Source organism: Streptomyces sp. NPDC020422, from assembly GCF_044386705.1.
Lineage (GTDB): Bacteria > Actinomycetota > Actinomycetes > Streptomycetales > Streptomycetaceae > Streptomyces.
The window spans coordinates 275,940-731,548 of sequence record NZ_JBIRVJ010000002.1; the positions used below are offsets into that span (position 1 = coordinate 275,940).

Genomic DNA, 455,609 nt, shown 5'->3' on the forward strand with positions numbered 1-455,609 from the left:
TCATGTCCGAAGCGGGTCAGATTGGCGGTGCCGCCGATCATGAGCCGCTCCTCCTGCTCCTCCACGAGGGTCTCGAGGAGGGTCGCGAGCACGGTCGAGACCGTGCCCCGGTCCTCGGCCTCCTCGAAGGACTCCGGGAGGTCCTGCACCAGCTGCGGCACGTCCGCGAACCGGCGGCCGACGACCCGGCTGTTGAGCCGGGCCCGCAGGTCGGCCAGGGAGATCTCGCCGAACGGGGCGGGGCAGTCGATCACACGCTGCTCGACCCGGCCGGTGTCGGTGATGAGCACCAGCATCAGCCGGGCGGGCGCCAGCGACAGCAGTTCCACGTGCCGGACCGTCGAACGGGTCAGCGAGGGGTACTGCACGACGGCGACCTGCCGGGTCAGCTGCGCGAGCAGCCGCACCGTGCGGCCGACGACGTCGTCGAGGTCGACGGCTCCGTCGAGGAAGTTGTGGATCGCCCGCCGCTCGGGGGTCGACAGCGGCTTGACGCCGGCCAGCCGGTCCACGAAGAGGCGGTAGCCCTTGTCGGTGGGGATGCGTCCGGCGCTGGTGTGAGGCTGGGCGATGTAGCCCTCCTCCTCCAGCACCGCCATGTCGTTGCGCACGGTGGCGGGCGACACGCCGAGCTTGTGCCGCTCGGTCAGCGCCTTGGAGCCGACCGGCTCCTCCGTCCCCACGTAGTCCTGGACGATGGCACGCAGCACCTCGAGTCTGCGTTCGCTGAGCACCGCGCACACCTCCAGCTGTCGATCCGGGCTTCGGTCCGGTTCCGGTTCTTCCGCATTTGGCACTCGCCCTGCCCGAGTGCCAGGAATCCCCCGGCCAGTGTACGGCGGCGGGCATCGCTCCTGGCAAGGAGGCGGGGTCGGCGGGGTCGCGGCGGATAGCGTCTCGGTATGGACGCGAATTGGGAAGCCCACGGCTGGGAGCGACTGGCGGAGGGGGTGGGACGGCGGCGCCTGCCGGGCTGGGACGCCACGGTGGGCCTGGTGATCGGGGCGGAATCGGTCCTCCTGTACGACACGGGGGCGACCCTCGCCCAGGGCGCCGAGCTGCGCGCCCAGGTGTCGGAGCTGACGGACCGCCGGAGGGTGACGCATATCGCACTGAGCCATCCCCACTTCGACCATGTCCTCGGGACGGCGGCGTTCTCCGGGGCGGAGGTCTTCGGCGCGGTGGGCATGGACACGCTGCTGCCGCGCGAGCGGGAGGCGCTGTACGAGGACGCGGTACGGCAGGGACTGGACGAGCGGGCGGCGGCGGAGGCGGCGGAGGTGCTGGTGGCGCCGCGCCACACGGTCTCCGGCGAATGGACCCTGGACCTGGGCGCCCGCCGCGTCCTGCTGGCGAACATCGGCCCCGGCCACAGCGGCCACGACCTGGCCCTCTTCGTCCCCGGCACCCCGGAGGTGGTCTTCTGCGGCGACCTGGTGGAGGAGTCGGGCGAGCCGCAGGCGGGCCCGGACGCGATCCCGGCCCGCTGGCCGGCGGCGCTGGACCGCCTCCTGGCGCTGGGCGGCGAGGACGCGGTGTACGTCCCGGGCCACGGCGCGGTGGTCGACGCGGACTTCGTCCGACGCCAGCGCGATGAACTGGCACGCCGCTTCGAGGTGTCGTAGCGTCGCCGAAATGCGCAGCTACAACCCGGATCTGACACCCCCTTGGAAGAAGTCGACGCCGGTCCCGACGGTCCCGGCCGACCTCGACCTGGTCGTCGAGGAGGTCACGACGGGGTTCTGCGGGGCGGTGGTCCGCTGCGAGGCGGACACGGTGACCCTGGAGGACCGCTTCGGGAAGCACCGTGTCTTCCCCCTGGCCCCCCGGGCCTTCCTCCTGGACGGCCGCCCGGTCACCCTGACCCGCCCCGCCCGCCCCGCCCCCGCCGTCCCGACCCGTACGGCCTCGGGCTCGATCGCGGTCCCGGGCGCACGGGCGCGGGTGGCCCGGGCGGGCCGCATCTACGTCGAGGGCCGCCACGACGCGGAGCTGGTGGAACGGGTCTGGGGCGACGACCTGCGCATCGAGGGCGTCGTCGTCGAGTACCTGGAGGGCATCGACGACCTCCCGGCCATCGTCGCCGACTTCGCCCCGGCCCCGGACGCCCGCCTCGGCATCCTGGTCGACCACCTGGTCCCCGGCTCCAAGGAGTCCCGCATCGCGGCCCAGGTCTCCTCTCCCGACGTCCTGATCGTGGGCCACCCGTACATCGACGTCTGGGAGGCCGTGAAGCCGTCCTCGGTCGGCATCCCGGCCTGGCCCTCGGTCCCCCACGGCCAGGACTGGAAGACGGGCGTCTGCCGAGCGCTGGGCTGGCCGGAGAACACGGGCGCGGTGTGGCAGCACATCCTGTCGAAGGTGACGTCCTACAAGGACCTGGAGCCCGAACTCCTCGGCCGAGTAGAAGAACTCATCGACTTCGTCACGACCCCGTAGCCCCACCCGTTGTGGCCATTCGTGCCGCCGCGGCGGCACCCACCCTCCCGGCCGCGCCCGCACCCCGCCGTGGGCATTCGTTCCGCTGGGCCGGCGCCCACCCTCCCGGCCGCGCCCGCACCCCGTCGTGGGCCTGCGGCCCCCCGTTGTGGGCATTCGTTCCGCTGGGCCGGCGCCCACCCTCCCGGCCGCGCCTGCGCCCGTTGTGGGCCTGCGGCCCGCCGTTGTGGGCATTCGTTCCGCTGGGGCGGAACGGGTGGGCACAACGGACGGCGCCCCTTGCCGGGCCTAGGCCTCCGCGCCTGAACCCGCACCACAGGTGCGGCGCGCTGGGGGCCGGGGCTCAGGCACGGGGAGCGGAGGCGCCGCTAAGCGCGCCGTCCCGTGTGCCCACCCGTCCCGCCCTGCGGGACGATTGCCCACACGGGGGTGGACAAGGCGTGGCGTCCCACACGGGGGCGGGCAGAGGCGGCCCACACGGGCAGGGGGGCGCGGCGGCCCGCGCGGGCGGGGGCGCGGCCCGCACGGGGCGCGGGCGCGGTGGCTCGCACGGCAGGTGCGGGCGGCCCGCCGGGGCGCGGCCCACGACCGGGGGCCGGGCGGCGTCAGTCCACCAGGTCGCGGACCACCGCGTCGGCCAGCAACCGCCCCCGCAACGTCAGCACCGCCCGCCCCGCACCGTAAGGCCCCTCCGCGAGAAGCCCCTCCTCCAGCGCCCTGCGCGCCGCCGCCAAGCCCGCCGGCTTGAGCAGCCCCAGCTCGACCCCCTCCGACAGCCGCAGCTCCAGCAGGACCCGCTCCACCCGCCGGTCCTCGTCCGACAGGACCTCCCGCCCGGCACCCGGCGACCTCCCCGCGCCCAGCGCCGCCGCGTACGCGCCGGGATGCTTGACGTTCCACCACCGCACGCCGCCCACGTGGCTGTGCGCACCCGGCCCCGCGCCCCACCAGTCCGCGCCGCGCCAGTACAGCTCGTTGTGCAGGCAGCGCCCGGCCTCCGAGGTGGCCCAGTTGGACACCTCGTACCACTGGAAGCCCGCCCCGGACAGCGCCTCCTCCGCCATCAGGTACCGGTCCGCGTGCACGTCGTCGTCGGTCATCGGTATCTCGCCGCGCCGGATGCGCCGGGCCAGCTGCGTGCCCTCCTCCACGATCAGCGCGTAGGCGCTGACGTGGTCGGGCCCGGCGCCGATCACCGCGTCGAGCGAGGCCTGCCAGTCCTCGTCGGACTCGCCGGGGGTGCCGTAGATGAGGTCGAGGTTGACGTGCTCGAAGCCGGCCGCCCGCGCCTCGGCGACACACGCCTCGGGCCGCCCGGGGGTGTGGGTGCGGTCGAGGATCTTCAGGACGTGCTGGCGGGCGCTCTGCATGCCGAAGGAGATCCGGTTGAAGCCGCCCTCGCGCAGCGCGGCCAGATACGCGGGGTCGACGGACTCCGGGTTCGCCTCGGTCGTCACCTCGGCGTCGTCGGCGAGCCCGAACTCGTCCCGGATCGCCCCGAGCATCGCCACCAGGTCGCCCGCGTCGAGCAGCGTGGGCGTGCCGCCGCCGACGAAGACCGTCCGGACCGGGCGCGGGTCGTCGCCGAGGACCTTGCGGGCGAGCCGTATCTCCTCGGTGACCTGCGCCGCGTAGTTCTCCCGGGAGGCGAGCACGCCGCCGGCACCGCGCAGCTCGCTCGCGGTGTAGGTGTTGAAGTCGCAGTAGCCGCAGCGGGTCGCGCAATACGGCACGTGCAGATAGAACCCGAGGGGTCGCTCGCCGGCCCCCTCCAGGGCGTGGGCGGGCAGCGCCCCGTCCTCGGGCATGGGCTCACCATCGGGCAGTACGGAAGGCATGAAGCCATTGTCCCGTACCGCCCGACGTGACGGTCGACCCTGTGGATAACCAGGAAAGCCTCAGCTCAGAGGCGTCCCCGCCCCCGCTCAGGCCTCCCGGGCCCCCTCGTACATCTCATCGATCAGGTGCTGGTACGTCCGCTCCACGACCGGCCGCTTCATCTTCAGGCTGGGCGTGAGCTCCCCGTGCTCGACGTCGAGGTCCCGCGGCAGCAGACGGAACTTCTTGATCGTCTGCCAGCGCTGGAGCCCCTCGTTGAGGCGGGCCACGTAGCCCTCGATGAGCTTCTCGGTGGCCGGCGCGGCGACGACCTCCGCGTACGACTTGCCGCCGAGGTCGTGCTCGGCCGCCCAGCCGAGGATGGCGGGCTCGTCGAGGGCGATCAGCGCGGTGCAGTAGTTCCGGTCGGCGCCGAGCACCACGATGTTGGAGACGAACGGGCAGACGGCCTTGAACTGCCCCTCGACCTCGGTCGGGGCGATGTACTTGCCGCCGGAGGTCTTGAACAGGTCCTTCTTGCGGTCGGTGATCCGCAGGTAGCCGTCCGGGGACAGCTCGCCGATGTCGCCGGTGTGGAACCAGCCGTCGGCCTCCAGGACCTCCGCCGTCTTCTCCGGCAGCCCGTGGTAGCCCTCCATGATGCCGGGGCCGCGCAGCAGGATCTCGCCGTCGTCGGCGATGCGGACCTCGGTGCCGGGCAGCGGCTTGCCGACGGTGCCGGTGCGGTAGGCCTCGCCCGGGTTCACGAAGGAGGCGGCGGAGGACTCCGTCAGGCCGTAGCCCTCCAGGATGTGGATGCCGGCGCCGGAGAAGAAGTAGCCGATCTCGGGGGCCAGCGCGACGGAGCCGGAGACGGCGGCGCGCAGCCGGCCGCCGAAGGCCTCGCGGAGCTTCTTGTAGACGAGCGCGTCGGCGACCTTGTGCTTGGCGGAGAGGCCGAAGGGCGCGGAGGCGGTGCCGGTGCGGCGGAAGTTGTCCTGGGTGACCTTGGCGTACTCGCGGGCCACCTCGGCCGCCCACTGGAAGATCTTGTACTTGGCCGCACCGCCCTCGCGGGCCTTGGCGGCGACGCCGTTGTAGACCTTCTCGAAGATGCGCGGGACGGCCGCCATGTAGGTGGGCTGCACGACCGGCAGATTCACGATGATCTTGTCGATCCGGCCGTCGACGGCGGTGACGTGGCCGACCTCGATCTGGCCGGAGGTGAGCACCTTGCCGAAGACGTGGGCGAGCGGCAGCCACAGGTACTGCACGTCGTCCTGGGTGACCAGGCCGGTGGCGGCGATCGCCTTCGCCATGTACGACCAGTTGTCGTGCGGGAGGCGGACGCCCTTGGGGCGGCCGGTGGTGCCCGAGGTGTAGATGAGGGTGGCGAGCTGCTCGGCGGTGATCGCCGCGACCCGCTCCTTGACGGCCTCCGGGTGCTTCTCCAGGTACGCCTTGCCGCGGGCCTCCAGGTCGGCGAGGGTGAGCACCCACTCGTCGTCGGTGTCGGCGCCCTCGGGGTCGATGACGACGACGTGGTGGAGGTGGGGCAGGTCGGCGCGCCGTTCGACCGCCTTGGCGAGCTGCTCGGCGTTCTCCGCGATGAGGACGCGCGAGTCGGAGTCGGCGAGGATGAAGGCCGACTCCTCGGCGTTGGTCTGCGGATAGACCGTGGTCACCGCGGCGCCCGCGCACATCACGCCGAGGTCGGCGAGGATCCACTCGACCCGGGTCGAGGAGGCGAGGGCGATCCGCTCCTCCGGCTGGACGCCGAGGTCGACGAGGCCGGCGGCGATTCCGTAGACCCGCTCGGCGGCCTGCGCCCAGCTGAGCGACTTCCACTCGTCCGGGCCCTGGCCGGAGGCGGCGGGGACCGGGTAGCGGTAGGCCTCCGCGTCCGGGGTCCGCTCGACGCGCTCAAGGAAGAGGGTCGCCACGGACGGCGGCCGGTTCTCGATCAGGGTCTGTGTGTCGCTCACGACGTCCTCCGGGCGGCGGCGGTGCGGTCAGGCGGTGGGTCGATCTTCTGCGTAACGTGTAACTAACTGGCGAGTAACCTGCGGCTGGATCAGAGTAGAGCGCCGAGGACTGGCGCGTAAGGGCTTGCATATAACGAAACAGGCCCCCGTACCGTCGGTACGGGGGCCTGTTCGGGTGCCTACTTCTTGCTCTTGGCGGAGGACTCGTCGCTCGACAGGACGGCGATGAAGGCCTCCTGCGGGACCTCCACGGAGCCGACCATCTTCATGCGCTTCTTGCCTTCCTTCTGCTTCTCCAGCAGCTTCCGCTTACGGGAGATGTCACCGCCGTAGCACTTGGCGAGGACGTCCTTGCGGATGGCGCGGATGGTCTCGCGGGCGATGACCCGGGAACCGATCGCGGCCTGGATCGGGACCTCGAAGGCCTGCCGCGGGATCAGCTCGCGCAGCTTGGCGACGAGCCGGACGCCGTAGGCGTACGCGGCGTCCTTGTGGGTGATCGCGGAGAAGGCGTCCACCTTGTCGCCGTGCAGCAGGATGTCGACCTTGACCAGGCTGGAGGCCTGCTCGCCGGTGGGCTCGTAGTCGAGCGAGGCGTAGCCGCGGGTCTTGGACTTCAGCTGGTCGAAGAAGTCGAAGACGATCTCGGCCAGCGGCAGGGTGTAGCGGATCTCGACGCGGTCCTCGGAGAGGTAGTCCATGCCGAGGAGGGTGCCGCGCCGGTTCTGGCACAGCTCCATGATCGAGCCGATGAACTCGGTGGGGGCCAGGATCGTGGCGCGCACGACCGGCTCGTACACCTCGCTGATCTTGCCCTCGGGGAACTCGCTCGGGTTGGTGACCGTGTGCTCGCTGCCGTCCTCCATGACCACGCGGTAGACCACGTTGGGCGCGGTGGCGATCAGGTCGAGCCCGAACTCGCGCTCCAGGCGCTCGCGGATCACGTCCAGGTGGAGCAGGCCGAGGAAGCCGACGCGGAAGCCGAAGCCGAGGGCCGCGGAGGTCTCCGGCTCGTAGACCAGGGCGGCGTCGTTGAGCTGGAGCTTGTCGAGCGCGTCGCGCAGCTCCGGGTAGTCCGAGCCGTCCAGCGGATACAGACCCGAGAAGACCATCGGCTTCGGGTCCTTGTAACCGCCCAGCGCCTCCTCGGCGCCCTTGCTCTGGGAGGTGATCGTGTCACCGACCTTGGACTGGCGGACGTCCTTCACGCCGGTGATGAGGTAACCCACCTCGCCGACGCCGAGACCGTCGGCCGGCAGCATCTCGGGCGAGTTGGTGCCGATCTCCAGGAGCTCGTGGGTGGCGCCCGTCGACATCATCCGGATGCGCTCGCGCTTGTTGAGCTGCCCGTCGACGACACGGACGTACGTCACGACGCCGCGGTACGAGTCGTAGACCGAGTCGAAGATCATCGCGCGGGCGGGGGCGTCGGCGACGCCCACCGGGGCCGGGATGTCGCGGACGACGCGGTCCAGCAGCGCCTCGACGCCCATGCCGGTCTTGGCGGAGACCTTGAGGACGTCCTCCGGCTGGCAGCCGATGAGGTTGGCCAGCTCCTCGGCGAACTTCTCCGGCTGGGCGGCCGGGAGGTCGATCTTGTTGAGCACCGGGACGATGGTGAGCTCGTTCTCCATGGCCAGGTAGAGGTTGGCCAGGGTCTGCGCCTCGATGCCCTGCGCGGCGTCCACCAGCAGGATCGTGCCCTCGCAGGCCGCGAGCGAGCGCGAGACCTCATAGGTGAAGTCGACGTGCCCGGGGGTGTCGATCATGTTCAGGATGTGCGTCCGGCCCTGGTCGGCTCCCTCGGTGGGAGCCCAGGGCAGACGGACCGCCTGGGACTTGATCGTGATGCCGCGCTCTCGCTCGATGTCCATCCGGTCGAGGTACTGGGCGCGCATCTGCCGCTGGTCGACCACACCGGTCAGCTGGAGCATCCGGTCGGCGAGCGTGGACTTGCCGTGGTCGATGTGCGCGATGATGCAGAAGTTGCGGATCAGAGCCGGGTCGGTTCGGCTCGGCTCGGGCACGTTGGTAGGAGTCGCGGGCACGCAGGGTTCTCGTCTCGGGCGATGTTCAGAACGGATACGTAGGCTCCATCGTCCCATGACTGCGGTGCGACGCTCGGTTTGGGCGGTGTGGAGTGCGGCTGATACCGTGGACAGCTGTGTCTCGTGTGCCCTCTCAGCTGCGCGGCACATCCTGAAGAAACATCGAACCTGTAAAGGCTCTTTTCGTGGCGAACATCAAGTCCCAGATCAAGCGGAACAAGACCAACGAGAAGGCGCGCCTGCGCAACAAGGCCGTCAAGTCGTCGCTCAAGACCGCGATCCGCAAGGCCCGCGAGGCTGTCGCCGCCGGCGACCTCGAGAAGGCCACCGTTGCCGCTCGTGCCGCCTCGCGTCAGCTCGACAAGGCTGTCTCGAAGGGTGTCATCCACAAGAACGCCGCCGCCAACAAGAAGTCGGCGCTGGCGATCAAGGTTTCCTCCCTCCAGGGCTGAGCTCTGATGTGACCGGCCGCACGGGATCCAGCGGGCCCTCTAACCGCTCCCGCCCGGCCACCCCGGCCACGTACGCGAGACGCGTTCGCCACGCGTGTACGGGCCACAGCTTGTAGGTCGAAGGCCCCGTCGCCCTCCTTCCCCAGGAGACGACGGGGCCTTCGTCATGCCCCGCGGCGCGCGTAGGCTCGCCGCATGACCGACATCCTGCCGCTGCTCGTGATCGCCGCGGTGATCGCCGGCATCCTGGGCCTGCTGGCCCGCCTGGCGGTCGTGGTGCGCCGCCGGGGCACCGCGGGCGCGGCGCTCACGGCGGCGCTGGCCGCACACGACGAGGCGTTCAGGATCACCGCGCACGAGGCCCATGCGGAGATCCAGGCACAGGCCGACCGCAAGGCCCCGCTGCTGTCGCCGGACGGCCCCTGGCCGAAGCGCACCCCGCTCCCGCCCCGACGCCGCCCGAGCCTCCTCACCCGCGCGGCCCGCCGCACCCGCCGCCGGGGCGGCGGAGGCGGCCGGAAGCCGTAGGGGATGGGGGATGGGCGGGCGCCGTGGTCGTGGCGGTGGCCACGGGCCGGGCGCCGTGGCCACGGGCCGGGCGCCGTGGCCACGGGCCGGGCGCCGCGGGCCGGGCGCCGCGGTCATGGCCGTGTCCGTGGGCCGAGTACCGCGGTCATGGCCGTCGCCACGGGCCGGGCGCCGTGGCCATGGCCGTGGCCACGGGCCGGGCGCCGCGGTCATGGCCGTGGGCGAGTACCGCGGTCATGGCCGTCGCCACGGGCCGGGCACCGTGAGCCATGGCCGTGCGCCATGCGCGGCGGGGCCGTGCGAGGGACGCGGTCGGCCGTGCGACGTGGACCGGGGGCTGTCAGGCCGCGCCTGCGGGCTGTGGGCCCGCGGGCTCTGGGCCGCGGGCCCTGTGCCGGGCGCCGTATGGCCCTGCGACGTGGGCGCGCACCGTGAGCCGTACGACGTGGACCGCGGGCTGTCAGGCCGCGGACTGCGGGTCGAAGGGGCGCAGGCCGCGGGCTCTGGGCTGTGGGCCGTGGACTGGCGGCCGCGGGCTCTGGGCCGGGGCCGTCAGGTCGGCTGACCGGCGGGCGCCCCGGGTTCCGTCAGCCGCGGCGCATGCGGGCCGCGCGGGCGATGGCGACCACGGCCTTCTCCAGCGCGTACTCCGGGTCGTCACCGCCGCCCTTGACGCCCGCGTCCGCCTCCGCGACCGCGCGGAGCGCCACGGACACCCCGTCCGGCGTCCATCCCCGCATCTGCTGCCGCACCCGGTCGATCTTCCACGGCGGCATCCCCAGCTCCCGCGCGAGATCGGCGGGCCGCCCCCCACGGGCGGAGGAGAGCTTCCCGATGGCGCGCACGCCCTGGGCCAGCGCGCTGGTGATCAGAACCGGCGCGACACCGGTCGAGAGCGACCACCGCAAGGCCTCCAGGGCCTCCGCAGCCCGCCCCTCGACGGCGCGGTCGGCGACCGTGAAGGACGAGGCCTCGGCGCGGCCCGTGTAGTAGCGCCCGACGACCGCCTCGTCGATCGTGCCGTCGACGTCCGCGGTCAGCTGGGCCACCGCCGAGGCCAGCTCCCGCAGATCGCTGCCGATCGCGTCGACCAGCACCTGGCACGCCTCGGGCGTGGCCGAACGTCCCAGTGTGCGGAACTCCTGCCGTACGAAGCTCAGGCGCTCCGCGGGCTTGGTGGTCTTCGGGCAGGCCACCTCGCGCGCCCCCGCCTTGCGGGCCGCGTCGAGCAGCCCCTTGCCCTTGGCGCCTCCCGCGTGGAGCACGACGAGGGTGATCTCCTCGGCCGGCGCGTCGAGATACGCCTTGATCTCCTTGATCGTGTCCGCCGGGAGGTCCTGGGCGTTCCGCATGACCAGGACCTTGCGCTCGGCGAAGAGCGAGGGACTGGTCAGCTCCGCGAGGGCCCCGGGCTGGAGCTGCTCGGGCATGAGGTCGCGGACGTCGGTGTCGGCGTCGGCGGCGCGGGCCGCCGCCACCACCTCGCGGACCGCGCGGTCGAGCAGCAGGTCCTCCTGGCCCACGGCGAGCGTGACGGGGGCGAGGAGGTCGTCGGTGGAAGTCTTTCTGGTGGCCATCGCGCTCCAGCATCCCACGGGCCACCGACAGCCGGGCCATCGTCGAGAATGTGCACGTGAGCGATGTGAGACACGTACTGGTACTCCCCGACCGCGACGCCGCCGAGGAGGTCGCCGAGGCCCTGCCCGAGCGTTTCGGGCTCGCCGAGGAGCCGCAGCTGGTCCGGGACGCCCTGGCCGGCGAGGACGATGCCGAGGACGCCCAGTGGCTGGTGGTCGTCGAGGACCCGCGGGGCGCGCTCGACCCGGCGGCCCTGGACGCGCTGGCCGCCGAGCACGAGGGCTGGCTGGAGGCCCCCTAGCGGGTCAGCCCTTCTTGGGGACGATCTGGACGTCCAGGTCGATGGTGATGCTGGAGCCGACCGCCGCGATGCCCCGCGCGAGCAGTGTCTGCCAGGTCAGCGTGAAGTCCTCGCGGTGCAGCTCCGTGCTGGCCCGGCAGGCGCACCGGGTCTCGCCCTCCAGGCCGCTGCCGATGCCCAGGTACTGGGTGTCGAGGGTCACCGTGCGGCTGACGCCGTGCAGGGTCAGCGCCCCGGTGACGGCCCAGCGGCTGCCGCCCCGGTGCACGAAGCGCTCGCTGTAGAACTCCATCGTCGGGTACGCGCCGACGTCGAGGAAGTCGCTCGACCGCAGGTGGTCGTCGCGCATCTGCACGCCGGTGTCGATGGAGGCCGCGTCGATCACGACGTGCATGGCCGACTGCTCCATGCGCTCGGCGATCCGGATGACCCCGGCGAAGCCGTTGAACCGGCCGTGGATCCGGGCGAGCCCGATGTGCCGCGCGGTGAAGCCGATCTGGGAGTGCGACGGGTCGATCTCCCAGTCGCCCGGCTCGGGGAGCTGCGGCTGCGGGGCGATCTGGAGCATCAGGTCGCCGAGGCCGGCGTGCCCGTGCTCGGTGACGACGGTGGTGCCGTGGTACGGGGTGTACCCCTCGGCGGTGACCGCGAGCCGGTACTCCCCCGCCGGCACCGTCGCGAGCACGCTGCCGTACGGGTCGGTCTCCCCCGCGAGCACCTTGCGGCCGGCGGTGTCGCTGACCACGAACTCGGCCTGCCGGACCGGCTCGTGGACGGGGTCGAGGACCCGGCAGCTCAGGACGCCCGCCGACGCCGGGACCGTGAGCCCCGCGAGCGGACCGCCTCGGGCCGCCGAGGCGCCGCGCTTGCCGAACAGACCACCGAACATTTTCACGTACCCCCGGGCAAACCGCTGACCTTCGCTCTTCAACGAAGGTTCATTCGATCACTCTTGCGACGTTCGAGGCAAACGGCGCAAGTGTTACCGGGAGTCCGAAGTAAAGGTTCCACTTACACGTGTGAATCGTGCGGCTCCGCTTCTCGGCCCAGCTGCTCCTCCCGCGCCGGGAGTTCACGCAGCCGCGGCAGCGGCGAGGGCAAGAGCCACAGCACGGCGAGGGCCGCACCGCCGGTCGCCACCCAGAGCGTGGGGTGCGGCCCCAGGGTCGTCCCGAGCAGGCCGCCGGCGAGGGCGCCGAGCGGACGGAAGCCGTGGTTGAGCGTCCGGAAGGCGCCCATCACCCGGGCCCGGATCGCGTCGGGAATCACGGCCATCTGATACGAGCCGGCGGCGATGTCCACGACCATCACCCCGGCGCAGGAGACGAACTCGGCGAGGAACAGCAGCCCGAGGACCAGCGGCAGCGGTCCGCCGGCCAGCGGGATGAGCAGCAGCGGCACGGTGAAGCCGATGAAGCCGACCACGATCGACGGGCCGATGCCGATCGCCCGGGTCACCGCACCGCCGCAGGCCGCTCCGGCCAGACCGCCCACGGCCCCCGCCGCGAGCACGGCGCCGAGCACGCCGGGGCTCAGGCCGAGTTCGGTCGTGGCGTAGAGCACGAAGAGGGTGTGGAACATGAAGTTGAAGAACTGGACCGTCCCGGAGGCGGCGAACAGCCCGCGCATCGAGGGGTTGCGCACCACCCAGCGCAGTCCCTCGGTGAAGTGCCCCCGCTCGACCTTGGCGGGCGGCGGCTCGACCGGGTCGATCCGGGTTAGGTACCCGGCCGAGACGAGGAAGGTGAGCGCGTCCGCGACCAGCGCGAAGGGCGCGGTGAACAGCTGCACCAGCACACCGCCGATCCCCGGGCCCGCCAACCACGCCATCGAACGGCTGCCGTTGATCAGCGAGTTGGCCTGCACATAGCCCTCGGTGGGCACCAGCGCCACGAACAGTGTCGTGTTGCACACCTCGAAGAGCACCGTGAGCGCGCCCACCCCGAAGGCCACCGCATAGAGCTGGCCCAGCGTCAGCACGTCGAGCAGATAGGCGACGGGGAGGGACAGGAGCAGGGCCGCCCGGCCGAAGTCGGCCGCGATCATGGCGCGCCGCCGCCGGGTCTGCCGGTCGGCCCATGCGCCCAGGGGCAGGTTGAGCAGCAGCGCGGCAGTTCGGCCGTCTTGAGCCAGCCCATCTCGGCGGCGTCGGCCCCGAGCACGACCACGGCGGCGAGCGGGAGCGCCATCAGCGAGATCTGGTCGCCCACGGACGAGACCGTCTGCCCGGCCCAGTACCGCCGGAAGGACCGTTCACGCAGCAGCGCGGGTATGCGCGCGGCGATCGCCATCACTCCCCCGCCCCGTCACCCTGGCCGCCCATCTCGCGGTCCACGAAGGCGATCCTCAGGACGGCCACGGGAAGGGAGCCCTCCGGGCGCCGGGCGGGATCGGCCTCGCGCTCCTCGTAAGGGCGCAGCAGCTCCTGCACGCGCCGCCCGAGCTCGGTCAGCTCCCCGGGGGTGAGGTGCAGCAGCGTGTCGTCGAACTGCTCGGCCTCCCGCCACTCCGCCGGCAGCGCCTGGCGGCGCCCCATCGCCTTCAGGACCCGCTGGAAGTGCAGCTCCGTCGCCGCCGCGGTGAGGGCGTCCGCCGCCTGGGCGACCGCCGCGTCCTCACTGTGGTCCGGCCACGCGGTGAACCGCGCGGTCGCCCGCCACGGCTTCTCCCGCCCCTTGCCGCCCGGGGCCTGCTCGACGAGGCCGTACTTGGCGAGCATCCGCAGGTGGTACGAGCAGCTGGCCACGGACTCGCCGGTCAGTTCGGCCGCCCTGGTGGCGGTGAACGGGCCGTTCGCGCGCAGCAGGCCCACGAGGGTCATCCGGGTGGGGTGGGCGTAGGCCCGAAGGGCGCGGGGATCGGTGAGCTCGATGCTGTGGGACTGCTCCTGCGGCTGCTCCGTCATGATGTAAACGTATCTTTAGAAAGACTCCTTTACAAGGATTTCTTTAGAAGGCTGCATGGGCCATGAGCCCCCGCCCCGCCCCCGTCACCGCGATGGCCCCGTCCCGGTCCGTGCTCAGCACCGTCGCCCCACCGGCCCGCAACGCCTCCACCGTCAGCGGCGAGGGGTGCCCGTAGGGGTTGTCCCGGCCGGCCGACACCAAGGCCAGCCGGGGCCGCACCGCCCCTATCAGCCCCGGGTCCTGGTAGGCGGAGCCATGGTGGGCGACCTTGAGCACGTCGACGGGCGGCAGCGCCGGATACGCCCGCAGCAGGCCCCGCTGGGCCGGAGGTTCGAGATCCCCGAGCAGCAGCAGGGTGACCCCGCCCGCCGCCCGGACGAACAGCGTGACGCTGGCGTCGTTGGGCCCGGCCTCCCCAGCCTCCCCTCTCTCGCCGGACTCGCCGTGCGCGCCGGACTCGTAGGACCCTCTGGGGTCCCCGAGCGCCCCGGGGTCCCCGGGCGCCCTGGAACCCACCCACCGGCCCGCCCCGCCCGCCGCACGAGGGCCGGCCCGCGGCCACAGCACCCGCCACTCCAGCGGGCCGAGGGCACGCCGCTCCCCCGCCACGGCCGGCACCACGGGAACGCCCGCCGCCGCGGCCGTCCTCCGAACGAACTCCGCCTGCTCCGGCGGCTCGGCGAGCCCGGTCGTCTGGATCGCCCCCACCGCCCGGCCCCGCAACACCCCGGGCAGCCCCGCGACATGGTCCGCGTGGAAGTGGGTGAGCACGAGCAGCGGGATCCTGCGCACCCCGAGGTCCCGCAGACACCGGTCGACCGCCGCCGGCTCGGGCCCCGCGTCCACCACGACGGCCGTGTCCCCGCCGGCCGCGAGCACGGTCGCGTCGCCCTGGCCCACCTGGCACATCGCGAACACCCAGCCCGGCGGAGGCCACCCGGTCACCAGCCGGGCCAGCGGCGGCGGCCGCACCACCGCCAGGAACAGCAGCACCACGCAGCCCGCCCCGATCCACCGCCGGTACGGCAGCCGCCGCGCGGCGAGCACCACGAGCCCGGTGAGGAGCGCGAGCAGCAGGCCTCCCCACCAGCCGTCCGGCCAGGCCGACTCCGCACCGGGCAGCCCCGCGCCGGCGCGTGCCACCCCGGCGATCCACCCGGCCGGCCACCCCGCGACCCCCGCCACCGCTCCGGCCGCCCCCGGCCACACCGGCGCGAGCCCCAGCGCGGCGAACCCCAGGACCGTGGCCGGCGCCACCGCGGGCTCCGCCAGAACGTTGGCGGGCACCGCCACCAGGCTCACCCGGGCCGCGAAGACCGCCACGACCGGCGCGCACACCGCCTGCGCCGCCAGCGTGGCCCCCAGCGCCTCAGCGATCCGGCCCGGCACCCTGCGCCTGCGCAGCGCGTCGCTCCACCGCGGGGCGATCGTCAGCAGCGCGCCGGTGGCCAGGACCGACAGCAGGAAGCCGTAACTCCGGGCCAGCCACGGGTCGTAGAGCACCAGGACGAGCACCGCCGCGGCGAGCGCGGGGACCAGCGACCTGCGGCGGCCGGTCGCGACGGCCAGCAGCGTGACGAGCCCGCAGGCCGCCGCCCGCAGCACGCTCGGATCGGGTCGGCACACGACGACGAACGCGAGCGTGAGACCGCCCCCGCCCAGCGCCGTGGCCCGCAGGGAGATGCCGAGGCGCGGGGCGAGACCGCCGCGCTCGCTCAGCTGCGCCGTGCCGGGCCTGCCGATCAGGAGCAGCAACACGAGTGTCAGGTTCGACCCGGAGACAGCCAACAGATGAGTGAGATCGGTGGCCTCGAAGGCCTCCTCGAGATCCGGTCCGATCCGGGAGGTGTCGCCGACCACCAGGCCCGGCAGCAGCGCCCGGGCGTCCGGTGCGAGGCCCTCCGTGGCCCGCCGCAGCCCGGCGCGCAGCCCCCCGGCGGTGCGCTGGAGCGCGCTCGGCGGGCCCGTGACACGGGGCGGTCCCGTGCTGTCCGCGCGCAGCACCGCGGCGAACGGATCGCCGGCCCGGAGCGGCAGCGCGAGCCTGCCCGTCACCCGCAGCCGGGTCGACGGCAGCAGCCCGAGCCACTCCCGGCGCCCCTCGCCGGGCGGGACCACGACCAGGACCGGCGCCCGGGTACGGTGCAGCGCGCCGTTCCGGCTCTCGACCCGCACCACCTCGCCCTCCAGGACCACCGAGACGGGCGCCGCCCGGCTTCCGCTGAGCTTGGGTCGGGTGAGCCGCGGATCGGAGCCCACGACCACCTCCGCTCCCACCCGCGCCCCGTCACGGGCGAGCCCAGGGACCGGTCCGCGCCGCAGGTCGGCCGCGTGCAGCCCGCCGGACGCGGCCCCGGCGGCGACGCAGAGCAGCGCCCCCGCGCAGGCGGTCGCCCGCAGTCCGCGCCGCCCGGCCGGCCCGACCAGCAGCACGGCCCCGGCCAGGCAGAGCAGCACCCCCGCCACCGTCCACCAGCCGACGGCGCCCACGGCGAGGGCCGCCCCGGCCCATGCCGCCAGGGCCGGAGGCACGAGCCGCAGGTCGGCAGGACCCTCGTCCCAGCCCACGAACACCTTGGCGCCGTCACGGACACCCGGCCTCATGGCCGCACCAGCGGTTCAAGGTCGGCGAACCGGCGGTCGCCGATCCCGTCGACCTCGCGCAGCTCGTCCACCGAGCGGAACCCGCCGTGTTCCACGCGGTGTTCCAGGATGTGCCGGGCGAGCACCGGGCCCACGCCCGGCAGCGAGTCGAGCTGCTCCACGGTCGCCGCGTTGAGGCTCAGCGGCTGCGCCGGCCCCGACGGCCCCGCGACCCCGACCCCGGTCCCGCTCGCCGCAGCCGCCGGGACCCCGACCACGACCTGCTCGCCGTCCATGAGGACCCTGGCCCGGTTGAGGCCCGTCAGATCCGCCCCTCCGCGCACCCCGCCCGCCGCGCGCAGGGCGTCGGCGACCCGGGAGCCCGCGGGCAGCGTCAGCACCCCCGGCCGGTGCACCTTGCCGCCGACGTCCACCACCACCACGGGCGCCGACGGGGCCGCGGCCGGCGAGGCCTCCGGCCCGGAGAGGGAGGGCCCCGCCCCGAGCACCGGGGGGGCGGCGCCCACCACCTCGGGCGCCCTGACCTGCTGGGGCCGTCCCGTCCAGAAGAACGCGCCCGCGACGCCCGCGGCCACCACGAGGATCACGGCGAGCGCGGCAAGCGACCGCGGTTCGAGTCCGCACCGGGACTGCACCCACAGCGGCAGCCGCTCGCGTAATGCCATCCAGAGCCGCTCCCTCCTCGGCGGAGGCTGCGGAGGTCGCGGAGCCGGTTCCGGAGGCGGAGCCGGTGGTGGCGGCAGGAGCGGCGGGGTGGGCGCGCCCGATGGCGCCGCCGCCGGGAACAGCGCGTCGCCCCGGTGACGTACCGCTGTCGGAACCCGTCCGGCCGCGTGCCGCGCCCGGGTCCGCCGCCTGTCCCTCCCGTCCGAGCCCGGAGACCGGCCGGGGCCGCTGGTGAGTCCGGCGCGGGTGCGGCGGCGGGCCGTTGCGATGTCTGTGCGAAGAGTCATGAACGAGACGGTAGGCGGATTCCACACATCGCGCCGAAAGGCCTCAATTCCGGTGGATGACCGCCAGGTTGTGGAAAACTCCACCACCCTGACGGGGGATACCGCGACCCGTCAGCGCGGCGAGACGACCACCGCGAGCAGCCCCGGCCCCGTGTGCGCGCCGATCACCGCCCCAACCTCGGTGACCTGAAGCTCCTCGATGCCCGGCAGTCGGCCGCGCAGCCGCTCGGCCAGCGCCGCGGCCCGGTCCGGTGCGGAGAGATGGTGGACGGCGATGTCGACGGGCCCGGCGCCGGCCCGCTCGACCGCGATCTCCTCCAGTCGCGCGATCGCCTTCGAGGCCGTGCGCACCTTCTCCCGCAGCTCGATCCTGCCGCCGTCCAGCTCGAGCAGCGGCTTCACGGCCAGCGCGGACCCGAGCAGCGCCTGAGCCGCCCCGATGCGCCCGCCCCGGCGCAGATAGTCGAGGGTGTCGACGTAGAAGAAGGCCGAGGTCGCCTCGGCACGCTTCTCGGCGGCCGCGGCGGCCTCGTCGAGCGAGCCGCCCGCGTCGGCCACCTCGGCGGCGGCCAGGGCGCAGAAGCCGAGCGCCATCCCCACCATCCGGGTGTCGACGACCCGTACCGGCACGGGGGCGTCCTTGGCGGCCACCACGGCGGCGTCGTAGGTACCGGAGAACTCGGCGGACAGATGCAGCGAGACGATGCCGCGGGCCCCCGCCTCGGCCGCCGCGCGATAGGCCGCGGCGAAGACCTCGGGGCCGGGCCGCGAGGTGGTCACCGCGCGCCTCTTCTGCAGCGCCTCCGCGAGCGAGCGGGCCGAGATCTCGGTGCCCTCCTCCAGCGCACGGTCGCCGATGACGACGGTGAGCGGGACGGAGGTGATGGCGTGCCGCTCCATCGTCCGGGGTGACAGATAGGCCGTGGAATCGGTGACGATCGCGACATGCCGGGACATGAGCGGGAGGTTACCCGCAGGGGCCGGGGCTCGGCAGCCCGGCCCCCGTGGCGCTCAGGTGGTGGTCTCCGGCCGCGCGGCCTTCTCCCACGGATAGGGCGTCCGCACGGGGTCGGCACCGGTGATCGAATGCGGCTGCTCCGCCGCCGCGGATCCCGCGCCCGCCCGGGTCTGCCCCCGGTCGGCGCCCGCCGCCGGAGCACCCGCCTCGGGCCGTGCCGAGCCGGCCGCGCCGGGCTCCTGCCCCGCGACGCCCGTGCCCTGGGGGTCGGCACCGGTCCAGTGGCGCAGGGCGCCCGCCTCCATGTCGATCTGCGCGCTCAGCGAGGACAGGTCGTCCTGCGCGAACCGGTGGGCCCGGTCCCGGGCCGCCCAGCGCAACGAGTCGGCGGAGTGGGTGATCTGCTCGGTGCGCCGGCGGAGCTCCGCCAGCTGCGAACGGACGCGCATCTTGTCCGGCTCGCGTTCGAGCCGCCTGAGGTCCTCGTCCAGCTCCCGCCCGTGCGCGCCCAGGCGGTGGAACAGGTCGAGGGACTCCTTGAGGGAGGCGTCCTCGGCGACGCCGGCGTGCAGCGCTTCCTGGGTGGCCCGCATCGAGGTCCGCAGCGAGAGCCGCAGCTGCGCCAGCTCGCCGGCCACGCCGGTCTGCCCGAAGCTCTTGGCCCGCAGGGTGGTGTCCTCGACCGTGCGCCTGGCCTGGTCGATCGTGCGGTCGACCCCGCGCTTGGCCGCCTTCGCCACCTTCACCGTGGCGTAGACCCCGAGCGCCACGAAGGCGACGAAGAGCAGCGCCATGATCGTGATCGCGGCTTCCATGTGCCTCGCCCCTCCGGCCTCGGTTGTGGTTCTTCCACGGTAAACGGAAGGGGCAGGCCGACGGTTCCAACGGAACCCCCAACCTGCCCCCACCGTCCCCCTAGGGGACGTCGAGCATCAGGCGACGATGTTGACCAGCTTCGGCGCGCGGACGATCACCTTGCGGATCTCGGCACCGCCCAGCGCGGCGACCACGTTCGCGTCGCCCAGCGCCAGCGCCTCCAGCTCCGCGTCGGTGATCGACGGGGAGACCTCCAGGCGGGCCTTGACCTTGCCCTTGATCTGCACGACGCAGGTCACGGTCTCGTCGACCACGTAGGCCGGGTCGGCGACCGGGAAGTCCTGGTGGACGACCGAGTCGGTGTGGCCCAGGCGGTGCCACAGCTCCTCGGCGATGTGCGGGGCCAGCGGGGCGACCAGCAGCACCAGCTGCTCGGCGACCGGGCGGGACAGCGCGCCACCCGACTTGGTCAGGTGGTTGTTCAGCTCGGTGATCTTCGCGATGGCGGTGTTGAAGCGCATCGCGGCCATGTCCTGGGAAACCCCGTCGATGGCCTTGTGCAGGGCGCGCAGGGTGTCCTCGTCGGCGGGCGTGTCGACGACGGTGGCCTCACCGGTCGACTCGTCGACGATGTTGCGCCACAGGCGCTGCAGCAGCCGGTACTGGCCGACGACGGCGCGGGTGTCCCAGGGGCGGGAGACGTCCAGGGGGCCCATGGCCATCTCGTACAGGCGCAGGGTGTCGGCACCGTACTCGACGCAGATCTCGTCGGGGGTCACCGCGTTCTTCAGGGACTTGCCCATCTTGCCCAGGACGCGGCTGACCTTCTCGCCCTCGTACCAGAACGCGCCGTCACGCTCCTCGACCTCGGCGGCCGGGACGGCGATGCCGCGGGAGTCCCGGTAGACGAAGGCCTGGATCATGCCCTGGTTGTACAGCTTGTGGAACGGCTCGGCCGAGGAGACGTGGCCCAGGTCGAACAGGATCTTGGACCAGAAGCGGGCGTACAGCAGGTGCAGCACGGCGTGCTCGGCGCCGCCGACGTACAGGTCGACGCCACCGGTCGGCATGCCCTCGCGCGGGCCCATCCAGTACTGCTCGACGGCCGGGTCGACCAGCTTCTCGTCGTTGTGCGGGTCCAGGTAGCGCAGCTCGTACCAGCAGGAACCGGCCCAGTTGGGCATGGTGTTGGTCTCGCGGCGGTACTTCTTCGGACCGGCGCCGTCGCCCAGGTCCAGGGTGACGTGGACCCAGTCCTCGTTGCGCGACAGCGGGGTCTCCGGCTGGGTGTCCGCGTCGTCCGGGTCGAAGGTGCGCGGCGAGTAGTCCTCGACCTCCGGCAGCTCCAGCGGCAGCATGGACTCGGGCAGCGGGTGGGCGACGCCGTCCTCGTCGTAGACGATCGGGAAGGGCTCGCCCCAGTAGCGCTGGCGGCTGAACAGCCAGTCGCGCAGCCGGAAGTTGACGGTGCCCTCGCCGATGCCGCGGTCGGCCAGCCAGGCGGTGATCTTCTCCTTGGCCTCGACGACGCCCAGGCCGTTCAGGTCCACGTCCTCGTTGGCGGAGTTGACCAGCTTCGCCTCGTACGAGGAGAAGGCGTCCTCCCACGTGGACGGGTCGGTGCCGCGGTCGTCCGAGGGCTGCACGACGCAGCGCATCGGCAGCTCGAAGGCGCGCGCGAAGGCGAAGTCGCGGGCGTCGTGCGCCGGGACGGCCATGATGGCGCCGGTGCCGTAGCCCATCAGGACGTAGTCGGCGATGAAGACGGGGATCCGCTCGCCGCTGACCGGGTTGGTCGCGTACGCGCCGGTGAAGACGCCGGTCTTCTCCTTGGCCTCGGCCTGGCGCTCGACGTCGGACTTGGCGGCGGCCTGCTTGCGGTAGGCGTCGACGGCCTCGGCCGGGGTGGCGTGGCCGCCGGTCCACACCTCGTGGGTGCCCTCGGGCCAGGCGGCCGGGACGATCTTCTCGACCAGCTCGTGCTCGGGGGCCAGCACCATGTAGGTGGCGCCGAACAGGGTGTCCTGGCGGGTGGTGAAGACGGTGATGGCTCCGGTGTCACCGACCTGGAAGTCGACGCGGGCGCCCTCGGAGCGTCCGATCCAGTTGCGCTGCTGCAGCTTGATGGCCTCGGGCCAGTCCAGGGCGTCCAGGTCGTCCAGCAGGCGGTCCGCGTAGGCGGTGATGCGCATGTTCCACTGGCGCAGCTTGGCCTTGAAGACGGGGAAGTTGCCGCGCTCGGAACGCCCGTCGGCGGTGACCTCCTCGTTGGCCAGGACGGTGCCCAGGCCGGGGCACCAGTTGACCGGCGCGTCGGAGGCGTAGGCCAGGCGGTACTCGCCCAGGACGTCGGCCCGCTCGACGGCGCTCAGGGCGTTCCAGTCGCGGCCGCCGGGGACCTCGCGGGTGCCGTTCTCGAACTGCTCGACCAGCTCGGCGATCGGACGGGCCTTCTCGGCCTCGGCGTCGTACCAGGAGTTGAAGATCTGCAGGAAGATCCACTGGGTCCAGCGGTAGTACTCCGGGTCGATCGTGGCGAACGACCGGCGCTTGTCGTGGCCCAGGCCCAGCCGGCGCAGCTGGACCTTCATGTTCTCCATGTTGGCCTCGGTCGACACGCGCGGGTGCGTGCCGGTCTGCACGGCGTACTGCTCGGCCGGCAGGCCGAATGCGTCGAAGCCCAGGGTGTGCAGGACGTTGTGCCCGGTCATGCGCGCGTGGCGGGCGAAGACGTCGGTCGCGATGTAACCCAGGGGGTGGCCGACGTGCAGGCCCGCGCCCGAGGGGTACGGGAACATGTCCATGATGAACTTCTTGGGGCGGGCCACCACGGCCGCGTCCCCGGCCAGGTCGCCGGTGGGGTTCGGGGCCTCGTAGGTGCCCTCGGCGTCCCAGGCGTCCTGCCAGCGTGCCTCGATGTCGGCGGCCATGGCCGCCGTGTAGCGATGCTGGGCCGCCGTCTCGGCAGCCGTGTTGATCTCGGTCATGATCCTTGAAGCTCCATCGATCGTCTCTGCCCACTGCCAGCAACTGCCACGAAACGAAAAAACCCCTCGCACAGGAGGGGGCGCCGCGCCGATGCCGACCGGATCTTCATCCGTCGGGACTGATCAGCGCGGCTCGCTAAGCAGAAGGCGTACGGCACGCATGGCGCCAGGGTACCGCAGGGCCCGCGCGGGCCGCATCGACGTTCCAAGGAGCGGCGCCACGGGAAACACGGGCGAGGCGCGTGCGGGGGGGGGGACGCGAAAGACAGCAGCAAAAGAAGAAGCGGGCCATCCGATCCGGATGACCCGCTTCTCTTCTGTGGAGCTAAGGAGATTTGAACTCCTGACCCCTTGCATGCCATGCAAGTGCTCTACCAACTGAGCTATAGCCCCTTGTCGTTCATCCCCGCTTCGGTTTCCGTTTCCGTTTCCCTCGCGGCGACAGACAGAACATTAACCGGCTCCTCGCCGGATCACCAAATCGGTTCCCGGGAGGCCCGAGCGCTGCGGGTAGGGTCGCCCCCTGTGACCGACCCCGTGCTTGCCCGATCCCCCGCCCGCCGATGGCCTCTCGCCACCGCCGCGGCCGTCTGTCTGCTCTCGTTCGCGGCCTTCTGGGTGGCCCAGCGCCTCGCCCACGTGAACATGCTCGACGTGATGGTCTACCGGGCCGAGGGCGAGACGCTGCGGGCCGGTGGCGACCTGTACGCGATGCGGGCCACGTCGGCGAACCTCGCCATGACCTATCCCCCGTTCGCGGCGCTGCTCTTCCTGCCGCTGACCCTGGTGGGCGTGCCGCTGATGCGGACGCTCACGACCGCGGGGAACCTCCTCCTGGTGGTGGCGCTGGTCCAGCTGTCGCTCCAGCTGGTGCGTCCGGCGCTGTCGCGCGCGGGGTCCCGCGCCGATCTGTGGCGTACGACACTGTGGGTCGCCGCGATCGTGGTCTGGTGCGAGCCGGTGTGGACGACGCTGCGGTACGGCCAGATCAACCTGCTCGTCGCGGTGGCGGTGCTGTGGGATCTGACACGCCGCGCGGGCCACCGATGGGCCGGCCTGGGCATCGGGCTCGCCACTGCGGTGAAGCTCACTCCAGGGCTCTTCGTTGTCCTGCTGCTCGTCGCGGGGCTGCTGCTGTGGCGCCGCGACCGGGGCATGAACCAGTGGCTGCGTACGGCGCTGACGGCGACCGGGGTCTTCCTCGCGACGACGCTCGCGATGGCGGTGGCGCTGCCCGCCGACTCCAGGACGTTCTGGACCCGGACCCTGTTCGAGACCGGCCGGGTCGGCCATGCCGAGGAGACCGCCAACCAGTCCATCAGCGGCGTCCTGGCCCGGCTGATGCACACGGACGCGCCGGGTCTGTGGTGGGTGGCCGCGGCCGCTCTCCTGGGCGGGGCGGCGATGCTGGTCGCGGTCCGGGCAGCCGTACGGGGCGACAAGGCGGTGGCCGTGGTCGTCACCGCGTTCACGGCGCTGATGATCAGCCCGATCTCCTGGTCCCACCACTGGGTGTGGTGCGTGCCCCTGCTGATCCTGCTGTACGACCGGACCGGGCGCCTCTGGCCGGCGACGGGAGTCGTGGCGCTGGCCTTCGCCTCGTTCGCGCTGTGGTGGGTGCCGCACGACCCGGGGCGCCCCGAACTGGAGCAGAACGCGGGCCAGATGCTGCTCTCGGCGGTCTATCCGCTGACGGCGACGGCGGTGTTCGCCGGATACCTGCTCGCGCGTCGGCGCCGTGCGGCCATCGAGGCGGGTCCGGCCGCGGCGGGCGTCTCGGTGCCTCCGGCCCGCCGGGCTGCGCAGGCGGCGGGGCGGGCTTCGGGGCAGGCCGCGGTGCAGGGCCCGGACCGGTCCTCGGCTCAGGCCGTCGCGAAGGAGTAGAACCGCTTGAGGGTGCAGTGCTCGTCGAGGAGCCGGCCGTAGATCGGCTCCCCCTCGAGCTCGCGGTAGGTCTCGATCGGGTCGCCTTTTATGATCAGCGCCCGCGCGCACTCCTCGCACCAGTACTGGTACTCGGGGTTGATCGGGTCCATGTCCCGGACGATCGGCGTACCGCTGCCGCACCAGTCGCACTTCCGCCTGTGTGCACCCATCGCTCAGCTCCGGCTGTGACGGTGGGGCGTACACACCTGGGACACACCCGGCTCCGCGACGGCATCGGCTCCGGTCCCCTCGGCACCGTCCACGGCCATGCGCGCTCCCTCCCGTCCGGACCCACGTCCCCCTCCGGCGGTCCGATTCTGCCATGGCCCCGCAAGGGGGTCAGCGCCCTCGCCGGACGAGCCCCGTGGCGGCGCCCACGAGCGCCGTCGCGGCGAGCGCGAGGGCGCATACCCAGAGCGCGTCGGCCGACGCGCGCGCCCCCGGCGCGCTGATCCCGCCCAGGTAGAGGGTGCCGAAGGCGGCGACGCCGATCAGCTGGCCGAGTTGCGTGACGGTGGCGAGCAGCCCGCTGGCGTCGGCCGCGTCCTGCGGGCGCACGGTCGCCAGGGCGCCGGTGAGGGCGGGGCTGAAGGCGAGGGCGAGGCCGACGCCCATGACGCACAGCACCGGATAGAGCGCCCAGCCGCCGTCGCCGCCGTCCCGCAGGACGCCGGCCACCGCGAGCGAGGCCGCGGCCGTCAGCAGGAAGCCCACCGGGACCAGGAAGCGCTGCCAGGAGACCGGCCAGCGCCGCCAGGTGAGGCCGACGAGCCCGAAGACGGCGGCGGTGGGCCCGAAGGTGAGACCGGCCCGCAGGGCGCTGTGCCCGAGTGCCCCCTGGAGGTGCAGGGTGAGGGTGAACAGGAAGCCCGCGTTGACGCCCATGACCGCGGCGATCCGCAGGACGGCCCGTCCGATGCCGGGAACGCGCAGCACGCGCGGGGCGATGAGCGGGTCCCCGCCGCGCCGGGCGAGCCGGGCCTCGTACGTGCCGAAGGCGGCGAAGAACAGCGCGGAGCAGCCCAGCGAGAGCCAGGTCCACAGCGGCCAGTCCGCCTCCTGTCCGAGGACCAGCGGGACGGTGAGCAGGGACACGGCCGCGGCGAGCAGCAGCAGACCGGGCAGGTCGAGGGGGCGGGCCCGCTCGGGCTCGGTGCGGGCGTCGCGGGGCAGCACCTTGGCGCCGAGGACGAGCAGGACGAGGCCGATGGGCACGTTGACCAGGAAGACCGGCCGCCAGCCGGTGCCGAACAGATCGGCGCTGACCAGGATGCCGCCGGCGACCTGTCCGGCCGCGGCTCCGGTGGCGAGGACGGCCGAGTAGGCGCCGAGCGCGCGCACCCGGCCCTCCCCGGTGAAGTTGCGCTGGATGAGGCTGAGCACCTGAGGGATCATCAGCGCCGATCCGGCGCCCTGCACGATCCGGAACGCGATCAACTGCCCGGTGCCGGCGGCCAGTCCGCAGGCGAGCGAGGCGGCGGTGAACAGGGCGAGGCCGGCCAGGTACATGCGCCGGTGGCCGACCAGGTCGCCGAGCCGGGCACCGGTGATGAGCAACACGGCGTAGGCGATCGCGTATCCGGCGACGACCAGCTGGAGTCCGGCGCCGGAGGCGGAGAGTTCGAGGCGGATGGTGGGAGCGGCGACGTTGACGATGAAGACGTCGAGCAGCGCCATGAACTGGGCGGCGAGCACGACGGCGAGCAGCGGGCGGCGGCGATTGTCGGTGCCACCGTCTTTACTGAGTACGGGACGTGTTGTGGTCGTCGTCATACGAGGAGCGTGACGGCGGTCCGATACGGGTAACGAGAGCCCGCCGATGCTGGTACTGACAGCACCTGGCAACGGCGGCACGGGGACTCGACCATGGGGGTGTGACGACCGTGACAGCACCGACGGCATCCACGGGCCAGCAGCGCCGCAGACCGGAGCTCGCCGCCTTCCTGCGGGCCCGCCGGGCCCGGGTGACACCGGCGGACGTCGGGATGCCCCCGGGACTGCGGCGGCGCACTCCGGGGCTGCGCCGCGAGGAGGTCGCCCAGCTGTCCGGCGTGGGGGTGACCTGGTACACCTGGCTGGAGCAGGGCCGGCCGATCAACGCCTCGGCCCAGGTGCTCGACGCGGTGGCCCGCACCCTGCGCCTGGACCGCCCGGAGCGCGAGCATCTGTACCACCTCGCGGAGGTGCCGTACGAGCCCGAGACGGACGGCGAGGAGGCGGCGGGGGTCAGCCCGGAGATCCAGGGCATCCTGGACGCCCTGGTGCCCCACCCGGCCGTGGTCTACAACGCGCGGTACGACGTGCTGGCGACCAACGCGACGTACGACCTGCTGTTCGCCTCCGAGCCGGGCGCTCCGGAGACCGGCCCGCTCGGGATACGCAACGTGCTGTGGACCCTCTTCACGGTGCCCGAGCCGAAGTGCCCGGTGGTCGACAAGCGGCTGGAGCTGCCCCTGATGGTGGCCCAGCTGCGCGGCTCGTACGGGCGCCATGTCGGCGAGCCCGCCTGGGAGGAGCTCGTCCGGCGTCTGTCGCAGGCCAGCCCGTACTTCGCGGAGCTGTGGCGCAGCGGCGATGTCATGCCGCCGGGGACCCGGGTGAAGACCTTCCGCCATGACGCGGTGGGCGAGATACGGATGACCTCGGTGTCGCTCTCGATCAACGGGATGCCGGAGTGCCGGATCGTCACGTACACGCCCAACGACGAGGCGAGCCGCGAGGCCATCACGGCGCTCGGCGCGGGGAGGTGACACGGCGGAAGCCGGGGGGGCGGAAAACGACGAATCCCGCCCCCTGATGGGGACGGGATTCGGTGACTGTGGAGCTAAGGAGATTTGAACTCCTGACCCCTTGCATGCCATGCAAGTGCTCTACCAACTGAGCTATAGCCCCTCGTGTTCTTCGCGCTCCGCGCTGCGAACAAGAAGAACTCTAGCCTGTGACCGGCCGGAAAGTGAAATCCGGGGTCTGCGGGGCCCGGGCCGGGCTCAGTCGTCGTCGCCGAGCACCGGCTCCGGCAGGGTGCCGGCGTTGTGCTCGAGCAGGCGCCAGCCGCGCGCGCCCTCGCCGAGGACGGACCAGCAGCAGTTCGAGAGCCCGCCAAGGCTCTCCCAGTGCCGGGCCTCCAGGCCGAGGAGCCGGCCGATGGTGGTGCGGATGGTGCCGCCGTGGCTGACGACGACGAGCGTGCCGTCGACGGGCAGCTTGTCGGCGTGCTCCAGGACCACCGGGGCGGCCCGGTCGGCCACCTCGGTCTCCAGCTCGCCGCCACCGCGGCGCACCGGCTCGCCGCGCTTCCAGGCGGCGTACTGCTCGCCGTAACGCGCGGTGATCTCGTCGTGGGTCAGCCCCTGCCACTCCCCCGCGTACGTCTCGCGCAGGCCGGAGTCATGGGCGACGGCGTGACCGGTGATCGCGGAGAGCTCGGCGGCCGTGGCCGCCGCCCGCTTCAGGTCGGAGGCGACGATGGCGTCGGGCTCCAGGGCAGCGAGCAGCCGGGCGGCCCGGCGCGCCTGGGCGACGCCGGTCTCGGTCAGCTCGATGTCCGTGGACCCCTGGAATCGGCGCTCCAGGTTCCAGGAGGTCTGGCCGTGGCGCCACAGGACGATACGGCGGCCGGTGCCACCCTTGCCGATGCTCAGCTCAGCTCACCGTCCGCCCCGTCGGTGCCCATGAGGCGGGCGTGCTCCTCGGCCTTGCCGCGGGTCTTGACGGCGTCCTCGGGGAGCGGCAGCTCGGGGCAGTCCTTCCAGAGCCGCTCGAGCGCGTAGAAGACGCGCTCCTCGCTGTGCTGGACGTGGACGACGATGTCGACGTAGTCGAGCAGGATCCAGCGGGCGTCGCGGTCGCCCTCCCGGCGCACCGGCTTGGCGCCGAGCTCCTTGTTCAGCCGCTCCTCGATCTCGTCGACGATCGACTTGACCTGGCGGTCGTTGGGGGCGGAGGCGAGCAGGAAGGCGTCGGTGATCGACAGCACATCGCTGACGTCGTACGCGATGATGTCGTGCGCGAGTCGGTCGGCCGCCGCCTGGGCGGCGAGGTTGACGAGCTCGATGGAGCGGTCCGTGGCGGTCACAAGCAGGCTTTCGTCGGCGGTCTGAGACACCTCAAGGGTCTCATGTACCGCCGACGGGCCCGAAAAGGATTAACGGAAGGTCACCGCTTGGCTCCGGGGATCTTGTAGTCCTCGCCCAGCACGACGGTGACCTCGGCGTTTCCGGAGGGCTTGCCCTTGGTGACGGATCCGGCGGGCAGCCCCAGGGTCTTCGCGACCTCGGCCGCGGCCGGCTTCTGGGCGTCGTCGCCGTAGACGACCTGCGACTTCTCCTGGCTGCCGGCCTTGGTGCCGCCGACCACGGCGTAGCCGCCGTTGATCAGGACCACGCGGGCCGCCTCGGTGGCGTCCTCGCCGGTGGCGTCACGGATCGCGACCCGGGTCGCCGCGCCCTGCTCGGGAGCGCTCACCTTGCCGCCGAGGATGTCCTTGACCACGCTGTCGCCGGCGGCCTCGCTGAGCGAGCCGTCGGGCTCGACCGGCAGGACGGCCGTCTTGTAGTCGCCGACCTTGGCGTGCTCGGCCAGCTTGGCCAGGGAGGCGCCGAGGTCCTTCTCCGGCAGGGACGGGTCGAGGATCTGGGCGAGGGTCTCGACGGTGACCGTGGCGGCCTTGGGGTCGTCGGAGATCTTCCGCAGCACCCCGTACATCACCTGGCCGAAGCGCTGGAGCTGCTTGATCTCCGACTCGCCGGGCGCCCGGTAGGTGGCGTAGGCGACGGCGGCGCGGCCGTTGAGGGTCTGGTTCTCGCCCTTCTTGACCAGCGGTTCGGCGCCGGGCTTGGCGCCGGGCACCTCGGTGTCGGTGGTGATGTCGATGTTGCTGACGAGCTCGACGAGGTTCTCGAGGTACGGGGTGTCGATCCGCCAGGTGCCGGTGATCTTCGTGCCGAGGAGGTTGCCGATGGCCTCGCGGGTGCCGCTGGAGCCGTCGTCCTCGACGGACTTGGCGAGCGTGGTGGTGGAGCCCTCGTCGTCGGCGACGGCGAGCGAGTTGGGCAGCAGGACGGTGGTGCCCTGCTTGGTGGTGGTGTTGTCGACCAGAAGGGCGGTGGACGTGCCGCCGCCCGTGGTGTTGTGCAGGTGGACGACGATCGTGTCGCGCTGCTGCGGACCGGTGGCGGTGTTCTGCTTCTGCTCCTCGCCGGACAGGCCGGGGAGCTTTCCGGCCGACCACAGGTAGCCGACGCCGCCGACCGCGGCGAGCACGAGGACCACGACGAGGGCCACGACCCGGTTGCGGCCGCGGCGCCGGGCCTCCTCGCGCCGCTCGGAGCGGCTCTCGGTGAACGCGAGCCAGTCGATGACGTCCTCGGAGTCCTCGTCGGGCTCCTCGATGAACGAGAACTGCTCGGTGCGGTAGGCGCGCCCGTCGTCCTCCGGCGCCGGACGCTGCCCGGGCACGGCGGCCGACGGGGCGGCGGGCGGGGTCTGCGGGGCGGCGGCGGGCGGCGGCACGACGGGGGCGGCCTCGGTCCGGACGGCCCACTGCTGCCCGGTCCGGTCCGGCTGCACGGCCTGGTCCGGCGGGACGACGTGGCCCTGCTGGCCCGTGTCGTACTGCTGGCCCGTGTCGTACTGCTGGTAGTCGTACGGGCTCTGCGGGGCCTGCTGGGCGTAGGGGTCGTAGGGGTCGTACGGCGTCTGCTGGGCCGGCTGCTGCTGTGGCTGCGCGGGCTGCTGCCGGAGCGGCTGCCCGTAGGCGTCGTAGCCCTCGTAGCCGTAGTGCTGCTGCCCGCCCTGCGGCTGCTGCTGGGCGTACGGGTCGTAGTGCTGCTGCGGGACCTGCTGCTGGTACACCGGCTGCCCGTACTCGTCGTAGCCGATGATCTGCGGCTGCGGGTAGTACGGGTCGTACGGGTTCTGCTGGTCGTTCACCGGTGCCCCTCCCCGAGGCTCACTCGCCGCGGTACAACTGGCGCTTGTCGATGTAGCGCACCACGCCGTCCGGGACCAAATACCAGACCGGGTCGCCCTGTGCGACCCTCGCCCGGCAGTCGGTGGAGGAGATGGCGAGCGCGGGGACCTCGACCAGCGAGACCCCGCCCTTGGGCAGGCCGTCGTCGGTGAGGTCGTGGCCCGGGCGGGTGACGCCGATGAAGTGGGCGAGCGCGAACAGCTCCTCGGCGTCGCGCCAGGTGAGGATCTGCGACAGCGCGTCGGCGCCGGTGATGAAGAAGAGGTCCGAGTCGCTGTTGAGGGAGCGCAGGTCCCGCAGCGTGTCGATGGTGTACGTCGCCCCGCCGCGGTCGATGTCGATGCGGCTGACGGAGAACTGCGGGTTGGAGGCGGTCGCGATGACCGTCATCAGATAGCGGTCCTCGGCCGCCGAGACGGCCTTGTGGCTCTTCTGCCACGGCTGCCCGGTCGGCACGAACACCACCTCGTCGAGGTGGAACAGGGCGGCCACCTCGCTGGCGGCCACCAGGTGTCCGTGATGGATCGGATCGAACGTTCCGCCCATCACGCCGAGTCGGCGCTTGCCGCGGCCGCCAGTAGGCACTTCCTGCTCTCCCATGCGTGCAGAGCCTACTGGCACGGCGGCGGGCGCCGGTTCAGCGGCCTCTCGCTCAGCGGTCGCGGTTGAAGCGGGTGGTGATCCAGAGCAGAAGCAGCAGCGCGAGGAGCGCGCCGCCACCCGTGACGTACGGGCTGAGGCTTTCGTGGTTGCCGCCGTGCTCGGCACCCTCGTTCGCGAGCGTGACCAGGTTGGCGGCGGTGGCGTGGAGGCTCATCTTCGGCAGGACCTTCGATCGGGGATGGGAGCGGAGACTTCGCGCACATCGTATGCGGCGCGTCGCGGAGCGCTCACGCCGACTCAGGCGTTGGCGTCACCGGCACCCTTTTCGGCGGGGGTGCCCTGGGCGGGGGTGTCCTCGGCGATCCCCTCCTGTCCGCCCTTGTCGCCGTATCCCCGCAGCAGGAACCAGGCCAGCAGGGCGCCGCCGACGATCGAGACGAGCAGCACGATGCGGAGGGTGTCGCCCGGTCCCTGCTGCTGCGTCGCGGCGAGCAGGGTGGTGACGGCGGTGGTCGCGTGGTCCGTCATGGCGGTCGTGCTCCTCGATTGTCCACAGTGCCCGAGTTATCCACAGGCTCCGGCACACGGTAGCCCCCTCGCCTAGTCTGGGTTGCGTCAGGGGGACGAGCACCGACTCGTACGAACAGGGGGCATCCATGACCGAGAACCAGCAGGGGAACCTTCCGGGGCGGCAGCGCAAGCGCTTCGCCGGCATCTCCTCGCGGGCCTACGAGCACCCGGCGGACCGCTCGGCGCTGGTCGCGCTGCGCAAGCTGAGCGGCTTCGACACCGTCTTCAAGGCACTGAGCGGGCTGCTGCCCGAGCGCAGCCTGCGGCTGCTGTTCCTCTCCGACTCCGTGCGGGTGAGCGACGCCCAGTTCTCCCACCTCAACGACATGCTGAGGGACGCGTGTTACATCCTGGACCTGGACAAGGTCCCGCCGATGTACGTCACGCAGGACCCCAAGCCGAACGCGATGTGCATCGGCCTGGACGAGCCGATCATCGTCGTCACCACCGGCCTGGTGGAGCTGCTCGACGAGGAGGAGATGCGGGCCGTCGTCGGGCATGAGGTGGGCCACGCGCTGTCGGGCCACGCCGTGTACCGGACGATCCTGCTCTTCCTCACCAGCCTGGCCATCAAGATCGCCTGGATCCCGCTGGGCAACATGGCGATCATGGCGATCGTGACGGCGCTGCGCGAGTGGTTCCGCAAGTCGGAGCTCTCCGCCGACCGGGCGGGGCTGCTCGTGGGACAGGACCTGCAGGCCTCGATGCGGGGCCTGATGAAGATAGCGGGCGGCAACCACCTCCACGAGATGAACGTGGACGCCTTCCTCGCCCAGGCCGACGAGTACGAGAAGGGCGGCGACCTGCGCGACTCCGTGCTCAAGATCCTGAACGTGCTGCCGCGCTCGCACCCCTTCACGACCGTGCGGGCGGCCGAGCTGAAGAAGTGGTCCGAGACCCGCGACTACCAGCGGATCATGGACGGGCACTACCCGAAGCGGAGCGAGGACAAGGACACCTCGGTGACCGACTCCTTCCGTGAGTCGGGCCGCCACTACGCCGACACGGTGCGCGGCAGCAAGGATCCGCTGATGAAGCTGGTCACCGACATAGCCGGCGGCGCCGGGGACCTCGCGGGGGACCTGGGCGGGAAGCTCTTCGGCCGGTTCGGCGGGGCGGGCGGCGGCGCCGGGAGCGGCGGAGGCACCGCGGCCGGCGGCAACGGCGACGGTGGCGGCGGCCGGGGCACGGACGGCGGCCGGCGGGGCGACGGGCCGGACCGGGGCGACCGGGGCGGTCAGAGCGAGGGCTGAGCGCTCGGGGCGAGCGTCCCGCAGAGCGAGGAGGCGGTGGGCCGGCCGGTGGCGTAGGGGTCGACGACGGCCTGCCGGGCACGGTCGGCGCGCTCGCCCGCGAGCAGCGGGCGCAGCGAGCCGGTGCCGTCGGCGGCGCAGGACTGCGGGCCGGCCTGGACGGTGCTGCTGAGCAGCTCCGCCCGGTGCATCCGCAGGTCCTCCCGGTCGAAGCGGAAGTGCATCTCGCGGTGGACCGTGAAGAGGGAGGCCAGGGCCGTCGGGCCGGCGCCCGCGGAGGCGGGGCGGACGGCGTAGGTGAAGGTGTGGTCGGCCGTGACCTCCAGGAGGTCGCTGCCGATCTCCTGGACGCGCAGGGTGCCCTGGACGCGGGCGGCGGGGGCGGCGAGGGCGACCTGGCGGGGGTCGAAGCGCACCAGCCAGGCGGCGACGGCGTGCCGGCCGTCGTCCCGGGGCGACTCGACGCTCTGGTCGAACTGCTCCAGCTGGTCCGGGTCGATCAGGATGCGGGCCGGGCGTACGGTCGCGCCGGTCAGGACGTCGGGTTCGAGGGAGGAGGCGACCAGGTACTCCTTGGCGATGCTGAGGGCAGCCACGACCTGGCTCTCGGAGAAGTGGGGGGTGCGGCCGGTCAGCGGCAGGTTGATCCCGGCGGCGCCGCTGCGGTACTCGGCGACGGGGCTGTGGGCGAAGAGCCGGTCGGGTTCGCCGCCGGTGACGGCGGACTGCGGGGCGAGCGGGACGACCGTGGTCCGCAGGGCTTCGGCCCGCTGGTCGACGGGCGGCTGGTAGGGGTTGCGGACGCCGAGGTAGACGGCGGTGCCGAAGGCCAGCACGATCAGCAGCACGAGCAGGAGGGCCTGCCGGGAGCCGCCTCTGCCCTCCCAGGAGGGGCGGGATCTGACCGCCTGGGCGTGCTCCCCCATCCGTTCCCGGGCGGAGAACTCCTGGAGCCGGGCAGCACGGACGAACGCCTCGTCGAAGACGACGGATCGGTACTCGTCCTCACCGCCGGGGAGCCCCTCGGGGGTCCCCTCAGGCGGGTCGCCACGCCCTGCCATACCTTCAGGGTAGGTCTGCGGACGCTTCGGTAAACGCCGAGGTGCACGGCAACTTCCGAAGAAGGCCGGCGAGTGGGCCGGCGGGCAGGTCAGGGGGTGCCGGGTACGGCGGGTACGGCTGCCGGTGCGCTGGGCACGGTGGCGGCGGAGGGCGCGGTGCGGGGCTTGTCCACGCCGCTGGTGGCCGGCGGCGGGATGCGGTCCTGGCGGTTGGCGGAGGCTCCGCGGTAGACCGCGCTGAAGGCGAGGGCGACCATGCCGACGCCCATCACCAGGGCCAGCACCCAGGCGACCGGCCGGTGCCAGCGGGCGCTGCCGCGGTAGGGGCGCAGGGCGCCGCCGTGGGGGCCGTAGGGGCCGAAGTCGTCGTCGGCGGTGTCCGGGTCGTAGCCGTCGGGGAGGCGGACGGGGTCGTAGCCGTCGTCGTAGAGCTCGTCGTCGGCGAGGCCGGCGACGGCATGGGCCCGGGCGGCCTCCGCCTCGGCGCGGGCCTGGGCGGCGGCGAGCAGCCGCTCGACCGCGGTGGGCTCGTGGATCTCGGCCGCCCGTACGAAGTCCTCGTCGAAGACCACGGTGGCGAAATCCTCGTCGGCGCCTCCGCGGTCGACAGAGTCCTCGGGGTCCCCGCCGTCCTGGAACGGCGTGCCCCCCACGTCGTCCGGCACGGGTTCAGAGTAGACCTGGGAGGGGGTTTTGGGCAGGGAGAGCGCGAACTGTCCCTGCCCGGGTCATGCGTCCGAAAGAGGTGCGTCGGTCACCGGACGTGACCGTCGCCGGTCACGATGTACTTGGTGGAGGTGAGCTCCGGAAGGCCCATGGGGCCCCGGGCGTGCAGCTTCTGGGTGGAGATGCCGATCTCGGCGCCGAAGCCGAACTGTCCGCCGTCCGTGAAGCGGGTGGAGGCGTTGACGGCGACGGTGGTCGAGTCGACCAGCTGGGTGAAGCGGCGGGCCGCGGCCTGGGAGGTGGTGACGATGGCCTCGGTGTGGCCGGAGGACCAGAGCCGGATGTGCTCGACGGCCTTGTCGAGGGAGTCGACCACGGCGGCGGCGATGTCGTAGGAGAGGTACTCGGTCTCCCAGTCCTCGGGGGTGGCCGGGACGACGGAGGCCTTGGTGCCCTCGGCGTGGGCGAGGACCCGCTCGTCGGCGTGGACGGTGACGCCGGCCTCGGCCAGGGCGTCCAGGGCGCGCGGCAGGAAGGCGTCGGCGATGTCCCGGTGGACCAGGAGGGTCTCGGCGGCGTTGCAGACGCTGACCCGGTGGGCCTTGGAGTTGATCAGGATCTCGACGGCCATGTCGAGGTCGGCCTGGGCGTCCACGTAGACGTGGCAGTTTCCGGTGCCGGTCTCGATGACCGGGACGGTGGACTCCTCGACGACCGTGCGGATCAGGGAGGCGCCGCCGCGCGGGATCAGGACGTCGACGAGACCGCGGGCGCGCATCAGCTCGCGTACCGACTCGCGGGACTCGCCGGGCACGAGCTGGATGGCGTCGGCGGGCAGTCCCGCACCCCCGACGGCGTCGCGCAGGACCCGTACCAGGGCGGTGTTGGAGGAGTACGCCGAGGACGAGCCGCGCAGCAGGACGGCGTTGCCGGACTTCAGGCAGAGGGCAGCGGCGTCGACGGTGACGTTGGGCCGGGCCTCGTAGATGATGCCGACGACGCCGAGCGGGACGCGGACCTGGCGCAGGTCGATGCCGTTGGGCAGGGTGGAGCCGCGGACGACCTCGCCGACCGGGTCGGGCAGGGCGGCGACGTGCCGGACGTCCTCGGCGATGGCCCGCACCCGCTCGGGGGTGAGGGTGAGCCGGTCGATGATGGCCTCGCTGGTGCCGGCCTCGCGGGCGCGGGCGATGTCCTCGGCGTTGGCCTCGACGATCTCGGCGGTGCGGACCTCGAGGGCGTCCGCGATGGCGAGCAGGGCGTCGTCCTTCGCCGCGCGCGGGAGTGGCGCGATTTCGGCGGCCGCGGCGCGGGCCCGGTAGGCGGCCTGGGCGACCGGGGACATGTTGTCGAAGGGCGTGAGCGAGGTCATGCCCGCAGGGTACTGGCACCTCTGCGGACATCCCTCACGTATCCCCGCCCTGTCCCGTACTGCGAGACGTCCCCCGACCGGACGTCCGTGCGTGCGGGTGTCAGTACGGGTGGACGCCCACCGGGGCGGCCGGCGGGGGGCCGTAGCCCTCGGCGATCCGCTGGTGGTAGGTCTCCCGGTCGATGACCTCCAGGCCCACGATCTCCCACGGCGGCAGCTTGGCGCTCTGCCGGTGCTCGCCCCACAGCCGCAGGGCGACGGCCGCGGCGTCGTGGAGGTCGCGGGCCTCCTCCCAGTAGCGGATCTCGGCGTGATCGTTGGCATAGCGGCTGGTCAGCAGGAAGGGGTGGTCGTGGGCCAGCTGTTCGAGCGCGCGGCGCACCTCCTTCAGCGGGGCCTCCTTGCCGGAGACGCTGAGGGTGATGTGCCAGAGCTTGGACAGCTCCCGGTCCGGGGTCTGGGCTTGTGTGGTGTCGTCTGTCGCGTCGGGCTCGTCGAAGTCGGCTCCGGCCTCGACGCTCGTCAGGGCGCGTTCGGCCGTCCCGCGGGGCGTGGCCCCTGGGCGCGCTCGTCTCACCGGCGGCCTCCTGTGTGATGCCTGTGCTGCGTGCTGCTGCATGCTGCTGCGTGTGCGCGTTCTGGTCTTCCCCGCCCTCTCCCTTGCCCCCGAGACAAAGTTGACCAGTCCGGGGCGGTGCATGGGGCGGTTTTGGTGAAGGTCCCTACCGGATGACCAGACTTTCAGCCGTTTCGGTTCACAAGACTCGGTTTATAGGGCATGGGTTCACCGGGCCCGGGTTCACCCGGCGGGTTCACATCACGACCAGGTCGTCGCGGTGGACGATCTCGCGTTCGTACTCGGGGCCGAGCTCCCGGGCCAGTTCGTGGGTGGAGCGGCCGAGGAGCCGGGGGATCTCCTTGGCGTCGAAGTTGACGAGCCCTCGGGCGACCGCGCGGCCCGCGGTGTCGCGCAGCTCCACCGGGTCGCCCGCGGTGAACTCGCCCTCGACGGCGGCGATCCCGGCCGCGAGCAGCGACTTCTTGCCCTCGACCACGGCCCGGACGGCACCGTCGTCGAGGGTCAGCGAACCCTGCGGGGTGGAGGCGTGCGCCAGCCACAGGAGCCGGTCGGCGGAGCGGCGGCCGGTGCGGTGGAAGTAGGTGCCGGTGTCGCGGCCGGCGAGGGCGTCGGCGGCACGGCTGGCGGAGGTGAGGACGACGGGGATGCCGGCGGCGGCCGCGATCCGGGCCGCCTCGACCTTGGTGACCATCCCCCCGGTGCCGACGCCGGCCTTGCCGGCCGAGCCGATCTCGACATGGGCGATGTCGGCGGGTCCGGTGACCTCCGCGATGCGCGAGGTGCCGGGCTTGGCCGGGTCGCCGTCGTAGAGGCCGTCCACGTCGGAGAGCAGGACCAGCAGGTCGGCCCGGACGAGGTGGGCGACGAGGGCGGCGAGCCGGTCGTTGTCGCCGAAGCGGATCTCGTCCGTGGCGACGGTGTCGTTCTCGTTGACGACCGGCAGGGCGCCCATGGCGAGCAGCTGGTCGAGGGTGCGGTAGGCGTTGCGGTAGTGCGCGCGGCGGCTGGTGTCGTCGGTGGTGAGCAGGACCTGGCCGACGCGGACGCCGTAGCGCGCGAAGGAGGCGGTGTAGCGGGCGACGAGCAGCCCCTGGCCGACGCTGGCGGCGGCCTGCTGCCGGGCGAGGTCCTTGGGCCGGCGGGTGAGTCCGAGCGGGGCGAGGCCCGCCGCGATGGCGCCGGAGGAGACCAGGACGATCTCCTTCTCGCCGCCGCTGCGGACCTTGGCGAGGACGTCCACGAGGGCGTCGACCCGGTCGGCGTCGAGGCCGCCGGAGGCGGTGGTCAGCGAGGAGGAGCCGACCTTCACGACGATCCTGCGGGCTTCCGTCACGTACTGCCTGGCCACTGTCACCTGCGTCGTCCTCGCCGTCATGCTCGTGCTCTCGCTCGGCAGGCAATCTACGCGAGCCGCCTCGGGCGCCGCCTGCCTATTCCACCGGCTGGACCGCGGTCCCGGTGTGCGCGGCCCAGGCCGAGGCGATCATGGAACGCACGTCGTGGCGGGCCTTCCAGCCCAGTTCGGCGGAGATCCGCTCGGCGGAGGCGACCACCTTCGCCGGGTCGCCGGGGCGGCGGGCGGTGACCTCGGGCTCGACGGGGCGGCCGGTGACCTCGCGGATGAGGTCGATCATCTCCCGTACGGAGACGCCCTCGCCGCGCCCGATGTTGAGGGTGAGGTCGCGGTGGTCCCCGGCCGCGGCGAGTTCGGCGAGCCGGCGGGCCGCGGCCAGATGGGCGTCGGCGAGGTCGGCGACGTGGATGTAGTCGCGGACGCAGGTGCCGTCGGGGGTGGCGTAGTCGTCGCCGAAGATCAACGGTGGCTGCCCGGCGTCGAGCCGCTGGAAGACCATCGGCACCAGGTTGAAGAAGCCGGTGTCGGCGAGCTCGGGGGCGGCGGTGCCCGCGACGTTGAAGTAGCGCAGACAGGCGGTGGCCATGGCGTGGGCGCGGCCCACGGAGCGGACCATCCACTCCCCGGCGACCTTGGTCTCGCCGTACGGGCTGAGCGGCGCGCAGGGCGTGTCCTCGGTGACCAGTTCGGTGTCGGGCATGCCGTACACGGAGGCCGAGGAGGAGAAGAGGAAGGAGCCGACACCGGCCGCGGCGGCCGCTTCGAGCAGGACCTGCAGGCCCGTCACGTTCTCGCGGTAGTAGAGGAGCGGGCGTTCGACGGACTCGCCGACGGCCTTCTTCGCGGCGAGGTGGACGATCCCGCGGATCCCGTGCTCGGCGAGGACCCGGTCGAGGAGGGCCCGGTCGAGGACGGTGCCGCGCTCCAGGGGCACGCCCGCGGGGACTCTCGCCGGATCGCCGGTGGAGAGGTCGTCCAGGACGACGACGCGTTCCCCCGCCTCGGTCATGGACTTGACGACATGGGAACCGATGTAGCCGGCGCCGCCGGTGATGAGCCACGTCATTCGGGCAGCCTAACGCGAAGGGGTACGGAACGACGGCGGCCCGGCGGGCCCCCCGCAGGGGACCGCCGGGCCGCCGTGGCAGACAGGGGGGTTCAGCCGCGCTCGGCCAGCGAGGCCCGGAAGGCCACGCACTCCTCGTAGACCGGCAGGATGCCGGCCTCACGCGCCTGCGCGAGGGTCGGGCCCTGGGCGTCCTTGGCGGACAGCTCGGGTTCGCCGTCGACCGGCCACTCGATGCCGATCTCCGGGTCGAGCGGGTAGACCGTGCGCTCGCGCTCGGGGGCGTAGCCCTCGGAGCAGAGGTAGGTGACGGTCGCGTCGTCGGTCAGCGCGCAGAAGCCGTGGCCGAGGCCCTCGGAGAGGTAGACGGCCTTGCGGTCCTTGTCGTCGAGGCGCACGGCCTCCCACTTGCCGAAGGTCGGCGAGCCGACGCGGACGTCGACGATGATGTCGAGCACCGCGCCGCGGACGCAGGTCACGTACTTGGCCTGGCCGGGCGGCACGTCGGCGAAGTGGATGCCGCGCACGACGCCGGCGGAGGAGACGGAGAGGTTGCCCTGCTTCAGGTCGAGCGGGTGGCCGACGGCCTCGGCCATGCGCTCGGCCTTGTACCACTCGAGGAAGAGGCCACGGGCGTCACCGAACTGCTGCGGGACGAACTCCCAGGCGCCCTCGATACCAAGGGGGTTGACCTTCATGGAACTGACGTGTCCTCTCAGGCCTTGTTCTCGGCCTCGTACGCAAGGAGGTTGAGCAGGTAGTCGCCGTAGCCGCTCTTGGTCAGCGGCTGGGCGAGGGCGCGCAGCCGCTCGTCGTCGATGAACCCGGCGCGCCAGGCGGCCTCTTCCAGGCAGCCGATCTTCATGCCCTGGCGCTCCTCGACCACGCGGACGTACTCGGAGGCCTGGACGAGGGACTGGAAGGTGCCGGTGTCGAGCCAGACGGTGCCGCGGTCGAGGACCGAGACCTGGAGCTCGCCGCGCTCGAGGTAGTGCTTGTTGACGTCGGTGATCTCCAGCTCGCCGCGGTCGCTGGGCTTGAGGCCCTTGGCGATCTCGACGACGCGGCTGTCGTAGAAGTAGAGACCCGGCACCGCGTAGCGGGACTTGGGGTTCTTCGGCTTCTCCTCGATGGAACGGGCGACGCCGTTCTCGTCGAAGTCGACGACACCGTAGGCGGTGGGGTCGGACACGGCGTGGGCGAAGACCACACCGCCCTCGGGGTCGCTGTAGTCCGCGAGCTGCCGGCCGAGGCCGACACCGTGGAAGATGTTGTCGCCGAGGATCAGCGCGACGGGCTCGTCGCCGATGAATTCCTCACCGATGACGAAAGCCTCGGCAATTCCGTTGGGGTGCTCCTGAGTGGCGAACTGGATGTCGAGTCCGAAATCGGACCCATCTCCCAGAAGCCGCTCGAACTGGGGGCGCTCCTCCGGACCGGTGATGATCAGAATGTCCTTGATCCCCGCCATCACGAGGGTGGACAGGGGGTAATAGATCATCGGCTTGTCGAAGACCGGCATCAGCTGCTTCGACACGGCTCGGGTGATCGGCCACAGTCGGGAGCCGGTACCACCGGCAAGCAAAATTCCACGCATGGGCACGCAGCCTACGGCAGCCCCGCCGGGGCGTTCACCACCCCGACCGTGAGAACGGCCACTGGAACGGTGCGCGAAGCCCACCCCATAGAATGGTGGCCCTTATGAAGATTCTCGTCACCGGCGGCGCCGGGTTCATCGGTTCACAGTTCGTGCGGGCGCTTCTCTCCGAGGAGCTGCCCTCGGGCAAGGGTGCCCAGGTCACCGTCCTGGACAACCTGACCTACTCCGGCAACGAGGCGAACCTCGCCCCGGTGGCGGACAAGCCCGGCTACACCTTCGTCCACGGCGACATCCGTGACTACGCGGTCGTCGACGACGCCATGCGCGGCCAGGACGCGGTCGTGCACTTCGCGGCCGAGTCCCACGTGGACCGCTCGATCCTGGACTCCTCGCCGTTCGTCACCACGAACGTGCTCGGCACCCAGGTGCTGCTCGACGCGGCCAAGCGCCACGGTGTCGGCCGCTTCGTCCACGTCTCCACGGACGAGGTCTACGGCTCGATCTCCGAGGGCTCCTGGACCGAGGACTGGCCGCTCGCGCCGAACTCCCCGTACTCGGCCTCCAAGGCGGGCTCCGACCTGCTGGCCCTGTCGTACCACCGCACGCACGGCATGGACGTCGTCGTGACCCGCTGCTCCAACAACTACGGGCAGTACCACTTCCCCGAGAAGATGATCCCGCTGTTCACCACGAACCTGCTGGACGGGAAGAAGGTGCCGCTCTACGGCGAGGGCCTGAACATCCGCGACTGGCTGCACGTCTCCGACCACTGCCGTGGCATCGAGATGGTGCTGCGCGGCGGCCGCGCGGGTGAGGTCTACCACATCGGCGGCGGCACCGAGGTCACCAACAAGGAGCTCACCGGTCTCCTCCTGGACGCCTGCGGCGCCGGCTGGGACATGGTCGAGCACGTCGAGGACCGCAAGGGCCACGACCTGCGCTACTCGCTGTCGATCGCCAAGATCCAGGAGGAGCTCGGCTACACGCCGCAGGTCACCTTCGCGCAGGGTCTCGCCGACACCGTGCAGTGGTACCGCGACAACCGCGCCTGGTGGGAGCCGCTGAAGGCGAAGGCGGCGCTGTCCGCATGAGCCGCTGGCTGATCACCGGTGCGGCCGGAATGCTCGGCCGCGACCTCGCCGAGGTGCTCGCGGAGAGCGGCGCCGAGTACACCGCGCTGACCCGCAAGGAGCTGGACATCACCGACGCCGCCGCGGTCCGCGCGGCGGTGGCCGGCCATGACGTGGTGGTCAACGCCGCGGCCTGGACCGACGTCGACGGTGCCGAGACCGAGGAGGCCGCGGCCACCCGGATCAACGGCGAGGGCCCGCGGGCGCTCGCCGCGGCCTGCGCCGAGACCGGCGCCGTGCTGATCCAGGTCTCCACGGACTACGTCTTCCAGGGCGACGCCTCCGAGCCGTACCGGCACGACGCGCCGACCGCCCCGGTGAACGCCTACGGGCGCAGCAAGCTGGCCGGCGAGCTGGCCGTCACCGAGCTGCTGCCCGAGCGCGGCTACGTGGTGCGCACCGCGTGGCTGTACGGCGCCCACGGCCGCAACTTCGTGTCGACCATGCTGGGCCTGGCCGAGCAGCGCGAGACCGTCGACGTGGTCGACGACCAGCGCGGCCAGCCGACCTGGACCCGTGCGCTCGCCCGCCAGCTGCGGGACCTGGGCGAGGCGGCCGTGGCGGGCAGGGCCCCCGCGGGCGTCTACCACGGCACGGCCGCCGAGACGGCGACCTGGTTCGACCTGGCGCGGGCGGCCTTCGAGCTGACCGGACTGGACCCGGAGCGGGTGCGGCCGACCACCTCGGAGAAGTTCGTGCGCCCGGCGCGCCGTCCGTCCTACAGCGTGCTCGCGCACGAGCGGTGGGCCGAGGCGGGCGTGGCGGCGCAGCCGCACTGGCGTGAGCAGCTGACCGAGGCCCTGCGGGTCATGGCACCGGGCGGACGGTCCGGCGCGTGAGTCTGCTGGAGCGGATCAGCACGGCGCTGCCGCGGGGCACGGCCTTCGTCGGCATCGGCACCGCCGTGCTCGGCGGGGCCAACTACGTGCATCTCGCGGCGGCGGGCCACTCGCTCTCCGTCGACGACATGGCGAGCTTCTCGGTCCTGTGGACCGCGGTGGCCTCGATAGGTCTGGGGCTCTTCTTCCCGGTCGAGCAGGAGATCACCCGCGTGGTGGCCGCCCGTGTGGTGGCCGGCGACGGGGCGCTGCCCGTGCTGCGGCGCGGCGCGGCGCTCTCGTTCGGGCTGCTCGCGGCGGTGCTGGTGCCGCTGGCGCTGTTCGCCGGGCCGCTCGCGGACGTCTTCTTCCACGGGGACGAGAGCCTGGTGCTCGCGGTCGGCGGCGCCTTCGCGGCGCTGGCCTGCGCCCATGTGACCCGCGGGATGCTCGCGGGGCTCGGCCGTTTCGAGGCGTACGGGCTGCAGCTCGGCCTCGACGGCCTGTTGCGCATCGTGCTGTCCGTGGGCATGGCGCTGGCCGGGGTGACCTCGGCCTTCGCGTTCGCCGCGGTGATGGCGGTGGCGCCGCTGATCGCGGTGGCCGTGACGCTGCCGCCGGTGTTCCGCGGGGCCAAGGCGGGTTCGACGGCGCGGTGGCGGGAGCTGATCGAGCACCTCGGGCTGCTCGTCGGCTCGACGCTGCTCGCGCAGGTACTCGTCAACATCGCGGTGATCAGCACCAAGTTGATCGCGACGGACGACAGCGCCCTGGTCGCGGCGCTGCTCTCGGCGCTGGTGCTGGCGCGGGTGCCGCTGTTCGCGTTCGGCGCGTTCCAGGCCTCGCTGCTCGCGGGGCTGTCCACGGCGCAGGCCGAGGGCGACGTCCTCGGCTACCGCCGGCTGCTGCTGCGGGCCTGCGGGCTCACGGCCGGCCTCGGCGCGGCCTTCGGGATCGGCGCGGTCGCGCTGGGCCCGGTCCTGCTGCCGGTGCTGTTCGGTTCGCCGGACGTCCTCGGGCCGGTGGACTTCGCGTGGCTCTCGCTCGGCACGATGCTCTACATGCTGGCGATGGTGCTCGGCCAGGCGCTGCTCACGAGCGGCGCCGCGCGTCAGCAGTTGCTCGCGTGGGTGGTGGGCACGGCGGTCCTGGTGGCGGTCACTCTCAGTCCCCTGGAGCTGCGCAGCAGGGTCGAGATCGCCTATGCCGTGGGGTCGCTGACGGTCGTCATCTGCATGACTCTCGTCCTTCGCTCTCGTGTAGGCTACCGTTCGGTGCACTCATAGGAATGATCACCATTCCCTCACTCTCCGTGACCTTCGCGGCGGACAGTGGACTGCAATCCCCGGCGGCTCCTTCTCCAGCCGCCCACCCTTGGAAGAGTAGACAGGCCCTTTCCATGAGTCGTCCCATACACCGGAGCCACGCATGAAGTTGTGGATGCTGACTTCGGTCACCGGAGTCTTTCTCGTCGCGTGCATCGTGGAGCTGCTGCGCCGCCGCAAGCTCAAGGAGAAGTACGCGTTCCTGTGGGTGCTCACCGGACTGGTGATCATCCCGCTCGGCTTCTTCCCCAGCGGTCTGGACTCGGTGGCCCGCGCGGTGGGCGTCGCCTCCGGTGTGAGCCTCCTGCTCTTCCTCAGCGTCGCGTTCCTCTTCATCGTCTGCCTCCAGCTCAGCTGGGAGGTGGGCCACCTCGAGGAGGAGGGCCGCACCCTTTCGGAGGAAGTGGCCCTGCTGCGCATCGACGTGACCGAGCTGCGCAAGGAGCTGGCGGAGAAGGCCGACACTGCCGAGCAGGGGAGCTCCAAGTGATCGACGGCAAGCGCGTACTGATCATCATGCCCGCGTGGAACGAGGCCGAGGGCGTCGCCGACGTCATCAAGGAGGTCTACGCGACCCTCCCCGGCGTCGACGTCCTCGTCGTGGACGACGGCTCGGCCGACGACACCAGCGCCGTGGCGCGGGGCGCCGGCGCGACCGTGATGACGCTTCCGTACAACCTCGGCGTCGGCGGCGCGATGCGCGCCGGCTACCGCTACGCCCACGACCGCGGCTACGACGTGGCCATCCAGGTCGACGCGGACGGTCAGCACGACCCGCGCAACGTGCCCGAGCTGCTGGCCCGCCTCGACGCCGGCGCCGACCTCGTCATGGGCGCGCGCTTCGCCGGCACCGGCGACTACGAGACCCGCGGCCCGCGCAAGTGGGCGATGCTCGTCCTCGCCTTCTGGCTCTCGCGCATGGCGAAGACCAGGCTGACCGACGTCACCTCCGGCTTCCGGGCCTCCAACCGCGATCTGATCGACGTGTTCGCGCACTGGTACCCCGTGGAGTACCTGGGCGACACCGTGGAGTCCACCATCGCCGTGGTCCGGGCCGGTTACCGGATCGAGCAGGTGCCCGTCGCGATGCGTCCGCGGGCGACCGGCACCCCGAGCCAGTCGCCGTGGAAGGCCACCCTGTACCTGGGCCGCATCGGCATGATCCTGCTCCTCGCGCTCAGCCGCAGCTCCGCCCTCGGCCCCAAGGGGAAGGGCAAGTGACCGCGGTGGGGACCCTCGACATCATGCTGCCGCACTACGGCGACACGGGCCTGATGCAGGCCGCGGTGCGCAGCGTCCTCGACCAGACCGACAAGGACTGGCGGCTGACCGTCGTCGACGACGGCAAGGAGGAGGGCGTCCCGGAGTGGTTCGCCTCCCTCGGCGACAGCCGGGTCCGCTACATGCGCAACGAGCAGAACCTCGGCATCACCAAGAACTTCCGCAAGTGCGTCGACCTCGTCGAGTCCACGCACTTCGCGATGCTCGGCAGTGACGACCTGCTGCTGCCGAACTACGTCGCGACGATGCGCGCCGCGATCGAGGCCCAGCCCGACGCCGTGATCTACCAGCCGGGCGTCGAGGTCATCGACGAGAACGGCGAGCCGTCGACCACCCTGGGCGACGAGGTCAAGAAGCGGCTGTACGCGCCGAAGGACACCGGCCGCCGGCTGGTGCTCTCGGGCGAGCCGCTCGCCGCGAACCTGCTCGGCGGCAACTGGCTGTACTTCCCCTCGATCGTGTGGCGGGCCGAGGCCGTCAAGGAGGTCAGCTTCCGGGAGGACCTGTCGGTCATCCAGGACCTGGCCCTGATCATCGAGCTGATCCGGCGCGGCGGGAAGCTCGTCGTCGAGCCGGTCACCGCCTTCCGCTACCGGCGCCACTCGGGCAGCCTGTCCTCCTCCGAGGCCGTGTCCGGCGCCCGCTTCGGCGAGGCCGTGCGCTTCTTCAACGAGGTGGCCGACGATCTCGACCGGCACGGCTGGCCGAAGGCCGCGAAGGCGGCCCGGCGGCACCTGTCGATGCGGCTGCACGCGCTGACCATGGTGCCGGGGGCCGTACGCCACCGGCAGTCGGCGGCGGCGCGCAAGCTGCTGGGGTACGCCCTGACGAACTCGCAGTGACCGTCCGGCGGGGCGGCGGGAGTGATCCCGCCGCCCCGCCGGACGTGGTCCACCCCTCTCGTGTCCAAAGCCCCGTCCGTCCGGAAGCCCGAAGCCCACATGACTCCCACGCAAGCAGCGCAGCGGTCCAACGTCCCCCGGTTCAGCATCATCGTTCCGGCGTACGGGGTCGAGGCGTACCTGCGCGACTGCCTCGACTCCGTGCTGAGCCAGTCGTTCCAGGACTTCGAGCTGATCGCGGTCAACGACGCCTCGCCGGACGCCTGCGGCGCGATCATGGACGAGTACGCGGAGCTCGACCCGCGCGTGGAGGCCGTCCAGCTGGAGCGGAACGTGGGCCTGGGCCGCGCCCGCAACGCCGGCATGGCCCGGGCGAAGGGCACCTATCTGCTCTTCCTGGACAGCGACGACACCATGCTGCCCGGGGCGCTCGCGGCGATCGCCCAGCGGCTCGACGAGACCGGCGACCCCGAGCTGCTGGTCTTCGACTACTCGCGGACGCACTGGGACGGCCGGATCACCCCGAACGCCAAGGCGAAGGTGCTCGCCGACAGCCCGCGCGGGGCCGTTCCCCTGTCCGCCAACCCGGGTCTGCTCGGCCTGCTCCAGGTCGCCTGGAACAAGGCGTACCGCCGGGACTTCGTGGAGCGCTGGGGCTTCGAGTACCCCGTCGGCTACTACGAGGACACCCCCTGGACCTACCCGGTGCTGGTCGCCGCCGAGTCCATCGCGGTGCTCCCCCGGGTCTGCGTGCACTACCGGCAGCGGCGCCAGGGCAGCATCCTGCACAGCACCAGCCGCAAGCACTTCGACGTCTTCGACCAGTACGCCCTGGTGTTCGGCTTCCTCGACGCCAACCCGCAGTTCGACGACTGGCGCGGCCCGCTGTTCGACCGCATGGCCAACCACTTCCGGGTGATCGAGAGTTCGCCGGGCCGGCTCCCCGACGACGCCCGCGCCGAGTTCCGGGCGACCGTCCAGCAGTTCGAGAAGAAGTACCGCCCGGCCGGGCACACCAGCCCGCAGGGCGCCGGCTCCGCCCGCCGCAAGGCCGCCGGCAAGCTGCCCGCCCCGCTGCGCGGCGCCGCCCGGCGCGCCTACCGCACCGCGCGCAAGGTCAAGGCCGCCCCGCGCCGGCTGCGCAAGCCGCTGCGCACCGCGGTGCTCGCCGGCTACTACCGGGCGCAGCGCATGCTGCCCGTGCAGAACGACACGGCCGTCTTCGCCGCGTACTGGAACACGGACTACGCCTGCAACCCGGCCGCCGTCCACCAGAAGCTCCTGGAACTCGCGCCGAAGGTGAAGACGACCTGGGTGCTCAAGCCCGGCTCGCGCAACACGCCGCCGCCCGGCACGAACGTCGTGCACCCCGGCTCCTTCGGCTTCTGGCGTGCGATGGCCCGCGGCAAGTACTTCGTCAACAACGTCAACTTCCCCACCCGGGTGGTCAAGCGCCCCGGCCAGATCCACGTCCAGACCCACCACGGCACCCCGCTGAAGCGGATGGGCGTCGACCTGGCCGAGTACCCCGTCGCCCAGGGCGACCTCGACCTGCCGTCGCTGATGGAGCGGGTCGACCGCTGGGACTACAGCGTCTCCTCCAACAGCTTCACCACGGCGATCTGGGACCGCGCCTACCCGGCCGAGTACACCAAGCTGGACTACGGCTACCCGCGCAACGACGTGCTGGTCCGGGCCGGCGAGGAGGACCGGCTCCGGGCCCGGGCGGCGCTCGGTCTGCCCGAGGACACCACGGTCGTGCTGTACGCGCCGACCCACCGCGACTACCAGAGCGTCCCGCAGCCGCTGCTCGACCTGGAGCACCTGGCGGCCCGGCTCGGCGAGGGCTTCACGGTCCTGTCCCGGGCGCACTACTTCCTGCTCGACACCCCGGGCGGGACCGGCCCCAAGGACGGCTCGCACGTCGTGGACGTCAGCCGGCACCCCTCGGTCGAGGAGCTGTTCCTCGCAGCCGACTGCCTGCTGACCGACTACTCGTCGCTGATGTTCGACTACGCGCTGCTCGACCGGCCCGTCGTGATCTACGCCAACGACTGGGAGGTGTACCGCGCCACCCGCGGCACCTACTTCGACATCCACGTCGAGAAGCCGGGGCACGTGGTGGAAACCGAGCCGGAGCTCCTCGACGTCTTCCTCTCGGGGCGCTGGTCCGACGCCGAGTCCGCGAAGCTGCGGACGGAGTTCCGGAGGCGGTTCTGTGAGTTCGACGACGGCGCCGCCGCCGAGCGGGTGGTACGCAGGGTCTTCCTGAACCAGGAGAATGTACCGCCGGTGGCCCTCCCCACGGAGCGCCCGAGCACGCGCACCCGCGGCTAGAGCTACCGTGTGCGGCGAGCCGTACATTCGCCGTCACGCAGAAACACTCCAGGAAAGGCGCAGTACCCAATGCCTCCCCGCCTGTCAGTCATCGTTCCCGTGTACAACGTGGAGCTCTTCCTCGACGAGTGCCTGCAGTCCCTCGTCGACCAGACCTTCACGGACTGGGAGGCGATCGTCGTCGACGACGGCTCCAAGGACGGGAGCCTCGCGATCGCCGAGCGCTGGGCGGCGAAGGACGCGCGCATCCGGGTGGTCGCGCAGGAGAACAAGGGTCTGGGTCCCGCCCGCAACACGGGTGTCGCGCACCTCACGGAGGGCACCGAGTACCTCGCCTTCGTCGACAGCGACGACATCGTGCTGCCGGACGCCTACGAGCGCTTCATCGCCAAGCTCGACGAGACCGGCTCGGACTTCGCCAGCGGCAACGTGAACCTGCTCAAGGCCGGCGAGATCCTGATCTCCCCGCTGCACGAGAAGCGGCTCAACACGGACCGGGACCGCACCCACATCTCCCACGACAAGGCGCTGGTCTACGACCGCACCGCGTGGAACAAGGTCTTCCGGCGCTCCTTCTGGGAGCGTCACGCCTTCGAGTTCCCGGGCATCCTGTACGAGGACGCCCCGGTGACCCTGCCGGCGCACTTCCGGGCCAAGACCGTGGACGTCCTCGGCGACCCGGTCTACCTGTGGCGCCAGCGCACCGGCGGCGCCCCGTCGATCACCCAGCGCCGCACGGAGCCGGTCAACGTCCGCGACCGCATCCGGTCCTGCGACTCCGTGAGCCGCTTCCTCGCCGCGCAGCCGGGCGAGGAGTTCGCGGAGCACAAGCGCTGGTACGACGAGATCTTCATCAGCGACGAGCTGCCCCTGTTCATGGGCGTGCTCGACGAGGCCGGTGACGAGTTCCGCGAGCTGTTCATGAAGGGCGCGGCCGACTTCCTCAGCCGGGTCGACGCCCAGGTGCTGCCGCGGCTCGACGTGGCGCTGCGGCTCAAGTGCCACCTGATCACCGAGGGCCGGCTCGAGGAGCTCCTCGACCTGCTCGCCTACGAGCGCGAGACCGGCCGGGCGATCCCGGTCGCCCGCCAGGGCCTGCGGCACTTCGCCGACTACCCGGTGCTCGACAAGGGCAAGGGCTCCGTCCCGCGCGAGGTCCTCAAGGTCAACGCCGAGTTCTCCGCGCGCGCCCGCGCCGAGCAGGTGGTGTGGCAGAACGGCCGGCTGCACATCGACGGCCACGCCTACATCCGCAACCTGGCGGCCCCCACGCCCAAGTCGGCGCTGCGCGTCCTGATGCTGCGCGAGAGCGGCAGCCGCCGCACCGTCCTGGTCCGGCCGAGCCGGACCAAGGCGCCGAGGGCCACCCAGACCTCCGGCCAGTCCCTGCACAACTACGACTGGTCCGGCTTCTCCCTCGACATCAACCCGGCCAAGCTCAAGGGCCGCGGCGGCTGGCGCGACGGCGTGTGGCGGCTCACGGTCGCCACCGTGCAGGAGGGCGTGGCCCGCCGCACCCGGGTGAAGGCCGGCGAGAGCGGCAACGCCGAGAGCCCCGCCCAGCACTGGGTGGAGAAGGACGTGCGGGTCGTCCCGTTCGTCGCCGACAGCCACCTGTACCTGCGCGTCGACCTGGTCCGCGCCCGGCTGACCGGCCACACCGTCGCCGACGGCACGGTCGAGCTGACCGGTGTCCTCGGCCACGAGGCCGCGGCAGCCGGCGCCGAGCCGAAGCTGCGGCTCACCCACGGCACCTCCGGCGCCACGCTGGAGTTCCCGGTCACCCGGACCGGCGCCGAGGGCTTCTCGGCGCGCGTCCCGCTCGCCGACCTGGACGTCGAGGGCCGCGACTCCGCGGACCTGGAGGTCACCGACAAGTGGGTGGCCGAACTGACGCTCGGCAAGCGTGCGTTCGCCGTCGCCGTCAACGACCGCCAGGGCGACCTCGGCCGCCAGCACCCCGTCGACGGCTCGGCCGCCACCACCTGGGGGGCCAGGGCGATCGCCGTCGCCAACGACGGCGTGGGCCGCCTGGTGCTGCGCACCCAGCCCGTCCAGCCGATGGTCGCCAAGGCGACGGTCAGCCCCGAGGGGCGGATCGTCCTGGAGGGCGCGCTGCCCGCCACGGTCGACGAGCCGCTGGAGCTGGTGCTGCGCCACAGCCGGCACGCCGAGGAGCACGCGCACCCGGTCGCCGTCGAGGACGGCGTCTTCCGCGCCGACTTCCTGCCGGTGCCCGGCGGCATCACCAAGGTGCCGCTGCGCCAGGGCCGCTGGTACCTCTTCGTCCGCACCGTCGACAGCCGGGTCGAGGTCCCCGTCCGGGCCGTCCCCACGGCCCTCGGCGTCCTCCCGGTCTCGTTCTCGGTGCGGGGCCGCGACTACGCGCTGACCCACCGCTTCTACGACCGGCTGCTGGTCGACGCCTCCCCCGACCTGACCGCGGAGGAGGTCGGCTGGTACCGCCAGCGCGAGATGCGCACCACGGTGTACCAGGAGGCCCGTACGGCTCCCCTGAAGGACACCGTCCTCTACGCCTCCTTCTCGGGCCGCCAGTTCTCCGACTCGCCGCGCGCGGTCTACGAGGAGCTGCTGCGCCAGGGCTCCGAGCTGGAGCACATCTGGGTCGTCGAGGACCGCCGGGCCGAGATCCCGGAGGGCGTGCGGGTGATCCGCCGCTGGAGCCGCGAGTGGTACGAGGCGCTGGGCACCAGCCGCTACATCGTGACCAACACCCACCTGCCGTTCTGGATCCGGCGCCGCGAGGGCCAGGTGATCGTCCAGACCTGGCACGGCACCCCGCTCAAGCGGATCGGCCACGACATCGACAGCGTGCAGTTCGCGGACCGCAAGTACCTGCAGAAGGTGGCGGAGGAGACCCCGAGCTGGAGCTTCCTCGTCTCCCCCAACCGCTTCTCGACCCCGATCATGAAGCGCGCGTTCCAGTACGACGGGGAGATCCTGGAGTCCGGCTACCCGCGCAACGACGTGCTGCTCTCGGAGAAGACCGAGGACCTGGCGCGGAGCGTCCGGGAGCGGATCGGCCTGCCGGAGGGCAAGAAGGTCGTGCTGTACGCGCCGACCTGGCGGGACGACCAGTTCTACCAGGCGGGCAACTACAAGTTCGATCTCCGCGTCGACATCGAGAAGGCCGCCGAGCGGCTGGGCGACGACCACGTCCTGCTGGTGCGCAAGCACTCGAACATCGTGGACGCGGTGCCCGGCGCGGGTGACGGCTTCGTCTTCGACGTGTCCAGCTACCCGGACATCGCCGAGCTGTTCCTCATCACCGACGTGCTGGTCACGGACTACTCGTCCCTGATGTTCGACTTCGCGAACACCGGCCGGCCGATGCTCTTCTTCACGTACGACCTGGAGTACTACCGCGACCAGCTGCGCGGCTTCTACTTCGACTTCGAGAAGCGGGCCCCCGGCCCGCTGCTGCAGACCTCCGACGAGCTCATCGACGCGCTCGGCGACATCGACCGGATCAGCGCCGGCTACACCGACGCCTACCGGGAGTTCCGGGACGTGTTCTGCGACCTCGACGACGGCCACGCCGCCGAGCGCGTGATCGCGCGGATGCTGGAGCTCGCCCACCCCGACAGCCCGTCCACCGAGCCCGTGGAGCAGCGTTGAAGACGCCATCCATCCCGTTTGTGAACCGGATACTGGAGCGGATCCCGGCTCAGCGGCGGCTGCCGCTGGCCGTGTACGCCGCGACCCAGCTGATCTTCCTCGTCTGGTGGGCCGCGTTCTACCCGGGCGGGATGAGCTACGACTCGATCTCGTACGTATGGCACGTCACGACCGGCCACTGGATGTCCAACCACTCGGTGGCGTACGACGGACTGGTCTGGCTGTCGCTGCAGCTGACCGGTGACCTGGCGCTGCTGACCTTCGCCCAGTCCGTGGCCATGGCCGCGGCCCTGGCCTATGTGGTCGTGACGCTGCGCATGTTCGGCGTCAAGGGCAAGTGGAGCTTCACGGCGGCGGTCGCGTGCGCGGTGCTGCCGTCGATCGGCACGTTCGTGATCTACGTGTGGAAGGACGTGCCGTTCGCGATCGGCGCGGTGCTCGCCTTCGGCGCGACGGGCCGGCTGGCGGCGCGGCGGCTGCGGGGCGAGTCCCAGCTGCGGGACAAGGCCTTCCGCAACGAGATCGCGATGCTGTTCCTCGGCTTCCTCGCGATGGGGCTCTTCCGCAACAACGGTCTGCTCGTGGCGGTCATCGCCGTGCCGGTGCTGCTGCTGACGCTGCCGAGGATGCGCAAGTGGCTGCTGTTCGCCACGGTGATCCCGGTCATGATCGCGGCGCTGCTCCAGACGGTGGTCTACCCGGCCATCGGCGTCATCACGCCGACCAAGGACCAGGTGTACGCGTTCAACTACGCGGACATCGCGGTGGTCTACGGCAAGGTCCCGCAGACCTTCACCAAGGCCGACAAGGAGCTCATGCAGAAGGTCGCGCCGCTGGAGCACTGGGGCGGGCGCGCGGCGAACTGCTACAACGCCGACTGGGCGATGAAGAAGCCCATGAACCGCAAGGCGGCGGCGAAGTACAACGACGAGCTGCTCGACCTGTGGTTCCGCGTCCTGGAGCGGACGCCGGACCAGATGATCTCGGCCCGGGTGTGCCGTGCGCACATCGCGTGGTCGCCGTTCCCCGGCCCGGTCGACAAGATGGGCCACACGCTGATCAGCCCGCCGTCCGTGCCGAAGAACCTGTTCGGCTGGGCGGACTGGAACCCGGAGATGGCGGACAGCCCGTACCGCCCGATCCTGAAGATCCGGCCCCTGAACGACCAGCTCCACGACGTGGCGTTCTTCACCTGGAAGGCCAGCAAGACGCCGCAGCTGCAGTGGCTGCTGTTCCGCGGCGCGATCTGGTGCTACGCGGCGTACGCCGTGGTGCTCGCCTTCTCCCGCAGGCACCGCACCTGGGCCCCGGTGGCGCTGCTCGCCATCCCGCTGGCCCTCCAGCTGACGGTGCTCGCAGCGAACCCGGCGCCGCTGGCGCGCTACATGTTCGCCCCGATGTTCCTGGGCATCCTCTGCCTCCCCCTCATCGGCGCGAAGCCCCGCTTCACCAAGCGCTCCCCGGAGCCCACGAAGCAGGACGACAAGCAGACCACCGCCCCGGACCCCGAACCGGAACCGGAACCTGAGCCGGTGGCCTGACGCCACGGAGAAGGGGCCCGCCTCCTCGATCGAGGAGGCGGGCCCCTTCTCCGTATCCCCCCAACAAACGCCCGGCCCCTGCCGGAAGCAAGCTCCGGCAGGGGCCGATCGTGCGCTCGGGCGACGCCTAGAACGGGTTGAACTCGTCGAACTCCCGCTGCGCCTCGTCCCGCTCCGCCTCGCGGACCGAACCCCCACCGCCGCCCTCGCACCGCTCGGCCCCAGGGGGCCTCACCGGCTTCGGACGGCTGCGCCGGACTCCGTCCGGCCACGGCAACGGCCCCCGCCGGAAGCTCCGGCAGGGGCCGACCGTGCGCTCGGGCGACGCCTAGAACGGGTTGAACTCGTCGAACTCCCGCTGCGCCTCGTCCCGCTCCGCCTCGCGGTCGCGGCGGCGCTGGGCGGCGGGGCGGGGGGCCTCCAGGCGGTGGTCCTCGCCTCGGCGGCCGAGCATTTCGGCGCCGGCCATCATCGTGGGCTCCCAGTCGAAGACGACCGCGTTGTCCTCGGAGCCGATCGCGACGCCGTCGCCGGCTCGGGCGCCGGCCTTCATCAGCTCGTCCTCGACGCCGAGGCGGTTGAGGCGGTCGGCCAGGTAGCCGACGGCCTCGTCGTTGTTGAAGTCGGTCTGGCGGACCCAGCGCTCGGGCTTCTCGCCGCGCACGCGGTAGACGTCCTCGGCCTCGTCGTAGGTGACGGTGAAGCCGGCGTCGTCGACCGCCTTCGGGCGGATGACGATCCGGGTCGCCTCCTCCTTCGGCTTCGCGGCGCGGGCCTTGCCGACGATCTCGGCGAGGGCGTAGGAGAGCTCCTTCAGACCGGTGCGGGCGACCGCGGAGACCTCGAAGACCTTGTAGCCGCGCTCCTCCAGGTCCGGGCGGATCATGTCCGCGAGGTCCTGGCCGTCCGGGATGTCGATCTTGTTGAGGACCACGATGCGCGGGCGGTCCTCGAGGCCGCCGTACTGCCGCAGCTCCTCCTCGATGACGTCGAGGTCGGTGACCGGGTCGCGGTCGGACTCCAGCGTGGCCGTGTCCAGGACGTGCACCAGGACCGAGCAGCGCTCGACGTGGCGGAGGAACTCCAGGCCCAGGCCGCGGCCCTGGCTGGCGCCGGGGATCAGGCCGGGGACGTCGGCGATGGTGTAGACGGTCGAGCCGGCCGTGACCACGCCGAGGTTCGGGACCAGGGTGGTGAACGGGTAGTCCGCGATCTTCGGCTTCGCGGCCGAGAGGACGGAGATCAGCGAGGACTTGCCCGCGCTCGGGTAGCCGACGAGCGCCACGTCGGCGACCGTCTTGAGCTCCAGGACGATGTCCCGCGACTCGCCGGGCTCGCCGAGGAGCGCGAAGCCGGGCGCCTTGCGCCGGGCGGAGGAGAGCGCCGCGTTGCCGAGGCCGCCGCGGCCGCCCTGGCCGGCGACGAAGGTGGTGCCCTGGCCGACCAGGTCGGCGAGGACGTTGCCCTGCTTGTCGAGGACGACGGTGCCGTCGGGCACGGGCAGGACGAGGTCCTGGCCGTCCTTGCCGGAGCGGTTGTCGCCGGCGCCGGGCTGCCCGTTGGTCGCCTTGCGGTGCGGCGAGTGGTGGTACTCCAGGAGCGTGGTGACGGCCTGGTCGACGACCAGGGTCACGTCACCGCCACGGCCGCCGTTGCCGCCGTCCGGACCGCCGAGCGGCTTGAACTTCTCCCGGTGAACGGAGGCGCAGCCGTGGCCTCCGTTACCCGCGGCGACGTGCAGCTCGACGCGGTCCACGAAGGTGGTCATGGTTCTGTGCCTCCAGATACGTAAAACGAGTGGAATGTCTACCTAGTAACACGCGAAAGGCGGACCCGCTTCCCTACCGGGAAGTGAGGTCCGCCTCCGCAAAGCTTCCGATCAGGCGACCGGAACGATGTTCACGACCTTGCGGCCACGGAAGGTGCCGAACTGCACCGAACCGGCCTGCAGGGCGAACAGCGTGTCGTCGCCACCGCGACCGACACCCGAGCCCGGGTGGAAGTGGGTGCCACGCTGGCGGACCAGGATCTCACCCGCGTTGACGACCTGACCGCCGAAGCGCTTCACGCCGAGCCGCTGGGCGTTGGAATCGCGACCGTTCCGGGTGGACGATGCGCCCTTCTTGTGTGCCATTGCTCAGTCCCTCTTTACTTCGCGGCCGTCGGGATGGACGTGACCTTGATCGCCGTGTACTGCTGACGGTGACCCTGGCGACGGCGGTAGCCCGTCTTGTTCTTGTAGCGCAGGATGTCGATCTTGGCGCCCTTGTGGTGGTCCACGACCTCGGCCTGGACCTTGATGCCGGCCAGAACCCACGGGTCGCTGGTCACGGCGTCGCCGTCGACAACGAGCAGGGTCGAGAGCTCGACCGTGTCGCCAACATTGGCGGTGGAAATCTTGTCAACCTCAACGATGTCGCCGACAGCAACCTTGTGCTGGCGACCACCGCTGCGCACGATGGCGTACACGCGGATCTCTCTCTCACTCGGAAATCGGGACCTCTGATGCCAGCCGCCCACGCGCGGGCCTGGGGCCCACAGCGATCCGGAACCGGTCGAGCGGCCTCTCCCGGAGGACCGGGAGGGAGGTGCTCAGAGGTGTGGCGCAATCAGACACGCCGACGGTCTAGGTTACGGGCGGCTCCCGCAGGGGGTCAAATCCCGGCCGTGTCGCCCGCGGCGTCGGCCGCGGAGGTCTCCGCGACGAAGCCCTTGAGCCAGGCGCGGAAGTCCGGACCGAGGTCCTCGCGCTCGCAGGCGAGCCGCACGATGGCCCGCAGGTAGTCCCCGCGGTCGCCCGTGTCGTAGCGGCGGCCCTTGAAGACGACGCCGTGCACGGGGCCGCCCAGCTCCTCGTCGGCCGCCATCTTCTGGAGGGCGTCCGTGAGCTGGATCTCGCCGCCGCGGCCCGGCTCGGTCCCGCTGAGCACATCGAAGACCGCCGGGTCGAGGACGTAGCGGCCGATGATCGCGTAGTTGCTCGGCGCCTCGGCCGGGTCCGGCTTCTCGACCAGGCCGGTGATCCGTACGACATCGGCGTCGCCGGTCGGCTCGACCGCCGCGCAGCCGTACAGGTGGATCTGCGCCGGGTCGACCTCCATGAGCGCCACGACGCTGCCGCCGGCGGCCGCCAGGACCTCCAGCATCCGGGCGAGCAGCGGGTCCCGCGGGTCGATCAGGTCGTCGCCGAGGAGCACCGCGAAGGGCTCGTCGCCGACGTGCGGCTGCGCGCAGAGCACGGCGTGGCCGAGGCCCCGCGGGTCGCCCTGGCGCACGTAGTGCATGGTGGCGAGCTCGCTGGACTCCTGGACCCGCGCGAGACGCTCCTCGTCACCCTTGCGGGTGAGCGCCTCCTCCAGCTCGTAGTTCCGGTCGAAGTGGTCCTCGAGCGGGCGCTTGTTGCGGCCCGTGATCATCAGGACGTCCGACAGACCCGCCGAGACCGCCTCCTCCACCACGTACTGGATCGCCGGCTTGTCGACGACCGGCAGCATCTCCTTCGGCGTCGCCTTCGTGGCGGGAAGGAAGCGCGTGCCGAGACCGGCGGCGGGGATCACGGCCTTGCGCACCTGAGGGGTGGGGGTGTTGTTCATCGGGCTGGTTCCTGGTTTCCGATCCGGGGTCAAAACCGTATGGACCGTCCTCGGGAGGAGGACGGTCCACACGGACTGCGTCGGGGACTGGGTCAGTCCTGCGCGGGGGCGGCGGTCTTCTTCGCTGCCTTCTTGGCGGTCGTGGTCTTCTTCGCCGCCGTCTTCTTGGCCGCCGCCGTCTTCTTGGTGGCTGCCTTCTTGGCCGTGGCCTTCTTGGCCGTCTTGCGGGCCGTCTTCTTGGCCGGAGCCGCCTCGGCCTCCGGGGCGGCCTCCTCGGCCGGGGCCTCGGCGGGCGCCTCGGCCGCGGGGGCCGAAGCCACCACGACCACGGCGGCCTCCTCGGCACCCGCCGGCGCGCCCGCGGGGGCGGTGGCCTTGCGGACCACCCGGCGGCGGGCCTTCGGCGGGGCGGCCACGGGGGCCTCCTCGACCACGGGCTCGGCGACCGGCTCGGCGACCGGGGCCGGGGCCGGGGCCGGGGCCGGGGTCTCCTCGACGGCGGCCGTCTCGACCACCGTCTCGGCGACCGGCTCCGGGGTGGACACCACCGGGGCGGAGACCTTGCGGGTGGCCCGGCGGCGGGTCCGCGGAGCGGGGGCCTCGGGGGCCTGCTCCTCGGCCACCGGGGCGGCCTCGGCGGCCGGGGCCTCGGCCACGGGGGCCTCGACGGCCGGCTCGTGCTTCGGCTCCGGCTTCGGCTCCGGGACGACGACCTCGAAGGTCTCCGTCTCGGTCACGGCCGGCGTGGCGACCGGCGCCGACACCCGGCGGGTCGCCCGGCGGCGGCCACGGCCGCGCGTGGCGGCGGCCTCGGCCTCCGCGGCGCTGCCGTACAGCTCCTCGTCCGCGGCGATCGGCTCCGGCAGGGCCACCGGGGCGGCCAGCTCGGCGGCCAGCTCGGCCTCCGTCTCGGCCGGGGTCTCGTGGACCTCGGTCTCGTGGGCGTGCTCGTGCTCGTGGGCGTGGCCCTCGCCACCGCGGCCGCGCTTCTTCGAGCGCTTGCCGCCGCCACCGCCGCCGTGGGTGGGCGGCTGCTCCATGTGGACGATGACACCGCGGCCGTTGCAGTGGACGCAGGTCTCCGAGAAGGACTCCAGGAGACCCTGGCCGACCCGCTTGCGGGTCATCTGGACCAGGCCGAGCGAGGTGACCTCGGCCACCTGGTGCTTGGTCCGGTCCCGGCCCAGGCACTCCAGGAGGCGGCGCAGGACCAGGTCCCGGTTGGACTCCAGGACCATGTCGATGAAGTCGATGACGACGATGCCGCCCAGGTCGCGCAGGCGCAGCTGGCGCACGATCTCCTCGGCCGCCTCCAGGTTGTTCCTGGTGACGGTCTCCTCGAGGTTGCCGCCCTGGCCGGTGAACTTGCCGGTGTTGACGTCGACGACGACCATCGCCTCGGTCTTGTCGATCACCAGCGAACCGCCGGAGGGCAGCCAGACCTTGCGGTCCAGCGCCTTCATCAGCTGCTCGTCGATCCGGTACGTCGCGAAGACGTCGACCTCGCTGGTCCACTTGGACAGGCGGTCGGCCAGGTCCGGGGCGACGTGGTTCACGTAGCCGTGGATGGTCTCCCACGCGTCGTCGCCGCTGACGATGACCTTGGAGAAGTCCTCGTTGAAGATGTCGCGGACGACACGGACGGTCATGTCCGGCTCGCCGTAGAGCAGGCTCGGCGCGGAGGTCGAGATCTGCGAGGCCTTCTTCTGGATGTCGGCCCACTGCGCCTGCAGGCGCTCGACGTCGCGGCGCAGCTCGTCCTCGCTCGCGCCCTCGGCGGCGGTGCGCACGATGACGCCCGCGTCCTCGGGGACGATCTTCTTGAGGATGGTCTTCAGACGGGCGCGCTCGGTGTCCGGGAGCTTGCGGCTGATGCCGGTCATCGAGCCCTCGGGCACGTACACGAGGTAGCGGCCCGGCAGGGAGACCTGGCTGGTCAGGCGGGCGCCCTTGTGGCCGATCGGGTCCTTGGTGACCTGGACCAGGACCGACTGGCCGGACTTGAGGGCGGCCTCGATGCGGCGCGGGCCGTTGCCCATGCCGAGCGCCTCGAAGTTGACCTCGCCGGCGTACAGGACGGCGTTGCGGCCCTTGCCGATGTCGACGAAGGCGGCCTCCATGGACGGCAGCACGTTCTGGACCTTGCCCAGGTAGACGTTGCCGACGTAGGAGGTGGCCTGCTCCTTGTTGACGTAGTGCTCGACGAGCACGTTGTCCTCGAGGACGCCGATCTGGGTGCGCTCGCCGTTCTGGCGGACGACCATCACGCGCTCGACGGCCTCGCGGCGGGCGAGGAACTCGGCCTCGGTGATGATCGGGACGCGACGGCGGCCCTGCTCGCGGCCCTCGCGGCGGCGCTGCTTCTTGGCCTCGAGGCGGGTCGAGCCCTTGATGGACTGGACCTCGTCGGACGGCTCGCCCTTCTCGCGCGCCGGGCGGGGCTCGCGGACCTTGACGACCGTGCGGACGCCGTCCTCCTCGGTGCCCTCGGTCTCGGCGGACGCGTCACCGCTGCGGCGGCGACGGCGGCGACGGCGGCGGGAGCTGCTGCTGCCCGCGGCGGCACCCTCGTCCTCGTCGGCCTCGGCGTCGGCGTCCTCCTCGGCGCGGAGCTCGTCGGCCTCCTCGGCCTCCTCGGTCTCCTCCGACTCCTCGACCTCGGCGAGCTCGCCGCGGCGACGGCGGCGGCCGCCCCGGCGACGGCGGCGGGACGGGCGGTCCTCGTACTCGTCGGCGTCGTCGGTCTCGGCCTCGACGCCCTCGGCCTCGGCCTCGGGGGTCGACTCGACCTCGGGCTCGTCGGCGACGGTGGCCGGGACGGGCTCGACGGCGACGGGCTCGCCACGGCGGCGGCGACGGCGGCGCGAGCCGGTCTCGGCGCGCTCGGGCTCGACCGTCTCGACGCTCTCGACGGCCTCGGTGGTCTCCCCGGCCTCCTCGGCCTCCTCCGGCTCCTCGACGGCCTCGGCGGCGGCGATGTACGCGGCCGTCTCGGGGGTCTGGAACATCGGCTCGGTGAAGACCGGCGGCTGGAAGACGGCGACCGCGGGGCGCGCGGCGCGGCGGGCGCGCGGCGCCTCGGCCTCGGTGGCCGGCTCGGCGGTGAACTGGGGCGAGGTGGCGCGGCGGCGGGTGCGGCCGCGGGTGGCGGCCTGCTCGGCGGCGGCGACCTCGGCGGTGTGCGAGGCGATCTCCTCGACGGTGTCCTCGGGCAGCGCCTCGCCGGAGGTCTCGGCGGCGAGCTCGGCGGCGACGTCCGGGGTCACCGCGGGTGCGGTGGCCTTGCGGGTGGCGCGGCGGCGGGTCCGCGGGGCCGGGGCGGCCTCCTCGGCGACCGGGGCGGCCTCGACGGCCGGAGCGGTCTCGACGACCGGGGCGGCCGGGGCGGTGGTCTCCGGCGCGGTGGCCTTGCGGGTGGCGCGGCGGCGGGTACGGGGGGCCGGGGCGGCCTCCTCGGCGGCCGGAGCGGCCTCGACGGCGGGGGCCTCGGCGACCGGAGCGGTCTCGGCGGCCGGGGCCTCGGGGGACGTCACGGCGCGGGTGGCGCGGCGGCGGGTACGGGGGGCCGGGGCGGCCTCCTCGACGGCCGGGGCGGCCTCGGCGACCGGAGCGGTCTCGGCGGCCGGGGCGGCCTCGACGGTGGTCTGGGGCGCGGTGGCCTTACGGGTGGCGCGGCGGCGCGGACGCGCGGGCGCCGGCTCCTCCGCGGCCGGGGCGGCCGGGGTCTCGGCGGCCTGGGCGGCGGGGGCCTCGGGGGTCTCGGCGGCCTGGGCCGTCACCGGCGGACCGGCCGGGCGGGAGGCTGCGCGGCGCCGACGGCGCGGCGGCAGCTTGTCACCGGGTGCGTTGCTGTCGCCTGTGTTCGCGACATTGTCATCGTGCTGTTCGAGCATGCGGGCGGTTCTCCCGTCACGCCCCCGGGCGCCGCGCCTGGTTCCGGTCCGGCGGCACTGACGCGCGAGAGGCGCGGTGCCGCCGTCCGGGGCGCGGGCGCCGCACGGGAGCTGTATGTCTGGCTCGCCGGTTCCGTACGCCCTGTGCGTACGGCCTGGCGAAAGTCTCCTGGTCAGTGCGCTGCCCGACCCAGGTGGCTCCCGAGTACGAGGGCTGCGCTACAACGACCGCTCCCTACGCGGTACCCGCACCCGGCGCCGTCGCTGAGGCGGTCTCGGCGGCCGTGGATGGAGCGGCCGTGACTGCCTCGCGGTCGGGCGCGAGCGGGTCGGTCACCGTGCCGGACTCCTCGTCGAAGAGCCCCTGCGCCAGCCTGGTCACCGCAGCGGGGACCGGCGGCGCCAGGTCGGCCACAGCTCGGAGACCGGACAGGACGTCGTCGGGTCGCACGGCAGGTGTCACGTGCCGAACAACCAGGCGCAGTATCGCACAGGCGCTGTCCAGCGGCCTATCACCCTGGGGATCGCCCGGGGCGGCGGCCGCGGTCAGCTCGACCACGGCGGCGCGGGTGTCGAAGGTGCGGATGCCGTTCTTGGTCTTGCGCTGTACTTCCACCGTCTCGGCCGCGAGAAACGTCTCGACGGCCTTCCGCGCGTCCTCGACGTCGACGCCGTCGAGCCGCAGCTCCCACACGGAGGCGGTGAGGCGGTCGGCGAGGCCGGAGGTCCGGGCCTCGACGGCGTCGGTGATGTCGAGGCCGTCCGGCAGCGACTCGTCGAGCAGGCGCCGGAGCGTCTGCGGGTCGCGCGGCTCGGCGAGGGCGATCTCCAGGTACTCCGCCTCGGAGCCCGTACCCGTCGGGGCGGCGTTGGCGTACGACACCTTCGGGTGCGGCGTGAACCCCGCCGAGTACGCCATGGGCACCTCGGCGCGGCGCAGCGCCCGCTCGAAGGCGCGCTGGAAGTCACGGTGGCTGGTGAACCGGAGGCGGCCGCGCTTGGTGTAGCGCAGTCGGATGCGCTGCACCGTGGGTGCGGGCGGCGGGCCTTCGGGCTGTCGCTTGCCCAGTGGTTCTTCTCCTCGGTGCGGGGCGGGCGCGGTGTGGCGCCGCCCACGAAATGCGGTGGTGCCCTGGGGGGCCCGCCCGGCTCACCCCCGCTGGTGCGGGGAGATCTCGGGTGCGGGCGCCGCGCCGGGGACGTTCGTTGTACTACCCAGAGTACGCGCCCGGGCCACCTGTGGTTCCCCGGGCCGGTCAGCGCGAGCCGCCGAAGAGGGCGACGCGCACCTCCCGGGCGGCGGCGCGGACGGCCCTCGCGACCTCGGCGACGGGCCCCCACACGTATCGGCGCAGCCAGTGGCCGACGGGGGTCAGGACCGTGCGGTAGGCCCAGGCGAGGGGGCGGCCGACCGCGTTCCACAGGACCCAGCCGAGCGCGCGGCCGACGGCGCGCGAGAGGATGCCGGCGATCCCCCAGGCCCAGGCCAGGGCGGCGCCGGCCACCCGGAGGACGGGGGCGAGGACATGGCGCCAGAGCCAGCCGAGCGGGGCGAGGAGCAGCAGGTCGACGACCCGCCAGAGGGCGCGGCCGACGGGGGCGAGGACCCACTGCCACAGCCACCGCAGCGGGATCACGAGCAGGTGCTCGACGAGCCACCCCAGGGCCCGGCCGACGGGGGCGAGGACCCACCGCCACAGCCACCGCAGCGGGATCACGAGCAGGTGCTCGATGAGCCATCCGAGTGCGCGGCCGAGCGGGGCGAGGATCCAGCGCCACAGGTGCCGCAGGCAGAAGGCGAGGGCGTCCCAGAGCAGCCGGAAGGGGAGGACGACCACGAGGGCGATGCCCCTCGCCACCGCGGTGAGGCAGCCTGTGTTTTCCGTGTTCATGCCGGAAATGACGTGACGGCCCGGCGGAGGGTTTCCCCTCGCGCCGGGCCGTCACCCAAGCGTTACTGCTCGACGACCGCCGGCGGCAGCGGCGGACCGTCCCCGCCTTGGGCTGGGGGCCCGGCGGTCACGCAGGGCTGTGTCACTTCACCGTCAGCGGCAGCAGCTTCTTGCCCGTCGGGCCGATCTGGATGTGGGTGTCCATCTGCGGGCAGACGCCGCAGTCGAAGCACGGGGTCCAGCGGCAGTCCTCGACCTCGGTCTCGTCGAGCGCGTCCTGCCAGTCCTCCCAGAGCCAGTCCTTGTCGAGACCGGAGTCCAGGTGGTCCCAGGGCAGGACCTCCTCGTAGGTGCGCTCGCGGGTGGTGTACCAGGCGACGTCCACGCCGAACTCGGGCAGCGTCTTGGCCGCGCACTCCATCCAGCGGTCGTACGAGAAGTGCTCGCGCCAGCCGTCGAAGCGGCCGCCGTCCTCGTACACCGCGCGGATGACCGCGCCGACGCGGCGGTCACCGCGGGAGAGCAGGCCCTCGACGATGCCGGGCTTGCCGTCGTGGTAGCGGAAGCCGATCGAGCGGCCGTACTTCTTGTCGCCGCGGATCTTGTCGCGGAGCTTGAGCAGCCGCGCGTCCGTCTCCTCCGCCGAGAGCTGCGGGGCCCACTGGAACGGGGTGTGCGGCTTGGGCACGAAGCCGCCGATGGAGACGGTGCAGCGGATGTCGTTCTGGCCGGAGACCTTGCGGCCCTCGGCGATCACGTTCATCGCCATGTCGGCGATCTGCAGGACGTCCTCGTCGGTCTCCGTCGGCAGGCCGCACATGAAGTACAGCTTCACCTGGCGCCAGCCGTTGCCGTAGGCGGTGGAGACGGTCCGGATCAGGTCCTCTTCCGAGACCATCTTGTTGATGACCTTGCGCATGCGCTCGGAGCCGCCCTCGGGGGCGAAGGTGAGGCCGGAGCGGCGCCCGTTGCGGGTCAGCTCGTTGGCGAGGTCGACGTTGAACGCGTCCACGCGGGTCGACGGCAGCGAGAGGCCGATCTTGTCCTCGGTGTAGCGGTCGGCGAGGCCCTTGGCGATGTCGCCGATCTCCGAGTGGTCCGCGGAGGACAGCGAGAGCAGGCCGACCTCCTCGAAGCCGGTCGCCTTCAGGCCGCGGTCCACCATCTCGCCGATGCCGGTGATGCTTCGCTCCCGCACGGGGCGCGTGATCATGCCGGCCTGGCAGAAGCGGCAGCCGCGGGTGCAGCCGCGGAAGATCTCGACGGACATGCGCTCGTGGACGGTCTCCGCGAGCGGGACGAGCGGCTGCTTGGGGTAGGGCCACTCGTCGAGGTCCATGACGGTGTGCTTGGAGACGCGCCACGGCACACCGGACTTGTTGGGCACGACACGGCCGATGCGGCCGTCCGGCAGGTACTCGACGTCGTAGAACGCCGGGATGTACACCGAGCCGGTCTTGGCGAGGCGGAAGAGGACCTCCTCGCGCCCGCCCGGGCGGCCCTCGGCCTTCCACTGGCGGATGATCTCGGTCATGTCGAGCACGGCCTGCTCGCCGTCGCCGATGATCGCCGCGTCGATGAAGTCCGCGATCGGCTCGGGGTTGAAGGCCGCGTGGCCGCCGGCGAGCACGATGGGGTGGTCGACGGTGCGGTCCTTCGACTCCAGCGGGATGCCCGCCAGGTCGAGGGCGGTGAGCATGTTGGTGTAGCCGAGCTCCGTGGAGAAGCTCAGGCCGAACACGTCGAAGGCGCCGACGGGGCGGTGGCTGTCCACGGTGAACTGCGGCACCTTGTGCTCGCGCATCAGCTCCTCGAGGTCCGGCCACACGCTGTAGGTGCGCTCGGCGAGGACGCCCTCGCGCTCGTTGAGTACCTCGTAGAGGATCATGACGCCCTGGTTGGGCAGGCCGACCTCGTACGCGTCCGGGTACATCAGCGCCCAGCGGACGTCGCACTCGTCCCAGGCCTTGACCGTGGAGTTCAGCTCTCCACCGACGTACTGGATCGGCTTCTGTACGTGCGGGAGCAGAGCTTCGAGCTGCGGGAAGACAGACTCGGCAGCAGACATCTCGAACCTTCGTGAGCTGGCAGGGGGCGACTCTCAAGCGTACCCCGGTGCTCAGCGGCTCAGAGCCGCCCGGATCCCCGGGGCCGCTGCCCGCTCCCACACTCCCGGCAGCTCACGCTCCCGGACGGCGGCCGCGGCCTCCTCGCGGCCGAACAGAAGTCCCCAGGTGAACGCGGACTCGCCGGCCGCGTCGGCCTGCGCCGCGAGCTCGCGCAGGGCGGCGCGGGTGACGACGCCGTCCTGGTGCTCGCCGAGGAGGGACTGGACGGACTTCATGCGCTTGGCGAAGCGTTTCGCGGGCTTGCCGAGGGTCGGCTCGGCGGCCTCTCCGGCGTAGCGGGCGCGCTTGGCGGCCTTGCGGGCCTCGTGGAGGGCGAGGTCCCGCTCGTGGCCCGGGTCCAGGGCGAGGGCGCGCCCCATCCGCTCGGCGAGCCGGTCGAAGTCCTTGCGGGCGGCGCGGGCGAGGACCCGGTCGGCGGCGCGGGCGGCGGCCTTGCGCAGCGGCGGGTCGGCGAGGAGCGCGTCGAGGGCGTCCAGGAGCGCGAGGTGGCGCGGCGAGTCCAGCGCGGCGAGCGCCGTGCGGCGCGCCTCCTCGGCGCGCCGTGCGCCGCGCACCCGGAGCCGGGCGCGGACGGGGCCGAGCAGCAGGTCCTCCGGGAGCTCGTCGACGCGGGCGGCGAGGCGGGCGGCGAGCACCTCCTCGTCCCGGGCGGCGCCGAGCTCTCCGGCGAGCCACTTCAGCTCCTTGCCGAGCGGGTCGGTGACGGTCCGGTCGAGCACCTTGCGGTAGGTCTTGAGGGCGCTGCGCAGGCGGCGTGAGGCGACCCGCATCCGGTGCACGGCGTCGGGCAGGTCGCGCCGGACGGCGGGGTCGAGGGCGACGATCGTGTCGCGCTGTTCCCGTACGTACGCGAGGACGGCGGCGGCCGCGCTGCCGGGGGCGGGCTCCGCCGCCCCGCTCCGCTCCGCGGCCGTGGCGGGGTCGGGGGCTCCGGTCTCCGTCAGGGCCCGGGCCAGTTTCGACGGGGCGTCCGAGGGCCTGATGCCCGCCTTGCGCAGGCGCTTCTCGACGGCGTCGAGGACGGCCGGGTCGGCGTCGTCGGCGAGTTCGACCTCGATCTCGGTCCAGGCGGCCTCGCCGGGGCCGGTGAGGCGTTCGGCGTGGACGGTGTCGACGGAGAGCTCGGCGAGGACGGTGCCGTCCTTCGCGGTGAGCAGGTGCACGTCACGGCGGGAGCGGAGCCGGACGAGGGGGCGGACCGGCTCGGTGCGGACCCGGGAGCGGACGAGCCCCGCCAGGGAGGCCGGCAGGGTCTCGGAGAGCGGGGCCCTGATCTCGTCGCGGATCCCGGCGGCGACCGGGAGCTTCAGGTGCCAGCCGGCGTCCCGGCCGCCGGTGCGGCGGCGCAGGGTGAGGGAGTCGGCGGCGAGCCGCAGGTCGGCGGTGTCGTAGTAGACGGCGTCGAGTTCGGTGACGCCCTCGTCCGAGACGGCCGCGACCCCGGCCGCCCGGGTGAGGTCCGGGAGCACCGTGTCCCGGCCGGCCTCGTACTTACGCTCGATCTCGCGCTTCGTCTCCGCCATGCATCGAATCTAGTGCGCCTCAGGCCGTTATGGGGCGCTGCACGCGAATCGACTGCAACAGGCCGATCGCCACCCACACGGCGAACATCGAGGAGCCGCCGTACGAGACGAACGGCAGCGGCAGGCCGGCCACCGGCATGATGCCGAGGGTCATGCCGATGTTCTCGAAGGACTGGAAGGCGAACCAGGCGATGATGCCGGCGGCGACGATCGTGCCGTACAGCTCGCTGGTCTCGCGGGCGATCCGGCAGGCCCGCCAGAGGATCACGCCGAGCAGGACCAGGATCAGTCCCGCGCCGACGAAGCCGAGCTCCTCGCCCGCGACCGTGAAGACGAAGTCGGTCTGCTGTTCGGGCACGAACTGGCCGGTGGTCTGGGAGCCCTTGAAGAGTCCCGCGCCGAGCAGTCCGCCGGAACCGATGGCGATCCGGGCCTGGTTGGTGTTGTAACCGACGCCGGCCGGGTCGAGGTCGGGGTTGGCGAAGGCGGCGAACCGGTTGATCTGGTACTCGTCGAGCATGCCGAGCATGGTGACGAGCACCGCGCCGAGGACGCCCGCGCCGATGAGGCCGAGGACCCAGCGGTTGGAGGCGCCGGAGGCGAGCAGCACGCCGAGCACGATGACGGCCATGACCATGACGGAGCCGAGGTCGGGCATCAGCATGACGATGCCCATGGGCAGCGCGGCGAGGCCGAGCGCCTTGGCGACGGTGCCGTGGTCGGGGTGGAGCTGGTCGCCCGCGTCGACCTTCGCGGCGAGCAGCATCGCCATCACCAGGATGATCGTGATCTTCACGAACTCGCTGGGCTGGAGCGAGAAGCCGCCGCCGACGACGATCCACGCGTGGGCGCCGTTGATGGTCGCGCCGAGCGGGGTGAGCACGGCGAGGATGAGCAGGATCGACAGGCCGTAGAGGATCGGCACGGCCCCGCGCAGGGTGCGGTGGCCGAGCCAGATCGTGCCGACCATCAGGGCGAGGCCGATGCCGGTGTTCAGGACGTGCCGGAACAGGAAGTAGTACGGGTCGCCGTTGTTGAGCTCGGTGCGGCCGCGGGTGGCGGACCAGACGAGCAGGGAGCCCATGAGGGAGAGCGCGAGCGCGGAGAGCAGGATCGGCCAGTCGAGCCGGCGCAGCACCGAGTCGCGGGCGGTGAGCCGGGCCAGCGCGCCGCGCTCGGGGGCGTAGCGGGAGACGGAGAAGCCGTGGGGTGCGGTCACCGGTTCAGAGCCTCCCTCGGTGGGTGGCGGGCGGGCCCGCGAGTTCCCGTGGGTCGTCGTCCGGCTTCTTCGCCGGCTGGGTGGCGTCCGGCGCGGGCTTGGTCGCGTCGGCGGTGAGCTTGTCGGGGTCGATCTTGCCGGCCTCGGGGTCGTACGGCTTGATCTTCGGGGCGTCGATGGAGCCGTCGGCCTCGATCTTCGGCAGGGTCTTCTGCGGCTGCGGCAGCAGGGCCCGCTTCAGGTCCTGGTTGCCGGCGTCGTCGAGTCCGTAGAGCGCGTCGTAGATGTTGCGCACGGCGGGGCCCGAGGCGCCGGAGCCCGTACCACCCTGGGAGATCGTCATGACGATCGCGTAGTCCTTGGTGTACGTGGCGAACCAGGAGGTCGTCTGCTTGCCGTAGACCTCCGCGGTACCCGTCTTGGCGTGCATCGGGATCTTGTCCTGCGGCCAGCCGCCGAATCGCCAGGCGGCGGTACCGCGGGTGGCGACTCCCGCGAGGGCTTCGTCTATCAAGTCGCGGGTCTTGGCGTCGAAGGGGAGCCGGCCGTGCGACCTGGGGGCGATCTCGGTGGTCTTCCTGCCGTCGGCGCTGACGACGGCCTTGCCGACGGTGGGGTTCCACAGGGTGCCGCCGTTGGAGATGGCGGCGTAGATGGTGGCCATCTGGATGGGGGTGACGAGCGTGTCGCCCTGTCCGATGGAGTAGTTGACGGAGTCACCGGCGCGCATCAGGTTGCCTTCGAGGCAGTTCTCGTAGGAGAGCTGCTGGACGTAGGTGCCGCCCTTCTTGCCGTTCTTGCACCACCAGTCCTTGTTGGCCTCCCAGAAGTTCTGCTTCCACTTGCGGTCCGGGACGCGGCCGGTGACCTCGTTGGGGAGGTCGATGCCGGTCTCGGCGCCGAGGCCGAACTGGTGGGCGGTCTTGTAGAACCAGTCCCCCGGGTTCTTCTTCGGCTTCATCCCGCCGTCCTTGATCCACTGCTGGTGGGAGAGGGCGTAGAAGACGGTGTCGCAGGAGACTTCGAGGGCGCGGCCGAGGCTGATGGGGCCGTGGTTCTGCGACTCGAAGTTCTTGAAGACCTGGTTGCCGATGGAGTACGAGCTGGTGCACGGGTAGCGGCCGTCGAAGTCGTAGCCCGCGTTGACGGCGGCGGTGGTCGAGACGACCTTGAAGATGGAGCCGGGGGCCGCCTGGCCCTGGATGGCCCGGTTGAGCAGCGGGAGGTTGGACTCCTTGCCGGTCAGGGCCGCGTAGTCCTTGGCGGAGATGCCGCCGACCCAGGCGTTGGGGTCGTAGTCGGGCTGCGAGGCCATGGCGACGATCCGGCCGGTCTTGGCCTCCATGACGACGACGGCACCGGCGTCGGCCTTGTAGTTCTCGCTGGTGTTCTTGTCGTACGTCTTGCGGGCCTCGACCATCGCGTTGTGCAGCTCCCACTCGGCGACCGCCTGGACGCGGGCGTCGATGGAGGTGACGACGTTGGCGCCGGGCTCGGGCGGGTCGCTCTTGGCCTGGCCGATGACCCGGCCGAGGTTGTCGACCTCGTAGCGGGTGACGCCGGCCTTGCCGCGCAGCTGCTTGTCGTAGGTGCGCTCCAGGCCCGAGCGGCCGACCTGGTCGGAGCGCAGGTACGGGGAGTCGCTGTCCTTGGCCTTCTCGATCTCCTCGTCGGTGACGGGCGAGAGGTAGCCGAGGACCTGGGAGGTGCGGGCCTTGCCGGGCGCCGGGTAGCGGCGGACGGCGGCGGGTTCGGCGGTGATGCCGGGGAAGTCCTCGGCGCGCTCGCGGATCTGGAGGGCCTGCTGGGTGGTGGCCTCGTCGGTGACGGGGATCGGCTGGTAGGGCGAGCCGTTCCAACAGGGCTTGGGGGTCTTGGAGTCGCAGAGCCGGATCTTGTTGACGACGTCCTCGGGCTTCATGCCGAGGACGCCGGCGAGCCGGGTGAGCACGGCCTTGCCGTCGTCCTTCATCTTCATCAGCTCGGTGCGCGAGGCGGAGACCACGAGCCGGGTCTCGTTGTCGGCGAGCGGGACGCCGCGGGCGTCGAGGATGGAGCCGCGGACGGCGGGCTGGACGACCTGCTGGACGTGGTTGTTCTTCGCCTCGTCGGTGTACTCCTTGCCGTTGCGGATCTGGAGGTACCAGAGGCGTCCGCCGAGGGTGAAGAGCAGGGAGAAGACGAGGACCTGGATGACGACGAGCCGGATCTGGACGCGGGGGGTCCGCCCGGTCTCGGGGATGTTGCTCATGCTGCCGCTGCCCCCTGGATCACAGTCGCTTGACTCCCTTGATGCGTCCGGCGCGTGAGGCGCGGCTCCGGGCGGCCTTGACGCGCAGGCCGCTGCGCTGGGTGCCGATCCGCAGGCCGGTGCCGGACGAGAGCCAGCCGGAGGCGACGTCGGCTCCGCCGGAGCCGCCGGTCTCGGCGAGCGGGTCGTTCTCGGCGCGCCGGGCCAGGGCCATGATCAGCGGCACCGTGAAGGGCGCGAGGAGCAGGTCGTAGAGGGCCGCGGTGAACAGCAGGAAGCCGAGGCCGACATGCCGGGCGGCGGTGTCTCCGACGAGGGCGCCGACGCCGGCGTACAGCAGGGTGGAGCCGATGGCGGCGACGACGACCACGGCCATGGGGCCGGTCGCGGACTTCAGGCGCCCGTTCTCGGGGCGGGCGAGGCCGCAGAGGTAGCCGACGACGCAGAGCACGAGGGCGTAGCGCCCGGCGGCGTGGTCGGCGGGCGGGGCGAGGTCGGCGAGGAGTCCGGCGGTGAAGCCGACGAGGGCGCCGGTGACGTGCCCGTACACGAGGGCGAGGGCGACGACGGTGAGCAGGACGAGGTCGGGGACGGCGCCGGGGAGCTGGAGCCGGGCGAGGACGGAGACCTGGACGACGAGGGCGACGACGACCAGTGCGGCCGAGAGCAGGATGCGGTTGACCTTCACGGTGTTGCCTCCCCCTGGTCCTGCGGCTGCTGGTTCTGCTGGTCGGGCTGCTGGGCCTGGTCCTGTGCCTGGCCCTGTGCCTGGTCCTGGGCCCGCCCCTGGGCCTGGTCCTGGGGCTTGACGCCCTGCTGGTCCGGCTTCTGCCCGGCCTGCTGTCCGTCCGGCGGCGGGGTGACGGTCACGGTGACGGTCGGGGCCGGCTTGGGCTTCTGCGGCAGGACCATGTCGCGCGGGTCGCTGCGCGGGGCCTGGACGACGACGCCGACGATGTCGAGCTTGGTGAAGCCGACGTACGGGCGCACGTAGATGTTGCGGGTGAGGCCGCCGCCCGCGGGGTCGACGCGGACGACCTCGCCGACGGGCACGCCGGGCACGAAGGGCTTGTCGGCCTGGGAGCCGAAGGTGACGAGCCGGTCGCCGGGCTTGACCTTGGCCTTGCCGTTGAGGAGCTGGACGAGCAGCGGGCGGTCGCCCTGGCCGGTGGCGAAGCCGAGTTCGTCCGTCTTCTCCATGCGGGTGCCGACGGTGAAGTCGGGGTCGTTGGCGAGCAGGACCGTGGAGGTGGAGGGGCCGACGGTGGTGACCCGGCCGACGAGTCCGGAGCCGTTGAGGACGGTCATGTCGCGGCGGATGCCGTCGCGTGCGCCGACGTCGATGGTGACGGTCCAGGAGAAGCCCTGGGCGGCTCCTATGGCGATGACCTCGGCGCCCTTGATGCCGTACTGGCCGGCGCCGGCGGTCTTCAGCATGGCGTCGAGCTCGCGCAGCCGGTTGCGGTTGCGGTCGTCGCTGCCGAGCTTGGCCTTGAGGGCGGCGTTCTCCTGTTCGAGGGCGGCGATGCGGTTGTGCCGTTCCCCCGAGTCGCGGACCGCTCCTATGGCGTTGCCGATCGGGTCGACCGCTGAGGCGACTCCGTTCTCGACGGGACCGAAGACCGCGGCCGCGGCCTGTCGGGCACCGTCGACCGGCGACTCCTGGCCTCCTCTGATGTCCACCGTGATCAGTGCGAACGCGATGGCGATCAGCAGTACCAGGAGCAGCCGGCTCTCTCGTGTGTCCCTCACGTGCGGCGGCCGTGCCCTTCCTCGATGGTTACGGGGGGTGTGACGGGCCCCCGGGCCCGTCGGGCCCGGGGAGCGGATGCAGTTGTGGTGGGCGGGTCTAGCGGCGCGGCTGGGCGTCGAGGACCTGCTGGAGGGCCTCGAACTCCTCGACGCACTTGCCGGATCCGAGCGCCACCGAGTCCAGCGGGTCCTCGGCGATGTGGATCGGCATGCCCGTCTCGCGGCGCAGGCGCTCGTCGAGGCCGCGCAGCAGGGCGCCGCCACCGGTGAGAACGATGCCGCGGTCCATCACGTCACCGGAGAGCTCCGGCGGGCACTTGTCGAGGGTGGTCTTGACGGCGTCGACGATCGCGTTGACCGGCTCCTCGATGGCCTTGCGGACCTCGGCGGCGGAGATGACGACGGTCTTGGGCAGCCCGGAGACGAGGTCGCGGCCCCGGATCTCGGTGTGCTCGTCCTGGTCGAGGTCGTAGGCGGAGCCGATGGTGATCTTGATCTGCTCGGCGGTGCGCTCACCGAGGAGGAGCGAGTACTCCTTCTTGATGTGCTGGATGATCGCGTTGTCGAGCTCGTCGCCGGCCACCCGGATGGACTGTGCCGTGACGATTCCGCCGAGGCTGATGACGGCGACCTCGGTGGTGCCGCCGCCGATGTCGACGACCATATTGCCGGTCGCCTCGTGGACCGGGAGGCCCGAGCCGATGGCCGCGGCCATGGGCTCCTCGATGATGTGCACCTGGCGGGCGCCGGCCTGGGTGGAGGCCTCGATGACGGCGCGGCGCTCGACTCCGGTGATGCCGGAGGGGACGCAGACGACGACCCGGGGCCGGGCCAGGTAGCGGCGCTTGTGGATCTTGAGGATGAAGTAGCGGAGCATCCGCTCCGTGATCTCGAAGTCGGCGATCACGCCGTCCTTCAGCGGACGCACGGCGACGATGTTGCCGGGCGTCCGGCCGATCATCTTCTTCGCCTCGGCACCCACCGCGAGGATGCCGCCGGTGTTGGTGTTGATCGCGACGACGGACGGCTCGTTCAGAACGATGCCTCGACCCCTGACGTACACCAGCGTGTTGGCGGTCCCGAGGTCGACAGCCATGTCACGGCCGATGAACGACATTGAGTTCCCCTTGTTTCCCATGAGGATGCGTCGGGCCTTCCCTAGCGGAGCGTTGACGGCTTCTCAGGTCGGCGAGGTGGTGGCTGAGGATGGTACGGCGTGGAGTTTTCCATCGTAGTGCCGCCCGCCCGGATACCGCGCGGCGGACCGCCTCTGCCCACCTCTGTATAGGTGACGGTAGGACGCGGCGATCCGTTCCCGGGATTGGCGTTCATATGCCTGGGGGCGACCGAAATTCCTTCGGTCGCCCCAGGTCGTGGCGCTGTTCGGCTGACGAGGGGTCAGCCGGAGCCGCCGGGAAGCTCAGACCAGGCCCGGGAAGAAGATCTTCAGCTCGCGGGCGGCGGACTCCTCGGAGTCCGAGGCGTGGATGAGGTTCTCGCGGACGATCGTGCCGAAGTCGCCGCGGATGGAGCCGGGGGCCGCCGCGATCGGGTCGGTCGGGCCGGCCAGCGTGCGCAGGCCCTCGATGACCCGCTCGCCCTCGACGACCAGCGCGACGACCGGGCCGGACTGCATGAAGCCCATGAGCGGCTCGTAGAACGGCTTGCCCTTGTGCTCGCCGTAGTGCTGCTCCAGCGTGTCCTGGTCCAGCGTGCGCAGCTCCAGGGCCGTGATGGTCCAGCCGGCCTTGCGCTCGATGCGGCCGATGATCTCGCCGATGAGGCCACGGCGGACGGCGTCGGGCTTGAGCAGGACGAGCGATCGCTGGCTCACGGGGGAACTCCTTCGGAAAAACGGTGTGCGGGCCTTTGAGGCTACAGGGCCCGCACCGGCCACGATCACGCAGCGTCAGGCCCTACGGAGCCTTCCGCGGCGGCCCAGCGGGCCTTGATCTCGTCGATCTTCCGCCCGTAGTGCACCGAGGCCCACCACAGCACCGCGAACAGCGCGCCCAGGAAGAACATGACGGGCACCACGAAGCCGCTGACGACCAGACCGAGCTGCAGCGCCCAGCCGAGCTGCACACCGCCCGGACGGGTGATCATCCCGCACAGCAGCACCGAGAGGACCATGGCGATCCCGCAGACCGTCCAGACCGTGGACATCGCCAGGCCGTCGTCCTTCATGGCGACCAGACCGGCGAAGCCGATCACGAAGAACTCGCCGATGAGCGTCGAGGAGCAGAGCACCCGCATGGCCGTCAGCCCCTCTTCAGCAGCAGCCGGGCGTCGCCGACCGTGAAGATCGAACCGGTCACGAGGACACCCGCGCCCGCGTACTCCTCCTGCTCCTCGGCGAGCGTGATCGCCGCCTCCAGGGCGTCGTCGAGGCGCGGCTCGACCACCACCCGGTCCTCGCCGAAGACCTCGACCGCGAGGGCGGCGAGCTCGTCGACGTCGGTGGCCCGGGGGTTGGAGTTCGCCGTCACCACGACCTCGGCGAAGATCGGCTCGAAGGCCTCCAGGAGCCCACGGGCGTCCTTGTCGCCGCTGGTGGAGACGACGCCGATGAGCCGGGAGAAACCGAAGGACTCCGTGATGCCGTCGGCGGTGGCCCGGGCGCCGTGCGGGTTGTGCGCCGCGTCCAGGATGACCGTCGGGGACTTGCGCACGACCTCGAGGCGGCCCGGCGAGGCCACCTGGGCGAAGGCCCGGCGGACCGTGTCGACGTCCAGGGTGCGGGCGTGCTGCGCGCCGATGCCGAAGAAGGCCTCGACCGCGGCGAGCGCGACGGCCGCGTTGTGCGCCTGGTGCGCGCCGTACAGCGGCAGGAACACGTTGTCGTACTCGCCGCCCAGGCCGCGCAGGGTCAGCAGCTGGCCGCCGACCGCGACCTCGCGGGAGACGATGCCGAACTCCATGCCCTCGCGGGCCACGGTGGCGTCGACCTCGACGGCCTTCTTGAGGAGCACCTGGGCCGCGTCGACCGGCTGCTGGGCCAGGATGACCGTCGCGTCCTGCTTGATGATCCCGGACTTCTCGCCGGCGATCTCGCCGGTGGTCCCGCCGAGCCGGTCGGTGTGGTCCAGGTCGATCGGGGTGACCACGGCGACGGAGCCGTCGATGACGTTGGTGGCGTCCCAGGTGCCGCCCATGCCGACCTCGACGACGGCGACGTCGACCGGGGCGTCGGCGAAGGCCGCGTACGCCATCGCGGTGAGGACCTCGAAGAAGGAGAGCCGGTACTCCTCGCGGGCGTCGACCAGCTCCACGTACGGCTTGATGTCCCGGTACGTCTCGACGAAGCGCTCGGCCTCGATCGGGGCGCCGTCCAGGCTGATCCGCTCGGTGATGGTCTGCACGTGCGGCGAGGTGTACCGCCCGGTGCGCAGGTCGAAGGCGCCGAGCAGGGCCTCGATCATGCGGGCGGTCGACGTCTTGCCGTTGGTGCCGGTGATGTGGATGGAGGGGTAGGCGCGCTGCGGCTCGCCGAGCACGTCCATCAGGGCCGCGATCCGCTTGACCGAGGGCTCCAGCTTGGTCTCGCCCCAGCGGGTGGACAGCTCGGTCTCGACCTCGCGCAGGGCCTTGTCGACCTCGGGGTCGAGCGGGCGGGAGGGCACCGGGTCGCCCTGCGGCGGGCCGGCCATCGCACGCAGGGTACGGCTGCCGGCCTCGATCACCGCCAGATCGGGATCCCGGTCGGTCTCGGCGTCGACGATGTCGTCGAACTGGTCGCTGCGGTCGCTCGGCTCACTCACGCCCCCAGTCTACGGAGGGGGACCGACAGGACATCGGACCCACCCCATTCGGGACTTTCGTCCCGCCGTCCGGCCGGGCCGCCGGGCAAACTTGGCGATCATGGACATAGGCATCGACCTCGGCACCGCCAACACCCTCCTCTACGCCCGCGGCCAGGGCATCGTCCTCAACGAACCGTCCGTGGTGGCGGTCCAGGCGGGCTCGCGGACGGCGCTCGCGGTCGGAGCGGAGGCGAAGGAGACCATCGGCCGCACGCCCGGCACCATCACCGCGATCCGCCCGCTGCGGGACGGCGTGATCAGCGACTACGAGGCGGCCGAGGAGATGATCCGGCACTTCGTGCGCAAGGCGGTGCCCGGGCGCCGGCCGCGCACCCGGATGGTGGTGTGCGTGCCGAGCGGGGTGACCCCCGTCGAGCGGCGGGCCATCGTGCACGCCTCGATCTCGGCGGGCGCGAAGGCGGTGCACCTCATCGAGGAGCCGATGGCGGCGGCGATCGGGGCGGGGCTTCCGGTCTCGGACCCGCGCGGGTCGATGGTCGTCGACATCGGCGGCGGGACGACCGAGGTGGCCGTCATCTCGCTCGGCGGGATCGTCACCGCCCAGTCCCTGCGGGTCGGCGGCGACCGGCTGGACACGGCCATCGCGGACTTCGTGCGCAAGGAGCACTCGCTGCTCGTCGGCGAGCGGACCGCCGAGGACGTCAAGGTCGCGATCGGCTCGGCCTGGCCGGTGCCGGGCGGCGAGGAGTTCGAGCGCTCCACCTTCACGGTGCGGGGCCGCGAGAAGGTCAGCGGGCTGCCGCGCACGGTGGAACTGACGGTGCCGGAGGTGCGGGCCGCGCTCGACGAGCCGGTGGAGGCGATCATCGCGGCGGTGCGGGCCACCCTGGAGGAGTGCCCGCCGGAGCTGTCGGGCGACGTGATGGAACACGGCATCGTGCTGACCGGCGGCGGCGCGCTGCTGCCGGGCCTTGATCTGCGCATGGCCTCGGCGACCGGCATCCCGGTCTTCGTCGCCGAAGCCCCACTGGACTGCGTGGCCCTGGGCTCGGGCCGCTGCGTGGAGGACTTCGACGGGCTGCAGCGGGTGCTGGGGAAGGCGGAGCGGGCGCGCTAGGGCGTGTCCGGAAGGCAGCGCCGACTGCCCGCCGGGCAGGCCCCGCGGCGCCCGGGGCGTGCGAGCGCAGGGGGCCGGGATCGTGCGCGCCAGGCCTCGCGGGCCGGGCGGGACTCCCCGGACACGCCCTGGGCACCTGCCGCCCGGGTGGCCGCCCGACCGGGCCGGGCCGGCGCGTCAGCGGGTGAGGCCCGCGGGGAGCAGGGCCGTCACGACGTACGCGCCGTGCTCGCGGCGGGCGTGCAGGGAACCGCCCATGCTGGTGACGCGCTCGCGCATGGAGAACAGGCCGGTGCCGGTCGAGACGGGGGCGCGGTCCGGCGGGGTCTTGGCGAGCGGGTTGCGGACCTCGACGCGCAGGTCGCGGCCCTCGACGGTGATCGACACGGTCACCGGCAGGCCGGGGGCGTGCTTGGCGGCGTTCGTCAGGCACTCCTGCACCACCCGGTGCACGGCCGTCTGGCGCAGCGGCGAGAGCGCCTTGGCCTCCTCGGCGACCGCCAGGTCGACCGGGCTGCCCATCCGCTCGCTCTCCTCGGCGAGCGCGCCGAGCCCTTCGAGGCCGGGCGTGGACGCGGCCCCGTCGGCGCGCCGGACGATCGTCTCGTTGAGCATGTGGTGGGCCCGCCGCGCGGTGTCGGCGAGCTCCTCGAAGTCCTTCTGGTGGGCCTCTCCCCTGGCCCGTACGGCCAGCACCTCGGCCCGCACGGCGAGGACGGTCAGCTCCCGGCCCACCAGGTCGTGGACGTCCCGGCCGACCGAGATCCGCTCCTCCTGGACGGCCTGCCGGGCCGCGGACTCGCTGCGCTGGACCTGGAGGGCCAGCACGAGGTCCTGGCGGTACGCGGCGATGCCGACGCCCGCGGCCAGGGCGCCGATCGGGATGACCAGACCGAGGAACTCGCTCAGCGTCTCGCCGTGCTTGGCCGGCCAGCCCGGCAGGTTGAACAGGGCGTAGGAGGCGGCGACGTACAGCAGGGTGGCGAGCACGGCGGTCCGGCGGCCCCGGAAGCGTCCCAGCGAGTACAGCGCGAACTGGATCATCGTCAGCTCGTGCAGCCAGCCCATCAGGAAGAGCGCCACCGCGAACGGCACCCACGGCGCCTTCCGCCGCAGGACCAGCGTGGCGGCGCCGGCCGCCAGGACGAGGGTCGCGGTGACGCCGGTGAGCGAGTTGTCGGCGCGGGCGAGGCCCGGAACGTCCAGGACCATCAGGCCGAAGGCGCTGATCGCGGCGACGACGTCCATGGCGCGGGGCGACACGGCCCACCGGTCCGCACAGCGGCGCAGCGCGGCGAAGGCGGGGAGGCGAGGCATGCCCTCCATCATCCCGGGTCGAAGGTCCCGCCACCCCGGACCTGAAGTCCCGTCTGGTGTGAGATGGGGCACTTCGCCCAGATTGCTGTTTGACTCTGAAATGTGTACGAAGCACCCCAGGACCCGCTCGCTCTCACGGCGGCCGTCCTCGACGCCCTCCCCCAGGCGGCCATGCTCGTCGACCGCGATCTGCGCATCGTCCGGGTGAACCGCCGCCTCTCCCGGCTGCTCCGGCTGCCCGACGGACTCGACCTCTCCCCCGGCACCCCGCGCGACCGGCTGCTCGCCCACGTCGCCGCGATGCTCGACCGGCCGGAGGAGCGGCGCCGCTTCCTGGAGGAGGCGCGGACCCGCGCGCCGGTCACCCGGATCGCCGAGTACCACCTGCGCGACGGGCGGACCCTGCGCCGCCGCCGGAGCCCGGTCGGCCAGGGCGACGCCTTCTTCGGGCACCTCTGGCTCATCGAGGACGTCACCCGCGAGCACGAGGCCGAGGAGGACCTGTACGCGCAGGTGCGCAAGCTCGGGGCGCTCGCCGACGAGCGGGCCGCCTTCGCCGGCCAGGTGCTGCACGCGCTGCGCACCCCGCTCGCCACCGTACTCAGCCTCGCCGAGCTGCTCCTGGAACCGGCGGCCGGCCGCCTCGACCCGGAGCAGACCTCCTTCGTCGAGGCGATCCGCCGCAACGCGCTGCGGATGCAGTCCGTCGCCGAGAACCTGCCGGGCCCCGCCTCCGGCGCACCGCCCGCGAAACCGCACCCCGGCCCGCTCCTGGTCCACGAGCTGATCGAGCGGGTGATCCTGGAGGCCCTCCAGCGCAACGCCGGCGCCGGCCCGTACATCGCGGCCGACTGCCCGCCCGGCGGGCCCGCGCTGAGCGCCGACGCGCACCTGCTGACCGGGGCGCTGGAGGAGCTCGTCGGCAACGCGCTGCGGTTCACCCCCGAGGACGGGCGGGTCGACGTCGTCGCCCGGCCCGACGGGGACCACTGGACCATCCAGGTGCGGGACACCGGCATCGGCGTCCCGCTGGAGTACCAGGAGGAGATCTTCACCCCCTTCGTACGCGCCCCCAACGCCCGCCGCGGCGGCTTCCCCGGCACCGGCCTCGGTCTGGCCGGCGCCCTGGACGCCGTACGCCTGCACGGCGGCAGCATCACCGTCCGCGACCGCGAGAACCGGCCGGGCGCGGTGTTCACGGTGCGGCTGCCGTACGCGGCCGGGGAGGGCGGCGGTCGCGCGGAGAGCGGGCCCGCCGAATGACCCGGCTGCTCGTCGTCGAGGACGACCCCGACCTCTCCCTGGCCCTGCGCGTGCTGCTCACCCGCCGCGGCTACGAGGTCTCCCTCGCCGCCGACGGCCGCGAGGGGCTGCGGCTGCTGTTCGCCGAGCGGCCCGCGCTCATGGTGCTCGACCTGCTGCTGCCCGAGCTCGACGGCTGGCAGGTGCTCGACCGCACCCGGGACATGTGCGACGTGCCGGTCCTCGTGCTGTCCGGGCTCGGCGCCGTCGACGACCGGGTGCGCGGGCTGCGCTCCGGCGCCGACGACTACCTCGTCAAGCCCTTCGCCCACGCCGAGCTGCTGGCCCGCGTCGAGAGCCTGCTGCGCCGGGCGGGCCCCGGCCACTGGGCCGGCGAGCAGGTCGAGGAGGACCTGCGCCTGGTGCCCGAGCGCCGCTCCGCGCTCTGGCACGGCGGCGAGATCCGGCTCAGCGACATCGAGTACCGGCTGCTCCAGCTCCTGGTCCGCAACCGGGGCCGGGTGGTCACCACCGGCCAGCTCCTCGACCAGGTCTGGGACGACACCTCCGCGATCGGCCGCGACCGCGTGAAGTTCGCCGTCCTGCGCCTGCGCCGCAAGCTCCGCGCCACCGGCGGCCCGGGGGCCCACGACCCCATCGAGGCGGTCCGGGGCCTGGGCTACCGCTACGAGAGCGCGGGGTGAGCGGGGGTGACACGGAACACCGCGAGCTCGGGACGAAGGTCCCGACCGTACGTCCCGAGCCGCCCGCCACCGGGGAACGGCAACCGTCCGGCAACCGTGCGCCACCGCAGCGCGCGACCGACGGCCCGCAGCTTGGAGGCATGAAGACCCTCCCTGCCCGCAGTGTCGCCCTCGTCCTCGGTACCCGCCCGGAGCTGGTCAAGCTCGCCGAGCTCATCCGGGTGCTCGGCCCCGCCGCGCGGGTCGTGCACACCGGCCAGCACTACGACGAGGAGCTCTCCGGCAGCTTCCTCGCCGAGCTCGGCCTGCCCGATCCCGAGTACCTGACCGGCGTCGGCGGGCAGCCCAGGGCCGTCCAGATCGCCGCCGCCCTGCACGGCCTCGACGGGCTGTTCGAGGCCGAGCCGCCGCTCGCCGTCGTCGTCCAGGGCGACACGAACGCCGCCCTCGCCGGCGCGCTCGCCGCCAACGCGCGCGACCTGCCCCTGGTCCACGTCGAGGCGGGGCTGCGCAGCCACGACCGGGCCATGCCCGAGGAGCACAACCGGGTCCTCATCGACCGGCTCGCCGACGTGCTGTGCGCGGCGACCCCCGACAACCGCGCGCTGCTGCTCGCCGAGGGCGTCCCGGACGAGCGGATCGCCGTCACCGGCAACCCCGTCGTCGAGGCCGTCCAGGACCACCTGCCGGCGGCGCCGGAGCGCACCCGGCTCCTCTCCTCCCTCGGGCTGCGCCCCGACGGCTACGTCCTGGCGACCGTGCACCGCCCGGAGAACACCGACGACGAGCCCGCCCTCGCCGCCGTCCTCCACGAGCTCGCCCAGCTCGCCCGCGAGCTGCCGGTCGTGCTGCCGCTGCACCCGCGCACCCGGGCCCGCGTGGAGGCAGCGGGGCTGCTGCCGCTGCTCGACGGCGTGACCGTGCTGCCCCCGGCCGGCTACGGCACCTTCCTGGCCCTCGCCCGGCACGCGGCGCTGATCGTCTCCGACTCCGGCGGCGTCCAGGAGGAGACCACCGTCCTCGGGCGCCCGCTGGTGGTCGTGCGCAACTCGACCGAGCGCCCCGAGTCGCTCGCCGACTTCGCCGAACTCGTCGACCCGGGCCCGGGGATCGGCGCCGCCGCCCGCCGCCGCCTCGCCGAGGGGCCCCAGGGCCTGCGCCGCCTCGCGGCCCTCCCCAGCCCGTACGGCGACGGCACCGCCTCCCGCCGGATCGCCGCCCTCATCGCCGAACTGGCGGCCGCCCGCACGATCCGCCAGGACCACGCGATGGCCGCCTGACCCGCACCCGCCCGGACCTCACCGACCCGCACGGCGGCCCCCCCCCTGACCACGGTCCGCCCGGCCTCACGCGACGCCCGCCCGCCCCCACCGGAGCCCCCGCCCCCATGAGCCTCCCCCTCCTGCTGTCCGTCTTCCCCTTCCTCCTCCTCGCCGGCTTCCTCGTCTACTGGGCCGGCGCCCGGCACGCCTACGCGCGGCGGCGGCCCGTCGAGAGCGGCGACCCGGCCGCCTACGACTGGCACTTCTTCGTGCCCTGCCGCGACGAGGAGGCGGTCATCGCGGACACCGTCGCCCGGCTGCGGGCCGACTTCGCCGGCTCCCACGCGTGGGTGATCGACGACGCGAGCGACGACCTCACCGCGCCGATCGTCAGCGCGCTCGCCGAGCGGGACCCGAAGGTCCATCTCGTCTCCCGGCGCCGGCCCGACGCCCGCATCGGCAAGGGCGCCGCGCTCAACTCCGCCTACGAGGCGCTGAACGCGCACCTCGGCGCGGACGCCGACCGGGCGCGGGTGATCGTGTGCGTCGTGGACGCCGACGGCCAGGTGGCGCCGGACGCCCTCGCCCACGTCAGCGGCCCTGACGCGTTCGGCGACCCCGACATGGGCGGCGTGCAGATCGGCGTGCGGATGCGGAACGTCGAGGAGGAGCGCCCGCTGCCCGACCGCGGCCGCGCCGCCAACGCGTACGCCCGGCTCCTGATCCGTATGCAGGACGCCGAGTTCGCCGTCTCCAACACCGGCATGCAGCTGCTGCGGCGCCGCACCGGATCGGTCGGGCTCGGCGGCAACGGCCAGTTCACCCGGCTCACCGCGCTCGACCGGATCGCGTCCGCCGAGCGCCGCCCCTGGCAGCAGGACGCCCTCCTGGAGGACTACGAACTGGGCCTGCACATGCGGCTCGCCGGCTACCGGGTCACCCATGTCGCCGACACCTGGGTCAGCCAGGAGGCGCTGCCGTACACCCGTCGCTTCCTCACCCAGCGCACCCGCTGGGCCCAGGGCAACATCCAGTGCGTGCGCTACTCCGGACGCATCATCGGCTCCCGCCACTACAGGGCCGCCGGGGTCCTGGAGTCGCTCTACACCTTCTTCCAGCCGATCGCCCATCTCGCGACCCTCGTCCTGACGGGCGTCATGGTGGCCGCCCTCGTGACCGGCGGCGGCGCGGCCGTGGTGCTGCTCGCCGCCTGGCCGCTCGCCCTGGCCCTCGCCGTCGTGTCGATCGTGCCGTTCCTGCTGTGGGGCCCGGTCTACCGGCGCGCGTTCGCCCCGGACCGCTCCCGGCTCACGGGCCTGCTGTGGGGGTTCGCGCTGTGGCTGTACGCGTACCACCTGTTCGTGGTCTCGGCGCGCGGCTTCGTCCGGCTGCTGCGCGGGCGCACGGGCTGGGCGAAGACCCGCCGCAACGCCGAGACGGCGGGGGTCGGGCCGGTCGCCACGGAGTCCTGAGCGGGGTACGGGAAAGGGCCCGGAACCATTCCTGGTTCCGGGCCCCTCCGTGTCCGTCGGCCGTTACGCCTGCGGCAGCTTCTCCAGCTGCGCCTGGATGCGGGCGATGTCCTCGTCCGCCTTGGCGAGCCGGCCCTTGATCTTGTCCACGACGTTGTCGGGGGCCTTCGCCAGGAAGGCCTCGTTGCCCAGCTTGGCCTCGGCCTGCGCCTTCTCCTTCTCGGCGGCGGCCAGGTCCTTGGCGAGGCGCTTGCGCTCGGCGGCGACGTCGATCGTGCCCGACAGGTCGAGCGCGACCTCGGCGCCGACGACCGGGAGGGTGGCGGTGGCCGCGAAGCCCTCGCCCTCCGGCTGGAGGCGCAGGATCTGGCGGATGGCGCCCTCGTGCGCGACGAGCGGGGTGCCGTCGAGCGTCAGGCGGGCCGGGACCTTCTGGGCGTCCTGGAGGCCCTGCTCCTTGCGGAACCGGCGGACCTCGGTGATGGCCCGCTGGACCAGCGCGATCTCCTGCTCGGCGGCCGCGTCGCGGAAGCCGCTGTCCTTCGGCCAGTCGGCGATCACGAGGGACTCGCCGCCGGTCAGCGTGGTCCACAGCGTCTCGGTGACGAACGGGACGATCGGGTGCAGCAGGCGCAGCATGACGTCCAGGACCTCGCCGAGGACACGGCCGGAGACCCGCGCGCCCTCGCCGCCGGCGAAGAACGTCGTCTTGGACAGCTCGACGTACCAGTCGAAGACCTCGTCCCACGCGAAGTGGTAGAGGGCCTCGCTGAGCTTGGCGAACTGGAAGTCGTCGTAGTACGCGTCGACCTGCGCGACCGTCTCGTTGAGGCGGGACAGGATCCAGCGGTCGGTCGCCGACATCTCGGCGGCGTCCGGCAGCGGGCCCTCGATCGTCGCGCCGTTCATCAGCGCGAAGCGCGTGGCGTTCCAGATCTTGTTGGCGAACTTGCTGGAGGCCTGGACCCAGTCCTCGCCGATCGGCACGTCCGCGCCGGGGTTGGCGCCCTTCGCCAGGGTGAAGCGGACGGCGTCGGAGCCGTACGCGTTCATCCAGTCCAGCGGGTCGACCGCGTTCGGGTTGGACTTCGACATCTTCTTGCCGAACTCGTCGCGGACCAGACCGGTGAGGGCGACCTGCTTGAACGGCGCCTCGCCGTCCATCGCGTACAGACCGAACATCATCATCCGGGCGACCCAGAAGAAGATGATGTCGTGGCCGGTCAGCAGGACGTCGGTCGCGTAGAACTTCGCCAGGTCCGGGGTCTTCTCCGGCCAGCCGAGCGTGGAGAACGGCCACAGGCCCGAGGAGAACCAGGTGTCGAGGACATCGGAGTCCTGGGTCCAGCCCTCGCCCGTCGGGACCTCGTCGTCGGGTCCGACGCAGACGACCTCGCCGTCCGGGCCGTACCAGATCGGAATGCGGTGGCCCCACCACAGCTGGCGCGAGATGCACCAGTCGTGCATGTTGTCGACCCAGTCGAAGTAGCGCTTGGAGAGCTCCTTCGGGTGGATCTCGACCGAGCCGTCGCGGACGGCGTCGCCGGCGGCCTGCGCCAGCGGGCCGACCTTGACCCACCACTGCATCGACAGGCGCGGCTCGACGGTCGTCTTGCAGCGCGAGCAGTGGCCCACGGAGTGCATGTACGGGCGCTTCTCGGCGACGATCCGGCCCTGCTCCCGAAGCGCGCCGACGATCGCCGAGCGGGCCTCGAAGCGGTCCAGGCCGAGGAAGGGGCCGTGGACGGTGATGACGCCGTGCTCGTCCATGACGGTGAGCGAGGGCAGGTCGTGGCGCTGGCCGATGGCGAAGTCGTTCGGGTCGTGCGCCGGGGTCACCTTGACGGCGCCGGTGCCGAACTCGGGGTCGACGTGCTCGTCGGCGACGACCGGGATGGTCCGGTCGGTCAGCGGCAGCTTGATCTGCTTGCCGACCAGGTGCTTGTAGCGCTCGTCCTCCGGGTGGACGGCGACGGCGGTGTCACCGAGCATCGTCTCGGCCCGGGTGGTGGCGACGACCAGGGACTCCTCGCCCTCGCCGTACCGGATGGAGACCAGCTCGCCGGCGTCCTCCTGGTACTCGACCTCGATGTCGGAGATGGCGGTCAGACAGCGCGGGCACCAGTTGATGATGCGCTCGGCGCGGTAGATCAGACCGTCCTCGTACAGGTCCTTGAAGATCCGCTGGACGGCCTTGGACAGGCCCTCGTCCATCGTGAAGCGCTCGCGCGACCAGTCGAGGCCGGCGCCGAGGCGGCGCAGCTGGCCGAGGATCCGGCCGCCGTACTCGTCCTTCCACTGCCAGACGCGCTCGACGAACGCCTCGCGGCCCAGGTCGTGGCGGGACTTGCCCTCCTCGGCGAGCTGCTGCTCGACCTTGTTCTGGGTGGCGATGCCGGCGTGGTCCATGCCGGGCAGCCACAGGGTCTCGAAGCCCTGCATGCGCTTGCGGCGGGTCAGCGCGTCCATCAGCGTGACCTGGAAGGCGTGGCCCAGGTGGAGGGCGCCCGTGACGTTCGGCGGCGGGATGACGATGGTGTACGGAGGCTTCTCGCTCTTCGCGTCGGCCGTGAAGTACCCCCGGTCTACCCAGCGCTCGTACAGCGCCCCCTCTACCTCGGCCGGCGCGTACGCGGTCGGAAGGGCGGCGGTGGCTGCTGTCTGCTGCTGAGTGTTCTCGGTCACGGGCCCAGTTTAGGGGTGTCACCGGGTGGTCCTGAAACGCGATTGTTCGGTAACGGTGTGACCCCCACCGCCCCGGCCGGGCGGGGCTTCCGACAGGATGTTCGCCAGACATAAACATCTTGTGAGGGGAACCTGTCCATGAGCTACAACCAGCCGGGCCCGTACGGCGGCCAGCCCCAGCAGCCCGGGCCGTACGGCCAGCAGCCTGGCCCGTACGGCCAGCCGCCGCAGCAGCCCCCGTACGGCGGCCAGCCGCAGCCCGGCTACGGCTACCCGCAGCAGGCGCCGCAGGGCGTCCCGCCGCAGCAGCCGTACGGTTACCCGCAGCAGGGCCAGCAGCCCGGCCCGTACGGACAGCACCCGCAGTACGGCGCCCCCCAGGGCCCGGGCGGCTACCCGCCCCCGCCGCCGGCCCCGAAGAAGAGCAAGGCCGGCTGGATCATCGGCGGCGTCGCGGTGGTCGCGGCGCTGGCCGTGGGGGCGTACTTCGTGATCGGCGGGGGTGGCGCCGGGAACAGCGCCGTCTCCGATTCCACCAAGGGCTTCAAGATCGCCCCGGCGGCGACGGTCGGCGAGTACAAGAAGGAAGGCGCCGACAAGACCGGCGACCTGACCGACAAGCAGAAGACCAGCGCCGACGCGATGGGGATCAAGAACCCCCACGCGGTCGCCGCCTCTTACAAGGCGGGTGACTCCACCGACCCGCTCAAGGGCAAGAGCATGAGCCTGAACGGGATGTGGGGCGACATCGCCGACCCGGCGAAGGCGCTGGATGTCGCGTTCGCGAACTACGAGAAGGACGAGACCGGCAAGGCCGACGACGTCAAGGTGACCCCGGTCGGCAGCCCGGAGAGCAAGACTCCGGCCGGCTTCGAGGGCGCGCTGATGAAGTGCCAGTACCTCAAGCTCGAGAACACCGGAACGGAGAGCACGCCCGGGCCGAAGTCGTTCCAGGTGCCCACGTGCGCTTGGGCCGACTACAGCACGCTGGGCGTCGTGAACGTCATCGACCTCTCGACGATGATGACCGGCGGCCAGGGCCTCACCCTGGACCAGGTGGCCGAGGTGACGGCCCAGCAGTACAAGGCCTCGCGCACCAAGGCGTGACGCGGGAGAAGCCGGGGCCCCGCAGAACCGTCACGGATCTGCGGGGCCCCGGTCGTGCGGGCATCAAGCCCTGAGACAGGCGGTCTGCGCAACGCCCGCGGCGACTCCGATCGCCCCCAGGCCGCCAAGGCAGGCGGCGTTGGGCACGGTCCCCGCCCAGGTCCGCCAGGCCCTGTGATCACACGCGGCCCGCACCTTCGGGCCGACCGTGTACCCCTTGCTCTGCACGTAGTTCACGCATCCCACCTGATCGGCCTGCGCCGTCGTCGCCGTGGCGACCGGAACGACGCCGGCGGCGGTGATGCACAGCGCCGTCATCATGCGCCTGATCTTCATGGCCTTGCCTCCCCTTCGGTTGCGCAGGGCGGTCAACCCCTACGAGGGGTACAAGATCACGAACAACGCCAAGGTGCCCGAAATGCAGGCGACTTGTCTCATTTATGCGCGCATTCGACCGGAAAGACGAAGGCGCCCGATCTGTCGATCGGGCGCCTTCATCGTCGGACCGACGCGCTACGCGGACTTCTCGTGCCTGCCGTCGTTCTTCACGATCCGCGGGACCAGCGTCGGGTTGACGTTGTCGCGGACCACGTCGGCGGTGATGACCACGCGGGCCACGTCCTTGCGGGACGGGACCTCGTACATCACCGACTGGAGGACCTCCTCCATGATGGCGCGCAGACCGCGCGCGCCGGTGCCGCGGAGGATGGCCTGGTCGGCGATGGCCTCCAGGGCCGGGCGGTCGAAGTCCAGCTCCACGCCGTCGAGTTCGAAGAGGCGCTGGTACTGCTTGACCAGCGCGTTCCGCGGCTCGACGAGGATCTTCAGGAGGGCTTCGCGGTCCAGGTTGTGGACCGAGGTGATGACGGGGAGACGGCCGATGAACTCCGGGATCATCCCGAACTTCACCAGGTCCTCCGGCATGACCTCCTGGAACTGGTCGCTCGCCTCGATCTCGCGCTTGGAGCGGATGGTCGCCCCGAAGCCGATGCCCTTGGCGCCCGCCCTCGACTCGATGATCTTCTCCAGGCCGGCGAAGGCGCCGCCCACGATGAAGAGCACGTTCGTCGTGTCGATCTGGATGAACTCCTGGTGCGGGTGCTTCCGTCCGCCCTGCGGCGGGACGGAGGCCGTGGTGCCCTCCAGGATCTTCAGCAGGGCCTGCTGCACGCCCTCGCCGGAGACGTCGCGCGTGATCGACGGATTTTCGCTCTTACGGGCGACCTTGTCGATCTCGTCGATGTAGATGATCCCGGTCTCGGCCTTCTTGACGTCGTAGTCGGCCGCCTGGATCAGCTTGAGCAGGATGTTCTCGACGTCCTCGCCCACGTACCCGGCCTCCGTCAGCGCCGTCGCGTCGGCGATGGCGAACGGGACGTTGAGCATCCGGGCCAGTGTCTGGGCCAGGAGCGTCTTGCCGGAGCCGGTCGGGCCGAGCAGCAGGATGTTGGACTTCGCCAGCTCGATGGCGTCGTCCCGGCCCTGCGCGCCGCCGTTCTCGCCGGCCTGGACGCGCTTGTAGTGGTTGTACACCGCGACGGAGAGGGCCTTCTTCGCCGGCTCCTGGCCGACGACGTACCCCTCCAGGAACTCGTAGATCTCGCGGGGCTTGGGAAGCTCCTCCCAACGCACCTCGCTCGTCTCCGCGAGTTCCTCTTCGATGATCTCGTTGCAGAGGTCGATGCACTCGTCGCAGATGTACACACCGGGTCCCGCGATGAGCTTCTTCACCTGCTTCTGGCTCTTTCCGCAGAACGAGCACTTGAGCAGGTCGCCGCCATCACCGATGCGTGCCACGAGGTGCTTCCCCTTCGCCTGGGAGTGCTTGGTTCAGCGACTCCTGGTGCCTCATATTCGACGGTACCTTGCCGGGCCCCTTGTTCGGGCCCCCCTTGGCGCGGTTGGCATGGACGACATTCGGCCATGCCGACCGCGGCGAGGGAAGGTCGAGCGTCAGGCTGCCGCGGCGGCCGTGCTCTTGCGGGTGGAGACGATCTGGTCGATCAGGCCGTACGCGAGGGCGTCCTCGGCGGTCAGGATCTTGTCGCGCTCGATGTCGTCGCGGATCTTCTCGATCGGCGTCGAGGAGTGCTTGGCCAGCATCTCCTCCAGCTGGCTGCGCATGCGCAGGATCTCGTTGGCCGCGATCTCCAGGTCGGAGAGCTGCTCACGGCCGGTGCCGCCGGAGGGCTGGTGGATCAGCACGCGGGCGTTCGGCAGGGCCATCCGCTTGCCGGGGGTGCCGGCGGCGAGCAGCACGGCCGCGGCGGAGGCCGCCTGGCCCATGCAGACCGTCTGGATGTCGGGCTTCACGAACTGCATCGTGTCGTAGATGGCCGTGAGGGCGGTGAAGGAGCCGCCCGGGCTGTTGATGTAGATCGAGATGTCGCGGTCCGGGTCCATCGACTCCAGGCACAGCAGCTGGGCCATGACGTCGTTGGCGGAGGCGTCGTCGATCTGCACGCCGAGGAAGATCACGCGCTCCTCGAACAGCTTCGCGTACGGGTCGTACTCGCGCACGCCCTGCGAGGTGCGCTCGACGAAGCGCGGCACGACGTAGCGGTTGTCCATCGGCGCGCCGGTGTAGAGGCCGCTCGGGGAGAGGTTGTTCTGCATCTGGGTGTTCACCGTCCTGGTGGCGTTCGGCGGAGGTCTTGGGCTCGTGGGCGGGCCGGCGCTCAGGCGCCCGTGCCGCCGCCGCCCGGAACACCCGCGGCGTGCGTGATGATGTCGTCGATGAGGCCGTACTCCTTGGCCTCCTCCGCGGTGAACCAGCGGTCGCGGTCGCCGTCGCGGATGATCGCCTCGACGGTCTGGCCGGAGTGGTGCGCGGTGATCTCGGCCATGCGCTTCTTCGTACGGAGAAGGTACTCGGCCTGGATCTTGATGTCGGAGGCCGTGCCACCGATGCCGGCGGAGCCCTGGTGCATCAGGATGTCGGTGTTCGGCAGCGCGAAGCGCTTGCCGGGGGTGCCGCCGGTGAGCAGGAACTGGCCCATCGAGGCCGCCATGCCCATACCGATGGTCACGACGTCGTTGGGGATGTACTGCATGGTGTCGTAGACGGCCATGCCGGCCGTCACGGAGCCACCGGGGCTGTTGATGTACAGGTAGATGTCCTTCTCCGGGTCGGCGGCCAGGAGGAGCATCTGGGCGGTGATCTTGTTGGCGATGTCGTCGTCGACCTGCTGGCCGAGGAAGATGATGCGCTCGCCGAGCAGCCGGTTGTAGACATGGTCGCCGAGGCCACCACCGATGGACGGCTCACCCGCGGCGTAAGGCTTCAGATTCGTCACGTATCCACCTGCTCGTCTCCGACGGCACCGGGCCGTCTCAGCGTCTCGTTCTGAGGGCATTGCCCTCGTATTCATGGACCCTAACGCGCAGGTGGGACAACGCCATCCCGGTTCCCGAACTGTTCGCTGGGAGCGCAAGGTAGTTGGGGGCGCATAAACGGGTCACGGTACGTCCACGGGCCCGGCGCACAGCAGTGCGTCCGGGCCCGTGGCGCGGGGTTCAGCGCGAGGCGCGGGCCTCTCGCGTCACCGGGGAGACCTACTTCTCCTCGGAGACCTCGGCCTCGCCGGTGGCGGCCTCGACCGTCTCGGTGGCCTGCTCCTCGTCCTCGTCGGACAGGTCGACCTCGACGCCGTTGGTGTCGACGACCTTGGCGGCCTCGACGACCAGCGCGAGCGCCTTGCCGCGGGCGACCTCGCCGACCAGCATCGGCACCTGGCCGCCCTGGACGACGGCCTGGGCGAACTGGTCGGGGGACATGCCGGAGGAGGCGGCGCGGCGCATGAGGTGCTCGGTGAGCTCCTCCTGGTCCACGTTCAGCTTCTCCTTGTTGACCAGCTCGTCGAGGATGAACTGGGTCTTGATGCCCTTGACGGCCTGGTCCTTGGTCTCGGCCTCGAACTCCTCGACCGTCTTGCCCTGGAACTCCAGGTACTTCTCCAGCGTCAGGCCCATCTGGCCGAGCTGGTGGTGCTCCAGGTTGTGCTTGCGGGTGTTGACCTCGTCCTCGAGCAGCTTCTCGGGAACGGGGATCTCCGCGAGCTCCAGGAGCTTCTCGAGCACGCGCTCCTGGGCCTGGGTGGCCTGGTCGAACTGCTTCATGTTCTCGAGGCGCTTGCGGCTGTCGGCCTTGAGCTCGTCGAGGGTGTCGAACTCGGAGGCGAGCTGCGCGAACTCGTCGTCCAGCTCGGGGAGCTCACGGGCGGCGACGGCGGTGACCTTGACGGTGACCTCGGCGTCCTTGCCCTCGGCGGAGCCGCCCTTCAGCTGCGAGGTGAAGGTGGCCTCGCCGCCGGCCTCGAGGCCGGTGACGGCCTCGTCGATGCCGTCGAGCAGCTCGCCGGAGCCGATGGTGTACGAGACACCGCTGGCGACACCGTCGGGCAGGACCTCGCCGTCGACCTTGGCCTCGAGGTCGATGGTGACGACGTCACCCTCGGCCGCGGCGCGCTCGACCGGGTTGGTGGACGCGAAGCGCTCGCGGAGCTGCTCCACGGACTTCTCGATGTCCTCGTCGGTGACCTCGATGGCGTCGACCTCGACCTCGATGCCGGAGAAGTCCGGGATCTCGATGGTCGGGCGGACGTCGACCTCGGCGGTGAAGGCCAGCAGCTCGCCGTCCTTCAGCTCGGTGATGTCGACCTCGGGCTGACCCAGCGGGTTGACCTCGGCCTCGTTGACGGCCTCGGTGTAGAACTTCGGGAGCGCGTCGTTGACCGCCTCCTCCAGCACCGCACCACGGCCGAACCGCTGGTCGATCACGCGAGCCGGGATCTTGCCCTTGCGGAAGCCCTTGACCGTGACCTGCTGGTTGATCTTCTTGTACGCCGCGTCGAGGCTGTCCTTGAGCTCCTCGAAGGGCACCTCGACAGTGAGCCGAACCCGGGTCGGGTTCAGGGTCTCCACGGCGCTCTTCACGGTTCGGTCTCCTTGGTGGCTGATTCCTGGTTTCACCGGTGCCGCCTGAAGGCGGTTCCGGCCGATCGGCCCGGTCAGAGAGACACACGGGCACGCAGCTTGCATAGTAACCGCAAGCGACTGGCGCCCCACAATGTGATCTTGGCTGGTCGGGGTGGCGGGATTTGAACCCACGGCCTTCCGCTCCCAAAGCGGACGCGCTACCAAGCTGCGCCACACCCCGTCGGTGCGACACGTAGGGTACATGGACGGGGACGGTACGACGCCCCCTGTTTTCCAGGGGTGTGCAGCGCACTCCGCGGACCCGCTACGATGGCGTCCGTGCCGGAGGCCGATGGCCTACGGCGCACCCTGTGCGGGCGTAGCTCAATGGTAGAGCCCTAGTCTTCCAAACTAGCTACGCGGGTTCGATTCCCGTCGCCCGCTCCACATGGCTCAGGCCCCTCCGGACAGCGTCCGGAGGGGCCTGAGCCGTTCCCGCGGGCGTCTGCGGATGCCGGGTCGGGTGCGCGGCAGAAGAATGGGTCCATGAGTGATCTGAAGTTCGAGCAGAAGCGCTCGCTGTCCCGTGCCGAGGCCGCCGAACAGCTGGAGGCGCTCGCCGCCGCGCTCAGGAAGGGCGGGGAGGCCGAGCTGGAGCTGGGGGCGGGGACGCTGAGCCTGCGGATCCCGGACGAGCTCCGGAGCGAGGTGGAGTTCGAGGTCGGCGACGGGGAGATCGAGCTGGAGATCGAGCTCAAGTGGGCGACGGGCAGGGCCCGCAAGCCGGCGCCCGAGCCCGAGCGCCGGCAGGAGGCGGAGCCCGAGCCGGAATCCGACTCGAAGCCCGCCGCCAGGCCCGGCTCGAAAGCCGAGCCGAAGCCCGCCACCAGGCCCGCGCGCGGGCGCAAGACCGCGGCGGCAAGGACGGCGAAGCGCGCCGCCGCGAAGTAGGGCGCGCGGGCGATCGGAACGTGTCAGAACTTGATGGAGCTGACCGTCGTCGTTATCGAGTCCAGGAAGCGCTGGATGTCGTCGGCCATGCCCGTGGAGGCGAGGAAGAAGCCGAAGAGGACCGCGACGACGGCCGGGCCGGCCTTCAGGTTTCCGCCACGGATCAGCACCACCAGGATGATCGCCAACAGCAGCACCACAGACAGTGAAATGGCCACAACTGATCACACCCTCGGTCGGTCCCACCTTGCCGCCCGGGAGCGCACGTCACAGAACACCCCCGCCGCATCTATCGTGCCACCAACTACCTGCCCACTGAGGGCGGGTGACGAATCGTCGCCGTCGAATTCCGGCCAACGTGACGTAATTCGTCCTGATCATTTCCGTCAGGTCAGACCGAGCAGGGCCCGTACCCGGGCGTACTTGGCGGTCAGCCGGTCCCGGGTCGCCGGGTCGAGGACGGCGAGGCGGTCCGGATCCGCGTTGTGGGCGAGGTCGGCCTCCTTGACCAGCAGGGCGCCCGGCGTGGCCAGAATCCGCCCCGTGTAGGACTCCGGCTCCTCGCCCGGGCGCCTGGTGAGCGCCAGCACCATGTCCTTGACCTCCTGCGGCAGGGCCGCCCCCGCCAGCCACTCGGCGGAAAGGGCAGCGTCCTCGACGGCGTCGTGCAGCCAGGCCGCCGCGATCTGCCGCTCGTCGCCGCCCCGCGCCCGCACCCCCTCGGCGACCGCCCGCAGGTGCTCCGCGTAGGGGCGGCCCGCCTTGTCGGTCCGGCCCGCGTGGGCGGCGACGGCGAGGGTCTCGATCTCGGGCAGGGTGAGGTACGGGGTGCCGGTCATGGGGTCAGCGTAGGGCCGCGGCCGCCCCGCCCCCGGCGGCCGGGTCAGCCGGTGCGGCTGATGAGCAGCAGCGCGCGGTCGTCGTTGACGTCCTTCGCGCAGGCCTCGATCAGGTGCCAGGCCGCGCCCTCGAAACCGGCGGTGACATAGCGGTCGGCCTCGCCGGTGAGGCGGTCCATGCCCTCGGCGATGTCCCGGTCGGCGGACTCGACGAGGCCGTCGGTGAACAGCATGAGGACGTCACCGGGGCGCAGGGAGCCCTTGACCGGGTGGAACTCGGCGCCGTCGTAGACGCCGAGGAGGGGGCCTTCGGCGGCCTTCTCCTCCCAGCGGCCGCTGCCCGCGTGCAGCTGGAGGGCGGGCAGATGGCCGGCGGAGAGCAGCTCGTAGTCGCCGGACTCCAGGTCGAGGACGAGGTGGATGGAGGTGGCGAAGCCCTCGTCCCAGTCCTGGCGCAGCAGATAGGCGTTGGCGGCGGGCAGGAAGCCGTGCGGGGGCAGCGAGCCGAGGAGGCCGCCGAAGGCGCCGGAGAGCAGCAGGGCGCGGGAGCCCGCGTCCATGCCCTTGCCGGAGACGTCGGTGAGCAGGACCTCCAGGGTGCGGCCGCCGTTGGTGCGGGCGGCGACCACGAAGTCGCCGGAGAAGGACTGGCCGCCGGCGGGGCGCAGCGCCATCTCGCGGTGCCAGCCCTGGGGGAGCCGGGGCAGGGCGCTCTGCACCCGGATGCGTTCGCGCAGGTCGAAGAGCATGGTGCCGCCGCGCCGCCAGGGCACGCCGACCCGGGCCCGGAACTGGGCGATGAGCAGTCCGAAGAGGCCGCAGGCGGCGACCACCAGGACGGTGCCGGGGGTGACCCTGGCGGGCCCCTGGGTGTACGGGCCGAGGACCAGCGACTCGACGATGAGCGCGCCGGCTGCGGCCGCGTACAGGCCGAGCAGGCTGGCGGGGCGCAGCAGCAGCCCGCCGGCGACGATCGGCAGGGCGAGGGCGACGGGCGAGCACCAGACGGGGTCGAGGAGGGTGCCGCAGGTGATGGCGGGGATGGTGAGCAGGAGCCCGGCGAGGGCGATCCAGTCGGAGCCGTCGCCGCGGAAGTAGTCGACCCCGGATCGGCGCAGCGCGATGCGGGCCCGGTGGGCGCGCTTGCGCATCCGGGCCGCGTACGAGTCCACTCCGCCGCGACGTCCCATTGGCCTGGACCCTATCCACCCGACCGGAGCTCGTGCAGGGGGACCCAGGTGACATTGCATTCGAAATCGGGTCGCCTCGGGCGGCGGGACGCTGATATCGATGGCATATGACGACTGAACTGCGGGTTCTCGACGCGACCGAATGGGACGACTGGTACGGGGTGCTGGAGCTCGCGTTCGGCGGGGTGCCGGAGTCGGACGAGGAGCGCAAGCTCTGGAAGGACCTGACCGAGCCCGAGCGGTCCATCGGGGCCTGGGAGGGGGACCGCTGCGTCGGTACGGCGGGGGCGTTCACGTTCCGGCTGACCGTGCCGGGCGGGGCCGCGGTCCCGGCGGCGGGCGTGACGATGGTGGGCGTGGCCGGGACGCACCGGCGGCGCGGGATCCTCACCTCGATGATGCGGCGGCAGCTGGACGACGTGCGGGCGTGGGGCGAGCCGGTGGCCGTGCTCACGGCCTCGGAGCCGGAGATCTACGGGCGGTTCGGCTACGCGGTGGCGGCGTACTCGGCGCGGGCGACGATCGACACGACCCGGGTCCGGCTGACGGTGCCGGAGGGCACGGACGAGGTGGCGCTGCGGTACGCGTCCCCGGCCGAGGCGCTGGACGCGTGCGAGGCGGTGTACGCGCGCCTCGTGCCGGGGCGGCCCGGGATGCTGGAGCGGCGGCCGGGCTGGGAGCGGCTCGCGCTGCTCGACCCGCCGGGCGACCGGGAGGGCGCCTCGCCGCGGCAGTGCGTCCTCGCGGAGCGGGGCGGGGAGGTCGTGGGGTACGCGCGGTACGCGATCAAGCCCGAGTGGTCGTTCAACGGCTCCGACGGCTCGGTGGTCCTGCACCAGCTGGCGGGGCTCGACCCGGCGGCGGAGGCGGCGCTGTGGCGGTTTCTGTGTGCGGTGGACCTGACGTCCCGGGTACGGATCCACGACCGCCCGGCGGACGACGCGTGGCAGCACCTGGTGAGCGATCTGCGCCGCTGCGAGCTGACCCTGCGGGACGGGCTGTACGTGCGGCTCGTGGACGTGGGCGCGGCGCTGGAGGCGAGGACGTACCAGGCGCCGGTGGACGTGGTGTTCGAGGTCGAGGACGCGTTCTGCCCGTGGAACACGGGGCGGTGGCGGCTGAGCGGCGACGCGAAGGGGGCGAGCTGCGTCCGTACCGAAGACGCGCCTGACCTGGCGCTGTCCGTAAGGGAGTTGGGCGCCGTCTATCTCGGCGGGAACTCGCTGGTGTCGCTCGCCGCGGCGGGACGGGTGCGGGAGCTGCGGGCCGGGGCGTTGGCCGAGGCGTCCGTCGCGTTCGGGTCTCCGGTCGCGCCGTGGTTGCCGCACGGGTTCTAGGACCGGGGGGACGGTCGACGGGCAGCCGGCTCGGCTCGCGTCAGCGGGCCTGGCAGGTCGGGCACCAGAAGAGGTTGCGGTTCGCCAGCTCCGCCGTGCGGATCTCCGTGTCGCAGACGTGGCACGGCAGGTTCGCGCGGCGGTAGACGTAGACCTCGCCGCCGTGGTCGTCGACGCGGGGCGGGCGGCCCATCGCCTCGGGGGTGTGTTCGGGGCGGACGGTGTCGATGCGGTTCAGGCGGACGCCCTCGCGCATCAGGAGCACCAGGTCCCGCCAGATCGCGGTCCACTCCCCCGGGGTCAGGTCCCGGCCGGCCCGGTACGGGTCGATGCCGTGCCGGAAGAGGACCTCGGCACGGTAGACGTTGCCGACGCCCGCGATGATCTTCTGGTCCATGAGGAGCGCGGCGATCGCGGTGCGGGACTTCGAGATCCGGCGCCAGGCCTTCTCGGGGGTGTCGTCCGCGCGCAGCGGGTCGGGGCCGAGGCGCTCGTGTATCGCCTGCTTCTCGGCGTCCGTGACGAGCGCGCAGGTGGTCGGGCCGCGCAGGTCGACGTACGACTCGGGGTTGGCCAGGCGCAGCCGGACGGTGTCGGTCGCGGGCGGGGCGGGCGCGTCCGCGCCGATGTCCCCGAAGTTCACCTTGCCGAAGAGGCCCAGGTGGATGTGGACCCACTCCTCGCCGGGGAAGCCCAGGAAGAGGTGCTTGCCGTGGGCCTCGGTGGTGGTGAGGACCGTGCCGTCGAGCAGCGCCGCGGAGTCGGCGAACTTGCCCTGCGGGCTGGAGGCGCGCACGGGCCGGCCGCCGAACCGTTCCCGGTAGTCGGCGGCCAGCCGGTGGATCGTGTGCCCTTCAGGCATGGGCGCTGATCAGGCCTCGTTCTGGGGGTGGTGGGCCGGGATCTCGGGGAGCTCGCCGGTCGTCTCGTACCGGGAGAGCATCTCGATGCGGCGGGTGTGGCGCTCCTCGCCCGAGTACGGGGTGCTCAGGAAGATCTCGACGAACTTGGTCGCCTCTTCCTGGGTGTGCATGCGGCCGCCGATGGAGATCACGTTGGCGTTGTTGTGCTCGCGGCCGAGGGCGGCGGTCTGCTCGCTCCAGGCGAGGGCGGCGCGCACCCCCTTGACCTTGTTCGCGGCGATCTGCTCGCCGTTGCCGGAGCCGCCGATCACGATGCCGAGGCTGTCCGCGTCCGCGGCCGTCTTCTCCGCGGCGCGCAGGCAGAACGGCGGGTAGTCGTCCTGGGCGTCGTAGATGTGGGGGCCGCAGTCGACGGGCTCGTGGCCATGGGCCTTCAGCCACTCGACGAGGTGGTTCTTGAGTTCGTAGCCGGCATGGTCGGAGCCGAGGTAGACGCGCATGGTTCCGAGTGTGGCACGGCGGGGACGGGGTAGCCGTCAGCGGGGTCGGGACCTTGGTCCCGTCTGGTCCGGACCTTATGTCCTGAATCACGATACGGAATCAGCTCTTCCGTACTCATGGGTCTCCGGGTTACATGTCTCCAGCTCGCGACCCGAGCAGTCCCCCACACCGAAGGAAGCGTTCATGAACACGCAGCCGACCCTGGCGAAGGAAGGCGGGAACACCGGAACCACCGGTGATTCGCAGCAGTCCGACGGTTCGAACGGCCTCAAGGCAGGTCTCAAGAACCGCCACCTCTCCATGATCGCCATCGGCGGTGTGATCGGTGCCGGTCTCTTCGTCGGCTCCGGTTCCGGCATCGCCGCGGCCGGCCCGGCCATCCTGCTGTCCTACGCCCTGGTGGGCGCGATGGTCGTCTTCGTGATGCGGATGCTCGGCGAGATGGCCGCGGCCCGCCCCTCCTCCGGCTCCTTCTCCGCCTACGCGGACCGGGCGCTGGGCCGCTGGGCCGGTTTCACCATCGGCTGGCTGTACTGGTTCTTCTGGGTCGTCGTGCTCGCGGTCGAGGCGACCGCCGGCGCCAAGATCCTCGAAGGCTGGATCCCGGCCGTCCCGCAGTGGGGCTGGGCGCTCATCGTGATGGTGGTGCTCACCGCGACCAACCTCGGCTCCGTCGCCTCCTACGGCGAGTTCGAGTTCTGGTTCGCCGGCATCAAGGTCGTCGCCATCTCGATCTTCGTCGTCATCGGCCTGCTCGCGGTCTTCGGCGTGCTGCCGGGCTCCGACAACCCGGGCGCGGGCTTCGCGCACCTCACCGACACCGGCGGCTTCTTCCCGATGGGCGCGGGCGCGGTCCTCACGGGTGTGCTGATGGTCGTCTTCTCCTTCATGGGCAGCGAGATCGTCACCCTGGCCGCCGGCGAGTCCGAGGACCCGCAGAAGGCCGTCACCAAGGCCACCAACAGCGTGATCTGGCGGATCGGCGTCTTCTACCTGGGCTCGATCTTCATCGTCCTGACCCTGCTGCCGTGGAACGACAAGTCGATCGTCGAGAAGGGCTCGTACGTCGCCGCCCTCGACTCCATCGGCATCGCGCACGCCGGCCAGATCATGAACGTGATCGTCCTGACCGCCGTGCTGTCCTGTCTGAACTCGGGCCTCTACACCGCCTCCCGGATGGCCTTCTCGCTCGGCCAGCGCGGTGACGCGCCCAAGGCCTTCGCGAGGACCAACAAGCGGGGCGTGCCGCAGGCGGCGATCCTGTCCTCCGTGGTCTTCGGCTTCGTCGCGGTCTTCTTCAACTACAAGTGGCCCGACACCGTCTTCGCCTTCCTGCTGAACTCCTCCGGCGCCGTCGCCCTCTTCGTCTGGCTGGTCATCTGCGTGACCCAGCTGCGGATGCGCGGGATCATCCTGCGCGAGACGCCCGAGAAGCTGATCGTGAGGATGTGGCTCTTCCCGTACCTGACCTGGGCGACCATCGCCATGATCGTCGCCGTCCTCGGCTACATGGTCTACGACGGCGGCAGCAACCGTGAGCAGGTCGTGCTCTCGCTGCTGGTGGCCGCGCTGGTGCTGGCGATCGCGCTGGTCAAGGAGCGGGTCGGCAAGCGCGCCGAGCCGGAGCTCGAGAACGTCTGAGCCTGAACGCACGAGAGGAGGCCCCGCCGGACCGGCGGGGCCTCCTCTCGTGCGTACGGGGGTGTCAGCCCTTGCGGCCGACGAGCTTCCAGGCGGCCGGCAGCGCGCCCATCGCGAGGGCGGCCTTGAGCGCGTCGCCGATCAGGAACGGGACGAGGCCGGCGGCGACGGCCTGGCCGAAGGTCATGCCGGTGGCCAGGGCCAGGTACGGCACGCCCACCGCGTAGATGATCGCGGAGCCCAGCGCCATCGCGCCCGCCGTCTTCAGGACCGAGCGGTCGGCGCCGCGCCGGGCGAGGGCGCCGACGACGGTCGCGGCGAGCAGCATGCCGAGGATGTAGCCGAAGGACGGCATGGACCAGCCGGAGCTCGCCTCGGCGAACCAGGGCATGCCCGCCATGCCGGCGACGGCGTACAGGCCGAGGGAGAGGAAGCCGCGGCGGGCGCCGAGGGCGGTGCCCACGAGCAGGGCGGCGAAGGTCTGGCCGGAGACCGGGACCGGGGAGCCCGGGACCGGGACGGAGAGCTGGGCGGCGAGGCCCGTCAGCGCGGCGCCGCCGACGACGAGCGCGACGTCGCGGGCGCGGGTGGACGGGATGAGGTCGGCGAGGACCGTCCCGGAGCGCAGGGAACGGACGGGGGCGGCGGCGGTGCTCATCGGTACTCCGCGGGGTGAGGACGGCAGGGGACGGCTCGACCGTAATCCAGGAGTGAACGACCGATCACCGTCAGCCGCCCACAAAGGGGAGGTCGAGCCCTTCGTGGAGATCAGACAAACCCACCGGATCATGCCGCGCGCCACGTGACGCTTGTCACTGACCACTCGTGCCATGAGGTCCCTTTTGCGCCAAGGGACTCCGAACGGAGAGACTGTGGGGTCTCCATAAACCCTCTGAGAGCGCGAGCCCCCTCATGCACGACTCCCCCGCCTCGGGACCGGGGGCCGCCGCCCCCGGCGCCGAGCCCCTCGCTCCCGAACCGGAGCCCCTCTCCCACGGACTGAAGCAGCGTCACCTCACGATGCTGGGGCTCGGCGGGGTGATCGGCGCGGGGCTCTTCGTGGGCTCCGGCGCGGGCATCGCGGTCGCGGGTCCCGGCATCGTCGTGTCGTATCTGATCGCGGGCACGCTCGCGATGCTGGTCATGCGGATGCTGGGCGAGATGTCGGCGGCGATGCCGGCCTCGGGCGCCTTCTCGGTGCACGCGGAGCGGGCGCTGGGGCGCTGGGCGGGCTTCTCGGTGGGCTGGCTGTACTGGTTCCTGCTGGTGGTCGTGCTCGCCGTGGAGGCGACGGGCGCGGCCCGGATCGCGCACGGCTGGGTGCCGGGGGTGCCGCAGTGGGGCTGGGTGCTGGTCTTCATGGTGGTCTTCACGGCCACCAACCTGGCGGCGGTGAAGAACTTCGGCGAGTTCGAGTTCTGGTTCGCCGCGCTGAAGGTCGGCGCGATCGTGCTGTTCCTGGTGCTCGGGACGCTCGCGGTGTTCGGCTGGCTGCCCGACACGGACCCGGTGGGTCTGACGAACCTGACGGGGCAGGGCGGTTTCCTGCCGAACGGCTGGTCGGGGGTGGTCTCGGGCGTCCTCGCGGTCGTCTTCGCCTTCGGCGGCCTGGAGGTCGTGACCATCGCGGCCGCCGAGTCGGACGACCCGGCGCGCAACGTGGCGCGGGCGGTGCGCAGCGCGGTGTGGCGCATCCTCTTCTTCTACGTGGGGTCGATGCTGGTGATCGTGACCCTGCTGCCGTGGACCGCGATCGAGCCGGGCGAGTCGCCGTACGTGGCGGTCCTGGACTCGATCGGGGTGCCGGGGGCCGGGCAGATCATGAACGTGGTGGTGTTCGTGGCGCTGCTCTCGGCGCTCAACGCCAATCTGTACGGCTCCTCCCGGATGGTGTTCTCGCTGGCCGAGCGCGGGGAGGCGCCGAAGGGGCTGCTGCGGGTCTCGGGCGGAGGGGTGCCGCGGCGGGCGGTGCTGGCCTCGGTGGCCTTCGGCTTCGTCTCCGTACTGCTCAATCTGAAGTGGCCGGATTCCGTCTTCCTCTACATGCTCAACTCGGTCGGCGCGGTGCTGCTCTTCGTCTGGGCGCTGATCGCGGTCTCGCAGCTGCGGCTGCGCCGCCGGATCGAGCGGGAGGCGCCCGAGACGCTGTCGCTGCGGATGTGGGGCTTCCCGTGGCTGACCTGGACGGCACTCGCGGCGATGGCCGCGGTGCTGGTGCTGATGCTGACCGACGAGGGGGCGCGGCCGCAGGTGCTGTGGTCGAGCGGGGCGACGGCGCTGGTCCTGCTGGTGGCGTGGGGACGCGAGATGCGCACGAAGCGGAAGTAATTCTTCACCTTGTGTGAAGGTCGTGCCCGTATAGCGGACATCCGTTCCCTGTGAGCGGTGCGGACCCACAGACTGTGGGCCACCCTCCCCGTCTCAGCTAGTGAACAGGGCTCGCTCATGTCTCGGACTCCAGCGCCCGCGCCGGCCGACCGCAAGGACGGCGCCGCCGGCGATGCGACCGCGCCCGTCGGCGGCCTCTCGCACGGCCTCAAGCAGCGCCACCTGTCGATGATCGCCCTCGGCGGCGTCATCGGCGCCGGACTCTTCGTCGGCTCCGGCGCCGGCATCGCCGCCGCCGGTCCGTCGATCGTCCTCGCGTACACGCTCTCCGGTCTGCTCGTCATGCTGGTGATGCGCATGCTGGGCGAGATGTCGGCCGCGTACCCGTCCTCCGGCTCCTTCTCCTCGCACGCCGAGCGGGCCTTCGGCTCCTGGGCCGGCTTCGCCTCCGGCTGGGCGTTCTGGGTGCTGCTCAGCGTCGCCGTCGGCCTGGAGGGCATCGGCGCGGCGAAGATCGTCACCGGCTGGCTGCCCGGCACGCCCGAGTGGGCCTGGGTCGCGCTCTTCATGCTGGTCTTCTGCGGCACCAACCTGGCGGCCGTGAAGAACTTCGGCGAGTTCGAGTTCTGGTTCGCCGCCCTGAAGGTCGGCGCGATCACCCTCTTCCTCGGCCTCGGCGTGCTCGCCATCCTGGGCGTCCTGCCCCACACCGACGCCCCCGGCACCGCCAACCTGTTCGGCGCGGGCGGCTTCCTGCCGAACGGCAGCGAGGGCCTGGTCATCGGCCTGCTCGCCTCGGTGTTCTCGTACGGCGGCATGGAGACCGTCACCATCGCGGCCGCCGAGTCCGACAACCCCGTCAAGGGCGTCGCCACGGCCGTGCGCACCGCGATGTGGCGCGTCTCGCTCTTCTACATCGGCTCGATGGCCGTCGTCGTCACCCTCATCCCGTGGGACGACAAGGCCATCACCGAGAAGGGCCCGTACGTCGCCGCCCTCGACCACCTGGGCATCCCCGGCGCCGGCCAGATCATGAACGTGGTCGTCCTGATCGCCCTGCTCTCCGCGATGAACGCCAACATCTACGGCTCCTCGCGCATCGCCTTCTCGCTGGTCCACCGCGGCCTCGGCCCGAAGGCGCTCGGCAGGGTCTCCGGCGGGGTGCCGCGCCCGGCCGTGCTCGCCTCCTGCTTCTTCGGCTTCGTCTGCGTCGGCCTCAACTACTGGTCGCCCGAGACGATCTTCCCGTGGCTGCTCAACATGATCGGCGGCGTGATCCTGGTCGTCTGGATCTTCATCGCGGCCTCGCAGCTGGTGCTGCGCCGCCGCCTGGAGCGCGAGGCGCCCGAGAAGCTGGTGGTGCGGATGTGGCTCTACCCGGGCCTCACCTATGTCGCCCTCGCCGGCATGGCGGTGATCTTCTTCCTGATGGCCCGCGAGGAGGACACGCGCGTGCAGCTGTACGCGACGGGCGCCATGACCCTGGTCCTCGCCGTGATCGGCCTGGTCCGGCAGAAGACGCGCGCGGGCGCGGCGTCTCCCGCGACCGAGGACGCCTGACCCTTCCCCACCCCTGCCCCGCCCCTGCCCCACCCGCGGCCCCACGGCGCCCCGCCGAGCACCCTCGCTCGGCGGGGCGCCGCGTTTTCCCCGCGACGGCGGGGGCGGGGTAGCGCAGTCGCAAAGTTCTTACTGCTAGCCTGCACTTGCATAGGATGTGCAATAAGCAGTGGGAGGGTTCCTCATGGCGATCTACACGCTTCCTGAACTTCCGTACGACTACGCGGCGCTGGAGCCGGTGATCGACCCGCAGATCATCGAGCTGCACCACGACAAGCACCACGCCGCCTACGTCAAGGGCGCGAACGACACCCTGGAGCAGCTGGCGGAGGCACGGGACAAGAACGCCTGGGGAGCGGTCAACGGGCTGGAGAAGAACCTGGCCTTCCATCTCTCCGGCCACATCCTGCACTCCATCTACTGGAACAACATGGCGAGCCCGAAGGGCGGCGAGGCCGGCGGAGAGCCGCTGGCCGCCGACGGGGTCGGCGAGCTCGCCGACGCGATCACCGAGTCCTTCGGCTCCTTCGCCGGGTTCAAGGCCCAGCTCACCAAGGCCGCCGCGACCACCCAGGGCTCCGGCTGGGGCGTCCTCGCCTACGAGCCGGTCAGCGGGCGGCTGATCGTCGAGCAGGTCTACGACCACCAGGGCAACGTCGGCCAGGGCTCGATCCCGGTCCTCGTCTTCGACGCCTGGGAGCACGCCTTCTACCTGCAGTACAAGAACCAGAAGGTCGACTTCATCGAGGCCATGTGGCAGGTCGTCAACTGGCAGGACGTGAACAAGCGCTACCAGGCCGCCCGGGCGAGCGTCCCGCTGATCTCCTTCTGACACCCCCGGCTTTCCGGCCCCCCGGTTCGTCCTGCTCGTGATCGTCTTCTCACCCTTCACGTGCGGGCGGAATGAGGAAGAACCCCCGTGACGACGTGAGTCACGGGGGTTCTTCTGCGAGGTCGCCGAGGGGCCCTGCGGCTACTCGAAGCTCGGCGCCGCCGTGCGCGTGCGCTTGATCTCGTAGAAGCCGGGCGTCGAGGCGACCAGCAGCGTGCCGTCCCACAGCCGGGCGGCGGCCTCGCCGCGCGGGGTCGGGGTGACGACCGGGCCGAAGAAGGCGACCTCGTCGCCGTCCGGGCCGGGAACCGCGATCACCGGGGTGCCGACGTCCTGGCCGACCTTCTCGATGCCCTCCTTGTGGGAGGCGCGCAGCTCGGTGTCGTAGGTGTCCTGGTCGGCGAAGTCCGCCAGCGACTCCGGCAGACCGACATCGGTCAGGGCGCCGACGATCGCCTCCCGGGTCGGGCCCTCGCCCTCGTTGTGGAAGCGGGTGCCGAGCGCCGTGTAGAGCTTGCCGACGACCTCGTCGCCGTGCAGCTGCTGGGCGGCGATCACCACGCGCACCGGGCCCCAGGCCTTGGTCTCCAGCATCTCGCGGTACTCCGCCGGCACCTCGTCGAGACGGTTCTCGTTGAGGACCGCCAGGCTCATGACCTTCCACTGCACGTCGACCGGGCGCACCTTCTCCACCTCCAGCATCCAGCGGGAGGTCATCCAGGCCCACGGGCACAGCGGGTCGAAGAAGAACTCTGCGGTGGTCCTGTTCTCGGACATGTCTCTCCTCGGAAGCTCGAACGGGTGCGCCTGGGGGCAACAGCGTCGGCCGTCGGGTCATTCCCCGGCCCTTGCCCTGGTTTCGGGCGTCAGTGGCACATGGGAGGATCGGTGCTGTTTCGAACGAGCCACGAAGGAGTGACCGTGCCCGGTGAGAACCTGTCCCGCGACGAGGCCCACGAGCGGGCGGAGCTGCTGTCCGTCGACGGGTACGAGGTCCACCTCGACCTGCGGTCGGCGGTCGGCGAGGCCGAGGAGGGCGCCCGCACCTTCCGCTCCGTGACGACGATCCGCTTCCGCCGCACGGGCACGGGCGACTCCACCTTCGTCGACCTGATCGCCCCCGCGGTCGACGCGGTCACCCTCAACGGCCGCGCGCTCGACCCGGCGGTCGTCTTCGACGGGGCGCGGATCACGCTCGACGGCCTCGCCGACGAGAACGAGCTCGTGGTCGACGCCCGGTGCGCCTACAGCCGCAGCGGCGAGGGCATGCACCGCTTCGTCGACCCCGAGGACGGCGAGGTCTACCTCTACACGCAGTACGAGCCGGCCGACGCCCGCCGGGTCTTCGCCACGTTCGAGCAGCCCGACCTCAAGTCCCGGTTCCGCTTCTCGGTGCTCGCGCCCGAGGGCTGGACGGTGTGGTCCAACGGGGCGGGCGAGCAGGACGCCGACGGGGTGTGGCGGTTCGCCGAGACCGCGCTGATCTCCACGTACATCACCTGTGTCGTGGCCGGCCCGTACCACTACGTCACCGACAGCTACAAGCGCGTGTTCGAGGACGGCACCGAGCTGGAGATCCCGCTGGGCGCGATGTGCCGCAAGGGGCTGGCGAAGCACTTCGACGTGGACGACGTCTTCCTCGTCACCAAGCAGGGCCTCGACTTCTTCCACGACAACTTCGACTTCCCGTACCCCTTCGGGAAGTACGACCAGGCCTTCGTCCCCGAGTACAACCTCGGCGCGATGGAGAACCCGGGCATGGTGACCTTCCGCGAGGAGTACATCTACCGCGGCAAGGTGACGCAGGCGGCGTACGAGCGCCGGGCCAACGTGATCCTCCACGAGATGGCCCACATGTGGTTCGGCGACCTGGTCACCATGGTGTGGTGGGACGACCTGTGGCTGAAGGAGTCCTTCGCGGACTTCATGGGCGCGTTCTCGCTGACCGAGGCGACCCGCTTCACCAACAGCTGGGTGACCTTCGCCAACAACCGCAAGGCCTGGGCGTACCGCGCCGACCAGCTGCCGTCCACGCACCCGATCACGGCCGACATCCGTGACCTGGAGGCCGCCAAGCTCAACTTCGACGGCATCACCTACGCCAAGGGCGCCTCGGTCCTCAAGCAGCTCGTCGCGTACGCGGGCCGGGAGGCCTTCCTGGAGGGCGCCCGCCGCTACTTCAAGCGCCACGCCTACGGCAACACGCGCCTCGCGGACCTGCTGGCCGCCCTGGAGGAGACCTCCGGGCGCGACCTGAAGGCCTGGGCCAAGTCCTGGCTGCAGACCTCCGGCGTCAACACCCTCACCCCTGCCGTCACCTACGACGCCGAGGGCCGGATCACCGAGCTCGCCGTCCTCCAGGAGGGCGACGAACTGCGCCCGCACCGCGCCGCCGTCGGCCTCTACCGCCTCGTGGGCGGGGAGCTCGTGCGGTACGCGCGCGCCGAGGCCGACATCACGGGCGCCTCCACCGTCGTGGCGGAGCTCGCCGGTGCCGAGAAGCCGGACCTGGTCCTCGTCAACGACGACGACCTCACCTACTGCAAGGTCCGCTTCGACGAGCGCTCGCTGGAGACCCTGCGCGCCCACCTCGGCGACATCACCGACCCGCTGGCCCGCGCCCTGTGCTGGTCGGCGCTGTGGAACCTGACCCGCGACGGCCTGATGCCGGCCCGTGACTTCGTCCGGATCGCGCTCGACTTCGCCGGCCGCGAGTCCGACATCGGCGTGCTCCAGATGGTGCACGCCCAGGCCCAGACGGCCGTCACCCACTACGCGGCGCAGGACTGGCGCCCCGAGGGCGGGCGGCTGCTCGCCGAGGGCGGGCTGCGCGAGCTGCGGCTGGCCGAGCCGGCCAGCGAGCACCAGCTGACCTGGGCGCGCTTCTTCGCCTCGGTGGCCTCCTCCGACGCCGACTTCCAGCTCCTGGAGGGCCTGCTCGACGGCAGCGCCTCCATCGACGGCCTGGAGATCGACCAGGAGCTGCGCTGGAGCCTGCTCGCCCCGCTCACCGCGCACGGCCGCGCGGACGAGGCCCGGATCGACGAGGAGCTGGCCCGGGACGACACGGCGACCGGCAAGCGGCACCAGGTGCGCTGCCTGGCCTCGCGGCCCTCGGCCGCGGTCAAGGCGCAGGGCTGGGCGCAGGTCGTCGAGTCGGACACGCTGTCCAACGCGCTGGTGGAGGCGACGATCTCGGGCTTCGCGCAGTCCTCGCAGCGTGAGCTGATCGCCCCGTACGCGGAGAAGTACTTCGCGGTGATCGAGCGGATCTGGGCGGAGCGCTCCATCCAGATCGGCATGGACGTGGTGCGGGGTCTCTTCCCGGCGCTCCAGGACCGCGCGGAGACCCTCGCGGCGACGGACGAGTGGCTCGCCGCGCACGCCTCGGCCGCGCCGGCGCTGCGCCGGCTGGTCCTGGAGTCGCGCGACGACCTGGCGCGGGCGCTGCGCGCGCAGGAGTGCGACGGGCGCGCGTAGGCACTCTGCGTACGGCGGCCCCCGGCGGTGCGTCCGCCGGGGGCCGCCGTGCGCTGTGCGAGGGCCCGGTGCCGGGGGCCCGCGCCGAGGGCCCGGTGCGGGGGCCGCTGTTCATCGGCACTCGAACGCGCGTACTTTAGTGCGGAGTTGTCCCGGATTGGCCACCGGTTCGTAACAGCGGTTAGGAGCGGCCCGTCCGGCGGAAGACCGTCGGCATGAACCACAACACCCCCAAGGCCCCCCTCCCGTCCCTCCCCCGCACCGGCGACGACCGGTTCCGGGAGGCGCTGCGCTTCGCCCGCTCCGAGGCGATGCTCACCGGCCTCGCCGCGCTCACCCTGCACGGCTTCGCCTCCGCCCCGCCGGCCGGGATGATCGACCGGGTCGACGTCCTGGTCCCGCGCACCCGGCGGCTGCGCTCCACCGGTCACGTCCGGGTGGTGCGCTCCGCCGAGCCGCCGCGGCCGGTCGAGATCGACTCCTTCCCCGTCGCCCCGGTCCCCCGCGCGCTCGCCGACGCCGTCTCCGCGCTGACCGACCCGAGCGTGGTGCGCCGGCTGCTCACCGAGGCCGTGAGCGGCGGGCACTGCGAACCCGCCGCGGTGGTAAGGGAGTTGAACCGGGCCCGGCTGCTCAACCGCCCCCATGTGGTGGACGCGGTGGACGCGCTGCTCGCCGAGGGGCGCTCGCTCGCCGAGGACCGGCTCTACGCGATGGTGCGCGAGTTCGCGCTGCCGGACCCGCTGTGGAACGTGGACCTGCGACTGCCGGGCGGCCCGCACCTCGGCGGCCTGGACGCCTACTGGCCGGACCAGGCGGTCGCCGTGGAGCTGGACACCCGGGCGCCGCGGCAGGACGACGACGCGCTGTGGTCCGAGTACACGCGCAAGCGCGAGCACCTGGAGCGGCTCGGCATCACCGTCGTCCACATCACCCCGCGCAAGCTCCGCGAGGCGATGGACCAGCAGGCGTCCGTGGTCCGTACGGCCCTGATGGCCGCGTCGGACCGCCAGCCGGCCGCCTACGTGGTCGTGCTCCCCCGCTGAACCCCCTTACTTCGCGGGCCGCCCCTTCGGGACGGTGCCGCAGAACTCGGCCTCGATCAGCGACTGGCTGTCGCCCGTCCAGTCGGCGTTGAGGTTGCCGGCGAGGGAGTGCTCGCCGTCCCGGGTGACGATGGCCTGGGAACTGGAACCGTGGATGCCGCCGCCGTGGCCCCACACCTCCTTGCCGCAGCTGAGCTTCTGGGCGAAGATCCCGAGGCCGTAGCGCAGCTCGGGCATGTCGGGGGCGACCTGGACGGTGTCCGTCAGCTCCTTCATCTCGGCCGCCGGGAGCAGCCGGCCCTTGAGCAGGGCGCGGTAGAAGGTCTGCAGATCGTTGGCGTCGGAGATCATCTCCCCCGCCGCCCCCGCGATGCTCGGGTTCAGCTCGGTCACGTCGTAGGTCGGCCCGGTCGTGTCGCGGGAGAGCTTCGAGTACGCGCCGGAGTGCGGCCTCGGCATCCGGGAGTCGGTGCCGGGGACGGAGGTGGCGCGCAGCCCGAGCGGCTTGATGATCCGCTTCTCGACCACCTTGTCGTACGGGCGGCCGGTGACCTTCTCGATCACCATCCCGGCGAGCACGAAGTTGGTGTTGGAGTAGTTCCAGTCGGTGCCGGGCTCGAACTCCGGCTCGTGGGCCATCGCGACGGCGACGAGCTGCTCGGGGGTCCAGGTGTCGTAGCGGTGCTGAAGGAACCCGGGGCCGAACACCCGCTCCTGGAAGGCCGGGTCGTTGGTGTAGCTGTAGATGCCGCTGGTGTGGTTGAGCAGCTGCCGGACGCTGATCCTGCGCCCGTCGTGACCGTGTCCGGTGACGAGCCCCGGCAGCCACTTCTCCACCGGGTCGTCGAGGTCGATCCGCCCCTCGGCCTGGAGCTGGAGCAGGACGGTCGCGGTGAAGGTCTTGGTGATGGAGCCGACCCTGAACCGGTCGTTCCCCCGGCGCTCGCCGGCGGTGCCGGTCCACCGGTCCCGTCCGTCCCTGGCCTGGGCGACGGCCCCGGGCACCCCGGCGGCCACCGCCGCGTCGAGCGCCTGCTGGGTGGCGGCGTGCGGGGACTTCGGCGGCGCGGCGGCGACGGCGGGTGCGGCGAGTGCGCCGGCGGCGAGGCCGGCCACGAGGGCGGCGGCCAGGACGGTACGGGCGGTGCGTGCGGCTGACATGTGCGGGCTCCCCTGACGTGCGTACTGCTTCGGTCACGGGAGTGGACCGCGCCGCACGGACGGGGGGTTGAGCCACTCCGGCACGGTTGAGCCGTTTTCAGCCGTTCGCCGGATCGGAGAGCGGCGAATGCCCCAGCGGCGGCCGGTCGCGCCAGAGCTGGAGCCCGATGTCGACGAGCTCGACCCGGGCGAGCGAGGCCACGGCCTCCAGCGGATGCCAGGCGGCCAGGTCGGTGCTGCCCCCCTGCTCGTTCCGCAGCTCGCCCCCGACGACCCGCGCCTCGTAGATGATCCGCAGCCCCTGCCAGTCACCGGCCCTGCCGAGGCGGGGCGCCCAGTCGCGCCGGATGGAGTCGATCCCGAGCAGCACGGTGGGCTCGGCGGCGTACCCGGTCTCCTCCTCGACCTCCCGCACGACGGTCTGCACGGGCAGCTCGCCGTGGTCCATCCCGCCCCCGGGCAGCGTCCACCGCTTCACCCCGGCCCGGTCCACCCACCGGGCCAGGAGTATCTCCCCGTCCCGCACGCACACGGCGTAGGCCGCCACCCGCAACTCGGTCTTCATGAAGGGAGGTTAGTGCCCTCAGATCCAGTACGCCGGGTACCGCCGCCCCGTCAGCCGGGCACCCGCGAGGCCGGTCGCGACGAGGACGGCGGCGGCGAGGGCGAGGAGGGCGAGGAAGGTCCAGAACGGCGGGTTCTGGAGGGTGACGATCACGGCGGTCGCCGCGGCGGGCGAGTGCGGGGTGCGGGCCGCGGCCATGACGCCGAGGGCGAGGCCGCCGGCGAGGGCGGCGCCCCACGGGCCGGGGCCGGTCAGGGCCAGGACCGCGAAACCGGTGAGCGCCGAGAGGAGCTGGCCGCCGACGACCGAGCGGGGCTGGGCGAGCGGCAGGTCGGGGGCGCCGGCGACGAGCGCCATGCTCGCGGCGAGCGGCGGGATGAGCAGCGGCTCGTGGAGCAGGGTGCCGAGGGCGACGAGCAGGAGCAGGGCGGTGACGCTGACGGCGGTGGAGGCGAGCAGCACGCGCGGCCTGGGGCGGGCCGGGGCGGCGGCGGGCGGGGCCGTGGTCATGGGCGGTCCTTCGTCGGGAGGGGTGGGCCGGGCAGGGCCGGACCCACGCGGTGTGACTAACCGGCTAGATTGACTTTAGGGGTTAGCCGAGGCGCCGTGCAACCGGTCACGTACCCTTGAGGGGTTAGTCCGGAATTCGTCGCCGAGGAGGCCCCCGCCATGACCGTTGCCGATCCGCGGCCGCTCGTCGGCGAGCCGGTCTCGCTCGATCTGCTCAACACCCGCTGGATGGCCGACGGGGTGCGGCAGGACCTGCTGACCGATGCCGAGGGCCTCGGCGTCTGGCTCCGGGCGAACGGGCTCGACCGGCGGTTCCGGGCCGACGCGGCCACCCTGCGGCACACCCTCGCCGCCCGGGACGCGCTCGGCGCCCTGGTCGACCGGGCGGGCGACCCCGAGGCCACCGCCAGGGTCGACGCGGTGCTCGGGCACGGGCGGATCCGGGCCACGCTCTCCGTCGAGGGGCCGGGCGAGGAGGCGGAGTTCGAGGACCTCGCCTGGGGACCGGGATGGACCGCCGCCCGCGACTATCTCGATCTCCTGCGCACGAATCCGGAACGCATCCGCCGGTGCGCCCACGAGGCGTGCATCCTGCACTTCTTCGACACCTCGCGAAACGGCACCCGGCGCTGGTGCTCCATGGCCCTGTGCGGGAACCGCGCCAAGGCCTCGCGCCACTATGCCCGTACAAAGGACAACTAGTCGCCCACGGAGGGGTGTCGCCTCGCCCACGTTGGAGGGCTTTCGTCCCCTGTGGCGCATCTTCCGCAGTGGCGGATGTGTGCCACACGCGCATTCCGCCACCCGATAACTCTCCCCAAACACCGGTCATTTACGAAAGGCTGAGCGGTCATCCGGTACCGAAATCCGGACCCTCTTCTTTCACCATCAGGGATGTAAATGACCACCCCCGAAACCCAGAGCTCCATACCCGGGCGCTCGACCCCCGGGACCAGACGCGCGGCGCGCATCGCCGCCGCCGCCGGCCTCGTGACCGCCCTGGTCGCGGCCGGTGCCGCCCCGGTTCTGGCCGTCGACGACCCGGCCGCCACCACCACCTCGCCGGTGAAGACGGCCGACCCCGGCGACAAGCTCGGCGTCACCGACGCCCAGCGCCTCTCCGAGGCCGAGGCCTCCGGCCAGGCCACCGTGACCGTCCTCGTCGCCACCGCCCCCGGCGCCACCGAGCAGGTCGCGGGCCAGCTCGACGCCGTTCCCGGCGCCTCCGTCGGCAAGCAGGACGACAAGCTCGGCTACGTCCGCGCCACCCTGCCCACCGGCAAGGCCGACGCCGCCATCAAGGCCGCCACCAAGCTCTCCTCGGTGCAGTCGGTCGACCTCCAGGCGGAGATCAAGCAGGACGACCCCACCCCGGACGCGGGCACCGTCACCGGCGCCGTCGAGGGGACCACGGTCACCAAGACCTACCCGGCCCCGGGCAAGAGCACCCCGGCGAAGAACCCGTACAACCCGTCCCACGAGACCGGTGCGGTGAGCTTCGTCGAGGACCACCCCAAGGCCGACGGCCGCGGCGTGACCATCGGCATCCTCGACTCCGGTGTCGACCTCGGCCACCCGGCCCTCCAGAAGACCACCACCGGCGAGCGCAAGATCGTCGACTGGGTCACCGCCACCGACCCGCTCACCGAGAGCGACGGCACCTGGCGCGCCCAGATCACCCCGGTCACGGGCTCCGCCTTCACCGCCGGCGGCCAGAGCTGGAAGGCCCCCGAGGGCTCGTTCCAGTGGAGCCGCTTCAGCGAGTCGGTCACCGCGGGCGGCGACCCCAAGGGCGACATCAACCGGGACGGCGACACCACCGACCGCTTCGGCCTGCTGTACGACCCGGCCGCCGGCACCGTGCGCGTGGACACCGACCAGGACGGTGACTTCACCAACAACGAGCCGATGAAGCCGTACAAGGACGGCTTCCAGATCGGCTACTTCGGCACCGACGACCCCGCAACCGAGGTCGTCGAGAAGACCCCGTTCGTCGTGCAGATCCGCAAGGACGTGCCGATGGACCCGCTGGGCGGCACCTGGGTCGGCAAGAAGGCCGACTTCGTCAACGTCGGCCTCGTCGAGTCCGAGCACGGCACCCACGTCGCCGGCATCACCGCCGCCAACGGCCTCTTCGGCGGCCGGATGAACGGCGCCGCCCCCGGCGCGAAGATCGTCTCCGCCCGTGCCTGCACCTGGACCGGCGGCTGCACCAACACCGCGCTCACCGAGGGCATGATCGACCTCGTCGCCAACCGCGGCGTCGACATCGTCAACATGTCGATCGGCGGTCTGCCGCTGCAGAACGACGGCGACAACGTGCGCGCCCGCCTCTACACCCGCCTCATCGACACCTACGGTGTGCAGCTGGTCATCTCGGCCGGCAACGAGGGCCCCGGCATCAACACGATCGGCGACCCCGGCCTGGCCGACAAGGTCCTGTCGGTCGGCGCGGCCATCTCCCAGTCGACCTGGGCGGCCAACTACGGTTCCGCCGTCGAGAAGAAGTACGCCATGTTCCCCTTCTCCTCGCGCGGCCCGCGTGAGGACGGCGGCTTCACCCCGACCATCAGCGCCCCCGGCTCGGCCGTGAACACCATCCCGACCTGGCTGCCCGGCGCGGGCGTCGCCGAGGCCGGCTACACGCTGCCCGCCGGCTACGGCATGCTCAACGGCACCTCGATGTCCTCGCCGCAGGCGGCGGGCGCGAGCGCGCTGCTGATCTCCGCCGCCAAGCAGCGGGGCATCAAGCTCTCCCCGCTCACCCTGCGCACCGCGCTCACCTCGACCGCCAAGCGGATCCCCGGTGTCGCGGCCCACGAGCAGGGCGCCGGCCTCATCGACATCGAGGAGGCCTGGGACTCGATCCTGTTCGGTGCCACCGCCCACGACTACAAGGTCGAGGCCCCGGTCGACACCGCGATCTTCCCGGCCCCGCACACCGGCACCGGCGTGTACGACCGCCAGGGCGGCCTCAAGGTCGGCCAGAAGAAGGTCTACGACGTCACCATCACGCGTACGAACGGCCCGGACCGTCCGGTCTGGCACGAGCTCGGCCTGAAGTACAACGACGGCACCTTCCGCATCCTCGGCGAGGACTTCGTCGCGCTGCCGCTGAACAAGCCGGTCACCGTCAGGCTCCAGGCCCGTCCGACCACCCCGGGCGTGCACAGCGTCATCCTGGAGGCCGACGACCTGTTCACCGAGGGCGTCGACAAGCAGATCCTCGCCACGTCGGTCGTCTCCAACGACCTGGTCGGCCCGGGCTACGGCTTCTCCGCCACCGCCTCCGTGCAGCGCAACAGCCACAAGTCGTACTTCGTCACCGTGCCGAAGGGCGCCAAGACCCTCGAGGTCGGGATCAGCGGGCTGAAGGAGAAGAGCCAGACCCGGTTCATCACCCAGCACCCGTACGGCGTGGCCCTGGAGGACAACGCGTCCAACCAGTGCTACCCGCACTACAACCCGGCGAACACCTGCCGTCCGGACCTGCGCTCCTACGCCAACCCGATCCCGGGCGTCTGGGAGATCATCGTCGAGTCCCGCCGCACCTCGCCGGACCTGGACAACCCGTTCCGGCTCGACGTCTCGGTGCTCGGCGCGTCCTTCGACCCGGCCGTCCAGACGGTCCCCGAGGCGAAGGTCGGCACCCCGGCGGCCGTGCAGTGGAAGGTCTCGAACGAGTTCGCGGCCCTCGACGGGCGTCTGAAGGGCGGCCCGCTCGGCTCGCAGAAGACCGAGAAGGCGACCATCCAGCACCACGAGCAGCAGATCAAGACCGTCACCATCGGTGAGGGCGTCGAGCGCCTCGACATCGCCATCGGCAACACCTCCGACCTGTCGGCCGACCTCGACCTCACGGTCAAGCTCGGCGACACCCAGGTCGGGCAGTCCGCCGACGGCGACTCCGAGGAGTCCGTCAGCCTGGTCAAGCCCGCCGCGGGCACCTACACCGTCATCATCGACGGCTACTCGGTGCAGGCCGCCGGCGGCACCAGCTACGACTACAAGGACGTGTACTACTCGTCCGCGCTCGGCTCCGTGAAGGTCGACGAGTCGAAGCCGGTCCAGCTGGCCAACGGCGCGACCGCCCCGGTCGCCGCCGAGGTCGTGGTCAACGCCGCGGCCCCCGAGGGACGCCAGTTCTTCGGTGAGGTCCAGCTGCTGAACGCGCGCGGCACCGCCGCGGGCACCGGCAGCGTGGTGATCGGGAACGTCATCCCGTAACGCCTGGTGACCAAGGAGGGGCGGGCGCCGGAAACCGGAGCCCGCCCCTTCGGCGTCCTCCCACCTGCCCGGTGATCCATCCCGACCCTTGGACAATGGATTGGACAAGGCGCCCGTGGACACACGCATCATGGATCCGGCAGCCCTGCACAAACGTACGGAGGAGTCCCCGTGAAGGTCGGAATCGTCGGAGCCACCGGTCAGGTCGGCACAGTCATGCGGAAGATCCTGGCCGAGCGCGAGTTCCCCGTCGACGAGCTGCGCCTCTTCGCCTCCGCCCGCTCCGCGGGCACCGTCGTGGACGGCGTGACCGTCGAGGACGCGTCCACCGCCGACTACACCGGCCTGGACATCGTGCTCTTCTCCGCGGGCGGCGCCACCTCCAAGGCCCTCGCCGAGAAGGTCGCCTCCCAGGGCGCCGTCGTGATCGACAACTCCTCCGCCTGGCGCAAGGACCCCGAGGTCCCCCTGGTCGTGTCCGAGGTCAACCCGCACGCGATCAAGGACCGCCCCAAGGGCATCATCGCCAACCCGAACTGCACCACGATGGCCGCCATGCCGGTCCTCAAGCCGCTCCACCAGGAGGCCGGCCTCGTCGCCCTGGTCGCCACCACCTACCAGGCCGTGTCCGGCTCCGGTCTGGCCGGTGTCGCCGAGCTCAAGACCCAGGCCTGCGCCGTCTCCGAAGCGGCCGACCAGCTCACCTTCGACGGCGAGGCCGTCGCCTTCCCCGAGCCGAACGTCTACCGCCGCCCCATCGCGTTCAACGTGGTCCCGCTGGCCGGCAACCTCGTCGACGACGGCACCCACGAGACCGACGAGGAGCAGAAGCTCCGCAACGAGTCCCGCAAGATCCTGGAGATCCCGGAGCTCAGGGTCTCCGGCACCTGTGTGCGCGTCCCGGTCTTCTCCGGCCACTCGCTCCAGGTCAACGCCCGCTTCGAGCGCCCGATCAGCGTCGAGCGCGCCTACGAGCTGCTGAAGGACGCCGAGGGCGTCGAGCTCTCCGAGATCCCGACCCCGCTCCAGGCGGCCGGCAAGGACGCCTCGTACGTGGGCCGCATCCGCGTCGACGAGACCGTCGACAACGGCCTGGCGCTCTTCCTCTCCAACGACAACCTGCGCAAGGGCGCGGCCCTCAACGCGGTGCAGATCGCGGAGCTGGTCGCGGCCGAGCTGGCGGGCTGACGGCAGGCGCCGAAACCGGCACGAAAAGCACCTAAGGGCGGCCATCCGTGGGATGGCCGCCCTCCGCTTGTTCGCCCTGGGAAATGTGCGGTGCGTCGCCCGCACACCCCGTGGAAGGATGGCCCAAACGTCACGAAACCGAGGAGTTGACCGGGTGCCTGGCACAAACCTGACCCGTGAAGAGGCGGCGCAGCGGGCGAAGCTGCTGTCCGTGGACGCGTACGAGGTCGACCTCGACCTCACCGGTGCGCAGGAGGGCGGCACCTACCGGTCCGTCACCACCGTCCGCTTCGATTCCGCCGAGGCCGGTGCCGAGACCTTCATCGATCTCGTCGCCCCGGCCGTCCACGAGGTCGTGCTCAACGGGCACGCCCTCGACGTCGCCGCCGTCTTCCGGGACTCCCGGATCGCGCTGCCGTCCCTGCTCCAGGGGCGGAACGAGCTGAAGGTCGTCGCCGACTGCGCGTACACCAACACCGGTGAGGGCCTGCACCGGTTCGTCGACCCGGTCGACGGCCAGGCCTACCTCTACACGCAGTTCGAGGTGCCGGACGCCCGCCGCGTCTTCGCCTCCTTCGAGCAGCCCGACCTCAAGGCGACCTTCCAGTTCACCGTGAAGGCCCCGTCCGGCTGGTCGGTCATCTCCAACTCCCCCACGCCGGAGCCCAAGGACGACGTGTGGGTCTTCGAGCCGACCCCGCGGATCTCCACGTACATCACCGCGCTGATCGTCGGCCCGTACCACTCGGTGCACTCCTCCTACGAGGGCCCCGACGGCCAGGTCGTGCCGCTCGGCATCTACTGCCGTCCGTCGCTGGCGGAGTTCCTCGACGCGGACCACATCTTCGACGTGACCCGCCAGGGCTTCGGCTGGTTCCAGGAGAAGTTCGCGTACGACTACCCGTTCGCCAAGTACGACCAGCTGTTCGTGCCCGAGTTCAACGCGGGCGCGATGGAGAACGCGGGCGCGGTCACCATCCGCGACCAGTACGTCTTCCGCTCGAAGGTCACGGACGCCGCCTACGAGCGCCGGGCCGAGACCATCCTGCACGAGCTCGCCCACATGTGGTTCGGCGACCTCGTCACCATGGAGTGGTGGAACGACCTGTGGCTGAACGAGTCGTTCGCCACCTTCACCTCGGTCGCCTGCCAGGCCTCCGTCGAGGGCACCCGCTGGCCCAACGCCTGGACCACCTTCGCCAACGCGGAGAAGACCTGGGCCTACCGCCAGGACCAGCTGCCGTCGACGCACCCGATCATGGCGGACATCAACGACCTGGAGGACGTGCTCGTCAACTTCGACGGGATCACGTACGCCAAGGGCGCCTCCGTCCTGAAGCAGCTCGTGGCCTACGTCGGCGAGGACGAGTTCTTCAAGGGCGTGCAGGCCTACTTCAAGGCCCACGCCTTCGGCAACACGCGCCTGACCGACCTGCTCGGCGCCCTGGAGGAGACCTCCGGGCGTGATCTGAAGGCCTGGTCGAAGGCGTGGCTGGAGACCGCCGGCATCAACGTGCTGCGGCCCGAGATCGAGACCGACGAGAACGGCTCCATCACCTCCTTCGGCGTCCGCCAGACCGCCCCGGCGCTGCCGGCCGGCGCCAAGGGCGAGGCGGTCCTGCGTCCGCACCGGATCGCGATCGGCTTCTACGACCTGGACGCGGCCGGCAAGCTGGTCCGCACCGACCGGGTCGAGCTGGACATCGAGGCGGCCGAGCTGACCGCCGTGCCGCAGCTCGCGGGCAAGCAGCGCCCGGCGGTCGTGCTGCTCAACGACGACGACCTGTCGTACGCGAAGGTCCGCCTCGACGAGGTGTCCCTGAAGAACGTCACCGCGCACCTGGGCGACTTCACCGAGTCGCTGCCGCGGGCGCTGTGCTGGGCCTCGGCCTGGGACATGACCCGGGACGGCGAGCTGGCCACCCGCGACTACCTGGACCTGGTGCTCTCCGGCATCGCCAAGGAGACCGACATCGGCGTGGTCCAGTCGCTCCAGGGCCAGGTCAAGGCGGCCCTGGAGCTGTACGCGGCGCCGGAGTGGCGGGCCGAGGGCCTGGCGCGCTGGGGCGCCTTCGCCGAGGAGCAGCTGCGCGCGGCGGCGCCCGGCAGCGACCACCAGCTGGCGTGGGCGCGGGCCTTCGCGGCGACCGCCCGCACGGACGAGAACCTCGACCTGCTCGCCGCGCTGCTCGACGGCGGCGCCGTGATCGACGGCCTGGCCGTGGACACGGAGCTGCGCTGGGCGTTCGTGCAGCGCCTCGCGGCGACCGGCCGGTTCGACGAGCCGGAGATCGCGGCGGAGCTGGAGCGCGACCGCACCGCGGCGGGCGAGCGGCACGCGGCGACGGCCCGTGCGGCCCGTCCGACCGAGGCGGCGAAGGCCGAGGCGTGGGCGTCGGTCGTCGAGTCCGACACGCTGGCGAACGCGGTGCAGGAGGCGGTGATCGCCGGCTTCGTGCAGGCGGACCAGCGTGAGCTGATCGCCCCGTACACGGAGAAGTACTTCGCGTCGATCAAGGGCATCTCGGAGACCCGCAGCCACGAGATCGTCCAGCAGATCGTGGTCGGCCTCTACCCGACGCTCCAGGTCTCGCCGGCCACGCTGGACGCCACGGACGCCTGGATCGCCGCGAACGACCCGGCTCCGGCGCTGCGCCGCATGGTGACGGAGTCGCGCGCGGGCATCGAGCGCGCCCTGAAGGCGCAGGCCGCGGACGCCGCCGCCTGACCCTGACGGACGAAGGGCCCCGGACCGCGAGCGGTCCGGGGCCCTTCGTCGTCACGGACCGACCCGCGCTGCCGGTCGGCCCGGCCGGGTCAGCCCAGCCAGGTGAGCCACTGCCAGCCGCCGGTCCCGATCGTCGTCGGGGTGCCGAGGCCGGTGGCGGTGCCGGGGAGGAACTCCAGGTTCTCCGCGGTGCCGGCGGTACGGGTGGTCCACAGGTCCGGCCGGCCGTCGCCGGTCACGTCGCCGGCCGAGACGAGGAGCCGCCGGTCGGCGGTGGTCCAGGGACCGCCGGTGAGGACGACGGGGGCGGCGAGGGCGCTCGCGCCCTGGCTCGCGTACTGCCTGATCTCGCCGGTGGCCCGGTCGCGGCCCCAGACGTCGGCCCTGCCGTCGCCGGTGACGTCGCCGGGCAGGATCACGTCGTAGCCGGCCCACTCGGGGCCGCCGATGTTCAGCGCGGCCCTGGCGGCGAAGGTGGGCTTGCCGTCGACGGGCGCGCCGCCGCGGTGCAGCCAGAGGCCGGTGGTGCTGCGGGCGAGGACGTCGGGCAGGCCGTCGCCGTCCACGTCGCCGGCGGCCAGCGGGGTGGCGCCGCCGTTCGACCAGCCGGTGGGGCGGCCGCCCATGGCGATCCGGGTGCCGAGCTCGCCGGTGCCGGTGTTCGGGTAGACCCACAGCTCGTCGCCGATGCGGGCGACGACGTCCTCGCGGCCGTCGCCGGTCCAGTCGCCGCGGTGGCTGACGACGGCGCCGGCCCAGCCGCCGGTGCCGATCTGGCGCACGGCACCGAGGCCGCCGCCGCCGGTGCCGGGGTACAGGCGCAGGTTGCCGTCGTCCTTGACGGCGAGGAAGTCGGGGCGGCCGTCGCCGGTGAGGTCGCCGCCGGTGCCGGTGCCGGGCCGGGGCTCGGGGTAGGCGGCGGCGCGCAGCAGCAGGTGGTCGGAGAGCGGGGCGGTGCCGGCCGGTTCGGGTTCGAGGGCGTCGGCGCGGACGGTGTGGAAGTCGCGGGCGCTCAGGAAGACGTGGTCGAACTTCTTGCCGTCGTACGTGGTGGGCTCGCCCGAGCGGCACTCGGTGACGCCGGCGTCCAGGCAGGCCTGGGTGAAGTAGTCGTGGTCGTTCTCGTCGGCCTCGGCGAACGGGCCGGTGCCGGGCAGTCCGGCGCGTATCGGGTCGAGCGCGGTGTACGTCGGCCCGGCGTTGAAGTCGCCGCCGAGGATCACGGGAAGCCCGGCGGCCCAGGTGTCGGCCTTGGCGAGGGCCTGGGAGGAGCCGTTGTCCGGGGTGATGTACTGAGCGAGGTGGGTGTTGCAGACGAGCGTGCTGCGCCCGTCGACCGGGCCGCGGGCGCAGAGCACCGCGCGGGCCTCCTGCCCGGCGGGCACGGTGAGGTTGGCGGCGTAACGGTCGACCGCCGGGGCCTTGACGAAGATGCCGAGGCCGAAGCGGGTGTCGGTGGACCACTTGCCGCAGCCGGTCGCGGTGTCGGTGGAGGTCCACACGGCGGTGTAGCCGGAGTCGGCCAGCGCGGTGCGGAGCGAGGCCCACTGGCCGAAGCAGAGCTCTTGGAGCATCAGGGCGTCGGTGTCCCAGGCCAGGGTCTGGTCCTTGACCTTGGCGGTCCACGTGGGCAGGTCGAGCTTGCTCTGGCAGGTGTACGCGCCGCAGACGTTGTACGAGATGGTCCGCGCCGACGGTGCGGTGGCGGGGTCGACGGTGTCGGCGCCGGCCGGCGCCGCGGCCGGGAGGACCGCGGCGGCCAGCAGCGCGAGCACGGCGGCCGTTCTTCGAAGGAGTCTCATACCCCGAGAGGTTAGTGATCTTCTTCGTGCACCTGTCAGGCGGTCAGCCGCGCGTAGCGGGCGCGCAGTTCGGCCGCGCCCTGGTCCGTGAGGCTGCCGTGCAGCCGCATCCGGGCGACGCCGCCGTCGGGGAAGGCGTCGAGGCGGACATGGGTGACGACGGCGTGCGCCGGGAGGCGGAAGCGGTGCGGGGTGTCGGGCTGGAGGCGGGTGCGGGGGATGATCTCGAACCACTCCGCCCCGGCCGCGGGGTCGCCGTTGCAGCCCTGGAGGGCGATCCAGCCGGCCGAGTTGCCCTTGAGGTAGGCGGTGTCGATCTCGACGGCCCGTACGGCGCCCTGGGCGGCGAGCCGGAAGCGCACCCAGTCGTTGGTGCCACGCACCCGGCGGCGGCGGTTCTCCCAGCCGTCGTCCATCTTGCGGGAGGTGCCGGGCAGGATGATCTGGGTCGGCGAGGAGTAGAAGCGGTCGGAGGCGTCCTCGTACACGCCGCCGTTGAGCACGGAGAGCAGGTCGAGGGTGCCGAGGACGTCCAGCCACTCGGGGTCGGGGACGACCTCGCCGTGGACGCGCAGCCGGGCGATGCCGCCGTCGGGGTGCTGGCAGAGCCGCAGATGGGTGTAGCGCCGCTCGGCGTCGACGGTGAAGCCGTTGGCGGCGTGGCCGCGGACGGGGCTGGGCGGGACCAGCTCCTCCCACTTCGCGTCGAGCAGCTCCTCGGGACTGGGTGAGCCCTCGACGGCGGTGGCCTGAATGCTCACGCGCTGGGGGTAGTTGCCGCGGAAGTGGGCGGTGTCGACGACGATGCCGCGGATGACGCCGGGGGCGCCGAGGCGGACGATCGCCCAGTCGTGGTCCTCCGGGGCCGGGAAGGGGTGGTCGGCGTCGGCGCCGCGCCGGCGGCGGGTCTCCCAGCCGTCCATGATCTTGCCCTTGTGGCCGAAGTGCTCGGGGTCGAAGACGGCGCGTTCGCGGACGAGGAGGTTCTCGCGCTCGGCGAAGAACTCGTCGTTGGCGGCGACGACTCCGGCGCCGAGGCGGCGGTCGGCGAGGTCGACGAGTTCCGTGTACGGGAAGTCACCGGTGCGGTAGTCGGCGTACGGGTCGCCACCGGCGTAGGGGGCGGCGTCGTTGGCGTGGGGGTCCTGGGCGGTGTCGTGGTCGAGGCTCATGGACTCGACTGTGCCCGGGGCCGTCTCGCGGGTCCATCGAATGTTTTCGACAGGTCTTTTCAGCCCTGCTGAACGTTCTCGCGCTGCACCGCCGCCTGCCGCAGCGCCGCGAGGACCCGCGCCACGGCCGGCCCCTCCTCCGCCCCGCGCCGTACCGCCGCGATGACGTGACGGCGCGGCTGGTCGGCGGAGAGCACCCGCATCACCACCCCGGACCCGGCCCGCGTACGGCGCTCGGCGGCGGCCATCCGGGGCACCAGGGCCACCCCCATGCCGGCCTCGACCATGGCGAGGATCGCGGTCCAGCCGGCGGCGCTGTGGGCCTGCTCGGGGACGAACCCGGCGGCCTCGCAGGCGGCCGTGGTGATCTCCGACCAGGGCCCGGAGCCGCCGAAGATCCAGGGCTCCGCGGAGAGGTCGGCGAGCCGCAGCCCGGGCGCCTCGGCGAGCGGGTGCGCGGCGGGCAGGGCCACGTCGAGCGGGTCGGCGAGCAGCGGCACCCGGCTGAACTTGGGGTCGCGGACGGTGGGCGCGTGCGCGGCCAGCGAGAGCGCCAGGTCGACCTCGCCCGCGGTGAGCAGCTCGTACGCCTCCGCCGCCTCGGCCTCCCGGATCCGCACGTCGAGCCCCGGGTGGGCGGGGCGCAGCGCCTGGACGGCGGGGACGACGAGCGCGGGCACGGCGGTGGAGAAGGCCGCGACCCGCACCCGCCCCGCCTCGCCGCGCAGATGCGCGTCGAGTTCGGCCTCGGCCCGCTCCAACTGGGCGAACACGGCCTCGGCGTGCCGCAGCACCAGATGCGCGGCATCGGTCAGCCGCACCCGCCGCCCGTGCGCCTCCAGGAGCTGCACCCCGAGCTGCTTCGACAGGTTGGTGAGCTGCTGCGAGACGGCCGAGGGGGTCATGAGCAGCGCCTCCGCGCTCGCGGTGACGGTGCCGCGGTCGCGGAGGGTGCGGAGGATCTGCAGCTTCTTGATGTCCCACTCGGTCATGGGGCGCAACCTACCGGGCGGTGCCGGACGGGGCGGGAGGGAGCCGGAGGGAGGGTCCCCGGCGCTCACCTGCGCGTCGCCAGCACCACACCGCCCAGGATGAGCGCCATGCACAGCATGCCCAGGACACCCAGCCGCTCTCCGAGCAGCGCGTACGAGAGCAGGGCCACGCACACCGGCTGCAGGTAGTAGACGACTCCCGCGCGGGCCGCGCCGATGAGGGAGACCGCCCTGTTCCAGGCGAAGAAGGCGACGGCGGAGGACAGGACGCCGACGTAGAGCAGGGGGCCGGCCGTCGTGGGGGTCAGGGGGAAGCCGCCCTGGACGGTGAGGGAGATCGCGTACGCCGGGGCCAGCATCAGGGCGCCGAGCAGGAACGTGGTGAAGAGGAAGGCCAGTTGGTCGATCTCGGCGGGCTTGCGCCTGAGCAGGGCGCTGTACGAGGCGAAGGAGAGGGCCGCGGCGAACATCCACAGGTCGCCGGCGGTGAGGTCGACGGAGAGGGAGCCCTTGCCGACGAGGAGGAGGACGCCGAGCGCGGCGGTCAGCATGCCGAGGATCCGGCGGGCGCCCAGGCGTTCGCCGCCGAGGCGGGCGTAGAGCGCCATGAGGACCGGGGAGGCGGCCATGATCATGCCCATGTTGGAGGCGGAGGTCGTCAGGCCGGCCTGGTGGACCAGGGTGTTGTAGAGGGCGATGCCGAAGAGCGAGGCGAGGGCGACGAAGCCCAGGTGGCGGCGGATCACGGCGCGTTGGCGCCAGAACGGGCGGGCGGCGAACGGGGCGACGGCGGCCAGGGCGATGAGCCAGCGCCAGAAGACGGCCTGGACGGGCGGAATGGTGTCGGCCATGCCGCGGGTGGCGACGAAGCTGCCGGACCAGACGACGGTGGCGAGCAGGGCGAGCAGCACGCCGAAGCCGGCGCCCTTCGCGAGCTTCCTCGCGGGCGCCGGCCTCTCGGTGACGTCGTCGGTGCGGATGGTGGTCGGGGTGCGGGTGAGGGGCGTGGTCTGCGGCATGCGCCTACCGTCGCACCGCGGAAACCTCCAGGTCCATCGAAACTTCCTGACCGTTCTTTTCAGCTGAGCTGAACGATTCCACCTTCGGGGCCCGCGGGGTCCGCGGGGCAGTCTGCGCGACCAGGGTGGCGCCGAAGGCGATCACCATGCCGAGCAGCTGCACCGGGCCGAGGGCCTGGCCGAGGGCGGCCCAGCCGATGACGGCGGCGGTGATCGGCGAGAGCGGGCCGAGCAGGGTGACCGAGGAGGCGCTCAGCCGGCCGATGCCGCGGAACCAGAGGAAGTAGGAGATCGCGGTGTTGCCGAAGGCGAGGTAGGCGTAGCCGGCCAGGTTGGTGCCGGTCAGGGCCGGCGGGGCACCCTCGACCAGGAGGGCGACGGGCAGCAGGACCAGACCGCCCGCGGCGAGCTGCCAGCCGGTGAGGGCGAGGGCGCCGACGCCCTCGGGGCGGCCCCAGCGCTTGGTGAAGACGGTGCCCGCGGACATCGACAGGGCGGAGAGCAGTCCGGCGACCACCCCGACCGCGTCGAGCGCGGCTCCGGCCTTGAGGACGACGAGGCTGACGCCGAAGGCGGCGGCGATCGCGGTGAGCAGGGACTTCGCGGTGGGCTTGTCGCCCAGGAACAGCGCGGCGAGGCCGACGACGAAGAGCGGACCGACCGAGCCGACGACGGCGGCGACGCCTCCGGGCAGCCGGTACGCGGCGAGGAAGAGCAGCGGGAAGAAGGCGCCGATGTTGAGCGCGCCGAGCACCAGCGACTTCCACCACCAGGCCCCCCGCGGCAGCTTGCGGGTGAGGGCGAGGAGCAGCAGTCCCGCGGGCAGGGCCCGCATCAGGCCGGTGAAGAGCGGGCGGTCGGGCGGCAGGAACTCCGTGGTGACGAAGTAGGTGCTGCCCCAGGAGATCGGGGCGATGGCGGTCAGTGCGACGGTCGCGGCCTTGCGGGACATGGCAGGTTCCCCCCTGTGCGGTGGCGACGGGCCGGTTGGCTTGTCGGTGATTAACTTAGCACTAAGCTACTTACTTGCAAGTGGCTTTCTTGCCATCGAGTCACCAGAGAGGGGAAACTGGGGTCATGGAGAAGCAGACGCCCGCTCCCGGGCCCGCCCACGACGCCGTCGACGCCATCGCCGATCAGTGGGCCGCCGTGCGCCCCGACCTGGACACGGTGCCGATGGCCGTCTTCGGGCGGATCTACCGGCTGGCCGGCGCCATGCGGGCCAAGGTGGACAAGGCGTACGCGGCGTACGGGGGGATGTCGCTGGGCGAGTTCGACGTGCTCGCCACGCTGCGGCGCTCCGGGGAGCCGTACACGCTCTCACCGCGCCAGCTGACCGCCACACTGATGATCACGACCGGCGGGATGACGGGCCGGCTCGACAAGCTGGAGCGGGCCGGACTGCTCACCCGCAGCCCCGACCCGAACGACCGCCGCGGCCTGCGCGTCACCCTCACCGAGGAGGGCCGCACCCTGGTGGACCAGGCCGTCGGCGCCGGGCTCGCCGAGCAGCGCGCGGCCCTGGAGGCGGCGCTCACCCCCGAGGAGGCGGAGCAGCTGACGGTGCTGCTGCGCAAGCTGCTGGCCACCACGGCCTAGACCGCGCGGGCAGGTCCCGGCGGATCGCCCCGCCCGGAACGCACACGAGGGCGCCGCACGGTACGTCGTACCGTGCGGCGCCCTCGTGAAGGAACCGGGTGGGGCTTACGCCTTCTTCCTGGACTTGTCGAGCACCGCCACCAGGCCGATGATCACCAGGAACAGCACCAGCGGTGCGGCGACGTACAGGCCGAGGGTCTCGGCGACACTCAGCTTCGGGGCCGGGTCGTCACCGTCGTCGCGGGTGAGCGCGAGCGCGGGGGACGACATGAGCAGCATCATCAGCGTCGTACCGGCCGCGACGGCGCCGGCGCGCAGGGCGTTCTTCTTGTCCACGGTGCAAAAGTAGCGAACACCTAAACGGACCGCGCGCCCGGGGGTGCCGTACGGGCCCCGACCCCCTCGGCGAGCACCCGGAGCAGGTCGTGCGCGCGGGGCGAGGCGGCCAGTTCCTCCAGGGTCAGCGGCTGCCCGTCGGGACCCGCGACCGGCAGCCGCCAGTTGGGGTACTGGTCCCAGGTGCCGGGCAGGTTCTGCGGCCGCCGGTCCCCCACCGCGTCCGGCAGCCACATCCCGACCAGGCGCGCCGGAGTGGCAGCCAGGAAGCGGTGGAAGGCCCTGACCTCGGCCGCCTCCTCGCCCGGGCCCTCCGGGAGCATCCCGAGCCGCTGGAGCAGTCCGAGCCACTCGGCGGTCTCGGCCGCGTCCCGGGTCCGCTCGCGCTCCAGGTCGCCGGTGAGCAGCCCGAGGCGGTGGCGCAGCGTCACATGGGAGCCGGAGAGCCGGGCGGCGGTGGACGGCAGGTCGTGGGTGGTGGCGGTGGCCACGCAGCCGGCCCGCCACTCCTCGGGGGGCAGCGGGCGGCCGGTGCCGGCCCAGTCCCGTTCGAACCAGAGCACGGAGGTGCCGAGCACCCCGCGCCGGGCGAGGGACTCCCGTACTCCCGGCTCGACCGTGCCGAGGTCCTCGCCGATGACCGCCGCCCCGGCGCGGTGCGCCTCCAGGGCGAGGACGGCCAGCATGGCCTCGGAGTCGTAGCGGACGTAGGTGCCCTCGGTCGGCTCGCCGCCCTCGGGCACCCACCAGAGCCGGAACAGGCCCATGACGTGGTCGATCCGCAGCGCCCCCGCGTGCCGCAGCAGCTCCCTGAGCAGCCCGCGGTACGGGGCGTAGCCCTCGGCGGCGAGGGCGTCCGGGCGCCAGGGCGGCAGGCCCCAGTCCTGGCCCCGGGCGTTGAAGGCGTCGGGCGGGGCGCCCACGGACATGCCGGCGGCGAAGACGTGCTGCTGCGCCCAGGCGTCGGAGCCGTCCGGGTGCACACCGACGGCCAGGTCGTGGACGATCCCGACCGCCATCCCGGCCTGCCGGGCCGTGTGCGAGACGGCGGCGAGCTGGCCGTCCGTCAGCCAGGCGAGCCGGCAGTGGAAGTCGACCCGGGCGGCGAGCTCCGCGTCGGCCCGGACCGCCGCCTCCGCCGTCCGCGGGTCGCGCAGCTCCTCGGGCCAGCGGCGCCAGTGGTGCCCGTGCCGCTCGGCGAGTGCCTGATAGGTGGCGTGGTCCTCCAGGGCGCGCCCGCGCTCGGCGAGGAAGTCGCGGTAGGCGGCGCGCCGGCCGGGGCCGAGCTCCACGGTGTGCACCAGCTCCAGGGCCCGCCGCTTGGCCTCCCACACGGCGTCCCGGTCGATCAGCGCGCCCTTGCCGAGGACCCGTTCGCGCAGCTCGGCCGCGTCGGCGAGGACCCGGTCGAGCTCCTCGCGGCGGGCCTGGTCGACGTGGGCGAACTCGGGCACGTCCTCGATCCGCAGGTGCACCGGGTCGGGGAAGCGGCGCGAGGAGGGGCGGTACGGGGAGGGGTCGGTGGGCGCGCCGGGCACGGCCGCGTGCAGCGGGTTGACCTGGACGAATCCGGTGCCGTGGGTGCGGCCGGCCCAGTCGGCCAGCTCGCGCAGGTCGCCGAGGTCGCCCATGCCCCAGGAGCGGCCGGAGAACAGCGAGTAGAGCTGGACGAGCAGCCCGTGGGACCGTCCTTCGGGGCCGGGGGCGTGCGCGGGCGCCACGATCAGGGTGGCGGTGGAGCGGCGCCCGTCGGGGGCGTGCGCGGAGAGCCGGTGCACGCCGAGCGGCAGCCCGCCCCAGTCGAGGCCCTTGCCGTTGCCGGCGGACCTGGCGGACCCCGCAGACCCGGCGGACCCAGCAGCCCCGGCAGCCCCGGCGGACCCAGCAGCCCCGGCAGACCCGGCAGACCCGGCAGACCCGGCGACGGTGCGTCCGTCCTCGGTGGTCACGGTGAGCCGGGTGCCCGGCGGCAGGTCGAGGGGCGGGCGCGGTGCCCCGTCCTGCCAGTGCACGACGGTGGGCGGCAGGAGCCGCTCGCGGCCGGCCCGTTCGGCCGCCTCCACGGCGGCGGCGACCGCCTCGGGCGTGGACGCGTCGACGTCCAGGGCGCGCAGGACGGCCACCACCGTGGCGTCGGGGACGGCGACCGTGACGCCCTCGGAGGGGGCGTACTCGGTGGCGACGCCGTGCAGGGCGGCGAGACGGGCCAGGGTCACTTCACACTCCGGGTGACTCCGTGCCGCCCGCGGTGCCCGGGGCGGTGGGTTCGCTGGTGAGGGGGGCCGCTTCGATCAGCGGCGGCTCGCTGGTGAGGGGGGCGGCGTCGGCGAGGGGCGGTTCGCTGGTGAGCGGGCCCTGCCTCGGGATGCGGATCGGCGTCGCGAGGGTCTGCTCGCGTATCCGCGGGGCGGAGTGGTCGGTCGCGTTCACGGGATCTCCCGGTTCGTCTCGACAGTCTCGACAGGTAAGACACGTAAGAAACCACCGGAAGCCTTACCCACCGCTCCCCGTTTTACCGGCGGAACTTGACGAATGGCCGCCACCTCGCCGAAAGCCCGGCGGGCAAAGCAGACAGTTCGACCACCCGCATTGACACTCCGTCGGCATGGATGGTGGGCTCGTCACCGAATCGTGACCCACGGGACCGAAGGGAGCCCTCGTGCACCTCGGACACAGGAGGCGGACGGCGACCGCGGTGGCCGTCGCGGTCATCGGCGGACTCCTCGGCGGCGGCGCGCCGGGCCTCGCCCACGCGGCGGCGCCGGGCACGACCGGCTTCCCCGTGACGCCGGTGTCCCCCGTGACGCCGGTGTCCCCCGTGACGCCGGTGTCCCCCGTGACGCCGGTGTCCCCCGTGACGTCTGCCCCTCCCGTCACGAACGCCCCGAGCGCCCCGAACGCCCCCGCTTCCGGCGTCCCGTCGGTCTGGCCGCGCCCCCAGTCGCTGACGCCCGCCGGTGGCCCCGTGCGGCTCGGCTCCGAGGCGACCCTGCTCGCCGCCCCCGGCACCGACCCGTACGCCCTCGCCGCGCTGCGCGCACTGCTGCGGACGGCCGGGGTGCGCACCGTGCACGAGGAGCTGCCCGGGCGCGGCCCGGTGCTGCGCGTGACCGACAGCCTCGGCGAGCACTCGACGGGGGCTCAGGAGGCGCTGGGCGCCCTGGGGATGGCCGGACGCGGCGATCTGCCGGCCGGCGGCTACCGGCTGGCGACGGGCCGCTTCCAGGGCCGGGACACCGTCGTGCTCGACGGCGTCGGCGAAGACGGCCTGTTCCACGCGGTGCAGACGCTGCGTCAACTGGTCCGCGCGGACGCGAGCCTGCCGGGCGTCCGGATCCGCGACTGGCCGGGTACCGCCGCGCGCGGGATCACCGAGGGCTTCTACGGGCGCCCCTGGAGCCGCGAGGAGCGCCTCGCCCAGGTCGACTTCCTCGGCCGCACCAAGCAGAACCGCTATCTGTACGCGCCCGGCGACGACCCGTACCGGCAGGCGCTGTGGCGCGAGGCCTATCCCGCCGCCGAGCGGGCCGCGCTGCGCGAGCTCGCCGCCCGGGCCCGCGCCAACCACGTGACGCTCGTCTGGGCCGTCTCCCCCGCCCAGGCCATGTGCCTGTCCTCCGAGCGGGACCTGGCGGCCCTCACCGGCAAGATCGACGCCATGTGGGAGCTCGGGGTGCGCGCCTTCCAGCTCCAGTTCCAGGACGTCAGCTACAGCGAGTGGCACTGTTCGGCGGACGCCGACGCCTTCGGGAGCGGTCCCGAGGCCGCCGCCCGGGCGCACGCGCGCGTGGCGGGGGCCGTCGCCCGGCACCTGGCCGAGCGGCACCCGGGAGCGGAGCCGCTGTCGCTGATGCCGACGGAGTACTACCAGGACGGCACGACGGAGTACCGCACGGCGCTGGCCGGGGCCCTCGACCCGGGCGTGCAGGTGGCGTGGACGGGCGTCGGGGCGGTGCCGAAGACCATCACCGGGCGCGAACTGGCCGGGGCCCGCGAGGCGCTGCGCCACCCGCTGGTCACCATGGACAACTACCCGGTCAACGACTACGCCCGGGACCGGCTCTTCCTCGGGCCCGCCACGGGCCGTGAGCCGGCCGTCGCCGCCGGCAGCGCCGCCTTCCTGGCCAACGCCATGGAGCAGCCGACGGCCTCCCGGGTGCCGCTGTTCACGGCCGCGGACTTCGCCTGGAACCCCAAGGGCTACCGGCCGCAGGAGTCCTGGCGGGCCGCCGTGGACGACCTGGCGGGGCCGGACCCGGCGGCCCGCGAGGCGCTGGCCGCGCTCGCCGGGAACGGCGCCTCCTCGCTGCTCGCCCCGGACGCCGAGTCGGCCTATCTGAAGCCGCTGACGACCGCCTTCTGGGCGAGCCGCACCAGCCCCGACAAGGCCGCGCGGGAGAAGGCGGGGCGGGAGCTGCGGGCCGCGTTCACCGTGATGCGCGAGGCGCCCGAGCGCCTGGCCGGCGCGGCGGGCGGCGCCCTGGGCGCGGAGGCCGGCCCCTGGCTCCAGCAGCTGGCGCGGTACGGGCAGGCGGGCGAGACGGCCGTCGACATGCTGCTCGCCCAGGCACGCGGCGACGGCGCCGGGGCCTGGCGGGCCCAGCTGGACCTGGAGCGGCGGCGGGAGGCGCTGGGGACGAGCCCGGTGACGGTCGGCAAGGGCGTCCTCGACCCGTTCCTCGCCCGCGCGGTCGAGGAGTCGGCGGCCTGGACGGGCGCCGACCGGGAGCGGGGCGCCGGGCTGAAGTCGGACGCGGCGGAAGACTCGTACACGGTCCGGATGGACCGCGCCCGGCCGATGGAGACCCTCACCGTGATGACCGAGCCCGGCACGGGCTCCGCGGGCGTCCTTCAGGCCTACGTGCCCGGCGAGGGCTGGCGGGCGCTCGGCCCGCTGGCGGCCTCGGGCTGGACGCAGACGGACCTGAAGGGGCTGCGCGCGGGCGCGGTGCGGATCGTGTGGGGCGGCCGGCCGGGGCAGGTGCGGTCGCTGGTGCCCTGGTTCGCGGACGAGCCGCGCGCGGGGCTCGAACTGGCGCGTACGGAGACCGACGCGGAGATCGGCGGCCCGGCCGTGCGCGTGGACGTGGCCCTGGAGGGGCGGCGGGCGGCCGAGGTGCGCGGGGCGCTGGCCGCGCGGGCGCCGAAGGGCGTCACGGTGCGGCTGCCGAAGGACGCGAAGGACGCGGTGGTCCCCCGGGGGACCCGTACGACGGTGCCGCTGGAGGTGTCCGTCGCGGCGGACGCGCCGGCCGGTTCGTACGCGGTGCCGGTGTCGTTCGCGGGCGAGGAGCGGGTCCTGACGGTCCGGGCGTTCCCGCGGACCGCGGGCCCGGACCTGGCGCCGACCGGCACGGCCTCCTCCTCGGGCGACGAGACGCCCGACTTCCCGGCGGCGCTCGCCGTGGACGGCGATCCGGCGACCCGCTGGTCCTCGCCCGCCGAGGACGGCGCGTGGTGGCAGCTGGAGCTGGCGGAGCCCGCCCGGATAGGCCAGGTGGTGCTGCACTGGCAGGACGCCTACGCGAGCCGCTACCGGGTGCAGGTCTCCGCCGACGGGCGCACCTGGCGTACGGCGGCCACGGTGCGCGACGGGCGGGGCGGGCGCGAGTCGGTGCGGATGGACGCGGCGGACACCCGCTTCCTGCGGGTGCAGGGCGATGCGCGGGCGACGGAGTACGGCTACTCGCTGTGGACGGTGGAGACGTACGCGGTGGCCGAGCCGCCGGCGGAGCGGCCACCGAAGGCGGACGCGCCGGAAGGGGAGCAGGGCGCGGAGCCCGGCTCCCCGTGAGCCCGTGGCACCTCCGGGCGCCTCCGGGCGCCTCCGGGCGCCTCCCGACGCCTCCCGACGCCTCCGGAACGCGAAAGGCCCGGCTCAACTCGTCGTCGTCACGACCCCCTGCGGGGTGGAGACGGCCGAGTCGATCCGGGCCAGCGCGTCGTCCGCGCCGTACGGCTGGAGGTAGGGCAGCCACCGCGGGTCGCGGTGGCCGGTCCCGATGATCCGCCAGGCGAGTCCGGTCGGCGGGGCGGGTTGATGGCGTAGCCGCCAGCCCAGCTCGCGCAGGTGCCGGTCGGCTTTGACGTGGTTGCAGCGGCGGCAGGCCGCCACGACGTTCTCCCAGGCGTGCGTCCCCCCGCGGCTGCGCGGAATGACGTGGTCGACGCTGGTTGCGACGCCACCGCAGTACATGCAGCGCCCGCCGTCGCGGGCGAAGAGCGCTCTGCGGGTCAAGGGGACGGGCCCCCGGTAGGGGACCCGGACGAACCGTTTGAGGCGCACCACGCTGGGTGCGGCGATGACACGGCTCTCGCTGTGCAGGAAGGCGCCGGACTCCTCGAGGCAGAGTGCCTTGTTCTCCAGGACGAGGACGAGCGCGCGGCGGAGCGGTACGACGCCGAGCGGCTCGTACGACGCGTTGAGGACCAGAACGTGCGGCACGGATGCCTCCTATGACGCCGGCGGCGCGTGGCTCGCGCCGGGACGAAACTGCTCTCAGTCTCTCCTCCTGCCTGGTCGGAGCGCCACCACGTGGCGGTAACGGGCCTGGGGTGTTCTCGACCACATCGGCGGGTGGGCGGGAGTCTTCCCCGGCCGTGGCCCGTCTTTCCCTGTGCACACGCCGACCGGGGCACACCGTGTCCCCCGTTAGTGTGGATGGATTGCCCGCACCTGCCTGGAGGCCCCTCGTGCTCTGGTCCGCCCTGCCGACCGCCGACGACCCGCAGACCGTTCCGGTGACGCTGGACGAGGCAGCCGAGACGGCGACGAACGCCGCCGGCTGGGTGGAGCAGAACTGGTCCACCTGGCTGAACACGGGTCTGCGGATCGTGCTGATCCTGGTCGTGGCGCTGACCCTGCGGATGCTGATCCGGCGGGCCCTGACGAAGCTGATAGAGCGGATGAACCGCTCGGCGCAGGCGGTGGAGGGCACCGCGCTCGGCGGGCTGCTGGTCAACGCGGAGCGGCGGCGCCAGCGCTCGGAGGCCATCGGCTCGGTGCTGCGCTCGGTCGCCTCCTTCCTCATCCTGGGCACGGCCGGCCTGATGATCCTGGGCGCCTTCCAGATCGATCTGGCCCCGCTGCTCGCCTCGGCGGGTGTGGCCGGTGTGGCGATCGGTTTCGGCGCGCGGAACCTGGTGACGGACTTCCTCTCCGGCGTCTTCATGATCCTGGAGGACCAGTACGGCGTCGGTGACTCGGTCGACGCGGGGGTCGCCTCCGGCGAGGTGATCGAGGTGGGCCTGCGGGTGACGAAGCTGCGCGGGGTCGACGGCGAGATCTGGTACGTCCGCAACGGCGAGATCAAGCGCATCGGCAACCTCAGCCAGGGCTGGGCCACGGCCGGCGTGGACGTGACGGTCCGCTCGACGGAGGACCTGGACCGGGTGTCGGCGGTGATCGCCGAGGCCGCGGAGGCCATGTCGAAGGAAGAGCCCTGGAACGAGCGCCTGTGGGGCCCGGTGGAGGTCCTGGGCCTGAGCGAGGTGCTGCTCGACTCGATGACGATCCGCGTCTCGGCGAAGACGATGCCGGGCAAGAAGCTGGGCGTGGAGCGGGAGCTGCGCTGGCGCATCAAGCGCGCCATGGACGCGGCGGGCATCCGTATCGTCGGCGGCGCCCTCCCGGCCCAGGCGGAGGACACCCCGGCCGACCCGTCGGCCTCGATGGCGCCCCCGTCCGCCTTCGCCTCCCCGACCTCCCCGCAGTCGGCGGCGGCGACCCCGCTGCCGAGGCCGGATCTGACCAAGTAGCCGGCCCCACGTCCACGAGGGGCGCCCCGCCCGGCCGGCGGGGCGCCCTTTGCCGTGTCCCCGGCATGTCACGTTTCCGGCCGCCGCGCCGTCGCACCTCCGGGAGACCGTCCCGAACGGAAAGCAACGGAAAGCAACGGAGAGCAGAGGAGAGGGCCATGTCGGCAGGCGAGGCAGTGGAACGGGCAACGGACCGTGCGGCGGACCGGGTATCGGACGAGGCCGCCGGGAACAGGGCGTTGCTGGAGCGGTTCCACCGTGCCGTGGACAGCGGCGATCCGGCGGTCGTCGCCGGGGCCATCGACCGGTTCGTGGCGCCGGATCTGGTCTTCCACGCGCCCGTACCGATGGGCGGCACGGGCGTGGAAGCCCTCAAGCGGGTGTGGGAGGCGCTGCTGCGCGCGTTTCCCGACATCCGGGTCGTGGTCGAGGAGACGGTCGCGGAAGGGGACACGGTCGTGTCCCGGAACACGGTGACCGGGACCCACCTGGGCGAGTACCGCGGGGTCCCGGCCACCGGGAGGAGCGTGCGCTACGACGAGATCTTCGTCTTCCGCTTCGCGGGCGGGCGGATCGTCGAGCTCCGGGGGGTCGTCGACGTGCTCGGCCAGCTGCGTCAGCTCGGCCTCCTCCCGGCCTGACCCGCCCGACCTCTTGACGCCCGCGTGACCTGGGTCTTACCTTCCTCCCAACCCAATAGGAAACTTTCCTAACAGTGCACCCAGGCAGGTGGAGAGCGTCGTGGCCGGAACGCCCCCCGGAACCCCCGGTACCCCGCGCGTGCTGCGCGCCATGAACGACCGGGCCGCGCTCGATCTGCTCCTGGAGCACGGGCCCCTCTCGCGGACCCGGATCGGCAAGCTCACCGGCCTGTCCAAGCCGACCGCCTCGCAGCTGCTCGCGCGGCTCGAGGCGGCCGGGCTCGTCGTCGCGACCGGGACGACCGAGGGGCGGCCCGGGCCCAACGCGCAGCTGTACGCGGTGAACCCGCGGGCCGCGCACGCCGCCGGGCTCGACGTCACCCCGGAGCGGATCCGCGCGGCCGTCGCCGACGTCACCGGCGAGGTGGTCGGCACGTTCGAACTGGCCACCCCCGGGCGGGCCGCCCACGACGTGGTCCGGCAGGTCGTCGACGCCCTCGACGGCGCCGTCCGGGCCGCCGGGCTCGCCCTCGGGGACGTACACCGTCTCGTCATCGGCACCCCGGGCGCCTTCGACCCGGCCACCGGGAGGCTGCGGTACGCCTCCCACCTGCCCGGCTGGCACTCCCCCACCCTGCTGGAGGAGCTGGCCGTCGCCCTGCCCATGCCCTTCGAGTACGAGAACGACGTCAACCTCGTCGCCATCGCCGAGCAGCGGCTCGGCGCCGCCCGCGGCCACGAGGACTTCGTGCTGCTGTGGAACGAGACCGGCGTCGGCGCCGCCCTCGTCCTCGGCGGGCGGCTGCACCGCGGCTTCACCGGCGGCGCCGGCGAGGTCGGCTTCCTGCCCGTGCCCGGCACCCCGCTCGTACGACAGGTCGCCAAGGCCAACTCCGGCGGCTTCCAGGAGCTCGCCGGCGTCCAGTCGATCCCCCGGCTCGCCAAGGCCCTCGGCATCGACACCCGCGAGCAGCCGTACGTGGAGACCGCCGCCAAGCTGCTCGCGCACGCCGCCGCCCACCACACCGAGGACGAGCGCTACGCCGGGCTCCTCGACGGCTACGCCGAGCGCCTCGCCACCGGCCTCGCCTCCGTCGTCGCCGTGCTCGACCCCGAGCTCCTGGTGCTGTCCGGCGAGGCGATCACCGCCGGCGGCGAGCCGCTGCGCGCCCGCGTCCAGGCGCAGCTCGCCGACCTCGCCGCCGCCCGGCCCCGGCTCGTCCTCGCCACCGTCACACCGGCCGCCGTCCTGCGCGGGGCGCTCGAATCCGCCCTCGCCACCACCCGGGACGAGGTCTTCGACACCACGCGCTAGCCCCCTCCGTCCGCCGAAGCCCCAAGCCCCCAAGCCCCCTCAACCGCCCGCCCGCTCCAGGGAGAACTCGCCATGCCCGCACGCCCGCGCCGGCTCGTCGCCACGTTCGCCGCCACCGCCTCCATAGCCCTCTTCGCCTCCGCCTGTACCGGCTCGGCGGCCAACGGCGCCGACGACGACCCCAACGCCCAGACGACGATCACCTTCTGGCACGGCTGGTCGGCGCCCTCCGAGGTGAAGGCGATCAACGACAACATCGCCCGCTTCGAGAAGGCCCACCCCAACATCAAGGTCGAGGTCGTCGGCAACATCAACGACGACAAGCTCAACCAGGCGCTGCGCACGGGCGGTTCGAAGGGCCCCGACGTCGTCTCCTCGTTCACGACGTCCAACGTCGGCAAGTTCTGCTCCTCCGGCGCCTTCGCCGATCTGAAGCCCTTCATCGAGAAGTCCAAGCTGGACCTCGGCAAGCTCATCCCGAAGACCCTGCTCGACTACACCCAGTTCGACGGCAAGCGCTGCGCCATGCCGCTGCTCACCGACGCCTACGGCCTCTACTACAACAAGACCGCGTTCAAGGCCGCCGGCCTCGACCCCGAGAAGCCCCCGAAGACCTACTCCGAGCTGCTCTCCTACGCGAAGGCCCTCACCAAGACCAAGGGCGACTCCTACGAGCAGCTCGGCTTCATGCCGAACTACCACGGCTACGAGACCACCACCGAGCACTACCTGGGCAGCTGGGGCCCCTCCTACTTCGACGCCAGCGGCAAGTCGACCGTCGGCACCGACCCCGCCGTCGCCGAGATGATGACCGTCCAGAAGAAGATGGTCGACGAGCTCGGCGGCTACGCGAAGCTGGAGAAGTACCGCACCACCTTCGGCGACGAGTGGGGCGCCAAGCACCCCTTCCACACCGGCCAGGTCGCCATGCAGCTGGACGGCGAGTGGCGGCTCGGCATGGCGAGCGACGCCAAGGTGCCCTTCGACATCGGCGTCGCCCCGATGCCCGTCCCCGACGCGCAGGCCGCCGACTACGGCAAGGGCTTCCTCTCCGGCACCATCATGGGCATCGCCCCGCAGAGCAGGAAGCAGAACGCCGCCTGGGAACTGGTCAAGTTCATGACCACGGACACCGAGGCCGTCGTCTCCTTCGCCAACGGCATCCGCAACGTCCCCTCCACCTTCGAGGCCCTGAAGTCCCCGAAGCTGACGTTCGACCCGCGCTTCAAGACCTTCCTCGACATCGCCGCGCACCCGAAGTCCAACACCCCGGCCGGCGCGGTCAACGGCGCCACCTACCTCAACACCCTGCAGGACTTCGCCCTCCAGTACGAGAAGGGCTCGGTCACCGACCTCAAGGGGGGCCTCGCGAAGACCGCGCAGCAGATCGACACCGACATCGCCAAGGCGAAGTAGCCCGATGAGCAGCAACTCACTCCGTGCCAAGCGCCGCAGGTCGGCGCTTCGGACGGCGGCCTTCATGTCGCCGTGGCTGATCGGGTTCGGCGTCTTCTTCGCCTACCCGATGGTCTCCACCGTCTACTTCTCCTTCATGGACTACGACGGCTTCGCCGCCCCGTCCTTCAACGGCCTGGACAACTGGACGTACGTCTTCGCCGACTACCCCATGTTCTGGCCCGCCCTGCGCAACACCCTCTGGCTGGTCGTCGTGATGGTCGCCTGCCGGGTCGTCTTCGGGCTCGGCGTCGGACTGCTCATCACCAAGATCAAGACGGGCGCCGGGGTCTTCCGCACCCTGTTCTACCTGCCGTACCTGGCCCCGCCGGTCGCGGCGACGCTCGCCTTCGTCTTCCTGCTCAACCCCGGCACCGGCCCGGTGAACTCGCTGCTCGACGGCGTCGGGATCACCGGCCCCGGCTGGTTCACCGACGCCGCCTGGTCCAAGCCCGCGCTCACCATGCTCGCGGTCTGGGGCGTCGGCGACCTCATGGTCATCTTCATGGCCGCGCTGCTCGACGTGCCCAAGGAGCAGTACGAGGCCGCCGAGCTCGACGGGGCCTCGGCCCTGCAGCGGTTCCGCTTCGTGACCCTGCCGAACATCTCGCCGATCGTGATGTTCGCCGTGGTCACCGGCGTCATCCAGGCCATGCAGTACTACACCCAGCCGCTGGTGGCCGGGAAGGTCGCCTCCGGCGTCATCGGCGGCTCCGGCCAGCAGTTCGAGCCCGGCTACCCGGACAAGTCCACGCTGACCCTGCCGCAACTCGTCTACAACCTCGGCTTCCAGCGCTTCGACTACGGAGCGGCCTGCGCCATCGCCCTCATCCTCTTCACGCTGGCCATGGTCTTCACCGGGCTGCTCATGCGCCGCCGCGGCGGCCTGATCCAGGCAGGTGACTGAACCATGAGCCAGGTCCTCGACCCGCCCACGGCGCTCGACACCCGCGAGGCCGGGCCCACCCCGGCCCGCCGGACCGCCCGCCGCAAGGCGCTGCTGCACTGGATCGCGGTGCACGCGCTCGGCGTCGCCGCCGCGCTCTTCTTCGTGCTGCCGTTCGTCTTCGTGCTGCTCACCTCGCTGATGAGCGACCAGCAGGCGCTCACCCGCGACCTCACCCCGGACACCTGGGAGTGGGACAACTACGTCCGCGTCTTCGAGACGCCGGGCTTCCTCACGTGGTGGCGCAACACCCTGCTGTACGCGGGCCTCGGCACCGTGCTGACCGTGGTGTCCTCGGTCCCGGTGGCCTACGCGCTCGCCAAGTTCCGCTTCCGCGGGCGCAATCTCTCGCTGATCCTGGTGATCTCGATGATGATGCTGCCGCCGCAGGTCGTCATCATCCCGATGTACCTGTTCTGGGCCAAGCAGCTGGACCTGTCCGGCACGCTGTGGCCGCTGATCATCCCGATGGCCTTCGGCGACGCGTTCTCCATCTTCCTGCTGCGCCAGTTCCTGCTGACCATCCCGAACGAGTACCTCGACGCGGCCCGTGTGGACGGCTGCGGCGAACTGCGCACCCTCGTCAGGGTCGTGCTGCCGATGGCGAAGCCGGGGATCGCGGCCGTCGCGCTCTTCCAGTTCTTCGCCGCGTGGAACGACTACTTCGGACCGCAGATCTACGCCTCCGAGAACCCGGCGGCCTGGACCCTGAGCTACGGCCTGGAGTCCTTCAAGGGCGCGCACCACACCGACTGGAATCTGACCATGGCCGCGACCGTCCTGGTCATGGCCCCCGTGATCCTCGTCTTCTTCTTCGCCCAGAAGGCGTTCGTCGAGGGCGTCACACTGACCGGAGTGAAGGGCTAGCCGACTGTTATGAAGCTCGCTGTCGTGGGGGGCGGCTCCACCTACACCCCCGAACTGATCGACGGGTTCGCGCGCTTGCGCGACACCCTTCCCATCACCGAACTCGTCCTCGTCGACCCCGCCGCCGAACGGCTCGACCTCGTCGGCGGCCTCGCCCGGCGGATCTTCGCCAAGCAGGGCCACGAAGGGCGGATCGTCACCACCTCGGACCTCGACGCCGGCGTCGAGGGCGCCGACGCCGTGCTGCTCCAGCTGCGCGTCGGCGGACAGGCGGCGCGCGAGCAGGACGAGACCTGGCCGCTGGAGTGCGGCTGCGTCGGCCAGGAGACCACCGGCGCCGGCGGGCTCGCCAAGGCGCTGCGCACGGTCCCCGTGGTCCTGGACATCGCCGAGCGGGTGCGCCGCGCCAACCCCGACGCCTGGATCATCGACTTCACCAACCCGGTCGGCATCGTCACCCGGGCCCTGCTCCAGGCGGGGCACAAGGCGGTCGGCCTGTGCAACGTGGCGATCGGCTTCCAGCGGCGGTTCGCCGCGCTGCTGGACGTCTCCCCCGCCGAGGTCCACCTGGACCATGTCGGCCTCAACCACCTGACCTGGGAGACCGGGGTGCGGCTCGGGGGCCCCGAGGGCGAGGACGTGCTGCCGCGGCTGCTCGCCGAGCACGGCGAGGCCATCGCCGCGGACCTGCGCGTGGAGCGGTCCCTCGTCGACCGGCTCGGCGTCGTCCCCTCGTACTACCTGCGCTACTTCTACGCGCACGACGCCGTCGTCCGGGAGCTCGGCAGCAAGCCCTCGCGGGCGGCCGAGGTCGCCGCGATGGAGAAGCAGCTCCTGGAGATGTACGGGGACCCCGCGCTCGACGAGAAGCCGGCGCTGCTCGGCAAGCGCGGCGGCGCCTTCTACTCGGAGGCGGCCGTGGACCTCGCGGCCTCGCTGCTGGGCGGCGGAGGGTCGCCGTACCAGGTGGTCAACACGTACAACAACGGCACGCTGCCGTTCCTGCCGGACGACGCCGTGATCGAGGTGCAGGCCGCGGTGGGCGCCGGAGGTGCCAGGCCGCTGGCGGTGCCGCGGCTCGACCCGCTGTACGCCGGCCTGATCGCGCACGTCACCGCCTACGAGGACCTGGCGCTCGACGCGGCGCTCAGGGGCGGGCGCGACCGGGTGTTCAAGGCGCTGCTCGCGCACCCGCTGGTCGGGCAGTTCGAGTACGCCGAGGCGCTCACCGACCGGCTGATCGCGCACAACCGGGAGCACCTGGCGTGGGCCTGAACGGGACACTGCTGGCGGTCGACGCCGGCAACAGCAAGACCGACGTCGCGGTCCTCGCCCGGGACGGCAGCGTCCTCGGCGCGGCGCGCGGCGGCGGGTTCCAGCCGCCGGTGGTGGGCGTGGGGACGGCGCTGGACGCGCTCGCGGAGATCGTGGGGCGGGCCTGCGCCGAGGCCGGCACGGCGCCGGAGTTCGCACATGTCGACGCCTGTCTCGCCAACGCCGACCTGCCGGTGGAGGAGGCGGAGTTGAAGGCGGCCCTGGAGGCGCGCGGCTGGAGCCGCTCGGTCCGGGTGCACAACGACACCTTCGCGATACTGCGGGCCGGCATCGACGAGCCGCGGGGCGTGGCCGTGGTGTGCGGGGCGGGGATCAACTGCGTCGGCATGCTGCCGGACGGGCGCACCGCCCGGTTCCCGGCGATCGGGAAGATCTCCGGCGACTGGGGCGGGGGCGGCGGGCTCGCCGACGAGGCCCTGTGGTTCGCCGCGCGCGCCGAGGACGGGCGGGGCGAGCCGACCGCGCTCGCCCGCACCCTGCCCGGGCACTTCGGTCTGCCGACGATGTACGCGCTGATCGAGGCGCTGCACCTGGGGCGCATCCCGCTGGAGCGGAAGCACGAGCTCACGCCGGTGCTCTTCCGTACGAGCGCGGAGGGCGATCCGGTCGCCGGGGCCCTGGTGGACCGGCTGGCCGACGAGGTGGTGGCGCTCGCCTCGGTCGCGCTCGACCGGCTCGGGCTGCTCGACGAGGCGGCGCCGGTGATGCTGGGCGGCAGTGTGCTGGCGGCGCGCCATCCGCGGCTCGACGCCCGGATCGCCGGACTGCTGGCCGTGAAGGCCCCGAAGGCGGTGATCGGCGTGGTGACCGCCCCGCCGGTGCTCGGCGCGGGGCTGCTCGCCCTGGACGCCGTGGGCGCGGGGCCCGGGGCGGCGGCGCGGCTGCGGGAGCACTACGGGGCCTGACGGGCGTATGCGGGTGCGGGGCGTTCCTTCACGGGGCGCCCCGCACGCGTGTTCACCCGCACGAGCGACGTTCGAGAAGGAACCGTTTCCGGCCGGGCGACGTATTCAAAGTGAGGGAGATGTGAAGGGGGGTTCGCCCGCGGAAGCTCCGCGGGCATGGGGCACGATAGGAACAAGATCGAGTCAATCCCGGTGTGCGGGCGAGTCGCTGCGGCCATACTGCTGGCCGGGTAGTCCGCCGCCCGACCGGCAGGACAGGTCGACGTCTCAGACCGAGGGGGAGGTCACGTGACACACCCGCCGAACGCGCCCGCCGCCTCGGCGGCGCGGGGCACCACGAGCGCGCCCGCGCGGCCGGGTTCCGGCCTGCCCGCGCAGGCGGGGCCCGGCCTCCCGGCCGAGGTCCCGCCGCCCGCCGCGCCCGGCGCCTGGGCGCAGGGCCGCGAGCTGCTGCGCCGTGCCGCCACGACGGAGCCCGGCCGGCTGCGTGTCCTCGGCGCCGTCCTCGCGCTGCTCGTCGTCGCCTTCGGGGCCGTCACGGCCTTCGAGGTCGCCGACCGGGCCTCCTACGCGGACGACGTGGTGGGCCGCAGCCAGCCGCTGAGCGCGGACGCCGCCGACATCTACCGCTCGCTCGCCGACGCGGACGCCACCGCCGCGAGCGGGTTCCTCGCCGGGCCGCAGGAGTCCGAGCAGATCCGCAAGCGGTACGCGGACGACGTCACCACCGCCTCCCGGCTCCTGGTGAAGGCCGCCGCCAGCACGGACGCCGCCGGCGACTCGGCCCGCGAACTCGCCACGCTCAGCGAGCACCTGCCCCGCTACACGGGCCTGGTCGAGCGCGCCCGCGCGGCCAACCGGCAGGGCCTGCCGCTCGGCGGCGCCTATCTGCGCTACGCGAACCAGACGATGGCCCAGGAGCTGCTGCCCGCCGCCGAGCGCCTGTACGCGGCGGAGACCCGGCGACTGCACGAGGACGACGACGCGGCCCGCGTCTGGCCGTTCCTGTCGCTCGCACTCGGCGTGCTCGCGCTCGGCGTGCTGGTCTGGGCCCAGCGCCACACCTACGCGAGGACCAACCGGGTGTTCAACCGCGGGCTGCTCGGCGCGACCGCCGCCTGCGTGGTCGCCCTGATGTGGCTGCTCGCCGGTCAGGGCCTCGCCCGCGCGGGGCTCGACGACGCCCGGGCGCACGGACAGGACTCGCTCCAGGTGCTCAACGAGGCCCGGATCAGCTCCCTGAAGGCCCGCGCCAGCGAGAACCTGACGGTGGTGGCGCGCGGCGCCGTCCTCACCGAGGACGGCAAGCGCGACAAGTACGAGGCGGACTACACGCAGAGCGTGGCCGCCCTGACCGCCGCCCTCGACGCGGCGACCCGGCTCGCCGACGACGAGGAGGGCCGCGGCCCGCTCACCGAGGCGGCCGCCCGCACCGGCGAGTGGCGCGAACGGCACGCCCGGGCCCGGGAGAAGGACGACGCGGGCGACTTCGACGGCGCCATGAAGGGGATCATCGACCCCACCGGGTCGACCGGCCAGTCCTTCGACCAGGTCGACGCGGCCCTCGGCCGGGCCCTCGGGCACGAGCAGGACGAGTTCACCCGGGCCGCCGAGGGCGGCCGGGACGCACTGACCGGGCTGCCGCTGGGCGCGGCCGTGCTCGGCGTGCTCGGCGCGGCGTGCGCCGTGACGGGGGTCAACCGCAGACTGTCGGAGTACCGGTGAGAGGGGGCGGAATGCCGGACGGCGTCGAGCACACGAGCCCGGCGGGCCGCACCGCCGGACGCCTGCGCGGCTGGGGCGGGGTCGCGGCCATGGCCGTGGCCTGCGCGCTGACCGCCTCCGCGGCCCTGCTGTCGCTGCCGCACGCCAACCCCGAGGCCGCCCCGTCGGCCACGGTCACCGGGCCGGGCGTGGGGCGCGGGGTGCAGGTCAGGGCGGAGAGCACCGAGACCACGGCGAGCTGCGAGAGCCCGGAGGCCTCGCTGACACCGTCCGGGGTCGACGGCCCCGCCGTGAGCGCCATCAAGAAGCGCGGCAAGCTGATCGTGGGCGTCGACCAGAACAGCTACCGCTGGGGCTACCGCACGCCCGCCACCACGGAGATGGTGGACGGCCGCAAGACCACGACCCCCGGCCGGCTCGTCGGCTTCGACATCGACCTGGCCCGGGCCATCGCCAAGGACATCCTCGGCAGCGAGGACGCCATCGTCTTCCGCACCATCCCGACCAACCAGCGGATCGCCGCCCTGGAGAGCCGCAAGGTCGACCTCGTGGTCCGCACGATGACCATCAACTGCAAGCGCATCCAGCAGGTCGCCTTCTCCACCGCCTACTTCCAGGTCGGGCAGCAGATCCTCGCCCCCAAGGACTCGGAGATCACCGGCTACGACGCCTCGCTCAGCGGCAAGCGGGTGTGCACCGCCGAGGGCTCCACGGCCTACGAGGCCCTGGAGGAGAAGTCGTTCGGCGCGGTCTTCAAGGACGTCGGCGACGGCACCAAGGACGACCCGGACCAGCTGACCGTCCCCAACCAGCTGGACTGCCTGGCCCGGCTGCAGATGGGCGAGGTCGACGCGGTCCTCACGGACAACGCGCTGGCCGCGGGCCAGGCCGCCCAGGACCCGGCCGTCGAGCTCAAGGGGAAGCCCTTCACCACCGAGTACTACGGAGTGGCCGCGCGGCTCGGCGACGACGACCTGGTGCGCCGGGTCAACCAGGTCCTCGTGCGCTACCGCCAGGGCCCCTGGCAGGCGGCGTACGACACATGGCTCAAGGACGACCTGCCCGGCATAGCCGGGCCGCCCGCACCCAAGTACAAGTAGAGCGAGAGGTGATCGATGGGCGTCACGGGACCCCCTGGTCCGGTAATGGACCGGGACGAGGTGGACCGTGCGCTGGCGCGGCTCGGCGCGGAGCACAAGGCGGTCGAGGACTCGCTCCTCGCCCTCCAGGACCACGCCGGACGCAGACTCCTCGAAGGCGCCGAGCTGACCGGGACGACCCGGGACCGCTGGCAGTCCACCGAGCGCACGATCACCCTGCTCTGGACGTACTTCGACGCGTACACCGCCGCCCTGCACGACGCCCGTGAGGTGCGCGCGCGACGCCGCTGGCCCGGCCGGGAGGAGCTCGCCGAGCTGACCGACCGGCTGCGCGGCGAGAGCGTGCACGTCTCCGGCGGGGCGCGGGAACAGGCCGTGCTGTCCGAGCGGTTCACCCTCGAACAGCTGGTGCAGCGGATGAACGAGCTGTACGCGGCCTCGCTCGACGTGGTGGTCACCGCCGACGCCGTCTGGTCGGCGCTGCCCGCGCGGATAGACCTGCTCGCCGCCGAGCTGGGCCGCACCCGGTCCCTCGCCCACTCCGTCGGGGTGCGGCCCGGGGAGCACCCGGCCGGCGACGAGCTGGAGTCGATCACGGCCGAGCTGACCGAGCTGCGCTCCCAGGTCGTCTCCGACCCGCTGGCCTTCTGGCAGCCCGCGGCGGGCAGTTCGGCCCCCGGCGGGGGCCGACCGGACACCGGGCGGTACGACCGGGCGGCCCGGGCCCTGGAGGACATCCGGCGGGAGATCGAGGCGGTGCTCCAGGTCCGGCAGGACTCGGAGGACCGGCTGCTGCGGCTGCGGGACGTGCTGTCCCGGGCCGACCGCACGCTCGCGGAGGCCCGCGCCGCCCGCGGCGAGGTCCTCGCGAAGATCGCCGCCTCGGAGGTGCCGGCCGTCAGCGGGCCGCCGACGGCCCTGCAGGAACGCCTGGTCGCGGCGGCCGAGTACCGCAGGCACGCGCAGTGGCACCGGCTCTCCCCGCTCCTGGACGCCCTGGAGCAGGAGGCGGAGGACGAACTGCTGCGCGCCCGCGAGTCGTTGACCGCGGTGACCGCGCCGCTGGCCGTCCGCGCCGAGCTGCGCGGCCGGCTCGACGCGTACAAGGCGAAGGTGGCCCGGCTCGGCGCGGCGGAGGACCCGCTGCTGGTCGAGCGGTACGACGCGGCCCGCCGGATGCTGTGGAGCGCCCCGTGCGACCTGCGGGCCGCCGAGCAGGCCGTGCTGCGCTACCAGCACGCGGCGGCCGACGTGCTGTCGGGGCCGAGGGACGACAGGGGGAGTCAGTGGTGAGCGGGGAGACCCAGGTGAGCAGCTGTCAGCGCCCCTCGTGCGAGGGCTCGTACGAGGACATGGGCGGCGGCGAGCTGTACTGCGACACCTGCGGCCTCGCCCCCGTCGTCGCGCCGGGAGGGCTCCTGGCGTCCACGCCGACGGGGATGGCGGTGGCCGCGAAGGGCTCCGAGTCGGCCCGGTCGGGCTCGCGCGCCTCCTCCCGTGCCTCCTCGCGCTCCTCGCGCTCCTCGACGTCCCGCCGCTCCGTCTCCGGGCGCCTCTCGCGTTCGCTGTCCGGGCGGAGCACCGGGCGTTCGGTGTCGGTGCGCAGCTCCGGCTCGTCCGGCGGGCAGTCCGGCCGCGGCCGGCTCGGCGCGGGCCTGGTGACGGTGCCGGAGGTGCCCCGCCCCGACCCGCGGGCCGCGGTGATGGCGAACCCCGAGGTGCCCGAGCGGAAGCGATTCTGCTCGCGCTCCGACTGCGGTGCGCCGGTGGGCCGATCGCGCGGCGACCGGCCGGGCCGCACCGAGGGCTTCTGCACCAAGTGCGGCCACCCGTACTCCTTCGTGCCGAAGCTGCGCGGCGGGGACGTGGTGCACGGGCAGTACGAGGTCGTGGGCTGCCTCGCGCACGGCGGCCTCGGCTGGATCTACCTCGCGGTCGACAGGGCGGTCTCCGACCGCTGGGTGGTCCTCAAGGGCCTCCTCGACACCGGCGACCAGGACGCCATGGCGGCGGCGATCTCCGAGCGCCGCTTCCTCGCCGAGATCGAACACTCCAACATCGTCCGCATCTACAACTTCGTCGAGCACCTCGACCCGCGCACCGGCTCCCTGGACGGCTACATCGTCATGGAGTACGTGGGCGGCAAGTCCCTCAAGGAGATCGCCAACGACCGCCGCACCCCCGACGGGCGGCGCGACCCGCTGCCCGTCGAGCAGGCCTGCGCGTACGGCATCGAGGCCCTGGAGGCGCTCGGGCACCTGCACAGCCGCAACCTGCTGTACTGCGACTTCAAGGTCGACAACGCGATCCAGACCGAGGACCAGCTGAAGCTCATCGACATGGGCGCCGTCCGGCGGATGGACGACGACGAGTCGGCGATCTACGGCACCGTCGGCTACCAGGCGCCCGAGGTCGCCGAGGTCGGCCCTTCGGTGGCCAGCGACCTGTACACGGTGGCGCGCACCCTGGCCGTGCTCACCTTCGACTTCCAGGGCTACACGAACGTGTTCGTGGACTCGCTGCCCGAGCCGGACGGCATCGAGGTGCTGCGCACCTACGAGTCGTTCTACCGCCTGCTCGTGCGGGCCACCGATCCGGACCCGGGTCGCCGGTTCGCCTCCGCGCAGGAGATGGCCGAGCAGCTGACGGGCGTGCTGCGGGAGGTCGTCGCCCTCCAGTCGGGCCGGCCGCGCCCGGCCCTGTCGACGCTGTTCGGGGCGGAGACCCGGGTCACGGACACCGAGCTGTTCGAGGAGCAGACGGACGACGTGTCGGTGCTCGGTGCCCGGGAGACCGGGCGCCGGCGCAAGGCGCTGCCCACGTCCGTCGCCGGACGCGGCGGAAGCTTCCTGCGCCCGCTCGACGTGCCGGCGACGGCGCTGGCGCTGCCGGTGCCGCGGGTGGACCCGGGCGACCCCAACGCCGGCTTCCTCGCCGGTCTGCTGGCCGCCGCGCCCGCCGAGCTGATCACCGCGCTGCACGCGGCGCCCGTGCCCTCGCTCGAACTGCGGCTGCGCGAGCTGCGGGCCCGCCTGGAGATGGGCGACGTGGCCTCGGCCGGGCGGGCGCTCGCCACCCTGGAGGAGCAGCACCCGGACGACTGGCGGGTGGTCTGGTACCGGGGCGTCACCTCGCTGGTCACCGGCGACCAGGAGGGCGCGGCGCTCTCCTTCGACGCGATCTACGACGCCTTCCCCGGCGAGCCCGCGCCCAAGCTGGCGCTGGGCATCTGCGCCGAGTTCCTGGGCCAGTTGGACAACGCGGCGGAGTACTACCGCCTGGTGTGGGCGACCGACCCGAGTTACGTCAGCGCCGCGTTCGGCCTGGCCCGGGTGCAGCTGGCGGCCGGCGACCGGGCCGCCGCCGTGCGCACCCTGGAGTCCGTGCCGGAGTCGTCCATCCACTACACGGCCGCCCGGGTCGCCGCCGTGCGGGCCCGGCTGCGCCGCCGGCCCGCGAACGAGCCGCTGGGCGCCGACCTGACGGCCGCGGCCGCACAGGTCTCCGCGCTGCAGGGCTTCGGCCTGGACGCGGTGCGCCGCGAGCGCCTCTCCACGGAGGTGCTCGGCACGGCCCTGGACTGGGTGCTCTCCGGGAGCCCCGGCGCGGGTCCGGACGGCACGCTGCTGCTCGGCAGCGCACTGGACGAGCGCGGACTGCGCTTCGGCCTCGAACGCTCGTACCGGGTGCTCGCCCGGCTCGCCCAGCAGGGCGAGGAGAGGATCGAACTGGTGGAGCGGGCCAACCGTTTCCGCCCCAGGACGTGGGTGTGAGTATGTCCCTGAAGCCCAAGCCCCCGCATCCCCTGGGAACCTGCCCCGAGTGCGCGGAGCCGCTCGAGTCGGGCGACCGGTTCTGCGGGGCCTGCGGATACGACCTGTCGGCGGCGCCCGAGCCCGCCGCGGACCGCCCGACGGTGCCCATCAGCCTGCCGGTGGACTGGCCCGAGCCGCCGCCCCGCGACCCGAACTCGCTGACCACGGCGACCCAGCACCCCGGCGATCTGCCGGGCACCGACTCGGGCGGCCGGGACCTGCCGACGGTCCCGGTGCGCACCGACGGCCTGCCGGAGCCAGCCGCCGCCGCCGCGGCCCCCGCCGAACCGGACGCCGCGGACGGCGACTTCACGCTCGCCGCGCCCGACCCGCGCGCCGCGCTCCGGGCGGAGGGCGACGACCGCAAGGTGTGCGTGGCCTGCCGGACCGGGCGGGTCGACCGCGACGGGTACTGCGAGCACTGCGGGCACGCCCAGCCCCGCGAGCGCGACCACATGGAGCAGGAGCTGCCGACGGTGGCGGCCGTGAGCGACCGCGGGCTGCGCCACCACCGCAACGAGGACGCCTTCGCCGTCTCCTCCACCGCGCTGCCCGACGGCTCCCCCGCCGCGCTCGCCATCGTCTGCGACGGCGTCTCCTCGGCGACCCGCCCCGACGAGGCGTCCAGCGCCGCCGCCTCCGCCGCCGGGGCCTCGCTGCTCGCCGCGCTGCCGCGCGGCACCCACCCGCAACAGGCCATGCACGAGGCGATCGTGGCCGCGGCCGAGGCGGTCAACTCCCTCGCGGAGGAGACCGCCAAGGACCGCGAGCACCAGAACGCCCCGGCCTGCACCATCGTCGGCTCCATCGTGGCGGGCGGGCTGCTCGTCGTCGGCTGGGTCGGCGACAGCCGGGCCTACTGGGTGCCGGACGACCGCACCTCACCGCCGGCCCGGCTCACCGAGGACGACTCCTGGGCGGCGCAGATGGTCGCGGCGGGCCTGATGAACGAGGCCGAGGCGTACGCGGACGAGCGGGCGCACGCCATCACCGGCTGGCTCGGCGCCGACGCGTACGAACTGGAGCCGCACACCGCCTCGTTCAAACCGGACCGCCCCGGCGTGGTCGTGGTCTGCACCGACGGCCTGTGGAACTACGCGGAGGGCGCCGAGGACATGGCCCGGGTCGTGCCGCCGGACGCCGCCGGGCGCCCGCTGCACGGCGCGCAGGTCCTGGTCGGCCACGCCCTCGACGGCGGCGGCCACGACAACGTCACGGTGGCGCTGCTGCCGTTCGCGGTCCCGTCCCCGGGGGCAGGATCGGCCTGACCAGGATCGGTCCGACCAGGATCGGTCCGACCAGGATCGGCCTGAGACCGAGGCCGCACCCCTTCCGTTCCCGACTCCGACCTTCCCTCCACCCCACCTCCGTGAGCCGAGGAGCCGCATCACCATGGCCAACTTCGCCAAGCCCACCGGGCCGACCTCGTCCGCCGGCCCGACCGGCCCGACCGGGTCCGCCGGGCCGCAGTTCTCGGTGGACGTCTACCAGAACGAGTTCCTGCCCGAGGGCGGCCGGGACGTCAACGCCATCGTCACCGTCACCTCCACCGGCGGCGGCACCACCGGCGGGGCCCGGCCGGCCGCCGGAAGCTCCGCCGCCGTCGTGCTGATGCTCGACTGCTCCGGCTCGATGGACTACCCGGCGACCAAGATGCGCGGGGCGCGCGAGGCGGCGGCCGCCGCGATCGACACCCTGCGCGACGGCACCTCCTTCGCCCTCGTCGCCGGCACCCACCTGGCCCGGGAGGTCTACCCGGGCAACGGGCGGCTCGCCGTCGCCGACGCCCGCACCCGGGCCGAGGCCAAGGAGGCCCTGCGCGGACTGAGCGCCGGCGGCGGCACCGCCATCGGCACCTGGCTGCGCCTCGCCGCCGGGCTGCTCGCCTCGGCCGACGTGCCGATCCGGCACGGCATCCTGCTCACCGACGGGCGCAACGAGCACGAGTCCCCGGAGGACCTGCGGGCCGCCCTCGACTCCTGCGCCGGCCGCTTCACCTGCGACGCGCGCGGGGTGGGCACCGACTGGGAGGTCAAGGAGGTCACCGGCATCGCCTCGGCGCTGCTCGGCACGGCCGACATCGTCGCCGATCCGGCCGGTCTCGCCGGGGACTTCACCGCGATGATGGAGCACGCCATGGGCAAGGAGGTCGCGGACGTCGCGCTGCGCCTGTGGACCCCGGTCGGCGTGGAGATCGGCTTCGTGAAGCAGGTCGCGCCGACGGTCGACGACCTGACCGGCCGGCGCACCGAGGCGGGCCCGCGCGCCGGGGACTACCCGACCGGGTCCTGGGGCGACGAGTCCCGCGACTACCACGTCTCCGTCCGGGTCCCGCAGGCCGCGGTCGGGCAGGAGATGCTGGCCGCCCGGGTCTCGCTGATCGTCCCCGACCCGGCGGGCGGCACGCCGACGACCCTGTCCCAAGGGCTGGTACGGGCGGTGTGGACGGACGACATGGCGATGTCCACGTCGATCAACCCTCAGGTCGCCCACTACACCGGGCAGGCCGAGCTCGCCGACGCGATCCAGGAGGGCCTGGACGCGCGCAAATCGGGCGATTACGACGGAGCGACGGCCAAGCTGGGACGCGCGGTGCAGCTCGCCGCGGCCTCCGGCAACGCCGATACGGCGAAACTGCTTTCGAAGGTGGTGGACGTGGTCGACGCGGCGACGGGTACTGTGCGGTTGAAGGCGAAGGTCGCGGAAGCGGACGAGATGACTCTCGAGACGCGCTCCACCAAGACCGTTCGCGTGAAGAAGTAGCGCTCGACACGGCACGACACAGCACGACACACGCTCCACAAGGGACGACGAGAGGGGGAAGCGCCGACATGCCGACCTGCCCGAACGGACACCAGTCGGTCTCCGACGACTGGTGCGAGGTCTGCGGCCATCGCATGGCCGCTGCGGGTGCGCCGACAGGTGCCGTACCGCCGCCTCCCCCGCCGCCGCCGCCCGCGTACGGATATCCCGGCCCGGGTGGCCCCGGCGGCCCGGGTGGCCCCGGAGGCCACGGCGGTCCCGGTGGTCACGGCGGTCCCGGGGGTTACGACCCGAACGCGACCGCCCAGGCCGAGCTGTGCCCGCAGTGCCGCACCCCGCGCGAGCACATGGCGCCGTTCTGCGAGGAGTGCCGCTGGAACTTCCTCACCAACACGGCCACCTCCTACACACCGATCGCGCCGCAGCCCCAGCAGGGCCAGCCGCAGGGACCCCCGCAGGGTCCGCCGCCCGGCCTGAACCTGCCGCCGGGCTTCCAGTCGCCGCCGATGCCCCCGCCGCCGCACCCGGACCCCTACGAGTACCAGGGCTCGCGCCCCTCGCAGGTGAACCGTCCGGCCGAGCCGCTGGGCGCCGACCCGACGCACCTCCAGACGCCGCCGCGTCCGCCGCAGCAGCCGCAGCCGCAGCACCAGCAGCAGGCCTTCCCGCCGGCGCCGCCGCAGCCGCGGGCCGACGACGACTGGATGATCTCCCCGCCGTCGCAGCCGGGGCCCCCGCCACCGCCGCCCGCGCCCGGTCCGCCGCCTCCGCCCGCGCCCGTACCCCCGACCGGTCCGGCGCCGCAGGCCCGGGCCCCGCAGGCTCCGGCCCCGCAGGGCCCGCCGCCGCAGTTCCAGCAGCCGCGGCCGCCCATGGGCTGGACCGCGGTGATCGGCCCCGACCGCGACTACTTCATGGCGATGATGCAGCGCAGCGGGCCGGAGGCCACGGGGCTCAACCTGCCCGCGTACTCCCCCGAGCAGCACATCCAGCTCCAGGGCAACCAGATCAGCATCGGCCGGCGCCGGCACTCCACCGGCGAGTCGCCCGACATCGACCTGTCGGTGCCGCCGGAGGACCCGGGCGTCTCGCACCAGCACGCGGTGCTCGTGCAGCAGCCGGACGGCTCCTGGGCGGTGGTGGACCAGAACTCCACCAACGGCACCACGATCAACGGCTCCGCCGACCCGATCCAGCCCTATGTGCCGGTGCAGCTCCAGGACGGCGACCGGGTGCACGTCGGCGCCTGGACGACGATCAGCATCCGGCGCGGCTGACCCCCGCCGAGGACGGGTCCTAGAGCTCCGGCAGCGGCCAGGCGTACGCCCCCTCGGGGTCGTCCAGCCAGGCCCACTGCCGGCCGCCGCTCACCGTCACCCCGAAGCGCTCCCGCTCCGGCCGCCGTTCGCGCTGCCAGAGCGAGAGCGCTTCGCGGCCTTCCAGGCCCGCCGCCGCCAGCGTCGACAGGAAGCGGAAGCCCTCGTCCTCGTACACCCGCCGCGGCACCCCGGTCGTCCGCGGGTGCGGCGCCGGGGCGCTGCCGCCGCGCAGGGCGACGAAGTACGCCGAGGTGGGCAGGAAGCGCCCCTCGGCATGGGCGCGGTCGGCGACCCGCAGCAGGATGAGGCCGGTGGACAGCGGGGCGAGGACGAGGGCGTCCGGCCGGCACTGGGCGAGCCAGGAGTACGGGACGGAGGGCACCGCGCAGGTGGCCACGATCCGGTCGTAGGGGGCGCGCTCGGGGCAGCCGCGGGCGCCGTCGCCGGTGAGCACGGCGGGCCGGTACCCGGCGGCGGCGAGATGGGTGCGGGCCGACTCGGCGATCTCCTCGTCGAGGTCGACGGTGGTGACGTGCCGCTCGCCGAGCCGGTGGCAGAGCAGGGCCGCGTTGTAGCCGGTGCCCGAGCCGATCTCCAGGACGTCGTGGCCGTCGCGGACGTCGAGGGCTTCGAGCATCCGCGCCATGAGGGAGGGCTGGCTCGCGGAGGAGACGAGCTCCCCGTCCCTGACCCGGGTGGCCAGGGCGCCGTCCCGGTAGGCGCCGCGCAGCCAGCGGGTGCGCCGGACGGGGTCGGGGTCGCCGGACCACAGGCGCTCGTAGCCCCCGGGCCCGGAGGCGGGGACGTAGTAGAAGGGCACGAAGAGGTGGCGCGGCACCCACGCGAAGGCGTCCCGCCAGGCGGGGTCGCGCAGGGCGCCGTACGCCTCGATCTCGCGCACGAGCGCCCGGCGCGCCCGCGCCGCCTCCTCGGCGAACATGTCGGGCATGGCTCCACTGTGCTTCCGGGGGTGCGGTTCCGGCCACCGTTGGCCGGCCGGTCCTAAGCCTCCGGTCCTCCGCCGGGGCATCTGAGACGATGGAACGGTGAACGAGATTCCGCGCGGCACGCTTCAGGAGCAGACCTTCTACGAGCAGGTGGGTGGCGAGGAGACCTTCCGGCGCCTGGTCCGCCGCTTCTACCAGGGCGTCGCGGAGGACCCGCTGCTCCGGCCGATGTACCCGGAGGAGGACCTCGGCCCCGCGGAGGAGCGGCTCGCGCTCTTCCTCATGCAGTACTGGGGCGGCCCCCGCACGTACAGCGACCACCGCGGCCACCCCCGGCTGCGGATGCGGCACGCCCCGTTCACGGTCGACCGGGCGGCGCACGACGCGTGGCTGCGGCACATGCGGGACGCGGTGGACGAGCTGGGGCTCGAGCCGGAGCACGAGGCGCAGTTGTGGCGGTATCTGACCTACGCGGCCGCCTCGATGGTCAACACCGCGGAGTAGCCCGCCTCGGACCGACACATTCCGGTGACGGAACCCCGAATAACGGTCACGATCGCATCAAGGTGCCCACGAAAGCGGTTTCCAGGAGCAGTCCGCTCTGAAAGCATCCGATGAACGTTCGAAACTGAACGATCACGGGGTTTCAGGGGGATGGGTGACGGGCTTCGTACTTCTGCGCGTCAGGGCACACCGGCTGCTGCTCGCCGCGGCACTGCTCGCGGTCCTGCTCACCACCTCGGTCCTCGCCACCCTCGCCGCCTTCTCCGGCTCCATCGGCGACGCGGCGCTCCAGGGCACCCTCCAGGGCCGCTCCGCCCCCGCCGCCGCCCTGGTCGTCACCGGCCAGGTCCCGGCCGGCAAGCGCGCGAGCGCCGACGCGGCCGTCCACGAGGGGGCCCGCGCGACCTTCGACGGGCTTCCGGTGACCGTACGGAAGCTGGAGCGCTCCGGGCCGTACGCGCTGCCCCGCTCGCTCCAGCCCCCGGCCGCGCGCACAGGCGACCCCGACCTCACCTACTTCGCCCTCCTCGACCGCTCCCGGACCTCCCTGGTCCGCGGCGCCTGGCCGAAGGCCACCGGCCGCGGGGACGCCGTCGAGGCCGCCGTCCCCGAAGAGGCCGCCAGAATCCTGAAGATCGCCCCCGGCACGGTCCTCGACCTCACCGACCGGCTCGGCGGCAAGCCCCTCAAGGCCCGGATCACCGGCGTCTACCGGCCCACCGACACCGCCGACCTGTACTGGCAGCTCGACCAGGCCGTCGGCCGCGGGGTCAAGACCGTCGTCTTCACCACGTACGGCCCGCTGGTCGCCGACCCCTCCGCGCTCGCCTCCGGGCGGGTCACCACCGGCGGCACCTCCTGGCTCGCCGCCGCCGACTACACCGGCATCACCACCGACCGCATGGGCGCCCTGCACGCCGCCGCGACCACGGGCCCCGGGCGGCTGGCCGCCGACACCGGCGCCTTCGGCACCACGGTCAGCGCCTACACCTCGCTGCCCACCGTCCTGGAGCAGACCGACCGCGCCCTGCTCGTCTCCCGCTCCACCCTGAGCATCGTCGCCGTCCAGCTGGTGCTGCTCGCCGCCTACGCGCTGCTCCTGGTCGCCCGGCTGCTCAGCACCGAACGCTCCGGCGAGACGGAGCTGCTGCGCGCCCGCGGCGCCTCCCGGCGCCGGATCGCCTCCCTCGCCGCCGTCGAGGCGCTGCTCCTGGCCGTGCCCGCCGCCATCGCCGCCCCGCTGCTCTCCGGGCCGCTGACCCGGCTCTTCGCCGACCGGTCCGCGCTCGACGCGCTCGGGGTGCGCCTCGACGCCACCGCCCCGCCCGCCGTGTGGCTGGTCGCCGCCCTGGTCGCCCTGTGCTGCGCCGGCGCCGTCGTGGCGCCCGCGCTCGCCGCCGGGGACGGCGCCGCCGTGTCGCTGCGCAAGGGCCGGGGCGCCGCCCTGCCCGCGCCGGTACGGGCCGGGGCCGACGTCGGACTGCTCGTCGTCGCGGGCGTCGCCTACTGGCAGCTGGACCGGCAGACCGGCGACGGCGCCGGCACCGGCGCGCTCACCGGCGACCGGGCCGGCGGCCTCGGCATCGACCCGCTCCTCGTCGCGGCGCCCGCGCTCGCCCTGCTCGCCGGCACCGTCCTGACCCTGCGGCTGCTGCCGCCCGCCGCCAGGCTGGCCGAGCGGCGCGCGGCCGGCGGCCGCGGGCTGCCCGCCGCGCTCGCGGGCTGGCAGTTCAGCCGCCGCCCGCTGCGCGGCGCGGGCCCGGTGCTGCTGCTCGTGCTCGCGGTGGCGATGGGCATGCTCGCCATCGGGCAGAGCGACTCCTGGGACCGTTCGCAGCGCGACCAGGCCGACTTCCGCACCGGCGCCACCGTACGGGTGCTCGGCGCGGGCCCGGGCGACCCGGCACAGACGGCGCGGATCGCGGCCGTGCCCGGGGTGCGCACGACGGCGCCCGTCCACCGCAGCGGCACCGACATCGGCGGGCGCCTCGCCACCGTGCTCGCCGTGGACACCCGGCAGGCCGGCGACGGCATCCTCTTCCGCCCCGACCTCGCCGCCGGCTCCCCCGCCGACCGGCTCGCCGCCGTCCTGCCCAAGGCCGGGCCCCGGCCCGGGATCGCGCTGCCCGCCGACGCCCGCGCCCTCCGCCTCGACCTGCGGGACACGGCGCCGCCCGGCACCCCGGCCGCCCGGGTCACCGCCGTCCTGGAGGACCGCTACGGCGTCCCGTACCGCCGGCTCCTCGGCACGCTCCCCGCCGACGGGCGCAGCCACCGGCTCGAACTGCCCCTGGCCGAGCTCGGCCAGCCCGAGAACTTCGGCCTGGCCGGCCTGGAGATCGGCGGGCAGTCCCTGTGGGGCGAGGGCGGCGGCTCGCACACCCTCACCGTCGAAGGGCTGACCGCCGAGCGCGCGGCCGGCGCCGGGCAGCCGCTCACCACCGGCTCGGTCCTCTCCTCCTGGGCGGGCGAGTACACGGCCGAGCTCGGCAACGGCGACACCAAGTCCGTCCCGCTCAGCGGCCGTCCCACCGCGACCGCCCTGCTCTCCGTCGCCTTCCACGTCGACGGCGAGCACGACGGCGACACCGGCGGCACCAAGTCGTCCACCCTGACCCTCTCCGCCCCCCGCCCCGCGCCGCCGAAGACGGTCCCGGCGATCGTCACCGACTCCTTCCTCGCCGCCACCAAGGCGAAGCGCGGCGACCGGGTCGACGTCACCTTCAGCGGCTCCACCCTGACCGTGACCATCGCCGAGGTCGTACGGGAGCTGCCCACCACCGGGCCCGGCGCCCGCGCGGTCTCCGCGACCGCCCCCGCCGCCACCCCCGAGGACGCCGGCGCGCTCCTCGTCGACCTGTCCTCGGCGAACCGCGCCCTGTCCTCCACCCCCGGCGCGACCCTGCCGCCCACCGAGTGGTGGCTGACCACCGAGCCCGGCCGGACCGCCGACGTCGCAAGGACCCTGCGGGCCCGCCCCGACGCCGACCCCGCGCTGGTCCTCGTACGGGACGAGGCCGCCGCCGACCTGCTCGGCGACCCGCTCGGCGCCGGCCCCAACTCGGCCCTGATGGCCGTGGCGGTGGCCGCGGCGGCGCTCGCCGCGGTCGGCTTCGCGGTGGGCTCGGCCGGCTCCCTGCGGGAACGCCAGGCCGAGTTCGGGCTGCTGCGGGCGCTCGGCGCGCCCCGCCGCCAGCTGGCCCGGCTCGTCGCCGCCGAGCAGGGCCTCCTCGTCGGCATCGGTCTGCTCGTCGGCGTCGCCCTCGGCACGGTCCTCACCCGGGCGGTCGTCCCCCTGATCGTCCTCACCGGGCAGGCGGAACGCCCCGTACCGGACGTGCTCGTCCAGCTCCCGGTCGGCCATGTCGCCCTGCTGCTGGCCGGAGTGGCCGCGCTGCCCCTGGCGGTCGTCGCCGCGATCGCGCTGCGCCGCACCGACCCGGCCGTGACCCTGCGGACCCAGGGGGACCACTGATGCCGTCCTCCACCCCGACCCGCGGAAAGGCGAACGCCATGTCCCGCAAGCCCGCCCGCGCCGTGGCCCCCTGGGTCCGCACCCGGCTGCGGACCGCCCCGGGGACGGCCCTCGCCTACGGACTGCTCGTCCTGGTGACCGCCTTCCTCGCCGCCGCGCTGCCCCGGAGCGTCGACGCCTACGAGACCGAGGGCATGTGGCACGCGGTCGACTCGGCGCCGCCCCGCCGCACCGTGCTGACGCTGACCACCTCCGTGGCGAGCAGCCTGCCCGCGGAGCGGCAGGCCGCCCAGTACGCGCCGCACCGGCTGCTCCAGACCCGCGACCGGCTCGCCCCCATGCTGCCCCGACCGCTGCGCGCCGACCTCGCCGACTCGGTGTACGGGGTGCACACCACCAAGCGGCTCCCCGCCCTCGACCCGTGGCTGCCGATGCCCGACGGACTGCCGCCCGAGTTCGTCCTCGACACCCCCTCCGACCTCGCCGCCCACTCCACCCTCACCGCCGGCCGCGCGCCCAAGGCCGGCCCCGGCGGGGCCATGGAGGCGGCGGTCACCGCGAAGACCGCCGAGGCGCTGCACCTGAAGGTCGGTTCCGTCGTGCACCTGCCCGGCACCGACGGCGGCGCCAAGCCGGTCACCGTCACCGGCATCGTCGAGCCGCGCCGGGTCGACAGCTCCTACTGGGGCGTCGACCCGACCCTGCACACCCCGCTCTACACCGCCAAGGGCACCACCGAAGTCAAGTGGTACTGGGTGGCCGCCCTCATCGTGGCCCCCGAGAGCGCGCCCGGCCTCGCCGGAACCCTCGGCGAACCCGAGCAGTACTGGCGGTTCGCCCCCTCCGTCGGGCACCTCACCGCCAGGGACGCCGACGACCTCGCCACCGCGCTCGACTCGGCGGCCGGCGGTCCCGACCTGGTGGCCCTGCGCACCGCCCTCGGCCCCAACGGCTCCTTCGCCACCGACCTCGACGAGGTCCTCGCCGACTACACCGGCATGCGGGACGCCATCGCGGCCGTCGTCGCCGTCGCGGCCGTCGGCGTCGGCGCGGTCGCCGCCGTCGTCCTCGCCATGACCGGCGGCCTGTTCACCCCCCGGCGCCACGCCGAACTGGCCCTGCTGCGCGCCCGCGGCGCCTCCCTGACCGGCATCGGCGGACGCCTGCTCGGCGAGACCGCCGCGGTCTGCCTGCCGGCCGCCGCACTCGGGCTGCTGCTCGCCGTGGAGCTCGTCGGCACCGGCGACGGCGCCCGGCTCGCACCCGCCGTCACCGCGGCCGCGGCCGTCGCCCTGCTCTCCGCCCTCGTGCTGCCGGCCCGCGCGATGGTCCTGCACCGCCGGCCCCAGTTGCACGGCGCCCGCGAGGACCTGATCTCGGCCCGGCCCTCGCGCCGCCGCACGGTCGCCGAGCTCACCGTGCTCGTCCTCGCGGCCGGCGCCGTCACCGCGCTGCGCCGCCGCGGCACCGCCCAGGGCTCCGGCGACCTCCTGGTGAGCGGCGCGCCGGTGCTCGTCGGCCTGATCGCCGCGTTCCTGCTCATCCGGCTCTACCCGCTGCCGCTGCGCTGGGCGGCCCGGCCCGCGCGCCGGCTGCGCGGCGCGGTCGGCTTCCTCTCCCTCGCCCGCGCCGGACGCGCCTCGGCGAGCGGCGCGCTGCCGCTGCTGGCCCTGCTGATGGCGCTGACCACGGCCGCGTTCGGCGGCTCGGTGCTCGCCGGCGTCGCCGACGCCCGCGACCGGGCGGCGTACCTGGCGGCCGGAGCGGACGCCCGGGTCACCCACGACGTGGGCTGGACCCCGCTGCCCGCGGGCCTCGCCGACACGGTACGGGACTTCCCCGGGGTGCGTGAGGTGGCACCCGTACAGATCGAGTACGGCCTGGAACTGCCCTCCCGACACGGCACCACCGACAACGGCATGGGCGCCCCGCTGGTCGGCGTCGAGCCCGGCTCGTACGCGCGGCTCGCGGCCCGCAGCGGCTTCGGGCCCTTCGACGCCGGGCTGCTGAAGTCCACCGGCACGGGCGGCCCCGGCAGCGTCGGCGACACCTCGCGGGTGATCCCCGCGATCGCCTCGCCCCGGGTCGCCGAGCGCCTCGGCGAGGGGCCCATGGAGGTCACGGCGGCCGCCGGACGCTTCCATGTGAAGGTGGTCGCCGTGCGCTCCGTCACCCCCGCCCTGCCCGACCAGGACTTCCTCATCGTCAACGCCGCCGACCTCGTCAACCGGGCCCCCACCACGCTGTTCGTCACCGGCGGCCCGGGCGCGGCGCTCGACGGCAAGGGGCTGCGGACCGCGGTCGCCGCGAAGGGCGCGAAGCTCCATGTCGTGCTGCGCACCGAGGAGCGGGCCCGGTTCGTCGACTCGCCGATGCAGACCGGCGCCGAGCGGCTCTACCTCGCCGCGGTCGGCGCGGGCGCCGGCTACGCCGTCCTCGCCGTGCTGCTCTCCCTGCTCCAGGTCGCCCCCGAACGCACCACGCTCCTCGCCAGGCTGCGCACCATGGGCCTGACCCGCGGGCAGGCACGGCGGCTGCTCGTGCTCGAAGCGCTCCCGCAGGCGCTCCTCGCCGCGGTCGGCGGCGTCCTCGTGGGATGGGCGACCATCCTGCTGCTCGCCCCCGGAGTCGACCTGGTCCGGCTCGCGCTGGCCGCCGCGCCCGCGGAGACGCTGGCGCTCGGCGCGGGCCTGCGGGCGGACGTCTGGTCGCTCGGGCTGCCCGCCGCCGGAGTGGTGCTGCTGGCGGGCGCGGCGGCGACGGTGCAGGCCTGGTGGGCCTCGCGCCGGGGCTCGATCAAGGAACTCAGGGCAGGAGAGGCACGATGACGACCTCGACGGGTACCACGACCACGCTCGAAGAGCTGGAGCGGCGGGCGACCGCGCACCGCGACCGGCCCTCGTACGGCCATGACGCGCTCATCGCCTGCGACCGCCTGGTCCGCATCTTCACCACCGACGGGGTGGAGGTGCAGGCGCTGCAGGGCCTCGACCTGCTGGTGAAGGAGGGCGAGCTGATGGCCCTCGTCGGGGCCTCCGGCTCCGGCAAGTCGACCCTGATGAACATCCTGGCCGGCCTCGACGTGCCCACCGCGGGCGCGGCGAAGGTGGCCGGCTGCGACCTGCTCTCCATGGACGGCAAGGCCCGGCTGCGCTACCGGCGCGAGGTGGTCGGCTTCGTGTGGCAGCAGACCGCCCGCAACCTGCTGCCCTACCTGACGGCCGCGCAGAACGTGGCGCTGCCCATGCAGTTGAAGGGCCGCTCGAAGGGGAAGGCGCAGCGGGTCACCGAACTCCTGTCGATGCTCGGCATGGCCGAGATGGCCGACCGGCGCCCGCACCAGCTCTCCGGCGGTCAGCAGCAGCGGGTGGCCATCGCGGTCGCCCTCGCCAACAACCCGTCCGTACTGCTCGCCGACGAGCCGACCGGCGAGCTGGACTCGGCCACCGGCGAACAGGTCTTCGCCGCCTTCCGCCGCGCCAACGAGGAGCTCGGCACCACGATCGTGATCGTCACCCACGACCAGGCGGTCGCCTGCGAGGTGCGCCGCACGGTCGCCATCCGCGACGGCCGCACCTCCTCGGAGGTGCTGCGGCGCACGGAGATCGACGCGGAGGGCCAGGAGTCCCTGGTGGCGCGGGAGTACGCGATGCTCGACCGGGCGGGGCGGCTCCAGCTGCCCGCGGAGTACACCGAGGCGCTGGGCATGGAGCACCGGGTGGCGCTGGAGCTCGAACAGGACCACATCGGGGTGTGGCCGGACGACGCGGCGCGCTGACGAAACCGCTCCGGCCGGGCGCGCGTCCCCCTACCGGGGGACTCGTGAACGTCCCCCTGCCAGGGGGTGACTCGTGAGGAAGACCCTGTCGTACCCGGGCGCCGTGCTCGTACCCGTCGGCGCCGGACTCCTGCTGCACCTGTGGGCGGGCTGGAGCATGCACAGCCCCGTCCGCGTCCCGACCGTGGTGGCGCTGCTCGCCGGCCTCGCGCTGACCGCCGTCGCGCTCCTCGCCCACAACGCCCTCTTCCGCGAGGGCGGCAGCATCTTCGCGGCGCTGCTGCTCCTGGCGGGCCTGGGCTCGGTCTGGGTGGAGGCCCGCGACTCCCGGATCCGCGCCGAGGTCGTCGAGTGCCTGATCTCGGGCAGGGTGACGGTCACCCGGCACCCGACCTTCGGCGAGGGCGCCCCGGCCGAGAAGACGCTGTACCACCATCCGCTGAGCTGCCCGGGCGTCTATCCGACGCGCTTCACGGCCGAGCACCGGATCGGTGAGCAGGGGAAGACGGTGCGGATCGCGTACGACCCCGCGCACCGGATGGACCCGGTCCTGGAGAGCGAGAACGTGGCCCACGGCTCGCTCGTCCTGCCGTCGGTCCTGCTACTGCTCAGCGCGGCCCTGTCGGCGGTCGCGCTGGCGGCGGAGGGGCGGGAGGAGGACGAGGCGTAGGCCGGGGGGGGCGGGAGCCCCCGGGGTCCGCCGGCTCGTTCTAGGTGAGGCGTAGGCCGGGGGGGGGAGCCCCCGGGGTCCGCCGGCTCGTTCCAGGTGAGGCGTAGGCCGGGGGGGAGCCCCCGGGGTCCGCCGGCTCGTTCTAGGTGAGCGGCATGAGGCCGGCCGCGGTGGGCCGGAAGCCGCACTCCTCGTAGAAGCGGGCGAGGTGCGGCTCGAAGTCGACGTGCAGCCAGTGCGCTCCGCGCGCCCGCGCGGCATCGGCGGCGGCCCGCACGAGGGCGACCCCGAGTCCCTGGCGGCGTTCGTCGGGATGGACGGTGGTGTCGAGCACGAAGGCGTGCGCGCCGCCGTCGCCGACGACGTTCACGTAGCCGACGAGCCGCCCCGCGCGACGCGCGGTGACATGCAGCAGCCGCCGCGCGAGGACCGGCCCGAAGTCGGTGTCCCGGTGCCCGGGCCAGGAGGCGCGGAAGAGCTCGTTGAGCTCGGCGCCGGAGAGGTCGGCGTCGACGGCGAGGGCCGGCGGCGTCACCGCGGCCCGCGGCCCGGGGTGACGCTCAGGGACATCGGGGCGCTGCGCAGCGCGACCGAACCGTACGGGGTGCGGAGCCGGAGCCAGGGGCCCGCGGCGAGCAGGGCCACCGGGAGCTCGCGGTCGGGGAGGTCGGGCAGGAAGCCCAGCGACTGGGCCGCGTGCACGGCCCGCAGGGGGAGCCCCGCGGGGGCCAGCGTGCGGGACCAGATCTCGCGGCCGATGCGGTCGCGCTCGGCACGGGTGCGCCGCTCCTCGCCGAGGGCCTCGTCACGGGAGCGGAACTCGGCGACGGCCGCGGCGACCGCACCCCGCAGCTCGGCGACGGAGGGCAGCCCGGGGACGGCCTCCCAGCCGGAGCGGGGCGGCAGGACACCGGCCCAGGGCGGGCCGGTGACGGCGTCGGGGACGACCGCCTTGCCCGCCGACTCCTCGACGCCTTCGAGGAGTTCGCCCGCGGAGACCGTCACGTCCAGGTCGACGGCGTCGACCAGGTGCGCCGTGCGGATCGCGAGCACCTCGAACGACGGCGGCCGCCCGAACACGGCGAGCGCGCCGGCGCCGGCCTGGAGGCGGACGGCGGCGGCGCGGTCGTAGTGGAGCAGCCGGCGCAGGAAGGCGGCGAGGCCCGCCGCCTCCCTGGGGTCGGCGAAGTGCAGGGGCGCGATGACGGTCATGCGGCGGACGTCATCCCGTCGTCGACGTACTCCTGGAGGAACGCGCGCTCCTCCTCGGTGATCCGACGCGGCCGCTGCTCCTTCAGGTCGAAGGGCACGACCACGGTCGAGGCCCGTACGTACGTCACCTCCGGGTCCTTCACCTCGTAGGCGATCGTCAGCGACGCGGCGCCTATCTTCGTGACCCAGGACTCGATGGTCACCGGCTCGTGCCGGTGGACCAGCGGGCGTACGTAGTCGATCTCGTGCCGGGCCACGACGGACCCGCCGGAGAAGGACGGGCTCCCGTTCCCCGGCGCGAGCCGGAACATGAAGTCGATCCGCGCCTCTTCCAGGTACCGCAGGAAGACGACGTTGTTGACGTGCCCGAAGGCGTCCATGTCCGACCAGCGCAGGGGGCAGGAGTAGATGTGTCTCGCCATGGGTCGGTCAGCCCCGGGTGAGCTTCTTGTACGTGGCGCGGTGCGGACGGGTGGCGTCCGGGCCGAGCCGCTCGACCTTGTTCTTCTCGTAGGACTCGAAGTTGCCCTCGAACCAGAACCACTTGGACTCGCCCTCGTACGCCAGGATGTGCGTGGCGACTCGGTCGAGGAACCAGCGGTCGTGGGAGACGACCACGGCCGCACCGGGGAACTCCAGGAGGGCGTTCTCCAGCGAGGAGAGGGTCTCGACGTCGAGGTCGTTGGTGGGCTCGTCGAGGAGCAGCAGGTTGCCGCCCTGCTTGAGGGTGAGCGCGAGGTTCAGACGGTTGCGCTCACCGCCGGAGAGCACACCGGCGGGCTTCTGCTGGTCCGGGCCCTTGAAGCCGAACGCGGAGACGTACGCGCGGGACGGCATCTCGACCTGTCCGACGTTGATGTAGTCCAGCTCGTCGGAGACGACGGCCCACAGCGTCTTCTTGGGGTCGATGTTGGCGCGGGACTGGTCCACGTACGAGATCTTGACGGTCTCGCCGACCTTGATCTCGCCGGAGTCCGGCGTCTCCAGGCCCTGGATCATCTTGAAGAGCGTGGTCTTGCCGGCGCCGTTCGGGCCGATGACGCCGACGATGCCGTTACGGGGCAGGGTGAAGGAGAGGTCGTCGATGAGGACCTTGTCGCCGAAGGCCTTGGAGAGGTTGCTGACCTCGACGACGATCGAGCCCAGGCGCGGGCCCGGCGGGATCTGGATCTCCTCGAAGTCCAGCTTCCGCATCTTGTCGGCCTCGGCGGCCATCTCCTCGTAGCGCGCCAGACGCGCCTTGGACTTGGCCTGACGCCCCTTGGCGTTGGACCGCACCCACTCGAGCTCTTCCTTGAGGCGCTTGGCGCGCTTCTCGTCCTTCTTGCCCTCGACCTTGAGCCGCTCGGACTTCTTGGTGAGGTAGGTCGAGTAGTTGCCCTCGTAGGGGATGGCGCGACCGCGGTCGAGCTCGAGGATCCACTCGGCGACGTTGTCGAGGAAGTACCGGTCGTGGGTGATGGCCACGACGGTGCCCTTGTACTGGGCGAGGTGCTGCTCGAGCCAGTTCACCGACTCGGCGTCGAGGTGGTTGGTGGGCTCGTCGAGGAGCAGCAGGTCGGGCGCCTCGAGCAGCAGCTTGCAGAGGGCGACGCGGCGCTTCTCACCACCGGAGAGGTTGGTGACCGGCCAGTCGGCGGGCGGGCAGCCCAGCGCGTCCATGGCCTGCTCCAGCTGGGCGTCGAGGTCCCAGGCGTTGGCGTGGTCCAGGTCCTCCTGGAGCTTGCCCATCTCCTCCAGCAGCGCGTCCGAGTAGTCGGTCGCCATCTGCTCGGCGATCTCGTTGAAGCGGTTGAGCTTGCCCTTGACCTCGGCGACGCCGTCCTCGACGTTCTCCAGGACCGTCTTGGACTCGTCGAGCTTCGGCTCCTGCATGAGGATGCCGACCGAGTAGCCGGGCGCGAGGAACGCGTCACCGTTGGAGGGCTGCTCCAGACCGGCCATGATCTTGAGGACAGTGGACTTACCGGCACCGTTCGGGCCGACCACACCGATCTTCGCACCGGGCAGGAAGCTCAGCGTCACGTCATCGAGGATGACCTTGTCGCCGTGCGCCTTGCGCGTCTTGCGCATGGTGTAGATGTACTCAGCCAAGAGAAACCGTCCGGCAAGGAGTGAGTGGGCAGATACACACCATCTTGCCTGACCGAGCCCCGTCGGCGGAAACCAGTACCGCCGCACCGGGCTGACCTGCGCCTTCCCGGACGCCTCGGTGACCTCCCGCTCACCCTCCGTTCCTCCCGCTCCCCCGGGACAGCGAAACGGCCCCGCCGCGCGGTGCGCGACGGGGCCGTTCGCCTGGCTGCTACTGGCCGGCCGTCTTCTTCTTACGGAGGAAGAAGACCGCGCCGCCGCCGACCACGACGAGCGCGGCGGCGATGCCCGCGATCATCGGGGTGGCGCTGGAGCCACCGGTCTCGGCGAGGTCGCCGCCACCGGTGGTCGAGCCGGTGGTGGTGCCACCGGTGGCCGGGGACGTCGACGGCGAGGGGGTGCCGGAGGGGGTCTCGGACGGCTTCGGGCCGGGGGTGGCCGTCTTGCAGTCGAGGACGCCCTTGAACGTCTTCTTGAAGCCGTTCGGGCCCGTGATGGTGAAGTCGTAGGCCTCGTCCTCGGCGACCGGGATCGTCACCGTCTTGGACTCACCCGGGGCGATCTTGTACTGGACGCCCTTGATGTCGAAGGTCCAGTCCTCGTCACCCTCGTTGGAGGCGGTGATGTCGACGCCGCCCTTGGCGCAGTTCTTCTCGGCCGAGACGGCCGGGATGGCACCCTTCTTGGCCCAGGACGCGGACGCCTTGGCCGCAACGGTGGAGGTGCTGGTGCCGGCCAGGATCAGGGTCTGGCTCTTGACCTTGGTGGAGACGAAGGCACGGCCGATCGGGACCGTGGTGTCGGCCTTGACGCTCAGCTCGGCGGAGCCGTCAGGGGTACCGGCGGGCACGTCGAAGAAGACCTGGCCACCGTTGGTGACGTCGGTGACGACCTTGCCGTCCTTGTCGACGATCTTCACACCGGCCGGAGCGCCCGGGGCGAGGGAGACGACGGCCTTCTCGGCGTTGGTGCTGACCGTGATCGGGCCGAGGCGCTCGCCGACCTTGCCGGCGACGGAGGACGGCGCGAGGCTCAGGGAGGCCTTGGGCTCCTCGAGGTTCTGCGCCTCCTTCTCCAGGTACTCGGTCAGCTTCTTGGCCTCGGCGTCGACGGGCATGGCGTCGAGACCGTCGGAGAAGTGCCAGATCGCGGCCTGGGTGGCGGCTGCGGCCGTCTTCTTGGTGAGGCTCTTGGCACCCACCTTGTCGGCCAGCGCCCCGAGGTCGTTCACCTGCGGGTAGGAGTTCTGCAGGATCCAGCGGATCTTGCCGGCGTCCTTGTTGTTGTGCAGGGAGGAGGCATCCCAGCCGACCTCCTTGTACTCCTCGTCCTTGATCGCGTCCGTGCGGAAGTCGATGCAGTAGGTCTGGATCGACCCACCGGGCTTGACATCCATCTGGAAGAGACCGGCCGCGACGGGCCGGTCCTTGCCCGCGACGGTCACCCGGTCCCAGATGGTGAGGTCTCCGAGGGTCGCCGTGGCACCACCGGTGCCGTGCTCACCCCCGTCGGCCATCGCAGGACCCGCGATCGCTATGGACCCCGCCACGACGAGGCCGGAGACCAGAGTCGCGGCGGCAACGCGGGCGACGCCGCGCTTCCGTACAGAAAACATTGGAATTTCCCCTCCGGGCAGGCTGCTCCGCGTCATCGATCGATACGCGTGGGGGGAGCACCTGCCAGCAGACTCACTGACCCACTGGAAGCAAGCGCCTCATGAGTACTGGGAATCCTAGGTATGCGGAACCCCCGCGTTGCCCTTCGTGCGATCTGATAACCATACCGACTCGAAATCGTTATCAGCGCCGGGAAGTTGAGAATGAAACCGCTGGTCAAGGTATCGACATATCCCCACAACACAAGGTCAGGACGCGGTTACCAGACCAGCTGAGACCCCCTCAACCACGGGCTCCAGGGCGGCATCGAGCGCCGGTTCCAAGGCCGGGTCCACGGCCGGCTCGGGGGTTTGCCAGAGGTCGGCGGGGAGTGGTTGCGGAATGGGAGATTCCGGAAGACGGGGTTCGTCCAAGGAGAGTTCGGGGCTCTGCCGGGCGGTCCGCCGGAAGGCGGACGTGCCGCGGGTCAGGTCGTGGCCGACCGCCACCGCGTCCACGTCCACGAAGGTCCGCCGGCTCCCCTCGCGCTCCTCCTCGCGCACCTTCAACCGCCCGTGCACCACCAACGGCTCGCCCACCGACACCGAGGCCGCCACGTTGACCCCCAGCGAGCGCCACGCGGAGACCGAGTAGAAGCTCGTCGGACCGTCCGTCCACAGCGCCCGCTCCCGGTCCCAGCGGCGCGCCGTGACCGCGAATCGGAACCGGGCGACCCCGCCCGTCAGCGTCTCCCGGTACTCCACGTTGGTGGCCACGTTGCCGACCAGCGTCACCGTCGTCTCGTTCATGTCCCTGCCCCTCCCCTTCCGTTCGGCCGCGTTCCGGCCACGGAATCCATGCTGGCGGCGGACGGGGAAACCCGCTGACGCCTGTGGAGGAGGAAGGGGTTGTGGACAACTTCGTCACTCTTGAGAGTGTTTGCCGGGTCGTTCGCCGGTGGTTCGCCGGTGTGCCGGATGGCTCGCCCGCTGGTTCGTCCGGGCGTTCGCGCTTCTCGCGGGCGCCCCGGCCATCGCGGTGACGGCGGCCATCGGGGCCATCCCGGCGATCGCGCTACCGCACCCGCGTAACCCCCGCCCTCCGCGTCGGCCCCAGCCGCGTCCCGCCGATCCTGCTCGCCACCCGCGTCGCGCCCGAGGCCGTCACGTACTGCTCCCGCACCTCCCGGTAACGCATCAGCTCCGCCGCGATCGGGTCGAGGACCCGGGCCCGGCCGCACGCGGCCGCCGCCTCGCGCAGGCGGCGCTCCGCCTCCTGCCCGTACCGCCGCGCCGGGCCCCGTACCGCCGCCGCGCAGGCCCACTCCACCAGCGGGCCGCCGACGATCCCCGCGATCATGATCAGCACCGGCGGCCACAGCAACGGCTCCACGACGCCGACGATCTGCGCCACCAGCCACAGCGCGCCGAAGATCTGCAGGAAGGTCATCACCATCTGCACCAGGACCGCGGCCGGCCACCAGGCGGGGCGCGGCGGGCGGGCCGCCGGGTCGCCCAGGGAGACGGTCAGTTCGTCCAGCGCCTCCGGCAGGCCGTCCGCGCCCCGCAGCGCCGCCTCGCGCACCGCCTGCGCCCACGGCCCCGGCAGCCCGCGGGCGGCCTCGTCGGAGACGATCCGCACGGCCTGTTCCACGCGCTGGCGCGCCGTCAGCTCGTCCTCGACCGGGTTCTCCAGGCGCGGGTCGGTGCTGCCGTGCGCGCGGACCCGCTCGTACCAGCGGTACAGCCGCAGCCACGGGGTGCCGCAGGCGCGGATGGCCCCGCGCCGCCAGACGCGTTCGGCCGCCTCGCCCGCGGCCTGGGCCCCCACGGCGAGGGCCAGGCGGTCGGCGAACTCCTCCCGGGCCCGCTCGCCCAGACCGGGCCGCCCGTCCGCCACGTACACCGGGCGCAGCCGGGCCGCCGCGGCGTCCACGTCGGCGGACAGGCGCCGCTCGGGCGCGCTGCGTTCCTGCACGAACCGGCCGAGGAGCTCGCGCAGTTCCGGCACGCCCTCCCCGGTGAGCGCGGACAGGGACATGACGGTCGCGCCGGGCTCGCCGTGCTCGCCGAGCGCCATGCCGTCCTCGTCGAGGAGCCGGCGCAGGTCGTCGAGGACGAGGTCGGCGGCCTCGGTGCCGAGCCGGTCGATCTGGTTGAGCACGACGAAGGTGATCTCGGCGTGCCCGGCGAGCGGACGCAGATAACGCTCGTGCAGGGCGGCGTCCGCGTACTTCTCCGGGTCCACCACCCAGATCACCGCGTCCACCAGGCCTAGCAGCCGGTCCACCTGGTCGCGGTGGGCGGTGACGGCCGAGTCGTGGTCGGGCAGGTCGATGAGGACGAGGCCCTGGAGATCGGTGTCGGCCGCCCCGCCCGCGAGGGGCCTGCGCCGCAGCCGACCGGGGATGCCGAGCCGGTCGAGGAGGCCCGCGGCGCCCTCCGACCAGCTGAGCGCGATCGGGGCGGAGGTGGTGGGGCGGCGCAGTCCGGTGTCGGAGACGGGGACGCCGGCGAGGGCGTTGAAGAGGGTGGACTTGCCGCTGCCGGTCGCCCCGGCGATGGCGACGACCGTGTGCCGCGCGGAGAGCCGCTGCCGGGCGGCGGCCTCGTCGAGGACCCGGCCCGCCTCGGCGAGGGCCCCGTTCTCGACGCGGGTGCGGGAGAGGCCGACGAGCTCGTGGAGGGCGTCAAGACGGCTGCGCAGGGCGCCGCTGTAGGCACCGCCGAGCGGCGGCAGCCCGTCCTCGTCGCCCCCCTCGTCCCCGTCCGCCCCGTCGCCCGCGTCGGCCGCGGCACCGGCTCGGCCCTCCTGAGCGGGCGCGGCCCGTTCGGCGGCCCGGCGCGCGATCAGACCGTCGTCCCAGCGTCGCTCGGGGGCGGGAGGAGGGGTGGGGGCCCGGCCCGGGCCGGGGGCGGCGGCGCGCTTTGCGGTGGGGGCGGAGCCGTCGTCCCCTCCCCCGCTCTTCCCCCCACCCGCCGCGCCGCCCACCACGTCGCTCACTGCGTCACTCACTGCGTCACTTCTCCTTCTGCAGTACGGAGAGCGCGGCGATCAGCTCGGCCTGCGGCTCGGGGGTCACGTCGAGGGCGTCGAGGGGCGCGAGACGCCGGTCGCGTTCGGTGTCCAGGGCACGGTCGACGGCCGTACGGAGCAGCTCGCCGCCCTTGTCGCGCAGGAGCAGGGCACCCTGGGCGCCGAGGAGTTCGGCGAGCCGGTCGCCCGCGGCGCGGGTGCGGCGGCCGCCGAGGAGGACGGCGGCGAGCAGGGCGGTGAGGGTCTCGGTGTCGGGCGCGGCGGCGGTGGCCTTGCGCCCCCGGCCGGAGCCGCGGGAGGCGGCGGGGCGTTCCATGCCCCGTACCTCCTCCTCGACCATCTCCTCCAGTACGCGACGCCAGCGCCGTACGGTCATCGCGATCCGTTCGCCCGCGTCCTTGCCGGGACCGGTGCGGTCGCCGGGGGCGAGGGCGCCGGCGGCGGGTTCGCGGTGCCAGGCGTCCCGTACCCGCTCGTCGGCGGCGGCGACGGCGCACTGGACGAGCGCGGCGAGGGATTCGACGAGGGCGTCGAGGAGCTCCTCCGCCGTGCTGTCCCGGGGGTAGCCGCGCCAGCGCGTACGGGCGTCCCCGGCGAGGACCGCGCCGCGGCGGACCTGCTCGCGGACCCGTTGCCCCTGCTCGGCGTACGCGCTCTCGACGGCGCCGCCGAGCCGTACGGCGGCGGCGTACTGGGCGGCGACGGCGCCGGCCAGCTCGGGCATGCGGGTGTCGAGCGAGTCGATGACGCCGGCGGCGGTGCGGCCGACGGCCTGCTGGCGGGCGGCCGGGTCCTGGACGCACTGGGTGAGCCAGCCGCGCAGCGGGGCGACGGCGGTGTCGGGCAGCAGCCCGCTGCCGCCGCCCGCGGACTCGGGCAGCTCCGGGATGGTGAACCGGGGCAGGTCGCCGAGGCCGGCCTTGTCGAGCAGGGCCTCGTACTGGCGGGAGACCTCGCCGATGACCTGATGGGGGACGCGGTCGAGGACGGTGACGAGCGTGGCGTCGTACTCCTTTGCGGTACGGAGCAGGTGCCAGGGGACGGCGTCGGCGTACCGGGAGGCGGTGGTGACCATGACCCAGATGTCGGCGGCGCAGATCAACTCGGCGGCGAGGAGCCGGTTCTCGACGACGAGGGAGTCGATGTCGGGGGCGTCGAGGAGGGCGAGTCCGCGGGGCAGGGTGGCGGCGGTCTCGACGCGCAGGGAGTTCTCCTCCTCGGGCTCCTCGGCGGCGTTCGGCTGCTCGTCCTCGTGCTGGGGCAGCCAGACGCGGGTGAGCTGGGGCAGTACGCGCATGCCGGCGAACCAGTGGTGGTCCTCGGGGTGGCAGACCAGGACGGGGGTGCGGGTGGTCGGCCTGAGCACCCCGGCATCGCTGACCCGGCGCCCGACCAGGGAGTTGACGAGGGTGGACTTCCCGGCGCCGGTCGACCCGCCGACGACCGCGAGGAGGGGGGCGTCGGGATCTCTGAGACGGGGCACCAAGTAGTCGTCGAGCTGGGCGAGCAGCTCGGCTCTGGTCTGGCGGGCCCGGGGGGCGCCCGGGAGCGGGAGGGGGAGACGCACGGCGGCGACACGGTCGCGCAGGGCGGAGAGTGCGTCGATCAGCTGAGGCCGTTCGTCCAAGGTCACCACATGTGAAGAATGCCCAATTTGGGAGGCTTTTTGAAGCGTATAGGGGCCCTGCGCGCCGACCGAACGGATGTAGCCGGGGACCTCAGGCATAACGAGTGCACAACACCCGGCCCCAGTGGCGCGAAAAGCGCTGCGCGAATCGCACCTGCCTGCGATTATCGGACCGCTTCACCGAACCTCCACATCGTGGCACGCAGGTGAAGCAACCGGGCCAGGGGGATCGGAGCCCTATCCTTGTCCCGTCAGGCCCCACCCGCCCCACCCGCGGACCCCGGCCACCACCGGGCCCCCGCCGGCCCCCGTAGCTCAGCGGATAGAGCAGGTGCCTTCTAAGCACTTGGCCGCAGGTTCGAGTCCTGCCGGGGGCGCACGACGAAGACCCTCCCATTGGGAGGGTCTTTTTGCTGGTCAGGGGTGGTTTTCGGAGACCGAGGCGGAGCCGGATACGCCCCCTGGCAGGCAGCGGACGTATCCGGCTGGATCCGGCTCATCCCGCGTTTCTGCGGGTGGCCTCGGTGAATACGCGGTGGAGTTTTCAGATCCCCGCCGCCGGGTCGGGCAGCTCCCCCGCTCCTTCGATCCGCTGCTTCAGGTCCTCCAGCTGTCCGTCGATGCACCGGGCATAAGTGGCCAGCAGGACCGGGACACTGTTGCCCGCCCATTCGGCCACGGTCGCGGGCGGGACACCGGCGTTCAGCCAGTTCGTCAGGCAGGTGTGCCGGAGGTCGTACACGCGCCTGCCGAGCGGGGTGCCGAACTCATACGGCGTGAGCACTTCCTTCCGGGCGCGCCGCCAGGCTCGCCGGATCACGGACCCGGCGAGATCCCCGCCCTTCTCCCCCTGCATCAGGAGGTCACCGGGCTTCAGCCCCTCCTTCTCGATGTGGGCCCGGAGGATGCGCGTCAGGGCAGGACGGCAAGGCACCGTGCGGGTGTCGTCGGCGGCCCTTCCCTTGAGCCCCCGCTGCTCACGCACCTCCCCGGTGTTCGTCCACTGCTTACCGACCTCGGGGTGGGCGGTGTGGAGCAGCAGCTCGCCCCACTGGTCGTCGGCGTCTGCGTCGGGCAGGCGAACGTCGCCGACGTCGATCGCCACGACCTCCTCGGGTCGGGCGCCGGCGTAGTACATCGCGGCGAAGAAGGTGTGCAGCCGCCGGCCGCCCCTCGGCCGTGCGTAGACCCAGCCGAGCAGCTTGGCGGCCTGCTCCGTGTTGAGCAGGGAGCGCTTGTCGACGGCCGAGGAGGTTTTGGACGCGGCGGCGCTGGCGCCCTTCCCCTTCGGGAGCGGGTTCTCCTTGAGCACCTTCTTCTTAATGGCGTGCTCGATGAGGACGTTCAGGACCCGCTTGGTGCGCCGTGCCGTGCTGGCGGCCACGGGGGTCCCGTCCAGCTTCGTCCCGGCGGCCCGCAGCACCGTCTCCACGGCGCCCTCATCCTCCCAGGCCGCCATGGTGAGCGAGTTCCGCTCCACCCACCGCAGGATCACGGCGACTTCCGGCGGGGCCTGGTCACGCCGCAGGGTGTTGAAGGCGTACTCACGGAGGGCTCGGCGCACATCGACGCCCTTGAACATGGTGGGCTGGGATCGGAGCAGAGCGATCGTGATGGGCGTGAGCGCCTTCGCCACGTTCCGCCGGTTGTTCGCGGAGGTCCGTGCCCAGAGCTGGTCCACGAACTGGATCGCGAAGTCGTACCACGTCACGCCGGCCGCCTGGGAGATGTGCGAGACCGGGAGGCCGGTGGCGAGACTGAACGCCTCCCCCTTGCGCGCCGCGGACACCAGCCCAGCGCGGAAGGACTCGGCGAGGGCCGCCGTGACGAACGTCTGGCGGTGCTCCCGGCCGTTCAACTCCCAGCGCACGGTGTAGGTGGTCTTCCGCTTGCCCACGTTGACGCCGGTCTTCCAGAACTTCACGTTGTACGTCGTGTCCATCAAGCAGCGTCCTCGTGCTCGCTCAGCCAGTTCTCCAGGTCGACCCGACGCACGCGGATGGCGCCGTTCGGGAGCTTGATGCAGCGGGGAGCGCGCCGCTTCAGGCGCCAGTCGTAGAAGGTGGAGCTGCTGATGCCGAGCTCCTCGCAGAGCTCGGGGACGGTGAGCATCGCGCGGGTCTTGGGCGTGCTGGCCATCTAGTGCCCTCCTCGGGCGAAAAAGTTGGAGTGACATTGCGATGAGTCGCGACTCAAGCGACTCAAGCCGCTCAGGAAGTCGGGTTGAGTGCGATTCCGGCGTATTTGGCCACCTGGCGGCCATAGGCGTCGCGGGGCCGGGTGCGGTGGAGCTGAGGGACGACGGAGAGCAGGTTCCGGCCGAAGAGCTGCTTGCTCCCGAGGGCCTTTACGCCGTTGTCCTCGGCCCACTCGCGCCAGGCGGTCCACAGGACGTCCACGGAGACTTCGAGTGAAGAGCCGGTGGTGCAGCGCTCGCGGACGAACGCGGAGGTGGGTGAGGCGGTGTCCTGCATCATCGTGACGGCGTCCTGCGAGGAGGCGGGCTCGGTGATCCGGCCGGTGCATTCCAGGCGGGCCAGGCCGTCAAGGGCCCAGTTGATGATGCCCGGCATTTCGGCGGCGAGCTTGCCGGTCAGGCCGGTGTCCTCCTTGCCGAGCCAGGAGACGGTCATGTTGAGGACGATGAACCGGCGAGCAATGACGCCGGAGGAATCTCCGAAGTTCGGCAGCTCGTTGGTGAGGACCATCAGCCGGGTCGGCAACTTCCCGGTCCAGGGCTCGCGGTACTTGCGGTCAATGTCGATGGTGTCCTCGCCGGAGATGGTGAGCAGCCGCTCCACAACCTGACCGCCGTCGCCGGACAGGCGGGCGTCGGAGATGACGGCGAGCGGTTTGCCGACGAGGGTGGAGAGCCCGAAGTTCGTGCCCAGGCCGGCGAGCGTGGGGCCGGCAAGGTTCTCCTTGCCGACCAGTTCCTTCAGGATCCGAGCGATGGTGCCCTTCCCGGACCGGGAGGGGCCCTTCATGAGCAAGATCTTCTGCTGGTCGGTCCGGCCGGAGAGCACGTAGCCGAACCACTCCTGAACGGCGGCGATGGACTCGGGATCGTCCGGCCAGATCCCGTTGAGGAACGCCTCCCAGGCGGGGGCAGTCGCGGCAGGGTCGTAGTCGTACGGGACAGAGACGAGGTTGAAGAAGCTGGGAGTGTGCGGCAGCAGCTTCCGGTCCCGGATCCGCAGAAGCCCGTTGCGGCAGGCGACGATCGGGCTGGCGTCGTGCTTGCCGCTTTCGCCGTCGATCCAGGCCGGAGCGTCGGTGTCGGTGGGGAGGAAGGTGATAGCGCTCAGGGCGTCGAGCAGGTTGCTGATCTTCGTCTTCGTCGGCGCCCACTGCCGCACCTCGGGCTCGCCGTTCTTGTCGAGGCCAGCGCTGAACGTGGCGTGCTCCAGGCGCTTATAGAGCCCGGCGCGCATCTGCTGCTCGTCGTACTCCCGCCAGCAGGTCCCGGTCCACCGCATCCAGGACCCGCGCCAGCGCCTCAGCCGCAGGTGCCCGTCCTCGGTGTGCCAGCCAGGCACGAGCTTCCGTGCGACGGCCATCGGGTTGGAAGGTGAGGGCAGCTCCAGGGTGCCTGTCATGTGGCTTCCTTCCTCTCGGCCAGGAGCGGGCACTGGGAACGGTGCTGGGCGTGGTCGGCGGCGAGGCGCTCGATCTGCCGGTGCCCGAACGCCTTCAGGTCCCGGCCGCAGGAACACCACGAGTGCGCCGTCGGCAGGCCGCCGCGGCTGGCCCCACCGATGTGGAGCATCCCGACGATCCGTGGCTCGGCCGTCAGGTGCGGGTCAGAGCTAGAAGGGACGCCTTCGGCGACAGCCTTCGGAGCGCCCACGGCCTGCCGGGACGCGGCCTGTTCGGCGGCCTCGGGAGCGCGGAGGCCGAACAGGCTCTTAGAGGAGAGGGGGGTGTGGTTGGTCATGCCGCGCTCCGGCCGGCGGAGGGGTTGTGGGCGATCGACCAGTCCAGCCCACGGGCGATGACGTCGTCGTAGTACCGCTGCCGCTCGGTCGCGTTCCCCGCCACCGCGCTACTAAGAGCCTGCTCAACCTCCACCCTGCCCAGGTCGCCAGACGCGATCAGCCGCCCCAGCGCCCTCGCGGCCCTGAGCAGCGTGGTGTTGCGGGTCCCGTCCGCCGCGCGGGCGACGTTCTCAACCTCATTGCGCAGCGCCGCCAGGGCGTAGCGGGACCCCTTCACGGTCCGGGGCATCGGCACATCCCGGGTGGGCTTGGGCGAGGCCGTGAGCGCGTCCAGGAGCCAACCGGGCAGAGCGACGGGAGCGATGCTGTCCAGGACGGCGTAGGCGCCGTCCAGGGTGGTGCTGCCGGGGGCGACGACGTACCCGCCCCAGCCGCGGGTGTCGATGTGCTTGCCGAGCCGCCCGGCGGTGTTGCCGAGCCGGACGCCGTCGGGCTGGGTGAAGTACAGGTGCTGCCCGCCACGGGCGGTCCGCACCCGGTAGGTGGCGGGGACGGCCTGCCCGGCGCGCTCGCAGAGCGCCTCAAAGGCAGTCACGCCGTCAGGCGTTCCTTCTTCGTCTGTGGGCTTGAGGGTGTCGAGGTCGACGACGAGCAGCCCGGACGGGCCCGTCGCCAGGCCGATGTTGTACGGAGCGTGCTTCCAAGCGGCGGCGAGCAGCGCGGGGTCGGTGGTGGCGCGCTGCTCGGGCGTGCGGTGCCCGGTGGCACAGCGTCCGGTCCGGGGGCAGCGGGCCTGAGCGTGGCCGGCGGGCCGCTTGTCGCGGGGGCGGAGCGGGAAGACGTGCCACCCGCGCTCGGCCGCCGCGACGGCGTGCGCGAGGAGGTCTCGCCGGTTGGGGGTGGGTTGGGTCATGCTAGGTGTCTCCAGTTCTGTAGAAGGTGCTGGTAGACGAGGGCAGCCCCGGTTCTTGGCGGAATGGGGGGCCGCCCTCGGCGTAGCTAGCGGCTGGTGTGGCGGGCGCGGGCGCCGAGCAAGGCGTAGTGGAGGGCGGATTCGGCGAGGACGCCGTAGACGTGCGCGGCGTCCGCCATGCCCTGGCCCTCGGCGTACGCCGCGTGCATCTCGTTCGCCTGCTGGTCGCTCAGGTACGGCTCGTCGTCGAGGGCGGAGGCGTACTCGGCGGCGGAGTCGCAGGCCCACCACCGCAGACGGGCCTCTTCGAGCTTGGCGTTGTCGCACCAGCGCTCCAGGCCCGTGATTTGCGGCGGGATGGGGGCGAGCTCGCTGGGAAGGGTCAGGTGTCCCTCGGCAGTGAGGCCGAGTTCGACGCGGGGCGGCTCCTGGTTGTCGAGGACGCGCAGGATGGCCCAGGCGGTGCCGTAGGCGTAGCTGAGCGCGGCGTCGGTGTAGAGGCGCTCCATGCGGTCCTGGCACTCCTGGAGCGTCTTGCCGATGCCCATGACGGCGCGGTCGTGGGGCCGGGGCGGGGTGAACAGGCCGGGGACGATGATCTCGCCGTCGAGGAGCCGGACGCGGTCGAGGTCGTACTGGGCGGCGGCTGCTTTGGCGGCCTGGTGGGCGGTGCGGGTCTCGCGAGCGGCGGCGCCGAGCGCGAAGACGCTGTCGGTGAGGGATTCGAACCAGGGCAGGGTCTTGCGGGTCATGGAGGCTCCTCAGAGGTTGGGGATGGCGTCGAGGACGGCGTTGGCGAGCTGGTTGATGGGTCCGGCGGCGCCGGTGGAGGCGAGGAAGAAGCCGAACGTGGCGGCGATGAACGCGGAGCCGTAGCCGAGGGTGTTGGAGCGAAGGAGGAAGAACAGGACGAGTCCGAACAGGGCGACGAGCGAGACGGTTATGGCCATGTCGAAACTTCCTTGATCAGTGGGGGCGGGGGGGCTGGGTAGGCTGCGTGGGCCCTGGGTGCTTGCAAGCTCGGGGACATGGACCGGCGGCCGTGCTGGCGAGCCCTTGCCTGAAGCGAGGCCGCCGCTAGGCGGGCGGCCGCTGATTCCACGAGCTCTCTCAACCGATGCCGGCGCAGTCGGGGCAGGTGCCGAGCGAGGTCGGGATGCAGTAGCCGCGATCGAGGCGGCAGTCGGGGCACGTGCGGCGGGCGCGCATCATCGCCTCATGGGAGCGCCACCGACCGGGGGTCATCGGCCTTTTAGGCAGGGCGAGTTGGGCGTCGTAGAGGTAGGCGAGTTGCCAGCCGTGGCGCCAGTAGCGGATCTGGGCGACCGGGTCGTGCCCGCCAGGGCGGAGTCCTGCCGCGCGGAGCTGGCGGCGGGTCATGAGACCGGCCGGGGCGAGGTTCTTCCGGTACGTGTTCACCGGCCCTGCTGGCGCGCGGCATTGGCGGCGGTGCGGACGAGCGTGAGGACCTCCTCGCGGGTGCGGTGCGGGGCGTCGTTCCAGCGGTGGTAGGGCTCGGTGATCCGGCTCTGGGCGAGGACGGCCTGGAGGCGGTGGCTGGCAGCGAGGGCAGTGGTCTCGTCGCCGTAGCCGAGGCGGAACAGGACGGCCTGGGCGCCGAGGATGCAGCGGCGGCCCGACGTCGAGCGGAGCGCGCCGTGGTGCCAGCCGTAGCGCTCGATGACGAGCGCGGTGAGCTCCAGGTGCTCGGCGACGCTGATGCGCCGGCCGCCGCCGTGGAGCTGGCGCAGCAACGGGAAGTCGAGGACCCAGTCGGGCAGGAGGCGCAGAGCGCGGGCCGGGGCGGTGAGGACCGGCGCGGCCGGGGCGAGGGTGCTGAGGGCTTCGGCGACGAGTTCGGCGGTGGTCTTGGTGAGGAGCGGGTGGGCGGTGGTGCGGGTCCGGGCGATGAGGTACTGCTCGATCTCGCGGACCAGGAGGGCGGCTTCGTCGGCGAGTTCGGGGGCCGGGTTGGCGGGGGCGGTGAGGGTCTGGGCGTTCACGGTGCCTGACTCCTTATGTACCGGTTTGAGCTAAGACGAAGACCCGGACGGAGCCCGGACGGCTCCGCGTTCTCGCAGGTCAGAGGGTTGGGCGACTCGGACAGATCGAGGCCCGACCCGGACGCGAATGCCCGGGTCGGGATGTCCGGCGGCCGGGTCGGAGCCCGGTCCACCAGGGGGCATTCCGGGTCAATCCGGGCGCCGGTCCGGGTGGCGTCCGGGTCGGAATCAGGCGGTAAGTCCGAATCGGCCAGTGGCGGCGGCCTCGACGCGGGCGAGCGGGTAGCCCGCGACGCGGGAACCCTTCTCGCCCCAGGGGCGCTTGGCCTTCTCCTCGTCGGTGCGGACGATGAGCGCGCCGAGCTTCTCGGCGGTGACCTGGTGGCCGGCGGCCTTGAGCCGGTCGAGGAGGAGCTGGCCGGGCAGCCACTCGGCCGGGCCCTCGTCCGTGCCGTGGGCGGTGAAGACGTCCAGCACCTGGGCGATGATCTGCGCGTCCTCGTCGCCCTGGGCGCGGAGCTGGTCGGCGAGCGACATGGGGGCGTTGGGCAGGGTTCCGGCCTGGCGGCGCCACTCGGTCGCGCGCTCCAGGAGCACGGCGACCTGCTCGTCGGTGTAGTAGTCGGCGCGGACCATGACCGGGTTGGTGCCCTCTGCCCACAGGTAGCCGGCGCCCCGCATCTCGGCCTGGATGGTCTTGGCCGAGTAGCCGGACGCGGCGGCGCCCTTGCCGAGGATCGTGTCGGACGCCTCGGGGGTGGTGCAGCGCAGTGCCCACCGGATGGACAGCAGGTCGCGCAGCGAGGTGTCGACGACGTCGGAGCCGGGCTTCTGGGTGGCGCAGAACGTCACGATCCCGGCCGCCCGGCCTCGCGAGACGAGGTTGCGCAGCGCCTTGGTGATCTTCTTCCCGTATTCCTCGTCGGTCGTGTAGAACATCAGCTCGTCGACCCACAGCAGGAGCTGGCTCAGCTCCGGGTGCTGGTTGGCGAGTTCCTCGGTGACCTTCCGCTTGCCGAGCTTCTTCAGCAGGGCGTAGCGGCGCTTCATGTCCCGGATGAGGTCCTGCAGCATGCCGTAGAACGCCTCGGGGTCGGCGTCGCCCTCGAAGGCCTCGCACAGCGCCTCGAAGGGCTCCAGGTCGCCGCCGCCCTTGCCGTCGGCGAGCCAGAGGATGACGCGCGGGTCGAGCGCCGCATCGAGCAGGATCGTGTTGCCCGAGGCCGACTTGCCCGCGCCGGGCTCGCCGCCGACGAGGCCGGAGCGCTCGACGACCGAGATCGAGACGGGCAGGCCCCGCACGTCCGGGCCGATGGAGATGGGGCCCCAGAAGTTGGCGGGCTTCTCCAGGTCGAGGAGGGGGCCGGGCTTGGGCTTGTCGGTGAACGGAAGGTCGCGGGAGACGTAGAGCTCAATGCGGCCGGCGCGGCCCTTCTTCGTGATGGAGACCTGGGCCTCCTCGACACCGAAGGCGGCGGCGAGTTCGTCGGTCGCGCGGATCGCGCGCTTGGCCGGCACCCCGGGCGGCAGGTCGAGGACGGCGGTCCAGGCGCCGCGGTTGTCGAGCATCGGCATCTGCACGACGCCGAGCGTCTCCTCCGCCCCGATCACCTTCGCCGCGCGGAAGGTCTGGTCGAGCATCGGCGCGGTCATCCGGTCGCCGTCACCGAGGGAACGCCACTCGGTGGTCCAGTTCTCCTCCTCGTCGTACGGCGTGCGGCCGACGAACGCGCCCCCGGCAAAAGTGGCGAACAGGCCAGCGACCAGCCCGAGCGTGCCACCCATGACGTAGGCGCCGCCGATTCCGGCGAGCGGCGGGCCGTAGACGACGCCCGCGCGGAGGTTGCGGGCGCGGTTGCGGTCCTTCTTCGCCTTCTTGTGCAGGAGCACGGCCTCCTCTGCGGCCTTCGTCGCCTTCTCCGCCGCCTTCATCGCCAGCTCCTTCTTCGCCCCGAGGATGCGCGGGGTGAAGCGGGCGTGGCGGGCGGCGAGGCGGGCCTCGCGGGTCAGGACGTGCGCGGTGTGCGCCGCGCTCTGGACGCGGACGCCCTCGAAGCCGACGACCCACTCGTGGCTGCGGCGCACGCCGCGGCCGAACTGGCGGATGTGGCCCTTGTCGGTGCGCTGGCGGCGGACCCAGCGGCGGAAGTCCCGCCGGCGGGCCCGGTAGAACACCCCGGACCATGCGGCCCAGCCCTCGGGCGTCTTCATCCAGGCCGGGATGAGCGGGGCGTCGGCGAAGTCGTCCAGGTCGACCTTCGCGACCACCTTCGACTCCGGCGTGGCCGGGGCGGCAGTCTTGTCGAGGATGACCCGGGCGGTCTCCAGGACCACCGTCCGGTCCTCCGGTCCGATGGCCGGCGGCTGGGTCGGCATGGGCGGGACGACGACCGGCTGCGGCGCGGCCGCCGCGGCGGGCTGCTGGCCCTGGTCGTCGAGGTCCTCGGTTCCGTCGTCCCAGACGTACTCGCTGCTGGCGGCCGGGGTGGTGGGGCGCAGGAAGGTGACGGTCGCGATCGTCGGCTCGGCGGGCGGGGTGGAGGGGGCGTGCGTGTGCTCGGTCATGCTTGCTGTGCCTCCTGGTGAGGTAGCGGGGCCCGGCCGGTGCTGCCAGGCGAGGGCCGGGCCCCGCGTCATCGGGGTGGGTCAGGCGACGTGCAGGCGGCGCTCGGCGACGACCAGGTCGCGGAGCTTGAGCGCGTCCTCGCGGCGAATCTGCAGCCGCTTGGCGAGCGCGGTCGCGGAGATCTGACGCCCCTCGGCGACGAGCTCCGCAGCGACCGTCAGGGCATCGGGCAGGAGCTCCTTGAGCTCGCCCTCGGACCGTCCCTGCGGCGGGGTCTGACGGGGCTTCTCAGACGGCTTCGGCCCAATTCCCGCTTGGGCTTCGGGGTTCGCGAGGAGCTCGGGGAAGGGGTTGAGGCGGGCGGCCTTGAACCCGGTCTCCAACAGCTCCTCGCGGACGTTGTCGCCGAGCTCGAACGCCGCCCCCAGGTTCAGCACCGCGTTGGTCGCGGTGGCGTACAGCTCGGCCGACAGACCCGGCTCAGCGCCGGTGTGGATCCGCCAGGCCGCGGCGAACGCAGCCTCATCGTCGAGCACTCCGAACGGGAGGGCGGCCTGGAGCTTCACCGCCTGCTCGACGATCTGCGGGTGGTGCTTGCGCCGGGCGGAGACGTGCGCCCGGCGGGCCTTCTTCGCCTCCTTCTCGGCCTTAGTCTTGCCGTGGGAGCCGTGGGTCTTCAGATCCCAGATGTAGATGGCGAACAGGGAGGAAGCGCCGAAGACGAACGCGACCCAGGGGTGCTCGCTGTACTGCTCCCAGCCGTGCCAGAAGTTCACCGCGGCCGCCACGGTGGCCACGGCCCAGGTACCGATCCGGTACTTCCTCGGCTCGCGGCCCGCGTCCTCGGCCTGCTTGCCCATGAACGTGATCGCCCAGGCGCCGCCCTCCAGCATCGCCGCCAGCAGGCCGGCCATCGGCGCCGCCACGGTCGCGCCGGTCAGGGCGCCGATCTGGGACAGGATCGCCGGGACGATGGAGGCGACCATCACGAACGCCACGAACAGCGTCGCCGGGTTGGTCTTCAGCCAGCGGACCAGCTTGGCGCGGCGGGCGGCCGCGGCCGCCTTCTTCGCCGCCTGCTCGGCCTGCTTCGCCTTCTTGTCGGCCTGCTCCTGGCGCCGCTTGGCCTCAGCGTCCTTGCGCCGCTCCTCCGCCCGCGCGGCCTCGCGCTGTGCGGCGGCTTCGAGCTCCAGGCGGCGGTCCTCACGGTCCTGGGCCCGCTCGGCAGCCCGATCGGCCCGGCGGTCATCGCGGTAGGTGCTCATCGGGTACCTCCGGCGGGCGTCGTCGTGATCCCGTACAGGACGTCGGCGAGCTCCTTGCGGAGCTTCGGGGAGAGACGGGCCAGCCGGAACCGGCGAGCGAACCGCTCGTCGAGACCGGCGACCGCGCGGGCGACCGTCTCGGTGATCAGGCTGGCCAGGGCCACCGTCCCGGCGAGCAGGCCGAGCGAGAGCTCCAGAACGGTCAGCACGAACAGGAGCACCTGGGCGAGTGTCTTCACTCCTCCTCACCCGCCTCGGCGAACTCCTCGTAGCGGTCGGCGCGGAGCAGGAGCCGGTCGACGCCCAGCACACCGAACGCCGCGATCGCGCCGACGTTCATGAGGTCGTTCATGCCAGTGAGGGCGCCCCAGATCTCGACGCCGATGCACAGCGTCAGCAGGACGTAGTAGGCGATGGTGTTCACGCGGCACCCCGCTCGAACCCGAGGGCGGAGCGGCGGGGGAAGGCCAGGACCCGGGCGCCGAGCAGGCCCCGGTAGTGGGCGAGGTCCTCGCCGTCGACGTCGGTCGCGGCCTCCATCTCCAGGGTGGCGACGATGTCCCGGAGCGCGTCCTGGCCGGCCGCCGAGTCGAACTCCAGCGGCTTGACGGGGTCGGCGTCGAAGCCGAGCGCGGCCTCGATCAGCTCGGCCCGGGTAACGATCCTCTGACCAGCAACGATCACGTTCATGGGTCGTACTTCCTTTCACGGGGTTGGGGCGGCCCGAACCGAGGCCCCGGTGTTCGAGCACCGGGGCCTCTCGCCGTTGGAGCGCAGGGGGTTCTCCGGCTCTCCTCGACCCCGCCCGTACGAGACGGGCGGAGGAGGCGACCGGCCGCAGCCGAGAGCTGCGGAAGTCGTGGGGTATTGCGTCGGACCTCCGATTCGCGTGGTGCCGCTGACCCCGGGGAGGTCCGACTCCCGGAGCGCGTCGCGGCGTCAAGGTCGGCCACGCGGTTCTTTAGAGCCGACTGCGTGTCCCCCTGTGGGGTTGTGGGGCCCGGTTGTGACGCGGGCCCGGTCTCGATCGGCTGGTCTCCACTCGCCACCGGTCGGAGCTGTCACGGCCGTGTTGCTGCGGTGGATCACACTGTTCAGTTGTCCGCCGGAGATCCGGCCAGCACAAAGAAGGGCCGGATCCTCGCTGTCCTGGGACTGCGAGCGGCGTGACACGACAATGACTCACAGTCCCAGGACTGTCAACAGTCCTGGGACTGTGTTTGACTGGACGTCGTAGAGAGGAGCGCGAGTGGCGCCGAAGTGGCGGGAACTGGCAGACAAGCTGGCTGAGCGCATCAGGAGTGGCGAGTTCACCCCTGGCCAGCAGCTTCCGCACATCCGCGATCTGGTCGAGGCTGGCGAAGGTTCAAAGTCCACTGTTCACGCGGCATACAAGGCTCTGGAGGCTGAAGGGCTGGTGACCTCATCCCGTGGGCACGGGACGGTTGTACGGGAACAGGCGCCGCTGAAGCGCCTTGGTATCGCGCGATACGACAAGGTGAAGTGGCGCGACGGCGACGAGGTCGCCTTCATCGCGGACCGGGTGGCATCCGGGCGGGCGTACAAGCGCGGCGAGCAGACACAGAACGTCAGCCGGGTGCCGGCCCCCGCGGTTGTCGCCGCGGCCCATGGCCTCCCGGAGGGCGCGGAGGTGTATGCGCGGGCGCGGCTGGTGAAGGAAGGCGACCAGCCGACACACACCCTGACGAGCTACTACCGACCCGAGCACGTGGAGGGCACGCGCATCGTCGACCCGGAGCCGGGCCCCGCCGGCAAGGGCGGCGGCTTCCGAGTCCTCTATGACGCCGGGTACGAGATTGACCACATGCGGGAGGAACTCCGGGCCCGCGTCGCGACGCCGGACGAGGCCGCGCTCCTCCAGCTCGCTCCCGGCGAGTGGGTGGTCGAATTGCACCGCACGACGTTCACGGCTGATGGCACAGTGGTCGAGTTCGCGGTCGGGATCCACGCGGCGACGCGGTTCTCCTGGTCATACGACTTCAAGGTCCCCGACTCTTCCCAGGAGGCGACCCAGTGATCTCCGAGCAGGTATGGACTGACGCTCAAGTCCTCTGGGACTTCCAGAAAATGAATCACGAGCCGAGGCCCTGCTCGGTTGGGATCGGCCTCGGCAGCCACGACCTGAGCGTGGCCGACGTAACGGCCGACCTCTACCACCGCGGTATGTTCCCCCTCATCGTCTTCACCGGCGCCACTAGCCGGACGACCGTTGACCGCATGCCTCGGGGAGAGGCAGAGCACTACCGGGACCGCGCGCTGGAACTGGGGGTGCCGGCCTCCGCGATGCTCGTCGAGCCGGAAGCACGGAACACTGGAGAAAACATCCGCTTCTCACGCGCCCTACTTGAGGAGCGGGACATCGCGGTCTCCTCGGTACTCCTCGTCAGCAAGCCGTACGAGGAGCGCCGAGCTTACGCAACCGCCTGCCAACTCTGGCCGGGAATCGAGATTTTGAGTGCGTCCGCGCCGATGCGGCTCGCAAAGTACGTCGACCTGATCGGGGATCCCAAGCTCGTCTTGGACATGCTAGTGGGAGCCCAACAACGGCTGCTGCTCTACCCGGATCAAGGCTTCATGCTTCGCCAAGAGATCCCAGCTTCTGTAATGGCTGCCTACAAGCGGCTCTGCGCGGAGGGTTTTACGAGCCGTCTCATCTAACGCTCTTATACCTGCGCCCGTGTGGATACATAAAGGCGGCTGCACCACTCGCTTACCTCCACCTCCCGCAGCCTGGACAGTCCCTGTGCCGCAGACAGTCATAAGCCGTTCCCTCAGCGTCGCAGCTTCAGACCAGCAACCTTGGCCCAACCTCTGACTTGCTTTCCCGTAAGTTCAAGAGTCCCTGGAGCCCACTGAACGTCATATGCCCGCGCAATGACTGCACCAAGAACATCGGGTTTGGTTGCAGGGTCTGCCTTCAATAGAGAGAGCGCCTCCGCCATCCCCGGCTTTCGCTCCAAGCATTCCAGAAGACTTTCCGGGATGAGCTCTCCCGATGAGGTGAGCGGAGTTTTCTCATTTACCTTAAGCAACCCGTCCACACCTGCATCTACGACTCCCAGCGTCAAAAGTTCCTGGCCTGCTCTCGCCTCAACCCCAGAACCACCCAATTTAACTTCTGCGCCGGCATGCACCCGCTTCAAGAGCTCGATGGAAGGACCAGGAGTCTTCTTAGGAAATACACCTCTCCCCCAGCGACGGGGCAGGTTTTCGGAAAGCAGCTTCACCGTAGACTGCTCAGTCTCCTCCATAAGAACTAGCGATTGAGCTTGCAGCCGTGCGATCCCCGCGTATTCGAACCACTGCGCAAAAGACTTAGCGTAGAGTCCCCATGTCTTCTCCCCGGCAGCTACGGCCGGGAAAGCGCGCGGAAGAGCTCGCGCGAAAGAGGCAACAGGAACCTCTTCGCCATGTTGATCCACCAGCCTCGCCAATGTCGAGTTGGCCCTGTGACGCCTCAACGACTTCGCTACCCGACGACGCAAGTACTCCTCACTATCATCAACCGAAAGGAACTCTTCCACCAGTCGAATTCGGGTGGGTTCGTACGCGAGAACGCCAAACATTCGGAGATCGCGGCTCAGGTTATATACGACCGTTTCCGATGTTTTCATAATTGAGGCCAAATCGGCGACTGCCGCATTCCCACCCAAATCGAGAACCTCTTTCACGAGTCTACCTACGGACATTGGGGAGACTCGAAGGATGAAAGACTCTTCGATAGGGACAGTCCCATTCACCAAGAAGTCACGGAAAATATCCCAGTACGTATCCAGCTTTTCGCCGACTTGTACAATTAGGCGCCTATTGAGCAGGCTCTGAACCACCTCTGCGGGAACGATCTCCATCGCCTCAGAGACGGGCACTGGGGCGTACCTGGCGATTTGATAGATCCCCTCGCGCTCATTTGGACTTAGCTCAGAAAGATCCTTCTCAAAGAGACTCTGAACGTTGAGCGCTTCGCTTACCAGTTGAGATTGCGTAACCCCGCCTGCTACCTCGCTTAGGACATGCCCGGCAAGCTTTTTAAAGAGCCAGGGGAGTCCCTGGGAGTACTCACGAAGTCGTTCCTTCAGATCCCTCACGAGCTTTGCGCCCAGTTGCTGTTCTAGTTTCCTCAGTAGCGTATCGACCTCACCCGGCCCAAGAGGTGAAAGTTGGACCACATGCGCATTTGAGCGAATTTCATCGCGCAACCGATACGGGTGAGCTTCCGTCCATCCAACAAGGTCTGTCTTCCATGCGAAGCCGACACTAATTGGGCTTTCCAACTCGTGAACTCCGAGCGCCAAGTTACGGAATTCACGCGTGAGAAGCTCATCATTAAAAATGTTTTCGAACTGGTCGAAAAAAATCAATACGGGGCCAGAGCCGGGGCTCCATTGAGCAGCCTTTAGAGTCTCTAGAGCACTTCCCAAGCTAGCCCAAGAAGATGCCTCAGGAAGCGTCAGGATTTTGTTCTTTTGAGCCTGAGTCGCTGCCCTGCGCAGCGCATGAGCTACATATTCCTGACTAGAGGCCGTGCGGGTATCAAATACAACGCACAGCCCGTCGAGCTTTCGCGCTGACTCTTTCAGTCGGAGCGCCAAAGAGCTCTTTCCCCACCCCGACTGGGCGTTAATAACCACAACAGAGGAACCGCTTGAGAGGATCTCCTCTACTTCGGAAATCAGTTTTCTGCGACCGACGAAGTACTGGGGTGAAGCAGGAAGTTGGTACTCGAAATCTGACCCACTTCCTCTAACTTCGACAATGATAGACTCTTCATATACTGGCAGGCTTGCTGTAGGTGCGGCCCCTTCAGTTCTTACATCCCGAACACTCGCTCCTGCCGCATAATCGGAATGCTTGATGAGATCAACAACAGCGCTTGGAACCCGACCCGTGTGAGCCCATGCAACAACCTCTGCAGTCGTCCTAGTTTCAGGATCGAGAGACTTGAGGCAAGAGTAAACACCGTGTTCGGTGATCACAATTGCTGGATCCGAAGTAATTAGGGAATTAAGCGCCTCGGGGGGCGGAGAAGTGAGGCCAGCTTCTTGGGCGATACGGGATGTTGCATCGGCATTCAGGTAGCGAAAAGCAGAGTCATGCTGCTCAATCACTCGAGCCTTTTCCGCGCCCGGTTGAGTGGTTCTCGGCAACGCAAAAAAGAAACCATCGATTCCGGCACCATCCTGGACGAGTCTTTCGGTATTTAGCTTACCGTAGAAGGCGACAAGCTCCTTTGCAGAAACAGGAGAAGAGTACGCCTTGCACTCGGCAATGGCCTGACGCCGATTGAGGCGATGAATGGCTGTTACGTCAAGCTCGATCCCGTCGGACGTTACGTTTAGATTCTCCAAGCGTGGCTCTTCATAGCCCAGTCGCTCAAGCACCTTGGCAATGAATTTTTCAAATAGATGCCCACGGGCGTTAGCTGCCGCAGATGGGGTGTCTCCTTCTGCAAGGATCACCATCTGTGTTTCCTGGATAGCCACGCTGGAAGCCTGCATGTGTCAATCGTAGCGACGCGGCGCCTGCCTCGAGAGGTTTTGCGTACTTCAGTCGTGCGTACCGAAGTCGGGTTGTCTGAGGGGCGTGCATCACCAAGACCGATCGGGAGTCACCGGTCCTTGGTCGCAACGACCCGTCTCGGCAACAGACGTCTGAGGCTGGCAGCCTGGCTCGCCGCTTCCTCTCCAACTGGAAGCGTGTGGCCATGCGTGACCTTGTGGTGGCCTCGGGCTGATGTGCCAGGCATACGGGCTGCAGCGCGTGGGGAAGCTGGCGGCTGGGGCAACTGGACTAGCTCAGGAGGAGCCTTGCTGGAGGATCGTGCGGCTTTGGAGCACGAGGAACAGATCGTCTGGACCGAGGACGTGAGTGACTTCGACTATGTCCGCCAGACCGTAGCTCGCTTGTCCACCACTCGTCGGAAGCCGGTGGGATGCAACGGGGCAGGCCGGCGAGTGGGCTACTCCGTGCTCAAGTCGGATGCCCCGAGCGGAGACACTGGCAGGTTCGTCCGCCGGGTGTTCTGGGTGAAGGACTACGACCGATCCGAGCAGCCCGACGGTACGTACAAGACGTCCGCGCCCAGTGAGGCCGTCGACCCGCGGACGGTCGCGCCGGGAGTCTTGGGCGAGCTGACCGAGCGTGCTTGGGGCGGTCCGCTGCCCGACTGAGCGGGCACCCGGGGCCGGGCACCATGATGACGGCTGCCGGTGCAATCGAGAAGAGACCACGGCCGCGGGCGGTGGTCTCTTCTGCGTTGCGGGCTGAGTCGCGATCTGAGCCGCGCTGAGTCGCGATGCTCGTCTCGTGGGCACCCCCTCTGACCTGCGCTGAGACGCGATGAGTCGCTTGAGTCGCGATAATTCAGAAGCTAGATGGAACATGCTCTGGCAGTGCCCGGAATCAGGCCCTCCGGTGGATGCGCGGGGAAAGCTCCGAGAGAGCGCATCAGAGAGCATCGAAGTGGCTGGTCAGCGGCCTAGGGACGCTGCTGCGGCCAAGTCTCTTCTAAGCACTTGGCCGCAGGTTCGAGTCCTGCCGGGGGCGCACGACGAAGACCCTCCCATTGGGAGGGTCTTTTTGCTGGTCAGGGGCGGTTTTCGGTCGGGGCGGGCGCGCCGGAGCAAGGGCTCCGGATGGCTTGGTCTGTCCGGCTGAAACCGGCCAGAGGGGGCCTCTGGCGGCCGTTCGGCCCGCAATCGGCCCGAAGTTTTGGGATCGCCCGCTGTCCTGCCTCACTCCGACCGGCGTGCTCTCCTCTGTCGATCAACCCCCGGCTGAACGACGGTGAGCCGCCCCTCGACTCCCGCCGGCAGGGTGGACCGGAGCACGGGTGGGGCGAGGCAAGCGAGGAACCGAAGATCGCGGCCAGGCCATGCGGCACGCCGGCGCTGAAGCTGGCGCACCACAGGTTCGGGTCCCCGACGACAGGCTCGGCCCACACCTGCCATCCGAGCTGTCCGGGCCGCGGATCGGCATCGCGCACGAGCGGTGGCACCTCCTCCAGCGAGACGCAGGCGGACAAGCCAGGGGCGAGGGCGGCGGTGCGGGGGGCGGTCGATGTCGATGCACATCGATGACACCTGCGCCGTCGCCGAGAGAGTCGCGGGTCGGGGCGCTCACCTTTCAGGAGGAAGGTCGCCACCGCAGCCAGGGATCTACGGGCGCAGGTCGATGTCAGGGCATCACGGTCCGAGAGCAGGAGAGGGGCCTGATGGCGCTGAACAAGAAGGGTTCTCGGCGGATCACAGTCGACGGGGCCGCCTACCGCTGGCGGATCCGCCGGAAGCCGTCGTACCCGCAGGGACTGTGCTGGACGCCTTTGGCCTACGCCGTCGAACTCGCCGACGACGACCGCCCGGGCAGGACGTTGGTTGTCACCACTGGCCAACCGCACCCCAGTAACTGGCTGGGCGTTGCAGCGGAGCCCGTCAGGCCGGAACATGTTGCCGCCAGTATCGAAGAGGCACTGGCGCAGGGCTGGGAGCCTGCCGCGTCCGGCTCCCCCTTCCTGCTTGACCAGTCGGCGACTTTCGTCCCGTCGCCTTGCGTCATACGTCCTGGGGCTAGAGCCCTGAAACAGCTTGCCGGTGCGAGAGGGTGATTCGACGCCGGACCGTGTCGATGTCCAGGATCTTGACCAGTAGTGCGTCACCCACCTGGATGCCGAGCTGAGGGTTTTCCAGGTGCTCGTCGGCCAGTTCGGAGTTGTGTACCAGCCCCTCGAAACCGTTCTCCACCTCTTCAATGCGTACGAAGACGCCGAACGGTATGAGTCTGGTGACGCGCCCGACAAGGGTCTGGCCGATCTGCACGGTCAGCAGCGGCATCGGATCTTCGTGCAGGGCCTTGAGGGACAGTGACACGCGTTCACGGATGGGATCGACGTCGAGAATTTCGGCGTCGATCTCCTGGCCGACGGAGACGATGTCGGATGGGTGGTTGAAGGGACGCCATGACAGCTCGGGGACATTGATCATCGCTTCGAAGCCGCCGATGTCCACGAAGGTGACGCCGAAGTCGGCGATGTGGGTCACCGTGCCGGTGACGGTCTCGCCTCGGTGAAGGGTCTTGAGGAAGGCCCAATTCCGGTCGCTCGGCGTCGGCTCGGTCTGCCAGCGGGCCCGTACCACTCCGTCGTCGTCGGGCATGACAGCGGTGAACAGAGGAGCGCGTTCACCGGCGTACACGGACAGGAGCGCTGCAGCTTCGGCATCGGACAGCCGGGCAGCCAACTCCGCGAACTCATCCTCGTCAGCGACAGCGCTGTGGATCCGGCCGTCCTTGTCCTGCCAGACACATTCGACGAGGCCCTCGGCGGGGAAGGCACCGATGACCGCGTCGACGTCGGTGGACAGGTCCGGCCACACGGCCAGCCGGGCGCGGGGAGCGATCCCGGCGCGAACCGTGTCGACGGAGTCGCGCGTGAGGCGGTGCCACCGCGAGGCGCCTTCGATGTACGTCTCTTCCAGGAGCCCGGCGCGGCATGCGGCGACTGCCCAGCGCAGACCGGCCCAGAACTCGTCGTCGCCGGGCCGCCGGACATCTGCGCCATCGGCCTCCATCTCGTACGGAGAGGAGTCCAGGCGTTCCGGGAACAGCCCGAGCGCGCGGCTTGTGGCCAGTGCCTCCCTGCAGGGCCGGCTACTGCCGATATAGAGGTACTGGTCCCATCCCACATGGACCGCGAACGCGCCTTCTGCCTCCAGCCGGCACCAGGCGCCGTTGTCACGCAACATGGCGCGCACCAACTCCAGCGCGACGTCGAGCGGTACCTCTGCCCCGTCGTGAAAGCCGGTCGGACCGGCAGGGAAGAGCCCGGCCAACCCAAAGCCGTCCACCGGAGGCTCCGCACCAAAGTGCGCGAAGGCCGGGACCTGCGGTTCACGTACGGCCAGGTGATCGACGCCGGTGTCCTCGGCGAAGGCCGCGACCGCCTGAAGATAAGACGCCTCGACCTCGCCGTGATCGCTGACCGCGTCCTCACTGCCGGTGTAGTGCCCGTGTTCGTCACGGTCGGCGGGGTCGTACTTGGTCACGCGGTAGACGTAGGGGAGTTGCACCGTCCCATCATCCAGCACGCCACTGCCACCCCCACAAGGAACTGCCCGGTAGGTGAGACAGGGGTGTGGACAACGCCCTGAGACGGATCAGGAACTGTTGGTCAGCGCAATGCTCTGTGGACATGAGCCAGCGAGCTCCTCCAACAGCGAACCCAGCCCCCGTGTCATCGGATTGGATGGCAGAGGACAACTGCATGCTTCCCGAGCTACCGAAGAGGGGAAGCGGCTCACCAGGAGATCAGACGGCCCTCGGGTGTGTGGGTGAGCGTCACGCAGCCGATCCAGTCACCATTTTCCGGGTACTCCCAGTTGTCCGCGTCGGCAAGGGTGTTCAGCAGCTCTTCGCGGGCGAGGGGCGGACCGGGCTGGAAGCCGGCGCCCCCGCTCGGAGGGGTCCAGGGGATGACGCGGCACACGTCGATCCACCCCCTGTCGATCAGGGGTAGGAGGAGGGGAACCAGCTCTCCGGGCGGAGCCGATGCGAGGGGTTCGTCCAGATCGCCGCGGACGCCCGGGAGGACGTCGATCTCACAGGCGTTGAGCATGAACGCGCGCTCGGCGGCGGAGAGGTCTTCTGGAGCGTTCACACCGGGATCGTCGCACGGCTGGTGCCGGTGGCCACAGGCCCCTCCATTGACGGAGGCGATCGGCACCGTCAGGGTCGGTGTGGATTCCACCCTCGCATCGCTCGGTTGCAGAGCGGCCTGGTCGAAGCTGCTGGAGACGTACCCTCCTCGTGCAGGCCGGGTCCCGAACGTGCTTCGCCTCGACGAGATGGCCATCGAGGGGACGTATGCCGTCCACCATGAGTTCGCGCTTGCTCTCTAGCAACGGCATTTCCCGCTCGGGATAACCGGCCACGCGGAGCTGGTAGGCGTTGTCCGGGGCCGCCTGGCCACCGCCGCCGGCCAGGCCGCCGGGTCGGAGAGTGTTCACCCACGCGCGGAAATGCTGCTGCTCTGGCGCGGTGAGGAGGCGGGTCGTCCCAGGAACCGGCGGAATCGGGTCGGCGAAGGAGATACCCGGGTCGACAGGGTTGATCACCGGAGCCAGGGCCGGCACCTGCCCGGTGTACGACGCGAGGACGACCGGGGCGGGTACGGGAACCGGCGCGGGGATGAGGGGCGGCAGGAACGGGAGTCCGGGGATGGCGGGCGCGGTCGGCGGATCGACGGCGGGCAGCTTGATGCGTGCGGCGGACGAGTCCAGTGCGTGCCCCAAGGAGCCGAGGTCCCGGATCCAGGAGCCCCCGAGCACGGCATCGAGCAGCCCGCCGTCGTATCCGTTGCCCCCGAACACCGGCTGGTCCCAGGGCATCTCGACCGCGAAGAGGTCCAGCTTGCGCTCGGCGAACGTCCCCTTGGCAGCCTCCACGTGCTCCGCATAACGGTCACATGCCTGGGCTATCTGCGCGCAGGCAGCGACGGGTCAGGGGCGGTTTTCGGTCGGGGCCGGGGGCCCCGACGGGTGGGTGGGGCGGCTGGGTGGCTTGTTCTGTGCGGCCGGGGGGCGGCCCCCCGGCCGTTCGGGCGCCCCGGCCGGCGTCAGAGCTGGGTGATCGGGCGCATCGCGAGGCCCTCGGTGCCGGCCCAGCCGTTGACGCGGGCCGCGTCGTCCACGGAGATCGTGTCGAGGCCGTCGGGCAGGTCGAAGACGAGGGTGCCGCTCAGTTCGGTGCCCTCGCCGGCGACCAGGGTCGCGGTGAAGCGGTCGGACTGGTCGTACTGCGCCTCGCCGCCCTCGTCGTTGCCGAAGACGTACAGGCCCGCGTAGGCCTTGCCGCCGCCCTCGACGACGACGGGCTCGCTGTCCGGCTCGCCGAGGGGCTCGACGATCGGGGCGCTGTTGCCGGCCGTGAGCCGCACCTGCGGCGCGTCGTTGAGGACGCACGGGGTCTTCGACCTGTTGGTGACGGTCAGGAGGAAGTGGCGCGGGGTCTCCCCGCGGGGGTCCTGGAGTTCGACCGCGGTGCCCAGTCCGGAGGCCTGGCAGTCGGCGTACTTCGTGCCGTTCCCGCCGCCGGTCTCGCCGCCGTCGCCGTTCCCCTTGCCCTTGCCCTTGCCCGTCGGGCTCCCGCTGCCGGTCCCGGAGTCGGTCGTGGGCGCGGTGGTCTTCGGTGCGCCCGCGTCCGTCGACGCGGAGCCCGAGGAGGAGGCGGTGGTGGTCGGCTTCGCGGCGGCCTTGCCGTCGTCGTTCTGGCAGGCGGCGGTCGTCAGCAGGGCCGCGGCCACCGCCGTGCCCAGGGCTGCGCCCCGCAGTCCGCGGCGCAGCGAACCGCCTCTGAACGTCTTCGAGTTCATTCCGTTCTCTCTTCCCCCGTGGCCGGCCCCAGCCGGTCCCTGTGCAAGCGACACCGTCATTGTTCCCGGGCGTTCGAGCCGGTTCACCAGCGCCCGCAGGTCTGTTACACGCCTCGTACGAACCGGCAGTCTCCGCGTGATCCGCCCCAGGCGGCCGTCCACTCCAGGAGCCGGGTGGGGGCCGGGCGAGGGTGAACAGCGGGCCCTAGGAGGCCTCGGCCGGCAGGAGGCCGTGGTCCGCCGTCGGGAGGACGCCGGGAGGACGCCGGGAGGACGCCGGGAGGACGTCGGGGGGCCTCGTTGGAGATCCAGGGCAGCCGCGCTCCCGCATGGTCGCGGTGAAGGGCGGCTCGGGCCGGGCGATCCGTACGGCCTCCCGCAGCCGGGCCAGGCGCCCGTGCGGCTCGGGCCGGACCAGGGACCCCAGTCAGCGCACGTCCTCGGGGTCGGCCACGTCGAGCGGCTTCGGGTCGACGCCGGCCCGCCAGGCGCGAACCTCCGGTACCGCTGCGCCGGGCCCATCTCCGCTCCCCCTCGCCGCCGGGCGGACGGGCAGCACGGGGCACGCGCGCGCTCGCGCCGGGCCCGTCGGTGGCGTCGTCGTCCGCGGGATCCCGTCGAGAAGCCCGTGCGGCGACCACTTTCGGCCGCTGTCGACACGTGCGCCGATCGGCGTCCGTGCGGGGCCGGGACGGGGTAGACACCTCGTGTGAACATGACGTTCGGGACTTCCCGCATCGAGCGGCTGCTCCGGGACGGGGTGCGTTCCCGCGCCTTCCCCGGGGCCGTGTGGGCCGTCGGCGATGCCGACGGGACGGTGGCGAGCGGGGCCGTCGGACTGCTCGACCCGGCGCGGCGCGACGAGCCGGTGCGGCTCGACACGCTCTACGACCTGGCCAGTCTCACGAAGGTGATCGCCGTGTGGCCGGTCGTGGGCACCCTCGTCGAGGCGGGCAAGCTCCAGCTGCACACCCCGCTGGGCACGTTCTGGCCGGAGGTCGCCGGGTATCCACTGGCCGCGGTGACCCCGCACCAGCTGCTCACCCATACGGCGGGGCTGCCGCTGCGGGCCAATCTGCGCCATCTGTACGGGACCGATCCGCAGGACGTACGGGACGGGGTGCTGCGCGAGGAGCTGCGGCGGCGGCCGGGCGAGGCCGTCGAGTACACCGACCGGGCGGCGCTGGTTCTCGGCTATCTCGCCGAGCACCTCACCGCCCGGCCGCTGCGGGAGCTGGCCGTGGACCGGATCTGGGGACCGCTCGGCATGACGGAGACCCGTTACGGGCCGCTCGCGGCGGACGTGGCGGCGCGCTGTGCGCCGACGGAGTACGACGACCTCACCGGCGCCCATCTCAAGGGCACCGTGCACGACTTCTCCACCCGGCTGCTCGGCGGCGCGTGCGGGATAGCGGGCGTCTTCTCCACGGCGGAGGACCTGGGGCGCTACCTCGCGCATCTGCTGGCTCCGGGCGCCGGGCCGGTCGGCGCGGGCTGGGTCGCGGAGTCGCTGCGCATTCGCACCGGCGAACTCGTGCCCCCGCGCGGCCTGTTCTGGCATCTCGCGCCGGGCACGGGGGTACGGGAGGACGTCTGGACGCACACCGGATTCACCGGCACCGGTCTGTGGGTGAGTCCGACGCGCGCCCGCTGGGCGGTGCTGCTCACCAACAAGCTCTACTTCACACGGGAGACCGGTCCCGTGACGGCGGTGCGTGACGCGTTCCGGGCGGCGGTCTTTTCGGCCACGTGACCGGATGGCGGTGGCGTCGTTGGGCGCCGTAAACGATCACGTAGGCGAACGGCAGTGGAGGCGCGGCAGTGGGTGACGAGCGGGCGGTGCTGGTCGGGGGGCAGATCGGCGAGACGGTCGGGGGTCGGGGCGGGGACACGGTCACGGAGTGGGCCGGGGCGGTGGTCCTCGGGGACGCGGAGGGTGTGCGGCGGGCGGCCGAAGAGCTGGCTCAGGGGCGCGCGGTGGCGCACGGCTTCGCGAACGTCTACGCGCTGACCGCCGGCCCCGACCGGGCCGCCGTCGAGCGGGTCAACCGGCTGAAGGGCCGCCCGGCCGGGCAGTCCGGCAGCGTCACGACCGTGCCGTCCGCCCTCCCCGGCGTCTTCGACTGGACCCGGCTGCCCCCGGAACTGCCCCGGCGGCAGGTCAGGTCGCTCGTCGAGGAGCTGTACGAGCTCGGCCCCTTCGGCTTCCGCGGGCCGGCCGCGGACCGGGTGCCGGGGCATCTGACGGAGGTCCAGGACGGGGTGCGGACCGTACGGGTCGTCGCGCCGGGACGGGCCTGCCCGTCGAACGCTTTCCTCGCCGCGGCCCTGGAGCGCACGGGCGGGGACGTCCTGTTCGTCACGTCGGCCAACCGGGCGCGGCAGCTGCCGCACTGGCGCGCCGAGGGGGTGGTCGCGGACTTCGGGCGGGAGCCGGAGGTGCGGGTCCTCGTCCATGCCGACGACGCGGCGGCCCGGCGTGGGCATCCGCACCACGAGCCGGTGGCGGCGAGTGTGGTCTCGTTCCACCGCGCGGCGGGGCGTGGCCGGTCGGGGCTGCCGGCGCTGACCCTGGAACGCCAGGGCTCCCTGTCGGCCGAGCACATCCGCTCGGTCGCCGCCAACCACGGCTTCGCCCTGGCGCTCTCCCCGCGCGCGGCGTCCCGGCCGGGGGCCCGCGCCTATGTCCCTGGGGCGGCACGGGGCCGGTGAGAGGCCGATCCGGGGCCGGGGAGGCGCCGATGGGCTGCCCGTAAGCGGAGCCGATGGGCTGCCGGGCGGGGGCGCCGTTGGGCCGCCCGCGAACGGCGCCGATGGGCCGCCGACGGGGGGCGCCGGCGGGCCACCCGTAAGCGGCGCCGATGGGCCGCCGGGCAGGGCGTCGTTGGGCCGCCCGCGAACGGAGCCGATGGGCCGCCGACGGGGGCGTCGTTGGGCCGCCCGTAAGCGGCGCCGCCCGTAAGCGGCGCCGCCCGTAACCGGCGCCGCCCGTGAGGTCAGGCCGGCTGGGCGCGGTAGGCGCGCAGGAAGGCGGCCACCCCGCCCGTGAGCAGGCGCTCCGTCTCCTCCTTCGGGAGCGGCACGACCCCGTAGTGGGAGCGCTGGAGGATGGTGGCCGAGCTCAGGGCCAGGAAGTGGACGGCGGCGAGCGGGGCGTCGCCGTGCACGTCGAGCAGGCCCGCGTCGGCGAGGCCCGCCATGGCCTCGGCGAGGGCGTCGGCGACGGGGGCGGGGCCTGCCTGCTGCCAGGCGGCCATGACCTCGGCGGGGACGTGCCCGGCCTCGGCGTGGATGTGGCGGACCAGCGCGAAGTGGTCCGGGTACTCGGCGATGAGGTCGGTGAACGCGTGGGCGAGCGCGATCAGGTCGCGCTCCAGCAGCTCGGGGTGGGGCGGCCGGGCGGGGTCCAGGATGGCCTGGAGGCGCGCGAGTTGGGCGTCCCTGACCGCGTTGGAGGTCCAGGTGATGACCGTACGGAAGAGGTCGGCCTTGCCGCCGGGGAAGTGGTTGTAGATCGTGCGCGTGGAGACGCCGGCCTCGGCGGCGAGCGCGTCGACGGAGGCGCGGGCGTAGCCCTCGCGACCGAAGACGCCGCAGGCGGCGCGGACCACCGCGAGCTGCTTCTCCAGTTTCCGCGGCGGGATCTCGCGCCGGGCCCGGTCCATCCACGCCTCGTTGCTGCCGGTCATGCACTCCTCCTCGTCGACACCGCAGCGTAGCCGCCGCGACGAAGTACAACGCTCATTGCATTTTTTACAATGAGCGTTGTACTTTACCGGAGGTGCGGACACAGCGGGTGTCCGCACCGCCACGGGAGGGAAACCGTCATGTCCGTCAACGCCACCGCCGCCGGCACCGCGACCGGCACCGCCACCGCCACCACCGGCCCTGCCACGCCCGCCGTCGACACCGCTCCGCTGCGCGTCGCCGTCCTCGTGGGCAGCGTCCGCGAGGGGCGCCAGGGCAGCGCCGTCACCGACTGGTTCCTCGACGTGGCCGGGCGGCTGGGCGGCCTGGAGTTCGACGTCGTCGACCTCGCCGAGGTCGACCTCCCCCTCGCGATGCCGGGCTGGGGCGGACAGCCGGACGCGCGGGCCGCGGCGGCCCTCGCGGAGGTCTCGCCGCGCCTGGCCGCGGCGGACGCCTTCGTGGTCGTCACGCCGGAGTACAACCACAGCTTCCCCGCCGCCCTGAAGAACCTCATCGACTGGCACCACGAGCAGTGGCACGCCAAGCCCGTCGGCTTCGTCTCCTACGGCGGCCTCGGCGGCGGACTGCGCGCCGTCGAGCAGCTCCGCACGGTCTTCGCCGAGTTGCACGCCACCACCGTCCGCGACTCCGTCAGCCTGCACGGCCCCTGGTCCGGGCTCGGCCCGGACGGCACGCCGCGCGACCAGGCCGTCGCCGAGGGCGCGGCGAAGGGCATGCTCGGCCAGCTCGTCTGGTGGGGCCGGGCCCTGCGCGCCGCCCGTGCCGCCCTCCCCTACCAGGCCTGACGGGAGCCCCCACCATGAGCACCACCCAGCTCCGCGCCGACCGGGCGGCCGACGCCGCCGCTCCCGGGACCCCGCTCGGCCGGGTCCTCGCCGTCGTCGTCATCGGCTCCGTCATGGCCGTGCTCGACATGACGATCGTCAACGTGGCCCTGCGCAGCCTCTCCGAGGCCTTCGAGGCCCCGCTGGCCACCATCCAGTGGACCGCCACCGCCTACACCCTCGCGCTCGCCGCCGTCATCCCGACCGCGGCCTGGGCCATGGGCCGGATCGGCGCCAAGCGCACCTACCTCACCGCCCTCGTCCTGTTCACCCTCGGCTCGCTGCTCGCCGCACTCGCCTGGGACGCGGGCAGCCTGATCGCCTTCCGCGCGGTCCAGGGGCTCGGCGGCGGTCTGCTGATGCCGGTCGGCATGGCGATGACGATGCGCGCCGCCGACCCGGCGCGCATGGGCCGCGCCATGGCCGTGGGCGGACTGCCCATCCTGGTGGGGCCGGTGATCGGACCCACGCTCGGCGGCTGGCTCGTCGACGCCGCCTCCTGGCACTGGATCTTCCTGGTCAACCTGCCTCTGGGCGCGGTGGCCCTCGTCCTCGCCGGGCGGCTGCTCCGCCCGGACGCGCCGCGCCCCGGCGCCCCGGCGCCCCGACTGGACGTCCCGGGCCTCCTGATGCTCTCCCCCGGACTGGCCCTGCTCCTGTACGGGCTCGCGCGCGGCGGCGAGGCCGGCGACTTCACGGGGCCGGGGGCGCTGCTGCCGACGGCCGCCGGGGTGCTGCTCGTCGCCGCGTTCACCCGGCGGGCCCTGACGGCCCGTGAGCCGCTGCTCGACCTGCGCCTGCTCCGCGACCGCACCTTCGCGGCCGGCATCGGCACCCTCGCCCTGTTCACCTGCGGCTACTTCGGCTCGATGCTGCTCGGCCCGATGTACTGGCAGGAGGCGCGCGGACTGACCGCCGGCGCGGCCGGCCTCCTCGCCGCCCCGATCGGCCTGACCGTCGGCACGACCATGCAGGTCGCCGCCCGGCGCATCGACACCGCCTCGCCCCGGCGTCTCATCCCGGCGGGCGTCGCCCTCGCGGCGGCCGGCATGGCCCTGAGCGCCCTGCAGACCGGCACGGAGGGCGTCGCCACCTGGCGGGTCGTCGGCGCGGCGATGGTCATGGGCGTCGGCGCCGGCATGGTCCTGATGCCGACGATGACCACCGCGAGCCGCGACCTGCCGAAGGACCGCCTCGCCGCGGCCAGCACGGCCCTGAGCATCAACTCCCAGATGGGCGCGTCCGTCGGCACCGCCCTCTGCTCGGTCGTCCTCGGCGCGGCGGGCGTCGACCCGGCCGGTTTCCGCACGGCCTACGCGGTCGCCGCGGCCCTGCTCGCCCTGGCCTTGGTACCGGCGCTGTTCCTGCCGGGGCGGCGGGGAGCACGTACGGCGTGAGGGAGCCCTGGACCTCCTCCGGGAGCCGACTCCGGGAGCCGGCTCCCGGTGCCCCCTCCCGGGGCCGCTCCTGATGCTGACTCCCGGGGCCCGCTCCCGATGCCAGCTCCCAGGGCCGACTCCCGAAGCCGGCTCCCGAGGCCGGCTCGCGGTGCCGACTCCCGAGGCCGGCTCCCGGTGCCGACTCCCGAAGCCGGCTCCCGGTGCCGACTCCCTATGCCGGCTCCCGGTGCCGACTCCCAGCGCCGGCTCCCAGGGCCGAGCCGCGCCCCCGCCCTCGCGGCCCGCCACGTGGAGCGGGTCAGCCCTTGGACACGAGGGCCTTCAGAGCGATGTTGAGCTGCAGGACGTTGACCCTCGGCTCGCCGACGAAGCCGAGGATCCGGCCGTCGGTGTGGTCGTCGACCAGCCTCTCCACCGCCGCGACGTCGAGCTTGTTGAGCTCGGCGACCCGGTGCACCTGGAGCCTGGCGTACTCCGGGGAGATGTGCGGGTCGAGGCCCGAGCCGGAGGAGGTGACGGCGTCCGGGGGGACGTCGGACGGCTTCACCCGGTAGTCGGCGGTGGAGTTGTCCTTGACGACGGCCGCCTTGGCGTCGGTCACCCACTTGACGAGGTCGGCGTTGTCGCCGGAGCGGTTGGTCGCACCCGAGAGGATGAGCTTGTAGCGGGTGTTGACCGAGTTGCTGCCGAGGCCGTTCGACGGGCGCGGCTGGAACCACTTCAGATCCGGGCCCGGCGTCTTCTCGCCGTCCTTCGGCGGAAGGTCGTAGGTCTGCCCGATGAGCGCGGAGCCGACGACCCTGCCGCTCGCGTCCTCGATCTCGGAGCCGTTCGCCTTGTCGTGGAACGCCAGTTGGGCGATGCCGGTGACGGCGAGCGGGTAGAGCACGCCGGTGATCACGGTCAGGACGAGGAGGGCGCGCAGGCCCGCCCAGAGCAACCGCCCTGCACTTCCTACGGAGTTGTTCATGACGGTCAGCCGATTCCGGGGATGAGGGAGAGGAGCAGGTCGATGAGCTTGATGCCGACGAACGGGGCGACCAGGCCGCCGAGTCCGTACAGGCCCAGGTTGCGGCGGAGCATCCGGTCGGCGCTGGTCGGCCGGTAGCGCACGCCCTTCAGGGCGAGCGGCACCAGCGCGATGATGATCAGTGCGTTGAAGACGACCGCCGACAGGATCGCGGACTCCGGCGAGGCCAGCCGCATGATGTTCAGCTTGTCCAGGCCCGGGTAGGCGACCGCGAACATCGCGGGGATGATCGCGAAGTACTTCGCGACGTCGTTGGCGATGGAGAAGGTGGTCAGCGCGCCCCGGGTGATGAGGAGCTGCTTGCCGATCTCGACGATCTCGATGAGCTTGGTCGGGTCGGAGTCGAGGTCGACCATGTTGCCGGCCTCCTTCGCGGCCGACGTGCCCGTGTTCATCGCCACGCCGACGTCCGCCTGCGCGAGCGCCGGGGCGTCGTTCGTGCCGTCACCGGTCATCGCCACGAGCTTGCCGCCGGCCTGCTCGCGCTTGATCAGCGCCATCTTGTCCTCGGGGGTGGCCTCGGCGAGGAAGTCGTCGACACCGGCCTCTTCGGCGATGGCCTTGGCGGTCAGCGGGTTGTCACCCGTGATCATGATCGTCTTGATGCCCATGCGGCGAAGCTCGTCGAACCGCTCCCGCATGCCCTCCTTCACGACGTCCTTCAGGTGGATGACACCGAGGACGCGGGCGCCCTCGCCGTCCTCGACGGCGACCAGCAGCGGGGTGCCGCCGGCCTGGGAGATCGTGTCGGTGAGCAGCCGGGCGTCGTCGGCGACGGTGCCGCCGCGCTCCTCGACCCAGGCGATGACGGAGCCGGTCGCGCCCTTGCGGACCCTGCGGCCGTCGACGTCGACGCCGGACATACGGGTCTGGGCGGTGAACTCGATCCAGTCGGCGTGCTCCAGCTCGCCCTGCCGGCGCTCGCGCAGCCCGTACTTCTCCTTGGCGAGGACGACGACCGAGCGGCCCTCGGGCGTCTCGTCGGCGAGGGAGGAGAGCTGGGCGGCGTCGGCGAGGTCGGCCTCCGTCGTACCGCGCACCGGGACGAACTCGGCGGCCTGGCGGTTGCCGAGGGTGATGGTGCCCGTCTTGTCGAGGAGCAGCGTCGACACGTCGCCGGCGGCCTCGACGGCGCGGCCGGACATGGCGAGGACGTTGCGCTGGACCAGCCGGTCCATGCCGGCGATGCCGATCGCGGAGAGCAGGGCGCCGATCGTCGTCGGGATCAGGCAGACGAGGAGCGCGGTGAGGACGATCATCGAGGTCTGCCGGTCGGCGCCCGCGTAGATGGCGAACGGCTTCAGCGTGACGACGGCCAGCAGGAAGACGATGGTGAGGGATGCCAGCAGGATGTTGAGGGCGATCTCGTTGGGCGTCTTCTGCCGGGCGGCGCCCTCGACCAGGTTGATCATCCGGTCGATGAAGGTCTCGCCGGGCTTCGTCGTGATCCTGATGACGATCCGGTCGGACAGCACCCTCGTACCGCCGGTGACGGCCGAGCGGTCGCCGCCGGACTCGCGGATGACCGGCGCGGACTCGCCCGTGATCGCGGACTCGTCCACGCTCGCGACGCCCTCGACGACGTCACCGTCGCCGGGGATGACGTCGCCGGCCTCGCAGACCACCAGGTCGCCGACGCGCAGCGAGGTGCCGGGCACCCGCTCCTCGCCGGTCCCGGTGATCCGGCGCGCCACCGTGTCGGTCTTGGCCTTGCGCAGGGTGTCGGCCTGCGCCTTGCCGCGGCCTTCGGCGACGGCCTCCGCCAGGTTGGCGAAGATCGTGGTGAGCCAGAGCCAGCCGGTGATCGCCCAGCCGAACCAGTCGCCCGGGTGCTTGACCGCGAGCCCGGTGGTGACCACCGAGCCGACCAGGACCACGAACATGACCGGCGACTTGACCATCACCCGCGGGTCGAGCTTCCGGATCGCGTCCGGCAGCGACCTCAGCAACTGCTTCGGGTCGAACAGGCCGCCGCCGACGCGGCCGGCCGCGGACGGGTGCCCGCCGGACGGCCCGTCGTGCCGGGCCGCCCCGGAGGAGGCGGCGGAGTGGGCGGCGGAGGTGGCGGAGGGGGTCGAGGTGGCGGAGGGGGTCGAGGTGGAGATCGCGTCCTCGTGGTTCATCACGTCGTGGTGTTTCACGTCTTGGTTATTCACGTCGGTGGTCATGCCGCGAGCCCTTCGGCGAGCGGGCCCAGCGCGAGGGCCGGGAAGTAGGTGAGACCGGTGATGATCACGATGGTGCCGACGAGAAGACCGGTGAACAGCGGCTTCTCGGTGCGCAGGGTGCCCGCGGTCTCGGGGACGGGCGCCTGCTCGGCGAGCGAACCGGCCAGCGCGAGCACGAACACCATCGGGAGGAACCGGCCGAGCAGCATCGCGATGCCGATCGTCGTGTTGAACCACTGGGTGTCGGCGTTCAGGCCCGCGAAGGCGGAGCCGTTGTTGTTGGCGCCGGAGGTGTAGGCGTAGAGGATCTCGGAGAAGCCGTGCGCGCCGGAGTTGGTCATCGAGTGCGCGGGCGTCGGCAGGGCCATCGCGAGGGCGGTGAAGATGAGCACGAGGGCCGGGGTGACGAGGATGTAGCAGGCCGCGTACTTGATCTCGCGGGTGCCGATCTTCTTGCCCAGGTACTCGGGGGTGCGGCCGACCATCAGGCCGGCGATGAACACCGCGATGATCGCCATGATCAGCATCCCGTAGAGGCCTGAGCCGACGCCGCCGGGGGCGATCTCGCCGAGCTGCATGCCCAGCATGGTGATGCCGCCGCCGAAACCGGTGTAGGAGGAGTGGAAGGAGTTCACCGCGCCGGTCGAGGTCAGCGTGGTGGTGACCGCGAAGATCGACGAGCCGCCGATTCCGAAGCGGGTCTCCTTGCCCTCCATGGCGCCGCCCGCGAGGTCGAAGGCGGGGCCCGGGTGGGCGAACTCGGTCCACATCATCAGGGCGACGAAGCCGACCCAGATGGTGGCCATGGTCGCCAGGATCGCGTAGCCCTGCCGGATCGAGCCGACCATGCGGCCGAAGGTGCGGGTGAGCGCGAAGGGGATGACGAGGATCAGGTAGATCTCGAAGAGGTTGGAGAGCCCGTTGGGATTCTCGAAGGGGTGGGCGGAGTTGGCGTTGAAGTAGCCGCCGCCGTTGGTGCCCAGCTCCTTGATGACCTCCTGCGAGGCCACCGCGCCGCCGTTCCACTGCTGGGTGCCGCCCGTGAACTGGCCGACCTCGTGGATGCCGGCGAAGTTCTGGATGGCGCCGCAGGCGACCAGGACCAGGGCGCCCACGACGGAGATCGGCAGCAGGACGCGGACGGTGCCGCGGACCAGGTCGGCCCAGAAGTTGCCGAGCTCGCCGGTACGGGACCGGGCGAAGCCGCGGACCAGGGCCACCGCCACGGCGATCCCCACCGCCGCCGAGACGAAGTTCTGCACCGCGAGGCCGCCGGTCTGCACGACGTGGCCCATGGCCTGCTCGCCGTAGTACGACTGCCAGTTGGTGTTGGCGACGAAGGACGCGGCCGTGTTGAAGGCCTGGTCCGGGTCGATCGAGACGAAGCCGAGCGAGCCGGGCAGGGAGCCCTGGACGCGCTGCAGCAGGTAGAGGAAGAGGACGCTCACCACGGAGAAGGCGAGCACCCCGCGCAGGTAGGCGGGCCAGCGCATCTCGGTGTCGGGATCGGCTCCGATGGCCTTGTAGATCCACTTCTCGGGCCTGAGGTGCCTGTCCGAGGAGTAGACCTTCGCCATGTGGTCACCGAGCGGCCGGTAGGACAGGCCGAGGGCGACGATCAGGGCGAGGAGCTGGAGGATGCCGGCGAGGACGGGCGACATGGTGGGGCTCAGAACCTCTCCGGCTTGACGAGGGCGAGGACGAGATATCCCAGGAGGGCGACGGCCACGAGGAGACCGACGATGTTCTCGGCGTTCACAGCTTCGCCACCCCCTTGGCGATGAAGGCCACCAGCGCGAAGACCGCGAGCGTGGTGACGACGAAGGCCACGTCGGCCATCGTGAGCTCCTGACAGAGAGAGCGGACTGTTCTGACGAGATGAGCAAAACGCTTTTCGGACACCGCTCCGCCGCCGTTGACGGGCCCCTAACGCCGTCGGACGCCCTCTTGACGCATCCTCTACGCCGCTCCTTACGCCGCTTCCTAACGCCGCTTCCTTACGCCGCTCCGGACCCGGTCGGGCGGCGGCGTCCGGCGGCGGAGTCGGCAGTCTGCGCCTGCGTCCGGCGACGGCGTCCGGCGGCGGCGTCCGGCGGCGGAGTCGGCAGTCTGCGCCTGCGTCCGGCGACGGCGTCCGGCGGCGGAGTCCGGCGGCGGAGTCGGCAGTCTCCGTCTGCGTCCGGCGGCGTCAGATCCGTAGCCGCAGGCGGCACACCGCCGCGTCCGTGTCCCGGCGCACCGCGTGGGCGACGACGGCACCGCGCTGGTTCTGCAGCAGCCGCTGCCACAGCCGCTCCGGCTCGGCCTCCGGTACGAGGACCGTGACGCGGGTGTCCGGCCGGTCCGCGGCGATCCGCCGTACGTACGCGGTGATCGGGCGCCCCAGCGAGCGCCGCTCCGAGGTCAGCCGGACCAGCGGGACGCCCGGGTTCCACAGGGCCCAGTCGCGTTCCAGGGCCTCCGTGCGTTCGCGGTCCTCCGGGTCGGCGTGGCAGACGGTCACCGCGCGGACCTCGTCCCCGAGGGAGACGGCCGCGGTGAGGGCCTCGCTGGTGAGCCGGGTCAGGGAGGAGACCGGCACCAGGACGAGCGAGCGGTCGCGGTGCGGCGGCTCGGGGACCCGGCCGACCCCGAGGCGCTCCCCGATCCGCCCGTACGCGCGGTGCACGACCTCGAAGAGGGCGACGAGCAGCGGCAGGGCGATCAGGATCAGCCAGGCGCCGTCGTGGAACTTGGTGCCGGCCACGACGAGCGCGCAGACGCCGGTGAGCACCGCGCCGAAGCCGTTGAGGAGGGCCTTGCCCCACTGCCCGGCGGCCCGCCAGTGCCGCACCATGCCGGTCTGCGCGAGGGTGAAGCCGACGAAGACGCCGATCGCGAAGAGCGGTACGAGCGTGTTGGTGTCGCCGCCGGAGAAGACGAGCAGCGCGGCCGAGACGACGGCGAGCCAGAGCACCCCGTGCCGGTGGACCTGGCGGTCGGCCTTGAGCCCGAAGACGTGCGGTACGTGGTCGTCACGGGCGAGCAGCTTCAGCAGCACCGGCAGCCCGCCGAACGAGGTGTTCGCCGAGAGTGCCAGCAGTGCCGTGGTGGCGAACTGGACCACGTAGAAGAGCGCGTTGTGCCCGAAGGAGGCGTCGGCGAGCTGGGCGAGCACGGTGACGCCCTCGACCGGCTGGAGGCCGAAGCGGGAGATCAGCACCGACAGACCGATCAGCATCACGCCGAGGAGCGCGCCGAGCGCCACCTCCGCGCGCTGGGCGCGCCGGACGGCGGGGGCGCGGAAGGACGGGACGGCGTTGGCGATGGCCTCGACGCCGGTGAGGGCGGAGCAGCCGGAGGCGAAGGCTTTGAGGAGCAGCAGGGCGCCGACCGTCGTGGCGTCGTCCGCGAGGACCGGGGCGTGGCCCGCGGCGGCCTCGGTGGAGACGGGCGCGTCGCGGAGGAGCCCGACGCCCACCAGGGCGAGGATCGCACCGACGAAGACGACGGTGGGCACGATGAAGGCGCGGGCCGAGTCGGCGATGCCGCGCAGGTTCACCGCCGTGACCAGGGCGAGCACACCCAGGCAGATCCACAACCGGTCCTCGTGGAGCCCGGGGAAGGCGGAGGTGAGGGCGGCGACCCCGGCGGTGACGGCGACGGCCACGTTGAGGACGTAGTCGAGGACGAGCGAGGCGGCCGCGACCAGGCCGGCCCGCCGGCCGAGGTACGCCTTGGCGACGGCGTAGGAGCCGCCGCCGTCCGGGAAGGCCGAGATGACCTGCCGGTAGGAGGCGACCAGCACGGCGAGCAGGCCCGCGATGGCGAGCGTGACCGGCAGGGTGAGGCCGAGGCCGTGGGCGCCGGCCGCGGCGAGGACGAGGACGATGGCCTCGGGCCCGTAGGCCACGGAGGCCATGGCGTCGAGCGAGAGGGCGGCCAGTCCGGTGACGGCGGTGAGCCGGTGCCGGGAGCCGGTATCGGGGGGCTGCTCGGCTCCCCTGGCGGCTGCGCTCTCGGTGGTCTGGACGGCCATCTTCCGGTCCCTTTCGCGACGAACTGACAGGTCTGCCCAGACTGGGCCGCGTTCCGTCCGGCGCCGCCGTCTCCTCCCGCGCTCTTGACGCGCGCGCCCCCGCTGTTGACGGGATCCTGACGGCCGCCCCCCTCGTTAACCTGCACGGGTGACGATCGAGCTGACCCTCCTGTCGACGGTGGCGTTCCGCGGCGAGCCCGTGACCGCCCCCCGCCTGCGGGGTCTCCTCGCGCTGCTCGCCGGGGAGTTGCGCACCGGCTGCGGCACCGGCCGGATCGTCGCGGGCCTTTGGCCGGACGAGCAGCCGGCGAACCCGGTCAAGGCCGCGCAGATCCTGGTCTCGCGGGCCCGCGCCCGGCTCGGTGCCGACGTGCTGGTCACCACCCCGTCCGGCTACCGGCTCGCGCTGCCCGCCGAGCGGGTCGACGCCACCGCCCTGCAGCTGCACGCGACCGCGGCCGCGCGGAAGGCGCGGGCCGGCGACCACGCGGGGGCCCTCGCCGAGGCCGAGGAGGGACTCCGCCTCTGGGCGGCGGGGCCCGACCCCGCGGAGGACTCCCTCGGCGACCCGCTGGCGGCGCTGCGGGCCTCCCTCGCGCCCGTCCGCCGCGCGCTCGTACGGGGCAGGGCCCTCGCCCTGGCCCGCGCCGGCCGCCGCGACGAGGCGGCACCCGAACTTGGCACGCTGGTACGGGAGTTCCCCCGGGACGAGGAGCTGCTGCTCGAACTGCTCCGCTGCGAGGCGGCCGGCTCGGGAACGGCCGCCGCGCTCACCACGTACGACGGCTACCGGCGCCGACTGCGCGAGGAGCTCGGCACCGACCCGGGGCCGGCCCTGCGGGCCCTCCACCAGGAGCTATTGCGGGAGGAGACGCCCGCGTTACGGCGCGGGGTCCCGCACGAGCCCAACGAACTGCTCGGCCGGGACCGGGACCTGGCGACCGTGGCGGCCCTGCTGCGCTCCTCGCGGGTCACGTCGATCGTGGGCCCCGGCGGCCTGGGCAAGACCAGACTGGCGGGCGCGGTGGCCCGGGCGGCCGAGCAGCGGGTGGTGCACATGGTGCCGCTGGCGGGGGTGGCCCTGGACGCGGAGGTCTGCCGGGAGGTCGCCTCGGCACTCGGCGTCGGCGACGCGCCGCGGCACGGCGGCGGCTCCGGTCGCGGCGTTGCCGCGGCCGGCGGTCTCGGGGCGGGCACGGCTCCAGGTCTCGGCGCGGGCGCGGGCCTCGGGGCGGGCGCGGGCCTCGGGGCGGGCGCGGGCCTCGGGGCGGGCGCGGGCCTCGGGGCGGGCGCGGCTGGCGGTCTTGGGGCGGGCGCGGGGGCCGGGGCGGGCGCGGCTGGCGGTCTTGGGGCGGGCGCGGGCCTCGGTCACGGCGCGGGCGCGGGCCTCGGTCTCGGGGCGGGCCCCGGTCACGGCGCGGGCGCGCTACCCGGCCACGGGGCGGGCCCCGGTCTTGGCGCGGACCCCGGTCTTGGCGCGGACCCCGGTCTTGGCGCGGGCACGGCTCCCGGTCTCGGCGCAGGCCCCGGTCTCGGCGCTGACGCGACCCGCGGCCACGAGGCGGCCTCCGGTCCCGGCGCGGGCGCGACACCCGGCCACGAGGCGGCCCCCGACCACGGGGCGAACCCCGGCCTCGGCGCGGGCCCCGGTTTCGGCGCTGACACAGCTCCCGGCCCTGGCCAGGGCCCCGGTCTCGGCGCCGGGCCCGGCCACGGCCCAGATCCCGGCGGCGACCAAGGCCCGGGTCCCGGCGCCGGCCAGGACCCGGCACCCGCCCCCGGTCTCGTCGCCGGCATCGTCGCCGCCCTGGGACCAGGGCCGGCCCTGCTCGTGCTCGACAACTGCGAGCACGTCGTGCGCGGAGTCGCCGCACTCGTGGCGGCGTTGGTCGCGGCCGGCCGGGACCTGCGGGTGCTCACCACCAGCCGGACGCCCCTCGGGCTCTCCTCCGAGTCCGTGCATCTGCTCCCGGAGCTGGACCAGCCGACCGCCGTCGAACTGTTCGCCCGGCGCGCCAGGGCCGCCCGCCCGGGCGTCGCGCTGCCGCCGGACGCGGTCGCCGCGCTCTGCCGCCGCCTCGACGGGCTGCCGCTGGCGATCGAGCTGGCCGCGGCCCGGGTGCGGGTCCTGTCGGTGGCGGAGATCGACCGGCGCCTGGAGGACCGCTTCGCGCTGCTGCGCGGCGGCAGTCGGGACGCGCCGCAACGCCACCGCACCCTGCACGCGGTCGTCGACTGGAGCTGGAACCTCCTGGAGCCGGCCGGACGGGCGGCACTGCGCACCCTGTCGGTCTTCCCCGACGGCTTCACGGCGGAGGCGGCGGAAGCCGTCCTGGGCGCCGATCCGCTGGACGCGGCGCAGCGCAGCCCGGACTCCCCGCGCAGCCCGGACTCCATAGGCAGCCCGGCCGCGCCGGACGCCATCGGCCTCCCGGACACCCGCAACCACCCGGACGGCCTCGGCCACCCGGACACCCCGGACGCCCTCGACATCCTTCAGGACCTGGTCGACCAGTCCCTGCTCAAGGTCGCCGACACCCCGTCCGGCGCCCGCTTCCGCATGCTGGAGACCGTACGGGAGTTCAGCGCGGCGCACCGTACGGCCGCGGGCGAGGGCGCAGCGGCCGAGCGCCGGTTCGTCGCCTGGGCGAGGGCCTTCGGCGCCGCCCACCACGACGCGCCCTTCGGCCCCGACGCGGGCGCCGGCTGGCACCGGATCCGCGCCGAGCAGGACAACCTGCTGCGGGCGCTGCGCCTCGCGCTGGACGCCGGGCACCCGGCCGGCACCCCGGCGGTCGCGGCCGTCGCCGCCGTGCTGGCCGGCCTGTGGACCACCGAGGCCAACTACGCGCGGCTCATCGCCCTCGTCGAGGACACCGGCCGCGTCCTCGCGCACCACCGGCCCGGCCCGGCGGACATCGAGCCGGTGCGCACCTTCGCCACGCTCGTCGCGGTCAACGCCTTCCTCGGCGTCGGGGACGCCGCACCCCGCTTCATGGTGGCGCTGCGCCGGCTGCCGCCGGCCTCCCCCGCGACCCTGATCGGCGCGCTGGGCGCCGTCCTGAACGCCATGCCGGGGATCCTCGGACCCGACAGGTCGGCGCTCGACGCGCTGTGCGCGGGCGAGGAGCCGCTGCTCGCGGGGGTCGCCGAGGGCGTCGCGGGCTATCTGTGGGAGAGCGAGCACGAGCCCGAGCGGGCCATGGAGTCGACGCGGCGGATGCTGGCGCACTTCGAGGGCAGCCGGATCCCCTGGCCGACGCTCATGGGGCTCTCCCGGATGAGCGAGCTGTGCCTCACCACCGAGCGCGGCGCCGAGGCCATCGCGTACATGCAGCGGGCCCTGCGGGTCATGGACGAACTGGGCGACTGGAAGGACATGGTCGGCCTGCGCTGGGGCATGATGCTGGCCTGCCTGCAGACCGGCGACCTGGACGCGGCGGAGCGCTGGCTGGAGCTCGCGGTGCGGCACCGCCCGGAGGAGGCGGTGGACCTGTTCACGCCCGAGCTGGGCGCCCGCGCGGAGATCGCCCTCGCCCGGGGCGCGACGGAGCACGGGCTCGGCCTGTGGCGCCGGGTCGTCGACGCCCTCGCAGGGGCGGACATCCCCCGGCACGGCGGCGAACTCCACCTGGCCACCTGGGCGTTGGAGTTCCAGGCGGTCGCCGTCGCCGCGCACGCCCAGCACGGGCGGCTCGACCTGGTGGCGGAGTTGCTCGCCGCGCTCCCGGACCGGCTGACCGCGCTGCTCGCCCGGTCCGGCGACCCCTCTCGGCTGGTGCTCGTGGGCTTCCCGGTCTGCGGGGCGCTGCTGCTGGCCCTCGGTCACGCGGACCTGGCCCAGGGCCGGACGGAGACGGGCGTGCGGTTCGTTGCGCTCGCGGAGCGGTTCCGGTGCCTGCGCAGCTTCCAGCCGACCATGTCCTCGGCCCGCTCGCGGCAGGCGGCCGAGGCCGCCGACAGGGCGGCGTACGCCGACGCCAGGGCGGAGTACGCCGCCCTGGCACGGGTCGAACTGCCCTCCGCAGCACTGGACCTACTGGCGACCAGACGCCCGGACGGAGGCTGACCGGACGGAGGCTGACCGGGCGGGGGCCCGCCGCGGAGAACCGTCACGGAGAACCCCCACGGAAGAACCCCCACGGAGGATCCTCACGGAGCACCGTCCCGGAATCCCGTCCCGGAATCCCGTCACAGGCGGACCGGCAGGCTCTTCAGGTGGAAGCCGTCGGCCGGCCAGTGCCCGAACTCCAGCTCGTCCCGGCCGACCGCGAGCCGCAGGGCCGCCCGGCGGACGAAGAGCCGGTCGAGGACGACGGAGGTGACGAGTCGCCCGAGCGCGGCGCCGATGCAGTAGTGGGCGCCGTGCCCGAAGGCGAGGTGTCCATCGCCCCGCCCGAACTCCCTCCCGATGTCGAGGCGTTCGGCGTCCTCCCCGTACTCCTCGGGGTCGAGGTCGGCGGCGAGCAGCGCGATGCCGACCGCTTCCCCGGCGCGCAGCGCGGTCCCGGCGAAGACGAAGTCCTCGGCGGCGTAGAGCGTGGCGCCGATCCGGACCAGGGTGACGTACCGCAGGAGCTCCGGCACGGCCCGCTGGAGCAGCTCGGGCTCGGCGTGCAGCCTGGCGGCCTGTTCGGGGTGGTCGAGGAGGGCGAGGGCGCCGTGGGCGAGGAAGAGGGCGGGCGGGGTGATGCCCGTGTTGACGAGCAGGAAGACGATCCCGACCAGCTCGTCGTCGCTCAGGCCGTCCGCCCGGTCCGCGGCCCCCTGGACGAGGGCGGAGATCAGGTCCTCGGTGGGTTCGGCCCGGCGGCGCGCGATGAGCCCCTTGCAGTACTCGACGATGCCGACGAGGGCCTCCCCCGTCCGGCTGCCGTCGCCGTAGGCGAAGTCCCGCATCCAGGCGCACATCTGGTCGCGGTCCCGGGCGTCGACGCCGACCAGTTCGCAGATGACCTGGGTGCTGAGCGGGTAGGCGAAGTCCCCGAGGAGGTCCATGCCGTCGCGCTCGCCGGCGGCGAGCAGCTCGTCCGCGCTGCGCTCGACGAACGCGCGCAGGGCGGCGATCCGGCGGGCGGTGAAGGCGCGGGTGAGCGGGGCGCGGCGGCGGGCGTGCTCCTCGCCGTCGAAGAGGGAGAGATGCCCGGCGAAGTACTTCACGTACTCGGCGGGCAGCCCGGCCGAGGCCGCCTCCATCAGCTCGTCCTGGGGGTCTCCGCCGTCCGCCGTCTCCTCCGGTACGGCCACGGAGCCTCGGTCCCGGACCAGCCGGGGCTCGGTGAGGGCGGCCTTGACGTCCTCGTGGCGGGTGACGAGCCGGACGGGGGTCCGCAGGCCCGGCAGGACAACGCGGGGCAACTCGGGAAGCGCGCGGAGTCCGGCGTAGCCGGGGGCGGTGGCGTGGATCTGCTCGGGGGTGAGGTGCACGGTGTTCGTCGTCATGCACCGCAGCGTGCGGGCGGGCGGTTTCAGACCGGCTTCGGACCGGCTTCAGACCGGATGCGGACCGGGTTCCGACCGGGTTCCGACCGGGTTCGGACCGGCTTCCGACCGGGTTCGGACCGGGTTCCGACCGGCTTCCGACCGGGTTCCGATCGGCTTCGGGCCAGATTCCGACCGTTCCGACCGGCGTCCGACCGGCTTCCTTCCGTTCCGACCGCCATCGCCGGTCTCGACTCCTCCTCCTCATCCTCCTCCCCCGCCCGCTTTCGCTTTCAGCCCCCCACCACCCGTACGCCCAGCCAGACGGCGCACAGGCCTGCGGCGATGCTCCCGAGGACGTTGGCCGCCGCGTAGGACCGGGCGCCCGACTCGTACAGCTTCAGCGTCTCGTACGAGAAGGTCGAGTACGTCGTCAGCGCCCCGCACAGGCCCGTGCCCAGGAGCAGTCCCGCGCGGGCCGAGGCGAGGCCGGTGAGCAGGCCGAGGACGAAGGAGCCGACGAGGTTCACCGTGAAGGTGCCCCATGGGAAGACCGAGTCGTGGCGGGCCTGGACGGCACGGTCGGTGAGATAGCGCAGGGGCGCGCCGACGGCGGCGCCCAGGACGACCAGCAGCCAGTTCACTCCGGCCGCTCCCGGTCGCCGTAGTGGACGACCTCGCACGCGTCGAGGAGCACCAGGCCGTCCGTGACCAGCTCCTCCAGCTGCGGCAGGAAGGCCCGTACCCGCTCCTCGGTGTCCACGACCAGGACCGCGACCGGCAGGTCGTCGCCGAGCGAGAGCAGCCGGGTGGTGTGCACGAGGTGGGAGGCGCCGAAGCCCTCGATCCCGCGGAAGACCGAGGCGCCGGCGAGCCCGGCCGCGTGGGCGCGGTGCACGATCTCGGTGTACAGCGGCCGGTGGTGCCAGGTGTCCTGCTCGCCGACGAGGACCGTCAGGCGCAGTGCGGGACCGGAGAGCCGGGTCATCGCCGCCTCCTTTCCGGTACGGCCCGGACGGCGGCCCGGGTCGCGGCCACGCCCGCCCACACGGCGGCGAGCGCCGTCAGCGCGGTCGTGGCGAGATACAGCAGCCCGCGCGCGGTGTCCCCGCCGGCGAGCAGGCGCTGGGTGTCGAGGGCGTAGGTGGAGAAGGTGGTGAATCCGCCGCAGACGCCGGTGCCGAGGAAGGGGCGCAGCAGCGGGTGGGGCGGCGTGAGGGTCTCGGTGGCCAGCACCATGATCACGCCGAGGGCGGCGCAGCCGACCGCGTTGACGGTGAGGATCGTCCAGGGGAAGGCGCCGGCCGGGGTGGGCCAGGCGAGCGTCGCCGCGTACCGGGCGGAGGCGCCGAGCGCGCCGCCCGCGGCGACCACGCCGACGACCGGAAGCTGCGCGCGGAATCCCATGGGACCAGGTTAGGTGTCCGGATACGGGGACGTCGGGGCGGCCCGTCGGCACAGCTCGGACGGGTGCGCGCAAGCGAGGCGCACAGGCACGGACCCCGGCCTGGGGCATTAACCGGAGTCCGGCCCGTGCAGCCTCGAACTGATGGTCCAGGCCTGGCCGCGCACGGGTCAAAGCTCCTCCGGTGAGTCTGTCAGATCCCCCCGCGGGGTATGGCGGTGGTCCGGCCACCATCAGGCGGCCCAGACGGGTGCCGGGTACACCTCGTCCTGGCGGCGGCGAACCGCGACGGTGGAGGGGCAGCTGGAGGGAGCTGCGCAACCGTCGGTCAGGAGTGTCGTGAGTGTCGTGAGTACATCCGTCGCAAGCAGGTTCAGGACCGTCGCCGCGCCCCGGGTCGCGGCGGACGAGGACGTCTACGGCGAGTTGTGCGCCGCGCTCTTCTCCGCCTTCCCGCGCCGCGACCAGCGGATCAAGGCCGAGCAGTACCTGCGCGGCCTGCTGACCGCCCAGGGCCGCAAGTCCATCCGCAACATCGCCGCCCAGATCGGCGGGCCGGCCGCGGAGCAGAGCCTGCACCATTTCATCTCCAGTTCCACCTGGGACTGGCAGCCGATGCGGGCCGAGCTCGCCCGTTTCCTGCAGCAGAACAGCGGGCCGCAGGCGTGGGTGGTGCGCCCGATGCCGATACCGAAGGCCGGTGAGCACTCCGTCGGCGTCGACCGGCGCTTCGACCCCGAACGGGGCCAGGTCTTCCGCGGGCAGCAGGCGTTCGGGGTGTGGTTCGCCTCGGACGAGCTGAGCGTCCCGGTCAACTGGCGCCTCTTCCTGCCGGACCCCTGGGTCAAGGACCGCACGCGGCGCGATCGTGCGGAGGTACCCGAGGGTGCGGCGGAGGAGACGCTGGAGGAGTGCGCGGTCAACGCGGCGCTCGACACCGCCCGCTGGCCGGGGGTCGCCCGCAAGCCGCTGCTGCTCGACATCCGCGGCGGCGCGGGGCGGGCGGCGCTGCACCGGCTCGCGGTCGCGGGCGTCCCCGTGGTGGCCCGGATCGGCACCGGCTGCCGGCTGACCGTCGCCGACCGCTCGCTGCCGGGCTTCGGCGCGGGCCCGCTGACGGCCCTGCAGATCCTGGAGTCCCTCAAGGGGCTGCGCCGCCCGGTGAGCTGGGTGGACTCGGCGGCCGGGGTGCGCACCTCGCGGACCTCGCTCGCCACGGCGGTACGGGTCACCCTGCCCGTACCGGCCGGGGAGCGGCAGCGTCCGCTGCTGCTGCTCGGCGAGTGGGACGACCCGCGGCGGGCCCCGGCCCGGCTGTGGATCACCGACCTGACCGGCTCGGCGGTCGGCCCGCTGCTGCGGCTGACGAAGCTGTCGCGGCGGGTGGAGCGGGACTTCCGCGCGGTCGGCGAGGGCGCGGGGCTGCGGGACTTCGTGGGGCGCTCGTTCCGCGGCTGGCACCGGCACATCACGCTCGCCTCCGCCGCCCACGCGGCGACCGTCCTCGCCCCCGACCGGAACGCGGGTGCGCCCACGGCGTACGGCCAGGTCCAGGGGCGCTCGGCGGGATGACGCCGGCGGGCCGGGGCGTCCTGCGGAAGCGGGACGCCCCGGCCGGGCTGCCGGCGGCGGGCTGCGACGGCTTCTGCTGCGCGCTTCGACGAGGCTCCGGCCTCTGGGACGAGCGGCCGTGAAGCGCTGCGCACGCGGACGGCCGTGAAGCGCCGATTGCGGCGACGGCCGTGAAGCGCTGCTTACGCGGGTGGTATCGGGCGGTCGCAGGACGGGGCGACCGCGCGGGCGTCGCGCAGGTCCGCGCGCTGGCGGGCGAGGACGTCTCGGGTGCGCTGGAGGCGAAGGGCCAGCTGCACCTCCAGGACGTGTCCGGGCTTCTGCCACTCCGCGCCGAGGAGTTCGCCGATCCGCTCCAGACGCCGCGAGACGGTGTTGGGATGGACGTGCAGCGCCTCGGCCGCGTTGGTGGGGCTGCCGCCGGAGGCGAAGTACGCCTCCAGGGTGCGGGTCAGATCGGTGAACCGTTCGGCGTCGTAGTCGAGCACGGGCCCGATCGCCGACTCGATGAACCCGTCCACGTCGTGGTCGTCCGAGAGCAGCAGCCCGAGGAACCCCAGGTCCTGCACGGACGCCGCCGCGCCCGCGCCGCCCAGCGCGCCCATCGCGTCCAGGCAGCGCATGGCCTCCAGATAGAGCCGGCTCACGCTGTCGGCGCTCCAGGCCGGGCCGGCCGCGCCCACCGAGACGGGATGGCCGAGCAGCGGGGACAGCTCGCCCGAGACCGCCTTCGCGGCGGCCGAGGCGTCCACTCCGGGCAGCAGCAGCACGATCGCGCCACCGTGCACGGTCTTCAGACCGGACATGCGGTAGGCGTACGAGGAGGCCCACACGACCGCGCGGCCCTGCTCGCCGCCCTCCGGGCGGGCCACCACGACGACATGCGGCTTGCGCAGATCGAGGCCGAGGCGGCGGGCCCGCTGGGCGATCTGCTGCGGGGCGTGCTGCGGCTCGGCGAGCAGGTCGTCGAGGAGCTCATCACGGACCGGGCCCTCGGCGACGGCGGTGGAGCGCTGCATCAGGAGCAGGAACGCGACCGACTGGGCGGCCAGTTCGAGCAGCCGCTCGTCCTCGCCGGTGAGCGGGGTGGCGGCGCGGACGACGAGCACGCCCAGGTCCTCGGAGCCGGCGAGGACGGGGGCGACCCAGGTCTGGTCCCCGCCGCCCGGCTCGTCGCCGCGCGGTCCGCCGTCGCCCGCGGTGAGGACGGGGCGGCGCCCGGCGTGCGCGTCGAGCGAGGCCTTCGCGACGGCGTCCTCGTCGAGCCCGGGCATCTCGCCGGCCTGGGCGAGCGTCCGGCCGCCGGGGTCGCGGACGAGGACGGCGCCGTCGAGGGCGTCCCCCGCGGCCGTGGCGACGTTGCGCAGGTCGCCGCCGGCGAGGATCAGGTTCATGATGCGGCTGTGCGCCTCGCCGATGTAGCGCATGCGGGTGAGGCGGGTGCGGGCGCGGGAGCTGTCCCGCTCCAGCTCGGTGACCTCGGCCCTGGTCTGGTCGAGGAGGCCCGCCTTCTCGGTGGCGACGGCGGCGAGTTCGGCGAGCGCGGCGACGAGGGCGATCTCGTCGGCGGTGTACCTCCGGGTGGTGCGGTCGGCCCCGTAGAGCACGCCGAGGGTGGTGTCGGCGGTGCGCAGCGGCACGGCGAGGACGGCCCGCAGGCCCTCGGCCCGGGCGATCTCGTCGATGGCGGCGGTGTGGGCGAAACGCGTGTCGTCGAGGTAGTCCTCGGTCCAGGCGGGCTCGCCGAGCGCGTGCACCAGTCCGCCGAGTCCGTCCCCTTCGAAGAAGGTGGGGCAGTTGGCCGGGTCCAGCGCGGTGAGGGCGCCCTCGGCGCTGTGCAGCAGCCGTCCGCCGTGCGGGCCGCGCAGGGTGATGCAGGCGAGGTCGAGGCCGAGGAGGCGCTTGGCCCGGCGGATGACGACCCGCAGCAGTCCGTCCAGGTCGTACGGGACGGTCAGGTCGCGCGTGGTGTCGAGGAGCGCGGCGAGTCCCGCCTCGCGCTGCTCGCGGCGGGCGAGGGACAGACTGACGCCGGTGGCGAGGTGAACGGCCCTCTCCAGGGTGTCCAGTTCGCCCTCGGGGAGGCCGGCCACCCGGGCCTGGTCGAGCAGCTCGGCGAACCGTGCCGGCGGGGCCTGAGCGGCCAGCAGCTCCAGAACGGCGAGCGCGTCGGCACCCCCGCCCCCGTCCGCGCTGTCGTTGGACATGCCTCAACTCCCTCCGCTGGCCGAAAGTAATTCGGTCGTCGACGACGGTCAACGGTGAGATCGACCACTTCATTCCCCTTTGGTCCGACGGTCCGTCGGATGCCCGACGGGTGTCCGCCGGGCCCCTGGCGGGCCGTTGGCCCGCGCCCCGTCGGGCCCCCCGTCAGACGAGGGTCGCCGCCATCCCCGCGACGGCCATGGCGGCCGCCGGCACGGGCCGCGGCGACCGGGGCCAACCCCCCACCGCCTGGGCCGGTATCCGGGCGAGGCCGGAGTCCCGCACCGTCAGTATCGAGCGGTGCAGGCGGCGCAGGCGGGCCGAGGGCTCACGGCCGCCGTCCCGCTGGAGGCCGACGCAGAGCCTGCGGTAGGCCTCCAGGGCGTCGTCGGCGCGGCCGGAGCGCAGCAGGGCGACCATGAACTGGCCGTGCAGCGACTCGTTGACGGGGTGTCGGGCGGCGAGCAGGGCGAGTTCGGGCACCATCTCGACGTGGCGGCCGAGTCCCAGCTGGGCCTCGATCCACTGGTCGAGCACGCTGAGCCGGGAGGCTTCGAGGCGTTCCGTCTCCGCGCGCAGCCGCGGGCCGGCGTCGACCCCCGCGTACGGCACGCCGCGCCACAGGGCGAGGGCCTCGCCGAGGCGGAGCGCGGCGCGCGGGAGGTCACCGGCCTCCATGGCGCGGTATCCGGCGCCGGCCGCGCGCTCGAACTGCCAGACGTCGTGGGAGCCGCCGCCGGTGTCGAGCCGGTAGCCGCCGGACTGGGCGGCGAGGACGGTCTCGGCGGTACGGGCGTCGCCGTCCGTGTCGGCCCCGCCGGCGGTGAGGCCGCTCTCGGCGAGCGCGGCGGTGATCAGCACCCGTAGTCCGAGGATGTGCGAGTGGAGCTCGACCCGGGCGCCGCGCGGCGCGCCGGACGGCCACACCTCCTCCATGAGGACGGTGACCGGAACGACCTGATCGGCACTTGCGGCGAGCAGGGCGAGCAGTTGCCGTGGCGCGGCCGCGGTCGGGGTGATCGACACCCCGTTCTCGCGTACCGACAGCCCTCCCAGGATCCGTACGTCCACTTTGCCCCCTCAGCGTCTGTGCACGGGATGACCCTCGACGATTAGAAAAGAGACCGCGATGCATGTCAATAAGAAACCGGACGGTACGGAAACGCTGGACCGCACGGACTGCATTTTTGCCCCTTTCGCCCCGCTTCGCTCCCATCAACAAGGCGTCAGCGCCCAGGGAAACGTACCCGCGGATCCAGATACTGGACCCGGGGGTACGCTTTGGGGATCGTTTTCAGGCAGCGGTGCGGGTGCCATCCGGCCAGGGTTTCAAAGAAACCGCCACGGCGGTTTGGTTTGCTGCCCTGCGAACGCGGTCAGGAGGGGTCTTCCGATACTCCCAGTGCACGGGCGCCTCGGCCGGGCCCCAGGTCGAGCATGGTGAGCACGGAGGGGACGACGATGCTCGGCAGGAGGTGTTGGTAGAGCGACGAGGCCCAGCGCTCCATGGAGGAACGGTGCCCTTCCAGGGCGTGGGTCATCAGATTCAGCCCCGCGTAGGCGCCGACGACGAGCGGCGCGACCTCCTCGGGGTCGGCGTGCGGCAGCAGTTCGCCGCACTCCTTCGCCGCGGTGAGCAGCCGCAGGTTGATCTCGGTCCACTCCCGGTAGGGGCCGCTGCGGTTGAGTTCGTGCCCGCCCTGGTCGAGGGTGAGCCGGACGCTTCCGCTGAGCACGCGGTCGCAGGTCAGCCGGTGTGCGAAGACCATGCCGACGTCCACGAACTCCTGCACCTTGGAGACCTGCGGCGGCGCCGAGGGCACGACCGACACCTGGGCGTCGATCACCGCGTGCGCGAGGTCTTCCTTGGAGTCGAAGTGGAAGTAGAGCGCGCCCTTGGTCACTTTGGCGAGCTGGAGGATGTCGGAGAGCTTGGCGGCCTCGTATCCCCGCTCGTCGAAGACGGCAGCGGCCGCCTCCAGGATCGCCTGACGGGTACGGATCGCCCGATCCTGCTTCGCCATGGGAGTCACGTCCCTCTCATCGCCCGAACCGGCATCCCGGTGGCCCGAGAAAACAAACCTGGGGGTACCAATTTTCCGGCAGCAGGAAGATACCCGAAGCCTTGTTCGCAGAGAACCCGCACATCTCACGGGCTGGACGCACACGCCCCTGACCTGTGGAAACAAGATTTAACAGAGTCGACAGAACGTCAGGTCGCGCCCGTCTGCCGCGGATCAGGACCCGCCGGCGGGCCATGACCGTCACTCAGGGCGACGGGAAAACAGACCCCTCAGTCGGTGACGACGGCGGAGACGGTCAGCAGGGCGAACGACAGGAGGACGAGCAGGGTCCGAAGGAGATGGAAGCCGTTCCACCGCCCTTCGAACGCGGCCCGGGCCTCCGCCGCCGGCAGCCCGCTCGTCTCGGCCGCCGCGAGGGCGTTGTTGAGGGGGACGTTGCCGGCGACGGTGACCAGGTGATTGGCCACGGCCGCCACGAGCCCGCCGAGCACGAGCCACTTCTGGGTCTCCGTCCGCCCGTCGACGGGCACGAGGAGCGCGGCGGCGGGGAAGACGACGACCCCGAGGAAGACGCCGAGGAAGACCGCGCGGGGCACGTACTCGTTGATCCGCCGCATGGCGCCCACGAACTCCTCGTCGGAGAGCCGGGCGAGGGCGGGCATGATGCCGGTCCGGAAGATCAGCAGGAACCCGGCGTAGAGCCCGGTGGACAGGACGGCGAGAACGAGCAGGAGGGCGGCCATGGGGCCATGATGGCGGACGGCGCTCGCGAGAGCCCCCGCCTCGGCCGCGCATGCCCGTGGCCGGCCGACGCCCTCGCCGACCACGCGCCTACCGCACGGCCACGGCCCTCGACAGCCGCTCGCGGCCCGCTCAACGGCCGCCCCCGACCCCTCAATAGCCGTACGGGTCCCCGTCCTCCCCCGGGATGCCCAGCGCGTCGGCCTGGCGGACGGCCGCGGCGAGGTCGCGGACCGAGGCGGACCGCGCCCGCGCGGCGAGCGCCTCCGCGCGGTCGGCGAGCACGGCGAGGGAGGGCGCGCCGGGCAGCGTGCCGCCGCGCAGCCGCTCGGCGAAGTAGGCCGCCAGCGCCGTCAGTTGGAGGCTGTCGTGGCCGGGCCCCCAGAGCGGAGCGGTGAGGGCGGCGGAGTCCACCGAGCCGGAGCGCTCGCGCGGGGCGCGGGTGACGGGGTCGAGCCAGCGCACGGTGGCGGTGGCGACCCGTCCGGTCTTCCCGGGCTTGAGCCGGACCGTGTACAGCGCCGTGACGGTGTGCCCGGCGCCGATCTCGCCGCCGTCGACGCGGTCGTCGCGGAAGTCCTCGTCGGCGACCTTCCGGTTGTCGTAGCCGACGAGCCGGAAGCTCTCCACGGTCTTCGGGTCGAAGGCGACCTGCGCCTTGGCGTCGCGGGCGCGCAGCTCGACATGGCCGGGGAGCTGGTCGACGAAGACCTTGCGGGCCTGCTCGGAGGTGGAGACGTACGTGGTGTGCCCGTCGCCCTTGTCGGCGAGCCGCTCCATGAAGTCGTCGCCGTACTCGCTGCCGACCCCGACGCCGAAGAGCGTGATCCCGTACGCGCGCCGTTCCCGGTCGATCCGCTCCAGGATCCCCTGCGCGTCGGTGTCACCGGTGTTGGCGAGGGCGTCGGAGAGCAGGACGACCCGGTTGGTGGCGCCGCGGCGGTGCCCTCGGACGGCTTCGTCGTAGCCGGTGCGGATGCCGGCCTCGACGTTGGTGGAGGCGGAGGTGCCGAGCCCGTCGACGAGCTCGTGGATCCGCTGCCGCTGCCCGCCGACCCGGTTCATGGGCACCTTGACCTCGGCCTCGGCACTGAAGGTCACGAGCGCGATCGAGTCGTCGTCACGGAGCCGGTCGACGAGGATCCCGAGCGACTCCTTCACCAGGTCGAGCCGGCCGGGCTCGTCCATGGAACCGGAGACGTCGACGACGAACGTGAGGGCGGCGGGCGGCCGTTCGCCCTCGCTGGGCCGGGTGGCGAGCCCGACGCGGAGCAGCGACCACCCGTCGGCCTGGGCCCGGGCCCCGTCGAGGGTGACGCTGAACCCGTTGTCCCTGGGCGCCGGATAGCCCGGCCTGAAGCTGTTGACGAACTCCTCGGGCCGCACGGCGTCGGGCTCGGGCAGCCGCCCCTCGGAGAGGGTGCGGCGGGCGTAGCCGTACGAGGCGGTGTCGACGTCGAGGGCGAAGGTGGAGAGGTGCCGCTGGGACGGCGCGGTCCTGCCGCCGTCGGGAACCACACGTTCGGGCGTCCCGTGGTCCTCCCGCGCACTCCGCCCGCCGTCCCTCTGCGATCCTCCCGCGCCGCACCCGGCGAGGAGCAACACCCCGGCGAGCACTCCCGCCGCGATTCTCCGTCTCATGCCATCTCCCCCTTGATCAGCGCCACTTGTGAGGGCGGCGTCCTCTCCATGTGACGTGCGGGCAGGCCGGAGGGAGCAGACGAAGGAGTTGCGGATGGATCTCAATGCGGCAACGGCGCCGGGGGCACGCCGCAGTGGCAGGGACTCGCCAGCTTTGTCAACAGGGGTTGTCACCGTGTGCAGTCGCATGCGTACATGGAGTGGCACACCGAACGGGCGGGGGTGGTCAGCGGTGACAGAGACTGCGGGCTCCGTGATGCTCGCCCGCTCGGCGATGGGCCGGGCAGGTCCGGAACTCCAGCGTCCGCCGGGCCGCCCGGTCCGCGGCACCCGCCGGGTCAGCGCGGCCCTCGCGGGCCTGGCCGCCTCGGCGCGGCACGAGCTGCTGACCTTCGACGACCCGGCCGCCTCCGCTTCGCGCGCGATCCCCGAGCCGTTCCTGGAGCTGGCGGGAGCGTGCATGCGGGCGGCGGCGGAACGGGCCGGCGAGGTCCGCCGCATCGTCCCGCGCCATGCCCTCCCCCAGCTCGCGGGCGCGGTCGGGGTGCCGGGCCGGGCGCGGGTGGCGGACGCGATCCCCTTCAAGATGATCGTCGTCGACCGCACGATCGCCGCCGTCCCCCTGGACCTGGAGCTCCACTACAACGGTCTGCTCCTGATCCGCGACCCGGTCGTCATCCAGACCCTGGTCCGCACCCACCACACCACGTGGGACGCGGGCCAGGAACTGGCGGGCCTGACCCCGCCCGTCCGCGACCTCCCCGCCCAACTCCGCCCCGTCCTCGAAGCCCTCCTCAGCGGCCTCACCGACGAGACCGCCGCCACCCGCCTCGGCATGTCCCCCCGCACGTACAGCCGCCGCGTCGGCGAACTGATGGCGGCCCTGGGCACGACGAGCCGCTTCCGCGCGGGGGCGGAAGCGGCTCGTCGGGGGTGGGTGTGAGGGCCCGTCGAGGGCCGCGGGATCAGGACACGACGTCCTTCCGGGCGAAGCCCCGGAACGCCAGGGCGAAGAGGACGAGGGCGTAGGTCAGCGAGACCGCCGTGCCCTTCGCCATGCCGGACCACTCCAGTTGGGGCTGGAGCGCGTCCGCCCAGGCGAACTGCCAGTGGGCCGGGAGGAAGGTGCGCCAGTCGCCGAGGGCGGTGACCGCGTCGAGGACGTTGCCGATGATGGTGAGGCCCACGGCGCCGCCGACCGCACCGAGAGGAGCGTCGGTGCGGGTGGAGAGCCAGAAGGCCAGGGCCGCCGTGACCAGTTGGGAGACATAGACGAAGGCCGTCGCCAGGGCCAGGCGGAGGAGGGCGTCGGTGGCCGGGAGGGCTCCGCCCGTGGGGAGCTTCAGCGGACCCCAGCCGTACGCCACCGTGCCCGCCGCCAGGGCCACCAGCGGGAGCAGGACCATCGCCGCCGCGCTGAAGCCCAAGGCGACCGCCAGCTTGGACCACAGCAGGCGGGCGCGCGGGACCGGGGCCGCGAGGAGGTAGCGCAGGGACGACCAGCCGGCCTCCGAGGCGACCGTGTCGCCGCAGAACAGGGCGACCGGGATGACCAGCAGGAAGCCCGCCGAGACGAACAGGCAGGTCGCCGCGAAGTTCGCGCCCGAGGCCGTCGCCGTGTCCATCAGGGTGATACGGGTGTTCTCCGCGCCGTCCGGGCCGCCGCCGATCGCGAACGCCGCGATCAGGACGAACGGCAGAGCGGCCAGGATCAGGGCCATCACCAGCGTGCGGCGGCGCTTCAGCTGGCGCAGGGCCTCGACGCGCAGGGGCAGGGTGCGGCCGGGCGCGTAGCCGAGGGCGGCGGCGGTCATGCGGTCTCTCCGATCAGGGTCAGGAAGGCGTCCTCCAGGCGGCGGTGCGGCCCCACCCCGGTCACCGGCACCTCCAGGCGGACCAGTTCCGCGATCAGGTCGGTGGGCGTCGAGTCGGCGAGCCGCACGAGGAGGCCCGCCTCCACGCGCACCGCGCCCAGCTTCTCCACCACCTCGTCCGGGACCGGGCCGGCCAGCGTCACCAACAGCGTCTCGTCCGAGCCCGTGATCTCCTCGACCGGGCCCGCCTGCACCAGGCTCCCGCGGTCCATCACCACCAGATGGGTGCAGGACTGCTCGACCTCGGCGAGCAGATGGCTGGAGACGATGACCGTCCGGCCGCCGGCCGCGTACCGGATCATCACTTCGCGCATCTCCCGGATCTGCGGGGGGTCCAGGCCGTTCGTCGGCTCGTCCAGGATCAGCAGGTCGGGCAGGCCCAGCATGGCCTGGGCGATGGCCAGGCGCTGCCGCATGCCCTGCGAGTAGGTGCGCACGGCCCGTTCGAGGGCGCCGCCGAGGTTGGCGATCCGCAGCGCCTCGTCGATGTGCGCGTCCTCGGCGGGGCGCCCGGTCGCCTTCCAGTACAGGTCCAGGTTCTCCCGGCCCGACAGGTGCGGCAGGAAGCCCGCGCCCTCCACGAACGCGCCGACCCGCGACAGCACCGGCGCACCCGGGCGGATCGCGTGGCCGAAGACCCGGATCTCGCCCTCGTCCGGGGTGATCAGGCCCATGAGCATGCGCAGGGTCGTCGTCTTGCCCGCGCCGTTGGGGCCGAGCAGGCCCAGGACCTGGCCCTGCTCCACGCGGAAGGACAGGTCGCGGACGCTGTACCGGTCGCCGCCCTTGTACCTCTTCGTCAGGCCGGTGATCCGCAGCGGGACGGTGGCCAGTTCGGGGTCCGCGGGCGGAGTCGTCGTGCGGCGGCGGGCGGTGAGCAGCAGGAGGCCGGCGACGAGCGCCCCGGCCGCGGGCAGGCCCCACACCCACCACGGCAGGCCGGCCGCCTGGCTCCTCACGGCCGGTGCCGTCGGCACGGTGAGCGGGCTCGCCACGGAGACGGTGTACGCGGCGGGCGTCGGCGGCGACGCGTAGCCCAGGTCCGTGGCCGCGAGGACCAGGCGCAGACGGTGGCCCGCGGGGACCTCGTGGTCCACGGCGGGCAGGGTCAGGGCCAGCTCCTGGCCGGCGGTCGCGTGCTCCACCCTTACCGGGGCGACGAGTTGGGCGGGCAGCACCTGCTGCCGGCCGTCCGGGCCCACGTCGTACACCTTGGCGAACAGGACCGCCGAGCCGTCGGGGGCGGTCGACGTCACCCGGACCCGGACGGTCGGGGCGCCGGTGATGCGGATCGGCTCGGTCCGCGGGCGGGCGTCGAAGGCCGCGAACTGGCCGGGGAAGTCGACGGACAGGCCCACGCCGAGGGAGGAGAGCCGGGACAGTCCGCCGGCCACGCCCGGCACCGCCGACACCGCCGGCGGATTCGCGCCCGCCGGGTTGGCGAACGTCTGCGGGGGACCGGAGAGCGCGACCGCCACCGGGCCCGCGGCCAGGCCCGGGTAGGCGTCGGCGGTCGCGCCGCGCAGGGTCGCGCGCCCGTCGGTCGAGTCGACGCCCCCGGTGCGGCTCACCCGGAAGGCGGGGCCGGTGTCGGCCGTCGTGTCCCGCTTGAGGTGCCGGTCGAACCACGTGGAGATCCGGGCCTCCACCCGCTCCGTCTCGCGGTCGCCGCCGTCGTGCCCGCCCGCCGTCCAGTCCACGGCCACCGGGGCGCCGTTCGCGGCGATGGTCCTGGCCATGGCGTCGGACTGGGCGAGGGTGAAGAGGGAGTCGGACCGGCCCTGGACGATCAGCGCGGGCACCTTGATGCGGGAGCCCACGGCGGAGGGGCTGCGGGACTCCAGGAGGGTGCGCGCGGCGGCGTCCGGCATTCCGGCGACGGCCACGCGCTGGTACAGGGCGCACACCTCCGGGCTGAAGCGCCCGCAGGAGGCGTCCCCCTGCCCCCGACCAGGACCGGCGCCCGTACCCGTACCGGCGCCCGTACCCGTACCGGTGCCTGTGCCCGTGCCCGTCGAGAAGAAGATGCCGGCCCACAGCTTCTTGAACACGCCGTCCGGGAACAGCGCGTCCGCCAGGTTCCAGTACGTGATCTGCGGCGCGATCGCGTCCACCCGCGGGTCGTACCCCGCCGCGAGCAGCGAGACCGCCCCGCCGTAGGACGCGCCGGTGACACCGACCCGCGGGTCGCCCGCCTTGTCCAGCAGCACCTCGGGACGGTCCGCGAGCCAGTCGACGAGGGCCCGGACGTCCTTCACCTCACGGGCGGGGTCGTTGAGGCCGATCCGCCCGGTGGAGGCGCCGAAGCCGCGGGCGGACCAGGTCAGCACCGCGTACCCGTCCCTCGCCAGCCGCTCCGCCTGCGCCCGCACGTCGTCCTTGGAGCCGCCGAAGCCGTGCCCGACGAGGACGGCGGGGCGCCGGCCGGGGCCGCCCGCGGTGAAGTACGAGGTGTCGATCCGCACCCCGTCGAGGTCGAGCATCCGGTCCGCCCGGGTCACGGGCGCGGGTGCGTCGTCCGCGACGGCGCTCCACGTGACACCCCCGCCCACGAGCACGGCGAGGACGGCGGCGACCGCCGCCCACCGCGGCGGACGGGTGCGGGGAAGGCCCCTCCGGGGAAGTCGCAGCTGCATGGGGTCGAGCCTAGGCGGCCGGGCGGCGGCGGCTCGGCTGCCCAGGGGCGGAAAGCCGCGGCCTCCTCAGGTCGTACGCCGTGCGGTCCCGTACACCGGACGCGGTACGCGCGAGCGGGAGGTTCGGGGGGATATCCGGCGGGGGCGGCGGACGAGGGCGTGTGCGCGATCCGCGGGTGGACGTTCGCCGGGGAGCAGGCGCTCCGCGGTCAGGCCACGATCCGGTCGAGCAGCCCCTCCCCCACCGGGTAGGGCCGTTCCCGCGGCAGCAGGTGTCCGGCCTCCTCGACGCGCCCGGCCCGTACCAGCGCGTGGATCTCGTGGGCGAGCGGTGTGACGTCGTGGACGGCGACCGTCCACTCGTCCGCGTAGCGGCGGGAGGCCTCTCCGGCGAGGCCGAGCTGGAGGGAGCGGTGTCCCAGGGGGCGGAGGTGGAGGTCGCGCTCGGGGTCCCACTGGACCCGCGCCGGGGAGCGCTTCAGCTCGCGCTGCCAGTCGGCCCGGTCGGGGTGGAAGCCGCGCACGTAGTGGGAGAGGCAGGCGTGGCGCAGGGCCCACTCGAAGCCCTCGCGGGTGATCTCGACGGCGAGGACGGTCTCCTGGCCCTCCTTCAGGCCCCAGCCGCAGCGGTACATCATCCACAGGAACGAGGGCTTGATCCAGGTCATCCGGTCCCGCTTCCACTCGGCCGGGAAGCGCCCGTCGCGGGCGGCCGGGAGGCCGCTCGACGGCCGGTAGGCCTGGTAGACGGTCACCGTGGTCTCGGTGTGGAGCGCGCGGATCTGGTGCTTCGGGGGCGGGGCGGGAACGGACATGGCCCCCAGGGTGCGTCGGAACGCGCCCCGGGGGCCACTGGTTTTGCTCCGGACGTCAGTGCGTCAGTGGTTGCGCGGGAAGCCCAGGTCGACGCCCGCCGGGGCCTCGGACGGGTCCGGCCAGCGGGTCGTGACGACCTTGCCGCGGGTGTAGAAGTGGATGCCGTCGTTGCCGTAGATGTGGTGGTCGCCGAAGAGCGAGTCCTTCCAGCCACCGAAGGAGTGGTAGCCGACGGGGACCGGGATCGGCACGTTCACGCCGACCATGCCGGCCTCGATCTCCAGCTGGAAGCGGCGGGCGGCGCCGCCGTCGCGGGTGAAGATCGCGGTGCCGTTGCCGAACGGCGAGGCGTTGATGAGGGCCACGCCCTCCTCGTAGGTCTCGGCGCGCAGCACGCACAGCACCGGGCCGAAGATCTCGTCCTGGTAGGCCTTGGCCGTGGTCGGCACGTGGTCCAGGAGGGACAGGCCGATCCAGTGGCCGTCCTCGAAGCCGTCGACGGTGTAGCCGGTGCCGTCGAGGACGACCTCGCAGCCCTCGTCCGCGGCGCCGTGCACGTAGGAGGCGACCTTGTCGCGGTGGACGGCCGTGATGAGCGGGCCCATCTCGGAGGTCGGGTCGTTGCCGGGGCCGATCTTGATCTTCTCGGCGCGCTCGCGGATCTTCTCCACGAGCTCGTCGCCGATCGCGCCGACCGCGACGACCGCGGAGATCGCCATGCAGCGCTCGCCGGCGGAGCCGTACGCCGCGGAGACCGCCGCGTCGGCGGCCGCGTCCAGGTCGGCGTCGGGCAGCACCAGCATGTGGTTCTTGGCGCCGCCGAGGGCCTGGACGCGCTTGCCGTTGGCGGAGGCGGTGGTGTGGATGTGGCGGGCGATCGGGGTGGAGCCGACGAAGGAGACCGCGGCGACGTCCGGGTGCTCCAGGAGGCGGTCCACGGCGACCTTGTCGCCGTGCAGGACGTTGAAGACGCCGTCCGGCAGGCCGGCCTCGGCGAGCAGCTCGGCGATCTTCAGGGACGGCGAGGGGTCCTTCTCGCTCGGCTTGAGCACGAAGGTGTTGCCGCAGGCGATGGCGATGGGGAACATCCACATCGGCACCATCGCCGGGAAGTTGAACGGGGTGATGCCGGCGACGACGCCGACGGCCTGGCGGATGGAGGCGACGTCCACGCGGTTCGACACCTGGGTGGACAGCTCGCCCTTGAGCTGGGTGGTGATGCCGCAGGCCAGGTCGACGATCTCCAGGCCGCGGGCGACCTCGCCGAGGGCGTCGGAGTGCACCTTGCCGTGCTCGGCGACGATCAGCTCGGCGATCGCGTCGCGGTTGGCGTCCAGCAGGGCGCGGAAGCGGAAGAGGATCGTGGTGCGCTGGGCCAGGGAGGAGGTGCCCCAGGTCTCGAAGGCGGCCTTCGCGGCGGCGACGGCGGCGTCGACCTCCTCGACCGAGGCGAGCGCCACGCGCGTGGTGACGGCGCCGGTGGCGGGGTCGGTGACCGGGCCCCAGTTGCCCGACGTGCCCTCGACGGTCTTGCCACCGATCCAGTGGTTGACGGTCTTCGTCATGACGGAATGCTCCTTCTGGCTGTTACAGGTGGCGGCGTCGGGCGGTGACGTGCCGGTCGTACTCCTCGCGGGCCTTCACCGCCGACGGACGGGTCGAGGTCTCGGCCACGGGCACATCCCACCACGCCTGGGCCGGGGGCGGGCCCGACACACTGTCTGCCGTTTCGGTCTCGACGTAGACACATGTGGGAACGCTCGCCCGCCGGGCGTCCGCGAGGGCTTCTCGCAGGTCACGCACGGTGTCGGCGCGCAGCACCCGCATCCCGAGGGAGGCCGCGTTGGCGGCCAGGTCGACGGGGAGCGGCGGTCCGGTGAACGAGCCGTCCTCGGCCCGGAAGCGGTAGTCGGTGCCGTACCGCTCGCCGCCCACGGCCTCGGAGAGGCCGCCGATGGAGGCGTAGCCGTGGTTCTGCAGGATGACGAGCTTGAGGGGCAGTCCCTGCTGTACGGCGGTGACGATCTCGGTGGGATTCATCAGATACGTCCCGTCGCCGACGAGCGCCCAGACGGGCCGGCCGGGCGCGGCGAGGGCGACGCCGATGGCGGCGGGGATCTCGTAGCCCATGCAGGAGTAGCCGTATTCGACGTGGTACTGGTCGACGGAGCGGGCCCGCCACAGCTTGTGGAGGTCGCCGGGGAGCGAGCCGGCCGCGTTGATCAGGATGTCGTCGGCGGTGACCAGGGTGTCGAGTGCGCCGAGGACCTGGGCCTGGGTGGGGCGGGCCCGCGGGTCGGGTGCGGCGTAGGCGGCGTCCGTCCGCTCCTGCCAGTCCGCCTTGGCGGAGGTCCAGCGGGCCGTGTCCCGCGGTCGGCCTCCAGGGTGCTCGGCGAGCGCCTCCGTCAGTGCCGTGAGGCCCTCGCGGGCGTCGGCGACCAGGGGCAGCGCGGCCTGTTTGTGGGCGTCGAAGCCGGTGATGTTGAGGTTGAGCAGGCGGGTGTCCGGGCGGAAGAGGGTGCCGGAGGCGGTGGTGAAGTCGCTGTAGCGGGTGCCGACGCCGATGATCAGGTCGCTGGTGCGGGCCAGCTCGTTGGCGGTGCCGGTGCCCGTGTGGCCGATGCCGCCGACCTCGCAGCGGTGGTCGTACGGCAGGACTCCCTTGCCGGCCTGGGTGGTGGCGACCGGCAGGTCGAGGCGCTCGGCGAGGGTGCGCAGGGCGTCCTCGGCGGCGCTGTACTTCACTCCCCCGCCCGCGATGACCATCGGCTGCCGGGCCCCGCGGATGGCGTGGACCGCCGCGTCGAGCTCGGCGGTGTCGGGGCGGGGCCTGCGCACGGTCCAGGTGCGCTCGGCGAGGAACTCCTCGGGCCAGTCGTACGCCTCGGCCTGGACGTCCTGGGGCAGGGCGAGGGTGACGGCGCCGGTCTCCGCGGGGTCGGTGAGGACCCGTACGGCGGCGAGGGCGGCGGGGATCAGCGCTTCGGGGCGGGTGATCCGGTCGAAGTACCTCGACACCGGGCGCAGGCAGTCGTTGACGGACACCTCGCCCGCGTGGGGGACTTCGAGCTGCTGGAGGACGGGGTCGGCGGGGCGGGTGGCGAAGGTGTCGCCGGGCAGCAGCAGGACGGGCAGCCGGTTGACGGTGGCGAGGGCGGCGCCGGTGACGAGGTTGGTGGCGCCGGGGCCGATGGAGGTGGTGACGGCGTGCGTCTGGAGGCGCCGGGACTGGCGGGCGTAGCCGACGGCCGCGTGCACCATGGCCTGTTCGTTGCGGCCCTGGTGGTACGGCATGAGCTCGGGGTACTCGACGAGCGCCTGGCCGATCCCGGCGACGTTGCCGTGCCCGAAGATGCCCCAGGTGGCGGTGATCAGGCGACGGCGTACGCCGTCGCGCTCGGTGTGCTGCGCGGCGAGGAAGCGCACCAGGGCCTGGGCGACGGTGAGCCGGACGCTCATGCGTATCCCTCCGTGTGGTCGGGGTGGAAGCGGATCCGCCACGCCCGCTCGGGGCCGGGTCCGGCCATGACGTTCAGGTAGTACAGGTCGTGCCCGGGCTGGGCGATCGACGGGCCGTGCCAGCCGTCGGGGACGAGGACGGCGTCGCCGGCGCGGACCTCGGCGAGGAGTTCGGCGCCGCCGGGCCGGGAGGGGGTGATCCGCTGGTAGCCGTACGCGTGCTCGCCCGCGACCTCGTAGTAGTAGATCTCCTCCAGGACGGACTCCTCGCCCGGGCGGTGCTCGTCGTGCTTGTGGGGCGGGTAGGAGGACCAGTTGCCGCCGGGGGTGACCACCTCGACGGCGATCAGCCGGTCGCAGTCGAAGGCGGTGGCCGCGGCGAAGTTGCGTACCTCGCGGGCGCGGTTTCCGGTGCCGCGGGTCTCCACGGGAACCTCCGGCGCGGGGCCGTAGCGGGCGGGGAGTCGTCGCTCGCACTTCGCTCCTGCCAAAGCGAAGCGGCCTCCCGCACCGGAGGCGATCTGGGCGTGGGTGTCCCTGGGCACGTAGGCGAAGTCCGATACTCCTTCGAACACGCTTGCGCGGCCTACGAGTTCGAGGATTTCCCCGTCGACGCGCACCGTACCGCCACCGGACAGGGGAAGCACCACCCATTCGCAGTCGGCTGTCTCGAACGTGTGGGTCCCGCCGGGCGGGAGTTCGAGGACGCGCAGCGCGCTGTGGGTCCAGCCGGCCCGTTCGGGGTCGATGTCGACGGCGTACGGGCCGCGGGCGGCGGTGCCGGCCGGGAGGTGCAGAGCGGGCGTGGAGTCCATGCGCTTGTCCCTACCCGTTGTCCGGCGGGCTCACCGGGATCCCGCCGTCCGGCGGCGGCGCCGGGGTCCCGTCGTCCGGCGGGCCGGCCGGGATCGAGCCGGTGCCGGTGGCGAGCGCGAGGGCGATCTCCTCCTCGTACGGCATGGCGGGCGAGCAGGCGAGCCGTCCCGCGACGATCGCCCCGGCCGCGTTGGCCTGGCGCAGGACCTGCTCCAGGTCCCGGCCGGCGAGCAGCCCGTGGGCGAGGGCGCCGCCGAACGCGTCGCCCGCCCCGAGGCCGTTGACGACCCGCACCGGCAGCGGCGGGACCTCGGCGGAGGTGCCGTCGGCGGCCAGCGCGAGCACGCCCTTGGGGCCCTGTTTCACGACGGCGAGCCGGACGCCCGCGGCGAGCAGCGCCCGCGCGGCGGCGTGGGGTTCGCGCTCCCCGGTCGCCACCTCGCACTCCTCGACGTTGCCGACGGCGACCGTGGCGTGCCGCAGCGCCTCGCGGTAGAGCGCGGGCGCCTCGGCGGGGTCCTCCCAGAGGGCGGGCCGCCAGTCGAGGTCGAAGACGGTGAGCGCACCGTCGGGACCGGGCCCTTCGGACCGCTCCCGCAGCGCCGCGAGGGTGGCGCTCCTGCTGGGCTCGACGCTCAGCCCGGTCCCGGTCATCCAGAAGGCGCGGGCGGCACGGAGTGCGGGCAGGTCGAGTTCGTGGGGGTGGATCTCCAGGTCGGGGGCCTTGGGCCGGCGGTAGAAGTGGATCGGGAAGTGGTCGGGCGGGAAGATCTCGCAGAAGGTGACCGGGGTGGGGTACGCGGCGACGTCGGTGACCCAGCGGTCGTCCACCCCGAACGCGCGCAGCTCGCGGTGGAGGTACGTGCCGAAGGGGTCGGCTCCGGTCCGGCTGACGAGGGCGGTGCGGCGGCCCAGGCGGGCGGCGGCGACGGCCACGTTCGCCGGGGAGCCGCCGAGGAACTTCCCGAAGCTCTCGACCCGGGCGAGCTCGACGCCGCTCTGGAGCGGATAGAGGTCCACGCCGATCCGGCCCATCGTGATCAGGTCGTACGGCTCCGACGTCATGCCACGTCACCTCTCGCCTCGGGCCCCGGACCCAGGTCTAGTCGCGGGGCCGGAAGGCTGTCAACGGCATGTCCTTACATTCGGACGTGTGTCATCGTGGCGGTCATGACGAAGCCGTCGCAGCCGTCGAATCCGTCCGGTCCGTCTCCCCTGTCCCGCATCCGCATCGGCTCCGCGCCGGACTCCTGGGGCGTCTGGTTCCCCGACGATCCCCGGCAGGTGCCGTGGCAGCGCTTCCTCGACGAGGTGGCCGGCGCCGGCTACGCCTGGATCGAGCTCGGCCCGTACGGCTATCTGCCGACCGACCCGGCCGTCCTCGCCGAGGAGACCGCCCGCCGGGGGCTGCGGGTGTCCGCGGCGACCGTCTTCACCGGGCTGCACCACGGCCCCGAGGTCTGGGAGCGCACCTGGGCGCACGTGGCCGAGAACGCGGCCCTCGCGCAGGCCATGGGCGCCGGGCACCTGGTGGTGATCCCCTCCTTCTGGCGCGACGACAAGACGGGCGAGGTCCTGGAGGACCGGGAGCTCACCCCCGCGCAGTGGCGGCACCTGACCGGGCTCACCGAGCGGCTCGGGCACGAGGTGCGGGAGCGGTACGGGCTGCGGGTGGTGGTCCATCCGCACGCGGACACCCATGTCGACACCGAGGAGAACGTCACCCGCTTCCTCGACGCCACCGACCCGGAGCTGGTCGCGCTCTGTCTGGACACCGGGCACTACGCGTACTGCGGCGGCGACAGCGTCAAACTGATCGAGACCTACGGCGAGCGGATCGGCTATCTCCACCTCAAGCAGGTCGATCCCGCGGTACTCGCCCGGGTGGTCGCCGAGGAGCTGCCCTTCGGCCCGGCGGTGGCGCGGGGCGTGATGTGCGAGCCGCCGTCCGGGGTGCCGGCCCTCGAACCGGTCCTCGCGGCGGCGCAGGCCCTGGACGTGGACCTGTTCGCCATCGTGGAGCAGGACATGTACCCGTGCGATCCGGACCGCCCCTACCCCATCGCGCTGCGCACCCGCCGCTTTCTCCGCTCCTGTGGCGCCTAATGACGTTGCGTCACTTACGTCACAGCCGTCGCACCTTCGTCACGCATATCTCCGTTACGCGGGTTTTCCGTCACAGGCGATCGACAGGCGCTCCCCTCCCGTCAGGAGGGGTCGTTCACCGGGCACAGGCTCAGTGATCGCCAGTGCACACCCGGCAGCTCCCCCGACGGCGCCCCCGCCGCCGCTGCCGGGCACGCAGGGAGGTGCCACGCATGACGGACAGACGGCTCTGGTCGTACAAGGACATCGCCGCGCACATCAAGGTGCAGCCGGACACGGTCCGCTCCTACCGGAAGCACGGACTGCTGCCGGCTCCCGACCACGTCGAGTCGGGCAAGCCCTACTGGTACGCGGACACGATCCGCGCCTGGGTCGCGAACCGTCCCGGCAACCGCAGCCGCCGGGACTGACCCGCCTCCCCTCTTCCCACAGGGCCTCGCACCGACCGAACCCCGGTGCGGGGCCCTCGCTCATCCCACGTGCTCCTTCTCGCGGGCGGAGTCCGCGCCCGGCTCAGGGGTCCCGGGGGTGGGGGTCGCGGGGGCGGGGGGCGCGGGGGCGGGGGTCGCGGGGGTGCCGCCCTCGCTGATGCCGAAGCGGTCGTGGAAGCGGCGCAGCGGTCCCGGCGCCCACCAGGTGAGGCGGCCGGTCAGCTTCATCACGGCCGGCACGAGCAGGCTGCGCACCACCATGGCGTCCATGAGGACGGCCAGGGCGACGCCGAGGCCCAGCATCTTGGTGTTGGTGACCCGGGAGGTGCCGATCGCGACCATCACCACCGCGAGGATGACGGCGGCCGCGGTGATCAGCCCGCCGGTGCGGCGCAGCCCGAACCTGACCGCGTGCTCGTGGTCGCCGGTGGCGTCGTACTCCTCCTTGATGCGGGAGAGCAGGAACACCCCGTAGTCCATGGAGAGTCCGAAGGCCACGCAGAACATCAGCACGGGCAGGGTGGTCTCGATGTCCCCGGTGGAGGTGAAGCCGAGGAGCCCGGAGAGGTGTCCCTCCTGGAAAACCCAGACGACGGCGCCGAACATCGCGGTGAGGCTGAGCGCGTTGAGCACGACCGCCTGGAGCGGGATGAGCAGGCTGCCGGTGAGCAGGAAGACCAGGATCAGGGTGACGACGGCGATGATCGCGGCCGCCCAGGGCAGCCGCTCGCCGATGGCGTCCTTGGAGTCGACCAGGACGGCGGCGGCGCCGGTCACGGAGGTGGTGAACGGGGCCTTATCCGCGCGCACTTCGCCGACCACCCGCTGGGCGTCGGAGCCGACGGTCTCCCCCTCGGGGACGACGGTGAAGTAGGCGTGGGTGTTTCCGCCGGCCGGGGAGGTCACGGGACCGTCGACCCGAGCGACCCCGTCGACGGCCTCGATCCGCTCGCGGTACCGCGCGTACTGCCCCGGGGTGGCCGCGCCCTCGGCGAGCACGGTGATGCCGCCGCCGGGGTTGCCGGGGAAGGCGTCGCGCAGCCGGTCCTGGACCACTCGGGACTCGGCGGTGGCCGGGAGCTGGCGGTCGTCGGCGGTGCCGAACCGCACCCCGAGGAAGGGCAGTCCGAGCAGCACGAGCCCGGTGGCCGTGGCCACGGCGAAGAGCGGCGCCCTTCGCATCACCAGGCCCGCCGTGCGCGCCCACCCGGCCCCGGCCTCCCGCTCGACGGCCCCGGCCCCGGCCCCGGCGCCGGCGCGGCGACGGAAGAGGCGGCGCAGGTCCAGGGCGTTGACCCGGTCGCCGAGCAGGACCAGCGCGGCCGGCAGCAGGATCAGGGCGGCCGCGGCGGCCAGCAGGACGACGGCTATGCCCGCGTAGGCGAAGGAGCGCAGGAAGTACTGCGGGAAGACCAGCATGGCGGCGAGCGAGACGGCGACGGTGAGGGCGGAGAAGAGCACGGTCCGCCCGGCGGTGCGCAGGGTGGTGGCGACGGCGGTCCGGGTGTCGGCGCCGGCGGCCAGCTCCTCGCGGAAGCGGCGGACCACGAACAGGGCGTAGTCGATGGCGAGGCCGAGCCCGAGGGCGGTGGTCAGGTTCTGCGCGAAGACGGAGACGTCGGTGAGCTCGGTGATGCCGCGCAGCACCGCGTTGGTGCCGAGGATGGCGACGATGCCGATGCCGAGCGGGAGGAGGGCGGCGACGGCGCTGCCGAAGACCATGACGAGCAGGACGAGGGTGATCGGCAGGGCGATCATCTCGGCCTTGAGCAGGTCCTCCTGGATGATCGTCTGCATCTCGTTGCGCACGGCGAGCGGGCCGCCGACGGAGACCTCCACCGGCCCGTGGGTGCCGCGGAAGGCGGGGGCGATGCGCTCCAGGACCGCGCCGGCCGCCTTCTCGTCGCCGTCGATGCGGGCGGCGATCACGGCCTGGCGCCCGTCGGCGGAGCGCAGGGCCGGGGAGCCGGTGCTCCAGTAGGAGCCGACCCCGCCGACGCCCGGCTCGGCGTCGAGCCGCTCGGCGAGCTTCCGGGCCTCGGTGGCGACGGCCGGGGAGTCGACGGCGGGGGAGGCACCCCCGGCGGCGCCCGCGCCGCCCGTGCCGCCCGCGCCGCTCACGTCGACGAGCAGCAGAAGGTTGGGCTGGGAGGCGGGGAACTCGCGCTCCAGGACCTCCAGCGCGTACGTGGACTCGGCGTCCGGGTCCTCCCAGCCGCCGCTGCCCATCCGGTCGCCGACGCCGCTGCCCGCGAGGACGGCGAGCGCGGTGATCACGAGGGCGAGGAGCAGCGACAGACGCGGCCGTGCCGTCACCAGGCGGGTCCACCCCCCGCCGGAAGACGGTTTCTTGACTTCGGCCATGACGCGGTGTCCCCTTCACCGTGACCCAGGCGCTCGCTTCCCGGCAGGTCGCATGGGTCGCCCATTGCCATAGACTGGCAAACACGAGTGATCACTCGCGTTTCCCAAGAATGCGAGCGACCTCTCGTGTTTGTCAAACGTGTTGAGAGAGCTGGGGACAGTCGTGTCCGAAGAAGAGCCGAAGCCGCGCCGCCGCCAGGCCCGCGGGGAGCGCCGTATCGCGCAGCTGCTGCAGGCCGCCGCCGACGTCTTCTGCGCCAACGGCTACACGGCGACCAGCACCAACGCGATCGCCCGCGAGGCGAGCGTCTCGCCCGGCACGCTCTACCAGTACTTCCCGAACAAGGAGGCCATCGCCATCGAGCTCGGCGAGCGGCTCCTCGGCGAGATGCGGGCGGCCCACGGGCAGGCCTTCACCCCGGAGAACCTGGCGCTGCCGCTGCCGCAGATGATCGACGCGGTGCTCGACCCGCTGATCGAGTTCAACTGCCAGAACCCGGCCTTCCTCGCCCTGATGCACGGCTCGGAGGTCCCCGGCCGGATCGCCGAGGAGCACGACGCCCTGCACGCCTCGCTGCTCGCCCAGGTCGGCGACCTGCTCGCCCACTACCTGCCCGACAGCGCGGCCGCCGAGCGCGCCCGGATCGCCGACATGACCTTCGCCGTGGTCAAGGCGGGCCTCCAGCTCGTGCTCGCCGCACCCGCGGGCCCCGAGCGGGACGCGGTGGTCGTCGAGATGAAGCGGGCCGTGCAGCGCTATCTCGCCCCGATCGTCGGCGGGGCGCTCACCACGATTCCGAGCCCGTGACCTGATCGGCCGGGAGCGCCTTGCCGCCGGCCCGGGCGCGCAGCCGCAGGGCGAGCAGCGGGAAGACGAGGACCGAGACCATCCCGGCCCCCACCAGGGCCGCCGCCTCACCCGCGGTCAGCACCTCGTCGTCGACGCCGATGGTGGTGATGGCCACGACGAGCGGCAGCGCCGTGGAGCCGTACAGGACCAGCGCGCCCCGGTCGCGCCGGCCGAGGTCGCGCGGCGCGAGGAACCAGACCGGGCCGCCGCGCACCACCAGGAACAGCACCAGGAAGAGCGGCAGGAGCAGCAGGGTCCGCCCGCCGGAGAGCAGCGAGTCGAGGTCGAACTCGATGCCGGTGACGACGAAGAAGACCGGCACCAGGAAGCCGAAGCCGACCGCCTCGACCTTCTCCAGGATCTGCGGACCGGATTCGGGAGCGGCCCCGGTCAGGACCAGACGGGTGATCAGACCGGCCGCGAAGGCGCCCAGCAGCACGTCGAGCCCGAGCGCCGTGGAGGCGCCCAGCATCAGCGCGAGGAGCAGGAAGACGAAGCGGACCGCGAACTGTCCGCTGCTGTGCAGGGTCCTGGCGACGACCCGGGAGAACCACGGCCTGCGCGGCTTCAGCGCCCAGTAGACGGCGCCCGCGGTGAGCGCGGCGAAGGCGGCGAGCAGGGCGGTCGACTCGGCGGCGCTGCGGCCGCTCAGGAGCAGCGCCATGGCGATGATCGGCCCGAACTCCCCCACCGCGCCGAAGGCCATGACCACGTTCCCGAACCGGCCGTGCAGGTCGCCCGCGTCGCGCAGCACCGGGAGCACCGTGCCGAGCGCGGTGCTGGTCAGCGCCACGCCGATGAAGACGCCCTTGTCGTAGCCGTCGCCGAGCAGCACGCCGGCCCCGAGGCCGAGCGCGAGGGCGGCCACCCAGGCCCACACCGAGCGCTTCAGGGTGTCGCCGCGGACCTTGCCGAACTCGATCTCGTACCCCGCGAGGAAGATCAGCATCGTGAGGCCGAGCTGCGAGAGGCCGTCGATCAGCGCGTCGGACGTCGCCCACCCCAGGACGTCGGGACCGATGACGATGCCGAGCAGGATCTCGAAGATGACGAGCGGTACGGGGAGCCAGCGGCCGACCCCGTAGGCGAGCAGCGGCGCCAGGACGGCGATCGCCATGATCAGGATCAGCGTGGTCCCCGAATGCGACATATCGGGTATCTACCATAAGCTCCGGTCAGATGGCCTGTCGGCGGAGGGACTTGGAGGTCTCCCTGTGTACGAGCAGCAACCCCGCACACAGACACCGCCCCCACCCGCGCGCCCACCCGTCGAGCTGCCGCGCCCGGGCCTGTGGAGGCGCTGCCTGTGGGGCGGGCTCGCCCTGTGGGCGCTCACCGCGGTCGTCACGTACGCGACGGAGAACACGACCCTGCTGCCGACCCTGATCCTGCTCGGCAGCTTCCTGGTGCCCGCCGTCTTCGTCCTGTGGGCCTACGAACGGCACGGCCGGGACTTCGGGGTGCCGGTGATCCTCGGCTGCTTCGTCACCGGCGGGGTGCTCGGGGTGCTCGGCGCCTCCGTCATGGAGTACTACCTGCTGCACCCCTCGCTGTGGATGTTCCTCGGTGTCGGGCTCATCGAGGAGGCGGTGAAGCTGGCCGCGCTGATGTTCGTGGTGCGCCGGCGCCCGTGGCTGCGCGGGGTGCGCGCCGGACTCGTGCTCGGCGGCACGGTCGGCTTCGGCTTCGCCGCGTTCGAGAGCGCGGGGTACGCCTTCAACGCCGCCGTGACGATGGACGGCATCGACCTGCGCTCCCTGCTGGAGACCGAGATCCTGCGCGGGGTCCTCGCCCCCTTCGGCCACGGCCTGTGGACCGCGATCGCGGGCGGGGTGCTGCTCGCGTACCGGCGGCCCGACGGGCGGTTCCGCTTCGCGGGGCCGGTGATCGGCGCGTACCTCGGGGTGGCCGTGCTGCACGCGCTGTGGGACTCGATGCACGGGATCGCGCTGTGGCTGGTGCTCCGGCTGACCACCACCAGCCTCGACCGCTCGCTCTTCGCGCAGGGCTACCTCCCCGACCCGAGCGCGCAGCAGGAGCACCTCTTCACCCTGTTCTCGGTGGGCGGTCTGGTGCTCGTGACGGCGGCGGGCCTGACCTGGCTGCGATCGCTCGCGAGAACCGGGCGGGGCACCTCCTGGAACAATACCCCCTAGGGGTATAACATGTGCTAGTACGGCACAGGCGCCCAGAAGCGCACCACCACCGAACGAGGAGAACGTCATGGCCGAACTCACCACCGTCTACCAGGTCAAGGGCATGACCTGCGGGCACTGCGAGGGCGCGGTCTCCAGCGAGATCTCGGAGATCTCCGGGGTCTCCTCGGTCAAGGCCGTCGCCGCCACCGGCGAGGTCACCGTGACCTCCGCGGGACCGCTCGACGTGGAGGCCGTCCGCGCCGCCGTCGACGAGGCGGGCTACGAGCTGGTGGGCCCGGCCGCCTGACCCCCGCACCACCCGGCAGGGCCGTACCGTGGCGGTACGGCCCTGCTCCCGTTCGCACCCCTGGAACCACCCATGACCTCCACGACCACCGAGCTGACGATCGGCGGAATGACCTGTGCCTCCTGCGCGGCCCGCGTCGAGAAGAAGCTCAACCGGATGGACGGGGTGACCGCCACGGTCAACTACGCCACCGAGAAGGCCCGCGTCGAACACTCCGCGGAGGTCACCGTCGGCGAGCTCATCGCCACCGTCGTCAAGACCGGCTACACCGCCCAGGAACCCCCGCCGCCGGAGCCCGAGCCCGCCGCCGGCGCCGAGGCGACCGCGGCCGAGACCGCGGACGACCCCGAGCTCGCCGCGCTGCGGCAGCGGCTGACCGTCTCCGCGGTCCTGTCGCTCCCCGTCGTCCTGCTCGCGATGGTCCCCGCCCTCCAGTTCGACTCCTGGCAGTGGCTCTCGCTCACCCTCGCCGCCCCCGTCGTCGTCTGGGGCGCGCTGCCCTTCCACCGCGCCGCCTGGACCAATCTGCGCCACGGCGCCGCCACCATGGACACCCTCGTCTCGGTCGGCACCCTCGCCGCCTTCGGCTGGTCGCTGTGGGCGCTCTTCCTCGGCGACGCCGGGACACCCGGCATGCGGCACGACTTCGACCTCACCGTCAGCCGCGACCACGCCTCCTCCACCCTCTACCTGGAGGTCGCCGCCGGGGTCGTCACCTTCATCCTCCTCGGGCGCTTCCTGGAGGCCCGCGCCAAGCGGAAGGCCGGCGCCGCCCTGCACGCCCTGATGCGCCTCGGCGCCAAGGACGTGGCCGTGCTGCGCGGAGGTACGGAGGTACGCGTCCCCGTCGCGGCCCTGCGGACCGGCGACCGCTTCGTCGTACGCCCCGGGGAGAGGATCGCCACCGACGGCACCGTCGCCGAGGGCGCCTCCGCCGTCGACGCCTCCCTGCTCACCGGCGAGTCCGTACCCGTCGACGTGACCACGGGCGACCCCGTCACCGGCGGCTGCGTCAACGTCTCGGGCCGACTGCTCGTCGAGGCCACCCGGGTCGGCGCCGACACCCAGCTCGCCCGCATGGCCCAGCTGGTCGAGGACGCCCAGAACGGCAAGGCACAGGTGCAGCGGCTCGCCGACAGGATCTCCGCCGTCTTCGTGCCCGTCGTCCTCCTGATCGCCCTCGGCACCCTCGTGACCTGGCTGCTCGTGACCAGCGACACGACCGCCGCCTTCACCGCCGCCGTCGCCGTCCTGATCATCGCCTGCCCCTGCGCCCTCGGCCTCGCCACCCCGACCGCCCTCATGGTCGGCACCGGCCGCGGCGCCCAGCTCGGCATCCTCATCAAGGGCCCCGAGGTCCTGGAGACCACCCGCAGGATCGACACCATCGTCCTCGACAAGACCGGCACCGTCACCACCGGCCGGATGCGCCTGAGCGGGGTGTACGCGTACGAGGGCACCGACGAGACCGAGCTGCTGCGCCTCGCGGGCGCCCTGGAACACTCCTCCGAGCATCCGGTGGCCCGCGCCGTGGCGGCCGGCGCCGCCGCGAAGCTCGGCGAACTCCCCGTACCGAAGTCCTTCGAGAACGTGCCCGGCCTCGGGGTGCGCGGCTCCGTCGAGGGCCGCCTCGTCCTCGTCGGACGCGCCGCCCTGCTGACGGCCGAGGAGATCGAGATGCCGGCCGGCGCGGCCGGGCCGGGGGTCGTGCACGTCGCCTGGGACGGACGCGCCCGCGGGACGCTCACCGTCGCCGACGCGGTCAAGGAGACCAGCGCGGAGGCGGTCGCCCGGCTGCGCGGCCTCGGACTGCGGCCGGTGCTGCTCACCGGGGACGGCCGGGAGGTCGCCGAGCGGGTGGCGGCCGAGGTCGGCATCGACGAGGTGATCGCCGAGGTGCTGCCGCAGGACAAGGTCGACGTGGTGCGGCGGCTCCAGGCGGAGGGGCGCACCGTGGCCATGGTCGGCGACGGGGTGAACGACGCCGCCGCCCTCGCGACGGCCGACCTGGGCCTGGCGATGGGCACCGGCACGGACGCGGCGATCGAGGCGAGCGACCTGACACTGGTCCGCGGGGACCTGCGGGTCGCGGCGGACGCCATCCGGCTCTCCCGGCGCACCCTGGCGACGATCAAGGGAAATCTGGGCTGGGCCTTCGGCTACAACGTGGCCGCGCTGCCGCTGGCGGCGGCCGGACTGCTCAATCCGATGATCGCCGGACTGGCGATGGCGTTTTCGTCCGTTTTCGTCGTGACGAACAGCCTTCGGCTGCGTCACTTCACGTGAATTCACCTACACGTGACGCACAGGACCTTCACAAGGAGACCTAGATCACAGATATTTGGGGGTAACCATCTGGGCTGTTCGCGAGTCTAAGTGGGCGATGCCGAGAACGTCTTGGGGGACGTTCATGGGATGTCTTGGGGGACGTCCCAGGCAAGCGCGGCCGGGGCACGTGCACGGGGAGCTTTGAGCGGCCCTCCCGTACGTACCCCGGCAGACCGCGCGAGCAGACGCCCGGCCCGGATCCCGTGGGGGGAATCCGCACCGGGGATATGGGAAGCGCCCCGACCGCCGACCCGTGGGGGGATCGGCGGCGGGGCGCTTTCGCTCCGCGGGAGTCGCGTCAGCGGGAGTCCGTCAGCGGGACTCGCCTCAGCGGGACTCGACCGGGACGAAGTCGCGCTCGACGACACCGGTGTAGATCTGGCGCGGGCGACCGATGCGGGAACCCGGCTCCTTGATCATCTCGTGCCACTGGGCGATCCAGCCCGGGAGGCGGCCGAGGGCGAAGAGCACCGTGAACATCTCGGTCGGGAAGCCCATCGCGCGGTAGATCAGACCCGTGTAGAAGTCCACGTTCGGGTACAGGTTGCGCGAGACGAAGTACTCGTCGGAGAGCGCGTGCTCCTCCAGCTTGAGCGCGATGTCCAGCAGCTCGTCGGACTTGCCGAGGGCCGAGAGGACGTCGTGCGCGGCAGCCTTGATGATCTTCGCGCGCGGGTCGAAGGACTTGTACACCCGGTGGCCGAAGCCCATCAGGCGGACGCCGTCCTCCTTGTTCTTCACCTTGCGGATGAAGGAGTCGACGTCGCCGCCGTTGGCCTTGATGCCCTCGAGCATCTCCAGGACCGACTGGTTGGCGCCACCGTGCAGGGGGCCCCACAGGGCCGAGATGCCGGCGGAGATCGAGGCGAACATGTTCGCCTGCGAGGAGCCGACCAGGCGGACGGTGGAGGTCGAACAGTTCTGCTCGTGGTCCGCGTGGAGGATCAGCAGCTTGTCCAGCGCCGAGACCACGACCGGGTCGAGCTCGTACTCCTGCGCGGGGACCGAGAAGGTCATGCGCAGGAAGTTCTCGACGTACCCGAGGTCGTTGCGCGGGTAGACGAAGGGGTGGCCGATCGACTTCTTGTACGCGTACGCCGCGATCGTCGGCAGCTTCGCGAGGAGCCGGATCGTGGAGAGGTGACGCTGCTTCTCGTCGAACGGGTTGTGGCTGTCCTGGTAGAAGGTGGACAGCGCCGAGACCACGGAGGACAGCATCGCCATCGGGTGGGCGTCCCGCGGGAAGCCCTGGAAGAAGCGCTTGACGTCCTCGTGCAGCAGCGTGTGCTGGGTGATCTCGTTCTGGAAGGCCGCGAGCTCGTCGGCCTTGGGAAGCTCGCCGTTGATCAGCAGCGACGCCACCTCGAGGAAGGTGGACTGCTCGGCCAGCTGCTCGATGGGGTAGCCGCGGTACCGCAGAATGCCCTGCTCACCATCGAGGTAGGTGATGGCGGATTTATAGGCGGCGGTGTTGCCGTATCCGCTGTCCAGGGTGACCAGACCGGTCTGGGCTCGGAGCTTCCCGATGTCGAAGCCCTTGTCGCCGACGGTGCTCTCGACCACCGGGTAGGTGTATTCACCGTCCGCGTACCGCAGTACTACAGAGTTGTCGCTCACGTCATCCCTCACCGACGTAGTGCCTCTTCTTCGAGGTGCCCTGACTGTCTCTACCATCCCCCATTTGGCTCAGGAGAGTGCACTCGGGGTCGACCATTGGGCCAATCGGCGGCACTCAGTGCCGCCAACCTGCATATCCTGCCCCCTTCGCCCCGGTTCCGGAAGTCCTCTGTGATCTTTCACCTGTTTTCCTCCCATCAGCACCGATCGCTCCTAGTAGCGTCTCCCGTGTGAAGTTCGTCGCGCAGGTGCAACTGCTGCCGGCGTCCGCGCCTGACGCGGATGCCCTGGCAGCGACCCTGCGTGCCTGCAACCGGGCTGCGAACTGGGTGTCCGCGGTGGCGCACACCAGGGACCTGAAGCGGCGGAACGAGTTGCAGCGAGCGGTGTACCACGACACCAAGTCCGCCTTCGGCCTCGCGGCGCAGCCCGCCGTGCGCGTGATCAAGAAGGTGGTGGACGCGTACGCGACGCTCAGCGCCAACATCAGGGCCGGGAATCTCGGCCCTGAGGGGTCGAGCCGTCGTCGCCGTGCGGAGTCCAAGCCCGTCAGGTTCCGCGAGGACGCGGCGCAGCCGTACGACGACCGCATCCTGACGTGGAACCTCGACGCGCGAACGGTGTCGGTCTGGACCGTGGCCGGTCGGATCAAGGGCATCCCGTTCGTCTGCTCGCCCGGGACTCTCGGGCTCCTCGCGCGGCGCAAGGGTGAGAGCGACCTCGTGATGCGCGACGGCATGTTCTTCCTCATCGCCACGATCGACGTCCCCGAGCCGGCCGCGTACGAGCCGCGGGGGTGGCTCGGTGTGGACCTGGGCATCGTCAACATCGCCACCACGTCCGATGGTCGGATCATGTCCGGTCGCAAGATCAACCGTTACCGTGAGCGCCATCGCGACCTGCGAGCCAAGCTGCAGAAGAAGCGCTCCAAGTCCGCGACGCGGGCCCTCAAGCGGCTGCGCCGCCGGGAGGCCCGACACAGCGCCCAGCACAACCACATCATCGCCAAGAAGATCGTCCACACCGCTGAACGCACCTCGCGGGGAGTCGCCCTGGAAGACCTGGGCGGCATCCGGCAGAGGGTCACGGCCAAGAAGGATCAGCGGTCCAAACTGCACTCGTGGGCATTCGCCCAGCTCGGCGCCTTCGTCGAGTACAAGGCACGCAGGGCAGGTGTGCCGGTCCTGTTCGTGGACCCGCGCAACACCTCGCGCCAGTGCTCCGAGTGCCGGCACACCCACCGGACCAACCGGGTGTCCCAAGCGCGGTTCGCCTGCCGATCCTGCGGGGTCGTGCTGCACGCGGACCACAACGGCTCCCGCAACATCCGCCGACGAGCGGACGCTGTGTGGAAGCGGGGCGCGGTCAATCGCCCCAGAACCGCCGCACGGTAGTTCCGGACGCAGGGGACCACGCGGCCGCCAGTCGCGCTCCACTTGCAATCAACGCCCTCTCCGCCGAGCCCACGAGCCCGGTGTCTCAGGGCCGAGAAGCTGACACCAGAGTGCCCCCTGTGAGGCGATGTGCGAGTGCGGTAAAGCGCCGCCCGGCCGAAACCGTGCGGACCGCCTGGGCGATCGCCCTGCGGGAGCCGACCAGCACCACGAGCTTCCTGGCGCGGGTGACCGCCGTGTACAGCAGGTTCCGCTGGAGCATCGTCCAGGCGCTCATGGTGACCGGGATCACCACGGCCGGGTACTCGCTGCCCTGCGAGCGGTGGATGGTCACAGCGTAGGCATGGGCGAGCTCGTCCAGCTCGTCGAAGGCGTACGGCACCTCCTCGTCCTCGTCGGTGCGGACCACGAGCCGCTGCTCGTCGGGGTCGAGGGCGGTCACGACGCCGACCGTGCCGTTGAAGACGCCGTTGGCGCCCTTCTCGTAGTTGTTGCGGATCTGGGTGACCTTGTCGCCGACCCGGAAGACCCGCCCGCCGAAGCGCTTCTCGGGCAGGTCCGGGCGGGCCGGGGTGATCGCCTGCTGGAGGAGCCCGTTGAGCGAGCCGGCGCCGGCCGGGCCCCGGTGCATGGGGGCGAGGACCTGGACGTCCCGGCGCGGGTCGAGGCCGAACTTGGCGGGAATGCGGCGGGCGGCGACCTCCACGGCCACCCGGGCGGCGTCCTCGGTCTCCTCCTCGGCGAACAGGAAGAAGTCCGGCAGGCCGGTGGTGAGGGGCGGGACGCCCTCGTTGATCCGGTGCGCGTTGGTGACCACGCCGGACTGCTGCGCCTGGCGGAAGATCCGGGTCAGCCGGACCGCCGGGACCGGGCTGCCCGGGGCCAGCAGATCGCCGAGGACCTCGCCCGCGCCGACCGAGGGCAGCTGGTCCACGTCGCCGACCAGCAGCAGATGGGCACCCGGTGCCACCGCCTTGACCAGCTTGTTCGCGAGCAGCAGGTCGAGCATGGACGCCTCGTCGACCACCACCAGGTCGGCGTCGAGCGGCCGGTCCCGGTCGTAGGCCGCGTCCCCGCCCGGCTTCAGCTCCAGGAGGCGGTGGACCGTGGACGCCTCGGCGCCGGTGAGCTCGGCGAGCCGCTTGGCGGCCCGGCCGGTGGGCGCGGCGAGCACGACCTTCGCCCGCTTGGCCCGGGCCAGCTCCACGATCGAGCGGACCGTGAAGGACTTGCCGCAGCCGGGGCCGCCGGTGAGCACGGCGACCTTGCGGGTCAGGGCGAGCCGCACGGCCTGCTCCTGCTCGGGCGCGAGCGAGGCCCCCGTGCGGTCCGCGAGCCAGGCCAGCGCCTTGTCCCAGGCGACGTCGCGGAAGCCGGGCATCCGGTCCTCCGGGGCCCCGAGCAGCCGGCGGACCTGCCCGGCCAGGGACAGCTCCGCGCGGTGGAACGGGATCAGGAACACCGCCGTCACGGGCAGCCCCTCGGGGCCCGGCACCGTCTCCCTCACGACCCCCTCGGGGTCCTCGGCGAGCTCGGCCAGGCACTCGATGACCAGGCCCGTGTCGACCTGGAGCAGCTTCACCGCGTCGGCGATGAGGCGCTCCTCGGGCAGATAGCAGTGGCCCTGGTCGGAGGACTGCGAGAGCGCGTACTGCAGTCCGGCGCGGACCCGGTCGGGGCTGTCGTGGGGGATGCCGACGGCCTGGGCGATCCGGTCGGCGGTGAGGAAGCCGATGCCCCAGACGTCGGCGGCGAGCCGGTAGGGCTGGTTCTTCACGACGGAGATCGAGGCGTCGCCGTACTTCTTGTAGATCCGCACGGCGATGGAGGTCGAGACGCCGACGCCCTGGAGGAAGACCATCACCTCCTTGATGGCCTTCTGCTCCTCCCAGGCCGCGGCGATGCTCTTCGTGCGCTTCGGGCCCAGGCCCGGGACCTCGATCAGGCGCTTGGGGGCCTCCTCCAGGATGGTGAGGGTGTCCAGGCCGAAGTGGGTCGTGATGCGGTCGGCGAAGACGGGCCCGATGCCCTTGATCAGGCCGGAGCCCAGATAGCGCCGGATGCCCTGGATGGTGGCGGGCAGGACGGTCGTGTAGTTCTCCACGGTGAACTGGCGTCCGTACTGCGGGTGGGAGCCCCAGCGGCCCTCCATCCGCAGCGACTCCCCGGGCTGGGCGCCGAGCAGCGACCCGACGACCGTGAGGAGGTCGCCGGCGCCCCTGCCGGTGTCGACGCGGGCGACCGTGTAGCCGCTCTCCTCGTTGGCGTAGGTGATCCGCTCCAGGACCCCTTCGACCACTGCCAGATTGGACATGCCCCGAAGGTAGCGAAGCCCTCGGACACCCCGCGGGGGCCTGTGGACAACCGGACGCACCCGGGATGCCGGAGACCGGTGCGAACCGTACCGTTTCCGGCATGAGCGACGAATCATTCCAGGACGACGTCCTGAACGAACTCGGTGACGACCGGCTCCAGGAGATCGCCGGCCTGCTCGGCACGGACTCCGCCGGGGCGCGGCAGCTCGTGGACAGTTCGGTGGCGGAGCTCTCCGGCGAGTTGCGCTCGGCCGCCGCGGAGCCGGCCAGCGCGGACGAGGTGCGGGCCGCCTTCACCGAGGTCGCCGCGGCCGAGCCGCCGCTCCAGGGCGTCGCCGCGTTCGGCGGGTTGGTGAGCGGCGGTCTGATGGCCGGGGTCCTCGCCAAGCTCGCCAAGCCGGCGGCCAACGCCGTGGCGAAGAGGACCGGCATCCCGGCACCGACCGTCAACCGGGCGGTCGAGGTCCTGGTGCCGGTGGTCCTGGCGGTGATCACCAAGCGGGCGGCCGCGAGGAAGGGCGGCGGGCCGGGCGACATCCTGGGCGGCGGGAAGAAGTAGACCCGCCCGGACGGCCCCGGAGCGGGCAGGCCCCGCGCGGACGGCACCGCAGTGGGCAGCGCCCCCGCCCGGACGCCGCCCCCGCGCAAGCGCCACGCGCCCCCGCTCAGCCCCCCTCACACCCTCAGGAACGCCTCCAGCGTCTCCTCCAGGACCGTCGCCCCGTCCCGCTCCCACAGGGCGTCGTTGAAGAGTTCGACCTCCACCGGGCCGGTGTAGCCGGCCTTCTCCACGAGGGTCGCCCAGGCCGCCAGGTCGATCGACCCGGTGCCCAGCTGGCCCCGGCCGTTGAGGACTCCGGCCGGGAGCGGGGTGGTCCAGTCGGCGAGCTGGAAGGAGTGGATGCGCCCGGCCGCGCCCGCGCGGGCCACCGCCGCCGGGGCGCGGTCGTCCCACCACAGGTGGTAGGTGTCGACGGTGACGCCCACCTGCTCGGCCGGGAAGCGTTCGGCGATCTCCAGGGCCTGGTCCAGGGTGGAGACGGCGCAGCGGTCGGCGGCGTACATCGGGTGCAGCGGCTCGATGGCGAGCCGTACGCCGCGCTCCCCCGCGTAGGGGGCGAGGACGCCGATCGCGTCGGCGATGCGCTCGCGGGCGCCGGCCAGGTCGCGGCTGCCCTCGGGGAGGCCGCCCGAGACGAGGACGAGGGTGTCGGTGCCGAGCGTCGCGGCCTCGTCGATCGCCGCGCGGTTGTCCTCCTCCCACCCGTCGGTGGTGAAGAAGCCGCCGCGGCACAGCGTGGTGACGGCGAGCCCCGCGTCCCGTACGAGCGCGGCGGCGGCCTCGACCCCGTACGCCCGCACGGGTTCGCGCCACAGGCCGAGGCCCGGGATGCCGAGCCGGACGCAGTGGGCGACGAGTTCGGGCAGCGGGAGCTGCTTCACCGTCATCTGGTTGAGGGAGAAGCGGTCGGGGTTCACCGGGGGACTCCGTACACGTCGAGCAGGGAGCGCATCCGGGACGCGGCGAGCTCCGGGTCGGGGAACAGGCCGAGTCCGTCGGCGAGTTCGTAGGCGCGGGCGAGGTGCGGCAGGGAGCGGGCGGACTGCAGGCCGCCGACCATGGCGAAGTGGTCCTGGTGGCCGGCGAGCCAGGCGAGGAGGACGACGCCCGTCTTGTAGTAGCGGGTGGGCGGCTGGAAGAGGTGGCGGGAGAGGGCGACCGTCGGGTCGAGGGTCTTGCGGAAGCCGGCCACGTCGCCGGTGTCGAGGATCCGGACCGCCTCGGCCGCGAGTGGGCCGAGCGGGTCGAAGATGCCGAGCAGGGCGTGGCTGAAGCGTCCGCCCGCCGAGGGCTCGTCGCCCGCGATCAGCTCCGGGTAGTGGAAGTCGTCGCCGGTGTAGCAGCGGACGCCCTCGGGGAGGCGGCGGCGCAGCTCGATCTCGCGCCGGGCGTCGAGGAGGGAGACCTTGATGCCGTCGACCTTGTCGGGGTGGGCGGCGATGACGTCGAGCAGGGTCTCGGTGGCGGTGTCGAGGTCGGCGGAGCCCCAGTAGCCGTCGAGCGCGGGGTCGAACATCGGCCCGAGCCAGTGCAGGATCACCGGCTCGCTCGCCTGCCGCAGCAGATGGGCGTAGAGGTCGAGGTAGGGCTCGGGTCCCGACGCGGCGGCGGCGAGGGCGCGGGAGGCCATGAGGATGGCCTGGGCGCCCGACTCCTCGACGACGGCGAGCTGTTCCTCGTAGGCCGCACGGATCTCCGGGAGGGTGCCGGAGGTGATCTGGTCGGTGCCGACGCCGCAGGCGATCCGGCCGCCGACGCTGTGGGCCTCCGCCGCCGAGCGGCGGATCAGCTCGGCGGCGCCGGTCCAGTCGAGGCCCATGCCGCGCTGGGCGGTGTCCATGGCCTCGGCGACGCCGAGTCCGTGGGACCACAGGTGGCGGCGGAAGGCGAGGGTGGCGTCCCAGTCGACGGCGGCCGGGGAGTCGGGGGTGGTGTCGGCGTACGGGTCGGCGACGACGTGCGCGGCGGAGAAGACCGTGCGGGAGGTGGGGGCGCCGGCCGGGGCGAGCGCGAGCGGTTCGGTGCGGGGCACGTGGGGCCGGGTGGTGCCGTCCGGCTGCGGGAGGCGGATCGCGGCGGGGCTCACAGGGTCACCTCGGGGACGTCGAGGCGGCGGCCCTCGGCGGCCGACTTCAGTCCCAGTTCGGCGAGTTGCACGCCGCGGGCGCCGGCGAGCAGGTCCCAGTGGTAGGGCTCGCCGAGGGCGACGTGGCGCAGGAAGAGCTCCCACTGGGCCTTGAAGCCGTTGTCGAACTCGGCATTGTCCGGAACTTCGTTCCACTGCGAGCGGAAGGAATCGCCGGCGCCGAGCGGGAGGTCGGGGTTCCAGACCGGCTTGGGGGTGGCGGAGCGGTGCTGGACGCGGCAGCCGCGCAGTCCGGCGACGGCGGAGCCGTGGGTGCCGTCGACCTGGAACTCGACGAGTTCGTCGCGGTGGACGCGGACCGCCCAGGAGGAGTTGATCTGGGCGACGGCGCCGCCCTCCAGTTGGAAGATGCCGTACGCGGCGTCGTCGGCGGTGGCCTCGTAGGGCTTGCCCTGCTCGTCCCAGCGGCGCGGCACATGGGTGGCGATCTGGGCGGTGACGGTGGTGACCCGGCCGAAGAGCTCGTGGAGCACGTACTCCCAGTGCGGGAACATGTCGACGACGATGCCGCCGCCGTCCTCGGCGCGGTAGTTCCAGCTGGGGCGCTGGGCCTCCTGCCAGTCGCCCTCGAAGACCCAGTAGCCGAACTCCCCCCGTACGGACAGGATCTCGCCGAAGAAGCCGCCGTCGACGAGGCGCTTGAGCTTGCGCAGTCCGGGGAGGAAGAGCTTGTCCTGGACGACGCCGTGGCGGATGCCGGCGTCGCGGGCGAGGCGGGCGAGTTCGAGGGCGCCGTCGAGACCGGTGGCGGTGGGCTTCTCGGTGTAGACGTGCTTGCCGGCGGCGATGGCCTTCTTGAGGGCGTCGACGCGGGCGGAGGTGACCTGGGCGTCGAAGTAGACGTCGACGGAGTCGTCGGCGAGGACGGCGTCGAGGTCGGTGGACCACTCGGTGAGCCCGTGCCGCTCGGCGAGGGCGCGCAGGGCGGGCTCGCGGCGCCCGACGAGGACCGGCTCGGGCCACAGGGTCTCGCCGTTGCCGAGGTCGAGTCCGCCCTGGTCGCGCAGGGCGAGGATCGAGCGGACGAGGTGCTGGCGGTAGCCCATGCGTCCGGTGACGCCGTTCATGGCGATGCGGACCGTTCTGCGTGTCACGGAGTTTCCTCTCCCCGGCTGCGAACCTGATGGAAAGCGCTTTCTATCGAGGAGGACGCTAGCCTGCCGACATCACCGCCGACAAGGCCCTGGAGGTACGTACGCGATGACCGTCACCCTGGCGGACGTGGCCGCCCGCGCGCGGGTCTCCCCGGCGACCGTCTCGCGCGTCCTGAACGGCAACTACCCGGTCGCCGCCACCACCCGGGAACGGGTGCTGCGGGCGGTCGACGAGCTGGACTACGTGCCCAACGGCCCCGCGAGTTCACTCGCCGCCGCCACTTCCGACCTGGTCGGGATCCTCGTCAACGACATCGCCGACCCCTTCTTCGGGATCATGGCCGGGGCGGCGCAGCACGCGATCGGCGAGGGCGGTCCCGGCCGGACCGGGGGCGGCGAGAAGCTGGCCGTCGTCTGCAACACGGGCGGCTCGCCCGAGCGCGAACTCACCTACCTCACCCTGCTCCAGCGCCAGCGCGCCGCGGCCGTGATCCTCACCGGCGGCTCGCTGGAGGACCCGGAGCACCTGGCGGCGACCGCGGCCAAGCTGGCGCGGCTGACGGACGCGGGCACCCGGGTGGTGCTGTGCGGGCGGCCACCGGTCCCCGGGGAGGCGTCCGCGGCGACCCTGGCCTTCGACAACCGGGCGGGCGCGCGCCGCCTCACCGAGCACCTGCTGTCCCTCGGCCACCGGCGGATCGGTTACGTGGCGGGCCCGGCCGACCGGACCACGACCCGGCACCGCCTGGAGGGCCACCGCGAGGCGCTCGCCGCGGCGGGCGTGCCCGAGGGCCCCACGGTGCACGGCCGCTACGACCGCCCCTCGGGCTATGACGCGACGGCCGAACTCCTGCGCCTCGACCCGGGGCTGACGGCGGTCGTCGCCGCCAACGACACGGTCGCCCTCGGTGTCTGCGCGGCCCTGCGCGACCGGGGCCTGAGCATCCCGGACGACGTCTCCGTGGCGGGCTTCGACGACCTGCCGTTCTCGGTCGACGCGGTCCCCGCGCTCACCACCGTGCGGCTCCCCCTGTACGAGGCGGGCTCCCGCGCCGGCCGCCTGGCCCTGGGCGCGGATCAGGCCCCGCCGGGCGGCCTGGCGCTCATCCCGGCGGAGCTGGTGGTGCGGGGGTCGACGGGGCGGCCGCGGGGGTAGCCGCCCGTTATCCCGGGAGGCGCTCCGCGGAGCCCAGGCCCGTCGCGCGCAGCACGGCGTCCACCGTCTCCTCGACGGTCTGCTCCGCGTTGTCGATCCAGACGCCCTCGCCGGCCAGTTCCTCCCGCATGGCCTCGTCGAGGAAGGCCCAGTTGGTCGTGAGCTTCTTGTGGCGGGCGTTGTTGCGCTCCCAGGCCTTCTCCGGGCCGGGGGCCAGGACGACCACGTGGAGCGGGCCCGCCTTCACGTGGGCGCGGTAGAAGTCGAGGTGGGAGCGGCGCACGACGACGTCGTCGAGGACCGGCAGGAAGCCGGCCGTGACGTAACTGTCGGCGAGCAGGCAGCCGTTGCGGGCGCGCAGCAGGATCTGGCGGTCCGCCTCCGGGTCGCCGTCCGGGGTGGGCCAGTGGCCGCCCCGGACGATCAGCTCCTGGAGGTGGTCGACCTCGATGTGCGCGGCCCGGTCGAACCGGGCCGCGAGTGCCGCCGCGACGGTGCTCTTGCCGCTGCCCGGGATGCCGACGAGGAGGACGGCGCCGGGGGCGGGGGTGGAGGTGTCGACGGTGACGTTCTCGAAGGTCATGCACGCTCTTTCGCTGCGGGGGTCTCGACCGGGGTCGCGGTCGGGCTCTCGGCCCGGCCCGCGACCGGGCTGCCGGTCGCGTTGTCGATCAGGGGCCCCTGCACGCTACGTTCCCCGCTCCCCGTCCCGCCAGCCCTTTTCGCCACCGACGTCAGGGCCACTCCCCCGACCAGGAGCGCCGCCGCGCACCAGCGCAGGGGGCTGACGGACTCGCCCAGGAAGACGGCGGCGGAGGTCATGCCGAAGACCGGGACCAGGAGGGAGAACGGGGCGACCGAGGAGGCCGGGTGGCGGCGCAGGAGCCAGCCCCAGACGCCGAAGCCGAAGACGGTGGTGATCCAGGCGACGTAGACGATCACGCCGACGCCGGCCCAGTCGAGCTGCCGGAGCGCCGCCAGGTCACGGTCGGGGCCTTCGAGGAGCAGGGAGAGGGCGAGCAGCGGCAGCACGGGCACGGTGCTGACCCAGACCATGAAGTTGAGCGCGTCGGGCGGTGCGGCCTTGCGGGTGAGGACGTTGGAGACGCCCCAGCACACGGCGGCGGCGATGACCAGGGCGAAGCCGGTGAGCGGGCCCGAGGCGCCCTCGTCGACGGCGGCGACGCCGATGCCGGCCAGGGCGACGCCCATGCCGGTCAGCTTCACCCGGCCCGGGCGCTCGCCGAGGGCGAGGAAGGCGAACAGGGCGGTGAAGACGGCCTGGACCTGGAGCACCAGGGAGGACAGGCCGGCGGGTGCGCCGAGGCTCATGCCGGTGAAGAGCAGACCGAACTTGGCCACGCCGAGGGCCAGGCCCACGCCCACGATCCACTTCCAGGCCACCTTGGGGCGCCCGACGAAGAAGACCGCCGGCAGGGCGGCGACGAGGAAGCGGAGGGCGGAGAAGAGCAGCGGCGGGAAGTGGTCGAGGCCGATCTCGATGACGACGAAATTGACGCCCCAGAGGGCGGCGACCAGGGCGGCGAGGGCGATGTGGGCGGGGCGCATACGGACGAGGATCCCGTCGTCGGACCATGTAGCACCAGCACGGATTCCTTCATGGTTGGATGAAGCACTGCTACAGAAAGGGCTGGGAACGTGCTCGATCTCGGACGCCTGCGCGCCCTGCACGCCGTCTCCGTCCACGGCACCGTGGGCGCGGCCGCCGCCGCCCTCGGCTACACGCCCTCGGCCGTCTCGCAGCAGATCGGCAAGCTGGAGCGGGAGACCCGGACGACCCTGCTCGAACGCAGCGGCCGGGGTGTCCGGCTCACCGACGAGGCCCGTCAACTCGCCGCTACCGCACAGCAGTTGCTGTCGCTGGTCGAGGAGGCGGAGGTCCGGCTGGAGGAGCGCCGGGGGCTGCCCGCCGGGCGGCTGGGCATCGGCTGCTTCCCGAGCGCGGCGCGCGGTCTCATGCCGAAGGTCCTCGCCGATCTGGCCCGGCGCCACCCGGAGCTCGACGCGCGCCTGTCGGAGGTGGACCCGCACCTCTCCGTCGACCTGGTCGCGCGGGGCGTGCTCGACCTGGCCGTGGCGCACGACTGGGACATCGCCCCGCTTCCGGTGCCGCCGGGCGTGGAGCAGGCGGTGATCGGCGACGACCTCTGCGACATCCTCGTACCGCGGGAGCATCCGCTGGCGGGGCGGGAGTCGGTGCGGCGCGAGGAGCTGACGCGGGAGCGGTGGATCACCCAGCCGCCGGGGACGGTGTGCCACGACTGGCTGATGCGGACGCTGCGAGCGACCGGCTGCGAGCCGCTGATCGCCCATCAGGCCGAGGAGAACCACACCCAGGTGGCCCTGGTCGCCGCCGGGCTCGGGATCGCGCTCGTGCCGCGGCTCGGCCGCGGGGCGCTGCCGCCCGAGGTCGCACCGCTGCTGCTCGACCCGGTCCCGACGCGGCGCCTGCGGGCGTTGTGGCGTACGGGCGCGGCGCGGCGGCCGGCCATCACGGAGACCGTCCGTACACTCCAGGAGCTGTGGCCCGAGGTCGCGGCGAGCGGGTGACGGGCGGCGATTCTTGCGCGGATCCTTGACCTGGCAGTTACTTTCCGGCTATCCGTGGCACCTTGGCAGTTTCCTTCAAGGAAGGAGCACCAGTGCACCACCGCGCCCCATCCCCCTCCCGACGCACCCTCCTCACGGTGACCGCGGCGGCCGCGGCGGCCGCCGTCACCGGGGTGGCCACCCCCTCCTACGCGGCCGGCGACAGCCAGGACGACAGGCTGCGGGCGATCCTCTCCCGCATGTCCCTGGAGGAGAAGGTCGGCCAGCTCTTCGTGATGCGGGTCTACGGCCACTCCGCCACCGCCCCCGACCAGGCCGACATCGACGCCAACCTCAAGGAGATCGGCGTCCGCACCGCCGCCGAACTCGTCGAGCGCTACCACGTCGGCGGCGTCATCTACTTCGCCTGGGCCCACAACACCCGCGACCCGCACCAGATCGCCGACCTCTCCAACGGCATCCAGCGGGCCGCCCTCGCCCAGCCGACCCCGATCCCAGTGCTCATCTCGACCGACCAGGAGCACGGCATCGTCGCCCGGGTCGGCGAGCCCGCGACCCTGCTGCCCGGCGCGATGGCGCTCGGTGCCGGGGGCTCGCACGCGGACGCCCGCAAGGCCGCGCAGATCGCGGGCGCCGAACTCGCGGCCGTCGGCATACGGCAGAACTACGCCCCGGTCGCCGACGTCAACGTCAACCCGGCCAACCCCGTGATCGGCGTGCGCTCCTTCGGCGCCGACCCCGAGGCCGTCGCCGGCCTGGTCGCGGCCCAGGTCAAGGGCTACCAGCGGGCCCGGGTGGCGGCGACCTCCAAGCACTTCCCCGGGCACGGCGACACGGCCGTCGACAGCCATGTCGGCCTGCCGACCATCACCCACACCCGCGAGCAGTGGTCCGCGCTCGACGCCCCGCCGTTCCGCGCGGCGATCGCCGCCGGGATCGACTCGATCATGACGGCGCACATCGTCGTCCCCGCCCTCGACCCGAGCGGGGACCCGGCGACCCTGTCCCGGCCGATCCTCACCGGCATCCTGCGCGAGCAGCTCGGCTACGACGGCGTGGTGGTCACCGACTCGCTCGGCATGGAGGGCGTCCGGACCAAGTACGGGGACGCGCGCGTTCCCGTACTCGCCCTCAAGGCGGGCGTGGACCAGCTGCTCAACCCGCCGAGTCTGGACGTGGCCTGGAACGCGGTCCTGAAGGCGGTCAGGGACGGCGAGCTGACCGAGGCCAGGCTCGACGAATCGATCCTGCGGATCCTGCGGCTGAAGGCGCGCCTCGGTCTGCTCGACGACCCGTACGTCACCCACGCCGGGGTGGACCGCACGGTCGGCACCGCCTCCCACCTGGCCCACGCCGACCGGATCGCCGAGGGGACCACGACGCTGCTGGTCAACGAGGACGGCTTCCTGCCGCTGAGCCGGCGCAGCCACGGCAAGGTGCTCGTCGTCGGCGCCGACCCGGCCTCGCCGTCCGGCACCACCGGGCCGCCGACCACCACCCTCGCCGCCGCCCTGACCGAGCTGGGCTTCACGGCGAAGGCCCTGTCGACCGGGATCACCCCGACCGCCGCGAAGATCGAGGAGGCGGTGGCCGCGGCCGCCGGGCACGACGTGGTCGTCGTCGGCACGTACAACGTCTCGGCGACCAGCCCGCAGCTGACCCTCGTCGCCCGGCTCGTGGCGACCGGGGTGCCCGTCGTGACGATCGCGATCCGCAACCCGTACGACGTCGCCCGGGTCTCCGGGCAGCGGGCCACGCTCGCCGCCTACTCCTGGACCGACGTCGAGCTGCGGGCCGCCGTCCGGGTCCTGACGGGCCGCGCCCGGCCGAAGGGCAGGCTGCCCGTGCCCGTACCGAGCGCGGACGATCCGACGCGGGTGCTCTACCCGGTCGGCTACGGGCTGTCCTACCGCTAGGGCACGCCCGGAAGACGGCAGGGAAACCGGTGAGCCGGCACCCCGCACGCAGCGGGGTGCCGGCTCACGGCGTGTGCGTCAGGACGTCACGGGCGCAGGCCGTGCTCCCGGGTGGCGTCCTCGTCGACGACCCGGTCGATGCGGGCGTCGAAGCGGGCCAGCGGCTTGGCCGCCTGGACCGCGGGGGCGTCGACGCCGGCCCAGGCGAGGATCCGGGCGGTCGCCTTGGCCTTCTCGGCCTCGACCAGACCGGCCACGTTGGCACCGTGGTTGGCACCCGGCGCGACGAACACGTAGCTGTCGCGGGCGCCCTTGCCGAGGCGGAACTGCTCGGAGCCCCACGGGTCGTTGCCGCCGTAGACGAACAGCATGTGGTTCGCGTTCCGCCGGACCCACGTGTCCACGTCGCGCATGACCCAGGGCTTGAACTTCATCGGGATCTCGCGCGGCACGAAGCTGCTGGCCGGCTGGTAGCCGTAGCGGCTCAGACCGTTCAGGTGCGGCTGCTTGATGGTGGGCGAGCCGAGCTCCGTCGCCGCCTGGTAGTAGTACGGCGTGTACCCCTCCAGGCCCTGGTCGGTGTAGGCGGACCAGCCGGAGTAGGCGTCGATCGTCTCGTAGACGGTGTCGTCGCTCGCGGTGGCGGCGTCCGGGATCTGGTCGCAGACGTCCTGGCCGTAGTACTGCCAGAAGCCCCACACGAAGTCGAGGACGACGGCCTCGTAGGCCTTGTCGAGCGAGCCGACCGTGTTGAAGGTGGCGCCCTCGGCCTTCGCCCAGGCCTCGTACTTCTTCTCCAGCGGCTCGCGGCGGACCAGCGCCTCGCGCTGCATGTCGTTCAGCCGGTCGCGGCACTCCTTGGTGCCGACGGTCTCGAAGAACCGGTCGTAGGCCGAGTCCTCGTTGTTGACCACGTCGTTGGGCGCCACGTAGGCGACGACGCCGTCCATGTCACGCGGGTAGAAGCGCTCGTAGTACGTGGCGGTCATGCCGCCCTTGGAGGCGCCGGTGGAGAGCCACTTCTTGCCGTAGACCGACTTCAGCGCCGTGAAGATGCGGTGCTGGTCGCTGGCGGCCTGCCAGATGTCCAGCTTCGACCAGTCGGCGGGCTGCGGCCGGGACGGCGTGAAGAAGCGGTACTCCATGGAGACCTGGTTGCCGTCGATGATCCGCGTCGGTTCGGCCCGGCTCGGGTTGGTGTTGAGCCCGTAGCCGCTGGTGCGGAAGACGGTGGGGCGGTCCGTGTCCTTGTGGAGGACCGAGATCCGCTGCTGGAACGTGCCCGCCCACGGGCGGTGGTGGTCGATCGGCTGCTCGTAGTTCAGGACGAAGAAGCGGTAGCCCGCGTACGGCTTCTCCTCGATCAGGCTCATCCCGGGTATCGCCAGGAGGCGGTCCTTGATGTCCGTGCTCTGCGCGTCGGCGACGGCGGTGCTGCCGGTCTCCGTGTCCGCGGCGGTGGCCACGCCCGTGGATCCGACGGTGCCTATGAGCACCGAAAGCGACACCAGCCATCTGAGCGACTTACGCATTCACCCTCCCCTTGGTTCACAACGGTGTCGTGAACCTAGCCGGGTCAACGTGCGGACCGCCAGACCTGGTTGGGCATTACATACGGTTCAGCACAGGATCCAGCCGGTCGCGGTGCCCCGGCCGGCGATCGTGGCCGAGGCGCGCACACAGCGGTTGAGGGCGTGGACGGTGACCGGCCCCGCCTGCCGGGTGAAGCGCCCCTTGCTCACCGCGGCCCGGCCGCCGCGCGGCTGGAGCGAGACCGCCATCGCGCGCGGGGCGCCCGCCCGGGTGGCGACGGCGAGCGCGCACACGTACTGGCGGGTGCGGTAGAGCCGCAGCTCGCCGCCGGCGAAGCCGACGGTACGGGTGGGGCGGCCGTGGCAGACGGAGGCGGCGTCGGCGGGACTCGCGGCCGGGCCGGCGAGGACCAGGCCGCCGGCGGCCAGCAGCAGGGCGAGCAGGTACGTGACCAGCCGCCGTCTCGTCCCGATCCGGACTCCACCGAACACGTGCACCCCTCCCCTGCTCCGGTCGTACGTGCATACGACGCCGCGGGGGCCGTTTCGGTTGCCTGCGCACCGCCCCGCCCGGCCCCGCACCGGCCCGCGTCGGCCCGCACCGGCCCCACGTCGGCCCGCCCCGGCCCCACGTCGGCCCGCACCGGCCCGCGTCGGCCGCCCGAGGGCCCCGTTGCCTACGCGAACGTGGTGACGATCATCAGCAGGAAGACCAGCTCGGCGACGACCTGCGCGGCGAGCGCGGCCCTGCGGATCCGCTCCCGGGGCGCGACCAGGGCGCCCACGAAGGCGACGGCGGCGACGGCGAGGCTGCCGGCGTACATCCAGCCGGGGTTGGAGCCGCACCCCTCGCCGTAGCCGACGCAGCGGCCGGCGCTGTCGGCGCTGAGCGCGAGGAGGCCGGCCAGGATCGTCGCGGGCACCAGGAGCCCGGCCGAGACCAGCGCCCAGATGCGGACGGCGCGGCCGGAGGCGGAAGCGGGGGCGGCGGGGACGGGGTTGCTCATGGAGCCATCACACCGCGTCCGGGCGCCCCGCGCATGGGCGCCCGTACTCATCTTCGCCCCGGCCCCGCCGGCTGCCGGGCCTACACCGGCTCGGGCTCCTCCTCGCCGACGCCCTGGCCGATGAAGGTGCGCCACAACTCGGCGTAGGCGCCGTCGCGGGCGAGCAGCTCGTCGTGGGTGCCGTCCTCGGCGACCCGGCCGTGGTCCATGACGATCACCCGGTCGGCGCGGGCCGCCGTGGTGAGCCGGTGGGCGACCACCAGGGTGGTGCGGCGGCCCGCGAGGCGGTCGGTGGCCGCGTTGACCTGGGCCTCGGTGGCGAGGTCCAGGGCGGCGGTGGCCTCGTCGAGGAGCAGCACGTCGGGGTCGACCAGCTCGGCGCGGGCCAGGGCGATGAGCTGGCGCTGGCCCGCCGACAGGTTCCGGCCGCGCTCGGCGACCTCGTGGAGGTAGCCGCCGTCGAGGGTGGCGATCATCTCGTGGGCGCCGACCGCGCGGGCCGCGGCCTCCACCTGGGCGTCGGTGGCGTCGGGGCGGCCGTACGCGATGGCGTCGCGGACGGTGCCGGGGAAGAGGTACGCCTCCTGGGGCACGACGCCGAGCCGGTGGCGGTACGCCGTGAGGTCGAGCTCGCGCAGGTCGGTGCCGTCGGCGGTGACCCGGCCGCCGGTCGGGTCGTAGAACCGGGCGACCAGCTTGACCAGCGTCGACTTGCCGGCGCCGGTCTCGCCGACGAAGGCGACGGTCTGGCCGGCGGGGATGCGCAGGTCGATGCCGGTGAGCGCGGCCCCCTCGCCGTCGCCGGCGTCGCCTCCGTACGCGAAGGACACGTTCTCGAAGGCGATCTCGCCGCGCAGTGCGGGCACGGCGCGCGGGGCGTCCGCGGCGGCGGTGGAGGTGGGCTCCTGGAGGAGTTCCTGCATCCGCTTCAGCGAGACGGCGGCCTGCTGGTAGCCGTCGAAGACCTGGGAGAGCTGCTGCACCGGCGCGAAGAACAGGTCGATGTAGAGCAGATAGGCGACCAGGGCGCCGGTGGTGAGGGTGCCTGCCTCGATGCGGTGCGCGCCGACGATGAGGACGGCGGCGGCGGCCACCGAGGACAGCAGGGTGACGAACGGGAAGTAGACCGAGATCAGCCACTGGCCGTGCACGCGGGCCTCGCGGTACTCCTCGCTGCGGGCCGCGAAGCGCGCGGTGCCCGCCTGCTCGCGCCGGAAGGCCTGCACGATGCGCAGCCCCGAGACCGACTCCTGGAGGTCGGAGTTGACCACGCTGATCCGCTCGCGGGCCAGCTCGTACGCCTTCACGCTGGCGCGCCGGAAGTAGTACGTGGCGACGGCGAGCACCGGCAGGGTCGCGAAGACGACCAGGGCGAGCTGGAGGTCGAGGACGAGCAGGGCGCCCATGATGCCGAAGAAGGTGACGACCGAGACGAAGGCGGTGACCAGGCCGGTCTGCAGGAAGGTCGACAGGGCGTCGACGTCCGTGGTCATCCGGGTCATGATCCGGCCGGTGAGTTCGCGCTCGTAGTAGTCGAGGCCGAGCCGCTGGAGCTGGGCGAAGATCTTCAGCCGCAGCGCGTAGAGGATCCGCTCGCCGGTGCGACCGGTCATCCGGGTCTCGGCGGTCTGCGCGGCCCACTGCACCAGGACGGTCACCAGGGCGAGCGCGGAGGCGGCCCAGACGGCGCCGATGGCGAGCTGGTTGACGCCCTCGTCGATGCCGTGCCGGATGAGGATCGGCAGCAGCAGTCCGGCACCGGCGTCGAGGGCGACCAGGCCGAGGCTGACGAGCAGCGGGGCGCCGAAGCCGCGGAGCAGCCGGCGCAGCCCGTAGGAGGTCTCGGGGGCGACGGCCCGGTCCTCGTCGACGTCGGGGGTGTCGTCGGCGGGCGGCAGGGCCTCGACGGCGGCGAGCAGCTCGGGGGTGGCGCCGGGGGCCGCGGAGTCCCCGGCGGCGGTCTCGTCGCGGACCCACAGGGCGGGGGTGATGCCCCGCTCGGCGTCGAACTCGGCGTCGAGCTCGGCGCGCAGGGTGCGGTCCTCGGGCACCTCGGGCGGCGTGAGGTGGCCGGGAGAGACGGCGCCCAGCTCGTCGGGGTCGGTGAGCAGCCGCCGGTAGAGCGCGGAGCGGCCCTCCAGCTCCTCGTGGGTGCCGATGTCGGAGAGCCGCCCGTCCTCGAGGACGGCGATCCGGTCGGCGAGGCCGAGGGTGGAGCGGCGGTGGGCGATGAGCAGGGTGGTGCGGCCCGCCATGACGGACTTCAGGGCCTCGTGGATCTCGTGCTCGACCCGGGCGTCGACGGCCGAGGTGGCGTCGTCGAGGAGGAGCAGCCGCGGGTCGGTGAGGATCGCGCGGGCCAGGGCGAGGCGCTGGCGCTGGCCGCCGGAGAGGGTGAGGCCGTGCTCGCCGACCTTGGTGTCGTAGCCCTCGGGCAGCTCGGCGATGAAACGGTCCGCCTGGGCGGCCCGGGCGGCGGTCTCGATCTGCTCCTGGGTGGCCTCGGGCAGGCCGTACGCGATGTTGGCGCGGACGGTGTCGGAGAAGAGGAAGGAGTCCTCGGGCACCAGCCCGATCGCGGCGCGCAGCGAGTCGAGGGTGAGCTCGCGCACGTCGAGGCCGCCGACGAGGACGGCGCCGTGCGTCACGTCGTAGAAGCGGGGAAGCAGCAGCGAGACGGTGGACTTGCCGGAGCCGGAGGCGCCGACGACGGCGACGGTCTCGCCGGGCCGGATCTCCAGGGAGAACCCGTCGAGGACGGGCCGGCCGTCCTCGTACGCGAAGGACACGTCGTCGAACTCGACGCTCGCGGGCGCGTCGGCCGGGAGCTCCTTGGTGCCGTCGGCGAGCGCCGGCTCGGTGTCGATCAGCTCCAGGACCCGCTCGACGCCCGCGCGGGCCTGCTGGCCGACGGTGAGGACCATGGCGAGCATGCGGACCGGGCCGACCAGGGAGGCGAGGTACGAGGAGAAGGCGACGAAGGTGCCGAGGGTGATCTGGCCCCGGTAGGCCAGCCAGCCGCCGAGGGCGAGCACGGCGACCTGGCCGAGGGCGGGGACGGCCTGGAGGGCCGGGGTGTAGCGGGCGTTGAGCCGGACCGTGCGCAGCCGGCCCGCGAAGAGCTTCCGCCCGGCCTCACGGATCTTGCCGGTCTCCTGCTCCTCCTGCCCGAATCCCTTCACGACCCGGACGCCGGTCACGGCCCCGTCGACGACCCCGGCGACGGCGGCGGCCTGCTGCTGGGCGTACCAGGTGGAGGGGTGCAGCCGGCTGCGGCTGCGGCGGGCGATCCACCACAGGGCGGGGGCGACGGCGAGCGCGACGAGGGTCAGGGGCAGCGAGAGCGCCGCCATCACGCCGAGCGAGATGAAGAACAGCAGGAAGTTCCCGATGGTCATCGGGAGCATGAAGAGCAGGCCCTGGATGAGCTGGAGGTCGCTGGTGGCCCGCCCGACGACCTGCCCGGTGGACAGCTCGTCCTGGCGCCGCCCGTCGAGCCGGGTGATCGTCCCGAACATCTCGGTGCGCAGATCGTGCTGGACGTCGAGGGCGAGGCGGCCGCCGTAGTAGCGGCGGACGTAGGTGAGGCCGTAGACGACGACGGCGGAGGCTATGAGCAGCCCGGTCCACAGGCCGAGCGATCCCGTCTTCGCGCCGATCACGTCGTCGATGATCACCTTGGTGATCAGCGGGACGAGCGCGAGCACGGCCATGCCGGCCAGGGAGGACCCCAGCGCGAGCAGGACGTTCGCCTTGTAGCGCCAGGCGTACGCCCAGAGCCTGCGCGCCCAGCCCCGCTGTCGCTTCTCCGCCTGTTTCTGCCCCACCGCCGCCACGTGGCGCCTCCCGTCCGTCCTGCTCTACCGGAAGGCGCAACGCGGCCGACGTGCGATTTCATCCCGCTGCAACAAACCGGAGCCGCGGAAGGGGGCCCGGGACCGGGCCGCCGGACCGGGCCGCGGTCAGAGGTGCGTGGGCTCGAACATGCGCAGCAGGGCCGGCAGGACCACCACCGAGGGGCCCGGGGTCTTCAGGGCCCGGGCGAGGTCCTGGGTGAGGGTGTCGGGGGTGGTGAGGGTGGCGGGGACGCCGAAGGACTCGGCGAGGGCCACGAAGTCCGGGCGGGTGAGCTCGGTGCCGGTGGTCTCGCCGAAGGCGTCCGTCATGTACTCGCGCAGGATGCCGTAGCCGCCGTCGTCGACGATCAGCCAGGTGACGTCGAAGCCGTACTGCTTCGCCGACGCCAGCTCCGCGATGGAGTACATCGCGCCGCCGTCGCCGGAGACCGCGAGCACCGGCTGGGACGGGTCGGCCGCCGCCGCGCCGAGGGCCGCCGGGAAGGCGTAGCCGAGGCCGCCGGCGCCCTGGGCGGAGTGCATGGTGTTGGGACGGCGGGCGTCGAAGGCGGACCAGGCCCAGTACGACAGGATCGTCATGTCCCAGAAGCTCGGCGCCGCGTCCGGCAGCGCCGCCCGGACCGCGGCCACGACCTGCTGCTCCAGGCCCAGGTCCTGGGCGGCGAGCCGCTCGCTGACCTTGGCCAGGACGGCTTCGACCCGCTCGGGTGCCGTCGGGTCGGGGCGCTCCGGGGCCGTCTCCAGGAGCGCCTGCAGCGCCAGCCGGGCGTCCGCGTGGATGCCGATGGCCGGGTGGTTGGCCTCCAGCTTCCCGGCGTCGGCCTCGATCTGGATCACCCGGCCGCGCGGGGCGAAGGTGTGGTAGTTCGAGGACAGCTCGCCGAGGCCCGAGCCGACCACCAGGAGGACGTCGGCGTCCTCCAGGAAGTCGGTGGTGTGCCGGTCCTCCAGCCAGGACTGGAGCGAGAGCGGGTGCTCCCAGGGGAAGGCGCCCTTGCCGCCGAAGGTGGTGACCACGGGGGCGTTCACGCGCTCCGCGAGTGCGAGCAGCTTGCCGGAGGCGTCGGAGCGGACGACCCCGCCGCCCGCGATGATCGCGGGACGCTCGGCGTTCGCCAGGAGGTGCGCGGCGAGGGCCGTCAGCTCGGGGCGGGGCGCGGCCTCCTCGGGCGTCGCGTCCATCGCGGTGACGACCGGCAGGATCGTCTGCGCCGTGAGCACGTCCTGCGGGATCTCCACCCACACCGGGCCGTGCGGGGCGGTGAGCGCCGACTCCCAGGCGGCGGCGACGGCGGAGGGGATCTGGGACGGGGTGCGGGCCGTGTGGACGGACTTCACGACGTCCCGGAACGAGGCCTGCTGGTCGCGCAGCTCGTGCAGATAGCCGTGCCGGCCGCCGCCGAGCCCGGCCACCGGGATCTGGCTGCCGATCGCGAGGACCGGTGCGGAGGCGGCCGCGGCCTCCTGGAGGGCGGCGAGCGACATCAGGGCGCCGGGGCCGGTGGAGAGCAGCAGCGGGGCCGCCTCGCCGGTGATCCGGCCGTACGCGTCGGCGGCGAAGCCCGCGTTGTTCTCGACGCGGAGGCCGATGTAGCGCAGGTCGCTGCGGCGGAGGGCGTCGAACATGCCGAGGGCGTGCTGGCCGGGGAGGCCGAAGACGGTGGTGGCGCCGAGGCCGGAGAGGGTCTCGATGACGAGGTCGCCGCCGGTGCGTCCCTGGGGCGGGTCGAGGGCGGCGGCGGTCTGCGCGGCGGTGGGGCGCAGGACCAGGTCGTGGTCGTGGGTCATGAGGTCCCTTGGGCGAGCTCGGTCGGTCGGGTGCGGCCCGGTGGTCGGGTCGCGCCCACCCGTTCCGTTCTGCGGAACGACTGCCCACCACCCGGGGCGGCGCGGGGCGGGCGCTGCCCGACCCGCGCCGCAGAGGTTACTTCGCGTCCCTCGACGCCGCGATCTGGCGGGACATGATCGTGGTCAGTTCGTACGCCGTGTGGGAGGCGGCGACGGCCGTGATCTCGGCGTGGTCGTAGGCGGGGGCGACCTCGACGACGTCGGCGGAGACCAGGTTGCAGGAGGACAGGCCGCGCAGGATCTCCAGGAGCTCGCGGGAGGTCATGCCGCCGGCCTCGGGGGTGCCGGTGCCCGGGGCGTGGGCCGGGTCGAGGCAGTCGATGTCGATGGAGATGTAGAGCGGGCGGTCGCCGATGCGCTGGCGCAGCTGGTCGGCGACCTCGTCGGCGCCGCGGCGGTAGATGTCCGCGGAGGTGACGATGCCGAAGCCCATCTTCTCGTCGTCGGTGAGGTCCTGCTTGCCGTAGAGCGGGCCGCGGGTGCCGACGTGGGAGAGGGCGGAGGTGTCGAGGATGCCCTCCTCGACGGCCCGGCGGAACGGGGTGCCGTGGGTGTACTCGGCGCCGAAGTAGGTGTCCCAGGTGTCGAGGTGGGCGTCGAAGTGGAGCAGGGCGACGGGGCCGTGCTTCTTCGCGACCGAACGCAGCAGCGGCAGCGCGACGGTGTGGTCGCCGCCCAGGGTCATCATGCGGGCGCCGGTGGCGAGCAGGTCGTCGGCGGCGGCCTCGATGGTCTCGACGGCCTCGTTGATGTTGAACGGGTTGGCCGCGATGTCACCGGCGTCGGCGACCTGGGCGAGCGCGAACGGGGAGGCGTCCTGCGCCGGGTTGTAGGGGCGCAGCAGGCGGGAGGCCTCGCGGATGGCGTTGCCGCCGAAGCGGGCGCCGGGGCGGTAGGAGACGCCGCTGTCGAAGGGGATGCCGACCACGGCGACGTCGGCGGTGCCGACCTCGTCGAGCCGCGGCAGCCGCGCGAACGTCGCGGGACCGGCGTACCGCGGGATGCGGGACGAGTCGATCGGGCCGCGCGGGGTGTTCTGGTCGCTGCTGCTCATGGTCGGGTCCTCCTGGGGTGTGTCGGTGGGGTGTACCGGCGGGGCCCCGGGTCGCGGGGCCCGGCCGGAGGCCGTGGCACGACAGTAGGCCGCCGGGGGTGCGACGCTGAAGTGTACGTTTCCTCCATTCCCAGCCTGCCTGATGGACGAAGGATCCACCTCATGCCCGCACCGGAGCCCGCGCCCGCCCCGCCCGCGCCACCCGTCCCGCTGGCCGCGCTGCTGGCCCGCACCGAACTCGGTCTGCGGCTGCTCGCGGGCCCGGAGGACGTCTCGCTGCACTGGGTGCACACCTCCGAGATGGCGGACCCCTATCCGTACCTCCTGGGCGGCGAACTGCTCATGACGGCGGGCGTGCAGCTGACGGACCCGGCGCGGTACGTGGAGCGGGTCGTGGAGGCGGGGGCGGCGGCGCTCGGTTTCGGGGTGACGCCGGTGTACGACACGGTGCCGGCGGCGCTCGTCGAGGCGTGCGGGCGGCACGGCCTGCCGCTCCTCGAGGTGCCGCCGCGGACGCCGTTCACGGCGGTGGCGCGGGCCCTGTGGCGGCTGATGGCGGAGGCCCGGCTGCACGAGCTGCGCCGGGTGAGCGAGGCCCAGCGGTCCCTCGCGGCGGCGGCGGCCCGGCCGGACCCGGTCCCCGCGGTGCTGGGCGCCCTCGCCGCGCGGATCGGCGGCCGTGCGGTCCTGTTCGGGCCCGGCGGCGGCGAGTCGGCGGCGGCCGGCCGGGAGATCACGGCCGAGGCGTCGCGGGCCCTGGCGGAGCTGGCCGGTGTGGTGGCGCCCCGACCGGGCGGTCCGGCGACGGCGAGCGGCGACGGGGGCGGGCTGCGGCTGGCCGCCTACGCGCTGGGCGGCGGGGACGGCCTCGCGCTGGGCGTGGCGGCCCAGGCGCGCGAGCCGGGCGACCACACGATCGCGGGCGTCGCGGTCGTCCTGCTCTCCCTCCTGACGGCCCCGCACCGGGCCGCCGACGTCTCGGCCCGGGACACCGCCCTGGTCAGGCTGCTCCTCGGGGCGACCCCGGCGGACGCGGCCGCGGCGCTGGGCCCGGGCCCCTGGACGGTGGTGCACGCCCGCGGCGGAGATGGCACCCCGTTCGCGGCGGCGAGCCTGGCGGCGGCGTTGGGGACGGCTTTGGTGGACCCGGGCGAGGGGTTGGGGACGGGGGCGAGCGCGCGGACGGGGGCGAGCGCGCGGACGGGGGCGGGAACCGGGACAGGATCGGGAACGGGAGCAGGAACAGGCGCGGGCGCGGGCGCGGGAGCAGGAGAAGGAACGGGCGCGGGAGCAGGCACGGCCGCGGGAGCGCACGCGAGAACGGCGCCGGTCCGGGGCGCGGGAACGGCGCCGGTCCAGGGCGCCGACGGCCCGCCCGGGTTGCCGCCCGGCGACGGGCCGGGCGGGCCGGCGGGACCCGGCCGCACCGTCCGGCTCCTCCTGCCCGCCCCGGCCGCCGTCGCCGCGCAGCCCGGCTGGACGCTCGGCGTCGGGGCCCCCGCTCAGGCCGACGCGCTCGCCGCCGCCGACGCGCAGGCGGCCCGGGCGCTGCGCCGGGCGGAGGCCACCCGGGCGCCGCTGGTGCGGCACCGCCCGGCCGGCCTCGCCGGGCTGGTGGACCCGGACGAGGCCGCCGCGTACGCCCACGCGCTCCTGGCCCCGCTCTCCGCGCCGCTGGCCGAGACCCTGCGCACCTGGCTGTCGCTGCACGGCAGCTGGGACCGGACGGCCGCGGCGATGGACGTGCACCGCAACACGGTCCGCCAGCGGATCGGGCGCTGCGCCGCGCTCCTCGACCGGGACCTGGACGATCCGGACGTACGGATGGAGCTGTGGTTCGCGCTCGGCCGACGGTGACGGCGGGGCGGGGCCCTCGGGTCGCCTCGGGCCCCTCGGCCGCCTCCGGTCAGTAGAGCTTGTTCACGGCGGTCTTGGTCGTCGTCTTGAAGGCGGTCAGCGGGGCGTCCTTCAGGTCGCCCATCTGGCCCCATCGGACGTAGGTGACGGTCCGGCCGTCGCGGCCCACCGAGAAGAGGTGGATGTCGGTGTTCCCGACCTGCGGGTCCGCGGTGTCCAGGCTGTAGACCCAGGCGCCCTCCTCCACGGCGAGCTTGCCGTGGAAGGCGCTGACGGCCCGCAGGCCCGGGTTCTCCCGCTCCAGCCGCGGGCCGCAGCCCGCGAGGGAGGCGCGCAGGGTGTCGACCAGCTTCACGGCGTCGGCCTCGGTGCGGGCGACGGTGGTGATCTGGACGCCGTTGGTGTCGAGCTCGGTGCTGAACTCGCGGTAGCGGGTGTTCTGCGCCGGGATCTTGTACGGGGCGCAGAGGGCCCCGCCGTTCTCCGGGACGCCGTTGAAGACCTGGGTGGCGGTCCACGGCGTCGACGACGCCGGCATCTGGGCCGCGGCGAGGAAGGCGGGCTGCGCGGCGGCCTGCGCCGGGGCCGTGGCGAGGGCCGCGAGGCCCAGGACGCCGGCGGCGGTGGCGAGTGCGGTACGGAGCTTGTTCATGGTGGTGGATCCCCCGTCGGGTGGTTCGGTCGGTACTCCACCAGCGTCGGGTTCGGCACCCGTCGCCCGCAACGGTGCCACGCCCACCATCCGTCCCGGAACCATTCCACCCCCGTTGACGTGCAAGGACGTGAAGGGTGGGACGCAGGGGCGAGGGGGATGGAATGCCGAGGAACGCCGCCGTCGAGGAGTTCGCGCGGCTCATGCGCGCGATGAAGGCGAGGGACGGACGGAGCTACGAGGCACTGGGCCGCCGCCTGAGTGTCAGCGCGTCCACCCTGCACCGCTACTGCTCCGGCGCGACGGTCCCGGAGGAGTTCGCGGTGGTCGAGCGCCTGGCCGTGCTCTGCGGGGCGGAGGAGGAGGAACGGCGCGCCCTGGAGGAGGCGTGGACGGCCGCACTGCGCACCCGCCGCCCGACCCCGGTGCCGCAGCCGGAGCCGGTGCCCCAGCCGGAGCCGGATGCGACCGCACCGGACTCTGTCCCGGACCCGGAACCCGAGCCGGAACCCGAGCCGGGACCGCCCGCGCCGACCCCCGCCCAGGAGCCGGCCCCGGCCGGCCCCCGCCCCCACCGCAAACGCCGCCGCTCGCTGCTGGTCGCCGGCCTCGTGGCGGTGGCCGGCGCGCTGGCGCTGGGGGCGGCGATGCTCCCCGCAGGGTCCCCGAGCACCACGGCGGCCGCTCCGCAGGACACGCCCGCGCCTCCGCCGCCGTTGACGGTGGCCATGTCCTCGCACGTCTGGGAGAGCGGTTGCGGCCACACGTACCTGGTGGCACGGGAGCCGGGCCGGGTGCCCGCTCCGCCGGTGGGCGCGGACGCGCGGGGCTGGGCGGCGGCGCAGGGGGCGGTGCACGGCGGACAGATGCTGGTGCGCCTGTCGGTGCAGGGGAAGAGCGGCAAGGCCGTCGTGCTGCAGGCCCTGCACGTGCGGGTGGTGGAGCGGGGCGAGCCGCTGCCGTGGCAGGCGTACCGGATGGACGGGGGGTGCGGCGGGGCGGTTACTCCGCGCCGTTTCGAGGTGGACCTGGACCGGCCGCGGCCGGTGGCGCGGTCGCTGGACGGGTACGACGCCTCCGGGGAGCGGGGCAGGACGCTCCCGGCGGTCTCCTTCCCGTACGCGGTCACCGCGGCCGAGCCGGCGGAGCTGCTGGTCTCGGCGCGCACGGCGGGGTGCGACTGCCGCTGGTACCTGGAGCTGGAGTGGAGCGCGGAGGGCCGCCGGGGCACGGTGCGGATCGGGGCCGAGGACGGGGTCCCCTTCCGGACGAGCGCGACGAAGGGGCGCCCGGCGTACACGTACGACTCCATGACCCGGGCCTGGATCACAGACGCGGAGTCTGGACAGGCCGGGTGACCGCTGGGTAACTTCGAGGGAGACAGACTGAGCAAGCGCTTAGACAGCCGGCAGCCCGCACCCCGGAGGAGACGCACCGTGCGCCGTACCGTATTCAACGAGGACCACGAGGCGTTCCGGGAGACCATCCGCGCCTTCATCGAGGCCGAGGTCGTCCCGGTCTACGACGAGTGGTTCGCCGCCGGCCAGGCGCCGCGCGACTTCTACGGCAAGCTCGGCGAGCTCGGCATCTTCGGCATCAACGTGCCGGAGGAGTTCGGCGGCGCCGGCCTGGACACCCACAAGTTCGAGGCCGTCCTCTACGAGGAGACCGCCCGCGCCGGCGTCCAGTTCGGCGGCTCCGGCGTGCACGTGCTGCTGGCGCTTCCCTACATCAAGATGCTCGCCACCGACGAGCAGAAGAAGCGCTACCTCCCGAAGTTCGTCACCGGTGAGGAGATGTGGGCCCTCGCGATGACCGAGCCGGGCACCGGCTCCGACGTCGCGGGCATGAAGACCACCGCGAAGCTCTCCGAGGACGGCACCCACTACGTCCTCAACGGCGCCAAGACCTTCATCACCGGCGGCGTCCACGCCGACCGCGTGATCGTCTGCGCCCGCACCTCCGCCCCCACGGCCGAGGACCGCCGCCACGGCATCTCCCTCTTCGCCGTCGACACCAAGTCCGAGGGCTACTCCATCGGCCGCAAGCTGGACAAGCTCGGCCTGCGCACCTCCGACACCGCCGAGCTGGCGTTCGTCGACGTGAAGGTGCCGGCCGAGGACCTGCTCGGCGAGGAGAACAAGGGCTTCTACTACCTCGGCCACAACCTCGCCTCCGAGCGCTGGGGCATCGCCTTCGGCGCCTACGCGCAGGCCAAGGCCGCGATCCGGTTCGCCCAGCAGTACGTCACGGACCGCACGGTCTTCGGCAAGCCGGTCGCCCACTTCCAGAACACCAAGTTCGAGCTGGCCGCCTGCCAGGCCGAGGTCGACGCCGCCGAGGCCGTGGCCGACCGCGCCCTGGAGGCCCTGGACGCGGGCGAGCTGACCCCGGCCGAGGCCGCCTCCGCGAAGCTCTTCTGCACCGAGGTCGCGCACCGCGTCATCGACCGCTGCCTCCAGCTGCACGGCGGCTACGGCTACATGAACGAGTACCCGATCGCCCGCCTGTACGCGGACAACCGCGTCAACCGCATCTACGGCGGCACCAGCGAGATCATGAAGTCGATCATCGCCAAGTCGATGGGCCTCTAAGTGCCCGAAGCGCACACGGCACTGGATGACCTGCTCGCTCTGCTCGACCTGGAGCGGATCGAGCAGGACATCTTCCGGGGACGGTCCCGCCCCTCGATCGTCCCCCGCGTCTTCGGTGGCCAGGTGGCCGCCCAGGCGCTGGTGGCGGCGGGGCGGACCGTTCCCGACGACCGGCCCGCCCACTCCCTCCACGCGTACTTCCTGCGCGCCGGGGACCCGGGCGCGCCGATCGTCTACACGGTCGACCGGATCCGCGACGGGCGGTCCTTCACCACCCGCCGGGTCGTGGCCGTCCAGCACGGGCAGCCGATCTTCCATCTCTCGGCGTCCTTCCAGACGTACGAGGACGGGCTCGACCACCAGGCGGACATGCCGGCCGCCCCGGACCCCGAGTCGCTGCCGACGGCCGCCGAGATGCTGCCGCGGGACCTCCCCCGCGAGGTGGCGAACCGGCTGATCGAGGCCCGTGCCGCGGTCGACCTGCGCTATGCCGAGACGCCCCCGTGGGGAACGGTCGGCACCCCGCGCGAGCCGCGCTCCCAGGTCTGGTTCCGCACCAACGGCAAGCTGGCCGACGACCCGCTGCTGCACGTCGTCCTCGCCACGTACGTCTCCGACATGACGCTGCTCGACTCGATCCTCCTGGCGCACGGCCGGGGCGGCTGGGCGGTCGGCGACGTCGTCGGCGCGTCCCTGGACCACGCCATGTGGTTCCACCGCCCCTTCCGGGCGGACGAGTGGCTCCTGTACGACCAGGAGTCGCCCACCGCTTCGGGCGGGCGCGGCCTGGGCCAGGCGCGGATCTACACCCAGGACGGGCGGCTGGCGATCTCGGTCATCCAGGAGGGTGTCGTTCGCGTCCCGCGCTGATGATCGGACATACCGTCCGACCATGGCGGAGAACGGCGAGAGCACCTTCACAGTGATCGTGGCGGCGATGGCCAATCTGGGCATCGCCGCCGCCAAGGCCGTCGCGGGCGTGGTCAGCGGATCCAGCGCGATGCTGTCGGAGGCGGCGCACTCGCTGGCCGACACCGTCACCGAGTTCATGCTGCTGACCGCGCTCAAGCGCAGCGAGAAGCCGGCCGACGAGGACCATCCGCTCGGCTACGCGAACGAGCGCTACGTCTGGGCGATGCTCGCCGCGGTCGCCACCTTCGTGGGCGGCGCGGTCTTCTCGCTGTACGACGGCATCCACACGCTGATCGAGGGCGAGGAGCTGGGCGATCCCCTCGTGTCGTACGTCGTCCTGGGCGTCGCCTTCGTCCTGGAGGGCTTCAGCCTGCGCACGGCCGTCCGGCAGGTGAAGGGCGAGGCGGCCCGGGCGCGGGCCCCCTTCGGCCGCTATCTGCGGCTCACCCCGGACACGACCGTCAAGGCGGTCGTCATGGAGGACTCGGCCGCCCTCGCCGGCCTGATGCTGGCCGCCGGCGGTCTGCTCGGAGTGCAGACCACCGGATCGAGCGTCTGGGACGGGGTCGCCTCGATCCTGATCGGCCTGCTGCTGGTGTACGTGGCCTGGGTCCTGGGCCGCTCCAACGCGGAGCTGCTCGTCGGGCGCCCGCTCCCCCGTCCGATGCGGCAGGCGGTCCGCGAGGAGCTGCTGTCCGTGGACCACGTGGTCGGCGTCCTGGACCTGACGACGCTGATCCAGGGCCCGGACGAGGTGATGGTGGCGGCGAAGGTGGACTTCAGGGACGTGGTCTCGGCGGAGCAGGTGGAGCTCGCCTGCGAGCAGGCCGAGGCCCGGCTGCGGGCCCGCTTCCCGGCGATCCGCCGGGTGTACCTGGATCCGACGCCGGGCCGTCCGTGAACGGGCGGCCCGGGCTCAGCCGAGCAGCCCCGCCGCGTCCAGCAGGTAGGCGGTCAGCGGCTCGTAGAACCGGGGGTCGACGACGTGGTCGTCCAGCGGCACGGTGACCTGCATCGTCCCCTCCGCCTCCGCCAGGAACAGGGCGGGGTCGTTGCAGTCCGCGTAGCCCACCGAGTCCACCCCCCGCTGTGCCGCGCGGCCCGCCCAGCCGTGGTCGGCGACCACCAGGTCGGGCGCGGGCTCGCCGAGCGCCGCCAGGCCGTCGAGGATCGCGTTCATGGGCTCCGGGGAGTGGGTGTGCCACAGGCTGGCGCCCCGTTCGAAGACGGCGACGTCGGCGAACTGCACCACGTACCCCTCGTCGGCGGTCAGCCCGCCGGGGATCCGCACGATGTCGCAGCCCCGGGCCCGCAGCGCGGCGGCGACCCGGCTGTGCGCGTCGATCAGGGCGCCGGGGTGCCCGGTCGCGAAGAGCACCCGCTCCTTGGCCGCGGCGGCCTTGGCGAGCCGCGCGGCCATGCGGTCGAGGGCGGCGACGGTCAGCTCGGGGTCGATGGTGTCCTGCCCCGTGCGGTGCGCCGGGTCGTCGACGACGCCGCACCGCTCGGCCATCACCGCGAGCACGTCCTGCTCGTCGCTCCACCGCTCCCCGAACTCCAGGCCGAACCAGTAGTGCCGGTCGCCGTTGGCGAGCTTGCGGTAGTGGGAGAGGTTGTTGTCGCGGGGCGTGGCGACGTCTCCCGCGATGCGCGTGCGGACGAGGTGCTCGACGAGGGCGGGGCGGCTGAGTATCGGCATGCTGCTCATTGTGCCGTCCGGCGCCCCGGGCCGTGCTGGTGACGGCCCGGAGAGGGCCGCACCGGCCCCTGTCGCGCGGGTCAGGCCGCCAGTGCGCCGAGGGCGCCGTGGGCCAGGTTCCTCAGGAGGCGCTCCATCCCGTCGCGGCCCAGGGGCGCGCCGAGGTGCGGGGTCGAGTTGAGCAGGCCGAAGACGGCGTGCACGGCGGCGCGCGCCTCGGACTCGGCCGCCGCCGGGTACAGCTCGCGCACCACCGCGACCCAGAGCTCCACGTACTGGCGCTGGAGCTGCCGGACCCGCTTGCGGTCCTCGTCCTTGAGGCGGTCGAGCTCGCGGTCGTGCAGGGTGATCAGGGGCCGGTCGTCGAGGGCGAAGTCGATGTGGCCGTCGATGAGGGAGCCGAGCACCGCGCGCGGATCGCCGTCGGACTCGGCGACGCGCAGCCGGCCGCCGGCGAGCAGGCGCTCGCTGATGCCGACGAGGAGTTCGGCGAGCATCGCGTCCTTGCCGGGGAAGTGGCGGTAGAGCCCGGGGCCGCTGATGCCGACCGCGGCTCCTATCTCGTCCACGCCCACCCCGTGGAAGCCGCGCTCGGCGAAGAGGCGGGCGGCTTCCTTGAGGATCTGCTCGCGGCGCGTCGGGGCGTCGGTCCGGCCGGTCGTGGTCATGGATTCGATTCTAGACAACCCCGTTAGCGGTCGTTAACCTGAACGCACATACGTTAACGCTCATTAACCGAGTGGACCGAGCAAGGGAGCTCGACGGATGCAGCAGGCACCTGTGCTGACGAGCGCGGCGGACCCCGCGTCGCCGGCCTGGCAGGCCAACGAGGCGGCCCACCACGAGCTGGCCGCGACCCTGCGCGCCAAGCTCGCCGAGGCGGCGCTCGGCGGCGGCGAGAAGGCCCGCGCCCGGCACACCGCGCGCGGCAAGCTGTTGCCGCGGGACCGCGTGGACACGCTGCTCGACCCGGGCTCGCCCTTCCTGGAGCTGGCCCCGCTCGCGGCGAACGGGATGTACGGCGACCAGGCCCCGGCGGCCGGCGTCATCGCGGGCATCGGCCGGGTGAGCGGCCGCGAGTGCGTGGTCGTCGCCAACGACGCGACCGTCAAGGGCGGCACGTACTACCCGATGACGGTGAAGAAGCACCTCCGCGCCCAGGAGGTGGCCCTGGAGAACCGTCTCCCCTGCCTCTACCTGGTCGACTCCGGCGGCGCCTTCCTGCCCATGCAGGACGAGGTCTTCCCCGACCGCGAGCACTTCGGCCGGATCTTCTACAACCAGGCCCGGATGTCCGGCGCCGGCATCCCGCAGATCGCTGCGGTCATGGGCTCCTGCACGGCCGGCGGCGCGTACGTCCCGGCGATGAGCGACGAGGCCGTGATCGTCAGGAACCAGGGCACGATCTTCCTCGGCGGCCCGCCGCTCGTGAAGGCCGCGACCGGCGAGGTGGTGACCGCGGAGGAGCTCGGCGGCGGCGAGGTCCACTCCCGGATCTCCGGCGTCACCGACCACCTCGCGGAGGACGACGCCCACGCCCTGCGGATCGTCCGGAACATCGTCGCCACCCTCCCCGAGCGCGGCCCGCTGCCCTGGTCGGTCGAGCCGGCCGAGGAGCCGAAGGTCGACCCGTACGGGCTGTACGGCGCGGTCCCGGTCGACTCGCGGACGCCGTACGACGTGCGCGAGGTCATCGCCCGGGTCGTGGACGGCTCCCGCTTCCAGGAGTTCAAGTCCGAGTACGGCCAGACCCTGGTCACCGGCTTCGCCCGGATCCACGGCCACCCGGTCGGCATCGTCGCCAACAACGGCATCCTGTTCGCCGAGTCCGCCCAGAAGGGCGCGCACTTCATCGAGCTGTGCGACCAGCGCGGGATCCCGCTGGTCTTCCTGCAGAACATCACCGGCTTCATGGTCGGCAAGGCCTACGAGCACGGCGGCATCGCCAAGCACGGCGCCAAGATGGTCACGGCCGTGGCCACCACCCGGGTGCCGAAGCTGACCGTGGTGGTCGGCGGCTCGTACGGCGCGGGCAACTACTCGATGTGCGGCCGGGCGTACTCCCCCCGCTTCCTGTGGATGTGGCCCAACGCCAAGATCTCGGTCATGGGCGGCGAGCAGGCCGCGTCCGTCCTCGCCACGGTCAAGCGCGACCAGCTCGGCGACGCGTGGAGCGCCGAGGAGGAGGAGTCCTTCAAGGACCCGATCCGCGCGCAGTACGAGACGCAGGGCAACGCCTACTACGCCACGGCCCGGCTCTGGGACGACGGGGTCATCGACCCCCTGGAGACCCGGCAGGTCCTCGGCCTCGCCCTGACCGCCTGTGCCAACGCGCCCCTGGGTGACCCCCAGTTCGGCGTCTTCCGGATGTGAAGGGTCCCCAGGAGATGCAGAGCATGTTCGACACCGTCCTCGTGGCCAACCGGGGCGAGATCGCCGTCCGCGTCATCCGCACCCTGCGGGAGATGGGCGTCCGCTCGGTGGCCGTGTACAGCGACGCGGACGCCGATGCCCGGCACGTACGGGAGGCGGACACGGCGGTGCGGATCGGTCCGCCGCCGGCCGCCGAGTCCTATCTCTCCGTGCCGGCCCTGCTGGAGGCGGCCCGCCGCACCGGCGCGCAGGCCGTCCACCCCGGCTACGGCTTCCTCGCGGAGAACGCCTCCTTCGCGCAGGCCTGCGCGGACGCGGGCCTGGTCTTCATCGGCCCCTCCGCCTCGGCGATCTCCCTCATGGGCGACAAGATCCGGGCGAAGGAGACCGTGCAGGCGGCGGGCGTCCCCGTCGTCCCGGGCGCCGCCGACCCCGACATCGTCGACGCCGCGCGCGAGCTGGGCGCGCCCGTGCTGCTCAAGCCGAGCGCGGGCGGCGGCGGCAAGGGCATGCGGCTGGTGCGGGACCTGTCGGTCCTGGAGGAGGAGATCGCGGCGGCGCGGCGCGAGGCCCGGTCCTCGTTCGGTGACGACACGCTCCTCGTGGAGCGCTGGATCGACCGCCCGCGGCACATCGAGATCCAGGTCCTCGCGGACGCGCACGGCAACGTCGTGCACCTCGGTGAGCGTGAGTGCTCGCTGCAGCGGCGCCACCAGAAGATCATCGAGGAGGCCCCCTCGGTCCTCCTCACCCCGGAGATCCGGGCGTCGATGGGTGCGGCGGCGGTCGAGGCGGCACGTTCCTGCGGGTATGTGGGCGCGGGCACGGTCGAGTTCATCGTGCCGGGCGGCGACCCGTCCTCGTACTACTTCATGGAGATGAACACCCGCCTCCAGGTCGAGCACCCGGTGACGGAGCTCATCACCGGCCTCGACCTGGTGGAGTGGCAGCTGCGGGTGGCGGCGGGCGAACCGCTGTCCTTCGCGCAGCAGGACGTGCGCCTGGACGGCTGGGCGATCGAGGCCCGGATCTGCGCCGAGGACCCCTCGCGCGGCTTCCTGCCGTCCGGCGGCACGGTCCTGGCGCTGAACGAGCCGCAGGGCTCGGGGGTGCGCACGGACTCGGGCCTCTCGGCGGGCACGGAGGTGTCGTCCCTCTACGACCCCATGCTGTCGAAGGTCATCGTCCACGCGGCCGACCGCCCGACGGCCCTGCGCAAGCTGCGCGCGGCCCTGGCGGACACGGTCACCCTGGGCGTCCCCACCAACGCGGGCTTCCTGCGCCGTCTGCTGGCCCACCCGGACGTGGTCGCGGGCGACCTGGACACGGGGCTCGTGGAGCGGGACGCGGAGTCGCTGGTCCCGCAGGGGGTGCCGGACGAGGTGTACGCGGCGGCGGCCGCGGTGCGGCGCGCGGCGCTCTCCCCGGCGCCCCGGGACGGCTGGACGGACCCCTTCTCGGTGCCGGACGGCTTCCGCCTGGGCGGCACCCCCAAGCCCCTGGCCTTCCCCTTCCGCGTCCCGGGACTCGAACCCGTCACCGTGGAGGCACCGGCCGGGGCTCGGGTCACCGACACCTCCGTGACCGTGACCGTGGACGGGGTCGCCCACTCCTTCCACCGCGTCGGCGACTGGCTCGGCCGTGACGGCGACTCCTGGCACGTCCTGGACCACGACCCCGTCGCCGCCGCGCTCTCCGGCGCCCGGCACGGCGGGGCCGACACCCTCGCCGCGCCCATGCCGGGCACCGTCACCGTGGTGAAGGTGGCGGTCGGGGACGAGGTGGAGGCCGGTCAGAGCCTGCTGGTGGTCGAGGCGATGAAGATGGAGCACGTCATCTCCGCCCCGCACGCCGGCACCGTCACCGAACTGGACGTCGCCCCCGGCACGACCGTCGCCATGGACCAGGTCCTGGCGGTCGTCGCCCCGCGCGAGGAGGAAGAGGCATGAGCAGCCTGCCGATGACCGTGGCCGACCCCGCGCTGCCGGCCCGGGTCCGGATCCACGAGGTGGGCCCCCGGGACGGCCTGCAGAACGAGAAGACGGTCGTCCCGACCGCGGTGAAGGCCGAGTTCGTGCGGCGGCTCGCGGCGGCCGGTCTGTCGACCGTCGAGGCGACCAGCTTCGTGCACCCCGAGTGGGTCCCCCAACTGGCCGACGCCGAGGAGCTGTTCCCGCAGCTCAGGGATCTGCCGGTGCGGCTGCCCGTGCTGGTGCCCAACGAGCGTGGCCTGGACCGGGCGCTCGCGCTCGGCGCCCGCCAGATCGCCGTGTTCGCCTCCGCCACCGAGTCCTTCGCCAAGGCCAACCTCAACCGGACCGTGGACGAGGCCCTCGCGATGTTCGAGCCGGTGGTGACCCGGGCGATAGAGCAGGGCCTGACCATCCGCGGCTATCTGTCGATGTGCTTCGGCGACCCCTGGGAGGGCGCCGTGCCGATCGAGCAGGTGGTCCGGGTCACCAAGGCGCTCGCCGAGATGGGCTGCGACGAGCTGAGCCTGGGCGACACCATCGGCGTCGCCACCCCGGGGCACGTCGCCGCCCTGCTCACGGCGCTGAACGAGGCGGGCGTGCCCACCTCCCGTATCGCCGTGCACTTCCACGACACCTACGGGCAGGCCCTGTCCAACACGCTCGCCGCGCTCCGGCACGGCGTGACCACGGTCGACGCCTCCGCGGGCGGCCTCGGCGGCTGCCCGTACGCGAAGAGCGCGACCGGCAACCTGGCCACCGAGGACCTCGTGTGGATGCTCGACGGCCTCGGCATCGAGACCGGGGTCGATCTGGCCGCCCTCGCCGCCACGAGCGGGTGGATGGCCGAACAACTGGGCCGCCCGAGCCCGTCCCGTACCGTACGCGCGCTCTCCCACAAGGAGTCCTGAGCATGTCCCTCGACCACCGGCTCTCCGACGAGCACGAGGAACTCCGCCGCACCGTGGAGGAGTTCGCCCACGACGTCGTCGCCCCGAAGATCGGCGACTTCTACGAGCGTCACGAGTTCCCCTACGAGATCGTCCGCGAGATGGGCCGCATGGGCCTGTTCGGCCTGCCCTTCCCCGAGGAGTACGGCGGCATGGGCGGCGACTACCTCGCCCTCGGCATCGCCCTGGAGGAGCTGGCCCGGGTCGACTCCTCCGTCGCCATCACCCTGGAGGCGGGCGTCTCGCTGGGCGCCATGCCCGTCTACCGCTTCGGCACCGAGGAGCAGAAGCGCGCCTGGCTGCCGAAGCTGTGCTCGGGCGAGATGCTGGGCGCCTTCGGCCTGACCGAGCCGGGCGCCGGCTCGGACGCGGGCGGCACCCGCACCACGGCCGTCCGGGACGGTGACGAATGGGTCATCAACGGCTCGAAGTGCTTCATCACCAACTCCGGTACGGACATCACGGGCCTGGTCACGGTCACGGCCGTCACCGGCCGCAAGCCCGACGGGCGCCCGCTGATCTCCTCGATCATCGTCCCCTCCGGCACCCCCGGCTTCACCGTCGCCGCGCCCTACTCGAAGGTCGGCTGGAACGCCTCGGACACGCGGGAGCTGTCCCTCCAGGACGTCCGCGTCCCGGCGGCCAACCTGCTCGGCGAGGAGGGCCGCGGCTACGCCCAGTTCCTGCGCATCCTGGACGAGGGCCGGATCGCGATCTCGGCCCTCGCCACGGGCCTCGCGCAGGGCTGCGTCGACGAGTCGGTGAAGTACGCGAAGGAACGCCTCGCCTTCGGGCGCCCGATCGGCGACAACCAGGCCATCCAGTTCAAGATCGCCGACATGGAGATGCGGGCGCACATGGCCCGGGTCGGCTGGCGTGACGCGGCCTCCCGCCTGGTCCTGGGCGAGCCGTTCAAGAAGGAGGCGGCGCTGGCGAAGCTGTACTCCTCGACGGTCGCGGTGGACAACGCCCGCGAGGCGACCCAGATCCACGGCGGCTACGGCTTCATGAACGAGTACCCGGTGGCCAGGATGTGGCGCGACTCGAAGATCCTGGAGATCGGCGAGGGCACCAGCGAGGTCCAGCGCATGCTGATCGCGCGGGAGTTGGGCCTGACCTCCTGACGCCCGACACCACCGGTGAAGCCCGTCGTCCCCTTCGGGGGCGGCGGGCTTCGTCGTGTCCGGCCGCGGTGACGACCCCACCCCTGGTGATCGAAGTGAGGGTAGGCTAACCTGCTCTCGATAAGGTGAGGCTTACCTACCTAGGCCTGTCCGGCCCCGTCCGGACCCGCCTCCCCCTATCGCGATACCGACCCGAACCACCCCGAACCGCCCCGATCCACCCGGCCGCCGACCCCGGCTCGTACCGAAAGCGACTCCGCCATGCCCAGCACCGCCCGAGCCACCTTCCTCACCCGCCGCGGCCTGCTCGCCGCGGGCGGCGCCCTCGGGCTCCTCGCCACGCTCACCGCCTGCGGCGGCGGCGAGGGCACGGGCGGCGACTCCCCCGCCAAGGCCGCCGGGAAGTCCGGCCCGTGGACGTTCACCGACGACCGCGGCATCGCCGTCGAGGCGAAGACCACCCCGAAGAACATCGTCGCCTTCACCGGAACCGCCGCCGCCCTCAAGGACTTCGGCGTCGAGGTCAAGGGCGTCTTCGGCCCGACCACGGTCAAGGACCCGAAGACCGGCGCCGTGACGCCCGACGTCCAGGCCGGCGACCTCGACATCAACAAGGTCAAGGTCATCGGCAACGTCTGGGGCGAGTTCAAGACCGAGGAGTACCTCAAGCTCCAGCCCGAGCTCCTCGTCACGGACATGTGGGAGAAGAACGACCTCTGGTACGTGCCGGCCGAGCAGAAGGACAAGATCGCCAAGATCGCGCCGAGCGTCGCCCTGTGGGCCGCCGACAAGTCCATGCCGGCCGTCCTGCAGCGCCACGCCGACCTCGCCGCCTCGCTCGGCGCCGACGTGAACACCGCGCGCATCAAGGCGGACAAGGCCCGCTTCGAGGCCGCCGCCGAGCGGGTCCGCAAGGCCGCGAAGGGCAAGAAGGACATCAAGGTCCTGATCGGCTCCGGCTCCCCGGACCTCTTCTACGTCTCCACCCCCGACCGGCCGACCGACACGCTCTTCTTCAAGGAGCTCGGCGTCAACATCGTCACGCCCACCAAGCTCGACCAGGCCGGCTGGTTCGAGGGTCTGAGCTGGGAGAACGTCGACAAGTACAAGGCCGACGTCATCATGCTCGACAACCGCACCTCGGCCCTGCAGCCCGAGGCCCTGAAGGCCAAGCCCACCTGGGCCGCGCTGCCCGCCGTCAAGGCCGGCCAGGTCATCCCGCGCGTGACCGAGCCCATCTACTCGTACGCCAAGTGCGCCCCGCTCCTGGAGGACCTGGCCAAGGCCCTCGAGAACGCCAAGAAGGTGTCCTGACCCATGACGAACGCCGAGACCGCCCCGTTCCAGTTCTTCAGCCTCCAGGTCGACCGGACGCGGCGGCTCGGCCCGTCCCTGGTGCGGGTCACCTTCACCGGTGAGGAGCTGAAGGGCTTCGCCGCCGGGGGCCGCGACCAGTCGCTGTCCCTGTTCCTGCCGCACCCCGGCCAGGACGCCCCCGTGCTGCCGCCGCTGGACGACCCGGACATGTACGCGATCCTGGGCGCCTACCGGGCCATGCCGCACGACGAGCGGGCCGTGATGCGCTCGTACACCGTCCGGGAGCAGCGCACCGAGCCGGCGCCCGAGGTCGACATCGACTTCGCGGTCCACGAGGACGGCGGCCCCGCCTGCCGCTGGGCCCAGCACGCCAAGCCCGGCGACCGGGTGGTCGTGCTCGGCCCCGCGGTCGCGGAGAACACCGGGGTGCGCTTCCGGCTCCCCGAGGACGCCGACTCCGTCCTGATCTGGGGCGACGAGACGGCCCTGCCGGCCGTCTCCGCGATCCTGGAGTGGCTGCCGGCCGAGACCCGCGCCCACGTCTACCTCGAAGTCCCCTACTCCGGCGACCGCATGGAGCTCGCGACCGAGGCGGACGCGACGATCACCTGGCTGGTACGGGAGGAGGGCGCGCCGACCGCCGTCGAGGCCGTCGCGGGCGCCGAACTCCCGGGCGAGACACCGTACGTGTGGATCGCGGGAGAGTCCGGCGCCGTGAAGGCGCTGCGCCGCCACTTCGTGCGCGAGCGCGGCCTGGACAGGCGCCGGGTGACCTTCGTCGGCTACTGGCGCAAGGGCCTGTCCGAGGACGCCCTGCGCGAGGTGCCGGACGAGACGCAGGAAGAGGCGTAGCCACCGGCGCGCGTTCAGACCCCCCACAGGGCCGACGGCCCCTCAACCCTCGCGGGTTGGGGGGGCCGTTGTTGTACGTGAAGGTTAGGTTAGGCTAACCTTACTTACGCCTTCACCGACCGCGTCCCCCACACCCGGAAGGGCTTCCACATGCGTTCCCACCTGCTCAACGACACGACGGCGGAGAGCTACCGACGCTCCGTCACCGAAGGAGTGGAGCGGGTGGCGAGGAAACTCGCCACGACGCGCGGCCCGTTCACCGGGATCACCCCCGCCGAACTCGCCCCCGTCCTCGACGCCGTGGACCTCGACCGGCCGCTCGGCGACGCCTCAGCCGCCCTCGACGAGCTGGAGGACGTCTACCTCCGCGACGCGGTCTACTTCCACCACCCCCGCTACCTGGGCCACCTCAACTGCCCGGTGGTGATCCCCGCCGTCCTCGGCGAGGCCGTGCTCTCCGCCGTCAACTCCTCCCTCGACACCTGGGACCAGAGCGCCGGCGGCACCCTGATCGAGCGCAAGCTGATCGACTGGACCACCCGCCGCATCGGCCTCGGCCCGCTCGCCGACGGCGTGTTCACCAGCGGCGGCACCCAGTCCAACCTCCAGGCCCTGCTCCTCGCCCGCGAGGAGGCCGGCACGCCCGACCTGTCGAAGCTGCGGATCTTCTCCTCCGAGTGCAGCCACTTCAGCGTCCAGAAGTCGGCCCAGCTGCTCGGCCTCGGCCGCGACGCCGTCGTCTCCATCCCGGTCGACCGGAACAGGCGCATGCAGTCCGTCGTCCTCGCCGCCGAACTGGAGGCCTGCCGCGCCGAGGGCCTGGTCCCGATGGCGATCGTCGCCACCGCCGGCACCACCGACTTCGGCTCCATCGACCCGCTGCCCGAGATCGCCGCCCTCGCCGCCGAGTACGGCGCCTGGATGCACGTCGACGCCGCCTACGGCTGCGGGCTGCTCGCCTCGCGGACCCGCCGCCACCTCCTCGACGGCATCGAGCAGGCCGACTCGGTCACCGTCGACTACCACAAGTCCTTCTTCCAGCCGGTGAGTTCCTCCGCCGTCCTGGTCCGCGACGGCGCCACCCTGCGCCACGCGACCTACCACGCGGACTACCTCAACCCCCGCCGGACGCTCGCCGACCAGATCCCGAACCAGGTCGACAAGTCCCTCCAGACCACCCGCCGCTTCGACGCCCTCAAGCTGTGGATGACGCTGCGCGTGATGGGCGCCGACGGCGTCGGCGAGCTCTTCGACGAGGTGTGCGACCTGGCCCGCGAGGGCTTCGAGCTGCTCGCCGCCGACCCGCGCTACGACGTCGTGGTCGAGCCGCAGCTCTCCACCCTCGTCTACCGCTACATCCCCGAGGCCGTCACCTCGCCCGCCGAGATCGACCGGGCCAACCTCTACGCCCGCAAGGCCCTCTTCGCCTCCGGCGAGGCCGTGGTCGCGGGCACCAAGGTCGACGGCCGCCAGTACCTCAAGTTCACCTTGCTCAACCCCGAGACCACCGCGGCCGACATCGCCGCCGTCCTCGATCTGATAGCCGGCCACGCCGAGCAGTACCTGGGAGAGAACCTTGTCCACGCCTGAGACGCCGCAGACACACGACTTCATCGGCATCGGGCTCGGTCCGTTCAACCTGGGCCTCGCCTGCCTGACCGAGCCGATCGCCGAACTCAACGGCGTCTTCCTGGAGTCGAAGCCGGACTTCGAGTGGCACTCGGGGATGTTCCTCGAAGGCGCCCACCTCCAGACCCCGTTCATGTCGGACCTGGTCACCCTCGCGGACCCGACCTCGCCGTACTCCTTCCTCAACTACCTCAAGGAGAAGGGCCGGCTCTACTCCTTCTACATCCGCGAGAACTTCTACCCGCTCCGGACGGAGTACAACGACTACTGCCGCTGGGCCGCGGGGAAGCTCACCTCGATCCGCTTCTCCACCACCGTCTCCGCCGTCTCCTACGACGAGGCCGAGGAGCTGTACGTGGTGACCACGGAGTCCGGGGAAACGTTCCGCTCGCAGCGGATCGTCCTCGGCACCGGCACCCCGCCGTACATCCCGGAGACCTGCGAGGACCTCGGCGGCGACCTCATCCACAACTCGCGCTACCTCCCCCACAAGGAGGAGCTCCAGAGGAAGAAGTCGATCACCCTCGTCGGCAGCGGCCAGAGCGCCGCCGAGATCTACTACGACCTCCTGAGCGAGATCGACGTCCACGGCTACCGCCTGAACTGGGTGACCCGCTCCCCGCGCTTCTTCCCGCTGGAGTACACCAAGCTCACCCTGGAGATGACCTCCCCCGAGTACGTGGACTACTTCCACGCGCTGCCCGAGCAGACCCGCTACCGCCTGGAGACCCAGCAGAAGGGCCTCTTCAAGGGCATCGACGGCGAGCTCATCGACGCCATCTTCGACCTGCTCTACCAGAAGAACCTGAACGGCCCGGTCCCCACCCGGCTGCTCACCAACTCGGCCCTGCACTCCGCCGCGTACGACGCCACGACGGGCACGTACACGCTCGGCTTCCGCCAGGAGGAACAGGAGAAGGACTTCACCGTCGAGACCGAGGGCCTGGTCCTCGCCACGGGCTACAAGTACCGCGTCCCCGCCTTCCTGAAGCCGGTGGAGGACCGCCTGCGCCTCGACTCCCACGGCCGCTTCGACGTGGCCCGCAACTACGCGATCGACACCACGGGCCGCGGCGTCTTCCTGCAGAACGCCGGGGTGCACACCCACTCGATCACCTCGCCCGACCTGGGCATGGGCCCGTACCGCAACGCGTACATCATCCGGGAGATGCTGGGCTCCGAGTACTACCCGGTAGAGAAGACGATCGCGTTCCAGGAGTTCGCCGTATGAGCATCCAGATCCGCCCCCTCGACCCGCTGAAGGACGCGGAGCTGATCCACCCCTGGGTCACGCACCCCAAGGCCGCGTTCTGGATGATGCAGGACGCGAAGCTCCAGGACGTCGAGCGGGAGTACATGGCGATCGCCGCGAACCCGCACCACGACGCCTTCATCGGGATCGTCGACGGCGAGCCGGCCTTCCTCATGGAGCGGTACGACCCCGCCCGGGTCGAACTGGTCGGCCTGTACGAGCCGGAGGCCGGCGACGTCGGCATGCACTTCCTCGTCGCCCCGAGCGACACCCCCGTGCACGGCTTCACCCGCCGGGTGATCACCGCGGTGATGGCGGAGCTGTTCGCCGACCCGGCGACCGCCCGGGTCGTCGTCGAGCCCGACGTGCGCAACACGGCCGTGCACGCGCTCAACGCGGCCGTCGGCTTCGTGCCCGACCGCGAGATCCGCAAGCCCGAGAAGCAGGCCCTGCTGAGCTTCTGCACCCGAGCCCAGTTCGAGACCGCCGTGGGAGCCGCCATATGAACCCCGTCGCCCACCTCACGCCCCAGCGCTGGGCCGACGCCAACCGGGCCCTGATCCGCAAGGGCCTCGCCGAGTTCGCCCACGAGCGGCTGCTCGACCCGCAGGAGCTGGGCGAGGGCCGCTACCGGGTGCTGAGCGACGACGGGCTCACCGAGTACCGCTTCACCGCGGACCGCTTCGCCCTCGACCACTGGCAGGTCTACCCCGAGTCGATCAGCTGCCACCAGGGCAGCGAGCAGCTCCCCCTCGACGCCCTGCGGTTCATCACCCAGCTGCGCGGCTCCCTCGGCCTGAGCGACGAGATCCTGCCGGTCTACCTGGAGGAGATCTCCTCCACGCTGGCCGGTACGGCGTTCAAGGCGACCAAGCCGCGCGTGACCGCCGCCGAGCTGGCCCGCGCGGACTTCCAGGCGATCGAGACCGGGATGACCGAGGGCCACCCCTGCTTCGTCGCCAACAACGGGCGGCTGGGCTTCGGCGTCGACGAGTACCGCGCGTACGCCCCCGAGGCGGCCGCCCCGGTGCACCTCGTGTGGCTGGCCGCGCACCGCGACCGCACCACCTTCACGGCCGGCGCGGGCATCGACTACGAGACCTTCATCCGCGCCGAGCTCGGCGACCGGGCCGTCGACGGCTTCGCCGCGACCCTCGCCGCCCGCGGTCTGGACCTCGCCGACTACCTGCTGGTGCCGGCGCACCCCTGGCAGTGGTGGAACAAGCTGTCCGTCACCTTCGCCGCCGAGGTCGCGCAGCAGCGCCTGGTCTATCTGGGCGAGGGCGACGACGCCTATCTGGCCCAGCAGTCCATCCGTACCTTCTTCAACAGCTCCGATCCGGCCAAGCACTACGTGAAGACGGCGCTGTCGGTCCTCAACATGGGCTTCATGCGGGGCCTTTCGGCCGCCTACATGGAGGCCACCCCGGCCATCAACGACTGGCTGGCCGGTCTGATCGAGGCGGATTCCACCCTGAGGGCGGCGCGCTTCTCGATCATCCGCGAGCGCGCGGCGGTCGGCTACCGGCACCTGGAGTACGAGGCGGCCACCGACCGCTACTCGCCCTACCGCAAGATGCTCGCCGCCCTCTGGCGCGAGTCGCCGGTGGCCTCCCTCGCCGAGGGCGAGCGGCTGGCGACGATGGCCTCGCTGCTCCACGTCGACCACGCGGGCGCGTCCTTCGCGGGCGCCCTGATCAAGGAGTCGGGCCTGGCCCCGGCGGCGTGGCTGCGCCGCTATCTGGACGCCTACCTCGTCCCGGTCCTGCACTGCTTCTACGCGTACGACCTGGTCTACATGCCGCACGGCGAGAACGTGATCCTCGTCCTGGACGAGCGGGGCGCGGTCTCCCGGGCGGTCTTCAAGGACATCGCGGAGGAGATCTGCGTCATGGACCCGGCCGCGGTGCTGCCGCCCGCGGTGGAGCGGGTCCGGGCGGAGGTCCCGGAGGACATGAAGCTGCTCTCCGTCTTCACAGACGTCTTCGACTGCTTCTTCCGCTTCCTCGGCTCCACCCTGGCCGCCGAGGGCGTCCTGCCCGAGGACGAGTTCTGGCGCACGGTCGCCGCGTGTGTGAGGGACTACCAGGACGCCCACCCGGCCCTGGCGGACCGCTTCGCGCAGTACGACATGTTCGCGGACACCTTCGCCCTGTCGGCGCTCAACCGCCTCCAGCTCCGCAACAACCGCCAGATGGTCGACCTGGCCGATCCGTCGGCGGCCCTGCAGCTCGTCGGCGACCTGGTGAACCCGATCGCGCGGTTCGCCTGACGGACCGGTGCGGGCCCCGGCGGGAGACGGTCCTCCCGCCGGGGCCCGCGCTGTTTCCCGTCCCCCTACTCGGCCGCCCACGGCACCTGCGGCGACCGGTGGAAGTCGATGCCGAGGTTGTCCAGGCGGGGTCCCTGGGCGGCGAGGCGGTGCCGGTAGGCCTCCCAGTCGTGGGTGGACGCCGGGGACCAGCCGAGTTCGGCGATGCCCGGGAGGCGGGGGAAGGCCATCTGGTCGATGTGGGCGCTCTCGGAGATCGTCTCCGTCCACAGCGGGGCCTCGACGCCGGCGACGGCGGAGGGGGGCAGGCCCGGCAGCAGGGTCGCCGGGTCCCAGTCGTAGGAGCGTTGCACCTCGACGTATCCGGCCCAGGCCAGGCCCAGCTTGGTGTCCTTGGTGTACTTCATGTCCAGGTAGGCGCGGTCGGCGGGCGAGAGGATGACGCCCGTGCCGTTGCGTCCGGCGGCGGCCACCTGTTCCTTCTCGGCGGCGGACGACCGGTCGAGGCCCCAGTACTGGGCGAGGGCGCCGTCGGCGGGCCGGGCGCCGGTCAGCTGGTGCCAGCCGATGACGGTCTTGCCGTACCTGGCGACGAGGGGCTGCACCCGGTCCATGAAGGCGGTGTAGTCGGCGTGGCTGGTGGAGTGCGCCTCGTCGCCGCCGATGTGGAGGTAGCGGCCGGGGGTGAGCGCGGCGAGCTCGCGGATCACGTCGTCGACGAAGGCGTACGTGATCTCCTTCGGCACGCACAGGGAGCTGAAGCCGACGTTCGTGCCGGTGTAGAGGGGCGGGGCCACGCCGTCGCAGTTGAGTTCGGCGTAGGAGGCGAGGGCCGCGTTGGTGTGGCCGGGCAGGTCGATCTCGGGGACGACCTCCTGGTAGCGGGAGGCGGCGTAGCGGACGATCTCCTTGTAGTCGTCCTTGGTGTAGTGGCCGCCGGGGCCGCCGCCGACCTGGGTGGAGCCGCCGTAGGTGGCGAGCCGGGGCCAGGAGTCGACGGCGATGCGCCAGCCCTGGTCGTCGCTGAGGTGCAGATGCAGCTTGTTGACCTTGTAGAGGGCGAGCTGGTCGATGTAGCGCTTGACCTGGTCGACGGTGAAGAAGTGGCGGGAGACGTCGAGCATCGCGCCCCGGTAGGCGTAGCGCGGAAAGTCGGTGACGGTGCCGCCGGCGATCCGCCAGGGGCCGGGCTGCACGGTCCTCTTCTCCACCGCGGCGGGCAGCTGCTGGCGCAGGGTCTGGACGCCGCGGAAGAGCCCGGCGGGGCGGTGGGCGGTGAGGGTGACGCCGCCGCTGCCCGCGCGCAGCTCGTAGCCCTCCTCGCCGAGCGCGGCGGAGCGCTGCGAGAGCCGGAGCAGGATCCCGCCGCGGGCCGCGTCCGCGTCGACGACGGGCAGCGGGTAGCCGGTGGAGGGGCGCAGCAGTGCGGCGAGGTAGCCGCCGATGCCGCGGGTCTCCGGGTCGTCGGTGCCGAGGCGGACGGCGGTGGCGCGGGTGAGGGTGTAGGGCGCGCCGCCGGGGGTGACGGAGGCGGGTGCGGGCACGATCGCGCCGAGCGGGCGCGGGGTGCCCGGCGCCGGTGCGCCGGGGGTGCCGGTCGGGCCGGCGGCGCCGAGGGTGGAGAGGCCGGCGGCGAGCAGGAGGAGTGGGCCGAGGAGTCGCGGAAACGTGCTGCGCTGTCTCACGGGCAGGTCCCTTTCGGCGGGGTGCGTGCGGCGAGCGGTGCGTATCCGAACAGTCACCATGCGTACCGTGCGTCCCGTCGGCGGTCAAGGTGTAGACTAATTAGCCCGTCCGGGGGTGTGATCATGACGCACGCTGCCCGATATCGGGCAGGATTCTTGCCATGACCCCCGGGTACCCCTCAGTATTCACGGGTGCTCGAACGCCGACCGTCGCACGACGACCTCATCGACCATCTGGTCCGCAGCACCGCGCTCCAGCGCGGTGAGGCCGCCCGGGTGGTGCTCGACGTGCTGGCGTACTTCGACGAGTCGACCGAGGAGTTCGTCCGGCGCCGCCACCGCGAGCTGCAGTCCGGCGGCTCGGTCAACGCCGAGATCTTCGAGCGGATCGCGGGTGAGCTCCCGCACCGCGCCGTGGCGCCACCGGAGCTCTCGCTCCGGCAGCTGCGCCGCATCGTCTACGGCTGAACGGACCGGTACGGCCGGGCACACTCACTGACCTTGGAGGGTTGACACCTTTATGTGCGGAATCGTCGGTTACATCGGCAAGCGTGACGTGGCCCCGCTGCTGCTCGAAGGGCTGCAGCGCCTGGAGTACCGGGGTTACGACTCCGCCGGCATCGTCGTCACCAGCCCGAAGGCCGCCGGCCTGAAGATGGTCAAGGCCAAGGGCCGGGTCCGCGACCTGGAGGCCCGGGTCCCCAAGCGCTTCGCGGGCACCACCGGCATCGCGCACACCCGCTGGGCCACTCACGGCGCCCCGAGCGACGTGAACTCGCACCCGCACATGGACCCCGAGAACAAGGTCGCCGTCGTCCACAACGGCATCGTGGACAACGCCGCCGAGCTGCGCGCCAAGCTGGAGTCCGAGGGCGTCGTCTTCGCCTCCGACACCGACACCGAGTGCATCACCCATCTGATCGCCCGCTCCCAGGCCGACACCCTGGAGGAGAAGGTCCGCGAGGCGCTCAAGCACATCGAGGGCACCTACGGCATCGCCGTCATGCACGCCGACTTCAACGACCGCATCGTGGTGGCCCGCAACGGCTCCCCGGTCGTCCTCGGCATCGGCGAGAAGGAGATGTTCGTCGCCTCCGACGTCGCCGCCCTGATCGCCCACACCCGCCAGGTCGTCACCCTCGACGACGGCGAGATGGCCACCCTCAAGGCCGACGACTTCCGCACGTACACGACGACGGGCGCCTCCACGACGGCCACCCCGGAGACCGTGGAGTGGGAGGCCGCCTCGTACGACATGGGCGGCCACGACACCTACATGCACAAGGAGATCTCCGAGCAGCCCGACGCGGTCGACCGCGTGCTGCGCGGCCGGATCGACGACCGCTTCTCCACCGTGCACCTCGGCGGCCTCAACCTCGACGCCCGCGAGGCCCGCGGCATCCGCCGGATCAAGATCCTCGGCTGCGGCACCTCGTACCACGCCGGTCTCATCGGCGCCGGTCTGATCGAGTCCATGGCCCGCATCCCCGCCGACGCCGAGCCTGCCTCGGAGTTCCGCTACCGCAACCCGGTCGTGGACCCCGACACCCTGTACATCGCGGTCTCCCAGTCCGGTGAGACCTACGACGTGCTGGCCGCCGTCCAGGAGCTCAAGCGGAAGGGCGCCCGCGTCCTCGGCGTCGTCAACGTGGTCGGCTCCGCCATCGCCCGCGAGGCCGACGGCGGCATGTACGTGCACGCCGGCCCCGAGGTCTGCGTGGTCTCCACCAAGTGCTTCACCAACACGGTGGTCGCCTTCGCGCTGCTCGCCCTGCACCTCGGCCGCATCCGCGACCTGTCCGTCACCGACGGCAAGCGGATCATCGAGGGCCTGCGCAAGCTGCCCGGCCAGATCGAGGAGATCCTCAAGAGCGAGGACGAGATCAAGAAGCTGGCCAAGGAGTACGCCGGCGCCCAGTCGATGATGTTCATCGGCCGGGTCCGCGGCTACCCGGTCGCCCTGGAGGCCTCCCTCAAGCTGAAGGAGATCTCCTACATCCACGCCGAGGCCTACCCGGCCTCCGAGCTGAAGCACGGCCCGCTCGCCCTCATCGAGCCGGCCCTGCCGACGGTCGCCATCGTCCCCGACGACGACCTGCTGGAGAAGAACCGCGCCGCCCTGGAGGAGATCAAGGCCCGCAGCGGCCGCATCCTCGCGGTCGCGCACCAGCTCCAGGAGAAGGCCGACCACACCATCGTCGTGCCGAAGAACGAGGACGAGCTCGACCCCATCCTGATGGGCATCCCGCTCCAGCTCCTCGCCTACCACACGGCGCTCGCCATGGGCCGCGACATCGACAAGCCGCGCAACCTGGCCAAGTCCGTCACGGTCGAGTAGGGGCGCCTCGGGCCTGTCCCCCGAGGTCCCGCCCGCCGGGCCTGTCCCCCGGCGGTCGACCGGACACGCAAGCGGTCCCTGTGCATCCCAGGTGCACAGGGACCGCTTTGCCTCACCCGCGCCGTGCGCGGGCGCCGTGCCTCAGCTCGCGGCCGCCGCCTTGCGGCCCGTCCGGGCCACGGAGGTCGGCCAGCCCGCCACCGCCGCCGTCGCGCCGTACCAGGCCGCGAGACCGGCGACCGCGGCGACCCAGCCGCCCGCCTTGCCGAGGCCCGAGTTGTCGGCGAGGGCGCCGATGCCGAGGAGCAGCAGGGCGACGAAGAGCAGCCCGTACACACCCTGTCCGAAGAGCCCGCTGCCGCTGGAGGCGAAGGTCAGGGTGAGCGCCAGCAGCGCCCACAGCAGCAGGAAGAGGCCGGCGGCCTCGGACGAGCCGTCGCCGCCGACGCCGGTGCCCCAGGTGAACCAGAAGGCGCCGAGCCCCGCGGAGGCCGTGCCTCCGGCGGTGTCGCCCGCACGCAGGGCGAGCAGCCCCAGGAGGAAGAGGGCCACGCCGCCGACGAAGGTGGCGAGTCCGGCGGCGTCGGCGGGGCCGACGTGGTCGACCACGCCGGTGGAGCCGATGCCGAAGGCGAGCAGGGTCAGTCCGAGGGCGAGGTTTCCGAGGGTGGAGGTGGTGTTTCCCGCGGCGGCTTCATTGGACACGGCGGGCTCCCTTCAGGTGTGCAGTTGTGCTGCTTGGGCCACTTTGTTCCGGTGGCCTTTATGTACCCTTCACAAGCGCACAATTCACCTGAGGAAGGCCGAAATCTTGGCCGAATCAAGGGAGTTGGAGAAGACGCCGGAGCGGGAGCGGAAGGAGGGGCGGGTGTTACGGGATGACGACGACCGGGCGCTGGGCGCGCCGCGCGAGGCGTCCCGCGACCGAGCCGAAGATCCGCCCGACGATGCCGTGCGTCCCGCCGACCACGATCGCGTCGGCCGCGTACTCCCGGCCGACCTGCTCCAGCTCGTGGCAGATGTCCCCGCCGCGCTCGACCAGGATCCAGGGCACCTCGGAGAGGTGCTCGGCGCAGGCGAGCTCCAGGCCGAGGACCTCGGTGCGGTGGTCCGGCACGTCGACGAAGACCGGCGGCTCGCAGCCGGCCCACACGGTGGTGGGCAGCCGGTTGGCGACGTGGACGATGATCAGGCCCGAGGCCGAGCGGCGGGCCATGCCGATGGCGTAGGCGAGGGCGCGCTCACTGGACGTGGAGCCGTCGAAGCCGACGACCACTCCGTGCCGGAAGGCCGGGTCGCAGGAGTGACGTGGCTGTTCGACCGCGAGGGGGTCGACCGTGGAGTCGGCGACGCGCTTGCGGTCCGCGGGTTCGGGGAATTCGTGACCGGCCATCGGTGTCTCGGCGAAGAGAGTCCTCTTGGGAGGGACGGAAAGGGGAGGCGGAACGACGGTTGGCGGCGGAGCTGTGTCCGGGAATCATCTTCCCAAGCCCATACCCCCAAGGGTACGGCGACACTCCTCTCGTGCCCAGGGGTGTCCGCGGTGCATCGGGGACGCCCGTACGGCGTTCCAGGGAGCATGCACGAGCCCCGCGCCGTAGCGCAATGCCGGTTGTGCCCTACAGGTGTCGGGAGGGGGGCCAAACGGACGTCCCGCGACGTGACCGGAACGTTCCACTCCTCGTTTCCACAGGTCACGCCACCGACCCCAGGGAGTCCGCCCGTGCCCGCACCCTCACCCGCCCCCACCGCCACCCCGCGCGCCACCCCCTCCCCCGCCACCCGGCCCCCGGCCCCGCGCGGGCGCCGCCGCCCGGCGCCGGAGCCGGACGGCACCCCCGGTCAGGACGCGGCGAGCGACGTGGTGCGCTGGGCCGTCTTCTGCTGCGCCCTCGTCCCCGTGGTCCTCGTGGTCTACGGGACCTCCCTGGGCGGCGCGGCCGGAGCCGCGGTGGGGCTCGCCGCGGTGACGGCGGCCTGCCGGGTGCTGCTGCGGCGCTCCGAAAAGGGGTTGCGCGCCGAGCGCGGGCGCCCCCGCACAGGCCGCGGCCACCCTCGGAGTTGACAGGGTCGTACAGCCGATCCCGTATGTTTTCGGCCAAGTTCCCGCCCTCGATGAACCCTTGGCCGAGGCCCGTGTGACCCGCGTAGCACCAGGCGTGAGCGCTCTGGGCTGCACCGACCGATCGAATGCTTCCCGCCAAGTTGCCATGTCGACAATCCGCCGGGCGGAGAACTTGTCACGCCGGTGCCGCGGGACGCAGTAGATTCGATCATGGGTACCGAAGACTGGGGTCTCGTGCAAAACCGAGGGGAAACGTGGCACAGCGACACGACCAGGGAGACGCCAACACCGAGGGGGGCTTAGCGTCATGAGCCAGGACCACTCCGTCGCACCGGAGGCGGTACGGAAGCTGTCCGGGCGCCGCCGTCGCGAAGTCGTCGCGGTACTGCTGTTCAGCGGTGGCCCCATCTTCGAGAGCTCCATCCCGCTCTCCGTGTTCGGCATCGACCGCCAGGACGCAGGGGTGCCACGCTACCGGCTCCTCGTCTGCGCCGGTGAGGACGGCCCCCTGCGGACCACAGGCGGACTCGAACTCACCGCGCCGTACGGCCTGGAGGCCATCAGCCGCGCCGGCACCGTCGTCGTGCCGGCCTGGCGCTCGATCACCTCGCCGCCGCCCCCGGAAGCGCTCGAAGCGCTCCGCCGGGCGCACGAGGAGGGCGCGCGCATCGTCGGCCTGTGCACGGGGGCGTTCGTCCTCGCCGCGGCCGGCCTGCTCGACGGCCGCCCGGCGACCACGCACTGGATGTACGCGCCGACGCTCGCCAAGCGCTATCCGTCGGTCCACGTGGACCCGCGGGAGCTCTTCGTCGACGACGGCGACGTGCTGACCTCCGCGGGCACGGCGGCCGGAATCGATCTCTGCCTGCACATCGTGCGGACCGACCACGGCACGGAGGCCGCGGGCGCCCTGGCGCGCCGGCTGGTCGTCCCGCCGCGGCGCAGCGGCGGTCAGGAGCGCTACCTCGACAGGTCTTTACCCGAGGAGATCGGCGCCGACCCGCTGGCCGAGGTCGTCGCCTGGGCGCTGGAGCACCTCCACGAGCAGTTCGACGTGGAGACCCTGGCGGCCCGCGCGTACATGTCACGGCGGACCTTCGACCGCCGGTTCCGCTCGCTGACGGGCTCCGCCCCGCTGCAGTGGCTGATCACCCAGCGGGTGCTCCAGGCACAGCGGCTCCTGGAGACCTCCGACTACTCGGTCGACGAGGTCGCGGGCCGCTGCGGCTTCCGCTCGCCGGTGGCGCTGCGCGGCCACTTCCGGCGCCAGCTCGGCTCCTCGCCGGCCGCCTACCGGGCCGCGTACCGGGCCAGGCGACCGCAGGGCGAGGGCCCGACCGCGGTCCTCGACCCGGTCGTGCCGGCGCAGGTCCCGGCCGGGCCGCGGCGTCCGGTGAGCCCGCTGGAGCCGGGCAAGCTGCCCACGGACGCCTACGCCCACGGCCGCCCGGCCCTGCCGGGCCAGCGCAGCGCGCCGTAGGCACCCCGGACCGCGCCGCCACGAGCCGCGCACCGAGAAGACCGCAGGGCCCCCGGGAGACCTTCCCGGGGGCCCTGCGGGCATCCCCGGGGCGGCCGGTCGGACCCGGGCCCGATCCGCCGGGCAGGCCCTAAGGTAGGACGCATGAACGATCGCATGGTGTGGATCGACTGCGAGATGACCGGGCTCTCGCTGACGGACGACGCACTCATCGAGGTGGCCGCGCTGGTCACCGACTCGGAACTGAACGTGCTCGGCGAAGGCGTGGACATCGTGATCCGCCCGCCGGACGCGGCCCTGGAGACCATGCCCGAGATCGTGCGCCAGATGCACACGGCCTCCGGCCTCCTCGACGCGCTCGCCGAGGGCACCACCCTCGCCGACGCCGAGGCCCAGGTGCTCGCCTACATCCGCGAGCACGTGAAGGAGCCCGGCAAGGCCCCGCTGTGCGGGAACTCGGTCTCCACCGACCGCGGCTTCCTCGCCCGCGACATGCCGGCCCTGGAGAACCACCTCCACTACCGGATCGTCGATGTCTCCTCGGTCAAGGAACTGGCCCGCCGCTGGTACCCGAGGGCGTACTTCAACAGTCCGGAGAAGAACGGCAACCACCGGGCGCTCGCCGACATCCGCGAGTCCATCGCCGAGCTGCGCTACTACCGCGAGGCGGTCTTCGTCCCGCAGCCCGGCCCCGACTCCGAGACCGCGAAGCAGATCGCGGCCAAGCACGTCGTACCCGCGGAATGAGCCACGCTCGCGCCCTTCGAACAACACGGGCGCGAGCACCCTCAAACACCCTGTAGACTTCTTCTCGGCCGGTCGGGGAAACCTTCGGGAAAACCGCCGGTCGTGGTGGGTATAGCTCAGCTGGTAGAGCACCTGGTTGTGGTCCAGGATGTCGCGGGTTCGAGTCCCGTTACTCACCCTGATGGGCGAAGGCCCCGGTTCGGAAGAACCGGGGCCTTCGTCGTTCCCTCCCCTCTCCCCGCCTGTCGTCGCCCGCCGGCGCCCGGGAAATCGCTACGGTCCCCCCATGGGGAGCAGGACCGGCACCGCGCTCGCCCTCGCCCTCCTGCTGGGCGCGGGCCTCACCGCGGGCTGCGCGACCGACCCGCCGGGGCCGCCCCGCGCCCGGGACACCGCGGCCGCCGGGGACCGGCCGGTCACCCTGACCGTCGGGGTCTTCGGCAGCTTCGGCCTGAAGGAGGCGGGGCTCTACGACACGTACATGCGGCTGCACCCGGACGTCGCCGTCCGGCAGACCTCCGTCGAGCGCAACGAGAACTACTACCCGCAGCTGATCACCCACCTCGTCACCGGCTCCGGCCTCGCCGACGTCCAGGCCGTGGAGGTCGGCAACATCGCCGAGGTGGTCGCCACCCAGGGGCACCGCCTGGAGGACCTGGGAAAGGCCCCCGGGGCCGACCGGCGGGCGTTCCTGCCGTGGAAGTGGGCGCAGGGCACGGGCCGGGACGGGCGCACGGTCGCGCTCGGCACCGACATCGGCCCGCAGGCGGTCTGCTACCGCAAGGACCTCTTCGCCCGGGCCGGGCTGCCCACCGACCGGGAGGCCGTCGGGCGGCTGTGGGCCGGGGACTGGCGCCGGTTCCTGGAGGTGGGACGGCGGTTCGCCGCGCGGGCCCCGAAGGGGGTGGCGTTCACCGACTCGGCGTCCGGGGTGATGGCCGCGGTCGTCGTCGGCTCGCCCCTGCGGTTCTACGACGCCCGGGGCACCCTCGTCGTCGGCTCCAACCCGGCCGTACGGGAGGCCTGGGACCTCGCCGCCGCCTTCGCCCGCGGCGGACTGACCGCCCGGCTCCAGCAGTTCACCCCCGGCTGGGACCAGGGCTTCGCCAACGGCAGCTTCGCGACCGTCGCCTGCCCGGCCTGGATGCTCGGCTACATCGAGGACAAGGCCGGCCCGGCCGGTCGCGGCCGCTGGGACGTGGCGGCGGCGCCCCGGCCCGGCAACTGGGGCGGCTCCTTCCTCGTCGTCCCGTCGGCCGGCCCGCACCGCGCGGAGGCGGCCCGGCTCGCGGCCTGGCTGACCGCGCCCGCGCAGCAGGCCCGGGTCTTCGAGCGGCGCGGCAGCTTCCCGAGCGCCTCGGCGGCGCTCGCCCTGCCGGTCGTGGCGGCGGCCCGCCATCCGTACTTCGGCGACGCGCCGGTGGGGGCGATCTTCACGGCGGCGGCCACCGGCGTCCCGCGCGCGCCGGTCGGGCCCAAGGAGGGGATCGTCGCGCAGCACCTGGCCGACGGCGGGATGCTCCAGGTCGACCAGGCGGGGCGCGACCCGGACGAGGCCTGGGCGGCGGTCCTGGCGTCGATCGACAACGCGCTGGACCGGTGAGGCCGTTGACCAGGGCCCTTCTCCCCGGCCGGGCCGGACCGGCGGGCCGCGCCCCTCGCGGGGCCGCGCGCTGGGCCCCGTACGGCCTGGTCGCCCCCTTCTTCCTGCTCTTCGGCGCCTTCGGGGTCTTCCCGCTGCTCTACACCGGCTGGGCCTCGCTGCACCGGGTGGAGCTGACCGCGCTCGACGAGCGGGGGTGGGTGGGGCTGCGGAACTACACCCGGCTGCTCGACGACCCGTTCTTCTGGAACGCGCTCGGCAACACCCTCACCATCGGCGTCCTGTCGACCGTGCCCCAGCTGCTGCTCGCCCTGGGCGTGGCGCACCTGCTCGACGCCCGGTTGCGGGGGCGGGCCTTCTTCCGGGTGGTGGCGCTCGCCCCGTACGCCACCTCGGTGGCCGCGGCGACGCTGGTCTTCGCGCTGCTCTTCGGGCGGGACCACGGGCCCGTCAACTGGGCGCTGGGCGCGGCCGGCCTGGCCCCGGTGGACTGGCAGAACGGGCCCTGGGCGTCGAAGGCGGCGGTGTCGGCGATCGTGGTGTGGCGGTGGACCGGCTACAACGCGCTGATCTACCTGGCGGCGATGCAGACGGTCCCGCGCGAGCTGTACGAGGCGGCCGCGCTCGACGGGGCCTCGCCATGGCGCCGGTTCCTGCACGTGACGCTGCCGGGGCTGCGGCCCGCGCTGCTGTTCACGGTGGTCGTGTCGTCGATCGGGGCGACCCAGCTCTTCGGCGAGCCGCTGCTGTTCGGCGCGGGCGCGGCGGCCACCGGCGGGGCGGACCGCCAGTTCCAGACGCTGGGGCTCTATCTGTACGAGCAGGGCTGGGTGAACCTGCACCTCGGGCGGGCCGCGGCGATCGCCTGGGTGATGCTGCTGGCCCTGCTCGTGGTGTTCGGGGCGGCGCGCCTGGTGGCCGCGCGGAGGGCGGGCTGATGCGCGCGGAGCGGGCGGGGCCGGGCACGTACGCGCTGCTCGTGCTGTTCGCGGCGGTCTCGCTCTTTCCGCTGGTGTGGGCGGCGGTGGCAGCGTCCCGGACGACGACCCGGCTCGCGCTCACGCCGCCGCCGGTGCGCTTCGGCCGGAACCTGCCGGAGAACGTGGCGGTCGCCTGGACCGACGCGCGGCTGGGCGCCGCGCTCGCGAACACGGTGCTGGTGGCGGGGGCGGTCGCGGCCGGCACGGTGCTGGTGTCGACGCTCGCGGGTTTCGCCTTCGCCCGGCTGCGGTTCCGCTTCCGGGGTGCGCTGCTCGCGCTGGTGGTGGGGACGATGCTGATCCCGCCACAGCTGGGGGCGGTGCCGCTGTATCTGGTGATCGCACGGCTGCGCTGGACGGACGAGCTGCAGGCGGTGATCCTGCCGGGTCTGGTGTCGGCGTTCGGGGTGTTCTTCATGCGCCAGCACCTGCTGCGGGCGCTGCCGGTCGAGCTGGTGGAGGCGGCGCGGGTGGACGGGGCGGGGGTGCTGCGGGTGGTGTGGCACGTGGTGTTCCCGGCCGCGCGGCCGGCGATGGCGGTGCTCGGGGCGCTGACGTTCGTGGCGGCGTGGAACGACTTCTTCTGGCCGGTGCTCGTCCTGACGCAGACGGGGAGCCCGACGGTGCAGGTGGCGCTGACGGGTCTGGGGCGCGGTTATGTGCCCGACCAGTCGGTGGTGATGGCGGGCGCGGTGCTCGGGACGGTGCCGTTGCTGCTGGTCTTCGCGGTGCTGGGGCGGCAGATCGTGGGCGGGGTCATGCGGGGTGCGGTGAAGGGCTGATCCGGCCGGGAAAGCCGGACCTGGCGGCGGATCACCCTTTCGGGCGAGGCGAGAGGCTCCGCCGATCATCCGACTGTTAGCTTCCCTTTATGTCCGATATCTTGGCATTCCTCCACCCGTGGGCGAGGTGAGGCATGGGAGTCCTGCGCGACCATCCCGAACTGGCCCTCTTCCTCTGCCTCGCCGCCGGCTATCTCGTCGGCAAACTCCGCGTCGGACCCATCACCCTCGGCGGCATCTGCGGCACCCTGATCGTCTCCCTCCTGCTCGGCGCCTGGGCGGAGATCACCATCTCCGACGACGTGAAGACCATCTTCTTCGCGCTCTTCATCTTCTCGCTCGGCTACATGGCCGGACCGCAGTTCTTCGCCAACCTCAACAAGAAGAGCCTGCGCTTCTTCACCCTCTGCTTCATCGAGGTCGTGACCGTCGTCGGCATCGCCCTCGGCCTCGCCAAGGCCTTCGACCTGGACGTCGGCACCGCCGCCGGCATCCTGGCCGGCGCCGCCACCGAGTCCGCGGTCGTCGGCACCGCCACCGAGTCCATCGGCAAGCTCTCGAACCTGACGCAGGCGCAGATCACCGAGTACCAGGGGCACGTGGCCACCGCGTACACCGTCTGCTACCTCTTCGGCCTCATCACCATCGTGATCTACACCAGCCAGATCATGCCGATGATGATGCGGATCAACCTCCGCGACGCCTCGCGCGAGCTGTGGGAGAAGATGCGCGGTGGCTCGGGCGGTCTGGAGGCCGACGAGCGCGAGGCGCTGCCCGGCATGGTCGGCCGCACCTTCCTCGTCACCCACGCCGACGGCACCCTCGTCTCCCAGCTGGAGCACTCCAACGGCAGCCGGGTCACCGTGGAGGCGGTGAAGCGGGGCAGCACGGTCCTCACCCCTCCCCCGCCCGACTTCCAGCTCACCCTCTCCGACCTGGTGCTCATGGTCGGCCGGCGGGCCAACATCATCGACGCGGGCCGCCACGTGGGCCCCGAGACCCCCGCCATCCCGGGCCTCGACACCCCGCTCGCCACCACCCAGGTCTCGCTCACCGACAAGACGGCGGACGGCAAATCGCTCGACACGCTCACCCGCGAGCACCCGGAGATCGGCGGCGGCGGTGTCTACGTGACCGACGTGCTGCGCAACGAGCAGCACCTGCCGGCCACCCCCGAGACCGTCGTGCACCGGGGCGACGTGCTCACCCTCGTGGGCTCCCGCTCGGGCCTGGGGCGGCTCGCCTCGAAGGTCGGCGCGGTCGTCAGGAACGACGCCACGGACTTCGTCTACCTGGGCCTCGGCATCGTCGTCGGCTCGCTCCTCGGCCAGCTCGTGGTCGAGTTCGGCGACGTCCCCATGTCGCTCGGCACCGGCGGCGGCTGCCTCGTCTCCGGACTGCTCTTCGGCTGGTTCCGCTCCCGCAAGCAGACCTTCGGCGCCTTCCCGCCCCAGGCCGCGACCACCATCAAGGACCTCGGCCTCGCGGTCTTCATCGCCTGCACCGGCCTGGTCTCGGGGCCGCAGGCCGGACCGCTGCTCAAGGAGTACGGGGCGCTGCTGCCGTTCGCCGGGATCGCGATGGTCCTGGTGCCCGCCACCCTCTCGCTGGTCGTCGGACGCAAGCTGCTGAACATCGAGAAGCCGCTGCTCATCGGGGCCATCGCGGGCCAGCAGTGCTCGACCCCGGCGATCACCTCGGTCACCCAGGTGGCCCAGAGCTCGGTGCCGATGCTCGGCTACACGATCACGTACACGCTCTCGAACTTCCTTCTTCCCCTGACCGGCCCGCTGCTCGTCGGGATCCTCGGAGCCTGAGAGGACGCATGGTGAGAGGACACACGTCCCCATGATCGACTTTCTCAACCGGAACATCTTCCAACCCCACCCCGAGCTGCTGATCTTCATCACGGTCGCGCTCGGCTTCCTCTTCGGAAAGCTCCGTTACAAGGCCATCGCACTGGGTGCGGTCACCGGCTGTCTGGTGGCGGGACTGCTGCTGGGCGCCCAGTTCAAGGTGACCATCGACGGCACCGTGAAGAACCTGTTCTTCACGCTGTTCCTCTTCGCGCTCGGCTACAAGGTCGGCCCGCAGTTCTTCCGCGGCCTGAAGAAGGACGGCCTGCCGCAGGTCGTCAACGCGGTCGTCGTCTGCGTCACCGGCCTCCTGGTCTCCTGGGGCTTCGCCGTGATGCTCGGCTACGGCCCCGGACTCTCCGCGGGACTGCTCGGCGGCGCCCTCACCCAGTCCGCGGTGATCGGTGTCGCCCAGGACGCCATCGGCAACCTGCCGGGGCTGTCCGCCGCGCAGATGAAGAACGAGGAGAACCTGGTCGCGATCGGCTACGCGGTCACCTATCCGCTCGGCACGATCCTGTGCGCGATGCTCCTCGCCAACGTCCTGCCCAAGCTGTACAAGCGCGATCTGGCCGCCGAGTCGGCCCGGCTGGCGAAGGAGCTGGACGCCCCCGGGGACAACCCCGACCTGGCCGAGGGCTACTACGAGGTCGTCCTGCGCGCGTACGAGATGGACCACTCCCCGCTGGTCGGGCGGACCATCGACGACTTCGAGAACCAGCAGAAGGAGCTGGGCCACCGGATCTACATCACCCGGGTCCGCCGCGAGGGGCAGATCCTCGCCCACGACCAGCAGACGGTGCTGCGCTCGGGCGACACGGTCGCCGTCAGCGCCCTGCGCGGCTCGCTGATCGAGTTCGACGCCCGCACCCACATCGGCCCCGAGACCGACGACGTGGAGCTGCTCGGCTACCAGACCGAGAGCCTGCACGTGGTCGCCTCGGAGAAGGCGCAGCTCGGCAAGACCATCGCGGAGCTGCGGCGCGAGCCCTTCATGGTCGGCGTCTACATCGACAAGCTGTACCGCTCGGGCGCCGAGTTCCCCTACCGCCTGAACACCCGGCTGGAGCGCGGCGACACGGTGATCCTGACCGGCCCCAAGCGGCTGGTCGACCCGGCCGGCAAGGCGATCGGCAAGCCGGTGCCGACCTCGTTCGCCACCGACATGCTCTGGGTGGGCCTCGGCGTCTTCCTCGGCGGCTGCATCGGCATCCCGGCGCTGACCGTCTCGGGCGTGCCGATCTCGCTGTCCACCTCGGGCGGCGCGCTGATCATGGGCCTGGTCTTCGGCTGGATCCGCGGCAAGTACCCGACGTACGGCAATGTGCCGCCGGGCGCCCAGTGGTTCATGGACACCCTCGGCCTCTGCCTCTTCGTCGCGGTCGTCGGCATCAACGCGGGGCCGAGCTTCACCAGCGGTCTGTCGACGGCCGGCTGGGGGCTGCTGATCTGGGGCGCGGTGGCCACCGTGATCCCGCTGATCGTGGGCTTCCTGGTGGGCCACTACGTCCAGAAGATCCGCTTCCCGATCCTGATGGGCGTGCTGGCCGGCGGCCAGACCACGACGGCGGCGATCGGCGCGATCAACGAGCAGTCGAAGTCGCAGATCCCCACGCTCGGCTACACGATCCCCTACGCGGTCGGCAACGTGCTGCTGACCATCTGGGGCGCCGTGATCGTCATCCTCAACCACTGACGCGAACCACTGAACGCGAAGGACGGACCATGCCCAAGACCACGTTCACCCGCGAGGAGATCAAGTCCTTCGCGCAGCTCTCGCCGTTCGAGCTGAAGGACAAGTTCATCAAGATCGCCCAGCTCGCGCAGGCCGACAAGCCCGGCCAGAAGGACAAGTCCCAGGTCCAGATGCTCAACGCGGGCCGCGGCAACCCGAACTGGACGGCGACCAGCCCGCGCGAGGCGTTCTACGCGCTCGGCTACTTCTCGCTCTCCGAGTCCCGCCGGGTGTGGACGGCGGACGACCTCGGCGGCATGCCCGAACTCACCGGCTCGGGAGCGCGCTTCGACGCCTTCGTGCGGCAGCACCCGGACCTGCCCGGGATCGAGCTGCTGCAGAAGAGCGTGGAGTACGCGGTCGAGCGCTTCGGCTTCGACAAGGACGCCTTCGTGCACGAGCTGACCGACAGCTCGATCGGCGACAACTACCCGGTGCCGGACCGGATCCTCACCCACACCGAGCAGATCGTCCGCGGCTATGTGCACGACGAGATGTTCGCCGGGAACCCGCCCGAGGGGAACCTCTCGCTCTTCGCGACCGAGGGCGGCACGGCGGCCATGTGCTACATCTTCGACTCCCTGATGAAGAACGGGATCCTGAAGAAGGGCGACAGGATCGCCCTCATGGTGCCGGTCTTCACGCCGTACATCGAGATCCCCGAGCTCGACACGTACGAGTTCGACGTCGTCCAGGTCGAGGCCTCGCTCTTCGCCGAGACGGGGGTGCGCGAGTGGCGCTACCCCGCCGAGGAGGTCGCCAAGCTGGAGGACCCGTCGGTCAAGCTGCTCTGCCTGGTCAACCCGTCCAACCCGCCGTCGCTCGCGCTCAGCCAGCGGGTCGCGAACCAGATCAAGGACATCGTCGCCACCAAGAACCCCAACCTGCTGATCGTCACGGACGACGTCTACGGCACCTTCGTGCCGGGCTTCCGCTCGATCGCGGCCGACCTGCCGCAGAACACGCTGCTGGTGTACTCGTACTCGAAGCACTACGGGGCCACCGGCTGGCGGCTCGGGGTCATCGGGCTCAACGACGACAACGTCATCGACAAGATGATCGCCGGACTGCCGGAGGCGGAGAAGCAGCGGCTGAACAAGCGGTACGGGACGCTGTCGCTGGAGCCGGAGAAGATCCGCTTCATCGACCGGCTGGTCGCGGACTCGCGGCAGGTCGCCCTCAACCACACGGCCGGGCTCTCGCTGCCGCAGCAGGTCATGATGGCGCTCTTCTCCCTCTTCGACATGCTGGAGGAGGGCCAGGCGTACAAGGAGCGGCTGCGCGGGATCGTGAACCAGCGGCTCGACCTGCTCCTCGAAGGCGCCCAGATGAAGATCGCCGACGACCGGCAGCGGGCCGGCTACTACATCGAGCTCGACCTGCTCGCGGAGGCCGAGCGGGTGCACGGGAAGGACTTCGCGGACTTCCTGGAGAAGAACTACGAGCCGGTGGACCCGCTGTTCCGGCTGGCCGAGCAGACGAGCGTGGTGCTCCTGAACGGCGGCGGCTTCGACGGGCCCGAGTGGTCGGTGCGGGTGTCGCTGGCCAACCTGGACGACCTGGACTACCTGAAGATCGGGCACCACCTGCGAGGGATCTTCGACGACTACGCGGAGGAGTGGAAGACCTCGCGGGCCTGACGGCGCGAGGGTGCGCGCTCCGGCCGGCGGTGGGGTGGCTCCGGCCGGAGCGCGCGGTGTGGGGGGACCGGGGGGCTGGGGGTGGGGTCCCTGGGCGGGGTCTACTTGTAGGCGGCGAAGGCCTTGGTGAAGGCGAACGGCTGCTGGAGGATCGACGAGCAGGTGGCGTCGGCGTAGTTCACGGCGCCGGAGGCGCACTGCTTGTCGCGGGTCGAGGACCACATCGACAGCCAGCCGAGGCCCTTGGACCGCGCGAAGTCCACGAGCTGGGTGGCGTCGTCGACCCTGAAGACCTCGGAGGAGACGTCGTTGACGCCGATCATCGGGGTGACGGCGACGGCCTTCCACGCGGCCGCGTCCGACAGGCCGAGGACTCCCTTGATCTGGGCCTGGGTCGCGGTGGCCGCCGAGATCGCGTACTGGCCCATGTCCCCGCTGTAGGCCGGCCCGTAGTCCATCGCCATGATGTTGACGGCGTCGACCCGCACCCCGTTGCGCTTGGCGTCGGCCAGCAGGTCGACTCCGGGCTGGGTGAGGCCCTCGGGCATCACGGGCAGCGTGAAGGAGACGTTCAGGCCGGGGTGGGACTTCTGGAGCTGGGCGATGGCCTGGGAGCGGCGGGTGTTGGCGGCGGTGTCCGGCAGGGCCGCGCCCTCGATGTCGAAGTCGACCTTGGTGAGCTTGTACTGGTCGACGACCTTGCCGTACGCGGCGGCGAGGGCGGTGGACGAGGAGCAGTTCAGGGCGAGTTCGTGGCCGGCCGCGCCGCCGAAGGAGACCCGGACGTCGCCGCCCCTGGCCCGCAGGGCGCCGATCTGGGCGGCGACCTTGTCGGAGGCCAGGTCGGTGACCCCGCCCCACAGCGGCGCGCAGGCCCCGCCGGAGGTGATGAAGGCGAGGTTGAACTCCTTGACGCCGGTCTGGTCGACGGTGGCGAGCAGGTCGTACGCGGGGTAGAGCGAGGTGTCGACGTAGGGGGCGTACCGGGCGGTGCCGGTGCCGGGCGCGGAGGTCGCGGTCGCGGTGGGCGCCGGGGTGGCGGTCGCCGTCGCGGTCGGCTTCGGCGTGGCGCTCGGGGTGGGCGGGGCCGTCGTCGTCGGGGTCGCCGTGGGGGCCGGGGAGGCGGTGGCGGTGGGCTGCTCGGTGGGCCGGCCGCTGGGGGTGGGGGTGGCCCCGCCGGCCGAGCAGGCGGCCTTGTTGATGAGGCAGCCGACCGGGTCGCCGGCCGCCCCGGAGGCGGAGGTGACGAAGCCGACGGTGACGGACTGGCCGGGGGCGAGCTGCCGGTTCCAGCTCGCGGGCTTCACGGTGACGTGGCGGCCGGAGACGGTGTGCTCGCCGTTCCAGAGGGAGCCGATGACGGTCCCCGCGGGCAGGTCGAACTCCAGGGTCCAGTCGGACTGCGCGGTCGAGGTCTCGTTGGTGATGACGTACTGGCCGGTGTAGCCGCCGGTCCAGGAGCTGGTCCTGGTGTAGGCGGCGCCGACGGCGGCGGCCTGCGCGGTGCCGGTGAGCGCGAACGCGGCGCCGCCGATCACCGCGGCGGCGACGACCACGCCGACGGCCTTGGTCCTGGCGCTCGTCCTGCGCCGGTGCGAACTCGTGCCCATCGCGTGCCTGCCTCTGCGTGCCGGGGGTGGGGGTGGGGTGCGGCAGCACGCTAGCGGCAGGGAAACGGACAAATGCCCACGAGGGGGCCGGGGTTGGGGATCCTTAGGCTCCGCTTAAGGAAGGCATCGGAGGGATTAAAGGTTCACCTCGCACGACGGCGGCCACGGCGCGCCGACGGGGTGCGGGTGCCGCGGTCGCCGAGCCCGATCCAGATGCGGACCTCGGTGCCGCCGAGCACCGAGTGCCCGATGCGCACGTCACCGCCGGTGGACTCGGCCATGCGGCGCACGATGTCGAGACCGAGCCCGGTGGAGCCGTCCCGGGCGCCGCTGTTGCCGCGGGCGAGCGCGGCGGCCGGGTCGGCGATGCCGGGGCCCGCGTCGGACACCAGGATGATGACGGCGTCGTCGCCGTTGTGGAGGTCGACGGAGAAGGCGGTGCCCAGCGGGGTGTGCCGGAAGACGTTGCCGAGCAGCGCGTCGAGCGCGGCGACCAGCTCGGGCCGGGCCACCGGGATGCGCACGGGCCGCTCGACGCCCGCGACCCGCACCTTGCGGTCCTCGTCCTCGGCGAGCGCCGACCAGAAGTCCATCCGCTCGCGCACCACTTCGGCGGCGTCGCAGCCCGCCAGGGGGGCGGTCGGCTGGGTCTGCGGCTTGGCCTCCCTGGCCGTACGGATGATGGTGTCGACCTCGCGCTCCAGCTGTTCGACGGCGGCCCGGGTCTGCTCGGCCGCGGGCCCGGAGCCCAGCGAGGCCGCGTTGAGCCGCAGCACGGTCAGCGGGGTGCGCAGGCGGTGGGAGAGGTCGGCGGCGAGCTCGCGCTCGTTGGCGAGCAGCTGCACCACCTGGTCGGCCATCGAGTTGAAGGCGGTGGCGGCCGACCTGAGCTCGGGCGGCCCCTCCTCGGGGACGCGGGCGCCCAACTTGCCCTCGCCCAGCTCGTGGGCGGCGCGGGCGAGGCGCTGGGCGGGCCGGACCATGCGCACGCCGAGCCGGTCGGCGACCGCGACGGAGCCGACGATCAGGGCGATGCCGACGGCGGCCAGGACCAGCCAGGCGGTGGCGACCCCGTTGGTGACCTCGCCCTCGGGGACGAAGAGTTCGACGATGGCGACCTGCCCGGAGCTGACCGCGGTGGGCTGGAGCAGCACGGAGCCGCCGGGCACCTCGGCGATGGTGGCGCGGCCCAGGGAGCGGGTGGTGGCCAGGTCCTCGTCGGTGGCGCGCCGGGTGCCGATCTCGACGCCCTCGGTGCCGGGTTCGCCGGGCGAGGGCAGATGCACGGCGAGCCGGCCCTCGGCCCCGTCGTCGGTGGTGGCGACGGCGCGGTCCAGCTGCTCGCGATCGGTGGTGATCGCGAGGACCGGCGCGAGTCCGGCGGCACGGCGCTCGGCGTTGGAGAAGGCCCGGTCCCTGGCCATCTCCTTGACGACGAGGCCGAGCGGGACGGCGAAGGCGACCACGACCATGGCGGTGACGGCGAGCGACACCTTGACCAGTGCCCATCTCACGCCGACGGCTCCCGGGGCGGCTCCAGCTTCACGCCCACCCCGCGCAGGGTGTGCAGATAGCGGGGGTTCGCGGCCGTCTCGCCCAGTTTCCGCCGCAGCCAGGACAGGTGCACGTCGATGGTCTGGTCGTCCCCGTAGGACTGCTGCCACACCTCGGCGAGCAGCTCCCTGCGCGGGACGACCACCCCGGGCCGGCCCGCCAGGAAGGCGAGCAGGTCGAACTCCCGCCGGGTCAGGTCGAGCGCGGTGCCGTCGAGCGCCGCCTGGCGGCGCAGCGGGTCGATGGCGAGCCCGCCGACCCTGATCTCCCGCGGCGGCGGCACCTCGCCCGCCGAGGAGCGGGAGCGGCGCAGCACGGCCGCCATCCGGGCGGACAGGTGCTCCACCGAGAACGGCTTGGTCAGGTAGTCGTCGGCGCCGTCGTTGAGCAGCCGGACGATCTCCGCCTCGTCGTCGCGCGCGGTGGCGATGATCACCGGTACGTCGGTGATGCCGCGCAGCATCTTCAGCGCCTCGGACCCGTCCAGATCGGGCAGTCCGAGGTCCAGGATGACCACGTCGAAACGGAAATGGGCGACCTCGCGCAGCGCCTCCAGGGCCGTGCCGACGCTTCGCACCAGGTGGGACGCCTCGGTCAGATGCCGGATGAGGGCGGAGCGCACGAACTGGTCGTCCTCGACCACGAGCACACTTGCCATGGCCCGCACCGTACGCCATCCGGGGGATGGCAGGATGAGCCGGATGCGAAGAGGACTCGTTCACGCGCTGGCGTGGTCGCTCGCCACGGGCGGCGCGGTCACGCTCTCGTGGTGGGGGGTGCACACCGTGCTGGCCGGCACGGTCTACGACCCGCCGCGCGCCCTGCCCATCCCGACCGGCATGGGCACCGGTACCGCCGTCGGATCCGACCCGCTCGCCTCCTCGACCCACGCGTCCGGCTCCCCCACCGCCACCCCGTCGGCGAACCCGGCCACCACGCCCCCCACGAGCGCCCCGGCCACACCCCCGTCGCGCCGCCCCACCACCCCGGCGGCCACGCCGAGCGCCCCGGGCGGGACGGGCGCGACCCCGGGCACGGCGGGCGCCGGGAACACCGGCAACGTCAAGAGCTACGGCACCGACGGCGGCCGGGCCGTCTTCGACCTCGGCCCGTCCTCGGCCGAACTCGTCAACGCGACGCCCGAGTCGGGCTGGCAGATGCAGGTGTGGAAGCAGCCGACCTGGATCCGGGTGACCTTCACCAAGGACAGCCGGGAGATCTCGGTCTTCTGCGTCTGGCACGACACCGCGCCGCGCGTGGAGATCGAGGAGCGCGCGACCTAGGCGCCGGGCTCAGCGGAAGACGGACGCGGGCGGTACGGGCGAGGGCTTGGCGCTCGCGTCGGTGACCGGGGTCGCGCCACCCGTGAAGTCGGCGAGCGCCCGCCCGTGCTCGACCCGCCCGGCGTGCGGGTCGGTCGCGACCCGCCGGGTCAGCTCGGCCACCGGCAGCTCCCGGTCGGAGGCGAGCAGGACCGCGTTGCCGAAACGGCGCCCGCGCAGCACGGTCGGGTCCGCGGTGAGCGCCAGCTCCGGGAAGACCCCGGCCGCGGTCGCGATCTGGCCGCGCAGATGCGCCAGCGGCGGGCCGTCGGCGAGGTTGGCCGCGTAGAAGCCGCCGGGCCGCAACACCCGCCGCACCTCGGCCAGGAACTCCGTACTGGTCAGATGCGCGGGCGTACGGGCCCCGCTGAACACATCGGCGATGATCAGGTCCGCCCAGCCGTCCTGCACCTTGCCGAGCCCGGCCCGGGCGTCGGTGGAGCGCACCCGGATCCGGGCGGTGGAGTCGAGCGGCAGCTCCCGGCGGACCAGCTGCACCAGCGGCCCGTCGAGCTCCACGATCTGCTGGGTGGAGCGGGGCCGGGTGGCGGCGATGTACCGGGCGAGGGTGAAGGCGCCGCCGCCGAGGTGCACGGCCTGGATCGGCCGGCCGGGCGGGGCGACGAGATCGGCGATGTGGCCGAGGCGCCGCTGGTACTCGAAGGTGAGGTGCGCGGGATCGTCGAGGTCGACGTGCGACTGCGGGGCGCCGTCGATCAGCAGCGTCCACCCGCGGGGCCGCTCCCGGTCGGGTATGAGTTCGGCGAGCCCGCCGTCGACGGTCTCGACGACGGCGACGGCCGCTGCCGCCCGTTCCCGCTGCTTGTTCCTGGCCACGTGCCCCATTATCGGCGCAGCCGAGGGTGCTCCGCCCGACGAGCCCTGGGCGGGCGCGGGGCTCAGCGGCAGCCGTCCGCCGCCTCGATCAGCCGGGCCGCCTGGCCCAGTGCCTCGCGGAGCATCGCCGGGTCGGTGACCTCGCCGCCGTCCTCGGGGGGCAGCAGCCAGTCCGCGGGGCGGGGGGTCACGCCGTCGGGGCCGGGGAGTTCCGGCAGCTCCGGCAGGCGCAGGCCCCGACCCGCGGTCCTGGTACACGCGCTGCCCGGCATGTCCCAGCCCGCCGCCGTGCCGGGCGGCACCAGGAAGCCGAGCGTGTCGCAGGCGCCGTCGTGCAGCACCGGGCCGACGGCGGGGGCACCGCCGCGACGCAGGATGTCCACGGCCTCCAGGCCCTGCCGGGCCGGCACGGTCACCAGGTCGCACGGCTCGGCCGGGGACGCGCTCGCGTCCGGCGTGGGCGCGTGCACCGCGGTGGACTGTGATGCGGTATCCGCCATGGGACCCCTCCTCACTCAAGAGGAGACACGTTCCGTCTCTCCGCATGGTTCAACGCCCGTGAGCGTCAACGGCTACGGCGGCACGCCGCCGCAAAGGATGGCAGTTCATGGCAGATCGCAGGCGAGATATCCGATTTGTTGGCAAACCCTGCGTGCGCGGTCGGTCACAGCAGGTACGTTCTTGCCCCGCCGGAACACCGGCAGCACCAGGAGAGGGCTCGGCCATGGCGTTGTCACGGGCAGTTCCCAACCTCGCCTTCCGCAGACTCCGCGGACAGCACTCGCCGGCGGAGTTCGCCGCGTCGGTCCGCCGGGCCGCGCGGGAGATCGGCGAGCAGGTCGCGTGCGACGCCCGGTACATCGGGCGCGTGGAGGCGGGCGAGATCCGCTGCCCCAACTACGCGTACGAGCGCGTGTTCCTGCACATGTTCCCCGGGCTCAGCCTTGCGGACCTGGGGTTCTCGGCGCGGGAGGCCGTCCGCGGCCGGCGCTCGGCCGTCCCGGCCGAGGCACCGCCACCCCCCGCCCTCTCCACCCGGAACGATGAGGAGAGCGACGTGCTGCGTCGCGCATTCATGACCGGCGGCACCGCCACCGTGGCGGCCGCCTCGCTGGGACTCGGCGGCCCCGTCGCCGCGATCCCCGCCCCCCGTGGCGTCCACCGCATCGGCGACGCCGAGGTACGCGCCGTCGAGGACGCCGTACGCCAGATCCGCCTGCTCGACGACCGGCACGGCGCCGACGGCCTCTACCAGCGGGCCACCCAGCCGCTCCGCACCGCCTACGCCCTGCTCGACGCGGGGGTCAGCGCCCGCCGCTCCACCGCCGACCGGCTGCACAACGGCGCCGGTGAGCTGGCCATCTCCGTCGGCTGGCTCGCCCACGACTCCGGCCGCCTCGACGACGCCCGCTCCCACTACGCCGAGGCCCTCGCCACCGCCCGGGTGGCCGGGGACGCCGCCCTGGAGGCGCACGCCTTCTGCAACACCTCGTTCCTGGCCAGGGACGCGGGCCGCTACCGGGAGGCCGTACGGGCCGCCCAGGCCGGCCTGCGGGCCGCGCAGCCGCTCGGCTCCGCCCGGCTGCTCACCCTGCTGACCCTGCGGGAGGCCGGCGCCTGGGCCGGGCTCGGCGACCGGTCCGCCTGCGTACAGGCCCTCGGCCGCGCCCACGCCCTCTTCGAGCGGGGCCCCGGCGAGGGCGACCCCGAGTGGATGTCCTTCTTCGGCGAACCCGAGCTGGAGGCCCTGGAGGCCCAGTGCTGGGCGATGCTGGGCGACTGGACCCGCGCCGCCCGCCACGCCCACCGGGCCACCGCGCTGCAGAGCCCGCACTTCGCCCGCAACCTCGCCCTCTACCGGGCCCAGCTGGCGGGGCACCTCGCCCACGCGGGCCGGCCCGAGGAGGCCGCGGCCCAGGTGCAGAAGGTGGTGGACTCGCTGGACGGCGTCGACTCCGCCCGCATCCGCACCCTGCTCGCGGAGACCCGCCGGGTGCTCGCCGCGTACTGACCGGCGCCCGCACGGAGCCGGGAGGCTACTGCTCCAGGTGCCCCGTGTCGTTCCAGCGCTCGATCGCGGGCGCTCCGTACGCCCAGCCCAGGACGGACAGGCTGGTCGGGTCGAGGCGGATGCGCGAGGCGAAGGAGACGTCCTCCCCCAGCCAGCGCGCGCCGATCGACCGCAGGATGTGCCCGTGCGCGAAGACCAGCACGTCACGGTCGGCCGAGCGGGCCCACTCCACGACCTGGTCGGCCCGCGCCGACAGCTCCGCCATCGTCTCGCCCTCGGGGACCCCGTCGCGCCAGATGAACCAGCCCGGCCGGACGGCCTGGATCTCGGCCGGGGTCATCCCCTCGTAGGCGCCGTAGTCCCACTCCATGAGCGCGTCCCAGTTCTCCGCGCGCTCCCCGAACCCGGCCAGCTCGCAGGTCTCCCGCGCCCGCACCAGCGGGCTGGTGCGCACCTCGACCCCGTCGAGCCCGGCCCACGGGCCACGGCTGAGCCGCTCACCGAGCAGCTTGGCGCCGCGCCGGCCCTCGTCGAGCAGGGGTATGTCGGTCCTGCCGGTGTGCCGCCCCAACAGCGACCATTCGGTCTGGCCGTGCCGGGCGAGCAGGATGCGCGGTGCCATGCGGTGTCTCCGGGTGTTCCAGGAACGGGGTGCTTCCATCATCGCCCACGTGAATTCCGGATGACCTCCGGGCAACCCCCGACGGCCGCGGGGCGTCCTCCCACGATCGAGGACATGTGGGGGGACCGGGATGCGCAGACCACGCTGGTGGGCGGAGCTCGTACTGATCGGCACGGTCTACGCGGCCTACTCCTGCGGGCGGCTCCTCGCGCGCGGCGACGTGGACGCGGCGGTCGGGCACGGGCTCGCGATCCTGCGGATCGAGCGGACGCTGGGGATCGACGCCGAGCATCCGCTCAACCGCCTGTTCACGGCGGTGCCCGCGCTCGGCGTCCCCGCCGACTTCGCCTATGCCTCGCTGCACTACCTGGTCACGCCGGCCGTGCTGGTCTGGCTCTTCCGGCGCAGGCCGGCCCGGTACCGGACGGCCAGGACCTGGCTGATGGTCTCCACCCTGCTCGGTCTCGTCGGCTTCACCCTGCTGCCGACCTGCCCTCCCCGGCTGCTCGACGCGGGCCACGGGTTCGTCGACACGATGGCGCGGTTCAGTGCCTACGGCTGGTGGGGCGGGGCGGCCAGCGCGCCGCGCGGGATGGGCGCGCTCACCAACCAGTACGCGGCCATGCCCAGCCTGCACGTGGGGTGGGCGCTGTGGTGCGGGGTGATGCTGTGGCGGTACGGGCGGGGGCCGCTGGCCAGGGTCCTCGGCGTCGGCTACCCGCTGCTGACCGCCCTCGTGGTCATGGGCACGGCCAACCACTACTTCCTGGACGCGGTGGCCGGGGCCGCGGTGATGGGGGCGGGACTGCTGCTCACGCCGTACGCGATGCGGCTCGCGGATCGGGTGATCCGTATGTTCCGTGGTGATTCCCCCCGAAACCCCCCGCTTGTCAGTGGCGGATGGGAGACTTCCGCGGGTGAGCGCATCCCTCGACAGCGGACGGCAGCTGCCTCCGCAGACGACACTTCGCCATCGGCTCGCTGAGCTGCGCGGGCCGGCCTCGGTGCCGCGTCCGCTCGACGCGCGGGCGCTGGCGGCGCTGGCCGCCAACCCGGGCTGCAAGCGGCGCGCGCTGCTCGACGGCGCCGGGGTCGACAAGACGGCGCTGGCCGAGAAGCTGGGCTCGCCCTCGGGCTTCGGCCAGTCCCAGTTCGCGATCGCGCGGGGCAACGCGTTCGAGGCGAAGGTCAAGGCGGACGGAGGCCGGGAGCTGCTGCGGCTGCTCGGCGTCGAGGAGCCGTCGGCGGTGGACCTGCCGGACCTCGCGGCGGCCGGCCCCCAGGGCCGGGCGGCCCGGACGGCGCTCGCGCTGCGGGAGGCGACGGAGGCGGGCCGCTGGGCGCTGCTCGACCATCCGATGCTGGCCGTGGAGGTGGCGGGCGCCCCCGTCTATCTGGAGCCGGACGTGGTGGTGGTGCACCCCGACGGGCGGTGGACGGTCGTGGAGATCAAGTCGTTCCCGATGATCGACGGTTCGGCCGACGCGGCGAAGGTGGGCGCGGCCGCCCGCCAGGCCGCGGTGTACGTGCTGGCGCTCGGCCGGGTCGCCGCCGTCACGGAGGGGGCGACGGTCGCGCACTCGGTGCTGCTGGTCTGCCCGAAGGACTTCTCCAACCTGCCGACGGCCTCGGTGGTGGACGTGCGCAAGCAGCTGTCGGTGACCCGGCGGCAGCTGGCGCGGCTGACCCGGCTGGAGGAGATCGCGGACGCGGTGCCGCAGGGCGTGACCTTCGACGTGGCGGAGTGCTCGGCCGAGCAGCTGACGGCCGCGGTGGAGTCCGTGCCGCACGCGTACGCGCCGGAGTGCCTGGCCGCGTGCGAGCTGGCCTTCCACTGCCGGGAGCGCGCGCGGGCCGCGGACGTGGTGGAGGCGCTCGGGCGCTCGGTGCGCGGCGAGCTCGGCGGTCTGACGACGATCGGCGAGGTGCTGGCGGCGGCCCGCGGCGAGGCCGGTGACCCGGAGGACCCGGCGGTGGCGGCGCTGCGCCGGGCGCAGGCGCTGCGGACGGAGGCGCTGGCATGCCGCTGATCGCCACGCTGGCCCGGATGGAGGCCGTCGAGTCGGGCCGGGCCCGCCCGCTGGCCACGGTCCGCCACCGGCACCTGTCCGCACGGCCCCTGGTCCTCGTGCCGCTGACGACGTCGGGCGAGGCGGGCGCGCCGCTCGGGGCGCTGGTCGGCACCGACGCCGAGGAGCCGCGGCTGCTCGTCGTGCCGCAGCCACGCGACCGGGACCTGCGGTTCGCGTTCCTCGCCGAGCTGGCCGACGCCGTCCTGCCGTACATCGACTCCTTCGCCGAGGGCGTGGAGGCGGCCGAGCGGTCCGAGACCGATCCGGAGACCGGCAAGAAGGTCAAGGTCGAGGTCGAACTCTGCGCGGACGCACCGCAGTTGGTGGTGCCGAGCCGGGCCGGCATCGAGTACGTACGCCTGCTCGGACGCTCGACGCGGTTCCGGCGGACGGCGGAGCAGGACCCGGAGACGCCGTTTCCCGCGCCGCCGCGGGTGCCGCTGCTCGGCCGCTGGCTGACGCACTACGGGGAGCGGGCCCGGGTGCCGGGCTCCTCCCTGCTCGTCGCGGCGACGGACCTGCTGAACCGGCACTGGGCGACGGGCCAGTCCTCCCTGGAGGACCAGCACCTGGGGGCGCTGCTCGCCTGGATCGAGGCGGAGCCCGAGCGGGGCGAGTCGGGGGCCGAGGCGGCGCTGCGGGCGGAGCTCGGGCGGGACGCCCAGGGGCAGTTGCTGTGCCCGCCGGCCGGACCCGCCACCGATCCGGCCTTCGACAACCGGCTGCTGGCCCCCGCCATCGAGCGCTACGACCGGGCCCGGCAGGCCCTGGGGGGCGCCGAGGACGGCGAGGCGGCCGAGGCGGGCCTCGCCGAACTCCACGCGGCCGAGCGGGAGATCCGCCGGCTCCTGGTGGCCCAGCTGAAGCCGACCTGGGACGCGGTGTGGCGGGCGCTCGGCCTGCTGCGGGAGCTCCCCGAGGGGGCCAGGGTGGCCGATCGCTGGACCCGCGACCGCTGGTCGTTCACCGGCCAGCGCGACCGGATCGCGGCGGGCGAGCCGCCGCAGCCGCGCCGGGACGACGCGGTGACCGCGGCCCGGAAGCTGGCGGCGCGCGAACAGGCGCAGGGACAGCTGGAGGCGCAGGAGGCGCTCGACGACCCGCTGGTGATGGCGGGGCGGCGGCTCGCCGGCGAGGCGTTCGTCGGCGAGGTGGTCGAGGTGGCGATGACGCGCACGGAGAAGAACCGTCCGCGCCCGCTGCTCACGGTCCACACCGACGACCTGCCCCGGCTGGACGAGGGGGTGAAGGTGTACCGCTCGCTGGACGGCAAGCCGCAGACGGCCGAGTTCGTGCGGCGGGAGCCGGACGGCGCCGTGGTGCTGCGGGTCGTGGACAGGATGGGGCGGGGGAAGGAGCCCGCGGAGGGTTCGGTGCCGGAGAAGGGCGAGCGGATCGCCTGGACGCTGTTCGAGCACGAGCAGCGGGTGGGTGCCGCGCTGCCGGACCCCGAGGAGACGCCCTGGACGCACGGCGGTCCGCCGCACGCGGACGCCGTGGAGCTGCCCGATGCCGTGACACCGGAGGACATGCTGTGAGCCGGGAGCCTTTCGACCCGTCGGCGAAGGCCGCGGAGGCCACCCGCGCGATCCTGGCGGACACCCTGCGCGGGAGCGCGCGCGGGGTCGTCGTGGACTCGCCGCCGGGCGCCGGGAAGTCGACGCTCGTGGTGCGGGCGGCGCTCGAACTGGCCGAGGCCGGGCGCCCGTTGATGATCGTGGCGCAGACCAACGCGCAGGTGGACGACCTGGTGCTGAGGATCGCGGAGAAGCAGCCGGAGCTGGTGGTGGGCCGGCTGCACTCGAACGACTCCGACCCGTACGACAAGGCGCTCGACGAGCTCGAACAGGTGCGGAAGTCGGCGAAGGCCGGTGAGCTGGCCGGGCTGCCGGTGGTGGTGTCGACGGCCGCGAAGTGGGCGCACGTGAAGAACGTCGAGCCGTGGGCGCACGCGATCGTGGACGAGGCGTACCAGATGCGCTCGGACGCGCTGCTCGCCGTGGCCGGGCTGTTCGAGCGGGCGCTGTTCGTGGGCGACCCGGGGCAGCTGGACCCGTTCTCGGTGGTGGGCGCGGAGCAGTGGGCGGGGCTGTCGTACGACCCGTCGGCGAGCGCGGTGTCGACCCTGCTCGCGCACAACCCGGAGCTCCCGCAGCACCGCCTGCCGGTCTCCTGGCGCCTGCCGGCGTCGGCGGCCCCGCTGGTGTCGGACGCGTTCTACCCGTACACCCCGTTCCGCAGCGGCACGGGGCACGGGGACCGGCGGCTCTCCTTCGGGGTGGCCTCGGACGGCTCGGGCCCCGACCGGGTCCTCGACGAGGCGGCGGAGTCCGGCTGGGGCCTGCTCGAACTGCCGGCCCGGCACACCCCGCGCACCGACCCGGAGGCCGTGCACGCGATCGCCCTGGTGGTCCGGCGCCTGCTGGACCGCGGCGGCGCGACGGTCTCGGAGCGCTCGGAGGTCCCCGCGCCGCTCACCCCCGACCGGATCGCCGTCGGCACCGCCCACCGCGACCAGGCGGCGGCGGTACGGGCCGAGCTCGCGCGGCTCGGCGTGACGGGCGTGACGGTGGACACGGCCAACCGCCTCCAGGGCCGGGAGTACGACGTGACGGTCGTCCTGCACCCCCTGTCGGGCCGCCCGGACGCCACCGCCTTCCACCTGGAGACCGGCCGCCTGTGCGTCCTTGCCTCCCGCCACCGGCACGCCTGCATCGTCGTCTGCCGCGAGGGCGTCGCCGACCTGCTGGACGAACACCCGTCGACGGAGCCGGTCCAACTGGGCGTGACGGTGAAGTTCCCGGACGGGTGGGAGGCGAACCACGCGGTGTTGTCGCACCTCGCGGAACACCGGGTGGGCTGGGCGTCGTGAGACGAGTGCGCCGCGGGGCAGCCGGCCCGTGGCGGGCGCGGCCAGTGCGTCGCGCGCTGGGGTGCGCGCCCTGGGGCGGTCTTGCACGGCGCGGGAGAATGGAAGGTGGCCCGGGTGTCCGGGCCGCGTGTGTGCGAAGAGGAGAAGAACGATGGCGGAACCCGCGGAGCGGAGCGGACAGCGGCGGATCAGGCCGTCCGCGCTGATCTTCGAACCTGCCGAGGCGACCGCCGACCCGGAGCACTTCTTCGACCTGGAGTCGATCGAGGATCCGCGGGAGCTGCTCGCCCGGGCGACGGAGCTGACCCTGGCGTTCCGGGCGGCGACGGACCGGGCGATCGAGTTCCAGGCGATCGCGGCGGCCCAGCTGGCCGATCCGCGCCGCTTCGACCGGTTGACGCCGGCGGCGGTCGCGGAGCGCGCGGAGTGGACCGAGGACTACGCCCGGAAGATGATCGAGTTCGGTCAGGGCCTGATCCGGACGGCGGGGCACGACCCGGAGGAGTGAGCGGGGCGCCCCGGCCGGCCTGGCCTCCGGACTGGCCGTCTGGCATATGACCGGGGTGCAAGATACTCCCCCGGACCCCTCCCTGTCCGGGTTTCCCGCAACCCGCCGAAACGGAACGGTCACGGCCGGTAGACCTTTCGTATGACCACTTGGCTGCGCGACGAGACGACCCCGTACGACATCCTCCGGGCCCTGCGGGACCTGGACGAGGGGCGGCACCAGGCCGCACGGGTCACCGAGGAGGGGGTCGAGTGGCTCGCCTCCGCCGTCGCCGAGCCGTGGTCCCTGCGCGCGCTCTGGGAGGAGCGGCCCGCCACCCCCACCGTGCTGCCCTGCGGGACGGCCTTCGACGTGGTGAACGTGGAGCCGATCTTCGGGCGCCGGATGCTCGACCGGCTGTGGGCCGAGGGGCCCGGCTCGGGGCCGGTCGCGGCGCACCGGGGCCGGATGCTGCTCTTCGCCGCGCCCGGCACCGCCCAGCGTTTACCGGCGCTGCTCGACTGGGAGGAGTGGGGGGCCGCCGTGCCCCGGCCGCTCTGTCACGGCACCGGGGACGCCGTGACCATCCCGCCGCTCGCCCCGCGCGACTCCGCGGGACCCCGCTGGCTGGTCGCCCCCGACACCCGCTCCCCCTGGCTGCCGGGGCCCGAGGTGCTGCTCTGGGCCTGTGTGCGGGCGGCCAGGGCGGCCTCCGCCGCCGACGTGCGCGTATCGATTTTTCCTTCCCCGGATCCGGGTGCTAATGTCTACGACGTCAGCAGGCGCCGCTAGCTCAGTTGGTTAGAGCAGCTGACTCTTAATCAGCGGGTCCGGGGTTCGAGTCCCTGGCGGCGCACAGACGGAAGAAGCCCCTCGCGGAAGCGAGGGGCTTCTTCGTGCTCGACCGGCGCTCGGCCGGGGCTCGGCCGGTTTCAGCGAGTGGCCCCCGGGCCCGTCACGCGGACCGTCCAGACGCCCGCCTTCGTCCGGTCGGCGACCTCCACCCGCACGTCCGTCCCCGGCACCGTGAAGGACTCCCCCTCCGTCAGCGGGGCGTCCGCGAGCGGCGGGTAGACCGAGCGGTCCCAGCAGGCCTCGGTGTCCGGGTGGGTGTCCACGACCTCGACCGGCCCGTCGCCGGAGGCCGCCTCGTTGCGGACCCGGTAGACGAGCACGCCCTCGGTGCAGGTGTCCCGGTCGTTGCCGGTGGCGGCGCGCGCCTCGATCGCCAGGACGCTGTCCTCACCCGTACGGACGACCGCGAGCCGGGTCCCGACGCTGCCGCCGTCGACCGGCGCCGCGGCGACCGGCTCCAGGCTCACCGTGCGGGTGCCGGGGCCGCGGACACAGGCCACCTGGGAGCGGTCGAGCCAGCCCAGCTTCCACTTGTGCCAGCCGAAGAGGTCGGGGGCGAGGCCGAACTGGCTGCCCATGACGTCCCAGTCGCCCACATAGGTGTCCCAGTCGCCCTTGCCGTCCACCGGCCGGTGGTAGAGGTCGGGCAGGTCGAAGACGTGCCCGGTCTCGTGCGCGAGGACGTTGCGGTCCGGCGGGTGCCGCTCGAAGACGGTGACGACCCGCTTGATCTCGGTGCCGTCGGCCTCCAGCGGGCGCTCCAGGTTGACCACCTTGGTGGCGTCGGAGTCCACCCCGGGCGCGTCGGGGTCCGCGACCAGGTAGACGACGTCGTAGCGGGAGAAGTCGACGTCCTTGTCGGCCGCCCTGATCGCGTCGCGGAGATAGGCCGCGCGGTGCTCGGCGTCCCAGTCCCGCCGTATGTCGTACGCGGCGGACTCCCGCGGCATCCGGGTCCATGCGGTCCGGGCGTGGGCGCGCAGGGCGAAGCGCCCGTAGGAGGCGCGCTCGAAGAACTCGGCGGTGCCGGGGAAGTGGTCGGCGGCGAGCTCGGCGGGATCGGTGAGCGGCGCGGAGTCCGGGAAGGACAGGAAGATCATGACCGCGTCGAGCGTCCGGGTGGGCCGCGGATAGGCCCGGTTCCAGGTGTCGAGGCCGAGCGAGTGGTGCGCGGCGGTACGGGGCAGGGCGCAGGGTCCCGCAGCGGGCGCGGCGACGGCGGGGCCGGCCACGAGGCCGGTCGCGGCGAGCGCCGCGAGGGAGGTGAACGCCGCCGCGCCGGCACGCAGCCGCGAGCGCGGTGGCGCCCCGGGCGCTCCTGCGGGCACTCCCCCGGGTGGCTGCTGACCCCTCACGTGGACCTCCGGCTCCGGAATGCGGGACACCTCACCCACCTTGTGATGGTTTGCGATGTTTCGCACCTTTCCGCTGCCCCGGTCGGGTGAGCACGACCCGCCGGGTCGACGCGACACGGACGCGCACCGGCTCACGGAAAGTCACATTCGGTCAGGTCCTCGTCGACCCGTGTCAGACCCGCGCAGAAACGATCGGGCGGGGCGACGGGTGGGCAGCCTCACAGCCGGCCCGGGCCTCACGCCGGGCCTCGGAGCTGGAACGGCCCCCCGGCCAGCCTCTATGATCGGCACACTTTCCTTGGCCGACCCTTCCGACCACCTCTGTACGGCCAAGCCCGAACGCACTACGGGAGCGAGCGGTGAGCGGAACCCCCGAACAACCGGTGCACCCGTCGGCGGAGCCCGTGCTTACGGAGCGTCACCCGTCCGAACTCCGGGACTACCGCGCCGCCTTCGGCGCCGCCCGGCTCGCGATGGCCCTGGTCGACCGCGACGGCACCGTCGTCGCCGCCAACGACTCGCTCGGCACCCTCCTCGGCACCGAGCCCGCCGCGCTGCGCGAGCAGGCCGCCGCCGACCTCGTCGACCTCGCCTCCGACGGGCGCACCTGGCACGCCTTCCGCGAGGTGCTGCGCGGCCGGCGCTCCCGCTTCCGCTGCACCCGCAGGCTCAAGCACCCCGACGGGCGCTCCCTGTGGGCCGAGGTGACGGTCGCCCCCGTCCCGGACAGCCCGCGGGTGCTGCTCTCGGTCGCCGACATCAGCGAACGGCGCGAGCTCCAGGCGCGGCTCCGCCACCTCCAGATGCACGACCCGGTCACCCGGCTGCCCAACCGCGCCCTGTTCTTCGAGCGCCTCACCGCAGCGCTGGAGACCGCCGCCCTGGAGGTCCACGAGGAGGCCCCGCACGACCGGTCGTACGAGTCGTACCAGTCGTACGGGCATGGCGGAACAGGGCGGATCGGCATCTGCTACCTCGACCTGGACGGCTTCAAGGCGGTCAACGACACGCTCGGCCACCGGGTCGGCGACCGGCTGCTCGCCGCCGTCGCCGCCCGGCTCACCGAGTGCGCCGACAACCACGGCTTCACGCGGGGCGGCGGGCACCTCGTCGCCCGGCTCGGCGGCGACGAGTTCGCGATCCTGGTGGAGGAGTCCACCGGCACCGAACAGCTGGCCGACCTCGCGCAGTCCGTCCTGGCCTCGCTCCAGCAGCCCTTCGACCTGGCCGGGCAGCGCCTGTCGGTCTCCGCCTCCATCGGCGTGGTCGAGCGCACCGCCCACGACTCGACCGCGACCTGCCTGATGCAGGCCGCCGACACCACGCTCTACTGGGCCAAGGCCGACGGCAAGAGCCGCTGGACGCTCTTCGACCCCGAGCGCAACGCCCACCGGATGACCCGTCAGGCGCTCAGCTCCACGCTGCGCCCCGCCGTGGAGCGCGAGGAGTTCACGCTGGAGTACCAGCCGCTGGTCGACCTCGCCGACGGCGCGGTCCGCGGGGTCGAGGCCCTGGTGCGCTGGAACCACCCGCAGTTCGGCACGCTCGCGCCGAATCGGTTCGTCGGGATCGCCGAGGAGGACGGCTCGATCGTCGAGCTCGGACGCTGGGTGCTGCGCACCGCCTGCCGCCAGGCCCGGCAGTGGCAGAAGGACCACCCGGGCGACCGGCCGATCTTCGTGAGCGTCAACGTGGCAGTGCGCCAGGTCTGGGACTCCGACCTGGTCGCCGACGTGGCCGGCATCCTCGCCGAGACCGGGCTCGCGCCCCACCTGCTCCAGCTGGAGCTCACCGAGTCCGCGGTGATGGGCTCGGCCGGCCGGCCGCTCCAGGCGCTCCAGGCGCTGAGCGACATGGGTGTGCGGATCGCCATCGACGACTTCGGCACCGGCTACTCGAACCTGGCCTATCTGAGCCGGCTGCCCGTCTCGGTCCTGAAGCTGGACGGATCGTTCGTACGCGGCTTCCAGAACGAGGAGCACGCCAACCCGGCGGACGAGCTGATCGTGGAGGCACTGGTCCAGCTGGCCCACCGGCTCGGGCTCACGGTCACCGCCGAGTGCGTGGAGACCTCGGGGCAGGCCACCCGGCTGCGTCGGATCGGCTGCGACACCGGGCAGGGCTGGCTGTACTCGCGACCGGTGGCCCCGGACCGCATCGCCGAGCTGATCGGCGTCGCGCCGCTGCCCGTCTGAGCCGGGCCCGCCCGGCTCGGGCGCACGCGGGCCGGTGCACGCGGGCCGGTGCAGGCGGGCCTGCGCACCGGACCGCGCACGGGCATGGAACTGCCCCCGACCGGAGGGACATTCCGGGCGGGGGCAGCGGCTTTCATGCGGTGCGGGCCGTGCTCACGAGGGGGTCAGCAGGCGCCCTGGTCCTTCCAGACTCCCCACTGGCCGGTCGTGCCCGGCTCCTCGTTCTGCGTCCACCACTGGGCGAGCCACTTGTGGCCCTTGTGGGAGACGACCGTGCCGCCGGTGTAGATCGTGCCGGCCACGTACGCCGGGGCGGTGCAGCCGGTCGGCGGGGTGGTGGTGGGCGGGGTGGTCGGCGGGGTGGTCGGAGGCGTGGTGGGCGGGGTGGTGGTCGGCGGCGTCGTGGTGGGCGGCGTCGTCGGGGTGGTCGGCGAGGAGCCGACGGCCGTCACGATCTGGTTGAAGAGCGTGGCGTTCGCGTCGAGGCCGAGCAGCGAGTACATCATCGCGCCGGCGAGACCGCGCTGGTGGGCGTAGTCGGCACGGGCCTGGATGGTGCGCTGGTCGAGACCGGTGAAGAACTCGCCGTCCTTGTAGAAGTAGGCGGACTTGGCCTGGTCGTCCCAGAAGGTGGTGGCGGCGTTGTCGACGATGCCGCCGAGCTCCTTGTAGTACGCGATGCCGGCCGCCTGGCTGAGCGGGCGGGCGTTGGAGCCGCCGGTCGCGGTCTGGGCGAGGCCGTTGGTGGTGCCGGCGGGGACGCCCTTCCAGCCGCGGTAGTAGAACTCGTAGCCGAGGGTCAGCTTGTTGGCCGGGAAGCCGCCGGTGATGCCGTAGGCGGGCTTGCCGTCGATCCAGGAGTCGATGGCGTTGTCGATCGAGTACTTCTCGGTGCCCGGCTTGATGGCGTCGGTCGGGTCGTTGGTGCCGGAGTAGAGCGGGGACTGGTGGTACGTCGGCCCGTCGCCGTCCCAGGCGCCGTGCATGTCGTACGTCATGATGTTCGCGTAGTCGAGGTACGCGCCGATCTTGTCCGTCTCGATGTTCTTGATCTTGTCCTGGCCGGCCGGCAGGGCGGCGGTCAGCAGGTACTTCTTGCCGCCGTGGGCGGAGCCGTACGCGTCGAGCTGCTTGCGGAACTCGGCGAGCAGGAGGGTGAAGTTCTGCTTGTCCTCCGGGGCGTAGTGGTTGCCGAGGTGGCCGCCGTCCGAACCCGGGTACTCCCAGTCGATGTCGATGCCGTCGAAGATGCCGGCCGCGGTGCCGGGGCCGCCGTAGCCGCCCTCGACCGGGAGGTCGCCCTGGATGTACTGCTTGATGCAGGACGCGACGAACTTCTGCCGACTGGCGTCGGTCTTGGCCACGTCCGAGAAGTACTTGGAGTAGGTCCAGCCGCCCAGCGAGATGTTGATCTTCAGCTTGGGGTACTTCGCCTTCAGTTCCTTGAACTGGTTGAAGACGCCCACGATCGGCTGGTCCCACTTGTCGGCCACGCCGTCGACGCTGTCCGCGGCCGAGAAGGACTTCTGGTAGTCGGCGTACGAGTCGCCCGCGCCGTCACCGGCGTTGGGGTTGTTGTCGTCGCCCGCGGCCTTGTTGGCCTCGAAACAGGTGAGGTCGGTCGGGTGGATGTTCCCGAACGAGTAGTTGATGACGTCGAGTTTGCCCGCGATGCCCCGCTCGTCGAGGTGCTTGGGGTAGAAGGCGTTCCCGTACACGCTCCACTGGTCGTAGTAGGCGATCTTCACCCCGCCGGTCGAGGGGGCGGCGGCGCTGTCGGCGGCCTGCGCGGAGCCGATGCCGACGGTGGCGGCGAGCGCGCCGGCGGCGAGGGCGGAGCTGAGAAGTGCGGCGATCAGTGGTTTGCGGGGGTGCACGTGCGGCCTCCGGGAGGGGTGGCGGTACGGAAGTTGGAGCAGTGATATCCGGCGTATGAACGGCACGTCAATGGTCTGAACCAGATTGAGGACTAGACCAATTGGCGAGGGAAAGCCCTCGTCAGGGCCTTCCGGAGGGCCCGCAGCACATAAAGGAACCGCCCGCCACCACAGGTGACGAGCGGTTTAAGGCTCACTTAGGGATGGGCCGCCGGGGATGATCAGGTCCGAACCAGCCGCCTCGCGGAACGCGGGTTTTTACTCGCCGGGAACCTCGTCGGGCATCCCGTACGCGTCGGCGATCAGCTCGTAACTGCGCACCCGGACGTCCCCGCCGTGGGCGTTGGCGGTGATCATCAGCTCGTCGGCGCCGGTCCGCTTCCGCAGTCCGTCGAGCCCCTCGCGCACCTCGTCCGCCGAGCCGTACACGATGTTCGCCAGCCAGGAGTCGACGAACTCGCGCTCGGCCGCGCTGAACGGGTACGCCTCCGCCTCCTCCGGCGTCGGGATGAGCCCCGGCCGGCCGGTGCGCAGCCGCAGCATCGACAGCGCCCCGGTCAGCACCTGCCGGCGGGCCTCCGCGGGGTCGTCGGCGGCGAGCGCGGCGACGCCGATCAGCGCGTAGGGCGCGTCGAGCACCGCCGAGGGCCGGAAGGACTCCCGGTACAGGTCGAGTGCGGGGATCGTGTTGCGGGCGGAGAAGTGGTGGGCGAAGGCGAAGGGAAGACCGAGCATTCCGGCCAGCCGCGCGCTGAAGCCGGAGGAGCCGAGCAGCCAGACGGGCGGCCGCCCCTTCGGGCCCTGCACCGGCCCCGGCACCGCGTGGATCCGGGCGTACGGGTGCCCGTCCGGGAAGTCGTCGTCCAGGAACCGGGTCAGTTCCGCGAGCTGCTGCGGAAAGTCGTCGGCGCCCTCGTTCAGGGTGTCGCTGCGGCGCAGCGCGGCGGCGGTGGCGCCGTCCGTGCCGGGCGCGCGGCCGAGACCGAGGTCGACCCGGCCCGGGGCGAGGGCCTCCAGGGTGCCGAACTGCTCGGCGATCACCAGGGGCGCGTGGTTGGGCAGCATCACTCCGCCGGAGCCGAGCCGGATGCGGCGGGTGTGGGCGGCGAGGTGGGCCAGGATCACGGCCGGCGAGGAGGAGGCGACCCCGGGCATGGAGTGGTGTTCGGCCACCCAGTGCCGGTGGTAGCCGCGCCGCTCGGCCAGCCTGCTGATCTCCACGCTGGTGGCCAGCGCCTGACTCGCGGTGCGCCCGCTGCCCACGGTCACGAGATCCAGTACGGACAGCGGTACGGGCGCGGTGCCCCGCGCCTCTCCTCGAATCGCGTCGCTCACCGTGGGCGGCCCTTCCTGCGCAGTGTCGTCTGATCGGCGGTGTCGCCCGATCGGGTGTGCTCCCGGGTGCCCCCAGGTGCCCCCGAGGTGCTCCCGCGTCTTCTCGGCACTAACTGGAGGGAGTCTCCGGTTATTCCCCCGAAAAAATCTTCACGTCCGGAAGGCGCCGAACTCGTGTGCGGGAACCGATGCACACGGCCCTGACCTCAGCCTCTGTCACAGGGCTGTGACCGTGGCATATGCCAGGGTGGCGCGCCCCAGCGTAGGGCCCCTGAGCACCGAATCAATCTCGCCAACAGCCGCCCCGTAGCAGGTCCTTGGCGGCTATCGTGGTACGGAAGCTAGCGGTCACAACCTGGTAGGGGGAAACCGTGGCGCTGAAGCCCGAGCCCACCGCGCCGTTCCACTCGGTGCAATACGCGCTGCGCGTGCTTGAGACGGTCTCACGGCACGGCGGCGGCGTGACGGACGTGCAGATCGCACGGGAGACCGGCCTGCCCGTCGCCCACCTGGCATCCCTGCTCCTGATGCTCAGGCGCGAGGGATATGTGGAGCAGGTCTCCGACGGCGCCTATGTGATCGGCGACTCCCTGGTGCTCCTCGGCTCCGGCATGACCCGCCGCGAAGCCCTGGAGCTCAAGCTCCAGGAGACCCTGACCGAGCTGCGGGACTCGGTCGGCGCCGCCGTCTACATCAGCCGGTACATCGACGGCGAGGTGAAGATCACCCAGTTCGCCGACGGCCCGCGCACCCCGAAGGTCAACGAGTGGGTGGACTTCCGCTCCGCCGCGCACGCCAGCGCGGTCGGCAAGTGCCTGCTCACCCAGCTCGACCAGAACGGGCGTCGCGACCACCTCTCCCGTCACAAGATCGCCCGGCTGACCTCCCGGACGATCACCAACGAGAAGGTGCTGTTCTCCAAGCTGGACAGCCAGCCGCCGACCGTCCCGATGCTCGACCTGCAGGAGTACGCGGTGGGCACGGTCTGCGCCGCGGTCCCGCTGACGGCGGGCTCCACCGTGGGCTGCCTCGCCCTCTCGCTGCCGCTCGAGCACGCCCACCGGCTCCGCTCGGCGGCCGACATGCTCAACCGGAGGGCGGCGCCGGTCGTGCTGTCGCTGGCGATCTGACCGGCGCCGAGGGGTCCGGCCGGGGGTGGGTCCCGGGGGTGGTCAGGAGCACCCCTCGGGACCAGGTAGTATTTTCTTCGTCAGCAGGCGCCGCTAGCTCAGTTGGTTAGAGCAGCTGACTCTTAATCAGCGGGTCCGGGGTTCGAGTCCCTGGCGGCGCACAGACAGAGGAAGCCCTCTCGCGAAAGCGAGGGGGCTTTCTTGTCACCCCAGGGGCCCTACGCCCGGAGGTACGCGAGGACGGCGAGGACCCGGCGGTGGGTGTTCTCCGCGGGCGGCAGGTCCAGCTTGGCCAGGATGTTGCCGATGTGCTTGCCGACCGCGGCCTCGGTGACGACGAGCCGGCGGGCGATCGCCCCGTTGGAGTGCCCCTCCGCGACCAGGCCGAGGACCTCGCGCTCCCGCGGGGTCAGCGCCGCCAGGGGGTCGCGGTGGCGGCGCAGCAGCTGCCGTACGACCTCGGGGTCGACGACCGTGCCGCCGTCGGCGACCCGGACGAGCGCCTCCAGGAACTCCTCGACCTGGCCGACCCGGTCCTTCAGCAGATAGCCGACGCCCGTGCCGTCCCCCGCGTCGAGGAGATCGGCGGCGTAGCTGCGCTGCACGTACTGGCTGAGCACCAGCACCGGCAGCCCCGGGCGCTCGGCCCGCAGGGCGACGGCGGCGCGCAGCCCCTCGTCCTGGAAACCGGGCGGCATCCGTACGTCCGTCACCACGACGTCCGGTTCGTGCGCGGCGACGGCGGCGGACAGGGCCTCGGCGTCGCCGACCGCGGCGACGACCTCGTGGCCGAAACGCGCCAGGAGCCCGATCAGGCCCTCGCGGAGGAGGACGCTGTCCTCGGCGAGGACGATGCGGAGCGAACGCTGCACGGGATCTCCACTCGGAGGACGGTCGGCCCGCCGGGCGGGCTGGTGATCGAAAGTGTGCCATCGAGGACGGCCAGCCGGTCGGCGAGTCCGGTCAGCCCGCTCCCCCGCGCCGGATCGGCGCCCCCGCGCCCGTCGTCCTCGACGGTGAGCCGGAGCAGGCCGTAGGAGTGGTGCGCGGTCAGCCGGGCGCGGCCGGCACCGCTGTGCCGGGCGATGTTGGCGAGGGCCTCGCGGGCCGCGAAGTAGGCGGCGCTCTCGACGCCGGCGGGGAGGCGCGGAAGGGCCGCGTCCGGCTCGGTGTCGACCGGGACGGGCGAGCGGTCGGCCGCGTCCGCCAGGGCCGCGGCGAGCCCGTAGTCGGTGAGGACCTGCGGGTGGATGCCGTGGATCAGCTCGCGCAGCTCGGTCAGCACCCGCCCGGCCTCCTCGTGCGCGGTGGCGAGCCGGTCGGCGAGCGGGCCCGGCGGGGCGTCGTATCGGGCGAGGCCGAGGGTCATGGTGAGGGCCACGAGCCGCTGCTGGGCGCCGTCGTGGAGATCGCGCTCGATCCGCCGCCGCTCGGCCTCGAAGGCGGCGGCGAGCCGGGCGCGGGAGGCGGTGACCTCGCCGATCCTGTCCCGCAGCTCGGCCTCGCGCGGGGCGAGCAGCGCCCGGGCGAGGGCGGCGCGGGCCCCGGCGAGGGCGGTGAGCGGATAGAGCAGGAGCGGCAGCAGGGCCAGGCCGAGCAGGGCGGCGGCGAAGGCCTGCGGGTAGGAGGTGACCAGATACGCCTTGACCACCTTCGCCTCCTCGCCGCCGGCCGCGGCGAGCTGGACGGGTGCGCCGACCAGGGCGGCGGGCAGACCGAGCCCGACGGCGAGCACGAGCAGGTCGAGCGGCCAGAGCACGGTGGCGAACAGCAGCGCGTACGCGAGCTCCCGCCAGGTGGCCTGTTCCCGCACCCGGAGCCGTAGCCAGGCGGCGAGGCCCGGGGCGTCGGGGACGCCGTGCGGGTCGGGGGCCGGATCGCGGTCGAGGAGCAGGAGCCGGCGCCGCTCCAGGCCGCCGAGGGCGACGCCGGCGAGGAACAGCAGGGGCAGCCCGAGCAGGAGGACCGAGAAGCCGAGGAGCACCACCAGCACGAGCAGGGCCGGCGCCCCGAGGACCGCGCCGGAGGCGAGATAGGCGACGGCCCGCCAGGGCCAGGCGGTCCGCGGGAAGCGGCCGGGGCGGGACAGCGCGTGCCAGGGGGTACGGGGCTCCATGGGCCCTCACGCTATGCGGGCGGGCGGGGCGGGGCGATGGGCGCAGGGGGTGCGCGGAGGGTAGGGCCGGCCCTACCCCTGCGGGCCCGGCACGAAGGGCGGGCCCGCAGGGGACGGGGGCTCCCGGAACAGGACGGGCGCTAGCCGGGGAAGTCGCGTCCCCGTTCCGCGTACGCCGCGCGCAGGGCCTCGCGGGCGTCGGGCGTCAGGGGCTCGTAGGGGGCGCCCGGGGCCGGGCGCCACCAGAGGGGGTCGGGGGTGGCGAGCGCGGTGCGGCGCAGGGCCACGCGGTGGATCTTGTTGGTGGCGGTCAGGGGAAGCTCGGGGACCACCCGGACGAAGCGGGGCGGCATCTTCGTCCCCAGGTCGGGCTGGGCGGCGAGGAAGGCACCGAAGGCGTCCGGCTCGAACGAGGCACCCGGCCGCAGGGCCATCGCCGCCATCACCTGGTCCCCCGAGACGGGGTCGGGGACCGCGTACACGGCGACCCCGGCCACCCGCTCCCACCGCGCCAGGATGTTCTCGATCATCGCGGCGGCCAGGTTCTCGCTGTCGACCCGCAGCCGGTCGTCCGTGCGCCCCGCGAAGTAGAGGAAGCCCTCCGCGTCCCGGTAGAAGAGGTCGCCGGTCCAGTACCAGCCGTCGCGCAGCCGCGCGGCCTCGGCCTCGGGGTTGCGCCAGTAGCCCTCGAAGGGGTTGCGGCCGCGGTTGACCAGCTCGCCGACGGCCTCGTCGGCGTTGAGGAGGACGCCGGTCGCCGAGAAGCGGGCCGGCGGGCACTCGCGGCGGGTCTCCGGGTCGACCACCGCCAGGTCGTCGGCCGGGGCGGCGCGTCCGATGGCGCCGGGCGGGGTGCCGGGGGTCCGCTGGATGGCCGCGCCGCCCTCGGAGGAGCCGTACCCCTCGACGAGCCGCGCTCCGAAGCGGGCCTCGAAGCGGGCCGCGTCCACCGCCCCGGCCTCGGTGCCGAAGCCGAGCCGGAGGCTGTGCTCGCGGTCGTGCGGGGTCTCGGGGGTGGTGAGGAGGTACTGCACGGCCCGGCCCACGTAGGTGAAGTAGGTGGCGCCGTAGCGGCGTACGTCGGGGAGGAAGCGGGAGGCGGAGAAGCGGGCCCGCAGGGCGATCCCGGCGCCTGCGACGAGGGCGGGCGCCCAGTCGGCGATCACCGCGTTGCCGTGGAACATCGGCATGCAGATGTAGTGGGTGTCGTCGGCGCGTATCCCGAAGTGGGAGACGAGGGAGGCGCCCGCGGCGGCGAGCCGCCCCTGGGAGCAGACGGCGGCCTTCGGCGCCCCGGTGGAGCCGGAGGTGAAGGAGAGCAGGAGGCGGCTGTCGGGGCGTACGGGGCGGATCGCGGCGAGCTCGTCGGGGGCGGTCCCCTCGTAGCGGCCGAGGAGGTCCGCGTACGCCTCGGTGTCGGTCACCAGGACGCGTACGCCGGGCAGCGGCAGCCCGTCGAGGAGGGGCAGGTGGGCGCGCTGGGTGATGAGGACCCGGCACTCGGTGTGCCGGATGTCGCGGGCGAGTTCGGCGCCGCGCCGGGTGGGGTTGATCCCGGCCGCGGCGGCCCCCACGAGGGCCGCCGCGCCGAGCCAGAGCGGGTACTCCGGTGTGTTGTCGAGCAGCAGGCCGAGGTGCGGCTCGCGCCCCGGCCGGTCGGGCATCAGCTCCGTGAGCAGCGCGGCGCGCGCGGCGCTCGCTGCGGCGACCTGGTGGTGGGTGAGGGTGGTGTGCTCGTCCCTCAGGCCGGTCCGGTGGTCGCCCCACTGGCGTCGTACGAGTTCCGCGACGGTCCCCATGGGGCCGGATGCTAACTGACGCTACGTCAGAACTGAACGTCCGAGCACGCGTAGAAGGCGTTCCCGGTGTCGGCGATCGTCCACACGGCCAGGATGACGCCTCGGCCGGTCTTGCCCGCCGGAATGGTCCCGGAGTGCGAGAGCGTGGACGGCGGCTGCTGGTTGTTGTACGGGACGACCAGGAAGGGCTGGGTGTCGAGGTCGGCCCTGGTCAGGGCCTTGGTCCCGGTCCAGCCGTTCTTGGTGACGTAGTAGCGGAAGTCCGTGGTCGCGTGGCGGGCCGTGAACTGCCAGCGGAAGGTGTAGCTCTGGCCCGACGTGACCTTCGTGGTGGGCCAGGCGCCGCCGCGGGGGTCGTCGAGCTGCGCGAAGCGGGAGTTCCCGCCGGCGCAGATCTTCCCGTCGGCGGGGCCGCCGGCCGGGAAGCCCTTGGGCCCCTCGACCGACTGCGGCTCCCACTGGATGTCGCCGCAGTTCTTCACGGTGCCGTTGGCACAGAGCTTCTGGCGGCTGATCGGCGAGTCGGTGTAGCCGTGGCTGCTCGCACTGGTGGTGGCGAGGAGGGAGGCGGCGGCGACGCCGAGCGCCACGGCCGCCACTCCTGTCTTTTTGCGCATGCTGTCGCTCCAGGAGAACGTGGGGAGTTCTTTGGGCTGTGCTGCACGCGTGCGGGGGAACTCGCCGGTGCCGGCAGCGCCGGCAGTACGGACCGTACTGCCGGGCACTGCACGTACCGACGGAGTGATTCCGGTCTAGACCAAGTAACAAGGTATGGCCGGAAGTTGAGCATGTCCATACCAATGAGCGAGGCTCACGCGCCCTCCCCGGGACTCGTCCGGCCCGTGTAGAACGCCACCGTCAGGTCCTTGACCAGCGCCTTGCGCTCGTAGTCGTCCAGCTCCACCAGACCACGGGAGGTCAGCCGGTGGACCACGTCGTCCACCGCATCCACGACCGAGGTCAGCACGCTGTCCCGGTGCTTGGCGTCGATCGCCGCGATCCGGCGGCGCTGCATCGCCGCGGCGACCTCGGGGGCGTACTCGATGCGCGTCGGCTGCGCGGAGAACACGTCGATGCCCACCGGGGCGCACTCCGCCGACAGCACCCGCGTCAGCGCCTCGCCGACCGCCTCCGCGTCGCGCAGCGTCGGCGCGTCCTCGTGGAACGCGTCCGCCGGGAGCTGCGAGAGCACCCGGGCCATCGCCGCCTCCACCTGCTCCCGCAGGTACTCCTCGTGCCGGGCCACGCCCAGGGCGGCGCGGACCGTGTCGCGGATCCGCCACACGACGAGGACCACGACGTCCAGCGCCGTGCCCTTCGCGTCCACCGCGGGCAGCGGCTCGCTGCGCCAGTGCCGCAGGCGTACGTCCACGCGGCGGCGCAGCAGCAGCGGGCTCACCCAGAGCAGGCCGGTCCTGCGGACGGTGCCTCGGTAGTCGCCGAACAGCGTCAGGACCAGGGCGTATCCGACGCGGCCGCGGCCGAGCCCACCGAGGGAGAAGAGCGCGAGGACCACCCCGAGGGCCAGCAGCCCCCACTGCCAGAGACGGATCCCGTCGTACGGCCGCGAGGGCAGGTGCAGCATCCGCGCGGCCTCCGCGGGCACGGCCCCCGTCCACCACACGACCGCCGCGCACCCCACGAGCGCCAGCACCCCGCCGACCACGCCGACCCACCCCGGCAGCACCGGACCCGGCCGTTCGACGAGCTGCGGATCGGCGGTCGGCGCGGGCCGGGTCGCCGCCCGGGCGGGCGCGGGGATCGACGCCTTGCGCGCCTTGGGCTTCGGTACGGGCGGCACGGGCACGGTGGCGGGCCCTCCGTCGTCCCCGTCCGGCTCGTCCCGGAACAGCAGGTGCACCGGGATCGACCCGGTGGTCTCGGCCCCGATGACGTTCCGCCGCCGCGCGGCGGGACCACGGGGCGCGACCTCGGCGTTGGCGACGACCGGGACGGCGACGGACTTGACCCGGACGCCGGCGATCCAGCCGAAGTCGACGGCGTTGTCAGGGGCCGCGGCGACCGCCGCGGGCCGCTCGTCCGGGCCGTCGGGCTTGGCGGCGGTGGCCGCGGTGACCGCCGCAGGCGGCTTGACGGGCCCGGAACCCGAGCCTGCCGGGGCGTCGGACCCGGCGGCCGGGGCCGGGCGCCCGGCGGCAGGACTGTCACCGGCCGCCGAAGCCGCCTGCGGCGCCGCGAGCGCGGCGGCGCCGGGCTCGGACCCCCGGTCCCGACGGCCCGCGCCGCCCGCGGACGGGGCCGCCGGGGACGGCGCGGCCGTGGACGCGGCGGGCACACCGGCCGGGGCAGCGGAGCCGGCGGTCGATGCCGGACGCCGGACGGCCGCCGAGTCGGCCGGGGCGCCGGGCCCACGGTCCGGACGACCGGGCGAAACCGTTGCGTCGGCGGGGCCGGCGGTCGCGGCCGAAGGGCGGAGGGCGGGCGACTGCGCCGGGTCGCCCGTGCCGGCGGACGAGGCCGTCCGGGACGGCGCATCCGTGGACGCGGCGGGCACAGACGTACGGTCCGGACGACCGGCCGCACCGGCCGGGGCAGCCGCGCCGACGGTCGACGCCGAACGCCGGACGGCCGCCGAGCCCGCCGGGGCGCCTGGACCGGCCGAGTCCGCCGGAGTGCCGGCCCCGCCGGACGGAGCCGTACCCGTGGCGGGTGCGGACCCGCGGTCCGGTCGGGCAACCGGGGTGCCGGCGGACGACGCCGAGAGGCCGATGCTGGGCAGGCTGCCGCGGGGCCCCACCGCGGTGGCACCGGACGCCTGCGGCGCGGGGCCGCGCGTCGCGGCGGCGGCGGTCGGCTCGGCCTCGCCGGACGGCTTGGCGGCGGGCGCCGCCGGTCCGCCCGGTCCGGCCGGGTTCGACTCCCCCGCGGACAGGCCCGTGCGCGCGGCGGGCGCGGGCCGGGCCGCCTGACCGGCGGGTGCGCTCGTGCTCCCGGAGGGAGGCGCGGAGTTCGGCGCGACGGACGAGGGCGTCGCCGCAGGCGCGGTCCCGGCTGCGGCCACCGGGCCGCCCGGCCCACGCCCCGCACCGTCCACACCCTCGGCACCCGCAGGCCGGGCCACGCCCGCATCCGCGAGACCCGCAGACCGGGCCGCACCCGCACCCTCGGCACCCACAGCCCGAGCCACGCCCGCACCCTCGGCACCCACAGCCCGAGCCACGCCCGCACCCTCGGCACCCACAGGCGCGGCCACACCCACAGGCCCGGCCACCCCCGCATCCTCGGGACCCTCAGGACCGGCCGCGCTCACGCCGCCAGGCCCCGCGGGCCCCGCCGCATCCGCACCACCAGGTCCGGCCGGGCCCGCCCCACCCGCGCCACCATGCCCTGCCGACCCAACCGGCCCCGCCCCACCAAGCCCAGCGGGCTCAGCCGGCCCCGCCGGTCCCGCCGGCCCCGCCGGGCCGCCCGTCCCCGGGGGTCCCGCGGGGCGTAGGCGGCCGTCGGTGAGGCGGCGGGCCGTTCTGGCCGCGTCTCGGGTGGCGGCCGGGCCGGAGTCCGGGGGGGTCGGGGTCGATGCCGTCATGGTCCACCTCATGTTCTCGGGGTCATCGGAACAAGCGCCGCCAGGTCTCCGGGCCCGGGTAGCCGTCGGCCGCGCCGCCGCGCCAGCCCTGGGCCCGCTGGAAGGCCTCGACATTGCGACGGTCCGCCTCCGTCCAGCGCGGACCGGGGCCCGACGTGTAGTGCTTGCCGAAGCCCCGCTTCACCAGTTGTCTGCCCAGCTTCTCCACATATGCGTTGGATTGGCCCGGACGGAAGTAGCCACGCCCGGGGAACCCGCTCGCAGATGCGCTCGACCCGCCCGAACCACTCGAACCGCCGATGTCCTTGCCCTGCCCGGACACCAGCAGTGCCCAGGTCTGCGGGCCCGGCAGGCCGTCCGCCGCGCTGCCCTTCCAGCCCTGGGCCTGCTGGAAGGCCTGGGTGGCCCGACGGTCGGCCTCGCCCCAGCGGGGGCCGGGGCCCTTGGCGTAGAACTTCGTGCCGCCGCGGGAGACCAGGAGCTTGCCCAGCTGGGTCACGTACGGGTTGTTCGCGCCCGGGCCGAAGCTCGCCGCCCCGGGGTAAGGGGTGGCCGTCGCGCCCGAGCCCGAGCTGCCGCCGCTGATGACGCCCTTGTAGCGGTACGCGAGATAGCGGTCGGAGTTCTCCCAGTACGCGAGCGGGGTCGCCTGCTTCCGGGTGCGGGGCTTCGTCTGCTCGTACGCGATGTAGGAGGTGTGCGTGTAGTCCGTCCACCCGCCGAAGATCGTGACGTGCGAGCCGCGGGTCGGATTGGCGGGGTTGTGGAAGAGGAGGATGTCGCCGGGCTGGAGGTCCGCGCGGTCGATCGGGTCGGCGAAGCGGTCGAGGCTGCCGGTCCACTCGTTGCTGCGCAGGTTCCAGGCCATGGAGATGTAGCCGGAGCAGTCCTGGCGGTAGCCGTCGCTCCAGTACCTCTCCATCGAGTACGGGACCTGCGCCGCGACCCAGGTCTTCGCGCGGTTGATGATCTCGGCCCTGGTCGTCTTCCGCAGCGTGGCGGTGGAGATCTGACTGGTCGTCGGAGTCGCGTCGGGCGACGGCGCCGAACCGGGGCCCGGGGCGCCGTGGAGGGGCCCCGTGCCGCCCTGCGGGGTCTCCGGCCCCGGGCCCTCCGCGCGGTCGGCGGCCGGCTGGGACAGGATCGCCGGGTCGGCCGCCACCGTCCCGGGCCCGGCACCCTCGGACTCGGCCGCCCTCGCGTCCGCCATGCTCGTGCCCGCGCCGCCCAGGACCACCCCCGCCGTCGTCACCAGGACGAGCGCGCGCCGGGCACCGTGCGCGGCGGGGTGGCCGCCCGCCCGTACGGGAAGTCCCAGGGCGAGGTCGCGGCGCTGCTGGGCGCAGCCCGCGCAGCCGCAGTCCGACGCGGGTTCGATTTCTTCGAAGACCGGCACACTCATGCGTTCCCCTCCACACTCGTCAAGATCTTTTGGCGCTCTTGCACGGGCGTCAGTGTCTCAACTGTCTGGACAAATCGCATTTTGACGGATCGAAGGCTCAATACGACCATCCGACAGGCCGGGCGGGGCCGTAAATGGTCAAGAGCATGGTCAGAGGTCCTGTAGAGTTATCTCTGTCAGCAGGCGCCGCTAGCTCAGTTGGTTAGAGCAGCTGACTCTTAATCAGCGGGTCCGGGGTTCGAGTCCCTGGCGGCGCACGCGAAGACTGAGGCCCTTCACCGGACGGTGAAGGGCCTCAGTCGTTGTCATGGGGCTGCGCGGCCGCGGGCCCGGCCTCTACAGTGAGCGGAACCCCGACCTCCCGCGCCGGCGCCGGGCTCCTCCCGCGGCCCGTGAGCCCGCGGTCGAGGACCGGTCCGGCCGGCGGCCGGCGGGATCAGGTCCGCCGGCCGGTGCCCGGTCCCCCCGTCATCCCCGTACCGCGGTCAGGTACGCCGAGACGACGACGTTCGCGGTGTAGGCGCCCGCCTCGCGGTCGAAGGTGCCGCCGCAGGTGATCAGACGCAGCTCGGCCCGGTCCGCCTGGCGCTGCCCGTACGCCTTCTTGGGGTCGAAGCCCTCCCGGGGCAGGACCTGGACGTCCTCGATCGTGAATTCCGCGACGCTTCCGTCCGAACGGGTCACGTCCACCGTCGCGCCGGGACGGGCCGCGCTCAGGCCGTAGAACACGGCGGGGCGGGTCCTGGTGTCGACATGGCCGACGAGGAGGGCGGCACCGGAGGCCCCGGGCCGGGTGCCCGACCCGTACCAGCCGACCGTCTGCGGCATCTCGAACGGCGGCGGGTCGATCGCCCCCGCCCCGTCGAGCCCGCGGGCCACGACGGGGGCGCTGATCCCGACGGAGGGGATCGCGACCCGGCGCGGCTCCGCCGGGTCCAGCGGTGCGTGCGCCGGGGGCAGCGGCAGGCCGAGGGGGCGGCCGACGGCGGCGACGTCGCCGGTGGTGGGCGCCGGGAAGACGGGCCCGTCGGCGGCGTCGCGGCCCCAGAGCCACAGGCCGCACAGGAGCAGCGCCCAGGCCGCCCCGGTCAGCGCCCGCCCGGACGACACGCGGTCAGTCCGTGCCCTGGCCCGCGCCCGTGCCACGGCGCCGGGCGCTGCGGAAGGCGACGGCCACGGCGGCGACGGCGGCCATGCCCAGGCCCAGGAGGGTGTACGGGGTGCCGAGGCCCTCGTCGCCCGCGGTCTGCGCCACGCCGGGCGCCGCGGGAGCGGCGAAGGCGGCCGCGCCACCGCCGCCGGCCCGGACCGGGGCGATCGGGGACGGGTGGTGGGTGGGCTGGTGGGTCGGCTCGTGGTGCTGCCGGACGTGGACCGTGCCGACGTCGGGGTGGTCGTGGCCGTCGCAGGTCACGCTGACCTTGTACGTGCCCTCTTCGAGCCCCGACTTCAGGGTGGTGTCGCCGAACAGCGGGTTCTTCCCGCCGTCACGGCCGGTGAGCTCGGCGTCGGCGACGAACGCCTGGGACCTGGCGGCGCCGGTGGTGCCCTTGCAGCCGGTGACGCGGACGTCGACGTCGGCGCCGGGCGGGGCGGTGGACGGGGTGACGGTGGCCTGGACCCCGTCATGGGCGAGGGCGGTGCCCGCCGTGGGCGCGAGCACCAGTGCCAAGGCCGCCCCTGCGGCACGCAGAGCGATGGGACCTGAACGCATTGTGACCTCCTGGTACTGGCAGGGTCACCCGGTTCGCGCCGTTTCGCATCCGCAGGGGGGCCGGCCAGGCGGGCGGAGGGCGGGCGTGCGGCCGAAGCCGGTGCTCAGACGCGCTCGACGAGGTCCGCGATCGACTTCACGACCTTCGAGGGGCGGAACGGGAAGCGGTCGATCTCCGCCTGGGTGGTCAGACCCGTCAGCACCAGGAAGGTCTGCATGCCCGCCTCCAGACCGGCCAGGATGTCGGTGTCCATCCGGTCGCCGATCATGGCGCTGGTCTCGGAGTGGGCGCCGATGGCGTTCAGGCCGGTGCGCATCATCAGCGGGTTCGGCTTGCCCGCGAAGTACGGCTCCTTGCCGGTCGCCTTGGTGATCAGCGCGGCGACCGAACCGGTGGCGGGCAGCGGGCCCTCCAGGGACGGACCGGTCTCGTCGGGGTTGGTGCAGATGAAGCGGGCGCCGGCGTTGATCAGCCGGACCGCCTTGGTCATCGCCTCGAACGAGTACGTACGGGTCTCGCCGAGGACCACGTAGTCGGGGTCGTGGTCGGTGAGGACGTAGCCGATGTCGTGCAGCGCCGTGGTGAGGCCGGCCTCGCCGATGACGTACGCGGTGCCGCCGGGGCGCTGGTCGTCGAGGAACTTGGCGGTGGCGAGCGCCGAGGTCCAGATGTTCTCGACGGGGACCTCCAGGCCCATGCGGGCGAGCCGGGCGTGCAGGTCGCGGGCCGTGTAGATCGAGTTGTTGGTGAGGACCAGGAAGGGCTTCCCGGTGTCCCGCAGCTTCGTGATGAACGCGTCGGCGCCGGGGATGGGCACGCCCTCGTGGATGAGGACGCCGTCCATGTCGGTGAGCCAGGATTCGATCGGCTTGCGTTCTGCCATGGGTGCGGGACTCCTGCCGTACAAAACAACCGGTGTACTGGGGGCGACGCGACAGCGCTGTGGCGACGCCCCCAGCCTAGGTCAGGATGTGGAGACCGTGACCCCGTCGATCACCCAGTACCAGTTGTTGGACCCGGTGTAGCGGAAACGGAAGCTCACGCTGGAGGCACCGGCCGGGACGTTCACCGTCACCGACTGGGGCTGGGACAGGACGTCGGCGGTGTAGCTCTTCACGACGGTCGGGGTGCCGCCGTTGAAGCTCGCGAGGATCTGCGCGGTCTGGCTGCCCTCCTGGCGGTAGAGGGTGGTGAACCCCAGCGTCACCCGGGCCGCGCCCGTCACGCCGTACGCCGGGGTGACGAGGGTGGAGTCGTAGCCGCCCGAGAAGGCCTTGTCGGCCCACTCGTCGGAGTCGGCGACCGCGAAGACGCCCCGGGAGCGCACGTTCAGCTCGCGGGACTGGTCGCGCTGGGAGCGGGACCAGAACTCGTCGGTGGCGAAGGACCAGCCGCGCCACTCGGTCACCCCGCCGGTGCCCATGGCGCTGTTGACGACGGACCAGCCGCCGGGTGCGGTGTGGGTGAAGCCGAGGACTCCGGCGGGGATGCCGGTCTCGTCGACGCGGCCGGTGAGCGAGGGGTACAGGGCGTCGAACGGGTCGGTGGAACGGTCCTGGATCGGCTTGCCGTCGAGGCCCCAGGCGGGGTCGGGGACGATGCCCAGCTGCCGGAAGACGGTGGCGGCCACGTCGACGAGCCGGGTGTCGACGGGGCGGGCACCGGCCGCGATGCCGGGGCCCTGGGCGAGGACGAAGGTGCGCCGCTCCTCGATGGTGGAGCCGCCGTGGCCGCCGGCGTCGGTGTGCCCGTGGTCGGTGGCGACGATGACGGTCCAGCGCTCGGTGGCGTACGAGGGGCGGGCCCGGATCGCGGCGAGGAGGCGGCCCAGGTAGGCGTCCTGGACGTCGATGGCGTCGAGGTACTTCTGGCTGGCGGCACCGTAGGAGTGCCCGATCTCGTCGGTCTCGCCGAAGTAGGCGAAGACGACGTCGGGGTTCTGGTTGCGCAGCACGTCCTCGGTGACGTCGGTGATCGCGAGGTCGTTGACGGCGTAGTCGTTGTCGTGGACCAGCTTGGCGTCGGCGCCGGCGGTGACCGTGCCGTAGGTGTCGAGCTCGGGCCAGTCGACGGCGGCGAAGAGCGACAGCTCGGGGCGGACCTGGTGCAGCCGGGCGAGGAAGCCGGGGTACTGGCCGTAGTTGCGGCCGGCGAAGGTGTTGTCCTTCACGCCGTGCTTGTCGGGCCAGACGCCGGTGGAGATGGTCGACCAGCCGGGGCCGGAGGAGGTCGCGGCCATCGGGTTGGCGTAGAGCAGGGAGCGGCCGTAGGTGCCGTTCGCCATCAGGGACTTGAGGTTCGGGGCCTTGGCGGCGTCGATGCGGTCGTGGCGCAGGCCGTCCATGCCGACGAACAGCACCTTGTCCTTGCTGGTGCCGTTCGGGAGCACGGGCGAGGCCGCCGCCTGGGCGGCGGGGGCGGTGGCGAGGCCGGTGGCGGCGAGGGCTGCGGTGGCGCCGGCGGCGGCGAGCACGGCGCGGCGGGATATGCCGGTGAGCGGCATCGGGGAGTCCTCCGGGATTGAGGGAGCGGGCATGCGGACGCCCCTGATCCCTCAGGGGCGTTGCGGTGGTGGTGCTCGTTGATCCGTTGATCCGTCGGGCCCTTGGTCCGTACCCGTTATCCTTCCGCTACCTTGCGGGCGGACGGAAGGGCCCGGTGGTGAACTTTCAGCTGCCGGTGGCGGACTTCCACGCGTCCACGTACGCCGTGAGGTTCGTGTCGATGTCGGCCCAGTCCGGTTCGAAGACCTCGACGCCGTCCATCAGCCGGGCGAGCGCGATGGCGTTGGCGTCGGTGGCCTTGACGTCCTTGCGGGCCGGGAAGCCGCCGCCGATGGCGCTGACCTCGCGCTGGGCCTGCTCGCCGAGCATGAAGTCGAGGAGCTTCCTGCCGTTCTCGCCGTGCGGGGCCTTGTCGACCAGGCCCGCGGCGTACGGCAGGGCGAAGGTGGTGGGCTTGCCGCCGTCCTTCGCCGGGAACCAGATGCCCAGGTTCGGCATGGTCCTGGCCTGCGCGAAGTTCATCTGGACATCGCCGTTCGCGACCAGGATCTCGCCCTTGTCGACCTTCGGCGCGAGCTTGGACGTGGAGGAGGACGGGCCGACGTTGTTGGCCTGGAGCCGCTTCAGATAGGCCATCGCCGGCTCCTGGCCGCCGAAGTCGTGCAGGGCCTTGATGAGCACGGCGGTGCCGTCGCCCGCGACGCCGGGGGTGGAGTACTGGACCTTGTCCTTGTACTTCGCGTCGAGCAGCTCCTCCCAGGTCTTCGGGGCGGGGCGGAGCTCCTTCTTGTTGTGGACGAAGCCGAAGTAGTTCTTCACGACGGCGGTCCACTTGCCGTCGCTCGCCTTGTCGGCGCCGCCGACCTGCTCGGAGCCCTTCGGGGCGTATGCCTGGAGCAGCCCCTTGGAGTCGGCCTGCTGGATGAACGGCGGCAGGGTGACGAGGACGTCGGCCTGGGTGTTGCCCTTCTCGCGGGCGGCGCGCTGCACCATCTCGCCGGAGCCGCCCTCGACGTACTTCACCTTGATGCCGGTCTGCCGCTCGAAGTCCTCGAAGACCTTGTCGTACCAGCCGTCCCCCGCCTCGCCCTTGAGGCCGTCGGCGCTGTAGACGGTGACCACCTTCTCGTCGGAGGCGGCCGAGGAACCCCCGCAGGCGGTGAGGGTGACGGCGAGGGCGAGGCTGCCGGCGAGGGCGGCGACCGGCTTGGCGTGCGTAAGCATGACGTTGTTCTCTCCTAGCGGTACGAGGCTTTGGTGCGGATGCGGGAGACGGCGAGCAGCACGAGCAGCGTCGCCGCCATCAGGACCACGGCCAGGGCGGAGCCCGTGAAGAGCGAACCGCGGTCGGTGACGGTGAAGACGAGCACCGGGAGCGGCAGCCAGTCGGGCGGGTAGAGCATCATCGTGGCGCTCAACTCGCCCATGGACAGGGCGAAGCAGAGGCCGGCCGCCGCGGTCAGCGACGGCAGCAGGAGGGGCAGCCGGACCCGGAGCAGGACGTACGAGGGGCGGGCACCGAGGCTGGCCGCCGCCTGCTCGTACATCGGGTCGAGCCGCTGGACGGCGGCCGAGACCGACTGGTAGGCGAACGCCGTGACGAGGACGGTGTGCGCGAGGATCACGATCCAGCGCGTGCCGTTCAGGAGCAGCGGCGGCCGGGAGAAGGCGACCAGGACCGCGAGTCCCACCACCACCGAAGGCACCGCCACCGGCAGCATGAACAGGGCGTCGAGGACCCGGCGGCCCCGCTTGCGCAGCGCGGCGGCGGCCAGCGCGGCCCAGGTCCCGACGGTCAGCGCGAGGACACTCGCGGCGAGGGCCGTGACCAGGCTGGTGGTGAGCGCCGTCGACGACTCGCCGCGCACGGCGGCCGCGTAGTGGGCGGTGGTCGGCCCGGCGGGGAAGGCCCCGGACCAGTGGGTGGAGAAGGAGGCGGCGAGGATCACGAGGAGGGGCAGGGCGAAGAGCGGCACGAAGAGGGCCGCGAACAGCGCCCACCATCCCCATCGGCCCGCACGGCTATGCACCAGCACGACGGCTCACCACCCGGTAGACGGCGTAGAGACCCACGGAGATCGCCACGTTGACGACGGCGACCACACAGGCCGCGGTGTAGTCGGACTCGAGGATGGCCTTGCCGTAGACGAGCATCGGGAGGGTCGTGACGCCCTTGGCTCCGGTGAAGAGCACGATCCCGAACTCGTTGAGGCACATCACCAGCACCAGGCTGCCGCCGGCGGCGAGCGCCGGGAGCGCCTCGGGCAGGATCACCTGCCGCACGATCCGCAGCGGCCGCGCCCCCAGCGAGGAGGCCACCTCCAGCTGAGCGGTGTCCAGTTGGGAGAAGGCGGCGAGCAGGGGGCGCATCACGAAGGGAGTGAAGTACGTGATCTCGGCGAGCAGCACGCCCCACGGGGTGGTCAGGAAGCGGAAGGGCCCGTCGGCGGCGCCGGTGAGATCGGTCCACAGGCCGTTGGCCATGCCGACCGTGCCGTAGAGGAAGAGCAGGGCGAGCGTGATCAGGAAGGACGGGAAGGAGAGGAAGACGTCGATGAACCTCGCCACCGCCTTCCCGCCGGGGAACGGCACGAACGCGATCACGAGCGCCAGCACGAACCCGAGCACGAGACACCCGACGGTGGCGGCGACCGCCAGCCACACGGTGGTGACGAGCGCGTCCCGGAAGGAGGAGGACGCGAAGACCTCGGCGTACGCACCGGGGGCGAGGGACTCGCCGACGACGAGGGCGAGGGGGTAGAGGAAGACGAGGGCGAGAACGAGGACGGGGGGCGCGGCCCAGACCCAGGTGGGGAGGGCGCGCCCGCGGCTCGCTCGGGGCGGGCCGTCGTTCCGCGGGGCGGTGGGGGTCACCCCGGACGAGGCCCCGGGGAGGGCGGGCTCCGTTCCGTGAGCGCGCCGCACCGCCACGGCCGCCGCGCCACGGCTAGCCATCGTTCACCCCCGCGGCCAGCAGCACCGCGTCCTCGGGCGCGAAGTGCAGGGTGACCTCGTCGCCGAGCGCGGGGGTCTCCCGCAGCTCGCGCACGTCCGCCTTGACCCGCTGTCCGCCCACGTCGACGTACAGCCGGTGGGTGGACCCCCGCCACTGCACCTCGGCGATCCGCCCCCGCAGGGCGTTGGGCCCGGGCCCGAGCCCGACCAGGTGCGGGCGGACGCAGAGGGTGGCGGCCGAGCCGGGGACCGCGTCCGTGACGGGAACGTCGAGCGCGACCCCGCCGAGGTCGACCCCGTCCGCCCCGACCCGCACCGGCAACAGGTTCGCGTTGCCCACGAACGACGCCGTGAACTCCGTCCGCGGCCTGCGGTACAGCTCCTGCGGGGTTCCGCAGTCCCGCAGCCGCGCCCGGTCCATGACGGCGATCCGGTCGGCCAGGGTGAGCGCCTCGACCTGGTCGTGGGTGACGTACAGGATGGACACGTCCGGCAACTCGCGGTGCAGCCTCGCCAGTTCGGCGAGCATGCCGGAGCGCAGCTGGGCGTCGAGCGCGGAAAGCGGCTCGTCGAGGAGCAGCACGTGCGGGCGGATGGCGAGGGCGCGGGCGATGGCGACGCGCTGCTGCTGGCCGCCGGAGAGCTCGCGCGGGTACCGCTTGGCGTAGGCCGCCATGCCGGTCATCTCCAGGGCCTCGGCGACCCGGCCGGGGATCTCGCCCTTGGGCGCCTTGCGGGCCTTCAGGCCGAAGGCCACGTTGTCCTCGACGCGCAGGTGCGGGAAGAGGGCGTACTGCTGGACGACCATGCCGATGCCGCGCTGGTGCGGCGGCAGCGCGGTGACGTCCCGCTCGCCGATGAAGACCCGTCCGGAGGCGGGCCGCACGAATCCGGCGACGGCCCGCAGGGCGGTGGTCTTGCCGGAGCCGGAGGGCCCGAGCAGGGCCATGACCTCGCCGGGTTCGACGGTGAGGTCGAGGCGGTCGAGGACGGTGTGGTCGCCGTACGCGACGGAGACGGCGTCGAATCGGATGCCGCTGGCAGGGCTGCCGGTGGGGCTGCCGGTGGAGCCGGTCACGCCTCGTACTCCCTTATCAGGGCCGGCAGTTCGGCGACCGAGGCGAGGACGTGGGTGGCGCCGTGCTCCCTCAGCGCGGCCTCGCCGTGCGCGCCCGTGAGGACGCCCGCGACGATCCCGGCGCCCGAGCGGACGCCGCTGAGCATGTCGTACGAGGTGTCGCCGGCGACCACGGTCCGCCGGACGTCGTCGACGGCGCCGGTGCGCAGGAAGGCGGCGAGGACCATGTCGGGGAAGGGCCGGCCGCGGCCGCCCGCGTCGGCGGGGCAGAGGGTGAGGGTGACGAGCTCGCGCCAGCCGAGGGCGTCGAGGATGGCGTCCTGGGTGACGCGGGCGAATCCGGTGGTCAGGACGACGGTCCTGCCCTGCTCGCGGAGTTCGGCGATGGCTTCGGCCGCGCCGGGCAGGGGGGCGATCCGGCCGGCGCCGACCAGCTCGCCGTACGCCTCCTCGAAGGCGAGGTTGGCCTGCCGGGCGCGGTCCTCGTCGCCGCCGAAGAGATGGCGGAAGACGGAGATCTTGGACTCGCCCATGGTGGCGCGGACGTAGTCGATCATCGTGGCGGGGTTCTCGCCGAGGCGTTCGGCGGCGGCCGTGAAGGCCTGCTCGACGAGGCCGCCGTCGGCGACGGTGGTGCCGGCCATGTCGAGGACGACGAGGTTGTGTTCGCGCATGGTGTTCACCAGTTCAGTTCGTTCGCGGTGGTCTCGGCGATGGCGGGCGAGCAGGTCATGCCGCGGCCGCCGGGCCCGGTCACCAGCCAGACGCCGTCGCTCACCTGCTGGCGGTGGACGACGCGGCTGGTGTCGGTGCACTGCGCGTACACGCCGGCCCAGCGGCGCCGGACGCGCGGGAGCGGTCGGCCGAGGAAGGACTCGACGACGCGGGTGAGGTGCTCGTAGGGGTCTTCGAGGGTGTCGAAGGCGAAGGGGTGCTCGTACTCGTGGGTGTCACCGATGGTCAGCCCGCCGTCGAGGCGCTGCACCATGAGCAGTTGCATCCGGTGGGCGGCGGCCGTCGGGTCCTGTGCCTGCCCGGCGTTGAGCGCGTCCAGCTCCGGCGAGGCGTAGGCCGGGTAGTAGCGGAAGGAGTCGGCGTCGGCGACGGAGGTGGTGAGGGGTTCGCCGAGCGGGTCGGTCTGCATCATCTGCAGCCGGACGCGGCGGACCGGGATCTCGCCGGCGATGTCGCGGACCAGGCCGGAGAGCCAGGCACCGGTGCACAGGACGACGGCGTCGCCGGTGTGGGTGTCGCCGTGGTCGTCGCGGACGGCGCTGTGTCCGCTCCCCCCGGCGCCGACGACCTCCCGCACCTCGCGGTGGGGCAGGAAGGTGTAGCGGCCGGTGGCCAGGAGGGCCTCGCGGAGGGCGCGTTGGGCGGTGCGGGGCTCGACGGCGGCGTCCCGTTCGCACCACAGCGCGGCCTGGAACTCCCCGCGCAGGGCCGGGTTGACCGCCCGCGCCTCGGCCGCGGTGAGCAGTTTGTAGCCGCGGGCGGCGGCGTCGGGGCGGGCCACGGCGGCCTCGGTGACGGCGAGTTCGAGCTCGTTGCGTACGGGAGTGAGGGAGCCGATGGCCCGGAAGCCGAGCCCGGGGACGCGGGCGCCGACGCCCTCCCACAGCTCGCGGGCGCGCAGGGCGGTGTCGAGCTCCTTGCCTCCGGCGCGGCCACTGACCCAGATCTGGCCGAAGTTCCGGAGCGAGGCACCGCGCGCCTCCGCCTCGCGCTCGATGTGGACGACCTCATGGCCGCGTTCGACTGCGTGCCAGGCGTGCATGGTGCCCACCACGCCGGCTCCTACGACGATCACCTTCATGCCGTTCACGGTCCTGGCGGCGGGTGACCCGGACCGATCGGGCGGGCGACGGGATGGTGAACGGGTCGCCAAACTTGGACTAGACCCGTTATCGGTTCGTTACCGATTGGGGGCGAGTGGCTGGGGTGAGGCGGTGGCTCGTTCGCACGGGCGGGCCGGCGGACGCGGTGAGGCGGGGGCCCGGACTCATGGGGGGGGCGGGCGGACGCGGTGAGGCGGGGGCCCGGACTCACGGGCGGGCGGGCGTACGCGGTGAGGCGGGGGCCCGGATTCACGGGCGGGCGGCCGGACGCCGTGAGGCGGGGGCCGGACTCATGGGCGGGCGGGCGTACCGGTGAGGCGGGGGCCCGGACTCACGGGCGGGCGGCCGGACGCCGTGAGGCGGGGGCCGGACTCATGGGCGGGCGGCCGGACGCCGTGAGGCGGGGCCCGGATGGCTGGGCAGCCGGACGGGCTCAGCCCTGGTGGCCGCTCAGATGCGCCGTGAAGCTGAAGCGATCGCCCCGGTAGAGCGTGCGCACCCGCTCCAGGGGCCGTCCCGCCGTGTCCCTTGAGACGCGGTGGATCAGCAGCATCGGCAGGGCCGGCGGGGTCCCGATGAGGAGGGCCTCGCGGGGAGTCGCCAGGACGGTCTCGATCCGCTCGTCGGCGTCGCCGAAGGAGATGCCGAGCCGGTCGTGGAGATAGGCGTAGAAGGAGGAGTCGGGGTCGAAGTCCGCGTCCAGGCGCGGGGCGCGGGCCTCGGAGACGTAGGTGCTCTCCAGGCCGACCCGCTCGTCGTCGGCGAGAAGCACCCGCTCCATGTGCCAGACGGGCTCGCCGCGCTCGACGCCGACCTCGGGGGCGAGGGCCTCGGGGCAGGGGAAGCGGTCCAGGGAGATCAGCGCACGCCCCGGACGGCGGCCCTGGCGGCGGACGCCCTCGGTGTAGCTGGCGAGCGAGAGCGGCTGCTCCAGCTTGGGCCCGGCGACCACCGTGCCCCGCCCCTGGCGGCGCAGCCGCCCCTCCAGGAGGAGCTCGCGCAGGGCCTGCCGGACGGTCTCGCGCGACACCTCGTAGCGGACCGCGAGGTCGCGCTCGGTGGGCAGCAGCCCGCCCTCCCCCAACTCGGCGATGAGCGCGGCGACTTTGGCCTTGACGGCGTAGTACTTCGGGATGCGGCCGTGCTCGGGGATGCCGGAGCGGATGGGGGCGCCGGGGTCATCGGGGCTGTTCTGGTTCTCCACCGGGTGATCGTTGCAGATGCGAGTGAACGGGACGGTGTACGAGGGGTGGCTTACACGTGCCGGTGGGAGCGGGGCCCCCGGTGGCGTCGGGTGAGCAGCACCAGGGCGGCGCCCGCCGCGAGCAGGGCGGCCGACGCGGGGGCGACGAGCCGGAGGGCGTCCTCCCGGCCGGTGTGGGCGAGTTCGAGGCCGCCGGGCGTGCGGTCGGCGCCCGGCGGGGTGGGGCGGGCCGGGTCGGCGGGGGGCGTGGCCGGATCGGTGCGGGGCTCGGCGTCCGGGTCGGCGGGGCCGATGCTCAGCGTGTAGTCGCCCGACTCGCCGACCCAGTCGCCGTCCTCGCCCATGCGCTGGACGACGGCGGCGTTGACGACCACCTCGTCGGGCGCGGTGTCGGCGCGGAAGGCGAGCCGAACGGGGACGGTGAGGGTACGGCGGGGGGGCACGGCGAAGCCGGCGAAGGGGCGGGGCGCGGAGACGGAGGCAGAGGCGGAGGCGGAGGGGTGCGGGTCGGCGGGGGCGACGGGGGCGATGGGGGCGGTGGGGGCGGTGGGGTGCGCCGGGTCGGTCGAGGCCGACGGCCTGGGGTCCGCCGGAGCTGCCCGGTCGGCGGAGTCGGGCCGGTCCGGGGAGTCCGGCCGGTCCGCGGAGTCCGGCTGGTCCGCGGAGTCCGGCCGTTCGGCGGAGTCCGGCCGGCGGCTCGGAGCGTTTCCGCCTCCGCCGAACACGCCCACGTTCTCCGCCCGGTCCGTCCCCTCGAACGTGACGGGCCGCCACAGCCTCGCCCCGGCGTCGTAGAACTCGGCCCGGATCTGTGCGGGCCGCAGGGTCCGGCCGCGGTCGGTGAGGACGAGGACGGGGTGGATGCCGCCGCAGGCCCGGTCGGTGGTGTTGGTGAGGTCGAGGTTCCAGGTGAGGAACTCCCCGCCGGCGGCGTACTCGACGGGCCCGTCCTGGATCCGGGCGGTGAGGGGGAAGTCCGCGGTGCTCTCCGCGCCGCAGGCGGGCGGCGCCGCCATGGCCGGCACCGGCACCGGGGTGAGGGCGTGGGCCACCGGGACGGCGGCGGCGGTGGTGAGGGCGGCGAGGGCGAGGGCGTTGCGCAGTCGCATGGGGGCGGGTGCCTTTGCTGCTCGCGGGCGTACGGGTCGGCCGCGACGCTGCCACGCGGGAGGCGGGGTCCCCGTGACCGACGCGGCCCGGCCCCTCGTACGCCGCCGGATCCCGCCCGATCAGCCTATTTTCCGATCATCGGGGGCTCGCCCCCGAAGCCCGACGGCTCCTTGCCGAAGAGCGGTGCCAGGACCAGTTGGGCCGCACCCTCCGCGACCGCGTGCGGGGCGTCCGCCACCGCCACGTCCGCCGGGAGGCCCAGCCCGCCGAGGACGTCGCGGGCACCGCGCGCGAAGGCCTCCGGGGCCGCGAGCACCTCCCGGCCGCCGAGGAGCACGCGGTCGACGTCGAGCAGCCGGACCACGTTCGCCGCACCGGTGCCGAGGACCCGGGCGGCGCCGTCGAGGTCCCCGCGGGCGAGGGCCGCCAGGCACAGCACCTCCAGACAGCCGCGCCCGCCGCAGTCGCAGGGCGGTCCGTCGAGCTGGACGGTCTGGTGCCCGAGCTCCCCGGCTCCCGTCCTGCCCCCGCGCAGCACGGCGCCGCCGAGGACGAGGCCGGCGCCCAGGCCCGTACCGAGATGGACGTACGCGAAGGAGCCGGGAGCGCCCGGGCGCAGGGCGAGCCCCAGGGCGGCGGCGTTGGTGTCCTTGTCGACCACGACGGGCAGACCCAGTCGCCGCGCCAGTTCGTTCCGGAGGGGGAACCCGTCCCACTCCGGAAAGCCCGTGACGCGTCCGGGCGTTCCGGTGAGGTGGTCGAGGGGGCCGGGCATGGCGACGCCCACGCCGAGGACGTTCGCCCGGAGGGGTTCGCCGCGGCCGGGGCGAGCCGCGTGCAGCGCGGCGACCTCCGCCCGTACCGCCGCCAGGACCGGCTCCGCGCCCGCGCCCAGGTCCAGGGGGGCGCGGCGGACGGCGACGCGGGCGCCCGCGAGGTCGAGGAGGACGGCGGTGAGCTCGTCGCGGTCGAGATGGACGCCGACGGCGTGGGCGGCGCCCGGGACGAGCCGCAGCACGGTGGCCGGCTTGCCACCCGTGGAGGCCCGGCGCCCGGCGTCGGCGACCAGGCCCCCGGCCCGCAGCCGCGCGGTGATCTTGCTGACCGCCTGGGGGGTCAGCCCGGCGCGCTCCGCCAGTTCGAGACGGCTGATGCCCTGCTCCCCCGCCGCGCGCAGCAGACCGAGGAGCAGGGCGGCGTTGTGGCTGCGCAGCGCGGGGAGGTTGGCGCCCGCCGGGGGGCCGGCCGGGGCGGGACCGGGGCCGGGGCCGTGGGCAGGACTGGGGCCGTGCGCGGGATCTGGGCCGTGCGCGGGATCTGGGCCGTGCGCGGGATCTGGGCCGTGGGCAGGACCGAGGCCGTGGGCAGGACCGGCGCCGTGGGCAGGACCGGCGCCGTGGGCAGGACCGAGGCCGTGGGCAGGACCGGCGCCGTGGGCAGGACCGGCGCCGTGGGCAGGACCGAGGCCGTGGGCAGGACCGGGGCCGTGCGCGGGACCGGGGCCGTGCGCGGGACCGGGGCCGTGAGCAGGACCGGCGCCGTGGGCAGGACCGGGGCCGTGAGCGGGATCTGGGCCGTGGGCAGGACCGGCGCCGTGGGCAGGACCGGCGCCGTGAGCGGGATCTGGGCCGTGGGCAGGACCGAGGCCGTGGGCAGGACCGGCGCCGTGGGCAGGACCGGCGCCGTGGGCGGGATCTGGGCCATAGCCCGGACCAGGGCCCGCACCGAGGGGCGTGTCGTTACCCGTGCCCGCGCCAAGGGGCATGTCGATGCCCGTGCCCGTACTCGCGCCGCGGCCGCCGGCCGTGCCGGCGTCGGCAGCCGTCCCGGCATCGGCCCCGGCCCCGGCCCCCGGCCGCCCCGCGCCCATCCCCGTACGCATATCCGTCCCCTTCTTCACCACCCACCCATTGTCGCCCCTGCTTGCACTTTCGCAACAGCGTTGCCAAAGTGGTCGGTATGACTGGCACCGACCCCGCCCCCCTCCGCGTCGGACTCGTCGGCTACGGCCTCGCGGGCTCCGTCTTCCACGCCCCGCTCATCGCCGCCTCCCCCGACCTCGTCCTGGACACCGTCACCACCGGCAACCCGGAGCGCGCCGCCCAGGCCCGCGCCGAGCACCCCGGTGTCACGGTGGTCGCCTCCCCCGAGGAGCTGTGGGAGCGGGCGGACCGGCTCGACCTCGTCGTCGTCGCCTCCCCCAACAAGACCCACGTCCCGGTCGCCACCGCCGCCCTCCGCGCCGGCCTCCCCGTCGTCGTCGACAAGCCGCTCGCCGGCACCGCCGCCGAGGCCCGCGCGCTCGCCGCCCTCGCCGACGAGCGCGGGCTGTTGCTCTCCGTCTTCCAGAACCGCCGCTGGGACAACGACTTCCTCACCCTGCGCGCGCTCCTCGCCGAGGGCGAACTCGGCGAGGTCCAGCGCTTCGAGTCCCGCTTCGAGCGCTGGCGTCCGCTCCCCAAGGGCGGCTGGCGCGAGTCCGGCGCCCCGGAGGAGATCGGCGGACTGCTCTACGACCTCGGCAGCCACGTCGTCGACCAGGCCCTGGTCCTCTTCGGCCCGGCCGTCCGCGTCTACGCGGAGTCCGACGTGCGCCGCCCGGGCGCCGAGGCGGACGACGACACCTTCCTCGCGATCACCCACGCCGGCGGCGTGCGCTCGCACCTCTGGGTGAGCGCCACCACGGCCCAGCTCGGCCCCCGCTTCCGCGTGCTCGGGCAGCGCGCCGGCTACGTCAAGTACGGCCTCGACCCCCAGGAGGCCGCCCTGCGCGAGGGCCTGCGCCCGGAGCCCGGCACCGTCTGGGGCGTCGAGCCGGAGGGGCTGTGGGGGCGGATCGGCTCCGGGGAGTCGCCGCTCACCGGCGGCGGCACCCCCGTCGAGACCCTGCCCGGCGCGTACCCCGCCTACTACGCCGCCGTCACCGCCGCCCTGCGCGGCGCCGGCCCCAACCCGGTGACGGCGTACGAGGCGGCCGACGCGCTCGACGTCCTGGAGGCGGCGAAGCGGTCCGCCCGCGAGGGCGTGGCGGTGTCGCTGTGAGGGCGGGGAGCGTGAGCGGCACGGGCAGCGCGGGCCCCGCGAGCAGCACGGGCAGCGCCGGCGGCGCCGGGCCCACGGGGACCCCCGGGACCGCCTCCGAGGTCGCCGAGCTGGAGGCTCAGGAGGCCGCCCTGGTCCTCCCCCACTTCACGTACGAGGACGCCTGGACCCTCGGCACGATCCTGACCGACCTGGCCCGGGAACGCCGCGCGCCCGTCGCGATCGACGTCCGGCGCGGCGCGCAGCAGCTGTTCCACTGCGCGTTGCCGGGGTCGAGCGCCGACAACGACGCCTGGATCGATCGCAAGCGGCGCGTCGTGGAGCGGTACGGCGTGAGCTCCTTCCTCGTCGGCGCCCGCTTCCGCGCCAAGGGGACGAGCTTCGAGCAGTCCTCGCGCCTCGACCCCGACCGCTTCGCCGCGCACGGCGGCTCGTTCCCGGTCGCGGTCGAGGGGGCCGGCGTCATCGGCTCGGTCACGGTCTCGGGACTGCCGCAGGCCGAGGACCACGCCCTCGTGGTCCTCGGCCTGGAGCGGCTGCTCAGCTCGTACCGGTCGAACGCCGGCGCCGGCGGCTGACCGCCACGAGGACACCGCCGCTGAGGGCGAGCCCGGCGGCCGTGGCGCCCATGACCGCCTTCCCGGCGGTGGAACCGGAGCCGGTGTCGGGGAGTTCGCCGCCGCCGGTGGTGCCACCGTCGTGCCCGCCGGAGGTGTGACCGCCCGAGGTGTCGCCACCGGAGGTGTCACCCCCGGTGGCGTGCCCGCCGGAGTCGGAGCCTCCGTCCGTCACTCCTCCGTCCGTCGTCCCGCCGTCGGTCGTACCGCCGTCCGTCGTCCCCCCGTCGGTCGTCCCGCCGTCGGTCGTCCCGCCGTCGGTCGTCCCGCCGTCGGTCGTACCGCCGTCGGTCGACTCCGTCGGGTCCGGGGTCGGCGTGGGCGTCGGCGTCGGCGTGGGGGTCGGCGTCGGCGTGGGAGTCGGCGTGGGAGTGGGAGTCGGGGTCGGCGTCGGCTTGTTCTCCTCGCAGTCCGGCAGGTCCCCGTTGAACGGGTAGGCGTGCAGCTCCTGCCCGCCGCCCCCGTTCACCAGCGAGGTGTGGTTCAGCGAACCGCTCGTGTAGAAGCGCCCGTTCATGCCGGGCATCGTCACCGTCGCCGTGCTCGCCGGCTGGCCGATGAGCACGGCGCCCTCGAACTGCCCGCTGCCTTCGAAGGTCACCGCGGTCGCGTCGGGGAAGTTCCACAGCAGCCGGTCGTGCAGGGAGTCCTGGACGTCGCCGCTGTAGGTGTCGATGGTCCGGGCGGCGCCCCGCATGTTGACGAGGACGGTCGCACCGTTCGGGATGCCGGTGAAGCGGAAGCCCTGCGAGCCGCCGGTCTTCGACTCCAGGTCGAAGTCCACGTCGAAGACCTGGAGCGGCGCCTTCCCGTCGCCGGTGAAGACGGTCTCGCTGCCGTTGTTGACGGCGGTGCCGGTCGCCTTGCGCGGCTTGCCCTTCACGTACGCGTAGCAGCGACTGGCGTCGGTGAGCTGCTCGCGCAGGTCCTTGTACTTGTCGGCCGCGGCCGTGTCGTGGACGGAGGTCGGGGAGACCGTACCGCTGAGCTTGCCCGCGTACCGTACGACCCCCTTGACCGTCCCCTCCTCGGCCAGGAGGCGCTGACCCGAGGCGATGGTGACGTTCGCGCCGGTGGTGAGGAAGTCGGTGCCGTTGTCGGGCGGGACGCGCGAACCGACGCCCGCGACCCCGACGTTGTAGACCTGGGAGACGCCCGTGCGCTTGTTCATGTCGAAGGAGCCGAGGACGACGATCTTGCCCTCGGCCTCGGCGGCCGCCTGGCGGACGAGGAAGTCGCCGCCGACGAAGACGTTGATGTTGTTGTCGCGGCCGGCGATCGTGCCGTTGTTGACGTCCGGGTACGGGGAGGGGCACTTGCCCGGCAGGCAGGGGCCGAGCCCGCCGGGGAGCGGGTCGGCGAGGCTCGCCGTGGCGAGCGCGCCGACGAGGGCGGCGGCACCCGCCACCACGACGGCTGTCGTGGCCAGACGCCGCCGACTCGGTGCATATGAACGGACATCTCGCATATCGCACATCTCACGAATCTCACGCATATGCGGCAATATGCAGAATCCACCGGCCGTTGGCGACGCCCCACGCGCACGGCACCCGGGGCGTCGCCCGAACGACTCAGAGACCGAGCCGTACCCCCGCCGCCTCAGGCGTCCTTGAGCTCCTGGCGCTGCCGCCCGAGCCCCTCGATCTCCAGCTCGACGACGTCACCCGCGCGCAGGTACGGCTTGGGCTCCGGCTGCCCCATGGCGACGCCCGCGGGCGTGCCGGTGTTGATGACGTCGCCGGGGTAGAGGGTCATGAAGCGGCTGACGTAACGGACCACCTCGGCGACCGGGAAGATCTGGTCGGAGGTGTGGCCGTCCTGCTTCAGCTCGCCGTTGACCCACAGCTTCAGAGCGAGGTCCTGCGGGTCGGGCACCTCGTCGGCGGTGACCAGCCAGGGGCCCAGCGGGTTGAAGGTCTCGCAGTTCTTGCCCTTGTCCCAGGTGCCGCCGCGCTCGATCTGGAACTCGCGCTCGGAGACGTCGTGGGCGAGCGCGTATCCGGCCACGTGCGCGAGGGCCTGCTCGTCGGTCTCCAGGTAGCGCGCGGTGCGGCCGATGACGATGGCCAGCTCGACCTCCCAGTCGGTCTTCACCGAGCCGCGCGGTACGAGCACGGTGTCCTCGGGGCCGACGACCGTGTCGGCGGCCTTGAGGAAGACGACCGGCTCCGCCGGGATCGCGGCCCCGACCTCCGCCGCGTGACCGTGGTAGTTCAGCCCGATGCACACGACCTTGCCGATCCGGCCGACCGGCGGGCCGATCCGCAGCCCCGTCGCGTCGAGCTCGGGCAGCACGCCGGCCCCGGCCGCCGCACGCACCCGGTCGAGCGCCGAGGCGTCGCCGAGGAGGCCGCCGTCGATGTCGTCGACCAGCGCGGACAGGTCGCGCAGCGTCCCGTACTCGTCGAGGAGGGCGGGCCGCTCGGCCCCTGCCGGGCCGACACGCAGCAGCTTCATGGTCTTCTCCCTGTGGTCGAGGCGGCCCGGGGAGCGGGCCGTGGTGAACCCCGGCCGATGGAGTGCGGCCATCGGAGGATTGGTCGATCCTCCAATGGATGGGGTCACTCTGCAAGACCCCGTTCACAACCTGGACCCTTACGCAGGAGTAACGAGGGCGCCGGCGGCCGGCATGTCCCGGTAGAGGAAGGCACGCTCGACGGCGGTCCAGGTGGTGCTGGTGACGATGTAGAGCGCGGCGGCCAGCGGCACGGCGGCGACCGAGAGCAGGGTCGCGAAGGAGAGCAGCGGCAGATAGCGGGCCATGGCCGTCGCGACACCGGCGCCGGGCTGGCCGGGCTCGACCGGGGCGACCGGGGACACCGCCTGCTGCCGCCTGGCCCGCAGGTAGTTGTAGGTGGCGACGGTGCCGACGATCGCGAAGAGCACCAGGTAGACCAGGCCGGCCGGGCCGAAGGGGCCGCCGTGGGAGAGGGCGTCGGCGTAGTGGTCGCCGAGCGGGGCGGCGAAGAGGCTGTGTCCGGCCATCCGCCCGCTGGAGAAGAGGTGGAACATCAGGAAGAAGGCGGGCGCCTGGAGCAGGCTCGGCAGGCAGCCCGCGAGGGGCGAGACCTTCTCCTCCGCGTGCAGCTCCATGATCGCCTTCTGCATGCGCTCGGGGTTCTTGGCGTGCTTCTTGCGCAGCTCGGCGAGGCGCGGGGCGAGCCGGGTGCGGGCCTTCTGGCCGCGGGCGGCGGCGCGGGAGAGGGGGTGGACCGCGAGTCGTACGCCCATGGTGAAGAGGACGATCGCGGCGGCGGTGGCGGTCGCGCCGAAGAGCGGCTGGACCAGGTCGGCGAGGTGCTCGACCAGGGTGGCGAAAACGGACATGGGAGCCCTCCGTGGGGTCTCGTCGTGCCGGAGAAGACAGGGGTTGTCGGCAGACGGAACCGCGTGAAAAGGGCGGACCTACCGGCTCGGAACAGCCGGTGGATCCCGCTACGCGGCCGTCGGGAGGGGACGGCCGGGTGCTCGGGGCCTGCGGCGACCCGAGGCGTCGGGGTCGCGTTGCGGCAGGAAGGCGGTGCGCAGGGCCCGTTCGCGTAGGGCGGTGCGGACCCGGGTGGGCGGCACGGGCAGGGCCGCGCCGGCGCCGATCAGGGCGCAGACGAAGGCGGTCGCGGCCATGGCGACGGCGGCGGAGAGCCCGGCGCCGGTCGAGCCCTCGGAGAGGACCAGGTCGGCGAGGGCGAGCAGGAAGAGGAGCGGAGCGAGGACGCGCAGCAGCAGTCCGTTGCGCACGTCGACTCCTTCCCGTTCGTATGCCCGCATATCCGTCTACCCGTTATACACGACCGGTCTCCAGCGGCACGAGGAGTCGGCGGGGCGCGAGGAGCGCGCGCCCGACCGGATCGGCGGGTTCCGGATCGAGCCCGGCGCCGGGCCTCATCTCGATGTCGGCGGGGTGCACGGGGATCCGGCAGGCGGGGCACTCGCCGTACGGGCCGACCTCGGTGCCGCAGTCGATGTGATGGAAGTGACGCATCGGCAGGGCGCCGGGTTGCGCCTCGCGCCCCCACAGACCGAGGGAGCGCAGCACGGGCCAGAGGGCGATGCCGCGGTCGGTGAGCACGTACTCGTCGCGCGGCGGCGACTCCTGGTAGCGGCGCCGGTCGAGCACCCCGGCCTCGACGAGGGCCTGGAGGCGCGCGGCCAGGACGGCGCGGGGGGCGCCGAGGTGGACGAGGAAGTCGTTGTAGCGGCGCACGCCGTAGAAGGCGTCGCGCACGACGAGGAGGGTCCAGCGCTCGCCGATCACCTCCAGGGCTCGGGCGATGGAGCACTGCTGGGTCGCGTAGTCCTTGCCGAGGGCCATGGGATCGAGTGTAGGGGAAGGGGTTCAGTGAATGAACCTTGACTGTTACGGTGGGGATCACGGGCAAGGTTCAGTGAACGAACCTATGCCGAATGAACCCCGATGCGGAACGAACCGACGCGGAACGAACTGATGCTGCGCGAACCGACGCGGATCGAACCGAGCCGGATCGAACCGACGGAAGCCGAGGTCCTGCCATGCCCGAGCCAGCCCCTCATGCCGCGCCTCATGCCGCGCCCCAGCCGGCCCTGGCAGCTCCGGCGGCCCCGGCAGCCCCGGCGGCCCCGGTGGCGCCAGTGACCGCAGCGGCCCCGGCGGCTCCGGTGACCGCAGCGGCCCCGGCGGCTCCGGCGGCTCCGGTGACCCCGGCGGCCCCGGCGGCCGCGGCGGCCCCGCCCTCCGCCGGGCCCGTCGTCGTCCGCCCCCGCGCGACCCTCGCCGTGACCAGTGCCGCCACCGCGCTGACGCTGATGAACTACACGGCCCCGATGCTCACCCTCCCCAGCACGGCCCGCGCCTTCGGCACGCCCGCCTCCGCGCAGGCCTGGCTGCTCAACGGCACCCCGCTCGGCCTCGCCGTCCTCCTCCTGGTGGCCGGCAGCCTCGCCGACGCCCACGGCCGGCGCCGGGTCTTCCTGCTCGGCACCCTCGCCCTCGGCCTCGCCACCGCGCTGGGCGGCTTCGCGACCTCCACCCTCACGTTCACGCTGGCCCGCGTCGCCCAGGGCGCGGCGAGCGCGGCCGTACTCGCCGCCAGCCTCGGCCTGCTGGCCCACGCGTTCCCGACCGGCGCCGGGCGGATCAGGGCGACGGGCGTGTGGGGCGCCTTCGTCAGCGCGGGCATCGCGCTGGGGCCGCTGCTGGCGGGCACCCTCAGCACGCTGGCCGACTGGCGCTGGACGTACGTGACCCTGGGCGCCGCCACCCTCCTGGCGGCGGCGCTGGGCACCCGTGCCCTCGCCGAGTCCCGCGCCCCGCGCGGGGGCCGGACGGACCTCGCCGGGGCGCTGGCCCTCGGCCTGGCCCTGGCGGCCCTGCTCACCGCGCTGACCCTGGGCCGGGACGGCTGGCTGCGCCCGCCGGTGGGCCTGCTCGCCCTCGCGGCCGTGGTCCTGACGGCGGTGTTCGTACGGGTCGAGGGGCGGGCCTCGACCCCGATGATCGACCTGGCGCTGTTCCGTACCCCCGCGTTCCGGGCGGCGACGGCGGGGGCGCTGTTCACGGGCCTGGCGGTGATCGGCTTCTTCAGCGTGCTGCCTGCGCTGCTGCAGCGGGGCGCCGGGATGTCGCCGCTGACGACGGCGTGGCTCTTCCTCCTCTGGTCGGGCACGGCGTTCGTGGTGGCGCTGCAGTCCCGCCGCCTCGCGGGCCGGCTCTCCGCGACCCACCAACTCGCGCTCGGCTTCGTGCTGTCGACGGCGGGGGTGCTCGCCCTGTTCGGCGCCCTGGAGGGCGCGGCCCTGCCCCGGCTCCTGCCGGGCCTGGTCGTGGCGGGCGCGGGCAGCGGCCTGCTGAACGCGGCGCTGCCGCGGCTGGCCGTGGACTCGGTCCCCGGGGAGCGGGCGGCGATGGGCTCGGGCGCGAACAACACCGCGCGCTACATCGGCTCGTCGGCGGGCGTGGCCCTGTCCCTCGCCCTCGCGACGACGGGCCCGGACACGGCCCTGCTGGTGTCGGCGGCACTGAGCCTCGGCGGGGCGGTCGTGACGCCGCTGGTGGGGCGGGGGCGCGGCTGAAGGGGCCACGACTGGAGACGGAAGCCGCCACCACCGCGGTTGGCGTCACGGCCGCGGTGGCAACCGCCGCTGCGGTTGTCCCGGACCGCCGCGGCCGAAGGGCCTCAGCGTGCGACGGGCGCGGGACCCCGCCGACCGACTACCGCCGCCACGCGGCCGCGGGCGGGCACGTGCACGCACCCGCACCCGCCCACGCCCACGCCCACGCGCTCGTGCAACCGCACCCGCACCGCCCACGTCCGCGCCCACCCCACCCCCACCCCCACACCCACACCCACGGCCGCGCGTCCTCCCGTGCAAGGCGGTTCAGCCGCCCGTCGGCACCCGGGCGTCGGTGAACTCCTCGCGGGCGAGCACGTCCTCGTCGGCACGCTCGTCCACCGCTCCCCGGGGCCCGTACAGGCTGACGAGCACGGCGACCCCGAGGTTGAGCAGCAGGGCGAGCAGCCCCGCATTGACGCCCCACAGCGGATCGTTGCCGCTGAAGACGAGACAGCAGACCACGACGACCCCGGCGACGAGCCCGCAGACCCCGCCGTACACGGTCATCCCGCGCCACACGAGCCCGAGCAGCAGCAGGGGCAGGAGCTGCGCCATCCCCTCGTACGAGATGAGGGAGAGCCGGACGAGGGTGTTGGGCGCGGCGTACGTCATGACGAGGGCGAGCGCCCCCGCGACCACCACGACGACCTGCGAGAGCCCCTTCTCGCGCTCCCGCATCCGCGGCAGGAGGGACAGCACGCTGCGCCCCCACATGGTGCCGATGACCAGCATGAACACGGCCATCGGCACGATCGAGGAGAGCGCGGCGGCGACCCCGACGACGCCGACGGCCCAGGGCGGCAGCGAGTCCGTGACGAGCTCGAAGAGGGCGAGGTTCGAGCCGGCGCCGGTGAGGCCGGGGACGACGAAGAGGGCGGCCATGCCGAGCAGCATGGGGACGAAGAGCAGGACGTTGTAGGCGGGCAGCCAGACGGCGTTGCGGCGCAGGGTGTCGGCGTCGCGGGCGCCGAGGTAGCCGGCGACGGTGGTGGGGAAGACGACGACGGTCAGGGAGTTCAGCAGGGTGGTGGAGGCGAACCACCCCACCCCGTACCCGCTGGCCTCCCCACCGTGTCCGGGCAGCGCGAGCCACTCCCCCTTCTCGTCGAGGACCCGCTGGAGGAAGTGGTCCCAGCCGCCGAAGTAGTGCAGCGGCACGTACACGGCGAGGAAGCCGAGGGTGAGGATGACGAGGCTGTCCTTGAGGACGGAGACCCAGGCACTGCCGCGCAGCCCGCTGACGACGACGAAGCCGGTGGTGACGGCGAAGGCGAGGAAGTAGGCGAGGTCGAGCCCGATCCGCCCGTACGAGACGGTGGCGAGGACGACGCCCATCCCCGTGATCTGCAGCTGGATGTACGGCAGCAGGAACACGGTCGCGAGCACGGCGACGACCGCGCCGAGCCAGGGCCTGCGGTAGCGGTGGGCGGCGATGTCGCTGAGGGAGACCAGCCCGTGCTTGCGCGCGTACCCCCAGAGCATGGGCCCGACGACGTAGCCGAGGGCGTAGCCGCAGGACATGTAGGCGACGACGTAGAGGACCGGGGCCCCGTAGTTGTAGCCCCAGCCGGCGGCGCCGAGATAGCTGAAGCTGGTGTAGCCCTCGCCGGCCATCAGCACCCAGATGAACACGGGCCCGAGCGAGCGACCGCCGACGGACCAGTCGGCGAGCCCGCCGCGCTCGTTCCGGCGCGCGGCGAGCAGCCCGAGGAGGACGGTGAGGACGAGGAACCCGCCGAGAATCCAGAGCGCGGCGCTCACCGCTCCCCCCTCTCTCCGTGCCGCTCTCCGCGCCGCTCTCCGCGCCGGTCTCCTCGCCGGGCGAGCGCGACGGAGAAGGGGGTGAGGACGGTGGCCCCGAGCAGCCAGAAGAGGAGGAAGGGGACGCGGTTGACGAAGGGCAGGGCGGCGACGAAGAGCAGATAGGGCACGAGCAGCCACAACAGCTGGGGACGACGCTTGATCACCGACCCGACCTTAGCCCCGGCTCCGATCCGCCACGAGTTTCGCCCAGACGACGAGCCGGTAGGTGGACGTGAACTCGGGCGTGCAGGTGGTGAGGGTGAGATAGGCGCCGGGCTGGTCGTACCCGTACCGGGGCTTCACGAGGGACCGGGGTACGGGGGCGATGACGCCGGTGTCGCGGGGCGAGGTCTGCGGAAGCACGAGGTCGACGCGGTAGGTGTAGGTCCCGCCCCGTGTCCGCACGGTGACGAGGTCCCCCTTGCGCAGGCGGTTGATGTAGCGGAAGGGCTCGCCGTGGGTGTTGCGATGCCCGGCGAGGGCGAAGTTCCCGACCCGCCCGGGCGAGGCGGTGCCGGGGTAGTGCCCGGCGAAGCCGCGATCGAGGACGCTGCGCTTGCCGACGCCGGGGGCGACGGGGACGGTGAGGCCGAGACGGGGTATGCGGAGGACGGCGTAGGCGGACGAGCCCTCAGCGGCGGCCCCAGGAGCCCGACCCTCACCACCCCCACCGGAGTCCCCCATGCCGGAGCCACCCCCGCCGGGGCCCCCGCCCCCCTCTCCGCCCCCGACCCCCTCGACACCGTCGACACCTTCGCCCCCGTCGCCCCCGTCGAGCGCCTCGCCGGAACCCCCCGCGTCATCGGCGCCGCCCGGGTGAGGTGACCTGTCCCACTCCCCCTCCAGCCGGCGCACCTGCCGGCCGGCCTCCGCGCGGGCCTGTTCGTTGGTCCACCAGAGCTGGTGGACGACGAGGAGGACCAGCAGAACCCCGCAGGTGACGAAGACCTCGGCGCTCGCCCACAGGGCACGGCCGACCCCGCTGCGCCTCCCGCGCGCCTGGACGACCACCGGAATACGACCCCGCACGGCGGGCACGATAAGCGCTGAGGCACCAACTCTCCAGGGCCGTACAGCAGTACGGTGGTCGACATGCGCCCCGACACCCCTGCCGACCACACCACCGAAGCCGAGCGCCTGCTCCGCACCGCGGGGCGGTACCCGGAGGACCGCGAACCGCTGCTGCTGCGCGCGGCAGCCCACCTGGAACTGGCGGGCGAACGCGAGAGAGCGACGTCCCTGTACGACACCCTCCTGTCCGAGGAAGACCCGGCGTCCCCGCACCTGATCAGGTCGCTGAAGGCGGCGAACCTGTGGGAGTACGGCCACGAGGCGGAGGCCCTGGCGATCATCGAGGGCGTCCGCAGGGAGCGCCCGGCGGACCCGGAGCCGTGGGAGATCGCTGCGGAGACCCTGGAGTCCCACGACGAGCTGGAGGAGGCGGAGGCGACGTTCACGGAGGCGGCGACCCTGCTGGTGCCGGCGCCCGAGACCTCCGGCGAGGACATCTCCTACGCGCTCCAGTCCCTCCTCGCCGGCCGCCACCGCGTCCGCCGCCTGCTGGCCCTCCCGCACGACGCGCACGACGCGCTGGCGGACCGCCTCCACCAGGGGGACGTCCCCCTGGACGAGCTGCACGACCCGAAGCGCCTGTGGTCCCTGGGCTCGTCGGACCCGGCCGAGCTCCAGGCCGAGATCACCCGCCTCCGCTCCGAGCTGGGCTCCTACCGCACGGCGCTGTCCCGCCCGTTCCCGGTGGCGGTCCTGCACTGGCCGGAGGCGGAACTGGACGAGCTGCTGGCGTCGTACCCGGAGCTGGAGGCGGAGTACCCGACGTACCGGGCCCACCTGACGGACATCGAGGCCTCCCTCCGCGAACTCGCCCAGGCCGGCACCCCCAACCTGGGCATCGTCCCCGCCACGGTCCCCTCGTACGAAGCCTTCGCCGCCTCCGAATCCACCTCCCCCTCCAACCCGGACCTCCTCCCCCAGTACGCCACCACCCTCGCGGCCCGCGGCCGCGCAATGCCGTGGCCGCCACTGCGGGGCTCGGAGTGCTGGTGCGGGTCGGGGCGGACGTACGGGGAGTGCCACGGGCTGCAGTGACTCGACCCTGCTTGGTCATCTCCTCGCATGGGGTCAGTCGGTTGGAGTAACGTCACGGGTGTCACGTTGCTGTCCGACTGGCCCACCCCTCCTGCCCAGGTCAGTCCTGTGTGCGAGGAAGACGCTTGCCCTACGAGTCCGGTCCTGGCTGGCAGTTCGACGTTCCTACGAGCGGGAGCAAGCGCCTGCCGCCCGCCGCCCGATATGTGGAGTCGCTGACCCACCAGGGGTACGGGTTCGAGGCGGCCATCGCTGACCTCATCGACAACTCGATCGACGCCGGCGCCCGCAACGTCGTCGTGAGCTTTCTCCGCGACGATGACCAGCTGGTGAGCCTGCTCGTGATCGATGACGGCCGGGGCATGGACGACGAGGCACTCGACGTCGCCATGACCGTGGGCGGTCGTCAGACCTACGCCGAGTCGGCCTTGGGCCGGTTCGGCGCCGGCCTCAAAGCGGCCTCGCTCTCCCATGCTGACGCCCTCACCGTCATCAGTAGGACCAAGCGGAGCGCGTCGGCCGGACGCAGGTGGCTCACCGCGCGAGCCCAGAATGACTTCAGCTGCGACATCGTCGAGTCCCGCTACTGCCAGGACCTGATCGACCGCTACGACGGGGTGATCGACTGGCAGGGCACGATCGTGCGCTGGGACACGGTGCGTTCCTTCGCCACCATCACGGCCGGCCAGACCGATCGCTATCTGAACGAGACGATCGAGCGCCTCGAAACCCATCTCGGCTTGTATCTCCACCGCTTTCTGAGCCGGCCCGACTTCCACATCGACATCGTCGTGGAGGACGCCCACACGCGGGAGGAGCTCGACCACCGCGGCGTGGAGGCCATCGACCCGTTTGGTTACCGCATCCCGGGGCGGGCAGGCTTCCCCCGCACGTACACCGCCCCGATCGAGGGCCTCGGCGATTTGAAGCTCACGGCCCACGTGTGGCCGCCCAAGTCTCCGCTCGTCGCTTTCCGCGGCATCGGCCCTCTGGCAGAGCGCCAGGGTTTCTACATCTACCGGAACGACCGTCTCGTGCAGGCCGGCGGCTGGAACGGCACACGCAGCGGGGAGACCCACCACAACCTCGCTCGCGTCTCCATAGATCTCCCTGCCCAGGAGAACGACGTGTTCTCTCTGACCGTCAAGAAGGACGGGGTGCACGTCACCCCGGCCTTCGCCCGCGGTCTGGAGAAGGCGACGGACGAGCACGGCAATGCGTTCACCGCCTATCTCGCAGAAGCGGAGACCACTTACCGCGAGGCCGCCCGCCGCTCCATGGACGTCCAGCGCAAAGAGGTCATACCGCCGGGAAAGGGAATCGACCCCCGCCTGAAGCGAACCCTGCGCGACGAACTTCCGGAGCTGGAAGGCGAGGACCCGATCACCTTCCGCTGGGAGAGCCTCCCGCCAGAGCGCTTCTTCGACATCGATCGCGACGAGCACGTCGTGCGGTTGAACAAGGACTACCGGCAGGCCTTCAACGGAGACCGCCGCGCGGGTTCGAACGACGCCCCCGTACTCAAGGGGCTGCTCTATCTCCTGCTGGAGAAGAACTTCCGCATGGGGCGGTCGAGCGCACAGCGGGATGACGAGATGGCACTCTGGAACAGCGTTCTCCTTTCGGCCGCAGGCTGCGAGATGGACCGTCTCCGCTCCGGCCGCTGAGGAACACCGCCATGACTGACCTGCTCAATCTGCACGGCGACGTGCTCGCTGCGATGCGGCGCGGCCCACGCCCGTTCGCCCCACTGGCTGCCGCACTGGCCGAGACCGACGAGACCGCTGACACCCTCTGGACCGGGTTCCACAAGCAACTCGTCGCCGCTGAGCCTGAGGACGACCTGGTCGCTCTGTGGCGGCGCAGCTTGACCTCGTGGGACTTCGCCACCGAAGCCGACTGGTCGGCGGCGCCTGCGCGCACGACCGAGCGCCGGGCAGATATCTACGCCCGGCTCGGCGCCACCGAGCAGGTCCGCGCCGCGCTCGACGTGCTGGTCCCCGTTGCTCATGAGGCGGGCGCCGTCGTCATCAGTCAGGAATTCGAACCGTGGTACACCCAGGAAATCGCCACGAACCGGGCGTTCTACTGGCCTGCGTACAAGAATCACCTCGCCCGCAAGGGGTGGAGCGATGCGGCGATCGCTTCCCTGGACGAATCGTCGCACGCTGTCGTCGAGCGTCTTTCGAACCCGACGCAAGCCGAGGCGTACGGCGCACGCGGCCTTGTCGTGGGGCACGTCCAGTCCGGTAAGACGGCGAACTTCACCGGTGTCATCGCCAAGGCCATCGACGCCGGCTACCGGCTCGTCATCGTGCTGGGCGGTACTCTCAACCTCCTTCGCGAACAGACACAGCGACGCCTCGACATGGAGTTGATCGGGCAGGAAAACATCCTGCGCGGTGCCGACCCGAAGAACCTGGCAGCGCTCGTCGACGTGGACTACCAGGACGACGAGGACTGGCCCGACCGGTTCATCACGCACGGCGGCCGCCCGTCCCTGCTCGGGGCGTTCGACATCGAACGGCTCACCACGCGGGCCGACGACTACAAATCCCTGCTGAGCGGCATCCGGGCCTTGGAGTTCGAGAAGCAGGTCAAGACCCTCCCTCTTTACGCAGCCGAGAATCTGCACCGCGCCGCCGCACGCATCATGGTCGTCAAGAAGAACAAGTCCGTTCTGACGAAGCTCGTCAAGGACCTGAGGAAGATCGGGTTCCTCGACGAGGTTCCCACGCTGATCATCGATGACGAGTCCGACCAGGCATCGGTCAACACGACCGACCCCAAGAAGTGGGAGTCCGGCAAGGTCAGCCGCACAGCGATCAACGGGCTGATCTCCGAACTCCTCCATCGACTTCCCCGGGCGCAGTACGTCGGCTACACGGCGACCCCGTTTGCCAACGTCTTCATAGACCCGACGGACAACGAGGACATCTTCCCTCGCGATTTCCTCGTGTCCCTGCCCAGGCCGAACGGATACATGGGAGTGCAGGACTTCCATGACCTCGATTCGCCCATCCCCGAGGACGAGCGAACGGCAGCGAACTCGCAGGAGGCTGCGCACGTCCGAAGCATCTATCCCTGGGACGACGATCGACTCCGAGAGGCGATCGACGCCTTCCTCCTCACCGGCGCAATCAAGTTGTACCGCATCGACCACGGCCTGCCCGAGGGCTCGTTCCGCCACCACACCATGCTGGCGCACGAGTCCGTCCGCATGGACGACCATGCGGATCTGGCAGATCGCATCAATGAGATGTGGGACAACTCCGCCTACACGGGTCCCCTCGGGCACGAACGCCTTGAGCGCCTCTTCACCACGGACTTCGCCCACGTCTCAGAAGCCCAGGCGTCCCACCTCCCCACCCCGGCGAACTACGACGAACTGCGGCCGTACATCAGTCGGGCACGCCAGCTCATCGGTGCGGGCGGCCGGCCCACCGTCATCGTCAACGGTGACAGCGACCGGTACTTCGCCCAACTCGACTTGGACTTCGACCGCACCCCGCATGTGTGGAAGATCCTGGTGGGCGGAACCAAGCTTTCTCGCGGCTTCACCGTCGAGGGATTGACCATCACGTACTACCGGCGCACCACCAGACAGGCCGACACCCTGATGCAGATGGGGCGATGGTTCGGCTTCCGCCCCGGCTACCGTGATCTCGTACGCCTCTACATAGGGCGCCAGGAACGGCTCAATCGTTCGGCAGAGGTCGACCTCTACGAAGCCTTTGAGGCCATCTGCCGCGATGAAGAAGTGTTCAGGTCCGAACTGACGCGTTATGCCACGATGGTCGACGGACGGCCCCAGGTCACCCCTGCACAGATCCCTCCGCTCGTCGCCCAGCACCTCCCCTGGGTCAAGCCGTCGGCCCGGAACAAGATGTTCAACGCCGAGCTGGTGGAGATTCGTTCGCCTGGATCACCCATCGAACCCACGGCGCACCCCACGGATCCCTCCGACCTGCGTCACAACACCTTGTTGTGGCGCCCGGTCCTGGACCTCCTCCAACCGAATCCGGAAGAGTTCACGTATCACCACCAGGACAACGGCCGGACGTACCGTATGAGTGCCCTCGTGGGTTCGTTGCAGCACCACCAGTTGCTGGCAGTCCTCGAGAACCTCCGATGGTGGAATGCCGCTCCCTTCGCGCCGCACCTGGAGTTCCTCCGTGGCATGACCGCCCATCCAGAGGTCATCGACGACTGGTTGCTCCTGGTCCCTCAGCACACGTCGAACCGCCGGCTCGAAGCCAGCATCCTCGGGTCCCGGCCGCTCGCCCTCTCCCAGCGGAAGCGTCGCCGTATCGAGCTCTTCGGCAACATCAGCGACCCGAAGCACCGCTTCACGGCACGCCGGATCGCCGGCGGGCTCCCCCCCACCGAGGACGTGGTGACGGAGCGGTACGCACGTCCACGTCGGGGCGCGATCCTGTTGTACCCGGTGATCGAGAAGGGACCTGACGAAGTGATCCACAACGGGTCCGTCGCTCCGGAGCAGTTGGCTATGGTCTTCTCTCTGATCGCGCCGATTTCAGCCACCGCGGCCGATCAGCCCCTCGTCCGCTTCCGCACCAAAGTGGGCAGCGCCGCGGACCCGCAGTGACATCCACCGACAGGCACACAACGGGGAGCGCGCTCATGCTCGATGAGTCCACCAGCTTCACTACGGGGTACCTGGACGCCTTCACATCGCTCCGTGTCGATAGGTCGTCCGGCCAGCCGGCTCTCCATCAGCCGATCGTGCTGCTCTGGGCGATAGCGCGTGCGCGGCAGGGGAAGCAGCGCCTCATCTCGTGGCACGCCTCGAAGGAGGAACTGTCCGCACTCCTTGCCCACCATGGCCGTCCTGGGTCGACGCCCGCCCCTGAGTTCCCCTTCACGGCGCTTCACCGCTCCCCTCTGTGGACACTCGAAGGGGTGCCGGGAGAGGTTCCCCAGGCGCGGGGCTCGAGCCTCCGATCATGGCTGGACGAGCACAACCCGAAGGGCGGGCTGGAAAAGGACCTGCACGAACTGCTGGCCCGCAGTGGGAAGTTCGGGGAGAAGGCCGTGTGCCACCTCCTCCAGACCTACTTCGCGGATGCCCAGTGGCAGGACATCCTCCTGGACGTCGGACTGCAGACCGAGCCCTTCCATGGTTTCGGACCGGCCCCTTACGTCCCCATAGGAACCGTCTTCGCCAACCGGGACGCCCTGGCGGCAGCCAACGTTCACCGGCCGCTCCAAGCAGGCATCTGGGGAAAGCAGAAGGAGGACGCCAAGTCGATCGTCGTCTCCGGCGGCTACGAGGATGACGAAGACCTAGGTACGGAGATCATCTACACCGGCCAGGGCGGCATGACCGAGGGCCGACACACGCACCATCAGGAGCTGACCCGCGGCAATGCCGCGCTGGTGAACAGCGCAGCGTCGGGGACCCCTGTGCGCGTCATCCGCGGGGCGGGCGACCATTCGCCGTACGCCCCGGCGCATGGCCTTCGCTATGACGGCCTCTATCGGGTGGAGGACTACTGGTCCGAGCGTAGGGCGGTGGACGACCTGCGCATTTGGCGCTTCCGTCTGCGCGCCGTGGACGGCGAAACGAGCCTCCTCGGAACCGACGGCGAAACCGTGAACTTCCCCACCCTCGTACCTCTCCCCCTCCCGACCACTCCCGAGGCAGTCGCGGAGCCCGATCCTGGGCAGCGCCCCGATCGGCGAACGGCCATCACTCAGCGCCTCGTTCGAAGCACCAGGCGCGCCCAACGTGTCAAAGAGCTTCACGACTACACCTGCCAGGTCTGCGGCATCCGAATCTCGACGCCCACGGGGGCATACGCCGAAGCGGCACACATCAGACCCTTGGGTCGTCCCCACGACGGGCCCGACCGCATGGACAACATCCTTTGCCTCTGCCCCAACCATCACGTGGCGTTCGACTTCGGCATGCTGACGATCGGCGATGACGGGTCCCTCTACGAACGAGGCACCCTGGGTGGAGCCCTGCCGCGCCTGCGGACCGTCGCCGGTCACAGCATCGACCCTGCATACCTCGCCTACCACCGGAAGCACCACGAAGAGTGAGCGAGGGGGTGGGCTGCACCCGAGGTGAGCCCGAAAAAGCCGAAACGCAAAACTGCAGGTCAGGGGCATGACGGCGTAACGCTCGACGCCTTCTCCATTCACGAACTTCACAGTACATTGCGATTGCAACCTGCAGATCGCGCCATGAACAGGGTTTTATGCCTCTTCCGCAGTGCGTCAGCAAACATTTGACCAATAGCCAGCCGGGAGGGCTGAAGCGCTAACAACGAAGTTAGGGCGCCATCCTTATAGGGCCATTTCGGGCATACCGAGGAACACTCGAACGACGGGCGGACCCTGCCGCGTTGACGAGAGCGCCTGACCCCGATGAGGGTCGGGTGCGCCCATCAATACGGCAGGGTCCGATCTACCCGCCAAAGCGCAGCGACAGAAATTAGATCCGTGCGCCGCAGATGCAGGTCAGGGACTGGTTCCCGCGAGCGCTACGACGAGGGTCGCGATGGCAGCGGCGACCTCCAGCCCGAAGAGAACACCCTTCGCCCACGTGGGCGCATGCCACTTGGGCCGCTTCAGCGACGCCCGCTCGTCACGCTCAGCAATCTCACCGTCCTGCACGTTTTCGCTCTGCGTCTGCTCCACGGTCCCGCCCGCCTCGCGGTCATCGTCACCCCGCTCCGTCGGACGAGCCACCACCTCCTCGATCTCTTCCTCGGTAACAGTGACGGTCCGAGTGCGAAAACGGCGCACGCTCCAACCCTTACCGGAATCCACGATTCCGTCTCACTCCTTCGTTAGATACATCTCTGCCAAAGAAGCAGAGTTGGATCTTCACCATAGAGCGCCCACTTATCGCTTGTCCCGTGTTTCCCCGGGAAGGTCGAAAGAACCGCCAGAGCGGTCTCTTTTCCCCACTCTTAGGTCCAGTAATACCTCCTCTTTTCCGGGCGCTCCGTTTTCGATAGCAATTAGTCCGTTACGTGTCGATTCCAGGCCGGCCCTCAAGGCAGGGGGCGTCGACTAGCGAAGGTGCAGCCTCGCTAGGCTCGCTCCTGTGTTCCGTCCCGCCGACCGAAAGGCGCCCGCCATGCCCCGCATCCCCTCCCCCGCCATAGCCGCCGCCGGGCTCGTCGGGGGCTATGCCGTTGCTCGGTGGACCAAGAAGCGGCCTCTCGGTGGGGTGGTGCTTGCCGCCGCCGGTGGGGTGGCCGCGCGGGAGTGGCGGCAGGTGGGTGGGGCGAAGGTGGCCGGGGGGCTGACGGCCGCGTATGTGGCCGCTTTTGCCGGGTCGCACCCGCTCGCCAAGAAGATCGGGGCGTGGCCCGCCGTGTTCTCCGTGGCCGGGGGCATGGCCGCCGCCTCCTGGGCCGTCACCCGGGGCAAGTAGCCTCAGCCGCCCGCCGCGTGGCTGATCGTGTAGATCAGCAGGCCCGCCAGGGCGCCCACCACCGTGCCGTTGATGCGGATGAACTGGAGGTCGCGGCCGATGTTCGCCTCGATCTTCCGCGAGGTCTGGGTGGCGTCCCAGCCGGCCACCGTGTCCGTGATCAGGGACGTGATCTCGGCGCGGTAGGTGGTGACCACGTAGGCCGCCGCGTCCTCCGCCCAGCCCTCGACCTTCGTCTGGAGGCGCTCGTCCGAGGACAGGCGCTGGCCCAGGGAGATCAGGGAGGTGCGGGCGCGGCGGCGGAGCTGGCTCTGGTCGTCCTCGGCGGCGGCCAGGATCAGGGCGCGGACCGACGACCAGGCGGAGGCGATGACGTCCTGGACCTCGGGGCGGGCCAGCAGGTCCGACTTGAGGCGTTCCACGCGGGCGCGGGTGTCCGTGTCGCCCTGGAGGTCGGCGGCGAAGTCCGTGAGGAAGCGGTCGATCGCGCCGCGCGCCGGGTGGGACGGCATGTCGCGCATCTCCGTCACGAAGCGGAGCAGCTCCTTGTAGACGCGTTCGCCGATGCGCCGGTCCACGAAGCGCGGGGTCCAGCCCGGCGCCCCGCCCTGGACCGCGTCCATCACCGAGTCGCCGTGGGTCACCAGCCAGTCGTGGGCCCTGGTGCAGATCAGGTCCACCGCCTTGCGGTGGGAGCCGTCCGCCACCATGCGCTCCAGGGTCTTGCCCAGGCCCGGGGCCACTTCGACCGACTCGGCCCGGCGGGTGATCGCCTCGCCCACGATCGCCTGCACGTCCGCGTCGCGCAGGACCGTCAGCGCGCCGCGCAGGGCCGCCGCCAGTTCCGACGTCACCCGGTCCGCGTGCGCCGGGTCCGCCAGCCACAGGCCGGAGCGGCGGGCGATGCCGAAGCCGCGCAGTCTGCCCCGTACGACGTCGGCGGAGAGGAAGTTCTCGCCCACGAAGGTGCCCAGGGACGCGCCCAGCTGGTCCTTCTTGGTGGGGATGATCGCCGTGTGGGGGATGGGGAGGCCCAGCGGGCGGCGGAACAGGGCCGTCACCGCGAACCAGTCCGCCAGCGCGCCCACCATGCCCGCCTCGGCCGCGGCGGCCACATAGCCCGCCCACGCACCGGCTCCCGCGTTCTTCGCCCAGGTGGCCAGCGCGAAGATCACCGCCACGCAGGCCAGCAGGCCCGTCGCCAGCAGTTTCATCCGCCGGACGCCCCTGCTCTTCTCCGCGTCCGCCGCCGTGTACGTGAAGCTCACCATCACCTCACCTCCCCTTCTCACCTATCTCAGTGACTCCCGGGACGCATCCGGAGTTCCCCCGTACATCTTCGCGATCACCGCCTCGATGTCCGGTTCCCGCACCGAGAGGTCCACCAGCGGGTACCCCGCCGCCACCGCCGCCACCACCGGGGCCGCCGAGGAGGAGGCCGGGATCGCCAGCCATTGGCGGGGGCCTTCCGCTCGTACGAAGCGGGCGCCCGGCACCTGGATGGGCGGCGATTCCCGTGCCAGGTCCACCACCAGCAGGCGCTCGCCGTCGCCGGCCGCGTGCAGTCCGGCGAGCTCCCCGTCGTACATCAGGCGCCCGTGGTCGATGACCATCACCCGCGAGCAGAGCTGTTCGATGTCCGTGAGGTCGTGGGTGGTCAGCAGGACCGTGGTGCCCCGGGTCGCGTTCAGTTCGCGCAGGAAGCCGCGGACCTTGGCCTTCGACACCACGTCCAGGCCGATCGTCGGCTCGTCGAGGTACAGCACGTCCGGGTCGTGCAGCAGCGCCGCCGCGATGTCCCCGCGCATCCGCTGGCCGAGCGAGAGCTGGCGGACCGGTACGTCGAGCAGGTCGCCGAGGTCGAGGAGCTCGACGCAGCGGGCCAGGTTCTCCGCGTAGCGCGCGTCGGGGATGCGGTACATGCGGTGGACGAGCGTGTACGAGTCGCGCAGCGGCAGGTCCCACCAGAGCGTGGTGCGCTGGCCGAAGACCACGCCGATGCGGCGGGCCAGCCGGGTGCGCTCGCGCGAGGGGTCGATGCCGGCCACCCGCAGCCGGCCGCCGCTCGGGGTGAGGATGCCGGTCAGCATCTTGATGGTGGTGGACTTCCCGGCGCCGTTCGGTCCGATGTAGCCGACCATCTCCCCTCTGCCGACCGTGAAGGAGATGCCGTCGACCGCCCGGACCTCCCGTTTCTCGCGGCGGACGAGGCCCGTTCTGCGGCGGACCGTGAAGACCTTCTCCAGGTTGTCGAGTGCGATGAAGGGCTCCGTGGAAGGGTCCATGTGGATAGCTCAGCTTCCTGTCGATACGTAGCTGCGCAGGCCCGCCCGCCATGCGGCCCCCGCCACCGCGCAGCACACCACCGCGACCAGGGGGGACAGGAACGCCGTCCAGCCCGGCACGCCGGCCGGCATCTGCCTCCCCAGGACGTAGAGGGCGGGCAGCCAGTTGACGAAGGCGAGCGGTACGACGTAGACGACGCCCCGCACCAGGTCCTGGGCGAAGATCGTCGGCGGGTACTGGAGCATCGTGTTGCCGCCGTACGTGAACGAGCTCGTGACCTCCGCCGCGTCCTGCAGCCAGAACAGGGCGGCGGCGCCCAGCACCATCACGGCCGCGAAGATCAGCGCGCCGCTCAGCAGCATCACCGGCACCAGGAGCACCTTCAGCGGCGTCCACTCCACGCCGTCGAGCAGCACCAGGCCCCAGATCAGGACGAGGAGGCCCTGGGCGATCCGCCCGAGGCGCCGCAGCGCGAAGCGGTCGGCCGCGACCTGCGCGAGGACCGGGGCGGGGCGCAGCAGGAAGGTGTCGAGGGAGCCGTCGCGCACCCGCTTGCCCATCCGGGGCAGCGAGCCCATCACCAGGTCGGCGAGGCCGAAGGAGGTCCCGGCCGTCCCGTAGAGGAAGGCGACCTCCGCGAAGGAGAAGCCTCCGAGGCCCCGGACCTGACCGAACATCAGGAGGATGACGACGAAGTCGAAGAAGGTGACGAGGAGGGAGGAGAGGAGGGTGAGGGCGAAGGAGGAGCGGTAGGTGAGGGTGGAGCGGATCCACATCGCCGCGACCAGGCGGTAGGTGCGGATCGAATCACCGATCCCCCGGTCCGATGACCACGGGGCCGGGTCCCCGATCCCCCGGTCCGCGGGCCATACGGCCGATTCGCCCGTCCCCCGGTCCGACGCCTCCAGCGACCCCGGCGGCCCGGACGACCCCGACGGCCCGGACGACCCCGACGGCCCCGACGACCCCGCCTGCCCCGCCCGCCCCGACGACCCCGCCCGCCCCGGCGGTCCCAAGCGGTCAGCCACCCTGCACCACCACCTTCCGCGTCGCCGCCGCCTGTGCCGCCCGGCCCGCCCCGAGCAGTACCGCCGCCCAGCAGCCCTGGAACGCGTACGCCCCCAGGAGCCCCCACCCCTCGTACCGCTCCAGGTACACGTCCGCCGGCACCTGGAGCATCGAGGCCCAGGGGAGGACGCGCGCCAGGTCGCCGAGGGCGCCGGGGAAGACGTTGAGCGGGAGCAGCATCCCCGAGAAGAACAGGCCGCCGAGCCAGGCCACCTGGACCACGCCCTGGCCGTCGAGCAGCCAGAAGGCGCTCATCGCCACCAGGTACCAGATGGCGAAGCTGACGGTCGCGCCGAGCGCCACCGAGCCGAGGAAGGCGAGCCAGGTCCAGGGCCGGTCCGGCAGGGTCACGTCGAAGGCGAGGGCGCCGAAGACCATCGGGGCGATCCCGCGGCCGAGCAGCTGGTAGGCCGCGCGGCCCAGATTGGCGGCGAACCACCAGGTCTGGAGGTCGGCGGGACGGTAGAGGTCGACCGCGATGTCGCCGGTCCTGATCCGCTCGATCAGCTCCTCCTCGAACCCGCCGCCCATCAGCCCGCAGACGGTGATGAGCGCCTGGCCGATCCACACATAGGCGAGGGCGTCGCCCATGTCGTATCCGCCGAGGGCGGGACGGGCGTCCCACAGGGCGATGAAGGTGTACGACAGGATGAAGCCGAAGACGGTGTTGGTGAACACCCCCGCCGCCGTGGCCACCCGATAGGTGGCGTGGCGTCGGAAACCACCCGCGGCGACCGTCGCATAGAGCCGCAGCATGCCTCCTGCTCCTTCCGGTCGGCGGCACCCCGCACAAAGGACCCGACCTTAGGGGGACTTCCCGTGCCGCCGCGAACGGTTTTCCACCCCATGCGGGCAGGATGTGGTGTTATGTCCCCTTCATCCGACAGATCGTCAGCCGGGTGGCGGCCTGACGAACCGTCCGGCAGATCGTCCGACGCAGCCTCCAAGGCGCCCCGGGAGGCGTCTTGGGAGGCGTCTTGGGAAGCGTCCCGGGAGGCGTCTTCAAAGTCGTCCCGGGAGGCGTCTTCAAAGTCGTCCCGGGAGTCGTCCTCAAAGTCGTCCCGGGAGGCGTCCCGGGAGGCGTCCCGGGAGGCGTCCCGGGAGGCGTCCCGGGAGGCGTCCTGGGAGCCCCGGGACCCCACCGTCCCCGTCCCGCCGCCGTCCCGCGCGCGCCGCCCCCGCCGTCTTCTGCGGCGGCTGCTCGGGCTCGTCGTCCTCGGCGGTCTGCTGCTGCTCGGCGGCTTCGTCGCCGGCTATCTCCTCGTGGACATCCCGCCCGCCAACGCCACCGCGGTCGCCCAGTCCAACCTGTTCCTCTACCGCGACGGCAGCCAGCTCGCCCGCGACGGCGAGGTCGACCGGGAGAACGTGAGCCTGGCGCGGATCCCGCTCGGCGTGCAGCACGCGGTGCTCGCCGCCGAGGACCGCGACTTCCACACCTCGCCGGCGGTCGACCCCCGGGCCATGGTCCGGGCCACCTGGAACACCCTTACCGGCAAGGGCCGCCAGTCCGGATCGACCATCACCCAGCAGTACGTCAAGAACTACTACCTGGGCCAGGAGCAGACCCTCACCCGCAAGGCGAAGGAGTTCTTCATCGCGATCAAGCTGGGCCGCGAGAAGAGCAAGGGGGAGATCCTGGAGGGGTATCTGAACACCAGTTACTTCGGGCGCAACGCATACGGGATCCAGGCCGCCGCCCGCGCCTACTACGGCAAGGACGCCAAGGACCTCGACACCGCCGAGGGCGCGTACCTCGCCTCGCTGCTCAACGCGCCCAACGCGTACGACGTCGCCGCCCACCCCGAGAACCGGCCGCGCGCCCTCGCCCGCTGGCGCTACGTCCTGGACGGAATGGTCAAGGAGGGCTGGCTCTCCCCGGCCGCCCACGCGGCCGCCGTCTTCCCCACGCCGCAGCAGGCACGCCCCTCGGCCGGTCTCTCCGGACAGCGCGGCTATCTGGTCCAGGCGGTCGAGCAGTACCTGACGGAGCACGGGATCGTCGACGAGAAGACCCTCGCCGCCGGCGGCTTCCGGATCACCACCACTCTGGAGCGGGCCAAGCAGGACGCCTTCGTCCAGGCCGTCGACGAGCACGTGAACGCGAAGCTCGATCCCGCGCACAACCCCGCCGACCGGTACGTACGGGTCGGGGGCGCGGCCATCGACCCGGCGAGCGGCCGGGTCGTCGCCCTCTACGGCGGCATCGACTACACCCGGCAGTTCGTCAACAACGCCACCCGTCGCGACTACCAGGTCGGCTCCACCTTCAAGCCCTTCGTCCTCGCCGCCGCGCTCCAGCACGGCGCGCTGACCCAGGAGGGCGAGCGGATCACGCCGAACACCTTCTACGACGGCAACAACCGGCGGCCCGTCCAGGGGTGGAGCGGGGCGTCCTACGACCCGGCCAACGAGGACGACAGCAGCTACGGCGAGATCACCGTCCGGTCCGCGACCGACCACTCGGTGAACGCGGTGTACGCGCAGATGGCGGTGGACGTCGGCCCCGGCCGGGTCCGCGAGGCCGCGGTCGCGCTCGGCCTGCCCCGGAACACCCCCGACCTCACCTCCTCCCCCTCCATCGCGCTCGGCCCGGCCACGGCCAGCGTCCTGGACCTGGCGCAGGCGTACGCGACGCTCGCCAACCACGGCACCCGCGGCGCGTACACCCTGGTCGAGCGGATCGCCCGGGACGGCGAGGAGCTGGAGCTGCCCGGCGCCGCGGGCCCCGCCGGGCGCCGGCAGGCGCTAGGCCGCGAGGCCGCCGACACCACGACGTCGGTGCTGCGGAGCGTCGTGCAGGGCGGTACGGGCACGGCGGCCCTCGCGGCCGGGCGGCCGGCCGCGGGCAAGACGGGCACGGCCGAGGACGACAAGGCGGCCTGGTTCGCCGGCTACACCCCGGAGCTCGCGACCGTGGTGGCGATGATGGGCCAGGACCCCGCGTCGGGCCGGCAGGAGCCGCTCTACGGTGCGCTCGGCCTGCCCCGGATCAACGGGGGCGGGGCGCCCGCCGCCATCTGGGGCCAGTTCACCCGCGAGGCGCTCGCGGGCGTCCCGCCGAAGGAGTTCGACCTGCGGCTGATGGAGGGCGCGGAGGAGCTGCCGCTGGAGCCGCCGGTGCCGGACTTCCCGGACGCGGCACAGGGCTACGAGGGGCCGGGGGCGGCCGACCGCAGGCCCCCGCGCGGACCGGGGTCCTCGAAGCCGGGGCAGCGGCCGGAGGCGCGACGGGAGGGGTCAGGGCGCGCGGAGCCGGTCGAGGAGCCCGTACGGGAAGCACGGCGGGATCCCGGCAGGGAGCCGGGCAGGGAGTCGGCCGGCGGGCCGGGCGGGGGGCCCGGCGGCGGGCCCGACAGGGAGGCGTCCGAGGTGTCGAACCCGGCCGCTCCCCAGACGGGCGCCGCCGCTCCCCAGCCGGGCGCCCCGGCAGGCAGCCCGCCGGGCGCGGCACCGGGCGGGGCGCCGGGTGAGGAGCTGACGGCCGTCCCGGCGCCGGCCCCCTTCCCCGTCCCGGGTCAGTGACCCGAGGTCGCCTTGAGGCCCACCACGGCCACGAGCAGCAGACAGACGAAGAAGATCCGGGCGGCGGTCGCCGGCTCGCCGAGGACCACCATGCCGAGCACCGCCGCACCGGCCGCGCCGATGCCGACCCAGACGCCGTACGCCGTGCCGATCGGCAGGGTCTTGGCGGCCTGGGAGAGCAGGAGCATGGAGGCGACGATCCCGGCGCCGGTGAGGACGCTGGGCCAGAGGCGGGTGAACCCGTCGGTGTACTTCATGCCGATCGACCAGCCGACCTCGAGCAGACCGGCGACGATGAGAAGAACCCAGGCCATGACGACGAACACCTCCGCGAGACGGATCAACAGGGGTGCGTCGTCTTGTCGTGAAACCCGGTACGGCGCGTCTCGTCGGGTGCCCCCAGCCTAGCAAAGGGCAGGCAAAAGGCCTGGTGACACCGGTCACCAGGCCTTACGTGCGTACATACATACGTGCGGGCTGGCTGGCTGGCTGGCTGGCTGCGGACCGCTAGAGGTACAGCCCGGTCGTGTCGGACTGTCCCTGGAAGCGGTCGGCGGCGACCGCGTGCAGGTCGCGCTCGCGCATCAGGACGTACGCGACACCCCGCACCTCGACCTCGGCGCGGTCCTCGGGGTCGTACAGGACCCGGTCGCCGGTCTCGACCGTGCGGACGTTCTGCCCGACGGCGACGACCTCGGCCCAGGCGAGGCGGCGGCCGACGGCGGCGGTGGCCGGGATCAGGATGCCGCCGCCCGAGCGCCGCTCCCCCTCCGGGGTGTCGGTCCGGACCAGGACGCGGTCGTGGAGCATCCGGATGGGCAGCTTGTCGTGGGTGTTGTCGTGGGTGTTGTCGCTCACGACTCGAACCTACCTGCCCGGGCGTGTCGCCCGTACCCGGGACGGGCCGCCGGGGGCGGTGCCGTACTCAGTCCCTGCCCTTGCGGGCGGACGCGGCGATCAGGCCGACGACGGCCACGGCCACCAGGGCCACGGGCACCACGCGCTCAAGGCGGGGGGCGCCGTCCTCGTGGGTGAAGCGGGCCTTCACGTCCGAGACGACGCGGTTGACCGCGACGAAGGCGCGGCCTGCCGTGTGGTCGACCGTGGCGGCGACCTTCGCCTTCGCGTCGCCGATGATCGTCTTCGGGTGCACCCGAATGCCGATCTCGTCGAGAGTGACGGCGAGCTGCTCGCGCCGGCGGACGATGTCCGCCTCGATCTGCGCAGGGGTCCTGGCGTCCGACACCGCGCTGCCTCCGTAGTCGTGTACCGGCGAGTACCGGCGTGTTCCGGTCGTCGATGGACAGTCTGTCAGCTTCCGCGCCCCCGGGTCGTCCCCGACCCCCATTAGGCTCTGAACGCGTACGCGAACATCCCCGAGGAGAGCCATGAGCGAGCGACTGCAGCCCGGCGACACCGCCCCCGCCTTCACCCTTCCCGACGCGGACGGCAACGAGGTCTCCCTCGCGGACCACAAGGGCCGCAAGGTCATCGTCTACTTCTACCCGGCCGCCCTGACCCCCGGTTGCACCAAGCAGGCCTGCGACTTCACGGACAACCTGGAGCTGCTGGCCGGTGCGGGCTACGACGTCATCGGCGTGTCCCCGGACAAGCCGGAGAAGCTGGCGAAGTTCCGCGACAAGGAGAACCTGAAGGTCACGCTGGTCGGCGACCCGGAGAAGAAGGTCCTGGAGGCGTACGGCGCCTTCGGCGAGAAGAAGCTGTACGGCAAGGTGGTGACCGGCGTGATCCGCTCCACCGTCGTCGTGGACGAGGAGGGCAAGGTCGAGCGCGCCCTCTACAACGTGAAGGCGACCGGCCATGTCGCCAAGATCATCAAGGATCTGGGGATCTGACCCCGCTCCTGTGACGGAGCATGCCCGGCCAGTAGCATGGCCGGGCAGCGAGCGGCCGTGGTGGAATTGGCAGTCACGCTGGGTTTAGGTCCCAGTGGGGTAAAACCCGTGGGGGTTCGAGTCCCCCCGGCCGCACTCACCCGTAGGTCCCGCCCTTACCCGAGCATTTCCCGCACCACCGGCACGAGCGCCCGGAAGGCCTTGCCGCGGTGGCTGATCGCGTTCTTCTCCTCGGGCGTCAGCTGGGCGCAGGTCACCTCGTACCCCTCGGGCTGGAGGATCGGGTCGTAGCCGAAGCCGTTGGTGCCGACGGGTGCGTGCCGCAGGGTGCCGGGCATGCGGCCCTCGACGACGCGCTCGGTGCCGTCGGGCAGCGCGAGGGCGGCGGCGCAGGCGAAGTGGGCGCCGCGGTGGGCGTCGTCGATGTCGCCGAGCTGGGCCAGCAGCAGGTCCAGGTTGGCGCGGTCGTCGCCGTGCCGGCCGGCCCAGCGGGCCGAGAAGATGCCGGGGGCGCCGTTCAGCACGTCGACGCAGAGCCCGGAGTCGTCGGCGACGGCGGGCAGGCCGGTGGCCTTTGCGAGGGCGTGGGCCTTGAGCAGGGCGTTCTCGGCGAAGGTGACGCCGGTTTCCTTGACGTCGGGGATCTCGGGGTACGCGTCCGCGCCGACGAGCTCGTGCTCGAGGCCGGCGTCGGCGAGGATCGCGTGGAGTTCGGTGATCTTGCCCGCGTTGCGGGTGGCGAGGATCAGACGGGTCATGCCCCGATTATCCCGGCCCCGACGGGGCCGATCGGGTACTAGCCCGGGGTGCAGACCTTGCCGACCTCGGTCGCCGCGTCCGTGATCGGCTTGATGTCGGGGGTGGTGTCGCCGTTCTTGACCGCCGTACGGACGGAGTCGACGCCCTTGGCGAGGTCGTCCACCGCCTTGGACAGGTCCGCGTTGTCCGTCGTGTTCTTGAGGTTGCCCAGCTCGGTGTCGATGCTGTTGAGGGCCTCCTCGATCTGCGTCGGGTCGTTGGAGGCGTTGGAGACGGCCTGCGAGAGCTTGTCGACCGAGGTGGCGATGGCGTCGGCGGTCTTGACGCAGTCCATGGCCTTGTCGAGCGCCCCGCAGCCGACCAGGCCGGTGAGTGCGGCGGCGGTGGCGACGGCGAGCGCTATGGAGCGGCGGCGCTTCAAGAGTTGGGTCCTCCCCCTCGTACCTGTGTGGCTGGACGGGGCGCACGGTTCGACCCGTGCGCCCGTATCCACACAGACGCGGGGGACCCTCAGAGAGTTCCTTCGAGCGCCTTGCGCTGGATCTCGGCGAGTTCGGCGCAGCCGCCGGAGGCGAGGTCGAGGAGGGCGTTGAGCTCCTTGCGGTCGAAGGGCTCGGCCTCGGCGGTGCCCTGGACCTCGACGAAGCGGCCGTCGCCGGTGCAGACGACGTTCATGTCGGTCTCGGCGCGGACGTCCTCCTCGTAGCAGAGGTCGAGGAGGGGGACGCCGTCGACGATGCCGACGGAGACGGCGGAGACGGTGCCGGTGAGGGGCTTGCGGCCGGCCTTGACCAGCTTCTTGCCCTGGGCCCAGGTGACGGCGTCGGCGAGGGCGACGTAGGCGCCGGTGATGGCGGCGGTGCGGGTGCCGCCGTCGGCCTGGAGGACGTCGCAGTCGAGGACGATGGTGTTCTCGCCGAGCGCCTTGTAGTCGATGACGGCGCGCAGCGAGCGCCCGATCAGACGGCTGATCTCGTGGGTGCGGCCGCCGATCTTGCCGCGGACGGACTCGCGGTCGCCGCGGGTGTTGGTGGAGCGGGGCAGCATCGAGTACTCGCCGGTGACCCAGCCCTCGCCGCTGCCCTTGCGCCAGCGCGGGACGCCCTCGGTGACGGAGGCGGTGCAGAAGACCTTGGTGTCGCCGAAGGAGACGAGGACGGAGCCCTCGGCGTGCTTGCTCCATCCGCGTTCGATGGTGACGGGGCGGAGCTGTTCGGGGGTACGGCCGTCGATACGAGACATGGGACGAGCCTAGCCGGACATGACGAAGGGCCCGTTCCCCTGCCGGAACGGGCCCTCGTCGATGCGGTCGTTCGCGTCAGCCGTGGCGTCGGCGACCGCTCACATCATGTCTTCGATGTCCGCGGCGATCGGGTCGGCGTCGGTGCCGATGACGACCTGGATGGCGGTGCCCATCTTGACGACGCCGTGGGCGCCGGCGGCCTTGAGAGCGGCCTCGTCGACCTTGGACGGGTCGACGACCTCGGTGCGGAGGCGGGTGATGCAGCCCTCGACCTCTTCGATGTTCTCGATCCCGCCGAGCCCGGCGACGATCTTCTCAGCCTTGCTGGCCATGTGTTTCTCCCTGTCCGTTCCGTTCAAAGAACGTGAGTCTCGGCGCACCGAAGGTCCGCTTTGTCACGGTAACCCACGGTTGGACCAGTCTCGCGAGCGAAGTCCGCCGTTCTGCCGAATGATGACGATCACCGGCGGCCTGCCCTCGATCGGCCCCGGGGAGCCTATCGCAACTGGTCTACACCAGTGTGAACGAGAGCCGCTCCCGGATCGTTCCGGGACCGCGTCGGGTCAGGGAGGACACCGATGAGCAGTACGAGCGCCGCAGCCGCACCGAAGAAGTCGCATTGGGGCGGCTTCTTCCAAGGGCTGCAGAAGATGGGCCGCAGCCTCCAGCTGCCCATCGCCGTGCTCCCCGCGGCCGGCATCATCGGGCGGCTCGGCCAGCCGGACGTCTTCGGCTCCGAGGGCCTCGGCTGGGACAACGTCGCCAAGGTCATGGCGGGCGCCGGCGGCGCGCTGCTCGACGCGGACCTGGGCCTGCCCCTGCTCTTCTGCATCGGCGTGGCGATCGGCATGGCGAAGAAGGCGGACGGCTCCACCGCCCTGGCCGCCGTGGCCGGATTCCTCGTCTACCGCGGCGTCCTGCACGCCTTCCCGAAGGACTGCCCGAGCGGCACCAAGGACATTAACGGCGGCTGCCTCGGCCCGGACGACACCTTCGCCGGGTACACGTACCAGAACCCGGGCGTCTTCGGCGGCATCATCATGGGCCTGCTCGCGGCCTTCTTCTGGCAGCGGTACCACCGGGTGAAGCTGGTCGACTGGCTCGGCTTCTTCAACGGCCGCCGACTCGTCCCGATCATCATGGCCTTCGTCGCGATCGGCTTCGCCGCGCTCTGCCTGTGGATCTGGCCGCCGATCGGCGACGGCCTGGAGAGCTTCAGCGACTGGCTGGTCGGGCTCGGTTCCTGGGGCTCGGGCATCTTCGGCGTGGCCAACCGCGCGCTGCTCGTCATCGGCCTGCACCAGTTCCTCAACGTGCCGGTCTGGTTCCAGTTCGGCTCGTACACCAAGCCGGACGGCACGGTGGTGCACGGCGACATCAGCATGTTCCTGGCGGGCGACCCCGACGCCGGCCAGTTCACCACCGGCTTCTTCCCGATCATGATGTTCGCCCTGCCGGCCGCCGCGCTCGCCATCACCCACTGCGCCAAGCCGCACCGGCGCAAGGTGGTCGGCGGCATGATGCTCTCGGTCGGCCTGACCTCGTTCGTCACCGGCATCACCGAGCCGATCGAGTACTCCTTCCTCTTCATCGCGCCGGTCCTGTACGCGATCCACGCGCTGCTGACCGGCGTCTCGATGGCGGTGACCTGGGCGCTCGGCGTTCACGACGGCTTCAGCTTCTCGGCCGGCCTGATCGACTACGTGATCAACTGGGGGCTGGCGACGAAACCGTGGCTGATCATCCCGATCGGCCTGGCCTTCGCCGTCGTCTACTACGTGATCTTCCGCTTCGCGATCATCAAGTTCGACCTGCCCACTCCGGGGCGCGAACCGGAGGAGCTGGAGGAGGAGATGGACCGGGACGCCACCAAGGCGTAGGCCCTTTCGGCCCCCCTTCCGCCCCTCCCGCAAGGCCCTCGGACCCCCCGGTCCGGGGGCCTTTTGTCGTCGCATGTCCGGCTATGGCTGAGCCCACAAAATTCGAAGGTTCCTTATCTAAGTCTCACGTGCTACAACTGGTCTACACCATTAATTGGTGTAGACCACGCGGTCCAGACCACCGCGTTCCACGAGACGCCGCCGTCACCCCCTTTCACTGTCCTCTGGCGGCGCCTTGCCTACTGGAGGAAGTTGATGAGTACGGCCACCGCCCAGGCCGCCGCTCCCGCGAAGAAGCGCGGATCCGGCCTGTTCCAGGGCCTGCAGAAGGTCGGTCGCAGCCTGCAGCTGCCGATCGCCGTGCTGCCGGCCGCGGGTATCTTGCTCCGTCTCGGCCAGCCCGACGTGTTCGGCAAGGACGGGCTCGGATGGGACAAGGTCGCCTCCGTGTTCGCCACGGCCGGCGGCGCTGTCTTCGACAACCTGCCGCTGCTGTTCTGCATCGGCGTCGCCATCGGCTTCGCCAAGAAGGCCGACGGCTCGACCGCCCTGGCCGCCCTCGTCGGCTTCCTGGTCTACAGCAACGTCCTCAAGGCCTTCCCGGTCACCGAGGCCGTGATCAACACGACCGCCAACAAGGGCGTCGACGTCGCCGCGACGTACAACAACCCGGGTGTCCTCGGCGGCATCCTGATGGGTCTGATCTCCGCCGTCCTGTGGCAGCGGTTCCACCGCACCAAGCTGGTCGACTGGCTCGGCTTCTTCAACGGCCGCCGCCTGGTCCCGATCATCATGGCCTTCGTCGGCACCGCCGTCGGCGTCGTCTTCGGCCTGGTCTGGGAGCCGATCGGCGAGGGCATCTCCAGCTTCGGCGAGTGGATGACCGGCCTCGGCGCCGGGGGCGCGGGTCTCTTCGGTCTGATCAACCGCGCGCTGATCCCGGTCGGCATGCACCAGTTCGTGAACACCGTCTCGTGGTTCCAGATCGGCGACTTCACCAACGCCGCCGGCGACGTCGTCCACGGCGACCTGAACCGCTTCTTCGCCGGTGACCCGAGCGCCGGAATCTTCATGTCGGGCTTCTTCCCGATCATGATGTTCGGCCTCCCGGCCGCCGCGCTCGCCATCGCGCACTCGGCCCGCCCCGAGCGCCGCAAGGCCGTCCTCGGCATGATGCTGTCGCTCGCGCTGACCTCCTTCGTCACCGGTATCACCGAGCCGATCGAGTTCACCTTCATGTTCATCGCGCCGGTCCTGTACGCGATCCACGCGGTCCTGACCGCCGTCTCGATGGCCGTCACCTGGGCCCTGGGCGTCCACGCCGGCTTCACCTTCTCCGCCGGTCTCATCGACTACGGCCTGAACTGGAACCTGGCGACCAAGCCGTGGCTGATCATCCCGATCGGTCTCGTCTTCGCGGCCGTCTACTACGTGGTCTTCCGCTTCGCGATCACCAAGTTCAACCTCCCCACCCCGGGCCGCGAGCCCGAGGAGGAGCTCGAGGACCTCACCAAGGCGTGAGCCCTCGCCCGTAGACGAGACAAGGCCCCGGAACCCGACGGTTCCGGGGCCTTCCCCGTGGCTGCGTACGGCTCAGATCTCGTACACCGCACCCGCGTACGCCAGCTCCGCCGGCCCCCCGTAGACCTCGCGGGCGTCCGCCAGGTTGCGGGCGCCGTCCGTCCACGGCGGGATGTGGGTCAGGACCAGGCGGCCCACGTCGGCGCGGGTGGCCTGGGCGCCGGCCTCGCGGCCGTTGAGGTGGAGGGCCGGGATGTCCTCCTTGCCGTGCGTGAAGGACGCCTCGCACAGGAACAGGTCCGCCCCGCGCGCCAGCTCGTCCAGCGCGTCGCACACCCCGGTGTCGCCGGAGTACGTCAGCGCGCGGCCCCCGTGCTCGACCCGGATGCCGTAGGCCTCCACCGGGTGGCACACCTTCTCCGTGCGGACGGAGAACGGGCCGATCTCGAAGGCGCCCGACTTCAGCGTCCGGAAGTCGAAGACCTCGCTCATCGCGCTCGGCGACGGCGTGTCCGCGTACGCCGTGGCCAGCCGCTGCTCCGCGCCCTCGGGGGCGTACACGGGGATGGCCTCGCAGCGGCCGCCCTCGTGGCGGTAGTAGCGCGCGACGAAATAGCCGCACATGTCGATGCAGTGGTCGGCGTGCAGATGGCTGAGGAAGATCGCGTCCAGGTCGTACAGACCGATGTGGCGCTGCAGCTCGCCCAGGGCGCCGTTGCCCATGTCGAGGAGCAGCCGGAAGCCGTCGGCCTCTACGAGGTAGCTCGAGCAGGCCGATTCCGCGGACGGGAACGACCCGGAGCAGCCGACGACGGTGAGCTTCATGGAGCGTGAACCTCCGTGGACGGGTGCGGGAAAGCGCGCGGAGAGGGGAGGTCGTGCGGTCTGTCGAGCGTAAGGCGCGGTACGGCCCGTCGCTCCTCCGTGGCGGCCCGTTGTGGGCGAACTCACGGGCTCTGTCACCGGTTCGGATGGATGGCGGGGCGCTCGGGCGGGGCGGACGGCCCGCCGGTACGGTCTTGAGGTATGGACACGTCGTGGTGGCCCGCGCTGGTCGCGGGCGTGGTGATCGCGTTGGTCGTCGCGCTCGCTTGGGGGTCGCCCGGGACGAAGTCGCGGCGGGCGGGGTCGGGGCGGACGGCGCCGGGCCGCCGGCCGTCCGGGCGGACCCGCCCGCCCGCTCGGCCCGCCAGGCCGGCCCCGCGCGGGAAGGCCCCGCGCGGCACGGCCCCCGCGCGGGTGCCGCGGGCGGGTGAGATCTGGTGGGCGGAGGTCCCCTTCGAGGACGGTCCGGGGGCCAAGGACCGGCCGTGCCTGGTCCTGGGGCTGCGCGGCGACAACGCGCGCGTCGTCAAGATCACCAGCAAGTACCACGACGAGCGCCCCGGAGTGATCGCGCTTCCGCCGGGCTCGGTGGGCGACGCGCAGGGCCGGCCGAGCTTCCTGGAGACGGACGAGCTGCGGGAGGTGCCGGTGGGGGACTTCCGCCGCAGAGTGGGAACGGCGGACCCGGTGGTCTGGGACCAGGTCCGCCATCTGGCGCGCTGAACCGCGGGGACGGTGCCGGGCTCAGGCCCAGAGCTGGTCCTGCACCGCCGCGATCGCCTCTTCCGTGGTCGCCGCCGTGTAGAGACCGGTCGACAGGTACTTCCAGCCGCCGTCCGCCACGATGAAGACGATGTCGGCGCTCTCGCCCGCCTTGACCGCCTTGTTGCCGACGCCGATCGCCGCGTGCAGCGCCGCGCCCGTGGAGACGCCCGCGAAGATGCCCTCCTGCTGGAGGAGGTCGCGGGTGCGGGTGACCGCGTCGGCCGAGCCGACGGAGAAGCGGGTGGTGAGGACGGAGGCGTCGTACAGCTCGGGGACGAAGCCCTCGTCGAGGTTGCGCAGCCCGTAGACCAGGTCGTCGTACCGCGGCTCGGCGGCGACGATCCGGACGTCGGGCTTGTGCTCGCGCAGGTAGCGGCCGACGCCCATCAGGGTGCCGGTGGTGCCCAGGCCCGCCACGAAGTGGGTGATCGACGGCAGGTCGGCGAGGATCTCGGGGCCGGTGGTGGCGTAGTGGGCGCCCGCGTTGTCCGGGTTGCCGTACTGGTAGAGCATCACCCAGGACGGGTTCTCGGCGGCGAGCTCCTTGGCCACGCGGACCGCCGTGTTGGAGCCGCCCGCCGCGGGGGACGAGATGATCTCGGCGCCCCACATGGCGAGCAGCTGGCGGCGCTCCTCGCTGGTGTTCTCCGGCATGACGCAGACGATGCGGTAGCCCTTGAGCTTGGCCGCCATGGCGAGCGAGATGCCGGTGTTGCCGCTGGTGGGCTCCAGGATGGTGCAGCCGGGGGTGAGCCGGCCGTCCTTCTCGGCCTGCTCGATCATGTGGAGCGCGGGGCGGTCCTTGACCGAGCCGGTGGGGTTGCGGTCCTCCAGCTTGGCCCAGATGCGGACCTCGTCCGAGGGGGAGAGCCGCGGCAGCCGGACGAGGGGCGTGTTGCCGACCGCCGCCAGCGGGGAGTCGTAGCGCATGTGGATCAGACCATGCCACCCGCGACCGCGGGCAGGATCGTGACGCTGTCGCCGTCGGTGAGCTTGGTGGAGATGCCGTCGAGGAAGCGGACGTCCTCGTCGTTCAGGTAGACGTTGACGAAGCGGCGGAGCTTGTCGCCGTCGACGATGCGGGCCTCGATCCCGGCGTGGCGGGACTCCAGGTCGGCGAAGAGCTCGGCGAGGGTCTCACCGCTGCCCTCGACGGCCTTGGCGCCGTCGGTGTAGGTGCGGAGGATGGTCGGGATGCGGACCTCGATGGCCATGGGGTGGGCTCCTGTCGGAAGGGGCGGGTGGCGTGCTGGGCGCGCGGCTCTGGCCCCCGCGCGGGGGGTCTTGCGGGTGAGTGCGCTCGGGCTCGGGCGTTCAGAGCGCGGCGCGCGGCGTACAGATCGCGCTGGCGAGGCGGCACAGGTCGACGTGCAGGCGCGCTACGAGCAGGGGTGTGCCCGGCGTCTCTTCGCTCACGTCGTGGGAAACCATGCGGTCATCGTATCGATTCCCGGTCCGGGTTCCGGAATGTGATCTCACATGACGGACAGTTTCCGACCAATGGACGGACGAGGGAGGTAGACGACCAGGGGCGTGCCCGTGGCCGGATGCGGGATGACCTCGGCTTCCACCCCGTAGACGGTCGACAGCAGCTCGGGTGTGAGCACCTCGCCGGGCGCTCCCTCGGCCACCACCCGGCCCTCCTTGAGGACGTACAGCCGGTCGCAGTAGGCCCCCGCCAGGGTCAGGTCGTGCAGCGCCAGCAGGTTCGTGGTGCCCAAGTCGCGCACGAGGGAGAGGACTTCCAGCTGGTAGCGGATGTCCAGGTGGTTGGTCGGCTCGTCCAGGACGAGCAGCGCCGGCTCCTGGACGAGGGCGCGGGCGACCAGCGCGCGCTGCCTCTCGCCGCCGGAGAGGCCGGGGTACGGGCGGTCGGCCAGGTCCAGGATGCCGACCCGGTCCAGGGCCTCGTCCGCCCGCGCCCGGTCCCGCTCGGTGTCGCCCTCCCAGAAGCGCTTGTGCGGGGAGCGTCCGAGGGCGACCAGCTCGCGGACGGTCAGCTCGAACTCGACGGCGCTCTCCTGGGGCACGGTCGCCACCCGGCGGGCCCGCGCCCGCGGCCCCAGCGCGTGGAGGTCGTCGCCGTCGAGGAGGGCGCGGCCCGAGGTGGCGGTGAGGGTGCCGTAGACGCAGCGCAGCAGGGTGGTCTTGCCGCTGCCGTTGGGGCCGACGAGGCCGACGGTCTCGCCGGGGCGGGCGACGAGGTCGGCGGCGTGGAGGCGTCCCTCGTACGAGAGGGACTCCACGCGCAGTTCGGTCGGGCGGGGGTTCATACGGGCGCTCCGTCCGCGCGGCGGCGCATCAGCCAGAGGAAGAAGGGGCCGCCGGTCAGCGCGGTGAGGACGCCGACGGGGATGTCCTGCGGCGCGGCGACGGTGCGGGCGGCCAGGTCGGCGAGGACCAGGGCGAGCGCCCCGCCGAGCGCGGCGACCGGCAGCAGGCGCCGGTGCGGGGCGCCGACGGCCATGCGGGCGGCGTGCGGGACCATCAGGCCGACGAAGCCGACGGCTCCGCTGGCCGCGACCATGACGGCGGTGACGAGGGAGGCGAGGACGAAGACGACCGCGCGGAAGCGGGCGGTGTCCAGGCCGAGGACGGTGGCGCCCTCCTCGCCGACGAGCAGCAGGTCGAGCGGGCGGGCGAGGGTGAGCAGGGCGCCGATGCCGAGGGCGAGGACGGCGGCGGGCAGCAGCAGGCCGTCCCAGCGGGCGCTGCCGAGTCCGCCGAGGGACCAGAAGAGGGCTTCCTGGAACTGCTCGGGCCGTCCGGCGAGGACCAGCAGCAGGGTGGTGAGGGCGGACAGGACGTACGAGACGGCCACCCCGGCGAGGACCAGCCGGGCGCCGGTCATGGTGCCGCCGCGCCGGGCCAGGGCGTAGACGAGGACGAGGGAGAGCAGGGCGCCCGCGAAGGCCCCGGCGGGCAGGGCGACGGTGGTGGTGACGCCGCCGACGATGCCGGCGCCGCCGCCCAGGACCAGCACGAGGACGGCCCCCGCCGAGGCCCCGGAGGAGATGCCGAGCAGGAACGGGTCGGCGAGCCGGTTGCGGACCAGGGCCTGGAGGACGGCGCCGACGACGGCGAGCCCGGCGCCGACGACCGCGCCGAGCAGCACCCGGGGCAGCCGGACGTCGAGCACGATCGTCCGGTACGGGGAGGGGCCGGCCCGCCCGGTCAGGGCGTCGAGGACCTGGCCGGGCGGGATGCGGACGGAGCCGAGCGCGAGGGCGGCGAGGACGGCCGCGGCGAGCGCGACGAGCAGTCCGGCGACGACGGAGGCGTGGCGGAGCCGGCTCATCGTGCGGCGGGGTGGAGCTGGGCGGCCAGCTTGCCGACGGCGGCGGGGGCGCGGACGCCGAGGACGGCGTCGGAGAGCGGCAGCACGGCGAAGCGGCGGTTCCTGACGGCCGGGACCTCGCGCAGGGCGGGGTCGTCGAGGAGGCGGCGCTTCTTCTGCTCGACGGTCGTGGAGCCGTAGTCGTAGATGACGATCACGTCGGGCCGCCGGGCGACGACCTGTTCCCAGGTGGCGTCGCCGAAGGTCTTGTCGAGGTCGGCGAAGACGTTGCGGCCGCCGGCGCGGGTGATCAGCTCGTTGCCGATGCCCTTGCCGCCGGCGGTGAACGCGGTCTTGTCGCCGCTGTCGTAGACGAAGACGGAGACGGGCCGGGTGCCCTTCAGGCGCTGCTCGGCGGCGGCGACGTCGGCCCGGGCCCGGCGGGTCCAGGCCTCGGCCCGGTCGGGCACGCCGAAGGTGCGGCCGACCTCGGTGACCTCGCGGTAGAGGTCGTCGAGGCGGGTGGCGCCGGTGGGGCAGTACTCGGTGTTGAGGCGGGAGTCGATGCCGGAGCGCTTGAGGTCGTCGCGGCTCCGGCCGGCCTTGGCGTCGAAGGCGGAGGCGTATCCCCCGTACACGAAGTCCGGGTTCGCGGCGAGCAGGGCCTCCTTGGAGGGGTACTCCCTGGCGAGGACGGGGACGCCGTCGTAGGCCTTCTTGTACGCGGGGAGGACGGCGTCGTCCAGGTAGGCGGTGCCGGCGAGGGACTTCTCCAGGCCGAGGGCGAGCATGATCTCGGTGACGTGCTGGTTCATGGTCACCGCGCGCTTCGGCGGGGCCTGGTAGGTGGTGGTCACCCCGCAGTTGGTGACGGTGTACGGGAAGCCGGGGGCGGCCTTGCCGCCGGCGGGGGTGCTCGCGGGCGCCGAGCAGGCGGCGAGCAGGGGTATCAGGACGGCGGCGGGCAGCAGCGGGCGGCGCCAGGACATGACGGGACGAGCCTCCTGACGGGGATCTCCACGTCCCCGGTCGGTGGTGGCAGGCGGCAGGTCAGTTCCTGGCTTCCGGCCCTGGTCGGGGGCCGGTCACAGTGGCGGGACCGTGCCGGATTCGCACCGGCTTCCTGGGTCCTGCCGCCCGTTGGTCCGGTCAGTCTCGCATGATCACTCGTAGGCCTCGACGATCTTGACCTCCTCCTCCGTCACGACGCCCTCGACGATCGTGAAGGAGCGGAACTGGAAGGGGCCGGCGCCGTCGGTGTCGGCGGTGGAGACCAGGACGTAGTGGGCGCCCGGCTCGTTGGCGTAGGAGATGTCCGTGCGGGACGGGTAGGCCTCGGTCGCCGTGTGCGAGTGGTAGACGATCACGGGCTCCTCGTCCCGGTCGTCCATCTCGCGGTAGAGCTTGAGCAGGTCGGCGGAGTCGAACTCGTAGAAGGTGGGCGAGCGCGCCGCGTTGAGCATCGGGATGAAGCGCTCGGGGCGGCCGCTGCCGACCGGCCCTGCGACCACGCCGCAGGCCTCGTCGGGGTGGTCCGCGCGGGAGTGTTCCACGATCTGGTCGTACAGGGCCCGGGTGATGGTCAGCATGCCGACAGGATAAGCAGACGGGCCGTTCCGTACCGGGGTTTGGTACGGAACGGCCCGCATGGTGAGACTTCGCAGGTCAGCCACGGTTCAGCCGGAGGCCGGCGCGAGGTCGGCGCGAGGTCGACCCGGGGTCAGACCCGCTTGGCGAAGGCCGCGCCCTCGGGGTTGCGGGCCTTGAGGACCAGATAGGAGACGGCGAGGATCAGGCCCCACACCGGTGCGCCGTACAGCGCGACCCGGTTGTCCTTGTCCATCCCCATGGTGACGATGACCATGACGAGGAAGGCGAGCGAGAAGACGCTGAACCAGATGCCGCCCGGTGCCTTGAAGGAGGACTGGGGCAGCTCGCCGCGGTCGGCCTTGGTCCGGTAGCGGATCTGGCAGATCAGGATGACGATCCAGGCCCACATGCCGGAGATGGTGGCGAAGGAGACGACGTAGTTGAACGCCTCGCCGGGCCACTGGTAGTTGATCCCGACGCCGACCAGCATCAGCCCGGCCGAGACCGTGGTGCCGACCAGCGGGGTGCCGGACTTGGTGAGCCGGGTGAAGACCTTCGGGCCCTGGCCGTTGAGCGCGAGGTCGCGCAGCATGCGGCCGGTGGAGTACATGCCCGAGTTGCAGGAGGACAGGGCGGCCGTCAGGACGACGAAGTTGACGATGGCGGCGCCGACGCCGAGGCCCATCTTCTCGAAGGCCGCGACGAACGGGCTGACGCCCGGCTTGAACTCGGTCCACGGGACGACCGACAGGATCATGATCAGCGCGCCGACGTAGAAGACGGCGATGCGCCACGGCACGGTGTTGATCGCCTTCGGCAGGACCGTCTTCGGGTCCTTCGACTCGCCCGCCGTCACACCGACCAGCTCGACCGCGAGGAAGGCGAACATGACCATCTGCAGGGTCATCAGCGTCGAGCCGATGCCGTTCTCGCCGGCGAAGAAGCCGCCGAGGTCCCACAGGTGGGTGACGGAGGCGGTGTCGCCGGCGTCGGAGAAGCCGAGGGTGAGGATGCCGGCGCAGATCAGGATCATGCCGACGATCGCGGTGACCTTGACCATGGAGAACCAGAACTCCAGCTCACCGAAGAGCTTCACGGAGATCAGGTTGGCGCCGTAGAGGATCACGGTGAAGACCAGGGCGGAGAGCCACTGCGGGATGTCCCACCAGTACGTCATGTAGGTGGCCGCGGCGGTGACCTCGGTGATGCCGGTGACGACCCAGAAGAGCCAGTACGTCCAGCCGGTCACGAAGCCCGCGAAGGGGCCGATGAACTCGCGGGCGTACTCCGAGAAGGAGCCCGACACCGGTCGGTACATGAGGAGTTCGCCGAGCGCCCGCATGATGAAGAAGATGACGAGGCCGGCGATGGCGTAGGCGAGGATCAGGCTGGGTCCCGCGATCGAGATGCCCTTGCCCGCGCCGAGGAAGAGGCCGGTGCCGATGGCGCCGCCGATCGCGATCATCTGGATCTGGCGGGCACCGAGTGCCCGGTGATAGCCCTCGCCCGAGGCGGTGTCCGCGGCCTCATTGCCGTCGTGCTGCTTGTCGACCTGCACTGAGGTCATGGTGGTGCGCCTTTCTCCATGCCGATCCGCGCGACTGCGAGTGCGTCTGCCGCGGATCAGGTCCTGATCCCCCCGGATATGGATGGAGTGCTACCGGCGGTCAGCCGGCCCAAGCGCCCTCGGGAACAGGGGTGGCGTGCCCGAGTGGTCGTGAAGATTTATCACGGCGTTCACAGTGATCCGCCCGGGCCCAAGTGACGTGCGCCACACGAAAACAGGAAGGAAAAGGAACCAATAGGACAAGTCGGGCAGTTGAATAACGTATTCGTTATCCGGATTTGAGCGTCCGCTGAGCGAACACCGTCCGAAGGGTGGACAGTGCCGGGCAGGCCCTACGGCATCAGCGTCTCGACGAGCGACTCCTGGAGCGCCCCGAGCCACAGGTACGCCATCACCATCGGCTTGCGCGGGTCGGAGTCGGGCAGCCGGTAGAGCCGCTCGCTCTCGTCGTCGTCCTCGACCTCCAGCCGGGTGCCGATGGTCAGCCGCAGGTCGTTGAGCGCGCCCAGCCAGGCCCTGGAGTCGTCCGGGGCGAGCTTGAGGACGGCGCCGCTCTCGCCCGCCGCGTCCGCGGAGAGGGCGTCGAGGCTGCGGACCACGTGGAGGGCGTCCTCGCGCTTGCGGGCGCGCAGGTCGTTCTCGGTGTAGCGGCGGAAGTCGGCGGCGGCCTGCCGCAGCTCGTCGCTGTCGTCGCCGTACGCGTCCGGGAAGAGCCGGCGCAGCGCAGGGTCGGAGGGCGGCTCGCTCGGCCCCTCGGCGAAGAGGGCGGCCAGCGGGTCCTCGCCCTCCACGGGCTCGTCGCCCGGGCCGATCAGCTCCATGAGCTGCACGGCGAGCGAGCGGAGGATGGAGATCTCGACCTCGTCGAGCGCGACGGCGGCACCGCCGCCCGGGAGCGCCTCGAAGCGGCCGGCCATCAGCCGCGGTCCTGGGAGAGGGTCGCCCACAGCCCGTAGCCGTGCATCGCCTGCACGTCCCGCTCCATCTCCTCGCGGGTGCCGCTGGAGACCACCGCGCGTCCCTTGTTGTGCACGTCGAGCATCAGCTTGTGCGCCTTGTCCTTGGAGTAGCCGAAGTACGCCTGGAAGACGTAGGTGACATAGCTCATCAGGTTGACCGGGTCGTTGTGCACGAGGGTCACCCAGGGCACGTCGGGTTCGACGACGGCGGAGACCTCCTCGGCCGATTCGGTCCGTTCGATCTCGATAGGCGCAACGCTCACTTACCCCATGCTGCCACCCTGACCGGCCAGCCGCACAAACGGGTCACCTACGGCGCGCCCCTATTCGTCAGAGTGACGAATACTGCGGTAGCATCCTCCTATGAACGCTGCGGACCTTGGGCTGCCGGTGGACGTTCCGTCGACGGCGCTCTTCACCGACCAGTACGAGCTGACGATGCTCCAGGCGGCCCTCCGGGCCGGCACCGCGGACCGCAGGTCCGTCTTCGAGGTCTTCACCCGCCGGCTGCCCGAGGGGCGGCGCTACGGCGTGGTGGCGGGCATCGGGCGGGTCCTGGACGCCGTGGAGAACTTCCGCTTCGACGCCGGGGTGCTCGGCTTCCTGCGCGAACGGGGGATCGTCGACGAGCCGACCCTGCAGTGGCTCGCCGGCTACCGCTTCTCGGGCGACATCTGGGGCTACCCGGAGGGCGAGGTCTACTTCCCGGGCTCGCCGGTGCTGCGGGTCGAGGGCTCCTTCGCCGAGTGCGTGCTCCTGGAGACCGTGATCCTGTCGATCCTCAACCACGACTCCGCCATCGCGGCCGCCGCCTCCCGGATGTCGGCCGCCGCGGGCGGCCGGCGGCTCATCGAGATGGGCGCCCGGCGCACCCACGAGCTCGCCGCGGTCGCCTCCTCGCGCGCCGCCTACGTGGGCGGCTTCGACTCCACCTCCGACCTGGCGGCCGGCTTCCGCTACGGCATCCCGACCGTCGGCACCTCCGCGCACGCCTTCACCCTGCTGCACGACACCGAGCGCGACGCCTTCCGGGCCCAGGTCGACTCGCTGGGCAGCGGCACCACCCTCCTGGTCGACACCTACGACGTGGCCGAGGCCGTCCGTACCGCCGTCGAGGTGGCGGGTCCCGGGCTCGGCGCGGTCCGGATCGACTCCGGCGACCTGCTGCTCGTCGCCCACCGGGTGCGGGCGCAGCTCGACGAGCTGGGCGCCCGGGACACCAAGATCGTGGTCACCTCCGATCTCGACGAGTACGCCATCGCGTCGCTCGCGGCGGCGCCGGTCGACGCGTACGGGGTGGGCACCCAGCTGGTCACCGGCAGCGGGCACCCGACCTGCTCGATGGTCTACAAGCTGGTCGCCCGGGCCTCCTCCGCCGACCCGAAGGCCCCGCTGATCCCGGTCGCCAAGAAGTCGGTCGGCGGCAAGGCCTCCATCGGCGGCCGCAAGTGGGCCGCCCGCCGCACGGACGCCGCCGGGATCGCCGAGGCCGAGGTCGTCGGCACCGGCCCCGTCCCGCCCGAGCTCGTCGACCGGCAGCTGCTGGTGGAGCTGGTCAAGGGCGGCGACGTGGTGGCCCGCGAGCCGCTGGAGGCGGCGCGGTCCCGGCACATCACGGCCCGGGCCGGGCTGCCGATGTCCGCGATCCAGCTGTCCCGCGGCGAGCCGGTGCTGCCGACGGAGTACGCGTAACGCCCCAGAGCGCCCCCTCCCGCGCGGAGGGGGAAGTCTCTAGGCTCGAAACGCTCGAAACCCGACCCCGGCCCCTTCGCTAAGGACACCCGCCATGCACCGCGCATTGATCGTCGTGGACGTACAGAACGACTTCTGCGAGGGCGGCAGCCTCGCGGTGGCCGGGGGCGCCGACGTCGCCGCCGCCATCACCGACCTGGTCGGCCAGGCGGCGGGCTCCTCCTACCGGCACGTCGTCGCCACCCGCGACCACCACGTCGACCCGGGCGCGCACTTCTCGGAGCGGCCCGACTACGTCGACTCCTGGCCGCGGCACTGCGTGGCCGGAACCGAGGGCGTCGGCTTCCACCCGAACTTCGCGCCGGTGGTGGCGAGCGGCGCCATCGACGCGGTCTTCGACAAGGGCGCCTACGAGGCGGCGTACAGCGGCTTCGAGGGGCGCGAGGAGAACGGGGTCCCGCTGGACGAGTGGCTGCGCGCCCGGGACGTCACGGAGGTCGACGTGGTCGGCATCGCCACCGACCACTGCGTCCGGGCCACCGCCCTGGACGCGGCCCGCGCGGGCTTCCGCACCCACGTGCTGCTCGACCTGACCGCCGGGGTGGCCAAGGAGACCACCGAGCGCGCGCTGGAGGAGCTGCGGACGGCGGGCGTGGAACTGACCGGCAAGCCGGTGGTCACCGGGGCCTAGGGCGCAAGCGCGCGAGGAGCGGGTCGCCTCCGGCCGCCTGGGGACCACCGTCCGGCGAATCCCCAGGTCAGAGCCCCTTCGGTGGCACCCGAGGGAACCCTCGGGTCGGCACCGCGGCGTCACCCGAACGGACGCGTCCGAATGGCCGTACGCCATCCGGCGACCCTACGGTCGGTGCAGATCTCGGTCCGGATCCCGGTGCCGAGACAGGGGGCCCGCTAGGGAGGTCAACCATGAACCGACTTCGCACGCTGGCCGTCGCGGCCGCACCCGCGGCACTGCTGATCGGCCTGGCGTCTCCGGCTTCCGCCGCACCCGCCCCGCAGGCTCCGGCGGCGCCGGCCGCCGCCTGCTACAAGCCGGGGGCCGACCAGGTCCTCACCGCCCAGCAGGGCATCGAGCTCGCCAGCGCCTGCAAGTCCAAGAAGGAAGCCTCGTGGCACTGGATGGGCAACTACGGCTCGGTGTACGACGTGGTCAACGTCGCGAACAGCAGGGGCGTCGGCCCCGGCGAGCTGGTGACGATTCCGAATCCCAGCGGTGGCGGCCTGATCCCCACGTTCATGTACTACTGATCGGGCGTGCCGGAGGCGACGCGGGGCCGGGTCGAGCCGCCGACGCGGCCGGTCCGGCCTCGGCGCGGCTGCCGGCCTTCCCGGCCTGTCCGGTCCCCCCGGTTTCCCGGCCCTCTCAGCCTCCTCCCCCGCCCTTCTAGGCGGCGGGCTCCTTCGGGAGCGAGCGTATGGAGTGCCAGAGCTCCTGGGCGGTGATCCGCCACAGCAGCCCGTCCGGGTGGTGCAGGACGGCCGTGATCTCGTCCGGGGTCGGGGGCTCGGTGTTGCCCCTCAGATAGACCGCCCGCAGGCCCAGGTTCCGCAGCCGGGTCAGGGCGCGGGCTCGGTTCGCGGCGTGCACCAGGAAGCGGACGGTGGCCCCGTCGCCGGCCGGGCTGGGCAGCCCTATGGCGACGACGACGCTGCCTCCGGGCAATCTGCAGAACCCTCCGTTGGGCATGCGGAACCACTCCCCCGTGGAACGACTGTCAATAAGGTCGGGCGGCGCGAGGCCGTAAGACGCACCTAAACACGATCGGCCGCCGCCCGCTAGAGGGCGACGGCCGATCATGGCCTGACCTGCGACGATGTAAAACTAGTTCGTCACTACTTCACCGAGGGACCCACCTGGACCGTGATCGTCTGGCCGTCGGCCGGCTCCTTGACGACCTGGATCTTGGTGTTGGTGTCAGTTACCTGGACACCGGCGCGCGCGGTCTCCTTGAACCAGTACACGCCCTTGTGGTCGTCGAATACCGGGTTGCCGGCCTGGGACGGGACCCAGGTGGCGACGCCCTTGTTGTGGAGCGCGAAGCCGTCCGTGCGGGAGAGGCTGAACGGCGAGTCGTACGCCTGGACGCGGGCGCGCATCAGCGTGCCGTCCGACCACTTCAGCGGGCTCGGGTGGGCGTCGATCGGGAGGACGCGGCCGACACCCGGGTGCTGGGAGGTGTTGTTGTCCTTCTGGGACAGGTCCCACTTCCAGATGAGCAGGCCGTTCTGGTACGGGTAGTGCTCGACCCAGCTGGCCTTGTCACCGGTGAAGCCGAAGTTGTACGGGCCGACCTTGAGGGTCTTGTCGTACGAGACGTACTGACGGTTCTCCGCGATGTAGTACTGCTCGTACTCCTTGGCGAAGCCGCCCGCGATGCGCGAGAAGCCCTTGGCGACCCAGCCGTTGTCACCGTTCTCGGCGTTGTCCGAGAAGACGGCGGCACCGTCCGCGGTCAGCGTGATGGCGTCGGCGGTGAAGCCCTTGCCGCCCGCGCCGCCGTCCGTCTGGTAGCGGAAGCGCAGGTCGAACTTCTTGCCCGCGTAGGCGTCCAGGCCGTACACCAGCTTCTGGTGCGCGCCGGAGGAGCCGGTCAGGGCCGGGGCGCCGGAGGCGTCCTTCTGCAGGGCCTTGCCGTCGGCGGTGCCGTCGAGGGCGGTCCAGTTGGCACCGCCGTCGGTGGAGACCTCGGCGTACAGGTAGTCGTAGTCCTGCTCGATGTCCCACCAGCCCTGGAGCTCCAGGGAGGCGGCGCTCTTGCCGGTCAGGTCGACGGAGCGGGTCAGGGTGTTCTTGAGGTCGTCACCCATGTTGCTCCACCACTGCGTGGCGCCCTCGGCGGGAGCCACGACGTCGGTGGTGACCGTCTTCTTCGGCAGCTCGACGACGAGCGCCTGCGGGTTCTTGGTGTTGTACTCCGAGACGCCCAGCTTGTGGGTGGTCTTGGTGCCGCGCTGCCAGTCGTTGACCTTGGCGTAGTTCAGCCAGCCGAGCTGCAGCTTGTCCCACGCGGTCATGTCGCCGGGCAGGTCGCCGATGGCGTCCTTGCCGGTGCCGAGCCACGAGCCGGAGGACATGAGGGTCCAGAAGCCCGTGGAGTTCTCGCCGCCGGAGGTGTCGTAGTGGTCCGGCAGACCGAGGTCGTGACCGTACTCGTGGGCGAAGACGCCGAGGCCGCCGTTCTCGGGCTGCATCGTGTAGTCGCCGACCCAGATGCCGGTGTCGCCGATCTGGGTGCCGCCGGCCTTGTTGTTCGCCGGGCCGGTCTTGCCCGCGTTGGTGCCGTAGGCGTACCAGCGGTGGGCCCACAGGGCGTTGGTGCCCTCGGCGCCGCCGCCGGCCGACTCGTCCTCGCCCGCGTGGACGATCTGGAAGTGGTCGATGTAGCCGTCGGGCTCGTTGAAGTTGCCGTCGCCGTCGAAGTCGTAGCGGTCCCACTGGTCGTACTGCGCCAGGTCCGCCTTGATCTGGGCGTCGGTCCGGCCCTTGGCCTTCTGGTCGGCCGCCCAGGCGTTGACGCCGTCGCGGACGGTGTCCCAGACGTTGGCGCAGTTGTGGTCGCCGCAGTAGTTCGAGCCGTAGCGGGCCTCGTTGTACGGGACCTTGACCCAGTCCGAGACCTCGCCGTCGACCGAGTAGCGGCCGGAGGAGGTGCGCTCGTAGAAGGTCTTCAGGGAGTGCTTCGGCTGGCCCTTGGCGTCCTTGCCGGTGCCGAAGTACAGGTCCTGGAAGTGCTGCTGGTTGTAGTCCGCCTGCCAGGCCGTGGAGTTGTCCTTGGCACGGTCGGGCTTGGCTATGCGGTTGTGCAGCGGGCCGGGCTCGCCGCCGTACTTCGGCTTGAGCTCGTCCGTGTCGTCGTCCTTGCGGTCGACCAGGGTCGTGTTGTCGACCTGGTCGCCGAACTCGACGAGGATGGTGAAGATCTTGTCGGTCTTCTCGCGGCCGAGCTCGACGTACTTCTTGTTGTCGAGCTTGACCACCTGCGAGCCGTTGCGGCTCTCGACCTTGGTCTCGCCGTTCAGCACCTGCTCCAGGGCAGCCTCGCGCTGCTGCTCCTGCTGCTTGCTGAACGGGCCCTCGAGGTCGTGGTCGACCGTCGTCTTGTCGACGGTCTGCGCACCGGCCACCGGAGCACTGCCGTGATTGTCGGCCCAGGCGGTGGTGAAGGTCGAGGCGGTCGCGGCGGTGGCCGCGAGCGCCACGACGACTGCGGACGCTCGGATCGCCCGTCGTCTGTTGGTCACTTGGATTTGTCCTCCCCGGCGCTCCTCGCCACGGACCGGTGTGGGGTGTCCGTTCGGCGGTACGCGCGCGTCACAAGTGACGACATTCGACCGGAGTCGGAAGAGAAAAGACAGATCTTGACTTGAACAGACCAACTGCACTATGTAGGAGTGCATTTCCGATAGTCGGACGCGGGCACAAGGGGTCCCCGGGACCGGGCGGGGCGTCGGGCGGGCGACGGACGGCGCATCGTGCGCCCCTGCGCCCCCTGTGCATCCGCACCGTGGGTTAGGTCACGCTTACTTCCGGTTCCGCTCGGGCATCCACCGTCGTAGAGTCGCCCATTGCCACTCGCCCGAGGGACGGTACCCGTCATGCAGCGTCCGAACGCCGCACAGTCCGCCTACGGTTCGGCCACCGTCGTACTCGCGACGGTCGCCCTGCTGCTGCTCTCCGGCACCACCACCACGCTCGGCATCGCGGCGATCTGTGCCGCGGGGCTGATCCTCGGGGTGCTGGTGGCGGTGACGATGCCGGTACGGACGCGGCCCGTCAAGCCCTCCGACGCCGGGCCCTCAGGGGAGACGGTCGGGGAGGCGGGCAGGGAGACGACCGGGGGCACCGGCGGGAACGAAGAGATCCGGGTGCCGGCCGCGCCCGTGGGCGCCGGGGCCGATACCCGGATCCGTTCGTAGCTCCCCCGCTCACTGCGGGACCGAGACCACCACGGTCTTGGCCGCCTTGTCGTGCAGACCCTGCTTGTAGGGCTTGTCGACCAGGATCAGGATCAGCAGGAGCAGCGGCCACAGGCAGGCGCAGCAGATCAGCGCGGGCAGCCACAGCACGACCGCGCGGATGAGCGCGGCGTTCATCGGCGGTGTGGAGCCGTCGTTGAGCATCGCGACCCGCAGCTTCATGAGCTTCTTGCCGAGGGTCTGCCCGCCCTTGGCGGTCATCACCGTGTCGTAGGCGACGTACGCGACGATCGTGATCAGCTGGAAGGCGAGCTGACCGCCGCCGTTGAGGCTGTTGACGGTGGCGTCGAAGTTGTCGTCGTCCGTGACGCGCTGGTAGATGTCGAACGGGATGCCGATGATCGCCAACGGTACGGCGATGATCAGCCAGTCGATGATCCGCGCGGCGATGCGCCGCCCCGAGTCGGCGAGCGGCGGCATCCCCGACAGCGGGTCGGTCCCGCCGTACCCACCGCCGTAGCCGCCGTAGGGCGGGGGCGGGGGCGGCATGCTGTCGTACGGGTTCCCCGGCGGCGGAGGTCCCGGCGGAGGCCCTTCGGGCGGGGGGCCGCCGGGCGGGGGTCCCGGCGGACGCTTGGCGAACGGGTCGTCTTCGGGCGGCTGACCCGGGGGCGGCGGCGGCTGGTCGTTGCTCATGGGGGCAGTGCACCCCGGGGGCCGGAGCCCCGCAAAAGATCGCCGCCCGTTCGGGGGACGGGGTGGGAGAGGCGCGACAGGCGGATGGTTGTCCGTTCAAATCTTGATCGCTGTACAGGACCGCTCCTCGGCCCGGACCTAGCCTGAAGAGGGGGTTTTTGTCGCGGGAAGGGCGGCAATCTCATGAAAGCGCGCGCAAGGAGTGCTGCGGTCGGAGCCGCGGCCTTGGTACTCGGTCTGACGACCGGCAGCTCGTGGGCCTACGCGGACAACCTGGATCCCAAGGAGATCTACGAGCGGTCCGCACCCAGCACCGTCCACGTCATCGGGAAACTCGGATCCGGCAGCGGGTTCGTCTACGACGCCGACAAGGGGCTCATCGCCACGGCCGCGCATGTGGTGCAGGGGGAGGCGTCGCTGAAGGCCGCCGTCGGCGACCGGCCGGCGGCGCCGGTCCGGGTGGTCGGCATCGACCCCTGCGAGGACCTGGCCGTGCTGGCGTTCACCTCGCCGCAGTCGGACCTGAAAGCGATGGAGTTCGGCGACAGCAAGGACGTCCAGGCGGCCGACACGGTCGTCGCCCTCGGCTTCCCCCAGTCCCTCGGCAGCCAGGACGACACCCAGAAGCCCTCCTTCACGAGCGGCTCCGTCCAGAACCCGAGCGTCCAGAACGCGGAGCCGTCCACCTCGTTCCCCATCTACCCCTCCACCATCCAGCACTCGGCCACCGTGAACCCGGGCAACTCCGGCGGGCCCCTGCTCAACGCCGACGACAAGGTGGTCGGGATCAACGTGCTGGGCTCGAGCGGCGACGTCCAGGGGCAGTACTACGCCATCACCACGGACCACGCGCGCCCGATCCTCGACACGCTGGCGGGCGGTCAGGTCAAGAACGACCCCGGCTGGTCGCTCAAGGCCGTGGACGACCCGACGGTGGCCGACGACTTCCTGCCCGAGGACCGGGCCACCGTCAAGGCGACACAGAAGCGGCTGGTCGACAACGACGTCACCGGGGTGCTCGTCATCAGCGTGGCCTCCAATTCGCCCGCGGAGAAGGCGAAGCTGGCCCCCTTGGACGCGATGACCACCATGAAGGACAGCCCCGTGAACTCCGTCGGTGAGGTCTGCGGCGTCCTCCAGTCGGCGGGCCCCGGGGAGACCCTTCCGCTGGCGGGGGTGTACACCTACGACGACGCGCAGCAGAACATCAAGTTCGGCGACGGGTGGTCCACCAACCTCGTGCTCAGCAAGAACAACACCGGGAGCGGCTGAGCGGGCGAGCGGGCGAGCGGGCGAGCGGGCGAGCGGCAGAACCTGCGGCCGGCCGGACGTTCCGGCCAGCCGACCAGCCGACCAGCCAACCAGCCGACTAGCCGACTAGCCGGCGACGAACGTGCGGGCCGCCTTGTCGTGCCAGCACTGCCGCCACGGGCGGTCGAACAGGCACCACAGCACGTTGAGCACGCCGAGCGCGATCAGCCCGAGGACGCCGTAGACCAGCCAGCGGCGCAGGGCGGCGCCGAACGTGGGCGGTTCGTGCGCCTCGATGTCCCGCACCTCGATCCCGCACAGCTTCTTGCCGAGCGTCCGGCCCCACTTGGCCGTGGGCAGCGCCTCGTACAGGGCGCCCAGCACGAGGAACGCGGCCAGGACGATGCCGAACTGCACCGAGGTCGTCGAGTCGATCAGCCACACCTGGACGGTGACGCCCGACTGCTTGGCCGCCTCGATCTTGCCGTCGATGTGCTCGATGGCGCCCGTGACGAACGGATACGACACGGCCCCGACGACCGCCCCGAGCAGCAGCGTGTCGACGAGCCGCGCCACCAGCCGCTTCCCGAGGCCTGCCGGGCGGGCGGCGGCCTGCGCCCGGGCCGCGGACGTGAAGACGTCCTCGACGGGGGGCTTCCAGGGGAGGACGGGCTGGGGGTCCTGGGCGGCCTGCTGGGGCTGGTGAGCCTGCTGCGGCTGCTGGGGCTGAGGGATGTGGGGGGAAGGGTGGGGCTGCTGGGCCTGCTGCGGCTGCGGCTGGGGCTGCGGCTGCAGTTGCGGCTGTGCTTGCGGCTGTACGGCCTGCGGGGGCTGGGCCTGGGCCTGTGGTGCCTGCGGCTGCTGGGACCAGGACGGTGTCACGGGCATCCCGCCGAGCCGCGCGGGCGTGGCCGCGGGGGCCTGGCCGGCGCCGGCGGCGACCGCCGGGGCGGCGGAGGCGGACTGGGCCGGCGCGGACTGGGCCGGGACGGCCGCCTGCGGGTCCGCAGGGCCGCCGGCCGCGGGCCAGACGGGAGCGCTCGTCTCGGGGGCGCCGACGGGCCCCTGAGCCAGCAGGGGCCGCGGCGTACGGGGGGTCCGCGGAGCCTGGGGGGTCTCCGGAGCCCGCGCGGCGGCCTGCTCCGGTGCGGCCCGGTGCGGTTCGGCCCGGTGCGGTTCGGCCCCGCGCGGGTCGGCCGTGCGCGGGTCGGCCGCGGCCGCTCCCGCCTGGGGCCAGGCCGCCGCGGCGGCGGACCTCGGGTCGGCGGGGAGCTCCTGGGCCGGGGGCTCCTGCGGCGAGGACTCCCGCGCCGGGGCCGGCTCGTCGGGCCGCCCCCACGAGACCTTCTGGTCGCGCTCGCCGCCGAAGCCCGTCTGGAGGGAGGTCGTCGCGTGCCAGGCCGTGGCGGGCTCCTGGGCGGGGGCGGACGGCTCGGGCTCCTCGTCGAAGAAGAGCGGGCCCGTCTCCTCGACCGCGGGGACGGACGGGAGCTGCGGGGCCGGGGCCGGGCTCGGGGCCAGCTGGGGCGCGACCGAGACGGGCGGGGCCGGCAGGGCCTCGCCCTCCTTGGGGGCCGGGCGGCTGGTGCCGGGCACCCAGGCGCCGCCGTTCCAGTACCGGATGTACCCGGGGATCGACGGATCCGGGTAGTAGCCCGCCTGCGGTACCTCTCCGCCGCCTCCAGGAGGAGTAGCCACTGCCCCGACTCCGTTCAGTCACAACGCCTTTGATCCGCGCGGCCGCGCCCCGACCGCGCCGCGCCCAAGGAGGACAGTAACGAAGAACGCCGCCGGGGGGACAAGGAGCCCGGCAGAAAGGCCGCCTTCGGGGGACGGATCCCGGATTTCGTCACGCAGAGTGATCCTCGGGCCCCCGCCCACGGGCGCACCGGAGGCCCCCGAAAAAAAATCTTCGGAAACTTCTCCGAAGTCGCGTAATGGATCCGCCCGACCCCCCTCTCTCCCGGTGAAGGCCCACCCACGGGCCCCCACCGAGAGAGGCGGACGCCATGCAGAACACCGAGAAGAACAACGTCGTCGAGCGCGAGCTGGAGCTGAAGCTCGTCCTCTCCCCCGAGCGCTCCATCCCCGTCCCCGCGCGCCTCGCGTACCGCGTCGACGACCCGTACGCCGTGCACATCACCTTCCACGTCGGCTCCGAGTACCCGGTCAACTGGACCTTCGCCCGCGAACTCCTCGTGGAGGGCGTCTTCCGGGCCTGCGGCCACGGCGACGTGCGGATCTGGCCGACGAAGGTCGAGGGCCGCAACGTCATCCTGATGGCGCTCTCCTCCCCCGACGGCGACGCCCTCCTGGAGGCGCCCTCCGCGCAGGTGTCCGCCTGGCTCGAGCGGACCCTGCGCGTGGTCCCGCCGGGCACCGAGACCGAGCAGCTCGGCATCGACGACGGTCTCGCCGAGCTCCTCGCCACCACCGTGGTCGGCGACGAGCTGTGGCTGCGCGACCCGTGGCCGTCGGACGAGTCCACGGACGGCGAGCTGTGACCCCCGTACGGAGGACCCCGGAACGACCGGAGGGCTCCCGGCGGCAGGAGCCGCCGTCAGCACCGCCCGGAGGGCCGGATGCGCCCGGCCGGTCGGACCCGCCCCGACGGTCAGAACAGCTTGCCCGGGTTCAGCAGCCCCAGCGGGTCGAAGGTCTGCTTGATCCCGCGCTGCAGCTCCAGCCCCACCGGTCCCAACTCCCTCGCCAGCCACTCCTTCTTCAACACGCCCACCCCGTGCTCGCCGGTGATCGTGCCGCCCAGCTCGAGCCCGAGCGCCATGATCTCGTCGAAGGACTCCCGCGCCCGCCGCGACTCGTCCTCGTCGGCGTGGTCGAAGCAGACGACGGGATGGGTGTTGCCGTCCCCCGCGTGCGCGCAGACGCCGATGGTCAGCCCGTACTTCTCCGCGATCGCGGCCGTGCCGGCCAGCATCGCGGCCAGCCTGGTGCGCGGCACGCACACGTCGTCGATCATGGTCGCGCTCTTGATCGTCTCCAGGGCCGTGAGCGACAGCCTGCGCGCCTGGAGCAGCAGTTCGGACTCGGCGGCGTCCTCGGCCGGTACGACCTCGGTGGCCCCGGCCGCCCGGCAGAGCTCCGCGACGGCGGCCAGGTCGGCCCCCGGATCCGGGGTGTCGAACGCACACAGGAGCAGGGCGTCCGTGGTGTCCGGCAGCCCCATGTGGGCCAGCTTGTTGACGGCCCGGACGGTGGTGCCGTCCATGAGTTCGAGCAGCGACGGCGTGTGGCCGCGCTCCATGATCGCGCAGACGGCCTCGCAGGCGGCGGCCGCGGAGGGGAACTCGGCGGCCAGGGCGAGCTGCACGGGCGGCTGCGGCCGCAGCGCGAGCACCGCGCCGACGACGATGCCGAGGCTGCCCTCGGAGCCGACGAAGAGGCGGGTCAGGTCATATCCGGCGACGCCCTTGGCGGTGCGCCGACCGGTCCTGAGCAGGCGCCCGTCGGCGAGCACGACGTCCAGACCGAGCACGTACTCGGCGGTGACCCCGTACTTCACGCAGCACAGGCCGCCGGACGCGGTGCCGATGTTGCCGCCGATGGTGCACATCTCCCAGCTGGAGGGGTCCGGCGGGTAGTACAGGCCGTGTTCGGCGACGGCCCGCGAGAGCACGGCGTTGATCACGCCCGGTTCGACGACGGCGATCCGGTCGACCGGGTTGATCTCCAGGATGCGGTCCATCTTGACCAGCGAGAGCACGATGCAGCCGTCGGAGGCGTTGGCGCCGCCGGACAGACCGGTGCGGGCGCCCTGCGGGACGACGGGCACGCGTAGTTCGGTCGCCGTGCGCATGACGTGCTGGACCTGCTCGACGGTGCGCGGGAGCACGACGGCCGCGGGGGTGCCGGCCGTGCAGAAGCTCGCCATGTCGTGCGCGTACGAGGCGGTGACGTCCGGGTCGGTGAGCAGCGCCTCGGCGGGGAGCCCGGTGCGCAGCATGCGGTGCAGCCGCGCCTGAAGATCGTCCTGCTGAAGATCGTCCATGGTTCCAGCGTGGCACCCGGGGCCATCGGTGTGAACCCGCCGGGACGGGTGCTCGTGTGCTCTTCGTACAGCCGCCCGCGGGCGCACAGTGAGCGCCATGAAGAGCGAGAACGTGTCGAGGACGGTGCTGGCCTGCGGGGTGGGCGCGGTGCTCGCCGCGACGGCGCTGCTGTACCTGCCCGAGCTGACCGACCGGCCGCCGCGCCCCGTGCCCGGTCCCGCCGAGCGGGCTGCGAGCGCGGCGCACGCCGGGGCGCAGGCGGCGCTGCCGGATCTGGTCGCGCTGATCGGCGACCGGGAGAAGTGGCTGAAGGCCCACCCCGGTGACGACGCGTCATGGGCGGTGCTCGGCGCGGCTTATACGGAGCGGGGGCTGCGGCGCGCGGACGCGGCGGACTTCCCGCGGGCCGAGGCCGCCCTGAAGCGCTCCCTCGCCGTCCTGCCGGCCGCCCGCGGCAATCTGGACGCGCAGGTGGGCCTGGCGGCCCTGGCGAACGCGCGGGGCGACTTCGGTGCGGCGAAGCGCTGGGGCGAGGGGGTGCGCAAGGCGAACCCGAAGCGCTGGTCGGCGTATCCGGTGCTGATCGACGCGTACGAGGGCCTCGGCGACCACCGGGCGGCGCAGAAGGCGGCGGAGACCCTCGCCGAACTGCACTCCGGGTCGGCCGTCAGCGGCCGTTCGGCCCAGCTGTACCGCAACCGGGGCTGGCGCGAGGACGCGGGCGCGGCGGCCCTGGACGCGGTGGCGCTCGCGGAGACGGGCGCGGACAAGGCGGCGGCGCTGGCCCGGCTCGGCGACCTGGCGTGGGAGCGGGGCGAGCCGGCGGAGGCGCTGGCTCAGTACGGGGCGGCGCTCGGCCTCGTCCCGGACCACGCCCCGTCCCTGGCGGGCCGCGCCCGTGCCCGGGCGGCACTCGGCGGGACCGGCGAGGCGCTGCGCGACTGGCAGGCGGCGCTGGCGCGGCTGCCGCTGCCGGAGTACCTCCTGGAGGCGGGCGAACTGGCCGAGTCGCTGGACCGGGACGCGCAGGCGCAGGGCCTGTACGAGCGCCTGCGGAACGGGCGCCTGCCGCGCGCGGAGGTGGCCCTGGGGCTGCTCGCGGCGGACCACGGCGACCCGGCGGAGGGCGTCCGGCTGCTGCGCGCGGAGTGGGCCGAGGGCCACCGCTCGCTGGCGGTGGCGGACGCGCTGGGCTGGGCGCTGTACCGGTCGGGCGAGCCCAAGGAGGCCCTGGAGTACGCGAAGCGGGCCACCGACGAGGGACTGCGCAGCGCGCTCTTCTCGTACCACCTCGGGGAGATCGAGCGGGCCCTGGAGCAGTCGGGGCCGGCCCGCCGCCATCTCGCGGAGGCCCTGCGGATCAACCCCTGGTTCTCCCCGCTGCTCGCCCCGCGCGCGAAGGAGGCCCTCAAGGCGCTGGGGGACCCGTCGGACGAACTCCCCAAGGACGTGCGCCGGAACGAGGGCGCGGACGAGCTCCCCAAGGACGCCGGGCAGAACGAACGCGCGGAGGAGCGGAAGAAGGCCCCGGGCGGCCCCCCGTAACCGCCCGGGACGTGGGCAAGGGCCCGGCCCCGGGGATGGTCACCCGGGCCGGGCCCCTGTCTGAGGGCGGCGGCCTTAGAGGTTGCCGCGCTTCTCCTGCTCGCGCTCGATCGCCTCGAACAGGGCCTTGAAGTTGCCCTTGCCGAAGCCCATCGAGCCGTGCCGCTCGATCATCTCGAAGAAGACGGTCGGGCGGTCCTGGACCGGCTTGGTGAAGATCTGCAGCAGGTAGCCGTCCTCGTCGCGGTCGGCGAGGATCTTCAGCTCACGCAGCTCGTCGATCGGCACGCGGGTGTCGCCGACCCACTCGCCGAGGGTGTCGTAGTACGCGTCCGGGACGGACAGGAACTCGACGCCGGCGGCCCGCATCGCGCGCACGGTGGCGACGATGTCGTTCGTGGCGAGCGCGATGTGCTGGACACCGGGGCCGCCGTAGAACTCCAGGTACTCGTCGATCTGCGACTTCTTCTTCGCGATCGCCGGCTCGTTGATCGGGAACTTGACCTTCTTGGTGCCGTCGGCGACGACCTTCGACATCAGGGCCGAGTACTCGGTCGCGATGTCGTCGCCCACGAACTCCTTCATGTTCGTGAAGCCCATGACCTTGTTGTAGAACGCGACCCACTCGTTCATCTTGCCGAGCTCGACGTTGCCGACGCAGTGGTCGATCGCCTGGAAGGTGCGCTTGGCCGGCGGCTCGACGATCGGCTGCGCGGCGACGTAGCCGGGCAGGTAGGGGCCGTCGTAGCCGGAGCGGTCGACGAGGGTGTGGCGGGTCTTGCCGTACGTGGCGATGGCGGCCAGGACGACGGTGCCGTTCTCGTCCTTGAGCTCGTACGGCTCGACGAGGCCGGTGGCGCCCTGCTCGACGGCGTGGGCGTAGGCGGCGCGGGCGTCCGGCACCTCGATCGCCAGGTCGATGACACCGTCACCGTGCGCGGCGACGTGCTCGTCGATGAAGCGGCCCCAGTCGCTGGTGGCCTTGATGACGGAGGTGAACACGAAACGGGCGGAGCCGTTGGTGAGGACGTAGTTGGCGGTCTCGCGGCTGCCGTTCTCCGGTCCGGAGTAGGCGACCAGCTTCATGCCGAAGGCCGTGGAGTAGTAGTGCGCGGCCTGCTTGGCGTTGCCGACGGCGAAGACGACCGCGTCCATTCCCTTCACCGGGAAGGGGTCGGCCTCACGCGCGGTGGTCGGGGTGTGATCGATGGTCTCAGTCATGACAGCAGCGTCGCGCCGTCCGGCAAGCTGCGCAATAGTTTCTTGTTCCACTGGTCAATCTGCCCAGCAGTACGCCACCATCGACGTGCGACTTGTACATGATGACCATCGGGAGGCCGCCGTGGCGATCGATCATCTGGACGGACGACTCATCGTGCTCCTCGCGGAGGAGCCGCGGATCGGGGTCCTGGAGGCCTCGCGCCGCCTCGGAGTGGCGCGAGGGACGGTCCAGGCGCGCCTCGACCGCCTCCAGTCGAACGGCGTGGTCCGCGGCTTCGGCCCCCAGGTCGACCCCGCGGCGCTCGGCTACCCGGTCACGGCCTTCGCGACCCTGGAGATCAAGCAGGGCCAGGGCGCGGACGTCCGGGGCCACCTGGCGACCGTCCCGGAGGTCCTGGAGCTGCACACGACCACGGGCCACGGGGACATGCTGTGCCGGCTGGTGGCCCGCTCCAACGCGGACCTCCAGCGGGTGATCGACCGGGTCGTCGGCTTCGACGGCATCGTCCGGGCGTCCACGGCGATCGTGATGGAGAACCCGGTGCCGCTGCGGATCATCCCGCTGGTGGAGCAGGCGGCGGGGGACGGGGCGTAGGGCGCGAAAGGACTCCGAGGGAGTTGCAAAGAAGTCTCTGCAAAAAACCGTTGCAGAGACTTCTTTGCAACTCTATGGTCGAGTCATGCCCGAGAAGCCCGACACCGGCCACCCCCCTCAGCCCGAGCCCGAGACCGGGCGCGAGACCGCGCCCGCGCCTGCGCCCGCCGGCTCGCCTGCATCCGCGGGCCCGCCTGCATCCGCGCCCGCGGGCGAGCTCACGCCGCTCGGCAACAGGCTGCTCGACCCGCGCTCACTGCGCGGACTCGCGCATCCCCTGCGCATCCAGCTGCTGCGCTCCCTGCGCCATCACGGCCCCGCGACCGCCTCGCAGCTCGCCGAGCGGCTGGGCGAGTCCAGCGGCGCCACCAGCTACCACCTGCGCCGGCTGGCCGCCCACGGCTTCGTCGAGGACGCCCCGGAGCTCGGCAAGGGCCGCGAGCGCTGGTGGAAGGCGGTGGCGCAGGGCACGACCTTCGACGAGGCGCTGTACAGGAACCCGGACCCGGAGGTCCAGGGCGCCGTCGAGGTCTACCTCCACGAGATAGCGACCATCCACACCCAGGAGCTCAACACCTACCTCGGCACCCGGCACCAGTGGCCCGACGTCTGGCTCGGTGCCTCCGACATGAGCGACTTCACGCTCCATTTGTCCCCGGAGCGGCTGCGCGAGCTCGACGAGCGGCTGCACGCCCTCATCAACGAGTACCGGACCGACGAGGACCGCGGGGCCGCCGACACCCAGCGCATCCGGATGCACCTCCACGCCTTTCCCCAGCACGGCGAGAACTGACCGCCGCCGACCCGACCAGGACCAGCACACCATCTGCGCAGCCGCCTGAAGCAGCCACAACGGGGGGAACCACCGTGCACCCGCACGCATCCGCACACACGGACTCACACTCGCCCGCACGCCCGCCCTCACGCACGCCCCTGGCCACCGTCCTGGCCGCCAACACCATCTCCATCAGCGGCAATTCGCTCACGCTCATCGGCGTCCCGTGGTTCGCCCTGGAGACCACGGGGAGCCCGGGGAAGGCCGGTCTCGTCGCCTTCTTCGCCGCCGTGCCGGTCATCGTCTCGGCCATCTGCGGCGGCCCCGTCATCGACCGGATCGGCCGCCGCCGCGTCTCCGTCGCCTCCGACCTGGTCTGCGCCCTGGCCCTCGCGTCGATCCCGCTGCTCAACCAGGCCGGTCTGCTCCGGTTCTGGATGCTGTGCGCGCTGATGGGCGTCACGGGCCTCTTCCACGCGCCGGGCGAGACCGCCCGCAGCGTCCTCATTCCCGACCTCGCCCGCCACGCCGGCACCCCGCTGTCCCGCGCGGCCAGCCTCTACGACGCCGTCTCCCGGGGCGCCCGGATGGCCGGCGCCGCGCTCGCCGGCCTCCTCGTCGCCCTCATCGGCGCGGACACGGTGCTGTACGTGGACGCCGCCACCTTCGGCGTCTCGGCCCTGCTCGTCCTCGGGGGCCTGCGCGGGATCCCCTCCGCCGAACCGCTCCGCGACGCCCCGCCGCTCTCCCTCGCCACCTACCGCTCCGACCTGCGCGCGGGCTACTCCTTCCTGCTGCACACCCCGCTGCTGCTCGGGATCAACCTGATGGTGATGGTCACCAACGGTCTGAGCCAGAGCTGGAGCGCGGTGCTGCTCCCCGTGCACGCCCGCGAGGAGCTCGGCGGCGCGGCCTCGATCGGCCTGCTCGTCGCCACCTTCGGCGGCTGCGCCCTGCTCGGGGCGCTGCTCTACGGGGCGGTGGGCCAGCGCTTCCCGCGCCGCCCGGTCCTCACGCTGGGCTTCGTGCTCGCCGGAGCCCCCTCGGCGGTGGTCGCGGCCTTCACGGACACCACCCCACCGCTGCTCGTGGCGATGGCGCTCGGCGGTCTCGGCGCGGGGGTCCTGAACCCGATCCTCACCACGCTCTTCTACGAGACGGTCCCCGAGGAGCTCCGCAGCCGCGTCGGCGGCGCGAGCACGGCGAGCGTCCTGCTGACGACCCCGCTCGGCGGCGTGGCGGCGGGCTACCTGGTCGAGCGGGCCGGCATCACCACGGCCCTGCTGAGCTACGCGGCGCTCTACTTCCTGGCCACGCTCTCCCCGCTGATATTCCCGTCCTGGCGCGGGATGGACGCCCCCGCCGCGGCCCCCGCCGAGGGGCCGGAGGTCAGCAGCTCGGAACCTTCGACTCCTGCCCCTGCTCAAGAGCCCTCAGGGACGACACCGCGTCGCTGAGCGCGGTGACCGGCACCAGCCGCAGCCCCTTCGGCAGCTCGGCCTGCGCCTGGGAGCACTCGTCCTTCGGTACGAGGAAGACGGTGGCCCCGTCCCGCGCGGCGGCCTGCGTCTTCAGGGACACCCCGCCGACCGCGCCGACCTTCCCGTCGGGCGTGATGGTGCCCGTACCGGCGACGGTCCGGCCGCCGGTGAGGTCACCGCCGTCCCCGTCCCCGTCGATCTTGTCGACGATGCCGAGGGAGAACAGCAGCCCGGCGCTGGGCCCGCCGACATCGGCGAGGTGCAGCTCGACCTTGACCTTCTTCGGGTCCAGCTTCAGATAGCCGAGGGCGGCGAGGGAGGCCGCGTCCTGCGACTCCTTCATCTGCCCGAGGTTGCGCTCCTCGATCTCCTTGTCGGACTTGCCCGACGGGTAGACCGACTCGCGCGGCAGCACCGCCCGGTCCGTACGGAACCAGGCGTCGGCCACCTCGCCGAGGTCGATGTCCTCCGAAGGCCCGGTCGCCAGGATCGTCGTCATCCGCAGCTGGCCCTCGGTCGGCCGGACCGGGACGCCGGAGACGGTGATGACCTCACGCCCCTGGTCCTTGCCGAGCACATCGGCGGTCGACCCCGGCTGCGCGATCGAGAACGGCAAGGGCGCCAGCCCGGCGACGGCGAACAGCACGACGACGGGCAGACCACAGACGAGAAGCGCCCGAGGACGCGAAAGACGGGAGAACACGCCCCCAATCTAACCGGCCCGGTTGCGGGCACACGTTCCGCTCGGGCGGAACAGGTGGGCACGCCCCCGCGAGCACGGCGCCGCTGCCAGGCCCGGCACCGCCTGGCCCAGGAGCCCCGGGTCCAGGAGCCCGGGCCCGGGCCCCCGGCCGCCGTGCGCCTTAGCGCAAGGCGTCGGCGACCTCCCGGGCCGCGTCCACCACCCGCGGCCCCACCCGCTCCGGCACGGCGTCCGACAGCATCACGACGCCCACGCTGCCCTCGATCCCGGTCACCCCGACGAGCGGCGCGGCGGCGCCGCTGGCGCCCGCCTCCAGCTCGCCGTGGGTGAGGGTGTAGCCCGGCTCGATGAGCTCGCCCAGCCGCGCGGCGAGGATCGCGCGCCCGGCCGCCCCACGGTCCAGCGGGTGCCGGAAGCCGGCCCGGTAGGCCACGTGGTAGTCGGTCCAGGTCGGTTCGACGACGGCGACGGCGAGCGCCTCGGCCCCGTCGACCAGCGTCAGGTGGGCCGTCGCGCCTATGTCCTCGGCGAGCGAGCGCAGCGCGGGCAGCGCGGCCTCCCGCACCAGCGGATGGACCTGGCGGCCGAGCCGGAGCACGCCGAGTCCGACCCGGGCGCGGCCACCCAGGTCGCGGCGGACGAGGGCGTGCTGTTCGAGCGTGGCGAGCAGACGGTAGACGACGGTCCGGTTGACGCCGAGTCGGTTGGACAACTCGGTGACGGTCAGGCCGTGGTCGGTGTCGGCAAGCAGTTTGAGGACTCTGAGTCCCCGGTCGAGCGTCTGGGAGGTCTCCGCGGTCACGACGCCCTCTCCTTCGGAGTGAGTGACAGCGGACTCGTACGAGAGCTGCGGCACCGGTCCCATCGGCGACGCACGTCAGAGGCCGCCGGCAGGACGGGGCACACCGGCTGCGCTCCGCGGCGGCGCTGCCACGGGGCGTTTGCTTGAGCCGGGACAGTAGCGAGCTGCTCCGCTCAGCGGAAGACCTCGTCCAGAATCCGGGCGCGTGCGACCGGATACGGGCGGTTCGGGACCTAAGTCGGCCGAACAGGGGACTTTGGCGGACAAGGACGCCCAGGGGGTGCCCGTAGCGTGGAGGTGCGCGAGGCCCGACCGTGGGGGCCGGTCCTCGTCGCGGCGTCCTCTCCCCCGGACGGCCGAGAGGCCCGTACGCAGCCTGCGTACGGGCCTCTCCGCATCCCCGTCCCGACCTCCGGGCCGACCTGGGCTGGGCCGGGCCGGTCTGGTCTGGGCTGGGTCGGTCTGGGCTGGGGCGGACCGGGGACGGGCTGGGCTCACCGCATCCGGGTGGCCCACTCCTGCACCTTCTTGATCCGCTCGCGGATCTGCCCGGCGGTGGCCTCCGCGCTCGGCGGGCCGCCGCACACACGCCGCAGCTCGGTGTGGATCACGCCGTGCGGCTTGCCGCTCTGATGAACGTACGCACCGACCATCGTGTTGAGCTGTTTCCGCAGCTCGAGCAGCTCCTTGTGGGAAACGACGGGGCGCCGCTCGGCCGGAAGCTCCAGCAGGTCGGCCTCGGTGTCCGGCTTCTTGCGGCTGTGCGCGATCTGCCGGGCCTGCCGCTTCTGCAGGAGCAGCTGCACCTGGTCCGGCTCCAGGAGACCGGGGATCCCGAGGTAGTCCTGCTCCTCCTCGCTGCCCGGGTGGGCCTGCATGCCGAACTCGGCGGCGTTGTAGAGCACCCGGTCGAAGACGGCGTCGGACTCCAGCGCCTCGAAGGGCAGCATGTCCTGCTCGCCGGTGTCCTCGTCCTGCTGCTTCTCGGCCTCGGCGAGCTCCTTCTCGGACTCGGCGTACGGGTCCTCCTCGCCCTCCTTCTTGGGCCGGTCGAGGACGTGGTCGCGCTCGACCTCCATCTCGCTGGCGAAGCCGAGGAGGCTCGGGATGGTGGGAAGGAACACGGACGCGGTCTCGCCGCGCCTGCGGGATCGCACGAAACGCCCGACGGCCTGCGCGAAGAACAGCGGGGTCGAAATCGTCGTCGCGTACACGCCGACGGCGAGCCGCGGCACGTCGACGCCCTCGGACACCATGCGGACCGCGACCATCCACCGGTCGGTGCTTTCGCTGTACTCGTCGATGCGATTCGAGGCGCCGGCGTCGTCGGAGAGCACGACGGTCGCCTTGGTGCCGGTGATCTCCCGGATCAGCTTGGCGTAGGAGCGGGCCGAATCCTGGTCGCTCGCGATGACGAGCCCGCCGGCGTCGGGAATCGACTTCCGGACCTCGGTGAGCCGCTGGTCCGCGGCGCGCAGCACGTTGGGCATCCAGTCGCCGCGCGGATCGAGGGCGGTGCGCCAGGCCTGGGAGACCGCGTCCTTGGTCATGGGCTCGCCGAGCCGGGCCGCGATCTCGTCACCGGCCTTGGTGCGCCACCGCATGTTGCCGCTGTAGCTGAGGAAGATGACGGGCCGGACGACCCCGTCGCCGAGGGCGTTCCCGTATCCGTACGTGTAGTCGGCGGAAGACCGCCGGATTCCGTCGTTCCCCTCCTCGTACGTCACGAAGGGAATCGGGTTCGTGTCGGAGCGGAAGGGCGTACCGGTCAGGGCGAGCCGCCGGGTGGCGGGCTCGAAGGCCTCCAGGCAGGCCTCGCCCCAGGACTTGGAGTCACCGGCGTGGTGGATCTCGTCGAGGATGACGAGGGTCTTGCGCTGCTCGCAGCGGTTGCGGTGGAGCATGGGGCGCACCCCGACACCGGCATAGGTGATGGCGACCCCGTCGTACTCCTTGCTGAGCGGCCCGGCGCTGTAGTCCGGGTCGAGCTTGATCCCTATCCGCGCGGCGGCGGCGGCCCACTGCTTCTTCAGGTGCTCGGTGGGCGCGACGACGGTGACCTGCTGCACCACGTGGTGGTGCAGCAGCCAGGACGCGAGGGTCAGGGCGAAGGTGGTCTTGCCGGCGCCCGGCGTGGCGACCGCGAGGAAGTCACGGGGCTGCTCCTGGATGTACTTCTCCATCGCGCCCTGCTGCCAGGCTCGCAGCTTGTTGGCGGTGCCCCAGGGGGCGCGGCCGGGGAAGGCGGGAGAGAGGTGATGGGAGGAGGAGGCGGTAGTAGTCACGATCTCCGGTTCGACGCTCGTCCAGATATGACAACCGGGCCACCTTACCGGTGCGACCCCCGCGACCCACCCCGATCGACCCCGTGGCGGCCCCCCGTGAGACGGTCCTCACAGACCCCGCAGCCGCTCCGCTATGTCGGGAATGTCCACCAGCGAACCCGCGGCGACCTCGATGACCAGCTCATACGCCCGGTCAAGATCGACATCACCGAGATCGATCCCGTTGACGCCGAGGAAGACGGCGGCGGACAGCCAGGCGGCCCGCTTGTTCCCGTCCACGAGGGGATGGTTGGCGGCGATCGCGTGCAGCAGCACGGCGGCCTGCTCGTACACCTCGCCGTAGGCGCTCTCGCCGAACATCCGGGCCCGCGGTCGGTGTACGGCGGACTCCAGCAGCCCCGGGGCCCGCAGCTCGGGCTCCCCCTCCCCGGTGAAGGCGATCCGGGCGACCTCGGTCACCTCGGCGACGGTCAGGAACCGGCTCACTCCCCCAGCCTCCTCAACAGCACCGCATGCCGCCGCGCAAGCCGCAGGGCCTCGTCCCGCACGGGCGCGCCCTCGGCCTCGACGTACCGCCGCAGGGCGTCGGAGACGAGCTCCTGGACGTCGACACCACGGGCGTCGGCGAGATCGAGGAGATCGGGGCCGAGGGGAACGGTCAGATGCTTCACGCGGGAAGCGTAGGGAGCGGGAGGGTCCGGGACGAACGGATTTACTTTCCCTCCGCCGCCCGCCGCTCGCCGCCCGGTCGGCCGGCGCCCAACCGGCCGGCGCCCAACCGGCCGGCGCCCAGCCGGGTGGCGACCCAGGCGCCGACCGCGGCGACCGCGGCCATCGGGAGGAAGACGGCGGCGAAGGCGGCGGGATGCGAGCCGGTCGCGGCGCCGCCGGAGGCGGCGTGCCCGACGGCGCCGCCACCGAGCGCGGCGAAGGCGGCACCTCCGGCGGCGAGCAGCAGCACATTGGACAGGCCGTCGGAGATCTGCAGCGCGGCGGAGTTCGCCCCGGCCTCCTCGGGCGCGGAGAGCTTGAGGAGCAGCACGCTGGTGAGGGCGATCACGATGCCCATGCCGAAGCAGCCGACGGCCCAGGCTACGGCGACCACCCAGGCCGGCACGGCCTCGATGAGCACGCTGGGCGCGGCGGCGATGGCGAGGGCGACCAGAACCATGCCGAAGACCACGAGCCGCTCCCGGTACGGCTCGGTCCACGGCCGCGCCTGGACGTAGGAGCCGAGCGCCCAGGTCAGCCCGCCGACGGCGAGGGAGAGCCCGGCGAGGGTGGGGCTGAGCCCGCGCTGGGTGACGAGCATCAGCGGTACAAACGATTCGGCAGCGATGAAGGACCCGGCCGCGATCCCGCGCAGCAGCACCACCGAGGGCAGCCCCCGGGCCGCCCGGTACGTACCGCGGGGCAGCAGCCCGCGGACGGCGGGCACGAGCAGCGCGGCGCCGGCGAGGGCGGGGAGCAGGGAGAGCCAGCGCAGCTCCTGTCCGGCGTACTGGAGCAGCGCGGCGCCGAGCGAGATGCCGAGGGCGAGCCGGATGCGGCGCCGGTCGTACGGCGGGAGGGGCGCGTCGGGGTCGGCCGGCCCGGAGGCGGTGCGCCGGATCGCGGGCAGCGCGAGGGCGAGCGGGAACACCACGAGGCAGGGAATCCCCACGAAGACCCATCGCCATCCGATGTGCTCGGTGATGGTGCCGGCCGCGAGCGGCCCCACGACGGAGGGCACGACCCAGGCGGCGGCGAAGGCGGCCATGATCGCGGGCCGCAGCCGCTCCTCGTAGGCCCGGCTGATCACCACGTACAGCGCGACGATCACCAGCCCGCCGCCGAGCCCCTGGACGGCCCGCCCGAGGATGAACAGCCACATCGACCCGGCCGTGCCGGAGAGCAGCAGCCCGGCGGCGAAGGCGCTCATCCCGGCGGTGAGCGGCGCGAGCGGCCCGCTGCGGTCGCACCACTGCCCGGACAGCACCATGGCGAAGAGGCTGGTGGTGAAGTACGCGGAGAAGGCGAAGGCGTAGAGCGACACCCCGTCGAGCTCGCGCGCGGCGACGGGCATGGCGGTGCCGACGGCGGTGGCTTCGAAGGCGATGAGCAGCACCACGGACACGATGCCGATGCTGAGCGCCCGGTGCGCGCGGTCGAGCACGCTTCCGCCGCCGGCGGGGGGTACGGGGGCGGCGGGAGGCGCGGCCGTGTCGCGGGATTCGTGGACGCTCATCCCACCAGAGTAAGGGCCAATGCCGCAGGTGACCCCTGTCGTAAGTCGGTCTCGCGCTGGTCCTTCGGTCGTAGGCCGGGGCCGCCCACGCCGGCCCGCGTCCGCCCGCCGATACCCGCCGGGCACCCGCCCGCACCGCCCGCCGGTACCCGCCCGCATCCGCCCGCCGGTAGCCGGTACCCGCCCGCATCCGCCCGCCCGCATCCGCCCGCCGGTATCCGCCCGTACGCGCCCGCATCCGCCCGCTGGTAGCCGCCCGCATCCACCCGTACCCCCCTTGCACCCACCCGCTCATGAACGCGCTGTGGCACCCGTATGGCAGTCGTGTTGCACGACCCCCGCACCCATTGAGCCCGTCCGCCCCCGAGGCCTAACGTCTTACTCGTCGCCACCACGACCGTGTGCCCGAGTGGTTGAGGGGCTCGCCTGCAAAGCGAGTTACGTGGGTTCAATTCCCGCCACGGTCTCCAGATACGGAGGAGGGGCGTCCCGAGGAGTCGGGACGCCCCTCCTCCGCGTCCGCGCCCACCTCCCGTTCGAGTCCCTAACAGCGAGTCGCCGCCGCCCGATTGAGTAGGCTCTCCCTGCTCAGGGGGAGATCGAGGGGGATTCGCACATGGAACGGCCGTACCGTCTCATCACGCGCCTGGATCCACCCCCGCCCCAGACCGACCCGGCCAGCCCCTCAGCCTCCTCCCCGGCCTCCTCCCCCGCCCTCTCCCCCGTCCCCTGCCGCCGCTTCGTCGCCCGCGACGCGACGGGCGACCGGACGGTGCACCTGACGGCCCCGCTCCCCGGCACGGACCCGGCCCTCTTCCGGGGCGAGGCGGAGACGGCGCAGCGCCTCGCGCTCCCCTGGACGTTCCCGGTCACGGAGATCGGCGGGGGCACCGTCGGCTCGGAGGCCTGGTTCGCGACCCCGTACGTGCCCGCGCTCCCGCTCCCCGTCGCGCTGGCCGTGCACGGAGGACCGTTGCCACTGGAAACGGTACGGGTGATCGGCGTGGCCCTGGCGGAGACGCTGGCCGTGCTGCACGCGCAGGGCACCGCCCACGCGGGGGTGGCACCGGCGGCGGTGCTGCTGACGGCGGACGGACCACGGCTCACCTGCTTCGGGGCGGCCCGCACGACCGACCGGGTGGACCGTGCGGCGCAGGCTCCGGAGCAGGCGACCGGGGGGCTGCCGCGGCCGCCGGGCGATGTGTACGGACTGGGCGCGGTCCTCGCGTACGCCGCCACCGGCCACACCGCACCCGAGAGCGGCGAACTGCCTCCCGCGCTGGGCCCGTCGATCACCGCCTGCCTGACCCGCGACCCGGCGAACCGCCCGTCCGCCGCCGCACTGCTCGCGGCCCTGACACCCCCGCCCCCACCGACCTCCCACGAACCCCACAGCCCCCGAGGCTCCCAGGGCTCCCACGAACACAGCCCCCACCAGCCCCACGGCACCCACGGCACCCACGGCACCCTGCTCGACGCACCGCCGCAGCCTCCCCTCCTCACCCCTGGCTGGCTCCCACCCCGCGTGGTCGCGGCGCTGGCCCGCCAGTCCGCCGCCTTGCTCGCCGCAGGCCTGCCCGACTCCCCCGGGAACTGACGAACCGACCATGCTCTCCGCCCTCACCCACGACGACCCGGCCGCCATCGCCTCGTACCGGCTGCTCGCCCGCCTCGGCTCCGGCGGCATGGGCACGGTCTATCTGGCGCGATCGCAGGGCGGCCGTACGGTCGCCCTGAAGACGGTGCACGCCCGCCTGGCGGCCGACCCGGCCTTCCGCACCCGCTTCCGCCTGGAGACGGACGCGGCCCGGATCATCGGCGACCGCCACGGCGCGGCCGTCGTCGACGCCGACCCGCTGGCGCGGACCCCGTGGCTGGCGACCGAGTACGTCCTGGGCCCGCCCCTCGACGACGCGGTCGCCCTCGCGGGCCCGCTGCCCGAGCCGACCGTGCGCGCCCTGGGCGCGGCGCTGGCGGGGGCTCTGCGGCAGCTGCACTCCTCCGACGTGGTCCATCGCGACCTGAAGCCGTCGAACATCCTGGTCACCGCGCACGGCCCGAAGCTGATCGACTTCGGCATCGCCCGCGCGGCCGGCGACGACCGCCTCACCTCCACGGGCGCGGCGGCCGGCACCCCCGCGTACATGTCGCCCGAGCAGGCCTCGGGCGAGGAACACACGTCGGCGGGCGACGTGTTCGCGCTGGCGGGCGTGCTGGTCTTCGCGGCGACGACCGGCGCCCCCTTCGGCGCGGGCGCCCCGGCGGACCTCCTCTACCGCGTCCGCTACGCCGACCCCGACCTGTCGGCCGTCCCGGCGTCGCTGCGCCCCCTGCTGGCCGCCTGCCTGGCGAAGGACCCGTCGGCCCGCCCGACGACGACCGCCCTGATCACCGAACTCCACGACGGCCACGGCGACTTCGCGGACCACCTGCCACCCCCGCTCCTCTCGGCCATCGCCCGCCGCGCCACCGACGTCTGGCACCCGCCCCCACCCCGCCTCCCGCCCCCGACGGAGAACCCGTACACGACCACGCCCTCCACCCCCACCCGCCCCCACCTCTCCCGCCGCCGCCTCCTCACCCTGAGCACCGGCTCGGCACTGGCCGCGGCGGGGGCGGGGGCGGGCCTGTGGGCCTGGCGCGGCACGCGGTCGAAGCCGGACCCGAAGGCCGGCGCGCCGGCCGCGCAGCCGCCCCTCGGCGCGGCCCCGGCCTCGCTGTGGAGCACGGAGCTCGCGACCCCGCAGAAGGACGAGCGGGCCTTCCCCATGGTGGCGGGCGACCACATCGCGCTGGTCGCGGGCATGGGCGTGGTGTTCACCGACCTCACCACCGGAAAGGCCGTCGGCGTGTGCACCGCCGACACCACCCCCTGGACGACGGTGGCCGACGAAGCGGGCGTCGTGCACGTGGTCACGCGGAAGCCGGACTCGACGCACCACGATCTGGTGGTGCGCACCGTGGACGCCGAGAAGTACGCGCTACGGCCGTCGGGCATCACGGTCAAGGGCCTCAACGCCAACATGGACGCGACCCAGTTGCTGTGCGCGGCCGGCGGCGTGCTGTTCCTCGCCGGCGCGACCGGCGTTCCCGACGCGCTGCGATCGCACCACCTCGTGGCCGTGGACACGCGTGCGGGCCGGGAGTTGTGGCGCAAGGAGCTGGGCCCGCGGGACAGCACCGACCGCCGGTTCGTGATGGCCTCGGCGGTCCAGGGGGACCGGCTCATCACCTTCGAGAGCTACAACGAGTACGACGACACGACCCGGATCGTCGCCCGTGACACGCGTACCGGAGCCGTGCGCTGGCAGAAGGACGTCGACGTGCCGCGCGAGACGGCCGGCCTCAACAAGCCTTGTGTGGACGGCACACACCTCTACACGGGCGGCACGAACTTCATGGCGCACCGCCTGACGGACGGCGAGGCCTCCTGGCAGGAGCGCGTGTCGGCGAAGGACCGCTTCTCGTCGCCCGTGCTGGGCGACGGCGTGGTCTACGCGCTGGTGGAGGGCGGCGCGTATGCCGTCGACACGGCCACGGGCACGAAGCTGTGGCAGGAGAAGGCCGCAACCGCCAACCCGGCCCTGGCCGACTCGGACCAGTCCCTGGCGGTGGGTGACCGCTGCCTCTACTACCGCTCCGAGCTGGGCCTGGCGGCACTGGACCTGAAGACCCGGCGCCGGGCGTGGGTGTACGGGACGGACGCGGACCATGTGGTGGCGCAGCGGAAGGAGGGGCGGATGTTCGCGGTGGGCGACCGCTTCATGATCGCCCTCCCCCTCCAATAGCCACACCGAAGCCCACCCTCTCCCTCCCTTCCCCTCCCCAAGCGCCGCCCCCTCCCCCCCCTCCAGCTCCGCCCTCCTCCTCCCGCTCCGCCCTCCCCCCTTCCCCTTCCCGCTTTTCCCTCCAGACAGGAAGTGCCCAGTGCCGCCCATGAAGCCCCTCGCCTTCGGGGACCCCCTGCGCCTCGGGCCGTACCGCCTGCTCGGCGTCCTGGGCGAGGGCGGCATGGGCAAGGTCTACGTCGCGGCGGGGGCGGACGGGCGGCCGGCGGCCGTGAAGGTGCTGCGCCCCGAGCTCGCCCACGACCGGCATCTCGCCCAGCGTTTCGTACGCGAGGCGCACACCGCCCAGGCGGTGACGAGCAGCGGAGTGGCGCGGGTCCTCGGGGCGGATCTGGAAGGCGGGCGCCCCTGGATCGCGACGGAGTTCCTGGCCGGCCCCACCCTCGACGAGGCCGTCGCGCAGCACGGCCCCTTCGACGAGCCGACGGTTCGGGCGTTGGCGGCGGCGCTCGCCGGAACGCTGCGGGACATCCACGCGGCCGGCCTGATCCACCGCGACGTCAAGCCGCCGAACATCGTGCTCACCTCGGACGGCCCCCGGATCATCGACTTCGGCATCGCCCGCCCCGAGCACGGCCTGACCCTGACCACGACCGGCCAGATCCCGGTGACCCCCGGGTACGGGGCGCCCGAGCAGGTGCTCGGGCGCCGGGTCACCGGCTCGGCCGACGTCTTCTCGCTGGGCGCGGTGCTGGTGTACGCGGCGACGGGCCGACGCGCCTACGACGGGGCGCACGTGGCGGCGGTCCAGTACGCGGTGGTGCACGAGGAGCCGAACCTGGCCGGCCTGCCGCCGGCCCTGCACCTGCTCATCGCCCCCTGCCTGGCCCGCGACCCGGTCCTGCGCCCCACGCCGGAGCAGGTCGCGCAGGCCTTCGCGCCGGACCGCAAGGGCCGTGACGTCTGGCGGCGGGGCGCCGTGCACCAGGAGGCGAAGCGGCGCGAGGCGGAGATCCGCAGGCAGACCTCGGCGACGGCGACGGCGACGGCGACGGCGGTGGAGCCCACCGGCTCCGGCCCGAGCCGCCGCCGTTTCCTCGCGGCCTGGGGTGCGGGCGGCGCGGTCCTGCTGGCCGGCGCCGGGGGCACGGCCTGGTGGCTCGGCGACCGCGGGGCGAACGCGCTGCCGCCCGAGGGCGACGCCCCCGAGGCCCGGCTCCTCGACAACGCGAACGCCGGCATCCGCCCCACCCCGCTGTGGGGGCCGGTCGACGTAGCCGCGACCGGCCCGCTGCCGCCGCCGGTGGCCCTGCGCGACGTGGTGATCTTCCCGGACCGGAACGCCGGCCTGACGGCCCTGAGGGTGGTCGACGGCTCGATGAAGTGGACCCTGCCGGACATCGCCAAAACCGCCCGCCAACTGCCCTTGAACGAGAAGGAGTTCGTGGCGGCGCAGCCGTCGGGCCGCCTGGTGGTCCACAACGCGTCGACGAGCGCGGAGAACTGGTCGATGGCGGAGGCCCAGGCGGCCTTCCTCCTGGCGGCGGGCCCCGACACGCTGTACGTCCTGACCACCGAGGGAAGACTGCGGGCCGTCGACCTGCCCACCCGCACGATCCGCTGGACGGTCGCCTCCACCGAACGCGCCACGGACACCCGCGGCCCGCTCGCCGCGGCCGGCAGCGGCCACCTCGTCCTGTCCGGCTCCGACGGCACCGTCACCGCCTACGACAAGACGACCGGCCGCGCCGCCTGGAAGCTCCCCGACCAGACCTCGGAGTCCCTCCAGCCGGCCGTCGACAACGACACGGTCTACCTCGGCGGCCGCACCCTCACCGCGGTCTCCCTCGCCACCGGCAAGCCGCTCTGGTCGATCGACCCCAGCCCCCAGCACACCTGGGGCCCTCCGGCCGTGGACGCGGCGGGCGTCACGGCAACGCAGGGCAGGGCGGTCCGCCGCTACGCCAAGGACGGCAGCAGCCCCGACTTCTGGTACGCCGACCTGAACGGCGACTCCCCCGACCCCCAGCCCCCGGTCGTCCAGGGCGACTGCGTCTGGACCGTCGAGAGCCCCAACGGCGAATCCGGCGTCTCGGGCCTCTCCATCCCCGAGGGCCGCCGCGTCTGGACGTACGAACGCGACGACACGGGGCCGTGGGCCATGACGGCCAAGGCCAACCGCGTCTTCCTGATCAGCAAGGGCAAGGTGGCGGCGCTGCCGACGTTCTGAGCGCGGATGCACAGAAGGTCCCGTCGCCTCTCGCCATGCACGGTCACTCGGCCTTGAGGACCGGCGTCTCGGCAAGCCCAGCATTCCCTGCGCATCCGAGCCGCTTGACCAGGGCGAGGGTGACGGAGTGCAGCACGGTCAGGTTCGCTTCCCGGGTGGCTACGGTGTCCGGCAACCCGGACTTGGGGAACCGCAGCGTCCCCCGGATCCGGGCAGGCCGTCGCTCGGACCCTTTGAGGCGGGGACTGACGCACTCGACGAACACATACGCCCTGTCCGAGCCGGACTGCGCCTCACGACCCATGTCGTATGGATGAAGTCCGACCGGGCGCGCATCTCCGAACAGGTCGTCCTCGTCATAGAGACCGAAGGCGATATCGAGCTGCACGGAGGCATCTGCCGGGCTCGGCCGGCACATGGGGGGATGCGTTGACCGGCGTTTGCCTTGCGCGTAGTCCTCTGTCAGCTGGCCCACGACTCTGTCCAGTGCACCGACGGGTGCCGCGTCGAACCTCTCCGTCCCCAGGAGCGCCTCAAGGGCTTTCGCAGCGCCCGGCGAGAGGGTTTGGTCGCACTGCTGCGCAGCGGTGACGCGCGGAGACTGCGCTTCCTCGCCGCCCCCGCACGCGGTGAGGACGACACCAGCCGTCAGCCCCCACAGGACAGCTCTGCTCATGCGCACCGCAGCACTCCTCTTCTCCGTCATGTGGTCAGTCCGTCTCCGGGGCGTTCCCGATGTGTCCGGCGAAGGAGTTGCCGTTGGAATAGCCGAGGTCGGTCGACTCGATGAGGTTCTGGCCGAAGTCGCCACTGATCTGGGAACGATGCTCCATGACAAAGCGCTCCATGGGAGCCTCGGCGCTGTACCTGCCGGCCAAGTAGACCGACTTCCTGTCTTCGTGGATACGGTCCTCGACGCCTTCCTTGTGGTCCTCCTTCGCCTTGTCGGACCAGTCCCCGATGACCTGGCTCGCCAGCTCCTCCATCGCACCTGAGCCCGTGTCGACCGCGAGCGGCACCACGACGGCGGCCACGCCTGCGGCCGTGGCGGTGGCAGGCAGAAAGGCGATGCCCGCGGCGATTGCGGCCGTCGTGCCGAACGACACCCAAGCGGCCTTCTTCTCCTGGGCCTTCTCGTAGTCCTCGTGGAGCTTCATGCCCTCTGCCTCGACCTGCTTCGCACGCGACTCGTCCAGGAGTCCCTGGAGCATGGCGCCGGTGCGTACAGCTTCGCGTGCCTTGTCTTCCTGGATCCGGCCATCCGACCCGACTTGAGCCTCCAGCACACTCGTGGTGTACAGCCGATCCGCTGCCGAAACCGTCGCATACGCATCCGGGTGCTGGCCCAACGTACTCAGGAACGCGGTCGCCGTTTCCCGCCCGAAAGCCGGATGAGCCGCCATCTGCTCAATGCTGCCGGTGGGGTGGTAGACGCTGCCCGATCCGTTCTTCGCAAGAGCCCAATTGAGGTCATCGATATACCCAGCCCCCATATTGCCCAGGCTGTCCGCGAGAGCGGACTGGTACGTCTTGACGAGCCCGGCGTCCGCGCCGTACTTGGCGACGACTTCGGCCATGATCTTCCCGGTGGTCGCATCCCGGCCGAGCTGAGGCGCCGGGTCGTCCCAGGCATGACCCAGGGTCGCGGCTTCCAGGGCGTGCCCCAAGGCATCCGGCATGTAGTCCGCGGACTTCTTCGCCTCGTCGGGATCGTGCCCGTCGATATCCGGAAAGAACTCGTATTTCTCATTGGCGAAGAAGTCGAGGTAGCTCCCGATCTTCCCGCCTTCCTTGTCCTTACCGAGATCGAGGGTGCCGCCGACACCACCGTCCATCGTGTACGAGGTCGGCTCGGCGGAGAAGAACTGCTTCGCCGCTGCGGGGCTGTGTCCCAGCGCCTCCAGCACCGGAATCATCGGGTCGAAGCCGGAGCCGTTGACCCCCGACGGGTTGAACTGGTTCTTCAGCCACCCTCCGCCCACACCGTTCTTGCTGTTGGCGAACAGATACGGGTCCTTGGCGTGCAGCTGTGCCACGTGTTCGGCGATCGGCACGAGGAACTTGGGGTCGTAGTTTCCGTACCGCATGATGCCGCCGAGCAGCTGGTATCCGTACGCGGGATTCTGGTCGTACTTCACCAGCGGAAGGCGCTCGGTACCGAGCCTGCGCATCTCGGTGGACCAGTTCTCGGTCCATGCGTCGCCGCCCCGCGTGGCCGTGGCGAGGTTGAGGCCCAGGTTCTTCTGAAGCTCCTGGACGTCCTTCAGGCGCTGCTCGTCGGGCTTGGCGTAGTCGTACGTGTCGGTGGAGAGCCGGCCGAAGAACTCCAGCGCGCCCTTGGGGCCGAGCCCGTCGTAGAAGGACCTGGAGAACGCCTTCGAATCCTTGTTGTCCTGGAGCAGCTCGTTGAGGCGCTCCAGCTCCTCATGAGAGATCTCCCGGCCCTTCTTGGCCAGATCGACGGCCCGCTGCGCCTCCTCGGCGTCCAGACTGCCGTACTTCGGAGCGCTGAAATTGTGCTTGTCGCCGGTGATATTGGCCCTGAGTGCGTTCGCACAGGCCACGTCGGCGTCATCACAGCTCTCGACGATGGCATCGATCCGACGCTGTAGGGCGTCGATCTCGGCACGCTCCTTGCGCACGAGCTCCTGGAAGTCGGGGTCGTTCCGCAATCCGGGTTCCTTGATCGACAGAACCGGCTCCGTGGCCTCGACCGTTCCGTCCGCGTTCACCACCAAGCCCTTGGCCCGAGCCTCGCCGTCGACGATCTTCGCGAGGTCGTCCTTGGCCTTCTTGAAGGCCTGGTAGCCGTCCTCCAGGATCTTGTGAATCCCGTCCGCCGCCTTCGCCGCGTCCTCGAACTCCTTCGCCGTCCTGTCCACGAACGGCTTCGTGACCTCGGCGTTCACACCCCGCCAGTACTCGTCCTTGGCCTTGGCGGCCATCGTCGTGCGAGCGTCCTCTGCGAGCTTGTCCAGCTTGCCCTTCATCTCGGACCAGCCGTCCGCCGCGGCCTTCATCTTGGCCAGCGGCGCGTGAAGGACGTTGTCGTAAGTCAGCACGGCTGCACCCGTCTACTTCAGGTATTCGTTGATCTTGGACGCGGCGAGGGCCGCCCTGATGTCCTCTTCTTCCTTCGCGTGCGAGGCCGCGCTGTAGTCGAGGTGGTTGGAGATGTTCGCGCAGGCGTCGAGCAGGGTGGCGAGCTGCGACGACCAGGTCGTGTGCACCTCCGCCATGGCGGAGCCGGTGCGGAAGCCGTTCGCCTTCAGCCCGGTCGCCGCCTCCGCGGTGTGCGTACGCGCGTGATTCCCGTCCTTCGCCAGCCGCCCGTGCAGGGCGTACGCGGCGCTGCCGATGGCACCGAGCTTGTCCTGGTCGACGCCGAGGTCGGCTTGGCTCCCGCGCCCGCCCCCGGGTGCGGCGGGCGCCTGGTTGAGCCGCATGCCCACCGGCGCGCCGGCCGTACTCCGGGCCGTGGCCCATTCCTGTTCGAACGACATGGTCTCCCCCGTTACGGCTTCGGGTGGCTTTCAGCGGCGGCTTGCGTCGACGGACACGGCGAACCCGTACTCGGCTCGGGCACCACGTCGGTCGCACCTTCGGCTCCGGGCACGGCGAACCCGCCGGATCCCGTCGACACGAGGCTCAGACAGTAGGGGAATCCGCCCTGGTCGGCGGCCACCTGATACCGGTCTCCGCCACCGGCCGAGCTCACGTCCAGCCGGTAGGAGGGCCCTACGCCCTCGGCAGCGTCGCGGCCAGCGTCCCCGACCAGGGCCGCGGACCCGCTCGCCGACGCACTCCGCTTTCCCTCGATCGTGTCCGCGGCCGCGGCCACCACGGCCCTTACCTCTGCGCGACTCCACTCGGTCGAGTCGGCGAAGCTCATGGCGCGGCAGGCCGAGAAGAACATCAGACCGGCGACGACAAAGGCCAGAATTCGCCCACCCCGGCAGGCGGCATCGGACGGCTCGCCCACCGCCGCACCCCGCCCCCTCCACGCGGCGAACCCCCCGTGGAGGCGCCGCTGATCGGGCAGACCCAGCACGACGAACACGACACCGGCACCGAACAGCGCGACGACGACGCCGGTCACACCAGCACCGTCAACCGCTCGACGCCCTCACACCCCGATCGCACGATTTGCGACTGCTTCGCCTTGACCACGACGCTTCCCCACCAGCGGCTCGCTTGCACCTGCTCTGGCAGGCATCCTTACGCTAGCGGTCGCCGAGTAAACGTACGCGACTGCAATACGCAGTGTGTCAGCTTCCGTACGGCGGCTGGGGGTTCTGCGGCTGCTGGTACGGGCCGTTCTGCGGGGGGCCGTACGGGGCGTACGGCGGCATGCCGGGCGCGGCCGGCGGGACGGGCGGCACGGCGCTGCGCCGCCGCGAACGCACCACGGCGACTGCCACCGCACCACCGACGAGGACCGCCGCGCCGACGCCCAGGGCGATCCACAGGGCGGTGTTGCCGCTGCCTTCAGACGATGCTGCGGCAGACGGCTCAACCGTCGGCTTCTGTCCGCTGTCGGACGGCGCAGGGGCGGCCGATGCACTCGCCGACCCCGAAGGCGACGCGGAAGCCTCGGCGGCGGCAAGGTCCGGCAGGGGGTACACGTCGGCAGGTCCAGGGTCTCCGGGGGTGGTCAGCGCACGCAGGGGACGGATCGTGCCGTAGCCGAGGTAGTCGGTCCGGTCCTTTCCACTCTTCGGCTTGCCGGCGGTGTTGAGCATGACGCGCAGGACCTGGTTGTTCGTCCAGTCGGGGTGCTTCGACCAGATCAGGGCGGCGGAGGCGGAGGTAAGGGCGGTGGCGCCACTGGTTCCGCTGCCAGAGCAGAGTTGCGTGCCTTTGGAGCAGGCGTTCACAAGGCTCTCGGCCGGAGCAGCGAGGTCGACCTGGGGCCCGGTCTGGGACTTGGTCCACCAGGCAGCCTTCTTATCGAGACCGCCTACACCCACCACACCGGGCGTCGCGGCGGGGTACTCGACCTTGTTGCCCGAGTCGGCGCTATTGCCGACAGCCGCAAAGATCAACTTGTTCTTGGAGAGGGCGTACCGAACGGACTGCTCGAGTTCCGGTCCGATGCGATCCGTACTGGAGCCGACGGAGATGTTGATGACTTTGGCTTCGGAGTCCGCGGCGAACCGAATCGCCTTCGCCATGCCCATCGAGAATGTGTCCACTCGGTCCTTCTCGTACAACCGCTCCTGGTTGTAGACGATCCGGATCGGAAGGATCTTGGCCTTCGGGGCGAGACCGAAGGATCCCTCGACCGCCCCCCGGGCCCCGGTGGCAGCGATCAGGCTCGCCATGCCGGTCCCGTGGTTATCGACGTCATTGTTCTCGTCACCCGAGAGGCGAGAGAAGTTCTTCCCCGGCAGAACCTGCCCTTTGAGGTCGGCGATGGTGTCGTCGACGCCGGAGTCGATGACCGCGACGACGACGCCGTCCCCCTCGCTGACCTTCCACATCTTGTCCGCGCCCATGGCGTCCAGGTGCCACTGCTGGCCCCGTACGGACTCGGCGTAGGCGGGCGTCGCACCGATGCCCAGCAGCGTCAGAGCCATGGCGGCCGCCGTCAGGGAGCCGGACCGCATGGCCCGTCCACTGCTGGTTCGCATCTGTCTCTCCGTGCCTTTCTGTGTAGGCGGGTTAGTCGACGACGGGGGGAACGATCGGGCGCTTGCCCCGCTCCCAGGTCTCCTCGTCCTCGACCAGATAGTCGGCACGCTTGCCGTCGCGCTCCTCTGGACGGTCGTCGCCCGCACGAGTACTCGCGCCATGCATCCCTGCGCCGCGTCCGGCGACCGGGCCGGCTCCGGCTCCCGACTGCCCCCCGCGCACGAGCCCCGTGCCGCCGGGAGTGAACGGACGAGCACCGGCCTGGCCGCTCTTCTGCGCCCGGCCGCCGACCACGCCGCCCTGCTCCATGGCCAGCCGGCGCCCTGCCGCATTACCTCCGCCGCCACCGGGACCACCGGCGTGCGGACCCATGGCGCCTCCCGTTCCACCCCGGCCATACGCCTGTTCGTTGCCGATCACAGTGCTGCGCGGGATGCCCGTCGACGACCGGCCGCCGGCCGTCGGCGGCACGGGCCGTCCCCCGACGATGCCGGTCTCGCGCGGCAGACGCGCCGAGGCCGTACCACCGGGACCGAGCGGCCCCGGCCGCCCACCGGTCACGCCCTTCACCGTGCCGCCACCTGTCGGCAGTTGGCCCGGGCCTCCACCAGGTCCCGTGATGAACGGAGGAGGAGTCGTCTGCAAACCACCGGGATATGTCGGGGCCTCGGGCTTCACGGGGCCCGGCCCCGTCGGAGTCGGGGGAACAGTCCGGGTGTCGGGGGGCGTCTTCACCGAGTCGATCCCCAGGTCGGCGGGGACCTCGGGCACCACATGCGTGGGCGTGGGCCGCGCAGTGCCGCCGCTCTCGGTCCTTCCCCCATCGGCGCTGTGGACGACAGCCCGATCGGTCGTAGACTCCGTGTGCCCACCGATGGCCTGACGGGTCTGCTGTGTGCCAGTCGTGGAGGACGTACTGGTGCGGGACGAGCGCCCGGGCACCTGGATGTAGCTCTCCGGCTGCTTCCACTTGTCGCCCAGATACCCCGCCGGCGGCGGAAACTCCGGCACCTTGGCGCTGTTCACCCGCTGGCCCGTGAACGTGTACGTCTGGCCGAGCGAGCGGAGCTTCATCAGCGCTTCGATACGCGCCTTCTCCCGCGCGCTCGCCGCCGCGTTCATGTCGTCGGTCGCCGTCTTGACTTCGGTCTTGCCCGCGCCGGGGTCGTGACGTGCCGCGTTCAATACGCGCTGAGCGGTCGTGTAGTCCGTCTTCGCTGAGGCACTGGTCTTGGCGAGCTCCTCCACTCCGCTCTTCGCCTGGGCCATCGCCTGGGCGGACTCCGCCAGGCACTCGCCGGCCAGCTGGGTGTAGTTGGCAAGGTAGAACGTGGCGCTCGCCGTGGCGGCGGTCCACTCGACGAACGACTCCGCCGCCACACCCTTCCAGCTGAGGCCGCCGGTCGCGCGGGCGCGTAGATACTCGGCAATCTTGGTGATCTCGTCGGCCGCGCTCTTGAGCTTGCCCGCGAGTGCCTCGGCACGCGCGTGCTGAATGGGAGTCAGCATAGCCAGCAGCTGTTCGTTCGACATGCCTTCGAGCGACGTCGACTTCGGCTCCGGCTTTTTGGGCCCGTTACCCATGCGACTCTTCCCCCGTTTCCGTCCAGTGGTTCACTGAAAGTCGCCCTGCGCGTCGGCGCCGCCCGCAGGCCCGTCGGTCCTCGGAGCGTCCGCAGAACTCCCGCCCGTGGCGTGCTGGGCGTTCGACTTGCCCTCGCCGGACTTCTGCAGATCCGTGATCTGCGTATTGAGCGACCGCATCCGCGCGCGGATGTCGTCGTCGATGTTCTCGTACCCGGTCTTGGAGAGGTCGATTGCGATCTTCATGCTCTCCATCTGGAGTCCCAGCACCTTCGAGAACTTGAGGAGTTCTTCCCGGACGACGTTGTAGCTGGAGAAGAGGTAGTCCGCCTCGTGGAAGCCCGGCCCGGCGAGCGCTGCCTGATCCAGCCAGTCCTCACCGATCTTGCCCGGTCCAGCGTTCGATCCCTCGAATCCCGTGAGCAGTGCGTCTACCCGGTCCTTGAGGTGTGCCAGCTCGTTCACCTCGACGGCCATGCTCGCGGCTGCCCCGGCCACCGCACCGACGCCGCCCATCAAGGGCATCAGGGAGAGCGCCGCGCTCACCGCTCCGCCGCTGTCCGTCGCCTCCGCCATAGCCGCCTCCCCGTTCGACAAGTCAGGGCTTCATGGTAGTCAAGACGACGGACACCGTGCACCTCCGGGTTGCACACGCAACGCAGATCGCATGGTTACGACTTGGCCACGAGCACCCGCGCGCGAAGCTGGCCGGAAGTCGCTCTCCCCTCCCCGCCTGGGAGCGAGTTTCGTGCCGCGAATGCCGGTGGCGTACGCGACAGTCGCCGTCAGAACGGTCCCCGGGACCAACTTTTCAGCGGGTTCACCCCGTGACCACCGCCGCCTGCGGCCTGATCGGCAGTCGGTTGACGGGGCGTCCGGTGGCGGCGCGGACCGCTGCGGCGACTGCTGCCGGGGAGGTGACGACCGGGACGGCGCTCGCCGGCTTGGCGCCGAAGGGGGCCACGACGTCGCGTTCCTCGACGAGTTTCACGATGCGAATGTCCGGGGCGTCCAGCGACGTCGGCAGGGCGTAGCCCGTCAGGTCGGGGTGGCGGACCAGGCCGCGGGAGGTGCGGAGGTTCTCCGTGAGGGCCGCACCGACGCCCTGGGTGACGCCCGCCTCGATCCGGGTCGCGAGCTGCGCCGGGTTGAGGATGCGCCCCACGTCCTGCGCGACGGCCATCTCCACCACCCGGACCGTGCCGAGCTCCACGTCGACGTCCACCACCGCGCGGATCGCGCAGAAGGCGAGGCCGACGAAGGCGTCGCCCTGGCCCGCGTCGTCCAGGGGCTCGGTGGGATGGGGACGGCACTGGGCGGTCGCCCAGAGTTCCTTGCCGTCCATGGCCTCCGTCACCGTGGTGGACAGGACCCCGTCGTACGAGGTGATCTTGCCGTCGGTGATCTGCAGCAGCTCCGTCGACATGCCGAACTTGTGCGCCAGCGGCTGCAGGAGCTGCGTGCGCACCATCTTCGCCGCCCGCTCCACCGCACCGCCCGAGACCCAGGTGTGCCGGCCGTGCGTGGCCGGGCCCGCCGGGGGCTGGTCGGTGTCCACCGGGGCCACGTAGACCTCGTCGATGCCCAGCGTCTCCTGCACGATCTGCCGGGCCAGCGTCGTGAAGCCCGAGCCCGTGTCCACGGCCGCGCAGATCACCGTGGCCACCCCGTCCTGCACCCGGACGGTCGCCGTCGAGACCTCGTCCGTGCCCTCCGCGCCCAGCATGTGCACCATGCCCAGCGCGTAGCCCACGCCCCGCCGCACCGCGCCGGGATCCCCCGCCCCGTCCGGGCCGCCGGGCAGCAGCCAGTCCTCCTCCGGGGTGTCCAGGGGGAGGGTGGGCAGCGGGAAGTCCCGTACGGCCGACAGGAGTTCCGCCACCGGCGCCGGGCACGTCACCGTCTGCCCCGTCGGGAGGATGTCGCCCGTCGCCAGTACGTTGCGCATCCGCAGTTCCGCCGGGTCCAGGCCCAGCTTCGCCGCCAGTTTGTCCATCTGCGCCTCGTACGCCGCGCACACCTGCATCGCGCCCTCGCCCCGCACGTGGCCGGAGGGCGGGTTGTTCGTGCGCACCGCCCAGCCCTCGACGAAGGCGTGCGGCACGACGTACGGGCCGCAGGCGAACGACACCGCCGCCGCCAGCGACTCCGACGACGAGTCCGCGTACGCGCCCGCGTCCAGCAGGATCTGCGCCTCCACCTTCACCAGCCGGCCCTCCGCGTCCGCGTGGTGCCGGTAGCGCAGCAGGGTCGGGTGGCGGTGGGCATGGCCCAGGAACGACTCCTCGCGGGTCGCCGTCAGCTTGACCGGGCAGCCCGTACGCAGCGCGAGCAGGCCCAGCGGGATCTGGAAGCCCGGGTCCTCACGGTCGCCCGTCGCCCCCGGAACTCCCGTCACGACCACCTTCACCTGCTCCGGCGGCAGCCCGAAGCACGCCGCCGCGAGGTCCCGGTCCGTGTGCGGGTCGGTCGACGCCGTGTACAGCTCGACGCCGCCGTCCGGACGCGGCACCGCCAGGGCGGCCTCGGCGCCGATCGGCGCCGTGTCCTGCCGGCCGATCCGGTACAGCCCCTCGACCACGACCTCGCCGGTCGCCTCCTGGTCGCCGAAGCTCAGCGGGATGTGCCGGATCAGGTTGCCGTCGGGGTGCAGCGGCGGCGCCGCGAACGCCTTCTCCGGGTCCGTGACCGGCTCCAGGACCTCGTACTCCACCGCGATCGCCGCGGCCGCCAGCCGCGCCGTGTCCGGGTGGTCGGCCGCCACGGCCGCGATGGCCTCGCCGTGGTGCCGTACGAGCTCCGCCGCGAACACCGGGCGGTCCGCGACCCTCCTGCCGTACGTCACCGCCCCGGGCACGTCGGCGTGCGTCACCACCGCCCGCACCCCGGGCATCTCCGCCGCCGCCGTCGTGTCGATCGACACGATCCGCGCGTGCGGGTGCGGCGAACGCAGGATCGCCGCCCACAGCAGGCCCTCGGCCCACAGGTCCGAGGCGTACGGGAACGTGCCCTCGGTCTTCGCCCGCGCGTCGGCCTGCGGGAGCGAGACGCCGATGCCGAGGCCGAGGTCGAGGCCGGCCGGCTCCGTGGTCGTTTCGCTGCTCACGCCGTTCCTCCGTCGTACGGGTGGGGGATCTGGTGCGGGATGCGGGCCTCCTCGCCCGCCTCCGCCTCTGCGGCCGCCGCGCGCGCCTCCACGACCTCCTGCACGGCGTCGAGCACGCCCCGGTAGCCGGAGCAGCGGCACAGGTTGCCGCAGAGCGCCTGCCGGGTCTCCAGCTCGTTCGGAGCGTGGTTGCCTTCCAGCAGGTCGTGCACGGTCATCGCCATGCCCGGGATGCAGAAGCCGCACTGGACACCGCACTTCGCGAGCGCCCGCTGCACGTCCGACGGCTCCCCGTTCTCCGCCAGGCCCTCGACCGTCCGTACCTCGCAGCCCTCCGCCGTCGCCGCCGGCACCAGGCACGAGGCGACGAGACGGCCGTCCACCTGGACGTTGCACGCGCCGCACTCGCCCTGCGAGCAGCCGTCCTTCGCCCCCGCGAGGCCGAGGCGCTCGCGCAGCACGTACAGCAGCGACTCGCCGATCCACGAGTCCGTGACCGGGCGGTCGGCGCCGTTCACGCGGAGCGTGTACGAGGTGTGGGGGTGCTCGTCGCTGTCCGTCGACAGGTCGGTGGGGAGGCCGGCGGACGGGTCGGTCGGGAGGTCGGACGTGAGGTCGGCCGGGACCCCTGTCGCTCCTGTCGCTCCTGTCGTTCCCGCCGTCCCTGCCGTTCCCGCCGTCCCTGCCGTTCCCGTCGCCGGGTCGGAGGGCAGGCCCGCCGGGCTCCCGGCCGGGAGGTCCACCGGCCCGTCCGACAGGACATCGGACCGGGCATCCGACAGGGCATCGGACAAGGCATCGGACAAGGCATCGGACGGAGCGCCCGTGGCCCCGGGCGCGTCGGCGCCCGGAGTTCCGGACGGGTGGTCCGCGGAGAGGTCCACCGGGGTCTCCGGCGAGCGATCCACAGGGGCTTCCCGCGTGGCTTCCACCGGCACCCCTGCCGGCATCCCCGCCGGCGCCCCGGTCGCGTACTCCGCCTCCGCCCCGGCCGCGTACCCCGTCTCCGGCCCGTACCCGGTCCCGTACCCGGCCCCGTACCCGGCCGCCGCCTCCGGCTCCCCCGGCTCCTCCACCGCCCACGGCGCCGGCGCGCCGCCGGGCAGGGTCGGCGGTGCGCTGCTCGCGTACTGCGCGAGGCGCGACGCCGTGTACTCGCCCGAGTCGTCCAGCGCGTCCGAACCGTCCCCGATGGTCGGAATCGTCCACGAAGCGGTCTGCTCCAGAGGGTCCTGACGCGCCTCCCCCGGCTCCGCCGTCTGCGGCGTCTGCGGATCCAGCGGCGCCTGCACGGCCCATGAGCCCGTCGCCGCCGGGTCCGTCGCCGCCAGGGGCGTCAGCGGGGTGATCATCGGGGGGACGTAGCCGTGGCCCGGCGCCTCCAGCGGGACGCCCTCCAGCATGAACTCGGGCGGCAGCTGCACGAAGGCCGTGGCGTCGCCGTCGTACCCCTCGCTCTGCGGGATCGGCTCCCAGCCGCCCATGCCGCGGTTCCCCTGTGCCTCGTCGCTCACGACAGCGCCCTCCCCAGTGCCCGTCGGGCCAGTGCGGCGACCGTGCGCCGCAGGTGCAGTACGGCCGGCGGCAGCTGCTCGTCGCCCTGCGGGTCCGGGATGCACGCGGCGGCCACGTAGTCGCCGAACGCCGCCAGTGCCTCCGGTGCCAGTCCCCGGTCGCCGTCCCAGTCCACCAGCGAGGCGATCCACTGCTCGGCCTCCAGCGGACGCAGCGGCATCGGCGCGACGGCGCCGACCGCGCAGCGCACCCCGCGGCGCGCCGGGTCGAGGACCACGGCGACGGAGGCGGTGGCGCGGGCCGGGCCGGTGCGGCCGGTGGCCTTCAGGAAGACCTGCGGGGCGTGCAGCAGCGGTACGCGCACGAAGGCGACGAGCTCGCCGGGGGCCAGCAGGTCCCGCCCGGCCAGGAGGTGGCTGACGGGCAGCTCGCGGGTGCCCAGCGGGCCGACGACGACCAGCTCCGCCTCCAGGGCCGCGAGCACGGGCAGCGAGTCGCCGGTGGGCGCCGCCGTCACGATGTTGCCGCCGAGGGTGCCGGCGTTGCGGATCTGGGGCGGGCCCGCGACGCGCGAGGCGGCGGCCAGGGCGGGGATGAGGGCCGCGAAGTCGGGGCGGCCCATCCGGGCGTGGGTGAGGCCGGCGCCGAGCAGGGCGTGGCCGTCCTGGTACTGCCAGCCGCGGATCTCGTTGATCCGGCTGAGGCCGACCAGGCCCGCGGGGCGCAGCTGCCCGCGGTTCACGGCGGCCATCAGGTCGGTGCCGCCGGCCACGGGAACGGCGGCCGGCATGGCCGTGAGCGCCGCCACGGCCTCGTCCAGCGAGACGGGCAGCGTCACGGACCGCGCCGCGCGTGATGCCGTCTGTGGTGCGTGCGTGGTCAACCCGCTGCCCCTTCCCGGTGTCCCGGTGATCCCCGACCGTCCCGGCCTGTCACGCCTGTGTGGGCGTACGGTACGTGCTCACGGCCTGGACGTGGCAACTCTGGCACATCTTCCGGGCCGTACGTCGCGAGGGTCCGCGAAGGACCGTTCCGCCCAGGACGTGCGGGGAGCTCCCACGAGTGACAGTAACTTCCGTTTTGCCGCTCTTGGGTGAGGTCGGGGGGATAGCTGTCTCACACGTTCGGGGGTGCCCCGTCGAGGGGACGGCCCAGGACGCCGGGTCGCCGCTGCCAGGGGTGGGGTCCGGCGGGCGGGCGGTAGTCCACGCCGAGGGCGTCGAGGCGCCGGTAGTGGGTGCTCATCCGGCGCTCGAAGCCGGCCAGGTCGCGCGCCTCGGGGGCGGGCAGGCGGGACCAGGCGACCTCGGCGAACGCGGCGAGGCGGGGGTGGGTCTGGTAGTCGACGCGGGCCCGGTTCTCCATCACCTCGGTCCACACGTTGGCCTGGGTTCCCAGGATGTGGGCGGCGGCCTCCGGCGCGAGTCCCGGCGGGACGGGCTCGAAGCGGTAGACGTCGGCCAGGGTCCGTACGTATCCGATGGGCATCGGCTCGTCCTCGCCCGGCGCCTGACGGTGGTCCAGGTACACCTGCTGCTCGGGGCACATCACCACGTCGTGGCCGGCCTCGGCGGCGGTGATCCCGCCCGCGTAGCCGCGCCACGAGGAGACCGCGGCGCCGTCCGCGAGGCCGCCCTCCAGGATCTCGTCCCAGCCGATGAGGCGGCGGCCGCGGGCGGCGAGCCAGCGGTCGAAGTGGCGGACGAACCAGGACTGGAGGCCGTCCTCGTCGCCGACGCCGAGCTCCTCGATCCGGGCCCGGGCGGTCGCCGAGGCCTTCCACTGGTCCTTGGGGCACTCGTCGCCGCCGATGTGGACGAAGGGCGACACCTCGGCGGGGAAGAGCTCCAGGACCTCCTCGAAGACGCCCTCGTAGAAGCGGAGGACGTTGTCAGTGGGGGCGAGTACGTTCGGACTGACTCCCCAGGTGTCCCAGACGGAGAGGGTGGTGGTGTCGATGACGTCGGTGTTGCCCAGTTCCGGGTACGCGGCGATGGCGGCCTGCGAGTGGCCGGGGACGTCGATCTCGGGGACGACCGAGATATGCCGGTCGGCGGCGTAGGCGACGATCTCGCGGATGTCGTCCTGGGTGTAGAAGCCGCCGTGCGGGGTCTCGTTCCACAGCGGTGACGCCCGGTGCCCCCACTTGCTGCGCGCCCGCCAGGAGCCGACCTCGGTGAGGCGCGGATGCCGCCTGATCTCGATGCGCCAGCCCTGGTCGTCGGTGAGGTGGAGGTGGAGGACGTTCAGCTTGTGGGCGGCCATCAGGTCCAGCTGCCGCAGCACGTCGTCCTTGGGCATGAAGTGGCGGGCGACGTCGAGCATGAGGCCGCGCCAGGGGAAGCGGGGGCCGTCGGCGAGGGTGAGGAGGGGCAGGTCCCAGTCGTGCCCCGCGGGCGCCACGCGCGCCCGCCGGTGCGCCTCGGGCCCGAGGAGCTGGCGGAGGGTCTGCGCCGCCCAGAACACGCCCGCGGGGCCGCCGCCTTCGATGGCGACGGCCGCGTCGGCGACCGAGCCGTCCGTCGACAGCCGATAGCCCTCGGGGCCGTGCTCCCGTGCCACGTCGGGGCTGATCCGCAGCCGGATGGCGCCAGGGCCGGTGCCGTCGGCGAGCGGCAGGCCGGTCGCGGCGCCGAGGACCGCCCGCAGCCAGCGGGCGGTGCCGTGCGTGCCGGGCCCGGCGTCGAGGGTGGTGCGCTCGTCCAGGGCGACGTACCCGGGTGCGCCGGCGCGGCACTCGGCGTGCGCCGGTGCGGGGATCAGGTCCAGTTCGGGAAGCATCGTGTCGGTCCTTCAGTCCTTCACCGCCCCGCCCAGTCCCGAGACCAGGCGGCGCTGTACGAGTACGAAGAAGACGAGCACCGGGATCGTCATCACGGTCGAGCCGGCCATGATGCCTCCCCAGTCGTTCTCGTCGGGCTTGAAGAAGACGAGCAGCGCCATCGGGAGGGTCGACTGCGAGATGTCGCTGATGAGGAAGGACTTCGCGAAGAGGAAGTCGTTCCAGGTCGAGATGAAGGAGAAGACGCTGGTCGCCACGAGGCCGGGGAAGACCAGCGGGAAGAGGATCTGCCACAGGAAGCGGGTGCGGCCGGCCCCGTCGATCGCCGCCTGCTCCTCCAGCGCCTCGGGCACGGCCTTGACGAAGCCGCGGAGCATCCAGATCGCGAAGGGCAGCGAGAAGGCGAGGTGCGGCAGGATCAGCGAGCCCAGGGTGTTGAGCTGTCCGAAGTCCCGCATGAGGAAGAACAGCGGGATGGTCAGCGCCTCGACCGGGACCATCTGCGCGACCAGGAACATGATCAGCAGCGTGGTCCGGAAGCGGAAGCGGAAGCGGGTGACGGCGGTCGCCGCGAGGAAGGCGATGACGGCGGAGCCGAGCACGACCGCCCCGGCGACGGTCAGCGAGTTGAGGAAGTAGCGGCCGAAATCCTGCTGTTCGAAGACGCGCCGGAAGGAGTCGAGGGACGGGGAGAGCGTCCACGGCCGGGGTTCGGTCGACTGGATCTCGCCGGCCGGCTTGAAGGCGGAGAGGACCATCCAGTAAAGCGGGAAGGCGACGGCGGCCGCGACGAGCAGGGCCGCGGCCTCGGCCATGAGACGGCCGGGTCGGCGGACGCCGAGACGGACACGGGCGGGGACACGGGTACGGGTACGGGTGCGGGTACGGGTGGGCGATCCGGCTCCGAGGGCGCTCACAGTTCTTCTCCCTGGCGACGCAGCAGCCGGAGGTAGACCAGGGTCACCGCCAGCAGGATCAGCAGCATGACGACGCCGATCGCCGAGCCCAGGCTGTACTGGGAGGAGGCGAAGGCCTTCTGGTACGCGTACACGTTGAGGACCAGGTTCTGTCCGGCGATGCCGCCGCCGCCCGTCATCACGTAGATCTGGGTGAAGACCTTGAAGTCCCAGATGATCGACTGGATCGTGACGACGACGAGGATCGGCCGGAGCATCGGGGCCGTGACGGAGCGCCAGATGCGCCACTGCGAGGCGCCGTCGAGGGCGGCGGCCTCCAGGACCTCGGACGGGATGGCCTTGATGCCCGCGTAGACGGTGACCATCACGAAGGGGAACGAGCACCAGACGACCTCGAAGAGGACGAGGGCGAAGGCGCTGTAGCGGCCGTAGGTCCAGGAGAAGCCGTCCAGGCCGAGGACCCGGTCGACCGGGCCGTAGTCCGGGTCGAAGAGGAAGAGCCAGACCGTGGAGCCGGTGACGGCGGGGGTGGCCCAGGCGCCGAGCGAGGCCAGCATCAGGGCGAGCCGGGGCAGGGCGCGGACGCGGGTGAGCAGCACGGCGAGGGCGCAGCCGACGGCGAGGGTGGTGACCACGCAGGCGGCGGCGAACAGCACGGTGGCGAGCAGGACCTGCCAGAACTGGGGGTCGGAGAAGAGCGCGGTGTAGTTGCCGAGTCCCTGGAAGGTGGTGGGTTCGCCGCCGCTGACCTGGGCCTGGGTGTACTCCAGGAAGGAGATCAGGCCGAGCTGGTAGACGGGGTAGACGAGCAGGCCGCCGATGACGACGAGCGCGGGGAGCAGATAGAGCCAGGGCGTCCAGGGGCTGGTGCGCCGGGGGGTGCGGGCGGGCGGCGCGGCGGTCTTCACCGGCTCGGCGGTCCGGGTGAGCGGGAGGGTCATGCGGCTCAGCCCGCCGCCGCGAACGCCGCGTCCATCTTCTTCGCCGCGTCGCCGGAGGCCGTGGCGACGTCCTTCCGGCCGCTGACGACCTCCTGGAACATCGTGGGCAGGACGAGGGAGGCGTCGATCTGTCCCCAGCCGGGCGACGCCGGGACGAACTTGGTGCCCGCGCCGAGGGTGTCGATGAAGGGCTTCACGAAGGGCTGCCGCCGGGCGGCGGCGGTGCGCACATCGGTGTAGGTGGGCAGGAAGCCCATCGCGTCGAAGAGGCGGCCCTGGGTCTCCTTGCCGGTCAGGGACTTGAGGAGGTCGACGGCGAGGGTGCGGTGGGAGGTGCTCTTGAGGACGCCGATGTTGTTGCCGCCGGCGAAGGCGGGGGCGATGGAGCCGGGGGTGGCGCCGGGCAGCGGGACGACGGCGTACTTGCCCTTGACCGCGCCGGCCTCGACGGCGGCGTGGCTGAAGTCGCCGCCGATGGCCATGGCGGCCTTTCCGGCGGCGAAGGCGGTGACGGTGGCGTTGCCGCCCATCTGGGCGCACTTGGCGGCCGGGCAGTTGTCGTCGCCGAAGAGGGAGGCGTAGGTGGCGATGCCCTTGCGGGCGGCCTCGCTGTCGACGGCCGCCTTGTACGAGTCGCCCTGCCGGGTGGCGAGTTCGCCGCCGGCGGCCCAGACGAAGGGCATGGCGCCGTAGGTGTAGGCGCCGCCGACGGCGATGCCGTAGAGCTCGGGCCTGGCCTTGCGGATCTTCTTGGCGGTGGAGACGAGTTCGGCCTGGCTCTTGGGGGCGGCGAGGCCGAGGTCGCGGAAGACGTCGGTGCGGTAGTAGAGGGCGCGGACGCCGACGAAGAGCGGCGCGCCGTAGACCTTGCCGTCGACGGTGACGGAGGTCCTGGCGGTGGGGTCGGTGTCCTTGGTCTCGGCCCAGGCGTCGAACTCGGCGGTGATGTCGGCGAGTCCGCCGTCCTTCACGTATCCGGCGGTGTCGGTGTTGCCGTACTCGATGAGGTCGGGTGCGGACGCGGGGTCGTTGAAGGCGGCCTTCACGCGCTGGGCGCGGGTCTCCACGGGGATGTACTCGACCTCGACCTCGGCGCCCTTGTGCCGCTGCTCGAAGGCGGCGACGGCCTGGTCGACGACCTGCTGCTTGGGCTTGTTGGCGACCTCCTGGAAGAGCCAGACGCGCAGGGTGCCGCTCTTGTCGTCGGAGCCGGCCGCGCCGCCGGAGGTCGCCGGGGCGCAGGCGGCCAGGGTCAGGAGAGCGATGGGTACGGCGATTCGGGCAGGAAGCTTCATGGCGGTCCCCTCCACACAGCCGTTGCAACATGCGCAACGGACGTTTCGCACTGCACAACAACAGGCGTGAGGTTAGGCGGCCGCTCCGGAGCGGGACAAGAGGTCTCGACCACTCTGTGATGCGCGGAAGCACCCCGTGCAACGGGCCGGGGCCGCCGGAAGCGGAGCGGACCCGGGGAACGAGAACGGCCCCCGGCGCGCGCCCATCGAGTGGTACGCGCACCGGGGGCCGTCCCCGACCACCGGAACGGCAGGGGGCTACTTGCCCTTGCCGCCCTTGTCCTTGTCCTTGTCGCCACCGGCGCCCATGGATTCGTAGATCTCCTTGCACATCGGGCAGACCGGGTACTTCTTGGGGTCGCGCCCCGGTACCCAGACCTTGCCGCACAGTGCCACCACGGGAGTGCCGTCGAGGGCGCTCGCCATGATCTTGTCCTTCTGGACGTAGTGGGCGTAGCGCTCGTGGTCGCCGTCACCGTGGGACACCTGCGGCGTCGGCTCGACGAGGGTTCCCGTACCTGCCCCGCGCTCGGGCTCGAGAGTGCTCATGGGACCCAAGCGTACTGAAAGACGGGCGCCTCAGTTCAGCGACGGGTCGTCCGGATACGTGGCCACCATCGCGAGCTCCCCGCGCTGGCGGCGCAGCACCTGCCGCCAGAGGGTCTCGGGGCGCGGGGAGGAGACGTCCCCGGGCTCGGACTCCACCACGTACCAGGCACCGTCGCCGAGCTCGGCCTCCAGCTGGCCCGGGCCCCAGCCCGCGTAGCCGGCGAAGATCCGCAGGGCGCCGATGGCCGGGCCGAGCAGCTCGGGCGGGGTCTCCAGGTCGACCAGGCCGATCGCCCCGTACACCCGGCGCCAGCCGAGCGGGCCCTCGTCGCCGGGGATCACCGCGATGCCGAGGGCCGCGTCGAGGGAGACCGGCCCGCCCTGGAAGACGACCCCCGGCTCGCCGGCCAGGTCGGCCCAGGGCGCGAGGATGTCGCCGACCGTCACGGGCGTCGGCCGGTTCAGGACCACGCCGAGGGAGCCCTCGTCGTCGTGGTCGAGGAGCAGCACCACCGCGCGGTCGAAGTTCGGGTCCGCCAGCGCGGGGGTGGCGACGAGCAGCCGCCCTGTGAGCGAGGACACCTCGGTCATGCGACACATGATCCCGCATCTTCGGCGTCGAGGGGGGTTGTCCGGCGCGATCCGGGGCAGGCGGGCGGCACCGCAGGTCAGCCGGGGGCGGGAAGGGCCCGGGCGGGGCGCCGTGGAGGCGAAGCGGACGGTGACGCTCCGCAAGATCACGGGGACGGAGGGTGTTGTGCCGAATTCATTACATTCGCGGGGCCCCCTCACCCACACAAGTGGGGTCCCATGGCCCCTTACCCTTTTCTCTGGCCACCCGACCGACGACCCGGAACGCGAGATTCATGACCGGCACAGACAGCCACGATGTCCTGCTTGTCCACGGCGGAACCCCGCTGGAGGGCGAGATCCGCGTCCGCGGCGCGAAGAACCTCGTGCCCAAGGCGATGGTCGCCGCCCTGCTCGGCAGCGAGCCGAGCCGACTGCGCAACGTGCCCGACATCCGTGACGTCCGCGTGGTCCGCGGACTGCTCCAGCTGCACGGTGTGACGGTCCGCCCCGGCGAGGAGCCGGGAGAGCTGATCATGGACCCGACGCACGTCGAGTCCGCGAACGTGGCCGACATCGACGCGCACGCCGGCTCCTCGCGGATCCCGATCCTCTTCTGCGGCCCGCTGCTGCACCGCCTCGGCCACGCCTTCATCCCGGGCCTGGGCGGCTGCGACATCGGCGGCCGGCCCATCGACTTCCACTTCGACGTGCTGCGCAAGTTCGGTGCGACCATCGAGAAGCGGGCCGACGGCCAGTACCTGGAGGCCCCGCAGCGACTGCGCGGCACCAAGATCCGCCTGCCGTACCCCTCGGTCGGCGCGACCGAGCAGGTGCTGCTCACCGCGGTCCTCGCGGAGGGCGTCACCGAGCTGTCCAACGCGGCCGTGGAGCCGGAGATCGAGGACCTCATCTGCGTGCTGCAGAAGATGGGCGCGATCATCGCCATGGACACCGACCGGACCATCCGGATCACCGGTGTCGACAAGCTCGGCGGCTACAACCACCACGCCCTCTCGGACCGCCTGGAGGCGGCCTCCTGGGCGTCGGCGGCGCTGGCGACCGAGGGCGACATCTACGTGCGGGGCGCCCAGCAGCGCTCGATGATGACCTTCCTGAACACGTACCGGAAGGTCGGCGGCGCCTTCGAGATCGACGACGAGGGCATCCGCTTCTGGCACCCGGGCGGCTCGCTCAACGCGATCGCCCTGGAGACCGACGTCCACCCCGGTTTCCAGACCGACTGGCAGCAGCCGCTGGTCGTCGCCCTCACCCAGGCCTCGGGCCTGTCCATCGTCCACGAGACGGTGTACGAGTCGCGGCTCGGCTTCACCTCGGCGCTGAACCAGATGGGTGCTCACATCCAGCTGTACCGCGAGTGCCTGGGCGGCTCGGACTGCCGCTTCGGACAGCGCAACTTCCTGCACTCGGCGGTCGTCAGCGGCCCGACCAAGCTCCAGGGCGCCGACCTGGTCATCCCGGACCTGCGCGGCGGCTTCTCGTACCTGATCGCGGCCCTCGCCGCCCAGGGCACGAGCCGGGTGCACGGCATCGAGCTGATCAACCGCGGCTACGAGAACTTCATGGAGAAGCTCGTCGAGCTGGGCGCCAAGGTCGAGCTCCCGGGCAGCGCGCTCGTCTGATCCCCCGCGGGGATCCGCTCCAGGGCGTTGCGGGCGCCCGTATAAGCGCCTGCAACGCCTTCTGAGGGGCAAACGAGAGGGCGGCCACCCCCTGACAGGGTGGCCGCCCTTTTCGCTGCCTCAGACCGCCTCAGCGGCCTGGCGCAAGCTGCCCGGAGGCGGCTTGCTTACTTGCCCTTGGCGGCTTCCTTGAGCTTCGAGCCCGCGGAGACCTTCACGCTGTAGCCGGCCGGGATGTTGATCGGGTCGCCGGTCTGCGGGTTACGAGCGGTGCGAGCGGCACGGTGGGTGCGCTCGAAGGTCAGGAAGCCGGGGATGGTGACCTTCTCGTCACCCTTGGCGACGACCTCGCCGACGGTCTCGGCGAGCGCGGCCAGAACGGCGTCGGCGTCCTTGCGGGTCACCTCGGCACGGTCGGCCAGGGCGGCCACCAGCTCACTGCGGTTCATGTTGTTACTCCCGTGTCTTTCTTGCCTGTGAGGCGTGAGATCGAAGCCGATGCTGCCAGGGCCCTCGGACAGTCCCCGGACCCGGGTCTATTGACAGACCCTCGCGCCCAAACACGCATCCTGCCCCCACCAGCGGCGGGAACGCCAATCCGGCACCCCTCCGGCACTCTCATGGGTCACGAAAAGCGCCGGAGTTCCTCGGTGGTGACGTAGCGTCGACTCCGCGCGGACCGAGCGGAGCCGAACTACCACCCTAAAGGCGGGTTTGGGGTGCGGCGACCGCGACACGCAGCCGCCCGCACCCGCCGGGGGCTCAGGCGCCCGCGCCCGCCGCCTTCGCCGCGTTGCGCACCGCGCCCGCCACCGCGCCGGCGACCTTGTCGTTGAAGACCGACGGGATGATGTAGTTCGGGTTCAGCTCGTCCTCGGTGACGACGTCGGCGAGGGCGCTGGCGGCGGCCAGCATCATCTCGGTGTTGACCGTCCGGGACTGGGCGTCGAGCAGACCGCGGAACACGCCGGGGAAGACCAGCACGTTGTTGATCTGGTTCGGGAAGTCCGAGCGGCCGGTGGCCACGACGGCGGCCGTCTGACGGGCGATCGCCGGGTCCACCTCGGGGTCCGGGTTCGCGAGCGCGAACACGATCGCTCCCTCCGCCATGGCGGCGACGTCGTCCGCGCCGAGCACGTTGGGGGCCGAGACGCCGATGAAGACGTCCGCGCCGACCACGGCCTCCTTGAGGGTGCCGGTGACGCCCTCGGGGTTGGTGTTGTCGGCGATCCAGCGCAGCGGCGAGTCGGGCTTGGCGTCCACCAGGTCCTCGCGGCCCGCGTGCACGACGCCGTGGATGTCGGCCACGACCGCGTGCTTCACGCCGGCCGCGATGAGCAGCTTCAGGATGGCCGTACCGGCCGCGCCCGCACCGGACATGACGACCCGTACGTCGCCGATGCCCTTGCCGACCACGCGCAGCGCGTTGGTCAGCGAGGCGAGCACGACGATCGCGGTGCCGTGCTGGTCGTCGTGGAAGACCGGGATGTCGAGCGCCTCGCGCAGCCGGGCCTCGATCTCGAAGCAGCGGGGGGCGGAGATGTCCTCCAGGTTGATGCCCGCGAAGCCGGGGGCGATGGCCTTGACGATCTCGACGATGGCGTCGGTGTCCTGGGTGTCCAGGCAGATCGGCCACGCGTCGATGCCGGCGAAGCGCTTGAAGAGGGCCGCCTTGCCCTCCATCACGGGCAGGGCGGCCTTGGGGCCGATGTTGCCGAGGCCGAGGACGGCGGAGCCGTCCGTCACGACTGCGACGGAGTTGCGCTTGATGGTGAGGCGGCGGGCGTCCTCGGGGTTCTCGGCGATCGCCATGCACACGCGGGCGACGCCCGGGGTGTAGATCATCGAGAGGTCGTCACGGTTGCGGATGGGGTGCTTGGACGCCATCTCGATCTTGCCGCCGAGGTGCATCAGGAACGTACGGTCGGAGACCTTGCCGAGGACGACGCCCTCGATCGTCTTCAGCTGCTGGACGATCTCGTCCGCGTGCGCCGTGGAGGTGGCGGCGATGGTGACGTCGATCCGCAGCTTCTCGTGGCCGGAGGCGGTCACGTCGAGGCCGGTGACCGAGCCGCCGTGGGTCTCGACGGCCGTGGTGAGCTGGGAGACCGCGGTGCCGCTCGCGGGCACCTCGAGCCGGACCGTCATCGAGTACGAGACGCTGGGCGCCGTTGCCATGGCCGTGTTCCTCTGCTTTCCCTAGCTTCGTTGCTACGCCCGCCCGGGCTGGTTGCCGGGGAGCGCCCTCCGATCGTCGCACCTACCTGCGGGTAGCAGGTAATACGGTCGTTTCGTTTTCGGAAAGTAGTTTCCACCATACGAGAGACCCTCGGGAAACAGAAGAGGCCCCCGTCACCCGAAGGCGACGAGGACCTCTCCAAGTAAGCGACACCGACCCGCCATGCTCGCCTCGCGGCAAGTGGTCCCTCTAAGGGACGAAGGTTGGGCCCGGGGGCTTGGATCGAGCCGGTGTCACGACAAGGCTAACAAACCACCCCCGGACGTGATTCCCGCGGCGCGAGTTGACCGGAAACGACCCCTCGTTCAGTCCCGCAGCAGATCCGGTACGCCGTCCGCGTCCGGCAGGTCACGGTCGCCCGAGACCACCGTCAGCGCCTGGGTGGAACGGGTGAGGGCCACGTAGAGCACCCGTAGACCGGCCGGCGACTCGTCCGCGATCTCCGCGGGCGAGACCACCACCGTGGCGTCGTACTCCAGACCCTTCGCCTCCAGCGAACCGAGCGCCACCACGCGGTCGCCGAGCCCGGCGAGCCAGCGGGCGGCCTCCGCGCGCCGGTTCATCGCGACGACCACGCCGACCGTGCCGTCCACCTCGCTCAGGAGGCGCTCCGCTTCCAAACGCACGGTTTCGGCCAGAGGCGACTTCTCACCCTTGCCCGTGACCGCTACGAAGCGGGGCTGGAGCCCCGTGGAGCGCACCGCGCGCGGGGACTCCTTGCCGGGCATCGCGAGCGCCAGCACCTTGGCGGCGAGCTCGGCGATCTCCGCCGGGTTGCGGTAGTTCACGGTGAGCTCGAAGCGGCGCCGCGGCCGGGTGCCGAGCGCCTCGTCGCGCGCCGCGGCCGCCTCGTCCGGGTCGGACCAGGAGGACTGGGCGGGGTCGCCGACGACCGTCCAGGTGGCGTGCCGCCCGCGCCGGCCGACCATCCGCCACTGCATGGGCGTGAGGTCCTGGGCCTCGTCCACGATGACGTGGGCGTACTCGGTCCGCTCGGCCGCGAGCCGCTCGGCCCGCTCCCGCTGGGTCTCCTCGCGCACCGGCATCAGCTCCTCGAGGCCGGTGAGCTGGTCCAGCGGGTCGTACTCCCGCTTCTTGCGGGGCCGCGCGGGCGTCCCGAGGAGCGTGGCCAGCTCGTCGAGGAGGGCCACGTCGTGCACCGAGAGCCCCGGGCGGCGCAGCGAGCGGGCGAGCCGGCGCACCTCGCCGGGGTTGAGCACCCGGCGGGCCCAGCGGCCGAGCCGCTTCTCGTCGCCCATGGCGTCGAGGACCCCGCGCGGGGTGAGCTCGGGCCACCAGGCGTCGAGGAAGGCGAGGAAGGAGTCCTCCGTGGACACGTCCTCGTCGAACGAGGAGCGCAGCTCGGCGGCGAGCTCGGGGTCGCTGTGCCGGCCGGCCGCGCCGGACTTCGCGTACAGCGCGTCGAGCAGCAGCCGGCGGGCGCGGGGGCGCAGCAGGTTGACGGGGGCTGTGCCGCCGAGGACGTTGTGGCGGATGCGCTTGAGGTCGTCGGCACCGAGTTCGAGCCGCCGGCCGAAGGCGACGACCCGCAGCAGGGTCGGGGTGCCCTGCTCCCTGGGCTGCTCCTCCTCCCCCAGCTCGGGCTGCGCCTTGGGCGCCGGGGTCTCCAGGGCGCCGCGGGCGGCCTTGCGGAGCACGGCGAGCATCCGGGAGGACCCCTTGATCCGGGCGACCGCGGGCTCGTCGTAGGCGTCGGCCTCGGCCCCGTCGACCAGCGAGCCCAGGGCACGGATGGCGACCTGGCCCTCCTCGCCCAGCGAGGGCAGGACGCCCTCGGTGTACGAGACGAGCAGCGGGGTCGGCGAGACGATGAGGATGCCGCCCGAGTAGCGGCGCCGGTCCTGGTAGAGCAGGTAGGCGGCGCGGTGCAGGGCGACGGCGGTCTTTCCGGTGCCGGGGCCGCCCTCCACGTACGTGACGGAGGCGGCGGGGGCACGGATGACCAGGTCCTGCTCGGCCTGGATGGAGGCGACGATGTCCCGCATGGTGTGGCTGCGGGCCTGGCCGAGCGCGGCCATCAGGGCACCGTCGCCGATGACGGGGAGCTCGCGGCCGTCGAGGGTGGCGGTGAGCTCGGGACGCATGAGGTCGTCCTCGACGCCGAGGACCTTGCGCCCCTTGGAGCGGATGACCCGCCGGCGTACCACCCGACCGGGATCCACCGGGGTGGAGCGGTAGAAGGGGGCGGCGGCGGGGGCGCGCCAGTCGATGACGAGCGGGGCGTAGTCGGAGTCGAGGACGCCGATCCGCCCGATGTGCAGGGTCTCCCCGATGTCGGCGTATTGACGGGTGCCGTCCGTCCGTACGGCGTCCTCGGCCGGCTCGACGGAGGTGTAGGCGCCGTCGGGCCCCTTCTTCCCGTCCTTGCCGTACAGCAGGTCGATCCGGCCGAAGAGGAAGTCCTCGAACTCGTTGTTGAGCCGGTTGAGGTGGATGCCGGCCCGGAAGACCTGGGCGTCGCGCTCGGCGAGGGCGCCGGGCGTGCCGACCTGGCCCCGCTGGGCGGCGTCGTTCATCAGGAACTCGGCCTCGTGGATCTTCTCCTCGAGGCGGCGGTAGACCTGATCCAGATGTTCCTGTTCGACACCGATCTCACGGTCTCTGACCGTGTCGACGGCTTCCTGCGCGGCCACCGGGGCCCCCTTCTGACGTGCACTGGGCAGCCGTCGAGCGTACGCCACCGGGGACGGTATGTCAGGCCTGACGTCTCGGGTGGGCGGCGTGGTGCCGGGCGGCCCTGGCCCGGTTGCCGCAGATCTCGCTGGAGCACCAGCGGCGGCGCCCCCGGGAGGTGTCGAGGTAGAGGCGGCGGCAGCCCGGGCCCTTGCAGCGGCGCAGCAGCGCCCGGGCCGCGGGGTCGGTGAGCAGCTCGACGGCGTCGCGGGCGACGGCGGCCAGCAGGGAGCGGCAGTCGGGTTCTCCGCCGAGGGTGCGCACGAGGTGCCCGGAGCGGGTGCGGACGGCGCGGGGCGCGGGGGGTGCGGAGGCGGCGGCGCGGGCGTTGAGGAGTTCGAGGGCGGCGGGGGCCGCGGGCCGGCCCTCCAGCTGTCCCGCGACGAGTTCGGCGACGCAGTCGCGCAGCTCGCGGAAGGGGGCGAGCCGGCGCCGGTCGAGCCCGCGCAGCCGGGTGGCGGCGGGGACGAGCCCGGTGGCACGCAGAAAACGGGCGAGCCCTTCGGCCCGGTCGAGCGGTTCGGCGGGGAGATCCAGGGAGATCCGCCCCGAATCGAAGCGTCCTGCCATGCGCGCGTCACCCCCTCGGCTCCGGAACAGAGTGCTCCCGGGGCGGGGGCCCGGCCAGGGGGCCGGCCCGGGCGTACGGGGGAGCCGCCCGGGCCGGCCGGAACCGGTGCGGCGCGGGGGAAGCGCCGTCCGGTGGCCTGATGGCGTCCTCGCAGGTCAGCGCGGACGCCCCCACAGCATCAACGTTCAACTGTTTATTATCTACGGACCATTTTTCCTAGTAATTGACGCACGGGCTTAAGGGGGCGCGGTGAACAAGGCGGCACTACGGGCCCTCCTCAGGGAACGCCGGGAGCTGATCTCCCCCGAGGCCCACGGCCTGTCCCGGCCCACCGGACGCGGCCGGCGCGCCCTCGGCCTGTCCCAGCAGCAGGTCGACGAGCTGACCTGCCGGGCCGTCGACACGTACAACCGCCTGGAGACCGGCCGCTACCCCAACCCGTCCGCCGACTACCTCCGCCAGGTCGCCCGGCTCTTCGGCCTCAACGAACAGGAATGGGTCACGCTCTGCCGGTACGCGGGCATCGGCGATCCGCCCGGGCCGCTGCACCCGTCCTCCGGCCTGGAGGTGCCCGGCGTGTGGCAGGAGGCCGTGGACGGCATCGGACACATCGCGTACATCACCGACGCCTCCTGGAACCTGCTCGCGCACAACCGCCACTTCGCCGAGATGTGCCCGGACGGCCGGGTCCCGGCCAACACGATGCGCTGGATGCTCCTCGAGGAGTCGGCGCGCGAGACCACCTTCGTCGACTGGCGGACCGTGTGGGCGCCGCTGATCCTGCCCCAGTTGCGGGCCGCGCTCGCCGCCCGGGGCGAGGACGGGACCCTGCGCGGGATCGAGCGCGCGGTCCGCGCCGACCCGGAGCTCGGCCCGCTGTGGGAGGCGGGCGGCGCGCACATCCACCCCGACGGCGACGAACGGCCCCTGCACCACGCCCTCCTGGGCCCCGGCCATGTCACGATCTGCGCCGCCCAGCCGCTCACGGCCCCGGGCGCGCGCCTGATCATCATGCTCTTCCGCCCCGGCCGCCAGAAGGCCCACGAGAGGGCCCCGATGCTGCGGGCGGCGCCGTAGCACCGGCGCCGCTCCGGGTCGGCCCGCGGGGCCCCGCGCGCTCGGCAGACGTCCGTACGGCCCCCGTCCGCCTCATCAGGCGTCCGTACGCATCCCCCTACGCCTCCCCAGGCGCCCCCGCGGGCCCCCTCACGTCTCGTACTTCGAGTCCGCCGCCGGATCCAGGGCCAGCCGGTACCCCCGCTTCACCACCGTCTGGATCAGCTTCGGCGTGCCCAGCGCCGTCCGCAGGCGGGCCATCGCCGTCTCCACGGCGTGCTCGTCGCGCCCCGCTCCCGGCAGCGCCCGCAGCAGGTCGGGGCGGCCGACCACCCAGCCGGGCCGGCGGGCCAGCAGTCCGAGGAGCGCCATGCCGGCCGGCGGCACCGGCCGCAGCGTCCCGTCGACGAGCACCGCGTGGCCCCGGATCTCGACCCGGTGCCCGGCCACCGGCAGCACCCGGGCCCGGGCCGGCAGCTCCCGGCAGAGCAGCCCCACCAGCGGCCCGAGCCGGAAGCGCTCGGGCTGGTACGTGTCGAGGCCCAGCGCCTGGAGCGGGAGCGCCGTCACCGGGCCCACGCACACCGCGAGGACGTCGTGCCGCAGCGCCGTGACCAGCGCGTCGAGCAGCCCCCGTTCCTCGGCCCGGCGCAGCAGCGAGGCGGCCGCGGGGGCGCTGGTGAAGGTCACCGCGTCCAGGCCGCGGCCGACGACCGTGTCGAGCAGCCGGTCGAGCGGGCCGGTGTCCTCGGGCGGCATCCACCGGTAGACCGGCACGACGACGACCTCCGCCCCGCCCTCCTCCAGCGCCTCCACGAACCCGGGCAGCGGCTCCCCGTGCAGCTGGAGCGCGATCCGCCGCCCGGCGACGCCCTCGGCGAGCAGCCGGTCGAGGACCTCGGCCATCGACTCGGAGGACGGCGACCAGGTCTCGGTGAGCCCGGCCGCGCGGACCGCGCCCTTCACCTTGGGGCCGCGGGCCAGGAGTTCGACCCCGCGCAGCCGGTCGAGCAGCTGCTCGCCGTACCCCCAGCCGTCGGCCGCCTCGACCCAGCCCCGGAAGCCGATCGCCGTGGTGGCGACGACGACGTCCGGGACGTGGTCGATCAGGTCCTTGGTGGCGGCGAGGAGTTCGGTGTCGTCGGCGAGCGGCACGATCCGCAGCGCGGCCCCGTGGACGACGGCCGCGCCGCGCCGGCGCAGCAGCGCGATCAGCTCGTCCGCGCGCCGCGCCGCCGTGACCCCGACGGTGAACCCCGCGAGGGGCCCGTGGTCCTGCGGTCCCCGCCCTTGTGCGTCCAGCTCGTCCATGGCCCACGAGACTGCCGGGGAAGCGTGACGGTCTCGGTTCACGCGTATTTCCTGGTCGTTACGGGGGTGCGGGAGCACTGTGACTCACACCTCGGCGTAACCGAGCCGGGCCTGAGGGGCCTCGGCCGCGTCGACGCCGTCGGGCACGGCGACCGGCCGGCGAAGGTATACCGCCCAGGTCACCGCCATGCACACGGCGTAGAAGGCGAGGAAGGCGACGAAGGCGGCGGTGCCGCTGCCGACGCTCAGGAAGGACTGCCGGAAGGCCAGGTTGATGCCGAGGCCGCCGAGCGCGCCGACCGCGCCGATGAGCCCCATCGAGGCCCCGGAGAGGCGCCGTCCGTACGCCTCGGCCGCCTCGCCCGACAGGCCCCTCCGGCCCCCCTGCGCGAGGAAGATCGCCGGGATCATCTTGTACGTGGAGCCGTTGCCGAGCCCGCTGAGGGCGAAGAGCGCGATGAAGCCGACGAGGAACACGGTCAGCGAGGCGGCCGTGGACGCGTAGACCACGACGCCGGTGGCGGCGGCCATCGCGGCGAAGGTCGCGAGGGTGATGCGGGCGCCGCCGTACCTGTCGGCGAGCGCGCCGCCGAGCGGCCGGACCAGTGAGCCGAGCAGCGGACCGATGAAGGTGAGCGAGGCGGCCTGCAGCGGGGTGCGCCCGAACTGGGTCTGCAGGACCAGGCCGAAGGCGAAGCCGTAGCCGATGAAGGAGCCGAAGGTGCCGATGTAGAGGAAGGCCATGATCCAGGTGTGCCGGGAGGCCACGGCCTCCTTCACGGCTCCGGTGTCGTTCCTGACGGGGGCGAGGTTGTCCATGAAGAGCGCGGCGCACAGCGCGGCGACGACGATCAGCGGCAGGTAGACCCCGAGGACGATCCGCGGGTGCAGGGCGCCGGCGGTGCCGATGACGAGAAGGCCGACGAGCTGGACGACGGGGACGCCGATGTTGCCTCCGCCGGCGTTCAGGCCGAGCGCCCAGCCCTTCTTCCGGAGCGGGAAGAAGGCGTTGATGTTGGTCATGGAGGAGGCGAAGTTGCCGCCGCCGACCCCGGTGAGGGCGGCGACGAGCACAAAGGTGCCGTAGGAGGTGCCCGGCTCCATCACGGCGTAGGCGAGGCCCGTCGGCAGCAGCAGCAACAGGGCGCTGGCGATCGTCCAGTTGCGGCCGCCGAAGCGGGCGACGGCGAAGGTGTACGGGACCCGGACGAACGCGCCGACCAGGGTGGCGGTGGCGATCAGGAAGAACTTGCCGGCCGGGTCGATGCCGTAGCGCGGCCCCATGAAGAGGACCATGACGGACCACAGGCTCCAGACGGAGAAGCCGATGTGCTCGGCGAGCACGGAGAACCACAGGTTCCTGCGGGCGATCCGCTCGCCCCCTTCACGCCAGAAGGTCTCGTCCTCCGGCTCCCAGCGTTCGATCCACCGGCCGCCCATCTCGCCACCTCCACCGTGTCGGGCCCCTCGCGCGGGTGCTCGGGTCCCCTTGCGGCCGAGGCTAGGAAGGCCGCGTTTCAGGCCGGTGGCGGGAAGTGACGCCCGCGGAACCTTGCTCTCACCCGGAGCGCGGGGGTGCTGTGAGCGCCCCCAGCACCTCCCCGTCCGGCAGCCAGGAGCCGGCCGGGCGCTCGTACCAGCCCTCGGCGGCGGCGAGCTCGGCGGCGGCCCGGCGCAGGGCGTCGAGGCCGGGGTGGCGCAGCCCCTTGCGCCAGACGAGGCTGACCGGCGAGAGCGGGACGGGGTCGACGAGGGGCCGCAGGACGGTGCCCGGCATGGGCGGGAAATCGATTACGGCGAGCACCGGGGTGGGCGCCTTGGCCATGACCCGGCGGAACTCCTCCACCCCGACGACGAGCGGCGCGGGCGGGGCGACGCGGATGTCGTGGCCGGCGAAGAGCCGGGTGGCGAGATCGGTCCACTCGGGGGTACGGGCGTTGCCGGCGCCGGCGTAGACGGCACGGCCGGCGAGGGCGCCGAGCGGGACCTCGGGCAGCGCGGCGAGCGGGTCGTTCTCCGGGAGGAGCACGGCCATCGGCTCGTACCGCACGAACTGCGCCTCCACCCGGGCCCGCAGCACGGGCGCGAGCCCGCCGTAGCGCCCGAAGGAGGCGTCGAGGCGCCCGGCGGCGATCTCGTGGACGGCGCCGGTCAGGCCGCTCTCGTAGCGGGCCATCAGCTCCAGTTCCGGGGCGAGTTCGCGCGCGCGGCGCATCACGCGCTCGTGGCCGAGGCCCGCGCTGTTGAGGTCGACGAGGAGCGGGCGGGGCTCGCCGCGGAAGGCGTCGGCGAGTTCGTCGTACGCGGTGAGGACGCGGTGCGCGTACGGCAGGAGCCGCTCGCCCTCGGGGGTGAGGGCGACCTGACGGGTGGTGCGGACGAACAGCTCGCCGCCGAGCTCGCGTTCGAGCCGCCGGATGTCCCGGCTGAGGGCCTGCTGGGCGAGGTACAGGCGGGCGGCGGCGCGGGTGAAGTGGAGTTCCTCCGCGACCGCGACGAAGGCGCGCAGAAGCCGGGGGTCGAGGTCGCCTGGGGTGCTCACCCCCGCATTCAACAACACCGGTGCGTGAATCGGATCCGAACAGGTGTTGGACCGCCGCGGGCAGGTCGCCGGAACCTTGATCCATGCCACGAACGGACCTGACGCGGCCCCCCGCCGACCCCTATCTCCGCCTCTTCACGATCCCCGGCGCCCGCGCCTTCACCCTGGGCAATCTGATCGCCCGGCTGCCCATGGGCATGTTCAGCGTCAGCTCCGTCGTCATGATCGCCGGAGCGTACGGCTCCTACGCCCTCGCCGGCGCCGTCAGCGCGGCCGGTCTGGTGGCCGGGGCGCTGACCGCGCCCTGGATCGCCCGGCTGGTCGACCGCCACGGCCAGGCCCGCGTCGCGGTGCCCGCCACCGCGTGGGCGGTCCTCGGCCAGCTGACGCTGCTGCTCTGCGCCCACGCCCAGGCCCCCGCGTGGACCCTCTTCGCCGCCGTCACGGCCTCGGCGACCGCCCCCAACACCGGCGGCATGTCCCGCGCCCGCTGGGCCCACCTCCTGAAGGACGACCCGGACGCGCGGCACACCGCCAACGCCTTCGAGCAGGCCGCCGACGAGCTGTGCTTCATGCTCGGCCCGGTGCTGGCCGCCTTCCTGTGCTCGGCGCTGTTCCCGGAGGCGGGCACCCTGGTCGCCGCCGTCCTCTTCCTCACCGGCGTCCTGCTCTTCACGGCGCAGCGCGGCACCGAGCCCCCGGTCGCCCCGCGCACCGCGGCCGGCTCCCCGCTGCGGACGCCCGGCGTGCCGGCCCTGCTCGCGGTCTTCCTCGTCACGGGCGCGGTCTTCGGTTCGATGGAGGTGGTCACCCTCGCGTTCGTGGACGCCCCGGCGGCCGGACCGATCCTGGCCCTCCAGGCGGCGGGCTCCTGCGCCGCGGGCCTGGTCTACGGCCGCGCCCGCCGCTCGGCCGGGCTGGCGTCCTGCCTGGCGGTGATGGCGACGCTGATGGCCCTGCCCCTGCTCGCCGCCACGACCGGCCTGCTGCCCCTGCTGGCCTGCGCCCTGCTCGCCGCGGGCATGGCGATCGCCCCGACGATGCTCACCGGCATGGGCCTGATCCAGCGCCTCACCCCGACGGGGCAGCTCAACGAGGGCATGACCCTCGCGGTGACCGCGCTCCTCGGCGGCGTCGCGGCGGGGTCGGCCACCGGCGGCTGGCTCGTCGAGCACGCCCCGGCCACGGTGTACGGCTTCCTGGCGCCGCCCGCGGCGGCGGCCCTGGCGCTGCTGCTGTGCCTGACGGCCCGGGTGGGCCGCCAGGCACGGCGCTGATCAGGAGGCCGCGGCCCGGTCAGCTCTGCCGCAGCGGCCCCATCGGCACCGGGACGCCGAAGGCCGTGGCCCCCGCGCCGGCCCCGCCCTCGCAGCCGTCGGGCTCCTGGGTGCCGAGGCCGCGCGTCGAGGGCTTCTCGGCGGCCCAGAACATGTAGCCGAGCAGCCCGGCGGTCGTCCCGGCCCCGTTCGGCGCCGCGTTCCTGACCCAGTCGCCGGTCGCCTTCTGCAGCGAGTTCGCGAAGTCGGTGCACTCGGGCAGCGGGCTGCGCCCGTACGCGAGGTAGAGCCCGGCGGTGAACTTCGCGGGGGCGAGCGGCGCGACCGGCGGCGCGTACTGGGACTTGCCGTCGAGGTGCTCCTGCCAGTTGGCGATGTGGGTGCCCGCCGAGGCGGGACGGGCGGTGACCATGGCGTTGGCGTAGTCGAGCACCGGGGCGTCCGTGCGCAGCCAGTCGGCGGTGGCCTTGCGGTTGATGTCGATCAGCCACCGGTCGCCGGCGGCGGTGTCGATGGTGAGCCGTGCGGCCGGGTCCGCGCCGGAGGCGTCGTACGGATGGACGGCCCGGTAGGCGTCGATGAAGGACTGCAGCCCGGTCAGGTCGGGGCCGGTGTTCTGCTCGTAGTCGATCTCGATGCCGACACCGAGGTCGGCGGCGACTGCGGCGGCGTTCCGACCGAGCTGTCCGGCGTCCTCGGCGAGGGCGGCGTCCCAGGCGTCGGTGTAGGTGATGCCGCCGATGGAGAGCATCACGCGGATCCCGTGCGAGGTGAAGTACCGGACGATCTCGCGGGTCATGCCGGCGGGCACGCCGTCGACGGTCCCCGCGCCGGTGGTGCGGTGCAGCAGCTTGAGCGGGTCGACGAAGCTGAGCACGACGAGGTTGACGGAGGGCCGCCCGTCGCCGCGGTCGATGATCCAGTGGTTCCTGGAGTCGAACTCGGCGACGGTACGGGGGGTGCTCCAGGTGCAGTAGTCGTCGCCGCAGTGCCAGGCGCCGTAGACCTGGACGGGCGCGGCGGCGGTCGCGGGCACGCCGCCGGTGGGGACGAGGAGGGCGAGGAGCAGGAGCAGGACCGCGAGGGATCTGTGGCGCACAGCGGGACGCATGCGTACCTCCGGGGATGCCGTGGCGTGGGGGGGGCGGCGTGCGCAGGCTGTCAGGTCCAGACCAAGTCGGCAAGAGGGCGCGGGCGCCGGACCCGAAGACGTACGGGCATGACAAAGGCCCGGCGGTCGCGAACGACCACCGGGCCCGTGCCCACATGGGATGAGTGGAGATGGCGGGAATCGAACCCGCGTCCAACGGTGCGGAACCAGGGCTTCTCCGTGTGCAGTCTGGTACGAGTTTCTCAGCCCTCCGGATCACCCAGACAAGTCCGGAACGGGCTCAGTCACTGTTTGATTTCCCTCTTCACCCCGTGACCGGGATCAAGGTTTAGTTCCCTAGATGATGCCAGGATCCGGGTCGGGAACAGCCCCGGGCTGACACTTCGCAAGTCGCTACTTAGGCAGCGAGGGCGAAGGAATCGCGCTTGGTGTTGGCGATTATTGGTTTCGGCGCATGGTTAACGAGATCATTGCCGCTTCCTCGACACGCTTCCCCTGCTTCGACATCCGCTGTCGAAACCGATCATCCCCATGTTGAATTGACAAATGAAGCACGCACCCTCGGTGAGGTGCTGCGCCCATGGTACGCGACCACGGGACGCCGTTGCCAGCGCATTTAACGCTCGCGGTCCCGCTGCCGGCGGCGCGCCGCCGCGATGGCCCGGTTGGTCTCGCGGGTGTCCTGCTGCTCCCGCAGGGTCTGCCGCTTGTCGTACTCCTTCTTGCCCTTGGCGAGCGCGATCTCGCACTTCACCCGGCCGCCCAGGAAGTACAGGGAGAGGGGCACGATCGTGTGACCCGTCTCCGAGGCCTTCTGCTCCAGCTTGTCGATCTGCTCCCGGTGCAGCAGCAGCTTGCGCTTCCGCTTCGCCGAGTGGTTGGTCCAGCTGCCCTGCATGTACTCGGGCACGTGGATGTTGTAGAGCCAGGCCTCGTGGCCCTCGATCTGCACGAAGCCGTCGACGAGCGACGCCCGGCCCATCCGCAGCGACTTCACCTCGGTGCCCATGAGCACCACACCGCACTCGTAGGTGTCGAGGATGTGGTAGTCGTGCCGCGCCTTCTTGTTCTGCGCGATGAGCTTGCGCTCCGGCCCCTTGTCCTGGTTCTTCTTCGCAGGCTTGCCCTGCACGTTGACGAGTCCCTTTGCCATAGTGCGGTCATTTTCGCACTACGAGGCCCCTCCGAGGCCACTCAATACCGTACGGGCCCGCTCCTCGGCCCGGTCGCCGACCGTCAGGTCCGGGGTGATCCCCCGCCCGTCGACCGCGTGCCCGGCGGGCGTGCGGTAGTGCCCGACGGTGAGCTCGGCGACGGAGCCGTCCGGCAGCGCGCTCGGCATCTGCACCGAGCCCTTGCCGAAGGTGCGGGAGCCGACCGTGACGGCCCGGCCGCGGTCCTGCAGGGCGCCGGTCAGCAACTCGGCCGCGCTCATCGTGCCGCCGTCCACCAGCGCGACCAGGGGGCGCGCGGTGTCGCCGCCGCCCTCCGCGTACACCGCGCGCTGCTCGCCGTCCACGTCGTACGTGGCGACGAGACCGCCGTCGAGGAAGGCGGAGGCGGCGACCGCGGCCTCCGCGAGCAGCCCGCCGGCGTTCCCGCGCAGGTCGAGCAGGACCCCGGCACCGCGCGGCGCGGCCCGCACCGCCGCCTTGACCCGCTCCCCCGTGCCCTTGGTGAAGGCGGCCACCCTGATCAGGACGGCGCCGTCGTCGAGGCGGCGGACGGTGACGGGGTCGGTGGCGAGCCGGGCCCGGCGCAG

388 protein-coding genes, 11 tRNA genes, 1 other RNA gene and 2 riboswitches (2 of these 402 cut by a window edge) are annotated in these 455,609 nt (G+C 72.4%); of the genes, 152 read left to right on the plus strand and 248 right to left on the minus strand.

The window, feature by feature from the left end; genetic code table 11:
• Positions 1–734 carry the 5' portion of a heat-inducible transcriptional repressor HrcA gene (hrcA, locus tag ACH414_RS05345; protein ID WP_382543712.1) on the minus strand. The gene continues 286 nt to the left of window position 1, outside the view, so only the first 734 of its 1,020 coding nucleotides appear in the window; the start codon lies at positions 732–734; its stop codon lies beyond the left edge, outside the window.
• A 168-nt stretch (positions 735–902) separates the two neighbouring features.
• Here hrcA and ACH414_RS05350 point away from each other — a divergent pair, with 168 nt between their 5' ends.
• Together ACH414_RS05350 and ACH414_RS05355 are read left to right on the plus strand one after the other, a co-directional pair.
• Complete coding sequence (locus tag ACH414_RS05350) at positions 903–1,625, plus strand: MBL fold metallo-hydrolase (RefSeq protein WP_382543715.1); 723 nt, start codon at positions 903–905, stop codon at positions 1,623–1,625.
• A gap of 10 nt (positions 1,626–1,635) precedes the next feature.
• Positions 1,636–2,439: a DUF3097 domain-containing protein gene (locus ACH414_RS05355; RefSeq protein WP_382543718.1), complete on the plus strand. Its 804-nt coding sequence runs from the start codon at positions 1,636–1,638 to the stop codon at positions 2,437–2,439.
• A 605-nt stretch (positions 2,440–3,044) separates the two neighbouring features.
• Here the strand turns inward: ACH414_RS05355 and hemW are convergent.
• The 3 genes from hemW to lepA form a co-directional block, all read right to left on the minus strand.
• Positions 3,045–4,277 carry a radical SAM family heme chaperone HemW gene (gene hemW, locus ACH414_RS05360; RefSeq protein ID WP_382543721.1) on the minus strand — a complete coding sequence of 411 codons (1,233 nt, stop codon included), beginning with the start codon at positions 4,275–4,277 and terminating at the stop codon, positions 3,045–3,047.
• Between the two features lie 87 nt (positions 4,278–4,364).
• Positions 4,365–6,242, minus strand: coding sequence for an AMP-dependent synthetase/ligase (locus ACH414_RS05365; RefSeq protein ID WP_382543724.1), 1,878 nt, complete (start codon positions 6,240–6,242; stop codon positions 4,365–4,367).
• Positions 6,243–6,421: 179 nt separating this feature from the next.
• On the minus strand, positions 6,422–8,290 hold the full coding sequence (gene lepA, locus ACH414_RS05370; protein WP_382543727.1) for a translation elongation factor 4: 1,869 nt from the start codon (positions 8,288–8,290) through the stop codon (positions 6,422–6,424).
• Between the two features lie 185 nt (positions 8,291–8,475).
• Between lepA and rpsT the strand changes: the two genes are divergently transcribed.
• Both rpsT and ACH414_RS05380 read left to right on the plus strand, forming a co-directional pair.
• Positions 8,476–8,742, plus strand: a complete 267-nt coding sequence (rpsT, locus tag ACH414_RS05375; RefSeq protein ID WP_030760878.1) for a 30S ribosomal protein S20 — start codon at positions 8,476–8,478, stop codon at positions 8,740–8,742.
• A gap of 195 nt (positions 8,743–8,937) precedes the next feature.
• Positions 8,938–9,270, plus strand: coding sequence for a hypothetical protein (locus ACH414_RS05380; protein ID WP_382543730.1), 333 nt, complete (start codon positions 8,938–8,940; stop codon positions 9,268–9,270).
• A 587-nt stretch (positions 9,271–9,857) separates the two neighbouring features.
• Here the strand turns inward: ACH414_RS05380 and holA are convergent.
• The gene (holA, locus tag ACH414_RS05385) at positions 9,858–10,847 is read right to left on the minus strand and encodes a DNA polymerase III subunit delta (protein WP_382543733.1); all 990 of its coding nucleotides are present in this window, start codon (positions 10,845–10,847) and stop codon (positions 9,858–9,860) included.
• A gap of 56 nt (positions 10,848–10,903) precedes the next feature.
• Between holA and ACH414_RS05390 the strand changes: the two genes are divergently transcribed.
• Entirely contained in the window at positions 10,904–11,149 is a 246-nt protein-coding gene (locus ACH414_RS05390) for a hypothetical protein (RefSeq protein ID WP_382543736.1), read from the plus strand.
• Positions 11,150–11,153: 4 nt separating this feature from the next.
• Here ACH414_RS05390 and ACH414_RS05395 read toward each other — a convergent pair whose 3' ends face one another.
• The 10 genes from ACH414_RS05395 to ACH414_RS05440 form a co-directional block, all read right to left on the minus strand.
• Positions 11,154–12,038: a YceI family protein gene (locus tag ACH414_RS05395; RefSeq protein ID WP_382543738.1), complete on the minus strand. Its 885-nt coding sequence runs from the start codon at positions 12,036–12,038 to the stop codon at positions 11,154–11,156.
• A 122-nt stretch (positions 12,039–12,160) separates the two neighbouring features.
• Positions 12,161–13,282 carry an MFS transporter gene (locus ACH414_RS05400; protein WP_398941123.1) on the minus strand — a complete coding sequence of 374 codons (1,122 nt, stop codon included), beginning with the start codon at positions 13,280–13,282 and terminating at the stop codon, positions 12,161–12,163.
• A complete protein-coding gene (locus ACH414_RS05405) occupies positions 13,192–13,440 on the minus strand; it encodes a hypothetical protein (RefSeq protein ID WP_398940834.1) in 249 nt (82 codons plus the stop codon). Before ACH414_RS05405 ends, ACH414_RS05400 begins: the two co-directional genes overlap by 91 nt.
• The gene (locus tag ACH414_RS05410) at positions 13,440–14,054 is read right to left on the minus strand and encodes a winged helix-turn-helix domain-containing protein (protein WP_382543744.1); all 615 of its coding nucleotides are present in this window, start codon (positions 14,052–14,054) and stop codon (positions 13,440–13,442) included. Before ACH414_RS05410 ends, ACH414_RS05405 begins: the two co-directional genes overlap by 1 nt.
• A 43-nt stretch (positions 14,055–14,097) precedes the next feature.
• Positions 14,098–16,659: a ComEC/Rec2 family competence protein gene (locus ACH414_RS05415; RefSeq protein WP_398940835.1), complete on the minus strand. Its 2,562-nt coding sequence runs from the start codon at positions 16,657–16,659 to the stop codon at positions 14,098–14,100.
• Positions 16,656–17,324 (minus strand): helix-hairpin-helix domain-containing protein, encoded by a 669-nt coding sequence (locus tag ACH414_RS05420; protein WP_386564181.1) that lies wholly within the window; start codon positions 17,322–17,324, stop codon positions 16,656–16,658. Before ACH414_RS05420 ends, ACH414_RS05415 begins: the two co-directional genes overlap by 4 nt.
• A gap of 399 nt (positions 17,325–17,723) precedes the next feature.
• Complete coding sequence (locus tag ACH414_RS05425) at positions 17,724–18,569, minus strand: DegV family protein (RefSeq protein ID WP_382543753.1); 846 nt, start codon at positions 18,567–18,569, stop codon at positions 17,724–17,726.
• A 54-nt stretch (positions 18,570–18,623) separates the two neighbouring features.
• Positions 18,624–19,385 (minus strand): hypothetical protein, encoded by a 762-nt coding sequence (locus ACH414_RS05430; RefSeq protein ID WP_398940836.1) that lies wholly within the window; start codon positions 19,383–19,385, stop codon positions 18,624–18,626.
• A 117-nt stretch (positions 19,386–19,502) separates the two neighbouring features.
• A complete protein-coding gene (gene leuS, locus ACH414_RS05435; RefSeq protein ID WP_382543759.1) occupies positions 19,503–22,373 on the minus strand; it encodes a leucine--tRNA ligase in 2,871 nt (956 codons plus the stop codon).
• A gap of 320 nt (positions 22,374–22,693) precedes the next feature.
• Positions 22,694–22,766 (minus strand) — tRNA-Ala (locus ACH414_RS05440).
• 132 nt (positions 22,767–22,898) lie between these two features.
• Between ACH414_RS05440 and ACH414_RS05445 the strand changes: the two genes are divergently transcribed.
• On the plus strand, positions 22,899–24,257 hold the full coding sequence (locus ACH414_RS05445; protein WP_398940837.1) for a glycosyltransferase 87 family protein: 1,359 nt from the start codon (positions 22,899–22,901) through the stop codon (positions 24,255–24,257).
• Here the strand turns inward: ACH414_RS05445 and ACH414_RS05450 are convergent.
• A complete protein-coding gene (locus ACH414_RS05450; RefSeq protein ID WP_040916346.1) occupies positions 24,236–24,469 on the minus strand; it encodes a hypothetical protein in 234 nt (77 codons plus the stop codon). The two genes, ACH414_RS05445 and ACH414_RS05450, sit on opposite strands and share 22 nt — an antisense overlap.
• A gap of 169 nt (positions 24,470–24,638) precedes the next feature.
• A complete protein-coding gene (locus ACH414_RS05455) occupies positions 24,639–26,072 on the minus strand; it encodes an MFS transporter (RefSeq protein WP_398940838.1) in 1,434 nt (477 codons plus the stop codon).
• 101 nt (positions 26,073–26,173) lie between these two features.
• Between ACH414_RS05455 and ACH414_RS05460 the strand changes: the two genes are divergently transcribed.
• A complete protein-coding gene (locus ACH414_RS05460; protein WP_386564198.1) occupies positions 26,174–27,049 on the plus strand; it encodes a helix-turn-helix transcriptional regulator in 876 nt (291 codons plus the stop codon).
• 69 nt (positions 27,050–27,118) lie between these two features.
• On the opposite strand, the gene ACH414_RS05465 is transcribed toward ACH414_RS05460, so the two are convergent.
• From ACH414_RS05465 to ACH414_RS05495, 7 genes are all read right to left on the minus strand, one after another.
• Positions 27,119–27,191, minus strand: a tRNA-Ala gene (locus ACH414_RS05465).
• 95 nt (positions 27,192–27,286) lie between these two features.
• Positions 27,287–27,940, minus strand: a complete 654-nt coding sequence (locus ACH414_RS05470; RefSeq protein WP_382543883.1) for a histidine phosphatase family protein — start codon at positions 27,938–27,940, stop codon at positions 27,287–27,289.
• Complete coding sequence (rsfS, locus tag ACH414_RS05475; protein WP_382543772.1) at positions 27,937–28,374, minus strand: ribosome silencing factor; 438 nt, start codon at positions 28,372–28,374, stop codon at positions 27,937–27,939. The genes ACH414_RS05470 and rsfS overlap by 4 nt, the downstream gene beginning before the upstream one ends.
• An 80-nt stretch (positions 28,375–28,454) precedes the next feature.
• On the minus strand, positions 28,455–30,230 hold the full coding sequence (locus ACH414_RS05480) for an LCP family protein (RefSeq protein ID WP_398940839.1): 1,776 nt from the start codon (positions 30,228–30,230) through the stop codon (positions 28,455–28,457).
• Between the two features lie 19 nt (positions 30,231–30,249).
• Positions 30,250–30,870, minus strand: a complete 621-nt coding sequence (nadD, locus tag ACH414_RS05485; protein ID WP_382543778.1) for a nicotinate-nucleotide adenylyltransferase — start codon at positions 30,868–30,870, stop codon at positions 30,250–30,252.
• 52 nt (positions 30,871–30,922) lie between these two features.
• Positions 30,923–31,087 (minus strand): hypothetical protein, encoded by a 165-nt coding sequence (locus ACH414_RS05490; RefSeq protein WP_046905622.1) that lies wholly within the window; start codon positions 31,085–31,087, stop codon positions 30,923–30,925.
• Positions 31,088–31,170: 83 nt separating this feature from the next.
• Positions 31,171–31,401, minus strand: a complete 231-nt coding sequence (locus tag ACH414_RS05495) for a hypothetical protein (RefSeq protein WP_382543889.1) — start codon at positions 31,399–31,401, stop codon at positions 31,171–31,173.
• Positions 31,402–31,529: 128 nt separating this feature from the next.
• Here ACH414_RS05495 and ACH414_RS05500 point away from each other — a divergent pair, with 128 nt between their 5' ends.
• Entirely contained in the window at positions 31,530–32,696 is a 1,167-nt protein-coding gene (locus tag ACH414_RS05500; RefSeq protein WP_382543781.1) for a M48 family metallopeptidase, read from the plus strand.
• Here ACH414_RS05500 and ACH414_RS05505 read toward each other — a convergent pair.
• From ACH414_RS05505 to rfbA, 8 genes are all read right to left on the minus strand, one after another.
• Positions 32,681–33,757: a hypothetical protein gene (locus ACH414_RS05505; protein ID WP_382543784.1), complete on the minus strand. Its 1,077-nt coding sequence runs from the start codon at positions 33,755–33,757 to the stop codon at positions 32,681–32,683. The two genes, ACH414_RS05500 and ACH414_RS05505, sit on opposite strands and share 16 nt — an antisense overlap.
• An 89-nt stretch (positions 33,758–33,846) precedes the next feature.
• Entirely contained in the window at positions 33,847–34,422 is a 576-nt protein-coding gene (locus tag ACH414_RS05510) for a hypothetical protein (RefSeq protein ID WP_398940840.1), read from the minus strand.
• 89 nt (positions 34,423–34,511) lie between these two features.
• On the minus strand, positions 34,512–35,795 hold the full coding sequence (locus tag ACH414_RS05515) for a glutamate-5-semialdehyde dehydrogenase (RefSeq protein WP_386564209.1): 1,284 nt from the start codon (positions 35,793–35,795) through the stop codon (positions 34,512–34,514).
• Positions 35,796–35,895: 100 nt separating this feature from the next.
• Complete coding sequence (locus ACH414_RS05520) at positions 35,896–36,372, minus strand: hypothetical protein (RefSeq protein WP_398940841.1); 477 nt, start codon at positions 36,370–36,372, stop codon at positions 35,896–35,898.
• Positions 36,373–36,607: 235 nt separating this feature from the next.
• Positions 36,608–37,708 (minus strand): glutamate 5-kinase, encoded by a 1,101-nt coding sequence (gene proB, locus ACH414_RS05525; RefSeq protein WP_386564800.1) that lies wholly within the window; start codon positions 37,706–37,708, stop codon positions 36,608–36,610.
• A gap of 97 nt (positions 37,709–37,805) precedes the next feature.
• Complete coding sequence (galE, locus tag ACH414_RS05530) at positions 37,806–38,795, minus strand: UDP-glucose 4-epimerase GalE (RefSeq protein WP_386564213.1); 990 nt, start codon at positions 38,793–38,795, stop codon at positions 37,806–37,808.
• Positions 38,796–38,887: 92 nt separating this feature from the next.
• Complete coding sequence (gene rfbC / locus ACH414_RS05535) at positions 38,888–39,493, minus strand: dTDP-4-dehydrorhamnose 3,5-epimerase (RefSeq protein ID WP_382543799.1); 606 nt, start codon at positions 39,491–39,493, stop codon at positions 38,888–38,890.
• A 17-nt stretch (positions 39,494–39,510) separates the two neighbouring features.
• Positions 39,511–40,392 (minus strand): glucose-1-phosphate thymidylyltransferase RfbA, encoded by an 882-nt coding sequence (rfbA, locus tag ACH414_RS05540; protein ID WP_382543802.1) that lies wholly within the window; start codon positions 40,390–40,392, stop codon positions 39,511–39,513.
• A gap of 104 nt (positions 40,393–40,496) precedes the next feature.
• Between rfbA and rfbB the strand changes: the two genes are divergently transcribed.
• From rfbB to ACH414_RS05585, 9 genes are all read left to right on the plus strand, one after another.
• Positions 40,497–41,486, plus strand: a complete 990-nt coding sequence (rfbB, locus tag ACH414_RS05545; RefSeq protein ID WP_382543804.1) for a dTDP-glucose 4,6-dehydratase — start codon at positions 40,497–40,499, stop codon at positions 41,484–41,486.
• The gene (rfbD, locus tag ACH414_RS05550) at positions 41,483–42,364 is read left to right on the plus strand and encodes a dTDP-4-dehydrorhamnose reductase (RefSeq protein WP_382543807.1); all 882 of its coding nucleotides are present in this window, start codon (positions 41,483–41,485) and stop codon (positions 42,362–42,364) included. The genes rfbB and rfbD overlap by 4 nt, the downstream gene beginning before the upstream one ends.
• The gene (locus ACH414_RS05555; protein ID WP_398940842.1) at positions 42,361–43,629 is read left to right on the plus strand and encodes a lipopolysaccharide biosynthesis protein; all 1,269 of its coding nucleotides are present in this window, start codon (positions 42,361–42,363) and stop codon (positions 43,627–43,629) included. Before rfbD ends, ACH414_RS05555 begins: the two co-directional genes overlap by 4 nt.
• A 154-nt stretch (positions 43,630–43,783) precedes the next feature.
• Positions 43,784–44,158: a DUF2304 domain-containing protein gene (locus tag ACH414_RS05560; protein ID WP_382543813.1), complete on the plus strand. Its 375-nt coding sequence runs from the start codon at positions 43,784–43,786 to the stop codon at positions 44,156–44,158.
• Positions 44,155–44,889, plus strand: a complete 735-nt coding sequence (locus ACH414_RS05565; protein WP_382543816.1) for a glycosyltransferase family 2 protein — start codon at positions 44,155–44,157, stop codon at positions 44,887–44,889. Before ACH414_RS05560 ends, ACH414_RS05565 begins: the two co-directional genes overlap by 4 nt.
• Positions 44,886–45,791: a glycosyltransferase family 2 protein gene (locus ACH414_RS05570; RefSeq protein ID WP_382543819.1), complete on the plus strand. Its 906-nt coding sequence runs from the start codon at positions 44,886–44,888 to the stop codon at positions 45,789–45,791. Before ACH414_RS05565 ends, ACH414_RS05570 begins: the two co-directional genes overlap by 4 nt.
• A 99-nt stretch (positions 45,792–45,890) precedes the next feature.
• Positions 45,891–48,128, plus strand: coding sequence for a CDP-glycerol glycerophosphotransferase family protein (locus ACH414_RS05575; RefSeq protein ID WP_398940843.1), 2,238 nt, complete (start codon positions 45,891–45,893; stop codon positions 48,126–48,128).
• A 99-nt stretch (positions 48,129–48,227) separates the two neighbouring features.
• Positions 48,228–51,767, plus strand: coding sequence for a CDP-glycerol glycerophosphotransferase family protein (locus ACH414_RS05580; RefSeq protein WP_398940844.1), 3,540 nt, complete (start codon positions 48,228–48,230; stop codon positions 51,765–51,767).
• Between the two features lie 20 nt (positions 51,768–51,787).
• The gene (locus tag ACH414_RS05585) at positions 51,788–53,308 is read left to right on the plus strand and encodes a DUF6020 family protein (RefSeq protein WP_382543828.1); all 1,521 of its coding nucleotides are present in this window, start codon (positions 51,788–51,790) and stop codon (positions 53,306–53,308) included.
• A 328-nt stretch (positions 53,309–53,636) separates the two neighbouring features.
• Here ACH414_RS05585 and obgE read toward each other — a convergent pair whose 3' ends face one another.
• The 17 genes from obgE to ACH414_RS05670 all read right to left on the minus strand — a co-directional run bounded on the left by obgE (position 53,637) and on the right by ACH414_RS05670 (position 75,321).
• Positions 53,637–55,076: a GTPase ObgE gene (obgE, locus tag ACH414_RS05590; protein WP_382535087.1), complete on the minus strand. Its 1,440-nt coding sequence runs from the start codon at positions 55,074–55,076 to the stop codon at positions 53,637–53,639.
• 111 nt (positions 55,077–55,187) lie between these two features.
• The gene (gene rpmA / locus ACH414_RS05595) at positions 55,188–55,442 is read right to left on the minus strand and encodes a 50S ribosomal protein L27 (RefSeq protein WP_030494090.1); all 255 of its coding nucleotides are present in this window, start codon (positions 55,440–55,442) and stop codon (positions 55,188–55,190) included.
• Positions 55,443–55,456: 14 nt separating this feature from the next.
• Complete coding sequence (gene rplU / locus ACH414_RS05600; RefSeq protein ID WP_046905603.1) at positions 55,457–55,777, minus strand: 50S ribosomal protein L21; 321 nt, start codon at positions 55,775–55,777, stop codon at positions 55,457–55,459.
• A gap of 185 nt (positions 55,778–55,962) precedes the next feature.
• On the minus strand, positions 55,963–56,901 hold the full coding sequence (gene galU, locus ACH414_RS05605; protein WP_382535091.1) for a UTP--glucose-1-phosphate uridylyltransferase GalU: 939 nt from the start codon (positions 56,899–56,901) through the stop codon (positions 55,963–55,965).
• A 92-nt stretch (positions 56,902–56,993) separates the two neighbouring features.
• Positions 56,994–60,794 carry a ribonuclease E/G gene (locus tag ACH414_RS05610; protein ID WP_398940845.1) on the minus strand — a complete coding sequence of 1,267 codons (3,801 nt, stop codon included), beginning with the start codon at positions 60,792–60,794 and terminating at the stop codon, positions 56,994–56,996.
• A gap of 235 nt (positions 60,795–61,029) precedes the next feature.
• On the minus strand, positions 61,030–61,821 hold the full coding sequence (locus ACH414_RS05615; protein ID WP_382535096.1) for a TIGR03936 family radical SAM-associated protein: 792 nt from the start codon (positions 61,819–61,821) through the stop codon (positions 61,030–61,032).
• Positions 61,822–62,050: 229 nt separating this feature from the next.
• The gene (locus tag ACH414_RS05620) at positions 62,051–62,686 is read right to left on the minus strand and encodes a hypothetical protein (RefSeq protein ID WP_386564236.1); all 636 of its coding nucleotides are present in this window, start codon (positions 62,684–62,686) and stop codon (positions 62,051–62,053) included.
• 142 nt (positions 62,687–62,828) lie between these two features.
• On the minus strand, positions 62,829–64,754 hold the full coding sequence (locus tag ACH414_RS05625) for a TIGR03960 family B12-binding radical SAM protein (protein ID WP_382535102.1): 1,926 nt from the start codon (positions 64,752–64,754) through the stop codon (positions 62,829–62,831).
• Between the two features lie 51 nt (positions 64,755–64,805).
• On the minus strand, positions 64,806–66,338 hold the full coding sequence (locus ACH414_RS05630) for a CHAD domain-containing protein (protein ID WP_386564239.1): 1,533 nt from the start codon (positions 66,336–66,338) through the stop codon (positions 64,806–64,808).
• 19 nt (positions 66,339–66,357) lie between these two features.
• Positions 66,358–67,557, minus strand: a complete 1,200-nt coding sequence (gene rodA, locus ACH414_RS05635; RefSeq protein ID WP_382535108.1) for a rod shape-determining protein RodA — start codon at positions 67,555–67,557, stop codon at positions 66,358–66,360.
• 4 nt (positions 67,558–67,561) lie between these two features.
• Positions 67,562–69,808, minus strand: coding sequence for a penicillin-binding protein 2 (gene mrdA / locus ACH414_RS05640; RefSeq protein ID WP_398940846.1), 2,247 nt, complete (start codon positions 69,806–69,808; stop codon positions 67,562–67,564).
• A 19-nt stretch (positions 69,809–69,827) separates the two neighbouring features.
• A complete protein-coding gene (gene mreD / locus ACH414_RS05645) occupies positions 69,828–70,496 on the minus strand; it encodes a rod shape-determining protein MreD (RefSeq protein WP_382535114.1) in 669 nt (222 codons plus the stop codon).
• Positions 70,493–71,560, minus strand: coding sequence for a rod shape-determining protein MreC (mreC, locus tag ACH414_RS05650; RefSeq protein ID WP_398940847.1), 1,068 nt, complete (start codon positions 71,558–71,560; stop codon positions 70,493–70,495). Before mreC ends, mreD begins: the two co-directional genes overlap by 4 nt.
• Positions 71,561–71,657: 97 nt before the next feature.
• A complete protein-coding gene (locus ACH414_RS05655) occupies positions 71,658–72,677 on the minus strand; it encodes a rod shape-determining protein (RefSeq protein WP_046905593.1) in 1,020 nt (339 codons plus the stop codon).
• A 303-nt stretch (positions 72,678–72,980) separates the two neighbouring features.
• Positions 72,981–73,394: a nucleoside-diphosphate kinase gene (gene ndk, locus ACH414_RS05660; protein WP_382535120.1), complete on the minus strand. Its 414-nt coding sequence runs from the start codon at positions 73,392–73,394 to the stop codon at positions 72,981–72,983.
• 65 nt (positions 73,395–73,459) lie between these two features.
• Entirely contained in the window at positions 73,460–73,816 is a 357-nt protein-coding gene (locus ACH414_RS05665) for a DUF4233 domain-containing protein (protein WP_398940848.1), read from the minus strand.
• 5 nt (positions 73,817–73,821) lie between these two features.
• Complete coding sequence (locus ACH414_RS05670) at positions 73,822–75,321, minus strand: bifunctional folylpolyglutamate synthase/dihydrofolate synthase (RefSeq protein ID WP_382535126.1); 1,500 nt, start codon at positions 75,319–75,321, stop codon at positions 73,822–73,824.
• Positions 75,322–75,421: 100 nt separating this feature from the next.
• Between ACH414_RS05670 and ACH414_RS05675 the strand changes: the two genes are divergently transcribed.
• The gene (locus ACH414_RS05675; protein ID WP_382535128.1) at positions 75,422–76,441 is read left to right on the plus strand and encodes a rod shape-determining protein; all 1,020 of its coding nucleotides are present in this window, start codon (positions 75,422–75,424) and stop codon (positions 76,439–76,441) included.
• A 177-nt stretch (positions 76,442–76,618) separates the two neighbouring features.
• Here ACH414_RS05675 and ACH414_RS05680 read toward each other — a convergent pair whose 3' ends face one another.
• The gene (locus ACH414_RS05680; protein WP_382535131.1) at positions 76,619–77,758 is read right to left on the minus strand and encodes a sensor histidine kinase; all 1,140 of its coding nucleotides are present in this window, start codon (positions 77,756–77,758) and stop codon (positions 76,619–76,621) included.
• 102 nt (positions 77,759–77,860) lie between these two features.
• On the opposite strand from ACH414_RS05680, the gene ACH414_RS05685 reads away from it, so the two are divergent.
• The 4 genes from ACH414_RS05685 (at position 77,861) to ACH414_RS05700 (ending at position 82,438) form a co-directional block, all read left to right on the plus strand.
• Positions 77,861–79,021, plus strand: coding sequence for a sensor histidine kinase (locus tag ACH414_RS05685; protein WP_398940849.1), 1,161 nt, complete (start codon positions 77,861–77,863; stop codon positions 79,019–79,021).
• A complete protein-coding gene (locus ACH414_RS05690) occupies positions 79,018–79,704 on the plus strand; it encodes a response regulator transcription factor (protein WP_382535137.1) in 687 nt (228 codons plus the stop codon). Before ACH414_RS05685 ends, ACH414_RS05690 begins: the two co-directional genes overlap by 4 nt.
• Before the next feature lie 140 nt (positions 79,705–79,844).
• Positions 79,845–80,984, plus strand: coding sequence for a non-hydrolyzing UDP-N-acetylglucosamine 2-epimerase (gene wecB / locus ACH414_RS05695; protein WP_382535140.1), 1,140 nt, complete (start codon positions 79,845–79,847; stop codon positions 80,982–80,984).
• Positions 80,985–81,091: 107 nt separating this feature from the next.
• The gene (locus ACH414_RS05700; protein WP_398940850.1) at positions 81,092–82,438 is read left to right on the plus strand and encodes a glycosyltransferase family 2 protein; all 1,347 of its coding nucleotides are present in this window, start codon (positions 81,092–81,094) and stop codon (positions 82,436–82,438) included.
• A gap of 63 nt (positions 82,439–82,501) precedes the next feature.
• Here the strand turns inward: ACH414_RS05700 and ACH414_RS05705 are convergent, their stop codons facing one another.
• Positions 82,502–85,123 (minus strand): valine--tRNA ligase, encoded by a 2,622-nt coding sequence (locus ACH414_RS05705; protein ID WP_382535146.1) that lies wholly within the window; start codon positions 85,121–85,123, stop codon positions 82,502–82,504.
• A 138-nt stretch (positions 85,124–85,261) separates the two neighbouring features.
• On the opposite strand from ACH414_RS05705, the gene ACH414_RS05710 reads away from it, so the two are divergent.
• On the plus strand, positions 85,262–86,230 hold the full coding sequence (locus tag ACH414_RS05710) for a hypothetical protein (RefSeq protein ID WP_382535147.1): 969 nt from the start codon (positions 85,262–85,264) through the stop codon (positions 86,228–86,230).
• 63 nt (positions 86,231–86,293) lie between these two features.
• Here the strand turns inward: ACH414_RS05710 and ACH414_RS05715 are convergent, their stop codons facing one another.
• The 6 genes from ACH414_RS05715 to ACH414_RS05740 form a co-directional block, all read right to left on the minus strand.
• On the minus strand, positions 86,294–86,566 hold the full coding sequence (locus tag ACH414_RS05715) for a hypothetical protein (RefSeq protein WP_398940851.1): 273 nt from the start codon (positions 86,564–86,566) through the stop codon (positions 86,294–86,296).
• Positions 86,567–86,743: 177 nt separating this feature from the next.
• Positions 86,744–88,027 (minus strand): ATP-dependent Clp protease ATP-binding subunit ClpX, encoded by a 1,284-nt coding sequence (clpX, locus tag ACH414_RS05720; protein WP_128980430.1) that lies wholly within the window; start codon positions 88,025–88,027, stop codon positions 86,744–86,746.
• A 156-nt stretch (positions 88,028–88,183) separates the two neighbouring features.
• Positions 88,184–88,846, minus strand: coding sequence for an ATP-dependent Clp protease proteolytic subunit (locus ACH414_RS05725; protein ID WP_189801817.1), 663 nt, complete (start codon positions 88,844–88,846; stop codon positions 88,184–88,186).
• A 62-nt stretch (positions 88,847–88,908) separates the two neighbouring features.
• Positions 88,909–89,526, minus strand: a complete 618-nt coding sequence (locus ACH414_RS05730; protein WP_189975218.1) for an ATP-dependent Clp protease proteolytic subunit — start codon at positions 89,524–89,526, stop codon at positions 88,909–88,911.
• Between the two features lie 259 nt (positions 89,527–89,785).
• Entirely contained in the window at positions 89,786–91,165 is a 1,380-nt protein-coding gene (tig, locus tag ACH414_RS05735; RefSeq protein ID WP_382535154.1) for a trigger factor, read from the minus strand.
• Positions 91,166–91,311: 146 nt separating this feature from the next.
• Positions 91,312–91,388 (minus strand) — tRNA-Pro (locus ACH414_RS05740).
• A gap of 132 nt (positions 91,389–91,520) precedes the next feature.
• On the opposite strand from ACH414_RS05740, the gene ACH414_RS05745 reads away from it, so the two are divergent.
• Positions 91,521–91,594 (plus strand) — tRNA-Gly (locus ACH414_RS05745).
• Between the two features lie 99 nt (positions 91,595–91,693).
• Positions 91,694–92,098: an amphi-Trp domain-containing protein gene (locus ACH414_RS05750; protein ID WP_386564263.1), complete on the plus strand. Its 405-nt coding sequence runs from the start codon at positions 91,694–91,696 to the stop codon at positions 92,096–92,098.
• 23 nt (positions 92,099–92,121) lie between these two features.
• Here ACH414_RS05750 and ACH414_RS05755 read toward each other — a convergent pair whose 3' ends face one another.
• The 3 genes from ACH414_RS05755 to ACH414_RS05765 all read right to left on the minus strand — a co-directional run bounded on the left by ACH414_RS05755 (position 92,122) and on the right by ACH414_RS05765 (position 94,127).
• Positions 92,122–92,316: a hypothetical protein gene (locus ACH414_RS05755; RefSeq protein ID WP_382535160.1), complete on the minus strand. Its 195-nt coding sequence runs from the start codon at positions 92,314–92,316 to the stop codon at positions 92,122–92,124.
• Positions 92,317–92,484: 168 nt separating this feature from the next.
• Positions 92,485–92,937 carry an HD domain-containing protein gene (locus tag ACH414_RS05760; protein WP_382535163.1) on the minus strand — a complete coding sequence of 151 codons (453 nt, stop codon included), beginning with the start codon at positions 92,935–92,937 and terminating at the stop codon, positions 92,485–92,487.
• A gap of 44 nt (positions 92,938–92,981) precedes the next feature.
• Positions 92,982–94,127 (minus strand): PP2C family protein-serine/threonine phosphatase, encoded by a 1,146-nt coding sequence (locus ACH414_RS05765; RefSeq protein ID WP_382535166.1) that lies wholly within the window; start codon positions 94,125–94,127, stop codon positions 92,982–92,984.
• A gap of 107 nt (positions 94,128–94,234) precedes the next feature.
• Here ACH414_RS05765 and ACH414_RS05770 point away from each other — a divergent pair, with 107 nt between their 5' ends.
• Positions 94,235–95,464 (plus strand): GNAT family N-acetyltransferase, encoded by a 1,230-nt coding sequence (locus ACH414_RS05770; RefSeq protein WP_398940855.1) that lies wholly within the window; start codon positions 94,235–94,237, stop codon positions 95,462–95,464.
• Between the two features lie 40 nt (positions 95,465–95,504).
• Here the strand turns inward: ACH414_RS05770 and ACH414_RS05775 are convergent, their stop codons facing one another.
• Positions 95,505–96,326: an Fpg/Nei family DNA glycosylase gene (locus ACH414_RS05775; protein ID WP_398940857.1), complete on the minus strand. Its 822-nt coding sequence runs from the start codon at positions 96,324–96,326 to the stop codon at positions 95,505–95,507.
• 9 nt (positions 96,327–96,335) lie between these two features.
• Positions 96,336–96,827, minus strand: coding sequence for a ribose-5-phosphate isomerase (locus tag ACH414_RS05780; protein WP_382535174.1), 492 nt, complete (start codon positions 96,825–96,827; stop codon positions 96,336–96,338).
• A gap of 184 nt (positions 96,828–97,011) precedes the next feature.
• On the opposite strand from ACH414_RS05780, the gene ACH414_RS05785 reads away from it, so the two are divergent.
• Positions 97,012–98,469, plus strand: a complete 1,458-nt coding sequence (locus ACH414_RS05785; RefSeq protein WP_382535176.1) for an amino acid permease — start codon at positions 97,012–97,014, stop codon at positions 98,467–98,469.
• A gap of 64 nt (positions 98,470–98,533) precedes the next feature.
• Here ACH414_RS05785 and ACH414_RS05790 read toward each other — a convergent pair whose 3' ends face one another.
• Entirely contained in the window at positions 98,534–99,127 is a 594-nt protein-coding gene (locus tag ACH414_RS05790; RefSeq protein WP_382535179.1) for a biotin transporter BioY, read from the minus strand.
• Positions 99,128–99,381: 254 nt separating this feature from the next.
• Between ACH414_RS05790 and ACH414_RS05795 the strand changes: the two genes are divergently transcribed.
• The 3 genes from ACH414_RS05795 to ACH414_RS05805 all read left to right on the plus strand — a co-directional run bounded on the left by ACH414_RS05795 (position 99,382) and on the right by ACH414_RS05805 (position 103,189).
• Positions 99,382–100,797, plus strand: coding sequence for an amino acid permease (locus ACH414_RS05795; protein WP_398940860.1), 1,416 nt, complete (start codon positions 99,382–99,384; stop codon positions 100,795–100,797).
• Positions 100,798–100,914: 117 nt separating this feature from the next.
• On the plus strand, positions 100,915–102,357 hold the full coding sequence (locus ACH414_RS05800) for an amino acid permease (protein ID WP_398940861.1): 1,443 nt from the start codon (positions 100,915–100,917) through the stop codon (positions 102,355–102,357).
• 184 nt (positions 102,358–102,541) lie between these two features.
• A complete protein-coding gene (locus ACH414_RS05805; protein WP_382535188.1) occupies positions 102,542–103,189 on the plus strand; it encodes a superoxide dismutase in 648 nt (215 codons plus the stop codon).
• A 141-nt stretch (positions 103,190–103,330) separates the two neighbouring features.
• Here the strand turns inward: ACH414_RS05805 and ACH414_RS05810 are convergent, their stop codons facing one another.
• Entirely contained in the window at positions 103,331–103,966 is a 636-nt protein-coding gene (locus tag ACH414_RS05810) for a DsbA family protein (protein ID WP_386564289.1), read from the minus strand.
• A 144-nt stretch (positions 103,967–104,110) separates the two neighbouring features.
• Here ACH414_RS05810 and pepN (ACH414_RS05815) point away from each other — a divergent pair, with 144 nt between their 5' ends.
• The gene (gene pepN, locus ACH414_RS05815; RefSeq protein WP_382535194.1) at positions 104,111–106,669 is read left to right on the plus strand and encodes an aminopeptidase N; all 2,559 of its coding nucleotides are present in this window, start codon (positions 104,111–104,113) and stop codon (positions 106,667–106,669) included.
• Between the two features lie 215 nt (positions 106,670–106,884).
• Complete coding sequence (locus tag ACH414_RS05820; protein ID WP_398940863.1) at positions 106,885–107,715, plus strand: hypothetical protein; 831 nt, start codon at positions 106,885–106,887, stop codon at positions 107,713–107,715.
• 6 nt (positions 107,716–107,721) lie between these two features.
• On the opposite strand, the gene ACH414_RS05825 is transcribed toward ACH414_RS05820, so the two are convergent.
• The 3 genes from ACH414_RS05825 to ACH414_RS05835 form a co-directional block, all read right to left on the minus strand.
• Positions 107,722–108,876 (minus strand): serine hydrolase domain-containing protein, encoded by a 1,155-nt coding sequence (locus tag ACH414_RS05825; protein WP_382535198.1) that lies wholly within the window; start codon positions 108,874–108,876, stop codon positions 107,722–107,724.
• Positions 108,877–108,973: 97 nt separating this feature from the next.
• Positions 108,974–109,441 (minus strand): NUDIX hydrolase, encoded by a 468-nt coding sequence (locus tag ACH414_RS05830; RefSeq protein ID WP_382535201.1) that lies wholly within the window; start codon positions 109,439–109,441, stop codon positions 108,974–108,976.
• Positions 109,442–109,459: 18 nt separating this feature from the next.
• Positions 109,460–109,951 carry an HPP family protein gene (locus ACH414_RS05835; protein WP_382535204.1) on the minus strand — a complete coding sequence of 164 codons (492 nt, stop codon included), beginning with the start codon at positions 109,949–109,951 and terminating at the stop codon, positions 109,460–109,462.
• Between the two features lie 159 nt (positions 109,952–110,110).
• On the opposite strand from ACH414_RS05835, the gene ACH414_RS05840 reads away from it, so the two are divergent.
• From ACH414_RS05840 to pepN (ACH414_RS05855), 4 genes are all read left to right on the plus strand, one after another.
• Positions 110,111–110,653 (plus strand): CGNR zinc finger domain-containing protein, encoded by a 543-nt coding sequence (locus tag ACH414_RS05840; protein WP_386564297.1) that lies wholly within the window; start codon positions 110,111–110,113, stop codon positions 110,651–110,653.
• A 198-nt stretch (positions 110,654–110,851) separates the two neighbouring features.
• Positions 110,852–114,178: a S8 family serine peptidase gene (locus ACH414_RS05845; protein WP_386564300.1), complete on the plus strand. Its 3,327-nt coding sequence runs from the start codon at positions 110,852–110,854 to the stop codon at positions 114,176–114,178.
• 171 nt (positions 114,179–114,349) lie between these two features.
• Positions 114,350–115,366, plus strand: a complete 1,017-nt coding sequence (locus ACH414_RS05850; RefSeq protein WP_398940865.1) for an aspartate-semialdehyde dehydrogenase — start codon at positions 114,350–114,352, stop codon at positions 115,364–115,366.
• Positions 115,367–115,520: 154 nt separating this feature from the next.
• Positions 115,521–118,094 (plus strand): aminopeptidase N, encoded by a 2,574-nt coding sequence (gene pepN, locus ACH414_RS05855; RefSeq protein ID WP_398940867.1) that lies wholly within the window; start codon positions 115,521–115,523, stop codon positions 118,092–118,094.
• A gap of 89 nt (positions 118,095–118,183) precedes the next feature.
• Here the strand turns inward: pepN (ACH414_RS05855) and ACH414_RS05860 are convergent, their stop codons facing one another.
• The 5 genes from ACH414_RS05860 to ACH414_RS05880 form a co-directional block, all read right to left on the minus strand.
• On the minus strand, positions 118,184–119,896 hold the full coding sequence (locus tag ACH414_RS05860; RefSeq protein WP_382535219.1) for an FG-GAP-like repeat-containing protein: 1,713 nt from the start codon (positions 119,894–119,896) through the stop codon (positions 118,184–118,186).
• Positions 119,897–119,931: 35 nt separating this feature from the next.
• Positions 119,932–121,068, minus strand: coding sequence for an allantoicase (alc, locus tag ACH414_RS05865; RefSeq protein ID WP_386564306.1), 1,137 nt, complete (start codon positions 121,066–121,068; stop codon positions 119,932–119,934).
• 59 nt (positions 121,069–121,127) lie between these two features.
• Complete coding sequence (locus tag ACH414_RS05870; RefSeq protein ID WP_382535225.1) at positions 121,128–122,060, minus strand: LysR family transcriptional regulator; 933 nt, start codon at positions 122,058–122,060, stop codon at positions 121,128–121,130.
• Positions 122,061–122,125: 65 nt separating this feature from the next.
• Entirely contained in the window at positions 122,126–123,079 is a 954-nt protein-coding gene (locus ACH414_RS05875) for a DMT family transporter (RefSeq protein WP_398940869.1), read from the minus strand.
• 4 nt (positions 123,080–123,083) lie between these two features.
• Complete coding sequence (locus ACH414_RS05880; RefSeq protein ID WP_382535230.1) at positions 123,084–124,031, minus strand: EamA family transporter; 948 nt, start codon at positions 124,029–124,031, stop codon at positions 123,084–123,086.
• Between the two features lie 125 nt (positions 124,032–124,156).
• Here ACH414_RS05880 and ACH414_RS05885 point away from each other — a divergent pair, with 125 nt between their 5' ends.
• Positions 124,157–124,678: a MarR family winged helix-turn-helix transcriptional regulator gene (locus ACH414_RS05885; protein WP_382535233.1), complete on the plus strand. Its 522-nt coding sequence runs from the start codon at positions 124,157–124,159 to the stop codon at positions 124,676–124,678.
• Positions 124,679–124,783: 105 nt separating this feature from the next.
• Here the strand turns inward: ACH414_RS05885 and ACH414_RS05890 are convergent, their stop codons facing one another.
• Genes ACH414_RS05890 through ACH414_RS05900 form a run of 3 tightly spaced genes read right to left on the minus strand, consistent with a single transcriptional unit; the run spans position 124,784 to position 127,444 of the window.
• Positions 124,784–125,014, minus strand: coding sequence for a hypothetical protein (locus tag ACH414_RS05890; RefSeq protein WP_132914142.1), 231 nt, complete (start codon positions 125,012–125,014; stop codon positions 124,784–124,786).
• 20 nt (positions 125,015–125,034) lie between these two features.
• Positions 125,035–127,230, minus strand: coding sequence for a 4-alpha-glucanotransferase (gene malQ / locus ACH414_RS05895; protein ID WP_398940871.1), 2,196 nt, complete (start codon positions 127,228–127,230; stop codon positions 125,035–125,037).
• Between the two features lies 1 nt (position 127,231).
• Positions 127,232–127,444, minus strand: a complete 213-nt coding sequence (locus ACH414_RS05900; RefSeq protein ID WP_382535239.1) for a hypothetical protein — start codon at positions 127,442–127,444, stop codon at positions 127,232–127,234.
• A 229-nt stretch (positions 127,445–127,673) separates the two neighbouring features.
• Here ACH414_RS05900 and ACH414_RS05905 point away from each other — a divergent pair, with 229 nt between their 5' ends.
• On the plus strand, positions 127,674–130,808 hold the full coding sequence (locus ACH414_RS05905) for a beta-N-acetylglucosaminidase domain-containing protein (RefSeq protein ID WP_398940873.1): 3,135 nt from the start codon (positions 127,674–127,676) through the stop codon (positions 130,806–130,808).
• A gap of 84 nt (positions 130,809–130,892) precedes the next feature.
• On the opposite strand, the gene ACH414_RS05910 is transcribed toward ACH414_RS05905, so the two are convergent.
• Entirely contained in the window at positions 130,893–131,459 is a 567-nt protein-coding gene (locus ACH414_RS05910; RefSeq protein ID WP_382535244.1) for an HNH endonuclease, read from the minus strand.
• Positions 131,460–131,707: 248 nt separating this feature from the next.
• Between ACH414_RS05910 and ACH414_RS05915 the strand changes: the two genes are divergently transcribed.
• From ACH414_RS05915 to ACH414_RS05985, 15 genes are all read left to right on the plus strand, one after another.
• A complete protein-coding gene (locus ACH414_RS05915) occupies positions 131,708–132,772 on the plus strand; it encodes a mechanosensitive ion channel domain-containing protein (protein WP_382535247.1) in 1,065 nt (354 codons plus the stop codon).
• 158 nt (positions 132,773–132,930) lie between these two features.
• A complete protein-coding gene (locus tag ACH414_RS05920) occupies positions 132,931–133,413 on the plus strand; it encodes an ester cyclase (RefSeq protein ID WP_398940875.1) in 483 nt (160 codons plus the stop codon).
• 100 nt (positions 133,414–133,513) lie between these two features.
• On the plus strand, positions 133,514–134,728 hold the full coding sequence (locus ACH414_RS05925; RefSeq protein ID WP_382535252.1) for an ROK family transcriptional regulator: 1,215 nt from the start codon (positions 133,514–133,516) through the stop codon (positions 134,726–134,728).
• 72 nt (positions 134,729–134,800) lie between these two features.
• The gene (locus ACH414_RS05930; RefSeq protein WP_382535255.1) at positions 134,801–136,144 is read left to right on the plus strand and encodes an ABC transporter substrate-binding protein; all 1,344 of its coding nucleotides are present in this window, start codon (positions 134,801–134,803) and stop codon (positions 136,142–136,144) included.
• Between the two features lie 4 nt (positions 136,145–136,148).
• Entirely contained in the window at positions 136,149–137,090 is a 942-nt protein-coding gene (locus ACH414_RS05935) for a carbohydrate ABC transporter permease (protein ID WP_382535257.1), read from the plus strand.
• Positions 137,091–137,093: 3 nt separating this feature from the next.
• Positions 137,094–137,996 carry a carbohydrate ABC transporter permease gene (locus tag ACH414_RS05940; RefSeq protein ID WP_382535260.1) on the plus strand — a complete coding sequence of 301 codons (903 nt, stop codon included), beginning with the start codon at positions 137,094–137,096 and terminating at the stop codon, positions 137,994–137,996.
• A gap of 9 nt (positions 137,997–138,005) precedes the next feature.
• Positions 138,006–139,271, plus strand: a complete 1,266-nt coding sequence (locus ACH414_RS05945) for a 6-phospho-beta-glucosidase (RefSeq protein ID WP_382535262.1) — start codon at positions 138,006–138,008, stop codon at positions 139,269–139,271.
• Positions 139,262–140,236, plus strand: a complete 975-nt coding sequence (locus ACH414_RS05950) for an N-acetylglucosamine kinase (protein ID WP_382535265.1) — start codon at positions 139,262–139,264, stop codon at positions 140,234–140,236. The genes ACH414_RS05945 and ACH414_RS05950 overlap by 10 nt, the downstream gene beginning before the upstream one ends.
• A 288-nt stretch (positions 140,237–140,524) precedes the next feature.
• The gene (locus ACH414_RS05955; protein WP_398940879.1) at positions 140,525–141,961 is read left to right on the plus strand and encodes a hypothetical protein; all 1,437 of its coding nucleotides are present in this window, start codon (positions 140,525–140,527) and stop codon (positions 141,959–141,961) included.
• Positions 141,962–141,972: 11 nt separating this feature from the next.
• Positions 141,973–143,061 (plus strand): transporter substrate-binding domain-containing protein, encoded by a 1,089-nt coding sequence (locus tag ACH414_RS05960; protein ID WP_382535271.1) that lies wholly within the window; start codon positions 141,973–141,975, stop codon positions 143,059–143,061.
• A gap of 15 nt (positions 143,062–143,076) precedes the next feature.
• Positions 143,077–144,354: a hypothetical protein gene (locus ACH414_RS05965; RefSeq protein ID WP_386564339.1), complete on the plus strand. Its 1,278-nt coding sequence runs from the start codon at positions 143,077–143,079 to the stop codon at positions 144,352–144,354.
• 59 nt (positions 144,355–144,413) lie between these two features.
• Complete coding sequence (locus ACH414_RS05970; protein WP_398941125.1) at positions 144,414–146,834, plus strand: tetratricopeptide repeat protein; 2,421 nt, start codon at positions 144,414–144,416, stop codon at positions 146,832–146,834.
• Between the two features lie 2 nt (positions 146,835–146,836).
• Entirely contained in the window at positions 146,837–148,144 is a 1,308-nt protein-coding gene (locus tag ACH414_RS05975; protein WP_386564802.1) for a PP2C family serine/threonine-protein phosphatase, read from the plus strand.
• 124 nt (positions 148,145–148,268) lie between these two features.
• Complete coding sequence (locus ACH414_RS05980; protein ID WP_391769062.1) at positions 148,269–149,639, plus strand: VWA domain-containing protein; 1,371 nt, start codon at positions 148,269–148,271, stop codon at positions 149,637–149,639.
• 68 nt (positions 149,640–149,707) lie between these two features.
• Complete coding sequence (locus ACH414_RS05985; RefSeq protein WP_398940882.1) at positions 149,708–150,916, plus strand: FHA domain-containing protein; 1,209 nt, start codon at positions 149,708–149,710, stop codon at positions 150,914–150,916.
• A gap of 19 nt (positions 150,917–150,935) precedes the next feature.
• On the opposite strand, the gene ACH414_RS05990 is transcribed toward ACH414_RS05985, so the two are convergent.
• Positions 150,936–151,907, minus strand: a complete 972-nt coding sequence (locus ACH414_RS05990) for a methyltransferase domain-containing protein (protein ID WP_398940884.1) — start codon at positions 151,905–151,907, stop codon at positions 150,936–150,938.
• Between the two features lie 97 nt (positions 151,908–152,004).
• Here ACH414_RS05990 and ACH414_RS05995 point away from each other — a divergent pair, with 97 nt between their 5' ends.
• The 5 genes from ACH414_RS05995 to ACH414_RS06015 all read left to right on the plus strand — a co-directional run bounded on the left by ACH414_RS05995 (position 152,005) and on the right by ACH414_RS06015 (position 160,332).
• Complete coding sequence (locus ACH414_RS05995; protein WP_382535288.1) at positions 152,005–152,409, plus strand: globin; 405 nt, start codon at positions 152,005–152,007, stop codon at positions 152,407–152,409.
• 154 nt (positions 152,410–152,563) lie between these two features.
• A complete protein-coding gene (locus ACH414_RS06000) occupies positions 152,564–155,884 on the plus strand; it encodes an FtsX-like permease family protein (protein WP_398940885.1) in 3,321 nt (1,106 codons plus the stop codon).
• Positions 155,885–155,922: 38 nt separating this feature from the next.
• Positions 155,923–158,712 carry an FtsX-like permease family protein gene (locus ACH414_RS06005; RefSeq protein WP_398940887.1) on the plus strand — a complete coding sequence of 930 codons (2,790 nt, stop codon included), beginning with the start codon at positions 155,923–155,925 and terminating at the stop codon, positions 158,710–158,712.
• Positions 158,709–159,662: an ABC transporter ATP-binding protein gene (locus tag ACH414_RS06010; RefSeq protein ID WP_398940889.1), complete on the plus strand. Its 954-nt coding sequence runs from the start codon at positions 158,709–158,711 to the stop codon at positions 159,660–159,662. The genes ACH414_RS06005 and ACH414_RS06010 overlap by 4 nt, the downstream gene beginning before the upstream one ends.
• Before the next feature lie 73 nt (positions 159,663–159,735).
• Positions 159,736–160,332: a hypothetical protein gene (locus ACH414_RS06015; protein WP_391769059.1), complete on the plus strand. Its 597-nt coding sequence runs from the start codon at positions 159,736–159,738 to the stop codon at positions 160,330–160,332.
• A gap of 142 nt (positions 160,333–160,474) precedes the next feature.
• Here the strand turns inward: ACH414_RS06015 and ACH414_RS06020 are convergent, their stop codons facing one another.
• The 8 genes from ACH414_RS06020 to ACH414_RS06055 form a co-directional block, all read right to left on the minus strand.
• On the minus strand, positions 160,475–160,867 hold the full coding sequence (locus tag ACH414_RS06020) for a GNAT family N-acetyltransferase (protein WP_382535302.1): 393 nt from the start codon (positions 160,865–160,867) through the stop codon (positions 160,475–160,477).
• Positions 160,864–161,544: a hypothetical protein gene (locus ACH414_RS06025; RefSeq protein ID WP_382535305.1), complete on the minus strand. Its 681-nt coding sequence runs from the start codon at positions 161,542–161,544 to the stop codon at positions 160,864–160,866. Before ACH414_RS06025 ends, ACH414_RS06020 begins: the two co-directional genes overlap by 4 nt.
• On the minus strand, positions 161,541–161,966 hold the full coding sequence (locus ACH414_RS06030; protein ID WP_382535307.1) for an acyl-CoA thioesterase: 426 nt from the start codon (positions 161,964–161,966) through the stop codon (positions 161,541–161,543). The genes ACH414_RS06025 and ACH414_RS06030 overlap by 4 nt, the downstream gene beginning before the upstream one ends.
• 7 nt (positions 161,967–161,973) lie before the next feature.
• Complete coding sequence (ettA, locus tag ACH414_RS06035) at positions 161,974–163,638, minus strand: energy-dependent translational throttle protein EttA (protein WP_382535309.1); 1,665 nt, start codon at positions 163,636–163,638, stop codon at positions 161,974–161,976.
• A gap of 211 nt (positions 163,639–163,849) precedes the next feature.
• On the minus strand, positions 163,850–165,253 hold the full coding sequence (locus tag ACH414_RS06040) for a Cys-Gln thioester bond-forming surface protein (RefSeq protein ID WP_398940891.1): 1,404 nt from the start codon (positions 165,251–165,253) through the stop codon (positions 163,850–163,852).
• Between the two features lie 249 nt (positions 165,254–165,502).
• A complete protein-coding gene (locus tag ACH414_RS06045) occupies positions 165,503–166,042 on the minus strand; it encodes a single-stranded DNA-binding protein (RefSeq protein WP_398940893.1) in 540 nt (179 codons plus the stop codon).
• Positions 166,043–166,307: 265 nt separating this feature from the next.
• The gene (locus ACH414_RS06050; RefSeq protein WP_398940895.1) at positions 166,308–168,248 is read right to left on the minus strand and encodes a GTPase; all 1,941 of its coding nucleotides are present in this window, start codon (positions 168,246–168,248) and stop codon (positions 166,308–166,310) included.
• 4 nt (positions 168,249–168,252) lie between these two features.
• Positions 168,253–169,896 carry a dynamin family protein gene (locus tag ACH414_RS06055; protein ID WP_398940897.1) on the minus strand — a complete coding sequence of 548 codons (1,644 nt, stop codon included), beginning with the start codon at positions 169,894–169,896 and terminating at the stop codon, positions 168,253–168,255.
• Between the two features lie 304 nt (positions 169,897–170,200).
• Here ACH414_RS06055 and ACH414_RS06060 point away from each other — a divergent pair.
• Positions 170,201–170,273: transfer RNA gene (locus ACH414_RS06060), tRNA-Arg, on the plus strand.
• Positions 170,274–170,440: 167 nt separating this feature from the next.
• Here ACH414_RS06060 and ACH414_RS06065 read toward each other — a convergent pair.
• The 14 genes from ACH414_RS06065 to ACH414_RS06130 all read right to left on the minus strand — a co-directional run bounded on the left by ACH414_RS06065 (position 170,441) and on the right by ACH414_RS06130 (position 181,271).
• On the minus strand, positions 170,441–171,838 hold the full coding sequence (locus tag ACH414_RS06065; protein ID WP_398940898.1) for a tyrosine-type recombinase/integrase: 1,398 nt from the start codon (positions 171,836–171,838) through the stop codon (positions 170,441–170,443).
• Entirely contained in the window at positions 171,838–172,035 is a 198-nt protein-coding gene (locus ACH414_RS06070) for a helix-turn-helix transcriptional regulator (protein WP_382535325.1), read from the minus strand. Before ACH414_RS06070 ends, ACH414_RS06065 begins: the two co-directional genes overlap by 1 nt.
• Positions 172,036–172,106: 71 nt before the next feature.
• The gene (locus ACH414_RS06075; protein ID WP_398940900.1) at positions 172,107–173,495 is read right to left on the minus strand and encodes a phage/plasmid primase, P4 family; all 1,389 of its coding nucleotides are present in this window, start codon (positions 173,493–173,495) and stop codon (positions 172,107–172,109) included.
• Entirely contained in the window at positions 173,492–173,833 is a 342-nt protein-coding gene (locus ACH414_RS06080; protein ID WP_398940902.1) for a hypothetical protein, read from the minus strand. Before ACH414_RS06080 ends, ACH414_RS06075 begins: the two co-directional genes overlap by 4 nt.
• The gene (locus ACH414_RS06085) at positions 173,830–174,747 is read right to left on the minus strand and encodes a bifunctional DNA primase/polymerase (RefSeq protein WP_398940903.1); all 918 of its coding nucleotides are present in this window, start codon (positions 174,745–174,747) and stop codon (positions 173,830–173,832) included. The genes ACH414_RS06080 and ACH414_RS06085 overlap by 4 nt, the downstream gene beginning before the upstream one ends.
• A gap of 86 nt (positions 174,748–174,833) precedes the next feature.
• Positions 174,834–175,499 (minus strand): hypothetical protein, encoded by a 666-nt coding sequence (locus ACH414_RS06090; RefSeq protein ID WP_398940904.1) that lies wholly within the window; start codon positions 175,497–175,499, stop codon positions 174,834–174,836.
• Between the two features lie 9 nt (positions 175,500–175,508).
• Complete coding sequence (locus ACH414_RS06095; protein WP_398940906.1) at positions 175,509–175,697, minus strand: hypothetical protein; 189 nt, start codon at positions 175,695–175,697, stop codon at positions 175,509–175,511.
• A gap of 160 nt (positions 175,698–175,857) precedes the next feature.
• Entirely contained in the window at positions 175,858–176,166 is a 309-nt protein-coding gene (locus tag ACH414_RS06100; RefSeq protein ID WP_391769048.1) for an RRQRL motif-containing zinc-binding protein, read from the minus strand.
• Positions 176,163–176,750 (minus strand): hypothetical protein, encoded by a 588-nt coding sequence (locus ACH414_RS06105; RefSeq protein WP_398940908.1) that lies wholly within the window; start codon positions 176,748–176,750, stop codon positions 176,163–176,165. Before ACH414_RS06105 ends, ACH414_RS06100 begins: the two co-directional genes overlap by 4 nt.
• Before the next feature lie 228 nt (positions 176,751–176,978).
• Entirely contained in the window at positions 176,979–179,315 is a 2,337-nt protein-coding gene (locus tag ACH414_RS06110; protein ID WP_398940910.1) for an FtsK/SpoIIIE domain-containing protein, read from the minus strand.
• An 81-nt stretch (positions 179,316–179,396) separates the two neighbouring features.
• Positions 179,397–180,581, minus strand: a complete 1,185-nt coding sequence (locus ACH414_RS06115) for a hypothetical protein (RefSeq protein ID WP_398940911.1) — start codon at positions 180,579–180,581, stop codon at positions 179,397–179,399.
• Positions 180,578–180,820: a hypothetical protein gene (locus tag ACH414_RS06120; protein WP_398940913.1), complete on the minus strand. Its 243-nt coding sequence runs from the start codon at positions 180,818–180,820 to the stop codon at positions 180,578–180,580. The genes ACH414_RS06115 and ACH414_RS06120 overlap by 4 nt, the downstream gene beginning before the upstream one ends.
• The gene (locus ACH414_RS06125; protein WP_398940914.1) at positions 180,817–181,005 is read right to left on the minus strand and encodes a hypothetical protein; all 189 of its coding nucleotides are present in this window, start codon (positions 181,003–181,005) and stop codon (positions 180,817–180,819) included. Before ACH414_RS06125 ends, ACH414_RS06120 begins: the two co-directional genes overlap by 4 nt.
• Entirely contained in the window at positions 181,002–181,271 is a 270-nt protein-coding gene (locus ACH414_RS06130; RefSeq protein WP_398940916.1) for a hypothetical protein, read from the minus strand. The genes ACH414_RS06125 and ACH414_RS06130 overlap by 4 nt, the downstream gene beginning before the upstream one ends.
• Before the next feature lie 559 nt (positions 181,272–181,830).
• Between ACH414_RS06130 and ACH414_RS06135 the strand changes: the two genes are divergently transcribed.
• Both ACH414_RS06135 and ACH414_RS06140 read left to right on the plus strand, forming a co-directional pair.
• A complete protein-coding gene (locus tag ACH414_RS06135) occupies positions 181,831–182,619 on the plus strand; it encodes a GntR family transcriptional regulator (RefSeq protein WP_398940918.1) in 789 nt (262 codons plus the stop codon).
• Positions 182,616–183,260, plus strand: a complete 645-nt coding sequence (locus tag ACH414_RS06140) for a YdcF family protein (RefSeq protein ID WP_398940920.1) — start codon at positions 182,616–182,618, stop codon at positions 183,258–183,260. The genes ACH414_RS06135 and ACH414_RS06140 overlap by 4 nt, the downstream gene beginning before the upstream one ends.
• Positions 183,261–183,373: 113 nt before the next feature.
• On the opposite strand, the gene ACH414_RS06145 is transcribed toward ACH414_RS06140, so the two are convergent.
• Positions 183,374–186,097, minus strand: a complete 2,724-nt coding sequence (locus tag ACH414_RS06145) for a restriction endonuclease (protein WP_398940922.1) — start codon at positions 186,095–186,097, stop codon at positions 183,374–183,376.
• Positions 186,098–186,406: 309 nt separating this feature from the next.
• On the opposite strand from ACH414_RS06145, the gene ACH414_RS06150 reads away from it, so the two are divergent.
• On the plus strand, positions 186,407–186,769 hold the full coding sequence (locus ACH414_RS06150) for a DUF6009 family protein (RefSeq protein ID WP_398940924.1): 363 nt from the start codon (positions 186,407–186,409) through the stop codon (positions 186,767–186,769).
• 416 nt (positions 186,770–187,185) lie between these two features.
• Here ACH414_RS06150 and ACH414_RS06155 read toward each other — a convergent pair whose 3' ends face one another.
• The 5 genes from ACH414_RS06155 to ACH414_RS06175 form a co-directional block, all read right to left on the minus strand.
• Positions 187,186–188,043, minus strand: a complete 858-nt coding sequence (locus ACH414_RS06155; protein ID WP_398940926.1) for a DUF317 domain-containing protein — start codon at positions 188,041–188,043, stop codon at positions 187,186–187,188.
• A gap of 121 nt (positions 188,044–188,164) precedes the next feature.
• Entirely contained in the window at positions 188,165–189,637 is a 1,473-nt protein-coding gene (locus ACH414_RS06160) for a S1 RNA-binding domain-containing protein (protein ID WP_398940927.1), read from the minus strand.
• Between the two features lie 251 nt (positions 189,638–189,888).
• Positions 189,889–190,248, minus strand: coding sequence for a hypothetical protein (locus ACH414_RS06165; protein ID WP_398940929.1), 360 nt, complete (start codon positions 190,246–190,248; stop codon positions 189,889–189,891).
• Complete coding sequence (locus ACH414_RS06170) at positions 190,190–191,035, minus strand: restriction endonuclease fold toxin-2 domain-containing protein (protein ID WP_398940930.1); 846 nt, start codon at positions 191,033–191,035, stop codon at positions 190,190–190,192. The genes ACH414_RS06165 and ACH414_RS06170 overlap by 59 nt, the downstream gene beginning before the upstream one ends.
• A 170-nt stretch (positions 191,036–191,205) precedes the next feature.
• The gene (locus ACH414_RS06175) at positions 191,206–191,961 is read right to left on the minus strand and encodes a DUF4232 domain-containing protein (protein WP_398940931.1); all 756 of its coding nucleotides are present in this window, start codon (positions 191,959–191,961) and stop codon (positions 191,206–191,208) included.
• A 715-nt stretch (positions 191,962–192,676) separates the two neighbouring features.
• Between ACH414_RS06175 and ACH414_RS06180 the strand changes: the two genes are divergently transcribed.
• Together ACH414_RS06180 and ACH414_RS06185 are read left to right on the plus strand one after the other, a co-directional pair.
• Complete coding sequence (locus tag ACH414_RS06180) at positions 192,677–193,714, plus strand: serine hydrolase domain-containing protein (protein ID WP_391769205.1); 1,038 nt, start codon at positions 192,677–192,679, stop codon at positions 193,712–193,714.
• Positions 193,715–193,782: 68 nt separating this feature from the next.
• Complete coding sequence (locus ACH414_RS06185) at positions 193,783–194,673, plus strand: L-threonylcarbamoyladenylate synthase (RefSeq protein WP_398940933.1); 891 nt, start codon at positions 193,783–193,785, stop codon at positions 194,671–194,673.
• A 284-nt stretch (positions 194,674–194,957) separates the two neighbouring features.
• On the opposite strand, the gene ACH414_RS06190 is transcribed toward ACH414_RS06185, so the two are convergent.
• A complete protein-coding gene (locus ACH414_RS06190; protein ID WP_382535409.1) occupies positions 194,958–195,650 on the minus strand; it encodes a TetR/AcrR family transcriptional regulator in 693 nt (230 codons plus the stop codon).
• Between the two features lie 138 nt (positions 195,651–195,788).
• Between ACH414_RS06190 and ACH414_RS06195 the strand changes: the two genes are divergently transcribed.
• Both ACH414_RS06195 and ACH414_RS06200 read left to right on the plus strand, forming a co-directional pair.
• A complete protein-coding gene (locus ACH414_RS06195) occupies positions 195,789–196,457 on the plus strand; it encodes an NADPH-dependent FMN reductase (protein ID WP_382535411.1) in 669 nt (222 codons plus the stop codon).
• Between the two features lie 14 nt (positions 196,458–196,471).
• Positions 196,472–197,893 (plus strand): DHA2 family efflux MFS transporter permease subunit, encoded by a 1,422-nt coding sequence (locus ACH414_RS06200; RefSeq protein WP_391769041.1) that lies wholly within the window; start codon positions 196,472–196,474, stop codon positions 197,891–197,893.
• A 301-nt stretch (positions 197,894–198,194) separates the two neighbouring features.
• Here the strand turns inward: ACH414_RS06200 and ACH414_RS06205 are convergent, their stop codons facing one another.
• From ACH414_RS06205 to ACH414_RS06230, 6 genes are all read right to left on the minus strand, one after another.
• Positions 198,195–198,866, minus strand: a complete 672-nt coding sequence (locus tag ACH414_RS06205) for a potassium-transporting ATPase subunit C (protein WP_398940934.1) — start codon at positions 198,864–198,866, stop codon at positions 198,195–198,197.
• 5 nt (positions 198,867–198,871) lie between these two features.
• Entirely contained in the window at positions 198,872–201,049 is a 2,178-nt protein-coding gene (gene kdpB, locus ACH414_RS06210; RefSeq protein ID WP_398941127.1) for a potassium-transporting ATPase subunit KdpB, read from the minus strand.
• A 41-nt stretch (positions 201,050–201,090) separates the two neighbouring features.
• The gene (kdpA, locus tag ACH414_RS06215) at positions 201,091–202,755 is read right to left on the minus strand and encodes a potassium-transporting ATPase subunit KdpA (protein ID WP_382535421.1); all 1,665 of its coding nucleotides are present in this window, start codon (positions 202,753–202,755) and stop codon (positions 201,091–201,093) included.
• An 8-nt stretch (positions 202,756–202,763) separates the two neighbouring features.
• A complete protein-coding gene (gene kdpF / locus ACH414_RS06220) occupies positions 202,764–202,853 on the minus strand; it encodes a K(+)-transporting ATPase subunit F (protein ID WP_125594429.1) in 90 nt (29 codons plus the stop codon).
• Positions 202,850–202,996 carry a hypothetical protein gene (locus ACH414_RS06225; RefSeq protein ID WP_382535425.1) on the minus strand — a complete coding sequence of 49 codons (147 nt, stop codon included), beginning with the start codon at positions 202,994–202,996 and terminating at the stop codon, positions 202,850–202,852. Before ACH414_RS06225 ends, kdpF begins: the two co-directional genes overlap by 4 nt.
• A 286-nt stretch (positions 202,997–203,282) precedes the next feature.
• Positions 203,283–205,112, minus strand: coding sequence for an APC family permease (locus ACH414_RS06230; RefSeq protein WP_382535428.1), 1,830 nt, complete (start codon positions 205,110–205,112; stop codon positions 203,283–203,285).
• A 148-nt stretch (positions 205,113–205,260) separates the two neighbouring features.
• Between ACH414_RS06230 and ACH414_RS06235 the strand changes: the two genes are divergently transcribed.
• Positions 205,261–209,181 (plus strand): AfsR/SARP family transcriptional regulator, encoded by a 3,921-nt coding sequence (locus tag ACH414_RS06235; RefSeq protein WP_398940938.1) that lies wholly within the window; start codon positions 205,261–205,263, stop codon positions 209,179–209,181.
• A 122-nt stretch (positions 209,182–209,303) separates the two neighbouring features.
• Here the strand turns inward: ACH414_RS06235 and ACH414_RS06240 are convergent, their stop codons facing one another.
• The 4 genes from ACH414_RS06240 to crcB (ACH414_RS06255) form a co-directional block, all read right to left on the minus strand.
• Complete coding sequence (locus ACH414_RS06240; RefSeq protein ID WP_398940940.1) at positions 209,304–210,554, minus strand: cytochrome P450; 1,251 nt, start codon at positions 210,552–210,554, stop codon at positions 209,304–209,306.
• A gap of 272 nt (positions 210,555–210,826) precedes the next feature.
• Entirely contained in the window at positions 210,827–211,177 is a 351-nt protein-coding gene (gene crcB / locus ACH414_RS06245; protein ID WP_398940942.1) for a fluoride efflux transporter CrcB, read from the minus strand.
• Positions 211,174–211,521 carry a DUF190 domain-containing protein gene (locus tag ACH414_RS06250; RefSeq protein WP_382535440.1) on the minus strand — a complete coding sequence of 116 codons (348 nt, stop codon included), beginning with the start codon at positions 211,519–211,521 and terminating at the stop codon, positions 211,174–211,176. The genes crcB (ACH414_RS06245) and ACH414_RS06250 overlap by 4 nt, the downstream gene beginning before the upstream one ends.
• Positions 211,518–211,940 (minus strand): fluoride efflux transporter CrcB, encoded by a 423-nt coding sequence (crcB, locus tag ACH414_RS06255; RefSeq protein WP_382535443.1) that lies wholly within the window; start codon positions 211,938–211,940, stop codon positions 211,518–211,520. The genes ACH414_RS06250 and crcB (ACH414_RS06255) overlap by 4 nt, the downstream gene beginning before the upstream one ends.
• A gap of 346 nt (positions 211,941–212,286) precedes the next feature.
• On the opposite strand from crcB (ACH414_RS06255), the gene ACH414_RS06260 reads away from it, so the two are divergent.
• Positions 212,287–213,510 (plus strand): IS701 family transposase, encoded by a 1,224-nt coding sequence (locus ACH414_RS06260; protein WP_382535445.1) that lies wholly within the window; start codon positions 212,287–212,289, stop codon positions 213,508–213,510.
• Between the two features lie 182 nt (positions 213,511–213,692).
• On the opposite strand, the gene ACH414_RS06265 is transcribed toward ACH414_RS06260, so the two are convergent.
• From ACH414_RS06265 to ACH414_RS06285, 5 genes are all read right to left on the minus strand, one after another.
• Positions 213,693–215,717 carry a helix-turn-helix domain-containing protein gene (locus ACH414_RS06265; RefSeq protein WP_382535448.1) on the minus strand — a complete coding sequence of 675 codons (2,025 nt, stop codon included), beginning with the start codon at positions 215,715–215,717 and terminating at the stop codon, positions 213,693–213,695.
• Between the two features lie 163 nt (positions 215,718–215,880).
• Positions 215,881–216,786: a BTAD domain-containing putative transcriptional regulator gene (locus tag ACH414_RS06270; protein WP_382535451.1), complete on the minus strand. Its 906-nt coding sequence runs from the start codon at positions 216,784–216,786 to the stop codon at positions 215,881–215,883.
• Positions 216,787–217,091: 305 nt separating this feature from the next.
• Positions 217,092–217,739, minus strand: coding sequence for a ScbR family autoregulator-binding transcription factor (locus ACH414_RS06275; RefSeq protein WP_382535454.1), 648 nt, complete (start codon positions 217,737–217,739; stop codon positions 217,092–217,094).
• Between the two features lie 269 nt (positions 217,740–218,008).
• Positions 218,009–218,482, minus strand: coding sequence for a DUF1772 domain-containing protein (locus ACH414_RS06280; RefSeq protein WP_382535457.1), 474 nt, complete (start codon positions 218,480–218,482; stop codon positions 218,009–218,011).
• A gap of 151 nt (positions 218,483–218,633) precedes the next feature.
• Entirely contained in the window at positions 218,634–220,121 is a 1,488-nt protein-coding gene (locus ACH414_RS06285; RefSeq protein ID WP_398940946.1) for a von Willebrand factor type A domain-containing protein, read from the minus strand.
• 232 nt (positions 220,122–220,353) lie between these two features.
• Between ACH414_RS06285 and ACH414_RS06290 the strand changes: the two genes are divergently transcribed.
• Complete coding sequence (locus ACH414_RS06290; RefSeq protein WP_382535463.1) at positions 220,354–221,064, plus strand: DNA-binding response regulator; 711 nt, start codon at positions 220,354–220,356, stop codon at positions 221,062–221,064.
• 22 nt (positions 221,065–221,086) lie between these two features.
• Here the strand turns inward: ACH414_RS06290 and ACH414_RS06295 are convergent, their stop codons facing one another.
• The 7 genes from ACH414_RS06295 to iolC all read right to left on the minus strand — a co-directional run bounded on the left by ACH414_RS06295 (position 221,087) and on the right by iolC (position 230,787).
• Positions 221,087–221,935, minus strand: coding sequence for an ABC transporter permease (locus ACH414_RS06295; RefSeq protein ID WP_382535466.1), 849 nt, complete (start codon positions 221,933–221,935; stop codon positions 221,087–221,089).
• Positions 221,932–224,631, minus strand: a complete 2,700-nt coding sequence (locus ACH414_RS06300; RefSeq protein WP_398940948.1) for an alpha/beta fold hydrolase — start codon at positions 224,629–224,631, stop codon at positions 221,932–221,934. Before ACH414_RS06300 ends, ACH414_RS06295 begins: the two co-directional genes overlap by 4 nt.
• Before the next feature lie 209 nt (positions 224,632–224,840).
• Positions 224,841–225,446 carry a DUF4291 domain-containing protein gene (locus tag ACH414_RS06305; RefSeq protein WP_398940950.1) on the minus strand — a complete coding sequence of 202 codons (606 nt, stop codon included), beginning with the start codon at positions 225,444–225,446 and terminating at the stop codon, positions 224,841–224,843.
• 63 nt (positions 225,447–225,509) lie between these two features.
• The gene (mmsA, locus tag ACH414_RS06310; RefSeq protein WP_382535475.1) at positions 225,510–227,012 is read right to left on the minus strand and encodes a CoA-acylating methylmalonate-semialdehyde dehydrogenase; all 1,503 of its coding nucleotides are present in this window, start codon (positions 227,010–227,012) and stop codon (positions 225,510–225,512) included.
• Positions 227,013–227,034: 22 nt separating this feature from the next.
• Entirely contained in the window at positions 227,035–228,906 is a 1,872-nt protein-coding gene (gene iolD, locus ACH414_RS06315; RefSeq protein ID WP_382535478.1) for a 3D-(3,5/4)-trihydroxycyclohexane-1,2-dione acylhydrolase (decyclizing), read from the minus strand.
• Positions 228,903–229,721: a 5-deoxy-glucuronate isomerase gene (iolB, locus tag ACH414_RS06320; RefSeq protein WP_382535482.1), complete on the minus strand. Its 819-nt coding sequence runs from the start codon at positions 229,719–229,721 to the stop codon at positions 228,903–228,905. The genes iolD and iolB overlap by 4 nt, the downstream gene beginning before the upstream one ends.
• A gap of 10 nt (positions 229,722–229,731) precedes the next feature.
• Positions 229,732–230,787, minus strand: a complete 1,056-nt coding sequence (iolC, locus tag ACH414_RS06325; protein ID WP_398940952.1) for a 5-dehydro-2-deoxygluconokinase — start codon at positions 230,785–230,787, stop codon at positions 229,732–229,734.
• A 105-nt stretch (positions 230,788–230,892) separates the two neighbouring features.
• Between iolC and ACH414_RS06330 the strand changes: the two genes are divergently transcribed.
• Together ACH414_RS06330 and ACH414_RS06335 are read left to right on the plus strand one after the other, a co-directional pair.
• The gene (locus ACH414_RS06330) at positions 230,893–231,828 is read left to right on the plus strand and encodes a sugar phosphate isomerase/epimerase family protein (RefSeq protein WP_398940953.1); all 936 of its coding nucleotides are present in this window, start codon (positions 230,893–230,895) and stop codon (positions 231,826–231,828) included.
• 212 nt (positions 231,829–232,040) lie between these two features.
• Positions 232,041–232,238 (plus strand): MarR family transcriptional regulator, encoded by a 198-nt coding sequence (locus ACH414_RS06335; protein WP_351658649.1) that lies wholly within the window; start codon positions 232,041–232,043, stop codon positions 232,236–232,238.
• 60 nt (positions 232,239–232,298) lie between these two features.
• On the opposite strand, the gene ACH414_RS06340 is transcribed toward ACH414_RS06335, so the two are convergent.
• Positions 232,299–234,623, minus strand: coding sequence for an MMPL family transporter (locus tag ACH414_RS06340; RefSeq protein ID WP_398940955.1), 2,325 nt, complete (start codon positions 234,621–234,623; stop codon positions 232,299–232,301).
• Between the two features lie 163 nt (positions 234,624–234,786).
• On the opposite strand from ACH414_RS06340, the gene ACH414_RS06345 reads away from it, so the two are divergent.
• Positions 234,787–235,431, plus strand: a complete 645-nt coding sequence (locus ACH414_RS06345; RefSeq protein WP_382535494.1) for a TetR/AcrR family transcriptional regulator — start codon at positions 234,787–234,789, stop codon at positions 235,429–235,431.
• Here ACH414_RS06345 and ACH414_RS06350 read toward each other — a convergent pair.
• The gene (locus tag ACH414_RS06350; protein WP_386564510.1) at positions 235,409–236,623 is read right to left on the minus strand and encodes a cation:proton antiporter; all 1,215 of its coding nucleotides are present in this window, start codon (positions 236,621–236,623) and stop codon (positions 235,409–235,411) included. The genes ACH414_RS06345 and ACH414_RS06350 overlap by 23 nt on opposite strands.
• 64 nt (positions 236,624–236,687) lie before the next feature.
• Here ACH414_RS06350 and ACH414_RS06355 point away from each other — a divergent pair, with 64 nt between their 5' ends.
• The 3 genes from ACH414_RS06355 (at position 236,688) to ACH414_RS06365 (ending at position 240,204) form a co-directional block, all read left to right on the plus strand.
• Entirely contained in the window at positions 236,688–237,629 is a 942-nt protein-coding gene (locus tag ACH414_RS06355) for a PrsW family intramembrane metalloprotease (RefSeq protein WP_382535501.1), read from the plus strand.
• Positions 237,619–237,918, plus strand: a complete 300-nt coding sequence (locus ACH414_RS06360) for a heavy-metal-associated domain-containing protein (protein ID WP_398941129.1) — start codon at positions 237,619–237,621, stop codon at positions 237,916–237,918. Before ACH414_RS06355 ends, ACH414_RS06360 begins: the two co-directional genes overlap by 11 nt.
• 72 nt (positions 237,919–237,990) lie before the next feature.
• Positions 237,991–240,204: a heavy metal translocating P-type ATPase gene (locus ACH414_RS06365; protein ID WP_398940957.1), complete on the plus strand. Its 2,214-nt coding sequence runs from the start codon at positions 237,991–237,993 to the stop codon at positions 240,202–240,204.
• Between the two features lie 369 nt (positions 240,205–240,573).
• Here the strand turns inward: ACH414_RS06365 and ACH414_RS06370 are convergent, their stop codons facing one another.
• Positions 240,574–241,863, minus strand: a complete 1,290-nt coding sequence (locus ACH414_RS06370; RefSeq protein ID WP_382535507.1) for a citrate synthase — start codon at positions 241,861–241,863, stop codon at positions 240,574–240,576.
• Positions 241,864–242,093: 230 nt separating this feature from the next.
• Here ACH414_RS06370 and ACH414_RS06375 point away from each other — a divergent pair, with 230 nt between their 5' ends.
• A complete protein-coding gene (locus ACH414_RS06375; protein WP_398940959.1) occupies positions 242,094–243,257 on the plus strand; it encodes an RNA-guided endonuclease InsQ/TnpB family protein in 1,164 nt (387 codons plus the stop codon).
• Between the two features lie 85 nt (positions 243,258–243,342).
• Here the strand turns inward: ACH414_RS06375 and ACH414_RS06380 are convergent, their stop codons facing one another.
• The gene (locus tag ACH414_RS06380) at positions 243,343–245,571 is read right to left on the minus strand and encodes an ATP-dependent RecD-like DNA helicase (RefSeq protein ID WP_382535513.1); all 2,229 of its coding nucleotides are present in this window, start codon (positions 245,569–245,571) and stop codon (positions 243,343–243,345) included.
• 101 nt (positions 245,572–245,672) lie between these two features.
• Between ACH414_RS06380 and ACH414_RS06385 the strand changes: the two genes are divergently transcribed.
• Positions 245,673–246,131 (plus strand): DUF937 domain-containing protein, encoded by a 459-nt coding sequence (locus ACH414_RS06385; RefSeq protein WP_382535516.1) that lies wholly within the window; start codon positions 245,673–245,675, stop codon positions 246,129–246,131.
• Positions 246,132–246,247: 116 nt separating this feature from the next.
• Here ACH414_RS06385 and ACH414_RS06390 read toward each other — a convergent pair whose 3' ends face one another.
• Genes ACH414_RS06390 through ACH414_RS06400 form a run of 3 tightly spaced genes read right to left on the minus strand, consistent with a single transcriptional unit; the run spans position 246,248 to position 249,374 of the window.
• Positions 246,248–247,021, minus strand: coding sequence for a sugar phosphate isomerase/epimerase family protein (locus ACH414_RS06390; protein ID WP_382536174.1), 774 nt, complete (start codon positions 247,019–247,021; stop codon positions 246,248–246,250).
• A gap of 26 nt (positions 247,022–247,047) precedes the next feature.
• Positions 247,048–248,220 carry a dihydrodipicolinate synthase family protein gene (locus ACH414_RS06395; RefSeq protein ID WP_382535519.1) on the minus strand — a complete coding sequence of 391 codons (1,173 nt, stop codon included), beginning with the start codon at positions 248,218–248,220 and terminating at the stop codon, positions 247,048–247,050.
• Complete coding sequence (locus tag ACH414_RS06400; RefSeq protein WP_391769024.1) at positions 248,217–249,374, minus strand: Gfo/Idh/MocA family protein; 1,158 nt, start codon at positions 249,372–249,374, stop codon at positions 248,217–248,219. Before ACH414_RS06400 ends, ACH414_RS06395 begins: the two co-directional genes overlap by 4 nt.
• Before the next feature lie 106 nt (positions 249,375–249,480).
• On the opposite strand from ACH414_RS06400, the gene ACH414_RS06405 reads away from it, so the two are divergent.
• Positions 249,481–250,530 carry a LacI family DNA-binding transcriptional regulator gene (locus ACH414_RS06405; RefSeq protein WP_386564524.1) on the plus strand — a complete coding sequence of 350 codons (1,050 nt, stop codon included), beginning with the start codon at positions 249,481–249,483 and terminating at the stop codon, positions 250,528–250,530.
• A 7-nt stretch (positions 250,531–250,537) separates the two neighbouring features.
• On the opposite strand, the gene ACH414_RS06410 is transcribed toward ACH414_RS06405, so the two are convergent.
• Positions 250,538–251,113 carry an AAA family ATPase gene (locus ACH414_RS06410; RefSeq protein WP_382535528.1) on the minus strand — a complete coding sequence of 192 codons (576 nt, stop codon included), beginning with the start codon at positions 251,111–251,113 and terminating at the stop codon, positions 250,538–250,540.
• A complete protein-coding gene (locus ACH414_RS06415) occupies positions 251,110–252,099 on the minus strand; it encodes an EamA family transporter (protein ID WP_398940963.1) in 990 nt (329 codons plus the stop codon). The genes ACH414_RS06410 and ACH414_RS06415 overlap by 4 nt, the downstream gene beginning before the upstream one ends.
• Before the next feature lie 90 nt (positions 252,100–252,189).
• Between ACH414_RS06415 and ACH414_RS06420 the strand changes: the two genes are divergently transcribed.
• Together ACH414_RS06420 and ACH414_RS06425 are read left to right on the plus strand one after the other, a co-directional pair.
• On the plus strand, positions 252,190–253,101 hold the full coding sequence (locus ACH414_RS06420; protein ID WP_382535534.1) for a LysR family transcriptional regulator: 912 nt from the start codon (positions 252,190–252,192) through the stop codon (positions 253,099–253,101).
• 92 nt (positions 253,102–253,193) lie between these two features.
• Entirely contained in the window at positions 253,194–255,017 is a 1,824-nt protein-coding gene (locus ACH414_RS06425; protein WP_391769020.1) for a glycoside hydrolase family 3 protein, read from the plus strand.
• An 86-nt stretch (positions 255,018–255,103) separates the two neighbouring features.
• Here the strand turns inward: ACH414_RS06425 and ACH414_RS06430 are convergent, their stop codons facing one another.
• The 6 genes from ACH414_RS06430 to speB all read right to left on the minus strand — a co-directional run bounded on the left by ACH414_RS06430 (position 255,104) and on the right by speB (position 264,315).
• Positions 255,104–256,549 carry an aminopeptidase gene (locus tag ACH414_RS06430; RefSeq protein ID WP_382535540.1) on the minus strand — a complete coding sequence of 482 codons (1,446 nt, stop codon included), beginning with the start codon at positions 256,547–256,549 and terminating at the stop codon, positions 255,104–255,106.
• A gap of 87 nt (positions 256,550–256,636) precedes the next feature.
• Entirely contained in the window at positions 256,637–257,041 is a 405-nt protein-coding gene (locus ACH414_RS06435; protein ID WP_386564536.1) for a hypothetical protein, read from the minus strand.
• Between the two features lie 185 nt (positions 257,042–257,226).
• Entirely contained in the window at positions 257,227–257,556 is a 330-nt protein-coding gene (locus tag ACH414_RS06440; RefSeq protein ID WP_382535546.1) for a hypothetical protein, read from the minus strand.
• A gap of 80 nt (positions 257,557–257,636) precedes the next feature.
• Positions 257,637–261,392 (minus strand): ABC transporter ATP-binding protein, encoded by a 3,756-nt coding sequence (locus tag ACH414_RS06445; protein WP_398940965.1) that lies wholly within the window; start codon positions 261,390–261,392, stop codon positions 257,637–257,639.
• 126 nt (positions 261,393–261,518) lie between these two features.
• Positions 261,519–263,201 carry a thiamine pyrophosphate-binding protein gene (locus ACH414_RS06450; protein ID WP_398940966.1) on the minus strand — a complete coding sequence of 561 codons (1,683 nt, stop codon included), beginning with the start codon at positions 263,199–263,201 and terminating at the stop codon, positions 261,519–261,521.
• A 136-nt stretch (positions 263,202–263,337) separates the two neighbouring features.
• A complete protein-coding gene (gene speB, locus ACH414_RS06455) occupies positions 263,338–264,315 on the minus strand; it encodes an agmatinase (RefSeq protein ID WP_382535555.1) in 978 nt (325 codons plus the stop codon).
• Positions 264,316–264,477: 162 nt separating this feature from the next.
• Between speB and ACH414_RS06460 the strand changes: the two genes are divergently transcribed.
• Positions 264,478–266,172 (plus strand): PucR family transcriptional regulator ligand-binding domain-containing protein, encoded by a 1,695-nt coding sequence (locus ACH414_RS06460; RefSeq protein ID WP_398940968.1) that lies wholly within the window; start codon positions 264,478–264,480, stop codon positions 266,170–266,172.
• Positions 266,173–266,221: 49 nt separating this feature from the next.
• Here ACH414_RS06460 and ACH414_RS06465 read toward each other — a convergent pair whose 3' ends face one another.
• Positions 266,222–266,824 carry a hypothetical protein gene (locus tag ACH414_RS06465; protein ID WP_382535561.1) on the minus strand — a complete coding sequence of 201 codons (603 nt, stop codon included), beginning with the start codon at positions 266,822–266,824 and terminating at the stop codon, positions 266,222–266,224.
• A 164-nt stretch (positions 266,825–266,988) separates the two neighbouring features.
• Between ACH414_RS06465 and ACH414_RS06470 the strand changes: the two genes are divergently transcribed.
• The 4 genes from ACH414_RS06470 (at position 266,989) to ACH414_RS06485 (ending at position 271,231) form a co-directional block, all read left to right on the plus strand.
• Positions 266,989–268,182 (plus strand): helix-turn-helix domain-containing protein, encoded by a 1,194-nt coding sequence (locus tag ACH414_RS06470; protein WP_398940970.1) that lies wholly within the window; start codon positions 266,989–266,991, stop codon positions 268,180–268,182.
• A 78-nt stretch (positions 268,183–268,260) separates the two neighbouring features.
• Positions 268,261–269,418, plus strand: coding sequence for an acyl-CoA dehydrogenase family protein (locus ACH414_RS06475; protein ID WP_382535567.1), 1,158 nt, complete (start codon positions 268,261–268,263; stop codon positions 269,416–269,418).
• Positions 269,419–270,288, plus strand: a complete 870-nt coding sequence (locus ACH414_RS06480; protein ID WP_382535570.1) for an acyl-CoA thioesterase — start codon at positions 269,419–269,421, stop codon at positions 270,286–270,288.
• 22 nt (positions 270,289–270,310) lie between these two features.
• On the plus strand, positions 270,311–271,231 hold the full coding sequence (locus ACH414_RS06485; protein WP_398940972.1) for a cation diffusion facilitator family transporter: 921 nt from the start codon (positions 270,311–270,313) through the stop codon (positions 271,229–271,231).
• A gap of 15 nt (positions 271,232–271,246) precedes the next feature.
• On the opposite strand, the gene ACH414_RS06490 is transcribed toward ACH414_RS06485, so the two are convergent.
• On the minus strand, positions 271,247–272,029 hold the full coding sequence (locus ACH414_RS06490; RefSeq protein ID WP_382535576.1) for a phosphatase: 783 nt from the start codon (positions 272,027–272,029) through the stop codon (positions 271,247–271,249).
• Positions 272,030–272,109: 80 nt separating this feature from the next.
• Entirely contained in the window at positions 272,110–272,697 is a 588-nt protein-coding gene (locus ACH414_RS06495) for a TetR/AcrR family transcriptional regulator (protein ID WP_386564558.1), read from the minus strand.
• Positions 272,698–272,794: 97 nt separating this feature from the next.
• On the opposite strand from ACH414_RS06495, the gene ACH414_RS06500 reads away from it, so the two are divergent.
• From ACH414_RS06500 to ACH414_RS06545, 10 genes are all read left to right on the plus strand, one after another.
• Complete coding sequence (locus ACH414_RS06500; RefSeq protein ID WP_382535583.1) at positions 272,795–274,402, plus strand: carboxyl transferase domain-containing protein; 1,608 nt, start codon at positions 272,795–272,797, stop codon at positions 274,400–274,402.
• A 14-nt stretch (positions 274,403–274,416) separates the two neighbouring features.
• Positions 274,417–276,351, plus strand: coding sequence for an acetyl/propionyl/methylcrotonyl-CoA carboxylase subunit alpha (locus ACH414_RS06505; protein ID WP_391769013.1), 1,935 nt, complete (start codon positions 274,417–274,419; stop codon positions 276,349–276,351).
• Positions 276,348–277,283, plus strand: coding sequence for a hydroxymethylglutaryl-CoA lyase (locus ACH414_RS06510; RefSeq protein ID WP_398940975.1), 936 nt, complete (start codon positions 276,348–276,350; stop codon positions 277,281–277,283). Before ACH414_RS06505 ends, ACH414_RS06510 begins: the two co-directional genes overlap by 4 nt.
• Before the next feature lie 2 nt (positions 277,284–277,285).
• On the plus strand, positions 277,286–278,446 hold the full coding sequence (locus tag ACH414_RS06515; protein WP_398940977.1) for an acyl-CoA dehydrogenase family protein: 1,161 nt from the start codon (positions 277,286–277,288) through the stop codon (positions 278,444–278,446).
• A 261-nt stretch (positions 278,447–278,707) separates the two neighbouring features.
• Positions 278,708–279,760 carry an ABC transporter substrate-binding protein gene (locus ACH414_RS06520; protein WP_382535595.1) on the plus strand — a complete coding sequence of 351 codons (1,053 nt, stop codon included), beginning with the start codon at positions 278,708–278,710 and terminating at the stop codon, positions 279,758–279,760.
• 3 nt (positions 279,761–279,763) lie between these two features.
• Entirely contained in the window at positions 279,764–280,615 is an 852-nt protein-coding gene (locus ACH414_RS06525; protein ID WP_398940979.1) for a siderophore-interacting protein, read from the plus strand.
• A 150-nt stretch (positions 280,616–280,765) separates the two neighbouring features.
• The gene (locus tag ACH414_RS06530; RefSeq protein WP_382535601.1) at positions 280,766–282,205 is read left to right on the plus strand and encodes a pyridoxal phosphate-dependent decarboxylase family protein; all 1,440 of its coding nucleotides are present in this window, start codon (positions 280,766–280,768) and stop codon (positions 282,203–282,205) included.
• Positions 282,192–283,475: a lysine N(6)-hydroxylase/L-ornithine N(5)-oxygenase family protein gene (locus tag ACH414_RS06535; protein ID WP_391769012.1), complete on the plus strand. Its 1,284-nt coding sequence runs from the start codon at positions 282,192–282,194 to the stop codon at positions 283,473–283,475. Before ACH414_RS06530 ends, ACH414_RS06535 begins: the two co-directional genes overlap by 14 nt.
• On the plus strand, positions 283,472–284,002 hold the full coding sequence (locus ACH414_RS06540; RefSeq protein ID WP_391769011.1) for a GNAT family N-acetyltransferase: 531 nt from the start codon (positions 283,472–283,474) through the stop codon (positions 284,000–284,002). Before ACH414_RS06535 ends, ACH414_RS06540 begins: the two co-directional genes overlap by 4 nt.
• Entirely contained in the window at positions 283,999–285,768 is a 1,770-nt protein-coding gene (locus ACH414_RS06545; protein WP_382535612.1) for an IucA/IucC family protein, read from the plus strand. Before ACH414_RS06540 ends, ACH414_RS06545 begins: the two co-directional genes overlap by 4 nt.
• Before the next feature lie 65 nt (positions 285,769–285,833).
• Here ACH414_RS06545 and ACH414_RS06550 read toward each other — a convergent pair whose 3' ends face one another.
• Positions 285,834–287,453 carry a beta-N-acetylhexosaminidase gene (locus tag ACH414_RS06550; protein ID WP_398940982.1) on the minus strand — a complete coding sequence of 540 codons (1,620 nt, stop codon included), beginning with the start codon at positions 287,451–287,453 and terminating at the stop codon, positions 285,834–285,836.
• Between the two features lie 192 nt (positions 287,454–287,645).
• Between ACH414_RS06550 and ACH414_RS06555 the strand changes: the two genes are divergently transcribed.
• Complete coding sequence (locus ACH414_RS06555; protein ID WP_046907141.1) at positions 287,646–287,921, plus strand: hypothetical protein; 276 nt, start codon at positions 287,646–287,648, stop codon at positions 287,919–287,921.
• Positions 287,922–287,973: 52 nt separating this feature from the next.
• A complete protein-coding gene (gene glmS / locus ACH414_RS06560; protein ID WP_382535618.1) occupies positions 287,974–289,791 on the plus strand; it encodes a glutamine--fructose-6-phosphate transaminase (isomerizing) in 1,818 nt (605 codons plus the stop codon).
• Positions 289,792–289,932: 141 nt separating this feature from the next.
• Here glmS and ACH414_RS06565 read toward each other — a convergent pair whose 3' ends face one another.
• The gene (locus tag ACH414_RS06565; protein ID WP_382535620.1) at positions 289,933–290,496 is read right to left on the minus strand and encodes a GPR1/FUN34/YaaH family transporter; all 564 of its coding nucleotides are present in this window, start codon (positions 290,494–290,496) and stop codon (positions 289,933–289,935) included.
• 166 nt (positions 290,497–290,662) lie between these two features.
• Entirely contained in the window at positions 290,663–291,184 is a 522-nt protein-coding gene (locus ACH414_RS06570; RefSeq protein WP_398940985.1) for a universal stress protein, read from the minus strand.
• Positions 291,185–291,514: 330 nt separating this feature from the next.
• Here ACH414_RS06570 and ACH414_RS06575 point away from each other — a divergent pair, with 330 nt between their 5' ends.
• The 10 genes from ACH414_RS06575 to ACH414_RS06620 all read left to right on the plus strand — a co-directional run bounded on the left by ACH414_RS06575 (position 291,515) and on the right by ACH414_RS06620 (position 302,679).
• Entirely contained in the window at positions 291,515–291,856 is a 342-nt protein-coding gene (locus tag ACH414_RS06575; protein ID WP_382535623.1) for a hypothetical protein, read from the plus strand.
• A 307-nt stretch (positions 291,857–292,163) separates the two neighbouring features.
• Positions 292,164–293,336 carry a helix-turn-helix domain-containing protein gene (locus ACH414_RS06580; protein WP_382535626.1) on the plus strand — a complete coding sequence of 391 codons (1,173 nt, stop codon included), beginning with the start codon at positions 292,164–292,166 and terminating at the stop codon, positions 293,334–293,336.
• A 144-nt stretch (positions 293,337–293,480) separates the two neighbouring features.
• Positions 293,481–294,083, plus strand: a complete 603-nt coding sequence (gene orn, locus ACH414_RS06585; protein WP_382535629.1) for an oligoribonuclease — start codon at positions 293,481–293,483, stop codon at positions 294,081–294,083.
• 105 nt (positions 294,084–294,188) lie between these two features.
• Positions 294,189–294,261 (plus strand) — tRNA-His (locus ACH414_RS06590).
• Positions 294,262–294,369: 108 nt separating this feature from the next.
• Positions 294,370–295,686, plus strand: a complete 1,317-nt coding sequence (locus ACH414_RS06595; RefSeq protein WP_382535632.1) for an ABC transporter substrate-binding protein — start codon at positions 294,370–294,372, stop codon at positions 295,684–295,686.
• 5 nt (positions 295,687–295,691) lie between these two features.
• Complete coding sequence (locus ACH414_RS06600) at positions 295,692–296,624, plus strand: carbohydrate ABC transporter permease (RefSeq protein ID WP_398940987.1); 933 nt, start codon at positions 295,692–295,694, stop codon at positions 296,622–296,624.
• The gene (locus ACH414_RS06605) at positions 296,624–297,448 is read left to right on the plus strand and encodes a carbohydrate ABC transporter permease (RefSeq protein WP_382535638.1); all 825 of its coding nucleotides are present in this window, start codon (positions 296,624–296,626) and stop codon (positions 297,446–297,448) included. The genes ACH414_RS06600 and ACH414_RS06605 overlap by 1 nt, the downstream gene beginning before the upstream one ends.
• Before the next feature lie 134 nt (positions 297,449–297,582).
• On the plus strand, positions 297,583–299,265 hold the full coding sequence (gene aspT, locus ACH414_RS06610) for an aspartate-alanine antiporter (protein WP_382535641.1): 1,683 nt from the start codon (positions 297,583–297,585) through the stop codon (positions 299,263–299,265).
• Between the two features lie 31 nt (positions 299,266–299,296).
• Positions 299,297–301,000, plus strand: coding sequence for an aspartate-alanine antiporter (gene aspT / locus ACH414_RS06615; protein ID WP_382535644.1), 1,704 nt, complete (start codon positions 299,297–299,299; stop codon positions 300,998–301,000).
• 29 nt (positions 301,001–301,029) lie between these two features.
• Positions 301,030–302,679 (plus strand): bifunctional aspartate transaminase/aspartate 4-decarboxylase, encoded by a 1,650-nt coding sequence (locus tag ACH414_RS06620; RefSeq protein ID WP_398940990.1) that lies wholly within the window; start codon positions 301,030–301,032, stop codon positions 302,677–302,679.
• A 101-nt stretch (positions 302,680–302,780) separates the two neighbouring features.
• On the opposite strand, the gene ACH414_RS06625 is transcribed toward ACH414_RS06620, so the two are convergent.
• The 3 genes from ACH414_RS06625 to ACH414_RS06635 form a co-directional block, all read right to left on the minus strand.
• Positions 302,781–304,289, minus strand: coding sequence for a cellulose binding domain-containing protein (locus tag ACH414_RS06625; protein ID WP_386564602.1), 1,509 nt, complete (start codon positions 304,287–304,289; stop codon positions 302,781–302,783).
• A gap of 143 nt (positions 304,290–304,432) precedes the next feature.
• A complete protein-coding gene (locus tag ACH414_RS06630; protein WP_382535653.1) occupies positions 304,433–305,803 on the minus strand; it encodes an ATP-binding protein in 1,371 nt (456 codons plus the stop codon).
• Positions 305,800–306,501, minus strand: coding sequence for a response regulator transcription factor (locus ACH414_RS06635; protein ID WP_391769008.1), 702 nt, complete (start codon positions 306,499–306,501; stop codon positions 305,800–305,802). Before ACH414_RS06635 ends, ACH414_RS06630 begins: the two co-directional genes overlap by 4 nt.
• A gap of 34 nt (positions 306,502–306,535) precedes the next feature.
• On the opposite strand from ACH414_RS06635, the gene ACH414_RS06640 reads away from it, so the two are divergent.
• A complete protein-coding gene (locus tag ACH414_RS06640; RefSeq protein WP_382535658.1) occupies positions 306,536–307,126 on the plus strand; it encodes a hypothetical protein in 591 nt (196 codons plus the stop codon).
• Between the two features lie 9 nt (positions 307,127–307,135).
• On the opposite strand, the gene ACH414_RS06645 is transcribed toward ACH414_RS06640, so the two are convergent.
• Together ACH414_RS06645 and ACH414_RS06650 are read right to left on the minus strand one after the other, a co-directional pair.
• Entirely contained in the window at positions 307,136–308,011 is an 876-nt protein-coding gene (locus ACH414_RS06645) for a spermidine synthase (protein ID WP_383161961.1), read from the minus strand.
• 53 nt (positions 308,012–308,064) lie between these two features.
• Positions 308,065–308,502, minus strand: a complete 438-nt coding sequence (locus tag ACH414_RS06650; protein ID WP_382535664.1) for a hypothetical protein — start codon at positions 308,500–308,502, stop codon at positions 308,065–308,067.
• Positions 308,503–308,726: 224 nt separating this feature from the next.
• Here ACH414_RS06650 and ACH414_RS06655 point away from each other — a divergent pair, with 224 nt between their 5' ends.
• Entirely contained in the window at positions 308,727–310,013 is a 1,287-nt protein-coding gene (locus ACH414_RS06655) for a tetratricopeptide repeat protein (RefSeq protein WP_398940993.1), read from the plus strand.
• A gap of 25 nt (positions 310,014–310,038) precedes the next feature.
• Here the strand turns inward: ACH414_RS06655 and ACH414_RS06660 are convergent, their stop codons facing one another.
• A complete protein-coding gene (locus tag ACH414_RS06660; protein ID WP_382535670.1) occupies positions 310,039–310,635 on the minus strand; it encodes a histidine phosphatase family protein in 597 nt (198 codons plus the stop codon).
• A gap of 130 nt (positions 310,636–310,765) precedes the next feature.
• Between ACH414_RS06660 and ACH414_RS06665 the strand changes: the two genes are divergently transcribed.
• The 7 genes from ACH414_RS06665 to ACH414_RS06695 all read left to right on the plus strand — a co-directional run bounded on the left by ACH414_RS06665 (position 310,766) and on the right by ACH414_RS06695 (position 316,922).
• Positions 310,766–311,620 carry a phosphatase PAP2 family protein gene (locus tag ACH414_RS06665; protein ID WP_382535673.1) on the plus strand — a complete coding sequence of 285 codons (855 nt, stop codon included), beginning with the start codon at positions 310,766–310,768 and terminating at the stop codon, positions 311,618–311,620.
• On the plus strand, positions 311,553–312,665 hold the full coding sequence (locus ACH414_RS06670) for a hypothetical protein (RefSeq protein WP_382535676.1): 1,113 nt from the start codon (positions 311,553–311,555) through the stop codon (positions 312,663–312,665). Before ACH414_RS06665 ends, ACH414_RS06670 begins: the two co-directional genes overlap by 68 nt.
• Positions 312,656–314,245 carry a hypothetical protein gene (locus ACH414_RS06675; protein WP_382535678.1) on the plus strand — a complete coding sequence of 530 codons (1,590 nt, stop codon included), beginning with the start codon at positions 312,656–312,658 and terminating at the stop codon, positions 314,243–314,245. The genes ACH414_RS06670 and ACH414_RS06675 overlap by 10 nt, the downstream gene beginning before the upstream one ends.
• A complete protein-coding gene (locus ACH414_RS06680) occupies positions 314,242–315,579 on the plus strand; it encodes an AAA domain-containing protein (RefSeq protein WP_382535681.1) in 1,338 nt (445 codons plus the stop codon). The genes ACH414_RS06675 and ACH414_RS06680 overlap by 4 nt, the downstream gene beginning before the upstream one ends.
• Before the next feature lie 151 nt (positions 315,580–315,730).
• Positions 315,731–316,087, plus strand: a complete 357-nt coding sequence (locus tag ACH414_RS06685; protein ID WP_382535684.1) for a hypothetical protein — start codon at positions 315,731–315,733, stop codon at positions 316,085–316,087.
• A 141-nt stretch (positions 316,088–316,228) separates the two neighbouring features.
• Entirely contained in the window at positions 316,229–316,858 is a 630-nt protein-coding gene (locus tag ACH414_RS06690; RefSeq protein WP_382535687.1) for a bifunctional DNA primase/polymerase, read from the plus strand.
• Positions 316,849–316,922: transfer RNA gene (locus ACH414_RS06695), tRNA-Lys, on the plus strand. Before ACH414_RS06690 ends, ACH414_RS06695 begins: the two co-directional genes overlap by 10 nt.
• 76 nt (positions 316,923–316,998) lie before the next feature.
• On the opposite strand, the gene ACH414_RS06700 is transcribed toward ACH414_RS06695, so the two are convergent.
• A complete protein-coding gene (locus tag ACH414_RS06700) occupies positions 316,999–318,276 on the minus strand; it encodes a M6 family metalloprotease domain-containing protein (protein ID WP_382536177.1) in 1,278 nt (425 codons plus the stop codon).
• 359 nt (positions 318,277–318,635) lie between these two features.
• Here ACH414_RS06700 and ACH414_RS06705 point away from each other — a divergent pair, with 359 nt between their 5' ends.
• Positions 318,636–320,471, plus strand: a complete 1,836-nt coding sequence (locus ACH414_RS06705) for a putative bifunctional diguanylate cyclase/phosphodiesterase (protein ID WP_382535690.1) — start codon at positions 318,636–318,638, stop codon at positions 320,469–320,471.
• Between the two features lie 164 nt (positions 320,472–320,635).
• Here the strand turns inward: ACH414_RS06705 and ACH414_RS06710 are convergent, their stop codons facing one another.
• The gene (locus ACH414_RS06710; protein ID WP_382535693.1) at positions 320,636–322,348 is read right to left on the minus strand and encodes a glycosyl hydrolase family 18 protein; all 1,713 of its coding nucleotides are present in this window, start codon (positions 322,346–322,348) and stop codon (positions 320,636–320,638) included.
• A gap of 258 nt (positions 322,349–322,606) precedes the next feature.
• Positions 322,607–323,683 carry an LLM class flavin-dependent oxidoreductase gene (locus ACH414_RS06715; protein ID WP_382535696.1) on the minus strand — a complete coding sequence of 359 codons (1,077 nt, stop codon included), beginning with the start codon at positions 323,681–323,683 and terminating at the stop codon, positions 322,607–322,609.
• A 371-nt stretch (positions 323,684–324,054) separates the two neighbouring features.
• On the opposite strand from ACH414_RS06715, the gene ACH414_RS06720 reads away from it, so the two are divergent.
• Entirely contained in the window at positions 324,055–324,813 is a 759-nt protein-coding gene (locus ACH414_RS06720) for an IclR family transcriptional regulator (RefSeq protein WP_382535698.1), read from the plus strand.
• A gap of 87 nt (positions 324,814–324,900) precedes the next feature.
• Positions 324,901–324,974 (plus strand) — tRNA-Lys (locus ACH414_RS06725).
• 57 nt (positions 324,975–325,031) lie between these two features.
• Here the strand turns inward: ACH414_RS06725 and ACH414_RS06730 are convergent.
• From ACH414_RS06730 to ACH414_RS06750, 5 genes are all read right to left on the minus strand, one after another.
• Positions 325,032–325,685, minus strand: coding sequence for a response regulator (locus tag ACH414_RS06730; RefSeq protein ID WP_386564624.1), 654 nt, complete (start codon positions 325,683–325,685; stop codon positions 325,032–325,034).
• Positions 325,625–326,929 carry a sensor histidine kinase gene (locus ACH414_RS06735; RefSeq protein WP_398940999.1) on the minus strand — a complete coding sequence of 435 codons (1,305 nt, stop codon included), beginning with the start codon at positions 326,927–326,929 and terminating at the stop codon, positions 325,625–325,627. The genes ACH414_RS06730 and ACH414_RS06735 overlap by 61 nt, the downstream gene beginning before the upstream one ends.
• Positions 326,930–327,069: 140 nt before the next feature.
• Positions 327,070–328,728, minus strand: a complete 1,659-nt coding sequence (locus ACH414_RS06740; RefSeq protein ID WP_382535707.1) for an AMP-binding protein — start codon at positions 328,726–328,728, stop codon at positions 327,070–327,072.
• Positions 328,729–328,754: 26 nt separating this feature from the next.
• Positions 328,755–329,345: a lytic polysaccharide monooxygenase gene (locus tag ACH414_RS06745; RefSeq protein ID WP_382535710.1), complete on the minus strand. Its 591-nt coding sequence runs from the start codon at positions 329,343–329,345 to the stop codon at positions 328,755–328,757.
• 194 nt (positions 329,346–329,539) lie between these two features.
• Positions 329,540–331,024 (minus strand): SPFH domain-containing protein, encoded by a 1,485-nt coding sequence (locus tag ACH414_RS06750; RefSeq protein WP_398941002.1) that lies wholly within the window; start codon positions 331,022–331,024, stop codon positions 329,540–329,542.
• A gap of 433 nt (positions 331,025–331,457) precedes the next feature.
• Between ACH414_RS06750 and ACH414_RS06755 the strand changes: the two genes are divergently transcribed.
• A complete protein-coding gene (locus ACH414_RS06755) occupies positions 331,458–331,658 on the plus strand; it encodes a hypothetical protein (protein ID WP_398941004.1) in 201 nt (66 codons plus the stop codon).
• Between the two features lie 639 nt (positions 331,659–332,297).
• Here the strand turns inward: ACH414_RS06755 and ACH414_RS06760 are convergent.
• Positions 332,298–333,677, minus strand: a complete 1,380-nt coding sequence (locus ACH414_RS06760) for a peptidoglycan-binding protein (RefSeq protein WP_382535718.1) — start codon at positions 333,675–333,677, stop codon at positions 332,298–332,300.
• Positions 333,678–333,860: 183 nt separating this feature from the next.
• On the opposite strand from ACH414_RS06760, the gene ACH414_RS06765 reads away from it, so the two are divergent.
• Positions 333,861–333,934: transfer RNA gene (locus ACH414_RS06765), tRNA-Lys, on the plus strand.
• Positions 333,935–334,145: 211 nt separating this feature from the next.
• Here ACH414_RS06765 and ACH414_RS06770 read toward each other — a convergent pair.
• The 14 genes from ACH414_RS06770 to ACH414_RS06835 all read right to left on the minus strand — a co-directional run bounded on the left by ACH414_RS06770 (position 334,146) and on the right by ACH414_RS06835 (position 347,785).
• Positions 334,146–334,787 (minus strand): class F sortase, encoded by a 642-nt coding sequence (locus ACH414_RS06770; RefSeq protein ID WP_382535721.1) that lies wholly within the window; start codon positions 334,785–334,787, stop codon positions 334,146–334,148.
• A 4-nt stretch (positions 334,788–334,791) separates the two neighbouring features.
• A complete protein-coding gene (locus ACH414_RS06775) occupies positions 334,792–335,340 on the minus strand; it encodes a hypothetical protein (RefSeq protein WP_383162015.1) in 549 nt (182 codons plus the stop codon).
• A 155-nt stretch (positions 335,341–335,495) separates the two neighbouring features.
• Positions 335,496–336,275: an HAD-IIA family hydrolase gene (locus tag ACH414_RS06780; protein WP_382535726.1), complete on the minus strand. Its 780-nt coding sequence runs from the start codon at positions 336,273–336,275 to the stop codon at positions 335,496–335,498.
• A gap of 81 nt (positions 336,276–336,356) precedes the next feature.
• A complete protein-coding gene (locus tag ACH414_RS06785) occupies positions 336,357–337,895 on the minus strand; it encodes an alkaline phosphatase family protein (RefSeq protein ID WP_382536180.1) in 1,539 nt (512 codons plus the stop codon).
• A gap of 166 nt (positions 337,896–338,061) precedes the next feature.
• Positions 338,062–339,120 (minus strand): 2-aminoethylphosphonate ABC transporter substrate-binding protein, encoded by a 1,059-nt coding sequence (locus tag ACH414_RS06790; RefSeq protein WP_398941007.1) that lies wholly within the window; start codon positions 339,118–339,120, stop codon positions 338,062–338,064.
• Between the two features lie 14 nt (positions 339,121–339,134).
• Positions 339,135–339,932 carry an ABC transporter permease gene (locus ACH414_RS06795; protein WP_398941008.1) on the minus strand — a complete coding sequence of 266 codons (798 nt, stop codon included), beginning with the start codon at positions 339,930–339,932 and terminating at the stop codon, positions 339,135–339,137.
• Positions 339,919–340,851 (minus strand): 2-aminoethylphosphonate ABC transporter permease subunit, encoded by a 933-nt coding sequence (locus ACH414_RS06800; protein WP_382535735.1) that lies wholly within the window; start codon positions 340,849–340,851, stop codon positions 339,919–339,921. The genes ACH414_RS06795 and ACH414_RS06800 overlap by 14 nt, the downstream gene beginning before the upstream one ends.
• Positions 340,844–341,929 (minus strand): ABC transporter ATP-binding protein, encoded by a 1,086-nt coding sequence (locus ACH414_RS06805; RefSeq protein ID WP_382535738.1) that lies wholly within the window; start codon positions 341,927–341,929, stop codon positions 340,844–340,846. The genes ACH414_RS06800 and ACH414_RS06805 overlap by 8 nt, the downstream gene beginning before the upstream one ends.
• Positions 341,926–342,603 carry a phosphonatase-like hydrolase gene (locus ACH414_RS06810; RefSeq protein ID WP_398941011.1) on the minus strand — a complete coding sequence of 226 codons (678 nt, stop codon included), beginning with the start codon at positions 342,601–342,603 and terminating at the stop codon, positions 341,926–341,928. The genes ACH414_RS06805 and ACH414_RS06810 overlap by 4 nt, the downstream gene beginning before the upstream one ends.
• 5 nt (positions 342,604–342,608) lie before the next feature.
• Positions 342,609–343,745, minus strand: coding sequence for a TIGR03364 family FAD-dependent oxidoreductase (locus ACH414_RS06815; protein ID WP_398941013.1), 1,137 nt, complete (start codon positions 343,743–343,745; stop codon positions 342,609–342,611).
• A gap of 455 nt (positions 343,746–344,200) precedes the next feature.
• The gene (locus ACH414_RS06820) at positions 344,201–344,971 is read right to left on the minus strand and encodes a GntR family transcriptional regulator (RefSeq protein ID WP_398941015.1); all 771 of its coding nucleotides are present in this window, start codon (positions 344,969–344,971) and stop codon (positions 344,201–344,203) included.
• A 50-nt stretch (positions 344,972–345,021) separates the two neighbouring features.
• Positions 345,022–346,080, minus strand: a complete 1,059-nt coding sequence (locus tag ACH414_RS06825) for a hypothetical protein (RefSeq protein WP_398941017.1) — start codon at positions 346,078–346,080, stop codon at positions 345,022–345,024.
• Positions 346,081–346,205: 125 nt separating this feature from the next.
• Entirely contained in the window at positions 346,206–347,294 is a 1,089-nt protein-coding gene (locus ACH414_RS06830) for an ROK family protein (RefSeq protein WP_398941132.1), read from the minus strand.
• Positions 347,198–347,785, minus strand: a complete 588-nt coding sequence (locus ACH414_RS06835; protein WP_398941144.1) for a hypothetical protein — start codon at positions 347,783–347,785, stop codon at positions 347,198–347,200. Before ACH414_RS06835 ends, ACH414_RS06830 begins: the two co-directional genes overlap by 97 nt.
• Positions 347,786–348,040: 255 nt before the next feature.
• On the opposite strand from ACH414_RS06835, the gene ACH414_RS06840 reads away from it, so the two are divergent.
• Both ACH414_RS06840 and ACH414_RS06845 read left to right on the plus strand, forming a co-directional pair.
• The gene (locus tag ACH414_RS06840) at positions 348,041–349,123 is read left to right on the plus strand and encodes a Gfo/Idh/MocA family oxidoreductase (RefSeq protein WP_382535753.1); all 1,083 of its coding nucleotides are present in this window, start codon (positions 348,041–348,043) and stop codon (positions 349,121–349,123) included.
• 110 nt (positions 349,124–349,233) lie between these two features.
• On the plus strand, positions 349,234–349,701 hold the full coding sequence (locus ACH414_RS06845; RefSeq protein WP_382536186.1) for a heme-degrading domain-containing protein: 468 nt from the start codon (positions 349,234–349,236) through the stop codon (positions 349,699–349,701).
• Here ACH414_RS06845 and ACH414_RS06850 read toward each other — a convergent pair.
• The 5 genes from ACH414_RS06850 to ACH414_RS06870 all read right to left on the minus strand — a co-directional run bounded on the left by ACH414_RS06850 (position 349,664) and on the right by ACH414_RS06870 (position 354,052).
• Positions 349,664–351,151 (minus strand): choice-of-anchor A family protein, encoded by a 1,488-nt coding sequence (locus ACH414_RS06850; RefSeq protein WP_398941019.1) that lies wholly within the window; start codon positions 351,149–351,151, stop codon positions 349,664–349,666. The genes ACH414_RS06845 and ACH414_RS06850 overlap by 38 nt on opposite strands.
• 188 nt (positions 351,152–351,339) lie before the next feature.
• Positions 351,340–352,197 (minus strand): fumarylacetoacetate hydrolase family protein, encoded by an 858-nt coding sequence (locus ACH414_RS06855; RefSeq protein ID WP_382535758.1) that lies wholly within the window; start codon positions 352,195–352,197, stop codon positions 351,340–351,342.
• 138 nt (positions 352,198–352,335) lie between these two features.
• Positions 352,336–353,067 (minus strand): YidC/Oxa1 family membrane protein insertase, encoded by a 732-nt coding sequence (locus tag ACH414_RS06860; protein WP_382535761.1) that lies wholly within the window; start codon positions 353,065–353,067, stop codon positions 352,336–352,338.
• Positions 353,068–353,175: 108 nt separating this feature from the next.
• Positions 353,176–353,508, minus strand: coding sequence for a DUF6412 domain-containing protein (locus tag ACH414_RS06865; protein WP_382535764.1), 333 nt, complete (start codon positions 353,506–353,508; stop codon positions 353,176–353,178).
• A gap of 13 nt (positions 353,509–353,521) precedes the next feature.
• Positions 353,522–354,052 carry a winged helix-turn-helix transcriptional regulator gene (locus tag ACH414_RS06870; protein WP_398941021.1) on the minus strand — a complete coding sequence of 177 codons (531 nt, stop codon included), beginning with the start codon at positions 354,050–354,052 and terminating at the stop codon, positions 353,522–353,524.
• Between the two features lie 359 nt (positions 354,053–354,411).
• Here ACH414_RS06870 and ACH414_RS06875 point away from each other — a divergent pair, with 359 nt between their 5' ends.
• Positions 354,412–355,788 (plus strand): MFS transporter, encoded by a 1,377-nt coding sequence (locus ACH414_RS06875; RefSeq protein WP_398941134.1) that lies wholly within the window; start codon positions 354,412–354,414, stop codon positions 355,786–355,788.
• Between the two features lie 306 nt (positions 355,789–356,094).
• Here the strand turns inward: ACH414_RS06875 and ACH414_RS06880 are convergent, their stop codons facing one another.
• From ACH414_RS06880 to ACH414_RS06890, 3 genes are read right to left on the minus strand one after another with little or no spacing between them, the layout of a single operon-like run.
• On the minus strand, positions 356,095–357,591 hold the full coding sequence (locus ACH414_RS06880; protein WP_398941023.1) for a sodium:solute symporter: 1,497 nt from the start codon (positions 357,589–357,591) through the stop codon (positions 356,095–356,097).
• Positions 357,588–357,797: a hypothetical protein gene (locus ACH414_RS06885; RefSeq protein ID WP_382535779.1), complete on the minus strand. Its 210-nt coding sequence runs from the start codon at positions 357,795–357,797 to the stop codon at positions 357,588–357,590. Before ACH414_RS06885 ends, ACH414_RS06880 begins: the two co-directional genes overlap by 4 nt.
• Positions 357,798–357,807: 10 nt before the next feature.
• Entirely contained in the window at positions 357,808–358,662 is an 855-nt protein-coding gene (locus ACH414_RS06890; protein ID WP_382535782.1) for a class E sortase, read from the minus strand.
• Between the two features lie 63 nt (positions 358,663–358,725).
• On the opposite strand from ACH414_RS06890, the gene ACH414_RS06895 reads away from it, so the two are divergent.
• From ACH414_RS06895 to ACH414_RS06910, 4 genes are all read left to right on the plus strand, one after another.
• Positions 358,726–359,739, plus strand: a complete 1,014-nt coding sequence (locus tag ACH414_RS06895; RefSeq protein ID WP_386564668.1) for an SEC-C metal-binding domain-containing protein — start codon at positions 358,726–358,728, stop codon at positions 359,737–359,739.
• A 125-nt stretch (positions 359,740–359,864) separates the two neighbouring features.
• A complete protein-coding gene (locus ACH414_RS06900; RefSeq protein WP_386564671.1) occupies positions 359,865–361,406 on the plus strand; it encodes an ATP-binding protein in 1,542 nt (513 codons plus the stop codon).
• Positions 361,407–361,417: 11 nt separating this feature from the next.
• A complete protein-coding gene (locus ACH414_RS06905) occupies positions 361,418–364,348 on the plus strand; it encodes a Z1 domain-containing protein (RefSeq protein WP_398941026.1) in 2,931 nt (976 codons plus the stop codon).
• Between the two features lie 35 nt (positions 364,349–364,383).
• The gene (locus ACH414_RS06910; protein ID WP_398941028.1) at positions 364,384–365,808 is read left to right on the plus strand and encodes a YDG/SRA domain-containing protein; all 1,425 of its coding nucleotides are present in this window, start codon (positions 364,384–364,386) and stop codon (positions 365,806–365,808) included.
• 420 nt (positions 365,809–366,228) lie between these two features.
• Here ACH414_RS06910 and ACH414_RS06915 read toward each other — a convergent pair whose 3' ends face one another.
• Positions 366,229–366,540: a hypothetical protein gene (locus ACH414_RS06915; protein WP_386564678.1), complete on the minus strand. Its 312-nt coding sequence runs from the start codon at positions 366,538–366,540 to the stop codon at positions 366,229–366,231.
• A gap of 313 nt (positions 366,541–366,853) precedes the next feature.
• Between ACH414_RS06915 and ACH414_RS06920 the strand changes: the two genes are divergently transcribed.
• Positions 366,854–367,153 (plus strand): hypothetical protein, encoded by a 300-nt coding sequence (locus tag ACH414_RS06920; RefSeq protein ID WP_382536191.1) that lies wholly within the window; start codon positions 366,854–366,856, stop codon positions 367,151–367,153.
• 2 nt (positions 367,154–367,155) lie between these two features.
• Here the strand turns inward: ACH414_RS06920 and ACH414_RS06925 are convergent, their stop codons facing one another.
• From ACH414_RS06925 to ACH414_RS06940, 4 genes are all read right to left on the minus strand, one after another.
• Positions 367,156–368,424: a DUF445 domain-containing protein gene (locus tag ACH414_RS06925; RefSeq protein ID WP_382535812.1), complete on the minus strand. Its 1,269-nt coding sequence runs from the start codon at positions 368,422–368,424 to the stop codon at positions 367,156–367,158.
• A gap of 21 nt (positions 368,425–368,445) precedes the next feature.
• Positions 368,446–369,438, minus strand: coding sequence for an ATP-binding cassette domain-containing protein (locus tag ACH414_RS06930; protein ID WP_382535815.1), 993 nt, complete (start codon positions 369,436–369,438; stop codon positions 368,446–368,448).
• Between the two features lie 9 nt (positions 369,439–369,447).
• Positions 369,448–370,215: an ABC transporter permease gene (locus tag ACH414_RS06935; protein ID WP_382535818.1), complete on the minus strand. Its 768-nt coding sequence runs from the start codon at positions 370,213–370,215 to the stop codon at positions 369,448–369,450.
• 244 nt (positions 370,216–370,459) lie between these two features.
• Positions 370,460–371,260, minus strand: coding sequence for an ABC transporter permease (locus ACH414_RS06940; RefSeq protein WP_398941136.1), 801 nt, complete (start codon positions 371,258–371,260; stop codon positions 370,460–370,462).
• A 114-nt stretch (positions 371,261–371,374) separates the two neighbouring features.
• Between ACH414_RS06940 and ACH414_RS06945 the strand changes: the two genes are divergently transcribed.
• Entirely contained in the window at positions 371,375–374,032 is a 2,658-nt protein-coding gene (locus ACH414_RS06945) for a transglycosylase domain-containing protein (protein WP_398941031.1), read from the plus strand.
• Here the strand turns inward: ACH414_RS06945 and ACH414_RS06950 are convergent.
• The 3 genes from ACH414_RS06950 to ACH414_RS06960 all read right to left on the minus strand — a co-directional run bounded on the left by ACH414_RS06950 (position 374,026) and on the right by ACH414_RS06960 (position 375,278).
• Entirely contained in the window at positions 374,026–374,346 is a 321-nt protein-coding gene (locus ACH414_RS06950) for a DMT family transporter (RefSeq protein ID WP_382535824.1), read from the minus strand. The genes ACH414_RS06945 and ACH414_RS06950 overlap by 7 nt on opposite strands.
• Before the next feature lie 34 nt (positions 374,347–374,380).
• A riboswitch (guanidine-III (ykkC-III) riboswitch) is annotated at positions 374,381–374,452 on the minus strand.
• Between the two features lie 87 nt (positions 374,453–374,539).
• Positions 374,540–374,890, minus strand: coding sequence for a GroES family chaperonin (locus ACH414_RS06955; protein WP_382535827.1), 351 nt, complete (start codon positions 374,888–374,890; stop codon positions 374,540–374,542).
• 67 nt (positions 374,891–374,957) lie between these two features.
• Positions 374,958–375,278, minus strand: coding sequence for a DUF3618 domain-containing protein (locus ACH414_RS06960; RefSeq protein WP_046911985.1), 321 nt, complete (start codon positions 375,276–375,278; stop codon positions 374,958–374,960).
• Between the two features lie 142 nt (positions 375,279–375,420).
• On the opposite strand from ACH414_RS06960, the gene bcp reads away from it, so the two are divergent.
• Positions 375,421–375,888 carry a thioredoxin-dependent thiol peroxidase gene (gene bcp, locus ACH414_RS06965; protein ID WP_046911986.1) on the plus strand — a complete coding sequence of 156 codons (468 nt, stop codon included), beginning with the start codon at positions 375,421–375,423 and terminating at the stop codon, positions 375,886–375,888.
• 51 nt (positions 375,889–375,939) lie between these two features.
• Positions 375,940–376,023 (plus strand) — tRNA-Leu (locus tag ACH414_RS06970).
• Positions 376,024–376,043: 20 nt separating this feature from the next.
• Here the strand turns inward: ACH414_RS06970 and rdgB are convergent.
• The 4 genes from rdgB to ACH414_RS06990 form a co-directional block, all read right to left on the minus strand.
• The gene (gene rdgB / locus ACH414_RS06975) at positions 376,044–376,646 is read right to left on the minus strand and encodes an RdgB/HAM1 family non-canonical purine NTP pyrophosphatase (protein ID WP_398941032.1); all 603 of its coding nucleotides are present in this window, start codon (positions 376,644–376,646) and stop codon (positions 376,044–376,046) included.
• 38 nt (positions 376,647–376,684) lie between these two features.
• A complete protein-coding gene (locus ACH414_RS06980) occupies positions 376,685–377,068 on the minus strand; it encodes a hypothetical protein (protein ID WP_382535834.1) in 384 nt (127 codons plus the stop codon).
• A gap of 89 nt (positions 377,069–377,157) precedes the next feature.
• Positions 377,158–377,889 carry a ribonuclease PH gene (rph, locus tag ACH414_RS06985; protein WP_382535836.1) on the minus strand — a complete coding sequence of 244 codons (732 nt, stop codon included), beginning with the start codon at positions 377,887–377,889 and terminating at the stop codon, positions 377,158–377,160.
• Between the two features lie 99 nt (positions 377,890–377,988).
• Complete coding sequence (locus ACH414_RS06990) at positions 377,989–378,222, minus strand: glucose PTS transporter subunit EIIB (protein WP_018105617.1); 234 nt, start codon at positions 378,220–378,222, stop codon at positions 377,989–377,991.
• Positions 378,223–378,468: 246 nt separating this feature from the next.
• On the opposite strand from ACH414_RS06990, the gene ACH414_RS06995 reads away from it, so the two are divergent.
• Positions 378,469–379,770 carry a PTS transporter subunit EIIC gene (locus ACH414_RS06995; protein ID WP_382535840.1) on the plus strand — a complete coding sequence of 434 codons (1,302 nt, stop codon included), beginning with the start codon at positions 378,469–378,471 and terminating at the stop codon, positions 379,768–379,770.
• A gap of 255 nt (positions 379,771–380,025) precedes the next feature.
• On the plus strand, positions 380,026–381,291 hold the full coding sequence (locus ACH414_RS07000; protein WP_382535843.1) for a PTS transporter subunit EIIC: 1,266 nt from the start codon (positions 380,026–380,028) through the stop codon (positions 381,289–381,291).
• Positions 381,292–381,363: 72 nt separating this feature from the next.
• Here the strand turns inward: ACH414_RS07000 and ACH414_RS07005 are convergent, their stop codons facing one another.
• Positions 381,364–382,116: an MBL fold metallo-hydrolase gene (locus ACH414_RS07005; RefSeq protein ID WP_382535845.1), complete on the minus strand. Its 753-nt coding sequence runs from the start codon at positions 382,114–382,116 to the stop codon at positions 381,364–381,366.
• A 201-nt stretch (positions 382,117–382,317) separates the two neighbouring features.
• On the opposite strand from ACH414_RS07005, the gene ACH414_RS07010 reads away from it, so the two are divergent.
• A complete protein-coding gene (locus ACH414_RS07010; RefSeq protein ID WP_382535848.1) occupies positions 382,318–382,839 on the plus strand; it encodes a type II toxin-antitoxin system PemK/MazF family toxin in 522 nt (173 codons plus the stop codon).
• Between the two features lie 21 nt (positions 382,840–382,860).
• On the opposite strand, the gene ACH414_RS07015 is transcribed toward ACH414_RS07010, so the two are convergent.
• The 10 genes from ACH414_RS07015 to clpS form a co-directional block, all read right to left on the minus strand.
• On the minus strand, positions 382,861–383,811 hold the full coding sequence (locus ACH414_RS07015; RefSeq protein WP_382535850.1) for a PLP-dependent cysteine synthase family protein: 951 nt from the start codon (positions 383,809–383,811) through the stop codon (positions 382,861–382,863).
• Positions 383,812–383,816: 5 nt separating this feature from the next.
• Entirely contained in the window at positions 383,817–384,095 is a 279-nt protein-coding gene (locus ACH414_RS07020) for a MoaD/ThiS family protein (RefSeq protein WP_382535853.1), read from the minus strand.
• Between the two features lie 100 nt (positions 384,096–384,195).
• Positions 384,196–384,312 (minus strand): putative leader peptide, encoded by a 117-nt coding sequence (locus ACH414_RS07025; RefSeq protein WP_338058663.1) that lies wholly within the window; start codon positions 384,310–384,312, stop codon positions 384,196–384,198.
• A gap of 44 nt (positions 384,313–384,356) precedes the next feature.
• The gene (locus tag ACH414_RS07030) at positions 384,357–385,154 is read right to left on the minus strand and encodes an ABC transporter ATP-binding protein (protein WP_382535858.1); all 798 of its coding nucleotides are present in this window, start codon (positions 385,152–385,154) and stop codon (positions 384,357–384,359) included.
• Positions 385,151–386,179, minus strand: coding sequence for a FecCD family ABC transporter permease (locus ACH414_RS07035; RefSeq protein ID WP_382535861.1), 1,029 nt, complete (start codon positions 386,177–386,179; stop codon positions 385,151–385,153). The genes ACH414_RS07030 and ACH414_RS07035 overlap by 4 nt, the downstream gene beginning before the upstream one ends.
• Positions 386,176–387,147, minus strand: coding sequence for an ABC transporter substrate-binding protein (locus tag ACH414_RS07040; RefSeq protein WP_382535863.1), 972 nt, complete (start codon positions 387,145–387,147; stop codon positions 386,176–386,178). Before ACH414_RS07040 ends, ACH414_RS07035 begins: the two co-directional genes overlap by 4 nt.
• Before the next feature lie 62 nt (positions 387,148–387,209).
• Positions 387,210–387,284, minus strand: a riboswitch (cobalamin riboswitch).
• Positions 387,285–387,321: 37 nt separating this feature from the next.
• Positions 387,322–387,747 (minus strand): Mov34/MPN/PAD-1 family protein, encoded by a 426-nt coding sequence (locus ACH414_RS07045; RefSeq protein WP_382535866.1) that lies wholly within the window; start codon positions 387,745–387,747, stop codon positions 387,322–387,324.
• Positions 387,748–387,878: 131 nt separating this feature from the next.
• Positions 387,879–389,315 carry an amino acid permease gene (locus ACH414_RS07050; protein WP_382535869.1) on the minus strand — a complete coding sequence of 479 codons (1,437 nt, stop codon included), beginning with the start codon at positions 389,313–389,315 and terminating at the stop codon, positions 387,879–387,881.
• Between the two features lie 332 nt (positions 389,316–389,647).
• A complete protein-coding gene (locus tag ACH414_RS07055; RefSeq protein ID WP_382535871.1) occupies positions 389,648–390,232 on the minus strand; it encodes a DUF2017 domain-containing protein in 585 nt (194 codons plus the stop codon).
• Positions 390,232–390,537, minus strand: coding sequence for an ATP-dependent Clp protease adapter ClpS (gene clpS / locus ACH414_RS07060; protein WP_352080754.1), 306 nt, complete (start codon positions 390,535–390,537; stop codon positions 390,232–390,234). Before clpS ends, ACH414_RS07055 begins: the two co-directional genes overlap by 1 nt.
• Positions 390,538–390,637: 100 nt before the next feature.
• On the opposite strand from clpS, the gene ACH414_RS07065 reads away from it, so the two are divergent.
• The 3 genes from ACH414_RS07065 (at position 390,638) to ACH414_RS07075 (ending at position 393,232) form a co-directional block, all read left to right on the plus strand.
• Positions 390,638–391,966, plus strand: a complete 1,329-nt coding sequence (locus ACH414_RS07065; RefSeq protein WP_386564705.1) for a nicotinate phosphoribosyltransferase — start codon at positions 390,638–390,640, stop codon at positions 391,964–391,966.
• Between the two features lie 94 nt (positions 391,967–392,060).
• Positions 392,061–392,657, plus strand: a complete 597-nt coding sequence (locus ACH414_RS07070) for an isochorismatase family protein (protein WP_382535878.1) — start codon at positions 392,061–392,063, stop codon at positions 392,655–392,657.
• A gap of 233 nt (positions 392,658–392,890) precedes the next feature.
• Positions 392,891–393,232, plus strand: a complete 342-nt coding sequence (locus tag ACH414_RS07075; RefSeq protein WP_382535881.1) for a hypothetical protein — start codon at positions 392,891–392,893, stop codon at positions 393,230–393,232.
• Positions 393,233–393,368: 136 nt separating this feature from the next.
• Here ACH414_RS07075 and ACH414_RS07080 read toward each other — a convergent pair whose 3' ends face one another.
• Both ACH414_RS07080 and ACH414_RS07085 read right to left on the minus strand, forming a co-directional pair.
• Entirely contained in the window at positions 393,369–393,671 is a 303-nt protein-coding gene (locus ACH414_RS07080) for a hypothetical protein (protein ID WP_382535883.1), read from the minus strand.
• A 146-nt stretch (positions 393,672–393,817) separates the two neighbouring features.
• Entirely contained in the window at positions 393,818–396,226 is a 2,409-nt protein-coding gene (locus ACH414_RS07085) for an immune inhibitor A domain-containing protein (protein WP_382535886.1), read from the minus strand.
• Positions 396,227–396,580: 354 nt separating this feature from the next.
• On the opposite strand from ACH414_RS07085, the gene ACH414_RS07090 reads away from it, so the two are divergent.
• Positions 396,581–396,901: a hypothetical protein gene (locus tag ACH414_RS07090; protein WP_386564712.1), complete on the plus strand. Its 321-nt coding sequence runs from the start codon at positions 396,581–396,583 to the stop codon at positions 396,899–396,901.
• A 9-nt stretch (positions 396,902–396,910) separates the two neighbouring features.
• Here ACH414_RS07090 and ACH414_RS07095 read toward each other — a convergent pair whose 3' ends face one another.
• The gene (locus ACH414_RS07095) at positions 396,911–397,597 is read right to left on the minus strand and encodes an RDD family protein (RefSeq protein WP_382535891.1); all 687 of its coding nucleotides are present in this window, start codon (positions 397,595–397,597) and stop codon (positions 396,911–396,913) included.
• 225 nt (positions 397,598–397,822) lie between these two features.
• Between ACH414_RS07095 and ACH414_RS07100 the strand changes: the two genes are divergently transcribed.
• Positions 397,823–398,869: a S1C family serine protease gene (locus ACH414_RS07100; RefSeq protein ID WP_398941042.1), complete on the plus strand. Its 1,047-nt coding sequence runs from the start codon at positions 397,823–397,825 to the stop codon at positions 398,867–398,869.
• A gap of 105 nt (positions 398,870–398,974) precedes the next feature.
• Here ACH414_RS07100 and ACH414_RS07105 read toward each other — a convergent pair whose 3' ends face one another.
• Complete coding sequence (locus tag ACH414_RS07105; RefSeq protein ID WP_398941044.1) at positions 398,975–400,546, minus strand: RDD family protein; 1,572 nt, start codon at positions 400,544–400,546, stop codon at positions 398,975–398,977.
• 311 nt (positions 400,547–400,857) lie between these two features.
• Between ACH414_RS07105 and ACH414_RS07110 the strand changes: the two genes are divergently transcribed.
• Entirely contained in the window at positions 400,858–401,352 is a 495-nt protein-coding gene (locus ACH414_RS07110) for an SsgA family sporulation/cell division regulator (RefSeq protein WP_386564717.1), read from the plus strand.
• Positions 401,353–401,462: 110 nt separating this feature from the next.
• Here ACH414_RS07110 and ACH414_RS07115 read toward each other — a convergent pair whose 3' ends face one another.
• Entirely contained in the window at positions 401,463–402,857 is a 1,395-nt protein-coding gene (locus ACH414_RS07115) for an FAD-binding oxidoreductase (RefSeq protein ID WP_391768977.1), read from the minus strand.
• A 97-nt stretch (positions 402,858–402,954) separates the two neighbouring features.
• Here ACH414_RS07115 and ACH414_RS07120 point away from each other — a divergent pair, with 97 nt between their 5' ends.
• Complete coding sequence (locus tag ACH414_RS07120) at positions 402,955–404,403, plus strand: tetratricopeptide repeat protein (protein WP_398941047.1); 1,449 nt, start codon at positions 402,955–402,957, stop codon at positions 404,401–404,403.
• A 75-nt stretch (positions 404,404–404,478) separates the two neighbouring features.
• Here ACH414_RS07120 and hppD read toward each other — a convergent pair whose 3' ends face one another.
• Positions 404,479–405,624, minus strand: a complete 1,146-nt coding sequence (gene hppD, locus ACH414_RS07125) for a 4-hydroxyphenylpyruvate dioxygenase (protein ID WP_382535909.1) — start codon at positions 405,622–405,624, stop codon at positions 404,479–404,481.
• Between the two features lie 121 nt (positions 405,625–405,745).
• Here hppD and ACH414_RS07130 point away from each other — a divergent pair, with 121 nt between their 5' ends.
• The 3 genes from ACH414_RS07130 (at position 405,746) to ACH414_RS07140 (ending at position 408,451) form a co-directional block, all read left to right on the plus strand.
• Positions 405,746–406,219 (plus strand): Lrp/AsnC family transcriptional regulator, encoded by a 474-nt coding sequence (locus ACH414_RS07130; protein ID WP_382535912.1) that lies wholly within the window; start codon positions 405,746–405,748, stop codon positions 406,217–406,219.
• A gap of 85 nt (positions 406,220–406,304) precedes the next feature.
• The gene (locus ACH414_RS07135; RefSeq protein WP_398941050.1) at positions 406,305–407,012 is read left to right on the plus strand and encodes an ArsR/SmtB family transcription factor; all 708 of its coding nucleotides are present in this window, start codon (positions 406,305–406,307) and stop codon (positions 407,010–407,012) included.
• 74 nt (positions 407,013–407,086) lie between these two features.
• Positions 407,087–408,451, plus strand: a complete 1,365-nt coding sequence (locus ACH414_RS07140; protein WP_398941052.1) for an MFS transporter — start codon at positions 407,087–407,089, stop codon at positions 408,449–408,451.
• Here the strand turns inward: ACH414_RS07140 and ACH414_RS07145 are convergent.
• The 6 genes from ACH414_RS07145 to ACH414_RS07170 all read right to left on the minus strand — a co-directional run bounded on the left by ACH414_RS07145 (position 408,384) and on the right by ACH414_RS07170 (position 414,492).
• Complete coding sequence (locus ACH414_RS07145) at positions 408,384–409,178, minus strand: S16 family serine protease (protein ID WP_386564726.1); 795 nt, start codon at positions 409,176–409,178, stop codon at positions 408,384–408,386. The genes ACH414_RS07140 and ACH414_RS07145 overlap by 68 nt on opposite strands.
• Positions 409,179–409,338: 160 nt before the next feature.
• Positions 409,339–409,980: a helix-turn-helix domain-containing protein gene (locus tag ACH414_RS07150; RefSeq protein WP_365321247.1), complete on the minus strand. Its 642-nt coding sequence runs from the start codon at positions 409,978–409,980 to the stop codon at positions 409,339–409,341.
• A gap of 494 nt (positions 409,981–410,474) precedes the next feature.
• Entirely contained in the window at positions 410,475–412,268 is a 1,794-nt protein-coding gene (locus tag ACH414_RS07155; protein WP_382536197.1) for a DEAD/DEAH box helicase, read from the minus strand.
• A 105-nt stretch (positions 412,269–412,373) separates the two neighbouring features.
• Positions 412,374–412,751, minus strand: coding sequence for a type II toxin-antitoxin system death-on-curing family toxin (locus ACH414_RS07160; protein ID WP_398941055.1), 378 nt, complete (start codon positions 412,749–412,751; stop codon positions 412,374–412,376).
• Entirely contained in the window at positions 412,748–412,936 is a 189-nt protein-coding gene (locus ACH414_RS07165) for a hypothetical protein (protein ID WP_386564728.1), read from the minus strand. The genes ACH414_RS07160 and ACH414_RS07165 overlap by 4 nt, the downstream gene beginning before the upstream one ends.
• Before the next feature lie 41 nt (positions 412,937–412,977).
• Complete coding sequence (locus ACH414_RS07170) at positions 412,978–414,492, minus strand: MFS transporter (protein WP_398941057.1); 1,515 nt, start codon at positions 414,490–414,492, stop codon at positions 412,978–412,980.
• Positions 414,493–414,887: 395 nt separating this feature from the next.
• Between ACH414_RS07170 and ACH414_RS07175 the strand changes: the two genes are divergently transcribed.
• The 4 genes from ACH414_RS07175 to ACH414_RS07190 all read left to right on the plus strand — a co-directional run bounded on the left by ACH414_RS07175 (position 414,888) and on the right by ACH414_RS07190 (position 420,510).
• Positions 414,888–414,962, plus strand: a tRNA-Cys gene (locus ACH414_RS07175).
• 146 nt (positions 414,963–415,108) lie between these two features.
• A complete protein-coding gene (locus ACH414_RS07180) occupies positions 415,109–416,089 on the plus strand; it encodes a serine/threonine protein kinase (RefSeq protein WP_398941059.1) in 981 nt (326 codons plus the stop codon).
• Positions 416,090–416,099: 10 nt separating this feature from the next.
• Entirely contained in the window at positions 416,100–418,280 is a 2,181-nt protein-coding gene (locus tag ACH414_RS07185; RefSeq protein WP_398941061.1) for a protein kinase, read from the plus strand.
• Between the two features lie 148 nt (positions 418,281–418,428).
• Entirely contained in the window at positions 418,429–420,510 is a 2,082-nt protein-coding gene (locus ACH414_RS07190) for a protein kinase (protein WP_398941063.1), read from the plus strand.
• Between the two features lie 43 nt (positions 420,511–420,553).
• Here ACH414_RS07190 and ACH414_RS07195 read toward each other — a convergent pair whose 3' ends face one another.
• From ACH414_RS07195 to ACH414_RS07270, 16 genes are all read right to left on the minus strand, one after another.
• Complete coding sequence (locus tag ACH414_RS07195; RefSeq protein ID WP_398941065.1) at positions 420,554–421,216, minus strand: hypothetical protein; 663 nt, start codon at positions 421,214–421,216, stop codon at positions 420,554–420,556.
• Positions 421,217–421,220: 4 nt separating this feature from the next.
• On the minus strand, positions 421,221–423,572 hold the full coding sequence (locus ACH414_RS07200) for a hypothetical protein (protein WP_398941067.1): 2,352 nt from the start codon (positions 423,570–423,572) through the stop codon (positions 421,221–421,223).
• Positions 423,573–423,584: 12 nt separating this feature from the next.
• Positions 423,585–424,013, minus strand: coding sequence for a hypothetical protein (locus tag ACH414_RS07205; protein WP_398941068.1), 429 nt, complete (start codon positions 424,011–424,013; stop codon positions 423,585–423,587).
• An 11-nt stretch (positions 424,014–424,024) separates the two neighbouring features.
• The gene (locus tag ACH414_RS07210; protein WP_398941069.1) at positions 424,025–424,609 is read right to left on the minus strand and encodes a hypothetical protein; all 585 of its coding nucleotides are present in this window, start codon (positions 424,607–424,609) and stop codon (positions 424,025–424,027) included.
• A gap of 169 nt (positions 424,610–424,778) precedes the next feature.
• Positions 424,779–426,089: a type VII secretion-associated serine protease mycosin gene (mycP, locus tag ACH414_RS07215; protein WP_398941071.1), complete on the minus strand. Its 1,311-nt coding sequence runs from the start codon at positions 426,087–426,089 to the stop codon at positions 424,779–424,781.
• An 85-nt stretch (positions 426,090–426,174) separates the two neighbouring features.
• On the minus strand, positions 426,175–427,728 hold the full coding sequence (locus tag ACH414_RS07220) for a hypothetical protein (protein WP_398941073.1): 1,554 nt from the start codon (positions 427,726–427,728) through the stop codon (positions 426,175–426,177).
• Positions 427,729–427,758: 30 nt separating this feature from the next.
• Positions 427,759–428,304, minus strand: coding sequence for a hypothetical protein (locus tag ACH414_RS07225; protein WP_382535952.1), 546 nt, complete (start codon positions 428,302–428,304; stop codon positions 427,759–427,761).
• A 244-nt stretch (positions 428,305–428,548) separates the two neighbouring features.
• On the minus strand, positions 428,549–430,834 hold the full coding sequence (locus ACH414_RS07230) for a xanthine dehydrogenase family protein molybdopterin-binding subunit (protein WP_382535955.1): 2,286 nt from the start codon (positions 430,832–430,834) through the stop codon (positions 428,549–428,551).
• Positions 430,831–432,318, minus strand: a complete 1,488-nt coding sequence (locus ACH414_RS07235) for a 2Fe-2S iron-sulfur cluster-binding protein (RefSeq protein WP_398941138.1) — start codon at positions 432,316–432,318, stop codon at positions 430,831–430,833. The genes ACH414_RS07230 and ACH414_RS07235 overlap by 4 nt, the downstream gene beginning before the upstream one ends.
• A gap of 26 nt (positions 432,319–432,344) precedes the next feature.
• The gene (locus ACH414_RS07240; protein ID WP_382535958.1) at positions 432,345–433,232 is read right to left on the minus strand and encodes an FAD binding domain-containing protein; all 888 of its coding nucleotides are present in this window, start codon (positions 433,230–433,232) and stop codon (positions 432,345–432,347) included.
• 233 nt (positions 433,233–433,465) lie between these two features.
• Entirely contained in the window at positions 433,466–435,130 is a 1,665-nt protein-coding gene (locus ACH414_RS07245) for a beta-N-acetylhexosaminidase (protein WP_398941076.1), read from the minus strand.
• A gap of 12 nt (positions 435,131–435,142) precedes the next feature.
• A complete protein-coding gene (locus ACH414_RS07250) occupies positions 435,143–435,946 on the minus strand; it encodes a carbohydrate ABC transporter permease (RefSeq protein WP_398941139.1) in 804 nt (267 codons plus the stop codon).
• Between the two features lie 98 nt (positions 435,947–436,044).
• Positions 436,045–436,989, minus strand: coding sequence for a carbohydrate ABC transporter permease (locus ACH414_RS07255; RefSeq protein WP_382535964.1), 945 nt, complete (start codon positions 436,987–436,989; stop codon positions 436,045–436,047).
• A 5-nt stretch (positions 436,990–436,994) separates the two neighbouring features.
• Positions 436,995–438,284: an extracellular solute-binding protein gene (locus ACH414_RS07260; RefSeq protein ID WP_382535967.1), complete on the minus strand. Its 1,290-nt coding sequence runs from the start codon at positions 438,282–438,284 to the stop codon at positions 436,995–436,997.
• Between the two features lie 258 nt (positions 438,285–438,542).
• Positions 438,543–438,833, minus strand: coding sequence for a DUF3039 domain-containing protein (locus ACH414_RS07265; protein ID WP_382535969.1), 291 nt, complete (start codon positions 438,831–438,833; stop codon positions 438,543–438,545).
• Positions 438,834–438,863: 30 nt separating this feature from the next.
• A complete protein-coding gene (locus tag ACH414_RS07270) occupies positions 438,864–439,424 on the minus strand; it encodes a YqgE/AlgH family protein (RefSeq protein ID WP_382535972.1) in 561 nt (186 codons plus the stop codon).
• 275 nt (positions 439,425–439,699) lie between these two features.
• Between ACH414_RS07270 and murA the strand changes: the two genes are divergently transcribed.
• Positions 439,700–441,046 (plus strand): UDP-N-acetylglucosamine 1-carboxyvinyltransferase, encoded by a 1,347-nt coding sequence (gene murA, locus ACH414_RS07275; protein WP_382535975.1) that lies wholly within the window; start codon positions 439,700–439,702, stop codon positions 441,044–441,046.
• 167 nt (positions 441,047–441,213) lie between these two features.
• On the opposite strand, the gene ACH414_RS07280 is transcribed toward murA, so the two are convergent.
• From ACH414_RS07280 to ACH414_RS07295, 4 genes are all read right to left on the minus strand, one after another.
• The gene (locus ACH414_RS07280; RefSeq protein WP_017237029.1) at positions 441,214–441,495 is read right to left on the minus strand and encodes an HU family DNA-binding protein; all 282 of its coding nucleotides are present in this window, start codon (positions 441,493–441,495) and stop codon (positions 441,214–441,216) included.
• Positions 441,496–441,808: 313 nt separating this feature from the next.
• Positions 441,809–443,224 (minus strand): NAD-dependent malic enzyme, encoded by a 1,416-nt coding sequence (locus ACH414_RS07285; RefSeq protein ID WP_382535978.1) that lies wholly within the window; start codon positions 443,222–443,224, stop codon positions 441,809–441,811.
• Between the two features lie 366 nt (positions 443,225–443,590).
• Positions 443,591–445,939 carry a HelD family protein gene (locus ACH414_RS07290; protein ID WP_382535981.1) on the minus strand — a complete coding sequence of 783 codons (2,349 nt, stop codon included), beginning with the start codon at positions 445,937–445,939 and terminating at the stop codon, positions 443,591–443,593.
• A 61-nt stretch (positions 445,940–446,000) separates the two neighbouring features.
• Positions 446,001–446,549: a CGNR zinc finger domain-containing protein gene (locus ACH414_RS07295; protein WP_398941079.1), complete on the minus strand. Its 549-nt coding sequence runs from the start codon at positions 446,547–446,549 to the stop codon at positions 446,001–446,003.
• Positions 446,550–446,799: 250 nt separating this feature from the next.
• Between ACH414_RS07295 and ACH414_RS07300 the strand changes: the two genes are divergently transcribed.
• Complete coding sequence (locus ACH414_RS07300; RefSeq protein ID WP_386564752.1) at positions 446,800–447,627, plus strand: helix-turn-helix domain-containing protein; 828 nt, start codon at positions 446,800–446,802, stop codon at positions 447,625–447,627.
• 129 nt (positions 447,628–447,756) lie between these two features.
• Here ACH414_RS07300 and ACH414_RS07305 read toward each other — a convergent pair whose 3' ends face one another.
• From ACH414_RS07305 to ACH414_RS07315, 3 genes are all read right to left on the minus strand, one after another.
• Positions 447,757–448,917 carry a uroporphyrinogen-III synthase gene (locus ACH414_RS07305; RefSeq protein ID WP_382535990.1) on the minus strand — a complete coding sequence of 387 codons (1,161 nt, stop codon included), beginning with the start codon at positions 448,915–448,917 and terminating at the stop codon, positions 447,757–447,759.
• An 84-nt stretch (positions 448,918–449,001) separates the two neighbouring features.
• A complete protein-coding gene (locus ACH414_RS07310; RefSeq protein ID WP_398941082.1) occupies positions 449,002–450,357 on the minus strand; it encodes a nitrate/nitrite transporter in 1,356 nt (451 codons plus the stop codon).
• A 118-nt stretch (positions 450,358–450,475) separates the two neighbouring features.
• On the minus strand, positions 450,476–451,459 hold the full coding sequence (locus ACH414_RS07315; protein WP_398941084.1) for a LysR family transcriptional regulator: 984 nt from the start codon (positions 451,457–451,459) through the stop codon (positions 450,476–450,478).
• 83 nt (positions 451,460–451,542) lie between these two features.
• Here ACH414_RS07315 and ACH414_RS07320 point away from each other — a divergent pair, with 83 nt between their 5' ends.
• The gene (locus tag ACH414_RS07320; protein ID WP_398941085.1) at positions 451,543–452,736 is read left to right on the plus strand and encodes an MFS transporter; all 1,194 of its coding nucleotides are present in this window, start codon (positions 451,543–451,545) and stop codon (positions 452,734–452,736) included.
• A 19-nt stretch (positions 452,737–452,755) separates the two neighbouring features.
• Here the strand turns inward: ACH414_RS07320 and ACH414_RS07325 are convergent, their stop codons facing one another.
• The 4 genes from ACH414_RS07325 to ACH414_RS07340 form a co-directional block, all read right to left on the minus strand.
• Positions 452,756–453,847, minus strand: coding sequence for a hypothetical protein (locus ACH414_RS07325; protein WP_386564759.1), 1,092 nt, complete (start codon positions 453,845–453,847; stop codon positions 452,756–452,758).
• 162 nt (positions 453,848–454,009) lie between these two features.
• Positions 454,010–454,378: a transfer-messenger RNA gene (gene ssrA, locus ACH414_RS07330) on the minus strand.
• An 85-nt stretch (positions 454,379–454,463) separates the two neighbouring features.
• On the minus strand, positions 454,464–455,000 hold the full coding sequence (gene smpB / locus ACH414_RS07335) for an SsrA-binding protein SmpB (RefSeq protein ID WP_382536005.1): 537 nt from the start codon (positions 454,998–455,000) through the stop codon (positions 454,464–454,466).
• Positions 455,001–455,018: 18 nt separating this feature from the next.
• Positions 455,019–455,609, minus strand: partial view of a S41 family peptidase gene (locus ACH414_RS07340; RefSeq protein ID WP_386564762.1) — the 3' portion only. Its footprint extends 582 nt past the window's final position; only the last 591 of its 1,173 coding nucleotides appear in the window; its start codon lies beyond the right edge, outside the window; its stop codon occupies positions 455,019–455,021.

What these genes read in the sequence shown, in the direction of transcription:
- ACH414_RS06190 (WP_382535409.1), bottom strand. Translation starts at nt 195,650, where the DNA reads ATGACCGGCAGCAACGAGGCGTGGATGGACCGGGCCCGGCGCGAGATC.
- ACH414_RS06665 (WP_382535673.1), top strand. Translation starts at nt 310,766, where the DNA reads ATGCGCAGACCACGCTGGTGGGCGGAGCTCGTACTGATCGGCACGGTC.
- ACH414_RS05505 (WP_382543784.1), bottom strand. Translation starts at nt 33,757, where the DNA reads ATGGCAGGGCGTGGCGACCCGCCTGAGGGGACCCCCGAGGGGCTCCCC.
- ACH414_RS05490 (WP_046905622.1), bottom strand. Translation starts at nt 31,087, where the DNA reads ATGAGCCTCCACGCCACCGCCGCCAACCTGGTCACGCTCGCGAACGAG.
- ACH414_RS06945 (WP_398941031.1), top strand. Translation starts at nt 371,375, where the DNA reads ATGTCCCCTTCATCCGACAGATCGTCAGCCGGGTGGCGGCCTGACGAA.
- ACH414_RS06645 (WP_383161961.1), bottom strand. Translation starts at nt 308,011, where the DNA reads ATGGGGCACGTGGCCAGGAACAAGCAGCGGGAACGGGCGGCAGCGGCC.
- ACH414_RS07285 (WP_382535978.1), bottom strand. Translation starts at nt 443,224, where the DNA reads ATGGCAACGGCGCCCAGCGTCTCGTACTCGATGACGGTCCGGCTCGAG.
- ACH414_RS07265 (WP_382535969.1), bottom strand. Translation starts at nt 438,833, where the DNA reads ATGAGCACTCTCGAGCCCGAGCGCGGGGCAGGTACGGGAACCCTCGTC.
- ACH414_RS05715 (WP_398940851.1), bottom strand. Translation starts at nt 86,566, where the DNA reads ATGAAGATCAGGCGCATGATGACGGCGCTGTGCATCACCGCCGCCGGC.
- rdgB (WP_398941032.1), bottom strand. Translation starts at nt 376,646, where the DNA reads ATGACCCGTCTGATCCTCGCCACCCGCAACGCGGGCAAGATCACCGAA.
- ACH414_RS07190 (WP_398941063.1), top strand. Translation starts at nt 418,429, where the DNA reads ATGAAGCCCCTCGCCTTCGGGGACCCCCTGCGCCTCGGGCCGTACCGC.
- crcB (WP_382535443.1), bottom strand. Translation starts at nt 211,940, where the DNA reads ATGGGATTCCGCGCGCAGCTTCCGGTCGTCGGCGTGGTCGCCGCGGGC.
- ACH414_RS06605 (WP_382535638.1), top strand. Translation starts at nt 296,624, where the DNA reads ATGCGCGCGGAGCGGGCGGGGCCGGGCACGTACGCGCTGCTCGTGCTG.
- ACH414_RS06905 (WP_398941026.1), top strand. Translation starts at nt 361,418, where the DNA reads ATGACTGACCTGCTCAATCTGCACGGCGACGTGCTCGCTGCGATGCGG.
- ACH414_RS06620 (WP_398940990.1), top strand. Translation starts at nt 301,030, where the DNA reads ATGCCCAAGACCACGTTCACCCGCGAGGAGATCAAGTCCTTCGCGCAG.
- ACH414_RS06470 (WP_398940970.1), top strand. Translation starts at nt 266,989, where the DNA reads ATGCCGAGGAACGCCGCCGTCGAGGAGTTCGCGCGGCTCATGCGCGCG.
- ACH414_RS05990 (WP_398940884.1), bottom strand. Translation starts at nt 151,907, where the DNA reads ATGCCCGACATGTTCGCCGAGGAGGCGGCGCGGGCGCGCCGGGCGCTC.
- ACH414_RS05980 (WP_391769062.1), top strand. Translation starts at nt 148,269, where the DNA reads ATGGCCAACTTCGCCAAGCCCACCGGGCCGACCTCGTCCGCCGGCCCG.
- ACH414_RS05885 (WP_382535233.1), top strand. Translation starts at nt 124,157, where the DNA reads ATGGAGAAGCAGACGCCCGCTCCCGGGCCCGCCCACGACGCCGTCGAC.
- ACH414_RS06930 (WP_382535815.1), bottom strand. Translation starts at nt 369,438, where the DNA reads ATGGACCCTTCCACGGAGCCCTTCATCGCACTCGACAACCTGGAGAAG.
- ACH414_RS05820 (WP_398940863.1), top strand. Translation starts at nt 106,885, where the DNA reads ATGAACCACAACACCCCCAAGGCCCCCCTCCCGTCCCTCCCCCGCACC.
- ACH414_RS06385 (WP_382535516.1), top strand. Translation starts at nt 245,673, where the DNA reads ATGAGCGACGAATCATTCCAGGACGACGTCCTGAACGAACTCGGTGAC.
- ACH414_RS06080 (WP_398940902.1), bottom strand. Translation starts at nt 173,833, where the DNA reads ATGACCAACCACACCCCCCTCTCCTCTAAGAGCCTGTTCGGCCTCCGC.
- ACH414_RS07075 (WP_382535881.1), top strand. Translation starts at nt 392,891, where the DNA reads ATGAACCGACTTCGCACGCTGGCCGTCGCGGCCGCACCCGCGGCACTG.
- murA (WP_382535975.1), top strand. Translation starts at nt 439,700, where the DNA reads ATGACCGGCACAGACAGCCACGATGTCCTGCTTGTCCACGGCGGAACC.
- ACH414_RS06280 (WP_382535457.1), bottom strand. Translation starts at nt 218,482, where the DNA reads ATGGCCGCCCTCCTGCTCGTTCTCGCCGTCCTGTCCACCGGGCTCTAC.
- aspT (WP_382535644.1), top strand. Translation starts at nt 299,297, where the DNA reads ATGATCGACTTTCTCAACCGGAACATCTTCCAACCCCACCCCGAGCTG.
- ACH414_RS06440 (WP_382535546.1), bottom strand. Translation starts at nt 257,556, where the DNA reads ATGAGCAACCCCGTCCCCGCCGCCCCCGCTTCCGCCTCCGGCCGCGCC.
- holA (WP_382543733.1), bottom strand. Translation starts at nt 10,847, where the DNA reads ATGGCCACCAGAAAGACTTCCACCGACGACCTCCTCGCCCCCGTCACG.
- ACH414_RS05875 (WP_398940869.1), bottom strand. Translation starts at nt 123,079, where the DNA reads ATGCCGCAGACCACGCCCCTCACCCGCACCCCGACCACCATCCGCACC.
- ACH414_RS06735 (WP_398940999.1), bottom strand. Translation starts at nt 326,929, where the DNA reads ATGGAGCCCCGTACCCCCTGGCACGCGCTGTCCCGCCCCGGCCGCTTC.
- ACH414_RS06990 (WP_018105617.1), bottom strand. Translation starts at nt 378,222, where the DNA reads ATGGCCAGCAAGGCTGAGAAGATCGTCGCCGGGCTCGGCGGGATCGAG.
- ACH414_RS06685 (WP_382535684.1), top strand. Translation starts at nt 315,731, where the DNA reads ATGGCGGAACCCGCGGAGCGGAGCGGACAGCGGCGGATCAGGCCGTCC.
- ACH414_RS06655 (WP_398940993.1), top strand. Translation starts at nt 308,727, where the DNA reads ATGGCGTTGTCACGGGCAGTTCCCAACCTCGCCTTCCGCAGACTCCGC.
- ACH414_RS06530 (WP_382535601.1), top strand. Translation starts at nt 280,766, where the DNA reads ATGCGTTCCCACCTGCTCAACGACACGACGGCGGAGAGCTACCGACGC.
- ACH414_RS06450 (WP_398940966.1), bottom strand. Translation starts at nt 263,201, where the DNA reads ATGACCCACGACCACGACCTGGTCCTGCGCCCCACCGCCGCGCAGACC.
- ACH414_RS05495 (WP_382543889.1), bottom strand. Translation starts at nt 31,401, where the DNA reads ATGACGGACCACGCGACCACCGCCGTCACCACCCTGCTCGCCGCGACG.
- ACH414_RS05845 (WP_386564300.1), top strand. Translation starts at nt 110,852, where the DNA reads ATGACCACCCCCGAAACCCAGAGCTCCATACCCGGGCGCTCGACCCCC.
- ACH414_RS06745 (WP_382535710.1), bottom strand. Translation starts at nt 329,345, where the DNA reads ATGCGCAAAAAGACAGGAGTGGCGGCCGTGGCGCTCGGCGTCGCCGCC.
- ACH414_RS06485 (WP_398940972.1), top strand. Translation starts at nt 270,311, where the DNA reads ATGGCGGAGAACGGCGAGAGCACCTTCACAGTGATCGTGGCGGCGATG.
- ACH414_RS06755 (WP_398941004.1), top strand. Translation starts at nt 331,458, where the DNA reads ATGCTGGGCAGGCTGCCGCGGGGCCCCACCGCGGTGGCACCGGACGCC.
- ACH414_RS05515 (WP_386564209.1), bottom strand. Translation starts at nt 35,795, where the DNA reads ATGACCTCGCTCACGCCCTTCGACAACATGTCCCCGGTCGCCCAGGCC.
- ACH414_RS07270 (WP_382535972.1), bottom strand. Translation starts at nt 439,424, where the DNA reads ATGACCGAGGTGTCCTCGCTCACAGGGCGGCTGCTCGTCGCCACCCCC.
- ACH414_RS05710 (WP_382535147.1), top strand. Translation starts at nt 85,262, where the DNA reads ATGAGCTACAACCAGCCGGGCCCGTACGGCGGCCAGCCCCAGCAGCCC.
- ACH414_RS06935 (WP_382535818.1), bottom strand. Translation starts at nt 370,215, where the DNA reads ATGTGGATCCGCTCCACCCTCACCTACCGCTCCTCCTTCGCCCTCACC.
- orn (WP_382535629.1), top strand. Translation starts at nt 293,481, where the DNA reads ATGAACGATCGCATGGTGTGGATCGACTGCGAGATGACCGGGCTCTCG.
- ACH414_RS05420 (WP_386564181.1), bottom strand. Translation starts at nt 17,324, where the DNA reads ATGGCATTACGCGAGCGGCTGCCGCTGTGGGTGCAGTCCCGGTGCGGA.
- obgE (WP_382535087.1), bottom strand. Translation starts at nt 55,076, where the DNA reads ATGACCACCTTCGTGGACCGCGTCGAGCTGCACGTCGCCGCGGGTAAC.
- ACH414_RS06085 (WP_398940903.1), bottom strand. Translation starts at nt 174,747, where the DNA reads ATGACCCAACCCACCCCCAACCGGCGAGACCTCCTCGCGCACGCCGTC.
- rph (WP_382535836.1), bottom strand. Translation starts at nt 377,889, where the DNA reads ATGTCTCGTATCGACGGCCGTACCCCCGAACAGCTCCGCCCCGTCACC.
- ACH414_RS06410 (WP_382535528.1), bottom strand. Translation starts at nt 251,113, where the DNA reads ATGACCTTCGAGAACGTCACCGTCGACACCTCCACCCCCGCCCCCGGC.
- ACH414_RS05970 (WP_398941125.1), top strand. Translation starts at nt 144,414, where the DNA reads ATGGGCGGCGGCGAGCTGTACTGCGACACCTGCGGCCTCGCCCCCGTC.
- ACH414_RS06540 (WP_391769011.1), top strand. Translation starts at nt 283,472, where the DNA reads ATGAGCATCCAGATCCGCCCCCTCGACCCGCTGAAGGACGCGGAGCTG.
- ACH414_RS07080 (WP_382535883.1), bottom strand. Translation starts at nt 393,671, where the DNA reads ATGCCCAACGGAGGGTTCTGCAGATTGCCCGGAGGCAGCGTCGTCGTC.
- ACH414_RS05380 (WP_382543730.1), top strand. Translation starts at nt 8,938, where the DNA reads ATGACCGACATCCTGCCGCTGCTCGTGATCGCCGCGGTGATCGCCGGC.
- ACH414_RS06090 (WP_398940904.1), bottom strand. Translation starts at nt 175,499, where the DNA reads ATGACCCGCAAGACCCTGCCCTGGTTCGAATCCCTCACCGACAGCGTC.
- ACH414_RS06950 (WP_382535824.1), bottom strand. Translation starts at nt 374,346, where the DNA reads ATGGCCTGGGTTCTTCTCATCGTCGCCGGTCTGCTCGAGGTCGGCTGG.
- ACH414_RS07320 (WP_398941085.1), top strand. Translation starts at nt 451,543, where the DNA reads ATGCCACGAACGGACCTGACGCGGCCCCCCGCCGACCCCTATCTCCGC.
- ACH414_RS05940 (WP_382535260.1), top strand. Translation starts at nt 137,094, where the DNA reads ATGAGCCAGGTCCTCGACCCGCCCACGGCGCTCGACACCCGCGAGGCC.
- mrdA (WP_398940846.1), bottom strand. Translation starts at nt 69,808, where the DNA reads ATGAGCAACATCCCCGAGACCGGGCGGACCCCCCGCGTCCAGATCCGG.
- ACH414_RS06115 (WP_398940911.1), bottom strand. Translation starts at nt 180,581, where the DNA reads ATGAGCACCTACCGCGATGACCGCCGGGCCGATCGGGCTGCCGAGCGG.
- ACH414_RS06200 (WP_391769041.1), top strand. Translation starts at nt 196,472, where the DNA reads ATGAGCACCACCCAGCTCCGCGCCGACCGGGCGGCCGACGCCGCCGCT.
- bcp (WP_046911986.1), top strand. Translation starts at nt 375,421, where the DNA reads ATGAGCGAGCGACTGCAGCCCGGCGACACCGCCCCCGCCTTCACCCTT.
- wecB (WP_382535140.1), top strand. Translation starts at nt 79,845, where the DNA reads ATGAAGACCCTCCCTGCCCGCAGTGTCGCCCTCGTCCTCGGTACCCGC.
- ACH414_RS05560 (WP_382543813.1), top strand. Translation starts at nt 43,784, where the DNA reads ATGCTGACTTCGGTCACCGGAGTCTTTCTCGTCGCGTGCATCGTGGAG.
- ACH414_RS07095 (WP_382535891.1), bottom strand. Translation starts at nt 397,597, where the DNA reads ATGAGCAACGACCAGCCGCCGCCGCCCCCGGGTCAGCCGCCCGAAGAC.
- ACH414_RS05675 (WP_382535128.1), top strand. Translation starts at nt 75,422, where the DNA reads ATGGACATAGGCATCGACCTCGGCACCGCCAACACCCTCCTCTACGCC.
- ACH414_RS07015 (WP_382535850.1), bottom strand. Translation starts at nt 383,811, where the DNA reads ATGCGCTACGACTCCCCGCTGGCGGCGGTCGGCAACACGCCCCTCGTC.
- ACH414_RS05880 (WP_382535230.1), bottom strand. Translation starts at nt 124,031, where the DNA reads ATGTCCCGCAAGGCCGCGACCGTCGCACTGACCGCCATCGCCCCGATC.
- ACH414_RS06675 (WP_382535678.1), top strand. Translation starts at nt 312,656, where the DNA reads ATGCCGCTGATCGCCACGCTGGCCCGGATGGAGGCCGTCGAGTCGGGC.
- ACH414_RS05350 (WP_382543715.1), top strand. Translation starts at nt 903, where the DNA reads ATGGACGCGAATTGGGAAGCCCACGGCTGGGAGCGACTGGCGGAGGGG.
- ACH414_RS05765 (WP_382535166.1), bottom strand. Translation starts at nt 94,127, where the DNA reads ATGGGACGTCGCGGCGGAGTGGACTCGTACGCGGCCCGGATGCGCAAG.
- ACH414_RS05665 (WP_398940848.1), bottom strand. Translation starts at nt 73,816, where the DNA reads ATGCGGGTGCTCTGCTCCTCGACGCTCATCGGCGAGTTCTTCGTGATC.
- galU (WP_382535091.1), bottom strand. Translation starts at nt 56,901, where the DNA reads ATGAACAACACCCCCACCCCTCAGGTGCGCAAGGCCGTGATCCCCGCC.
- ACH414_RS05425 (WP_382543753.1), bottom strand. Translation starts at nt 18,569, where the DNA reads ATGTCCCGGCATGTCGCGATCGTCACCGATTCCACGGCCTATCTGTCA.
- ACH414_RS06405 (WP_386564524.1), top strand. Translation starts at nt 249,481, where the DNA reads ATGACCGTCACCCTGGCGGACGTGGCCGCCCGCGCGCGGGTCTCCCCG.
- ACH414_RS05840 (WP_386564297.1), top strand. Translation starts at nt 110,111, where the DNA reads ATGACCGTTGCCGATCCGCGGCCGCTCGTCGGCGAGCCGGTCTCGCTC.
- ACH414_RS06430 (WP_382535540.1), bottom strand. Translation starts at nt 256,549, where the DNA reads ATGCGTAAGTCGCTCAGATGGCTGGTGTCGCTTTCGGTGCTCATAGGC.
- ACH414_RS05930 (WP_382535255.1), top strand. Translation starts at nt 134,801, where the DNA reads ATGCCCGCACGCCCGCGCCGGCTCGTCGCCACGTTCGCCGCCACCGCC.
- mmsA (WP_382535475.1), bottom strand. Translation starts at nt 227,012, where the DNA reads ATGACGAAGACCGTCAACCACTGGATCGGTGGCAAGACCGTCGAGGGC.
- ACH414_RS06095 (WP_398940906.1), bottom strand. Translation starts at nt 175,697, where the DNA reads ATGGCCATAACCGTCTCGCTCGTCGCCCTGTTCGGACTCGTCCTGTTC.
- ACH414_RS06835 (WP_398941144.1), bottom strand. Translation starts at nt 347,785, where the DNA reads ATGGCCCAGATCCCGCCCACGGCGCCGGTCCTGCCCACGGCGCCGGTC.
- ACH414_RS05500 (WP_382543781.1), top strand. Translation starts at nt 31,530, where the DNA reads ATGACCGAGAACCAGCAGGGGAACCTTCCGGGGCGGCAGCGCAAGCGC.
- ACH414_RS06205 (WP_398940934.1), bottom strand. Translation starts at nt 198,866, where the DNA reads ATGAACAACTCCGTAGGAAGTGCAGGGCGGTTGCTCTGGGCGGGCCTG.
- ACH414_RS07220 (WP_398941073.1), bottom strand. Translation starts at nt 427,728, where the DNA reads ATGGGTAACGGGCCCAAAAAGCCGGAGCCGAAGTCGACGTCGCTCGAA.
- ACH414_RS06810 (WP_398941011.1), bottom strand. Translation starts at nt 342,603, where the DNA reads ATGCGCGAACACAACCTCGTCGTCCTCGACATGGCCGGCACCACCGTC.
- ACH414_RS06460 (WP_398940968.1), top strand. Translation starts at nt 264,478, where the DNA reads ATGCCCGCACCGGAGCCCGCGCCCGCCCCGCCCGCGCCACCCGTCCCG.
- ACH414_RS07070 (WP_382535878.1), top strand. Translation starts at nt 392,061, where the DNA reads ATGCACCGCGCATTGATCGTCGTGGACGTACAGAACGACTTCTGCGAG.
- ACH414_RS06075 (WP_398940900.1), bottom strand. Translation starts at nt 173,495, where the DNA reads ATGACAGGCACCCTGGAGCTGCCCTCACCTTCCAACCCGATGGCCGTC.
- ACH414_RS06390 (WP_382536174.1), bottom strand. Translation starts at nt 247,021, where the DNA reads ATGACGGTGAAGCAGCTCCCGCTGCCCGAACTCGTCGCCCACTGCGTC.
- ACH414_RS06045 (WP_398940893.1), bottom strand. Translation starts at nt 166,042, where the DNA reads ATGAACGAGACGACGGTGACGCTGGTCGGCAACGTGGCCACCAACGTG.
- ACH414_RS07305 (WP_382535990.1), bottom strand. Translation starts at nt 448,917, where the DNA reads ATGGACGAGCTGGACGCACAAGGGCGGGGACCGCAGGACCACGGGCCC.
- ACH414_RS06780 (WP_382535726.1), bottom strand. Translation starts at nt 336,275, where the DNA reads ATGGCAGAACGCAAGCCGATCGAATCCTGGCTCACCGACATGGACGGC.
- galE (WP_386564213.1), bottom strand. Translation starts at nt 38,795, where the DNA reads ATGACGTGGCTCATCACCGGCGGCGCCGGCTACATCGGTTCCCATGTC.
- rfbA (WP_382543802.1), bottom strand. Translation starts at nt 40,392, where the DNA reads ATGCGTGGAATTTTGCTTGCCGGTGGTACCGGCTCCCGACTGTGGCCG.
- ACH414_RS06800 (WP_382535735.1), bottom strand. Translation starts at nt 340,851, where the DNA reads ATGGCTAGCCGTGGCGCGGCGGCCGTGGCGGTGCGGCGCGCTCACGGA.
- ACH414_RS06920 (WP_382536191.1), top strand. Translation starts at nt 366,854, where the DNA reads ATGCCCCGCATCCCCTCCCCCGCCATAGCCGCCGCCGGGCTCGTCGGG.
- ACH414_RS07185 (WP_398941061.1), top strand. Translation starts at nt 416,100, where the DNA reads ATGCTCTCCGCCCTCACCCACGACGACCCGGCCGCCATCGCCTCGTAC.
- ACH414_RS07115 (WP_391768977.1), bottom strand. Translation starts at nt 402,857, where the DNA reads ATGGACGATCTTCAGCAGGACGATCTTCAGGCGCGGCTGCACCGCATG.
- ACH414_RS06640 (WP_382535658.1), top strand. Translation starts at nt 306,536, where the DNA reads ATGAGCCGGATGCGAAGAGGACTCGTTCACGCGCTGGCGTGGTCGCTC.
- ACH414_RS07170 (WP_398941057.1), bottom strand. Translation starts at nt 414,492, where the DNA reads ATGAGCGTCCACGAATCCCGCGACACGGCCGCGCCTCCCGCCGCCCCC.
- ACH414_RS06495 (WP_386564558.1), bottom strand. Translation starts at nt 272,697, where the DNA reads ATGACCACGACCGGCCGGACCGACGCCCCGACGCGCCGCGAGCAGATC.
- ACH414_RS05945 (WP_382535262.1), top strand. Translation starts at nt 138,006, where the DNA reads ATGAAGCTCGCTGTCGTGGGGGGCGGCTCCACCTACACCCCCGAACTG.
- ACH414_RS06570 (WP_398940985.1), bottom strand. Translation starts at nt 291,184, where the DNA reads ATGGCCGGTCACGAATTCCCCGAACCCGCGGACCGCAAGCGCGTCGCC.
- ACH414_RS06635 (WP_391769008.1), bottom strand. Translation starts at nt 306,501, where the DNA reads ATGGCAAGTGTGCTCGTGGTCGAGGACGACCAGTTCGTGCGCTCCGCC.
- ACH414_RS05795 (WP_398940860.1), top strand. Translation starts at nt 99,382, where the DNA reads ATGCACGACTCCCCCGCCTCGGGACCGGGGGCCGCCGCCCCCGGCGCC.
- ACH414_RS05760 (WP_382535163.1), bottom strand. Translation starts at nt 92,937, where the DNA reads ATGACCGGCACCCCGTACCTCACCCTGCCCGAGATCGAGACCCTCGCC.
- nadD (WP_382543778.1), bottom strand. Translation starts at nt 30,870, where the DNA reads ATGGGAGAGCAGGAAGTGCCTACTGGCGGCCGCGGCAAGCGCCGACTC.
- ACH414_RS05920 (WP_398940875.1), top strand. Translation starts at nt 132,931, where the DNA reads ATGTCGGCAGGCGAGGCAGTGGAACGGGCAACGGACCGTGCGGCGGAC.
- ACH414_RS06760 (WP_382535718.1), bottom strand. Translation starts at nt 333,677, where the DNA reads ATGAGTGTGCCGGTCTTCGAAGAAATCGAACCCGCGTCGGACTGCGGC.
- ACH414_RS07055 (WP_382535871.1), bottom strand. Translation starts at nt 390,232, where the DNA reads ATGGCCGGCCGCTTCGAGGCGCTCCCGGGCGGCGGTGCCGCCGTCGCG.
- leuS (WP_382543759.1), bottom strand. Translation starts at nt 22,373, where the DNA reads ATGACCGAGATCAACACGGCTGCCGAGACGGCGGCCCAGCATCGCTAC.
- ACH414_RS06295 (WP_382535466.1), bottom strand. Translation starts at nt 221,935, where the DNA reads ATGACCGCCGCCGCCCTCGGCTACGCGCCCGGCCGCACCCTGCCCCTG.
- ACH414_RS07000 (WP_382535843.1), top strand. Translation starts at nt 380,026, where the DNA reads ATGAGTACGGCCACCGCCCAGGCCGCCGCTCCCGCGAAGAAGCGCGGA.
- ACH414_RS07325 (WP_386564759.1), bottom strand. Translation starts at nt 453,847, where the DNA reads ATGCGTCCCGCTGTGCGCCACAGATCCCTCGCGGTCCTGCTCCTGCTC.
- rfbC (WP_382543799.1), bottom strand. Translation starts at nt 39,493, where the DNA reads ATGAAGGTCAACCCCCTTGGTATCGAGGGCGCCTGGGAGTTCGTCCCG.
- ACH414_RS06870 (WP_398941021.1), bottom strand. Translation starts at nt 354,052, where the DNA reads ATGGCCCTCGGCAAGGACTACGCGACCCAGCAGTGCTCCATCGCCCGA.
- ACH414_RS06010 (WP_398940889.1), top strand. Translation starts at nt 158,709, where the DNA reads ATGACGACCTCGACGGGTACCACGACCACGCTCGAAGAGCTGGAGCGG.
- ACH414_RS06040 (WP_398940891.1), bottom strand. Translation starts at nt 165,253, where the DNA reads ATGTTTTCTGTACGGAAGCGCGGCGTCGCCCGCGTTGCCGCCGCGACT.
- hemW (WP_382543721.1), bottom strand. Translation starts at nt 4,277, where the DNA reads ATGCCTTCCGTACTGCCCGATGGTGAGCCCATGCCCGAGGACGGGGCG.
- iolC (WP_398940952.1), bottom strand. Translation starts at nt 230,787, where the DNA reads ATGACGTCGGAGCCGTACGACCTGATCACGATGGGCCGGATCGGCGTG.
- ACH414_RS05750 (WP_386564263.1), top strand. Translation starts at nt 91,694, where the DNA reads ATGAGTGATCTGAAGTTCGAGCAGAAGCGCTCGCTGTCCCGTGCCGAG.
- ACH414_RS05620 (WP_386564236.1), bottom strand. Translation starts at nt 62,686, where the DNA reads ATGAACACGGAAAACACAGGCTGCCTCACCGCGGTGGCGAGGGGCATC.
- ACH414_RS06865 (WP_382535764.1), bottom strand. Translation starts at nt 353,508, where the DNA reads ATGCGGGCATACGAACGGGAAGGAGTCGACGTGCGCAACGGACTGCTG.
- ACH414_RS06130 (WP_398940916.1), bottom strand. Translation starts at nt 181,271, where the DNA reads ATGAACGTGATCGTTGCTGGTCAGAGGATCGTTACCCGGGCCGAGCTG.
- kdpB (WP_398941127.1), bottom strand. Translation starts at nt 201,049, where the DNA reads ATGAACCACGAGGACGCGATCTCCACCTCGACCCCCTCCGCCACCTCG.
- ACH414_RS07260 (WP_382535967.1), bottom strand. Translation starts at nt 438,284, where the DNA reads ATGAAGCTTCCTGCCCGAATCGCCGTACCCATCGCTCTCCTGACCCTG.
- ACH414_RS06030 (WP_382535307.1), bottom strand. Translation starts at nt 161,966, where the DNA reads ATGGCGAGACACATCTACTCCTGCCCCCTGCGCTGGTCGGACATGGAC.
- ACH414_RS06505 (WP_391769013.1), top strand. Translation starts at nt 274,417, where the DNA reads ATGCAGAGCATGTTCGACACCGTCCTCGTGGCCAACCGGGGCGAGATC.
- ACH414_RS05830 (WP_382535201.1), bottom strand. Translation starts at nt 109,441, where the DNA reads ATGAAGACCGAGTTGCGGGTGGCGGCCTACGCCGTGTGCGTGCGGGAC.
- ACH414_RS05860 (WP_382535219.1), bottom strand. Translation starts at nt 119,896, where the DNA reads ATGAGACTCCTTCGAAGAACGGCCGCCGTGCTCGCGCTGCTGGCCGCC.
- ACH414_RS07025 (WP_338058663.1), bottom strand. Translation starts at nt 384,312, where the DNA reads ATGGTTTCCCACGACGTGAGCGAAGAGACGCCGGGCACACCCCTGCTC.
- ACH414_RS05985 (WP_398940882.1), top strand. Translation starts at nt 149,708, where the DNA reads ATGCCGACCTGCCCGAACGGACACCAGTCGGTCTCCGACGACTGGTGC.
- ACH414_RS05625 (WP_382535102.1), bottom strand. Translation starts at nt 64,754, where the DNA reads ATGTCTGCTGCCGAGTCTGTCTTCCCGCAGCTCGAAGCTCTGCTCCCG.
- ACH414_RS06300 (WP_398940948.1), bottom strand. Translation starts at nt 224,631, where the DNA reads ATGCAGCTGCGACTTCCCCGGAGGGGCCTTCCCCGCACCCGTCCGCCG.
- ACH414_RS07040 (WP_382535863.1), bottom strand. Translation starts at nt 387,147, where the DNA reads ATGTCCTGGCGCCGCCCGCTGCTGCCCGCCGCCGTCCTGATACCCCTG.
- ACH414_RS07235 (WP_398941138.1), bottom strand. Translation starts at nt 432,318, where the DNA reads ATGGGCGGCTGGGAGCCGATCCCGCAGAGCGAGGGGTACGACGGCGAC.
- ACH414_RS05775 (WP_398940857.1), bottom strand. Translation starts at nt 96,326, where the DNA reads ATGCCTGAAGGGCACACGATCCACCGGCTGGCCGCCGACTACCGGGAA.
- ACH414_RS06365 (WP_398940957.1), top strand. Translation starts at nt 237,991, where the DNA reads ATGACCTCCACGACCACCGAGCTGACGATCGGCGGAATGACCTGTGCC.
- ACH414_RS06490 (WP_382535576.1), bottom strand. Translation starts at nt 272,029, where the DNA reads ATGCCGATACTCAGCCGCCCCGCCCTCGTCGAGCACCTCGTCCGCACG.
- ACH414_RS06145 (WP_398940922.1), bottom strand. Translation starts at nt 186,097, where the DNA reads ATGCAGGCTTCCAGCGTGGCTATCCAGGAAACACAGATGGTGATCCTT.
- ACH414_RS06910 (WP_398941028.1), top strand. Translation starts at nt 364,384, where the DNA reads ATGCTCGATGAGTCCACCAGCTTCACTACGGGGTACCTGGACGCCTTC.
- ACH414_RS05770 (WP_398940855.1), top strand. Translation starts at nt 94,235, where the DNA reads ATGACGACTGAACTGCGGGTTCTCGACGCGACCGAATGGGACGACTGG.
- ACH414_RS06860 (WP_382535761.1), bottom strand. Translation starts at nt 353,067, where the DNA reads ATGTCCGTTTTCGCCACCCTGGTCGAGCACCTCGCCGACCTGGTCCAG.
- ACH414_RS06275 (WP_382535454.1), bottom strand. Translation starts at nt 217,739, where the DNA reads ATGGCGAAGCAGGATCGGGCGATCCGTACCCGTCAGGCGATCCTGGAG.
- ACH414_RS05690 (WP_382535137.1), top strand. Translation starts at nt 79,018, where the DNA reads ATGACCCGGCTGCTCGTCGTCGAGGACGACCCCGACCTCTCCCTGGCC.
- ACH414_RS06840 (WP_382535753.1), top strand. Translation starts at nt 348,041, where the DNA reads ATGACTGGCACCGACCCCGCCCCCCTCCGCGTCGGACTCGTCGGCTAC.
- speB (WP_382535555.1), bottom strand. Translation starts at nt 264,315, where the DNA reads ATGAGCAGCAGCGACCAGAACACCCCGCGCGGCCCGATCGACTCGTCC.
- ACH414_RS06790 (WP_398941007.1), bottom strand. Translation starts at nt 339,120, where the DNA reads ATGCTTACGCACGCCAAGCCGGTCGCCGCCCTCGCCGGCAGCCTCGCC.
- glmS (WP_382535618.1), top strand. Translation starts at nt 287,974, where the DNA reads ATGTGCGGAATCGTCGGTTACATCGGCAAGCGTGACGTGGCCCCGCTG.
- ACH414_RS05935 (WP_382535257.1), top strand. Translation starts at nt 136,149, where the DNA reads ATGAGCAGCAACTCACTCCGTGCCAAGCGCCGCAGGTCGGCGCTTCGG.
- ACH414_RS05610 (WP_398940845.1), bottom strand. Translation starts at nt 60,794, where the DNA reads ATGCTCGAACAGCACGATGACAATGTCGCGAACACAGGCGACAGCAAC.
- ACH414_RS07255 (WP_382535964.1), bottom strand. Translation starts at nt 436,989, where the DNA reads ATGACCCTCCCGCTCACCCGGACCGCCGAGCCGGTGAAGACCGCCGCG.
- ACH414_RS06335 (WP_351658649.1), top strand. Translation starts at nt 232,041, where the DNA reads ATGACGGACAGACGGCTCTGGTCGTACAAGGACATCGCCGCGCACATC.
- ACH414_RS06500 (WP_382535583.1), top strand. Translation starts at nt 272,795, where the DNA reads ATGCAGCAGGCACCTGTGCTGACGAGCGCGGCGGACCCCGCGTCGCCG.
- ACH414_RS06690 (WP_382535687.1), top strand. Translation starts at nt 316,229, where the DNA reads ATGACCACTTGGCTGCGCGACGAGACGACCCCGTACGACATCCTCCGG.
- iolB (WP_382535482.1), bottom strand. Translation starts at nt 229,721, where the DNA reads ATGGACTCCACGCCCGCTCTGCACCTCCCGGCCGGCACCGCCGCCCGC.
- ACH414_RS07110 (WP_386564717.1), top strand. Translation starts at nt 400,858, where the DNA reads ATGCAGAACACCGAGAAGAACAACGTCGTCGAGCGCGAGCTGGAGCTG.
- ACH414_RS05700 (WP_398940850.1), top strand. Translation starts at nt 81,092, where the DNA reads ATGAGCCTCCCCCTCCTGCTGTCCGTCTTCCCCTTCCTCCTCCTCGCC.
- ACH414_RS05780 (WP_382535174.1), bottom strand. Translation starts at nt 96,827, where the DNA reads ATGCGCGTCTACCTCGGCTCCGACCATGCCGGCTACGAACTCAAGAAC.
- ACH414_RS06110 (WP_398940910.1), bottom strand. Translation starts at nt 179,315, where the DNA reads ATGACCGAGCACACGCACGCCCCCTCCACCCCGCCCGCCGAGCCGACG.
- ACH414_RS05800 (WP_398940861.1), top strand. Translation starts at nt 100,915, where the DNA reads ATGTCTCGGACTCCAGCGCCCGCGCCGGCCGACCGCAAGGACGGCGCC.
- ACH414_RS06380 (WP_382535513.1), bottom strand. Translation starts at nt 245,571, where the DNA reads ATGTCCAATCTGGCAGTGGTCGAAGGGGTCCTGGAGCGGATCACCTAC.
- ACH414_RS07090 (WP_386564712.1), top strand. Translation starts at nt 396,581, where the DNA reads ATGCAGCGTCCGAACGCCGCACAGTCCGCCTACGGTTCGGCCACCGTC.
- ACH414_RS07180 (WP_398941059.1), top strand. Translation starts at nt 415,109, where the DNA reads ATGGAACGGCCGTACCGTCTCATCACGCGCCTGGATCCACCCCCGCCC.
- ACH414_RS05870 (WP_382535225.1), bottom strand. Translation starts at nt 122,060, where the DNA reads ATGACCGAGTGGGACATCAAGAAGCTGCAGATCCTCCGCACCCTCCGC.
- ACH414_RS06815 (WP_398941013.1), bottom strand. Translation starts at nt 343,745, where the DNA reads ATGAAGGTGATCGTCGTAGGAGCCGGCGTGGTGGGCACCATGCACGCC.
- ACH414_RS06545 (WP_382535612.1), top strand. Translation starts at nt 283,999, where the DNA reads ATGAACCCCGTCGCCCACCTCACGCCCCAGCGCTGGGCCGACGCCAAC.
- ACH414_RS06515 (WP_398940977.1), top strand. Translation starts at nt 277,286, where the DNA reads ATGTCCCTCGACCACCGGCTCTCCGACGAGCACGAGGAACTCCGCCGC.
- ACH414_RS06305 (WP_398940950.1), bottom strand. Translation starts at nt 225,446, where the DNA reads ATGTCCGTTCCCGCCCCGCCCCCGAAGCACCAGATCCGCGCGCTCCAC.
- ACH414_RS06195 (WP_382535411.1), top strand. Translation starts at nt 195,789, where the DNA reads ATGTCCGTCAACGCCACCGCCGCCGGCACCGCGACCGGCACCGCCACC.
- ACH414_RS06925 (WP_382535812.1), bottom strand. Translation starts at nt 368,424, where the DNA reads ATGGTGAGCTTCACGTACACGGCGGCGGACGCGGAGAAGAGCAGGGGC.
- ACH414_RS07225 (WP_382535952.1), bottom strand. Translation starts at nt 428,304, where the DNA reads ATGGCGGAGGCGACGGACAGCGGCGGAGCGGTGAGCGCGGCGCTCTCC.
- ACH414_RS06995 (WP_382535840.1), top strand. Translation starts at nt 378,469, where the DNA reads ATGAGCAGTACGAGCGCCGCAGCCGCACCGAAGAAGTCGCATTGGGGC.
- ACH414_RS06580 (WP_382535626.1), top strand. Translation starts at nt 292,164, where the DNA reads ATGAGCCAGGACCACTCCGTCGCACCGGAGGCGGTACGGAAGCTGTCC.
- ACH414_RS07250 (WP_398941139.1), bottom strand. Translation starts at nt 435,946, where the DNA reads ATGGCCGAGGCCGCGGCCCTGCTCGTCGCGGCCGCCGTCGCCTTCCCG.
- ACH414_RS06340 (WP_398940955.1), bottom strand. Translation starts at nt 234,623, where the DNA reads ATGGCCGAAGTCAAGAAACCGTCTTCCGGCGGGGGGTGGACCCGCCTG.
- ACH414_RS07310 (WP_398941082.1), bottom strand. Translation starts at nt 450,357, where the DNA reads ATGGGCGGCCGGTGGATCGAACGCTGGGAGCCGGAGGACGAGACCTTC.
- ACH414_RS06330 (WP_398940953.1), top strand. Translation starts at nt 230,893, where the DNA reads ATGACGAAGCCGTCGCAGCCGTCGAATCCGTCCGGTCCGTCTCCCCTG.
- ACH414_RS05430 (WP_398940836.1), bottom strand. Translation starts at nt 19,385, where the DNA reads ATGGAAGCCGCGATCACGATCATGGCGCTGCTCTTCGTCGCCTTCGTG.
- ACH414_RS05965 (WP_386564339.1), top strand. Translation starts at nt 143,077, where the DNA reads ATGGGCGTCACGGGACCCCCTGGTCCGGTAATGGACCGGGACGAGGTG.
- ACH414_RS06785 (WP_382536180.1), bottom strand. Translation starts at nt 337,895, where the DNA reads ATGCCGCTCACCGGCATATCCCGCCGCGCCGTGCTCGCCGCCGCCGGC.
- ACH414_RS06740 (WP_382535707.1), bottom strand. Translation starts at nt 328,728, where the DNA reads ATGGGGACCGTCGCGGAACTCGTACGACGCCAGTGGGGCGACCACCGG.
- ACH414_RS05810 (WP_386564289.1), bottom strand. Translation starts at nt 103,966, where the DNA reads ATGTCCGAGAACAGGACCACCGCAGAGTTCTTCTTCGACCCGCTGTGC.
- aspT (WP_382535641.1), top strand. Translation starts at nt 297,583, where the DNA reads ATGGGAGTCCTGCGCGACCATCCCGAACTGGCCCTCTTCCTCTGCCTC.
- ACH414_RS05450 (WP_040916346.1), bottom strand. Translation starts at nt 24,469, where the DNA reads ATGGGTGCACACAGGCGGAAGTGCGACTGGTGCGGCAGCGGTACGCCG.
- ACH414_RS07045 (WP_382535866.1), bottom strand. Translation starts at nt 387,747, where the DNA reads ATGCTGACCATCACCCGGGCCCTGTACGACCAGATCGTGGAACACTCC.
- ACH414_RS06155 (WP_398940926.1), bottom strand. Translation starts at nt 188,043, where the DNA reads ATGTTCCGGCCTGACGGGCTCCGCTGCAACGCCCAGCCAGTTACTGGG.
- ACH414_RS07035 (WP_382535861.1), bottom strand. Translation starts at nt 386,179, where the DNA reads ATGAGCCGGCTCCGCCACGCCTCCGTCGTCGCCGGACTGCTCGTCGCG.
- ACH414_RS06285 (WP_398940946.1), bottom strand. Translation starts at nt 220,121, where the DNA reads ATGAGACGGAGAATCGCGGCGGGAGTGCTCGCCGGGGTGTTGCTCCTC.
- ACH414_RS07195 (WP_398941065.1), bottom strand. Translation starts at nt 421,216, where the DNA reads ATGACGGAGAAGAGGAGTGCTGCGGTGCGCATGAGCAGAGCTGTCCTG.
- ACH414_RS06240 (WP_398940940.1), bottom strand. Translation starts at nt 210,554, where the DNA reads ATGACGACGAACACCGTGCACCTCACCCCCGAGCAGATCCACGCCACC.
- ACH414_RS06175 (WP_398940931.1), bottom strand. Translation starts at nt 191,961, where the DNA reads ATGAACTCGAAGACGTTCAGAGGCGGTTCGCTGCGCCGCGGACTGCGG.
- ACH414_RS06520 (WP_382535595.1), top strand. Translation starts at nt 278,708, where the DNA reads ATGCCCAGCACCGCCCGAGCCACCTTCCTCACCCGCCGCGGCCTGCTC.
- ACH414_RS06415 (WP_398940963.1), bottom strand. Translation starts at nt 252,099, where the DNA reads ATGCGCCCCGCCCACATCGCCCTCGCCGCCCTGGTCGCCGCCCTCTGG.
- smpB (WP_382536005.1), bottom strand. Translation starts at nt 455,000, where the DNA reads ATGGCAAAGGGACTCGTCAACGTGCAGGGCAAGCCTGCGAAGAAGAAC.
- ACH414_RS05960 (WP_382535271.1), top strand. Translation starts at nt 141,973, where the DNA reads ATGCCGGACGGCGTCGAGCACACGAGCCCGGCGGGCCGCACCGCCGGA.
- ACH414_RS05355 (WP_382543718.1), top strand. Translation starts at nt 1,636, where the DNA reads ATGCGCAGCTACAACCCGGATCTGACACCCCCTTGGAAGAAGTCGACG.
- ACH414_RS07010 (WP_382535848.1), top strand. Translation starts at nt 382,318, where the DNA reads ATGGACACGTCGTGGTGGCCCGCGCTGGTCGCGGGCGTGGTGATCGCG.
- rfbD (WP_382543807.1), top strand. Translation starts at nt 41,483, where the DNA reads ATGAGCCGCTGGCTGATCACCGGTGCGGCCGGAATGCTCGGCCGCGAC.
- ACH414_RS07295 (WP_398941079.1), bottom strand. Translation starts at nt 446,549, where the DNA reads ATGGCAGGACGCTTCGATTCGGGGCGGATCTCCCTGGATCTCCCCGCC.
- ACH414_RS06070 (WP_382535325.1), bottom strand. Translation starts at nt 172,035, where the DNA reads ATGGCCAGCACGCCCAAGACCCGCGCGATGCTCACCGTCCCCGAGCTC.
- ACH414_RS07120 (WP_398941047.1), top strand. Translation starts at nt 402,955, where the DNA reads ATGAAGAGCGAGAACGTGTCGAGGACGGTGCTGGCCTGCGGGGTGGGC.
- ACH414_RS06265 (WP_382535448.1), bottom strand. Translation starts at nt 215,717, where the DNA reads ATGTCCAACGACAGCGCGGACGGGGGCGGGGGTGCCGACGCGCTCGCC.
- ACH414_RS07020 (WP_382535853.1), bottom strand. Translation starts at nt 384,095, where the DNA reads ATGGCCATCGAGGTCCGCATCCCGACCATCCTCCGCACCTACACCGAC.
- ACH414_RS06350 (WP_386564510.1), bottom strand. Translation starts at nt 236,623, where the DNA reads ATGTCGCATTCGGGGACCACGCTGATCCTGATCATGGCGATCGCCGTC.
- mycP (WP_398941071.1), bottom strand. Translation starts at nt 426,089, where the DNA reads ATGGCTCTGACGCTGCTGGGCATCGGTGCGACGCCCGCCTACGCCGAG.
- rfbB (WP_382543804.1), top strand. Translation starts at nt 40,497, where the DNA reads ATGAAGATTCTCGTCACCGGCGGCGCCGGGTTCATCGGTTCACAGTTC.
- ACH414_RS05790 (WP_382535179.1), bottom strand. Translation starts at nt 99,127, where the DNA reads ATGAGCACCGCCGCCGCCCCCGTCCGTTCCCTGCGCTCCGGGACGGTC.
- ACH414_RS06625 (WP_386564602.1), bottom strand. Translation starts at nt 304,289, where the DNA reads ATGGGCACGAGTTCGCACCGGCGCAGGACGAGCGCCAGGACCAAGGCC.
- ACH414_RS07030 (WP_382535858.1), bottom strand. Translation starts at nt 385,154, where the DNA reads ATGAACCCCCGCCCGACCGAACTGCGCGTGGAGTCCCTCTCGTACGAG.
- ACH414_RS05455 (WP_398940838.1), bottom strand. Translation starts at nt 26,072, where the DNA reads ATGACGACGACCACAACACGTCCCGTACTCAGTAAAGACGGTGGCACC.
- ACH414_RS07135 (WP_398941050.1), top strand. Translation starts at nt 406,305, where the DNA reads ATGCCCGAGAAGCCCGACACCGGCCACCCCCCTCAGCCCGAGCCCGAG.
- ACH414_RS06660 (WP_382535670.1), bottom strand. Translation starts at nt 310,635, where the DNA reads ATGGCACCGCGCATCCTGCTCGCCCGGCACGGCCAGACCGAATGGTCG.
- ACH414_RS05975 (WP_386564802.1), top strand. Translation starts at nt 146,837, where the DNA reads ATGTCCCTGAAGCCCAAGCCCCCGCATCCCCTGGGAACCTGCCCCGAG.
- ACH414_RS05825 (WP_382535198.1), bottom strand. Translation starts at nt 108,876, where the DNA reads ATGTCAGCCGCACGCACCGCCCGTACCGTCCTGGCCGCCGCCCTCGTG.
- ACH414_RS05405 (WP_398940834.1), bottom strand. Translation starts at nt 13,440, where the DNA reads ATGGCGATCGCCGCGCGCATACCCGCGCTGCTGCGTGAACGGTCCTTC.
- ACH414_RS06180 (WP_391769205.1), top strand. Translation starts at nt 192,677, where the DNA reads ATGACGTTCGGGACTTCCCGCATCGAGCGGCTGCTCCGGGACGGGGTG.
- ACH414_RS06025 (WP_382535305.1), bottom strand. Translation starts at nt 161,544, where the DNA reads ATGACCGTCATCGCGCCCCTGCACTTCGCCGACCCCAGGGAGGCGGCG.
- ACH414_RS06525 (WP_398940979.1), top strand. Translation starts at nt 279,764, where the DNA reads ATGACGAACGCCGAGACCGCCCCGTTCCAGTTCTTCAGCCTCCAGGTC.
- ACH414_RS06595 (WP_382535632.1), top strand. Translation starts at nt 294,370, where the DNA reads ATGGGGAGCAGGACCGGCACCGCGCTCGCCCTCGCCCTCCTGCTGGGC.
- kdpA (WP_382535421.1), bottom strand. Translation starts at nt 202,755, where the DNA reads ATGTCGCCCGTCCTCGCCGGCATCCTCCAGCTCCTCGCCCTGATCGTC.
- ACH414_RS05410 (WP_382543744.1), bottom strand. Translation starts at nt 14,054, where the DNA reads ATGACGGAGCAGCCGCAGGAGCAGTCCCACAGCATCGAGCTCACCGAT.
- ACH414_RS05630 (WP_386564239.1), bottom strand. Translation starts at nt 66,338, where the DNA reads ATGGCGGAGACGAAGCGCGAGATCGAGCGTAAGTACGAGGCCGGCCGG.
- alc (WP_386564306.1), bottom strand. Translation starts at nt 121,068, where the DNA reads ATGAGCCTCGACCACGACACCGCCCAGGACCCCCACGCCAACGACGCC.
- ACH414_RS07005 (WP_382535845.1), bottom strand. Translation starts at nt 382,116, where the DNA reads ATGAAGCTCACCGTCGTCGGCTGCTCCGGGTCGTTCCCGTCCGCGGAA.
- ACH414_RS06825 (WP_398941017.1), bottom strand. Translation starts at nt 346,080, where the DNA reads ATGCGACTGCGCAACGCCCTCGCCCTCGCCGCCCTCACCACCGCCGCC.
- ACH414_RS06895 (WP_386564668.1), top strand. Translation starts at nt 358,726, where the DNA reads ATGCGCCCCGACACCCCTGCCGACCACACCACCGAAGCCGAGCGCCTG.
- ACH414_RS07245 (WP_398941076.1), bottom strand. Translation starts at nt 435,130, where the DNA reads ATGCTTCCCGAACTGGACCTGATCCCCGCACCGGCGCACGCCGAGTGC.
- ACH414_RS06465 (WP_382535561.1), bottom strand. Translation starts at nt 266,824, where the DNA reads ATGAACAAGCTCCGTACCGCACTCGCCACCGCCGCCGGCGTCCTGGGC.
- hppD (WP_382535909.1), bottom strand. Translation starts at nt 405,624, where the DNA reads ATGACTGAGACCATCGATCACACCCCGACCACCGCGCGTGAGGCCGAC.
- ACH414_RS05575 (WP_398940843.1), top strand. Translation starts at nt 45,891, where the DNA reads ATGACTCCCACGCAAGCAGCGCAGCGGTCCAACGTCCCCCGGTTCAGC.
- ACH414_RS07280 (WP_017237029.1), bottom strand. Translation starts at nt 441,495, where the DNA reads ATGAACCGCAGTGAGCTGGTGGCCGCCCTGGCCGACCGTGCCGAGGTG.
- ACH414_RS05655 (WP_046905593.1), bottom strand. Translation starts at nt 72,677, where the DNA reads ATGTCGTTCATCGGCCGTGACATGGCTGTCGACCTCGGGACCGCCAAC.
- ACH414_RS06250 (WP_382535440.1), bottom strand. Translation starts at nt 211,521, where the DNA reads ATGACCCGGCTCTCCGGTCCCGCACTGCGCCTGACGGTCCTCGTCGGC.
- ACH414_RS06005 (WP_398940887.1), top strand. Translation starts at nt 155,923, where the DNA reads ATGTCCCGCAAGCCCGCCCGCGCCGTGGCCCCCTGGGTCCGCACCCGG.
- iolD (WP_382535478.1), bottom strand. Translation starts at nt 228,906, where the DNA reads ATGAGCGTCCGGCTCACCGTCGCCCAGGCCCTGGTGCGCTTCCTCGCC.
- ACH414_RS07205 (WP_398941068.1), bottom strand. Translation starts at nt 424,013, where the DNA reads ATGTCGTTCGAACAGGAATGGGCCACGGCCCGGAGTACGGCCGGCGCG.
- ACH414_RS05415 (WP_398940835.1), bottom strand. Translation starts at nt 16,659, where the DNA reads ATGAGGCCGGGTGTCCGTGACGGCGCCAAGGTGTTCGTGGGCTGGGAC.
- ACH414_RS07050 (WP_382535869.1), bottom strand. Translation starts at nt 389,315, where the DNA reads ATGACCTCAGTGCAGGTCGACAAGCAGCACGACGGCAATGAGGCCGCG.
- rpmA (WP_030494090.1), bottom strand. Translation starts at nt 55,442, where the DNA reads ATGGCACACAAGAAGGGCGCATCGTCCACCCGGAACGGTCGCGATTCC.
- ACH414_RS05805 (WP_382535188.1), top strand. Translation starts at nt 102,542, where the DNA reads ATGGCGATCTACACGCTTCCTGAACTTCCGTACGACTACGCGGCGCTG.
- ACH414_RS05680 (WP_382535131.1), bottom strand. Translation starts at nt 77,758, where the DNA reads ATGCCTCGCCTCCCCGCCTTCGCCGCGCTGCGCCGCTGTGCGGACCGG.
- ACH414_RS05395 (WP_382543738.1), bottom strand. Translation starts at nt 12,038, where the DNA reads ATGTTCGGTGGTCTGTTCGGCAAGCGCGGCGCCTCGGCGGCCCGAGGC.
- ACH414_RS06065 (WP_398940898.1), bottom strand. Translation starts at nt 171,838, where the DNA reads ATGGACACGACGTACAACGTGAAGTTCTGGAAGACCGGCGTCAACGTG.
- ACH414_RS07065 (WP_386564705.1), top strand. Translation starts at nt 390,638, where the DNA reads ATGAACGCTGCGGACCTTGGGCTGCCGGTGGACGTTCCGTCGACGGCG.
- ACH414_RS06230 (WP_382535428.1), bottom strand. Translation starts at nt 205,112, where the DNA reads ATGGCCGTCCAGACCACCGAGAGCGCAGCCGCCAGGGGAGCCGAGCAG.
- ACH414_RS05785 (WP_382535176.1), top strand. Translation starts at nt 97,012, where the DNA reads ATGAACACGCAGCCGACCCTGGCGAAGGAAGGCGGGAACACCGGAACC.
- ACH414_RS06510 (WP_398940975.1), top strand. Translation starts at nt 276,348, where the DNA reads ATGAGCAGCCTGCCGATGACCGTGGCCGACCCCGCGCTGCCGGCCCGG.
- ACH414_RS05835 (WP_382535204.1), bottom strand. Translation starts at nt 109,951, where the DNA reads ATGACCACGGCCCCGCCCGCCGCCGCCCCGGCCCGCCCCAGGCCGCGC.
- ACH414_RS06855 (WP_382535758.1), bottom strand. Translation starts at nt 352,197, where the DNA reads ATGAAGCTGCTGCGTGTCGGCCCGGCAGGGGCCGAGCGGCCCGCCCTC.
- ACH414_RS05725 (WP_189801817.1), bottom strand. Translation starts at nt 88,846, where the DNA reads ATGCAGAACAACCTCTCCCCGAGCGGCCTCTACACCGGCGCGCCGATG.
- ACH414_RS06650 (WP_382535664.1), bottom strand. Translation starts at nt 308,502, where the DNA reads ATGGCGGATACCGCATCACAGTCCACCGCGGTGCACGCGCCCACGCCG.